288 protein-coding genes, 2 tRNA genes, 3 rRNA genes, 3 pseudogenes and 1 riboswitch (1 of these 297 only partly in view) are annotated in these 374306 nt (G+C 58.0%); of the genes and pseudogenes, 198 read left to right on the top strand and 98 right to left on the bottom strand.

Going from position 1 to position 374306, the window contains the following annotated elements:
• Positions 1-221: 221 nt before the first annotated feature.
• From G1C95_RS04970 to G1C95_RS04955, 4 genes are all read left to right on the top strand, one after another.
• Positions 222-1747: ribosomal RNA gene (locus G1C95_RS04970) — 16S ribosomal RNA — on the top strand.
• Positions 1748-2203: 456 nt separating this feature from the next.
• Positions 2204-5284, top strand: a 23S ribosomal RNA gene (locus G1C95_RS04965).
• Positions 5285-5451: 167 nt separating this feature from the next.
• Positions 5452-5568 (top strand): 5S ribosomal RNA (gene rrf / locus G1C95_RS04960).
• The 16S, 23S and 5S rRNA genes sit together here, the layout of an rRNA operon.
• 392 nt (positions 5569-5960) lie before the next feature.
• Positions 5961-7511 carry a tyrosine-protein kinase domain-containing protein gene (locus tag G1C95_RS04955; RefSeq protein WP_240947424.1) on the top strand — a complete coding sequence of 517 codons (1551 nt, stop codon included), beginning with the start codon at positions 5961-5963 and terminating at the stop codon, positions 7509-7511.
• 90 nt (positions 7512-7601) lie between these two features.
• Here G1C95_RS04955 and G1C95_RS04950 read toward each other — a convergent pair whose 3' ends face one another.
• Positions 7602-7943, bottom strand: a complete 342-nt coding sequence (locus tag G1C95_RS04950) for a hypothetical protein (protein ID WP_169171830.1) — start codon at positions 7941-7943, stop codon at positions 7602-7604.
• Between the two features lie 100 nt (positions 7944-8043).
• Between G1C95_RS04950 and G1C95_RS04945 the strand changes: the two genes are divergently transcribed.
• Positions 8044-9852 (top strand): DUF4012 domain-containing protein, encoded by a 1809-nt coding sequence (locus tag G1C95_RS04945; RefSeq protein WP_169171829.1) that lies wholly within the window; start codon positions 8044-8046, stop codon positions 9850-9852.
• 88 nt (positions 9853-9940) lie between these two features.
• Here G1C95_RS04945 and G1C95_RS04940 read toward each other — a convergent pair whose 3' ends face one another.
• The 4 genes from G1C95_RS04940 to G1C95_RS04925 form a co-directional block, all read right to left on the bottom strand.
• Entirely contained in the window at positions 9941-10507 is a 567-nt protein-coding gene (locus G1C95_RS04940; RefSeq protein ID WP_169171828.1) for an arsenate reductase/protein-tyrosine-phosphatase family protein, read from the bottom strand.
• Positions 10508-10626: 119 nt separating this feature from the next.
• Positions 10627-11157, bottom strand: a complete 531-nt coding sequence (locus G1C95_RS04935; protein WP_169171827.1) for a hypothetical protein — start codon at positions 11155-11157, stop codon at positions 10627-10629.
• A gap of 357 nt (positions 11158-11514) precedes the next feature.
• On the bottom strand, positions 11515-11736 hold the full coding sequence (locus G1C95_RS04930; protein ID WP_169171826.1) for a helix-turn-helix transcriptional regulator: 222 nt from the start codon (positions 11734-11736) through the stop codon (positions 11515-11517).
• Positions 11726-12148, bottom strand: a complete 423-nt coding sequence (locus G1C95_RS04925) for a hypothetical protein (RefSeq protein WP_169171825.1) — start codon at positions 12146-12148, stop codon at positions 11726-11728. Before G1C95_RS04925 ends, G1C95_RS04930 begins: the two co-directional genes overlap by 11 nt.
• Before the next feature lie 397 nt (positions 12149-12545).
• Here G1C95_RS04925 and G1C95_RS04920 point away from each other — a divergent pair, with 397 nt between their 5' ends.
• On the top strand, positions 12546-12986 hold the full coding sequence (locus G1C95_RS04920; RefSeq protein ID WP_240947423.1) for a hypothetical protein: 441 nt from the start codon (positions 12546-12548) through the stop codon (positions 12984-12986).
• Between the two features lie 101 nt (positions 12987-13087).
• On the opposite strand, the gene G1C95_RS04915 is transcribed toward G1C95_RS04920, so the two are convergent.
• Together G1C95_RS04915 and trxA are read right to left on the bottom strand one after the other, a co-directional pair.
• Positions 13088-14104 (bottom strand): aggregation-promoting factor C-terminal-like domain-containing protein, encoded by a 1017-nt coding sequence (locus G1C95_RS04915; RefSeq protein WP_169171824.1) that lies wholly within the window; start codon positions 14102-14104, stop codon positions 13088-13090.
• Positions 14105-14258: 154 nt separating this feature from the next.
• Positions 14259-14618: a thioredoxin gene (gene trxA / locus G1C95_RS04910; RefSeq protein ID WP_169171823.1), complete on the bottom strand. Its 360-nt coding sequence runs from the start codon at positions 14616-14618 to the stop codon at positions 14259-14261.
• A 132-nt stretch (positions 14619-14750) separates the two neighbouring features.
• Between trxA and G1C95_RS04905 the strand changes: the two genes are divergently transcribed.
• The 11 genes from G1C95_RS04905 (at position 14751) to G1C95_RS04855 (ending at position 29060) form a co-directional block, all read left to right on the top strand.
• Positions 14751-15383, top strand: coding sequence for an NUDIX hydrolase family protein (locus G1C95_RS04905; protein WP_169171822.1), 633 nt, complete (start codon positions 14751-14753; stop codon positions 15381-15383).
• A gap of 78 nt (positions 15384-15461) precedes the next feature.
• A complete protein-coding gene (locus G1C95_RS04900; RefSeq protein WP_169171821.1) occupies positions 15462-16304 on the top strand; it encodes an alpha/beta fold hydrolase in 843 nt (280 codons plus the stop codon).
• A gap of 107 nt (positions 16305-16411) precedes the next feature.
• A complete protein-coding gene (nudC, locus tag G1C95_RS04895) occupies positions 16412-17602 on the top strand; it encodes an NAD(+) diphosphatase (protein WP_169171867.1) in 1191 nt (396 codons plus the stop codon).
• Positions 17603-17619: 17 nt separating this feature from the next.
• Entirely contained in the window at positions 17620-18027 is a 408-nt protein-coding gene (gcvH, locus tag G1C95_RS04890) for a glycine cleavage system protein GcvH (protein ID WP_169171820.1), read from the top strand.
• A gap of 138 nt (positions 18028-18165) precedes the next feature.
• A complete protein-coding gene (locus tag G1C95_RS04885; RefSeq protein WP_417852259.1) occupies positions 18166-19335 on the top strand; it encodes an App1 family protein in 1170 nt (389 codons plus the stop codon).
• 155 nt (positions 19336-19490) lie between these two features.
• Positions 19491-21890 (top strand): S9 family peptidase, encoded by a 2400-nt coding sequence (locus G1C95_RS04880; RefSeq protein WP_169171866.1) that lies wholly within the window; start codon positions 19491-19493, stop codon positions 21888-21890.
• Between the two features lie 45 nt (positions 21891-21935).
• On the top strand, positions 21936-22982 hold the full coding sequence (locus tag G1C95_RS04875) for a 3-isopropylmalate dehydrogenase (RefSeq protein ID WP_169171818.1): 1047 nt from the start codon (positions 21936-21938) through the stop codon (positions 22980-22982).
• Between the two features lie 173 nt (positions 22983-23155).
• Positions 23156-24211, top strand: coding sequence for a lipoate--protein ligase family protein (locus tag G1C95_RS04870; protein WP_417852254.1), 1056 nt, complete (start codon positions 23156-23158; stop codon positions 24209-24211).
• Positions 24212-24339: 128 nt separating this feature from the next.
• Positions 24340-25059, top strand: coding sequence for a Crp/Fnr family transcriptional regulator (locus G1C95_RS04865; protein WP_169171816.1), 720 nt, complete (start codon positions 24340-24342; stop codon positions 25057-25059).
• A 140-nt stretch (positions 25060-25199) separates the two neighbouring features.
• Entirely contained in the window at positions 25200-27536 is a 2337-nt protein-coding gene (locus tag G1C95_RS04860; protein ID WP_169171815.1) for a transglycosylase domain-containing protein, read from the top strand.
• A 174-nt stretch (positions 27537-27710) separates the two neighbouring features.
• The gene (locus tag G1C95_RS04855; protein ID WP_205832706.1) at positions 27711-29060 is read left to right on the top strand and encodes an NADH:flavin oxidoreductase/NADH oxidase; all 1350 of its coding nucleotides are present in this window, start codon (positions 27711-27713) and stop codon (positions 29058-29060) included.
• 146 nt (positions 29061-29206) lie between these two features.
• Here the strand turns inward: G1C95_RS04855 and G1C95_RS04850 are convergent, their stop codons facing one another.
• A complete protein-coding gene (locus G1C95_RS04850; RefSeq protein ID WP_169171814.1) occupies positions 29207-30355 on the bottom strand; it encodes a quinone-dependent dihydroorotate dehydrogenase in 1149 nt (382 codons plus the stop codon).
• A 162-nt stretch (positions 30356-30517) separates the two neighbouring features.
• Here G1C95_RS04850 and G1C95_RS04845 point away from each other — a divergent pair, with 162 nt between their 5' ends.
• From G1C95_RS04845 to G1C95_RS04825, 5 genes are all read left to right on the top strand, one after another.
• Positions 30518-31321, top strand: coding sequence for a DeoR/GlpR family DNA-binding transcription regulator (locus tag G1C95_RS04845; RefSeq protein WP_169171813.1), 804 nt, complete (start codon positions 30518-30520; stop codon positions 31319-31321).
• A gap of 5 nt (positions 31322-31326) precedes the next feature.
• A complete protein-coding gene (galT, locus tag G1C95_RS04840) occupies positions 31327-32577 on the top strand; it encodes a galactose-1-phosphate uridylyltransferase (RefSeq protein ID WP_169171812.1) in 1251 nt (416 codons plus the stop codon).
• A gap of 34 nt (positions 32578-32611) precedes the next feature.
• Positions 32612-33862, top strand: coding sequence for a galactokinase (gene galK / locus G1C95_RS04835; protein ID WP_169171811.1), 1251 nt, complete (start codon positions 32612-32614; stop codon positions 33860-33862).
• A gap of 291 nt (positions 33863-34153) precedes the next feature.
• A complete protein-coding gene (locus G1C95_RS04830; protein ID WP_169171810.1) occupies positions 34154-34426 on the top strand; it encodes an ACT domain-containing protein in 273 nt (90 codons plus the stop codon).
• Positions 34427-34447: 21 nt separating this feature from the next.
• Positions 34448-35812, top strand: a complete 1365-nt coding sequence (locus tag G1C95_RS04825; RefSeq protein ID WP_169171809.1) for a PFL family protein — start codon at positions 34448-34450, stop codon at positions 35810-35812.
• A 76-nt stretch (positions 35813-35888) separates the two neighbouring features.
• Here the strand turns inward: G1C95_RS04825 and G1C95_RS04820 are convergent, their stop codons facing one another.
• Positions 35889-36533 carry a tRNA (cytidine(34)-2'-O)-methyltransferase gene (locus tag G1C95_RS04820; protein WP_169171808.1) on the bottom strand — a complete coding sequence of 215 codons (645 nt, stop codon included), beginning with the start codon at positions 36531-36533 and terminating at the stop codon, positions 35889-35891.
• A gap of 98 nt (positions 36534-36631) precedes the next feature.
• Between G1C95_RS04820 and G1C95_RS04815 the strand changes: the two genes are divergently transcribed.
• The 4 genes from G1C95_RS04815 (at position 36632) to G1C95_RS04800 (ending at position 46332) form a co-directional block, all read left to right on the top strand.
• A complete protein-coding gene (locus G1C95_RS04815; RefSeq protein ID WP_240947439.1) occupies positions 36632-37519 on the top strand; it encodes an HhH-GPD family protein in 888 nt (295 codons plus the stop codon).
• Positions 37520-37595: 76 nt separating this feature from the next.
• Positions 37596-38285, top strand: a complete 690-nt coding sequence (locus G1C95_RS04810; protein WP_417852258.1) for a hypothetical protein — start codon at positions 37596-37598, stop codon at positions 38283-38285.
• A 342-nt stretch (positions 38286-38627) separates the two neighbouring features.
• Positions 38628-42191: a DNA-directed RNA polymerase subunit beta gene (rpoB, locus tag G1C95_RS04805; protein WP_169171807.1), complete on the top strand. Its 3564-nt coding sequence runs from the start codon at positions 38628-38630 to the stop codon at positions 42189-42191.
• 103 nt (positions 42192-42294) lie between these two features.
• Positions 42295-46332: a DNA-directed RNA polymerase subunit beta' gene (locus G1C95_RS04800; RefSeq protein WP_169171806.1), complete on the top strand. Its 4038-nt coding sequence runs from the start codon at positions 42295-42297 to the stop codon at positions 46330-46332.
• Positions 46333-46543: 211 nt separating this feature from the next.
• Here the strand turns inward: G1C95_RS04800 and G1C95_RS04795 are convergent, their stop codons facing one another.
• From G1C95_RS04795 to G1C95_RS04775, 5 genes and pseudogenes are all read right to left on the bottom strand, one after another.
• Positions 46544-48853: a transglutaminase TgpA family protein gene (locus G1C95_RS04795; protein WP_169171805.1), complete on the bottom strand. Its 2310-nt coding sequence runs from the start codon at positions 48851-48853 to the stop codon at positions 46544-46546.
• Positions 48850-50124 (bottom strand): DUF58 domain-containing protein, encoded by a 1275-nt coding sequence (locus G1C95_RS04790; protein ID WP_169171804.1) that lies wholly within the window; start codon positions 50122-50124, stop codon positions 48850-48852. The genes G1C95_RS04795 and G1C95_RS04790 overlap by 4 nt, the downstream gene beginning before the upstream one ends.
• Positions 50121-51164: pseudogene (locus G1C95_RS04785) on the bottom strand (AAA family ATPase); the annotation flags it as partial. The pseudogene G1C95_RS04785 and the gene G1C95_RS04790, both read right to left, overlap by 4 nt.
• A gap of 103 nt (positions 51165-51267) precedes the next feature.
• Positions 51268-57141, bottom strand: coding sequence for a fibronectin type III domain-containing protein (locus G1C95_RS04780; protein ID WP_169171802.1), 5874 nt, complete (start codon positions 57139-57141; stop codon positions 51268-51270).
• A gap of 71 nt (positions 57142-57212) precedes the next feature.
• A complete protein-coding gene (locus G1C95_RS04775; RefSeq protein ID WP_169171801.1) occupies positions 57213-58538 on the bottom strand; it encodes a serine/threonine-protein kinase in 1326 nt (441 codons plus the stop codon).
• 129 nt (positions 58539-58667) lie between these two features.
• On the opposite strand from G1C95_RS04775, the gene G1C95_RS04770 reads away from it, so the two are divergent.
• The 3 genes from G1C95_RS04770 (at position 58668) to G1C95_RS04760 (ending at position 68607) form a co-directional block, all read left to right on the top strand.
• Positions 58668-63146 (top strand): PD-(D/E)XK nuclease family protein, encoded by a 4479-nt coding sequence (locus tag G1C95_RS04770; RefSeq protein WP_169171862.1) that lies wholly within the window; start codon positions 58668-58670, stop codon positions 63144-63146.
• A complete protein-coding gene (locus tag G1C95_RS04765) occupies positions 63143-67147 on the top strand; it encodes an ATP-dependent DNA helicase (RefSeq protein ID WP_169171800.1) in 4005 nt (1334 codons plus the stop codon). Before G1C95_RS04770 ends, G1C95_RS04765 begins: the two co-directional genes overlap by 4 nt.
• 146 nt (positions 67148-67293) lie before the next feature.
• Positions 67294-68607 (top strand): MFS transporter, encoded by a 1314-nt coding sequence (locus G1C95_RS04760; protein WP_169171799.1) that lies wholly within the window; start codon positions 67294-67296, stop codon positions 68605-68607.
• 39 nt (positions 68608-68646) lie between these two features.
• On the opposite strand, the gene G1C95_RS04755 is transcribed toward G1C95_RS04760, so the two are convergent.
• Positions 68647-69657 (bottom strand): LacI family DNA-binding transcriptional regulator, encoded by a 1011-nt coding sequence (locus tag G1C95_RS04755; RefSeq protein ID WP_169171798.1) that lies wholly within the window; start codon positions 69655-69657, stop codon positions 68647-68649.
• Positions 69658-69803: 146 nt separating this feature from the next.
• Between G1C95_RS04755 and G1C95_RS04750 the strand changes: the two genes are divergently transcribed.
• The 8 genes from G1C95_RS04750 (at position 69804) to G1C95_RS04715 (ending at position 83391) form a co-directional block, all read left to right on the top strand.
• Complete coding sequence (locus G1C95_RS04750; RefSeq protein ID WP_169171797.1) at positions 69804-72077, top strand: glycoside hydrolase family 2 protein; 2274 nt, start codon at positions 69804-69806, stop codon at positions 72075-72077.
• 151 nt (positions 72078-72228) lie between these two features.
• Positions 72229-73656 carry an MFS transporter gene (locus G1C95_RS04745; protein WP_169171796.1) on the top strand — a complete coding sequence of 476 codons (1428 nt, stop codon included), beginning with the start codon at positions 72229-72231 and terminating at the stop codon, positions 73654-73656.
• Positions 73657-73799: 143 nt separating this feature from the next.
• Positions 73800-74555, top strand: coding sequence for a 4-hydroxy-tetrahydrodipicolinate reductase (gene dapB, locus G1C95_RS04740; protein WP_169171795.1), 756 nt, complete (start codon positions 73800-73802; stop codon positions 74553-74555).
• A gap of 119 nt (positions 74556-74674) precedes the next feature.
• Positions 74675-75580 carry a 4-hydroxy-tetrahydrodipicolinate synthase gene (gene dapA, locus G1C95_RS04735; RefSeq protein WP_169171794.1) on the top strand — a complete coding sequence of 302 codons (906 nt, stop codon included), beginning with the start codon at positions 74675-74677 and terminating at the stop codon, positions 75578-75580.
• A 62-nt stretch (positions 75581-75642) separates the two neighbouring features.
• A complete protein-coding gene (locus G1C95_RS04730; RefSeq protein ID WP_169171793.1) occupies positions 75643-77538 on the top strand; it encodes a ribonuclease J in 1896 nt (631 codons plus the stop codon).
• A gap of 70 nt (positions 77539-77608) precedes the next feature.
• A complete protein-coding gene (pepN, locus tag G1C95_RS04725; RefSeq protein WP_169171792.1) occupies positions 77609-80218 on the top strand; it encodes an aminopeptidase N in 2610 nt (869 codons plus the stop codon).
• A gap of 68 nt (positions 80219-80286) precedes the next feature.
• Positions 80287-83133: a DEAD/DEAH box helicase family protein gene (locus tag G1C95_RS04720; RefSeq protein WP_169171791.1), complete on the top strand. Its 2847-nt coding sequence runs from the start codon at positions 80287-80289 to the stop codon at positions 83131-83133.
• A 186-nt stretch (positions 83134-83319) separates the two neighbouring features.
• A tRNA-Glu gene (locus G1C95_RS04715) sits at positions 83320-83391 on the top strand.
• A gap of 124 nt (positions 83392-83515) precedes the next feature.
• Here the strand turns inward: G1C95_RS04715 and G1C95_RS04710 are convergent.
• From G1C95_RS04710 to G1C95_RS04690, 5 genes are all read right to left on the bottom strand, one after another.
• A complete protein-coding gene (locus G1C95_RS04710) occupies positions 83516-84631 on the bottom strand; it encodes a hypothetical protein (RefSeq protein ID WP_169171790.1) in 1116 nt (371 codons plus the stop codon).
• The gene (locus G1C95_RS04705) at positions 84628-85347 is read right to left on the bottom strand and encodes an ABC transporter ATP-binding protein (protein WP_169171789.1); all 720 of its coding nucleotides are present in this window, start codon (positions 85345-85347) and stop codon (positions 84628-84630) included. Before G1C95_RS04705 ends, G1C95_RS04710 begins: the two co-directional genes overlap by 4 nt.
• A gap of 13 nt (positions 85348-85360) precedes the next feature.
• Positions 85361-86296, bottom strand: coding sequence for a peptidoglycan-binding domain-containing protein (locus tag G1C95_RS04700; RefSeq protein ID WP_240947420.1), 936 nt, complete (start codon positions 86294-86296; stop codon positions 85361-85363).
• A 146-nt stretch (positions 86297-86442) separates the two neighbouring features.
• A complete protein-coding gene (locus G1C95_RS04695) occupies positions 86443-87126 on the bottom strand; it encodes a hypothetical protein (protein WP_169171787.1) in 684 nt (227 codons plus the stop codon).
• A 54-nt stretch (positions 87127-87180) separates the two neighbouring features.
• On the bottom strand, positions 87181-87579 hold the full coding sequence (locus G1C95_RS04690) for a hypothetical protein (protein ID WP_169171786.1): 399 nt from the start codon (positions 87577-87579) through the stop codon (positions 87181-87183).
• A 169-nt stretch (positions 87580-87748) separates the two neighbouring features.
• Between G1C95_RS04690 and G1C95_RS04685 the strand changes: the two genes are divergently transcribed.
• From G1C95_RS04685 to fucO, 10 genes are all read left to right on the top strand, one after another.
• Complete coding sequence (locus G1C95_RS04685; RefSeq protein WP_169171785.1) at positions 87749-88408, top strand: response regulator transcription factor; 660 nt, start codon at positions 87749-87751, stop codon at positions 88406-88408.
• Complete coding sequence (locus tag G1C95_RS04680; RefSeq protein WP_169171784.1) at positions 88405-89700, top strand: sensor histidine kinase; 1296 nt, start codon at positions 88405-88407, stop codon at positions 89698-89700. The genes G1C95_RS04685 and G1C95_RS04680 overlap by 4 nt, the downstream gene beginning before the upstream one ends.
• 343 nt (positions 89701-90043) lie before the next feature.
• Entirely contained in the window at positions 90044-91330 is a 1287-nt protein-coding gene (locus G1C95_RS04675; RefSeq protein WP_169171783.1) for an MFS transporter, read from the top strand.
• Positions 91331-91436: 106 nt separating this feature from the next.
• Complete coding sequence (locus tag G1C95_RS04670) at positions 91437-92552, top strand: ATP-grasp domain-containing protein (protein WP_169171782.1); 1116 nt, start codon at positions 91437-91439, stop codon at positions 92550-92552.
• Positions 92549-93763 carry an ATP-grasp domain-containing protein gene (locus tag G1C95_RS04665; RefSeq protein WP_169171781.1) on the top strand — a complete coding sequence of 405 codons (1215 nt, stop codon included), beginning with the start codon at positions 92549-92551 and terminating at the stop codon, positions 93761-93763. The genes G1C95_RS04670 and G1C95_RS04665 overlap by 4 nt, the downstream gene beginning before the upstream one ends.
• 289 nt (positions 93764-94052) lie before the next feature.
• Positions 94053-95057, top strand: coding sequence for a DNA-processing protein DprA (locus G1C95_RS04660; protein WP_169171780.1), 1005 nt, complete (start codon positions 94053-94055; stop codon positions 95055-95057).
• Complete coding sequence (locus G1C95_RS04655) at positions 95054-95878, top strand: hypothetical protein (RefSeq protein WP_169171779.1); 825 nt, start codon at positions 95054-95056, stop codon at positions 95876-95878. Before G1C95_RS04660 ends, G1C95_RS04655 begins: the two co-directional genes overlap by 4 nt.
• 431 nt (positions 95879-96309) lie before the next feature.
• On the top strand, positions 96310-97695 hold the full coding sequence (gene glmM / locus G1C95_RS04650) for a phosphoglucosamine mutase (protein ID WP_169171778.1): 1386 nt from the start codon (positions 96310-96312) through the stop codon (positions 97693-97695).
• Positions 97696-97801: 106 nt separating this feature from the next.
• Positions 97802-98455 carry a peptide deformylase gene (locus G1C95_RS04645; protein ID WP_169171777.1) on the top strand — a complete coding sequence of 218 codons (654 nt, stop codon included), beginning with the start codon at positions 97802-97804 and terminating at the stop codon, positions 98453-98455.
• A 335-nt stretch (positions 98456-98790) separates the two neighbouring features.
• Entirely contained in the window at positions 98791-99942 is a 1152-nt protein-coding gene (gene fucO / locus G1C95_RS04640) for a lactaldehyde reductase (protein WP_169171776.1), read from the top strand.
• Positions 99943-100454: 512 nt separating this feature from the next.
• Here fucO and G1C95_RS04635 read toward each other — a convergent pair.
• The 4 genes from G1C95_RS04635 to G1C95_RS04620 form a co-directional block, all read right to left on the bottom strand.
• A complete protein-coding gene (locus G1C95_RS04635; RefSeq protein ID WP_169171775.1) occupies positions 100455-101114 on the bottom strand; it encodes a DUF6320 domain-containing protein in 660 nt (219 codons plus the stop codon).
• Positions 101114-102697, bottom strand: a complete 1584-nt coding sequence (locus G1C95_RS04630) for a phthiocerol/phthiodiolone dimycocerosyl transferase family protein (RefSeq protein ID WP_169171774.1) — start codon at positions 102695-102697, stop codon at positions 101114-101116. The genes G1C95_RS04635 and G1C95_RS04630 overlap by 1 nt, the downstream gene beginning before the upstream one ends.
• Positions 102652-103761, bottom strand: a complete 1110-nt coding sequence (locus G1C95_RS04625) for an alpha/beta hydrolase (protein WP_169171773.1) — start codon at positions 103759-103761, stop codon at positions 102652-102654. The genes G1C95_RS04630 and G1C95_RS04625 overlap by 46 nt, the downstream gene beginning before the upstream one ends.
• 140 nt (positions 103762-103901) lie before the next feature.
• On the bottom strand, positions 103902-104783 hold the full coding sequence (locus tag G1C95_RS04620) for a glycosyltransferase family 2 protein (RefSeq protein WP_169171772.1): 882 nt from the start codon (positions 104781-104783) through the stop codon (positions 103902-103904).
• Positions 104784-104839: 56 nt separating this feature from the next.
• Here G1C95_RS04620 and G1C95_RS04615 point away from each other — a divergent pair, with 56 nt between their 5' ends.
• From G1C95_RS04615 to G1C95_RS04565, 12 genes and pseudogenes are all read left to right on the top strand, one after another.
• Positions 104840-106438: an AI-2E family transporter gene (locus G1C95_RS04615; protein WP_169171771.1), complete on the top strand. Its 1599-nt coding sequence runs from the start codon at positions 104840-104842 to the stop codon at positions 106436-106438.
• Positions 106438-107661, top strand: coding sequence for a glycosyltransferase family 2 protein (locus G1C95_RS04610; RefSeq protein ID WP_169171770.1), 1224 nt, complete (start codon positions 106438-106440; stop codon positions 107659-107661). Before G1C95_RS04615 ends, G1C95_RS04610 begins: the two co-directional genes overlap by 1 nt.
• Before the next feature lie 133 nt (positions 107662-107794).
• Entirely contained in the window at positions 107795-108643 is an 849-nt protein-coding gene (locus G1C95_RS04605) for an ABC transporter ATP-binding protein (RefSeq protein WP_240947438.1), read from the top strand.
• Positions 108644-108663: 20 nt separating this feature from the next.
• Positions 108664-110331: an ABC transporter permease gene (locus G1C95_RS04600; protein ID WP_169171861.1), complete on the top strand. Its 1668-nt coding sequence runs from the start codon at positions 108664-108666 to the stop codon at positions 110329-110331.
• Positions 110332-110474: 143 nt separating this feature from the next.
• Entirely contained in the window at positions 110475-111950 is a 1476-nt protein-coding gene (locus G1C95_RS04595) for a D-alanyl-D-alanine carboxypeptidase/D-alanyl-D-alanine-endopeptidase (RefSeq protein ID WP_169171768.1), read from the top strand.
• A gap of 66 nt (positions 111951-112016) precedes the next feature.
• Complete coding sequence (hpt, locus tag G1C95_RS04590) at positions 112017-112574, top strand: hypoxanthine phosphoribosyltransferase (RefSeq protein WP_169171767.1); 558 nt, start codon at positions 112017-112019, stop codon at positions 112572-112574.
• Between the two features lie 3 nt (positions 112575-112577).
• Positions 112578-114686 (top strand): ATP-dependent zinc metalloprotease FtsH, encoded by a 2109-nt coding sequence (gene ftsH / locus G1C95_RS04585; RefSeq protein WP_169171766.1) that lies wholly within the window; start codon positions 112578-112580, stop codon positions 114684-114686.
• Positions 114687-114796: 110 nt separating this feature from the next.
• Positions 114797-115444, top strand: coding sequence for a GTP cyclohydrolase I FolE (folE, locus tag G1C95_RS04580; protein ID WP_169171765.1), 648 nt, complete (start codon positions 114797-114799; stop codon positions 115442-115444).
• Between the two features lie 78 nt (positions 115445-115522).
• Positions 115523-116494 carry a dihydropteroate synthase gene (folP, locus tag G1C95_RS04575; protein WP_417852253.1) on the top strand — a complete coding sequence of 324 codons (972 nt, stop codon included), beginning with the start codon at positions 115523-115525 and terminating at the stop codon, positions 116492-116494.
• 102 nt (positions 116495-116596) lie between these two features.
• Positions 116597-116959 (top strand): annotated as a pseudogene (gene folB / locus G1C95_RS12775) (dihydroneopterin aldolase); the annotation flags it as partial.
• Positions 116960-117064: 105 nt separating this feature from the next.
• A pseudogene (gene folK / locus G1C95_RS04570) lies at positions 117065-118141 on the top strand (2-amino-4-hydroxy-6-hydroxymethyldihydropteridine diphosphokinase); the annotation flags it as partial.
• 94 nt (positions 118142-118235) lie between these two features.
• Entirely contained in the window at positions 118236-118802 is a 567-nt protein-coding gene (locus tag G1C95_RS04565; protein ID WP_169171762.1) for a DUF3180 domain-containing protein, read from the top strand.
• A gap of 30 nt (positions 118803-118832) precedes the next feature.
• Here the strand turns inward: G1C95_RS04565 and G1C95_RS04560 are convergent, their stop codons facing one another.
• The 6 genes from G1C95_RS04560 to G1C95_RS04535 form a co-directional block, all read right to left on the bottom strand.
• A complete protein-coding gene (locus G1C95_RS04560; RefSeq protein WP_169171761.1) occupies positions 118833-119753 on the bottom strand; it encodes an acyl-CoA thioesterase in 921 nt (306 codons plus the stop codon).
• Positions 119754-119993: 240 nt separating this feature from the next.
• On the bottom strand, positions 119994-121670 hold the full coding sequence (gene ettA / locus G1C95_RS04555) for an energy-dependent translational throttle protein EttA (RefSeq protein WP_169171760.1): 1677 nt from the start codon (positions 121668-121670) through the stop codon (positions 119994-119996).
• A 93-nt stretch (positions 121671-121763) separates the two neighbouring features.
• Complete coding sequence (locus G1C95_RS04550; protein ID WP_169171759.1) at positions 121764-122387, bottom strand: DUF47 domain-containing protein; 624 nt, start codon at positions 122385-122387, stop codon at positions 121764-121766.
• An 88-nt stretch (positions 122388-122475) separates the two neighbouring features.
• A complete protein-coding gene (locus tag G1C95_RS04545; RefSeq protein WP_169171758.1) occupies positions 122476-123528 on the bottom strand; it encodes an inorganic phosphate transporter in 1053 nt (350 codons plus the stop codon).
• Between the two features lie 681 nt (positions 123529-124209).
• Positions 124210-124989: a hypothetical protein gene (locus tag G1C95_RS04540; protein WP_169171757.1), complete on the bottom strand. Its 780-nt coding sequence runs from the start codon at positions 124987-124989 to the stop codon at positions 124210-124212.
• Positions 124990-125456: 467 nt separating this feature from the next.
• Positions 125457-126737 (bottom strand): O-acetylhomoserine aminocarboxypropyltransferase/cysteine synthase family protein, encoded by a 1281-nt coding sequence (locus G1C95_RS04535; protein ID WP_169171756.1) that lies wholly within the window; start codon positions 126735-126737, stop codon positions 125457-125459.
• 187 nt (positions 126738-126924) lie between these two features.
• Between G1C95_RS04535 and G1C95_RS04530 the strand changes: the two genes are divergently transcribed.
• Both G1C95_RS04530 and xylA read left to right on the top strand, forming a co-directional pair.
• Complete coding sequence (locus G1C95_RS04530) at positions 126925-127833, top strand: EamA family transporter (protein ID WP_169171755.1); 909 nt, start codon at positions 126925-126927, stop codon at positions 127831-127833.
• Between the two features lie 265 nt (positions 127834-128098).
• The gene (gene xylA / locus G1C95_RS04525) at positions 128099-129445 is read left to right on the top strand and encodes a xylose isomerase (RefSeq protein ID WP_169171754.1); all 1347 of its coding nucleotides are present in this window, start codon (positions 128099-128101) and stop codon (positions 129443-129445) included.
• A 384-nt stretch (positions 129446-129829) separates the two neighbouring features.
• On the opposite strand, the gene G1C95_RS04520 is transcribed toward xylA, so the two are convergent.
• Positions 129830-132142: an extracellular solute-binding protein gene (locus tag G1C95_RS04520; protein WP_169171753.1), complete on the bottom strand. Its 2313-nt coding sequence runs from the start codon at positions 132140-132142 to the stop codon at positions 129830-129832.
• Positions 132143-132329: 187 nt separating this feature from the next.
• Between G1C95_RS04520 and G1C95_RS04515 the strand changes: the two genes are divergently transcribed.
• Positions 132330-134699, top strand: a complete 2370-nt coding sequence (locus tag G1C95_RS04515) for a glycoside hydrolase family 2 TIM barrel-domain containing protein (RefSeq protein ID WP_205832704.1) — start codon at positions 132330-132332, stop codon at positions 134697-134699.
• A gap of 92 nt (positions 134700-134791) precedes the next feature.
• Here G1C95_RS04515 and G1C95_RS04510 read toward each other — a convergent pair whose 3' ends face one another.
• Positions 134792-135829, bottom strand: a complete 1038-nt coding sequence (locus G1C95_RS04510; RefSeq protein WP_169171752.1) for a LacI family DNA-binding transcriptional regulator — start codon at positions 135827-135829, stop codon at positions 134792-134794.
• Between the two features lie 161 nt (positions 135830-135990).
• Between G1C95_RS04510 and G1C95_RS04505 the strand changes: the two genes are divergently transcribed.
• From G1C95_RS04505 to G1C95_RS04455, 12 genes are all read left to right on the top strand, one after another.
• Positions 135991-138033: an alpha-glucuronidase gene (locus G1C95_RS04505; RefSeq protein ID WP_169171751.1), complete on the top strand. Its 2043-nt coding sequence runs from the start codon at positions 135991-135993 to the stop codon at positions 138031-138033.
• A gap of 129 nt (positions 138034-138162) precedes the next feature.
• Positions 138163-139989 (top strand): sialate O-acetylesterase, encoded by a 1827-nt coding sequence (locus tag G1C95_RS04500; protein WP_169171750.1) that lies wholly within the window; start codon positions 138163-138165, stop codon positions 139987-139989.
• Positions 139990-140310: 321 nt separating this feature from the next.
• Positions 140311-141984, top strand: a complete 1674-nt coding sequence (locus tag G1C95_RS04495) for an ABC transporter substrate-binding protein (protein ID WP_169171749.1) — start codon at positions 140311-140313, stop codon at positions 141982-141984.
• Positions 141985-142080: 96 nt separating this feature from the next.
• On the top strand, positions 142081-143073 hold the full coding sequence (locus G1C95_RS04490) for an ABC transporter permease (protein WP_169171748.1): 993 nt from the start codon (positions 142081-142083) through the stop codon (positions 143071-143073).
• 10 nt (positions 143074-143083) lie between these two features.
• A complete protein-coding gene (locus tag G1C95_RS12400) occupies positions 143084-144049 on the top strand; it encodes an ABC transporter permease (protein WP_240947418.1) in 966 nt (321 codons plus the stop codon).
• A gap of 9 nt (positions 144050-144058) precedes the next feature.
• A complete protein-coding gene (locus G1C95_RS12395) occupies positions 144059-144928 on the top strand; it encodes an ABC transporter ATP-binding protein (RefSeq protein ID WP_205832703.1) in 870 nt (289 codons plus the stop codon).
• An 11-nt stretch (positions 144929-144939) separates the two neighbouring features.
• The gene (locus tag G1C95_RS04480) at positions 144940-145743 is read left to right on the top strand and encodes an ABC transporter ATP-binding protein (protein ID WP_169171747.1); all 804 of its coding nucleotides are present in this window, start codon (positions 144940-144942) and stop codon (positions 145741-145743) included.
• Positions 145744-145830: 87 nt separating this feature from the next.
• Positions 145831-147450, top strand: a complete 1620-nt coding sequence (locus tag G1C95_RS04475; RefSeq protein WP_169171746.1) for a glycoside hydrolase family 43 protein — start codon at positions 145831-145833, stop codon at positions 147448-147450.
• Between the two features lie 3 nt (positions 147451-147453).
• The gene (locus tag G1C95_RS04470) at positions 147454-148227 is read left to right on the top strand and encodes an MIP/aquaporin family protein (protein ID WP_169171745.1); all 774 of its coding nucleotides are present in this window, start codon (positions 147454-147456) and stop codon (positions 148225-148227) included.
• 41 nt (positions 148228-148268) lie between these two features.
• Positions 148269-149885: a glycoside hydrolase family 43 protein gene (locus tag G1C95_RS04465; RefSeq protein WP_169171859.1), complete on the top strand. Its 1617-nt coding sequence runs from the start codon at positions 148269-148271 to the stop codon at positions 149883-149885.
• A 10-nt stretch (positions 149886-149895) separates the two neighbouring features.
• Complete coding sequence (locus tag G1C95_RS04460) at positions 149896-152847, top strand: glycosyl hydrolase 115 family protein (protein WP_169171744.1); 2952 nt, start codon at positions 149896-149898, stop codon at positions 152845-152847.
• Positions 152848-152966: 119 nt separating this feature from the next.
• Positions 152967-154103 carry a family 8 glycosyl hydrolase gene (locus G1C95_RS04455; RefSeq protein WP_169171743.1) on the top strand — a complete coding sequence of 379 codons (1137 nt, stop codon included), beginning with the start codon at positions 152967-152969 and terminating at the stop codon, positions 154101-154103.
• Positions 154104-154303: 200 nt separating this feature from the next.
• Here G1C95_RS04455 and G1C95_RS04450 read toward each other — a convergent pair whose 3' ends face one another.
• Positions 154304-155644, bottom strand: a complete 1341-nt coding sequence (locus G1C95_RS04450) for an ATP-binding protein (RefSeq protein WP_169171742.1) — start codon at positions 155642-155644, stop codon at positions 154304-154306.
• Positions 155645-155900: 256 nt separating this feature from the next.
• A complete protein-coding gene (locus tag G1C95_RS04445; RefSeq protein WP_169171741.1) occupies positions 155901-157469 on the bottom strand; it encodes a xylulokinase in 1569 nt (522 codons plus the stop codon).
• Positions 157470-157705: 236 nt separating this feature from the next.
• On the opposite strand from G1C95_RS04445, the gene G1C95_RS04440 reads away from it, so the two are divergent.
• From G1C95_RS04440 to guaB, 8 genes are all read left to right on the top strand, one after another.
• Positions 157706-158944: an ROK family protein gene (locus tag G1C95_RS04440; RefSeq protein WP_169171740.1), complete on the top strand. Its 1239-nt coding sequence runs from the start codon at positions 157706-157708 to the stop codon at positions 158942-158944.
• 70 nt (positions 158945-159014) lie between these two features.
• Positions 159015-159088 (top strand) — tRNA-Ile (locus G1C95_RS04435).
• Positions 159089-159217: 129 nt separating this feature from the next.
• Positions 159218-159430 carry a 50S ribosomal protein L31 gene (gene rpmE / locus G1C95_RS04430; protein WP_169171739.1) on the top strand — a complete coding sequence of 71 codons (213 nt, stop codon included), beginning with the start codon at positions 159218-159220 and terminating at the stop codon, positions 159428-159430.
• Positions 159431-159620: 190 nt separating this feature from the next.
• Complete coding sequence (prfA, locus tag G1C95_RS04425) at positions 159621-160709, top strand: peptide chain release factor 1 (RefSeq protein ID WP_169171738.1); 1089 nt, start codon at positions 159621-159623, stop codon at positions 160707-160709.
• Entirely contained in the window at positions 160706-161590 is an 885-nt protein-coding gene (gene prmC, locus G1C95_RS04420; RefSeq protein WP_169171737.1) for a peptide chain release factor N(5)-glutamine methyltransferase, read from the top strand. The genes prfA and prmC overlap by 4 nt, the downstream gene beginning before the upstream one ends.
• A gap of 138 nt (positions 161591-161728) precedes the next feature.
• Positions 161729-162391, top strand: coding sequence for an L-threonylcarbamoyladenylate synthase (locus tag G1C95_RS04415; protein ID WP_169171858.1), 663 nt, complete (start codon positions 161729-161731; stop codon positions 162389-162391).
• Positions 162388-163662 carry a glycosyltransferase family 4 protein gene (locus tag G1C95_RS04410; protein ID WP_240947417.1) on the top strand — a complete coding sequence of 425 codons (1275 nt, stop codon included), beginning with the start codon at positions 162388-162390 and terminating at the stop codon, positions 163660-163662. The genes G1C95_RS04415 and G1C95_RS04410 overlap by 4 nt, the downstream gene beginning before the upstream one ends.
• A 115-nt stretch (positions 163663-163777) precedes the next feature.
• Complete coding sequence (gene guaB / locus G1C95_RS04405) at positions 163778-165331, top strand: IMP dehydrogenase (RefSeq protein ID WP_169171736.1); 1554 nt, start codon at positions 163778-163780, stop codon at positions 165329-165331.
• A gap of 149 nt (positions 165332-165480) precedes the next feature.
• Here guaB and G1C95_RS04400 read toward each other — a convergent pair whose 3' ends face one another.
• Positions 165481-167265: a glycoside hydrolase family 13 protein gene (locus G1C95_RS04400; RefSeq protein ID WP_169171735.1), complete on the bottom strand. Its 1785-nt coding sequence runs from the start codon at positions 167263-167265 to the stop codon at positions 165481-165483.
• Positions 167266-167479: 214 nt separating this feature from the next.
• Here G1C95_RS04400 and orn point away from each other — a divergent pair, with 214 nt between their 5' ends.
• Together orn and G1C95_RS04390 are read left to right on the top strand one after the other, a co-directional pair.
• Positions 167480-168130 carry an oligoribonuclease gene (gene orn / locus G1C95_RS04395; RefSeq protein ID WP_169171734.1) on the top strand — a complete coding sequence of 217 codons (651 nt, stop codon included), beginning with the start codon at positions 167480-167482 and terminating at the stop codon, positions 168128-168130.
• 85 nt (positions 168131-168215) lie between these two features.
• On the top strand, positions 168216-169628 hold the full coding sequence (locus tag G1C95_RS04390; RefSeq protein WP_169171733.1) for a PIF1 family DEAD/DEAH box helicase: 1413 nt from the start codon (positions 168216-168218) through the stop codon (positions 169626-169628).
• A 125-nt stretch (positions 169629-169753) separates the two neighbouring features.
• Here G1C95_RS04390 and G1C95_RS04385 read toward each other — a convergent pair whose 3' ends face one another.
• Entirely contained in the window at positions 169754-171538 is a 1785-nt protein-coding gene (locus G1C95_RS04385) for an SCO7613 C-terminal domain-containing membrane protein (protein ID WP_169171529.1), read from the bottom strand.
• Positions 171539-171706: 168 nt separating this feature from the next.
• Complete coding sequence (locus G1C95_RS04380; RefSeq protein ID WP_169171732.1) at positions 171707-173143, bottom strand: APC family permease; 1437 nt, start codon at positions 173141-173143, stop codon at positions 171707-171709.
• 270 nt (positions 173144-173413) lie between these two features.
• Here G1C95_RS04380 and alr point away from each other — a divergent pair, with 270 nt between their 5' ends.
• Positions 173414-174772, top strand: a complete 1359-nt coding sequence (gene alr / locus G1C95_RS04375; protein WP_169171731.1) for an alanine racemase — start codon at positions 173414-173416, stop codon at positions 174770-174772.
• A gap of 376 nt (positions 174773-175148) precedes the next feature.
• Here alr and G1C95_RS04370 read toward each other — a convergent pair whose 3' ends face one another.
• Complete coding sequence (locus tag G1C95_RS04370) at positions 175149-176318, bottom strand: substrate-binding domain-containing protein (protein WP_169171730.1); 1170 nt, start codon at positions 176316-176318, stop codon at positions 175149-175151.
• Positions 176319-176561: 243 nt separating this feature from the next.
• On the opposite strand from G1C95_RS04370, the gene G1C95_RS04365 reads away from it, so the two are divergent.
• The 6 genes from G1C95_RS04365 (at position 176562) to G1C95_RS04340 (ending at position 185892) form a co-directional block, all read left to right on the top strand.
• Positions 176562-178121 (top strand): glycoside hydrolase family 30 protein, encoded by a 1560-nt coding sequence (locus tag G1C95_RS04365; RefSeq protein ID WP_169171729.1) that lies wholly within the window; start codon positions 176562-176564, stop codon positions 178119-178121.
• Between the two features lie 454 nt (positions 178122-178575).
• On the top strand, positions 178576-179922 hold the full coding sequence (locus tag G1C95_RS04360) for an ABC transporter substrate-binding protein (protein WP_169171728.1): 1347 nt from the start codon (positions 178576-178578) through the stop codon (positions 179920-179922).
• A 126-nt stretch (positions 179923-180048) separates the two neighbouring features.
• Positions 180049-180972, top strand: a complete 924-nt coding sequence (locus G1C95_RS04355) for a carbohydrate ABC transporter permease (protein WP_169171727.1) — start codon at positions 180049-180051, stop codon at positions 180970-180972.
• Between the two features lies 1 nt (position 180973).
• Complete coding sequence (locus tag G1C95_RS04350) at positions 180974-181900, top strand: carbohydrate ABC transporter permease (RefSeq protein ID WP_169171726.1); 927 nt, start codon at positions 180974-180976, stop codon at positions 181898-181900.
• A 158-nt stretch (positions 181901-182058) separates the two neighbouring features.
• Complete coding sequence (locus tag G1C95_RS04345) at positions 182059-182958, top strand: hypothetical protein (RefSeq protein ID WP_169171725.1); 900 nt, start codon at positions 182059-182061, stop codon at positions 182956-182958.
• A gap of 75 nt (positions 182959-183033) precedes the next feature.
• Complete coding sequence (locus G1C95_RS04340) at positions 183034-185892, top strand: family 78 glycoside hydrolase catalytic domain (protein WP_169171724.1); 2859 nt, start codon at positions 183034-183036, stop codon at positions 185890-185892.
• Positions 185893-185993: 101 nt separating this feature from the next.
• On the opposite strand, the gene G1C95_RS04335 is transcribed toward G1C95_RS04340, so the two are convergent.
• Positions 185994-186983, bottom strand: coding sequence for a LacI family DNA-binding transcriptional regulator (locus G1C95_RS04335; RefSeq protein WP_169171723.1), 990 nt, complete (start codon positions 186981-186983; stop codon positions 185994-185996).
• Positions 186984-187206: 223 nt separating this feature from the next.
• Here G1C95_RS04335 and G1C95_RS04330 point away from each other — a divergent pair, with 223 nt between their 5' ends.
• The 7 genes from G1C95_RS04330 to G1C95_RS04300 all read left to right on the top strand — a co-directional run bounded on the left by G1C95_RS04330 (position 187207) and on the right by G1C95_RS04300 (position 195500).
• A complete protein-coding gene (locus tag G1C95_RS04330) occupies positions 187207-189885 on the top strand; it encodes a 3-keto-alpha-glucoside-1,2-lyase-like domain-containing protein (protein WP_169171722.1) in 2679 nt (892 codons plus the stop codon).
• Between the two features lie 309 nt (positions 189886-190194).
• A complete protein-coding gene (locus G1C95_RS04325) occupies positions 190195-190833 on the top strand; it encodes a response regulator transcription factor (RefSeq protein ID WP_169171721.1) in 639 nt (212 codons plus the stop codon).
• A 31-nt stretch (positions 190834-190864) separates the two neighbouring features.
• A complete protein-coding gene (locus tag G1C95_RS04320; protein WP_169171720.1) occupies positions 190865-191956 on the top strand; it encodes a hypothetical protein in 1092 nt (363 codons plus the stop codon).
• A 141-nt stretch (positions 191957-192097) separates the two neighbouring features.
• Positions 192098-192982 carry a hypothetical protein gene (locus G1C95_RS04315; protein WP_169171719.1) on the top strand — a complete coding sequence of 295 codons (885 nt, stop codon included), beginning with the start codon at positions 192098-192100 and terminating at the stop codon, positions 192980-192982.
• Positions 192983-192993: 11 nt separating this feature from the next.
• Positions 192994-193692, top strand: a complete 699-nt coding sequence (locus G1C95_RS04310; protein ID WP_169171718.1) for an ABC transporter ATP-binding protein — start codon at positions 192994-192996, stop codon at positions 193690-193692.
• The gene (locus tag G1C95_RS04305; protein ID WP_169171717.1) at positions 193680-194867 is read left to right on the top strand and encodes an ABC transporter permease; all 1188 of its coding nucleotides are present in this window, start codon (positions 193680-193682) and stop codon (positions 194865-194867) included. Before G1C95_RS04310 ends, G1C95_RS04305 begins: the two co-directional genes overlap by 13 nt.
• 78 nt (positions 194868-194945) lie before the next feature.
• The gene (locus G1C95_RS04300) at positions 194946-195500 is read left to right on the top strand and encodes a hypothetical protein (RefSeq protein ID WP_169171716.1); all 555 of its coding nucleotides are present in this window, start codon (positions 194946-194948) and stop codon (positions 195498-195500) included.
• A gap of 100 nt (positions 195501-195600) precedes the next feature.
• Here G1C95_RS04300 and metK read toward each other — a convergent pair whose 3' ends face one another.
• Complete coding sequence (gene metK, locus G1C95_RS04295) at positions 195601-196809, bottom strand: methionine adenosyltransferase (protein WP_169171715.1); 1209 nt, start codon at positions 196807-196809, stop codon at positions 195601-195603.
• Positions 196805-196862: riboswitch (SAM riboswitch) on the bottom strand. It overlaps the preceding gene by 5 nt.
• Positions 196863-197060: 198 nt before the next feature.
• A complete protein-coding gene (gene rpoZ, locus G1C95_RS04290; protein ID WP_169171714.1) occupies positions 197061-197345 on the bottom strand; it encodes a DNA-directed RNA polymerase subunit omega in 285 nt (94 codons plus the stop codon).
• A 162-nt stretch (positions 197346-197507) separates the two neighbouring features.
• Here rpoZ and G1C95_RS04285 point away from each other — a divergent pair, with 162 nt between their 5' ends.
• The 5 genes from G1C95_RS04285 to fmt all read left to right on the top strand — a co-directional run bounded on the left by G1C95_RS04285 (position 197508) and on the right by fmt (position 205117).
• Positions 197508-198812 (top strand): class I SAM-dependent methyltransferase, encoded by a 1305-nt coding sequence (locus tag G1C95_RS04285; RefSeq protein ID WP_169171713.1) that lies wholly within the window; start codon positions 197508-197510, stop codon positions 198810-198812.
• Positions 198813-198920: 108 nt separating this feature from the next.
• The gene (gene ilvD / locus G1C95_RS04280) at positions 198921-200777 is read left to right on the top strand and encodes a dihydroxy-acid dehydratase (protein WP_205832721.1); all 1857 of its coding nucleotides are present in this window, start codon (positions 198921-198923) and stop codon (positions 200775-200777) included.
• A 170-nt stretch (positions 200778-200947) separates the two neighbouring features.
• Entirely contained in the window at positions 200948-203311 is a 2364-nt protein-coding gene (locus G1C95_RS04275) for a primosomal protein N' (RefSeq protein WP_169171711.1), read from the top strand.
• A 130-nt stretch (positions 203312-203441) separates the two neighbouring features.
• Positions 203442-204146, top strand: a complete 705-nt coding sequence (locus tag G1C95_RS04270; protein WP_169171710.1) for an HAD family hydrolase — start codon at positions 203442-203444, stop codon at positions 204144-204146.
• Positions 204146-205117, top strand: coding sequence for a methionyl-tRNA formyltransferase (gene fmt, locus G1C95_RS04265; protein ID WP_169171709.1), 972 nt, complete (start codon positions 204146-204148; stop codon positions 205115-205117). Before G1C95_RS04270 ends, fmt begins: the two co-directional genes overlap by 1 nt.
• Here the strand turns inward: fmt and serB are convergent.
• Complete coding sequence (serB, locus tag G1C95_RS04260) at positions 205105-205860, bottom strand: phosphoserine phosphatase SerB (protein ID WP_169171708.1); 756 nt, start codon at positions 205858-205860, stop codon at positions 205105-205107. The genes fmt and serB overlap by 13 nt on opposite strands.
• 68 nt (positions 205861-205928) lie before the next feature.
• Here serB and G1C95_RS04255 point away from each other — a divergent pair, with 68 nt between their 5' ends.
• From G1C95_RS04255 to pafA, 6 genes are all read left to right on the top strand, one after another.
• Complete coding sequence (locus G1C95_RS04255; RefSeq protein ID WP_169171707.1) at positions 205929-206630, top strand: DedA family protein; 702 nt, start codon at positions 205929-205931, stop codon at positions 206628-206630.
• A gap of 198 nt (positions 206631-206828) precedes the next feature.
• Complete coding sequence (arc, locus tag G1C95_RS04250) at positions 206829-208367, top strand: proteasome ATPase (RefSeq protein ID WP_169171857.1); 1539 nt, start codon at positions 206829-206831, stop codon at positions 208365-208367.
• Entirely contained in the window at positions 208364-210034 is a 1671-nt protein-coding gene (gene dop, locus G1C95_RS04245) for a depupylase/deamidase Dop (RefSeq protein ID WP_169171706.1), read from the top strand. The genes arc and dop overlap by 4 nt, the downstream gene beginning before the upstream one ends.
• Positions 210035-210118: 84 nt before the next feature.
• Positions 210119-210985 (top strand): inositol monophosphatase family protein, encoded by an 867-nt coding sequence (locus G1C95_RS04240; protein ID WP_169171705.1) that lies wholly within the window; start codon positions 210119-210121, stop codon positions 210983-210985.
• Between the two features lie 100 nt (positions 210986-211085).
• The gene (locus tag G1C95_RS04235) at positions 211086-211277 is read left to right on the top strand and encodes a ubiquitin-like protein Pup (RefSeq protein WP_169171704.1); all 192 of its coding nucleotides are present in this window, start codon (positions 211086-211088) and stop codon (positions 211275-211277) included.
• A complete protein-coding gene (pafA, locus tag G1C95_RS04230; RefSeq protein WP_169171703.1) occupies positions 211277-212704 on the top strand; it encodes a Pup--protein ligase in 1428 nt (475 codons plus the stop codon). Before G1C95_RS04235 ends, pafA begins: the two co-directional genes overlap by 1 nt.
• Positions 212705-212820: 116 nt before the next feature.
• On the opposite strand, the gene G1C95_RS04225 is transcribed toward pafA, so the two are convergent.
• The 3 genes from G1C95_RS04225 to purB form a co-directional block, all read right to left on the bottom strand.
• Positions 212821-213102, bottom strand: coding sequence for an HU family DNA-binding protein (locus G1C95_RS04225; protein WP_169171702.1), 282 nt, complete (start codon positions 213100-213102; stop codon positions 212821-212823).
• A 133-nt stretch (positions 213103-213235) separates the two neighbouring features.
• Positions 213236-215710, bottom strand: coding sequence for a lysylphosphatidylglycerol synthase transmembrane domain-containing protein (locus tag G1C95_RS04220; protein WP_335341400.1), 2475 nt, complete (start codon positions 215708-215710; stop codon positions 213236-213238).
• 132 nt (positions 215711-215842) lie between these two features.
• Entirely contained in the window at positions 215843-217279 is a 1437-nt protein-coding gene (gene purB, locus G1C95_RS04215) for an adenylosuccinate lyase (RefSeq protein ID WP_169171701.1), read from the bottom strand.
• 280 nt (positions 217280-217559) lie between these two features.
• Between purB and G1C95_RS04210 the strand changes: the two genes are divergently transcribed.
• The 4 genes from G1C95_RS04210 to G1C95_RS04195 all read left to right on the top strand — a co-directional run bounded on the left by G1C95_RS04210 (position 217560) and on the right by G1C95_RS04195 (position 221301).
• Positions 217560-218288 (top strand): response regulator transcription factor, encoded by a 729-nt coding sequence (locus G1C95_RS04210; RefSeq protein ID WP_169171700.1) that lies wholly within the window; start codon positions 217560-217562, stop codon positions 218286-218288.
• An 83-nt stretch (positions 218289-218371) separates the two neighbouring features.
• Positions 218372-219313 carry an ATP-binding cassette domain-containing protein gene (locus G1C95_RS04205; protein ID WP_169171699.1) on the top strand — a complete coding sequence of 314 codons (942 nt, stop codon included), beginning with the start codon at positions 218372-218374 and terminating at the stop codon, positions 219311-219313.
• A gap of 17 nt (positions 219314-219330) precedes the next feature.
• Positions 219331-220143: an ABC-2 transporter permease gene (locus G1C95_RS04200; protein WP_169171698.1), complete on the top strand. Its 813-nt coding sequence runs from the start codon at positions 219331-219333 to the stop codon at positions 220141-220143.
• Positions 220144-220272: 129 nt separating this feature from the next.
• The gene (locus tag G1C95_RS04195) at positions 220273-221301 is read left to right on the top strand and encodes a sensor histidine kinase (RefSeq protein WP_205832702.1); all 1029 of its coding nucleotides are present in this window, start codon (positions 220273-220275) and stop codon (positions 221299-221301) included.
• Here G1C95_RS04195 and G1C95_RS04190 read toward each other — a convergent pair.
• Positions 221275-221652 (bottom strand): hypothetical protein, encoded by a 378-nt coding sequence (locus G1C95_RS04190; RefSeq protein WP_169171697.1) that lies wholly within the window; start codon positions 221650-221652, stop codon positions 221275-221277. The two genes, G1C95_RS04195 and G1C95_RS04190, sit on opposite strands and share 27 nt — an antisense overlap.
• Positions 221653-222227: 575 nt before the next feature.
• Between G1C95_RS04190 and G1C95_RS04185 the strand changes: the two genes are divergently transcribed.
• Positions 222228-222986 (top strand): acyltransferase domain-containing protein, encoded by a 759-nt coding sequence (locus G1C95_RS04185; RefSeq protein WP_169171696.1) that lies wholly within the window; start codon positions 222228-222230, stop codon positions 222984-222986.
• 101 nt (positions 222987-223087) lie between these two features.
• On the opposite strand, the gene G1C95_RS04180 is transcribed toward G1C95_RS04185, so the two are convergent.
• From G1C95_RS04180 to G1C95_RS04130, 11 genes are all read right to left on the bottom strand, one after another.
• A complete protein-coding gene (locus G1C95_RS04180) occupies positions 223088-223393 on the bottom strand; it encodes a hypothetical protein (RefSeq protein ID WP_169171695.1) in 306 nt (101 codons plus the stop codon).
• A gap of 4 nt (positions 223394-223397) precedes the next feature.
• Positions 223398-223715: a hypothetical protein gene (locus G1C95_RS12390; protein WP_205832701.1), complete on the bottom strand. Its 318-nt coding sequence runs from the start codon at positions 223713-223715 to the stop codon at positions 223398-223400.
• A 12-nt stretch (positions 223716-223727) separates the two neighbouring features.
• Positions 223728-225335 carry an esterase/lipase family protein gene (locus G1C95_RS04170; RefSeq protein ID WP_169171694.1) on the bottom strand — a complete coding sequence of 536 codons (1608 nt, stop codon included), beginning with the start codon at positions 225333-225335 and terminating at the stop codon, positions 223728-223730.
• Positions 225332-225646 carry a hypothetical protein gene (locus G1C95_RS04165; RefSeq protein WP_169171693.1) on the bottom strand — a complete coding sequence of 105 codons (315 nt, stop codon included), beginning with the start codon at positions 225644-225646 and terminating at the stop codon, positions 225332-225334. Before G1C95_RS04165 ends, G1C95_RS04170 begins: the two co-directional genes overlap by 4 nt.
• A 321-nt stretch (positions 225647-225967) precedes the next feature.
• Positions 225968-226534: a DUF6466 family protein gene (locus G1C95_RS04160; protein ID WP_240947416.1), complete on the bottom strand. Its 567-nt coding sequence runs from the start codon at positions 226532-226534 to the stop codon at positions 225968-225970.
• Positions 226531-227568 carry a vWA domain-containing protein gene (locus G1C95_RS04155; protein ID WP_169171692.1) on the bottom strand — a complete coding sequence of 346 codons (1038 nt, stop codon included), beginning with the start codon at positions 227566-227568 and terminating at the stop codon, positions 226531-226533. Before G1C95_RS04155 ends, G1C95_RS04160 begins: the two co-directional genes overlap by 4 nt.
• Positions 227565-228629: a VWA domain-containing protein gene (locus tag G1C95_RS04150; protein ID WP_169171691.1), complete on the bottom strand. Its 1065-nt coding sequence runs from the start codon at positions 228627-228629 to the stop codon at positions 227565-227567. The genes G1C95_RS04155 and G1C95_RS04150 overlap by 4 nt, the downstream gene beginning before the upstream one ends.
• Positions 228626-229180, bottom strand: a complete 555-nt coding sequence (locus G1C95_RS04145; RefSeq protein ID WP_240947415.1) for a hypothetical protein — start codon at positions 229178-229180, stop codon at positions 228626-228628. Before G1C95_RS04145 ends, G1C95_RS04150 begins: the two co-directional genes overlap by 4 nt.
• Positions 229177-230121: a DUF58 domain-containing protein gene (locus tag G1C95_RS04140; RefSeq protein WP_169171690.1), complete on the bottom strand. Its 945-nt coding sequence runs from the start codon at positions 230119-230121 to the stop codon at positions 229177-229179. The genes G1C95_RS04145 and G1C95_RS04140 overlap by 4 nt, the downstream gene beginning before the upstream one ends.
• Positions 230118-231209 (bottom strand): AAA family ATPase, encoded by a 1092-nt coding sequence (locus G1C95_RS04135; RefSeq protein ID WP_169171689.1) that lies wholly within the window; start codon positions 231207-231209, stop codon positions 230118-230120. Before G1C95_RS04135 ends, G1C95_RS04140 begins: the two co-directional genes overlap by 4 nt.
• A gap of 63 nt (positions 231210-231272) precedes the next feature.
• Entirely contained in the window at positions 231273-231977 is a 705-nt protein-coding gene (locus tag G1C95_RS04130; protein ID WP_169171688.1) for a uracil-DNA glycosylase, read from the bottom strand.
• 140 nt (positions 231978-232117) lie between these two features.
• On the opposite strand from G1C95_RS04130, the gene G1C95_RS04125 reads away from it, so the two are divergent.
• The 3 genes from G1C95_RS04125 (at position 232118) to groL (ending at position 235168) form a co-directional block, all read left to right on the top strand.
• Positions 232118-232861, top strand: coding sequence for a LytR C-terminal domain-containing protein (locus G1C95_RS04125; RefSeq protein WP_169171687.1), 744 nt, complete (start codon positions 232118-232120; stop codon positions 232859-232861).
• Between the two features lie 188 nt (positions 232862-233049).
• Positions 233050-233298: a cold-shock protein gene (locus G1C95_RS04120; protein WP_169171686.1), complete on the top strand. Its 249-nt coding sequence runs from the start codon at positions 233050-233052 to the stop codon at positions 233296-233298.
• Positions 233299-233542: 244 nt separating this feature from the next.
• A complete protein-coding gene (gene groL, locus G1C95_RS04115; RefSeq protein ID WP_169171685.1) occupies positions 233543-235168 on the top strand; it encodes a chaperonin GroEL in 1626 nt (541 codons plus the stop codon).
• Positions 235169-235319: 151 nt separating this feature from the next.
• On the opposite strand, the gene G1C95_RS04110 is transcribed toward groL, so the two are convergent.
• The gene (locus tag G1C95_RS04110) at positions 235320-235613 is read right to left on the bottom strand and encodes a WXG100 family type VII secretion target (protein WP_169171684.1); all 294 of its coding nucleotides are present in this window, start codon (positions 235611-235613) and stop codon (positions 235320-235322) included.
• A 215-nt stretch (positions 235614-235828) separates the two neighbouring features.
• On the opposite strand from G1C95_RS04110, the gene G1C95_RS04105 reads away from it, so the two are divergent.
• The 5 genes from G1C95_RS04105 (at position 235829) to G1C95_RS04085 (ending at position 241091) form a co-directional block, all read left to right on the top strand.
• Entirely contained in the window at positions 235829-236458 is a 630-nt protein-coding gene (locus tag G1C95_RS04105; protein ID WP_169171852.1) for a TPM domain-containing protein, read from the top strand.
• Positions 236459-236511: 53 nt separating this feature from the next.
• Positions 236512-237243, top strand: coding sequence for a response regulator transcription factor (locus G1C95_RS04100; protein WP_169171683.1), 732 nt, complete (start codon positions 236512-236514; stop codon positions 237241-237243).
• 42 nt (positions 237244-237285) lie between these two features.
• On the top strand, positions 237286-239241 hold the full coding sequence (locus G1C95_RS04095; RefSeq protein ID WP_169171682.1) for a sensor histidine kinase: 1956 nt from the start codon (positions 237286-237288) through the stop codon (positions 239239-239241).
• A gap of 121 nt (positions 239242-239362) precedes the next feature.
• Positions 239363-239752: a cold-shock protein gene (locus G1C95_RS04090; RefSeq protein ID WP_169171681.1), complete on the top strand. Its 390-nt coding sequence runs from the start codon at positions 239363-239365 to the stop codon at positions 239750-239752.
• A gap of 13 nt (positions 239753-239765) precedes the next feature.
• Positions 239766-241091 (top strand): DUF3027 domain-containing protein, encoded by a 1326-nt coding sequence (locus tag G1C95_RS04085; protein ID WP_169171680.1) that lies wholly within the window; start codon positions 239766-239768, stop codon positions 241089-241091.
• A gap of 80 nt (positions 241092-241171) precedes the next feature.
• On the opposite strand, the gene G1C95_RS04080 is transcribed toward G1C95_RS04085, so the two are convergent.
• Positions 241172-242134: a universal stress protein gene (locus G1C95_RS04080; RefSeq protein WP_169171679.1), complete on the bottom strand. Its 963-nt coding sequence runs from the start codon at positions 242132-242134 to the stop codon at positions 241172-241174.
• A gap of 154 nt (positions 242135-242288) precedes the next feature.
• Between G1C95_RS04080 and G1C95_RS04075 the strand changes: the two genes are divergently transcribed.
• Entirely contained in the window at positions 242289-244883 is a 2595-nt protein-coding gene (locus tag G1C95_RS04075; protein ID WP_169171678.1) for an ATP-dependent Clp protease ATP-binding subunit, read from the top strand.
• 116 nt (positions 244884-244999) lie between these two features.
• Here G1C95_RS04075 and G1C95_RS04070 read toward each other — a convergent pair whose 3' ends face one another.
• Complete coding sequence (locus G1C95_RS04070) at positions 245000-246322, bottom strand: amidohydrolase family protein (protein ID WP_169171677.1); 1323 nt, start codon at positions 246320-246322, stop codon at positions 245000-245002.
• A 171-nt stretch (positions 246323-246493) separates the two neighbouring features.
• On the opposite strand from G1C95_RS04070, the gene G1C95_RS04065 reads away from it, so the two are divergent.
• The 3 genes from G1C95_RS04065 (at position 246494) to G1C95_RS04055 (ending at position 250394) form a co-directional block, all read left to right on the top strand.
• Complete coding sequence (locus tag G1C95_RS04065) at positions 246494-248005, top strand: PucR family transcriptional regulator (protein ID WP_169171676.1); 1512 nt, start codon at positions 246494-246496, stop codon at positions 248003-248005.
• Positions 248006-248251: 246 nt separating this feature from the next.
• Positions 248252-249538, top strand: a complete 1287-nt coding sequence (locus G1C95_RS04060; RefSeq protein ID WP_169171851.1) for an MFS transporter — start codon at positions 248252-248254, stop codon at positions 249536-249538.
• A gap of 106 nt (positions 249539-249644) precedes the next feature.
• Positions 249645-250394 (top strand): creatininase, encoded by a 750-nt coding sequence (locus G1C95_RS04055; protein ID WP_169171850.1) that lies wholly within the window; start codon positions 249645-249647, stop codon positions 250392-250394.
• A 98-nt stretch (positions 250395-250492) separates the two neighbouring features.
• Here the strand turns inward: G1C95_RS04055 and G1C95_RS04050 are convergent, their stop codons facing one another.
• Positions 250493-251965 (bottom strand): DUF349 domain-containing protein, encoded by a 1473-nt coding sequence (locus G1C95_RS04050; protein WP_169171675.1) that lies wholly within the window; start codon positions 251963-251965, stop codon positions 250493-250495.
• A gap of 102 nt (positions 251966-252067) precedes the next feature.
• Here G1C95_RS04050 and hisS point away from each other — a divergent pair, with 102 nt between their 5' ends.
• The 7 genes from hisS to G1C95_RS04015 all read left to right on the top strand — a co-directional run bounded on the left by hisS (position 252068) and on the right by G1C95_RS04015 (position 260678).
• Positions 252068-253471, top strand: a complete 1404-nt coding sequence (gene hisS / locus G1C95_RS04045) for a histidine--tRNA ligase (protein WP_169171674.1) — start codon at positions 252068-252070, stop codon at positions 253469-253471.
• A gap of 31 nt (positions 253472-253502) precedes the next feature.
• On the top strand, positions 253503-255299 hold the full coding sequence (aspS, locus tag G1C95_RS04040; RefSeq protein WP_169171673.1) for an aspartate--tRNA ligase: 1797 nt from the start codon (positions 253503-253505) through the stop codon (positions 255297-255299).
• 586 nt (positions 255300-255885) lie between these two features.
• Positions 255886-256623, top strand: a complete 738-nt coding sequence (locus tag G1C95_RS04035) for an amino acid ABC transporter ATP-binding protein (protein WP_417852257.1) — start codon at positions 255886-255888, stop codon at positions 256621-256623.
• Positions 256624-256652: 29 nt separating this feature from the next.
• The gene (locus G1C95_RS04030; protein WP_169171849.1) at positions 256653-257486 is read left to right on the top strand and encodes a glutamate ABC transporter substrate-binding protein; all 834 of its coding nucleotides are present in this window, start codon (positions 256653-256655) and stop codon (positions 257484-257486) included.
• 11 nt (positions 257487-257497) lie between these two features.
• Entirely contained in the window at positions 257498-258175 is a 678-nt protein-coding gene (locus G1C95_RS04025; protein ID WP_169171848.1) for an amino acid ABC transporter permease, read from the top strand.
• A gap of 3 nt (positions 258176-258178) precedes the next feature.
• The gene (locus G1C95_RS04020; protein ID WP_169171671.1) at positions 258179-259303 is read left to right on the top strand and encodes an amino acid ABC transporter permease; all 1125 of its coding nucleotides are present in this window, start codon (positions 258179-258181) and stop codon (positions 259301-259303) included.
• 109 nt (positions 259304-259412) lie between these two features.
• Positions 259413-260678 carry a PPK2 family polyphosphate kinase gene (locus G1C95_RS04015; RefSeq protein ID WP_169171670.1) on the top strand — a complete coding sequence of 422 codons (1266 nt, stop codon included), beginning with the start codon at positions 259413-259415 and terminating at the stop codon, positions 260676-260678.
• A 22-nt stretch (positions 260679-260700) separates the two neighbouring features.
• Here the strand turns inward: G1C95_RS04015 and G1C95_RS04010 are convergent, their stop codons facing one another.
• The gene (locus G1C95_RS04010) at positions 260701-263310 is read right to left on the bottom strand and encodes a DEAD/DEAH box helicase (RefSeq protein ID WP_169171669.1); all 2610 of its coding nucleotides are present in this window, start codon (positions 263308-263310) and stop codon (positions 260701-260703) included.
• Positions 263311-263734: 424 nt separating this feature from the next.
• Between G1C95_RS04010 and G1C95_RS04005 the strand changes: the two genes are divergently transcribed.
• Positions 263735-265129, top strand: a complete 1395-nt coding sequence (locus tag G1C95_RS04005) for a replication-associated recombination protein A (RefSeq protein ID WP_169171668.1) — start codon at positions 263735-263737, stop codon at positions 265127-265129.
• A 40-nt stretch (positions 265130-265169) separates the two neighbouring features.
• Here the strand turns inward: G1C95_RS04005 and G1C95_RS04000 are convergent, their stop codons facing one another.
• The 3 genes from G1C95_RS04000 to xseA all read right to left on the bottom strand — a co-directional run bounded on the left by G1C95_RS04000 (position 265170) and on the right by xseA (position 267673).
• Positions 265170-265694, bottom strand: coding sequence for an NAD(P)H-dependent oxidoreductase (locus G1C95_RS04000; protein WP_169171667.1), 525 nt, complete (start codon positions 265692-265694; stop codon positions 265170-265172).
• Positions 265695-265799: 105 nt separating this feature from the next.
• Complete coding sequence (locus G1C95_RS03995; protein WP_240947413.1) at positions 265800-266138, bottom strand: exodeoxyribonuclease VII small subunit; 339 nt, start codon at positions 266136-266138, stop codon at positions 265800-265802.
• A gap of 146 nt (positions 266139-266284) precedes the next feature.
• The gene (gene xseA, locus G1C95_RS03990) at positions 266285-267673 is read right to left on the bottom strand and encodes an exodeoxyribonuclease VII large subunit (RefSeq protein ID WP_240947412.1); all 1389 of its coding nucleotides are present in this window, start codon (positions 267671-267673) and stop codon (positions 266285-266287) included.
• A gap of 323 nt (positions 267674-267996) precedes the next feature.
• Here xseA and nrdD point away from each other — a divergent pair, with 323 nt between their 5' ends.
• Positions 267997-270393 carry an anaerobic ribonucleoside-triphosphate reductase gene (gene nrdD, locus G1C95_RS03985; RefSeq protein WP_417852252.1) on the top strand — a complete coding sequence of 799 codons (2397 nt, stop codon included), beginning with the start codon at positions 267997-267999 and terminating at the stop codon, positions 270391-270393.
• 115 nt (positions 270394-270508) lie between these two features.
• On the top strand, positions 270509-271243 hold the full coding sequence (gene nrdG / locus G1C95_RS03980) for an anaerobic ribonucleoside-triphosphate reductase activating protein (RefSeq protein ID WP_169171666.1): 735 nt from the start codon (positions 270509-270511) through the stop codon (positions 271241-271243).
• Between the two features lie 129 nt (positions 271244-271372).
• On the opposite strand, the gene G1C95_RS03975 is transcribed toward nrdG, so the two are convergent.
• Together G1C95_RS03975 and G1C95_RS03970 are read right to left on the bottom strand one after the other, a co-directional pair.
• Positions 271373-272332, bottom strand: a complete 960-nt coding sequence (locus G1C95_RS03975; RefSeq protein ID WP_169171665.1) for a restriction endonuclease — start codon at positions 272330-272332, stop codon at positions 271373-271375.
• A 216-nt stretch (positions 272333-272548) separates the two neighbouring features.
• Positions 272549-273109 (bottom strand): hypothetical protein, encoded by a 561-nt coding sequence (locus G1C95_RS03970; RefSeq protein ID WP_169171664.1) that lies wholly within the window; start codon positions 273107-273109, stop codon positions 272549-272551.
• A 625-nt stretch (positions 273110-273734) separates the two neighbouring features.
• Between G1C95_RS03970 and G1C95_RS03965 the strand changes: the two genes are divergently transcribed.
• Positions 273735-275396: an ATP-binding cassette domain-containing protein gene (locus tag G1C95_RS03965; protein WP_205832699.1), complete on the top strand. Its 1662-nt coding sequence runs from the start codon at positions 273735-273737 to the stop codon at positions 275394-275396.
• 513 nt (positions 275397-275909) lie between these two features.
• Here G1C95_RS03965 and glnA read toward each other — a convergent pair.
• From glnA to G1C95_RS03945, 4 genes are all read right to left on the bottom strand, one after another.
• On the bottom strand, positions 275910-277346 hold the full coding sequence (gene glnA, locus G1C95_RS03960; RefSeq protein WP_169171662.1) for a type I glutamate--ammonia ligase: 1437 nt from the start codon (positions 277344-277346) through the stop codon (positions 275910-275912).
• A 379-nt stretch (positions 277347-277725) separates the two neighbouring features.
• On the bottom strand, positions 277726-278502 hold the full coding sequence (locus G1C95_RS03955) for a DUF4191 domain-containing protein (RefSeq protein WP_169171661.1): 777 nt from the start codon (positions 278500-278502) through the stop codon (positions 277726-277728).
• Positions 278503-278629: 127 nt separating this feature from the next.
• Positions 278630-280129 (bottom strand): dihydrolipoyl dehydrogenase family protein, encoded by a 1500-nt coding sequence (locus G1C95_RS03950; protein ID WP_169171660.1) that lies wholly within the window; start codon positions 280127-280129, stop codon positions 278630-278632.
• Between the two features lie 85 nt (positions 280130-280214).
• On the bottom strand, positions 280215-280853 hold the full coding sequence (locus G1C95_RS03945) for a DUF3043 domain-containing protein (RefSeq protein ID WP_169171659.1): 639 nt from the start codon (positions 280851-280853) through the stop codon (positions 280215-280217).
• Between the two features lie 87 nt (positions 280854-280940).
• Between G1C95_RS03945 and G1C95_RS03940 the strand changes: the two genes are divergently transcribed.
• From G1C95_RS03940 to G1C95_RS03930, 3 genes are all read left to right on the top strand, one after another.
• The gene (locus G1C95_RS03940; protein WP_169171658.1) at positions 280941-282308 is read left to right on the top strand and encodes a dipeptidase; all 1368 of its coding nucleotides are present in this window, start codon (positions 280941-280943) and stop codon (positions 282306-282308) included.
• A 201-nt stretch (positions 282309-282509) separates the two neighbouring features.
• Entirely contained in the window at positions 282510-283301 is a 792-nt protein-coding gene (locus tag G1C95_RS03935) for a hypothetical protein (RefSeq protein ID WP_205832698.1), read from the top strand.
• A gap of 62 nt (positions 283302-283363) precedes the next feature.
• Complete coding sequence (locus G1C95_RS03930; RefSeq protein WP_169171656.1) at positions 283364-284113, top strand: hypothetical protein; 750 nt, start codon at positions 283364-283366, stop codon at positions 284111-284113.
• Between the two features lie 8 nt (positions 284114-284121).
• Here the strand turns inward: G1C95_RS03930 and G1C95_RS03925 are convergent, their stop codons facing one another.
• Positions 284122-285312 carry a sensor histidine kinase gene (locus G1C95_RS03925; protein ID WP_169171655.1) on the bottom strand — a complete coding sequence of 397 codons (1191 nt, stop codon included), beginning with the start codon at positions 285310-285312 and terminating at the stop codon, positions 284122-284124.
• Positions 285313-285491: 179 nt separating this feature from the next.
• Positions 285492-286175, bottom strand: coding sequence for a response regulator transcription factor (locus G1C95_RS03920; protein WP_240947411.1), 684 nt, complete (start codon positions 286173-286175; stop codon positions 285492-285494).
• 228 nt (positions 286176-286403) lie between these two features.
• Here G1C95_RS03920 and G1C95_RS03915 point away from each other — a divergent pair, with 228 nt between their 5' ends.
• The 4 genes from G1C95_RS03915 to G1C95_RS03900 all read left to right on the top strand — a co-directional run bounded on the left by G1C95_RS03915 (position 286404) and on the right by G1C95_RS03900 (position 290120).
• Positions 286404-287135: a hypothetical protein gene (locus G1C95_RS03915; protein WP_169171654.1), complete on the top strand. Its 732-nt coding sequence runs from the start codon at positions 286404-286406 to the stop codon at positions 287133-287135.
• 105 nt (positions 287136-287240) lie between these two features.
• Complete coding sequence (locus G1C95_RS03910; RefSeq protein WP_240947410.1) at positions 287241-288344, top strand: hypothetical protein; 1104 nt, start codon at positions 287241-287243, stop codon at positions 288342-288344.
• A 13-nt stretch (positions 288345-288357) separates the two neighbouring features.
• Positions 288358-289032, top strand: a complete 675-nt coding sequence (locus G1C95_RS03905; RefSeq protein ID WP_169171653.1) for an ABC transporter ATP-binding protein — start codon at positions 288358-288360, stop codon at positions 289030-289032.
• The gene (locus tag G1C95_RS03900; RefSeq protein ID WP_169171652.1) at positions 289029-290120 is read left to right on the top strand and encodes a hypothetical protein; all 1092 of its coding nucleotides are present in this window, start codon (positions 289029-289031) and stop codon (positions 290118-290120) included. The genes G1C95_RS03905 and G1C95_RS03900 overlap by 4 nt, the downstream gene beginning before the upstream one ends.
• A gap of 54 nt (positions 290121-290174) precedes the next feature.
• Here G1C95_RS03900 and G1C95_RS03895 read toward each other — a convergent pair whose 3' ends face one another.
• On the bottom strand, positions 290175-290951 hold the full coding sequence (locus G1C95_RS03895; protein ID WP_169171651.1) for a hypothetical protein: 777 nt from the start codon (positions 290949-290951) through the stop codon (positions 290175-290177).
• A 404-nt stretch (positions 290952-291355) separates the two neighbouring features.
• Here G1C95_RS03895 and G1C95_RS03890 point away from each other — a divergent pair, with 404 nt between their 5' ends.
• From G1C95_RS03890 to G1C95_RS03785, 22 genes are all read left to right on the top strand, one after another.
• Positions 291356-291952 carry an ECF transporter S component gene (locus tag G1C95_RS03890; RefSeq protein ID WP_169171650.1) on the top strand — a complete coding sequence of 199 codons (597 nt, stop codon included), beginning with the start codon at positions 291356-291358 and terminating at the stop codon, positions 291950-291952.
• Positions 291952-293487, top strand: coding sequence for an ABC transporter ATP-binding protein (locus tag G1C95_RS03885; RefSeq protein WP_169171649.1), 1536 nt, complete (start codon positions 291952-291954; stop codon positions 293485-293487). The genes G1C95_RS03890 and G1C95_RS03885 overlap by 1 nt, the downstream gene beginning before the upstream one ends.
• Positions 293488-293594: 107 nt before the next feature.
• Positions 293595-294422 (top strand): energy-coupling factor transporter transmembrane component T family protein, encoded by an 828-nt coding sequence (locus tag G1C95_RS03880; RefSeq protein ID WP_335341403.1) that lies wholly within the window; start codon positions 293595-293597, stop codon positions 294420-294422.
• A 243-nt stretch (positions 294423-294665) separates the two neighbouring features.
• Entirely contained in the window at positions 294666-295535 is an 870-nt protein-coding gene (locus G1C95_RS03875) for a TrmH family RNA methyltransferase (RefSeq protein WP_169171647.1), read from the top strand.
• A gap of 71 nt (positions 295536-295606) precedes the next feature.
• On the top strand, positions 295607-296674 hold the full coding sequence (gene pheS / locus G1C95_RS03870; protein ID WP_169171646.1) for a phenylalanine--tRNA ligase subunit alpha: 1068 nt from the start codon (positions 295607-295609) through the stop codon (positions 296672-296674).
• Between the two features lie 7 nt (positions 296675-296681).
• Positions 296682-299291 (top strand): phenylalanine--tRNA ligase subunit beta, encoded by a 2610-nt coding sequence (gene pheT / locus G1C95_RS03865; RefSeq protein ID WP_169171645.1) that lies wholly within the window; start codon positions 296682-296684, stop codon positions 299289-299291.
• A gap of 135 nt (positions 299292-299426) precedes the next feature.
• On the top strand, positions 299427-300065 hold the full coding sequence (locus G1C95_RS03860) for a hypothetical protein (RefSeq protein ID WP_169171644.1): 639 nt from the start codon (positions 299427-299429) through the stop codon (positions 300063-300065).
• 176 nt (positions 300066-300241) lie between these two features.
• Positions 300242-301336 (top strand): N-acetyl-gamma-glutamyl-phosphate reductase, encoded by a 1095-nt coding sequence (gene argC / locus G1C95_RS03855; RefSeq protein ID WP_169171643.1) that lies wholly within the window; start codon positions 300242-300244, stop codon positions 301334-301336.
• Positions 301333-302508 carry a bifunctional glutamate N-acetyltransferase/amino-acid acetyltransferase ArgJ gene (gene argJ, locus G1C95_RS03850; RefSeq protein ID WP_169171642.1) on the top strand — a complete coding sequence of 392 codons (1176 nt, stop codon included), beginning with the start codon at positions 301333-301335 and terminating at the stop codon, positions 302506-302508. Before argC ends, argJ begins: the two co-directional genes overlap by 4 nt.
• Before the next feature lie 135 nt (positions 302509-302643).
• Positions 302644-303597: an acetylglutamate kinase gene (argB, locus tag G1C95_RS03845; RefSeq protein ID WP_169171641.1), complete on the top strand. Its 954-nt coding sequence runs from the start codon at positions 302644-302646 to the stop codon at positions 303595-303597.
• Positions 303587-304882: an acetylornithine transaminase gene (locus G1C95_RS03840; protein ID WP_169171640.1), complete on the top strand. Its 1296-nt coding sequence runs from the start codon at positions 303587-303589 to the stop codon at positions 304880-304882. The genes argB and G1C95_RS03840 overlap by 11 nt, the downstream gene beginning before the upstream one ends.
• 20 nt (positions 304883-304902) lie before the next feature.
• On the top strand, positions 304903-305871 hold the full coding sequence (argF, locus tag G1C95_RS03835; RefSeq protein ID WP_169171639.1) for an ornithine carbamoyltransferase: 969 nt from the start codon (positions 304903-304905) through the stop codon (positions 305869-305871).
• Between the two features lie 147 nt (positions 305872-306018).
• On the top strand, positions 306019-306531 hold the full coding sequence (argR, locus tag G1C95_RS03830; RefSeq protein WP_169171638.1) for an arginine repressor: 513 nt from the start codon (positions 306019-306021) through the stop codon (positions 306529-306531).
• A 79-nt stretch (positions 306532-306610) separates the two neighbouring features.
• Positions 306611-307849, top strand: coding sequence for an argininosuccinate synthase (locus tag G1C95_RS03825; protein ID WP_169171637.1), 1239 nt, complete (start codon positions 306611-306613; stop codon positions 307847-307849).
• A gap of 176 nt (positions 307850-308025) precedes the next feature.
• Complete coding sequence (locus G1C95_RS03820) at positions 308026-309858, top strand: AAA family ATPase (RefSeq protein WP_169171636.1); 1833 nt, start codon at positions 308026-308028, stop codon at positions 309856-309858.
• A gap of 58 nt (positions 309859-309916) precedes the next feature.
• On the top strand, positions 309917-311395 hold the full coding sequence (gene argH / locus G1C95_RS03815) for an argininosuccinate lyase (RefSeq protein ID WP_169171635.1): 1479 nt from the start codon (positions 309917-309919) through the stop codon (positions 311393-311395).
• A gap of 466 nt (positions 311396-311861) precedes the next feature.
• Positions 311862-312056 carry a sulfur carrier protein ThiS gene (thiS, locus tag G1C95_RS03810; protein WP_169171634.1) on the top strand — a complete coding sequence of 65 codons (195 nt, stop codon included), beginning with the start codon at positions 311862-311864 and terminating at the stop codon, positions 312054-312056.
• A gap of 156 nt (positions 312057-312212) precedes the next feature.
• Positions 312213-312983, top strand: coding sequence for a thiazole synthase (locus G1C95_RS03805; RefSeq protein WP_470287741.1), 771 nt, complete (start codon positions 312213-312215; stop codon positions 312981-312983).
• On the top strand, positions 312983-313807 hold the full coding sequence (gene thiF, locus G1C95_RS03800) for a thiazole biosynthesis adenylyltransferase ThiF (protein WP_169171633.1): 825 nt from the start codon (positions 312983-312985) through the stop codon (positions 313805-313807). The genes G1C95_RS03805 and thiF overlap by 1 nt, the downstream gene beginning before the upstream one ends.
• 20 nt (positions 313808-313827) lie before the next feature.
• Positions 313828-314175, top strand: a complete 348-nt coding sequence (locus G1C95_RS03795) for a rhodanese-like domain-containing protein (RefSeq protein ID WP_169171632.1) — start codon at positions 313828-313830, stop codon at positions 314173-314175.
• Between the two features lie 128 nt (positions 314176-314303).
• Positions 314304-314840: an HD domain-containing protein gene (locus G1C95_RS03790; RefSeq protein WP_169171631.1), complete on the top strand. Its 537-nt coding sequence runs from the start codon at positions 314304-314306 to the stop codon at positions 314838-314840.
• Positions 314834-315610: a putative ABC transporter permease gene (locus G1C95_RS03785; protein ID WP_169171630.1), complete on the top strand. Its 777-nt coding sequence runs from the start codon at positions 314834-314836 to the stop codon at positions 315608-315610. Before G1C95_RS03790 ends, G1C95_RS03785 begins: the two co-directional genes overlap by 7 nt.
• 15 nt (positions 315611-315625) lie before the next feature.
• Here the strand turns inward: G1C95_RS03785 and G1C95_RS03780 are convergent, their stop codons facing one another.
• A complete protein-coding gene (locus tag G1C95_RS03780; RefSeq protein ID WP_169171629.1) occupies positions 315626-317455 on the bottom strand; it encodes a DUF975 family protein in 1830 nt (609 codons plus the stop codon).
• Between the two features lie 189 nt (positions 317456-317644).
• Here G1C95_RS03780 and tyrS point away from each other — a divergent pair, with 189 nt between their 5' ends.
• The 5 genes from tyrS to G1C95_RS03760 all read left to right on the top strand — a co-directional run bounded on the left by tyrS (position 317645) and on the right by G1C95_RS03760 (position 323006).
• A complete protein-coding gene (tyrS, locus tag G1C95_RS03775; protein WP_169171628.1) occupies positions 317645-318967 on the top strand; it encodes a tyrosine--tRNA ligase in 1323 nt (440 codons plus the stop codon).
• A gap of 76 nt (positions 318968-319043) precedes the next feature.
• Positions 319044-321065, top strand: coding sequence for a tetratricopeptide repeat protein (locus G1C95_RS03770; protein WP_169171627.1), 2022 nt, complete (start codon positions 319044-319046; stop codon positions 321063-321065).
• 9 nt (positions 321066-321074) lie between these two features.
• Positions 321075-322109, top strand: coding sequence for an HAD-IIA family hydrolase (locus tag G1C95_RS03765; protein ID WP_169171626.1), 1035 nt, complete (start codon positions 321075-321077; stop codon positions 322107-322109).
• Positions 322109-322243, top strand: a complete 135-nt coding sequence (locus G1C95_RS12625) for a hypothetical protein (protein WP_277348175.1) — start codon at positions 322109-322111, stop codon at positions 322241-322243. The genes G1C95_RS03765 and G1C95_RS12625 overlap by 1 nt, the downstream gene beginning before the upstream one ends.
• 37 nt (positions 322244-322280) lie before the next feature.
• The gene (locus G1C95_RS03760) at positions 322281-323006 is read left to right on the top strand and encodes a TlyA family RNA methyltransferase (RefSeq protein ID WP_240947430.1); all 726 of its coding nucleotides are present in this window, start codon (positions 322281-322283) and stop codon (positions 323004-323006) included.
• Here the strand turns inward: G1C95_RS03760 and G1C95_RS03755 are convergent.
• The 3 genes from G1C95_RS03755 to G1C95_RS03745 form a co-directional block, all read right to left on the bottom strand.
• On the bottom strand, positions 322988-323704 hold the full coding sequence (locus G1C95_RS03755) for a hypothetical protein (RefSeq protein ID WP_169171624.1): 717 nt from the start codon (positions 323702-323704) through the stop codon (positions 322988-322990). The two genes, G1C95_RS03760 and G1C95_RS03755, sit on opposite strands and share 19 nt — an antisense overlap.
• A gap of 182 nt (positions 323705-323886) precedes the next feature.
• A complete protein-coding gene (locus G1C95_RS03750) occupies positions 323887-324594 on the bottom strand; it encodes a potassium channel family protein (RefSeq protein WP_335341402.1) in 708 nt (235 codons plus the stop codon).
• Positions 324595-324652: 58 nt separating this feature from the next.
• Positions 324653-326116: a TrkH family potassium uptake protein gene (locus G1C95_RS03745; RefSeq protein ID WP_169171622.1), complete on the bottom strand. Its 1464-nt coding sequence runs from the start codon at positions 326114-326116 to the stop codon at positions 324653-324655.
• Between the two features lie 171 nt (positions 326117-326287).
• On the opposite strand from G1C95_RS03745, the gene G1C95_RS03740 reads away from it, so the two are divergent.
• From G1C95_RS03740 to G1C95_RS03710, 7 genes are all read left to right on the top strand, one after another.
• Positions 326288-327289 (top strand): NAD kinase, encoded by a 1002-nt coding sequence (locus G1C95_RS03740; protein WP_169171841.1) that lies wholly within the window; start codon positions 326288-326290, stop codon positions 327287-327289.
• Complete coding sequence (gene recN / locus G1C95_RS03735) at positions 327289-329058, top strand: DNA repair protein RecN (RefSeq protein WP_169171621.1); 1770 nt, start codon at positions 327289-327291, stop codon at positions 329056-329058. Before G1C95_RS03740 ends, recN begins: the two co-directional genes overlap by 1 nt.
• A gap of 1 nt (position 329059) precedes the next feature.
• Positions 329060-329719, top strand: coding sequence for an HAD family hydrolase (locus tag G1C95_RS03730; RefSeq protein WP_169171620.1), 660 nt, complete (start codon positions 329060-329062; stop codon positions 329717-329719).
• 158 nt (positions 329720-329877) lie between these two features.
• Positions 329878-330261, top strand: a complete 384-nt coding sequence (locus G1C95_RS03725; RefSeq protein ID WP_169171619.1) for a GntR family transcriptional regulator — start codon at positions 329878-329880, stop codon at positions 330259-330261.
• A gap of 12 nt (positions 330262-330273) precedes the next feature.
• Complete coding sequence (locus tag G1C95_RS03720; RefSeq protein ID WP_417852256.1) at positions 330274-331173, top strand: ABC transporter ATP-binding protein; 900 nt, start codon at positions 330274-330276, stop codon at positions 331171-331173.
• Positions 331173-331937 (top strand): ABC-2 transporter permease, encoded by a 765-nt coding sequence (locus G1C95_RS03715; protein ID WP_169171618.1) that lies wholly within the window; start codon positions 331173-331175, stop codon positions 331935-331937. The genes G1C95_RS03720 and G1C95_RS03715 overlap by 1 nt, the downstream gene beginning before the upstream one ends.
• A 10-nt stretch (positions 331938-331947) precedes the next feature.
• Positions 331948-332679: an ABC-2 transporter permease gene (locus tag G1C95_RS03710; RefSeq protein WP_169171617.1), complete on the top strand. Its 732-nt coding sequence runs from the start codon at positions 331948-331950 to the stop codon at positions 332677-332679.
• A gap of 36 nt (positions 332680-332715) precedes the next feature.
• On the opposite strand, the gene G1C95_RS03705 is transcribed toward G1C95_RS03710, so the two are convergent.
• Positions 332716-333693, bottom strand: a complete 978-nt coding sequence (locus tag G1C95_RS03705) for a formate/nitrite transporter family protein (RefSeq protein ID WP_169171616.1) — start codon at positions 333691-333693, stop codon at positions 332716-332718.
• A gap of 113 nt (positions 333694-333806) precedes the next feature.
• On the opposite strand from G1C95_RS03705, the gene G1C95_RS03700 reads away from it, so the two are divergent.
• A complete protein-coding gene (locus G1C95_RS03700) occupies positions 333807-334430 on the top strand; it encodes an isochorismatase family protein (RefSeq protein ID WP_169171615.1) in 624 nt (207 codons plus the stop codon).
• 37 nt (positions 334431-334467) lie between these two features.
• Here G1C95_RS03700 and G1C95_RS03695 read toward each other — a convergent pair whose 3' ends face one another.
• Complete coding sequence (locus G1C95_RS03695; RefSeq protein ID WP_169171614.1) at positions 334468-335154, bottom strand: response regulator; 687 nt, start codon at positions 335152-335154, stop codon at positions 334468-334470.
• An 11-nt stretch (positions 335155-335165) separates the two neighbouring features.
• Positions 335166-336419: a sensor histidine kinase gene (locus G1C95_RS03690; RefSeq protein WP_169171613.1), complete on the bottom strand. Its 1254-nt coding sequence runs from the start codon at positions 336417-336419 to the stop codon at positions 335166-335168.
• Between the two features lie 339 nt (positions 336420-336758).
• Between G1C95_RS03690 and G1C95_RS03685 the strand changes: the two genes are divergently transcribed.
• The 3 genes from G1C95_RS03685 (at position 336759) to G1C95_RS03675 (ending at position 339770) form a co-directional block, all read left to right on the top strand.
• Positions 336759-337574 carry a DUF5067 domain-containing protein gene (locus G1C95_RS03685; RefSeq protein ID WP_169171612.1) on the top strand — a complete coding sequence of 272 codons (816 nt, stop codon included), beginning with the start codon at positions 336759-336761 and terminating at the stop codon, positions 337572-337574.
• A gap of 182 nt (positions 337575-337756) precedes the next feature.
• Positions 337757-338647 (top strand): Bax inhibitor-1/YccA family protein, encoded by an 891-nt coding sequence (locus tag G1C95_RS03680; RefSeq protein WP_169171611.1) that lies wholly within the window; start codon positions 337757-337759, stop codon positions 338645-338647.
• Positions 338648-338813: 166 nt separating this feature from the next.
• Complete coding sequence (locus G1C95_RS03675) at positions 338814-339770, top strand: DMT family transporter (RefSeq protein ID WP_169171839.1); 957 nt, start codon at positions 338814-338816, stop codon at positions 339768-339770.
• A 53-nt stretch (positions 339771-339823) separates the two neighbouring features.
• On the opposite strand, the gene G1C95_RS03670 is transcribed toward G1C95_RS03675, so the two are convergent.
• Positions 339824-340567, bottom strand: coding sequence for a GTP pyrophosphokinase (locus G1C95_RS03670; RefSeq protein ID WP_240947408.1), 744 nt, complete (start codon positions 340565-340567; stop codon positions 339824-339826).
• A 115-nt stretch (positions 340568-340682) separates the two neighbouring features.
• Between G1C95_RS03670 and miaB the strand changes: the two genes are divergently transcribed.
• Together miaB and miaA are read left to right on the top strand one after the other, a co-directional pair.
• Positions 340683-342143 carry a tRNA (N6-isopentenyl adenosine(37)-C2)-methylthiotransferase MiaB gene (miaB, locus tag G1C95_RS03665; RefSeq protein WP_169171610.1) on the top strand — a complete coding sequence of 487 codons (1461 nt, stop codon included), beginning with the start codon at positions 340683-340685 and terminating at the stop codon, positions 342141-342143.
• On the top strand, positions 342130-343188 hold the full coding sequence (gene miaA / locus G1C95_RS03660; protein WP_169171609.1) for a tRNA (adenosine(37)-N6)-dimethylallyltransferase MiaA: 1059 nt from the start codon (positions 342130-342132) through the stop codon (positions 343186-343188). The genes miaB and miaA overlap by 14 nt, the downstream gene beginning before the upstream one ends.
• Positions 343189-343223: 35 nt before the next feature.
• Here the strand turns inward: miaA and G1C95_RS03655 are convergent, their stop codons facing one another.
• The 3 genes from G1C95_RS03655 to G1C95_RS03645 form a co-directional block, all read right to left on the bottom strand.
• The gene (locus tag G1C95_RS03655) at positions 343224-343973 is read right to left on the bottom strand and encodes a Fic/DOC family protein (protein WP_240947429.1); all 750 of its coding nucleotides are present in this window, start codon (positions 343971-343973) and stop codon (positions 343224-343226) included.
• A gap of 113 nt (positions 343974-344086) precedes the next feature.
• Positions 344087-345760 (bottom strand): PH domain-containing protein, encoded by a 1674-nt coding sequence (locus G1C95_RS03650; protein ID WP_169171607.1) that lies wholly within the window; start codon positions 345758-345760, stop codon positions 344087-344089.
• Complete coding sequence (locus G1C95_RS03645) at positions 345760-346311, bottom strand: PH domain-containing protein (RefSeq protein ID WP_169171606.1); 552 nt, start codon at positions 346309-346311, stop codon at positions 345760-345762. The genes G1C95_RS03650 and G1C95_RS03645 overlap by 1 nt, the downstream gene beginning before the upstream one ends.
• A gap of 162 nt (positions 346312-346473) precedes the next feature.
• On the opposite strand from G1C95_RS03645, the gene G1C95_RS03640 reads away from it, so the two are divergent.
• Positions 346474-347115 (top strand): DUF805 domain-containing protein, encoded by a 642-nt coding sequence (locus G1C95_RS03640; RefSeq protein ID WP_169171605.1) that lies wholly within the window; start codon positions 346474-346476, stop codon positions 347113-347115.
• Between the two features lie 9 nt (positions 347116-347124).
• Entirely contained in the window at positions 347125-348429 is a 1305-nt protein-coding gene (locus G1C95_RS03635) for a sensor histidine kinase (RefSeq protein WP_169171604.1), read from the top strand.
• Positions 348430-348461: 32 nt separating this feature from the next.
• Here the strand turns inward: G1C95_RS03635 and G1C95_RS03630 are convergent, their stop codons facing one another.
• A complete protein-coding gene (locus tag G1C95_RS03630) occupies positions 348462-349136 on the bottom strand; it encodes a response regulator transcription factor (protein ID WP_169171603.1) in 675 nt (224 codons plus the stop codon).
• Positions 349137-349323: 187 nt separating this feature from the next.
• On the opposite strand from G1C95_RS03630, the gene G1C95_RS03625 reads away from it, so the two are divergent.
• The 3 genes from G1C95_RS03625 to G1C95_RS03615 all read left to right on the top strand — a co-directional run bounded on the left by G1C95_RS03625 (position 349324) and on the right by G1C95_RS03615 (position 351014).
• Positions 349324-349893 carry a cadmium transporter gene (locus tag G1C95_RS03625; protein WP_169171602.1) on the top strand — a complete coding sequence of 190 codons (570 nt, stop codon included), beginning with the start codon at positions 349324-349326 and terminating at the stop codon, positions 349891-349893.
• Positions 349894-349986: 93 nt separating this feature from the next.
• Positions 349987-350394 (top strand): FKBP-type peptidyl-prolyl cis-trans isomerase, encoded by a 408-nt coding sequence (locus tag G1C95_RS03620; RefSeq protein WP_169171601.1) that lies wholly within the window; start codon positions 349987-349989, stop codon positions 350392-350394.
• A gap of 140 nt (positions 350395-350534) precedes the next feature.
• Positions 350535-351014: a GreA/GreB family elongation factor gene (locus tag G1C95_RS03615; protein WP_169171600.1), complete on the top strand. Its 480-nt coding sequence runs from the start codon at positions 350535-350537 to the stop codon at positions 351012-351014.
• A gap of 134 nt (positions 351015-351148) precedes the next feature.
• Here the strand turns inward: G1C95_RS03615 and trhA are convergent, their stop codons facing one another.
• Entirely contained in the window at positions 351149-352057 is a 909-nt protein-coding gene (gene trhA, locus G1C95_RS03610; protein ID WP_169171599.1) for a PAQR family membrane homeostasis protein TrhA, read from the bottom strand.
• A 133-nt stretch (positions 352058-352190) separates the two neighbouring features.
• Between trhA and G1C95_RS03605 the strand changes: the two genes are divergently transcribed.
• Positions 352191-353678 carry a sensor histidine kinase gene (locus G1C95_RS03605; RefSeq protein WP_169171598.1) on the top strand — a complete coding sequence of 496 codons (1488 nt, stop codon included), beginning with the start codon at positions 352191-352193 and terminating at the stop codon, positions 353676-353678.
• Positions 353679-353800: 122 nt separating this feature from the next.
• On the opposite strand, the gene G1C95_RS03600 is transcribed toward G1C95_RS03605, so the two are convergent.
• From G1C95_RS03600 to G1C95_RS03590, 3 genes are all read right to left on the bottom strand, one after another.
• A complete protein-coding gene (locus G1C95_RS03600) occupies positions 353801-354079 on the bottom strand; it encodes a WhiB family transcriptional regulator (RefSeq protein WP_003835265.1) in 279 nt (92 codons plus the stop codon).
• A gap of 95 nt (positions 354080-354174) precedes the next feature.
• Positions 354175-356031 carry an FtsK/SpoIIIE domain-containing protein gene (locus G1C95_RS03595; RefSeq protein WP_169171597.1) on the bottom strand — a complete coding sequence of 619 codons (1857 nt, stop codon included), beginning with the start codon at positions 356029-356031 and terminating at the stop codon, positions 354175-354177.
• A gap of 120 nt (positions 356032-356151) precedes the next feature.
• A complete protein-coding gene (locus tag G1C95_RS03590; RefSeq protein ID WP_169171596.1) occupies positions 356152-357534 on the bottom strand; it encodes an LCP family protein in 1383 nt (460 codons plus the stop codon).
• Between the two features lie 256 nt (positions 357535-357790).
• On the opposite strand from G1C95_RS03590, the gene G1C95_RS03585 reads away from it, so the two are divergent.
• The 3 genes from G1C95_RS03585 to G1C95_RS03575 are packed head-to-tail and all read left to right on the top strand — an operon-like array spanning position 357791 to position 362757.
• A complete protein-coding gene (locus G1C95_RS03585; RefSeq protein ID WP_169171595.1) occupies positions 357791-358090 on the top strand; it encodes a WhiB family transcriptional regulator in 300 nt (99 codons plus the stop codon).
• A 36-nt stretch (positions 358091-358126) separates the two neighbouring features.
• On the top strand, positions 358127-361219 hold the full coding sequence (locus G1C95_RS03580) for a glycosyltransferase family 2 protein (protein WP_169171594.1): 3093 nt from the start codon (positions 358127-358129) through the stop codon (positions 361217-361219).
• Positions 361216-362757 carry a DUF5719 family protein gene (locus G1C95_RS03575; RefSeq protein ID WP_169171593.1) on the top strand — a complete coding sequence of 514 codons (1542 nt, stop codon included), beginning with the start codon at positions 361216-361218 and terminating at the stop codon, positions 362755-362757. The genes G1C95_RS03580 and G1C95_RS03575 overlap by 4 nt, the downstream gene beginning before the upstream one ends.
• Before the next feature lie 9 nt (positions 362758-362766).
• On the opposite strand, the gene G1C95_RS03570 is transcribed toward G1C95_RS03575, so the two are convergent.
• Positions 362767-363129: a metallopeptidase family protein gene (locus tag G1C95_RS03570; RefSeq protein ID WP_169171837.1), complete on the bottom strand. Its 363-nt coding sequence runs from the start codon at positions 363127-363129 to the stop codon at positions 362767-362769.
• A gap of 187 nt (positions 363130-363316) precedes the next feature.
• On the opposite strand from G1C95_RS03570, the gene G1C95_RS03565 reads away from it, so the two are divergent.
• Both G1C95_RS03565 and G1C95_RS12525 read left to right on the top strand, forming a co-directional pair.
• Positions 363317-364120, top strand: coding sequence for an HAD-IIB family hydrolase (locus G1C95_RS03565; RefSeq protein ID WP_169171592.1), 804 nt, complete (start codon positions 363317-363319; stop codon positions 364118-364120).
• Between the two features lie 495 nt (positions 364121-364615).
• Positions 364616-364990: a ComF family protein gene (locus G1C95_RS12525; protein WP_240947407.1), complete on the top strand. Its 375-nt coding sequence runs from the start codon at positions 364616-364618 to the stop codon at positions 364988-364990.
• Here G1C95_RS12525 and G1C95_RS03555 read toward each other — a convergent pair.
• The 4 genes from G1C95_RS03555 to glgB all read right to left on the bottom strand — a co-directional run bounded on the left by G1C95_RS03555 (position 364969) and on the right by glgB (position 369413).
• Complete coding sequence (locus G1C95_RS03555) at positions 364969-365259, bottom strand: LexA family protein (protein WP_169171590.1); 291 nt, start codon at positions 365257-365259, stop codon at positions 364969-364971. The two genes, G1C95_RS12525 and G1C95_RS03555, sit on opposite strands and share 22 nt — an antisense overlap.
• A gap of 68 nt (positions 365260-365327) precedes the next feature.
• A complete protein-coding gene (locus G1C95_RS03550; RefSeq protein ID WP_169171589.1) occupies positions 365328-366398 on the bottom strand; it encodes a sensor histidine kinase in 1071 nt (356 codons plus the stop codon).
• 10 nt (positions 366399-366408) lie between these two features.
• A complete protein-coding gene (locus G1C95_RS03545) occupies positions 366409-367131 on the bottom strand; it encodes a response regulator transcription factor (RefSeq protein WP_169171588.1) in 723 nt (240 codons plus the stop codon).
• A 29-nt stretch (positions 367132-367160) separates the two neighbouring features.
• On the bottom strand, positions 367161-369413 hold the full coding sequence (glgB, locus tag G1C95_RS03540) for a 1,4-alpha-glucan branching protein GlgB (RefSeq protein WP_169171587.1): 2253 nt from the start codon (positions 369411-369413) through the stop codon (positions 367161-367163).
• Positions 369414-369591: 178 nt separating this feature from the next.
• Here glgB and G1C95_RS03535 point away from each other — a divergent pair, with 178 nt between their 5' ends.
• Entirely contained in the window at positions 369592-370185 is a 594-nt protein-coding gene (locus G1C95_RS03535; protein WP_169171586.1) for a CarD family transcriptional regulator, read from the top strand.
• Between the two features lie 92 nt (positions 370186-370277).
• Positions 370278-370760, top strand: coding sequence for a 2-C-methyl-D-erythritol 2,4-cyclodiphosphate synthase (gene ispF, locus G1C95_RS03530; RefSeq protein ID WP_169171585.1), 483 nt, complete (start codon positions 370278-370280; stop codon positions 370758-370760).
• Positions 370761-370825: 65 nt separating this feature from the next.
• Here ispF and G1C95_RS03525 read toward each other — a convergent pair whose 3' ends face one another.
• The 3 genes from G1C95_RS03525 to G1C95_RS03515 all read right to left on the bottom strand — a co-directional run bounded on the left by G1C95_RS03525 (position 370826) and on the right by G1C95_RS03515 (position 373891).
• On the bottom strand, positions 370826-371662 hold the full coding sequence (locus tag G1C95_RS03525; protein ID WP_169171584.1) for a metal ABC transporter permease: 837 nt from the start codon (positions 371660-371662) through the stop codon (positions 370826-370828).
• A gap of 41 nt (positions 371663-371703) precedes the next feature.
• Positions 371704-372549 (bottom strand): ABC transporter ATP-binding protein, encoded by an 846-nt coding sequence (locus tag G1C95_RS03520; RefSeq protein WP_169171583.1) that lies wholly within the window; start codon positions 372547-372549, stop codon positions 371704-371706.
• A 61-nt stretch (positions 372550-372610) separates the two neighbouring features.
• Positions 372611-373891: a metal ABC transporter solute-binding protein, Zn/Mn family gene (locus G1C95_RS03515; protein WP_169171582.1), complete on the bottom strand. Its 1281-nt coding sequence runs from the start codon at positions 373889-373891 to the stop codon at positions 372611-372613.
• Between the two features lie 97 nt (positions 373892-373988).
• Between G1C95_RS03515 and G1C95_RS03510 the strand changes: the two genes are divergently transcribed.
• A protein-coding gene (locus tag G1C95_RS03510) for a bifunctional methylenetetrahydrofolate dehydrogenase/methenyltetrahydrofolate cyclohydrolase (RefSeq protein WP_169171581.1) crosses the window boundary here: on the top strand, positions 373989-374306 show its beginning. The gene runs 561 nt beyond the window's last position; the window shows 318 of its 879 coding nt (coding positions 1-318); the start codon lies at positions 373989-373991; the stop codon falls past the right edge of the window.

Here is a 374306-nt window from a genome sequence, read left to right as displayed (position 1 = left end):
GTGGTGGTTTGAGAACTCAAGAGTGTGTTTGTACTACTTCTTTATAGTCAATGATTGCCAGTCCGATCCCCGCTCCTGCCTGTTGGTGGGAGTCGCCGAGGGGCGTTGATGGGGGTTGGGGTTTTTGTGGGAGGGTCCTTCCTTATAGGATCTTCTTGTTGATTTCTTTTTTCGGAAATTGTTTGTGAGTCATCTTTCGGATGTCTTTCATGAAAGGTTTTTTTGTGGAGGGTTCGATTCTGGCTCAGGATGAACGCTGGCGGCGTGCTTAACACATGCAAGTCGAACGGGATCCCTGGTGCTTGCACCGGGGTGAGAGTGGCGAACGGGTGAGTAATGCGTGACCGACCTGCCCCGTGCTCCGGAATAGCTCCTGGAAACGGGTGGTAATGCCGGATGATCCAGCCTGCTGCATGGCAGGTTGGGAAAGTTTTGGCGGCACGGGATGGGGTCGCGTCCTATCAGCTTGATGGCGGGGTAACGGCCCACCATGGCTTCGACGGGTAGCCGGCCTGAGAGGGCGACCGGCCACATTGGGACTGAGATACGGCCCAGACTCCTACGGGAGGCAGCAGTGGGGAATATTGCGCAATGGGCGAAAGCCTGACGCAGCGACGCCGCGTGCGGGATGGAGGCCTTCGGGTTGTAAACCGCTTTTATCGGGGAGCAAGCTTCAAGTGAGTGTACCCGTTGAATAAGCACCGGCTAACTACGTGCCAGCAGCCGCGGTAATACGTAGGGTGCAAGCGTTATCCGGAATTATTGGGCGTAAAGAGCTCGTAGGCGGTTCGTCGCGTCTGGTGTGAAAGCCCATCGCTTAACGGTGGGTCTGCGCCGGGTACGGGCGGGCTGGAGTGCGGTAGGGGTGACTGGAATTCCCGGTGTAACGGTGGAATGTGTAGATATCGGGAGGAACACCAATGGCGAAGGCAGGTCACTGGGCCGTTACTGACGCTGAGGAGCGAAAGCGTGGGGAGCGAACAGGATTAGATACCCTGGTAGTCCACGCCGTAAACGGTGGACGCTGGATGTGGGGCCCTTTCCACGGGTTCCGTGTCGGAGCTAACGCGTTAAGCGTCCCGCCTGGGGAGTACGGCCGCAAGGCTAAAACTCAAAGAAATTGACGGGGGCCCGCACAAGCGGCGGAGCATGCGGATTAATTCGATGCAACGCGAAGAACCTTACCTGGGCTTGACATGTTCCCGACAGCCGTAGAGATACGGTCTCCCTTCGGGGCGGGTTCACAGGTGGTGCATGGTCGTCGTCAGCTCGTGTCGTGAGATGTTGGGTTAAGTCCCGCAACGAGCGCAACCCTCGCCGCGTGTTGCCAGCACATCATGGTGGGAACTCACGTGGGACCGCCGGGGTTAACTCGGAGGAAGGTGGGGATGACGTCAGATCATCATGCCCCTTACGTCCAGGGCTTCACGCATGCTACAATGGCCGGTACAACGGGATGCGACACGGCGACGTGGAGCGGATCCCTGAAAACCGGTCTCAGTTCGGATCGGAGCCTGCAACCCGGCTCCGTGAAGGCGGAGTCGCTAGTAATCGCGAATCAGCAACGTCGCGGTGAATGCGTTCCCGGGCCTTGTACACACCGCCCGTCAAGTCATGAAAGTGGGCAGCACCCGAAGCCGGTGGCCTAACCCCTTGTGGGATGGAGCCGTCTAAGGTGAGGCTCGTGATTGGGACTAAGTCGTAACAAGGTAGCCGTACCGGAAGGTGCGGCTGGATCACCTCCTTTCTACGGAGAATTTCAGGACGGGTGTTCGCCCGTCCGGTGTGTGTCCCCTTCCTGTTTGGCGCGTCCGGCGCCTGGATGGGGAATGCTGGCGTGGAAGAGATCATCGGCTGTCGCGTGTTCCTTCGGGTCCGCGCGCGGGAGTGGTATGGGCATGCTTTTGGGTTCCCGGATCGCCACGGGCGGGGGTTTTCCCCTGTTTCGGCGTTCCGTTGCGCCCCCGGGCCCCGGCTTTCCGCCTTGGTTGGTGGTTGGTTCGGGTTTGGGGTGTGGTGGTGGTTTGAGAACTGGATAGTGGACGCGAGCAGAAACCATTCTTTTTTGTTTGGTTTTTGCTGTTGATTTCGATTCGAACTCATATATTGTTCGTTTCGATCGTTTTGTGATCATTATGTGTGATGATTTGTCGTCAAGTGGAATTTTGCTGGTCGTTGCGTGCGGTCCACACCCCGTGGGGTGCGGGTCGTTTGCAAGGGCGTGTGGTGGATGCCTTGGCGGACAGGACCGATGAAGGACGCGAGGGGCCGCGATAGGCCACGGGGAGCCGCCGACTGGGCTTTGATCCGTGGGTTTCCGAATGGGGCAACCCGGCCACCGTCATGGGTGGTCACCGGCCTAAAGGGCCGGGGGGTACGCAGGGAAGTGAAACATCTCAGTACCTGCAGGAAAGGATACTCCGTGAGTAGTGGCGAGCGAAAGCGGATCAGGCCAAACCGTTGGCGCGTGATACCCGTCGGGGGTTGCGTCAGCGGTGTTGTGGGAGGCCGCTTGCCGGGGCCGACGTCCCGGCCGGCAGTTGGATAAAACCGTGTGCGAGGCGAACCGGGTTGAGTACCGGGCCGCAGAGGGTGAGGGCCCCGTAGCCGTATGCGCATGGTCTGCCGGTTGGTTTTCCCAAGTAGCGCGGGTCTCGTGGAACCCCGTGTGAATCAGCCCGGACCGTCGGGTAAGCCTAAGTATTCCTGTCCGACCGATAGCGTACTAGTACCGTGAGGGAAAGGTGAAAAGCACCCCGGGAGGGGAGTGAAACAGTTCCTGAAACCGCGCGCCTACAATCCGTCGGAGCCTCTTCGTGGGGTGACGGCGTGCCTATCGAAAAATGAGTCTGCGAGTCAGTGATGCGTGGCGAGCGTAAGCCGTGTGGCGTACGCGTAGCGAAGGCGAGTCCGAATAGGGCGTCTCAGTCGCGTGTCCTGGACCCGAAGCGGGATGATCTAGCCCTGGGCAGGCTGAAGCGCGGGTAAGACCGCGTGGAGGGCCGTACCCACCTGGGTTGAAAACCGGGGGGATGACCTGGGGCTAGGGGTGAAAGGCCAATCAAATTCCGTGATAGCTGGTTCTCTCCGAAATGCATTTGGGTGCAGCGTCGTGTGATTACCTGCGGGGGGTAGAGCTACCGGATGCCCGCGGGCCCGTACCGGGTACCAATGGCAACCGAACTCCGAATACCCGTCAGGCGTATCACGGCAGTGACTCAGCGGGGGATAAGCTTCGTTGTGGAAAGGGAAACAGCCCAGATCGTCGTCTAAGGTCCCCAAGCGCGTGCTAAGTGGGAAAGGATGTGGAGTCGCATAGACAGCCAGGAGGTTGGCTCAGAAGCAGCCACCCTTGAAAGAGTGCGTAACAGCTCACTGGTCTAGTGGTTCCGCGCCGACAATGTAGCGGGGCTCAAGCACGCCACCGAAGACGCGGCAGCGTCAAATTTGTTTTGATGTTGGGTAGGAGAGCGTCCCGTGCGGGGCGAAGCGGCCGCGTGAGCGAGCCGTGGATTGCACGGGAGTGAGAATGCAGACATGAGTAGCGAAAGGCGGGTGCGAATCCCGCCCGCTGGATGACCAAGGGTTCCGGGGCCACGTTCGTCGTCCCCGGGTGAGTCGGGTCCTAAGGCGAGGCCGACAGGCGTAGTCGAATGGATGAACGGGTCGATATTCCCGTACCGGCCTGAAGCCGACAAAACCGAATCCGGGGCGCTAACCTCCGGCGCATGCTTCCGGTTCCCTTCGGGGTTCCGTGGGCTTGCGTTGTTGGGATCCCCCTGGGTAGTAGGTCAGCGCAGGAGTGACGCAGGAGGGTAGCCGGCCGCGGAGGTGGTTTTCCGTGGTCAAGCGTGCGGCCCGTCCCCCAGGCAAATCCGGGGGACATTCAGGGCGAGGCGCGATGATGGGGGCCGTTGGGCCCGAATCCGGTGATCCCATGCTGCCGAGAAAAGCTTCGGCGTCAGGCTTCATGCCGCCCGTACCCCAAACCGACACTGGTGGTCAGGTAGAGAATACCAAAGCGATCGAGCGAATCCTGGTCAAGGAACTCGGCAAATCACTCCCGTTCCTTCGGTTTAAGGGAGACCCCCTCGCGTGAAAGGACTTGCTCCTGGAGCGTTGGGGGGTGGCACAGACCAGGGGGTAGCGACTGTTTACCAAAAACACAGGAGCGTGCGAAGGCGCAAGCCGCTGTATACGCTCTGACGCCTGCCCGGTGCCGGAAGGTTAAGAGGATCCGTCACACTTCGGTGGAAGCGGTGAATTCAAGCCCCGGTAAACGGCGGTGGTAACTATAACCATCCTAAGGTAGCGAAATTCCTTGTCGGGTAAGTTCCGACCTGCACGAATGGCGTAACGACTTCCCCACTGTCTCGACCAGGAGCTCGGCGAAATTGCAGTACGAGTAAAGATGCTCGTTAAGCGCAGAAGGACGAAAAGACCCCGGGACCTTTACTATACCTTGGTATTGGCATTCGGTGCGGGTTGTGTAGCATAGGCGGGAGACTTCGAAGCGCCGGCGCCAGCCGGTGTGGAGTCGCAAGGTGAAATACCGCTCTGTTCGCATTGGATGTCTCACCTCGGCCAGTCATCCTGGCCAGGGACAGTGCCTGGCGGGTAGTTTAACTGGGGCGGTTGCCTCCCAAAGAGTAACGGAGGCGCCCAAAGGTTCCCTCAGCCCGGTTGGCAATCGGGTGTCGAGTGCAAGTGCACAAGGGAGCTTGACTGCGAGAGCGACGGCTCGAGCAGGGACGAAAGTCGGGACTAGTGATCCGGTGCCGGCGCACGGGCGCGGCATCGCTCAACGGATAAAAGGTACCCCGGGGATAACAGGCTGATCATTCCCAAGAGTCCATATCGACGGGATGGTTTGGCACCTCGATGTCGGCTCGTCGCATCCTGGGGCTGGAGCAGGTCCCAAGGGTTCGGCTGTTCGCCGATTAAAGCGGCACGCGAGCTGGGTTCAGAACGTCGTGAGACAGTTTGGTCTCTATCCTCTGCGCTCGTTGGAATGCTGAGGAGGCCTGCCCATAGTACGAGAGGACCTGGGTGGACGAACCTCCGGTATGCCGGTTGTCGCGCCAGCGGCACGGCCGGTTGGCTGCGTTCGGAAGGGATAACCGCTGAAAGCATCTAAGCGGGAAGCCTGCTCCAAGATAAGCATTCCATGAGGTTCTCCGGAACCTCTGAACCCCCCATGTAGAACACGTGGTCGATAGGCCGGACGTGGAAGCCCCGCGAGGGGCGGAGCCGACCGGTACTAACGGGGAAACAACGACACGCACAACCCAAACCAACACTTTGGGTTACGCACGCGGCGAACACGAAACTCCACTGCGGCAATGAACACATAACCACTTCACAACACATCGACATCGCGTCCCCTATCCGGTTCCCGAACCACCACCCGAAGCCAGCAGGCAGGACATGCGGCTGGCAGAATTGAAGATTTGCGGCGGCCATGGCCCAGGAGAGACGCCCGGTCCCATTCCGAACCCGGAAGCTAAGGCCTGGCACGGCGATGGTACTGCGCCCGACAGGGCGTGGGAGAGTAGCACGCCGCCGCACCCACACCAATGGACCCCCGGACGAGGCAACAAGCCCCCGGGGGTCCAACCATATCCAGGCAATTGAAGGCCGTGCATGGGATTCCTCGACTCGCTACGCTCGCTCGGAATGACGAGGAGGGGAGGCTCCGCCTCGCTCGGAATGACGAGGTGAGTGGGCAACGCCTCGCTCGGAATGACGAAGTGAGTGGGCTGCGTCTCACTTGGAATAATGAGATTTTATATGGGGATTGTTTGCGGATTGAATGGGGTGTACGACGGGTGTACCCCCTACGAGTAAAATCTTGGTAGGTTTGGCCTGTGCTGTTCCTAGATGCCAGAAGCGTTTCCCGCATGGCTTTGGATATTGTAACGGGGGTATGCGCGGCCATACGAATTGAGAACGGAGTAATTTTGGCACCGCAGGTTCCTAACGCCACACAGGCTGATCCGAACGAAGGCACTACCGCAACCCTAAACGCTACTAACGCTGCCGCCATGAATGCAGCGGATGATGCCGGCATGACCATCGCAGACCTGCTGCGCATTGTCGGCAAGCACCTTGCCGTGGTCATCACCACATTCGTAATCGTGGTTGTAGCCGTCGCCGCATACACTTTCCTGACACCTAAGCAATACACGGCCACGGCTCAGCTGTTCGCCGCCTACGCCACCACCTCGGACGACAGCGGCAATATCTCGCAGCTGCAACAGGGCGGCACCTATATCGCATCCCAGATCAAGAGCTACCCAACGCTGGCCAAAACCGAAACGGTGCTTGCGCCTGCTCTGAACTCTTTGGACGATGCCGATAACCTGACCATGACCGACATCTCCAACATGATCACCATCACCAATCCTGATGACACCTATGTGATCGAGCTGTCCGCAGTGAGCGGTGACCCGCAGCAGGCCGCCGATGTGGCCAATGCAGTGGCGGACTCGCTTTCTCACGTGGTTTCCGGCACGTTGTATGACACCGACAAATCACCGGTTAACCTGTCCGTGGTGCAGAAGGCAGACGTACCGATCTCTGCCAGCTCGCCTAGAGTTAGCCTGAATCTGGCTGTGGGCATTGTGGCAGGTCTTGTGCTCGCCGTTGTAGCCGCATTGCTGCGCGACATCATGTCCCGTCGTATTCAGGACGTGGCCGATCTGCAGTCCATCACCGGCGACACCAACATCATGGGCCTGGTGCCGCTGGACGACAAGCTCAACAACACCAAACCCATCGTCATCACCTCGCCGGACAGCGTTATCGCCGAAGAATTCCGACGCATCCGCACCAACCTGAGCTTCACTACATCCACCACCGCCAACAACAGCCGGCTGTTTGTGATCTCTTCCGCCGGCCCCACTGAAGGCAAAACCACGGTTGCCGTCAATATCGCGGCGGCTCTGGCGGAAAACGGTGCCAAAGTGCTACTTATCGACGCTGATCTGCGTCACCCCTCAGTGGCCGAACGCATGGGCATTCAAGGCAACGTGGGCCTGGCCCACGTGCTCAGCAAGCAGGTGAACGTGCGCGATGCTGTGCAGCGCTATTGGAAGACGAATTTCCACGTGCTGCCGGCCGGCCCGCGCCTGCAGAACGCCTCCGTACTGCTGAACTCCGACCTGATGAAGGCCTTGGTCGATCAGGCACTGGAACAATATGATTACGTGATCGTCGATACGTCGCCTATGAGCGTGGCCAACGATGCTGCGGTGTTCGGCAAGATTTCCGGCGGCGTGATGCTGGTGGTCGGCAAGGGCACCACATTCAAGCGCGGCCTGAGCGAAGTCACGCGACAGCTTGACCTGCTTGACGTGCCAGTGCTGGGCTACGTATTCAACCGCGCGGACGTTAAGAAGCGCCGTGGCGACTATTACTACTACAGCTACGGATACGGCGAGACCGAAAACAAGGATAAGAGCAAGAGCAAAGAAGATCAGGCCTCACATAAGGCCGGTCACGCGGAGTGACGCTATACCATGAAAGCCTGCTGCATCAATAGTGCAGCAGGCTTTTCTATAAACAGTTGGTATTGTTCGACTACGATATTGCCAACGTTGTCAACGAATCGCAAACACCCACCATACGCCTGTGCCGATGGCAGCCAGATACAGTAAAGCAACAATAATATAGCCGCTGCGACGCAGTAATACAGTGCGCCGGTGCCGGCGCTTGGCTTGCTTGATTTGTTCGGGAGTCATCCGTCGACGACGTTGCGGCTGAAGTCCCTCTTCGATTATCGGCGCGGTATTGCTGATTTGTTCAGCGTCCAAATTGAGTTCAGCAGAAGGAACTGCCTCGTTATCCATATCATCGTGATCGACTTCAGCGCCATGATCGATCCCGGTGTCATCATCTGCGGGATTGCTTGGCGGCAGGGGAGGAATTGATGGCGTCGTCACGATGCATCTCCTTGAAGCGGTTCGACGATTGCGTGAACAGCAGTATACACTTAGCTCAGGGGGTTAGACTAAGGGGGTATTGTTTGGCGAAAGGTACGGTATGATTCAGGCATCGCGTACAGCTGGTCGTAAGCATCGTCATCGGCATCATACGCCGATGGTGCTGCGTTGGCTGTCTGCTGCGCTTCAGGTACTTGGATGGGCGATTATCGTCGCGCTGCCCATAAGCGTGATTTGGTTGTGCGTATCGTCGGTGATTGCCAAGAACGAAGCGCAGGCTGTTGTGCAGCAGGCTTCCACCATCAGTGACGCCGCTGCAACGGGGGATAGTGCAGCCCTTCGCCAGCAGGTGGATGAACTGGCAGATCATATCGATGCTGTTTGGGCACAAACCAGCCAGCCGATATGGTGGGCGGTGGAACAGCTGCCGTATGTGGGGCAGGATGTGGGCACTGTGCGCCAGGTTGTTGATGCGCTCCACGACGTATCCGTTGGTGCGTTGCCTCACGTGAGCCAAGCTCTAGGCAAGGTATCGATTCAGGATATCAGCATTGCTGACGGCACCATTAGTGTGCCCGGACTGGCTGATGCTGCGGATGACCTGAGCCAAGCGGCCACGGTGGTGACGCGTGCGGATGCCGATATGCAGCGCATTGGCGAGACTCATTACAACCAAATCAACACCATGCTGGATCAGGCCAAAGACCAGTTCGATGCCGTGTCGGGAGCATTGGATGCCTTGGCGCGTCTGGCTAAGATCATGCCCAGCATGCTGGATATGGACAGTGCAGGAGGCGGACAACGCACCTATGTGGTGATTGCACAGAACAATGCGGAGCTGCGCGCCACAGGCGGCATCCCGGGCTCTGTGGGCCTGTTGCATGTGTCCAATGGCAAGATTTCGCTTGATGACTTCGTTTCCGACTCTGAATTTGACGTATTGGATTCGTCTATTCTGCCGTTGACTGCCGAGGAAAAGGTGTTGTTCAGTGGTCGTATGGGCCGATGGATTCAGGACGTGACTTTCACCCCTGATTTTTCACGCACCGGCGAATTCACCAAAGCCATGTGGGAGCGCCAGTTTGGCGGCACCATAGACGGCGTTATTTCGGTGGATCCGGTGCTTTTGCAGAACATGCTTGCGGTAACCGGTGCCGTCACCGTCTCCGATGGCCAATACACGGTGACATTGGATGGCACGAACACGGCGCAAATCTTGCTCAGCCAGGTGTATCGGGATCTGCCGGTGGAACGGCAAGATGCGTTCTTCTCGCTGGCAGCCAGTGAAGCATTCGCCACCATCATGCACGGTGACGGGCATGATCCGGTGGCATTAGCGAAGGCATTCATCGAATCGGCACGCAACGGGCATTTTTATGTGTGGAGCGCACACGAAGATGAGGAACAGGTGCTGGAGAGCACCACGGTCGGCGGCACATTGGCCCAGGACTCCAGCAATCCGGTGGCGGGATTGTTCTTCAACGATTCGGCTGGCTCGAAAATGGGTTGGTATCTCAAGCGCGATGTGGTGTTCGCCTTCGAAAAGCAGCTGAGTGATGGGCGACGTCAGTATGTGATGGATGTGACGCTGACCAATACGCTCGATCCCAGCCAGGTTGACAGCGTGCCGGACTATGTGCTGGGCATGAATGTGGACGGCACGGAGCGCGGGGATATCGGCGAAATGATGTATGTGTACGCGCCCGCCGGTGGCCGTTTGCTGGAATGGCAATTCGATGATGGCAGCGACTTTGATATGGTCACCCTGCACGATGGTCTGACCTTGGGCGCGAAAACCATCAAGCTCAAGCCGGGGGAGAGCATGCACTTCGTTGTGCGATTCCTGAGCTCTTCCGATGCGGCTGATACGCCCATGCAGCTGCGTCAGACGCCTGCTGCGCAGGAATAGGTTCCTTGCGGCTGAAGTTGCGTGGATGATTCGTTTCTATAGCTACGCGGTTGCGGCTATTGCGTCGCCGCAACCGCGCAACCGATTATCATGCAACGGCGTTGAGTATGGTGGTAATGCCGCGTTTGATTTCAGCGTATACACGCTCGAATACCGCGCGATCCTTGCGATGAGGATCTTCGGTTTCGCTGGCTTGCGGTAGGAACGGGCGCAGCATGCCAGCGCTTTCCATGGCCTCGTGCAGTTTTTCGCTAGGATTATTGCCAGGGATACCGCCGTCTCGAACCAATTGCTTGCAGATATTGACGAAATCATTGAACAAAAATGTTTTTCTGGCCGCAGTCGGATTCTGCGCCAGCAATTCAGCGATCTGCTCGTGTTCAAAGCACAGAATCAAATCGGCGGCACTGCTCAGTTCAGGGCGAATAGGGGTGGAACGGTGTGCGGACGCGTCAATGCCATCCTTCTTCAGCATGGTGAGCGTCATCGGGTCGGCCGGGGCCGGCGGATAATGCAGCGTGCCGGCGCTGGACGCCTGGAGACCGACCGCGCCAAGCTCCTCACCGATATGGCGTTGTTCGATTGCCGACTGCGCAACATATTGCGCCATAACGGAACGGCATTGGTTGCCGGTGCATACGAACAAGATGTGCATAACAATTCCTTCCCTGTATTGCTTGCTCAATTGTTTCGCTAGGTGCAAACATGGAAAAACCGGGAATCAATGATTCCCGGTTTCGTAACCATGATAATAACGCTTGTTATGCGTCTATCTCAGCGGCGAGACGTGGTCTTGCGCACAGCGAACAGGGCAACACCAGCGGCGGCCAGCAGCACAACGGCCACGCCGTACGGAGCGATGGAAGCACCGGTTTCAGCAGTGGTCGGAGTGGAGGAAGAACCGGAGTTGGAGCCGGAGCCGGTGGCAGGAGCGCTGACCGGGGCGGTGATGGAAGTGCCTTCCTCGCCCTGGGCGGTGACGGACAGCTTGTTCTCCTGAGCGGCCTTGAGGCCAGCCTCGGTCAGGGTGAACTTCAGGTTGGCGGAACCGTCGGCGGCAGCCTTGAACGGGCCATACTGCTTCAGAGCGATCTGCTCGACGTTGGAGACGTAAGTGTCATCCACGGTGATAGTGAACGTTTCGTTCGGCTTAAACGAGTTGGCCGGGTAGGTGCCGGTGGCCACGTTGCCGGAAACGGTGATAGTCGGGGCCGGGTATTCATCGGCCACGGCGGTGTTGGCGGCCAGGCCAAAGCCGAACACGGCGGCGATGGCGGCCAGAATAGCAACAATCTGCTTCTTCATAATGTTTTTCCTTCTTCTATTGGCGTCATTCGTAAACATCACACTCAACGGTTGCCTCGTGTGCTGCTTGCCTAAACCCCACAGGCAGCCGCATACGAGCCATTGGCGATCACGGCTCCCTACTATACCCCCCTACCTGACTATGCAACGGTGGTGACGGGGGTTTGCCGAGGGCTTGGAATCAGCGGTGTGACAACGAACTCACGTCATGTGATAAGTCTGTCACATCACCACAAAGGGGGTATGGGGGTGTGAGATGTACCGAATCCCTGATATTGCAACGATTGTGGGGCTGGTACTATGCGTGGGGCTCGAGTTTACGAAGAATGTAACGTGCGCGACACGCCGATGGGCCGCTCACTGGTTGCGGGCTTCGGCCTCGTATTCGTCGTCGAAGCTGAACAGGTCTTCGACAGTGGTGTTGAATACACGGGCGATATCCATGGCCAGCCTCAAGGATGGGCAGTACTGCCCCTGCTCAAGTCTGCCGATGGTTTCGCGGCGTACATTGACCAAATCGGCTAGGTCGGATTGTTTCATGCCTCGCTCAAGGCGGCGCAGCTTCAGATTAGTCTTCATCGTCCGCTCCCTTGGCGGCGGCATGCTCCAACGTCAGGTACCGTGCGTCGGACAGGGCCAATGCGCCGATGGCAAGTGTGGGCAGCAGCATGGGAGATAAGGAATACCTGATATGCGTGATGACGGGCAACAGGGTGAGCGCAAACCCGATGGCACACATGACGGCAACCAGTGTGCCCAGTGCGAACATCATGGCATCGCACTGATGCTTGTCTGACAGTTCGTCGCGACGTGGATTCTCCCGCCCGAACGTGACCAGTACCCAAGCCTCGCCGCAAATCCACAGCAAGGCCACGATGGCGGTGATGATTAGGCCGATTACATTGTTGTGCAGAATCAGCATCAAAGCGCAGGATAGGGCACCCAACGTTTCCACAATCATTCTCAGCCAGATGTAGTGATTGAATGTCATGCCTGTTCCTTGAGTTGTCGGGCCTATGCTGCGCATGCACGCACATGAGGGGGTAACCCCTTCTCATGAATTTAGCACTGGCATGGTATGCGCGGTGTGGAGTTGGCATGCAGCCAAACGGTTATCTTGATAATGATGATATGAGGATCATATCGGTAATGAGATGAAGCCCAATTCATGGTGCGAGATGAATTGACTGAATTAAGTGATTTAAGTAAATTTAGTGAATGCGCATTGCAGTGTGAATAGATGTATGCGATGGGTATATCACACAAAGAAAAAGCAGCAATAGTAATTGCATTATCGTTGAATTTGCATCATTTCATGCACAATATTGCGTGATATGGGTTATGATGAAAAAGAATGAAATAGCCTCATGAATTCGAAAGGAATTATCATGGCATTGTTGCAGGGGTTTGAAGAGGTAAGTGTCAAGACGCCGATCGGCAAATTGACGATGACCATCACCGAGTCCGGTATCCGTTTTAATAAGTCGACCGCCGCCGCTCTGGGCTTTCCCCAGCGCGTGAAGGTGCTGATTAACGAGCAGACCCGTCAGCTGGCGCTGCAGGCGGTGGACAACCGTTCCACGAACGCTGTGAAGTTCAGCAAGCCCGAATCCAAGCAGGTGGCTTCCGTGAGCGTTAAGGATCCGATGGTGATGGAAGCTGCGGCCAAGCTGTTCCCGCTGTCTGCCTCGCCGGAAGGTGAAGTGGCGTATTGGAGCGCCGAAGGTGAACTGCACGAGAAGGAAAAGGTCGTGATCTTCAACGTTGAGGGCGCAACCGAAGGCACCATGAAGAAGCGTGGCCGCAGGGCTGCCGCCGCTGAAGCCTGATTGGTGCTCAACGGGTATTGTAATTTCCCAATAATGAATATCCCTCCCTGAAATTTCAGGGAGGGATATTTTATTACGTATGAACTGTAATGCAGTACTGATTAGTAGCTTTTATTGGCCAGCCAGTAGTTATAGGCACCGGTGATGCTGCCATAACGCTGGTTGCAATACATCACAAACCACTTGAACTGGGTCTGATAGTTGGTCTGCCAATCGGCACCGGCGACAGCCATCTTGGAGCCGGGCAGTGCCTGTGCCAAACCGTAGGCGCCGGAGCTGGGATTGGTGGCGGTGGGGCTCCAACCGGATTCATGCTGAATGATGAAGCTGGCAGCGGTGAAATCGGACTCCGTGTAGCCGTTGGACAGCAGATAGTCATGGGCCCAGGACTGAATCTCACCAGCAGGGGTGGTGGTGCCCAGATTGGCATCCGATCCGCTTGATGAGGTGGAAGACGAGGTGGTGCCAGTGCCCACCAGAATCACTTTGTCCACCGGGGCTTTTTTCACCCAAGAGGCGAACACGTTGGACGACACCACCTTGTCACCGGCGCGGGTGACCAGTGATGTGGTTTCCATCACGCCGTTCTCGCCTTCGGTTTCGACCTTTTCCTGGCCTTGCGGCAGATCAGCGGTTTCCTTGCGGACCTCGTTGAAGGCGATGGGGGTGTCGGTGGTTTCCAGCTGTGCGCCGGCGCGTTCGATGGTGATTACCGTCGACTCGTCGACCTTGGATTTCAGGGACGGCGTAACCGTATCGTCCGGCTCCAACGTGATATTGCCGGTCTCAAGCACGTCCTTCACCGTGGTCATATCGTCTTTTTCGCCCAACACCACACGCGAATCACCATTGATGGTAACCGTGACGTAGGTGGTGTTCTTATCCGCGCTGCCCAGCGCGCCGCGCGAAGCGGAGCGGGATGCGGCCGAATCGGTAGCGGAGAATGCAGAGACGGTGGAAGTGGAAGATGCCGTGCCATCGGACTGATAGAAACGCTGCGACACGATTCCGGCGGAGACAACCAATCCCGCAGCGGCGACAACGGCGGCGATTTTCGCCCACTGACGTGCGCTTAACGATTTCAGCGTCGGAGATTGGTGACTGCCATGTTTCGTCATTACGCTCCTTGATTGAGGTTACACACTATCCACCATGATAGGACAGGGGCAAGCCCGATTCCAAATTGCCTGATATCGCCGGAGGCGAGGCTGTCTATGGGCGGCTATTGTGCAGTAGCCGCCCATAGACAGCCTCTATTGGCCTTTAATGGCCTTACTTCTCTTCGGCTGCCTTGGCGGCGGACAGATCCAGAGCCTTGGCTTGGGCGATAAGATCATCGAGATCGGCGGCCTGCAGCGCACCGGCCTGCTGGAAAATCACCTGACCCTGCTTGGCGATCATCAGCGTGGGCACGGCCTGGATGCCGGCGGCGGAGGCCAGATCCTGGTTGGCGTCGATATCCACCTTGACGAAGGCGATGTCCTTGTTCTCCGGCTTGTCGGAAGCGGCTTCGAAAATCGGGCCGAACGCGCGGCAGGGGCCGCACCAGGTGGCCCAGAAGTCCACGAACACAATCTCGTTATCGGTGATGGTCTTCTCAAAATCAGCGGAAGTAATGGCGGTGGCAGCCATGATGGTTCTCCTTCATATTCCTGTGGCATCCCTTGGGATTCCTTGGATTGTTGCCTACCAGCTTTCCAGCAGCACCCAACATTTCACTGACAGATGACGGCAGAAACAGTTTTGCGCGCGATAATGGATGCTATGCCAGTCATGAATGACGAAGTGCCCGACGAGGGCGATTACGACGCCGGCCGCGCGCGCGGCGAATTCGACAACATTACGCCCGAGGACTTCATCCACGGCGGCGGCTCCGGGCATAGTAACCCGCCCGGCTGGCTGGGGCGTGAGGACATCGGCCGCATACGCCGCCAAGTGCCGATCCCTTATGTGGAAATCGTGCCGGTGCGCACCGATGATCTTGGCCGCGTCAGCCAGGTTGGCTCGTTGCTTCGCGTATCCGAAAACGGTTCGATCGAACGCACGCTGGTCACCGGACGTGTGCTATTCCACGAAACCCTGCGTGAGGCGATCGCCCGCAACATCGCTAAGGATCTGGGTGACATCGCGCTGCCGCTGCTGCCGGCCTCGCTCCAACCGTTCACCGTGGCAGAATTCTTCCCCACGCCGTCGCTGAGCGAATACTACGACCCTCGCCAGCATGCCATCGCATTGTGCTTTGTGGTGCCCATCGCCGGCGACTGCAAGCCGCAGGATGAGACGCTGGATGTGGAATGGGTGGATCCGAAAAGCGAACTTATGGAGACGTTCATCAGCCAAATGACCAACGGGCACGACCGTATCGTGCGCCAGGCGCTGGCTTGGGCCGGCGTCTAAACGGCGGATTGCTGCGAGCAGGCGCATAAGACGATGCAGGAATAGACGATGCAGGAATAATTGAAGGAAGGGAACATTATGACCATCACACTGGCCAATCATGTGTACAGCGAAGGCGAAGGAGCGCCGGTGGTGCTCATCAACGCCTACCCGGTGGATCACCGCATGTGGGACGACTGCGCGAAGGCGCTCGCCGACGAAGCCAAGCAGAACGGCATGGCACCGCTGACCATCTGGGCACCCGATATGCCCGGCTCAGGAGCCTCGCCGACCCCGAGCAGTGCAGACAGTGGCCCGCAGGAACCCAACGGCTCCTACCCTCAGGCGCTGGATCGACTGGCCGACGCCTACGTGGATCTGATCACCGCTGCCGGATATCAGCAGGCCATCTGGGTGGGCCTGTCGATGGGCGGCTATGTGGCGATGGACATCCAGCGTCGCCACAGCGAGACGGTGGCCGGCATCGCCCTGTGCGACACCATGGCCGCCTCCGACGGCACCGGTGGTGAAGGCCGTCTGGCCATGGCCGACGCTGCGGAAGCCACCAATAGCGTGCAACCCGTGATGCATTTCGCCCAGCCGGCCGAAGGCGACTCCACCGTCAAGCGCTCGCCGACCTTCATCGAACGCATGAGCGCATGGATCAACGAGCAGGATCCCGCCGGATTGGCCTGGAGGCAGCGCATGACCTACGGCAGGCCCGAATTGGGAGACGTGCCGACCACCATCAGCGCACCATGCACGGTGATCAGCGGCGAACTTGACCCCACCTCCAACCCGAGCGTGATGCAACCGCTGTCGGAGCGCATCAACGGTGCACACTTCCTCGCCATCCCCGATTGCGGGCACTTCAGCGCAGTGGAACACCCCGACACCGTGGCCCATGCGCTGCTCGAACTGGTGCAGCGCGTGCGCCAGTGAAAGCCCCGTTAGGCGAATAGCCGGTCAGATGAACCGCTCAGCAGGCGAACATCCTGGAATGTGCAAGGTCTATGCAGGATCACAAGGAGACCATATCCATGGCAACCATGGCAACTGATATTCATTTCTCACCACTGGCACTCACCCGTGCGTTGCCCTTCCTGCCGTTGGCGCAGGGCGACATCGACTATCAGGTGGATCGCCGCAGCGAGCCGAATCTTATCGACACACTGCTGGCCGACCCCGCCACCACCGTGATGCTCACGCGCGGCGGACTGGTGGCGGTGCCGCGTGGACAAGGCAAACTCGTGGATCGTGACAGCGTCACCATGCGGCTGGCCACAATTCCCGGCGCTTATGTTGCCGCGGAGCTTAAGCGGTACCCCGAAGCGATCGCCATGTTTCTTGGCTCTTATGGCGGTGTGCGCGGCCAAAGCGTCATCGCCGTGGACATCACGCGCGTGCCCGAAACAGGCCAATCCTCTGCAGCACAAGCCACAGGCCCTCTCGGCACAACGGATGCCGGAACCGTGGACGGCGCGCTGGGTGCCAACGGTGCGTTCGCTGTGCCCGATTCGGCGCATCAGGGTGCGGACGACGCCTTCGATGATTCGGTCAGCGGTGCCATCGGCACCCGCCAAAGCCCCAAACCCACACTGCTGCAACAGGCCATCGGACGATTCGACTGGGTTGACCTGCGTGGTTTCGCGCCACACGCCAACGCGCGCGAAGCCGGCCAAGCCACCAGCGCGATTACCTTGAGCATCTGGCATTCCCGGCAACGGTATTGCCCCACCTGCGGAGCTCCCGTGACCTCGGCGCTCGCCGGCTGGGCACAGCGTTGCACCAACGAAGCCGATGGCAACCGCATTCTGTTCCCGCGCGTGGAGCCGGCCGTCATCACTGCCGTGGTGGATGGGAAGGATCGTTTGATGCTTCAGCACAATGCGGCATGGAAGGATCCGAAACTGTATTCCGTATCCGCCGGATTCGTCGAAGCGGGTGAAAGCCTAGAACACGCCTGCCGCCGCGAAACCATGGAAGAAACCGGCATCGAACTGGGCGAGGTGCGCTACCTCGGCTCCCAGCCGTGGCCGTTCCCCGCGTCATTGATGATGGCGTTCAAGGCACAGGCGAAAACCACCGATATCCGCGTGGATGGTGAGGAAACCGTTATCGCACGCTGGGTGACGCGCGATGAATACACGGCCGAACTGATTGCGGGGCGCATGGTGGCTCCAGGCAAGGCCACCATAGCCCGCTACATGATTGAGGAGTGGCTGGGGCGCGAGCTGTAGATGCTAGGGTAGTGGTTATGAGTGAAGCATTAGACAACGAACAGCCCGTGAACCTTGACGTGCCTGAGCACCTCGAATACTCCGAGGAGCATGCGTGGGTGGATCGCTCCGTCGATCCGGCAATCATCGGCATCACCGCCTATGCCGCCGAACAGCTCGGCGAACTGGTGTTTGTGGACATGCCCGAGGTAGGCACGCGCGTGGAAGCCGGCGACGAAATCGTCGAACTGGAATCCTCCAAAGCCGTCCAGCCGTTGATCGCCCCCGTGGCCGGCACCATCAAATACGTCAACCGTGATGTGGCCGACGATCCCTCCGTCGTCAACGGCGATCCCTACGGCGAAGGCTGGATCGTAAAAATCGAACTCGACGACGACGAGCCCGAACTGCTGGACGCCGAAGAATACGCTCGGATTGCGCACTGATTCGTTCGTTCAGCTCCCATGGCCTATACATGGCCTATATTGGTGAACATGAGAAGCCCACGCGAGGATTTTGAAGCGGCCAACAAGCGCCTGACGGCGCAGGATATTGTTGCGCCCGAGCCCACCGCAGCCGATGACATGGCTACGGTGCCAATCCCCGCGCGTACGGCCGTCACCACCTTCGACGCCGCGTCCAAGCGCGAGCGTTTGGAAGTCAAGCCCCCGCTGATTCGTTTCATGCGGCGCACCATCACCAATGGTTTCGGCATCTGGTCGAAAGCCTCCTGCATGGTGGTGCGCCGGCTTGGCTGGTATCCGCGCGTGGAACCCTACGTCGGCTACGGCACCGGCGACTATTCACGCCTGATCTGCCGCACCGTGTATGCCCCCGAACATTCGCAGTCTGGGGCGCTAAGCCGTGGCATCCGCGGCATGCTCGCCATTCCCGCGTCTCGCACCCACGTGCAGGCCTCCATCGATGGAGTGCCGCTGAACACCGTGCAGGTTGGTGTATCCGAAGTCTACGACAAGGTGGATCGCTCGCGTGACTTGGGCGGCGAATATGCGATATCCGATTCCTCCGGATATTTGGATCTGGTGGCCGAACATCGTCTGTCCCCTGGCATCCACCGCGTTACCTACAGTGTGAACCGGCGCAAGCCCGTCGGCGCGAACCTATATACGATACCGGCCTCAGCCAAAGTGGGCATCATCTCTGACGTGGACGACACGATTATGATCACGCAGGCACCGGTGATCTGGAAAGCGGCATGGAACCTGCTGTTTCTTGACCCGAAGAAGAAAGCATCCGTGCCGGGCATGAGCGTACTGTTCGCACGCATCGCCGACCTGTTCCCTGATGCGCCGTTCTTCTATTTATCGACTTCGCCATGGAATGTGGAAAGCTCGATCCGACACTTCATCACCGACCACGGCTTCCCCGAAGGCCCGCTGCTGCTGCGCGATCTTGACCCCAGGCCCAAAACCTTCGTGCCTTCCGGGCCGCAGCACAAACTGGAATTCGCCGAACAGCTGATGGCCGATTTTCCGGATATGAAGTTCATTCTGGTCGGCGATGATGGGCAGAAGGATCCGACCACCTACGCCACCATCGCACGCCGGTACCCCGGGCGTGTGCTGGCCATCGCGATACGTCAATTATCACCGAAGGAGACGCCGGGCTTGGCTTCTGTGGCCGGACTGACTTCCACGCAGCCGATGCCCGTTACCGATGTGCCCGTGTTCACCGGCACCACCGGCTCCAATATCCTCAAAACCATGCTGCCGTATCTGAAAGCGCATATGTAAGGCTTGAAAACGATTGCTGAGGCAAGGCATGTGGGTCGTGCCGACTACAATAGCGAGGTATGACTGACGCGAGAGAGACCAGCAACGGCGTGGCCGCCCACCAAACCGCAACCAACCTGATGCAGCAGACGACGGAAGTGAGCGGTGCTACCGGAATGACGGGGGAGCGGCTGCGGCCTCCCGAGGCCAAACGTCAGGCCACGCATCGTACATTCCACGGCGACGTATTTACGGACGACTACGAATGGATGCGCGACAAGGAATCCGCCGACGTGCGCGATTATGTGGCCGGGCAAAACCAGTACTGCGAAGCGCGCATGAGCCATCTTGCCTCTTTGCGCAGCACGCTGTTTGAGGAACTGAAATCGCATGTGGAACAGACCGATATGTCGGTGCCCACACGCGTGAACGACTACTGGTATTTCACGCGCACCCAGGAAGGCAAGCAGTATGGCGTGCAATGCCGCATGCCTGTGCGCGGTGATGATGATTGGGATCCGCCCCAGATTGATCCGCAGGGCGCGCCTGGCTCCATGCCCGGTGAACAAATCGTATTCGATACCAACGCCGAGGCCGAAGGCCATGATTTCTTCCGACTGGGTGGCATGGATCTGAGCCGCGATGGCCGCTGGCTGCTCTATGGTGTGGATACCACGGGCGACGAACGCTATGACTTCCGCATCCGCGACCTCGACGCCGACGATCCGAGCAATCCGGCAACGCATGTTGAACTGACTGAACATTTTGATGGCATTGGTGGCGCATGCTTTACCCCGGACGGCCAGTGGGTGTTCTGGGTAGAATTGGACGACGCTTGGCGACCATGTGCAATCTGGCGCCACCAGGTCGGAAGCCCGCAATCATCGGATGTGTGCGCCTACCGGGAAACTGACGAACGTTTCTGGGTGGGCGTGGGCATCAGCTTCGACGAACGCAATATTGTGATCGGCACCGGCTCGAAAACCACCACCGAAGTGCTGCTGCTGCCCGTTGCCACGCCCGAAGGCGAATTCCAGTCGTTCATTCCGCGCGATAAGGACGTGGAATATGACGTGAGCTTCGCCTGCTTCGAAGGCGCGGGGCCGAACGGCGAAGACATTCCGCTCGCCGTGGTCTACCACAATGCCGCCAACCCGAACTTCGAAATCGACGTAATCGACATGCGCATGCATGAGCCGCCCTACAAGCTCGGCGAAGGCGTGTGCGTGGCCGCCGGCTCACCATACGGATGCGAGCGAGGTCAGGCCGACCGGCCGATCACCGAAGCCTACTTCAACCCGGCCAACCCGGCGATTCTGCAGGGTGCCCACGGTCTGGGCATTGAAGGCATTGCACTGCATCGTCACTTCGTATCGCTCAGCTACCGTTCCGACGGACTGCCGCATGTAGCCTATATGACCAAGGCCGAGGCAGCCGCCGACTTCCTGGCCGGCAGGCCATGGAACTTCCGCCCGCTGGAGCCACCATCGCTCGACAATGATTGGGATATTGAAGCGCCGGCTGAGGCAAAGGACGATCTTGCCGCCATTTTCGACGGTTCCAACGATGATCGCCTGCCCGGAGAAATCCGCCGTCTCTACACCATCGGCACCGGTGGCAATCCTTCGTATAATGCGCCACGCATGCGCTACTCCTTCGCCAGCTACACACGCCCCGGTGAACTGCACGAAATCGATCCGGCCACCGGTCAGGACGTGCTGCTCAAGCGTGCGAAGGTGCTGGGCGGATTCGACCCGCGCGACTATATGGAGCGCCGCGTCTGGATTCCCGCACGCGACGGTGAACGCATCCCTGTGTCGTTGGTGTGGCGACGTGATATTCCCGTCAACGATTCGGCCATGTTCATCACCGGATATGGTGCCTACGAAATCTCCTCGGATCCTGGATTCTCGGTGTCACGCATCTCCATGCTCGACCGTGGCGTGCTCTACGCCGTGCCGCATGTGCGCGGCGGCGGCGAAATGGGCCGCGCATGGTACGAACAAGGGCGCAGACTGAACAAAAAGCACACCTTCGAAGATTTCGTGGATGCCACGCATGCGCTTCAAGCCGCGCATCTGGCCGATCCGCGCCGCACTGTGGCCAACGGTGGTTCGGCCGGCGGCCTGCTGATGGGCGCGATTGCCAATATGGCACCCGAATGCTATGCCGGTATTGAAGCTGATGTGCCGTTCGTGGACGCACTCACTTCGATTCTGGACCCGAACCTGCCGCTAACCGTCACCGAATGGGACGAATGGGGCGACCCGTTGCATGATCCCGAGGTCTACCGGTATATGAAAACCTATTCACCGTACGAGAACGTGCCGGCCGGCGAGGATGTGCCGCACTTCCCCCGCATCTTCATCACCACTTCGATGAATGACACGCGTGTGCTGTATGTCGAACCACTCAAATGGTTGGCTGCGTTGCAATCGCGCGGCTTCGATGCGGTGGCCAAAATCGAGGTCGAAGCCGGCCATGGTGGCATTTCCGGGCGATACAAGCAGTGGGAGGAAGTCTCCTACGAGAACGCCTGGTGCTTGGACGTGATGGGTGTGGTGTCCACAAGCTGAGCCGGTAGCGGACGCCAGCGCGCCTCACGTGTACGGTTCAATGGCATGACGAATAACACGCAAACGAAGACGTACAAGATTGCCGTCATCCCCGGTGACGGTATCGGCAAGGAAGTCACCCCCTGGGCTCAGAAGGCACTGGAGAAGGCCGCCGAAGGCGTAGCCGACTTCACCTACGAGAACTTCGACCTCGGTGCAGAACGCTATCTGCGCGATGGTGCCATCCTGCCGGAAGACGAAGAAGAGCGCATCAAGGCCAACGACGCGATTCTGCTCGGTGCTGTGGGCGACCCGCGCATCAAGGCCGGCATTCTGGAGCGCGGCCTGCTGCTGAAGCTGCGCTTCGATCTCGACCAGTTCGTGAACCTGCGCCCCTCCAAGCTGTATAAGGGCGTCACCTCGCCGCTCGCCAACCCCGGCGACATTGATTTCGTCGTGGTGCGCGAAGGCACCGAAGGCCTCTACTGCGGTGCCGGCGGTGCCGTGCGTCGCAACACCCCGCAGGAAGTGGCCACCGAGGTGTCCATCAACACCGCCTACGGTGTGGAGCGTGTGGTGCGCTACGCCTTCAAGCTGGCCATGAAGCGCAAGAAGCACGTCACCCTGGTGCACAAGAAGAACGTGCTCGTCAACGCCGGCGACATGTGGCAGCGCATCGTTGACAAGGTCGGTGAGGAATACCCCGAGGTCACCCACGACTACCAGCACATCGACGCAGCCACCATCTTCCTGGTTTCCGATCCCTCCCGCTTCGACGTGATTCTGACCGACAACCTCTTCGGTGACATTCTGACCGATGAGGCCGGTGCCGTGGTGGGTGGCGTGGGCTACTCCGCCTCCGGCTGCATCAACGCCACCGACGAGTTCCCGTCCATGTTCGAGCCGATCCACGGCTCCGCACCCGACATCGCCGGACAGAACAAGGCCAACCCGACTGCCGCGATTCTCTCCGCCGCCATGCTGCTTGAGCACCTCGGTTTCGACGATGCCGCCGCCAAGATCCACGCTGCGGTTGAGGCCGATATCGAAGAGCTCGGCTCCACCGTGCGCTCCACCGACCAGGTTGGTGCTGATATTCTCGCGCGCATCTGACCTATGCGATAAGCAATATGGCAACGTGAGTTTGCCAGCTGCTTGAATGGCCCTGCCCCTCTGGACTCCTAGGAGGGCAGGGCCATCGTCATAATGTGCCATGTTTGAATGATTATGCGTAAACGAGTACCGGCAGTCGCAGACGGGTAATGCACAAGAAGGGGAGAAAAGACGTGGAAACCATGCGCGGGAAATACAAGACGCCGGGCGGCAAACTGGTCGCGGTAAACGTGGTAGTTGGGCACGCTGGGCAAATAAAAGACGTGCACGTAGACGGGGACTTCTTTATTGATGCTGCAACCGATGCTGCAGCCGATGCGTTGCTGCGTGATATCGAACGAGCATTGGTGGCGGGGGAGCGGGTCGCGCCCGTACTGGCAGTGCACAAGGACGCGCATCTGATCGGAACAGATGCGTATGCACTGGAAACCGCCTTCAGCAGAGCCTGTGCAGTGGCGCCACACGCATCTGTGCAGGCGCCCGCCAATCCCATTGGCAATACGAGCATTGTCAACGAGCAAGAAAAGGGCTTCGCCGAGCGATGGGATTGGCTGAACCGGCAACTGACGGTACTGCATGATGTGCCGCGCATGCCGGCGGAACAAATGGAGCTCGACGAAACGTGGGCGCGTGAAGTGGCATGTGGCACACGAAAACCCACACTGCGCATTTGGGAATGGGCAGGGCCAGCAGTCGTGATCGGACGATTCCAATCCGTCGAAAATGAAGTGCATACAGATGTGGCTGCAAGCGAGGGCATTGATATAGTGCGCCGCTGCACAGGTGGCGGTGCGATGTTCATCGAACCCGGCAACACTATTACCTATTCTCTATATGCTCCTATGGCATTTGTAGAGGGCATCAGTATTGAGGAATCCTACCGGCTGTGTGACTGGTGGCTGGTTGGTGCTTTGCGTGAGCTTGGGCTGGATGTGCGCTTCGCAGGGCTGAACGATATTGCCTCGCAATATGGCAAAATCGGCGGCGCTGCACAACGGCGGTTCCCCAGCGTCGGTGGTGGGCCTGGCGCGGTATTGCATCATGTGACGATGGCCTATGACATCGATGGTGAGAAAATGGGGCGCGTATTGAACACCAGTCGCGAAAAAATGAACGATAAAGCGGTGAAATCAGCGATTAAACGCGTTGATCCGATGAAGCGCCAGACCGGGCTAAGCCGTCAAGCTGTTATTGAACATTTGCTTGCATATTTGTCTAACGTCGCGTAACTGCGCGTAATCTGCCCCGCGACCAACGCGTGGAAAATGAGTGGCAGAGGTCGAGCATATCGTGCGGGGCGCGCTACAATATGGACGAATAGGGCGATGGCAGCCCAACAACACGACAAGGATGGTGCATGGGCGTGGACAAGCCGAACGCGATTCATGACGAGGAAAATATCCTGCTGCACACGGCATTATTCAAGCAGGTTTCCCCCGAAGAAGCCGAGGAGCTGATTCCACACATGCGGCGTTCCGCCTACCTCAAAGGCGACCGCATCTTCAATGAAGGCGATACGGATCATCGCCTGTATCTACTCGAACAGGGGCGCGTCAAGCTGATCCGCACCTCGCAGGACGATCGTGTGCAGCTGCTGTCCATCCATGCGCCGGGCGAAGTGCTTGGCGAAATTCCCGTATTCGATCCGCACGGTGGCCCGCGCACTGCATCGGCCGTGGCCATGATGAACGGCACCAGCGTAGTCTGGCTGGAACATGATGCGCTGTTCGCTTGGCTGGATCAGCATCCGCGCGTGGCCATCGATATGCTGCAGGTTATGGCGGCTCGCTTGCGTGGCAATAACGAACGTATCTCCGAACTGGTGTTTATGGATGTGCCGGCGCGCTTGGCCAAAACCTTACTGAATCTGGCCACTCGCTTCGGCGAACCAATCGAAGAGGGACTGAAGGTGCCCCACGATCTGACGCAGGAGGAACTGGCGCAGCTGGTGGGCTCCAGCCGCGAAACCGTGAACAAGGCGTTGATGGATTTCGCCAATCGTGGATGGATCGCGCGCGACGGTCGCTCCATCATCATCTACCAGCCTGGCATGCTGATTCGCCGCTCCAAGCGATAGACACACCAGCGTTAAGACGCCGGACTGGCGTTATTCGGGCAATATCCAGCGAATCCTAGGATGGTGCGGTTCTTGTGATGATTGTCTTCTCAGGCGGATGATTCACTGGCTTGGTAGGGCATCCCATTTAGAATGGCCCCATGCCCAAAAAGAAGACTCCCGCTGTCAAACGTGTGCTTGTTCTCCTGCTGGCTTATGTGATGCTCGCCGCCTCCGGCGGTGCCGTGACCAGCGTGCTGTTTGCGCCGGCGGTGTTTGGTGTCAATAAAATCGCCAAAACCGTTATCCCGACGCTCAGCGTGGAAGACGTGGATTTTGATGTAACCTCGCTGCCACAGAAATCAACGATGTACGCAAACGACGGCACCACCGTGATCGCTACGTTCTATAACCAGAACCGTATCGTCGTGCCGCTGAAGGACATCTCCGATATTATGCAGAAGGCCGTGGTGGCCCGCGAGGATCGACGTTTCTGGACCCATGCCGGCGTCGACGTGCAGGGCGTGCTGCGTGCGTTTATTCAGAACTACCTGTTGGACAATCATCAGGGTGGTTCGTCGCTTACTCAGCAGTATGTGAAGAATGTGCTGTTGATGAAGGGCATTGAAGACGACGATCCCATCGCCCAGTACCATGCCACCGAAGACACCGTCGCACGTAAAATTCGTGAGATGCTGATCTCCGTGCAGATGGAGAAGAAGTACTCCAAGGCAGAGATCCTGCAGGGGTATCTGAACATCGCGCAGTTCGGCAACAACCTGTATGGCGTGGAGACCGCGGCACAAAAGTATTTTGGTGTTTCCGCCAAAGACCTCAACATCGTGCAGGCCGCCACCATCGCCTGCATTACCAAGAACCCGAGCCTGTACGATCCTTCGGTTGAAGCAAACCAGCCGGCCGCCGAGGAACAGCGCAACATCGTGCTCAAGCTCATGCTGCAAGAGGGCTATATCAATGAGCAGGAATATGAGGACGCTGTCAATACGCCGCTGAAAGATACGCTGAACATCACCGAGGTCAACCGAGGCTGCCAGGATGCCGGCGACTACGCCTTCTTCTGCGATTACGTAGTGCACCAGATTCAAAACTCCAAGGAATTCGGTGAGACCGTCAGCGAACGCAGTAAGCTGCTGCAGGAGGGCGGTCTGGAAATCGTCACCACGCTGGATGTGCAGACCAACCAGCTGTTGATGGAAACCGCACGTGAAACCGTGCCTCCAGATGATTCCAGTGGTATGGAATTTGCGGCGGCTGCAGTCAAACCTGGCACCGGCGAAGTATTGGGCTTCGGTTTGAACAGATATTACGACGCCACACCAGCCGCTGCCGACGATCCAACCAAATCGGGGCAGAACTATGCCGTGGATTATGCGGATGGTGGTGGTACGGGCTTCACCATTGGCTCGTCGTGGAAGCCCATCAACCTGATTGCATGGATGGAAGCAGGCCATTCCATTATGGAGAACCTGCAAACCTCCACACGTTATGCCACCACCGATTTCAGTTGTGACCGATACAGCGGCGGCGCTGATTCATGGGATGTGCAGAACGCGCTGGGATCAGGTACCGTGAACCCGGAAACCCCGTTCGACGGTTTGGTGCGCTCGCATAACACCACCCAGGCTTCTATGGGTTCGGTTATCAAGCTGTGCGCCATCGCCGATACCGCAACCGAAGTGGGCTATCATGACGCCTATTCAGGCGAAACCATCGACAAAACCGGTGTGTTTACCCCGGCTATGACCATCGGTTCGGTGAACGTGTCCCCGCTGACCATGGCTTCGATTTTCGCCGTGTATGCCTCCAATGGCGTGCAGTGCGATGCCATCGCCATCAAGAAGGTGACCAACACCGACGGCGAATCACTGAAGGTGCCGTCCGCCAACTGCCATCAGGCGGTTGATTCGGACATTATCCAAACGCTTGCGTACACGTTGAACCAAGGCACAACACGATCCGATGGTGCAGGTTTCGCCTTCAAATTCGACGATGGGCGAAAAGCCTTCGGTAAAACCGGTACATCGGGCGACTACTCGGTGACGGCGGGAACGTTTATTCCTGACGAAATCTCCGTGTTCGGCCTGATTGGCGATGCACAGGATCCTGAACACCACCGTATCTCGAATATCTCCATCAACGGTGTGTACAGGAGCTACTGGGATGGCGGTACTATTACAGCCCCCGCACTGTCGTCGTTCCTGAACAAGTATGTTGCAGCAAAGAATGTTCCTGCGGAAAAGAGCAACAACTACGGCACTCCCGCTGCGAAGTATATGACCACCGGCAAGTATGTCGGCATCGGCGGGCGTACGTTCTCGAACCCCACCACGCAGCAGCGGAACTCGACTTCCGAGAACTCGGGAACGGATACGTCGCAGCAGTCCGAGAACTCCACCAACCAGCAGGATGCGAACACCAACCAGTCCGACACATCGAATTCGCAGGACGGTCAGACGCAACAGTCCACTGGGCAGTGATGCAACACCGTTGGTGATACCACCATTGGTTACGTAGTTGACGGGCGTTCGCCATTTGTGGCGACGCCCGTTTTACAATAAAAAGGTGTGTTGCGATGCGCCTTGGCGCTTCGGGCGACGATGGGTCGGTCGGCAATTGGTTGGCACACAGCGAATGCATCGGAAAGAGGAACGATGGCAGACAACGAACTGAAGCATGAGAACTTCGACTTTCGAGGCTTCGACGTGCCTGATCTGAAGGCGGCGGCCATGGCGGACGCCCAGAACGAGCAGGATTTGCGCGGCGATCGCGGAGGCAAGGACAAGTCTAAAGATAAGGCCGCCAAGGCTAAGGGGAAGGGAAAGGCTACTCAAGACAAGTCCAGCAGTAAATCCGGCAAGCCAGGTAAGGGCAGCAAATCCAGCGCGCAGAAAGCAGCTGCTAAGCCGGCGAAGCAGACTCGCCCCGGACTGTTCGATCCGATTACACTGCGTGAGCTCACCGTGCGCAATCGCATCTGGCTGCCCCCGATGGACACCTATTCTGCTTTCGCACGCGACGGCCGTCCCACGCCATTCCACTATCAGCATTATGTCTCCCGTGCATTGGGTGGGTTCGGCATGGTGATCGTCGAAGCCACTGCCGTAGCACCCGAAGGCCGTATTTCGCCGTGCGACGTGGGATTGTGGGCAGACTGGCAGATTGATTCCTGGCGTTGGATTGTGGACGATATCAAGGCCGCTGGTGCCACTGCCGCCATCCAGCTCAATCATGCTGGCCGCAAAGCTTCGACCGGTTGCTTCGCTGTGGGCTATGAAGGCCAAACCGTGCCCGCTGAGGCCGGTGGCTGGCCCACTGTGGCACCCAGCGAAATTGCCTTTGGTGGATTGGATAAACCGCGTGCGCTGTCGGTAGATGAGATTCACGGCATTGTGGGTGCCTTCGCTGCGGCTGCCGGACGTGCGGTGGCAGCCGGTTTCCAGGCGATTGAAATTCATGCGGCGCACGGTTATCTGATCTCGCAGTTCCTTGACCCGCTTAGCAATGAGCGTGACGACGAATACGGCGGAGACTTGGAAGGGCGTTCTCGCTTCCTCGTGCAGATTGTGGACGCCGTGCGCGAGGTGATTGGTGAGGATGTGCCGTTGCTGGTGCGTGTTTCCGCCACTGATTGGGCGGCCGGAGGCTGGGATCTGGATCAGACGATCGCGCTGTCGCGCATCTTGAAGGAGCATGGCGTCGACTTGGTGGATGTGTCCACCGGCGGCATCATCGCAGGGGTGTCGGTTCCGGTTAAGCCCGGCTATCAGGTGCCGTTCTCCGAACAGATACGCACCAAAGCTGACGTGCCGGTAACCGCTGTGGGACTGATCACCAAGCCCAAGCAGGCTGCCAAGGTGCTGGCTCGCGGTGAGGCGGATGCGGTGGAAATCGGCCGAGCCGGCCTGCGGGATCCGTACTGGCCGTTGCGCGCCGCCGACAAGCTTGGCGTGCCGGTTGCGGACGTGCCGTATCCGCGCCAGTATGTGCGCGGTGCCTACTGAACTGCCGGCTGATCTCGTGTTGTAGCGTTTGCTTGCTAATACTTTGGCCTCCGCCGATTACGGTAATCGACGGAGGCCAAAGTAATATTCAGCGTGGGTTGCCTATTCTTTAGTAGCTCTTATACGCTCGCTTGCATTCGCTTGGGTTACGCGTCCACACCGACGGCTTCAGCGACGCTATCGTATCCATCGCGACGCAGCAATTCAGCCAAACCGCGCTTGAGCACAGTGATCTGCTGCGGGCCACGGTACATCAGCGAGCTGATGAACATCACCAGATTCGCGCCAGAGCGAATCTTGGCATACGCCTGTTCAGGGGTGAACACGCCTCCGATGCCGGCGATGGCAAAACGATCGCCGTATTCTGCGCGAACTTTACGAATCAGCGCGTTGCTGGCCTGATAGCATGGGCCTCCGGAAAGACCTCCCTCCCAATCGCGCGGGATTTCCAAGCCGGTGCGATCTTTCTGCAGGTTGGCAAGGGACAGGCCCTGCACATTATGTTCGGCCAGCACGTCGGCCAACGCCTTGAACTCATCCCAAGACTTGTTCAGCGGCATCTTGACCAGCGTGGGCTGCGGGCGTTCGATAGCATCCAACGCACCGAACAGACGGTCGAGATTGTTCGGATCAGCAGTGAACGGTTCACCAGCAGTGGTGTTCGGGCAGGAGACGTTGACCTCCACCATGGCGGTGTGGCCGGCGGCGCGACGCATCGAAATGCAATAATCTTCAATGCCCTCGTCCAAATCACCGGTCAACTTGTCGTTGGTGCGGGCAATCGACACAGACATCTGCATCTGCCGTGCGTTCGTCCATGCCTTCTCCGCGCGTTCGATCACCTTATCCGAACCGATGTTGGCAAGACCTACATGCACCATCATCGAATCGTATTCAGGCAGGCGGTGGAACCAAGGCTTGGGATTGCCGGGGCAGGGACGTGACGTGGTGGATCCCACTGTTTCAAAGCCGAAGCCGGCATTATCAAGCACCACGGGCATTTCGCAGTTCTTGTCAAGACCGGCGGACAGGCCGAACGGGTTGGTGAAGTCAACGCCCATCACCGTCGTTTCCAGAATGGGATCGGTGTAGTCGAGCATCGTACGCTCGGCCCACAGCAGCGGGGGCACATGCTTGACGATGCGGCAGAAGTCGATCATCTGATCGTGCGCCTCATCCGGGCGGTGATTGAACACGAAATTCGGCTTGATGATGTGCTTATAGCCGAAGGTGAACAGGTCGGTGGTGGCTTTATTGACGGCGTCGTGCCAAAAGCTTGTCGAAACATAGGTCATAGAGCAACAATACAACGCTGCGGCCCGGTGAGGGAAGTGTTTGGTTGCTATGATGCCGTTTTTGAGGGGTGCCGCGACGGTTGAGGCCACGCTGCTACGTTCTTGTGCGCGAAACACTCAAAGTGGTTTGTTTTGTGAGAAATTATGTGCGATAATGTTCGCATGATTTCGTCACAACGTCAGCACCTCATTTTGAGCAGGCTGCGCACACGTGGTGCCGTGCGCATCACCGCGCTATCGAAGGAGCTGGGTGTGTCAGCGATGACCATCCGCCGCGATATCGCGGAGCTTGCCGATAAGGGCCTGCTTAAGCGCGTTCACGGCGGTGCCGTGACCACCAGCACGTTGCTGAGCGAACCGCTGTTCTCCGTCAAATCGCAAATGGATATCGGACTCAAGGACGCAATCGCTCAGGAGGCTGTGAAATATGTGGCCCCCGGCGACGTTATCGCCATCGGCGGCGGTACCACAGCCTACGTCTTCGCCCAGCATCTGCTTGAATCGCAGCAATCCAGCGGGATTACCATATTGACCAACTCGATTCCGGTGGCCGAACTTGTGCAGGCCCTCGAATCCAAGGACGTCGAAGTGATCGTCACCGGCGGTGTAATCACCCGCTCGAATTCGCTGGTGGGGCCCATCGCCGACAAGGTGGTCGCCTCGCTGCGCGTCAACACTGTATTCCTCGGCACCCATTCGGTGTCGATTCCCCGCGGTTTCCTCATGCCGAACTCGCTTGAGGCCGCCACCGATATGGCGATGATGGACATCGCCGATCGCACCATAATTTTGACCGATCACACCAAGTGGAGCTGCACGTCGTTGTCTTTGTTCGCGCGCTTCGACCAGGTCGACACGGTCATAACAGACGACGGGCTCGATCCCGATTCCGCCGCCAAAACCAAGGATTTGGTAAAGGAACTCGTTCTGGCCCACCAGAGCGAGATCACAGAGGAAAGTGAGTGAACACCATGGCTGAATTTGCCAGCTACACGCCCGGTGCGTACGCAAAGGAGCATATTCGCATCACGCCGACGACCCTCGCCGACGGACGCGACTTCTTCTACCTGGACGACGACCCCGAGTACGTCTCCGGTGCCAAGACCCGCGAGCTCAAGGATCCGCGCGATCTGCCGTACCGCTTCTCCAACCAGTTGAACGCCGCCGGCGAAGAGGTGCCCTACGCGGCCCCCGAAATGCGCCGCGACCCGCTGACCGGCGACTGGATCCCGATGGCCACCGCCCGTATGAACCGCCCGATCACCGCAGGCCCCGGTGCCACCGCCAAGGGCAACCCGCTGGCTGCCCGCAAGCCCGGCGATCCGTACCAGGACGGCGAAGTGCCCGACACTGACTACAACGTCGTGGTGTTCGAAAACCGTTTCCCCTCCATGTGCAAGGTGCCCGGCCGTTCCGAAGCCGTGGAATTTGTTGATGGCAACCCGCTGTGGGAGAAGAAGCTAGCCGCCGGCCGTTGCGAAGTGATCTGCTTCGACCCTGATGAGAACGGCCTGCCGGCTGATCTGCCGGTCTCCCGCCTGCGCACTGTGGTGGAGGCCTGGGCTTTCCGCACCGCCGAAATTTCCAAGATGGATGGCATTGAACAGATCTTCCCGTTCGAAAACCACGGCGCTGAAATCGGTGTTTCGCTGGCTCACCCGCACGGTCAGGTCTACTGCTACCCGTTCATCGCTCCGAAGATGGAGAAGGAACTTAAGCACACCGAGGCCTACCATGAGAAGACCGGCGGCAACCTGCTCAAGGATATTATGAACGCCGAAATCGAAGCCGGCGAACGCATCGTGATGCGCAACCACTCTTGGGTTGCCTACGTGCCGGCCGCCGCCCGTTGGCCTCTTGAGGTGCATGTGGCCCCCGTGCGTGACGTGCTCACCCTGGACGAGCTCAACGACGAAGAGCGTTGGGATTTGGCCTCCATGTACTCCCACCTGCTCAAGCGCGGCAACGCCTTCTTCGACAAGGGTGACGGCAAGGGCATGGATCTGCCGTACATCGCCGCCTGGCATCAGGCCCCGATTCACGACCCGCGCCGCGAGAACTATCGTCTGAACCTGCAGTTCTTCTCCTTCCGCCGCGCCGCCAACAAGATCAAGTACCTCGCCGGCTCCGAATCCGGCATGGCCGCCTGGATCTCCGACACCACCCCCGAACTCATCGCCAAGCGTTTCCATGAGCTCGGTGCCATCGATATCGCCGACTGACCAGGACTCACAACAGGATTAATGAGGTAAAGCAATGACTGCTGTTGAATTCATTGAGCCGCTCTCGCATGACGAGGGCGTGAAGAACGCCACCGATCTGTTTGTGAAGGCCTTTGGCGAAGAGCCCGCCGGCGTGTGGGGTGCCCCCGGCCGTGTGAACCTGATCGGAGAACACACTGATTACAATGCGGGCCTGTGCCTGCCCATCGCCCTGCCGCACCGCACCTTCATCGCGTTGAAGCCGCGTGAAGACACCAAGGTGCGCGTGGTCTCCGAAGTCACCCCCGACAAGGTGACCGAGGCTGATCTTGAAGGACTGAAGGCTCAGGGCGTTGACGGCTGGGCTGCCTATCCGGTGGGCGTGGCCTGGGCACTGCGCGAAGCCGGCTTCGATCAGGTGAAGGGCTTCGACGCTGCATTCTCGTCCTGCGTGCCGCTGGGCAGCGGCCTGAGCTCCTCGGCCGCCATGACCTGCTCCACCGCGCTGGCGTTGGATGATGTGTATGGCCTGGGCTACGGCTCCTCCGATGCTGGTCGTGTGACCCTGATCAACGCCGCCATCAAGTCGGAGAACGAGATGGCCGGTGCCTCCACCGGTGGCCTTGACCAGAACGCCTCCATGCGCTGCACCGAAGGCCACGCGCTGCTGCTCGACTGCCGTCCGGAACTCACCCCGCTGGAGAATGTGTCCCAGCAGGCCTTTGACCTGGACAAGTATGGTCTGGAGCTGCTGGTGGTTGACACCCAGGCACCGCACCAGCTCAACGATGGTCAGTACGCCGAGCGCTGCGCCACCTGCGAAAAGGCCGCGGACATCCTTGGCGTGGCCAACCTGCGCGTCACCGCCGATGGCATTGCCAAGGCGGACGATCAGTTCCAGGCGCTGAAGGAGACTCTGGATGCGCTGGATGATGAGACCATGAAGAAGCGCGTGCGTCACGTGGTCACCGAGATCGAGCGTGTGCGTTCCTTCGTGCGTGCCTTCGCACAGGGTGATATCGAGGCGTCCGGTCGTCTGTTCAACGCCTCCCACGATTCCCTGGCTGCGGACTACGAGGTCACCGTGCCTGAACTCGACGTGGCCGTGGACGTGGCCCGCAAGAACGGCGCCTACGGTGCGCGTATGACCGGCGGCGGCTTCGGCGGCTCCATCATCGCGCTGGTGGATAAGGGCCGCTCTCAGGAAGTCGCCCAGAAGATCGCCGACGAATTCGAAGCCCAAGGCTTCCATGCGCCGCGTGCTCTTGCTGCGTATGCGGCTCCGAGCGCGTCACGCGAGGCGTGACGCGCGTCGCAGCGTAGCTGCTCCCTTCACCTACGGAGGCCCCACTGGGGCCTCCGCTTGACGGTTCAGCACGCGAGGCGTGACGCGCGTCGCAGCGTAGCTGCTCCCTTCACCTACGGAGGCCCCACTGGGGCCTCCGCTTGACGGTTCAGCACGCGAAGCATGACGCACGTCGCAGCGTGATCCGGTAATACCGTGGCAAAGCTCCCGTTTTGGAATGGAAACGGGAGCTTTTCTTATCTGACTTTTATACTGGGAAAACCGTCTGTTTTCGGATATCAAGGGAGTCCCATGAATAAGGCAATCATCACCGTTGTCGGCCAGGATACGGTTGGCATCATCGCGCGCGTGTGCACCTACCTGTCTCAGCACAATGTCAACGTGCTGGATATTTCGCAGACCATCATCGACGGATTCTTCAACATGATGATGATTGTCGATTATGCCAATGCCGATAAGGATTTCGGTGCGATGGTCGGCAATCTGGAGGATCTCGGCGACGACATCGGCGTGCGCATTCGCTGCCAGCGCGAGGAAATCTTCACCAAGATGCACCGTATCTGAGTCTCGAAAGGATTTGACACCATGCTGAATATCATGGAGGTCCACGAGACCAACAAGATGATCGAGCAGGAAAAGCTCGACGTACGCACCATCACCATGGGCATTTCGCTGCTGGACTGTGCGGCGGACTCCGTGGACGAAACCTGCGACAACATTTACCGCAAAATCACCACCTACGCCAAGGATCTGGTGTCCACCGGCAAGGCCATCGAACGTGACTACGGCATCCCGATCGTCAATAAGCGCATCACTGTTACCCCGATTTCGCTGGTCGGTGCCTCAAGCTGCAAAAGCTCCGAAGACTTCGTCAAAATCGCGCACGCTCTGGATCGCGCGGCCAAGGAAGTCGGCGTTGATCTGATCGGCGGTTACTCCGCGCTCGTCTCCAAGGCCATGACTCCGGCCGAGGAGCTGCTCATCAAATCCCTGCCGCAGGCGCTGAGCGAAACCGACATCGTCTGCTCGTCGGTGAATGTCGGCTCGACCAAAACCGGCATCGATATGAACGCGGTCGAACTGCTCGGCCATATCATCAAGGCCATCGCCGAACGCACGGCCGACAACGACTCCTATGGTTGCGTCAAGTTCGTGGCCTTCTGCAACGTGCCTGACGACAATCCGTTCATGGCTGGTGGATTCCACGGCGTAACCGAAGGCGACGCTGTGATCAACGTCGGTGTTTCCGGCCCGGGCGTTGTTTCCCGCGCTCTGGACGAAGCCAAGGGCAAGGATTTCGAATTCCTGTGCGAGACGATTAAGCGCACCGCGTTCAAGATCACGCGCGTGGGTCAGCTGGTAGCCCAGGAGGCGTCCCGTCGCCTCGGCATTCCCTTCGGCATTATCGACCTGTCGCTTGCTCCGACTCCGGCCGTGGGCGATTCGGTGGGCGAAGTGCTTGAGAAGATCGGCCTGGAGCAGGTCGGCGCGCCCGGCACTACCGCCGCGTTGGCAATGCTCAACGATCAGGTCAAGAAGGGCGGCATTATGGCGTCCTCGTATGTGGGTGGTCTGTCCGGCGCGTTCATCCCTGTCTCCGAAGATAAGAACATGATCGACGCCGCTTCCTCCGGCTGCCTGACACTGGAGAAGCTTGAAGCCATGACCTGCGTGTGTTCGGTGGGGCTCGACATGATCGCGATTCCGGGCGACACCACTGCCGCCACGATTTCCGGCCTGATCGCCGACGAAGCCGCCATCGGTATGGTCAACCAGAAAACCACCGCCGTGCGCGTGATTCCGGTTGCCGGCAAGGGCGTGGGCGAAATGGCCAACTTCGGTGGCCTGATGGGCTATGCGCCGATTATGCCGGTTAATCGTGCCAGCTGCGAGGCGTTCGTGACCCGCGGTGGTCGTATTCCTGCCCCGATCCACTCCTTCAAGAACTGACAGTATTTAAGTTCTGGCAGTGATCTTAAACGACGAGTCCGGGTGTGCCTCTTCAGACACCCCGGACTCATTTCGTTTACTTTCCGCCGGCGAAGTTGAGCTGGCGCCAAGCTTCATAGATGGCGATGGACGCGCAATTCGTCAGGTTCAGGGAGCGTAGGGATGGGCGCATTGGCAGTCGCACCTGCTCGGCCACATGCGGGCCGGCCATAATATCCATCGGATCGGGAATATCGCCCGGTTCCGGGCCAAACAGCAGAATATCGGTCGGACGGTATTCCACTTCTGTGTACAGCTTGGTGGCATGCGCGGTGAACGCAATGATGCGCGAATCCGGCATCGATTCCACCAGATTCTCAAAATTCGGGTGCAGCACCACATGCGCCATATCGTGATAATCAAGCCCCGCTCGACGCAGTTTCGTATCGCGCAAGTTGAAGCCCAGCGGCTCAACCAAGTGCAGAATCGTGCCGGTCACCGCGCACAGACGGATTGCCGAACCGGTATTGCCCGGAATACGCGGGCTGTAATAGCACAGGTGCGGGGTCACAGTTTCAGTGGCCGCGGCCTTTTCGGCGGTAAGCATCGCATCGACCACGGAAATCGGATTGCCGTGCGCATCGGTCACCAACTCGTCAGGGCCGTAGTTCGACTTGCGATAGCCGTACTCGAACATTTTCTCGACTTGTGCCTCTTCGGGGCGTTTCATGTCGTTCGTCATAGCTGCTAAGAATATGAATGATGAACGACACTGCGTATGAGATTTCTCGACTCCGAGCTTCGCTCTCCGCTCGGAATGACGAGGAAGTGCATGTTCGAATGGTGGCGACGCGTCTTGCGGCTTGGTGGGAGGCAAACGCTCGTGATCTGCCGTGGCGGTTTGGCAGGGCAACGCCGTGGGGCGTCTTGGTTTCCGAGGTGATGAGCCAACAAACACAGATGAGTCGGGTGGTGCCGTATTGGTCTGCTTGGATGGATCGTTGGCCGGATGCGGCAGCGCTCGCCGCCGCGCCCAAGGCCGAGGTCATCACCATGTGGGGTCGTCTCGGCTACCCGCGCCGCGCGCTGCGATTGCAGGAATGCGCACAGGTCGTTGCCCACGACTATCGCGACGAATTGCCACGCACTTATGACGAGCTGGTGGCGTTGCCCGGCGTCGGCGACTACACGGCGTCGGCCGTGCTGAGCTTCGCATTTGGTAAACGCATCGCTGTAATCGACACGAATATCCGCCGTGTGCTCAGCCGTGTGTTTCTTGGCAAAGAGTCATTAGGCGGCTCAGCCAGCGCAGCCGAACGTGAACTCGCCAACGCCGTACTGCCCAATGATCCGATTGATGGCGCTAGTAAGCCCACAGTGACATGGAATCAATCGGTAATGGAATTGGGCGCCGTAATCTGCACCGCCAAGACGCCCCTGTGCAATGCCTGCCCGATTGCTGAACAGTGCATGTTTCTTGAAGCTGGGCGGCCGGGGCTGGGGGAGCGGCGCACTCGACCGCGTCAACGATTCCAGGGTACGGATCGCCAAGTGCGCGGCATTGTGCTTGCCGCTTTGCGTGATATGCCAGCCGGAACAACGTTGGAAAGAACAACCGCCAACCTACTGTGGTCGGATCAAGGGCAGCTAGCCTCCTGTATCGCCGGTTTGGATGAAGATGGGCTGATCGATATCCATGCTGATGGGTCGTTGAGCCTGCCGCAATAAAGGCTTGAAATAACCTGTGAAAATCAGACCATAGGCGCGTCGGATGACAGGAGTCACCCATACACTTAAAACCGTTATGGCACAGCAGTTTCGTGGGAGCCGGCCGGTCAAGGGCGGCAAGAATAGCAAGTCGCGTAGCAAGCGCGGCAAGCGCAAGCTCAGCAAAAGGCAGCGGGCGATATATCGCCGCCGCCGCATTGTTGTGGGCGTTGCGCTGGTGGTGTCGCTCGCGCTGGTGGTGTTTTGCGTGTATAGCCTGTCGCGTGGGTTCGCGGCCATCGGTACGGTGATACGCCACGACGAGGTGTATGCGATTTCGCGCGATAGTGTGCCCGAACCGAATAGCGTCAAGAAAAGCGGCATTACAGACTGCTCGGCGAAAGACCTGACTTTGCAGCTGACTGCTGCCTCCCAATCCGTTGGAGTCGGCGGCACGATGCAGTTCACAGCCGGCATGGTGTATGAAGGATCCGGTTCATGCCTAGTGGATGGCTCCGACTCCAATCGTGTGCTGACGATCACCTCAGGCAACGAGACGATTTATCGCTCCGACGTGTGCGAAGTCGATGCGCGCATGCTGCTGATGGCCAAGGGCGACAAGGACTCGCAGAAAATCGACTGGAACACCAACGCCAACGCCACACTGACCGAATGCACTGACGAAGACACCTGGGCCAAAGTCAATCCCGGCACCTACGTGGCTCAGCTCAGCCTAAAAGACAACCCCAAAGTCAAATCCGAACAAGTAGTTTTCACCGTGCAATAGCCAGCTAGTGCTAGAAAGCAACCAACTAGCGCCAAGTAAGCGGGAGGTCGGCGTATCCTGTTCGCGGGCGTAAAGCTTGGCCCGAGCGGCCTGGAGCGATCCCGCGAACAGGATACGCCGACCTCCCGCGCCACACGCCACAAGAACAACAACAAAGCTGTTGAATGAACAAAGAATCGCCAACACAATATAGTCAAGGCACCACAATATACTTATGACTTTGTATGAGGTATGTCATATTGCGGGCATACTACGACGATGAAGCGCCCGCGTAGGCATATGGTGGCCACGCCGGCGCTCCCCGGGGAATTACTTCAATTAGCGAGCGATAAGGAACGTCCATTGGCTAACACAGCTACGACGAACACCACCACCATCATCGCGCGCGCCGACCAGCACGACATTGATCTGCACAAGGCGTCGGACCGCGTGAACTTCGGTTCCATCAAGGAACCCATTGACGTGCCCTACCTGCTGGGCGTGCAGACCGACAGCTTCGATTGGCTGATCGGTGCCGACCGCTGGAAGAAGCGCGTTGCCGAGGATGAGGCCAACGGCACCAACACCGTGCCGCACGTCTCCGGCCTCGATGAGGTCTTCAACGAGATCTCTCCGATTGAGAACTTCGCCCAGACCATGAGCCTGACCTTCTCGGATCCGTATTTCGAGGAGCCGCGCCACACCGTGCAGGAATGCAAGGAGAAGGACTACACCTACTCCGCACCGCTGTACGTGAACGCCGAGTTCGAGAACGGCGACACCGGCGAAATCAAATCCCAGACCGTGTTCATGGGCGACTTCCCGCTGCAGACTCCGCACGGCACCTTCATCATCGGCGGCACCGAGCGTGTGATTGTTTCGCAGCTCGTGCGTTCTCCTGGTGTGTACTTCGACCGCCAGCAGGATCGCACCTCCGATAAGGAGGTCTTCGGCGCGAAGATCATCCCGAGCCGCGGTGCATGGCTTGAGTTCGAGATCGATAAGAAGGATCAGCCGCAGGTGCGCGTGGACCGCAAGCGTAAGCAGTCCGCCATCGTGTTCCTGATGGCCATCGGCATGACTAAGTCCGAGATCGCCGATGCGTTCAAGGATTATCCGCTGGTGCTCGATGCCCTGCAGCGTGAGACGCTGGAAACCCAGGATGAGGCTCTGGTCGATCTGTACCGCAAGATTCGCCCGGCCGACACCCCCACGCCGGAGGCCGGCAAGAACCTGCTGGATTCCTTCTACTTCAACACCAAGCGCTACGATCTGGCGCGCGTGGGCCGCTACAAGATCAACCGCAAGCTGGGCCTTGAGGCCGACTTCAACGATCGTGCGCTGCATGTCGAAGACATCATCGCCACTATCAAGTACCTGGTGGCACTGCACGATGGTGCGTCGACCTTCGCCGGCAAGCGTAACGGCGAGGACGTGGACCTGCGCGTGGACGTGGATGATATCGATCACTTCGGCAACCGTCGTATCCGCCAGGTCGGCGAGCTGATCCAGAACCAGCTGCGCACCGGCCTGAGCCGTATGGAGCGCGTGGTGCGCGAGCGTATGACCACGCAGGACGCCGAGGCCATCACCCCGCAGTCCCTGATCAACATTCGTCCGGTGAACGCCACCATCAAGGAGTTCTTCGGCACCTCCCAGCTGAGCCAGTTCATGGATCAGAACAACCCGCTGTCTGGTGTGACGAACAAGCGTCGTCTGTCCGCTCTGGGCCCCGGCGGCCTGAGCCGTGACCGCGCCTCCATGGAGGTGCGCGACGTGCACCCGTCCCACTTCGGCCGTATGTGCCCGATCGAGTCTCCTGAAGGCCCGAACATCGGTCTGATTGGTTCGCTGGCAACCTTCGGCCGCGTGAACCCGTTCGGCTTCATCGAAACCCCGTACCGCAAGGTCGTGGACGGCCATGTGACCGACGAGGTCGAGTACATGACCGCCGACCGCGATCTTGACCACGTGATCGCCCAGGCCAACCAGGAGCTGGACAAGAACGGCAACTTCGTTTCCAAGTCCGCCCTTGCCCGAGTGGGCGAGGAAGAGGCAGTCGATGTGCCCGTCTCCGACGTGGACTACATGGACGTCTCCCCGCGCCAGATGGTCTCCCTCGGTGCCTCCCTGATTCCGTTCCTGGAGCACGACGAGGGCCACCGAGCGCTGATGGGTACCAACATGCAGCGTCAGGCCGTGCCGCTGATCGAATCCGAGCGCCCGCTGGTGGGTACCGGCTCCGAATGGCGCGCCGCCAATGATTCCGGTGATGTGATCAAGGCTGATAAGGATGGCGTGGTGACCTACGTCTCCGCCGACCTGATCCGCGTGATGAACGACGATGGCACCACCAGCTCCTACAAGCTGGCCAAGTTCCAGCGTTCGAACCAGACCACCTGCTACAACCAGCGTCCGATCATCCACGACGGCGAACGTGTGGAAGCCGGCAGCGTGCTGGCCGATGGTCCGGCCATCGAAAAGGGCGAACTGGCCCTCGGCAAGAACCTGCTCATCGCCTTCATGCCGTGGAACGGCTACAACTACGAGGACGCCGTGATCATCTCCCAGCGCCTCGTGCAGGACGACACCCTGAGCTCCATCCACATCGAGGAATACGAGATCGACGCCCGCGAAACCAAGCTGGGTGCCGAAGAGATCACCCGCGACCTGCCGAACGTCGGCGAGGACGCGGTGGCCAACCTCGACGAGCGCGGCATCATCCGCATCGGTGCCGAGGTTGAAGCCGGCGACATCCTGGTCGGTAAGGTCACCCCGAAGGGTGAGACCGAACTGACTCCGGAAGAGCGCCTGCTGCGCGCCATCTTCGGCGAGAAGTCCCGCGAAGTGCGTGACACCTCGCTGCGTGTGCCTCACGGCGAGACCGGTACCGTCATCGGCGTCAAGGAGATCACCCGCGAGGATGCCGAGGAGGACGGCGACGAGCTGCCCAACGGCGTCAACCAGATGATTCGCGTCTACATTGCCCAGCACCGCAAGATCACCGTGGGCGATAAGCTCTCCGGCCGTCACGGCAACAAGGGCTGCATCTCGCGCATCTTGCCCGAAGAGGATATGCCGTTCCTTGCAGACGGTACCCCGGTCGACATCATGTTGAACCCGCTGGGCGTGCCTTCGCGAATGAACCTCGGTCAGGTGCTTGAGCTGCACCTCGGCTGGATCGCCCACTCCGGTTGGGACATCTCCCTCGACCCGAATCTTGAGGCCGAATGGAAGAAGTACATTCCTGCCGGTGCCGAGAAGGCCGAGCCGGGCACCCCGACCGCCACCCCGGTGTTCGATGGTGTTAAGCCTGAAGTGCTTAAGGGCCTGCTGTCCACCACGCTGCCGAACCGCGACGGCGACCGTCTGGTCGGCCCCGACGGCAAGGCCACGCTGTTCGACGGCCGTACCGGCGAGCCCTACGGCAAGCCGATCTCCGTGGGCTATATGTACATGCTGAAGCTGCACCACCTGGTCGACGACAAGATCCACGCCCGCTCCACCGGCCCGTACTCGATGATCACCCAGCAGCCGCTGGGCGGTAAAGCCCAGTTCGGTGGCCAGCGCTTCGGCGAGATGGAGGTGTGGGCCCTCGAGGCCTACGGTGCCGCCTACACGCTGCACGAGATGATGACCACCAAGTCCGATGACGTTGACGGCCGCGTGCGCGTTTACGGCGCCATCGTCAAGGGCGATAACCTGCCGCCGGCAGGCATCCCCGAGTCGTTCAAGGTGCTCCTGAAGGAAATGCAGTCCCTGTCGCTGAATGTCGAGGTGCTCAACGCCGAAGGCGTGGCCATCGACATGAAGGACGAGGAAGACGATCCGGTGAGCTCTTCCGACGATCTTGGCTTCAACATCGGTGCCCGCCCCGACGCGGCCGCCAAGGAAGACCAGATTATCGACGAGCCCGAATACCAGTGATCCCACGGGATCGGGCTGGCCGTGCCCCTCATGAGGCGCGCACGGCCAGCCCGGCCCGGACACAAGCGTGAACGAAATATTTTCAACAGAAACGGATTAACAAGTGCTGGACGTCAACGCATTTGACAAGATTCGCATTGGCCTGGCCACTGCCGACGATATCCGCGGCTGGAGCCACGGCGAGGTCAAGAAGCCGGAAACCATCAACTACCGCACCCTGAAGCCCGAGAAGGACGGTCTGTTCGGCGAACAGATCTTCGGTCCGACCCGTGACTGGGAGTGCGCCTGCGGCAAGTACAAGCGCGTGCGCTTCAAGGGCATCGTGTGCGAGCGATGCGGCGTCGAGGTGACCCGCTCTCGCGTGCGCCGCGAGCGTATGGGCCACATCGAACTGGCCGCCCCCGTGACCCACATCTGGTTCTTCAAGGGCGTTCCCTCTCGTTTGGGCTACCTGCTCAACGTGACGCCGAAGGACCTGGAGCGCGTGATCTACTTCGCCTCCTACATGGTCACCGAAGTGGACGATGAAACCCGCCACAACGACATGCCCGGCCTGCAGGACGAGTTCGATGCCGAAATCAAGCGCCTTGAACAGCGCCGCGATTCCGACATCGAAGCCCGCGCCAAGAAGGTCGAGGAGGATCTGCACGCCCTCGAGGAGGCTGGCGAAGCCAAGGGCCCGGCCCGTGCCAAGCTGCGTAACGGTGCCGAGCGTGACATGGCCGCCATTCGCACCCGCTACAACGATCAGATCGCTCGTGTGGATGCTGTCTTCGACAAGTTCAAGAAGCTCAAGCCCGGCGACATGGTCGACGATGTGGATCTGTGGCGTGAAATGCAGGATCGCTACGGCGACTACTTCGACGGCTGCATGGGTGCCGAGGCCATCAAGAAGCGTCTGCAGTCCCTCGACCTCGAGTCCATCTCCAAGGAGCTTAAGGAAGAGATCAAGGATGCCTCCGAGCAGCGCAAGACCAAGGCGCTGAAGCGTCTGAAGGTCGTCAACGCCTTCCTGACCACCGGCAACAAGCCGGAGGCCATGGTGCTTGACGTGATCCCGGTGCTTCCGCCGGACCTCAGGCCTATGGTTCAGCTTGACGGTGGTCGTTTCGCCACCTCCGATTTGAACGACCTGTACCGTCGTGTGATCAACCGCAACAACCGTCTGAAGCGACTGATCGAACTCGGTGCTCCTGAGATCATGCTCAACAACGAGAAGCGCATGCTGCAGGAGGCTGTCGATTCCCTGTTCGACAACGGCCGCCGTGGCCGTCCGGTCACCGGTGCTTCGAACCGTCCGCTCAAGTCCCTGTCCGACATGCTTAAGGGTAAGCAGGGTCGCTTCCGTCAGAACCTGCTCGGTAAGCGCGTGGACTACTCTGGCCGTTCCGTGATCGTGGTCGGCCCGGAGCTGAGGATGCACCAGTGCGGTCTGCCGAAGCCGATGGCTTTGGAGCTGTTCAAGCCGTTCGTCATCAAGCGTCTGGTCGATCTCAACTTCGCACAGAACATGAAGAGCGCCAAGCGTCTGGTCGACCGTGGCGACTCCGAGGTGTGGGGCGTGCTCGAAGAGGTTATCGCCGAGCACCCGGTGCTGCTCAACCGTGCACCTACGCTGCACCGTCTGGGCATCCAGGCCTTCGAGCCGATTCTGGTGGAAGGCAAGGCCATCCACCTGCCGCCGCTGGCCTGCGCCGCCTTCAACGCCGACTTCGACGGCGATCAGATGGCAGTCCACCTGCCGCTGAGCGCCGAAGCCCAGGCTGAGGCCCGTTCGCTGATGATGGCTTCCGACAACATTCTGAAGCCCGCCGACGGCCACACCGTGACCATGCCTTCTCAGGATATGATCCTCGGTCTGTACTACCTGTCCACCGTGCTTGAAGGTGCTAAGGGCCAGGGCCGCGTGTTCTCCTCGCTGGAAGAGGCCGAAATGGCACTCGACCGCCATGAGATCGACATGCAGGCCAAGGTGTTGATTCGTCTGCCCGAGGACTTCGTGCTGCCGAAGAACTGGGAGCCCGGCGAGGTCAAGGTGCTCGATCCGCGCGAAGGCGAGCCGGATGTCGCCAAGGAAGAGCGCTTCCACGACGGCACTGTGCTGTTCGCCACCTCCTACGGCCGTATCCTGTTCAACGAGACGCTGCCGACTGACTACCCGTTCGTCAACGACCAGGTGGCCAAGGGCCGTCTGTCGAAGATCGTCGACGACATCGCCATGCGTTACTCCACCCAGCAGGTGGCCGCAACCCTGGATGCCCTGAAGGATCTCGGCTTCACCCGCGCCCCGTGGTCCGGCGTGTCCTTCGCGTTCTCCGACGTGAACGAGCCGCCCGAGCGCGACGAGAAGATCGCCGAGTACGAGGCCAAGGCCGACAAGGTCAACGCCAACTACGATATGGGTCTGTTGACCGAAGAGGCTCGTCGTCAGGAGCTCATCGACCTGTGGACCGAGTGCACCGCTGAAGTGTCTAAGGAAGTCGAGGACAAGTTCGATCCGACCTCCAACCTGGCCATCATCGTGCAGTCTGGTGCACGAGGCAACATGATGCAGATCAACCAGATCGCAGGTATGCGAGGCCTCGTGGCTAACCCGAAGGGCGAGATCATCCCCCGACCGGTGAAGTCCAACTACCGCGATGGCCTGTCGGTGCTGGAGTACTTTATCTCCCAGCACGGCGCTCGTAAGGGTCTGGCCGATACCGCACTTCGTACCGCAGAATCTGGTTACCTGACCCGTCGTCTGGTCGACGTCTCCCAGGACGTGATCGTGCGCGAAGAGGACTGCGGCACCAAGGCCGGTCTGCCGATTCGCGTGGCCGACCGCGACGCCGACGGCAACCTCGTGCTGGTCAAGGCCGCTGACGGTGGCCCGTACTCCCGTCTGCTCGCCGCTGATGTCATCGACCCGGCCGACGGCACCACCGTGCTGTACAAGCGTGATGATGCTCTGTCCATGGACGTGCTGAACGACCTCGTGGCCCATGGCGTCGAAGAGGTTAAGTGCCGTTCGGTGCTTACCTGCGAATCCAAGCGCGGTGTGTGCTCCAAGTGCTACGGCTGGTCGCTGGCCACCAACAAGCTCGTCGATGTCGGCGAGACCGTTGGTATCGTCGCCGCCCAGTCCATCGGTGAGCCTGGTACCCAGCTGACGCTGCGTTCCTTCCACTCCGGTGGCGTCGCCGCGGCTTCCGATATCACCCAGGGTCTTCCTCGTGTTACCGAGCTCTTCGAAGCCCGTACCCCGAAGGGCGAGGCCCCGATCACCGAGTTCGCCGGCAACATCAAGATCCAGGAAACCGATCGCGGCCGCCAGATCATCCTCACTCCCGACGCCGATTCCGGCGCTCCGAAGGAAGAGGGCATCATCAAGCCGATCACCTATCAGGTGTCCAAGCGCGTGCCGCTGAAGGTTTCCGACGGCGAACACGTCAAGGTCGGCACCCAGCTGGTCGAAGGTTCTGTGGATCCCAAGAAGATCCTCACCATCCTCGGCAAGCGCGCCGCACAGGTCAACATCGTCGAAGAGGTGCACACTGTGTACCGCTCCCAGGGTGTGGATATCCACGACAAGCACATCGAGGTCATCGTGCATCAGATGACCCGCCGAGTCACCATCATCGACTCCGGCGACACCGATCTGCTGCCCGGTGAGCTGGTGGACAACGCCCGCTTCCGCGAGATCAACCGCAACGTCGTCAAGAACGGCGGTAAGCCGGCCGTCGGCCGCCCGGCGCTTATGGGTATCACCAAGGCGTCGTTGGCCACCGATTCCTGGCTGTCTGCCGCGTCCTTCCAGGAGACCACCCGCGTGCTCACCGAAGGTGCCCTCTCCGAGAAGGTCGATGACCTCAAGGGCCTCAAGGAGAACGTCATCATCGGTAAGCTCATCCCGGCTGGTACTGGCCTGGCTCGCTACCGTAACGCCGTGGTTGAGCCCGACAAGGCCATCCGCGACACCATCTACCCGAACTTCGGTCTGGGTGGCGATGGCGACATGGGCGATGCCGGCTTCTCCGATGCCGACCTGTCCGATCTGAACTTCTCCAGCTTGGAATTCGGCGACCTGAAGCTCGGCGACGACTTCAACCCGGATGACTTCCTGAGCGATCAGGGCGGCCAGAGCGATCTGGACGAGTAATCCGCATACGGCCAAACACGCAAGCAACCACATTGATGTTGGTTGATTGTGCAAGGCCGTGCACATCTGTGAGGGTCTGAAATCCGAAAGGGTTTCAGACCCTTTTTATGATGTATCTCCAGTGCGTGATGGCTCTTGCAATAGTCCTTGCAATAATCCTTGCAATAATCCTTGCGACGGTTCTTACGATGGATTCGCAATGGTGCTCGCCTTACCGGGACTTGCGACATATGGGCGGCGGGCGGATATGACGATCGGCAAGCAGAGCCAGTTGCCCGCGTAACGAGACTCGTGCTTTGATGCGGCGCATTCGAGGCAGTGCACGCAACATTGCACAACGCATGCGTGTGACACCATGCCAATACGTTGCAGCTTGTTCCTTAGTGATGGGCCGGCCGGAAAATGCAGCGTAATCTGCGTCGGATGCGAGAAGACATACCGTTTGCTGATGAATGGCTAGGGCATGGGCGATATGCGAGGCCTGCTCACGACGTGTGCCATGCACGCTGATGCCACATTGCGCGGCCAACACTGCCACGGCTCTCCAGCCTGCAGTCATGCGGTCGCTGCCATCGCCCCGAGTTCGCGCCATGGCTAGCATCACGGCTTTACATGCGATGATGATTGCGCCGATGCACGCCATCACCCATAATGGGCTGGACACAATCACCGCAATATATGCGACATGCCGCCACACTGGTGGTGCAGGAGTCGGTATATCAGGGACGGCTGGAGATCCCGCAATGGTGCTTTCGCCAGTAACCCGCAATTCGTCACGCAGCGGATCGACTAATGGCACTGGCGGTTGGCGGATCAGCGTACGAGGGTTCGGCGGACTCAACTGCTCATGATCATCGGGAATCTTGCTGGCATCTGGTGTCGGATAGAACGCAACCCACCCCAATCCCCGCAACTTGATTTCCACCCAAGCGGCGAGATCCTCTCCAGTGAACGTGACCGGCTCTTTGGAATCAGATTCGGATTCGTTAGCTGTTGTATTCGCATTATTGGGAAATCCTAAAACCACACGCGATGACAATCCTACTTCCCGAGCCATCAACGCCATGGCCGAAGCATATTGTTCACTGTCTCCCACCATGGCGTCACCGCTGAGCAACGAGTTGATGCGATAACTGCCATGGCCGGCGGCCGACGGATAATCACCATCTAGTCCATGGGAAAACCATCCGGCATCGCGCAAGGTCTGTTCCAATGCGAGGGCCGCGGCACCCGCAGTTGAATTACCTGATGTGATGGAGACAGCCCATTCGCCTACCACATCGGGAACATCGTGGGACTCGGGTTGATGAACCAGTTCCGCCTGTGCTTTTGCGATACGTCGATGATCAGGTGCGGGAGCAGCGACGCCAGATTCGGTATAGGAAAAGCCCTCCGTCAGCCCATTGGCAATCAGGGCGGCACCAGTATCAGCATTGACATACCAGTTTGGGGACACAGCTGTGGAATTGAAATCCACGGTAATGGGATCACCTGCTAACGGCAGCCACAGTTCTTCGAAATCGGATTCCACAGTGAACAGCGCCTCAAAAGTCTCGCCCGACACATGTGTAGACAGGGCGGCGCCGGCACGTCGAAAATCCGCAGCCTGATCCGACAAATTCCACACCGAACCATCGAAGCGGTCCATAACTGCCAGACGCACCGGCACCCCGGCAGGCAGGCCAGTGACACTGAGCAACGCATCATCGCGATGCCGGGCAACATATGATCGCATGCCGCTGAGCGGACTGGACAGGCTCTGTTTGCTGAATGGCGGAACGTAATGATCTCGCAGCACCAAACGATGCGTTGTCAACAAACCGGTGCAGCACCACGTTACGACCGCTGTACAGCATAGTGTTGCCACGATGGCGACCAGACGGCCAGCAGCCAGCGTTCCCAGCCTAACTGCCCACCAGAGCATCAATGTAACGGCGAACACAATGCCGCAAGGTACGCGATACCAACCGTCTGTTGTGCCCAACAATGCGCAGACGGCCAAAGCCACACCCAAAGGCAATGCTGACATCAAGGCCATGATTCGGCTGGTGTGCAATGCGCATATTCCTGCCATGAACGTAAGCCACAGTCCAATAGTCCACGCTGCCATCAGGCTGCCATTATCGGTTCCTATCGGAGGAGCGACGGCGATAATCACCTTGAATGATTCCGCTACGGCAGCAATCCCATACTCCCAGAAACGTGGGCCCATTGTGATTGCCGGTCCGAGCAGCAGTTGGCCAATGGACATAACCACTAACGACAGCCAGCCTGCGCGGCTCCAAACACAAACTGCGGCAGCAAGCCCCAAAGCTGTGGACATGAAAATGACAACAAGCCATCGTGCAGTATCGGCATACACGTCGCACAGATTCGCCTCGGCGCAAAGCATCATCACTGTGATTGCTGCCAAGCTCGCGATGCGCTCGCTGACGGTTGCAGACAGGCTGGCTGCTGGTGCAGATCGACCGGTTGGCGGTGTGGAAGGAACGAACATAGGGGAAACTGCGGAACCGCTCATGGTATTGCTCCCATAACACGGGGCAGATCACCTAATGCGCCAACGGTGGCCACCATATATCCCTCGCAATGCGATATGGCGCATGAGGCGTTTCGGCGCATGCGCACCACAATGCGGTATACCTGCCTCGGCAAGGCGCATGCCATGGTTGTGACGGCTTCATCTGTTTCGCCTGATCCGATAACCGTCAGCATTGCAGAGACGTCGTTGCCATGCTGAGTCATCGTTGCGATATATGTGGAGATGCTTGATTCCTGGCTCATAGCAATGCCGCTGGTGGCATCAAGAAAATCTACGGTGGCGCACGTGTTCAGGCGCAATGCCCCTGCATAGGCGATGAGTGATTGGCTGGCTGAAATACAGGAGACACCAATCGAAGCGAATATACTGACCGCCAATTCGAATTCTTCGGCAGTGGCATAGCCTTGTGCGTCCGTGTTGAGACCGATAACAATATCGGCCCTGTTCGTAGCTTCGAATTGACGCAGCATTGGCGTGCTGTGTTTGGCGGAGCTGAGCCAGTGGATATTGCGGATGTCATCGCCGTGCGCATACTCGCGCAATCCATGGAATTCCAGATCGTCATCCACAATCCGCTTGCTGGCAAGGCCTTCCAAATCCCTGATCGTGCCGATATCAAACGTGTCCAGCATCAGAATTTCAGGGTGCACACATACGGTGGTCGCCTTAACCAGTGTGGTGTTGCGGCGGATTAAGCCCAGTGGATCCGCCTTGCATGCCAGCAGCGGACCCACAGCGAGCACAGTGCGATGTTTGGCGTTCCAAAACACTGTGGTTTGGTGCTGTTGGACTGATTGCATGCGGGGAATAACGAATGTGGTTGTATCTGTGCCAAGGCACAGATTCGCTTGGGCTTTTGTCGTAGATCGCTTGCCGGCATTCGTGAAAGTCACAGTTATCGATAGCGTGTCTCCGATGGCAAGATGATGATCGGAAAGTGCCATCGAAGCATCGAATTTGGTATTGCCCATGGCTAGTGCCACGCCAGTCAGCAGCATCAGCAATGCTGTCAGCCCACAGGCTAGGATCTCCTGCCAGCCGAGCCACGGGAAGAAAGCGAACGAACAGACGCATAGCGCGATTGTGGCCCATCCCACTGGCGAAAGTGGTGCGATAAGACAAACGAAGAGTTTTCGCCAACGTCGGGCTATGTCTGCGTCACCTGATTGCTCGCGCGTCGCGCATTGCCTGCGCGTGATGTATCGGGGATGCGGTGTGCGGGTGAAACTGAGCAGTGCGGTGAGATTCATCTGCTGCTCCTTTGCGCGTGGCCGGATAGTGGAACAGGTACGGTGTCGAGAATTTCATCGAGCAGTTCACCAGTGTTGATATCGTTGAATTTCGCCTCTGCACTTAATCTGATGCGATGCGTGAACACCGCTGGCGCAAGCTCTTTGATGTCATCGGGCAGCACATAGCTTCTGGCATCCGAGGCCGCCCAAATGCGGGCGCAACGAGCCATGGCCAGAGCACCGCGCATGGAGGCGCCTGCGGCGATGTGCTGATGATGACGGGTGGCTTCGGTTAAGCGCACGATGTAGTCGCGAATAGCGTCATCGATATATACGTCGCGCATCGCCTGGCGCATGAGCAGTAGTTCATCCACATCGATTACTGGACGTACGGTTTGTGCGCGATCCATACAATCCAAATCCGTCAGAATATCGATTGCGTTGTCATGACTGGGGTGACCAATGCCGGTTGTCATCACAAACCGATCCATTTGTGCCTCAGGCAGCCGGTATGTGCCGAGTTGCTCGACGGGGTTCTGGGTGGCAAGCACCATAAAAGGTTGTGGCACGGCATGCGTAATGCCATCGACGGTTACAGTGCGCTCCTCCATAACCTCCAGCAGGGCGGATTGTGTTTTCGCCGAAGCACGGTTGATTTCATCCGCGAGCACGATGGAAGCAAAAATCGGGCCGGGGCGAAACTCGAATCCGCTGGCGTGCTGGTTCCAAATGGTTGCGCCGATCACATCGGAGGGCAGCAGATCCGGGGTGAATTGGATTCGTTTGAAGCTGGTGGCGATGGCATTCGCCAATCCGCGCGCCAATTGGGTTTTGCCGGTTCCCGGATCATCTTCGATCAGGATATGGCCGCCCGCGATCAACGTTGTGACGCAGCGCTTGATTGGCAACGGTTTGCCTACCACCACCGTGCCTATGGTGTCGCATATATCCGCGAATCGTCGCTGAAAGGCAGCGATACTCATGGCAGGCGGCGGGATAGCGGTGGACTGCCTTGTGCTGGACAACAGTGTGGCGTCGGACAGCTGAGCAGCATGGGAAACCATTGTGGTGTCAGATACTATCGTGGCGTCGGATACTATCGTGACATCGGATAACCGAGTGGCATCAGACGACAACGCGATATCGGATAACGGCATGCCATTATTCGGTTTCGGATTCATCGGGGTCTCCTTCTTCAGGTGGCGTAACAGGTTCCGGCACATATCGAGTTCCGGCGACGGCACCGGTTCCCGAAACCGCGTTCAGCGCAGGATCGGATCCTGTGACTGAGACCTGCCACCGATACGTGCCGTCTTCCGCAAAGGGCAGGCCGGAAACATCCAGCGTGGAGCCTTGCCAGGCGAATGCCCTGCCGTTGATGGTGATGCGTATGGTTGCCGGCTGGCCATAAGTATTGACGCTGCCTCCTCCCACGATGATGATGTTCGGATTCGTCTCATGCCAAGTCAGTGCTAAAGGCGAAACGATATGGGCTGTGACCTTGTAGACGTATGGTGCGCCATTGCGCGGGCCTCCACGTATGGCCGTGCTGGCGGTGCCATTGAACACTTGTGTAACTTCGCCGCCGGTACAGGTGGACCATGGTGCCATAACAAATCCGTATGAGTTGCCTGACACGGTGACTGGCCCGTCGAAACCGTCCGCAGAGACGATGAATTGTTGCGCTCGCCCCCGTTTGGTCCAATGCACAGTGCAGGTATTGCCTGAACCGATGGTATACACGTTGCCTGGTGACTGGATGGCATATGTGGGGCGGAACGATACCGGTTTGCTGGTAGGAGATGTCGCTTCACGCTTTGGATTCATACGGGCTGTGAACGTGAGGGTAGCGGTGTTGAGCAGACTCTCATCGATGGTGAATGATGTTGAGCCCCGAGCACAGGCGACAGTGTCCCGTATCTGCTCGCCTTCGATAGTGATGCTCTCACACCCGGCATTTCGGGTATTGGTGGCTGAAGCTGTGACGGTGACCAGCGTGTCGTCGTTGGTTACGTTCAACGTTGGTGCTTCAGGATTGCCCCACACCGGTGTTGGTGCGGCAGGAACAGATACGGCACTCCAGCCAACTTGGTTACGTGCGCGTACGGTTGCTGTCACGGTGATGCCATCACGCATGTCGGTATTGTTCAGAGCAAATCGTGCACTGGTGTCACTGGTCTGCTTCGTTTGCGTATCGCCGACACCGGTGAGCGTCACCTCGTAGAGATCCGCAAGGCTGGCATTGCCGGTCGGCGCATGCCAGCTGACCGTGGCTGTCAGCAGGCTTGCTGTGATGCTCACCTGTGTAGGGGCGGACGGTGTGGCATCCGGCATGGCGATGACGGCGGCAGATGGAGCAGACCACCCAACCTCATTGCGGGCGGTGACAGTGAACGTATAGCGTTGTCCATTGGTCAGCCCGGTGATGATGCATGAGGTGGCAGTGCCGCAGGATTGGCTGCCGGACTCATAGCCGGTCCAATCGACTCGATATTCGAGTATGGGACTGCCATTGGACGAAGCGGCAGTCCAATGTAAGGTCACTGTCGAATTCTGCGGTTCTTCGGTTACTGGTGACAGCAGGGGAGAGGCTGGCTTGTCGATAACGGTTACGGTGATGATACCGGTAACCTGCCTGTCTTGGGTGCCGGTAGCATCACGCACATTAACCAGTATGCGGTTTGCGGAAGCGCCGATATCGGCTTTGGCATTGATGGTGATGCGCCCGGAGGATGGACAGTTCACAGTAAATCTGGCATTGTCATCTGCTATGCAGCCCGTGACAGTCAACGGTGTATCTTCGAAGGGATTGAACGCATCCTCCAGTATGTCTACTGTTTCCTGCGATCCTGCTTGTAGGCGAACGGATTTGGCCGCGACGCGCGGCAGCGGTTGACTGGATGCCACGATGCGTACCGTTAATCCTGCGTCGAGCGTGTGTGCACCGTAATGAATAGCAATGGGAATGGAAACCATGGTGCCAGCGATGGCATCCGGTCGGGAGGAAATACGCAGCATACCGGACTTCTTGGTCTCCACGGTAATTTGGCTTGATGTTGGTGTGCCCGTCTCATATGAATACTGCCGTTCATCCGCATATACGCCGACGGGAGCACGGGTGAGTGCGGCAAGATCAACGGTGACATCTCGGCTGCCAACCTCCACATCGATGATGGGACTGGAGAAGATAGGTGGGGGAATCACACGCCCGATAATCGTGATTGGCAGACTCAGGGTCGCAGTATTGACGATTGCATTGCCGCGCGTATGCGCCGGCGCATCAGTCACGGTGAATGTAATGGAAGCAGGGCCCGCATAATCGTTGACGGCAGTGAATCGCAGCGTGGTTTCGTTGACATACCAGTCGAGATTGGCGGATTTGGTGGCACTCACTGATGACTGCTCGATACAAGGTGTTTTACCGGCACCCACACGCACATAATCGTTGATATTGATGGTGATGGTATCGCGGGAATTAACTAATAGTGCCGGAGCTTTGGGACGCAATACTGGAGGGAACACTCCATAGGCTGGCACGTGAATGAACGCGGTGGATGACAAACCATAGGTGGTGTTCGTCACCGTATAGGGCACGGCCCTGGCCTGTTCGGCCAAATCCACGGTAATGATGGTGGGATTGCTGCTGTCGTTGATTCGGGCACCAAGTGACGCGGAGGGATGGATTTCGACCTGAAGCTCGTCCTGACTGCCGGAAGGGTTCGCTATCCAAGGCGAAACATCCACATCCACCGATGTTTTGTCGATGGTGGCGACTGCCGGCACACGATAGTCATGAGCGGTAGGAGGCTCGATAATGGCATCCGGCACGACATTCACAGTAAGCGTTGCCTGATCGCTCAGCCCGGCCTGATCGGTGATCGAATAGACGATATATGCGGTGGCGGCGTTAGCCGGCGTGACGAACACCAATGCGTCGCCCTGCACTCGCACCTTGTCGATTCCGTGACTTTCCAGCCGGTTGGCAAGGCTGACGTTGCTGCCTTGCGGGTAGATATCATTCTGCAACACCGGCACGGTAGCGGTGGTGTTGGGCCTGAGTTCGACGGTGTCGTCACGAGCAAGAAGACCAGTGCTGGCAGTGGATTGGAACACGGCGACGCTGATATTTGCCTGCGCGCGCTGCCCGACCCAATCCTCTACGGCATAGGAGAACGAATCCGTTCCCGATGAATCGGGATACGCCTCGTAGAGCAGGTAATCCGACCCCACTTCGCTGATACGCCCGAGCTGTGGCGCGATGTTACCCAATCCCAACAGCTGAACGTCGTCACCATCCGTGTCGATGCCGGTGAGCGGGATATCGATGCGCACGGTATAACCAGCCGCCACCTGGGCGGTGACGGGGTGAGGCGTCGGCGGTGTTTTGTGCTCGGCATCACGCTGATGGACATTGAATTCAATGGTGGCTGACGACGTATTGCCATAACCATCCCGCACCGTGTATATGGCACGGAACACGCCAGCTTCGTCGCCGGCCTGATAGCGCACGGTATTGCCAGAGACGAACACTAGACCACGGAATTGGGTTTCATCAATGCTTAATGACGAATCAAGACGCACGTCATCGCCTGCAACATAATCCAGCACATCCGCCGACACAATGCCCCCGGTACGTACCGATAACGTGATGTCACGCGCCTGGAGAGCATTATCAGACACAACAAGTGCTGGCGGATGCACCACGATCACACCTGTGGTGTTGCCTGCCGCATTGGCCGCCGTGTAGGTTAACGTCACAGGTTGTTCGGGCAGCTGCCTGGCAGTAATAATCACGCGCCTGCGTTCGGCCAAGGCCACCCTGATAGCGCAATCTGCCGGCACATCTGCCGACACTAAAGCAAGCGCGCCGCCCAGCGGATCAACATCATTAGACAAAGGTTCCACAATCGCATTGCCATCCGCGTCGAGTAATGCCACATCATTGGCCGTCACCGGTTTGGCAGCTTGCCCTGATGAAGGCTGCGCTTCGAATCGAATCAACCCAGTGGCAGGTATCGTGCCTTGTGCAACGGTGTAGGCCACATAGTGAGTTCCATGATTTGCGGCGCGCACGGTAATCGTCATAGAAGCCTGTTTCATGTCGGCAGTCACACCATCCGGTGGCGATACGGAAGTCAACTGCACCTGTTGCGCCGAAGTCGCATGCACATAAGCCGACAGATCAACCGTGACATCGGTATTCGGCGGCGCGGCAACCAATATCGGATCAAGCAAAGCGGGTAACGTATCCGCCGGCTTGACGGTGAAATACACCATGCCCGTGCCGGTAAGCTGCCCATCGGACACCACAACTTGTACGCTTGCCCTCCCCGATGTCATGGCTGCGCTATGAAAGGTGAGTTTTCCATCCGCCCTGACAGACACCTGTGCCTGATCGGTGTTGAGAACAGTGGCGCTCGCCAAGGTCATCGCATCCCCATCCGGATCGGCGAACCCTCCCAAAATATTGTATGAGACGGAAGCTGCCTGCTCCACGCTGATTTCCGGGGGAATATCGAACTGCGCCGGAGCCTGATTGCCGGTGCTGGACAACGTCACCGTTACATTGGCTGTATCGCTTTGCCCGCGGCCGTCGGTGATATCGTAGGTGAACCGCACCTCACCGCTGGAGGCGGCGAACGCATCCATTTGCAGATAGCGACCATGATAGATCGGCATGATACGAACATCTGGGTTGCTGGGTGCTCCCACAGCTGAAATACGCAGCACCGAACAATCGGATTGTTGGTCGTTGCGCAAAACATCGAGAATAAGCGCGCTACCTGAACGTACGCCGAAGGCGTCGTCTTCGGCACTGATTGGGGCACTGCTCTGCGAGCAGGTTTGCGCGAATTCGCCGCTGGTTTGCGCGGAATCCGATTGCGCGTTGCCGTCATCCGCCTGATTGTCGGGCGTATGGTTCCATTGGATCGCAATCGTGTCGCTGCTCTCTTCGGGATGCCAGACATCACCATCCGTGACATCATTGAGTACCACTTGCCGATGGTTGGCACGAAACACCAATGCGCTGGTGGGCGTGATGGACTTCAAGGTCTGAAACGACGCCTCGTGAATGTCAGGCGAGCAGAGCCGGATGTAGTTATGTGCCGATTGGCTGAAAGCCGCATGCACGCATCCATTGGCGGAAACCGGCTGAGCCGGATCGGCCGAATGCCCGGACAACAGAAACTCGATAGTGGGCGTTGCAGGCCGTGCAAGGTCAACCACTGCCACCCCTTGTGACGAGACTGCGGCCAGCCAACCGGATTGCATGTCGTCAATCGGCGGATTTTGCAATACCAAACTGTCTTGGGTATCTATGCTCAGACGCCCGGATGCGAGGATAATCTCATTGCCGGAAGTGATGGCGGGCGTGCCTGATACTACAGTGAAACTATCAGCCGGTTGCCGATTCCCGTTGCTCAACGAGGCAATGGTCGTGGTTGAACGGACTCGGTGCCCATCAACCAGCAGCACTGTGCCATCGGCTGGCCGATATCCATACACGTGACCGGTATGGGTTACCGCAATACGCCCGTCATCGCCGAGCCGAATACGCGGGGCATCGCGGGAAGGAGACATGGTTTCCATCGCGTCGACAGTTCCAGTCCACACATTGCCGGAACGTGGGTTGATACAGGCAATGGTCGTGCCTCCCATCGCACAGCTGATACCGTTCGACAGACTGCTTTCCCCATCGAATGCCACAGTGGAAGCCTTAATGGATGATGCCTTGTTCGGTTCGATGAGCACAGTGCCCGCGCCATGCTGCAGAATATCGAATCGTGAGGCGGATGAGGATATGGTGGCGTCCGTCTGCCGGTTGCGCACATTGAATCGTGCGGCTTTGCCGTTGGCCAGTGAGGTAATCCAAACAGTGCCGTCATCCAAAGCGACATGATTGCGAGTGATGACACTGACCAGCATGGCAGCACACGCCAACGCAATCATCAGTGCCAGCGCCAATGCAGGCACAATCCACTGCCGCCTGTTGTGACGTGGGCTGCGGCGATGCGCCCGACGTTGCGTGACCATCTGAACTCCCTAGAGGCGAGTTCCGATCGTCGATGTTTCCCCACTTTCCAGTGTAAGGGCTGGAAGAAGCGCTACCGTTCGTCCAGGTGCAATACGTGACGTACCATGGCTTTTCTCGGCGCGTCGGCGGTTTCCAATACCGTGTCTCGCTGACGCGATGGCGCGAACTCATCTTCTGGCGCAGGCGTGTGCACTGTGTGGCGACTTGGCCATAGATCGATATGCGCAGCGCCGAATCCCAGAACCGCCGCTGACACCACGATGATGATGGCGCCAACTATGTATGCGTGTATTCGTCTGTGCGAAGCAGACGAAATACGGCGCTCGGCACCATCATTGGCTGTTTTGGCTGCCTGAGCTGTGTTGGTGGCGTCAGCTGCGCTGGCTGTATCGGCCGCCTCGTATGTGCTGTCTTTAGCATCCTGTGACGAGCTTGGTGCGCGGACCATGCCGCGTGCGCTGAGGGATCCCTGTCTTTTTGATTCATGAACGTGCAAGACTTGCCGTTCAGACTGCTGCGAAGCACCATAGGCCGGCGTTCTTGGCATACTTATCGGCGTGACCGCATAGCCATGCCGCGATTGCAGATCTTGCAGCGCACGTGCGAAAGCCGTAACGGAATGAAACCGTTGCCCCGGATCCTTGTGCAGTGCCGTGGCCAGTGTCCGTTCGATATCCATGCCGACATCCTCGCGCCTCAATGCGGGCAGCGGCTTGTCGACGATCAATCTAGCCAGTTCCTGCTGTGTGGTCGGCTGATAGCCATGTTGGAATGGCGATTGGCCCGCCAGCAGAGCATACAGTGTGGCACCCAGCGAGTAGATGTCGCAGGCTTCGGAGCCGGTGGAGCGATGCGACACCACTTCGGGGGCGGCCCAAGGCAGTGAGAAGCCGGTGTCCGTGCGATCATAGGTGTCGGCTGCGATGCCGAAATCACCTAATGCCGGCTGCCGCTCGCCAATAAGCAGAATATTGCTGGGTTTGATGTCGCGGTGGACGATATGCGATTGGTGGGCCCACTGCAATGCGCTGGCCGTTTTGATGCCAAGATCCAATACTTGGTCCACAGTTGCGCTGCGTGTGCGCATCAGCTTGTCGCATGTGCCGTGGGGAGCGTAGGCGGTGATGATATATCCGCGGCCTTGGCACAGTCCGGCATCATACAACGGCAGCATATATGGGTGATCGGCCAGCCGCTGCATAATGTCAATCTCATGCTGCATCTGGGCAAAGGATTCCTGACAAAGTGCCTGATTGCTGATTTTGATGGCAACCAAGCGAGCCGGATCGCACTGGCGATACAGGAATACCGTAGAACTGGCACCACGACCCAGCTGGCGCATGGCAATATAGCCGTTCAGCGGCGGTGGTGGGAGGCGTGTCAACGAGCTGGTCATGTGCCGGCCTTTCGTTGCGTCATCCCCGTTGTTGTTCCCTGTGGTATCAAGAATACGTCGTATGCCACAGCCTGCTTGGACGCTCGGCATGTTGTGCGCCCGGGTGGGTGGACTAGTCTGGAACTCATGATGAGGCATGGGGATATACAGACATGCTCCGGCATTCTGCTGGACGATATCGAGCGCGATGGCGCGACAAGGCTGGTGGTGGGGCCAGCATGCTCCGGCAAAACCGAGCTTGCCCTGAACCTGGTGTTGGAAGGCCGCAAACGCTACGGCGACAATACGGTGATGACCGTTTCCGGGCGTGTGGCCGCCGATGTGTTGAGCAATCGGTTGATTCGCGAATGGGGCGCCTCCTCCCAGGCCCGCCCGGTCACCACGCTAGGGGCGGTGGCCTTCCGTATCATCGCCGCAAGCCGCGCCCAATCCGAGCAACCGGCACCACGACTGCTCAACGGTGCCGAACAGGATGCACTGTTGCGGCGCGTCATGGCCGTGCATGTGAAGCATGCGGCGGTCGGTGATGAGTGCGCCACCTGCGATTTGCTACGTGAATACTTCGCCCAACGCGACTGGGCGCGTCTGGTGCGTGACGCCTCCGCGCCTGACGCTCACCTTGCATACGGGGCAGCTGAGCAGAGTGATGAAGTCGCGGGAACCACCAGCGATGAAGCGTTTGCACGAGGAATTTCCGGCGCATTCATCGATCAGTTGCGCGATATGCTGGCCCGTCTCGACGAGTTGGGCGTCGGCAAAGATGATGAGGCGGGGCTGCTGGCACACGTGGACGATGATTGGAGGCTGCGCGTGCAATGGCGTTTGGCCTTCGTTCTGAGACAGGAATACATCGCAGCCCAAATTCGGCAATATCCGGGCGAATACCGTTTGGATGCCTCTTACTTGATGGTGGCCGGCGCTCGGGCCGTTGACACGTTGGCGGATGGGCCGCAGAGGGGGAAGCGGATACTGCCGCAACTGCTGGTTGTGGATGATGTGCAAGACATTACGCTGGCTGGACTGCGTTTTCTTGAATCGCTGAAACGTGCGGGCGTGCATCGCATCGTACTGATCGGTAATCCAGACGAAGCTGTACAGACCTTCCGCGGCTCCTACCCCGAATATCTGATGCGACGATTCATCACCGGGCCATTGCAGGCCGTCGCTTGGGACGGATTGGCTGGGGGTGTTGATGCTCGGCCCGCCGATGCCAAGGTCGCCGATGCTAAGGCTGCTGATATCAAGACTGCTGATGCGCAACTCACTGACTTGCAGCCTGCCGAAGGTGAAATCAAAGCGCTCGACGTGCTTGCCTCCCGTATTTCGTTGTCCATACCATCCCCCGAAGAAGAGGATTTGCCCATCGCTCGCCGTCCGGGCAAACTCACCGCTGCGCTGTCGAGTGAGCAGGGGGGAGCGGCGCTCGCCGACGACGATACCTTACGCACTCTGCTGTACCGTTCGGCGCGCGAGGAGCTGGACGATGTGGTCTGGCGCATCAAACGCGCCCATCTGGATCGTGGCATGCGCTGGAACGATATGGCGGTAATCGCCCACGACAACACCACCGTGCGCCTGTTCGGCGAACGTTTGCGCCGGGATGGCGTGCCGGTGCGGTATTCATCGGTCACTCGCCCTCTGAAGGACGAATCCTTCGTTCAGGGATTATTTGCGCTGATTGATTTGGCGCGCCTTCGTGAGCATGGAATCGCCGGCAGCCGCATGGGGTTGTCTTCCGTTGCGGGATGGGTGCGTTCGCGCGTCTCCACGCTGATGAACAGCCCGCTGATTACGACCGGTGCCAAACCGGGGCAGGGAATGCCGGCGCGCTTGGCGCCAATCGATGCGGCGATGGAGGCTCTGGAATCGCTGGCGCCGGTGATGGAACAAGCCCGTAGGGGCGGTGACGCTGAAGCAAGCCAGGCTGCCACGCTGGGGGAGTCGGGGCTGGCCTCGGTAATGTCAGCATGGGCAACTTTGTGTGAAACATTCCGTGAAACGCATTGTGAAACAGGTCGTGAAACATCTCTCGGTCACTTGCCGGAACAAGCTGAAGGCGATTATGCCGCATCGGTAGATTCGCCGGCACAGTCGCCGTCATCACCGTCGTCTTCGTTACAGTCGGTGCAGGTGGACGATGCGCTGATGGAAGCGCAGGATTCGAACGATTTGGCATTCGGTGCGGATGCGATCTATGCGATGCTTGGCTTTGATGACCCGGCTGCGCCGGCGCAAGCCGCGTTGCATACTGTCGGCGCGGTTTTGGGCACAGATCCGCAGTATCGGGCCTTTGCGAACCTGTGGCATCTGGTGGATGCGGTGCGCTCCGATCTTGCAGCCCTGCCTACCGAACAACGCCGGACACCGCTGTATGCGCTGTCGGCTGCTTGGAACGCCACTGGTGTCGCACCGGTCTGGCAGCGTGCGGCGTTGGGCAATACGCCGGCTTCCCGTGCGGCGAATGATCGTTTGGATGTGGCCATGCGCCTATTCCAGTTCGCTGAAGACAACGCCGCCGGTCAAGATATCGACGCGTTTATTGAACAGGTGCGCGGCATGCAGATGCAAGCCGATTCGCTGGCGCATATCGGCCCGGTGGAAGACGCTGTAACCCTCACCACGCCTGCGGGCGCGGCCGGCAGACACTGGGAGTACGTATGGCTGCCCGCCGTACAACAGGATGTATGGCCAAATCTGGCCGAACGCACCACCATGTTCGGTGGTGAGGATTTGGCTGAACTGGTGCTCCACGGCAGTATCGGTCGCCAAATCGACGCTTCCGTGCGAGACCCTCGCCTGGCCTCCGTATTAGCCAGTGAGAAGAAAAGCCTGTTGGTGGCTCTAACCCGCGCGCGGCGCGGTGCCACCATGAGCGCCGTATGGAACGATGACGCCAGCCCATCGGATTTCCTGTTCGGCTATATGCCGGAGTGTTATCCGCGTGATAGAAGCGCTTTGGAACGCCAAGGAGGATTCACCACGGTCGGCACCCCACATAGCCAAGGGCAGCCGAACCTATCCGGCTTGGACGCCGATCCCCGCGGGCTGGTTGCAGCTTCGCGCGTTGCGCTGGCTACGGCCGATCCCAGCTCTCCTGAAGCCCATGATGCGGCTGCTGCGCTGGCCTTGCTGGCCAATCGCGGATTGAGGGCAGCCAATCCCGAGTCGTGGAGTTTCGTCGGCATTACGCCGTCTGACAGCGAGCTGTCTGACAACACAGCACTTGACAGCACGGTGTCTGTCGGCACAGTATCCGCCGATGTACCGGCCCACAGCTCATCAGATCCGACGCCGACCTCAGCGTTCGCAGTATCTCCGGCATCCGCATCGGAGCCGACTGCAGCCAACACTCAAGCGCCCGTGGTCACCCTGTCACCCTCGGCTGTGGACGGCCTATGGGCATGCCCAGTGTGCTGGCTGTTGGAACATCGCTTCGCCGGCCCCAGCCCCAGTTCAGTAAATGCCAACTTCGGTACGCTCATCCACGAGATTGCGCGGCGCGGCAGCGAAGAAGGCCTCGATCGCCTCGATGACGCTCCGCAAACGCTCAGCGCATTAGGACTCGATGCTTCTGCCACGCAAGATCAGCGATGTGACGCGGTTGCAGAACGTCTGTATGACATCTATCAGAGCCTTCGCCCCGATCCAACGGCCATCGCTGACGCTCCGCAGCGATACGCGGCCATCCGCAAGGACGAATCCGCGAAGGATGTGCTAGCCAATATCGCCGACTATTTCGTCACCTCCACACAGCCCGACGTCTATCTGGGCAAAAACGCCGCCAACTTCGCCATCGGCACACTGGTCGAAGCCGAATGTGAAAAGGAATTCGCCGCACGCTTCTCCCTGGACGACATCCTTGCTGCCTATAATGCCGTGCCAGGCATGCAGCCAATCGACAAAGCGCAGTTAAGCCGCATTATGGCCACATTGGTATCAGGCTGGCCCGAAGGCATGAGCGACGATCTGGAAGTGCGACTGTCCGGCCGCATCGATCGCCTAGAAAAGCGCGTGCTTGCTGACGGGCGCAGCAACATGCGCCTGATCGACTACAAAACTGGCAAAACCCCGACCGTACCCCAGATCGTCAACGATTTGCAGCTGGTGTGCTACCAACTCGGACTCACCTTCCCCGAAGGCAAGCCTAGGGGAGCGCAGGCGCTCGCCAAAGCGCCCAACATTGGCCAAAGCGCGCTGTTCCACGTAGCAGAGCACGCCGCGCCAGCGACCAGCTGGGAGACGGAAAGCCTCTTCCAGCCACCGCTGTTTACGGACGGTACCCTGAATGCACAGGCGTTTACCGCGCGTTTTCGATACAAGAATCCGGACAGTCTGTTCGACATGCCCGTGCCCGACGCCAACAACGTGCCGGAGGGAGTGAGCGCACAAGCGTGGCAGCAGTTCGCCGCGCTCGCCGGCACGCAAACCCTATGGTCGTTGACAATGATCGCCCGCGTATTCTATGCGGCCGCAGCCAGCCGATCCGCAACGCTGACAGCGCATCCAACCGCCGTGCACGTCAAAGGTTGCAGCAAACGGCAAATATCGCAGGTCTGCCCGGCCTGCGGCGGACAAATCGACACCGTATTCGAAACGAGGCAAGCATGAGCACGTTCACACCAAGCCCGGAACAGGCCGCCATTATCGGTGCCCCGGCACAATCCGATGTGCTGGTGGTGGCCGGTGCCGGCTCCGGCAAAACCTTTACGATGACGCAGCGCATCATCGCGCTCATCAATCAGGGCGTACCCCCCGAGCGCATTCTCGGCCTGACTTTCACACGCAAAGCCGCAGGCGAACTGCTCGAACGCGTATCGGCGGCAGTCGCTGGTACAGGCAGTAATATGGGCCCGGGCGCAGGCAAGGGTTTGGGCGCGAACACCGGCGAGTTGGCAGGCGATCGAGCATTTCTCAAACCTGCCATCTTTACCTATGACGCATTCTTCCAGACCATCGTGCGCCAATATGGACTGCTGGTCGGCTTCGACCAGAACACCCAGCCGCTGAGTGAGGCCGGTGCCTTGCAACTTGCCACCGATGTTATCGATGAGCATATGGATCTGGCTTTTTCCGAGGATTTCGGTGCCTTTTCCAGCTTGGCGCAGTGTGTGCTGGATTTGTCGAATGCCATAGGCAGCGCCATGATCGGCTCGGGCTGCACCGGTTTCGACGAAGCCATCGATCGCGTGCGCCAGTGGGATCAAGCCTTTATCAACCAGCTTGACACGGTGCTGGCGCAGGAAAGCATGCCTGAGGATGAGCCGAAAATCTCCAAGCCCAAGCGTTACAAAAAAGACAGCGATGCCGACTGGCAGGCCAAACTGGATGCCAGAGCCGCGCAATTGCACGCCTTATGCGTCTACCGTTGCGGCGAATTGCTGAATGTCGCGCGCAAACGCGAGGTGCTGCTGCAACTGGTCGAAGCATATGTTGCCGCCAAACGAAGCCTGAATATGGCGGAATTCTCTGATTTTACGGTGGCGGCCTATCAGCTGGTCGAACGATTCCCCTCGATTTCCGCACGCCTGCGCCGCCGCTACAGCCACGTGCTGTTGGACGAATATCAGGACACCTCCACCACACAGGCCGCGCTGCTGGCGGCGATATTCCACACGAGCGCATCCGAACGATCCTCCGTCAACGCCGTGGGCGACCCCTTCCAGTCGATTTACGCATGGCGTGGTGCCAGCCCCGGAGCATTCCGCATGTTCCAAAAGGATTTCGGCATGCCGGCGGATTCCAAACCGTTCCCGCTGTCTGTCACCCGACGCAATACGACCATCGTGCTCGAAGCTGCCAACGATTTGACTCAGCCGTTGCGCATGACTCCCTCGCGTCCATCCAGTTCGTTGATGCGCGAAGTGGATGTGGCCCGACTGGATGCCTTGCCAGGCAAAGCGACAGGTACCTTGGGGGTGCTGGGATACGATACCAGCGGCCAAGAGATTGACGGTGTGGTGCGTTTCTGCATTGCAGCCGTCGAACAGGCACAACAGCGGCGACAGTCGGGGGAGCAGCAAACCGAAGCGCCGGTGGCTGTGCTGTTTCGTTCCAAAACGCATATGGCTGAATATCAGGATGCGTTGGAAGAAGCCGGTCTGACCACATTCGTCGTCGGCTATTCTGCATTGTTGGAACGCCCGGAAATCCGCGACATGCTGGCACTGTTGCGCGTGGCAGCCGATCACACCGACTCTGGTTCGCTGATGCGATTGCTGGCCACACCGCGATACGGCATGAGCTCCGCTGACCTAAGCGCACTGGCGCATATCGCCGAAAATCTGAACACTGAGCAACGGTTCGCGGCGCTGGTTGAAGCCGGACTGGCCGATGCGGACGCTCCCAGAAACGAATGGGCATCCATCTTGCGCGAACATACCGTGGCCAACGCGGTGTTTCTGTCTGATGTGTTGCTGCGTGATGACCTCGCGAGTTTGCTGGGCGCGTTAAGCGCTGAGGGGCGTGCTGCCGCGCTGCGCGGTGCGGCAGCGGTGCGACAGGTACGTGCCGCTGTGGGCAGACCGCTGCATGAGGTGGTGCGTACCGCTATTGAGGCCTTGGACTTGGACATCGACGTGGTGCTGGGCGACGCATTGCGCAACCCGAGCAGGCCGGCAAACCCCACATTGGCGCGTATGTCAATGGAAACAGTGGTGGATTTGGTCGATACCTATACACGTGAAATTGCCATCGATCAGACGCCCACCCTGCGTGGATTCATGGCATGGGTGGGGCATTTGGCGACGGTTAAAGACGAGGCAGCTTCACTGCCCGATGCTCCCGTGGATGTGGAATTGATGAGCGTTCACCAATCCAAGGGATTGGAATGGGACGCCGTGGCCGTAGTCGGTATGACGGCTGGTGTGTTCCCCAGCGATCAGGGTGATCACCTCAAGGTGGTACTGGACGACAACCATCCAGGCGGCATGCAGGATGGGCAATGGCAGGCACCTGAATACCATGATCAGGCAAACACTTGGCTGACCAATCCAACCGCCGTGCCAGTGCCTATGCGCGTCGATGCCGGCATCCTGCCGCGCTTTCCCCATGACGCCGACCCTGACGGCGATCCCATAGCCGCGCTGAATGCCCTGGATGATGTGGAACTCATCGATGATGAAGTATTCGGTTCCATGCGTGAGGTCGGCGACGGCGTGGATGAAGTGGATCCGGAAGGATGGTATCTGACGCAGCGTGAGGAATACGGCCGGCGATTGCATGCCGACGAACGCCGACTGGCCTACGTGGCCCTCACCCGCGCACGCAACGACGTGTTGCTGACCTACAGCCGGGCCAACGTGCCGGGGCGAGCCCCCGCATCCGCCACAGGTAAAAAAGGCAGTGCAAAGGCCTCCAATTTCTGGCAGGAAGTGCATGACGCGCTGCATGCGCGCCCCGATACCGTGTGGGCGCATGAATGCGTCGAATCGCTGGACGCCCCTGCACTGGTCGATACCGATGGCAACCCCATCGCCCCTCCTGAGGGATTCTTCGCCGGGGAGAGGGCCCGCGAATACTGCGATCAAGTGGTGGGCGCAGCATGGTCCACGCCTCTGAAGGCGAGCGATGACCTGCTTGACCTCGCATGGCCGGCAGAACTCAGTGCTCAAGCGCGCGAACGCCTGACATCAGGAGCCCAGGCCGTCAGCGACGCCATTGCGCGGGCCTCAACAGCCTCGAACGGGCCACGCGACGATCAGCCGACTGGGCCGTTGCTGCAACGTGCCCAGCTGGTGGCCGATGATGACAATCTCATGGGCGACATGCTAGAAGGAGCAGCCCTGGATGAGGCAGTCAAAGCCAAGGCACAGCGCATTCTCGCGGCCTCACGTCAAAACGTCACTGGTTTGCAAGCGCGCGTGGGTGGACTGAACGAGCGTGAAGAACGCGCCTATTGGCGTGGCATTGTGCGCCCCATCCCTCGCGTGTCGTCGCCGGCAGCTGCCATCGGCACACGATTCCATGATTGGGCCGAACGCTTCATCAACGCTGGTATTTCTGACGCTCCGGCACTGGGTGCCGAATCCGAAGGCGGCACTCTCACCCGTGAGATTTTGATAGCCGGCCTCGAACATGCCAACGCCGAGAGTAAGCCTGGGAATAATGCCAACGACGAAGCCATAGGGGAGCGTGACCAACTCGATACTTGGTGCCGGCGTCTGGCCCATTCGCATTGGGGCCAGCGCGCACCGGTATGGGCCGAGCGCTCGGTGGTGGTGGATGTGCCGGGCGTAGGCCTGGTCAACGGCAAATTCGACGCTGTATTCCGTGGAGGACTGGACGAGAACGAACCGTCTGCCAATACAGATAGCACGCACGGCAACAGTGCGCATAACGGCGCGAGCAAGCAATACACCATAGTCGATTGGAAAACCGGCAAACGACCAGTTGCACCGGCTGACATCGAGCGCAAACTCGCCCAGCTGGACATGTATCGACTGCTGCTGTCGGCAATCGAAGCAGTGCCGTTGGACGCTATCGACGCCACTCTCTACTATGTCAGTGAGCCTGATGAAGGCTTGCGCGAGCTGAGAGCACGCGCGAAAACACAACAGGAAATCCTTGCCGAGTTGAGCTACGGGATTCCGGAACAATCCGATGACGACTAAGCCCGTCACAACCATGCAGGTTGGGTTGGGCGACCGGATGTAAAACGCGCCGCGAAACGTCAACGGACGGAGACCGCTACCCTCGTCTGGCATGTGTGGGCGGGCACACATGCACCCGCAACAACACAAGGAGACAAAGCGCAGCCATGACTGCAGACGTTTCGCAAGCCAACGGCACCCATTCCCCCTACGCCAGACTGTTCTCACTGTCAGGAACCCGAGCATTCTGCTTTTCTGCCGCGGTGGCACGACTGCCGATTTCCATGATGAGCCTAGGCATCGTATTGGCGCTCAACCATCTGTACGACAATTGGACCATCGCTGGCACGATGAGCGCTGCATACGTGTTTGCTCTCTCCTGCGTGACCCCGCTGTACGCGCGTCTGTTCGACCGCTTCGGCCAGGCTCGCGTGGGCCGCGTCGCGCTTGCCGTGCAGGTGGTGGCCATGTTGGCCTTCGCCTTCGGCGCGCTGATGTTGGTGCCGATTCCGCTGCTGTTCGTGCTGGCAATCGTGATGGGACTAACACAATTCTCGTTCGGCGCGCTGGTGCGCACCCGCTGGGCGTATGCATTGCGTCGCGTGGATGATGGGCAGTTGTTGCTCAACACGGCCTATGCGATGGAAGCGGCCATCGATGAAGTCGTGTTTATCTTGGGTCCGATTCTGGCCGCATGGCTTGCCACGTCGGTGCATCCGGTCAGCCAGCTCTTCGTGCCGACCCTGGCCTGTGGCATCGGAGGTGCGATTTTCTTCTCGCTCAAATCCACCCAGCCGGATGCCCTGGTGGAACGCGTCGAAGTTGCCAGCGCCGAGCCCGGCGAGGCGCACAATAATCGCGAGCAGGCCGACCAGTTCACCGTCCGCCAGCTCAAAGGCACGGCCAAACCCAAGTCGGCGCTGCTGTATGGCGGTGTGCTGCCGCTGCTGGTGGTGTTCCTCGTGTTCAACATGAGCTTCACCTCGTTCGATGTGTCGATTACCGCCACGATGAAGGCGATGGGTCTCGAAACATTCCTGGGTGTCCAGCTCGCCATGTTTGCGGTCGGCTCCTGCATTGGCGCGGTTATTTTCGGCTCTCGCCAACTCAAAGGCTCCCACTGGGCTCATATGGTGATGTTCCTGTGCTTGCTAACCGTCGGCTTTGTGGGATTCCGCCTGACGATGGACAATCTGATCGCCCTGGGTGTAGTGGAAATCCTCGCCGGCCTGTGCGTCTCGCCGCTGTTCACCACCGGCAACCTCATCGTTAAGGATCTGGTGCCGGCCGAAAGCCTGACCGAAGGCCTGAGCTGGGTGAGCACAGCCAGCACGGTGGGCACATCCATCGGCTCGTCCGTCGCCGGCATTGTGCTTGACGCTGCAAACCCGCACATCGGCATGATGCTGCCGTGGGCCTTCACGCTTGCCGCCGTGCCGCTCGCCCTGATCGGCTGGTCGCTGGCGCGCAGGCAACGTTGAGTTCACAGTCCTTGCCGATAAATGTGATCGGCGAGAATGTCAATCGTTTGCAGAAGGTGCGGGTGCTGGGCCGATACTTGGGCCATCGATAAATCGAGAGGCGATGACTACCGGCTCAATGCTGCCATTGGACGTATGCAATATGCGGTCGATGAGCTTGGTTGCCGCCGCGCGCCCCACTTGCGCAAGATCCACGGCGGTTGTGGCCAAATGAGGATCAGCCACTTGGCCGAGCGGAATATTGTCAAAACCCATCACCGACATATTCCCCGGCACAGTGCGGCCACGCCGCCGTATGTCATCGATGATGATACCGGCAATAAGATCGTTATAGGCGACGATGGCCGTAATGCCCAATTCCAGCGCACGGGTAACGATGGCTGGATAAAAAGACTGGTCGCTTGTGAATGGGAAATCCAGACGATGCAGCCGTATCCCCTCGCTCTGGCTTGCTGTAAGCAAGGCTTGCCAGCGCAGACCATTCTGCCAGTATGAAGGCAAGCCAGCGGCATAACCGATCGTACGATGGCCATATCGCCGCAGCCGTGCGATTGCTTCGCTGATACTATGCCGATCGTCGATCACTACGGATTGCACACCGCGCACGAGACGATTCGTTACCACCACGGGCTTGGACTGCGCGGTTTTGCGTACGGCCGAATCAGGCATGCGTGAGGCAACGATAACCAGTCCATCCACGCGGCGTAAACAGCGGTCGGCTGACGCGCGTTCTCCGGCTGCATTGTTGCCAGTGACATTAATCGTTAAGCCAAAGCCGCGAGCATCGCACTCCTGCTGTATGCCTCGGACATAATCGGCGAAAATCGGATATTGCAAATCGGGCACCAGAGCGCCAATTTCACCGGTGAGGGCGGCATCAAAAGCATCGTCATACTCGACGCGTGGCTGATAGCCTAGCGCATCTGCAGCTTTGCGCACCTTGATTGCAGTTTCGAGCGCCACCTTCCCCGGTTGCGTCAACGCACGGGACACGGTTGCAGGGGAGACGCCGGCAGCACTTGCCACATCCCTGATCGTCACTTTGCCCATGTCGCTTAACACTAGACCCAAGCCTTGCCCATAGTGAAACGTTGTGAAACAAAACCAGTGGCTGAAAAACCGGACGTATGGTGATGAACACGCCGTGCGGCGACATCGAAGCCGACGCACAACACACCAATGAAGGAAGGATTGCCATGCGAACCATCACCACACTGTCCGATGGCTGGCTGTTCACCAAACAACCCGTAGAGGGGACGCCCGCATATGAGCCGGGCGAGGGCTGGTCTGCCGTAACTGTTCCTCATACTTGGAACGCGATCGATGGCCAGGACGGCGGTGCCGATTACTGGCGTGGTGCCTGCTGGTACGTGACCAAGCTGGTGCTGCCCGAAACCGTTGAGGGGACCCAGACCTATTTGGAGTTCGAAGGTGCGGCCACTGCCGCCGAGGTGTACCTGAACGGATGCAAGGTGGCCGAACATATCGGTGCCTACGGTGCGTTCCGTGCGAATATCACTTCCGCATTGCTCGGTGGCGAGAACGTACTTGCGGTAAAGGTCGATAATACGGAACGTTCCGATATCTATCCTCAGATGGCTGATTTCACGTTCTATGGAGGCCTGTACCGGCCGGTTAAGCTCATTACCGTAGACTCCACCCACTTTGACCTGGATTACTATGCCGGCCCGGGGGTTACGGTTTCTTCCACCGTCGACAACGGCACCGCTGTGCTTGATGTTCGCGCGTGGGTCAGCGATTCGGCTGAAGGCGATCAGGTGTATGTCGAGATCACTGACGAGGAAGGCGTTGCTGTGGCTGCCGCCACCATGCCGGCTGCTGACCGCGTGCGCATGGAATTGGCAATTCCGAACGCTCATCTGTGGCAGGGCGTCGAAGATCCCTACTTGTATACTGTCACCGCTTCCATCCTGAGGCATAACGAGGTCGTTGATGAGATCGCAATCATGCATGGTGTGCGCGAATATCGTTTCGACCCGGCCAAGGGATTCTTCCTCAACGGTAAGCTCACGCCGCTGCGCGGCGTCTCCCGTCACCAGGATCGTCTGGGCAAGGGCAATGCGTTGAGCCTGGAAGACCATATTGAAGACGCGATGATCATGAAGCAGTTGGGGGCGAATACCATCCGACTGGCTCACTACCAGCAGTCGCAGCAATTCTATGATGTATGCGATCGACTTGGATTCGTGGTATGGGCGGAAATTCCGTTTATCTCGCGCATGAATCCCGACCCGGCTGCTCATCAGGACTGTCTGCATCAGATGACCGAGCTCATCGTGCAAAGTTTCAACCATGCTTCGATTCTTATGTGGGGCATCTCCAATGAGATCCTTATCGGCGGCGACAGCCCGCAGTTGGTCGCCAACCTTCGTGAGCTCAATGAACTGGCTCACAAGCTCGACCCCACGCGCGTGACCACTATGGCGCAGGTGTCAAGCACGCCGATGGATAGCGAGCATAACCAGATCACCGATATTCTGAGCTACAACCACTACTTTGGCTGGTATGGCGGCACAATGCAGGACAATGAGAAGTGGGTGGATAAGTTCCATGCCATGCACCCTGACCGTTCGTTCGGCCTATCCGAATACGGTTGTGAGGGCATCATTTCCTATCACACTGACGATCCGCAGTGCGGCGACTACAGCGAGGAATACCAGGCGCTGTATCACGAGCATATGGCCGACATCATCGACGAACGTCCCTGGCTGTGGGGCACACATGTGTGGAACATGTTCGATTTCGGCTGCGATGCACGCAACGAAGGCGGTGTCAAGGGTCGAAACAACAAGGGATTGGTGACAATGGATCGCAAGATCTACAAGGATTCCTTCTATGTCTATCAAGCCCATTGGTCCTGCGAGCCGATGATTCACATCGCCTCCAAACGATATGCTAAGCGCGCCACCGACGAGATTACGGTGAAGGTGTACTCTAACCAGCCTGAAGTGACGTTGAGCGTGGACGGTGTCGTATTCGGCACGCAAAAGGCCAACCATGTGTTCGTGTTCGAGCATGTGCCCCTGCATGAAGGGTTCACCCGTATCTGTGCTACCGCTGGAGACGGTCTGTCGGATTCCACCTCCTTTGAAAAGGTGGCCGAGCCATGGGCACCGTATACCTACGTTGATCCGGAAGGCGCAGGCGTGACCAACTGGTTCGATGATGTGGATGTTGACGCAGTCGGCGGTATCGATGTAATCGATCCGACGCACTGGTCGATCAAGGATATGGTCAAGGACGTTATCACAGTTCCTGAAGCGGCTGAGATACTGTCCAATGCTGCCAGCAGCATGAGCGGCATGCGTGTTAAGGCATCGATGTTGGGTGTGCTTGGCAATCAGCGTGTCGAACAGATATTCGCCAAAGGCGGCATGATGGGCAACGTCGAGGATCTCGATGGCAAACTTGCCTATGTAAATCAGCAGCTTCAGCGTATCGCTAAGTAGCTTTTCAACGCACCAAGGCGGGCTGGAACGCATGGAACGCATCCATGCCCGCCTCTTCGGTCGCGTATTACCGGCATTTCTGGCGTGACAATGATCAGTTGCGCGTGCCGGCTTGCAATATCTATAGGAAAACCACACAAAGGAGAGTGGTATGGGCGTTTCGTCTCAAGCCGTCCGTCCCTTCGGATTTAGGGATAAGGCCGGTTACATGTTCGGTGATTTTGGCAACGACTTCATGTTCCTGTTTGCCAGTTCGTTCCTTATGGTGTTCTACACCAGGGTGATGGGCATCCCCGGCGCCGTCGTGGGTACGCTATTTCTGGTAGCACGCATTATCGATGCTTTTGCAGATGTCACCGTTGGTATTGTCGTTGATCGGTCACGTTCGAGCGACAAAGGCAAATATCGCGTGGCCATGATGAAAATGGCCGCGCCCGCCGCAATTTTCTCATTCCTGATGTATCAGACTTTCTGCATTGACCAGTCGATGGGCGTGCGCATTGCCTATATGTCGGTGACCTATATCATCTGGGGCATTCTGTACTCGTGCGTGAACATCCCTTATGGATCCATGGCTTCCGTTTTGTCTGACAAGCCTGAGGATCGCACCAGCCTGTCCACCTTCCGTACGGTGGGCTCCAGCTGCGCCAACATGGTTATTGGTGTAGGCGCGCCACTGATTATCTATGAAACCGTTGATGGGCATCAGATTATCCGTGGCGGCGAAGGCACCCAGATTTTTATGTGGGTATCGTTGGTGTTTGCAATCTGCTCTATTGCATGCTATTTCGCGTGCTACCGCTTGACCACTGAACGAGTCAAGGCCGAAGATCACAGTGCCCAAGAAGGCCAGAGCGCCATTGGACAAGTTGCTGGCATGCTGAAAAGCGCGTTTGCCAGCCGTTCGATGATTGGCATCATCGGCGCTGCCATCGCACTGCTTATGGCGATGCTGTTCCTGCAGCAGATGGCCAACTATCTGTACACCGACTACTTTGGTTCCGCCTCGGTTCTGGCCACGGTGAACCTTATCGCCAGCCTCATGACTTTCGTCATCGCTCCGTTTGCCTCCCCGCTGGCCAAACGCTTCGGTCACAAGGCAATGGGTTGCTTTGGTTCGACACTGGGCATGGTGGGAATGGGCCTGCTGTATGTGCTGCACACTGACAATGTGATTCTGTTCTCCGCTGTTTACCTGTGCACCTTCTTCGGTATCGGATGCTTCAACATCGTGATTTGGGCCATGATCACCGATGTGATCGATGATATTGAAGTTAGCAGCGGTATGAGAGAGGACGCTACCTGCTACTCGGTGTATTCCTTTGCACGCAAATTGGGACAGGCCTTCGCTGGTTGGTTCTCTGGTGCGGCACTCACTTGGATCGGCTATCAGGAGGGTGCCACTGCCGTGCAAAGTCAGGAGACGCTTGATGGTCTGTATATGTATGTCACGTTGTTGCCTACGATTTTCTTCGCGCTGGTGTTGGTGATTCTGCTATTCATCTATCCGCTGAGCAAGAAGCGTGTGGAAGAGAATACCGCCGCGCTTCAGGCTAAGCGTCTCACCGCCGACATGTAATTGGCATCCGCCCTGTTCATTATCATGCGCCCACCGCCGTCTTTCTGTCGGCAGTGGGCGCATGATAGGCTCAGGGAGGATTCTCGTGAGACTAATTCCAGCGAGATGATTCGTTCGGCAACGACAATCAAGGAGCGAAGACGATGATTAAGGTATCGGTGGTAGGCGCGAAGGGACGCATGGGGTCGCATGTGGTGGATGCGGTCAATGGTGCGAATGATATGGAACTGGCCCTGACGCTTGACGCAGGTGATGATCTGACGCTGATCACGCCCGACAACACCGATGTGGTGGTCGAGTTCACCGTACCGTCCGTCAGCTTGGGCAATGTGCTGGCCCTGATCGCGCAGGGCGTGGATGTGGTGGTGGGCACCACCGGCTGGAACGACGAGAAACTCGCCCAGGTGCGCCAAGCCATCGCCGAGGGCCCGAAGCCCGAAACCCAGAAGGTGTTCATCGCGCCGAACTTCGCAATCTCCGCTGTATTGGCCGACTATTTCGCCGCCAAGGCCGCCAAATACTTCGAATCCGCCGAAGTTATCGAACTGCACCACCCCACCAAGGTGGACGCCCCCTCCGGCACGGCCATCCATACCGCGCAGGCCATTGGTGCCGCGCGCAAGGCCGCCGGCTTGGGCGATATGCCCGACGCCACCGAAACCGATGGCGGCTCGCGCGGCCAGGTAATCGACGGCGTGCATGTGCATGCCGTGCGCCTGCGCGGCCTGAACGCCCACGAGGAAATCCTGCTCGGCAACGCCGGCGAACAGCTGACCATCCGCGCCGACAGCTTCGACCGTGGCTCCTTCATGCCCGGCGTGCTGCTTGCCACCCGCAAACTCGCCACCGACGCCCCCGCCGGCCTAACCATCGGCCTAGACCAATTCCTAGACCTGTAAAACCAGCGAGCCGTAGGCCCACGCCAACGTAACAATATCGGCGCAAACGTAGCCGGCGTCACCTGATATCTCCAATTCCATCATAAGAAGAGTCCATAAGAAGAAGTACGGTAAACACTATGAGCGAGCATGACATGCATCTTCTTGACCCCGCACCCTTCGGCCGTATTCTGCCGGCCATGGTTACCCCGATGACCGCTGATGGCCGCGTTGATTTCACCGCCGCACAGCAGCTCGCCAAGCGCTTGGTCGCCGATGGCGCGGACGGTCTGGTGGTTAATGGCACCACAGGCGAATCGCCCGTCACCCACATGGATGAGAAGGTCGATCTTGTGCGTGCCGTCAAAGAGGTTGTCGATGTGCCGGTGATCTCCGGCGCAGGCTCCAACGACACCGCACACACCGTGCGCATGGTCGAACAGACCCAGGAAGCGGGTGCCGACGCGGTGCTCGTCGTCATGCCTTATTATTCCCGTCCCTCCCAGGACGGCGTTGTCGGCCACTACAAGGCCGTCGACGAATCCGCCGATAAGCCGATCATCGTCTACGATGTCCCCGGCCGCACCGGCTTGAAGGTCACGGTCAACACTTACGACCGTCTGGCCGAACTCGAACACGTCAAGGCTGTCAAGGACGCCACCGGCGATCTTGCAGCCGCAGTGGAGAAGCAGCAGCGCACCGGCCTCGCCTGGTATTCCGGCGATGATGGCCTGTTCCTGCCGTTCCTCTCCATCGGCGCCGTCGGCATCATTTCGGTGATCGCCCACGTCGCCTCCAACCCCATGCAGCAACTGGTGCAGGCATTCGATCGTGGTGACATCACCACCGCCCGCAAGCTTGCCAACCAGCTTGCCCCTCTCGTTCACGCGCTCAACGGCGACGGTTATCAGGCCGTGATGGCCAAGGCCGCGCTGAAAGTCAAAGGCTATATTCCGAGCACCACCATGCGTCTGCCGAACATCGGCCCTGACGCCCACCAGCTCGACAAGGCCGAAGAGGGCATGCGCGCCTCCGGGTTGCTGTAACGGGGCACCCCGCCGCCTCCGCATGACGCAACGGAGGCCTGATACAGAACACTGACAGGAATATGGTTCAAGAACAGAAGAAAACCTCTAAGAAATCCGGCGGCAACACCCGTCGCCGTAGCTCTGCCCGCACGGCCAACAAGTCCGGCGCGGGCAGCCGCACCCCCTCTCGCAAGCCGTTGGCCCGCAATCCGCGTGGCGCATCCGGCCAGCCGGCCACCGCGCCTCAGCAGGATGCCGTACTGATCGCGCCCCCGAAGTATCGCAAGGGCTCCATGCGCATCACGCCGCTTGGCGGCTTGGGCGAAATCGGTCGCAACATGAATGTGATCGAATACAACGGCCACCTGCTGCTGATCGACTGCGGCGTGCTGTTCCCCGAAGAGGAACAGCCGGGCGTCGACCTGATTCTGCCTGATTTCAGCTATATCAAGGATCGACTGAATCAGGTGGATGCGCTGGTGCTCACCCACGGCCACGAGGATCACATCGGTGGCGTGCCCTATCTGCTCAAGCTGCGCCCGGATATCCCGCTGATCGGCTCCAAGCTGACGCTGGCCTTCGTGGATGCCAAGTGCAAGGAACACCGCATCAACCCCACCAAGGTGGAGGTCACCGGTCGCGACAAGCTTAAGGTTGGTCCCTTCAACCTGGAATTCGTCAACGTCACGCATTCGATTCCTGACGCTTTGGCCGTGTATGTGAAGACTCCGGCCGGCTCACTGATCGATACCGGCGATATCAAGCTGGATCAGCTGCCGCTTGATCACCGCATCACCGATCTGGTGGAATTCGGCAAAATCGGCGAACAGGGTGTGGATCTGCTGATGATGGATTCCACCAACGCCGAGGTTCCCGGCTTCGTCAAGCCCGAAACCACCATTGGCCCGGCCTTGGATCGTGCGTTCGCCGAAGCCAGCCGTAAGATTATCGTCGCCAGCTTCTCCTCCCACGTGCATCGCGTGCAGCAGGTGGTGGATGCCGCCCACAAGTATGGCCGCAAGGTTGTATTCGTTGGCCGCTCCATGGTGCGCAACATGTCCATTGCCGCCGATCTTGGCTATCTGCACATCCCTGAGGGCACTGTTGTGGATTTGAAGCAGGCCAATGATATCGACGACAAGCATCTGGTCTACATGTGCACCGGCTCCCAGGGCGAGCCGATGGCAGCACTCGGACGCATCGCCGACGGCAACCACCGCGACATTCATATCAACGAGTTCGACACGGTGATTCTCGCGTCCTCGCTGATTCCCGGCAATGAGCACGGTGTCTATAAGATCATCAACAAGCTCGTGCAGCTCGGCGCGAAGGTCGTCAACCGCGACAACGCCGCCGTGCATGTCTCCGGACACTGCAATGAGGGCGAACTGCTGTACATGTACAACATCGTTAAGCCCAAGTGCGCCATGCCGATCCACGGCGAGAATCGCCATCTGGTGGCCAACGGCCTGATCGCCGTGAAGACTGGTGTGGATCCGAACAACGTGGTGCTGGCTGAGGACGGCGATGTGGTGGATCTTTACCACGGCAAGGCCGCGGTTGTCGGCTCCGTGCCCTGCGGCTACGTCTATGTGGACGGCGATTCGGTGGGCGAGCTGACCGACGAAGAGCTGGAAAAGCGCAGGATTCTGGGCACCGAAGGCTTCGTCTCCGCGTTCGTGGTGGTTGACACCGACGCACGCGAGGTTGTCACCGGCCCGAAGATCTACCTGAATGCCGTTGCCGAGGACGAAAGCGAATTCGACAAGGTGCATCACCAGATCGTCGAACAGCTGAACGACGCGATGATGTCTGGCACCAAGGACACCTATAAGCTGCAGCAGATCATGCGCCGCACGCTTGGCGGCTGGATTGCACGTCAGCTCAAGCGCAAGCCGATGATCGTGCCCGTGGTGGCGGATGTCGCCGCCGACGCCGATCAGGATGCCGGCGCACACAAGTTCGACCAAGAGTAAACAAGAGTCAAATAAACCAAGAGTAAAAGGCACATATACATACGCCACAAGCGAGAAACAAGGAGTTGCCATGCCCGGTTCTAATCTCACCCGCATTGAGGCTGAGGAACGCAAGGCCATCATTGAAGCGCCGATTCACTATCAGGTTGATCTTGACCTGACGGTTGGCGCGAAAAACTTTGGTTCAACCACGCTGATCCGCTTCAATGCGAAGCCGGGCTCGGCGACCTTCCTCGACCTGATCGCCGACGAAGTGTCGTCCATCACCGTCAACGGCCGCACTGTCGATCCGTCCGTCGCCTTTGTGGACAACCGCATCGAGCTGGACGGGCTTGAGGCGACGAATGAGGTCGTCGTCGAAGCCAAGTGCCGTTATTCCAACACCGGTGAAGGCCTGCACCGTTCGGTGGATCCCTCCGACGGCAATGTGTACCTTTACTCCCAGTTCGAGGTGCCGGATGCCCGCCGCGTCTACTCCGTGTTCGACCAGCCCGATCTGAAGGCCACGTTCGATTTCTCGGTGCTGGCCCCCTCCAGCTGGATCGTCACCTCCAACATGCCGGTTGCCAGCGTTGACGACGATGCTCGCGAAACGCTCGACGGCACTCTGGGTGACAAGCCGAATGAGACCACCAAGCTGTGGCGATTCGAAACCACGCCGCAGATGAGCTCGTACCTCACCGCCATCTGCGCCGGCCCCTACGCCGAATGGCACACCGAATACCATAACGAAGACGGCCGCACGGTTCCGATGGCCATGTACTGCCGTCAGGCCTTGGCTGAAGCCTTCGCCAAGGATGTCGACTACCTGTTCGACATCACTAAGAAAGGCTTCGCCTTCTACGCCAAGACCTGGGGCGTGCCCTACCCGTACGCCAAGTACGACCAGATCTACGTGCCCGAATACAACGCGGGTGCCATGGAGAACATCGGCATGGTCACCATCCGTGACCAGTACGTGTTCGACTCCAAGGTCACCGACGCGCTGGCCGAACGCCGTGTGGTCACCGTGCTGCACGAGCTGGCCCACATGTGGTTCGGCGACTATGTGACCATGAAGTGGTGGAACGACCTGTGGCTTAACGAGTCCTTCGCCGAATTCACCTCCACACTGGCCACCGCCGAAGCCACCGAGTGGCATGACGCTTGGGCAACGTTCTGCTCCGGCGAGAAGAGCTGGGCGCTGCGTCAGGATCAGCTGCCCACCACGCACCCGATCGTCGCCCCGATCAACGATCTGAACGACACCTACGTGAATTTCGACGGCATCACCTACGCCAAGGGCGCTTCCGTGCTGAAGCAGCTCGTGTTCTACGTGGGCCGCGAGCAGTTCTTCCAAGGCATCCACAATTATCTACAGAAGCACGCTTACGCCAACGCCACGCTGGCGGATCTGCTCGACGAACTGGAGAAGACCTCCGGACGCGACCTGAAGGCCTGGAGCGCCCAGTGGCTGGAACAGTCCGGCATCAATACGATTGCCGCCGACGTTACCGAAGCTGCCGATGGCACCATCGCCTCGCTGAAGCTGACGCAAACCGCTGCTCCCGAGTACCCTGTGCTGCGTTCGCATCGTCTGGCCATCGGCTTCTACAACGAAGACGAGAACAGCGGCAAGATCGTACGAACCGATCGCCTCGAACTCGACGTAAACGGCGAAACCACCGAAGTTGCTGAAGCCGTGGGCATGAAGCGCCCGGCATTCATCCTTGTCAACGATGAGGATCTGACCTACACCAAGCTGCGCTTCGACGAGGCTTCGCTGAAGTTCGCCGAAGAGAACCTTCATCGCTTCGACGATGCGCTGGCCCGCGCCGTCACGTGGCTCGCCTTCTGGGATATGACCCGCGACGGCGAATTCCCGGCCACCCGTTTCGTGGATATGACCCTGCGTCTGCTGGCCCACGAAACTGAATCCACCACCTTCCGCTACGCACTGGCCTGCATGAGTACCACCGCGCACCACTATGTGGCTCCTGACAAGCGTAACGACGTGCTCAAGCATGTGGCCGCCGAACTGTGGAAGCTGGCCAACGAGGCCGAAGCGGGCTCCGACACCCAATTCCAGCTGGTCATTGCCTACCTGGGCTACGGCGAAGAGGGCGACGCCGAATTCGCCGCCAACGCGCACGGCTTGAAGAACGGCACTGTGACCCTGCCGGGCCTTGACATCGACAACAACCTCACTTGGACGCTGAACCAGGCGCTCACCTCCGTCAACGAGATGAGCTGCGAGGAAGTCGAAGCCGAACTGGCCAAGAAGGAAACCACGGAGAACCGCGAGTTCGCGCTTGGCGCACGTGCCTCTCAGGCCACCGCCGACGCGAAGAGCTGGGCTTGGAATGAAGCCCTGCACAACCCCGAGCTGACCAATATGCAGCTGGAGGCCGTGGCCCGTGGATTCTCGTCCACCCCGCGCCCGGACTTGGCTGAGCCTTATGCCAAGAAGTATTTCGACGCCGTGGATTGGATCTGGAAGAACAAGACCTACCACATGGCCGAAGCGCTGCTCAACGGCCTGTACCCGGGTTACGCCGATCCGGCCGATCTGACCGAGCTCGGTGACGCTTGGCTGGAGGAGCACGCCGACGCCGACAACGCCCTGAAGCGTCTGATCGTCGAAAACGTGGCTTCCTCCCATCGCACGCTCAAGGTGCGTCGTTACAACGAAGGACTATGAGCCTTCTGGTGCGATAGCGGCCACTAGCGGTTGCTAGCAACTTAAGAACTCGCGGCAGGGATTGCACATTGGATTTTGCAAAGAATCCGGGAACGTGCAATCCCTGCCGCGATTATTATGAGCGTATGAAGTTCCAAGGGGAGTTCCGCGACTACCAACAGCGCATTCTTGACAAAGCGCCTGAGTATTTCAAGGATGGGCATATCCATGTGGTCGCGCCTCCCGGCAGTGGAAAAACGATTCTGGGGCTCGAACTGATCTGCCGTAGACACGCGCCGGCCGTGGTGTTCTCACCGACAGTAGCCATCGCGGCGCAATGGCTGGATCGACTGACCGGTAATTTCGATGCTGAACCGGCCGATTGTTCGTCTGATTTGGAACGGCCCTCTACGCTGACTTCCGTGACCTATCAGGCATTGCATGCCGTGACCAAACAAGCTGAGACTTCGGAATTGGACTCTGATGAGTCGGTGTCTGAGGAATCGGCATCTGAGGAATCGGCAGGGGAATCCGGAACACAAAAGTCGGAGACGCAACAATCCGCATCGAAGAAGGGAAAACCTCAACCGGATGCGTTGACCGCATTGGCTGATCGACTGATCGCCGCTGGCGTGCGCACGATTTGTTTGGATGAAGCCCATCATCTGCGCCGCGAATGGCAGAAAGTATTGGAGCGTTTCGTGGCATTGATGCGCGAACGCGCGCCGAAACTGGTGATTATCGCGCTCACAGCCACACCACCCTATGATGCTGATCCCAACGAATGGCAACGATACATCAGCCTGTGCGGCGATATCGACGAGGAGATCTTCACCCCAGAACTGGTGGCGCAACATAACCTGTGCCCGCATCAGGATTATGTGATGTTCAACTATCCGACCGCCGCTGAAATGGCTAGCCTGCGCGACTATCAGGTCAAAGCCGCCACCGCGGTTAAGGATGTGCTCGGCTCCGAGCTGTTCGCCGAACTGCTGCGCGAAGCGGGATTGACCGTTGCCGAATATGCAGCGAACTCAAAACATCGCCCCGTGCTCGAAGCCATCTACGAGCACCCCGATGACTATTTGGCGCTGATGGTGCTGATGGCTGCAAGCGGCTTGACACCGCCCGACTATTTGATTCGCCTGGTCACCGTGAAACGCAGCTTGCCCGCGTACCGCATCGCATACGCCGAGCAGGCCTTTCAATTCGTCATCTCCTCGCCGCAGATATTCGGTGAGGAACGCTCATCGCGGCTCAAATCATTGCTCGCCCGGCGTGGCCTGATCAGCAGAGGCAAAGTCGAACTCAAACGCAGCGACGCGCTCAGTCGCGCACTTATGGCATCAAGTGGCAAGCTCGATTCGATCGCCCGTATCGCCGACCATGAATCGAAGTCGATGGGCAGCGACCTGCGCATGCTGGTGCTTACCGACTATATTCGCAAGGAACAGCTTGACGACATCGGCACCAACGCTCCGCTCACATTAATGGGCGTCGTGCCGGTGTTTGAAACCATCAGACGCGCCTGCGCTCGCGGCAACATAGTGCAGCCGCTTGCCGCGGTATCTGGCAGTCTGGTCATTATTCCTGCGGCACTGCAGGATGAAGCTTACAGGCTAGCCGAAGTTCGCGGCGCAACCGCACGGTTCACCGCACTGGAGCATACGAATGACTGGGTTCAGGCAGACTTTGGTTCGGGAACCCATGACACCATCGCCATTATTACCGCGTTGTTCGAAGCCGGGCATATTCGCATACTGGTCGGTACCAAATCCCTGCTGGGGGAGGGCTGGGATTCACCCTCCATCAATACGCTGGTGCTGGCCAGTTTTGTTGGGTCATTCATGCTAACCAACCAAATGCGCGGACGTGCGATTCGCGCCGTCGCCGGGCAACCGGACAAGGTGGCGAACATCTGGCATTTGGTGGCGGCCGAACCGGAAACGGTGTATACGAGTGAACTGACACGAACCATTGGCGAATTCATTGACAAGCCAGACTATTCGCAGATTCACGGCATCGATTACGCCACGTTGCGGCGTCGGTTCGATTGTTTTATCGGCCCCAGTTATCTGAACCGTGGCGTCGAAAGCGGCATCGAACGTTTGGGCATTATCAAGCCGCCGTTCGACCGTGACGGTTTGGCGCGCATCAACGCCGATATGCTGCGGCGTGCCGCGGATCGCGACGCCGTGGCCCGGCAATGGCGTGACGCCACCGCCGATAGTGGCCAGGTGCATAAGGCCATGCGGGTGGATGCGGTGACGATGCCGCGCGGTTTGATGATGATTAATCTCGTGGAACTGATTGTGCTGATCGGCATTGCCGCGCTGACACGCTACGTGCTGATGCCGGTTGCATGGGCGATTATGTCTGAGGGTCGAGTGACCGGAACAGTAGTCACCTTGGTGTGCATCGGTGTCGTGTTGCCGTTTGCGGCGCGTGCGGTGATGCGGCTGTTTGGTGTGGCAACGCCGAGGCGTCAGCTATTTTCGCTGGGCGAAGCGCTGCTGGGCGCGCTTAAGGAGATGGGACGCATCACTAGCACGGACGCGCACATGGTGGTGGAGCAGTTGGATGACAACGGCATTATCCTTCAATGCACATTGACTGGTGCCACACACCGCGAACAGGCGGTATTCGCCGAAACTTTGGAGCAGTTGCTGGAGCCGATTGACAATCCGCGCTACGTTATCGTCGCGCGTGAATGGGCGATACGTCGCTATGCGTTCAGTTTCGCCTGCCCTGCGGTATTCGCTCGCAACAAGACAAGCGTCGCCTGCTTGGCGAAGCATTTGGCATCCAGTATGGGGCGGTTCGACTTGGTATCCACGCGCGACGAGCAGGGGAGGCGCATCATGCTCAAGTGCCGCACCCAATCCTTCGTCAACCGTGGCCACCCGCAAACCACCACCGTGGATACGCTGATGTGACGGGCCTGTTGTTGTTGTGCTGATGCGGTGCATGCAGTGCGACGTATGTTTGGCACGATACGACTGGATGGGTGTGATGTGGTGTCCACTTGGCCTGAATGCGGTCTGCCTCTGCATAATGCGACACGGCGCGACACGCCGATTTGCGTACAGGGCCATGAGTCTGTAATATCAATCGAGTTGTTCGCCCCCATCGTCTAACGGTTAGGACACCAGACTTTCAATCTGACAACGAGAGTTCGACTCTCTCTGGGGGTACAAGTTAACTCCGGCCTCTGCCCAGCAGATGCCGGAGTTTTTGCTTTCACAGGATTTTGCCGCGAATCCGATATCCGGTAGTTGAACCAGACTAACCCATCGATTATGTCTTCCGGAGTGCGGTTCATTGTCTTCTTTTAAAGAATTTGAAAAGCTTGGTTCCTTGTATGGATGTGATGCCTGTGATTGTGCCGAGTTGCGCGGTGATAAGGCAGACGATAAGGAATGGTAATTGAACCATAGTCAAGGTATTGGCATTGTCCTTACTGCTGACGACGGCTATTGAAAGATACATACTCGCGGTAATCACAAGTATGGAAGGCAGGCTCCATGCAAGTGTTTCGAGGGCTGTTGTGAGGTACAGTCCAGATCGGGGGATTCCCATATGCAGGTCATCGGCGATTTCGATTTTGCGGGTGCGAATGATGGCCAAAGCAATGATGAAACTGACAATTGGTATGGTGACAAGCATAATACGGGTGGAACGATGATGGTACTGATACGAGAAATCAGCATTAGTTCCGAGCGCAGTGTTTGCCTGTTTGGTTTGCGTCGCTGGCATTGCGCTGAGAGTGGTAATTGCGGTGGTGCTAAGCAAGTCCTCGGCGCTGGTGCTGGAGGGGAAGATAGTGCTCCAGCACTCGTCCCAGACTTCATCGGATCCAGCAGGAGTCGGGATGATGATAGCGTAGGCGATTCGCTGGTCACGACTGTCGTCTGGCCATGGAAATATCGCACTGATATGCATTGGACCTTGTGTTGTGTCCAATACGTCACCTTCGTGTACGTACAGCGTTTGGGCAAGTTGGCTGGAGATCCATACGCCAGAATGTGCTTGTTGGCTCTGCCCGATGCCAAGGACTTCTGCAAGACTTGGTGTGGCTTGCCATGCATCCAACGGTGCGTTGGGCATGGCGTTCAAAGTTATTGTCTCATCCTTCTTGATTGCCCCGGAGGCTTGGATAGGCTGGATTATGGTACCGTCTGATTGAGTGCCTGTGGTGTGGGCGAGGTTGGTGCATGTGACGGGGCTGATTTGCCTATCGCCGGAAATAATATGAATGGCGGCCCCACTGGAAATCCATTCGTCTGACTCCTGTTGCAGCGCAAGTATGCTGGCTAGGTCGAAGCCAGACATGATGAGTGCTGTAATGATAAGTACAGTAGCGCTTGCAAGGGCGCGACTGGTACCTGTGGCTAGGTTGCGCCAACTTTCTGAAAGTATGGCGGAAAAAATCATGACATGCGTCCTTCCGCTGTACTGGCTGAGTCGTGCCAAGCAAGGTCGATGACCCGGCTACAAGCAGCACGTGTATTGGAATCGTGCGTGGCGATGATGACGATAACATCATCTTGTGCTAAGCCGGTGAGCGTTGCGTCAATATCATTGGCAGTATGTTGATCCAACTGCGCAGTAGGTTCGTCGACGAGCAGAAGATCCGGTTTGCTGGCTATGGCGCGGGCGAGCATAAGGCGCTGGGCTTCCCCTCCTGATAGCTCTGAGAATTCACGTGCGGCAACGTGGGTGAGGCGAAACATGCTCATGATTGCTACAGCCTCATCTTCAGCTTGTTCTCGTGTAAGACCTTGCCCGAGCAGCGGTTGAACAACGTGATCTATGGCAGTACGTTTGGGCATACCATGAGGGTTCTGGAATACCCATCGGATTCGGCTCACGTGTTCGCGCGTCACTGTGCCTTTGCTGGGATTGTCGAATCCAGCGATGATAGAAAGCAGTGTTGACTTGCCCGAGCCGGATGGGCCGCACAGTCCAATTGCTTCGCCGGTATGCAGAGTGAAATTGAGATTGCTGAACAGCCATGGGCCGTTCTTGAACCGATGCCCCACGTTTGTTCCGGTGACTAGGGGAGTGTCGTGGTCATCGTCATTGTGAGCTGCATTGCGCACGCGGATTGGAGTTTCGGTGAGTGGCAATGATGCGGCATGATCATTCATTGGTAGCCTCTTTTCACTGCTTTACGCTGGCAGGACATTCAAGACCATCGAGGCGCTGTCCAAGAACAACCTTATTGATATCAATCGTTGCTTGATCTGGCTGGATAAGCGCGACACCGAGCGAAGAACCGATAACAGTGACCGGTACAACTCGTTTACCGTTGGGCGAAACGCATGCACGGTTGCCGCTTTGCCCGACAATGGCGGATGGCGGAACTTGAATTGTGTCGATTGGCTGTTCAAGAGCGAGTGTGGCTGTGGGCTTTTTCCCTCCTTGGTCCGCCAGAAAAGTCTTATACTCGTCGCTGGCCGTGACTTCATTCAGAAACGTTTGATCCGTGATTGTGCTGTCGGCGACATCATCAATTGATGTTGCGACTCCAAAGAGCGTGAGCCTACGTTTTCCCTCTCTCAAATCGGACGGCAACGGGAATGTAACGGCGGTGAGTTGTCCGCCGGTTTTCATGATTTCTGTACCATCGGAAAGAGCGGTGTTGAGCGGGGCTAGACATTGGGTAGGTATAACGGTGGCGTCGGGAATCCATATTGTGTCTGTCGGCCCAATTTGTTCGGCAGGGTGATTTCTTCCTGCACGCTCCAGCAATTGGCTGACGCCATTCGCAGTACGCCATCCAAAGTTGCCGTTGCCCTCAGTGTTATATCCGAGGCGTGCGAGCTCTTGTTGTAGGGCCATCACATCGGGGCCAGCATCGCCAATGCTGATGTCACGATAGAGCGGTGTGCTGGTGTGCAAAGCGATAATGGGACGTCCATCTACACTCATCAGTTGGTTACCAGATTCCACTACTTGCCCAGGTATGCATAGATTTGCACTCACTGTGCCAGACATGCGTCCGATGACGGATTGCTCAGCGCTGTTCTCAAATGTGATTTCCACAGTGCGTTCGTCCGTAAATTTTTGGTGGCTGGTTTCAACGGTGTCAGGCATAGTGGATTGTTCCAAGCCATGAGGTGTTGGGGTAGGCGTGAGCAATGATGCGATGAGCGCTCCTACCGACAACATACTTAAGCCGGTCAGTACTAGGGGAGTGATGATTCTTGCTTTCATATGGGATTATTTCGTGATATTTCGTTTCAACCGATATTGGCGGCCAGTCCGGCTCCGGCAATGCAGGATTGCGCGGTGTCGGATGATATGTCGAAGGGTAGGTTCTTAGCGGCATCGTCTCCGCCCAGTGCGTTCTCAAGCTTTCGTCCGGTAAAGGATTCGTCGACGAGATCATTTTTCTTCAAACATTCCACGGCCGTTTCATAGGGATCGGCTAGCAGTCCTGGATTGCCTTGCTGGAGTTGGTAAAGGGATTCGATGATTTTGCTAGTTCCTGTGGAGCACGTGTCGGATGCTTCCATATAGTCATTTACTTCGGCATCGGTGGACGGAGTTGGAGATACCCCGGTGGTTTGGTACAAACCGTTGGACAGCTTGCGTGTTTGTTCTTCCCAACCATTCTGAGACATGCACGACATTTGTTTATCATGTGCAGTTTCGTAATCTTCGGCGCTGATTTTTCCGTTGTCTCGAGCACGCTGGAGCACTTCGCGTTCAAACTGACTGAGTGTGTCCTTAGCGAGATATTGGTCGAATAGGGCATTCATGCTGGGGGCGATTCGTGCTTGTGAATCAACGCTGTCTGTTGTTGTCTTGTCTGACGGAGTGGTGCATGCCGTCAGACACACGAGCAGAGAAACACAGGATAGAAAAGCTGTAGTGCTTGTTGCAACGCTGTGTTTTATGATCTTTCTGGGGGATGCAGTCATATGTTCTTTCCTTTGTCTACTGGACTTCGAGAACAGATATTGTTCGATACTGGTTTATTTGGTATTGAAGTTGGGGTCGTGGTAGTCGGGCACTGTGACTTGACATTTTTGGATGGCTGCATCGCGATTGGTGTCGTTGGAACTTTCTGATATGGAGTTAGCATCTGATTCTTGCCACTGGAATACGACGCGATTGCCCTCGACGATTTCTGCTGGTATGCCGTGATCTTCAAGGCAATCTCGGTATTGTTGGGCTGCTTGTTCCGTGGTGGTGTTTGTATCATTTTGTTCATTATTGTTTTGATCATTTCCGTCCGACTGCGGAACAGAACTACTCGTTGCAGATGTTGTCGGAGCGTCTGCAGTATGAATTTGTCCGCATGCGGACAATGACATAAGCATTAACGGCAATACTGCAATGATGGTTGTTTTGCCGACAGGTGTGATTCGCATGAGTTCACCTCATTTGTGGATTGCATGTTGTGCAATGGCGGAGTGCCAAGGCGTGATTCATTGAACCGTTTACCGTGTGTGCGTTGGGTGTGTGTCGTGCTTACCTAGCGCACACCTTGTTCAGGCACAATAAGAACGGCATATGTCGCTTGGAATCGGAGGCGCAAGCATGGCAGGAATTCTGATTGTTGAAGATGACGCTGATTTATCGGCGGTGTTGGATGACTGCCTGAGACACGAGGGGTATGCCACCGCGACTGCCTATACAGGCGTTGAAGCTTTGGATGAACTGTCAAGGGGAAATTTCGACGTAGTACTTCTTGATCGTGATCTTCCGGTGCTTTCCGGTGATGAAGTTATGCGCACTATTGATCGGGTGCGTATACCTGTGCGTACGCTGATGCTTACCGCCGCTGACAGCATTGATGATCGTGTGCAAGGGCTTGATTTGGGAGCTGACGATTATTTGGCCAAGCCATTCGCCTATCCGGAATTGCTCGCTCGCATTCGTGCTCTCTTGCGTCGTGGAGGTGTCGATTCATCCACGATGCTTACCCGTGGGCGTCTGTCCGTTGATACCGTACGGCGGCTTGCCTATGTTGATGACGCTCCCTGTGACCTGGCGCCACGAGAATACGCTCTATTGGAGGAATTGCTTCGTGCAGATGGCGGGTGGATTGGCACAAGGAACCTTTTAGAATCGCTCTGGCCTGTTGAATTACATGATCAGCCGGATCTGGTTAAGACGGCCGTATATTCTCTACGACGTAAGCTTCCCGACCCCATGCTTATTGTTTCTTCGCGTGGAGAGGGGTATCGCATACCATGATTGCGAAATATGCCGCTTGGCGTGATGTCTTGCGTGGTTTCGGGCATCTTCGAAGTCCGATCAGTTTCCGAATTCGCCTTGCCACCAGTGTAGGGGCGCTTTTGCTCATCATGCTTCTGGCTGTGATTCTTGTGCAGAATGTATCACTTGACTGGGCGTTCCAACATCAGGTTGATACCGTGGCTACCGGTAACGTGAATCATGGCTTTAGTAGTGAGGATTTTGATTCTGCTCATGTAGTGCCGAATTACGCGGAGGCCTGTGATGCAGACCAGTGTGACAGTGAAACCGCTGATAACTTGATAGATCATGGTGAAGCTGAAACCAGAGGAGCGGTGCTCACCGTACGAGACGGTGTCGTGCAGTGGATGAGGTATGGTTCGCTTGCTGTATTTGTCGTAGCGATGCTTCTGGCCGTGCTACTTGTGTGGCGGTTGTCGGGCGCGTTGACAATGCAGCTTGATTCTATTAGTCGGCAGGCTGTGCAGCTTGATCCTGATCATCCTGTTACACGTATTGTGCTCGATCATCCAGATGCGGAAACTTCCAAACTCGCTTCGGCGTTAAATGGAATGCTGGACCGTATCGAGCAATCCAATGAACTGCAACGTTCGTTTATTCGTAACGCTAGTCATGAATTGAAAACGCCCGTCACCACTATTGGTGCCAGTTTGGAAGCTCTCATGGCTCAGAGCCGTTTTACCGACGATGTCAAACCTGCCGTGCAACATGCCATAAAGGCGAATCGTAAAAGTGGTGAGCTTATTGCTAGTCTGCTTGAGCTTTCTCACATTCAGACTTCTCCAGACGCTAGCCGGGAATCAATAAATTTGCTTGAGGTCATACGTAAGGTTATGGCTGCGCATGTTGATCAGTCCTCTGAACGGCATCTCAATGTTGACTTAAGCGGGCTCGCTGGTGTTGATGATATGTTTTTCGTTGAGACGAACACCCGTTACCTGACAATTGCCATTGACAATCTTGTTCGAAATGCCATTGTTCACAATATTGATCATGGTTCTATCTCTTGTTCCATACGTGAGGCCGGGGAACAAGTTGCTATCGTTATTGACAACACCACCGCCACTGTTGTGAATTCTGATGACATGGACAATCTACTTCAACCGTTCCATCGAGGTGACAATAGTCGTATGTCCAGTTGTCCTGGCCATGGACTTGGGCTGTCCATCGTCGCTGCTTGCGCCAATGCCATTGATGCCACGTTTGCTATTTCGAGACCGGCTCCTGATATGTTTCGCGCTTCGTTGACCTTAAACACGAGTGCCAGATGATTTTCAATGAGATAACCTGATACATATTCATGTTCAAGTTTGGTTCCGCTAAACTTAATCTTTCGAAAAGATGAGGAATGAACGTCGCACTGCTTGTATCCTCTTACGACGATTTGTGTATTGTTTGTCCTAACAGTAGCCTCCAAGCCTCCTAACAGTGCTCAAATCCGGGGGCTCTTGTTTTATCCATGGGGGGCGGAGAGAAGAGCAAACAGGCCAAGTCGGTGCCCGAGATGATCGAGTTGCTCAAGCAGTGCGGCCTGACCATCGATGTGCCCGACATGCCAAGTATCCCCGCGTCCAACCATGACGGTCGGGATTGTACGTTCAGCAATTATGATGAATGAAGAAACTCTGGCAAGTCTGTTTGTTGTGTAGATTGCCATTGCGGGGATACCGTCTTAAGGAGCATGATGATTACGATGGTTTTGAGGGGGGGGGGAAGACCGGTGAAAGCCGGTACGCTAGGGCGACGCTGATCAATTCCGTTGGCCGCGGTATCTTCTTCGCGCTGTCCACGTTGTACTTCACCCAGATTCTCGGCATGCCTATGACCTTGTTCAGCATGTTCCTCACACTTTCCGCGGTGGCCGGTTTAGCGGGCAGCGTGCTCTTTGGAAGGGCCTCCGACAAAGTCGATGCCATGACCATGTACCGTGTGCTTCTGGCCGTGCAGGGATTGGGGTTGATTGTTTACGTCATCACCAACAATTTCGTTTGCCTAGGAATCACCATGGCCGTGGTGTCCACGGCCGATCGAGGTGCCGCCGCGGCGCGTGGTCCCATCATCGCCCATATTTCACAGGGGGAGAACCGTGTGCAGTACAGGGCCATGTTGCGTGTGGTCTCCAACGTTGGCACTGCAGTGGGCTCGGTCCTGTCTGCGATACCACTCACCCTCGGCACACGTCCAGTATTCGTGGCTTTGATACTCTTCAACGTTCTCACGTATTTCACTGCTGCGATGATGCTGCGGAATATCCAGTGCGGAACGTTTGCGCACGACCGCCCTCGAAAGAGCGGTCGCATGGGCCTGGTCGCGGTGAAGGACGTACCTTTTCTGCTGGCGACGGCGGCTAACGCCATTCTCTATCTTCATGACGGGATTCTGACCATCGCCCTGCCGATATGGATCGCTTCCGCTGCCGCGATTCCGAGCAGCATGGTGTCCGCGATGCTGCTTGTGAACACGCTTGGCGTCATCCTGTTGCAGGTGAGGTTCGCTAGGGGGACGGATTCAATTCGCGGCGCGGGACGGGCCGGATTGCGAAGTGGCCTGTCGCTTTGCGTCGCTTGCATGTTGTTGGCGTTTTCCAAGGAAACGACGGTATGGCTGTCCGTCATCATGCTCGTGATGGTGGCGGTGGCGCACCTGTGCGGCGAATTATGGCAGTCCGCGTCGGCATGGTCCTTTGGATTTGAGATGTCCAGCGACGACCTGCTCGGTGAATATCAGGGCGTTCTCAATGCCGGGGCCGATACCATGGCACTGATCTCCCCTGTGATTCTGACCAGCGTCGCTAACGCCGATTCGCCGGTGGGATGGTGGATCCTAGCCGCGCTGTTCATGCTTACGGGGCTGTCTTACGGGCCCATCGCCAGGTTGGCGGCACGTACACGCTCGAAGTAGTCATTCAAGCAGTAGCCATTCAAAGCAGTAAGGAGAAACCTTGAAGATAGTCATATGCCAGCGTCCGTCATCCGGCTCGCGCTATGCCAAATGGGTGAGGGAACTGATGCCGGATTGCCAGCTATTCCTCGTCACCGAGAGAGGATCAAGGGCCGCCGAGGCAAACGAAGGCTACTGCGCTCCCGTGCTGGTGGACAGGTATTACAGTGACGAGTTCGAACAGGCCCTGTCGTCCATCGCCTCTTCGGGATGCGATCGGCTGATTGCCAATTCCGAGGATGATGTGGAACGGGTGGCGGCCATCCGGTCGAAGTACTCGATACCAGGGATGAAGTTTCCTCTTGCAAGGGGTTTCCGGGACAAATACAGCATGAAGTCATTGTTCTCCGCGGCATCGCTTCCAGACAGCGATTTCGCTTTGGTCTCCTGTGGGAAAGATCTGAGGGAGTTTGTTGACAGGCATGGACCGTCCGTGTTGAAGCCACGCGATGGGGCAGGTGCGTTCGGGGTGCACATCATGAACACCGTGGGCGACGCGGACATGCTGCTCCAGGATCGAAGCATTCGTGAGGAAATTGACGGACACAAGCTCATCGTGGAGGAGTATCTGCCCGGGGACGTCTACCATGCGGACGTGCTGCTCCACAACCGCACGCCGGTGTTCACCTCCGTCAGTCGCTATATTCATAAGCCATGCGCATTCAGGGAAGAGAACTATGGCTCCGTGATGCTGGACAACGCCTCTCCCAAGCGTCTGGAAATCATCGATCTCGTGGGCCGCTTCGCACAAGCACTGCCCGAGAACAGCGGCGTTCATGTGTTGCACTTCGAATTCATCGACGATGTCTCGGGCAACGCGAGGTGCGGAGAGGTCGCGGCGAGAGTCGGCGGAGGACTCATCAAACAGTCGATCCAATCCGCATACGGCTTTGACATCTCCGAACAGTTCGTGAGATTGGAACTGGGACTTCCCGTATCGGTCGTCCCCACTGTGGATGACGCGATGAAAACAGGATGGCTGGTCAGGACGGGCGGGAACCGGCTTCACGCGCCATCGGATTCAAGCGAATGGCTGTTGGATATATGGGATTCGGAACAGCCCAACGATCCCACGGACGCAGCCGACTTTGTTGGTGGAGCGATTGTTCGAGGCAACAACGAGCGGGAGCGAGCTCACATGCTTGAGCTGGTGGAAGGCAAAAACACACGAGGGGAACGATGATGAACGGACGTGTGATTCTGCTCAATTCAGGCAAAACGGATGCGTATCGTCACCTTGTCAAATTCGTGCCTGCGACCGGGATAGACGTCATAACAGAGCGTAAATACACTGCATTGTATCCGACGAACACGAATCTGCACTATGTCAATGACATAGCCGATGAGACAGAAGTCTTGAACGTCGCAAGGAAGTTAGATTCCTCAGATTCCATTGCCGCGGTGGTGTCGCCCAGCGAAAGAAGCCTTCCTGTCGGAGGATACCTGCGAACGTATTTCAATCTGCCGGGAACCGGATTCGACGTGGCCTGGGGTTTCGCGAATAAAAGTGTTATGAAGAGCAAGTTGCGCTCGGCGGGAGTGGAGGTTGCCCGAGCGCTGACCATCTCGAATATCAGGCAGCTGGTCGACGCCGGCGACGAAATTGGATGGCCGGTGGTCGTCAAACCCGTCATCGGTTCCGGATCGATGAATACCTACAAAATACACAATCGTGAGGAAGCAGCCTCGTTCCTTGAAACGCCACAAGCGGACTGGTTCAGGAACAGCCGCTATCAAATTATCGTTGAAGAATACATAACAATGAAGGGGGAGTATCACTGTGATGCCATTATTCACAATGGCCAAGTCGTCTTTTTCGTCCTTCAACGATATTTCTCTCCCCTTCTAGAATGCACCGGTGCTTGGGGCGGGTCGATAATGATTGGCAAAGGGGATGAGCGTTACGACAAAATCAGCGCGATTTACCCTAAAGTTGTCAAGGCTCTCGGGCTCAAAGATGGTGTCACGCATATGGAGGCCTTTTGGACTGGCACTAAGTTCATAGTGGGCGAGATATCCTGCCGTCCGGCAGGAGGAGGCATTCCCAAATCCATTCTGCTGAAATACGGGATTGATCTATGGGATGCATTTACCGCAGCATCACTGAACCTTGAATATAATCACAAGGCATCAGAATTAATTCCGGGAATCATCGCCAATATTGACCTTCCAGTTCAAACCGGCAGGCTGGTAGATATATGTACGATTGACGAGCTGTCATCGATTGACGGTTTCGTCTCCGCCGACCTTTCCCCTGTTGGCACGCTTTTCTCCGAACCGCTTAATTCATCATCAGCCACCGGGATCGTATACGTTCAACTACAATCCGACGCTGAACTGGAGGGAACACTACAGCAGCTTAAAGAGCGGTATCACTCCGCCTATGAATCGTAATCAGTTCCAAGGGGGTGCGCTAATACTTTCCAACGGCTCCGGGCATTTCACCCTTGGTCGTTAATTTTTTCCGTGGGCCACTGTGGTACTAAAATGCAGGATTATAGGCCAAATTGTGTGTTTTTGACCTGTAAGCCGATTGGCATATGCCTCGCAATAGTGCAGTCGCACAAAATGTCCACAAATGGTGCGAAAAAGTCGATGTCACATTGACTGACATGTGCGTTGTTTACACTGGATAGCGATGTCATGTGTTTGACGGCAATGCTGGAATTGATGGAGGTACGCGATGAACCATGATGCGCTCGTGCGTGAGAACTCCGCATTGGTTGCTTTGCTTAAAACGTGTGAAAAGCCTGAAACTTGGACTTCTATTGCCAATGATTGCGTGCTTGAGGGTAGCGCTGAACGTTTGCTGCGGCACAAGATTGATCCTTCGCGCAACCCGCTGTTACGCGACGACGTGGACGGCGATGACGCGCAGGGGGTCTTGCTGAGTGACGTTGGTCTGAGTTCCGAGCAGATCAAAAGGCTGGAGACAGCTTGGACTGAGGCCACTCGTGATCTTGAGATGTGGCGTGAACGTGGTCTTGACTTCGTGTCGGTGCTTGACCCAAGATTCCCGGAACGTCTGCGCGCCACCATCGATGTGCCTCCGTTCTTGTTTGCCAGCGGCAATCTGAGAGCCAATGATTTGGGCGTTAGCATAGTTGGCTCGCGTCATTGCACTCCCGAGGGAGCACGCTTTGCCGTAAACTGCGCACATATGCTGGTCGAGCGCAGACTGACTGTCATTGCTGGTCTGGCCAAGGGCATCGATACTTTCGCTCACCAGACAGCTCTGAACGATGGAGGCCGCACCGTGGCGTTCATCGGCACCGGTATTGACCGTCAATACCCGGCTGAGAACCGTGGCCTGCAATGCGAGATCGAAGAACGTGGGCTGGTGCTTTCCCAATTCTGGCCGGGTTCGCAACCGACCAGACAATCGTTCCCGATGCGCAACGCCCTAATGTCTGGTTATGGCGTCGCGACAATCATTGCGGACGCCGGCGAACATTCCGGCACGCGGATCCAAGCACGGCAGGCGCAGCGGCACGGTCGTCCTATCATCATCAACCGTATGGTTCTGAACAAGGCCCAATGGGCGCGCGATTTGGAGGGTATGCCCGGTGTATATGTCGTTGACAACGTGAATGAAGTCGAGCGTGCGCTCGATAGAATCTTCTTCGTCAATGACAACGTGGACAGCCTCATCGAGGCCGTGCTCGCTGAGGAACCGGTCAAGGTATGAGCGATCCACGGCAGACGAGTGCCGACCGCCAGCTGGAACTGGCGAAGATCGAGCGCATGGGTAGCTATGCGCGCGGCGTCATCTACCGCAGTAAGTTCGGTCACGTCTGCCCTGTGTGCGCAGGCCCCAAGAAGATGGAATACGAACTGTGCATAGCCTGCGCGGGCGAGGCGCGGCAGGCCTCCGCCCTGGGTGCAGGTGGCGTCACCCTTGCTGATATCGTCCGATTTGGCCACTATGCCTACAAAGGCGAACAGATGTACCGTGTCATGCAAGGCTACAAGAGCGCCGATGACCCAGCCGCAGGCGAATATCAGAAGGATGTCAAATACATTGCCGCCGACGCGCTAGCCGTGCACTATCCATGCATAGCGAAGCTTGCCGGTAGCATGCCAACCGCATGGGCTACAATCCCATCCACGTGTTCCAGCCGCAACTATGGAAAACCCCATGTACTGACCAATCTGGTTGCTCCGTTCATGGCCCGAATGGGAATCCAACAGCTCCAGCTGCAAGCGAACGAGGGAAAGGTGCACAACCGTATCGATCCACAGGTTTTCTCCCTTGCCACGGAACCTCGACGGCCACAGCTTGCACATGTTCTGCTGATCGAGGATTCGTGGACAAGTGGCGCGACCGTGCAATCCGTCGCGGCGATGCTCCGTCTTCGTGGAGCGGCGCACATCACGGTGTACTGCATGGCCCGCATCATCGACTTGGATTGGATTGCGAGCAATTTCGACTCGGATGTGGTCAAAGGCTTCCGACATCTGAGGTATAAGGATCAATGCCCTTGGCTTCTATGTCAACATCCGGTGTGAATCTAGCATGAGATCGTAATGGGAGAAGATGCATGCCTTTTTCATTACGATCTTACAAAATTATGGACGCTGCAAGCGCAATACACTGAATACTGAATGCCACCCTAGTGTGCTTCCGAGGAGAGGCATTGGTGGCTTTTAATGTATTAACCTCTACCAGAGGCCACTGTTTTCCTAAAATGCGTACTTCGCATATTTAATGTTTTGTGATTTCGTATGGATGGCCTATGAATTTGCACGGTTGGCCTGTTGAATTCTTACGTAAGTATGTAACTGAATGACAGGCGAACCGTGCAAACTTGCAGCCAGCGTGCTGATTTGGGGCAGCATTCGGCATGGCGGCACAACGTGTCGGCTGCGCTCTACTACGATGGGGCGAGGAAAACGGATGACACGCGGCGGGCGGCCGCGGGGCAAGGAGTGAGGCTGATATGCCGAATATGTTTGGAACCGATGGCGTTCGTGGTTTGGCGAACCGTGATTTGACCGCGCGACTGGCGCTGGATTTGGGCGACGCGGCCGTGCGTGTGCTGGGCGATGCGGGCACGAAGGACGATCAGCCCGAAGGCCGTCGCCGCGCGCTGGTGGGCCGTGATACTCGTGTGTCCGGTGATTTTCTTGCCGCCGCGCTGTCGGCCGGTATGTCCGCCGGCGGTTTCGATGTGATCGACGCCGGCATTATCCCCACTCCCGGCGTCGCCTATCTGACCAGCGTGCTCAATGTGGAGATGGGTGCGGTGATTTCCGCCTCCCACAATCCCATGCCTGACAACGGTATCAAGTTCTTCGCACGCGGCGGCTTCAAGCTGCCCGATCAGAAGGAAGACGAAATCGAAGCGGTGCTCGGCGCTGACTGGGATCGTCCGACCGGTGCCGGCGTGGGCCGCATCAGCCACGATCAGAACACCGCCACCAACCTGTACATCGACCATCTGGTATCCACCATCGCACCCATGGGTGCCGATCAGGTGCAGCCCAAGCCGCTGAAGGGCCTGAAAATCGTGGCAGACTGCGCCAATGGTGCCACTTCGGTGGTGGCGCCCGAAGCGCTGCGCCGTGCCGGTGCCGAAGTGGTGGTTATTAACGCGTCGCCGGATGGCTACAACATCAACAAGCATGCCGGCTCCACCCACCCCGAGCAGCTGCAGGCCATGGTCAAAGCCTCCGACGCTGTTATGGGCGTGGCCTTTGATGGCGATGCGGATCGTTGCCTTGCGGTTGATGAGGACGGCAATATGGTCAACGGCGATCAGATCATGGGTATTCTCGCCCGCTCCAAGAAGCGCGCAGGCAAGCTTAACCACGATACGCTTGTCGTTACGGTGATGAGCAACCTGGGCCTCAAGCTTGCCTTGAAGGATATGGGCATCAACACCGTGCAGACGGCCGTGGGCGACCGCTATGTGCTGGAAGAAATGCTCAAGGGCGGCTATTCGCTCGGTGGCGAACAGTCCGGCCATGTCATCAACCGCGAATTCGCCACCACCGGTGACGGCACCCTGACCGCTCTGACCCTGTGCAACGAAGTGGTGCAGTCCGGCAAGAGCCTTAAGGAACTGGCCGCCGACTTCCCACAGCTGCCGCAAACGCTGGTCAACGTGCCGAATGTGGACAAGATGGCCGCCTCCACGAATGCCGCCGTGCAGGCCGCAGTCGAAAAGGAAGAGGCGTTGCTGGGCGATACCGGCCGCGTGCTGCTGCGTCCCTCCGGCACCGAGCCTCTGGTGCGCGTGATGGCCGAGGCCGCCACCCAGCAGATGGCCGACGAAGTGTGCGCCCGTCTGGCCCAGGTCGTCGCCGACGAACTCGCTCTGTAACGAGTTCGCTCCACAGCAACGCCCCGCAATATGCAATAAGCGTGTGCCCGGAATCCAGCCGGTGCCACGCCCCCGGTAATCGTCAATACGTCCAGCAAGGAATCACATGTTTGGAAAAAACGCCAAAGTCGACCTCGAACTGAACCGTGCCGTCGAAGCCCTGATCAAAGAGGGCGGCAAAGAGAAGATCCTGCCAATTGTGCAGGCCGGCGAACCGGTGCTGCGCCAGCAGACCGCTGCCTACGCCGGCCAGCTGTCCAAGCACACGCTTGCCAAGCTCATCGACACCATGCACACCACGATGCTCGAAGCGCCCGGCGTGGGATTGGCGGCCACGCAGATCGGTTTGGGTCTTGCGCTTGCGGTGGTCGAGGACCATGTGCGCGACGATGAGGATGATCCGCGCGAAATCGCCGAATTCCCCTTCCATGTGATTATCAATCCCCGGTACACGCCGATGGGGGACAAGACCACCTCCTTCTACGAGGGATGCCTGAGTTTCGACGGCTATCAGGCCGTGCGCAAGCGCTGGCTGGATATCGTCGCCGAATGGGATGACGAGGACGGCAAGCACCACCAGGAACAGCTGCATGGTTGGCCCGCGCGTATCTTCCAGCATGAAACCGACCATCTGAGCGGCGAGCTGTACATCGATAAAGCGGAGATCAGGTCGCTGACCACCTACGAGAATCTTGAGGATCTCTGGTGCGATGATCCGGTTCCGACGGCCGCGGCCAAGGAGTTGGGCTTCGACCTGTAAGTTGACGGCAAGGCGATAGCGAGTTGGCGGTCAATAGATGGCAAGCTGGTAGCAAGTCAGCGATATGTTGATGGCCGGCACACGGTGACGCCTATATGGAATGTTGAATGCGGCGGACGATTAGTGAAGAATCGTCCGCCGCATTGTCATATGTAGTCTGTTCGTCAATATTGACGATTGTTCATCCCAAATATAGGGATGGTTTGTCATCTTTGGCGTAGTGTGCGGCAAATCGAGGAAAAGCGCGTTACACTATGGAACCAGTGGGTTGCCGAGCCATAGTAGGCCGGCGTTCACACCAAAATGACAGGTAGTTGTTCCGAAGGAGGAACCATATGGTGTATCGCATGATTTTTAATCAGACGGCGTATTTCGGTCGCGGCGCGATCAAGGAGATCCCGGGTGTGGCGAAGGCGCACGGCTTCACGAAGGCGTTCATCGTGACCGATCCGGTCTTGCTTCAGACCGGCACCGTGGGGAAGGTCACCGGCGTGCTCGACGAGGCCGGCATGCCCTACGAGGTGTTCGACAACGTCAAGCCGAACCCGCCGGTCGAGTGCATCAAGGACGGCGTCGAGAGGTTCGCCGCCTCGGGCGCGGACTTCCTGATCGGTTTGGGCGGCGGGTCCCCGCAGGACACGTGCAAGGGCATCGGCATCATCACCGCGAACCCCGAGTTCTCCGACGTGCTCTCCCTGGAGGGCGTGGCCGACACGAAGAACCCGAGCGTGCCGATCTTCGGCGTGCCCACCACCGCCGGCACCGCCTCGGAGACGACCATCAACTACGTGGTCACCGACACCGCGAACAAGCGCAAGTTCGTGGCCGTCGACCCGCATGACATCCCGATCGTCGCGTTCGTGGACCCCGACCTGACCGACTCGATGCCGCGCGGCCTGAAGGTCGCCACCGGTTTGGACGCTTTGACCCACGCGATCGAGGGGTACATCACGCCGGGCGCGTGGAGCCTGTCCGACTGCCTGTCGATGCAGACCATCCGCATGATCGCGAGGAACCTCGCCAAGAGCGCGGACGGGGACGTGCCGGCCGGCGAGCAGATGGCGTACGCCTCCTACATCACGGGCATGGCGTATTCGAACGTCGGTTTGGGCCTGGTGCACGGCATGGCCCACCCGCTCGGCGGCCGGCTGGGCGTGGCGCACGGCGTGGCCAACGGCATCCTGCTGGCCCCGGTGATGGACTACAACAAGGACTACACGGGCGAGAAGTTCCGCGACATCGCCGACGCGTTCGGCGTCGAAGGCGCGTACACCATGCCGCTCGAGGACGCGCGCAACGCCGCGGTCGCCGCGGTGCGGGACCTGACGGTCAGGCTCGGCAACCCGACCAGGATCTCTGAGGTTGGCGCCACCGAGGCCGACATCGACGGCCTGTCCGAGGACGCGTTCAAGGACGTGTGCACCCCCGGCAACCCCCGCCAGGCCACCCTCGAGGACATCCACGCCATCTACGAAAGCCTCATGTAACCACAGGGATCCCTCGACTCCGCTCGGGATGACAGAAAAGAAGACCATGGGATGACGGAAAAGAATCCCGTCATCCTGAGCGGAGCGCAAGCGAAGTCGAGGGATCTCAGGCCCTGACTGAGCACAGACAAACAACGAGGTTGGACGGTTCATTGCAACCGCCCAACCTCGTCGCGTATGTCAACAACGACACAGCACTGCAGCTAGTCATTCTGATATCGCGTGATGTAGTGATCATACAGCTGTTGCCAGTCGGCAACTTGTTGCTCCCCTAAGAAGTGCCTCAAGACGGTACTTTGGTGCTTTCTGGAGGCACTTATTGTGGGAATTCTATAAAAAGTGCCATGAGGAGGCGTATTTTGGCGCGCTCGCGGCACTTATTGCGGAAGGTTATCCGAAAAGTGCCGCGAGGAGCCACGTTTTAGCTTGCTTGCGGCACTTATTGCGGAAAGTTCTGTGAAAAGTGCCGTCCGCTAGGGGCAAACTTATGGAGCAGTCAGTCTGTATGGACGTTAGGCGGCGAATAGGCGGCGTGATTCGGCTGATAGTGCGCGCCCGGCGAAGACCAGCAAGGCCAGCAGTACGATTGCGGCGCATAGTGCGCTGATGCGTGCCAGCAAATCCCACGGCACAACACCGAACCATGTCATCGCCCAAGGCAGTAGCGCGAGCACGATGGTCATAAGTGCGTATTTGGCGTAGCGCTCCACAAAACGTCGCCGCAACACTATCCACAGCACCACATCGAATGCCAACGTGACCATGGAGGCAATCGGCATCACGAATTCAGGCACCACGGCCTGCCGGGTGGCTATGAACCATATCAACGCCACCAATGGCAGCACCAATAGGAGCCGGCACAGCACACGCAGTGGGTCGGGTGCATGCACAATCGCATTATTCGTTACCAACCAGGCTACGACCAGTGTGACGCACGAGGCCATCAACATGTCGATGGGCATGGCGAACAGCGTGCCCAGAAACACCAGCAGCAGTGTGCCCACGCCGAAGACGAACAGGACGATGGCGGCGGCCAGCCGTCGTGGGCGCAAGTAGCGGTTTTGTTCAGGGAAGGGCGAAGGTGACGCCGGGCCAGACAATGCGGATTGGCACAGCGGGCAGCGGGCCAGTGGTCCGGTGAAATCGATATTGCAGGCCGGGCAATGTCTCATCACGCACGCTCCTTCTCAGGCAGACCATTTGCTGTGCCACGCGTTGCGTTGTCTGTTGCGTCTGTAGTATTCATTGCGCATGATGCATTGCTTGATGGTTTGGCTGTTGCATTCGACGTGGTCGTTATGCCGTTCGTATCGTCCGTTGTGTCCGCTGCACCGTCCATGATGCCGGCATGTTGCGCTTCGGCACCGGCGATATGCATGCGCACCTGCAATCCCAGTCCGGTGAGGGTGCGGCATAGGCCGCGCACGGCGTCAAGATCGGCAAGCGACGTGGAAATTCCGATGCTCAGGTCATTGCCGTAGGAGCAAGCCATGAAATTCAGGCCTTCCGGCGTTGTGGTCACGTTCAAGTCGCGCACATACGGTGCCATGGCATCGTCCAAACGCACACGCCCGATATTCGACATGGTGGTTGTGGTGCTGGCGGCGACGATACGACTGGCCAGCTCCAGCACCAGATCCTTGGCGGGGGAGGGCGACAGGCGCAGCAGCGGATTGCGTTCCAGTCGGATCATGCGGTTCGTGTGTGTCACCGCGCGCTCGCGCACCACGGCTGCCGCGAGCTGTGTGTTGATGCGCCGTGCGATGGTTTCCAATGATTCGTCCGTGTCGCCCGGCGTGTAGGCGACGAAGGTCAGACCGAAGAAGTTGCGCACGGTGCGCGAATCGAAGAAAGCTCTCAGATCGACGGGAATATCCACCCGAATCGCACGATTGCGTTGCCGCCGGGGCATGGAATCCCGGATGGCACCGATAATGGCCGCCACCAGCAGCGCGGTCAGCGTCACATCCATGCGATGCGCGATGCCCAGTGCGGCCCGCACATCAAGATGACATTCCATAAAAGTGGGGCGAGTGCGATCCCGGAGGCCGGCGATGCGATACAGTCGCGGCTTGTGAGCGTTCGATACGCCACCGTCCGTCGTGCTCTGTTGTGCATTCGCATTGTTGGCAGAAGCGGGAGAGTCGTTGGCAGAGCCCTCGGTAGACTTCCCGTCAGCCTCGGCAGCAGTATCAGTACCAGCATCAGCATCGCGATGATGCCGTGCCGCAGTGGCGTCGGACGGATCGTAGAATTTGGCGAACCCATCCTCAGCCTTTTGCGCGGCGGAACCGTCCAATCCCGCCGCCGCAGCCTCAATACCGTAGCGCACGTGTGCATACTCGTGCAGCAGGGCCTTGAACAATACCAACGCACCGCGTCCATCGGCGATCATATGCGACACCTCAAGGTTGATGCGCGCCTGATAATAGCTGACGCGCAGCAGGGGACTGTCGGGGCCGGTATGCAGCCTCGCGCATATGGGGTGCCGTTCAGGCTCGACCGCGGGCGTGCGTTCCGATTGCTCCAAATAGTGCCAGAAAAAACCGTTGCGCAGGTGAACGTTGAAACTGGGGAACACGGCGATCGTATGCTCCCACGCGGTTTGCAGCGCCGTCGGGTTCACGGGCTCGCTCATCGTGGCCGCGTACCGGAATACGGTTTGCGCGGAACGCCCGGCCTGTGAGGAATAGAATTTGCCGACGTTGTCTAGTCGATACCAGTTGCGTGGTCGGCGATCAGTATCGTGCGCCATGGCTCATCGCCTCCTTTGGTGCCACTGTCGTCAACGCCGCGCGATGAATCGATGTCGGATGAAGGCTCGCTATCAGCCGACGATTCGGTATGAGACACAGTCTCGCTGCCCAGTGAGGATTCATCGCTAGACAGCGGTTCACCATCGAGAAAATGCCGGATGAGACGATAGGTGTCGCGAATCAGTCCGCCCATCGCCGGCTGCAGAAAATAGCCATGGATGGCGTCATGGATCCGATAGCATTGCACATCGTTACCGGCCTCGGCCAAGCGTTGCGCATACGCCTCGTCCTCATCCCTCAGCGGGCAGTATTCGGCCGACATCATCAACGTGCGCGGCTGGCCGCTCAAATCATCGGCGCATAACGGGGTGAAATAAGGGTTGGTGAGATCGTTGGGCGAGGACGCATACAAATCCAAGTAACCGGCCATATCCTGCGCGGTCAACAGATAATCCTTGCCATTCTCCTGCACCGAGGCGAATGGGGAATCGTCGGAATAGTCGTTGCCCACCACCGGATACAGCAGGATTTGGGTGCGTGGAGTGAAATCGCCACGATCCTTGGCCATCAGCGACACCACAGCTGCCAGATTGCCACCGGCACTGTCGCCGAACAATACGATGTCATCTTCCGGCATATCGCCCAGCAGCTCGCCCGCATAGATGCGTCGAGCCACTTCATAGCAGTCTTCGGCGGGTATCGGGAAACGATGTTCGGGTGCGCGGCGGTAATCCACGGATAGCACACGACGAGAGGTTTCCACGGCCATGCGTGCGCAGCAGTCGTGATACAACTGCGCGCTGCCGGTCACCCAGCCGCCTCCGTGGAAGAAGACGATCAGACCGCGCGTCGCTTGTTCTCGCGGTATGAACAGACGCAACGGTACCCGATGGTTATCCGACATCTCAACGGACATGTCGCTGACCAGGCAGCGGGGATCCGGCGCGGCCAGCCATGAGGCCACATCTTCCAGCGTGCGTTGGAGACGATAGGCTTTAGTGGCTTCGGGCTTGAGCCTGCTGGCGGCCTTCATAGCGGCCATAATCGCTTTGTTGATGGGCATGTGGTCTTTCGGTAGTATCTGTTGGTTGTCGGCCAGTCGGGTTGCGGGCCGGGATTTGGTCGGTTGTCGGTTACTGGTTACCGACGGGGGAGGAGCTGCCGATTAGGGCCGCCGACCGGGGTCAACGGCCGGCCTGAACACTAATCGAGTTTGATATCGTCGCGCTCGGCGAGTTCGCTTTGTTCCTCGAACCACATGCGCTCAGCGGGATTGATATCGCGTAATTCCAACAGCTGCTGGTAGACGGGATACAACGCGCGCAGCCACGGGTACATCATGTACAGCGTATGTTCCGACTTATGCTTGCGCCAATGGTCGGGGTGCGCCTCGAACGTGTTCTTGAACCGCTTCATATACGTATGGAACGATTTGAAGGACGTGTCCATACGACGCGCGGAAATACCACAGATCATGCGCTTGCAATACACGGTTTTCATATCACGGCCCAACAAGTGCAGCGACAGATCCACATCCTCATGCATCACATCGGCCACATCACGGCACACTTCGGTGCGAATCGCCTGCCATGCGGAGGCACGCAACGCCATATTTGAACCAAACAACAACACCTGGCCACCGTCGGCACGATAGGAATGGCGACGCACATGATCGTCGCCCGCCAGTGAGGCGTGGCGAGCCGGCATATCGTAATAGGTCACCGGTCCAGTGGCACCCATGGCGCGCGGATCCTCGGTGAACACGCCGGAAACGATCTCCACCCAATCGGGCTTGAGCATGCAGTCAGCATCCACGCGGCCAAGAATATCGCCCGTGGCATGGTCGAACCCATAGTTGCGCGTCGGAATCAACCCCTGTTCGGCATCCTGATGCAGCAACTTCACCGGCGTTTCAGGGTGTTCGGCGATGAACTGTTCAACAATGGCGCAGGTATCATCGGTTGAACGGTTATCCACCACCAACACCTCGTGGGGCATCACGGTCTGGCGCGTGGCATTGGTCAGACAGTCGCGGATGCGTTCGGATTCGTTCCACGCGGGAATGATAATCGAAACGTTGAGCATGCCTACCACAATAGAAAGCCGGGTGTACGCCACGCTCCTCGCTACAATGGGAAGGCATGAGCGAAAAAGCATATGCAAACCGCGCAACAGGCGATCGAATGGCAGCCACAAGCGCCGGCACCGCCGAAGGCGACGAACAGAAGCTGGACCTCGGCACACTCTTCCCCGCCAAGGGCGATTCACGCCGCCCACCGGAATGGTTTGGTCGCGCCCTGCTGTATGTGGCCATCGCCATCGTCGTGTTCTCGTTCTGCTGGCGTTCGTGGGGCGACATCTCCTACCTGGTGCTCGACATCATCATCTCTCTGTTCCTAGCGCTCGCCGTCGAACCGCTGGTGGTGTCGCTGGTGAGCCACGGCTGGAAGCGTGGCGCTGCCTCCGCGTTCTCGCTGGTGATGCTCGCGGTGGTGATTTGCGTACTGCTGACGCTGTTCGGCAACATGTTCGTGCAGCAGATGATCGCCATGGTTCGCGGAATCCCGGCCATGTATGATCAGATCCGCGATTTCACCGAACAATATTTCGCGTTCCATCTGCCGCCGGAAATCAACAGCCTCGGTTCTGAAATCCTCAATAATATCCAAACCTCGTGGGTCACCGATTTTGCTGGCACTGCGCTGAGCACGGTGGGCGGACTGTTCTCCTTCCTGCTGAACCTGATGACCGTGGTGATGACCACCTATTACATTTCCGCGTCCGGACCCAAGATGCGCCGCTCCTTCTGCCAGTGGCTCGCTCCTGCCACCCAACGCCGTTTTCTGCTGGTGTGGACCGTGGCACAGGATCAGATCTCATCCTTCCTGTTCTCCCGTTCGATTCTGGCGCTGATCAATGCCGCCTGCACCGCAGTATTCCTTGAGGTGCTGCATGTGCCCTACTGGCTGCCGCTGGCACTGTTCTGCGGCGTTGTCTCCCAGTTCATTCCCACGGTTGGTACCTATATCGGCGGCGCTTTGCCGGTGCTGTTCGCGTTGGGCAACCGGGGTTGGCCGTACGCTGTTGCGGTGTTGGTGTTCATCGTTGTCTACCAGCAGATTGAAAACCTGATTCTTTCCCCGCGCATTTCCCAGCGCACCATGGATATCAACGCGGCCATCGCCTTCCTCGCCGTGCTGGCTTTCGGCTCGCTGTTCGGCGCGCTTGGCGCCTTCCTTGCCCTGCCGATCACCGCCTCTCTGCAGGTTATTTTCCGCGCCTACACCAGAAGGTATGAGCTGGTTGATTCGCCGCTGATGAACGATCCGGTGGGTGAGAAGAAGTCGAAGATCGTCGAGGCAACCGAAGCGATCGGTGAACATGTGATGCATCCGTTCGGTGAGCATATGCCGCGCGCCGCCAAGGGATCCAGCAGCCGCGTGCCCATGGACGAGGAGATTCGGCGTTTGCAGGAACAGCTGTACGGCATCCCTGCGCATGATGGTGCGCAGGAATCCGATGATGAGGAATCCGCTACGGTGGCCATTCCCCAGGGTGTGTTGCACGGCAACGCTGGTGCCGGTTTGGCCGGACTGAAAGGTGCCGGCGACGCAACCGACGATAACGGTTCTGCCGAAGCACGTGAGGGTTCAGCTGCACAAGCTGAAGAATCCACTGCCGAACGAGCTGCCGAGAATAACGAGAATAATTCGAGCAATCCGAGAGCCGGGTGGCGCTGATGGCGATTCTGAGCGTTCTCGACGTCTTGCTGTTCATCGTCGGCGCAGCCGGCATGCTGTATCAGGGTGCGTGCATTCTGATCGGACTGTTCTCCAAACCGGTGCGTTTCCCAGACGCCCCAATGAACAAGCGTTACGCGGTGCTTATTTCCGCACGTAACGAATCGAAGGTGATTGCCAACCTCATCGGTTCGATTCGTGCGCAAACCTATCCGTCGCGTCTGATTGACATCTGGTTGGTGGCCGACAACTGCACCGACAACACCGCCGACGTGGCTCGTTCGCTTGATTGCAATGTGATTGAACGGCATAACACCGAACTGATTGGCAAGGGCTATGCGCTGACTTATCTGCTCAACTCGATGATTGAATCTGGTGCAGCCGACCCCTATGACGCGTTTTTCGTGTTCGACGCGGACAACAAGCTTGACAAGCATTACTTCGAAGAGATGAACAAGGCCTTCCAGTCAGGATTTAAGATTCTGACCAGCTACCGCAATTCGGTGAACCTCAACGACAACTGGGTGTCTTCCGGTTCGGCCCTCTGGTTCATCCGCGAATCACGCTTCCTGTCGAACTCACGTATGATTATCGGCTCGTCGTGCCATGTGGGCGGCACCGGATTCATGTTCTCACAGGAGGTTATGCGCCGCAATAAGGGCTGGAAATTCCATCTGATGACCGAAGATCTCGAATTCACCATGGATTCAATTCTGCACGGCGACCGCATCGGCTACTGCGGCAGCGCGATCCTCTATGACGAGCAGCCGGTCAGCTTCGCCCAAAGCTGGCGGCAGCGACTGCGCTGGAGCAAGGGATTCCTGCAAGTGTTCCGCTACTACGGCAGCGCGTTGATCAAACGCGCGGTGCGCGAACGTGACTTCTCCTGCATCGATTTCACACTGCTGCTGTGCCCGTTCACTCTGCTCGGCATCATCCGTACTGTGTTGGGATTGCTGTTCGCCGCTTTCGGATTCGTCACTTGGTCGAGCCAGTTCGGCTCCCTATCCGGATGGATCAACATGATTGTGATGGCGGTGCTGGGCATGATGGCATTGGCCGCCCTGACCATCATCGTGGAGCGTGACCAGATCGGCGCGACCAACAAGGAGCTGCTTGCTTATGTGCTGAGCTTCCCGATCTACATGTTCAGCTATGTGCCGATTTCCTTCCAAGCCATTTTCGCCAAAGCGCAATGGAAGCCCATCGAGCATAAGGGGTGAATGAACGAAGGAGTGAATGAACTGCGGGCAAACAATATTGACAAATCCGCCCGGATTGTTCGCAATGGGCTAGGCTGGGAATATGACTAACGACGCATCGCAGCCATCCGTTCAATTCCAGCCTGTGCAGGCTATGCCGCCCGCACAACCCGTACCGCCTGCACAGCCCGTGCCGTTCTTCCCGCCGGATCCGACTGCGGCCGTGTCAATCCGCGGCCTGTATAAGCGTTTCGAGAACAATATCGCCGTCAACGGCCTGGCACTCGATATTCCGGTCGGCTCGTTCTATGGTCTGGTCGGCCCCAACGGTGCCGGCAAAACCACCACACTCAACATGCTCACCGGCTTGCTTAAGCCCGATGCCGGCACGGCAATGATTCTCGGCGCCGACGTATGGAGCGATGTGAACCGCGCCAAACGCTCCATCGGTGTGATGCCGCAGGTCGATCAGATTTTCGATCGACTCACCGGCCTGCAACTGCTGGTATACGCCGGTATGCTGCGCGGCATGCCCCGCGACGAAGTAACGCGTCGCGCCAACGACCTGCTGACGGCCTTTGACTTGGCGCAGGCGGCCAACACGATGGTGATGGACTATTCCTCCGGCATGACCAAGAAGATCTGCCTGGCTTGTGCGATGATTCACAGCCCGCGCATTCTGGTGCTCGACGAGCCATTCGAATCCGTCGATCCGGTTTCCAGCGCGAATCTAAAAGACATCCTCATCGAATATGCGGCCACCGGCGGCACGGTGATCATCTCCTCCCATGTGATGGCACTGGTCGAAAAGATGTGCACGCATGTGGCGATTATCAATCACGGGCAAGTGTGCGCGGCCGGCACCGTCGAACAGGTGGCGGCCGGCGAGGAATTAGAGGATCGATTCCTGCAACTGGTTGGCGGACGTCACGCCGCTGCCAAAATCGACTGGCTCGACGGTGGCCAGGATGAAGCCTCCACCACCCAGGAGCAGCAAGCATGACGGGGAATATACAAAAAACCATGCAGCCAGTGCTCACCCTGGTGCGTTTGCGCTGGGCACTGACCTTCGCCGCCATGCGCAAATCGGTGTGGCAGACCGTTGGCTATGCCATCTGCTGGGTGCTCGCGGCAGGATTGGTTATTGGCGCTGGTATCGCTGGTATTGTGCTCGGCGAAGGCCCTGCGCTGCTGTCTCGTGGAACGCTCAGCGTTCCTGAGATGCAGATGCGAATGCTGATGTTTTTGCTGGTATTCCGCTGCGTCATGGTGATTGGTGGTGCATGCGCCGCCCTGTTCGTGATATTGGTGCAGGTGATGTACATCGGCGAAGGTTCAACCATGAACCCCGGCAAATTCGCGCTGTATGGCATTGCCGATCGCACACTCAGCCTTGGCCTGCTGGCCTCAGGATTGGCCGGCATACCAGCCATCGCCGCCACTCTGGCGCTGATTGCGTTCGCGCCCGCCTACCGTTGGCTGGGCGCGGGGGCGGTGGTAACGGCTGTTATCGCCGCACCGCTGGCCATCATAACGCTGATGAGCCTGTCGAAACTGGTCATTGCCTTGTCCACCACACTGGTCACCTCGCAACGCGGCAAGAACGCGTTCTACATCATCGTGATCATACTGTTCATCGTCATCTGCCAGATGCCCAATGTCATGGTCAACGGTACGGGCTTTGCCGTCGATCCAGCTGCCGCCGACGCACTGGCCGGAGCATTGGCGTTCACGCCCTTGGGTGCGGCCTTCCAACTGCCATTCGACGTGTTGTACGGCAATTGGTCGGGGCTGATTATCCGCTTGGCTATTCTGGCCCTGACCTGGTGGCTGTGCCTGCTGGGAAGCACCTGGTGCCTGAAACATGAGCGCCTCACCATTGGTGCCACGCATGCTTCGGCCGGCAAAACCAGAGGCATTGGCGTATTCGCCCATATGCCTGACAGCGTTTCCGGCGCGATTAGCGGCCGTATTATCGCGTATCTGCGCCACGATCCACGCCAATCAGTGATCATGCTGATGCCTTTGCTGTTCGTATTCGTTTTCGCTCTGCAACAGCACGGCATCACCGCCATTTTGTGGCAGTCTCTGCTGTGGGGCGGCGTATTCATGATGTTCTGCGAAAGTAACGGACTGGCCTATGACGGTCGCGGCTTCGCCATGGAAGTGCTCGCCGGTGTCAGAGGCAAGGACGACCGTCTCGCCCGCGTGCGCGTGCAGGGTGTGTTCGCCACCGTCTATCTGTTGGTGCTGGCGTTGGCTTTGTTGGTGTTCACCGGCGACTGGCGTTCACCTGACACTCTGTCTATGGCCGTTGCCTTCACTGCAGCCGGATTAGGATGCGCCTATGCCGGTCTGGGACTGGCCGAAGTGATATCCGTGGTGCTGATGTATCCCGTGCCAGCCATTGACCGCCCGTTCTCCAATCCGCAGGGCGGCGCTGTGGCACAGGGATTCTTCCCGCTGGTCTATATGCTCGGCTCCATACTGCTTATGTTGCCCACGGGTATCGTCGCCATCGTGCTGGCGGTTACCGGTGTGGCGGCTATGGGGTGGATTGTTGCCGTCGTCGCGCTGGCCAACGGCATTGGCGGCCTTGTTTTGGGAATATGGTTGGGCGGCAAACTGTTGGATGAGCGCATGGTAGCAATCGTCGCCACCCTGGAGTCGTTTGCCTCGCTGCAGAAGTAGCGGAATACAAGCCGCAAACAATCAAACAACACCGGCAGCAAGCCATAGAAGTAGTAGGGGCGATCAGGTGCGGTCAATCCGTCGCCGTAGGCTGTTGCGCACAACAAGCGAAACACGCACAACAAGCGAAGGAGAGTCAAGCGTTGGCATCCGCAGCGGTTGCACGCCGAGGGCGTCGCTCTTCCAGACGTCGGTCCCGCGGCGTGCTGCGTCGTCCGATTGTAGTGACGGTTTCGGCGCTGACCACCATCGCCCTATTCGTGGGCTATTGCATCGGTGACATTACCGACGTGATTCCCGGCCCGCTCACCCTCGCTGCCGTATCGGTGCCGGTTTACGGCGATCCCGAACAAGCCAAGACTGCGGGCACTATCGTCGGCGATCTCGACCTCACCAAAACCATTGATTCTGAGGCTGCCGCAAAGCTGGTGAACAGTCTGCTCACCGCCGAGGGCGTCGGCAGCGACACGTCGGTGATTATCACCGACGCTCAAGGCAATGTGGCCGCCGAACATGAGGCAGGTACCCCGCGTGAGCCGGCTTCCACGATGAAAACGCTGACCGCGCTGGCTGCATCCTCCACGCTTGATATGTCGTCCACGCTCGACACGCAAACCTTCCTCAGCCAGAACGCCGACGGCACCAACGTGCTTACCATCAAAGGCAACGGCGATATGCTACTATCCGCCGGCACCAACGATCCGGAGCACACCAACGGCAGGGCTGGCTTGGGATCGCTGGCGCAATCCACGGCCGCAGCTCTCGCACAGCGCGGCATTACCGCCGTGCGATTGCACTACGACGACACCCTGTTCGGCACTGTGCGACTGCCTGACGCGTTGGTGGACGCCGGCTACACCATGTATGCCACGCCCGTCTCGTCAATGGCCATCGACGGTGGCCGCCAATATACGGCTGACACGCCCGCGCCGGCCGACCCGGACGACTCGCCCGGATACCCGGAACTTTCCCAGAACACGGCAGTCGACGTGGTTTCGACATTCGTGCGATTGTTGGGCGAGCAGGGCATCACAGTGGAAGGGGAGCCATCGGCCGGCACAGCGCCGGACGGACTTTCGCCGATCGCATCGGTCAGCTCCGCCACCTTGGCCGAAATCATGGCCTACACCCTGCGGCATTCGGATAACACGTTGGCCGAGGAATTCGGCCGGCTCACGGCGCTGGCTGCAGGTCAGGAGAATTCGCCGAAAGGTGCCACAGCAGCGGTTCGCGCCGCACTGAACCAGCTTGGCATCGACACCACGGGCCTGACCATGGCCGATTGCTCGGGATTGTCGGACGGCTCAAGCCTGACCGTGCGCACCTTGGTGGCCGTGCAGCAGCATAACCTTAAAGCCGGTTCTGGTGCGGCCGCAGCCGAAGGACTGTCAGTGTCGGGGCTTACGGGCACCGCCTCCAACCGATACACGGATGATGACGCGGCAGGCCTGCTGCGCGTCAAAACCGGCAGCCTCGGCACCGTGACCTCGATGGCCGGCAACGTATCGCGCACGAACGGGGGGGCGTTGGCTTTCGCCGTCGTCGTCAATAATCCCGACGACATGACCGCCGCCCGCGCCGCCATCGACGCATTCATCACCGCACTGGTCAAACTGTAAAAGCTTGCAGCCTTTCTTCAGCAAGTTGCCAGAAACACGTCATTCGCATATGCCAAGATAGAGCGCATGCGAATCGCTGATGTTGAGGAAGATATCGACCACGAGTTGGTCAGCAAAGAACAGATCGACGCGATAATCCATACGGTCGCGGCCCAAGTGAGCCACGATTACGCGGGCAAGAATCCGCTGGTTATCGCCGTGCTCAAGGGGGCAGTGAACACCTTGGTGGCGTTCACGCAGGCCTTAAGCATTCCGGTGCAGATCGACTTTATGAGCTTGTCCAGCTATGGTTCGGGTACCGTGTCGAGCGGCGAAGTGGTAGTGCGCCAGGATTTGAGCGCCGATGTTCGCGGCCGGCACATTCTGATCGTCGAAGATATTATTGATTCGGGACGCACGCTCGCATGGCTGGTCGAGGAGCTGAAACGCCGCGGTGCAGCCTCCGTGGAGGTGTTCGCACTGCTGAGCAAGCCCTCCCGCCGTGAGGTGGATGTGGATGTGAAGTACTCCGGCTATGAGATTCCGGACGAGTTTGTGGTGGGGTTCGGACTCGACTACGACGAACGCTACCGCAACCTCGATTCGATCGCAGTCCTCAAGCCGTCCGTGTACCAAGGAGAATAGCGCATGAGTTTCCCCCAGGGGCCAGGAAACGGGAACAACCCGAATCCGAATAACCCGAACAACAACAGAAATAACGGTAACCCGTTCAATAATCCGTTCAACCGTGGCAATGGCGGCAACAACGGCAATCGCAACGGCAACAGCAACGAGAACCGCCCGGTCTGGCAGTCGCCGTGGCTGTGGGGCGCGATTCTGGTGGTTATGTGCGTGCTGATGTTCCAGATGTTCGCCGGAACCGGCACCAAAACCATCGACACCAAGGATGGTTTCGCCTTGCTTAAGGACGGCAAGGCCGATTACGCCGAAATCACTGACAACAAGCAGGTAGTGCGTCTTGAACTGAAGGCCGACTTCAGCAAAACCGATTCGAAGACCGGCAAAACCACCAACTACGGCAAGAACGTGCAGTTCTACTACACCTTCGCCCAAGGTGCGCAGGTGGCGCAGACGGTGGAGAAGGCCGACCTGTCGCGCGGTTGGACCTCGAATATTCAGCAGACCAGCATGGTCAGCTATCTGATCAGTTCGATACTGCCATTCCTGATTTTCTTCGGTCTGTTCTGGTTCCTGATGAGCCGCATGGGCGGTGCTTCGGGCATGTTCGGCATGGGTGGCAAGAAGAACTCCGGCAAGCTGCTTGAAGGCCAGACCCCCACCACCAAGTTCGCCGACGTGGCCGGCGAGGACGAGGCCGTGGCCGAAGTCGAAGAAATCAAGGACTTTTTGAAAGATCCGTCCAAATACAAGGCGCTGGGCGCGCGCATTCCGCGCGGTGTGCTGTTGTATGGCCCTCCTGGCACCGGTAAGACGCTGCTGGCCCGTGCCATCGCAGGCGAGGCAGGTGTGCCGTTCTATTCCATGGCTGGCTCCGACTTCGTTGAAATGTTCGTCGGCTTGGGTGCCTCTCGTGTGCGTGACCTGTTCGACGAGGCGAAGAAGAATGCTCCGGCCATTATCTTCATCGACGAGATTGATGCTGTCGGCCGCAAGCGTGGCTCCGGCATGGGTGGCGGCCACGACGAGCGTGAGCAGACCCTGAATCAGCTGCTCGTCGAAATGGACGGCTTCAACAACGACACCAACCTCATCATCATCGCCGCCACCAACCGTCCTGATGTGCTTGACCCGGCACTGCTGCGCCCGGGCCGTTTCGACCGTCAGGTGGGCGTGGCCGCTCCTGATCTCGAAGGCCGTGAGGCGATTCTGAAGGTGCATGCCAAGGGCAAGCCCTTCGTGCCGGACGTCGATTTGCATATGGTCGCCGTGCGCACGCCGGGCTTCACCGGTGCCGATCTGGCCAACGTGCTTAACGAAGCCGCACTGCTGTGCGCTCGTGCCGGTGCCCAGCTGATCGATAACCGTGCCATTGACGAGGCTATCGACCGTGTGCAGGCCGGCCCGAAGAAGAAGTCCAAGGGCATGGCGCTCGACGAGCTGCGCAACACCGCTTACCACGAGGGTGGCCATGCGCTGGTCGCCGCAGCCCTTAACGACACCGATCCGGTGACCAAGGTGACGATTCTGCCGCGTGGCCGTGCCTTGGGCTACACCGCTGTGATGCCGACCGCCGACCGATATTCGCAGTCGCGTAACCAGCTGCTCGACCAGATGGCCTACGCGATGGGCGGACGCACCGCCGAAGAGATCGTGTTCCACGATCCGACCACCGGTGCCTCCAACGATATTGAGAAGGCCACGGCCATCGCCCGCACCATGGTGACGCAGTACGGCTTCTCCACCAAGCTTGGCGCAATCAAGTGGGCGGATGACGACGAACAGACCACCGTGATGGATGGCCTGCAGCCGCGCAAGTACTCCGACCGCACCGCCGAAGTGATCGACGATGAAGTGTTGAAGCTTGTGGAAACCGCGCACACCGAAGCGTGGACCATCATCAACGAGAACCGTGACGTGCTTGACGAACTTGTGCGTCAGCTGCTCGTCAAGGAGACGTTGAACGAAAAGGAGCTGGCTGCAATCTTCGCCAACGTGAAGAAAGCACCGAAGCGTGAGGTGTGGCTGTCCAACAACCTGCGCCCCGACTCTGACAAGCCGCCGGTCGAAATCCCCGATTCGCTGAAGCGTTCGGTGGGCATGCAACCGGGCGAATAACGCCATTCAGGCCCGTGCCGCAAGGCCGGGCCTGTTTACTTTTGTAGAGCCTCATGTCTTCTGTGATGGCAGGTGAAGGAGCCGGTGCAAACCGGTAGAGGGAGAGCATAATGACGCAAGAGAATATCTCACAGCCGGCTGCTGTGGCATCGGGCGTGACGGAACAGGCCACCCGGCCGCATCCTGTTGCACATCCTGTTGATGAACAGGCCGTGCGCACAGCCGTGCGCATGTACCTGGAGGCCATCGGCGAGGATCCCGACCGCGAAGGACTGCGTGACACCCCGGATCGCATCGCCCGCGCCTCCAAGGAGCTATTCGCCGGACTGTCCGCCTCACCCGCGGACGTGCTGGAGAAGCACTTCGACGTGGCCACCGACGAACTGGTGCTGGTCAAGAACATCGAACTGTATTCGGTGTGCGAGCATCATCTGCTGCCATTCCATGGCGTGGCGCATGTGGGCTACATTCCCGATAAGAACGGTGTGATGGGCCTGAGCAAACTGGCCCGTCTGGTTGAGGTGTACGCCCGTCGCCCGCAGGTGCAGGAGCGGCTCACCCAGCAGATCGCCGACGCACTGGTCGATTATGCGGGTGCGCGCGGCGTGATTGTGGTAACCGAATGCGAGCACCTATGCATGTCGATGCGCGGCGTCAAGAAGTCCGAAGCGCGCACGGTCACTTCCGCGGTGCGCGGAATGCTGCGCAACCCCGCCACCCGCGCCGAAGCCATGAGCCTGATTATGCAAAGCCGTTGAACGTGAACCTGCCAGTCTGCCCGCAGGCGATGCCCCAGATATTTAAGGTGTAGACATGAAGGCGGCAGTCGAACCACTATGATGCCGGCCAGTCGCTCAAGACCGGTCGGCGGCAAAGGACACAATATGACGAATCTGCAAGCATTGCATGACAATCCGAACACGATGGTGATGGGCGTGCTGAACATCACCGAGGATTCCTTCTCGGACGGAGGCCTGTGGCTCGACCCGGACGCCGCTGTGCGCCATGGCCGTGACATGATGGCCGCCGGCGCGGACATTATCGATATCGGTGCGGAATCCACGCGCCCTGGTGCCAAGCGCGTCTCCGAGGCCGACGAGCTGGCCCGCATCACCGGCGCGGTAAAGGCCCTGATGCCGGCTAATCCAGTGCTGTCCATCGACACCACGCGCGCTTCGGTGGCCGCCGCCGCGCTTGAGGAAGGTGCACAGATCATCAATGATGTGTCCGGCGGCACGCTGGATGCTGAATTGCCGCACGTCGTGGCTGACCATGACTGCTTGTATATCGTGCAGCATTGGCGTGGCTGGCTCGCCGGCTCCAAGGGCGCGACGCCGGACATGGACACCTCGGTGTACGAGCACGGTGTACTCAAGGATGTCTACGACGAGGTTATGCATCAGGTCGATGGTGTGCTGGCCGTGGGTGTGCAGCCCGAACGGATCGTTATTGATCCGGGCCTAGGGTTCTCCAAGCCGGGCATTGAACATAATCTGCCGTTGCTGGTCGGCTTGGATACGTTTAGGGCATCCGGCTACCCGGTGCTGATCGGCCAGTCGCGCAAGCGCTTCATCGGCGCGATGCTTACCGACGCCGGCTATCAGGCACCGGCTGAGAATAGCGCAGCAGCGAATGATGTGACTGCTCCCAGCGGGCTGACGCTGGATCTTGAAGCCAAGGACAATGTCACCGCGGCGTTGTCTGCGCTGTGCGCCGAGCATGGCGCATGGGCCGTGCGCGTGCACGATGTGCCGCGCAGCCGCGCAGCCGTTATCGCCGGCAATATCTGGCGCGCCTACAGCAAGTAATCCCAAGCAGCCCGTTCATTCGCAGCACCGCGCCTAGTGCGTCTCCTCTATGGAGGGACGAGGGACCAATCGGGCACACGAATCGGCAGAAAGAAGCATATTATGACCGACACCATCACCCTGACCGGCGTGCGTGCCAATGGCACGCATGGTGTGCTCGATTTCGAGCATGAACGCGCCCAGCCTTTTATCGTGGATGCGGTGCTGTATCTTGACCTGGCTGCAGCCGGGCGCAGCGACGCATTGAACGATACCGTTGATTATGGGCGCGCGGCCAAGGCGATTGTCGAAGTCATCGAAGGTGCGCATGTCGATCTGATCGAACGCTTGGCTCAGCTGATCGCCGACCGGATCCTTGACATCGAACCCGTTACCGCGGTTGACGTCACTGTGCATAAGCCGCATGCGCCCATCACCGTACCGTTCGACGACGTGGCCGTCAGTATTTCGCGCACCCGCGCTACGACTGGCCGTGCCGCAGCTGGTACAGATACCGCTGTAAGCAACGCAGACATCAGCACAGGTGCGGAAGCTGCGCATAGCGCGCCCGCATCGAACATCCCGCCATTGCACCATGCAGTGGTGGCTCTTGGCGGCAATGTGGGCGAGGTCGCCCAGACTTTGCGTGCGGCAGTGCGCGACATCGATGCATTGGCCGGCACACAAGTAACTGGTATTTCGCCGTTGTATCGCACTGCGGCATGGGGCATGGCCGATGGCACACCGGATTTTCTCAACGCCGTGGTGGAAATCGAAACCACAATGGGCTCGCACGAATTGCTCGCCGCTTTGCAAGGCATTGAAGCGGCACATGGCCGTGTGCGTGAGGATCACTGGCAGTCACGTCCATTGGATCTTGACATCATCGACTTTGACGGTGTCACCAGCGCCGACCCCGACCTATGTCTGCCCCACCCGCGCGCATGGCAGCGAGCCTTTGTGCTGGCACCATGGAACGCGCTCAATCCCAATGCGCGGCTGGCCGGCGCACACGGCGGACTGGTTACCGATTTGCTGGCACAGGCCGCCGACCGTGACGCCGTGCGACTGGATTGCGAGGATTGGATGCTCGCCTCCCACACCGACAACGCGCCGGCAGATGATGCGCCTGTCCAAACATCTGGGGAGACCGGTTCGCCAGCCGCAGCATCCGCCCAGCAGCCGGCATCTGCCACTCCACTGTGGCGTGCGGCCGTAATCTCCATGGATTCCACCTCCACCGACGCTGAACGTATGTTCCGCCAGGCCATCGTGTCACTGGATGGTATTCCGGGCGTACAAGTGCAGGGCATTTCACCGCTGTATCACGTCTCTCATTTTGATGGCCCGGATGCGATGAGCGCGGTGGTGCAGGTGGAAACCAACCTGCCCGCAGCGGATCTGATCGCTGCACTGGGCACCATCGAAACCACTCATGAGAAAGCCATCGACCTTGATCTGGTGGATATGGAAGGCGTGAGCGCCGACGAACCCCACTGCCGCGTGCCTTGGCCCTCGGCCCGTGAACATGCTTCGGTGCTGGCACCGTGGATGGATATGGATCCGAACGCCACACTGGCGGGCGATCCCGTATCCTTCCTGCTGGCTATGGCACCGGACGCCGGTCAGGTGGGCATGTTGTCGGATCATTGGATTATCGAACAGTAAGCCAGCGCAACGGACAACAAACATCAGTAACCCCAAGTCAATACATCATTAATACAGCGTCAGCGCACGTGAACGCAGCGAACAAGGAGGCCGGATGAAGGCGAAACGCACCCCATGGTGGCAATATGCGATTGCCCTGGCAATAGGCCTGCTGGCCGGAACCGGATTGGCCGTATACGGCGAGAGTTCCGGGCTGTCACTTATTGGTACGCCTTGGCTGGTTGCCGGATTGCTGGCATTGTTGGGCGTGGCGGTGCTGGTGCTGTCATTGCAAGTGCATCAATACGCGAACACTGATCCGAAGAAGCGGCCGCATAGCTTCGTCAATCCTACGGTGGCCGTATATACGCTGGTGCTGGCCAAGGCATTGGGCTTGGCGGGCGCAGCGTTGACCGGCTGGTATGTGGGGCAGATTCTGATGAGTCTGAGCCACATGGAAGCGGCGTACTATCACGATGCGATTGTGCAGTGCGCCATCGCAGCGGTGGTGAGCTTGGCCGATATGATTATCGGCATTATTGGCGAATGGCTATGCCAACTGCCGCCATCCGAAGGTGCGGAACACCCCAAAATGAAGCAGAAGGCCAAGCGCCGGGGCGTTGTGCCGGCGGCAAATGCAACCAGCACAACGCAAACCAATATGACTGGCCGCGACGAGTAAATCGAGCGGTAAGAACGCTGCTGCGATACTTTAGGCTTTCGCGGCCGGTGTCTGCGGCACGCGAATCATGGCCTCCTGCGCCATGCACGCCACCAGTTTGCCGTCGCGCGAATACACCTTGGCCTTGGCCAGACCGCGGCCGTGGCCGGCCACCGATGTATCCTGCACGAACAGCATCCAATCGTTCACATCCACATCGGCATACCACCAAATCGAATGGTCGATGGTGGCATACGACATGCCGGGAGTCATGAAGCTAAGGCCGGCGCGGCGAACAATCGGCTCCATCATGATCTGATCGCAACCCATCGCCATAATCGCACGATGGCACAGCTGCGGCAGATCGACATGGCCGTCAACCTTCATCCACACCAGCTGATGGCCGCTGTCTTCGGCCGAAGCCTTTTTATCGGAGCCGAGCATCACGGTTTTGCTGACGTGGCGGATATCGAAAGCGGATTTGGTTGCATAATAGTCCGCGAACGGCGACTGGTCGGCAAATGGCTCCATCAGCTGCTTGGCGGAGGTCAGGCTGTCAGGATCAGGCACATCGGTCGGCATCGGGTCGCTGAATTCCACGCCGGACTGGCCATGCTTCTGGAAGCTGACGATGGCCGTGAGAATCGGGCCCTCGGACTGGGTGACGTTCACGCGGCGGGCCGAGAATGAGCGGCCATCGCGCAGATTTTCCACATCGAAAAGCACATCCTGGCGAATGTCGCCGGCGGTGATGAAGTAGCTGTGAATCGAATTGGGCAGACGATCGACATCAACCGTGCGTGCGGCGGCCACCACCGACTGGGCAATCACCTGACCGCCATAGACGCGGCCGGTGGGGAAGTACAGGCTTTCGCCGTTGATGTACGTGTGGTCACGATAGGGGGAGGGAGTGCCCAGGTGCAGCACTTTCACCAGATGCTCCAACGGTGTAACGGTGTCTGTCTGGGTCATGAATGCTCCTTCGAACATATCGATGTATGTGTGCAATGAGTTTTACTTTAGCCCGATGCCGGTAAAGGCAAACGGCTCGAATTGTAACGAGTACGTATGGAGTGTGAACAGCGGGTTATCAGATGTACGCATGCAAAGAGCCCTCCCCAAGGTGGGGAGGACTCCATAATGCTGCGTTGTGCGGTGCTGTGCGCTACCGGCGCATGGGTACGAATAATCACGCCGCACCGGTGAGAATAATTAGCGCGTCAGCTTGCGGTGCAGACGGTGCGGGCGGGAAGCCTCCTCACCCAAACGTGCTACCTTGTTCTCCTGATAGGCTTGGAAGTTGCCCTCGAACCAGTACCACTTGGCAGGATTGTCGTCATCGCCTTCCCATGCGAGGATATGAGTGGCGACACGGTCGAGGAACCAACGATCGTGAGAGACAACCACGGCGCAGCCCGGGAACTGGATCAACGCGTTCTCCAGGCTCTCCAGCGTCTCGACATCCAAATCGTTGGTGGGCTCGTCGAGCAGCAGCAGGTTGCCGCCCTGCTTCAGGGTCAGTGCCAAGTTCAGACGGTTGCGCTCACCACCGGAGAGCACACCGGTGAGCTTCTGCTGGTCAGAACCCTTGAAGCCGAAGCTGGCCACATAGGCACGCGTCGGCACTTCCACGCCGGCGACTTCGATAAAGTCGAGACCACCGGACACGGCCTCCCACAGGTTCTTGTTCGGGTCAAGGCCGGCACGGTTCTGATCAACATAGCTGATCTTGACGGTGTCGCCGATCTTCAGCTCGCCGCCCGACAGCGGCTCCAGTCCGACGATGGTCTTGAACAGCGTGGACTTACCCACGCCGTTGGGGCCGATCACGCCCACGATGCCGTTGCGCGGCAGTGTGAAGCTCAGATCGTCGATGAGCACGCGATCGCCGAAGGCCTTGTGAATATGGTTGGCTTCGAGCACCATGGAGCCCAGGCGCGGGCCGGCCGGAATCTGAATTTCGGAGAAGTCGAGCTTCTTGTTGTTGCGTGCCTCCTGCTCCATCTGGTCGTAGCGTTCCAGACGGGCCTTGTTCTTGGCCTGGCGGGCCTTGGGGGAGGAGCGCACCCAGTCGAGCTCATCCTTCAGGCGCTTGGCAAGCTTGGCATCCTTGGCGCCCTGGATCTCCATACGCTTGGCCTTGGTCTCCAGATAAGTGGTGTAGTTGCCCTTGTACGGGTACAGCTGGCCGCGGTCGACCTCGCAGATCCACTCGGCCACATTGTCCATGAAGTAGCGGTCGTGGGTGACGGCGATAACGGCGCCCTTGTACTGGTGCAGGAACTGCTCCAGCCACAGAATCGACTCGGCATCCAAATGGTTGGTGGGCTCGTCGAGCAGCAGCAGATCGGGGGCTTCGAGCAGCAGCTTGCACAAGGCCACACGACGGCGTTCACCACCGGAGCACACGCTCACCGGAGTGTCCGGATCGGGGCACTGCAGTGCGTCCATGGCCTGATCGAGCTGCGAATCAAGATCCCAGCCGTTGGCGGCGTCGATATCGTTCTGCAGCGCGCCCATCTCTTCCATCAGTGCGTCGAAGTCGGCGTCCGGATCAGCCATCAGCTCGCCGATCTCATTGAAGCGAGCCACCTTTTCGGCGATTTCGCCGAAGGCCATCTTGATGTTCTCGCCCACGGTTTTCGTGTCGTCCAGCGGCGGCTCCTGCTGCAGGATGCCCACCGTGTAGCCCGGAGTCAGCGTCGCCTCGCCATTGGAGACGGTTTCAAGGCCGGCCATAATCTTGAGCAGCGTGGACTTACCCATGCCGTTAGGGCCAACGACACCAATCTTCGCGCCCGGCAGGAAGCTCAAGGTCACGTCGTTCAAAATCACGCGGTCGCCGAAGGCCTTGCGCGCCTTGATCATCTGAAATACGAATTCAGCCACAATACTTTCCGTTTCTCTTCAGGATTAGGGAATCGGTCAAACATTCCCATTATTCCAAAAGGGGTGAACGGTGGAAGACTTTTCGGCGGGGCCTCAGCTGTTCTTCATAACGATATTGTCGATCACATCCGCCACTTCCTCGCAGGCGTCGATGCATTCCTCCAGCTGGGTGAAGACCTCATGCCAGGCGAATACCTGCATCGGATCGTCGCAAGTGGTGTGCAGCGTGCGCATGGCATCCACGAACAGCGCATCGGCCTCCTGCTCGATGTGATTGATTTCGAACACGAGATTGCGCAGTTTCTTGGCCTTCTTGAAATGATGCATCTGAGCGACAAGCTTCGCCATCGTCTTGCAGGATTTGCGCAACAAATCAACCAGCGCAAGCGCCTCGGGGCGGATTTCGGTGATGTTGTCGTAGTACATGCGGTGCAGCACACCTTCGATCTCATCGGTAACGTCATCAAGGCTGCCGCTGAGTGCGGCGATGTCCTCGCGGTCGATGGGCGTGATGAACGCGGTCACCAGCGCATCCACCAAGCTGTGGCGCACGCCGTCGGCGGCCTGCTCGATCTCATGCATGCGGTCGATCTGCTCCTTCAGGCCATCCGGCTTGAAGTCATGCATCAGCTCATCCAGCATGGTGGAGGCCTGCAGCGCATATTGCGAACTTTTATCGAAGGAATCGAAATAGAAGGAGTCTTTGATCTTTGCCATCGGCGATGGTTCCTTTCATTGGGATGTGCACGGCCGCATCCGTTGTGGCCGTTGCGATTGGGAGTGGTTAAGAACGATTGAGAACGGTCTAGAACACCAAGATGAACAGCTTGGCCATAACGAAGCTGATCAGGCCGCAGCCGGGGAAGGTGAACACCCAGGTGAGCATCATGTCTTTGACAACACCAAAGTTGATTGCCGACAGGCGCTTGACGGCACCGACGCCCATGATGGCGCTGGTTTTGGTGTGCGTGGTGGACACGGGGATACCCAGCAGCGTCATCAGCAGCAGGCACAACGCGCTGGAAAGATCGGCGGAGAAGCCTTGGAACTTTTCCAGCTTGACCATGTCCTGGCCGACCGACTTGATGATGCGCTCGCCGCCCACGCTGGTGCCCAAGCCCATAATCACGCTGCACAGCAGCATCAGCCAGACGGGAATCAGCACGCCGGTCACGCTGGTCTGCCCGTTGCAGAATGCCATGCCGAGGAACAGCACACCAATGAATTTCTGACCATCCTGCGCGCCATGCATGAAACTCATGGCTGCAGCGCCGGCGATTTGCGCGTATCGGAAGAAACCGTTGGCGCCACGTCGGTCAAGCCCTGCACACAGCACCGTGACGACTTTGCAGACCAGCCAGCCGATACCGAATCCGAACAGCAGACTTGCCGCCAAGCCATAGAGCACTTTGACCCATTCGTGCATATTGATGCCGGCAATGCCGCTTTGGATGGCGATTGCCGCTCCCGAAAGGCCGGCGATAAGGCTGTGGCTTTCGGAAGTGGGGATGCCGAATCGGGCGGCTGCGACACTGTAGATCACAATCGAGAACAATGCTGCGCACAATGCGATCAGTGCTGATTGGCTGTCGCCGCCAAAATCAACCATATTGCTGATGGTTGAGGCCACCGACGCATTGATCTGCGTCATAATCAGCACGCCAAGGAAATTGAATATGGCCGCCATGATGATGGCGGATCGCACTTTCATGCATCGGGTCGTCACACAGGTGGCGATGGCGTTGGGGGCATCGGTCCAGCCGTTGACGAAAATTACGCCAAGCGTCAGCACTGTGGTCATCAGCAGTGCTGGATTCGAAAGCACTTGCTGGATGAAGTGCATCATCGATACGTCCACGGGGTTGGTTCACACTCCTCGGTTTTCATCAACGAACACATCGAGTCTACCTGAACCTCACCTGAGAAACTACGTAGGCGCGCTGTTGAAAGTCGAACCATGCCGATGACAGTGTGGATGGTGGCGTGGATGACAGTGTAAATGGTGGATCCGGCGAATCCGCAGTGGTCACGACCGGCGTTTTATCGACGTATTTCTTGGGTTGTGATAATCCTCGTTGTCACAACCTACGAAATATCGGCATTATTGCGGGGTAGTGATTGTTCCGTTCTGTCACAACCCCAGGATTATCGGCATATGTGCGGGTTGTGATAGCCGTGCCGTATCAGAACCGTGGAAATATGGCGATATCTGTGGGGTAGTGATAAAGAGCACCCATCACTGCCCCACAGATATGCGTGTATTTCAAGGGTCGTGATATATACGAAAATCACGCCCTCCGAATTATGCTGATAATTCCGGGGTTGTGATGCGTGATGATGCGTTGTTATGGCATCATCGTCGCATCAGTGCGGTATCGGTGCCGCCACCGCTGCCGGGAGTATGGTGTCCCGGCAGCATCAAGCCGGTTTGCCGACCCAACTTTCGACAAACCGGCGCGCAGCGTCCCCCAAGAGATGCTGGTCTGCGACCATGCGCGAACCTTGAACTCCAGTATTGGAGCTTATCGTTACCGTGGTGTTACCTGACCAGATGCCGAAGCGAACGTGAATCCACGGCCGCCGCCATATCCTCCCAGTCAAGTCCGGTATCGTTGGTGCGACCATAGAAGAATCTCACCAAATCGGCGAAATCCGGGCATTGCCTTGTTTCACAGAATGCGCTGGCGATGGCACGCTTGGCCTCGGGCGAATCAGGGCGGCGGGCCTCATACAGCGGAATGGCACATTGCCGCCACGCACCTCGTGCGCGGGCGATGCGGTTGACGATCATGCCACCATGCGCACCGTCATATTGCGCGGCTACCGGCGGGCAATCCACCATATATTCGCCGCCGTGGATGATGTCTTCCAAATCCAGCAGGCCCGTCGCCGCGTTTGCATCGTTGATCCAGAATACCGAAGCGAAGTTGGTGGAGTCGATTTCCAGAAAATCGGACATTTGCCGCTCTCCGACGCGATCATCATGCCGATGCAGGAACTCGGCTATGGACAGGAACGGCGAAATGCCCTCATCCTGGTCATCTTCGAATTCTAGGCGCAGATCCGTGCAATCGTTGCCGGTTACCAAGCCGGTGATCGAGCAGTCGAATGCGAACCAATCCCAGAACGACCATTCGATAAGCCTCAGCAGTTTCGGCGAACGCCTTTTGAATGGGCTGATATTGATTTTGCGGTAGAACGTGCGTCGAGCTTCAGCGTAGATGGCCAGATTGTGCCGTTTGAACATTTCGGCCACGTCCTTGGTGTCCAACATCGCCGGTGCGCCCGGATCCTCAGTGTCAATCATGGTCTCGGTCATGATGGTTCCCCTTCCTGGAACTTTGCCGGCAGGCTTCGGTGCCCGCCGTGAGGCACACTGTATGCCGGTGCGCGATGGCGGTGCAAGCGGCTTAGGCAAAGTTGTGGATAAGTGGAAAACTCAATGATTCCAAGCATTATGAAATGTGCATAACCGACTGCCGGTCTGGTGGATAACCTTGGGATTCGCCTATTTGCCCACTGTGTTATCCACTATCTACAGTGCCCTCGGCGTGTCATCCACAGGTGGGTGATTACAAACTACTGCGCGGCTGATTGAGCAGTCGGGTAGTTGAATGGTTGCGTAGTTGAACAGCGTAGCTGAGTTGAATATGGCAACGGCCCCGAAGCAGCCGCATCATGCGGTGGAATTGCTTCAGGGCCGTTTCGCTGCGGTTTGTTGTCGCAACGTTTATTCGTCCGTTACAACAGATAGTTGGACGGGCATTAGTCGGGTATAAGCAGGCACTAGTTGATGGTGGCGAGGGCTTGATCGAGATCGGCGATGATATCGTCGGCATTCTCGATGCCACAGCTCAGTCGCACCAGATCGATGCCGACGCCGGCCTCCTCAAGCTGTTCCTCGGTGAGCTGGCGATGGGTGGTGCCAGCCGGGTACAGCGTGCAGCTGCGCGCGTCGGCCACATGCGTGGCGATCGACACCATCTTCAGCCCATCGAGGAAGGCGGAGACCTTCTCACGGCCGCCGGGCACACCGAAGGAGATGACGCCACAGGTGCCGTTCGGCATGTACTTCTCGGCCAGCGCGTGATACTTGTCGGATGGCAGGCCTGGGTAGTTGACCCACGAGATGCGCGGATCGGTGGCGAGGAATTCGGCCACCTTCTGTCCGTTTTCGCAGTGGCGGGCCATACGCAGGGCGAGGGATTCCAGATGCATGCCCATAATCCACGAATTGATAGGAGCGGGCGTGGAACCGAAGTCGCGCATCAGTTGTGCGGTGGCCTTGGTGATGTAGGCTGCTGGGCCGAAGTCCTTGGCATAGGTGACGCCATGGTAGGAATCGTCGGGGGTGGTGAGCCCCGGGAACTTGTCGGCGTGGGCCATCCAGTCGAAGTTGCCGGAGTCGACGATCGCGCCGCCCACGCAGGAGCCATGGCCATCCATGTATTTGGTGGTGGCGTGGGTGACGATGTCAACGCCGAATTCGAAAGGTCGGCAATTAATCGGCGTGGGGAAGGTGTTGTCCACAATGAACGGCACGCCATGGTTGTGCGCGGCGGTGGCGAACTTCTCGAAGTCAAGCACGATCAGCGCCGGATTGGCGATGGATTCGCCGAACACGGCCTTGGTATTCGGGCGGAATGCGGCCTCAAGTTCTTCGTCAGTGCAGTCGGGGCTTACGAACGTGCATTCGATGCCCATCTTGGCCATCGTCACATTGATGAGATTGAAGGTGCCGCCATAGATTGCGGAGGAGGCGACGATATGGTCGCCGGCGTTGCAGATGTTGAACAGGGCGAAGAAGTTCGCGGCTTGGCCAGAGCTGGTGAGCATCGCAGCGGCGCCGCCCTCAAGTTCGCAGATCTTCGCGGCCACCGTGTCGTTGGTCGGGTTCTGCAAACGGGTGTAGAAGTAGCCGGATTCCGACAGGTCGAACAGGCGGCTCATCTGTTCGCTCGACGTGTATTTGAAGGTTGTTGCCTGGATGATCGGGGGAGTGCGGGATTCGCCGTTGCCCGGCTGGTAGCCGCCCTGCACGCATGTGGTATCGATCCGTTCGCTCATTCACGCTCTCCTTTGCGCTTCACAACATGGGTTCATCGGTCATCACCACTGTACTCACGCGGGCGACTGTGTTCGCGTGGGCGTTTGCGTGTGCGTGGTGCTTTGCGTTCAGCCGCTCAATAAGCAGACCAGGTCGTTCGATAGGATGCAACGATGGTAAAGCTGTAGCGCTGGGAGTAGGGCGAGGATGGCAAGTGCGATTGAAGTCAAGCAGACGCCGCAGGGCGTGACCGCCGCTGTGGCGGCATCGTTGGTATATGGCATGTTTCCGGTGTATTGGGCCGCTCTTGATACGGTGTCGTCGGTGAACGTGATGCTCTACCGCATCGTCACCGCGGCCGTGGTGATGGTGGTATTCATGCTGCTCACCCGCCGTTGGAGCGGGCTGGTTGCAGCGGTCCGGGCGATGTGGGCCACGCCGAAAGTATTTTGGATGTCCGTCGCCGCAGCGGTGCTGGTCACCATTGATTGGGTGGCCTATATCTATCTGGTGTCAATCGGGCGCACATCCGAAGCCAGCGTGGGCGGATTCCTGCTGCCGCTGATCAATATGTTCTTCGCGCTGGTGTTCCTGCGCGAACACACCAGCCGACTTGGCGCGGCGTCCATGCTAATCGCATTGGGAGGCTGCGTGCTCTACATCATCGACACGGGCGCGTTCCCTGGCATCGCGTTTATTATGGTGCTCAGCTATTCGGGGTATTGCCTGATCAAACGATTCGTGCCGCTTGATCCCTTCCAATCGTTGACGTTTGAAACCGGTGTGCTCACGCCGATCGCTTTTGTGGCGCTCGCCGTGCAGCCTCGCCTTGGTGTGCCGCAGGGAGCGCCCTGGTGGGTGTGGGCGTTGCTGGGCGGTTGCGGTGTGCTGACGGTGATTCCGCTGGTGCTCACCTCATACGGAGTCAAGCATGCGACCTTCCTGACCGTGAGTTTCACGCAATACATCACCCCGACGATTCAGCTGATTTTGGGACTGGTGGTGCTGGGGGAGCAGGTACCGGCGCACCGTTTTGTTTCGTTCTCGGTGATATGGCTGGCGTTGGTGATTTATACCTTTGATTTGGTGCGTCTGCATCGTTCGGCAGCGCGCTAGATGTTGCGACGGTAGGCGATGCAGTTAGGTGATACGTTGGCAGCCGTCGATGTGTTGGCGACAGCTGATTCATCGCAGAAATTACTTTGCTTCGGAGTGTCGCGACAGCCTTGTTAAGGGCGATCTAGAGCTGCAATAATGGCGGAGTCTCAAGGATTTGCAGTAGTGTAACCATAAAAATTCAATGATTTGACAAATATAGTTTGATGGTTTTATTATGTTTCCTGTAATCCGTTACGCCGCATAGCTGCAAAGGAGCGCCCAAATGGGTCTGTGGGATATTGACAAGATTGAGTACGTTGGCCGCGAGAAGGGACCCCAGGAGGGTCTTGCCTTCCATTACTACGACGCCGACAAGGTTGTCGCCGGCAAGAAGATGAAGGATTGGCTGCGCTTCGGCGTCGCTTGGTGGCACACCTTCGATCAGGAACTGGTCGATCCGTTCGGCACCGGCACCTCGCACCGTCCGTGGTACGGCAAGTACTCCAACCCGATGGACGAGGCCCTCGCCAAGGTTGACTACGCCTTCGAGTTCTTCACCAAGCTCGGTGCCGAGTACTTCTGCTTCCATGACCGCGACATTGCCCCCGAAGGCGACACCCTGCGCGAGACCAACGCCAACCTCGACAAGGTTGTCGACCGCATCGAAGAGCAGATGAAGGCCACCGGCGTCAAGCTGCTGTGGAACACCTCCTCCCTGTTCACCAACCCGCGCTTCGTTTCCGGCGCCTCCACCTCGCCGTTCGCTGACATCTATGCCTACTCCGGCGGCCAGCTGAAGCACTCCCTGGAGATCGCCAAGCGTCTGGGCGCTGAGAACTATGTGTTCTGGGGCGGCCGCGAAGGCTACGAGAACCTGTGGAACACCCAGATGAAGCGTGAGCAGGGCCACATGGCTCAGTTCTTCCACATGTGCCACGAGTACGCCAAGGAAATCGGCCTGGATGCCCAGTTCCTCATCGAGCCGAAGGCCAAGGAACCCACGATGCACCAGTACGACTTCGATGCCGCTACCGCCATCGCCTTCCTGAAGACCTACGACATCGACTTCATGAAGCTCAACCTCGAGGGCAACCACGCCAACCTGGCTGGCCACACCTATCAGCACGAGATTCGCACCGCCCGCGAAGCCGGCGTGCTCGGCTCGCTGGACGCCAACCAGGGCGACAAGCTCATCGGCTGGGATATGGATGAGTTCCCGACCGACCTGATGGAAACCACCACCGTGATGTGGGAAGTGCTCGACGAAGGCTCCATCGGCCCGAAGGGCGGCCTGAACTTCGACGCCAAGCCGCGTCGTACCTCCTTCTACGCCGAGGATCTGTTCCGCTCGCACATCGCCGGCATGGACACCTTCGCCATGGGCCTGATCGTGGCCGACAAGATGCACCAGGACAAGTTCATCGAGAACCTGCAGGCCGAGCGTTACGCTTCCTACGACTCCGGCATCGGCAAGGACATCGACGAAGGCAAGGTCACCCTGGCCGACCTCGAAGCCTACAGCCTCGACAAGCCGCAGTCCGAGCTGATCGCCGCCACCAAGTCCGATCACCTCGAGTCCGTCAAGGCCACCATCAACAACTACATCGTCGAAGCCCTGGCTGAGGCCTGATCATCATGACGGCAGGTGTTGTACTCACGCTCGTCATGCTGGCACTGGTGCCGCTGAAGCCGGTTTGGAGGCCGAAGCTGTGTGCTCTGCTTGAACAGACGGGCAGCCGGGCCGACACCGGCGAGTGCGCACCTGCCGAGGCCACCACAGTGTGATGGCCTGACCAAGACGTCTGTTCGCGCTTATTCCGTTCCAACGGATGAGCGCAACAGGCATCACAGTATTGTTCTTCTCTCCTTCTCCTTCCTTCCGTATCGGAAAGCCGTCCGCAGCATTCGTTGCGGGCGGCTTTCTGGTATCAGGGGGGCACAATTATGGGATTGATATGAAACAGAGCCATCGTCTTTTCGCTGGGACGTGCACAGAGATGCGTTGATAGTGCCATCAGCCCTTGTTGGAGATGTGGACGGTGAAACCGAGCGAGCGGCCGTGATTGGCGATGCTGGCTTGCCATTGCGTGAGCAAATCTTGTGAATGTCCGCCCGGAGCCAATTCGGGCAGGATAGTATCTCGAAAATCGGCATCTACTTGTGTCATAAACGGCAGGGGTTTCCAATGCGTATCGAGTCGTTGCATCGAATCGATATAGGCGTTCCGTAGCGATGAACCGAAGAACGAATCGTCGGAAACGTCGGAAGGTAATGATTCCGAGCGGTTATGAGGAGCGTATGCCTCCTGATTGTCGTGGTAGAGACTCACCGCAGATGGAGAGTTGCGCAGCGATTGCACCGCCATGGATTGTGGATCGGACGTCAGCCACAGTGCGCTCGCCAATGCCGTCGCTTGCCGATCGCGCGGCGCGTCGGCGTTAATAACTAGTGCGGAGCCGCCCACTGTGGAGGTAACCAGTTGCTCCGGGGCCGAGAAAGATGGAGGCAGCGTCGCCTGCCATAGTCCTGTTCCGTTGGGGTGAGCACGGACAATCAATGGCGCGAACCATGAGGCTGTTACTGGTGCCGCATACCGCCCTGAAGCGATTGTCCCATCGGTCATGTGGGCGGTGTGCGGTTCACAAATAAGCACGCCGTCATCAATGCAGTGTTGCAAGAGCTTGGCAGCGGCCACTACTTCGGGTGCATTGAGAGATAGCTGAATGTTGGTTGCATCATGTTGCGTCCATAGCGGGGCGCCAGCCATGCGCAGCAGCGACAGATAATGTTGTGCATCTGCGACATTGATGAATCCCATGGCAGTGCCGGGGAGTCGTTCCCGAAGTCGTGCGCCGACATCATGGTAGTCGCGCCATGTGCGCGGTATGGGCAGATTGGCTGCATTCAACATGTCGGTTCGGCAAAACATCACCATCTGTGCAATGTCGGTGGGAACGCCGAACAGTCCGCCCTCAACGTGTACGGACGCCAGTGTCTGCGGAAGAAATCTGGCCGTGAATTCACGTTCGATGCGAGGGAACCGGAAATTGAGGATTTGTCCGGAAAAAGCCAATTCGGGAAGCTTGTCGTATTCCACACGGAACAGGTCTGGTACATTGCGGTCCGCATCTTTTCGGTTGCGCAGCAGAGCGATGGCCGAGGCTTGCGGCCCTGATTCCTCCGCGTGCAGATGAATATGAGGGAATCGTTGTGCGAACGCGTCTAATGCAGGTTGTAGCTCCGCAAGAGAGCTGACCATAAGAGTCAAGTCTGTATGTGGTGCCGAACGCAACGACGATAGGGAATCGAATGCCAAACGCCGTGCTTGTGGCACTGACTGTTTGCGGGCAATGCTGGCTCGTTGAATAAAGCGTGTGGCGACCGAACGTGTGGTCACACGCTTTGTCTTGGAAGAGTCGAATTGTTCCTCCAATGCTGCGGCAATGGCATCGGTCCAGGCATTCCAGGGCAGATGAATGGAAGACATGGTAGGCCTGACAAGATCTGCCAGCGTGGAGTCGCCATATCCGATTACCGACACATCTTTAGGCAGACGCAGTCCATGCTCGATAGCAGTCGTGATGAACCCAGCGGCCATGGCATCGTTGAAGGTTAGTACGGCGTCGGTGCGATGCTGATCATACAGTGCAAAAGCCGCTCGTCCTCCGTTAACAGTATCTGGACAGTCTTCGATAATGCGGCATTCCATATGTGCCCGCATCGCTGCCTGCCATAATGCGCGACGACGATGCGTATTCGCCCATGATGAAGGTCCTGCCACATAGGTGATGCTGGAGTGGCCCATGCCGTGCAAGGTTTTTATCGCTGCGGTTATACCGGTGCTGGCATCGGCAATGACCGAAGACACTGTGGAAATGTAACGGTCGACTACCACGGTTGGCAGTATTGCTGCCAGCCGACGAATCTGTGCGTCAGCTGAGCCGGGGGATATGAGAACGAATCCGTCCGCAGCGCTGTTCCATGTATGAATCAGTGTGTGTTCATGTTGCAGGCTTCCGCCGGTGCTAAGCACGAGTGGTTCATGGCCGGATTCGGCGAGTCGATGCTGCAGATGCTCGGCCAGCATTGCTGCGGACGGTTCATTGAGCGATGGGGTGATAATGGCAATGCGTTTGGTTGCACCTCCCGCAATCATGACATGGCCCTGGGGAAGCACATACCCTGAGGCTTGCGCTGCCTGACGTACGCGAGCCTCAGTTGCGGCAGAAACACGCCCGGTACGAGAGAGCGCACGGGATACTGTTGACTGGCTTAATCCCAATTGCTGCGCGATATGGGCCAAGGTGACGTTGCGAGATGAGTTCATTACGCCTTCCCGACTCGGTTGAACTAGGTGATGCATTACGCAGGTGCGGAGAAGCCATTGTGACATATATTGTTATGAACATCCGTAACTGTGCGCAATATTGGCAAAAATTATAGCTCGCTTGGTAACAATTCGATACAGTAAACCCATCTGCCAAAGAGGTCGCTCTCGGAAAGGACTTTGCATCATGCGTACCGTTACCGAACTTATGGATAGTTGGGAATTCTCGTCTGGTGAACGGCCTGCTCCGGCAGGCGAGGGTACAGCTATCAATTTGCCGCACGATTGGGCCATCAACCGTCCAATGGTCAATCCGATGGATTGGGGAGTCGATCAGGCGTTCCGCGATTGGTGGGGTATCGGCTGGTATCGCCGCACGCTTACTATAGGCGAGCTGGCTGAAGGTCATCGATTTTATTTGGATTTCGATGGCGTTTACGAGAACTCGACTGTGACGGTTAACGGCGTTGAAGTTGGAGGGCAGGCATACGGCTATAGCCCGTTCCGCTTGGATATCACGAACGCGCTCAAAGCCGGTGACAATGAGATTCTGATTCGTGTGGAGAACCTTGACGCTCCGACTGACCGTTGGTATTCCGGTGCGGGTATCTATCGTACCGTCAAGCTTATTGAGGTTCCCGAGCGGCACTTGGATGAACGTGATGTTCTGGTGAGCCAGCAAGTGGATTTTGCTGCACAGGCTGCCACATTGACTATATCCATGGATTCTGAGGATCGCCCGACCGTTGGTGAGATCGCTGTGACGCTGTGTGATGCTGAGGACAATGTCGTCGGCGAGGTTCGGGGTGATGCCGCATCTGGTCTGACTCTGCAGGTTGCCGATGTGCATCTGTGGAGCGCGGAGGATCCGTACCTGTATACGCTGAACGTAGCTCTGCCGGATGGCTCGGATGCCATCGAGCAACGCATTGGTTTGAGGGATGTGAAGCTCGACCCTGACCGCGGTATGTTGATTAATGGGGTCAGAACCGTGTTCCGTGGCGTGTGCCTGCATCAGGATATGGGGTGCGTGGGCTCCGCCGCCAAGAAGGAATTGATTCGTGCGCGTCTTGAGGAATTGAAGGCAATCGGGTGTAATGGTCTGCGCTTGGCTCACCACGTTCATCCGCGTGAAATGCTTGACTTGGCTGATGAACTCGGCTTTTACGTGTATTCTGAACCGTTTGACAAGTGGCAGTCTGGCCATTACAAGCGTTATTTCGAAGCCGGTTGGTGCTATGACTTGGCGGCGATGATTCGTCGCGACCGCAATCGCCCCAGTGTGGTGATGTGGGGCGTGGGCAACGAGGTGGAGAATCAGGCCAAGCGCTCCATGCTGGCGATTCTGCGGCAATTGGTGGATGAAGCGCATCGGCTTGACCCCACCGGGCGTCCGGTGGGATGTGCGATGAGTCCGCACTTCCAATCCGAGGCGGCTGATACCAGTTCGTCTGAAGGCATTATTCAAGCCACTGATGAGGCCTTGGCTGATCACGAGATTGAAGATCCGGCCGAACGCGTGGAACGCATCAAACTAATTGCCGATATCACTGATGTGACGGTGCTGAATTACTCCGAACAATGGTATGACCGTGTGCATGCCATGATTCCGGATAAGCCGATTTTCGGATCTGAAGTGTACCAGTGGTTTGTGGGGCATGACCTGCAGATGCAGGATTACATCAGCGAAAACCCGAATCTGGTGCCGGAAGAGAAGGAATGGGTGGTCGGCGGTACCATCTGGGCCGGCTTCGACTATCTCGGCGAATCGATGGGTTGGCCGTCGAAGGGATGGTCGGGTGCGTTGGTGCGCACTAATGGTGTGCCCAAAGCTGGCTACTGGCTGATGAAGTCGTATTGGCAGGCCGATGGCGAACCTTTCGTGCATTTCATGGTCGCCGACTACTCCCAGCCGGATGAGAATGTCAAGGAGCACTGGGATATCCCGCCGTTCGTCGGTCACTGGCATTTCCCGCAATTCCAGCGTGGCGTCATGCCTTATATGGTGGCGACCAACTGCGATGAGATTCGTATTCTGCACCCCTACCGTGAACTGTTCTGCAAGCCGGTGCGCGAATACCCCAACCGTGTGGTCACCGGTTACTTGCCTTGGCATCCGGGCACGCTGACGGTGATTGGCTATCGTGACGGTAAAGAAGTATGCCGTGAAGAGATCGTCACTCCGGTCTCGCCGGCTGTCTCGCTCCAATTCGCCGATATTGCGGCGCTTGGACGACCGGCACTGCCTGAAGTTGTAGACGTGCCCGCCGAACGCGGATATGAACAGCTGTTCTGCGTGCAATGCCTTGATACCGATGGCAACCCGGTATTCCGTGAAAGCACGTCCGTGCGATTCCGCGTGGAAGGCCCCGCCGAGATCGTTGCGGTCGATAATGGCAATCTGATGGGCAACGAGCCGTATGGCGGCGACGCAATCCACATGTACCAAGGCGTGGCGTCAGTGATGCTGCGATTCACTGGCGAGGCCGGACGCGTGGTGCTCAGTGCTGATGCTGCCGGTATGCAGTCTGCTTCGCAGACCATTGTGGTGCGTTAGTTATTGCTAGGCCGCGAAAACACTGAGCCTGTGAATAGATGCGGGGATTTGACATTGCGTAATGTTTCGGATGTCGAATCCCCGTATTTGATTTAGTTGATATGTCGTGGCTTCGCGGTGCTGTTGCGTACAACAAGTGTGGTGGGAAAAACGGTGTCTTGCGCAACGGAATGGCCTGCGTTCATCTCCAATAGCAAATTGGCGGCGCAACCGGCCATCTGGGCCAATGGTTGCAACACAGTGGTCAATGAGGGGCTGAGAAGTTTAGAGAAGGTCACGTCGTCGAAGCCAACGACAGAAAGATCTTCCGGTACGGATAATCCCAGTTGGCGTGCGGCATCGTAAATGCCCATAGCTTGCAGATCGTTGCCTGCGACGATTGCGGTGGGACGGTTAGGCGCGGTTAGTAGCGACATGGCGTGTTCAAATCCATCCTGTACGTGAAACTGACCTTCGCGCATCAGCGACGGATCGAAATCGATGCCTGCCTCAGCTAAAGCGGACAAGTAGCCGTCGTAACGTGCCTTGGCGCACAGTTGATGCATCGGGCCGGTGATGATACCGATACGATGGTGCCCGAGCGATGTCAGATGCCGAGTGGCGACAAGTCCTCCGGTCCAATTATCGGCGCGAATGGTGGTGCTGTCTGGGGCTGGGTCTCCTGCAGGATCAAGTGTTACGAAGGGGATTTGTCGGGATACGAATCGCTTCTTGTCTTGCGCCGACAGATCCGAAAAAATAAGAATTACGCCTAGTGGCCGGCGTTCGAGGATATCTTGAGTCCATGGGGCGCCATTGGCATCGCGATTTTTCAATTCGGTGACGGTGACGCTGATACCGTGGCGACTGACGGTTTCGGTTACGCCCTTGAGCAGTTCCATAGCCCACATCTCTTCAAAATCTTGAAAAACAATGTCGATTTGGCGTGAGGGAACAGCTTTGACCAACGATTTTTGGTATCCATATTCGTTGAGGATTGCCTCGACTTTTTGTCGAGTAGCCGCGCCGATATCTCTGCGTCCGTTGATGACTTTGGACACGGTAGAGACGGAGACGCCGGCTTTCTGAGCGATTTCGGTGAGTTTCGGTCGTTGTGCGTCACTGCGCTGTGGTGCGGTTGTTGTAGTCATACGAAAAAAGTTTAGTACATGTTTGTTGATAGGTGTTGCGCGTGTTTCGTTGTTTTAGTTGGGATACTGAGAAAAAACTAATAGTAAGTCCATTTGATTATCTACCCAGATTGGGGTAGGATGAACAAAAATTTCGTATTATTCGATCATGGGAGAATAACATGGCCGATGCAATGTGGCTGAAGGCTGATTCGATTCGTGCCGCTCTTGGTGAAACGGTGTGGTATCTGGAAGGAGACGAGGATGCGCGCACCATTCGTGTGCGACGCGAAATCGTGGAATTCCTGCGTCAGCCATTGACGGGGAATGCTGATGAGGCCACTGTGTTGTTGCGTGTGCTGCAGACAGTGCCAGGGGTGACTTCGCCGCAGGGATATCGTATTCATGACATATCTAATGGGCGCAAAGCCATTGATGCGTGTGACGGAACCGGTTTGCTATACGGATTCTATGCATATGTACGTGCGGTTATGACTGGTACGGTTTGTGAATGTGTTGCCGAACCCGATCAGCAGATACGCATGATTGACCACTGGGATCAGATTGATGGTTCGATTGAACGCGGATATGCCGGAGAGTCCATTTTCTTTGGGCGAATGGATAGCAATGATCACAGCGATTTCCGAGCGTTCCCTGAACGAGATACCACGAATCCATTCCGTGGCGACTTTGCACGGCTGGAATCATATGCACGATTGATGGCGTCCATAGGCATTAATGCTGTGTGCCTGAATAATGTGAATGTGCGAGGCGATGCAACGCGTCTGATCGTTGAACCATTCCTTTCCAAGGTGACTCATATTGCCGATTTGTTCGACAGTTTTGGCATTCGCACTTTTCTGGCTATCAACTTTGCCAGTCCAAAACGCTTGGGAGGTCTGAGCACCAGTGACCCCTGCAATCAGCAAGTGCGCGCATGGTGGGCGCAGACTGCGGACGCGATTTATCGTCAGATTCCAGCGTTTGGTGGATTCGTTGTTAAAGCGGACTCGGAGGGAGAGCCCGGCCCGATGCAGTATGGACGCACTCATGCGGATGGTGCGAATATGCTGGGCGAGGCGCTGGCACCCCACGGAGGCATTGTCATCTGGCGTGCCTTTGTATACAACTCTCAACAGGATTGGCGTGATCGCTCCACTGATCGCGCCAAAGCCGCTTGGAATAACTTCAAGGAGCTAGATGGCCTATTTGCTGACAACGTGGCTTTGCAGGTCAAATTTGGGCCAATGGATTTTCAGACCCGTGAGCCGCTTAATCCGCTGATCGGCGGTATGAAGCACACGAATATCATTATGGAATTCGAGATTACCGCCGAATACCTTGGTCATCAGATTGATGTGAACTATGTACTGCCTCAGTGGCTGACCATGATCGATACGGATACCATGATCGATGGTGCATCCACCGATAATGACGATGCTTCGTCACAAGTGAAGTCGATTATTGCTCATCGCGGCCCGAATACCTGCCATACCGGGTTCGCAGCCGTTTCTAATGTCGGTATGGATGACAATTGGACAGGCAATGCTTTGGCGCAGGCCAACCTTTATGGTTTCGGTCGCATGTGCTGGGATAACACGTTGAATGCCGAAACCATAGCGAATGAATGGTTAGCGCAGACCTTCCCCGATGCGTCAGAGAAAACCATTGGCATTATCCGAAACATACTGCTCACCTCGAATGCCGTGTACGAAGGATATACGGCACCACTTGGTGTTGGGTTCATGGTCACTCCCGGCGTGCATTACGGCCCGTCGGTTAACGGATACGAGTACGACCGATGGGGCACCTACCATTTTGCCGATCGTGACGGTGTGGGCGTGGATCGCACACAGGCCACGGGTTCAGGCTATGTCGCGCAATATCCTCCTCGTCAAGCGGCAATCTATGAGGACGTGAATTCCACACCGGACGAACTGCTGCTGTTCTTCCACCATGTCGGGTATGAGCATCGCCTGCACAGTGGCAAAACCGTGCTGCAACACATATATGACACGCATTTTGCTGGTCCCGAAGCGGTGCAAGGCTATATCAAGTCTTGGGAGAACGTACGCGGACAAGTGCCAGAGGCGGTGTTCGACAATGTTGCCCAACGACTTGCACAGCAGTTGGATAATGCGGTGGCCTGGCGTGATCAGGTGAACACCTTCTTCTACCGCATGACCAAGGTCCCGGATGAACATGGACGAACCATCTATCCATGATCAAGGGTGAACATTCATTAGCACTAGCACAACCGACGACTTGACAGGAAATATACGATGAACACCGATATGAATGAGTGCGCTGCGAAGACATATCATCTTGAACTATCGCCATTGTTTACTGACGGTATGGTATTGCAGCGAAACCGCCCCGCAAAAGTATGGGGTATCTGTGCAGCAGGCGAATCCGTACATGTGTCGATAGATGACATTGAAGCAACGGCTGTTGCCGATGAACAAGGGCATTGGCAGGCGGTGCTGCAGGCGCATCAGGCCGGTGGTCCTTTCGTGCTGGAGGCGACAACCGCGAACGACGAGCGTGTGGTTGCTCTTGACGTGATGTTTGGTGACGTATGGGTGTTGGCCGGTCAATCGAACATGGAACTGTGGATGGGGCGCGTGGCCACCATGTTTCCCGGGGAAATCGAATCGGCCAATGACACGAATATTCGTCTGTTTGCTGTGCCCCAGACTTTTGATTTCGTGCAACCTCATCGGGATTTGCCTGGCGGAACGTGGATCCAAGTAGGGCGTGACGACATCAGCGGCATGTCCGCAGTTGGCTATTTCTTTGCAAAGCAACTTCGGCAAGATATAGGCGTGCCCATTGGTTTGATTGCCACCGCCATCGGAGGCACCCATATCGAAGCGTGGATGAGTCGCAACAACTTGGAATCCATAGGCTGCCTTCCCAAGGATTTCGATCGCTTGGTGCAACCGGGCTATGTGCAGCGTGAACAACAGCGTTATGCCGACTATGAGCGTCAATACATGGCCGATCTGGATGAAGCCGATTTGGGATTGCGGGAACATTGGCAGTCCGCTGACTTCAACGATGCTGATTGGCCCACAATGTCGCTTAATGAGTCGCGAAGGCCGGAGTTACGAGCCTCTGGGGCAATCTGGATACGCAAACGGATTCGTGTGCCGGATGAATTTGTTGGCAAACCGGCTCAGCTTCGTCTTGGCACCATGGTGGATGCGGACGAATGTTATCTTGATGGTCAATTGATTGGACAGACTGGCTACCGCTATCCGCCAAGAAATTACGACATCGAATGTCTGCCGGAAGAATGTACGTTGGCGATTCGTCTGCTCAGTTTTTCAGGGCAAGGACAATTGACCGAAAATAAGCGTCATGTGCTGATTGATACTGAGGGACGGCAGTTCGATCTGGATTCACTGGGGGCGTGGCATGTCATGCGCGGCTGCACAATGCCGGATCGCCGTGAGCAGGAGTTCTTCTCGCATATGGCTGTCGGCGATTTCAACGCAATGATTATGCCATTGACCGGCTTGTCGGTAACCGGTGTCCTGTGGTATCAGGGCGAATCGAACGCGCATGCGGCACCAGGATATGCACGTATGCTTGCGGCTCTGATTCAGGAGTGGAGGGAAGTATTTGAACGTGCGGATTTGCCGTTCCTGTTCGCTCAGCTGCCTAACTACACGCTTGAACCTGATTGCGATTGGCCTCGTCTTCGCGATGAGCAGCGTAAGGTGCTGGCACTGCGGCATACAGCGATGATTGTAACCATCGGTTTCGGAGAGAATAACGACCTGCATCCATTGGATAAACGCAGTGTGGGGGAGCGTTTTGCTCTTGCGGCTCGGAGTGTGGCCTATGGCGAGGCCTGTGAATCCATGGGACCGTTGCCGGTTCGCGCCGTACGCACGCATAATGCCGTTATCGTCGATTTTGTGCATGTCGCAGGTGGTTTGCAGGCATCAGGTGATGTGGAATTCGACATTCTGGAACCCGGTGGTACGGCATACCATGCCACGGCTGTGGCCGATACGGTACGTGATTATGCGCATGTGTGTATTCCATTAGATCAAGATATTGCACTGCGACGTGGAACGGTGATTCGCTATGGTTGGTCGAACGCTCCGGATCTAACGCTATGGAATGATCAGGGGCTTCCTGCTACGCCATTCGAGCTGCTTATTCAATAGCGTACTTGGAGTTTTCTCTTCTTATTACATAAGGGCTCATCAACATTAAACGAAAATTTTTTCGCTAATGATTGATGGGCTCTTGTGATATTTTTAGAGTATTTGTCAGGCTGATCTGTGTGTCTAAATCTCAGAATGGCTTATTTTTCAGTGTTTTCTATCTGATGAAGATGTGACACGCCGAAAAAATATTTTGTGAGATGATTTGACAAAGTATATAAATGGTGCGAAACTTTAGTTATCAACGAAAAGCTGTTTCGAATTTCGTTGGAGCGCCAGGGCTGGCGTACAAGGAAGAGTTCAAAGTCGAATGGAGACATCATGACAAAACGCGGAATGAAGATGTTGGCGGCTGCTTGCGCCGTCGCCGCTTTATGTGCTCCGCTTGCCGCTTGCGGAGGTAACTCCAATAACGGTGCCGCTCAAGACGTTATCATCAACACCACCGCCAACGCCACTACTGCTGTAACGGTGAATTACAACCCCTTCTCCTCGCTGTCTGTCACTGGCACCATGGGTGGTTTGTACGAAGCGCTGTTCTACACCAACAGCTACGGCACCAAAGGACTTGAACCCCAGCTGGGCACCGAATACACCATGGCTGAAGATGGTATGTCCGTCAACGTTAAGCTGCGCGATGACGTAACTTGGTCTGACGGAGAGAGGGTGACCGCCGATGACGTGGTATACACCTTTACCCTGCTTACTGAGAACGATGCACTGAATACCGTTGGCTTCCATGGTTCCGCCGAGAAGGTTTCCGATACTGAAGTCAAGCTCACTTTTGATGAGCCGCAGGCCGCCAACGGCCTGACGTTCCTGACCGGCGTCTATATCGTACCCAAGCATGACTGGGAGAAAAAGTCCGATCCGGTCACTGATACCAATGAAAATGCCGTGACCTACGGCATTCTGACCACTGAGGGCGGAAACTTTGACTCGATGGCCTACACCCTGAAGACCAACGCCAAGTATTATGGCGGTGCACCAGAGGTCGACGGTGTGCGTTTTGTAGTCTACTCCTCCGATCAGTCCAAGCAGGATGCCTTGCTGGCCGGCGAACTTGATTGGGCTGCTCTGAACATTGTCAATGCCGATTCCGTGCTGGCAGGCAAGGACATCTCGACTGTCAACCTGCCGTCCAGCCAGGTCTCCCTGATCACTTGTTCGAATGCCGATCTGGGCTGCACCGGTCCGATTACCGACAAGGCCGTGCGCAAGGCTATCTATTACGGCATCGATCGCGAACAGCTCAATAAATTGGCCTTCAACGATTCTTATACCGAGATCAATGGCTCCCTTTACCCGACCCAGCAGTATCAGGAATACTTCGATGAAAGCGTTTCCGACGGTCCGGTTCCGATGAGCGCCCGTCAGGACGAGGCGATCAAGGTGCTTGAGGACGCTGGCTATACCAAGGGCTCCGACGGCATCTATGAGAAGGACGGCCAGAGGCTGAGTTTTGAGGTCGCAGTGACCAACGGTACATCCGATTGGATCAATGCCATCGACATTATGAACCAGCAACTCAAGGAAATCGGCATCGAATTCATCACCAAGCAGGTCTCCTCTAACGAATGGGGACAAGGCCTGCGCAAGGGCGACTATGATCTGACGATTTATGGTCTGTGGATGCCGAACGCCACCGAGGCCTACGGTTTCTACAACCAGTGGTTCAACGGCGAAAAGACTGCGCCCAAGGGTGAAACCGCCTATCCTGGCTATGCCCGCTACAACAACGAAGAAGTCAATGAGGCCCTGAAGACCATCAACTCGACTACTGACGAAGATGAGAAGCAGAAGGCCTATACCACTATCCAAGAGAACGTCTTCGAGGATATGCCGTATATTCCGCTGCTGCGTCAGAGCGGTTTGACGGAGTTCTGGTCTGATAAGTTCGACAACTTCCCGACTGAGGACAATCTGTACGCCAATCCGCAGCCGTGGGCCAGCCCCGACTATGCAGTGGTGATTAAGAACCTCAAAGTAAAGTGATTCGGCCAATTCCGGCCATATAACCAACGGCCGGAGCAAATGGGTTCACCGCTTGCTCCGGCCTCGTCAACCAATTAGTACCAGAGGATACGACCCATGAAATTCTATCTTCGCAAAATCGCGTTCTATCTGGTCGCCTTCTTCTTCGCCATCACGATTAACTTCGCGATTCCGCGTATGATGCCCGGCAATCCGGTCGACTCCCTGATCGACCGCCTTGCGTCAAAGGGCGGTTCCATTGCGCCGGAGACGAGGGAAGCGATCCAGTCAATGCTCGGCAGCAGCGATGCTCCACTCATCGAACAGTATTTCGAATACATTAAGAATATCTTTACCGGCAATTGGGGTGTATCGGTTACCTATTTCCCGACTCAGGTCACCGAATGCATCGCTACCGCATTGCCTTGGACCGTTGCGTTGGTGGGATGCACCACTGTTATCTCCTTTATCATTCAGCAGCTTCTCGGCATTGCTGCCGGATGGCGTCATGGCAAGCGCTTCGACAACATCGTCTCGCCTACGGCCACTGTATTTCAGTCCGTTCCCTACTTCTGGTTGGCGCTTATCTTCATCTGGCTGTTCGCTAAAACCTTGGGAATTTTCCCTCTGTCGGGCGGCTATAACTATCGTCAGGCTACCATTGGCTTCAGCTGGGAATTCATTTCTTCCGCACTGTACTATGCCTGTCTGCCGGCACTTGCCATCCTGTGCAGCTCGCTCGGTGCCGGTGTCATCGGCATGCGCAACATGATGGTCTCCACCTTGGGCGAGGACTATATCACCGTCGCCGAAGCTAAGGGCCTGTCGCCTCGCCGCATCAAGTATGGCTATGCCGCTCGCAACGCCATCCTGCCGTCGTTCTCCGGTTTCGGTACCGCACTTGGTCACGTCGTTGGCGGTTCGCTGCTCACCGAACAGGTGTTCTCCTATCCGGGTATCGGTCAGATGATGCTGCAGGCGGTGCAGGGCAACGATTATGCACTGCTGCAAGGTTTGTTCCTCATCATCACAATCACCGTGCTTGTGGTCAACTTCATCGTCGATTTGCTCTACGGCATCGTCGACCCGCGCACCCGAGTGCAGGACTGAGGTATCCATCATGACGAATGCAACCGCAACTATTGCCACGAAATCCAGCAAGTCGCCTAAGCGCAGCAAATTTGATGCCATTAAGCGAATGCTGCCCCAGCGTTCTGCCCGACTTACCGCTGGTCTGTCCATTCTCGGTCTGGTGGCTCTGATTGCCATTTTCCTGCCAATGTTCACGCAGGATCCCAACGCCATCAGCAATATTGGTCTGTCCGCGCCCTCCGGTGAACACCTACTTGGTACCACCAAATCAGGTCAGGACGTGCTCGCCCAACTCGGCTATTCCACCCGAGGATCACTGATTATTGGCTTGTCCGTGGGCGTGATCGCCATTATCCTATCCACCTTCTTCGGCGTGCTCGGCACCTATATCGGTGGATGGGTTGATGAACTCTTCTCTCTGATCACCAACGTCATGCTCGTTATTCCCGGCCTGCCGCTGACCATTGTCATTGCTGCAATGATTCCGCAAAAAGGTACTGCGATGCTTATCGCAGTGTTGTCGGTCACTGCATGGGCTGGTGGTGCGCGAGTGCTGAGAGCTCAAACCCTTTCCATGCGAGGACGAGATTATGTGCTCGCCGCCAAAATCGCAGGTGAACGCCCTTGGCGAGTGATTTGCGTAGAAATTCTGCCGAATTTGCTCCCGGTTATGGCTTCTCAGTTCACGTTCGGTGTGGTCGGTGCCATCCTCGGCGAGTCCTCCCTCTCCTTCATCGGTCTGGGCTCATCCAACCAGTATTCGCTGGGAACCATGCTTTTCTACGCTCAGAATGGTTCCGCTCTGAACGCTGGCGCTTGGTGGTGGTTCCTGCCTCCGGGACTTATGATCGCTCTGCTCGGTGCCGGTCTGTCGTTCATCAACTTCTCGATTGATGAGGTTATCAACCCCCGTCTGCGTGACATGCGCAAGGCCGAGAAGGACATCAAGGAAGCTGCGCGCAAAGCCAAGCGCGCCGCACGAAACGGAAAGTGAGACATCATCATGGCCAACTTCGATCCCAATGATGTGCTGCTCACGGTGCGCGACGTGGACGTAGTCTACGACACCGCCAAGCCTGTGCATGCCGTGCAGCACGCCAGCTTCGACCTGCGTCGCGGAGAAATGATGGGTTTGGCTGGCGAGTCCGGCTGCGGTAAATCCACGCTCGCCTACAGCATCACCCAATTGCTGAAAGCTCCTGGCAAGGTGCAGTCCGGCGAAGTGATTTTCCATGACAAGTCCGGTGAGGATATCGACATCCGGGCCCTTGAAGGAAAAGCCTTGCGCGATTTCCGCTGGGACAAATGCTCAATGGTGTTCCAGGGAGCAATGAACTCCCTGAGCCCAGTTACCAAAATCGGAAAGCAGCTTGGAGACGTGTACAAAACCCACTGCCCCGGCATGAAGAAAGCGGAACGCATGGAACGCGCTGCGCACTTGCTGGAAATCGTGCATGTGGATCCGAACCGTTTGTCCGCCTATCCCTTCGAACTGTCCGGTGGCATGCGTCAGCGCGTGATGATTGCCATGGCTCTTGCCTTGGAACCCCAATTGATCATCATGGATGAGCCCACCACCGCACTTGATGTGGTGGTGCAGCGTGAAATCATTCAGCAAATTGCCGAATTGCAGCGCGATCGTGGCTTCTCGGTCATTTTCATCACCCATGATTTGCCGATGTTGCTGGAAATCACCGACACCATCACCGTGATGAAGGATGGCGTCATTGTCGAACATGACACTTCCGCCAACATTTTCCACCATGCACAGCATCCATACACGCAGAAGCTTTTGAGCTCCTTCCCGTCTCTGACGGGAGATCGTGGCAAGTTCCTGCGCGATGGCCATGGCCTGGACGTCACTGAAGCGTAAAGGAGAGCATCATGTCTGAACTCAAGGTTTCACACCTCAAAAAAGACTTCGAGCTGCGCAATGGACTCAAGACCACAACGATTCATGCGGTTAAGGATGCCAACTTCACCCTCGAATCCGGCAAAACCATTGCTCTGGTGGGCGAATCCGGCTCTGGCAAGTCAACCATCGCTCGCATGATCATGAGCTTGGAAACTCCGACCTCTGGTGAAATCACCTTGGATGGGAAGCCTGTGCCCAAGGGCGGTAAGGCACTGTATGACTATCGCCATAATGTGCAGATGGTTTTCCAGGATCCTTTCGCTTCGCTCAACCCCTACCACAATATCTATCACCATATCTCACGTCCGATGAAGATTAACCACATGGCTTCTTCAGAGGAAGAATACGAGCATATGGCGCTTGAGCTGCTCGAACGTGTGGATCTGCATCCGGCTGAAGCCTATATGTGGCGTCGCCCGCATGAGTTGTCTGGTGGACAGCGCCAGCGTGTGGCCATTGCACGAGCCATTGCTCCTAAGCCGAAGGTGCTTATCGCCGATGAGCCCGTGTCGATGCTGGATGTGTCACTGCGACTTGGCGTGCTCACGATGCTCGCCCGAATCCAGCGTGAAGATCAGCTTGCCATGCTCTACATCACCCATGACTTGGCCACCGCCCGTCATTTCTCCGATGAGGTGATGGTGATGTATCACGGCGACATTGTGGAATATGGACCGAGCGATGAGGTAATCCTCAATCCTCAGAACGACTACACCAAGGTACTGCTCAACGCCGCTCCGAACCCGGACGCGTTCTTTGCGGATAAGAAATAGTCCCGTATCGTGCAAGCCCGCGTGAAACACGGATTCACGCGGGCATTGCCGTGAGCCGGCATCTGCCGAAGAATAAGGATTCCAGCCATGAAAATCGTTAACCCCGTGCTTACCGGATTCCACCCTGATCCCTCGATGATCCGTGTTGGTGATACGTATTACCTTGCCAATTCCACGTTCGAGTGGTGGCCGGGCGTGCGCATCCACGAGTCACAGGATATGGTTCATTGGAATTTCGTGACTTGCCCGCTGAACCGTGTGAGCCAGCTGGATATGCGTGGCAATCCTTCTTCGGGAGGCGTCTGGGCACCGGATCTGAGCTATGCCGATGGTAAGTTCTGGCTTGTCTACACTGACGTGAAAATGGTCACCGGCACGTTCAAGGATGGAACGAATTATCTGGTCACTGCCGACGATATTCGCGGTCCGTGGAGCGAGCCAATCAAGCTCAACTACGTCGGCTTCGACGCATCGCTGTTCCATGATGACGATGGTCGTAAATATTTGGTGCAGCAGACGTGGGACCATCGTGAATACCATCATCGTTTCGACGGCATCACCCTTACCGAATTCGATACGACGACGATGCAATTGAAACCGGAAACGGCACGTACGATCTGGGCTGGCACCGACGTCAAGCTGACTGAAGGCCCACACCTTTACAAAATTAATGGCTGGTATTACCTGTTCTGCGCCGAAGGCGGCACCACGTACAACCATCAGGAAACCGTGGCGCGTTCGCGTACGCTTGACGCGTTAAGTTTCGCAACCATGCCCGGAGACGAGCCGTTCCTCGGCAACTACGATACGCCGCGTTCTGTTCTGCAAAAGCAGGGGCACGGTTCGCTGGTCGATACGCCTGGCGGCGAATGGTATTACGCTTCGCTCTGCGGGCGACCTTGGCATCACGACACCGAGTCCAGCATCGGTCCGCGCGGTTGGTGCACCTTAGGCCGTGAAACTTCCATTCAAAAAGTCGAATGGGATACCGAAGGCTGGCCTCATGTGGTCGGCGGTCACGGCGGACAGCTGGAAGTTGAAGCACCCCAGGATGCCATCGTTACGGACGCGCCCATAACGCGCAATCAGCATGACGAGTTCGATAATGACCAGCTCGGCCATGATTGGAATACACTGCGCGTGCCTTTCAATTCGGCTATGGGACGAGTCGGCGGAGGAGCGCTGGAACTCATCGGCCAAGGATCACTGCATAATCTCTTCGATTTGTCGCTAGTGGCCCGCCGCTGGCAAGCCTTCGAATTCGATGCCGAAACATGTGTAAGCTTCGACCCCCATACATATCAGGCAATGGCTGGACTGACGAACTATTACTCCGATGCCAATTGGTCATGGGCATTCGTCACATGGGATGAGAAACGAAGCTGCCGGGTTATCGAGGTTGCTCAGTCCGATCGCAATGCGTACACCTCATATCTACAAGATCAAGCGATTGTGGTGCCGGATGGTGCCGATGTGTGGCTGAAAACCAAAGTGCGCACATCCACGTATTCCTACGCGTATTCATTCGATGGCACAACATGGCACGACATTCCCGTGACACTTGACGCGAAAATTCTTTCCGACGATTACGTGTTCGAGCGTCTGGACGGTTACTTCACTGGTGCATTCGTGGGCCTTGCAGCTGTGGACTACTCCGGTTACGGTACCACCGCTACCTTCCACCATTTTGATTATCAGGAGCTGTGATTCATGACCCCCTCAGCATGGCAGATTTTTGGATCGGAATTTCTCGGAACCGCGTTGATGATCACCATTGCCGTGATGGTATGCGGATCGCGTGCGCTGCCCAAAACCGGCGCGTTCAAAGGCGATTGGATTAACGCATCCCTCGGCTGGGGATTGGCGGTATTCGTTGGCGTATACGCGGCATGGCCAACTGGCGGACATTTGAATCCCATCGTTACCTTGGCACGTGTGCTGCGCTCCTGCTTTGATGCCGATACCACACTGAACGGTGTGGCGCTCGCCGAAGGCGGCATACCCATCACTGCTGGCAACGTTTTGCTGTACATCATCGCCCAGTTTATTGGCGCGTTTGTGGGAGCATGTGTTGGTTTCGCCGCGATTCGCCGTCATTTCGACGAACCGGCGGAACCAGATGCCAAGCTGACTATTTTCTGCACGAAGCCAGCGCTGAAATCCCCATTATGGAACACTGTCTCCGAGATAATCTGCACGTGCATTCTTGTTACGTGGGTGTTCGTCAATGGAGGGACGCCCACTCAGGTCGGCCCCTTGGCGGTTGCTTTTGTGATTACCGTGCTGGTGATGGGTATGGGCGGTGTGTCGGGAGCTGCGATGAATCCTGCGCGTGACTTCTCACCGAGGCTGGCACATTTTCTGTTGCCTATCAAGGGCAAAGGTGATTCCGATTGGAGCTATGCATGGGTGCCATTTGTCGGGCCTCTTATCGGAGGCGCGCTAGGTGTGCTGATTCCCACGATTTTTGGCCTTATCCCCTGACAGCCGTAACTGATAAACCAACTTTATGAAAGGATGCGATGATGCAGATCCACAACCCCGTACTTACTGGTTTCCATGCCGATCCGTCGATCATTCGTGTGAATGATACGTATTACATCGCCAATTCCACCTTCGAATGGTGGCCTGGCGTGCGCATCCATGAATCGAAAGATTTGGCACATTGGAATTACGTGACCTGCCCCCTTAATCGCGTCTCGCAGCTGGATATGCGTGGTAATCCCTCGTCAGGTGGTATTTGGGCGCCGGATCTGAGTTACGCCGATGGTAAGTTCTGGCTTGTCTACACTGATGTGAAGGTGGTTGGCGGCGCATTCAAGGATGGAACGAATTATCTGGTCACCGCCGATGATATTCGCGGGCCTTGGTCGGAACCCGTGCGACTGAACGGTGTGGGATTTGACGCCTCGTTATTCCATGATGACGATGGCCGTAAGTACTTGGTGCAGCAGACTTGGGATTTTCGGGCGGGGCATCACCGTTTCGATGGCATCACGCTGACGGAATTCGATGTGGAAACCATGCGGCTTAAGCCGCACACCGCACGTACGATTTGGGCCGGCACCGATGTGAAAGTGGTGGAGGGGCCGCACCTGTATAAAATCAATGGTTGGTATTACCTGTTCTGCGCTGAGGGAGGCACCTCATACGAACACCAGGAATCCGTGGCCCGCTCTCGTTCTCTGGATGCGCATTCGTTTGAAGTGTCTCCGTTGGGTGCCTTCCTGACCAATTTCGATACGCCGCGTTCCCCGTTGCAGAAGCAAGGGCATGGATCGTTGGTTGAGACACCTGGTGGTGAATGGTATTACGCCTCATTGTGTGGCAGGCCATGGCGAGAAGACAACGAATCGTTCAACGGCTGCCGAGGCTGGTGCACATTGGGCCGAGAGACCTCCATCCAACAAGTTGCATGGAATGATGAGGGATGGCCGTTCGTCGTCAGCGGTCATGGTGGTCTTCTGGAAGTGTCGGCACCGTCGGACGCCGTTGAGACCATTGCACCGACGGATTATGACATACACGATTGTTTCGAAGCTGCGGAACTTGAACATGACTGGAATACTCTGCGCGTGCCGTTCGGCCCTGATATGGGGCATGTCGGCGGTGGCGAGCTGACACTCTACGGACAGGGGTCTCTGTGTAATCTGTTTGATTTGTCGTTGGTGGCTCGCCGCTGGCGTGACTTCGACTTCGATGCACGCGTGCAAGTGCAATTCAATCCTGACAATTACATGCAGATGGCGGGCCTGACCAACTATTACTGCGATGGCGCATGGAGCTGGGCATATGTTACGTGGGATGATGCACGTGCTTGCCGTGTGATCGGTGCCGCGCAGAATGATTTCGGCAACTATACGGATCTCGGCGAATCAGCCGTGCCAGTGCCCGACGACGTGGAACAGATTTGGCTCGGCACCCGTGTGCGTACGGGAACGTATACGTATGAATATTCCTTCGATGGTGAGCACTGGCAGGATTTGCCGGGAACCTACGATGCGAAGCTGCTGTCCGACGACTATGTGCTCACAAAGACAGGTGCGTTCTTTACAGGCGCGTTCGTAGGACTGGCAGCAGTGGATCTAGCTGGCTATCGCACTCCTGCCTCATTCACGAATTTCAGCTACGAGCATCGTTAGGAGCATAGTAATGCACATCGTTGTTGACAGCTCGACCGTATTGGTTCGAGATGCGTCTGCGTGGCTTGGTACTGATCGTGTTGCCGGGTGGGTGGCTGATGATATCGCGGCGGTTGTGGGCGGTAATCACCCAGTTATTGCTCCGGAACAACTTGGTCCGGGGCGGCCGACGACCGCCGTTATTTACGGTACCGTGGGTCGTTCGGGCTTGCTCGATGAGCTGAACGGCAACGGATTGATTGATGTCGCCGGTGTGGTTGACAAACGCGAAGTATATGCGCTGAAGATTGTTGACAATCCGTTGCCGGGTGTGGGTCGTGCGATTGTTGTGGCCGGTTCCGATAAGCGTGGCACGATCTATGGTTTGTTGAAGGTGTCGGAGTTGCTAGGCGTCTCGCCGTTGCGCAATTGGAGCGGCATCGAGCCGAGGCGACGCAAATCGGTGATGCTGGATAGCAGCGGCGTGGATATGGTCAGCCATGAGCCGAGCGTGAAGTATCGTGGGTTCTTTATCAACGACGAATATCCGGCGTTTGGTAATTGGTGCCGTATCCATTTCGGCGGCGCAAATGCGCGGTGCTATGAGCGCGTGTTCGAACTGTTACTACGCCTCAAGGGCAATTATCTGTGGCCGGCGATGTGGATCGACAACTTCAGCCTGGATGGTCCGGGTTTGGCCAGCGCCGAACTGGCCGACGAGCTGGGCGTGGTGATGAGCACCTCGCATCACGAGCCGTGCATGCGCGCCGGTGAAGAATACGGCCTGATGCGTGGGCCTGATTCGCCATACGGCGACGCTTGGGATTTCAATGCCAACCCGGAAGGTATCACACGGTTCTGGCGGGATGGTCTCGAACGCAACAAACCGTTCGAAAACGTCATCACAATGGGTATGCGCGGTGAACGAGACACCGCAATCATGCAAGGCGCATCGAAGGCCGAGAACATTGCGCTATTGCGCAATGTTCTCAAGGTGCAGAACCAGTTGATGCGCGAGGAAATCGATTCGGATTTGAACCGGGTGCCGCGTCAAATCGTGTTGTTCAACGAGGTTGAGTCGTTCTTCTTCCCTGATGATCCGTCCGAGCCAAGCCTGCTTGACGATCCCGAGCTGGATGGTGTGACGGTGATGCTGTCCGACAACAACCTCGGCTATACGCGCACGCTGCCGACCGGGCCGATGCTGGCGCATCGTGGTGGGTTCGGCATGTACTACCACATGGATATGCATGGCGGGCCCACGTCCTATGAGTGGATCGGCTCGACCTCGCTGCCGCGCGTGTGGGATCAGATGAGTTGCGCCTGGGATTTCGGTGTGCGTGACATCTGGGTGGTGAACGTGGGCGATATCGCGACCAACGAGTTGTCTTTGGCGTATTTCCTGGATATGGCCTACGACATCGAGCGGTATGGTTCCGCGCATCCGAACAACACCGACGCGTGGCTGGATCGTTGGGTGGCCCAGCAGTTCGGGGGCGCGTTCGATGAGCGGGATCAGTCATCAATTCGAGAAGTCATTGTGCGCACGATGCTGATGTTGGAGCGCCGCAAGCACGAGACGATGGGGGAGGACACGTATCATCCGGTGCATTACGGCGAGGCCCAGCAACTGTTGGACGACGTCGAATGGCTGGAGCGCACCTGCGCTGATTTGCGTTCCAGGTGCCCGGAGGATGTATTGGGCGGATTTGTGGAGCTGGTCTACTACCCGGCATGCGCCACGGCGAACCTCATGGCTGCTTGGATTTTGGCTGGGCGCAACAAGCTGTATGCTAAGCAGAACCGCGTGGATGCCAATGCGATCGCTGACCAAATCAAGGAACGCTTGGATCTGGATCGCGACATTGTGCACGACTTCCACACGGTTGCGCAAGGACGCTTCGATGGATTCGGCCTATCCGAACATTTCGGATTCCGCTCTTGGTGCGCCGACAATAATGTGTTGCCGCAACGCCGCTATATCGAACCTGCGCGTCTGCCGCGCATGATTGTCTCGTTTGGGGGCTCGGAAGACTACAATATCGGCTCGCGCTGGATCGGCGACTGTATGACAACCAACGTGTTCGATGATCCACGCGTCACCTCGGCCGTAATGACTATTGCCTGCGGCAGTGAGGAACCTATTGATTACGCTATCGAGTCGGAATGCAATTGGCTGGCGTTCTCCCGGTTCCAGGGGGCGACCGCTTCGCATGACGACATTCGCGTGACCATCGATCGCGAGACACAGCGTCGCAGCGGGCAGACTGAAGGGCACTTTACGGTGGTCGGATTCATGGCCGAGTCCGAAGGCGGCTATGCGGTGCCGGAGAAATCCCACGCGCGTGTGCATGTCACTGTCCAAGCCGACCCATATCTACCGGAGATTGATGAAGTTGGTGCCGGCACCTTCCTTGACGTGGACGGTATCGTGGCCATCGAGGCGACGCACTGGGCTGAAACTGGCCGGGGATCTGACGGCTCGTGCTTCATCACGATGAAACCCTATGGGCGGACTGACGGTGCCGTGAAGGTGCTACCAAGCCGCACCGATTTCAGTGGCCTGCAGCCGGACGGCACCCTTGTTCCGGTTGATGCTGCGGCCGCTCCTTGGGTGGAATACCGGTTTGCGGTGCGTGAGGGCGGCGAATATGTGCTGCGGTTGGTGATGTCGCCTTCAATGCCGACCACGAACGATGCCATCGCCATGATCGGTGTATCGGTGAACGATGGGCCGATTGTCGTGGAGGACACGGTCGAGGACCATTCACAGGCCTTCTACGGTTGTGACCAATACAACCGTGAGGGACATGACAACGCGCGTATCCATGAAACCTGCGTGAACCTCAAATCTGGTGCAAACCGACTGCGCTTCCACCACATCAGCCCCAATATTGCATTGGAGCGCATCGAATTAGTGCGCGAGGGAGTCGAACTTCCCACGTCCTATTTGGGGCCGATTGAATCTCCAAGAAGCCGCTAAGGCGACTGCACCGATGGCGCGCGACTGTTGTGGTCACGCGCCATGTCCATCTGAGTGAAATAAACGATACATGGATTGTTGATGCGTAACAGAACGAAATAAGGGTATTGGTGAGCAGTATGGCGGCTACGGTAAACAGCTTGCTGGAACAATGCGGGTATGCACACGACGATATCAAGCGTCGTGTGGCACAGGTTTGGTATGAGATCTTCGAGGGGCCGGATCGGTTCTATTGGGAGAACGAGACTGGCCTTGGCTATGTGATGGACACTGGCAACCATGACGTGCGCACCGAAGGCATGAGCTACGCGATGATGCTGGCCGTGCAATACGACCGCCGGGACGTGTTCGACAAGCTTTGGGGATGGGCAATGCGTTATATGTATATGCCGCAAGGACATCATGCGCATTATTTCGCATGGTCGGTGCGTCCGGACGGTGTGCCCAATTCTGCCGGTCCTGCTCCCGACGGTGAGGAATATTTCGCGATGGCGCTGTTCCTGGCATCTCGACGTTGGGGCGATGGAGAAGGCATCTATGCGTATTCCAAGCGCGCAAAGGAACTCCTGCGCTATTGCGTGCACAAGGGAGAGCCAGAGCGTGGCGCGGATTTCGCTGGAGAGCCGATGTGGAATCGGGAGAACAAGCTCATCAAATTCGTTCCCGAAACCGAATGGACGGATCCCTCGTACCACCTGCCACATTTCTATGAAGTATTCGCCGAGGAATCCGATGAAGAGGATCGTGAGTTCTGGAAGGCGGCAGCCCGAGCCAGTCGTGAGTATTTGATTCAAGCCTGCGACGAGACCACCGGACTGAATCCTGAATATTCAAATTACGATGGTTCGCCTCATATCAGCGAGCGTGGGCATTGGAATTTCTACTCCGATGCCTACCGCACTGCCGGCAATATCGGATTGGACGCCGCGTGGTGTGAACCCGTCGCAGAACTGTGCGATCGGGTGGCTGCGCTGCAGCAGTTCTTTCTGACCCATGATCGCACCAGTATCTACGCCGTTGATGGTAAGGCTCTGGATGAGACGGTGCTGCATCCAGTAGGGTTCATAGCAGCCACCGCCGAAGGTTCGTTAGCCTCATGGTATTCGAATGCGTCGGATGCGCGCAACAACGCCCGCATCTGGGTGAACATGTTCTGGAACACTCCAATGCGAGTGGGCTCCCGCCGCTATTACGACAATTTCCTCTACGCTTTCGCCATGCTGGCACTAAGCGGGGAATACCGCTGTTCTTGGTAGTCTCGGATTAATGGACTTTGTTGTGTGCCGCGGATTGTTCCACGCCACACGAGTCTTCGTTGCATCATTGTCGAAAATCAGGGAACCCTAACGTGCTTACGATTAACTTGCTCACGAACAAGTTAATCGTAAGCACGCTATTTTTGACTGCAGCGAGGTGCTCATCCGTTCCTTACGATGATACTCACACTGTATTGGTACTACCTCAGTTCGGGCGGAATGAAATTCGCGGGATCATTCTTAGGATTGAAATATGGGCCGACGGCATACAGGGGGATGTTGGTCATCCAGTTTTCAACGCGATATCCGCGCATTGAAGAGCGGAATCCATGCAATGACGTGTCTTTGCACAGCAGTTGAAGGCTTTTGGCGTGTACGTTTTCTTCGGCTTTGACTTCCAGAGGGGCTGGGGATCCGTCTCGTTCAAGGACGAAATCAACTTCGGCAGTGCCTTTGCCCGAAGACCAGTAATATGGCGTCTGTCCATTGGCAACCAGTTGTTGGCAGACATATTGTTCGGTCATGGCACCTTTGTATTCCTCAAAGGCCTTGTTCGACAGCAGAACGTCGCGTGCATGCACATTCATTGCCGCTCCCAGCAGCCCAATGTCGTGCATATACAGTTTGAAAGAAGACAAATCCTCGTAGTCGCGCAGCGGAAGTTGTGGTTTGCTTACGCGGTATACGCGATGAGCCAGTCCGGAGTCCACAATGAATTGGATAGCGGTGTCGTACTGAGCGCGACGTGCGCCTTGGGCGATGTGCCCGAAGACGAATTTATGGTTTTCTCGTCCGAGATGGGATGGAATGGAACGGAATGCCAGCCTGACCCGCTCGACATCGACGCCCGGCGTGGGCAGACCATGCTTGGAGAAATCGTTGTCGTAGTCGGAAAGCAATGCAGTTTGCCGTGTGCGTGCGGCAATGTAGTCGTTGTCTCCTTCGAGGAAATCAGTTACGGCGCGTGGCATACCGCCGACGAAGTAATATCGGCGCAGCATGCGTTCCAAACGATCAGAGAAAATATTCATCCTGTCGAAATCAAGATTTTCAACTATCTCTGATAGCGCTTCTTCGCCACTCGCACTGAGAAATTCAAGAAAGGTCAGCGGATACATGTCGATGGTGTCGACTTTTCCGACAGGGAAGGATTGTCCGGCATGATAGGCCAGCCCAAGGTAGGAACCAGCCGCTGCGATGTGCTGTTCAGGAGTTTCTTCCGCAAATGCTTTCATCAAAGTCAATGCAGCGGGAACCTCTTGTATTTCATCAATGATGATTAATGTGCGTCCCGGTGTGATTTTGACGCCGGTGAACACGGAAATATTCTCCAATGTTCGTGCGGCATTGTAGCCGGCATCGAATACGGCTCTTGCTGATTCGCTCATAAGATTGATGTAGGCGCAAGAATCGTAATGCGCTCGGCCGAGGTTCTGTAGGGCGTAGGTTTTGCCGACCTGTCGTGCTCCGCACAGTACCAGAGGAAGATGCTTGGGATTGCGCGACCATCGTAGTAGTGTCTCATCTATCGTTCGTTTCATGGCCTTATCTCCCTCTCCCAAATATGGTTTGCAATTATTCTAAGGAAGATTTCGGCGTGTCGTGCAAAAAACCTGACGAACATTCATGGGTTTTTGACAAAAAACCGAAGGAACCTATACGTGTGACTAAATAGAAATGCTGCGGCCCTGTTCGTGAGCACCATGCCGGTATGAGCTAATCCGGCGCGCCACTCACCAACAGGGCCGCAGCATTGTTGCAATCGTTCAGTTATGGCTCGTAGGGCTTTTGCAGCTCTCAGCCGCGGGCGGCCGCATAAGCCTCGTATACCGCAGGTGTGGGCTCTGCTGTGTCAACGCCATCGATTGTCAGCTGCCAGGCCGGCGGCTCAGCTTGTCCCGAAAGCACCCAAGCGGCCTGACGAGCGGCACCGATGGCCACATACTCGTCCGTGGCCGGGCGGGTCACATCCATACCGAGAATCGCCGGGGCAAGCGTGCGAATGGCCACGGACTTCGCACCGCCACCAATCAGCAGCACACGTTCGATTGAGGCACCCAGCGCACGAATCAGCTCCAGGCAGTCGCGCTGCGAGCACAACAGACCCTCGACGAAGGCGCGAGCCAGGTTCGCCTTAGTAGTGTTCTTCAACGTCATGCCCGTCAACGACGCGGTGGCATCCGGGCGATTCGGCGTGCGCTCGCCGTCGAAATACGGCACCAAGGTAATGCCGCCGGCACCCGGTTCGGCCTGGAAAGCCAGCTCAGCCAGTTCGTCGTAATCCACACCCAGTGCAGCGCGGCCGGCGTCGAGAATGCGAGAGCCATTGATGGTGCAGGCCAGCGGCAGATAATGGCCAGTGCAGTCGGCGAAGCCGGAGATGGCGCCGGTCAGGTCATAAACCGGATTTTCGGCGATGGCTGCGGCCACACCAGAAGTGCCCAGTGAAACGGACACGTCGCCCACGGCCATGCCAAGGCCCAGCGAAGCCATAGCGTTGTCACCGCCGCCGGGGCCGAGAATGCAGCCGCCTTCGATATCCTTACCGGCGATGGCGTGGCTGGCCTTCACGGCGGCCGCATCGCGCGGGCCCAGCACGGTCGGCAGCACAATCGCTTCGGCGTGGGCGGTGGCCTGCGGTGCGCTGTCGGTGTCGACATGGGCACAATCCGCTCCGGGCGTTACATGCTCATCGTAGGCGGGGGCAAGGGCCAGCGCGATCAGATCACGGCGATATTCGTTTTGTGCGGCATCGTAATAAATGGTGCCGGAGGCGTCGGAGCGATCGGTGAACAGGGCTTCGAGATGAGCGTCTTCGCCTTCGGCAACCGGGCCGTAGCCGGCGATGCGCCAGCTGAGCCAGTCGTGGGGCAGGCAGATTGCGGCGATCTTCTTGGCATTGTCGGGCTCGTGTGCGGCCACCCAGGCGATTTTCGTCAGGGTGAACGAGGCGACGGGGGAGGAGCCCACGGCCTTAACCCAGCGTTCCTTGCCTCGGGCGGTCTGCTCGGCCGGCTCGCCGGGCTCGGCGGGTGCTGCGCCGAACTGTTCGATCAGGTCGGCGGCCTCGGGTGCGGAACTGATGTCGTTCCACAGCATCGCGTCGCGAATCACGTTGCCTTGGCGGTCGAGAATAACCATGCCGTGCTGCTGGCCGCCGACGGCAAGAGCTGCGACATCATCAAGCCCGCCCGCCTGCTCGGCAGCGGCCTGGAACGCCTCCCACCAGTATTCGGGATTGACCGAGGTGCCGTCGGGGTGCTTGGCCTGACCGAACCGCACCTGTTCGCCGGTCAAGGCGTCCGTAATGCGAACTTTTGTTGATTGAGTTGACGTATCAATGCCGGCGACCAGTGTGTGCGACATATGCCTCCTCCTCGATGAGGTGTTTCAATGCGGCGTGGCGTGCCGCCTTCCGAATAGTTAGACGATTAAACTATACGGTATTGAGGCGGCAAAACGCAACAGAAACACGCGAGGCAGCGTGTTCGGTTCAGGGAATTGACGCACAATGTACCCCATGGGTCCATAGCAGGATCCACGAGACTGATACGGTTCGCGTGCGGTTCGACGTAACCCAAGATTTGGCTAGGAGGAACGACATGGCAGCGCCCCGCAGAATCAACCAGGACGATCTGCGCAACCACAACCTGTCGGTGACGCTGGAAGCGTTGCTGTGCGCGAACAAGGCGATGAGCCGCGCCGACCTGTCCAAACGGGTCGGTTTAACCAAAGCAACCATGTCTTTGCTGATTTCGTTGCTGATTGAGCATGGCATTCTGCAGGAGGGTGCGCCGGTTGTTTCCACCGCTTACGGCAGGCCCAGCACACCTCTTACAATTCGCGGTGGTGCCGTCGCTGGCATTGGCTTGCAGATCAACACCGACGGCTACGGCTGCCTTGCGCTGGATCTGAACGGCGACACTCTGGGGCGTGAGTGGGTGAGCGCAGACATGACACGCACCGACCCCTACGAAGTGTTCGCCAAGCTTGACGCAATGACCTTCCCCCTGGAAAGCCGGCTGAAACACCGGGGCTGCAGGGTGGTGGGCGCGGGACTCGCACTGCCCGGCATCGTCACCGAAGACATGCGGCTGCTGGTGGCTAGGAACCTCGACTGGGAGAACGTGGACTTAACACGGTTCAACGTGGTTCGTCGCCTCGACGCCGTGGCAGGCAACGAAGCCCAGATGGCCGCCATCGCCCAGATTCCCGGCTATGCCACCGAACGTGCCGACTTTCTGAACGTGGTGGATCGCACCGACTCCTTCATCTATCTGTCCACCGACATCGGCATCGGCGGTGCCGTGGTACGTGACGGCGAAGTGGTGCCGGGATCGCATGGTTTTGCCGGCGAAATCGGTCATATGTCAGTGTCTCTGGACGGTCCGCTGTGCAACTGCGGGCGTCACGGTTGCTTGGAAACCTTTGCCGGCCGACGTGCGTTAGTTGAAGCTGCCGGTATTGCCGAAGGAGAGGCGGCCAGCGACGCTGTGGCCATCGAAGCATTCCTGCAACGTTGGCGTTCGGGCGATCCGGTGGTGGCTGATGTGATGGACAAGGCCGTCGACGCGCTGGTGTCCGCCATTGCTTCCGCAGTAAATATGGTCGATGTGGATACCGTGCTATTGGGCGGCCTGTGGAGCCATTTCGGCGAGGAATTGGGATCCGTACTTGCCGGACGTCTGCGCTCGGAGATTTTAGGCTATCCAAACGTGCGTATCCGTGTGGTCGTGCCGCCTGTGGCCCAGCATCCTTCGCTGTATGGCGCGGCGGAAACCGGACTGCGTCGTTTCATTGATAACCCGCTGCACTTCCTTGACGATTCGACGGCGAAATAGTCGTGAATCGCCTGTAGCTTGCGCGGTGTTCGGCGCAGTTCGCGGGCTGGGGTTATACTTGCCCCTCGTCGCCCTTGTAGCTCAGTCGGTTAGAGCAGCACCCTTATAAGGTGTTTGTCCTGGGTTCAAGTCCCAGCAAGGGCACGCGATGTATCAGCGACGCTTGGCTAGGTTCGTTCAGTCCGCGCGTGCGCGTACAATCCCTAAGGTTCCGGTTCACGTCTGCCATAGGGGCAAGACGACCCGGGTCCCCCGAATTCCATAGGAGACACCATGAAGCAGGGTATTCATCCCGATTATCACGCCGTTGAGGTGACGTGCTCGTGCGGCAGCACTTTCGTGACCCGCACCGCTGGCAAGGGCGACCACATGTTCGTTGACGTGTGCTCCAGCTGCCACCCCTTCTACACCGGCAAGCAGAAGATTCTCGACACCGGCGGCCGCGTCGCTCGCTTCGAGAAGCGCTACGGCAAGAAGACCAAGTAGCATTCTTCACGCCAGTCCACTTCGGTTTGGCGCGCTTCGGCGTGCCTTGCAACAACCGATATCGGACTGGCGTTTTTGTATCTTCGCGCACATAACACGCGCACATGATCGCGCACACAGCACTGTGCGCACCATATCAACCTACAAACTTTCTACATAACAGTGCTCCACGAGCAGAGAGACGATACATATGGCAGACGAACAGTTCCCAGCGGCGGCGACCGCGCTTGAGGAATACCAGTCCATCGAAGAGCAGATGGCCAGCCCCGAAGTGGTGACCAACCCCGACAAGATGCGCAAACTGGGCCGTCGTCACGCCGAACTCGGCGCCATCGTCGCCGCCTACAAAACTTGGCTGCAGGTTAAGGATGATCTTGAGGCAGCACGCGATATGGCCGACGAGGATCCCGATTTCGCAGAGGAAGCCAAGCGTTTGGAAGCCCAGCTGCCCGAGGCTGAAGACAAGCTGCGCACCGCGTTGATTCCGCGCGATCCGGATGATGCGCGCGACACGATTATGGAAATCAAGGCCGGTACCGGCGGCGAGGAAGCCGCACTGTTCGCCGGTGATTTGCTGCGCATGTATACCCGTTACGCCGAAAAGCGCGGCTGGACCGTAAACGTGCAATCCGAGAACACCACCGAGTTGGGCGGCGTCAAGGATGTGCAGATTGCCATCCGTGCCAAGGGCACGCCCGCCCCCGAAGACGGCGTATGGGCAAGCCTCAAATACGAAGGCGGCGTGCACCGCGTGCAGCGCGTGCCCGTCACCGAATCGCAGGGCCGCATCCAGACCTCCGCCGCCGGCGTCATCGTGTTCCCCGAAGCCGATGAGGATGACGACGAGATCGAAATCGATCCCAAGGATCTGAAAATCGACATCTTCATGAGCTCCGGCCCCGGCGGTCAGTCCGTGAACACCACGTACTCTGCCGTGCGCATGACGCACATCCCCACCGGTATCACGGTGAACATGCAGGATGAGAAGTCGCAGATCCAGAATCGTGCGGCGGCCCTGCGGGTACTGAAATCACGCCTGCTGGCCATGAAGCACGAGCAGGAGGCCGCCGAGGCCGCCGATATGCGTCATTCTCAGGTGCGTTCGCTCGACCGCTCCGAGCGCATCCGCACCTACAACTTCCCCGAAAACCGCATCGTCGACCATCGCACGAACTACAAGGCCTACAACCTTGACGCTGTGCTCGACGGCGATTTGCAGGCCGTGATCGACTCCGACATCCAAGCCGATGAATCCGACCGTCTGGCCAATCAGCAATGACAAAGGCCGACGCAATCATTCGCCAAGCGGCTGCCCGGTTGCGTGCCGCGGGTGTTGATACGCCCGAACATGACACGAAACTTCTGGCAGCCGAAGCCTGCGGCATCGCCTTGCACGACATCGACAAGGCGATGCTGATGGGCGACGACCTGAACATCGACGCCGCGCGGTTCGCAAGCATGCTGGAGCGCCGCATTAAGCGAGAGCCGCTGCAATACATCGTCGGTCATGCGCCGTTCCGTTACCTTGACCTTAGCGTTGGACCGGGGGTGTTCATTCCCCGGCCGGAAACCGAAACCGTGGTGCAGGCCGGTCTTGATTGGCTGGCGACGCAGCATATCGACAGTCCCCGCGTCGTGGATTTGTGCGCCGGCTCTGGTGCCATCGGCCTGTCCGTAGTCACTGAGGTGCCCGGCAGTCATGTTTGGGCGGTGGAAGTCAGCGCGGCAACCGCCGAATGGACACGTCGCAACATGATGCAGGCCGCACAATCGCACTGCTGCGTGACTTCCAACTATCATCTGGAAATCGCCGATGCCACCAGTCCTTATACCTTGGCGCCCTTGGATGGCACCATCGATATGGTGATCACCAATCCGCCATATGTGCCGCAGTCCGCCATTCCCGAACAACCTGAGGTGCGTGATTGGGATCCGGAACTGGCCCTCTACGGCGGTTCAGCGGACGGTACGCTCATTCCTGAACGCATTATCGAGCGCGCCTTTGGTCTGCTTAAATCTGGTGGGTTGCTGGTTATGGAACATGACGTGACCCAAGGCGACCGGTTGGTTGCCTACGCGCAGCATGCTGGTTTTGTCAACGCCGCTACCGGCAAGGATTGGACCGGGCGTGACCGCTACCTTATTGCCGAAAAGGCCTAGTACACCAGTTGTTCGTTAAGCTAAAGCTTGCGCGAGGGCACGTCGCGGCGCGATGATGCAATAGTAGATTGTGACAAAGGCGGCTTGGCTGCCAAAGGCCGATGCTGTAAGACGCGGCCGTGGAGGAACGGAGGCATGATGAGCGTAACGTGTGGAATCGATGAGCAGTCATTAGCCGAGGCGGCGAGAATCGTCCAGAGCGGCGGACTGATTGTTATCCCCACCGATACCGTTTACGGCATCGCCTGTGACCCGCGCAATGCCGACGCCATCGCTCGTATCTATGAAGCCAAACGCCGCCCCCGGTTCAAGGCATTGCAGGTGTTGCTCGCCTCCACCGACCAATTGGATGAGCTGGGCCTTGATTTGCCCGCGCCTCTTAACCGCCTCGCTGCGCAATTCTTGCCCGGCGCATTTTCCCCGATTGCTGTGGCGCGCGAAGGCTGCACTTTGGCCACGTTGGCCGACACCGCGAACGGCAGGCCCGGTACGCAAGGTATTCGTATTCCTAACAGCGCTGCAACCTTGGCCATTCTGAAAGCTACTGGCCCCTTGGCTGCCTCCAGCGCGAACCGCTCCGGCGAACAAAGCGCGCAAAGCGTCGAAGAGGCGCGTGAAGCGCTGGGCGATATCGTCGATCTGTATCTGGATGGCGGTGCCACACGTGGCCATGTTGCCAGCACCGTGGTTGCGGCTGATCCCTATGCGCGCGATGGCGTGGACATCCTGCGTGAGGGTGTGATTCCCGCAACCACCATCCGAAAGGCTTTGCATATGAATGGTGGGGGACTGGGCGCATGAGAATCTATCTGCTAATCGCAGCCATCGCCGGTGGTGTCACCTGGCTGGTAACCCCGCTGATCCGTCATCTCGCCATCGAAATCGGTGCGGTGGGCCAAGTGCGCGCCCGCGACGTGCATACCATCCCCACGCCGCGCATGGGCGGTCTTGGCATGCTGATTGGCTTCACCGTGGCTACGATTTTCGCCTCGCGCATGCCGTTCTTGTCTGGCCTGTTCAACGGCAACTACCAAATGTGGGTGATTCTGGCCGGCGGCATAATGATCAGCCTGCTGGGCATGGCCGATGATCTGTGGGATTTGGATTGGATGCTCAAGCTTGCCGGGCAGCTGCTGATCTCCGTATTCGTGGCATGGGGTGGACTGCAGATTATCTCGCTGCCATTCGGCGACTCCCTGGTCACCGCTTCACCAAGCCTGTCAATGGCAATCACGGCGTTCCTTATCGTCGCTTCGATCAACGCCGTCAATTTCGTGGACGGCTTGGATGGCCTATCCTCCGGCATCGTGGCCATAGGCGGCATCGCCTTCGCTATTTACTCATATATCATCGCCCGCTCATCGCCCAGCTATGCTTCGCTCGCCACCCTGATCGACGTGGCGATGGTTGGTGTGTGCGTAGGATTCCTGCTGCATAACTGGCATCCGGCCAAACTGTTCATGGGCGATTCCGGTTCGATGCTGCTTGGCTATCTGATTACCTGCGCGTCGATTGTGATGACCGGGCGCTTGGATCCTGCCTCGATTCACGCCAGCATCTATCTGCCGCTGTTCATGCCGATTCTGCTGCCGATTCTCGTGCTATTCCTGCCGGTGCTTGACATGGTGCTGGCGATTGCGCGACGCCTGGCCAAAGGCCAGTCCCCGATGCATCCGGATCGTATGCACCTGCACCATCGCATGCTGCGCATCGGTCATTCGGTGCGTGGCGCGGTGCTGATTCTGTGGGGCTGGGCCGCGCTGATCGCATTCGGATCGATTACCATTCTGTTCTTCAAAGCCCAGCATGTGGCTGCCGGTATGGCCGCCGCCGTGGTGGTGCTGACCTTAGCCACCATGTATCCGTATCTGAAACATCGGCTGCCGGAATTGCAGGCGGAGAACCTGGCCTATGAGGCGGCGCGTAAGTCAGCGCAGCATGCCACGGATGCTCCGCGGGTTGGCAAGGCTGACAAGTCCGATACAACCAGCGCAACCGGCAAAGCTGACACAACCGACACAGTCAACACGGCCAACCAATCCGATCAGTCGGACAACAAGTCTGATAACTAACCGGATAGCTATTTGGACAACTAGAGGGATCCACTGAGCAGATTGCCAGCGAAAACGTTGGCAACTAGCGGCTGGGGAGTGTCGTGAGGTCAGCGCATGTTCATATAGTGTTTACATGGCTACAAACCTTGATGAATTGAACGCTCAATCGGCGTATGCCCCTCTTCCCCCGATTTTCGCCCAGCTCGGCCTTGCTTATGATGATGTGCTGCTGCTGCCGAACGAGACGGACGTCATTCCCTCCGAAGTGGACACCACCACTCACCTGACCCGCAAGATCACCATGAAGGTCCCGGTGCTCTCTGCGGCCATGGATACCGTCACCGAAGCCGAAATGGCCATCGCCATGGCCCGTAACGGTGGCATCGGCGTGCTGCACCGCAATCTGTCCATCGACGATCAGGCCGCTCAGGTCGATGTGGTCAAGCGCTCCGAATCCGGTATGATCACCGACCCGCTGACCGTTAACCCCGAAGTTTCCCTGGCTGATCTCGACAAGCTGTGCGGTCGTTTCCACATCTCCGGACTGCCGGTGGTGGATAAGGACAACAAGCTCGTCGGCATCATCACCAACCGTGACATGCGTTTCATCGCCTCCGAGGATTATGACACCCTGAAGGTTAAGGATGTCATGACCCGCGAGAACCTCGTCACTGGCCCCTCCAACATCACCAAGGACGACGCTCACCGTCTGCTCGCCAAGCACAAGGTCGAGAAGCTGCCGCTGGTCGACGATGAAGGCCACCTGACCGGCCTGATCACCGTTAAGGACTTCGTCAAGACCGAACAGTACCCGGACGCCACCAAGGATGAGCAGGGTCGTCTGCGCGTGGCCGCCGGCGTTGGCTTCCTCGGCGACGCCTGGCAGCGCGCCTCCGCTCTGATGGAGGCCGGCGTGGACGTGCTCGTGGTCGACACCGCCAACGGTGAAGCCAAGCTCGCCCTCGACATGATCTCCCGCCTGAAGCATGATTCCGCCTTCGATGGCGTGCAGATCATCGGCGGCAACGTGGCCACCCGCTCCGGCGCTCAGGCCATGATCGATGCCGGCGCGGATGCCGTGAAGGTCGGTATCGGCCCCGGCTCCATCTGCACCACCCGCGTGGTCGCCGGTGTCGGCGTGCCGCAGCTCACCGCCGTGTACGAGGCCGCTCAGGCCTGCCGTGCGGCCGGCGTGCCCTGCATCGCCGATGGTGGTATCCACTACTCCGGCGATATCGCCAAGGCCCTGGTGGCCGGCGCATCCACCGTGATGCTCGGCGGCACCCTGGCCGGCTGCGAGGAAGCTCCGGGTGAGAAGGTGCTGCTGCACGGCAAGCAGTACAAGCTCTACCGTGGCATGGGCTCCCTCGGCGCCATGGCTCCGCGTGGCAAGAAGTCCTACTCCAAGGATCGCTACTTCCAGGCCGACGTCACCTCCTCCGACAAGGTGGTGCCGGAAGGCATCGAAGGCGAAGTGCCGTACCGCGGCCCGCTGAACGCCGTGCTCTACCAGATGATCGGTGGCCTGCACCAGTCGATGTTCTACATCGGTGCCCACACCATCCCTGAAATGGCCGAAAAGGGTCGTTTCATCCGCATCACCGACGCCGGCCTGCGCGAATCGCATCCGCACGACATCGTGATGACCACCGAAGCCCCGAACTACTCCGGCTTCCACAACAACTGATAGCCGGGGCTTGAAGCCCGATAACGGCAACAACTGAATTGGCCTCAGGCGTTTTCGAACGTCCGAGGCCAATTCCGTATCGATTCATATTGGAAAGCCACCCGCTGGGGTGGCTTTTCTTATCTGCGCAATCATCAGTGCAACTATGACTATTCGTCGAGCTGAATCCAAGCGGTAGTATCCTGCGGCAGCTTGCCGTCCTCAGTCAGAGGGCCGGAGGCAAGCAACAGCGTTCCCGTAGGCAATGCGGCAGGTTCGCTGCTGAAGTTGGTCAGCGAAGCCCAGCCGTTGGAACGTCGGTAGGCGATGACGCCGCCGCGATAACCATTGGCACCATCATTGCGTTCGGACGGCTGATCCTCGGGCAGCCAGGTCACATCGGTGTCTTCGTTGCGCAACTTATGGCGTATGGCCAGTGCAGCACGATAGAGGTTCAGCATGGAGTCGGGATCGGCGTCCTGAACATCCACGGCCATATCCTTGAACCACTTGGGCTGGGGCAGATGCGGTTCCTCAGCGGGCGTGCCATCGGCCTGAACGGCGGGGGAGAAACCGAAGGAAGCGCCGGTGCCGAACTCGTCATGCTCGGGGTCGGCGAGTTGCGGCGCATCGGCGGCAACCCACGGCAGCGGCACACGACAACCGTCGCGTCCCTTGGTGCTGGCCTCGCGGATGGTATGGAAAGCCTCCGGGTCTTCCAGTCGATCCCACGGCATATCAGCCACTTCGAACAGGCCCAGTTCCTCACCCTGATAGATATAGGCTGAGCCGGGAAGCGCCAACTCCATAAGAATCGCGGCGCGCGAACGCTTGGTGCCCAGCACACGATCCTCCTGATACGTGGAGGAGCCGGCGGAACGCAGCAGCCAGTCAAGCGCCAACTGGTGGTAATTCGGAGTACGAACCTGCGGCAGGGCGAATCGTGACGCATGGCGCACTACGTCATGGTTGCTCATCACCCAAGTCGCCGATGAGCCAGATTCACGTGCGGTGGCCAAGCCAGCCTCAATGGCCTGATGGAAATCGTCGCGAATCCAATCCTTCTTGGCGAACTCGAAGTTGAAGGTCTGGCCCATCTCCTCGGGGGAGGCATACAGCTTTAGACGCTTGGGATTCACCCACGCCTCGGCCACGGCGAAGGCCGGCGGATCGTAGCGGTTGAACACCTCCCTGCGCCATTCCTTGAAAATCTCGTGGCTTTCGTTGCGGTCAAGCACCGGATGCGAACCGTCGTCGGGCATGAAATTATCGGCCCACACATGGTAGTCGTCAAGATCGTCGCGGTCGAGATCCTTGGCCAAACCCTGCGCTACGTCGATGCGGAAACCGTTGGCACCATGGTCGAGCCAGAAGCGGAAGGTTTCCAGAAACTCCTCGTGCACGTCGGGATTCTTCCAGTTGAAGTCGGGCTGTTCCACCGCGAACATGTGCAGATACCATTGCCCATCGGGCACACGCGTCCACGCAGGTCCGCCGAAATGGCTCTGCCAGTTGGTGGGCGGAAGGTCGCCGTTCGGGCCCCTGCCGTCGCGGAAGATATAACGGTCGCGTTCGGGGGAACCAGGGCCGGCTTCGAGTGCGGCCTTGAACCAACGGTGACGGTTGGAGGAATGGTTGGGCACGATATCCACCACGATTTTGATGTTATGGGCGTGCGCCGCTTCGGCCAGACGGTCGAAATCCTCCATAGTGCCAAGCTTGGGATCCACGTTGCGGTAATCGTCCACATCGTAGCCGCCGTCGGCCAGCTGCGAGGGGTAGAAAGGATTAAGCCAGATGGCGTCGATGCCGAGTGAGGCGAGATAATCCATCTTCTCGGTGACGCCGGCGAGATCACCAAGGCCGGTGCCGGTGGTGTCTTTGAAGGAGCGCGGGTAGATCTGATAAACGGCCGCCTGCTTCCACCACAGTGACGGATCGGATGCGGTGCTCATGGTTCCTCCTTGAATGAATGGGCTTGCGCTGCGGCCAGACCATGGGTGCGAACGCTTACGAATCTTGCGAATGCAAGCGTTTGCATTGTCTGGTTGCAGACATCGCTACAGTGTTTTTTTATTGTGATGATTGCATCATACCGCCGCACCCTCCCCGTCTTGAGGAGGCGATATTTTAGAGTGTTTACGACAACAGCGATGAAAGAAGCGGAACATGGTTGACGCGCATGACAGCGAAACATACACCTCGGAAGGCTCTCGCCTGATTTGGATCGACTGCGAGATGACAGGCCTCGATATCTTCGGCGGCGACGAACTGGTCGAAGTGTCCGTGGTGCCCACCGATTTCAATCTGAATGTGTTGGACGAAGGCGTGGACTATGTGATCAAGCCAAGCCAGGCCGCCGTGGATCATATGAACGATTTCGTGCGCAATATGCACACCCGCTCCGGCCTGATCAACGAATGGAAGAACGGCCTGAGCTTGGAAGAGGCGCAAACCAAGGTGACCGAATACGTCAAGCGTTTCACCCCAGCCGGTGTCAAGCCACTGCTGGCCGGCAACACCATCGGCTCCGACAAGAAGTTCCTCGACCACTACATGCCGAAGCTCATGGCCAACCTGCACTACCGCACCATCGATGTGAGCACCTTCAAGGAGCTTGCCCGCCGCTGGTACCCGGCCGTGTATGAGAACCGCCCGCCGAAGAACGGCGGACACCGCGCCCTGGCCGACATTATCGAAAGCCTTGACGAACTGCGCTACTACCGCGAGGCCTTCATGGCTGCTGTTCCTGGCCCGGACGCCGAGCATGCCAAGGCCATCGCCGCTGATGTGATGGCCACCAGCCTGCTCAACAAGTGACGATAGCGGCAGTAGCGGCCATAGCATCAGGCAACCAGGAAGACATAACGAATCGCTGTGCCGCGAGGCGCTGGGGAGGAGAGGCGTGAAACAAAGCGAGGCATTGGCGATTGCGAACGCCGGCGCGAACGTATTCCTTACGGGCGCGCCCGGCGCCGGCAAAACATATACGCTGAACGCATTCATCGCCCACGCCCGCGCCGCCGGTGCCAATGTGGCGGTCACCGCCTCCACCGGCATCGCAGCCACACATATCAACGGTCAAACCATCCATAGTTGGTCCGGCGTGGGCGTGGCCACAGCGCTGACGCCCAGCCTGATGACCACCATCAAATCCCGGCGCAAGCGCAAAATCGCAGCCACCGACATACTAGTCATCGACGAAATCTCGATGATGCACGCCTGGCTGTTCGACATGGTCGATCAGGTATGCCGCGAAGTGCGCCGCGATCCGAGACCTTTCGGCGGCATTCAGGTGGTGCTGTCCGGCGATTTCTTTCAGCTGCCGCCCGTCGCCGTTTCCGGCCGCAACCGCGATCTGATCGCTCCCAGCCCGGAATTTCTCGCCAGTCGGGAACGCTATGCGCATGCCGGCCTCAACCCTGAGGGATTCGTCACCGAATCCTTGGTGTGGAATGATCTTAATCCCGTGATTTGCTATCTGAGCGAACAGCATCGTCAGGATACCGGCGAACTACTCACCGTGCTCACTGACATTCGCTCAAGCAGCGTCACCCAAACCGATCGGGACGCATTGGTCACACGCTTAGGGCAGGTTCCCGACGCCGATCAAGTGGCCGTGCACCTGTTCCCCATGAATCGTCAGGCCGATGGGTTGAATGATGCGCGGTTGCAGCAGATTATGTTGGAACCGCACGAATTCCATGCCGAATCCGCCGGTCAGGCCAATCTGGTGGAACGGCTTAAGAAGAATATGCTGGCCCCCGAACACCTGGTGCTGAAAGCAGGCGCGGCGGTGATGGCATTGCGCAACGATCCCGACCGTCAATTCGTCAACGGTTCGCTTGGCACCGTGCGTGGATTCGCCGACGAGCGCAAGGGTGGCTGGCCGATTGTGGAATTCGAAAACGGCAATATCGTCACCATGAAACGCGCCTCATGGGAAATGATGGACGGCGACACAGTGCTCGCCTCCGTCAAACAAGTGCCGTTGCGATGCGCGTGGGGCATCACCATTCACAAATCGCAGGGCATGACCCTCGAAAACGCGGTGATGGATTTGCGCCGCACCTTTGCGCCCGGCATGGGCTATGTGGCGTTGTCCCGCGTCGAATCCCTGGGCGGCCTCTATCTGGAAGGCGTTAACGAACGCATGTTCCTGGTCTCGCCCGACGCCGTGCAACTTGACGGTCTGCTGCGTGCCGATTCCGCCGCCGCGGCCGGACTGTTGGCCGACGAAGGAGCGGATGCTTTCCGCCCGCAGCTGTTGCAACAAGCCAACGCCGACGACGAATTCGAACAGGCCGAACTGTTCTGAGCCATATATCTGAGCACAATCCGACCATGCACAGACGTCTTGGATTTTATGCTATTGCGCGGCATACAGCACAGATCTAAGCGACAGGTGTGCTCGCACCCGACGGGCATGTTCTTGCGCCAGTCTCAGCGCAGCTGGCTGAAGCGAACAGCAAGATTGCGCATGGATTTGAGACTAGCCTCATAGCGTGCCGCCATGATAATCAGCATGACGCCGGCGGCCAGCAACACCCAGGCCCACCAATATTCCGATAGTCGCCCGAGCCACGGCCAGAGCACCGTGAGCACATGGGCCGTCAACACCACGGCACCGAATGCCAGCGGTGCTTGCAATCCCAGTATTGCACCGACCATCACTGCAATGACGGCAATGACGAACAGCGCAATCATGCGTGGCGGCGATGGTGGTGCCGTCCAACCCGCGATAAGCGACGGCACCATGAGCAGCGCCAATCCTGGGCTGAGCGCGTTCCGGCTGCGCAACATCGGGCGTACCGCCATCCATCGGGCTCCCACGGCCAGCACGGCGACGCCGGAAACGCCGGTGATCAGATCGGCGGGAGTCCTCGCCACATGACTATGCAGGGCAAGGACGAACAACGCAAGCCCTGCGACGACTGCGGGCCATGTCACCATCCAACGGGTGATGGCCAGAGGATTGCGCGGTTTGGATGTGGCATCGCGTATCCATGGCAGAATCACGGCGATCAGCAGGGTGGCATAGGCAATCAGTGACACCACGCGCACGGGCCCATAATGCGATTCGAATTCTCCAATCGCCAGAATGGTCAATATGATTGCCGAGGTCAGGGCACCGGTATTGCGCTCCTGTGCGGACCACATGCCGCCGCTCGCGCAGATGGCGGCGATGAGTATGGTGCCAAGCATGACAATCGTCAGAGTTTCGGCACAGGCTCGGGCGATTGCATAGGGCAGGGGTATTGCCAGCGCCTGCTGTATCGGGGTGGATGCAACGGCGATGGTGACGATCAGTCCAATCATCGGGGTGATGCGCCAGCCTGCCGATAAGGGGCAGTCCGATGGCGTGCGCCGTCGAGTGCGGTAGGCGACGAGCAACATCACCCAGCCGGCAATGATGCCTGTGACTATTACTCCAATAACCCACAGGGATGTGCTGGTATGCAAGACGGCAGTGGTTGACGACAGGCGGATGGTGGCTACGGCGAATATAACGCAGGCGAATACGGAAACTCCCAGCCATTCGAAGTCGGCGTTGCGCGACCGTGCGTCAATGGGCAGCAACATGGTCATCAGTGAGGCTGTCAGTCCGGTGATGACCAGACGTGCCAGACTGAATGAGGAGGCTTCGCCGATGGGCAGCGCGGCACTTAACGCGTGTGCGGCAAGCGGCAGCGCGAATACGGCGAATAACGAATATGCGCGCAACGGTTGGGCGCCGCCAGGCAGAGGAAGCGCGCGAAATCCCAGTGCCGTCAACGCGATGAACGCCAACGACAGGCCGATAAGAATGTGGGAATCGATTATGGCGCTTAACACATGATGGTCGCCGGTACCATACGCATCAATGGTCAGCGCGATTAGCGCCGCCCATGTCAGGCCTTCGGCCGTGACACGCAGGCGTATGGTCAGCGCCCAACCGGCAGCCAGCGTCGCCAACGCGATGATGGCGATGCACAGTGCTCGGCCGGTGTCGCCCATCAGTGCATAGGCCAGTGACGTGAATATGAGTACGGCGATGGCCACCAGCCCTACGCCAAGCGACAGCAACAACACCTGAATACTGGAATGATGAGCCTGCTGTGGTTGCGGTTGCCCGGGGTATGGCTGGGACGGTTGTGGTTGGAACTGTGGCTGCTGATATTGCGGTTGAGGTTGTCGAGGGACGGGCTGCTGTGGCTGCGATTGCTGCTGTGGCCGCTGTTCTTGCATCGACTCCTGCCCTTGCGGCGGATAAGGGAAGTATGGTGTATGCGGAACATGGGGAGGCTGCGGTGCCTCGGAATACGATTGGGGAGGCAGATGACTCTCATTCGCCTCATGCTGTGGTTGATTCGAATGAGCCATCATTGCCTCCCCAATACTACGGGTTCGATGCCTTTATGATAGAGGCTCGCCATCCTTCGAAGCAAGCTTGGAGCGTTTGCGGCTATACACGAAGTACACCGCCAAACCAAGCGTGAACCAGACGGCGAAACGCACCCAGGTCTCCCAGTTGAGGCCGGCGATCAGCACCAGGCAGAACGCGATCGAGATGATCGGCGTCACCGGCACGCCGGGGGCCTTGAAACCGCGGTGGGCGTCCGGCTGGGTGTGGCGCATCCACAGAATGCCTGCGGAAACAATGATGAATGCGGTCAGCGTACCGATATTCACCAGCTCGAACAGGATATTGATATTGATGAAACCGCCGGCGAAGGCCGTCAGCAGGCCGAAGAACCACGTGCCCTTGAACGGGGTGCGGTACTTGTCATGCACCTCGCCGAAGAACTTCGGGAACAGGCCATCGCGGCTCATCGCGTAGCAGATGCGGCTTTGACCATACAGCTGCACCAGCATCACCGTGGTCATGCCGACGAGCGCACCAAGATTGACGATCACGGCCAGCCAGTTCAAACCCGTGGCCAGAATCACGCCGGCCACCGGAGCGTCGATGAAGTTGGCGAACTGCTCATAGGGCACCACGCCGGTCATAATCAGCGTCATCACAATGTACAGCACCGTGGAAATCGCCAACGACAGCAGAATGCCGCGCGGCAGCGTCTTGTTCGGATTCACCGTTTCCTCAGCAGAAGAGGAGACGGCGTCGAAGCCGATGAAGCTGAAGAACACAATCGAGGCAGCCGGCACAATGCCATACGGCTGAGTGGAGCCAGGCTGGAACGTATAAATGCCATAGGGGGAGAACGGCTTCCAGTTCGCAGGATTGACGAACCACACGGTGCACACGATGAACAGCACGATGATCACCAGCTTGATCAACACCATAACATCGTTGGTTTTCTTGGTCTGATTAATACCAATGGACAACACCCAAGTAATCAGCAGCACAATCACAAAGCCAGGCAGATTAAAGTAAGTCGTCACTCCGGGCGTGGTGCCGTACGCAGCCGTCAACTCGACCGGCAGATGCAAGCCGAAACCTTCAAGCAGCTTGTTGAAATAGCCTGACCATCCGGCAGACACAGTGGCCGCCTGCAGCGCATATTCCAAAATCAAATCCCAGCCGATAATAAAGGCAATAAGTTCGCCGAATGCCAAATAGGCATACGAATAAGCAGAACCGGACACCGGTGCCATCGAAGCGAATTCCGCATAGCACAGGCCAGCGAATCCACAGCAGATCGCAGCCAACAGGAACGAGACGGACAAGGCCGGGCCGGCAGTCAGCGCACCCTTGCCGGTGAGCACGAAGATACCGGTGCCAATAATCGCGCCGATACCAAGCATCGTCAAATCGAAGGTATGCATCGTACGCTTCAGGGGAGTGGACTCGGATACCAATTGGTCCACGGTTTTCTTACGGAATAAATCCATGGGTCTTCTCTTAGCAACTCTTATGTAACAGGGCTGAACCGGACGGATTTCCGGGATCCCGACACGCCTTAACGCCGGGCATCAGAATGCGGCGCACACTGTGAAGCCGCATAAAACCAACAGTGTACGGTGCCAAGCCGACTTCTCGCCGATTGGGGCTGGAAGCTCACTGCCGAGCGGCGCGAAGCAACGATACAACGAGACGATTTTCGGCGGGCACGGGAACGCCGTATTTGGCAATGACATATCCACGCGTAACAATAGGAAACCATGACAAGGAATGCAGCAGCTGAAATCGCGTTTTCATCCGAGCAAGGCAAAGCCAACTATGCCGCGGCACTTCGCCGATACCCCGCGCAGGCCATCGTGGATTTGAAGGCCATGCGTGACAACATGGCACATCTGGTTGCCATGGTGGGCGGCCCAGCCAGCGGCACCGCAGTGATGGGCGTGGTAAAAGCCGACGCTTACGGCCATGGTTTGCTGCCCTCGGCGCTCGCCGCGCTCGCCGGCGGGGCCACGTGGCTGGGTACCGCCCAGGCGCATGAGGCGCTGCTGCTGCGCCAGCTTGGTATTGGCCCGGATCGTTGCCATATTTTGACGTGGGTGTACAACGGCACCGAAGTGCCGTTCGATGAATTGATTGAAGCGGATATTGATGTATCGGTGGGCTCCCTTCCGGGCATCGATGCCGTGGCTGCCGCCGCGCGCAAGGTAGGCAAGCCTGCGCGCGTGCATGTCAAGGTTGATTCCGGTTTCGGGCGCAACGGATTTACGCCGGCCGGGTTCGATGCGGCGCTGGCCAAGCTGGTGCCGCTTGCCAAGGAAGGCGTGATCCAGATCATCGGCCAGTGGAGCCATCTGGCCGTCGCCGATTCGCCTGACGTGCCTGAATTCGTGACCTCCACCGACCGTCAGGTAGAGACTTTCAAGGAATTCACCCAACGTATGGAACATGCCGGCATTGCGCCGCAGATCCGGCATCTGGCCAATACGGCGGCAACGTTGAGCCGCCCGAAGATCCGCTTCGAACTGTGCCGCCCCGGCATCGGCCTGTACGGCTATGAACCGGATCCGGCGATGGGCGAACCGGGCGATTACCGTCTCAAGCCTGCCATGCGTCTGCAAGCCCAATTGGGAACGGTGAAGGATGTGGAGGCCGGCCACGGCATCTCCTATGGCCGCACCTATCTGACTCCGGACAATACGTCCACGGCCATCGTGCCGTTGGGTTATGCGGATGGCATTCATCGTTCCGCTTCGGGGTTTGATATGCAGGGTGCCAAGCATGTGAACAAGCCCGGCGGCCCGGTGCGTGTGATGACTGTCGAAGGCCCGCGTCTGTACCATGTTTCCGGGCGTGTGTGCATGGATCAGTTCATTTTGGATCTGCATGGTTCGGCCGCCGAACTCGGTGTGGCCGAAGGCGACACGGTCGAATTGTTCGGACCGGGGCGCGGAGAACAGTTCCTAGAGCCTACTGCTGACGATTGGGCGCGTGCTGCCGATACCATCAGCTATGAAATCTTCACCTGTCTGCGCAATCGCATTCCGCGCCTGTATGAGCATGCCGCTGAAGTGCTGGACGCCCATGATCTGGAGCTTTTGGATCCTGCATCGCTGCTGTAGTGTGTCAGAACTAGACAGATATCGACATATTTTCGGGGTTGTGATTGTGCTGATTATCACTACCCTGGAAATATGGACGTATTTGGTGGGTAGCGATAGACAGTTTGTTATCACTACTGGGCAGATACTGGCATATTCCTGAGGTTGTGATTGTTCTGACTGTCACTACCTCAGGAATATGGACATATTTGTTGGGTAATGATGGACAGTTATTGTCACTGCTCAGCAGATATCGGCATATTTGTGGGGTAGTGACGGAACGGGAATATCACTACCCCACAAATATGCCAGTAATTCCGTGGTTGTGCCGATAAAGCGGCCGGTACTGTGCACTCAGCACACATATGTTGCGCTGATAAAGTGGTTGGTACCGTGCTTAGATTTGGGCCACGGAGCCTCGATCTACCAGCACGGGGTCGACGAACACCTGTCGTGTGGCGAATTCGGGGAATTGGATGCGATTCAATATCGCGCAGATGGCCGAATCCGCCAGTTCTTTGGCGGGGGAGCGCAGCACGGTCAGCGGTCGTGAGCTGGGAGTGGCGAAGCCGTCGATGGAAATAATCGACACATCGTCCGGCACATGCTTGCCACGACGTTCCAACTGCTGGGCGACGGCGATGGCCAGATAATCGGAGTGGATCAGCATGGCCGTGGCGCCCGATTCGATGATCCTATCCACCACTTCGTTTACTCCGCTGGTGCTGTAGGGCGGAATGCCGTTGAACTGGAACGGGCAGTCGATGCGATCCGTGCCATCAAGCACCAGATTCCAGCCTTCCTGGATTTGAGCTGCGGTGGGGGTTTCGCTGAATGCCGCACCAATGCGTGTATGACCGTGCTCCAGGAAATGCACGGCTGCCTTACGCACGCCATAGTGATGGTTGGTGCGCACCGAATCCACGGTATGACCGGCCAAAATCGGCTGTGAGCGTTCCATGGCTACTACGGGAATGGATGAATTCATAATCCAATCCCAAGTGCGTTCGCCGGTTTTGTGGTGTGCGTTCGGGGCGGCGATGATACCGCATACGGTGGGGTCGGCGGCGAGTTCGTCGAGAATTTCATCTTCCCGAGTTCCCTCGTCATAGGAGGATTCTCGCGTCACGATACGCATGCCTTGCTTGGCTGCGCTTTCGCGCATGCAATCAATCACCCTCGGCCAGAAGAAGCTTGGTTCGGGCAGCATAATGCCGATGGCCGGCTGATCAGCACCCAGTTCCGGGTGGAGGCGGGGGCGAGAAGACGATATCAGTCCGCCTGCAATCGAGGTTTCGGTGGAGTCCTGCCCACGGCTGGCAGTGGCGTCAGGGGAATCCGTATCAGAACTGGCTACAGACATAGCACCACCGCGCACACGCTTGAGCAGGCCGGCCTTGGCCAGTACGGTTAAATCGCGGCGCACGGTGATATCGGTGGTGTGCAGCAGGTCGGCGAGTTCGGCGACGGTCGCCACGCTCTGCCGCGTCAGCAGGCTCAGAATCATATCCTGCCGCTCTGCGGGCAGGTAGTCGCGGTGTTCGCCGTTGGCGGTGTTCTCGGTCATCAGCACATCTATCTTCCGAAAGTGAGTGGTTGTGATTACTGCCAAGCACGACTATGCGCTTGGTGATCATTTTTGTTTGATTCTATCGTACAGCCTCTTTCGTAGTGATGATGACTGAACATTCGGTATGCCATATTTTTCACGAAATTATGAACAAAAATGATTAAAAGTGATTAAACTCGATTAGAGTGTGCTATAGTAAATATTGTCAACGACGCCACACACAACACACAAGGAACGTCTATGTCTCAGTTTGCGAATGAATTCTGGACCGTCACTTCCGGTGATCTCAGCCAGAGGCGCGAGCCCATCGCTGCGCCCGAAACGGTGAGCGAGCCCGGCGATGCCACGCCGATCGTGATCGATACCGCGGACCGCAGGCAGCCGTGGATCGGCGCGGGCGCGGCCATCACCGACGCGGCCGCCTCGCTGATCTGGAACAGCATGGACGCCGAACAGCGCCACGCCTTCCTGGATGACTGCTTCAACCCCGCCAAGGGCGGCTTCTCGGTGATCCGCATTCCGCTGGGATCCTGCGAGCCCGCGGCCCAGCCCTACTACACCTACGACGACGTGCCCTTCGGCGAGCACGACAACCTGCTGACCAAGTTCTCCCTGGGTGAGGGCGAGCCCGGCGCGCCGGACGCCACCAAGGATTTCAAGCACATTATCCCGGTAGTGCTCGAGATTTTGAAGATCAACCCGGCCGTCAAGATCATTGCCTCCCCGTGGAGCGCCCCGGCCTGGATGAAGAACACCGGCCACCTGTGCCAGGGCGGCCGCCTGCGCTTCGGCGAGTGGACCGGCAACGGCTTCGACCCGATGCACGACTCCATCGAGGGCTGCTACGCCCGCTACTTCGTCAGGTACGTCGAGGAGATGGGCAAGCTCGGCATCCCGATCTGGGGCGTGACCGTGCAGAACGAGCCCTCCAACGCGCCCAAGTGGCCCGCCATGATGTGGACCCTCAAGGAGCAGGCCGCGTTCGCCGCCGACTTCCTGCGCCCGGCCATGAACGAGAAGTTCCCCGAGATGCGAATCTTCATCAACGACGACTCCACCCACAACCTGTGCTGGCCGGTGCGCGAGCTTGTCACCCCCGACCAGGCCGCCGCCATCGACGGCCTGACCGTGCACACCTACGAGGGGCCGTACTCCAACTTCTTCAACGCGTCCCGCTCCTACCCGCACTGGATGTTCGGCATGACCGAGCGCCGCTGCATGATCGACGAGACCCCCGAGGACGCCGCGCACATCATGTCCGGCATCATCGGCAACTGGCTCGTGCGCAACGGCGAAAGCTTCATTACCCTGTGGAACCTCGCGCTCGACGAGCGCGGCCTGCCCAACCAGGTCGGCGCGACCGGCCGACGCGGCGTGGTGACCATCCAGCACGAAACCGGCGAGGTAATCCGCAACCTCGAATACTTCATGCTGCGCGCCTTCGGCCAGGACGTCAAGCCCGGCAGCGTGGTCGTGCGCTCCTCCAACCACACGCCCGACGGCTGGTCCGGCGGGCTCGGCTCCGTGGCCTTCCTCGCCCCCGACGGCGACGTGGCCGCCCACATCTACAACCCGACCGGCGAGCCCATCGAGGCCGCCGTGACCATCAACGGCCAGGGCGCCGCCTGGCAGAAGGTCACCGTGCCCGCCTGGGGCACCGTCACCGTGCACAAGGGCCACGGCCCGATCAACGAGTCCCCGGTCCCGGCCGACGACAAGTTCGAACTCAACCCGGCACCCAAGCATCTGCTGGGTGACGTGGCCCCCGGCAAGACCCGCGTCTGGGGCGTTGACGAGTGATAACTTGCCGCTGACTGTGCTCGTGGAGCCAGCCTCACAAGGTGCGTGCGTGAGTCGCGCGGTCGTATGCGAAGGTGTTTGCTGCGGCTGCGTGACTCGGCGGCACCTGATCTGAAACTTTGCTTCTCCTTTATCTTCCCGGCAGTGTGGGCGGATAGGCTTCGGTCTATCCGCCCACACTGTGTTTTCTGGGAGGTCTTTTCGGGGATATGTTGCCGGGAAGATATGTTTTTCCGCAGAGATGGGCATAATCACTGGCATGATCACTATGACAGAGCAGTTCGATCGATAATGATCAAAAAAAGTGAAGGTAAAATAAGGTAACAATCACTACTGCTCACCACCGGTCAGTTATTATAGAAAGCACGGAGATCAAAACAGATGTGGTCAATGGGGCACATGAGATTGATTTCCACAGGCATGGATGCCATAGAGAACAAAGGAAGGATTGACTATGAAGTTCAACCACACCCTTAAGGCTGCTACCGCAGCGTTCGCCGCAGTGGTGATGTCGGCCGGACTCGCTGCATGCGGCAGCGACAGCGCTGGCAAGACCGAGGCCCTGGACGAGAACGCCAAGACCACCATCACCTTCGCTGGCTGGTCCCTGGATTCCACCCCGGAGTTCAAGACCCTTGCGGACGCCTTCAACAAGGAACACAAGAACATCACGGTGGAACTGAAGGAATACTCCGCCGATGATTACGACACCCAGCTGACCGGTGATATCTCCGGTGGCTCCCAGCCTGACGTGTTCCCGATCAAGAACCTGCAGAAGTACAAGACCTATGCCGAGTCTGAGGGTCTGGCTGATCTGAGCGACATCGCCGCCGAATACGCTGACGACGACAATATCGATGTCTCCAACTACGAGCTTGATGGCAAGTACTACGCCATGCCGTACCGCCAGGATTCCTGGGTGCTCTTCTACAACAAGGATATGTTCGACAAGGCCGGCGTCGCCGCCCCCGACGGCACCTGGACCTGGGACGACTACACCAAGGCCGCCGAAGAACTCAAGGAAAAGCTGCCCGCTGCCGGCTACGACGCCAACTCCGTCTACCCGACCTACCAGCACAACTGGCAGTCCGTGGTGCAGGGCTTCGCCCTCGCCCAGACCGGCTACGATGTCGACAACACCTTCTTCAAGGGCGACTTCTCCTACCTCAAGCCCTACTATGAGCGCGCTCTGAAGTGGCAGGACGAAGGCCTGACCATCGACTGGAACACCTCCAACTCCACCAAGGTGCAGTATCAGGCCCAGTTCGGCACCCAGAAGGCCGCCATGCTGCCGATGGGTACTTGGTTCGCCGCCACGCTCGTGAGCCAGCAGGCTTCCGGCGATGCTGAAGACTTCACTTGGGGCATGGCACCGATTCCGCAGAACCCGGACGAGTCCTCCTCCGACAAGCCTGTCACCTTCGGTGATCCGACCGGCCTGGCTGTTTCCTCCCAGATCGATGGCCAGAAGCTGGCCGCTGCCAAGGAATTCGTCAAGTGGGCCTCCGGTGAAGGCGGCGCTAAGGCTCTGGCTGCCATCGCCACCACCCCTGCCTACTTCTCCGACGCTGTTGTGGACGCCTACTTCGGCGTGGACGGCATGGCTTCCGATGATCTGACCAAGCAGGCTTGGCAGGAGCACGACACCAAGCCGGAGAACCCGGTTGGCGAAGGCTCCGACACCATCATCTCCCTGCTCAAGGATGCTCACTCCTCGATCATGACCAAGACTTCCTCCATCGATGACGCACTGGCTGCCGCCAAGCAGAACGCCATCGACCAGGGCGCCATCATCGAGTAGTAATCCCAGCCAGCCCTGTCGCTGACTGACCATTGATAACGAATGCGAAAGGGGATGGGATCGGATACGCGATTCCGATTCCATCCCCTTTGTCATGCGATCAACCATTCGAAAGGAGAGGAAAACATGTCTGTGAGCTCGCCCAAGACAAAGGCTCCTAAAGGCGGCAAGCTGACCGCCAAGGCCATCACCCGCCGCAACACCATCCACGGCCTCGGCTTCATCGCCCCGAATTTCATCGGCTTTATCTTCCTGATTCTTGTTCCGGTGCTGGTACTGTTCTACATCGCCAACACCAAGTGGAGCGCCTTCGGCGATCCGAAGTGGACGGGTCTGCTCAACTGGAGGCGCCTGTTCAAAGATGATGTGTTCCGTGCAGCGTTCGTGAACACCATCGTGTACTCCGTGGTCCACATCCCGCTGACACTGGCTATTGCTTTCGCGCTGGCCGTCCTGCTCAACTCCAAGCTTAAGTTCCGCAGTTTCTTCCGCACCGTCGCGTTCTTCCCCTACGTCACCTCAATCGTTGCCGCCGCCCAGGTGTGGAACATGCTGTTCGACGCCAAGTCCGGTGTGATCAACCAGTTCCTCGGCCTGTTCACCGACAATCCGCCCGCCTGGCTCGGCTCCACCACGTGGGCCATGCCAGCCGTGATCATCGTGGCCACCTGGCGTGAGGTCGGCTACTACATGATCCTGCTGCTCGCAGGCCTGCAGACCATCCCCACCGAACTGTACGAAGCCTCCTCCATTGATGGCGCGAACGGCTGGAAGCAGTTCTGGAAGATCACTGTGCCGTGCATGCGTCCGACTCTGTTCTTCGTGCTGGTCACCCTGACCATCGGCTCGTTCAAGATCCTCGACCTGACCTTGGTTATGACCAACGGTGGTCCCGGCACCGCAACCTTGGTGCTTGCGCAGTACGTCTACCGTGTGGCCTTCGAACGTTCCGACTTCGGCTACGCCTCGACCGTGTCGCTGACACTGTTCGCATTGTGCATGGTCGTAACGCTTATTCAGTTCTGGTACAACAACAGGAAGGAGAAGTGAGATGACCGCCGCAACCGTGGATTTCACTGCACTGGCTGGTAAGGGTGCCAATCCCGCAAACCGGCCCTCCACATCCGACATTCCTTGGAACAAGCAGAAGACCTCCCCTCTGAAGATCGTCGGTACTGTCATCGGCTACCTTGGTATGCTGTGCCTGACCATCTTCATGGTGCTGCCGTTCGTGTGGATGTTCCTGGCCGCCGTCAAGCCCAACAACGAGGTCTTCATGGTCCCGTTCAAGTGGCTACCGAGCGTGTGGCACTGGGAGAACTACATCAACATTTGGACCGACTCCAACATGCTGACGTGGCTTGGCAACACCGTGTTCTTCGCATTCTGCGTGACCTTCCTGCAGGTGTTCACCGGATCCTTCGCCGCCTATGGCTTCTCCAAGATCAAGTTCCCCGGCCGCAACGTGCTGTTCCTGATCTACATCGCCACCATGGCCGTGCCGTGGCAGGCCTACATGATCCCGCAGTACAAGATCCTCTCCTCCATCCATCTGACCGACACCCGCTGGTCCATCATCCTGCTGCAGGCTTTCGGTGCCTTCGGTGTGTTCATGATGAAGCAGTTCTACGACACGATTCCTGAAGAGCTCTCCGAGGCCGCGCGTCTGGACGGTCTGAGCGAATGGGGCATCTACCGTCGCATCGTGCTGCCGCTGTCCGGCCCGTCGATCGCCGCCCTGGGCATCATCACTTTCACGAATACGTGGAACGACTACATGGGCCCGTTGATGTACCTGCGTTCTCCGAGCCTGCAGACCATTCAGCTGGGTTTGAAGACCTTCATCTCGCAGAACTCCGCGAACTATGCCATGGTCATGACCGGTTCGGTTATGTCGGTGCTGCCGATCCTGATCGTCTTCCTCATCGGCCAGAAGCAGTTCGTCGAAGGAATCGCAACCTCCGGCATGAAGGGCTGACGCATCAGGCGGCTGAGCCGCACCCGATCTGAGCAAAGTTCATCGGCGAAATCCAAGGCCTTTGCTCACCGACTATTCATGGCTGGCGTTTGAACACCTGTTCGGACGCCAGCCATAATTACTACTGGCAAGCAATACACGAACAAGCGAGGATGACGATGGCCAACCAGAACGGCGACAACGTAAGCCAAGGCAAAAACGAGAACTTCAACGGCACCTATAACAAGGTGGTCAACACCATTCTCGTGCTGTTGGAATCCAGCCTCTGCCTGTTCATCGGTATGCTGCCATTGCTGCTTGTGGTCTTTGCGGTACGGGATCTGACCTACTGGCCCACCTACCTCTTGGCCGCATGGTTGAGCATGCCTGGGCTGACCGCCCTATTCGCGATGTTCCGCGATCAGCCCATGCTGTTCTCCATCAATGCCGAAACCCGCGCCCGCGTGTGGCGTGAACAATCCGGAGCCAAGGATTTCCCGCCCGACTGGATCGCCGAACCCTATGTGCCGTTCGATCGCACCGTAGCGTTCATCGGCCCCTACTTCAAGGCATATGCCAAGCTGTTCGTGCGCTCGATCACCATCAGTTTCGTGTTTCTGCTGCTGGTGTTCTGCTTTATCTACGACGTGTTCATTATGATGCAGACTTCGTGGGGAGCCTTCGTTGTCCCGATTCTGATCGTCTGCTGCGCCCTGTTCGTTCAGGCGATGCTGGTGGCGTTGGTGCTAACGGTGGAATATCCGAAGGCAAAATTCTTCTCGCGAATCAGGAACGGTTTTATGCTTGCCGTGCGCCGAATTCCCGCCATTATCATTTCCATGGTGGCGCTTGTGGGTTACGGTTGGGGCATGACCACCAAATACGGACTGCTGGTGCTGGTTCTCACCACAGGCATCGTTGCCTATCTGGTGTGGTCTTCGGCCAACTGGCAGGCCAACCTCATGTTCGTCGCGATGGCGAAGGAAAGTGGCGACAAGCGCATTATTGATATGTATTCCGTTGTAAACAAGACTTCTGGTGGCTCGTTCTTCTCGGGCACCAGGGATTACCAATCCTAACCAATCGTTGCGTGGCGATTGCTGTGGGGACTGCAATCGCGCGCAAAGTATTCATTCCATTCAAGGGAGGGAAGTATGTGTGTTATTGACATGCTGATTAACGACCGGCATGAGCCGGTTGATCTCGAGCCGGGAATTACTCCGGTGCTGCGCTGGCATATGGGCGACCAGCCGCGACATCCACATTGCCATGGAGGCGTGAGCGCCTATCGTGTGGTCGTCTCCTTGCAGGCCGATCTTGCTGCCATTGGTGTGGGCGATGTGTGGGATTCCGGGCGCGTGAAAGGCGACGGTCTTGACGGCGTTGCGCTGGACGTGGATATGTCGCCGGCACGACGTTACTGGGTGAACGTGCGCATCTGGGACGGCTGTGGGGAGGCCGGTGGCTGGGCGCAGCCCGTCACCTTCGGCACTGGTGCCGGTACCAACTGGCAAGCCCAGCCTATCTGGATTGCGGATCGATCGAACGGTATCGGTGAACAACGCGATGATACGCAAAGCGAGCTAGGCAATGCCGCCGGATGGGCATTCCTGCGTGGAGCGATTGATATTCCTGACCAGCCCATTGCCTGGGCTACGCTTAATGCCACTGGTGCTTCTACCACGCCGGCGAGGCAGTTCGTCTACCGCATGTGGCTGAACGGCAGTTTTGTTGGCTGCGGGCCAGTGTTCCCCACAGGAAGCGAAACCCGATACGACGGTTTCGACGTAACCCAATTGCTACAGCCTGGCACGCAGAATGTCATAGGTGCTATCGCCTATGCCATGGAAGACCGGCGCTTTGCCGCGCAGTTGGATATTTGCTTTGAAAATGGTGAAATGCTTCACTGGGGTACCGGGCCGGACTGGTTGGGCTTCGACGGTTCTCGTGTGTATCCGCCCAGTGCGTCCATTGGCACCCAATACTTTGATGCGCCGGCTGAGAATCTTGACAGCGCGACTTTCCCCTTCGACTTCGCTTGTGCAGGGTTCGATACCGCTGTTGCTGCTGGTGTTAACGACTCTGATGTCTTCGATGCGCAGTGGGCTCCTGTGGCGGTGAAGCAGCCATTTGCCCTGCTTGAAGCCACCGCTGCGGACAAGCTCGAGGTGCGCGACGAGCGTCCGGAAAACGTGACAACCAACCCGACCGGCGATGGTATTGTTATCGACTTTGGCAAAGCGTGGATGGGTGGCATCGCCCTGTCGCTGAATGTGGACGAACCGGTTGATCTGACGATTCGTTATGGCGAAGTGCTGGAAGACGACGGTTCGGTGCGTTACCACCTGAGCTGTTTCAACACCTACGAGGATGTATGGCATATCGTGCCGGAAGCGGCTGGACGACGGTTGGAAACCTGGGGCATCCGCGTGTTCCGATATGTGGAGATCATTCCTTCGAGGCCAATTGCCGATTTGGCTGAGCGGCTCGTCGAACAGGGTGGTGCTGTGGGTGCCGGCGGTGACGGACTGGTGGCAACCGCACTGATTGAGCCGTTGTCGTCCCTATCGGGCGGCAGCGACACCTCTGATGACATGGTTAATCGCGTATGGGAGTTGAGCCGGCATACCATCGAAGCATTCAACGGCAATATGTACGTTGATTCCTGGACGCGTGAACGTGCCGCCTATGAGGCAGACGCGTGGATTCAGCAGCGCGCGCATCTGGCGTTGGAAGATGCGCCGGCGTTAGGCACGCTCACCGTGAACCGACTGATTGCCAATCGCACCTGGCCGACCGAATGGCCGCTGTATCTGATTCTTGCAGTCCACGATGCGTGGCTGCGCACCGGTTCCTTGGAACAGGCGCGGCATGAATACGCGGCATTGGCATCGCTGTTGCCCTCGGCATATCTGGACGAAACTACCGGGCTGATCGTTAAGGATCCGGGCCATTCCAGCCGTATGGACGGCGATTTGGTGGATTGGCCGATGAGCGAGCGCGACGGTTTCGTGTTCGGGCGTGTCAACACCGTGATCAATGCGTTGGCCAGTGCAGCCTATGCGGCCATGGCCGATTTAGCCAAGGCTTTGGCCGATCAGGAGCGCGCACGGCATGCGGATGCCGCTGGTGAGCTTGGATTCGACGATGATGCCTCGCGTTATGAGCATATCGCAGCACGTATGCGCGAAGCGATTCACCATATGCTGTGGGATGAGGAGCGCGGCGTATACATTGATGGACTGGATCCTGTGGGATCTAATCCTGACCAGGCATATGACGAGGGTGTGCAGGCGGGCAGCGGGCCGATTGCACATGCTTCGCTGCATGCCAATGCTTTTGTGTTCGCCTTCGCCGAGGTTCCGGCCGAACGAGCCGCGAGGGTCGGCGACTACCTGCGTTCGCGCGGCATGGCCTGCAGCGTGTATGTTGCAGCCGTGTATCTGGATGGTCTATTCCGCGCCGGTCTTGGCACGGACGCGGTTAAGCTGTTAGCTGCGAAAGAAGGCATGCGATCGTGGGCTAATATGCTGGCCAGCGGTGGCGGCGGCACCATGGAGGCTTGGGACTTGAGTCTGAAGCCGAACACCACGTACTCGCATCCATGGGCTGCGTCGCCGGTATATCTGCTGCCTGAAGGTGTGCTGGGCGTCCGCATGATCGAAGCCGGCTTCCGCAGGTTCGCGGTGATTCCACAGCTGGGTGAGCTGACATCGGCCCGTACCGTGTTGCCTACGCGCGCAGGTTTGATTGAAGTGTCGTGCCGTGTGCCTCAGGAAGGCAATGAAGTCGAGCTATCGCTGACCGTGCCACCTCGTACTGAAGCCACTGTGGTATTGCCGCCGGTATCTTCAGCTCAAGCGGGGGAGAAGCTATCGGTGGATGTCGATGGCCGCACAGAATCGGTGCAAACCCTGAGCGCATCCATGCGTTTGGCCGGCACCTTGTGCCCAGCCGGAGCGGTGGTACTGGAGCATGTGACGTCTGGGCATCACGTGTTCCGGATCCAGTGAAGTTATGTTTTTGGTTATGGTTCGGCCATAGTTTTAGTCGGCTATGGTTCGATTATGGTTCAGTTATAGCTCTGCGTTGGAGCCGGTCCGATACTGTCGCGCTACACGAATGTGGACGGCAACATCACCGGCTCCAAGCCAGGCTTGCGTGTGACGTGGCGCAGCCGGCCAATCAGTTCGTCGACCGCCTGTTCGCCTAACTCGCGGCGCGGCAAATTCACCGAACTCAGCGTGGGTTTGGCAATAGTGTCAGTGGGCAGATTATCGATGCCGACCACTGACACTTCACCGGGCACGGCGAAGCCGTGCTCCATGAGCGCGCTGAGAAAACCCACAGCCATCAAATCGTTATAGGCAATAACCGCACTGGTGGGGCGCGCCTTGAATAGGCGGAATGCGCCGATTCCACCCGCCATGGTGGGCGAGGCGCATGGCAATCGGCGCAACAGGAAACCATGCTGAACAGATAGGGCATTGAGCACACGCCAGCGCATGCCATCCTGCCAGGATGAAGCCGGTCCGGCCAAATACGTGATCTGCTTGTGGCCCAGTGCCAGCAGCTGCTCAACAGCGGCGACCAGCCCACGGGTGGGGTCGGCGATGATTGCGGGAATACCTCTGGTGGGGCGATTCAGCGTCACTACCGGCTTGATTTCAGCGATTTTACGAATCGCGGCATCCGAGGCTCGAGATGAGGCAAGAATGAATCCGTCAACATGACGATGCATAAGCTGCATAGCACCGCGTTCGATGGCACCCGTCTCTTCAGCATCGACTACAGCTAGGCCGAAGCCCTTGGTCAGGCATCGATGCTGGGCGGCTTTGACCACATCGGAAAACACCGGGTTGGAGATATCCGCCACGGTGATGGCGAGCATGCCGTTGAGCTCATCGGGGGAGGAGGACTGGGCGGCATCCACGGTGTCCGCGCGATAGCCAAGTTCGTCGGCGATTTGACGTATGCGTTCAGCGGTTTCGGCGCCGACTCGGCCCGGACGAGCGAAGGCTCGTGAAACCGTGGCTGTGGAGACGCCGGCCGCATCCGCGACGTCCCTGATCGTCACTTTTTTGCGCGGTGCTCCTATCGCCATGGTATTGCTGACCTCGCTGTCCGTTTGTACTTCTGTTATGCCTGTGACGGGCACGTGCTTTGCTGCTGCTTCGTTGTGCAGTATGCACTGCCCATCGCATCATGCATATGCAACGCTACCACGGGTTATGTGATCGCGCATAATCGTGTATGATTAATACTGATTAAAAGTGTTCAAACATGGGTGGTGCTTGAGGTGCCGCCTTATGTTGAAGGGAGCATCTGTGCCTGATAATCCTATCGTCCCCATCAACCTCACCGCCGAGGATGTGGCCAACGCCGCGCACAACCGCAATGGCCTGACTTACAAGGGGTTCGGCGTGCTGTCCGGCAACGCCACCTCGGCCATGCTGCTCGACTACCGACGTGAACAGCCCGATGTGTATTGGGCGATGATCCGTACGCTGTTCGGTGGTTCGCATCCGATCATGAACGTCGTCAAAATCGAAATGGGCAACGACCGCAACAATTCCACCGGTCCCAACGCCTGCACCATGCGTTCGCGCGACGAATACCCGATGGTCGAACGCGAACCCGGCTTCCAGCTGGCTGCCGATGCGGCCACGGTTAATCCGAACCTGCACGTGAGCATCCTGCGCTGGTGCGCGCCAACATGGGTGCGTGACAACGACGACATCTACCGCTGGTACAAGAACACGATTCTGGCAGCCTGGCGTCGCTGCGGCGTGATGGTTGACTCGGTGAATCCTGATGTCAACGAACGCACCGCCGACCTTGATTGGATCGCCGACTTCGCCCACCGCGTGCGCACCGATGAAACCGGCTTCGAAGTGAGCGATGCTGCTGCCGTCTCTGCCGCTGATGCGCAGGAGATTGCCGCTGAAGGCGCTCGATTGGCGAGTGCGGCCGACGCCGGATGGTCGTCGGACGAAGAGCGCGAACGCTTCCACCGCATCGCCGTCATCACCTCGGATGAAGAGGTGACCGGCACCTTCGGCGACGAAGTCATCGCCACCCCCGCATACCTGGACGCCATGGATGTGGCCGCCTACCACTATTCCGTTGTGGATGATGCGAACGGCAATTTCAAGCGTCTTGCCGATGAATTCGACAAGGAAGTGTGGAACTCCGAAGCCCAGGCCGTATTCTCCAACTCCGCCGATCGCCCCAACAACACCAACCCCGCGGGATTGGACGACGTGCCCGATGGCACGGGCATTGGCGGCCCCGGCTCGCCGCTGGAAATGGCCAACACCCTGATCAAGGGCTTCGTGGAGTCGCGCCGCACGCTGGCCATCTATCAGCCGGCCCTCGGCGCATGCCACGAACATATGGAATATGCCTCCAAAGAACTGGTGTCCATGCGCGATCCATGGAGCGGTTGGATGTATTACGACGCCGGCTGCGCCATCCTTGAACATTTCGCCAAATTCGCGCGCTTGGGCTGGGATGACGGCACCCGCGCCATCTGGCGTGCCATTCCGCAAGCCTCCGGCTGCAAGGTCGGCGGCAACAATCCGGTGAACGGCGCACGCCACGGCGAACCAAGCTACCTGACGCTCGCCTCGCCCGATGGTGCCGACTGCTCCATCGTGATCGTCAATGATTCCTCCCTGAACAAAACGTATACGCTCACGCTTGACCCTGCGCTCGGCGCGGCGGGCAAGCCACTGCATATCTGGCAGACCCGCGCCGCCGAACCCGGCCAGCCTTACGACGCCAACTATCGTCGCCATATCAGTGCGGTTGAAGCGCAGTCTGCCGTGTATACGCTTGACGTGGCTCCGTGGTCCATTATCACCGCCACCACGTTGGCCGAAGCGGATGTGGAACCATACGCCATCGCTCGCACGGGCGAAGCCTCGCGCGCGGTGTTGGATGAGGATCCTGCTGCCGGAGTGCTCCACGCCGACGACTTCTGCGCAGGCAACGGTCCGATTCCCCGCTACACCACCGACTCCAATGGTGCCTTTGAACGCGTGAGCGACCCCGAACGCGGCACTGTGCTGCGTCAGCAGATCGATCACGCTCATGCCGGCCACACGTGGATTGAAGGCGACCCGCGCACCGCCATCGGCGACAGCCGCTGGGCCAACTACCGTGTGTCTGTGGATGTGCTGTTCGAACACTATGACGGCTGTGCGCCGTATGTACTGGTTGGCGCTCGCGAACTGGGCGGTCACAAGCTCACCAGCGACTTGGCTGGCTACAGCATCAAACTGTTCAGCGACGGTCTGTATTTGCTGCGCCGTTACGACGCCGAAGTGCGCCGCGGCCATATGCAGGATCTGGTATATGCCGCACGTCGCGCCGGCAAGCCTGAACTGACCTTCAAGCCGGGTGTGGGGCAGTGGAATACGGTGACGCTTGAAGTCGCCGGCGACATGGTAACCTTCCTCGTCAATGGCATTGCCATCACTTCGTGGACTGATGAAGCGCCGCAAAGCGCCGGCCGTGTGCAGCTCGGCTCCAGCTTTGACCACGTGCGCTTCGACAACCTGCGCATCGAACGAGTGGCAGGATTCAGCCCCTACCTCACCAACCTCATCGATGACATGCACATGACCTCGTGGAGCGACGGACAGTCTGGCGCTGCGGTGCCTGACGTGGTCGAATATGGTGGCACTTGGGAGCATCTCAACGGCCAAGGCATGTTCACCTACATGCGCTCCATTTCGCGCACCCATGAGATCGGCTCCAGCCTGACATGCCGTTTCACGGGTACCGGACTCGATGTATTCGGCCCGTCGGATGGCGGTGTTCTTGTCGATGTGTTGGTTGACGGTCGTCTTGTTGAAGCCAGCAAGCCGTTGCAGGCCAATCAGGGCTCCCTGCGCACCCAATTGCGCGTCGAAAACCTTGCCGCCGGCGACCACACCGTCACCCTGAGACTGGCCAGCCAGCACGAATGGTCCGTAGACGCCATCGGCGTCCTGGCTTAGTTGCCGTTATTAGAGGATCGCTACAATTTCGCCATGCCAAAGTGGCCGGTGTGCATCGCGCTATATACGCGATGCACACCGGCCACTTTGGCATGGGACTTATACGCGAACAGACTTGATTGTTAACGGCTCTTCATCGTAGTGCTATGCCAACGAGGGTATTTCCATATTGATAGAGGAAGACACACTTCAAGGAATCAAAGCTTCGCGCGGTCCACTTCTGTGTAGTAGAAATGTACTACAGCAACCCACAGATACGTATCGTGACTGTTGAATACAGTAATAATGGAATTGTATGTGGGGGTGCACATGAAGACGTTGGCAATAGTGGATAATGATAATTGGACTACCGATGGATTGGTGATGTTCATGAATTCACAGATGCCTGAGCTGGATATCATATGGACATCAAGAACAGGCGAAGAAGCCCTTCGTCATATAGATGCCGACAATCCGGATGTCATGTTGGTGGATATGTCGCTTGGTGAGATGTCTGGAACAGATTTAATTACTCGAATTCGGCAGCATAACAGAACAATTGGCATTGTTGCAATGACAGCCTTCCCATTGGAGCGATATGCTGATTATGCTGCAAAGGCTGGAGCGCAGGCTATGGTCAGTAAGCGATTTCCTAAGCATATGCTGGAAGTGATCAAAACAGTCGGCAGTGGAGGTGTTGGCGAACCGATTGGAGCAATACATTTCTTGCCGGTAACACAAGCGTTCGCTATGGTGTCAAAACCTTTGAAAGGCACGAAATCATTATCAGCAACGGAGCGAAAGATCGTAGATTTATGCAGTCAGGGCTTCACTTCTGGTGAGATAGCGCAACAGATGGGGAAAGCGGTTCCTACGGTTAACACACATCTGCAAAGAGCCATGGAGAAGACGGGGGCGCGCAACAGAACGCAATTGGTGGCCATGTATTTACAATCACAGATTTATTAATATGGTATAGCTTAAAGCGGGGGGAGAAACAATGCTTGCTGCTATGAAGGGACGAATTAAGCATCCGTATATAGTGATTGCGGTATTGATTGCATTAATACTTGATTTTATTATGTTCTTTTATGTAAATTCGAATGTATCATATATCACCGGCATTCTCATTATTGTATATTGTCTTTGTGCGGTATTGACACTTGTTGTTCCAATATTTGGTAGTGTATCAACATTGCTAAGCTATGTTATTTTTGGCATTTTTAATGTTGAAGGTTCGAATTTTGCTTTCGGTCTTATTCTTGTGTCAGTGGCTATATTCTCATATACTGTCAAAACTCTTTTTTCTGCTCCAATAGGTCTTATTTTTGTTAGTTGTATTATACTGTATTCCTCGAGTGAATCAGTTGCTGTATCATTAGCATCTTCTTTAATTGTTGCTTATCTTGTTGGATGTTTATGTAGAATGAATTCTATAAATCTTGCTGAAAAAGAAGTTTTTAGAGTAAAAGAAATTGAGCTAAATAGAGAACTGAGTACATATAAAAAAGATTTATATATAATGAATCAGATGCATGACGTTGTTGCTAATGATTTGTCATATATTATTAGTGTTTCTAGCATACAAGACGGTAGGTTGTGGAAAAATGTGCTAGAAAAAGCCGATGAAGCTTTTCGACATACTCATTATTTAATAAAAATACTTGATAACAATGAGATTGTTCCAGAAGAGAATATGTCGCTTATGGATCTCATCAATCGCGAATATCAAGCGCTTGTTAACATTGGTATTGTGGGGGATGTCAACTATTCACATTTCTCTCCTGAGAGTATACATGATGAGCATATCCTTAACGCCATCTCTAATCTCATAAGAGAAATCTTTAACAATATTTCGAAGTATTGCAACAATGATTCAGGATATATCTTTACATTAAAGAACGACAATAGTGGAACAACGATAGTACAAATTAATGAATTATCTGATGAAAACAACAAAAGAAGTCATAAAAACGGCTTACGCATGCAGCGAAGAATAATTGAAGATCTTGGTGGATACCTGATATCCAATACCGACTACCATACTTGGACTTTGCGAGCATATATACCAAATAAGCAAGAATGCCAATAGTCAGTCGATTCTCAAACAACGTTGTTTCACCGACTGTCATACTTATTAACTACTGAAAACATACTATAGTATGTGCTTAATCGGAATGCATTAAACGGATTATCGTAGTCTTCGACATTGATCACATTGAAAGGTGCGAAGATGTCCATGAAGACTAAGCGTTGGTTGGGGATTGTCGCTGTTGCTGTGCTGCTCGCATCCGGAGCTGGGTGCGGGGCGAACGGCAATGACGGCGATAATGGCCATGCCGAGCAGACAAGTGTTCCGCTTTCCACCGTCAAAGTAGAGAGTGGAACACTTGTTCCCACCATTTCCAGCGATGCGGTTGTTAGCTCTCATGCTCTTTTTGCTGTTACAGCACCCGTGCAAGGCGTATTCCAGTCCACCGTAAATGTCGGAGATACGATACAGTCGCAGCAAGTATTGGGATCGGTAGCCGATACTCAGATTCTTGCTCCTGCTGAGGGAACGGTTGCGTCAATAGCAAGTTCGGGAACTCAAGTACCGCTGAATTATCCATTAATCACTGTGAACTATAACGGTTTCGCCATGGAATTGGATGCAAGCCGATTGCTGAGGATGACCCAATCCACTGATTCCATTCATGGTAAATTCCAAATCACAGACGGACAGAGCCCAAGCGACTGTGCCGCCGTACTGCCAGTGCAAGCGGTATCGGGCACTTCGCAACAATCGAATGGTACTCAGGAGAATTCCGGCGACAACTCTTCGTCTACGCGCATGACCTGCTTGGTTCCTAAAGACGACAATGTACGCGAGGGCGAGAGTGGAATCCTGGTGATCAGCGGCACGGCCGTATCGTCGTCATTGCTATTGCCGGTGTCCGCTGTAGCTGGACGCTCCGGCAAGGGAACCGTGACGCGCATCTCCCACAACAAGCAGGAACAAGTCGAGGTCACGTTGGGAGCCAGTGACGGTGCCCGTATCGTCATCGTTGACGGTCTTGCTGAAGGCGATGAGGTGCTTGATACAGCTCCGAATCTGGCCACGAAGAGAATCCAGTGAAATGAGCGACCATGGATGAAGCAGATACTGTGCTGTCTACGGAGCATTTGTCGGCCTCGGTAGCGATGGGCGGCAAAGAAGTGTTGCGCATTGTCAACGATGTGTCAATCACTATTCGCAAGGGTTCCTCGTATGCGATAGTTGGTAAATCAGGCTCCGGAAAAACATCATTGATTTCCATTCTCGGATTATTGAATGCTCACTATGAAGGTACGCTGCTGCTCAATGGGCACGATGTGGCTACGTTGAGCAATCTGCAACGTGCGCGCCTGAGGGCGAATTATATGGGCTTCGTTTTCCAGAATTATTCGCTGATCCGACAATTGAATGTTTGGGAAAATGTCGCTTTGCCCATGGAATATGCGGGTCATAGCATCAGCAAAGCCAGGAAAAAACGTTCTTTGGAGTGTTTGGAGCGTGTGGGACTTGCACATCACGCAAAAGACAATGTGAGGTCATTGTCAGGCGGCGAACAGCAGCGAGTGGCCATTGCCCGTGCGTTGGCGTGCAAGCCCAAACTCATTATTTGCGATGAGCCAACCGGCGCTCTTGACAAAGACACCGGCGACGCTGTAATGGATTTGCTGCTGGAATTGGTTGCCGCCGATGGCTGCACGCTTATTTTGGTGACCCACGATGCTGACATTGCCGCGTTATGCGAACAACGCTTTCGTATGGACCGAGGGATGATCACGCCATGTTCACTATGATCGTTCGGGATTTGCGATTATCGTTTGCTAAAACGGTGCTGACCGCGCTCAGTATGCTTATCGGAATCATAGCGGTGATTGCAGCATCGCTGGTAGGCAGTATCGGTGGCGATTTTCTTGCAGCCACCAATGCCCAGTTATCTGGAAGAGCTGCGACATATCAACTCAACCTTACGCTCGGCGACAATGAAATAGTCACGGCGTACGATATGCTCAATATGGCATCTGCCATGGAGCAAGTTGACGGGTATGCCATGGCTCCCGCTGTTATGCAAGATGATCTGCAGGTTATCAGTAATCCGAAAACAGGCGATGCGATTCCGAATGCCACAGCCGATGTTGTGCTCACCACCGCTGCATATAACAACATTTATGTATTGCCCATGGTCTCAGGACGTTGGTTTTCGCAATCTGATGCACAAGCCGGGATTGAAATTGTGGTCAACAAGCCTGGCCAAAACATGTATGGCACGACTGGGGATAGTGTAGCTTTTTCAGCAGATCGAACACAAACCATCACCAAGGCTTTCATTACCGGAGTGGTCAATGATGGTTCTTCGACGCCGAGAATGTATATTAACGCCGTCACGTTTTCCTTGTTTGAACCTCAGCTTTGGGATCCAACTTCTATGCATGTGATATGCCATCCTCTGGATTCCACTGCATCCACGCAGCAGATATCATCATTGGTTGACGATGTGGTTCACGATAACATCAATGGCAAAGTCACCAGCATTCAGCGCATTGACAACAGTGATTCCTATGCCGATGTGCTGCAGTATTTGCAAATTGCTTTTTTCGTATGTGGTTTCCTACTGCTGTTTGTGGCAGCCTTGGGGTTGATTAATATCGGTCTTGCCGATATCGAACAGCGAAGCCATGAACTGCTTATCCGGCGGGCTCTTGGAGCGTCGCGTGGAAACGTCATGGTTCTCGTGGCAGGATCAAGCATTGTGCTATCTGTGTGCATTGCTGCGCTGGCAATAACCATTTCCATAGTTTTGGTCATGGTGATTCCCCTGTTTATTCCTGCGGACGCTCCTATTCCAAACCCGTCATACCCCTATCAGGCTGCGCAATATGCTTTGGCCGCATCGATACTGACTGCAATGCTCGGCAGTATCGTGCCTGCGATTAAAGCTGCTCAGCTAGAGCCCGCAATGGCTTTGCGCTAGATGGTGCGGCCTAAAGAGAAAGCATTGTTGCCAATCACACGATTGTTTGTTCAACCAGTTTTATATCAAGGAGTGTATATGAGCCATAGGCAATTCAGGACTATTGCAGCTGTGATAGTTGCTGTAAGTATGGGAATAATCGGATTTGCGGGATGCGGATTACGATCCGATAATTCATCAGCAACAAGCGATGGTCGATCCTCGGTCGTTGATTCCCAAAGTGATGATTCTCAACAGCAGCATAGCTTCACCGATAAAGAAGGCATTCAAAAGGAATATCAGCAATCGTTGGCGCAGCTGCAATTCCCAGAAGGATTCACCCCTCCGGAGACAATGAACGAGCAGTTGCTTCAAGCCGATTCCTATGAAAAGGGCTTTGGCGATTCCGCAGTATCGTTTGTCTGGGTGTGCGCCTGGGAACAAGATTGGCTTGATCACTATGCCACTGATGAACAAGCAGCCGCTGTTGCCTTGGAACAATTAGGCAAGGCAAAAGACATGCCCTTCATGCAAGGCGCGCGTGTTGATGACAACACCCGTGAATATATGCAGACGAATCTGGATAAGGCGGCACTTGGCGATGCGTCCGGCATACAGCAAGACGTGGATGCCAACTGCACTGCAGCACAATAAAAGAGGAAGCACGTCCATATCAAAAGTGGCCGGTGTGCACCGCGTATAGAGTGCGATGCACACCGGCCACTGGTAATCAGGCCAAATGCAGGCTGACGGTTCAGCTGTTCAATGCGGCCTTGAGCTCGTCGACTTTGTCGGTGCGTTCCCAGGGGAATTCCACGTCGGTGCGGCCGAAATGACCGTAGGCGGCCGTCTTCAGATAGATCGGGCGCTTCAGTTCAAGTTCGTCGATAATGGCAGCCGGGCGCAGATCGAACACCTTGCGCACGGCCGCGGCGATGGCACCACGCGTGACGCCAGGCGCTTCAGTACCGAAGGTCTCCACATTGATGGACACCGGGTCAGCCACGCCGATGGCGTAGGCCACCTGAACTTCAGCCCTGTGGGCAAGACCGGCGGCCACGATATTCTTGGCCACCCAACGGGTCGCATAGGCAGCCGAACGGTCGACCTTCGAAGGATCCTTGCCACTGAACGCGCCGCCACCATGATGGGCTGCGCCACCATAGGTGTCCACGATGATTTTGCGACCGGTCAAACCGGCGTCGGCAGCCGGGCCTCCGAGCACAAAGGAACCAGTGGGATTGACCAATTGACGGTACGAGTCATGGGCCACGGCATCGCCCAGCACTTCATCAAGCACCGGGTTGATCACATGCTCCTTAAGCTGCGCCGCAAGCCAGGCCTGCGTCACTTCCGGATCATGCTGGGTGGAGATGAGCACGGTGTCAAGCCTGACCGGCCGATCATCATCGTCGTATTCGATGGTGACCTGCGTTTTACCATCCGGGCGCAGATGCGGCACTTCGCCGGACTTGCGCACTTCGGTCAGACGGAAGGCGAGGCGATGCGCCAAATAAATCGGCAGCGGCATAAACGTCGGCGTCTCATCGGTGGCATAACCAAACATCACACCCTGATCGCCGGCACCCTGGGATTCGTAGCGTTCCTCGCGAGAAGCCTCGGCACCAAGACGATTCACGCCTTGGTTGATCTCGGCGCTCTGCTCGGTGATGGCTACGATCACACCGCAGGAATCGGCATCAAGACCGACTTCGGACGAGGTATAGCCGATGTTGCGCAACGTTTCGCGCACCTTGGACTGCACATCGCAATACCCTTCGGAAGTCACTTCGCCGAACACCAGGAATACACCGGTGGCGGCGGAGGTTTCCACTGCGACGTGGGAGGTGGGATCCTGGGCCAGCAAATCGTCCAGAATCGCGTCGGAAATCTGATCGCACACCTTGTCCGGGTGGCCTTCAGTTACTGATTCGGCGGAAATAAGCCGTTTTTCTTCTGTCATATCATCCCTTTTCGGACTTATCGCCCCGCGCTTGGGCGAGGCACAATGATACGGATATTGGGGGAGCCAAGCATGAAAAAGGGCCCGTGCCATCCTTAAGGTCGGTGGCGCGAGCCCTTACATCCGTTCGCTCCTGATGTTGAGTTATAGCCGATTCGTCGTCACGAAGCAAGGCATTGGTCGAAAATATGCTGCAACAGTGTCGAATCCGTCGTCAACCAGCGAGGCGTAGGCGGCTGGATGTGCCCGAATCAGTTGCCTTCGTTGACGTCGTCCTCGCCCAAGGTTTCCTCAAGCAAGCCCTCGTCGATTTCGCGGAAGGCGATGGACAGCGGCTTTTCCTGATTCTGGTATTCGACCAGCGGGCCAACGTTCTGCAGCAGGCCCTCGTTGAGCTGGGTGAAGTAGGAGTTGATCTGACGAGCGCGCTTGGCGGCGAAGATGGCCAGTGCATACTTCGAATCGGCGTGCTGCATAAGATCGTCGATCGGCGGGTCCGCAAGGCCGCTCGGAGTGGGATCGGTGCCAAAAGCCATGATATTTCTCCAAACAAAAAACTATCGAAACCTTACCGAGTATAGGTGTTGCGCAAGACCTTGTCTAGCAGGGCATATCCGGCGGGCGACATATTATTCAGGCTTGATATTGCGGTTCTTGGATATTACATACACATTCTCACTTGTGAAGGAAGTGTTGAAATGGCGAATGGCAAATCAATGACAATCAGCGAAATGCTGGGCTTGCTGCTGGACGAGCAGGCGCCGGTGCGAGTGGACGCCTTCGACGGCTCGCATTTCGGCGATCCGAACGCGCAGCTGAAAGTGAAAATCGCAAGCCCCAATTGCATGTATCAGCTGCTGGCCCACCCCAATGAAATCGGTGTGGTGCGTGCCTATGTGCTGGGTGATTTTGATGTGGAAGGCGTTGATTATGCCGACCCCTACCCGGCGATGCGCGGCCTGCTGTCGCTGGCCAAGTACGTCAAGCCGCTGACTCCTGTTGCGGCGGCTCGTATTTCTGCGGGGATTTTGAGCCATGGCTGGCGCAAGCCGCCGGTGCCGGCCACCGAAGGGCCCAGCAAGTTCGCGCGCATCAAGCGCGGGCTGATGCCGCACACCGAGCGTGCCGACAGTGAAACGGTGAGCTTCCATTACGACATGTCCAACGAGTTCTACGCTGATTTTCTAGGGCCTTCGATGACCTACACCTGCGCGGTGTTTGACAATGAAAACATGAGCTTGGAGGATGCGCAGACCAACAAGATCCGGCTGGTGCTTGACAAGCTGGGGCTTGAGCCCGGCCAGCGATTGCTGGACATTGGCTGCGGATGGGGTTCGATGGTAATCGCCGCAGCCAAGCGCGGCATCAAGGCCTTGGGCGTGACGCTGTCCAAGGAACAGGCCGCATGGGCCAATGAGTGGATCGCGCGCGAGGGACTGAGCGATCTCGCCGAAGTGCGCGTGCAGGATTACCGGGAAGTTCCGGAACAGGACTTCGACGGCATCTGCTCGATCGGCATGATGGAACATGTAGGCACCCGCAATTACCAGAACTATTTCGAAGAGATGTTCCGACTGCTCAAGCCCATGGGCCGACTGCTCAACCATCAGATCACCATCAGCCACGACAAGCCGAACGGCAAGCCGGGCACCGATGCGTTCCTGGATCGCTACATCTTCCCGGACGGTGATCTGGGCGCCCCCGGATTCATCGAAAGCTGCATTCATGACGCCGGATTCAACGTGGTGCATCAGGAGAATCTGCGCCAGCATTACGCGCTGACATTGCACCATTGGAACGCCAACCTGTCCCAGCATTGGGATGATGCGGTTAAGCAGGTGGGCTTCGAACGTGCCAAGGTCTGGGGCCTGTATATGGCTGCATGCGCGTTGAACTTCGAACTCGACGGCATCCAGGTGCACCAGTTCCTTGCAGTCAAGCCGGATCGTGAAGGGCACCCGGACGGCAAGTGGTATCCGCTGCGCCCATGGTGGAAAGCCTGATCGCACGGCAAATGTGATGAGAATGTGAATTCACGGGCTCGAGCTCTTGACAAGCGATATTTCAGCGCCGGTGTGTCCCGCCTGAGAACTTAGATGGAACACATGGAAATGCGATCTGCAAAAATCATGAACGGGCGCGTCTTCGCTGGCGCCCGAGCCCTATACCGCGCAGCCGGAGTCAACGGTGACGACTTCGGCAGGAAGCCGATCATCGCCATCGCCAACTCCTTCGACGAGTTCCTGCCTGGCCACGTGCACCTGAACAAGGTGGGACGCATCGTCTCCGAAGCCATCAAGGAAGCCGGCGGCATCCCGCGCGAGTTCAACACGATGGCCGTTGACGACGGCATCGCCATGGGTCACACCGGCATGCTTTACTCGCTGCCCAGCCGCGACATCATCGCCGACACCGTCGAATACCAGGTCAACGCACACTGCGCCGACGCCCTGATCTGCATCCCGAACTGCGACAAGGTCGTGCCGGGCATGCTGATGGCCGCGCTGCGTCTGAACATCCCGACCGTGTTCGTCTCCGGCGGCCCGATGGAAGCCGGCACCACGGTGCTTTCCGACGGCACCGTCAAGAAGAACACCGATCTGATCGACGTGATGTACGCCACCGCCGACGACAACGTGTCCGAAGAGGATCTGCTGGCCTACGAAAAGACCGTGTGCCCCACCTGCGGCTCCTGCGCCGGCATGTTCACCGCGAACTCCATGAACTGCCTGACCGAGGCCATCGGCCTGGCCCTGCCCGGCAACGGTACGATTCTTGCCTCGCACTCCTACCGCAAGGATCTGTTCGTGCGCGCCGCCCAGCAGGTCGTCAAGATCGCGCACCAGTACTATGACGAGGACAACGCCTCTGTGCTGCCGCGCTCCATCGCCACCAAGAAGGCCTTCGAGAACGCCATGACCATGGATGTGGCCATGGGTGGCTCCACCAACACCGTGCTGCACATTCTGGCCATGGCGCAAAGCGCTGACGTGGACTTCACGCTCGACGATATCGAACGTATCAGCCACACCGTGCCCTGCATCTGCAAGGCCAGCCCCTCCGGCCAGTGGGAGATCTCCGACGTGCATCGCGCCGGCGGCATCACAGGCATCCTCGGTGAACTCGACCGCGCCGGCAAGCTGCATCGCGACGTGTGCTCCATCGACTACCCGGATCTCGAATCCAAGCTTGCCGATTGGGACATCATGCGCGACACCTGCACCGACGAGGCGAAGCAGATGTACAAGGCCGCTCCCGGCCACATCATCTCCCCGGATCCGTGGACGCACACCACGCTGTTCGATACACTCGATCGCGACCGCGTCAATGGTGCCATCCACGACATCGACCACCCGGCCGTCACCGAAGGTGGCCTGGCCGTGCTGCGCGGCAACCTCGCGCCCGACGGCTGCGTGGTCAAGACCGCCGGTGTGCCGAAGGAGATCTGGACGTTCCGTGGCCCGGCGCTGGTCGTCGAATCGCAGGAACAGGCCATTGAGGTGATTCTGAACGACACCCTGAAGCCTGGCATGGCGCTGGTCATCCGTTACGAAGGCCCGAAGGGCGGCCCGGGCATGCAGGAGATGCTGTACCCGACCTCCTTCGTCAAGGGCAAGGGCATCGGCAAGCAGGTTGCTCTGCTCACCGACGGCCGCTACTCCGGCGGCTCCTCCGGCCTGTCCATCGGACACATCGCGCCTGAGGCCGCGAACAAGGGCCCGATCGCGCTGATCAAGAACGGCGACATCATCAACATCGACATCCCGAACCGCACGGTGAATGTCGAACTGAGCGACGAAGAGCTCGCCCAGCGTCGCGCCGAACTTGAAGCCGGCGACGGCTATGTGGCCCACCGCGACCGCCACGTCAGCCAAGCGCTTAAGGCCTATGCCGCCTTCGCCCGTTCCGCCGATAAGGGTGCCACCAGGGATCCTGAGCTGATCAATAAGCTCTCCGGACTGGCCTGATAGGCTGAGTGTGTGAATAGCCTTCGCTGCATAAGCCGCATAAGCTTGTGCAGCGAAGGCTATTCTCATATATGCGGCCGCTGTCGCATGGTTGCCGCACACGTACACAATGAGCATACCCATTGCTCGAATAGGCCGGTGTTCGCGCCAAGCGCGTTTATAGTTAAGCCATGACCACTTCGGATGCCGTGCAGTTGGCGCTTGACGGGCTTGCCCCGCGCAAGCGCCGCAAACGTGCGCCCGCAGAACACACTCCAGCCGAACACAACCCCATTGCGCACGTGGTTTTGGATGTGCAGGCACTCCACTTGGGGCAAACCTTCGACTACTTCATCGACGAAAAAGATTCCGAAGCGGCCCGTCCCGGCGTACTGGTGCGTGTACGCTTCGGCGGGCAGCGCGTCACCGGCGTGATTTGGGAACGTGGCGAAACCAGCGATACGCCACGCTCTTCGATTCGCTATATCGAACGCGTGCTCAGCCCCGATATTCTGGTGCCCACCTCCATGCGTGAGGATATTGGCCTGATTGCCGAAGCTTACGGCGGCACCCGCGCCAATATTCTGCGCTTCGCAGTGCCCCCACGTGTGGCCAAAGTCGAAGCCGAACAACGATTGGCGGCATCATTCCCACGCGTAATCGGCGGCTCGGTGCCGCACACCTCAGCCACTGGCACAGACGACGGCGCGGCTATCAGTGGATTCGCCGGCCGCGGGCTGAACCCCGACGGCAGCAAGCCGACCGCTGGCAAACTCACCGTGGCACAATCCGTGATTGATGGTGCGGCCCAAGGTTTTCGGCGCATCGTTGCCAATTATGCTGATGTCACGGCATTGAACGATGCGTTGCAGACGAATCGTTTCCGCTCGTTCGTATTCGACCCGCTGCCGGGCGCACAGGAGTGGGCCAAAAACATGGCATGGATGGTGGCCAGTGCGCTCATCGGCGGCAAATCGGCCGTAGTAGCACTACCCACCATGCGCGAAGTGGATGATCTGCTGCCCATACTGCGTCACTATGGGCTTCAACCCTTCGCTCCCTCGACCTCCGGCGGATGGGTGGGGGATGTGGCTGTGCTCAATGCCGACATGCCCGCCGCAGATCGATATCGTGCCTATCTGGCTGTGGCATTGGGGCAGGTGAACGTGGTGATTGGCACTAGGGCGGTGATGTACGCGCCGGTGGAAGGACCGGCATTGTTCGCCATACTTGAGGACGCCGCCTATCAGAACATGGATGGTTTCATGCCCTACCCGCAGGCACGCGGTGTGCTGCGGCTGCGAGCCAAAGCGCACGGCGGCGTGTTCGTGGCGATGGCTAATGCCCGCACGCCGGTCAGCCAATGGGAAAGCGGGGGAGCAGGGATTACAGAAACCCCAGTGAGCGGCTATTCAACAGCCATCCATCCGCTGGCATCCAAGGTGAAGGATGCCACGCCCTGGGTGCGTTGGCTGAACCGCGACGAGCTTGCGCGACTGGCCGATCCCAGCATCGGCGCACGCGTGCCCCACACTGCGGTGCGCGCTATCAACCAGGCGCTGGAAAGCGGACCAGTACTACTGTCCATTCCGCAGGACGGCATCAGCGAAACCCTGAGCTGTGCCAAATGCCACCGGCAGTCGCGCTGCGCCAAATGCGCAGGACCATTGCAACTGCCCGCCGATCGCCGTGACAGTACGCCACGATGCCGTTGGTGCGGTGCCGCGGCAACCAATTGGACGTGCCCGGGCTGCGGAGGAGAACGCATGCGCGTGGTACGCGTGGGGGCTACCGGAACCGCCGCCGAACTGTCGGGACTGTTCCGAGGCGTGCCGGTGGTCATATCCAGCAAAACGCAAGGATTGGTGCGCGACGTGGCATGCAAACCGATGATCGTTATCGCCACCCCAGGTTTCGAACCACGAGTGCGTCCGATAAGCGGCGATCAGGGGGCGGCCGGCTGCGAATACCGGGCTGTGGCAATCTTGGACGCATGGACCAGCCTGTACGCACTCGGCGTAGATGCCAGACTTGACACCCTAACCGCATGGATGCGCGCATTGGCACTGTGCGCGCCCCGATCCCGCAGTGGGCAGGCGCTGATTCTTGGAGAAACCGACCCGGCCATAGCCCAGTCGCTGATGCTCTGGGATTCAAGGATCTTAGCTGCCAAGGATCTTGCAGAACGTGTGGAAACCGGCATGCCGCCGGCGGTTGCGGCAGCCTGCGTGTGGGGCAGGCGTGATGCAGTGATGACGCTGATGCAGCGAATCGGCGCATTAGGCGGCGACTGGTCGGTATGCCCGCTGCCGGCGGCTGATAGTGGTGTGGAGGAACTACCCGGCATGCTCGGGCCAGTGCCCATCGCCCAGCCGGATACCGTCGACGCACGTGAATTGGAGGCCACGGCCGACCGGGTCAAAGCCGTAATCCGCGTGCCACAATCACGGCGCGCCGAACTCGCCGTGCGCTTGAGCCGACAGACAGCCCGGCATGTGGCATCGCGCGAACCCGGCGAACTGCGGTTCCGCATCGATCCTAAGGATTTAATCTAACTGTAGATCTGATTTTGTCGTTGATCTCAATCGAGTGGGGTCTGAAGGAACTTGCCGCAATCGTCGCCGAGGCATGGAACGATGGAAACGGAAGATCCAAGCAACGAATGCGAAAGCCAAGGAGGCACTTATGAAGGGTTGGCCGGGAGAACCGGATATGCAATACGATGTGCTGGTGGCCGAAGGCGATGCCGCAGCCAACGCCGGCAAGCCGATCACCGACGTGATCTTCGACTTCGGTAATGTGCTGATCTACTGGGATCCGGCGGCGGTGCTGATTCCGCGCTACAGCGCCGAAACCATCGAACAGTTCCTGGACAACGACATCTCCGGATTCTACGATGTCAACGATCTGATGGACGGCGGTGAAACTACCGACAATGCAATCGCCATTATGCGCGAGCAGCACGGCGACAAATGGGCCGACATCCTCCAGTACTACATCGACAACTTCCGTGACTCGCTCACCGGCATCGTGCCCGGCGCACGCGTGCTCGTCAACGACTTGAAGGCCGCAGGCATCGGCGTGTGGGGCTTGAGCAACTGGGAAGCCAGCCTGTTCCATGTGGCCGAGGAACAGTGCGATATTCTGCAAAGCCTGGATGGCAAAATGGTCTCCGGCTTCGTCAAACTGAGGAAGCCACACAAGGACATTTATGAAGCCGCGTTGAAGGAATTCGGCATCGCGCCGGATGGTGCGGTGTTCATTGATGACAAGGCCATGAATATCGTAGGCGCGAACGAAGCCGGTATTCGCGGCGTGCGATTCCAGGATCCGGTTAAGCTGCGTGCGCTGCTTATCGAGGCCGGCGTCAATATTCCGGCGGTGCGGTAATGACCAAACTGGTATTCGCTGGCACCCCTGACGTAGCAGTGCCCTCCCTGAAAGCTTTCGCCGCCGACCCGCGCTTCGACGTGGTCGGCGTCATCACACGTCCTGACGCCCCCACCGGTCGCGGACGCAAACTTGCACCCAGCCCGGTGAAGGCTGCGGCCATTGACCTTGGCCTGCCGGTAATCGACAGTAAACCGCGCACGCCGGAATTCATGGACGCGCTTAAGGCCTTGAACGCCGATATCGCCGCCGTCATAGCCTACGGCAATATTCTGCCCAAGGAAGTGCTGGACGCGGTGCCGATGGGCTGGTATAACCTGCATTTCTCCAACCTGCCGCGATGGCGTGGCGCCGCCCCCGCGCAGCGTGCCATTTGGGCCGGCGACCAGACCAGCGGTGCCGACGTGTTCAAAATCGGCGAAGGACTGGATGACGGCCCGATCGTTGCTTCGATGAGCGTCGAATTAACCGGGCGTGAAACCGCCGGCGAACTGCTCGAACGCCTGGCAGAACAAGGTGCGCCCATGTATGTGGATGCGCTGGCGGCCGTGGCCGATGGCACGGCTGCATTCAACGTGCAATCAGATGAAGGCATGCTGTACGCGCACAAAATCACCGTTGAAGATGCACGCATCGACTGGAGCGCGAAGGCGGACGCCATCGACCGCCAGATACGTGCCTGCACGCCGAATCCTGGCGCGTGGACGCAGTTGGTTGCAGGAGGGGAAGCTGAAGATGCGGAGGCGATCAGCCTGCATGTGCTGGCAGCCCGGCCGGCGGATTCAACGCAACCGAATGTGCCCCAGGATCTGGCCGCCGGCATGCTCCGGGTCGGCAAGCGCAACGTATGGGTTGGCACCGGCAGCACACCACTGGAACTGCTTGACGTCAAAGCGCAGGGCAAAAAGGCCATGCGTGCCGCGGATTGGGCGCGCGGCGCGCGGCTGTCGCCCGACGCTTATCTCAAATAATCAAGCACATGACGCAGGTCGCGCTCGTTAATGGAAGCGGGTGCGGCCTGCCGCGTTTTCGGCTTCGCACAGAACGCGATGCCCAAGCCCGCCGCCTGAATCATCGGAATATCGTTCGCTCCGTCGCCCACGGCCACGGTCTGGCTCATCGGCAGGCCCAGCTGGTTGGCCCAAGCTTGCAGCGCCTCCAACTTGACGGTTTTGGTGACAATTTCACCCAACACCTTGCCGGTAAGTTTGCCATCTGCCTCTTCCAAACGGTTCGCAATCCAGTAATCGATATGCGCGTCGGCAGCTAGCAAATCCACCACTTCATGGAATCCGCCCGACACCACGCCAATCTTCCAACCATGTGCGTGCAACGCATCAATCAGCTCCAGCGCACCATTGGTGAAATGCAGACTGCCATGCACCTGGGCGAACACCTCGGTCGGCAGCCCTTGCAGCAACGCCACGCGAGCGCGCAAGGCTTCGCCAAAATCCAGCTCGCCGCGCATCGCCTGCTCGGTTACCTTGGCGATGCGCTCGCCCGCGCCGGCAGCCGCGCCCAGCTCATCGATAACCTCCTCATCGATCAGTGTGGAATCCACATCCATCACCAGCAGACCGGGCTGGGCAAGCGTGGGGCGGCTCACAGCACCATTGCCATTGCCTCTGCCATGATCATTGCCGTCGGTATTGCACGCCTGAACGTGTTCGCCCGCAGCAGACTCGTCAACAATTTGCACATGTTCTCGCATCATGGCTTAGATTCTCGAAAACCCTTGGGACAATACGCCTTATGAGTCTTTCCCTTTCCCTCGGCGCAGGCATGCAATTGCCACTTACCACAGCAGTTCTTGCAACCACAAACGACCCGACCCCCATCTGTACCGCCTCCGAAGGCGGACTGATTGGTGCGATCACCGGCTGGCTGGTGAATCTGATGGAAACCATCGGCGGCATTGGCGTGGCATTGGCCATCGCGCTCGAATCCGTGTTCCCACCCATCCCCTCCGAAGTGATCCTGCCTCTGGCCGGTTTCACCGCAGCCCGTGGCACGATGAGTCTGGTCGGCGCGATTATCTGGGCCACCATCGGCTCGCTATTGGGTGCCTGGGCGCTTTATGGCATCTCGCGTTGGGTCGGCCTGCACCGCATCAATCGTGCGGCGGATAAAATCCCCGGCGTCTCCCGCAAGGATGTGAGCAAAGCCAACGACTGGTTCACCCGCTACGGCACGTGGTCGGTGCTGATTGGACGTGTGATTCCGGTGGTGCGTTCGCTGATTTCCATTCCTGCAGGATTCAATCGCATGAATTTCCTCCAGTTCACCGGTTGGACGCTGCTTGGCTCGGCCATCTGGAACACGATTCTGGTGAGCGCCGGCTATCTGCTCGGCGACCAGTGGTGTTCGATCCAAGGTGCGCTCGGCATCTTCGAAAACGTGGTTATCGTTGCCGTGGTTGTGGTCATCGCCGTGCTCATCGTGCGAAAAGTGCGTAGTGTGGTGCGTAGCAAACCACAACAGTGATATCCCATAACCCCGAAGGCGAAGGCGATGAGCGAGCAGACATGGAGTCCGCAGGAAGGATTCGAGGCGGGCAAGCGCGAGACGCAGCAGACGCATGATCGCGCCTACGGTGACCAAGATATTCGCGGCGCGCAAGACATTCAAGGTGTCCAAGGTAGTGAGGCGGCCCACAAGGAGTCGCAACAGAGCCTCGAAGCAATGGCCGCGCTCAACGATCGGCTGATGGCTAAGAACCATGCGCTTGCCGAAGCGCTTAGCCGTGCCGGCAAGGAACTGGTCAAAGCCAAATCACAGTTGGCGCAGATGGCCCAGCCGCCGTTGAACTTCGCCACCATGGTCAAGGTGGATGCTGTGCACACCGATGCCGATGGCGTGCAGCATGCTTCGGCCGAAGTCATATCCGGCAATCGGCGCATGGTGGTGCCTGTGGCCGCCACCATCAATGCCTCCCGCCTGACCGCCGGTGCCACCGTGATGCTGAACGAAAAACTTGTGCTTGTTGAACAGCGTGATATCGACATGCTGGGCGGTGTGCGCACGGTCAAACAAGTACTGGCCGACGGTCGGCTTATCGTGACTGATGGCGGTGGCAATCCGCAGGTCATCCGTCGGACAGGCGCGCTCGCCAATGCTGCCATCAATCCGGGGGATCGCCTTGTGGTGGATCCCAGCGTGCGGCTCGCCTTGGAGGTGCTGCCTGGGGAAAGTGACCGCGACCTGGTGCTGGAGGAAACGCCGGACGTCACCTTCGCGGATATCGGCGGCTTGGATCAGGAAATTGAACGCATCCGAGATGCTGTGCAGCTGCCGTTCCAACATCGCGCGCTATTCGAACGCTACGATCTGAAACCCCCGAAGGGCGTGCTGCTGTACGGCCCGCCCGGCAACGGCAAAACCATGATCGCCAAAGCAGTGGCGCATGCGCTGTGCGAAGGCGGCTACGATATCGACGGCGACGGTACGCCCGACGCCTTCGACGGCGTGTTCCTGTCGGTGAAGGGACCGGAACTGCTCAACAAGTTCGTGGGCGAATCCGAGCGCTTGATTCGCCTGATCTTCCAGCGTGCGCGCGAACGCGCCGCCGAAGGCCGGCCTGTGGTCGTGTTCATCGACGAGATGGATTCGCTGCTGCGCACGCGCGGCTCCGGCGTATCCAGCGATGTGGAAACCACCATCGTGCCGCAGTTCCTCGCCGAACTCGACGGTGTCGAATCCTTGGACAACGTGATGGTGATCGGAGCATCGAACCGTGTGGATATGATCGACCCGGCCGTATTGCGCCCCGGGCGTCTCGACGTGAAGATTCGCGTGGGCCGGCCCGTTGCCGAACAGGCTGTGGCCATCGTCAGCCACTATCTGACCGACGATCTGCCGCTGGAAGCCGGTCTTGACGCGCGAGCTCTGTCTGCCGTGCTGGTGCGCGACATCTACGAGACCTCCGAGCGGCGTCATCTCTGCGACGCGCAGGGCGAAAACGGTCAATGGTCCGCCATATTCCTCAAGGACGTGGTCAGTGGTGCCATGCTCAAAAACATTGTGGATCGTGCCAAAACCCGCGCTGTCAAACAGTCCATCGAAACCGGTGCCAATGTGGCGATCACCGTGCCGTTGCTTGCCTCCGCCGTGGAGGATGAGTTCGCGGAAACCCGTGATTCCGTGGCTGATGCCGACCCCGTGCAATGGTCGCGCATCAACGCCATGGACTCAATCGTGCGAATCAGGAGTGTGCAATCATGACGGTACGCAGGGTAATCGGCACCGAAACCGAATACGCGGTGTCGCTTCAAGGAGCGGGTCACTACTACAATCCCGTGCAATTAAGCTTCGATGTGGTGTCCGGTGCCGCCGACGACAGCAGCCGCACCATTCGATGGGACTACCGGCAGGAAGATCCGGTCAACGATGCGCGCGGCACCCGTCTCGAACGCGCCGCCGCACGCCCTGACATGCTCACCGACTCCCCGCAGCTCAACATCACCAATGTGATCGCCCCCAACGGTGGCCGCGTATACGTGGATCATGCGCACCCCGAATACTCCGCCCCCGAAACCGTGGACCCCTTCGACGCCGTGTGCTATGACCACGCCGGTGATCTCATCATGCAGAAGGCCTGTGAGCAGGCGCGCGAACAGACGGGCCAGCCGATAGCCCTGCACCGCAACAACGTGGATGGCAAAGGCTCCAGCTGGGGCACGCACGAGAACTACATGATGCTTCGCTCAGTGCCGTTCTCACTGGTCGCACGCTTGATGACGCTGCACTTCGTCACCCGACAGATTTACGTCGGCTCCGGACGCGTCGGGCTGGGGGAGCACAGCGAAACAGCCGGCTACCAGCTCAGCCAGCGCGCGGACTACATCCAATCCAAAATCGGATTGCAAACCACCTTCGACAGGCCCATTATCAACACGCGCGACGAATCACACTCCACCAGTGACTATCGCCGTCTGCATGTGATCGTCGGCGACGCAAACCGCATGGACGTGCCGCAGGTGCTTAAACTTGGCACCACCAGCATGCTGCTGTGGCTGCTCGAGAACGCCGACCAAGCCGATTTTGACCTTGAAACATTCCTGAACGACCTCGAACTGGCCGATCCCGTCGCCGCCATGCACACCGTTTCGCATGATCTGAGCCTTGCAGCCACACTGCCGTTGACTCATGGTGGCCAGACAACGGCCTGGCTGATTCAGCTTAAACTTCGACAGGCTGTCTACCAGGTGGCCGCAGCTGTCCACGGCACTGACACCACGGGCGAGCCCGCATGGCCCGACAAATCCACCACCTCGGTGATGGCGATGTGGGGACAGGCTCTCGCCGATGTGGCCACTATTCGCCATGCCAGCGATGACGAGCGACTGGGCTTAAGCGTTGAAGCCGGGCGCATCGAATGGCTGCTCAAATGGCAGTTGTTGGAAAAACTGCGCCGCAAAACCGCCTGCGATTGGGCTGCTCCGCGCCTGAAAGCCATTGATTTGGCATGGGCGGCGCTTGACCCGGCTAGTAGTGTCTTCACACGCTTGGCTGCCCGCACCGAACGCGTGCATACAGCAGAGGATGCTCAACGGGCCGCAAACAACGCACCCGAAGCCACGCGCGCTTGGCTGAGGGCCAATCTGGTTCGCCGATTCGCACCTGATGTGGCAGCCGTCAGCTGGTCACGCCTTACCGTGCGCGACCGCAACGCCGAAACCGCCGACGAGCCGGTCGGTGAATTCTACGGCAATGCCGACCATAACCAGACGCTCAACCGGCATCTGTTTTCGTTGGACATCGCCGACCCGCTCGCCTTCAACAAAACGCGGTGCGAGCAGGCCTTCGCATCCTGTGATAACGCTGCGGATCTGCTGCGATCGCTGGCACAAGGCGCACCAACCGATGCGCCGGACGCGCACATGCGGTAATATGCTTCTTTCCTGTGCTTGCCTCGTGCGATCACAGGAATTTTACCCCGCGCAACATCAGCGCCGAACGATAGACTGGAGAATATGACACACCCCGAAGAGACCCCGCAGGATCTGCGCACCCTCGCACTGAAGGTCGCCTCTCTGTTGGAAGAGGCCGGCGGATACGCGCTGCATGATCAGCTCAACCCCCGCAACCTGTCCTTCCCCGACCTTGAGGAAGGTGCTCATCGCTACAAGCTGGAAGTCGATGGCAAAATTCTTCGCTTCATGAGCACGCATCTAGCGGACTTCGCCCATTTCGACGGCTTCTGGTCCGCGCGTCCGTCGGAAAGCCGTCCCGGCCAGCGCTACTGGTATATCGGCAAAATCGACGGCGTAATCAATTACGTGCGCAATATGAGCGAATGGGCACTGACCTGCGCACTATTCGAATTCGCCAAGGATGGCCAGCCCAAGCCGATTCTCGGCGTAGTGCACGCACCTGCACTGGGCTTGACCTACCTAGGTGCCCGCGGTGCCGGCGCACTGCGCATCCACAAAACCTCCGTGGGCGAGAAGCGTGAGAAGGTCGTTCCCTCGATGACCTCCACGCTTGACAACTCCGTGATCAGCTACGGCATGTCCTCTATTCCCGAGGAATCCAAGCGCGCGCTTGAAGTTGCCTCCGCACTCGCCGGACGTCCCGCTGATATCAAACGTGTGGGCCCCGCCTCCCTGGATTTATGCAAGGTGGCCGACGGCACCTACGACGCCTATTTCGAACCGATGCTGCACGTATGGGACATTCCGGCCATCGCCGCCGGCACTGTAGTGGTGTGGGAGGCCCAGGGCACGCTGGAGCGTTGGAACGGCGACTATATTCATTGGCGTCACGACAATGACATACTGGCCACCAACGGCCTGATCGGCCGCGAACTGAAGCCGTACCTTATTCAGCGCGAAAGCTGAATTGGTTTCGCTTTGGACGACGCTCGGTCAAACAAGTTTTGTCAGACAAACTTTGTCAGACAGGAGCGTCGCCCAAAGCCGCGCTATGAAAGGAATCATCATGCCACAACAATTCGAACAGGCACACCCGCAGCAAACCAGCAGCGACATTGAAGAAACCATCCTCACCTCCAGCCAGGAGACGCAGGATCAGAGTGACGTGCTTGATGACATCCTCGACGATATCGAATCCACGTTGGAAACCAACGCCGAGGAATATGTGAACAGCTTCGTACAAAAAGGTGGCGAGTGATGCCTCAGCTGCGTGACAGCGGCACCCGATCCATGCACCGGTCAGAACCCGTCCCACAAGCAGAGATGGACGGGTTCTGCCGTATCTTCGGCGTAGAAACCGAATACGGCGTGGCCGTGACAGGTGCCGATTCACCTGTGGATGCCGGACAAGTGGCCATGACCATGTTCCAACCGGTCGTCTCCCGCTCCCGTTCCACCAACACGTATCTGCCCAATGGTTCACGCCTGTATCTGGATGTCGGCTCGCATCCTGAATACGCCACTGCCGAGGCGCGCGATCCTATGGATGCCTTGGCCCAGGATCTTGCCGGCGAACGGGTGATGCGTGGCTTGGCACGCAAAGCACAGGATGCGTTGCGCGCTGCGGCCGGTGAGCATGCCGTCATCCACGTGTTCAAAAACAATGTCGATTCGGCCGGCCATGCATTCGGATGCCATGAAAATTATCTGGTACGCCGTTTTGTGCCACTGGAAACCATCGAACGGCAACTGCTGCCATTCCTCATCACCCGACAGCTGTACACGGGTGCCGGGCGCGTGACTGAAGAAGGATTCCAAATCACGCAGCGAGCGGATTTCTTGGATGAAGCCGTTTCCTCCGCCACCACCCGATCGCGGCCGATGGTCAACACGCGCGACGAGCCGCATGCCGACCCCGATTCCTTCCGTCGCCTACATGTGATTATCGGCGATTCGAACCGCTCCCAATGGGCCACGTGGATGAAACTGGCGACCACCCATCTGGTGCTATGTGTTATCGAAGAGGCCTTCCGCTGCGGCAAACCCAGTGGTTTCGAGGATTGCGCTCTTGATGATCCGGCCGCTGCCAACCGCGCCGTCAGCCGTTTTCTAACGGGAGAAGCCGGATTTGCCTTGAGCCTGCAGCGCCATTATTACACTGTTGTGGAACGCTTTCTTGCTAAACCTTCGGCCCACAACAATCTGTCGCTGACCGCCACCAATGTCATGCAAATCATGACCCAGTGGAAGCTTGCGTTGGATGAGCTGGAGGCCGGACACTATGATGCACTGGCCGATCGCGTGGATTGGGCAGCCAAACGTCGCCTGTTCGCAGCGCTGCATAAGCGTCGACCGGATATTTCGTTCGCGCAGGTCGAACAATTGGAACTCGACTATCACGATATTGCCAACGGCAGATTGTACGCATCGCTGAGCAGCCGCGGCCAGTTGCACGAACTCCTGGATGATGTTGCCGCCGAACGCGCGATGGCCACCCCGCCCTCCGACACGAGAGCGGCACTGCGAGGTCGTTTTGTCAAACAAGCCTTGGATGCCGGCGCACAGTTCTCCGCCGATTGGACGCATCTGACGCTCACCGTTCCCGAGCGGCGTGAGGCGGTGCTGCTTGACCCCTTCAGCAATGAGCCGACTGCGGAATATGAACGGTTGATGGAATCCCTGTAGCGGTGCCGGCTTTCCGGCACTCCATACCGATTGATGTATTCGCATAACAGAAAACCCCGGCCAGCTTTGGTCGGGGTTGTATCGTATCGGTCAGACTCGCCTAAGCGAGCAGTGGGTCACTCGGTGACAGCCTTCTTCAGCAGGGAGCCAGCGGAGATGCGCACGCCGTAGGAAGCCGGAATCTCAATGGTTTCGCCGGTGCGCGGGTTGCGGCCAGTGCGAGCGGCGCGCTTGACGCGCTCAGCGGAGAACAGGCCGGTGAGCTTCAGGCCTTCGCCGGACGTCATAGCCTCGACGAACACGTCCTGGAAGGCGTTAACGGCTGCCTCGGCCTGAGCCTTGGTCAGGTTGGACTTCTGGGCGATCTTCGAGACAAGATCAGACTTGTTGTATGCCATAAAGCATCCTTCTTGTTTCAGGGGATAAGCACTTGGCGCTTATCCACGTTGTCATCAATGATAATAGCGCATACCCTAGCGAAAAGCCGCATCTTATAAGGGTTTTCACATGTATTTGCCCGAAAGTCCCGCTTCAGACGAGATTATGGCGGTCCAACCACTTCATCGCGGCGGCACCCAGGGGCACACGCAGCCAGTAGAACACCACACGATGCAGCAGCGTGGCGGAAAGCGCCACACCCTGCGGCACACCCACCGCCACAAACGCGAATGTCAATGCCGCTTCCACACCGCCCAAGCCGCCGGGCGTCGGCACCGCGGAGCCCAGTGCATAGGCCAGCATGAATACGAATGTGGTTTCAATCGGATTCGATGAGTATCCGAATGCCAGCAATGCCGCCCAGAACGCCAAACCGGTGACTATATCCTGCAGCAGAGCGCCCAGGCAGCTGACGGTGAGCCGGCGCGGCTGCGACAATACGTCGAACAGTTGGTTGATGTAGGTTTTGGCCAACGGCATAAGTCGACGGGTTACCCAGTGACGCAGCGGCGGAATCATCATGGCCACAGAAAGTGCCGCCACCACAACACCCAGCACGATTACCAGCGTATTTGTTGGAATCGCACCCGAGAGCATGTTGCGGCCAGTGAACAGGCCGATCAGCACCAACATGGCGAAATACACCGCGTAATACACCACCAACACTGCGCTCATAATCGCGGTGGACTCGGTGTTGCGATAGCCGGATTTGCGCAGGAATTGCAGATTGATGAACGAAGGGCCCACACCAGCCGGCATGGATACGGTGGCGAAACCGCCAGCCACCTGGCTCATGAACACGCCCATATCGTCGCGCTTGGCCTTATCCATCAGCGAGCCCAACGATATTGATGAACCTATCCAACCGCCCACGCCGAGCATCAGCACCACCAGCGCCATCAGCGGGTTCGCACCCTGCACCGCGGCGATGATTTCTTCAGGTTTGAGCTGGGTGAACACCACCACTACGGCCACAATCACCAGCAGCATGGTCAGCATGGAACGCCAGGAGAAACGGGCCAATGTCACCGGTTCACCAGGCTCGGCAATCTCCTCGTCCACCAGGGCGGTCACTCGGGCACGCAACGTGTTCAGCAGCTGCTTATCCCAATGATCCAACGCACGGGTGGGGGAGGGAATCGCAACTTTCTGGATGAACGGGGCGATATCGTTGAGAGCGATGTCGCCCCAAGCCTCGCGTGCCGCCTCAATTGCGTTCTGCGGGCCGATCAGTGCGGCGAACAGCGTCAGCAGTTGCACCTTATCAAGCGCCGTATTGGCTGGGGCGGAGGCGTTGTCGCCGTTGATCCAGCCGGCGATCACAGGCGTGCCATCCTCAAGCCGGGCCAAGGTCTCAGGCGTGATGCGCCGGTGCGTGTAACCGCGGCGATTGGCTACGGACAGGTAGCGCATATAAGCCACGGCGTCAGCGCGGGTCAGCGTATTGAGATTGGCCGGCATGGCGACGGTGTGTGCGTCCAGCACCAGCACGGCCGATTCTTCGGTGTCCGCGATGCCATAGGGTGCAGGTGCCGGCAGCTTGATATTATGCAGGCCGAGCAGCATGGCGAGATGATGTTGCACGGCATCTCTGACGGAACGGTCGCGACGCATGGCCACGCCAGTAAACCGCATCCAATCCCACAATTGTTTGAGATAGCCGGCTGTGTGAGTCTGTGCGTCGATAACCGAAACAATGAACCGACGATTGTCAGCGGTTTCCAAGTCATAGATGCGCGAGCCTTCGACCAGATCATCATCCAGTGAGGCGGCCAGTGCACCATGGTTGGCGACGACAGGATCCTGATGGCGGATGAGGCGGCTCGTTTCCAGCCCGATGGTGCCCAGAAGGGATACCAGTTCGCTGCCCCATACGCCCTTGTTCTGCGTGCCGACGATGAAGCGAATCAGCATGCCCATGGTGCGGCCGGCCGCCATTGACACCAGCATGCCGGTGACTGAATGCCAAGACAGCACCACCATAACCGCGGCGGTGCCATACAGCATGTTCCAGCCCCATTTGACGCTGGATCGGGTGCGGCGGGGGCCGGCGACGGTCAGGAATGCAGCCATGCCGCCGTATATGTCGGGCAGCAGACCGGAACCATAGTTGGTAGCCGCGGAGACCAGCGCTGCGGACAGGGTGAAATCGGGCAGTGTGGAGATCAGCGAAGAGACGGACCACACCGTGCCATAGCCGATGAACATGGCGAGCACGGATACGGCTGTTTCTAGCCAGGCGCGGTTGGATAACAGCTGCACCAATGCGATAACCACGATGACGATGGTGGCCAATTGCGTCAGCACGGTGGAAGGGAAGTCGGCCAGCCAGTTGATGGCTTGGGCGGCGGTGTGCGCGTCTGATTCGACGCCGCGGGTCAGACCTCCCAGATATACGGCGAATACCATAACCACGGCCGCCATCAGCAGGGAAAGTCCGGCGCGCGTCAGATCGGCAAAGTCGCGTGTGCGCTTCGGAGCGATATCGTCGATAATCGGCCCGGTACTGGTTGTTTGATGTTCCTGTGGCGCAAGATACGAATTAGCTGGGACTGCTGGGGTGTCCACAGGGCTCCTTCCGTGTGTTCTGCGAATGAGCTACCGGTAACTTGGGGTATATGGGCTATAAGAGTGTGCCGAAAACGATTGCGGCCCCGCCTGAACATGGTCGGGGCCGCATCACAATTATTCGGCGAAGGCTTAACGGTCGAAGGCGACGAGCTTGTTGGCCACGCCGGTGTAGGTGGCGGGGGTCAGGGCCTTCAAACGTGCGGCGGTTTCGGGGTCGAAGGACTGGGCGTCGATGAACCGCTCCACATCCTCCTGGCTGATCGAGTGTCCGCGCATCAGCTCCTTGACCTTCTCATAGGGCTTGTCCATGCCGGGCAGACCCCTGAGCTCACAGGCGCGCATGGCGGTCTGAATCGGCTCGCCGAGCACCTCCCAGTTCTCGTCGAGTTCGGCGGCCATCACCTGCTCGTTCGGGTGAATGGAGTTAAGACCGCCCATGAGGTTGTTCAAAGCCAGCAGGCTGTAGCCCAGTGCCGAACCGATGTTGCGCTGCGTGGTCGAATCGGTCAGATCGCGCTGCCAGCGGCTTTCGACCAGCGTGGCCGACAAGGTGTCGAGCAGCGAGCAGGAGAGCTCGAAGTTCGCCTCGGCGTTCTCAAAACGAATCGGGTTGACCTTGTGAGGCATCGTGGACGAGCCGGTTGCACCCTTGACGGGTACCTGTGCGAACACCTTGCGGGAGATGTACATCCACACGTCCACGCACAGGTTGTGCATGATGCGGTTGGCGTGGGAGACGGTGCTGTAAAGTTCGGCCTGCCAGTCATGGCTTTCGATCTGCGTGGTCAACGGATTCCAAGTCAGACCCATGCGGTTTTCAACGAATTCGCGGGAGACGGCAATCCAGTCCACATTCGGGCAGGCGGCCAGATGCGCGCCGAACGTGCCGGTTGCGCCGTTGATCTTGCCCAGATATTCCTGGTTTTCGATGTGCTTGAGCTGACGGTTCAGGCGATAGACATAGACCGCAAGTTCCTTACCGAGCGTGGTCGGGGTGGCCGGCTGGCCGTGGGTCAGGCTCAGCAGCGGCATGTCGCGGTAGTCCTCGGCCTTGGCGGCCAGATGGTCGATAATCGCCGTGAATGCCGGGGTCCAGACCTGCTCCATGGCGTTCTTCACGCAACGGGCGATGGACAGGTTGTTGATGTCTTCGGACGTGCAGGCGAAATGCACCAGTGTTTTCAGAGCGTCGTTGATGCCGGTCAGCTCGGCGGGTGCCTTGTCGAACTGGTCGTCAATGTAGTATTCCACAGCCTTGACGTCATGATGCGTGACGGCCTCGTGAGCGGCATGGGCCGCAATGCCCTCGGCGCCGAAATTCTCGGGGATAGCGCGCAGGAATGCGATTTCGGCCTCGGTGAACGGCTTGACGCCTTCGATGATGGGCTGGTTGCCGTTGGCTTCGAAGCCGTTGGCCAGCAGAATCATCCATTCGACTTCAACGCGCATGCGTTCGCGGTTCAGAGCCGGTTCGCTCAGATATTCGACGAGAGCGGCGGTGGCCTTATGATAGCGGCCGTCCAGCGGGGTCAGTGCGATTGCAGGGGAAATGTCAGTAAGCTTCATAACTTCCTAGGGTACTTCCAGCCCAAGAATTGAGAGATCCTTTTGTTGTCCCGACTCCTTCCGGTGATGGAGATGCCTCGACTCCGCTCCGCTTCGCTCGGCATGACGGGAGAGTCCTTCATCATCCCAAGCGGGGACTCCATCATCCCAAGCAGGGACTCCATCATCCCAAGCGGGGACTCCATCATCCCGGGCGAAGGTTTCTCGTCATCCCGAGCGAAGTCGAGGGATCTCACCATCCTGTGAGAGAAACGCTCCTGTAAGGCCGGAGGTGACGACAATGACAGGCACGCGGATTCTGGTGGTCGAGGATGATGCAGATATCAACGAGGTCGTCTGCACCCGGTTGACCCGCGCCGGGTATACGGCCACAGCGGCATATTCGGGCTCCGAGGCGCGTATGGTGCTGGAGCGTGAACCCTTCGACCTGATCATCACCGATTTGATGTTGCCCGGAGTGTCTGGCGAACGTCTGATCGCCGAGCTGCGCGACCGCGGCTCCGGCGCGCCGATTATCGTGATTTCCGCCCGCGGCGCGGTTAATGACCGTGTGTCGGTATTGTCGATGGGCGCGGATGATTATCTCGTCAAACCCTTTGATCTGGACGAACTTGCGGCTCGTGTCGAATCCCAGCTGCGAGGTCGATCCTACGCATTTGCCACAGCGGAAAGACAAGTCAGCGCTGCACGGAACACACTGATGGTGGGCCGTTGGTCGGTGGACTCGGATGGTCGAACCTTCCAGATTGATGATGAGATGGTGCCGTTAACCAATATCGAATTCAATATCATCGAATTGCTGGCCTCGCACCCTGGTCGGGTATTTACCAAACAACAGGTGTACGAGCTGTGCTGGGGCGAGTCGTATCTGATCGACGACAACACCGTCACCGCGCATATTTCAAAGATTCGTGCCAAACTCAAACCTTCCGGCACCGACTCGTATATCCGCACCGTCTGGGGTTTAGGCGTCAAATTGGACATCGAGCCGAACGTCATAAAAAGTTAAGAAATGAGCAGCGCCTGCGCAAGAAACGCATTATAGCGTGAAACCCATCGGCAATGGACGTAAACAGGAATGGAGCAACGGCCATGGATGTGGTGACAGTTCGCGCGCTCGCCAAACGGTACGCGGGCAGGCGAGTGATTGACGATTTCGAGATGCATGTGCCGCAAGGTGCAATCTACGGATTCGTCGGCAAAAATGGCGCAGGCAAATCCACGGTGATGAAGATGATCGCCGGATTAGTGACGCCGACCGGCGGGGAGATTGCACTGTTCGGCGGGCAAACGCAAGGTATCCAACGTATCGGCATGCTGATCGAGAACCCCGGTCTCATGTCGAATCTGAACGCCTTCGACACGATGATGACGCAGGCGATCGCGTTCGGCGTGCCTGATCCCAAACCCGTCTGCCATAACTTGTTGGCACAGGTAGGGCTTGGCGATGTTGGACGCAAACCGGTCAAAGGATTCTCACTGGGTATGAAGCAGCGGCTCGGCATCGCATTGGCGTTGCTGGGAAACCCGGATCTGCTGCTACTCGATGAACCGTTGAACGGTCTCGATCCGGAAGCGGCCCGATCCATGCGCAATTATCTGGTGAATCTCAACCAAACCCGCGGCATCACCATTGTGATCAGCTCTCATGTGCTCGACCAGTTGGAGCGTATGTGCACGCACTACGGCGTGATCGCAAACGGCCGCATGATGCGTGAGATGACCGCCGACGACGTAACCCGCGAATGTGGACAAAGCCTGCGCGTGCGTACCGCCGACCCGACGAGAACGATGGCGCTGCTGGAGGATTGTCTCGGCTCAGACCGGAATCTGCCTTCGATTGGCGAGCGTATAGGCGCACAGACACGTCTCGTCGCCGAACCGGACGGGTCAATCATCATTTCCGGCGCGTTCGATGCTGACCAAGTGTTGAGCATCCTGCACGCCAATGGGCAGGAGGTTCGCGAGATGTCCGTGCAGTCCAAGGACATGGAGGAATACTTTGTGTCCCTTATGGAATCGCGCGGGCGCTGAAGAAGAGGGAGCAAGCCATGATCAACATATTCAAATCCGATATCTATCGTCTGATTCACGGGCGCAAACTGTGGGTGATGACCGCGCTGATCGCCGTGATGAACATCGGCCTGATTGCCCTGAGCTTCTATATGGTCCGGCATGTGGAGGGCGAACTCGATGCCGACACAGCGATGTTCGACTCCATGCGATTCGACAGCCATGCCATGCTGCTGAGCGAACTGGGCATCACCGACACCACGTTGAGCGTTCTGGCAACGATTTTTGCAGTGCTGGTTGTCAACGAGGACTTCGAAACCGGATTTATCAAAAACCTCGCAGCCGGGCGATCTATGGGAGGCTACTATGTCGGCAGACTGTTGACGCTGGCGGCGCTGACGGTGTGGCATACGCTGGTATACATCGTGTCCGCGGAGATCGGATTCGGTATATTGGGATTCCGATTCGACCAACGGGAGAATTGGGGCGTCTACTTCGGCTTTGTGGGGTTGGTGATGCTGGGCGTGTTCGCGATGTCGGCCGTTGTTGCCTTCGCCACATGGCTGTGTCGCAGCAGGGGAGTGGGCATTGTCACGATGCTTGTGGTGCAACCCATGGGGCCTGCGGAGGTCGCGTTGTTTACGGCCGCCCAGTTGTTCGATAAGCCGGTCTCGTCATGGTTCGCGAATGCGATGGAATGGCTGCCCTCCTACAATTTCTCGCAGCTCGACGCCACCGCCGCAATCGGCGGTATGCCGGTGTGGCTGCATGCGCTGATTGCCTTTGTCGGATGGATTGCGCTCGCCGGCGGTGCCGCTGTGCTGATCAATCGTCATCGCAGCGTGTGCTGAGATCCCTCGACTTCGTCCTTCGGACTCCGCTCGGGATGACGAACAAAGCCCGTTTCTTTTCGTTATCCCGAGCGGAGTCGAGGGATCTCATGCTGATGTGAAGGCATCTGTGGTAATTAGGATGGGCATATGGGATATGTGGTGGCGTTGATCGTGGGAATCGCGTGCGGTGCGCTGAGTATGGCGATGATGGTTGCCCGTGAACATCGGCGTGCCGCGCGATTCCTTGAACATCGGCCGGCCGGCAGCAACGCTCGTCTCAATGTGCAGGTGCCGGGGCAAGCATGGCGTGAACTGGCTAAGGCGATCAACTCCACGCTTGATGCAATCCAATCCGAACGCATTCGATCCATCGGAGAGCGTCAGGAATTTCAACGAGGCATGTCGGCTCTCGCCCATGACGTGCGTACGCCGCTGATGGGCGCACAGGGTCATATCCAACTTGCATTGGATGACCTTGCCAGCAAGTCTTGTGCCACTTCGTCCCACGAAGATGCAATTCAACACAATTCTGCAGAATGGAGCGGGGACAAGGAGGTGACGGTCCGTGGTGGTGATGGTAGTCTCGCCGAGTCTGGGGATGTACCTCAGTCCAGTCGGCATTTAACCGCGGCGCTGAATCGCCTAGCTGATATGCGTGATCTACTTGACCAGTTGTTCTCCTATGCACGGGCCAACGACCCTGATCGTGAACTCGATATCGAACCTGTGACAGTGTATTCGCTGGTCGCCGGCGTTCTTGTGGGACATTATCCCGAATTTGAGGAACGCGGATGGGAGCCGATAGTGGAGTTTGAAGACGAGGATTTTAAGGTCGAGGCGGATAAGGCAGCGCTGGTGCGCATCGTCGACAATCTGGTCATCAATATGTTGCGGCATGGTGAGGGTTCGCCGATGATTACACAACGCGGCCGTACTGTCACGTTTGCCAATACCCTCGATCGCGGTGTTGTCGCGTCGCTTGATCCAAATCGTCTGTTCGCACGGTTCTATCAGGCTGATGACGCCCGTTCATCAGGTGGATCTGGGTTGGGACTTTCTGTCGCCCAAACATTGGCTCAATCCATGGGAATGTCTTTGACGGCTCGATTGGAACGCACGGACGGTAACGGCGCGGGTGGGCAGCCTTGCCTAATCATCGAGCTGCGCGTTCACTAATTGATGTGCGCGTTGGCGGGATACGCCGAGAATGTCGCCGATCTGTTGCAGCGCTAGTCCAAGTCCATATAATTCCTGCGCAGCGGCGCGGGTTTCACGTGCGGCGCCGGCGCGTGCCTCGGCTTCGCACTTTTTCAGATGCCGTGCCTTATTAAGATGTTTCTGTACTGACTGCGGCAGACGCGTATCGAATTCCAGCCTGGCATGTGTTTCGCCGGACATCACTGTGATTAGATCGCGAGCCATTGTCTCGATTTCCTTGCTGGTCCGAGCTTGGGTGACGCCGATGCCGGGGATTTCGAGAATCCAATACTTCTTGCCGGGTTTTACAGTGATCCGATAGGTGTTCACGAACGCTTATTATAGTGTCAATCCCTTTGTTGACAAAACTGGTAAGTATGGGATTGGCAGTTTGGCTACGGGTGGACTGTGTGAATTGTGTGGTCCGAGCTTTGTAGGTATTTACATCAGTTGGAATGCTGACGTTAACATCTTGTTGTATATCATGAATGATGAGTTGCCGGTGGTTGGGAAGGGTATGCGCTCAGGGTTGAGTAATGAAAGGTGAGGCTCCCATGATGGTTTATGACGTTGTCTTTGTAGATCCCTTGCAGAAAATTGGTGGTTCGTGTGAATTATCTCGGTTACGATCCATCCATGACGTGAGCGGACGATGGCGCTAATTCAGCAGGGATTGGATACACTGCTTATGTTTCGCAAGTACCAGCACGATGCACGATGGCTATTGGACTGCCGTGCACGCATCAACCAAGCCATCATCGAGGCGTGCTGTTCCGTAGCCCCTAGGAAAGAGTAAGGAACGCTGCGACTCATGGCAGACCACTAAGAAGGGTGATGGCGAACAATTATGGCGCGTACGCCATCGTTAGGGCCTGGAATCTCAAACCATAGGAGGCTATAGCTATATGAACGATAATGATATCGCGGCTATGCTGCCGCAGTTGGTGGATCCGGCGACCGCCAGACAAGCCACGACGTTCATTCGCCAGACCGTAGGATTGGATGATCTACGTATGCTGGCCATCAGCTGGCAGGCATCCCAGCTAACACTCGCCGAATACCGCAGACGTGGCATTCCCGATACGGTGTTCGTAGATACTATGGAATGCTTCACCAGATTCTCGAATGAGCATCGCATAAGTTACGGTACATACGGATTCGACCGGGACTCATGGACATGGCGTCAGCTGAGTCTGCGGCTGTTTCGATTGGGGCAGTTGGAATTCGAATACCCATGCACTGCCGAGGATTCGTTTCTGCCGGGCGACGGCAAACAGATTAACATCCATATCGCCTCCAACGCTAGTATCGCGCCCGAAGCATGTGCGGATTCGCTGCGGCGAGCCAAGACGTTCACCGAGAGGTTTTTCCCGGAATATGCGGACGCGCCATATGCCTGCGATTCTTGGCTGCTGAGCCCCGAACTCGCCAAACTGCTGCCTGATGCTTCGAATATCATACGGTTCCAACGTATGTTTGATATCGTCGCCGTTCATCCCGAAGATAGCCATTGGCGCGAATGGGTATTTCAGCGCAATCCCGCTCCCGTAGCCGAGCTGCCGGAACACACGTCGTTGCAGCGCGCTATCAAACGGCATCTGCTGCAAGGAGGCTATATTGGTGCCGCCGTCGGTAGATTGAAGCCATGTGGAGACGAAGCATGATGCTGAGGGATATCCAGCCTGTGTTGGTAATTGATTTGGACTTCGGCCAATTCCATTAGGGAGTTGGCGACTGATATGCGTATTGGCGTTAGACGCCATGGCTAGGCAGCGGAAGTGTTACGTGCGTCTTCGGTCAGAGCGCGAGCGATGGCTTGACGTACATAGGTACTGGTGTCCATGTTCTGCTCTTTGGCAGCCTTCTTCACCCGTTGCCACAACATGTCGGTCATGCGGATGGCGTGAGGTTTCATCGGCGTGTAATCTGTCTGCTGCTTCATAGCTCGCCATGCCAAGGGCCTAATGGGAGTGATTATGGAGTGAGGAAAGCCCTGCTCGGCCTCATTCACCCACTGGTCAATCATTTCCTCTGTGATTAGAGTGCCATCTTCGGCGATGTACTCAGCCATGATTTCATCCTTTCCGTATCTGTTTGCGGAATGCTTTTGTGGCATAATCCGCGTGGAACACCAGTATCCGTCCGTCCTGCAGTTCGACATACAGCAATTCGATGCAGCGTAATTGTGCATCGAAACCGATGGTTGCTTTCCTTGGTGGATCGCTGTCCCGGTCGGTCCAACGAATAACGGCACCTCTCCAGCCTGTTTCATAAGCGCTGTGGATTTGTTCGGCGGTCAGACCGTGCTTGTAGGCGTGGGGATGAATCGTTATCCGTGTATCAGTAGTATAACGCGTCGTATTACGATGTGTATTACGCGTGTTGAAAACCATGATAATGATCACCTACCTATACAGAGGGTCAATGGTGTCGTGCCTGCGATCCGGGGTAAGCGTGGCAGCGTTTGTCATGCGGCCTTCGAAGTATTGGGTTTGTTTGAGTTGGCCGGCGATGATGGATTGGAAATGTTCTTCGTGGCGCTGCACGGCGGGCGAACCCAGGTCGGAGGCATTCTGATAGGCCGCCTGATGGTATTTGAGCCAATGACTGATTTCGCGACCGTCGGTGGCACCGGCGACCGGAGCAGCATCATACGGGGTGGAACCTGCGATCGGCGTGGCGCCCGGTGTGCATGAGCCGTTCTCATCGATTGAGCCTTCTGTAGCGGCCGGCGCGGGGGAGACGTGCCCTCGTATGGTCAGCCAATTGTCGGTGGCCGGGTTGGCGGCCCCATCAAGCTCAACCACCAGCTCGTCTTCGATTTCCACGCTGGTCACCCATGTTTTGCTTGGAATCGGATGATTCGCCACCGGAGATCCGGCGGTTACCACATGTTCGATGGAATACTCATCGGCCCAATCCGAAGCAAGCGTGGCGGCCACGATACCGCCCTGCGAATGCCCGATTAACGCCACCGGTTCGTCAGCACCGATGCCAGCCTGCCGCATGGCTTCGGCGACCATACGAGCGCTATCCGCTTGCTTGCGTTGTGCCTGATCCGCACTCGTCAACTCCACATTTTGCATCCATCCGAACGGCGAATCAGGTTGCCCGTCGGTGCCGGGAATCGTAACCAGCCACGCATTGGAACCGTCCACACGCTCATAACGCTGGATGGCGATGGTGCCATATTCAAGCCCACTGTTGAGTTGTATTTTGCCCAGCCTCTCCTCGGCGAGACGACGCAGATTCTCCATCGAATCGCCCACGGATCTGCTGGCACGCACGACCTCGCTGTTCGCGCGCACTTCGCGCACAATCAGATGATCGCCCTGCGCCAGGTTCTTCATTGGTGCGGACACGCCGGCGATTCTGCCAGCGGCCGTGTTCACCTCATTCGTATGGATCACGCCCTCGCCGATGGGGATGCCACCCACCATGGCACCGACACCGCTGAGCACGCCCTCCTGCAGTGGCGCGGTGAACGTGGACATCCACGCCGGGTTTGGTCGCCCATCAATGGCCCATCCGGCCAGCAAACCTCCTGCAGCGACTGCCGCTGTGCCGGTGAGTGCATATCCGGGTTTGGCCTGGGTGCCGGCTTGCAGCAATTCCCCGATAATGCGTCGGGTGGCCAATTCGGCTTCGGAATACAGCGAATGTGCGCGTATGAGCAGTCCGGCTGTGGCGCTGAGTTCTTCGGCCAGTTTTCGGCATGTGACTGCGTGGGCGTCGCAACGAGCGCTGAGCGAGGCAAAGGGAAGTGTTGTGTGACCGGGCGAGGTTGTGCTCGGCACTTCTGAAGACAGCACTGGGCACATGGGTGCGCTGGTGCGGTGCGCTTGCAATTGCAGCCCTACCGAACCCCAGGATGCTGCCAGGGCCATGAATCCCGCAGCCTCGTCATCCAAGGCTTTGGCGATGGCGGTATATTCCTCCAATGTGGCCGGCGCGAAACCTACTCCGCCATGGATGGATGACTCCACCTGCCAATAATCGTTGTGCTCGCTCATGGTGCACCACCAACCATGCGAACGGTGGCATAGACCTCATCGGATAGCAGCGATGCATTGGTCAGGCTCGTGCCTTGCCGGGAGCGGAACAGATCAGCGGCTTTGCCACTCCAAGCTATGGTGCGCGAACGATCGATGGCGGCTATGGCGCGTTCTGTTGAGGCTGAGGTGGAGGCGCATTGGATGCGTATGAGATCCCGACTGCGCTGCGTCGCCTGATGGCAGGGGCAGGTGCCGTAGTCGAACGGCGTCACCGTATTGCCGGCGAGGCCGCCTGTTGTATCAATAAGGGGTGCGTGAACAATATTCATACACCCAGCTAAAGGTAGCTGTGGCCAGCTTGTCCAGCTGAATCGACCTATGTGGAGAGAGCTTATCGTTTATCGATGAAGTTATCACCAAATGTTGTGGATAAGCCTGTCTGCAGGGTTTCATATCCACAACTGTTGTGGATAAGCCCGGTGTGTCGTCTGATTCGATTGTTACCCCGACAAACAGGATTCCCGTCGAGTGCCACAACAATCGAAACGAACCGAATCCGTTGGAACCCTGAGCGGTTGGGGCTGTCTATCTAGGCAGAGCTGCCAAGATAGATAAGGCTCCAAGATAAACGAGCCTGCCAGGATAAACGACTACCAGGGCTTGGCTTCTCCATTAGACGAAGTGGTGCCCGACTGCTGGTCCTGATTATTGCGACTGGTGGTGCCGTCGTTGTCTGAGCTGGTAGAAGGCTTGTTTGCCTGCATCAGCTCTTCAACCTGCTGGCGTTGCTCTTCGCTTAAACCGCCGGTGGATTTGTTATCAGAGGACTGCCCTGATTGTCCGCTTTGTGTTTGACCGTCAGTGCCGCCATTATGAAGCTGTTCCGCACGTTCAAGGGTGATGCGCGTCAGCTCCTGGGATAATTGCGCATTGGCATCGATGGCATCGCGGATTTGCGGCAACAGCACGGCACGCATGCTTCCCGCTTCGGCGAACTGCGCATCGGTTTGCTGCTGGCTGGCATTCAGCGTGTCCACATCTGTGCTCTCGTCCTGCGCGGCTTGAATATTCGCATTCAACGACTGGGTTGCCTGATTGAACTTTGCCGCGGCAGACAGGTTGATCGCAGCAAGCGACGCCACAACAATCAGCAGTGCCGCAAGTGCCGCGATGATGAGGCGAACGGCCAGCGGCGCGCGAGCATGATGCGTTGTCATAGCAGCCTCCTTGACGTTGTGATCCAAGCGCCTATCTCGAAGGCCAATAGCAAGGCCAACGCAATCGCCAGAGGCCACACCACCGCAGCCACGCGCGTGCGTTCCTTGGCGGTGGTGGTTACGCGCCAATCATTCGAAACTTTTGAGGAGACGGCGTCAGACACAGTATGCGTAGCATCCAAGGCCACATAACTGCCGCTGATTTCATCAGCGATGTCTTCGAGATTGCCGGCATCCATCTTGGAAATGCCGGGTTGGCCGGTATCAGGATCCGTGATCCACGAGTCGTTGGAATCCGTGTTTCCTGCGTTGGCGCCATCAGTGATCACGGGAATGCGCCCGCCTTCGGCGGAACCCACGCCCACGGTGAAACCATCATCCAGATAACGCCGTAGCGATGAGAAGGTACGGCGAGTTTTCGTCGATGTTTGTTCGCCGTCGCTGATCAGATACAGGACGATCGCATCATCTGGGTGTGCTTCGCGAATGGCCTTGGCCGTTAGCAGCAACTGGTCGATTGGCGTATCCAGACTGGATCCGGCCGACACGCCAGTGGATTCCACGGCCAGTGTATCGGCCCAATTATCGATGGCTGCAGAATCCGGCGTCAATGGCACATCAAGTGTGCCGGACGCTCCGAATCGTATGGCGGCGAAACTGGCATTCGCATAGGTTTGGGTTAAGTCGTGCACGGCCTGACGGGCGGCGTCGATGCGCGTAACGGTGTCGTCGGAACCATAATGGGCGTCGGCCACAGCCATGGAACCGGTGACATCCACCGCCACAATCACATCAGTGGCATTGACCGCACGCGACGTGGTGGTCGTCACCTGACTGGGCGTCAACATCATCACCGCTGCCAGCAAAAGCATCAGCGTGCGACGCACACAAGCCCATACGGTTTCATCGCTGGCGAACGCACGTCGGCGACGAATAAACAGAACGATTTCGGCTACAGCCATTATCGCCAGCAGTCCGGCCAACAGGCCGCCGGCAACCCAGCCAAGTGCGGGGGAGAAGGTGAATCCATTCATCGACGCAACCTCCAGACGCACACCATCCAGGCAATCAGCGCAATCGTCATCGCCAGCAGCCACGGGCCCGGCGCGTCAATCATCGCAGCCTTCGCCTTACTGTCGCTTTCCTGATCGCGGCGCGATTCGATATCGCGCACCAGTTCATCCACGCTCGTGCCATTCGACTGGGTGAGGAACACACCTCCGTGCGTTTCGATAGCTGAACGCATGTCAGCGGTGGTCTGATCCGATTCACTGGACTTCGGCCCGGAATATAGACCGTCTACGGTGATATTCGTCTGTTCGGTCAAATCCAATGCCTCAGACAAGGTATAGGTTGGCGTGCCAGACACCACATTGTCGGTGGCCAGCACGATTGAGGCGGCACGTGTGCGCGAATCGCCCTGTTCGTCGGTCTGCCCATAGGTGAAGCCGGGCAGCATCGCCGCGCAGGACACCACGCCGTCGCCGATCAGCGAGGTGGCATTCTTACGATTCTGCGTGCCCTCAAGCCAATCCGAAATCCGCTGGTAGTCTTCGTCGCTCATCTGATCGATGTCATCCTGCGATTGCACGCCCTTCAGCGCCTCGGAGGCCAGGGTGAGCTGCTCTCTGACCAATTCGTAGTCGTCGGTTAGGGGGAATACCGTGCGCGAAGTCGAGTTGAAAATGCTGAGGCCGATGCGTTCGCCTTGGAAATGTTCGATAAGTTTAAGATAGGTGTCGATCACTTCACGGTCATAAGGCAGCGTAGAACCGGACACATCCAGACACAATATGATGTCACGGCTGGCAGCACGTTCGTCACCTTCGTCGACCTGGCTGGGGCGGGCCACCATGGCGATAGATAGGCCCAGCGCCACTACCAGCAATGCAACGGACAGGCGCGACAGCGCACGCCATTGGCGCAACAGGCGTGAGGCGTGCTCGGTATTGAGATCATCGCCTAAAGAAAACACCACATGATCATCCGCGGACGGGCGCTTGCGCGAACACGCCACCACCACAAGTATGATAATCGCGCAGGCCACCAGTGCTGCGGCCAGCGCGGCCCATGGCCAATGCCATTGCAACATCACGCACGCCACCTTTCCACTAGTGTTGACACCCATTCGGCCGCCTGCTGCACCGAAGTCTGACCGGCCGTGCTATTTAGCGATGCATTGGCGAATTCAGGAGGGTACAGCGCGGCGATGGTTTGCCGCAGCGCATTCAGTCCCTCACGGTTCGAGCCAGTTCGATCCATACGGTTCAGATCAGCCAAGGTACTGGCCGACAATTGCGTATTACTGGCCGACGTGGCGAAGTCACGGGCGATGAATGCCAGTTGCACAAAGGCCTCCTGACGGCTCAATTCGCCGGCCTCATGACGGGCGACCACGGAGTTGATACGTTCGCGCCACACGGTTTTGGAACCAACGTCACGATGCGCGCCGCGCGTTGTGTTGCCTTTATCGGACTTGCGCCTTGGCTTAGACAATACAATCGCCAGAATCGCCAGAACCAGCGCCACCAGCAGACAAACAGCGATTACAGCGGTTAAGGTGCCGGTCAGCTCCAGCGGAGCAACCGGCTGCATATCCGCCGGTTCGATTGCAACAGACGGAGCGGCCATCACATACACGTTCATCGTCCACCTGCCAGATTCAATTCGGGCACAGCATGCAGTTGATTGCGCGTGCTGCGGGACAACGAAACCGACACCAAGCGCACAAACTGATTGAACATCGCCTCGCTGGAGGCTGCGCGAATCATATGCGAACCACAGCGTGACAATTCCTGATCCAACAGTGCCGCCATGGAGTTACGGTGCGTGCGCACCTCATCGGCTGCCTTGGCGCTGCGCAGAAACGCCGGCACACGACGTCCACTGAGCCCGTCCAAAACAGCAGGGCCTTTGCGGTCCGGCAGCGCAAAAGGATTAAGCGTAGCCACATTGATCAACACCACCGGATGAGTGCGAGCGATACGCCGTATAACAGTCAGATGGCGCTCCTCAAGCGCATGCTCATCGGTGGCCAGCACAATCATCGCCTGGCTGTCTTTGATACGACGGGCATAATCAAGCAGCGCATCAATATTGCGTCGATGTTCCCATCGCCGCTCCAACGCCTGATCCACAGTGCGTTCGAACTGGGCGAACCCTCCATGGAACGCAATGCGGGTGATGCTCGCCTCATCGCCGAACACCAATGAAATATCATCAGCGCGGCGCAGCGACAGGGCGGCGAACATGCGCAATGCGTTGGCCGCCACCTGCCAGGCGGTCTCGCCCGAGGAACATGTGCCGGTCATCTGACGTCCAACATCCATCAGCATCCACACACGCGACGTGGAGAGCCGTTCGCGCTGCACCACCATGGGTCGGCCCTGGCGTGCGGAAGTCTTCCAATCAATCAGGCGCGATTCGTCACCAGGCTCATAGGCGCGCACATCCAACACACCTCCGCTGCCGCCGCGGCGGCCGGAAGCATGCTCGCCTTCAAGCACACCCAACGCCTTGCGCACGGTTGGCAAGCTCAGCTGGGTGGTGAGGGCCTCGATTTTTCTGCGAATGGGATCGTCGATCACGGAACAGGAACCGTTTCGACGATGCTGTCGACAATCTGGTCGGACGTCACGCCGTCGGCCAGAGCCTCGAATGTCAAAATGATGCGGTGGCGCAACACCTCGTGGGCGAATGCCTTGATATCCTCCGGCACCACATAGTCGCGTCCGGCGAGCAGCGCATTGGCCTGGCCGATGCGTGTAAGCGCTATGGTGGCGCGCGGCGATGCGCCGAGACGCACCAACGACGCAAGCCCCTTAATCGGGCGGGTGCCGGCACCACGCGAGGTGGCGGCGAGATCAACCGCATACCGCATAATCGCATCCGAAACATGCGCGCGACGTGCGGCCTGGCGCAGGAATTCCACATCGCCCACGCCAATGCGCTCGCCAGTGATGGTGTCGGGGCCGATCATATCGGAACCGCGACGCGTGAGCATGGACAGCATGCGCGCCTCCTGTTCGGCCGTCGGATAGGTCATCACGGCTTTCATCATGAAGCGGTCCATCTGGGCTTCGGGCAGATTGAACGTGCCTTCCTCTTCGATGGGGTTTTCAGTGGCGATCACCATGAACGGCTTGGGCAGGCTGATGCGCTGGCCGCCGATGGTCGTCGCCCCTTCGGCCATTGCCTCAAGCATGGCGGACTGTGTTTTGGCGTTCGATCGGTTGATCTCGTCCAGCAACACGAAATTGGCGTGGATGGGGCCAATCTGCGTGGTGAACCGCTGGGAGGCGAAATCGAACACCTGGGTGCCCACCAGATCGGAAGGCATCAGATCGGGGGTGCACTGCACGCGTTTGAACGAGCCGGAAACGCAGGTGGCCAGAGTCTGTGCCGCCGTGGTCTTGGCCAAGCCGGGCACGGATTCGATGAGTATATGGCCGCCGGCCACCAGAGTGACGATTAATGATTCGCGCAGAGCATCCTGTCCGACCAGCGTCTGGGCGAATCGTGCGCGAATGCTGGCTGCCAGCGCCTGTGCGCGTTTGGTGTCATCAGCGCTCAGCGATACTTCCGTCATGGCCGCGGGCATGGTCGGCATGCCGGCAAGAGGCCGTGGAATCGCGGGCTGGGGAGGCATATTCGGTTGCGTGGGGAAGACAGTCATGCCCACCACTCTAACTACGCGTGCCGATTATCACTCCCCATTGTCTCTGTTCTATCACCGAATCTATGCCGCGGGCAGCGACCAATCGATCGGTCTGGCACCCATGCTCTCCAACGCCTGATTGGCACGTGAAAATGGTTTGGAACCGAAGAATCCACGCGAGGCAGACAAGGGTGAGGGGTGTGGAGATTTGATAATAACGGCGTTGGTGAGCAACGGTTCGAGGCTTTGCGCGTTACGCCCCCACAGAATCGCCACCAGCGGCTTGGGACGGCCTGTGGCCGGATCCACGCGCGCGTTGAGTGCGCGGATGGCGGCCTCGGTCACTTCCTCCCATCCTTTGCCCTGATGCGAGTTCGGGCGTCCGACGCCAACAGTCAGGCATCTGTTGAGCAGCATAACCCCGCGTTCGGTCCACGGCGTCAGATCGCCGTTGGCAGGCATCGGCACGCCGAGATCGTCGACCAGCTCCTTATAGATGTTGATTAGGCTTTTGGGCAGTGGTCGCACATTCGGTGCCACGCAGAAACTTAAGCCCACCGGGTGGCCGGGCGTGGGGTAGGGATCCTGTCCGACGATCAGCACTTTGATCGAATCCAGCGGGATGGTGAAAGCCCGCAGCACATTGTGGCTTGCCGGCAGCCAAGGGCGGCCGGCCGCGTTTTCGGCGCGCAGAAAATCTCCCATGCGGTGGATGGTCGGTTCCATATCCGCCAGAGCTTGGGCCCAGCCCGGCTCGACCAGTTCGCTTAACGGTTTGACGCTCATGGTTTCCCACTGTAGCGCTACCGTGCGGCCAGATGGCCATGGTAAACGTGCATATCCGGTGCATGGGACGCGGCACGATATGGTGTTTTACGTCTGGCCGGTTAAACTCGGGGATAGTTTTGCATGAAAGAAGGGCTGTTATGGCGCGTGACAAGGTGACCTGGGAATCGTACCAGCAGGACGTGTTCGACGATCCGCCAAGGGGGCCGGTGGGCGTTCACCGCGGCTCGCGACCTCTGCTGGTCAGGATGACGCCGTTCATCGTGGTCATCGTCGTGGCGGCACTGTGCGGCTTGGGTGTGTGGTTGGCGGTGTCTGGCGAATACCGCAACCTGCCTGGTCCGTGGGCGAATACGTCGCAGGCTTCCGGCAAGTCCAATACCTCCAAGACCTCCGATGATTCCGACACCAAGAAGTCCGGCAGCGATGCGGATGATGCCGATAGCGACGCTGATAAGGCCGATAAGACCGATGCGTCAGATTCCGCCAATACGTCAGATTCGTCGGCTCAATCCAATACCGCCGATGGTGACAACGCTGCGGCGAGTAACAGCGATGGTCAGAACACAGACCAGTCCGCTGACGGGCAGGCAAACGACACGCCGGTCTCTACGGTGAACAAGGGCACGCAGGTGAATGTGATCAACGCCACCGGTATTCAGGGATACGCCGGTCAGATGACCGACGTGCTTCAGCAGGCAGGCTATACGGCGGCCGTTCCGATGAATCCCAGCGGCGGCACCCTGCCTGGCTACACCGTGGTGTGGTACCAGAACGAAACCGATAAGGCCACCGCCGATGATGTGGCCGCCACGCTAGGCATCGGCACGGTAGAGCAGGCCAGCGGCATTGCCGCGCCGGTTACCGTGGTGCTGCTCAACTAGCACAAATACGCCGGTTGGCAATGTGAGCGTGCTCACATTGCTGCCCAATGTGTGGTCGGCTGGTCGCAATGTTCCTCACCCACGGCTACTATTGACCAATAGTCGCGAGGTAGGGGGAGCGCGATGCGGTTCTTTCTACGTTCCCTAGCATATTCGCGATGCCTATGGGAACAAAGGAAAGATCAGATATGGCACAAGGTATCGTGAAGTTCTTCCTTGCCAAGAAGGGGTTCGGATTCATACAGCCGGACGGCGGTGGCGAGGACGTCTTCGTGCACTACGCGGAAATTAAGGACGACGGCAGCACCAATAAGTTCAAGATGCTCTATGAAGGCGATCGTGTGGAGTATACGCCCTCGGACTCTGGCAAGGGTACGCAGGCGAAGAACGTCGTCAAGTTGTCCTCCGGCGAGGAACATACGCATCCAACGGCGTGAGTCGGCCCTGACTTGAAGTACAGGAGACTTCAGCCCCGCAGGCATTCATAGTGCCGGCGGGGCTTTTTCATGCCCATAGCGCAATCGGCGAAACCAATGTTGGCACTCGACGGCATCGAGTGCTAATGTCGCTGTTAGCACTCGGGGGTTGAGAGTGATAATCGGCAGCTGACGGCCGGTCGCCACGTCTCACCGCCCACGGGTGGAAACCGGACCATATAGCCATTTGGAGGACAAAACAACCATGGCAAAGATCATTGCTTACGACGAGGAAGCTCGTCAGGGCATGCTGGCCGGCCTCGACCAGCTCGCCAACACTGTCAAGGTCACCCTGGGCCCGAAGGGCCGTAACGTCGTGCTCGATAAGACCTACGGCGCGCCGACCATCACCAACGATGGCGTGTCCATCGCCAAGGAAATCGACCTTGAGGATCCGTACGAGCGCATTGGCGCCGAGCTGGTCAAGGAAGTCGCCAAGAAGACCGACGACGTCGCTGGCGACGGCACCACCACCGCTACCGTGCTGGCCCAGTCTCTCGTGCATGAGGGCCTGAAGAACGTGGTCGCCGGCTCCAACCCGATCGCCCTGCGTCGTGGCATCGAAAAGGCCGCCGAGGTCATCGTCAAGGAACTGGTCGCCGCTGCCAAGGATGTGGAGACCAAGGACCAGATCGCTGCTACCGCCACCATCTCCGCCGCTGACCCTGAGGTCGGCGAGAAGATCGCTGAGGCTCTGGATAAGGTTGGCCAGGACGGCGTCGTGACCGTGGAGGACAACAACCGCTTCGGTCTGGATCTGGACTTCACCGAAGGTATGCGCTTCGACAAGGGCTACATCGCCCCCTACTTCGTGACCAACGCTGACGACCAGACCGCTGTGCTCGAGGATCCGTACATCCTGCTGACCAGCGGCAAGGTGAGCTCCCAGCAGGACATCGTGCACGTGGCCGAGCTGGTTATGAAGACCGGCAAGCCGCTGCTGATCATCGCTGAGGACGTCGACGGCGAAGCGCTGCCGACCCTGATTCTTAACAACATCCGTGGCACCTTCAAGTCCTGCGCCGTCAAGGCTCCGGGCTTCGGCGACCGCCGCAAGGCCATGCTGCAGGATATGGCCATCCTGACCGGCGCTCAGGTCGTCTCCGATGAGCTGGGCCTGAAGCTCGACTCCATCGACGTCGACGTGCTCGGCCACGCCAAGAAGGTCATCGTCTCCAAGGACGAGACCACCATCGTGCAGGGTGCTGGCGCCAAGGAAGATATCGATGCTCGCGTGGCCCAGATCCGCGCCGAGATCGAGAACACCGACTCCGACTACGATCGTGAGAAGCTGCAGGAGCGCCTGGCCAAGCTGGCCGGTGGCGTGGCTGTCATCAAGGTTGGCGCTGCTACCGAGGTTGAGGCCAAGGAACGCAAGCACCGCATCGAGGATGCCGTGCGCAACGCCAAGGCCGCCATTGAGGAAGGCCTGCTGCCCGGCGGCGGCGTGGCCCTCGTTCAGGCTGCCAAGAAGGCCGAGTCCGATGAGGCCGTCACCTCGCTGACCGGCGAAGAGGCCACCGGTGCCGCCATCGTGTTCCGCGCCATCGAAGCCCCGATCAAGCAGATCGCCGAGAACGCCGGCGAATCCGGCGACGTGGTGATCGCCAAGGTGCGTGAGCTGCCCGACGGCGAAGGCTTCAACGCCGCCACCAACACCTACGAGGATCTGCTGGCCGCTGGCGTGACCGACCCGGTCAAGGTGACCCGTTCCGCTCTGCAGAACGCCGCCTCCATCGCTGGCCTGTTCCTGACCACCGAGGCCGTTGTGGCCAACAAGCCGGAGCCGAAGGCTGCTGCCCCGGCCGGTGGCGCTGACATGGGCTACTGATCGAACGGTAGACCATAAGGCCCTTACAAAGGCTGAATTAAAGGCTGCATAGCTGAGAGGCTCTCGCACCGCGTGTGAACTGCCTCCCATTTTTTGGACACGAGAAATGGGAGGCAGTTCAGTGTGCGAGAGCCTTTTTGTATGGTTATGCTCAGCCGACAGCGAACAGACGCGAAGCCGCAGCCTCCGCATCCGCATACACGCAGGAGGCCTGGGCCAGCGATTGCTGAATGGATTCCAGCGAAGCCTCCATCTGCTGCTGAGCCGCACGCCATTGCGCCACCACCGAAGTGAATTGGGTGGCGGCACCGCCGCGCCATGCCTCTTGGAGCGCATTGAGATTGGTGTACATGCCGCTGACTGCCTGCCGAATTTGCGCGACAGAACCGGCCACTGCGGCCGATGACGACTGGATCCGTTCCGAATCCACCTGATACTGAGGCATCATTGACTCCTTTCGATGGGGAAGCGTTACTGTGACGGCCGGCAATGCCAACACCGGCCGCTAATGTGGAGCGTATGGCATTCTCGAATTCAATGGAAGCAAAATCGACCGCTGTGCATCGAGGTTCGGCGCCCACCCCCAACAAGCCCCTCAATGCCATATACCAATGGCTTGTTTGCGCCATTTGCGCGGTTGCACTGGTTATGCTGAGCGGCCTGTGGATAACCCCAAACGCCTATGGGGATAACTCGTCGGACGGTTCGAATTCCGACAGCGGCACCAGTTCTGGCGTCACCATCACCGAGAACATCACCGACACCGAAAACCTGCTGGGCTCGCATGTCAACGAAGTCTCCGACGCCATCGACAACACCGAAAAGGAAACCGGCGTGCATGTGCACCTGCTGTTCCTTTCCAGCTTCAACAGCGAGCAGACTCCACAAAAGTGGGCCGCCAGCGTGCTGGAATCCACCGACCCCGATCCCAATACCGTGATGCTGGCCGTGGCTTCCAATGACGGCAATCTGGTAGTGGCCGTCTCATCCAACTCTGAGGAATGGCTTAAAAAGCAAAGCACCGTTGACGAGCTGTCTGCCGCCGCTCAGAAGCCGTTGATGGAAAGCACGCCGAACTGGGCCGGAGCGGCCACGGCCATGATGGATGAAATCGCCAAAGCCAAAACCACCGCAACCAGTTCAACAACGGTGATCATCGGCGTTGCCGTGATGGCAGGCGTGCTGGTGGTGCTTATTGTGGTCATTGTGGTGACGATGAGCATACGCCGTCGGCGCAAAGCCAAGGGTTTGCCCGCCTCCAAGCCGAAGAAAGGCCGCCATCGCGGCTGAATTTCAAGGCGGCATTCAGGAAACTTACAGTCAAACGGGCCAATCTGTAAACCATGAGCAAGCCTATTGAAGCATCGATTGTTGTTGTCGACGACGAGCCGTCCATTCGTGAACTGCTGGTTGCCTCACTGCACTTCGCTGGATTCGAAGTGAACACCGCGGCCTCCGGCTCCGAAGCCATCGAAGTCATCGAGAAAGTGCAGCCCGACCTGATTGTGTTGGACGTCATGCTCCCGGACATCGACGGTTTCACCGTCACCCGTCGCATCCGCCAGGAAGGCATCGATGCGCCGGTGCTGTTCCTGACCGCCCGCGACGATACGCAGGACAAGGTTATGGGCCTGACCGTAGGCGGCGACGATTACGTGACCAAGCCCTTCAGCCTGGAAGAGGTCGTGGCCCGCATCCGCGCGATTTTGAGGCGTACACGCGAACAGGTCGAAGACGACCCGATTATTCGCGTGGCCGATCTGGAAATCAACGAGGACTCCCACGACGTCACCCGCGCCGGCCAGCCCGTTGATCTGAGCCCCACCGAATACAAGCTGCTGCGCTACCTGATGGACAATGAAGGCCGTGTGCTGTCCAAGGCACAGATTCTCGACCATGTTTGGCAATACGACTGGGGCGGCGACGCAGCCATTGTCGAAAGCTATATCTCCTACTTGCGTAAGAAGGTCGATGGTATCGAATATGTCGGCGAGGACGGCGAAAAACGCAAGGTTACCCCGCTGATCGAAACCAAGCGTGGCATCGGCTACATGATCCGCGAACCCAAGAACTAACCTGCGGCCCTTGTGCCAGTAATGACCAGATAATCGACCGCCATGAACCATCCCAGCAACCACCCCGCTTTGCCCCCAGTGCCCACAATCGTCAAGGAGCATCACGAGAAGAAGAAAAACCAGTTCTTCACTCACTTCGACCGTGTGTCGCTGAGCAGCAAGCTGGTGGCCTGCACCATCTGCGTGCTGCTTATCGGCATTACGGTTATCTCCATTTCCATCCGCACGCTGGTGAGCAACTACATGCTGGAGAAAACCGACAACCAGCTGATCCAGCAAAGCGAACTGGTAATCAACAACATCGAGTATCTGGTCAAACAACAGGAACAGAACGCCGGCAACGCCAGCTCCAGCCCCAATTCCTATTTTGTGCAGCTGCAATACACCGATGGCACCAAAGATAGTCAGGGCAATCCTCTGACAGCCAACCTGCTGATGCCACAGCTCAACGACGGCATCGTGTCGGTGCCGGTGTTGCCCTCCAATGGTGACACCAAAGGCATTACGTTGGGCCAGCCCTTCACCACCCAGGCGCATGCCCGGCAGATCGTGCGTATCAGTGGAGACACGGGTTCTGGAAACGACAATGATAAGGATTCCGATGCCAATTCCGGCTCGGACTTGCCGGATTCAGGCAGCGGTGTCACCATCACACTGGCCAGTCCTTCGCCGAACGCCGATCATGACACCATTGTCGCGGCCAATTCGCCATGGCGCATCATAGCGGCGTATTACACGCTGAAAAGCGGCGAGGTGAAAGGCATCGTGTATGTCGGCTTGTCGCTGTACGACCAGATCGACACCATCAACACGCTTACCCGCTACTGCATCATCGTCGGTGTCGCCGTGGTGCTGCTCGCCGGTTCCCTGGCCACGCTGATTATTCAGCACACGATGAGCCCGCTGAAGCGTATGGAGAAAACCGCCGCGAAAATCGCCGCCGGAGACTTAAGCCAGCGCATCCCCTCCGCTCCGGAAAACACCGAAGTCGGTTCCTTGGCGGCCTCACTGAACACGATGCTTGCACGCATCGAAACCAGCTTCCATGAGCAACAAGACACCACCGACAAGATGAAACAGTTCGTCTCCGATGCTAGCCATGAGCTGCGCACCCCGTTGGCCGCCATCCATGGGTATGCCGAGCTGTATAAGATGCAGCGGGACATGCCGGGGGCATTGGAGCGTGCGGACGAATCCATCGCGCATATCGAACGCTCCAGCCAGCGCATGACCGTACTGGTCGAAGATCTGCTCTCCTTGGCACGCTTGGACGAAGGCCGTGGCATCGATGTGACCGGCACCGTCAACCTCACCTCCCTGCTGACGGACGCCGTGGACGATTTGCATGCGCTTGATCCCGACCGCGCGATCAAACGTACGAATATCGCATTGGTGCCGTCGCAGGATCTCAATCATCCGGCTATGCTCACTCTCGCCGATGGCGATTGGCCGGCAATCACACTGCCCGGCGATGCCTCGCGCCTGCGTCAGGTGGTGACCAATATTGTGGGTAACATTCACCGTTACACCCCTGCCGATTCGCCCGCCGAAGCAGCGCTTGGCATTCTGCCCGCCGCCATCGAGCCGCGCGAACTGGGCAGACTGTCTGCCACCGATGCCTCGTTGCGACGCTTTATCGAAGCGGCCGAGGTCGGCGCATCAATGCAAACCGGCTATCGGTACGCTGTGCTGCAGTTCGTGGATCATGGTCCGGGCGTGCCCGACGAGAACCGTTCGCGCATTTTCGAACGCTTCTACACCGCCGACCCCTCACGAGCCAGGCAAACAGGCGGCACTGGCCTAGGACTGGCCATCGTGCAATCCGTGGTCAAGGCGCATCACGGCTTCATCTGCGCTACGGCAAGTAATGGGGGAGGCCTGACCTTCACCGTGGTGCTGCCCGTGGATCAGATCGCCGCCCCGGCCGCGCCGGCACAGACCGACACCAAGACCGGCAAGATCAAAACATCCTGGTTCTCCTCGAACAAGCAGCAATAATGCCCGACGTTGCGGGTTCGCGCAGCGAGGATTTTCAGCCGGACGCGCGCCAGTCACGACCGGTGCGGTAGACTGTATCTTTGGTTTATATTCGTTTGACGAGGTTGAAGGAAGGTCTGCAATGCCCACCGGTCGAGTTCGTTGGTTTGACGCAGCCAAGGGATATGGCTTCATCACCAGTGAGGAAGGCAAGGACGTGTTCATGCCGGCTCAGGCCCTGCCCGCTGGTGCTACCACGCTGCGTAAGGGTGCCAAGGTGGAATATTCCGTGGTGGATGGCCGCCGCGGCCCGCAGGCCATGGGCGTCACGCTCATCGCCTCCGCTCCCAGCCTGGTCAAGGCCACCCGCCCCAAGGCGGATGATATGGCCGCCATTTGCGAGGATCTTATTAAGATGCTGGATACGGCCGGCAACACGCTGCGCCGTCACCGTTACCCCTCCGCCGCTGAAAGCAAGAAGCTGGCGACATTGCTGCGCGCCGTGGCGGATCAGTTCGACGTACAGGAATAAACAGGATCAATCGATGAGCGATACTATCGAACCCACCACCATCGAAACGGATGGATCTGACGTCAGCCGCGGTGCCGCGGCGACGCCGGATCCGCAGGCCATCGCAAAGGCCGTGCTGCTGGAAGTGGTTGACGAGCCCGATCAGGTGGGTGATTTCGTCACCTCAACACAGCTTGAGGATCACGTCACCGATTTCCGTTTCGCCGCGCACATTCGCGGTTATGAAGGCTGGCAGTGGTCGGTGACGATGTATCACGACCGTGAACTGGATTCCTGGACGGTGAACGAATCCTCGCTGATTCCCGCCGAGGGCGCGTTGCTGCCGCCCAAGTGGATTGCTTGGAAGGATCGTCTGGAACCCACCGACCTGTCGCCCACCGATTCGATTGGCACCGATCCTGACGACGAACGCATGGAGCCGGGCGAGGTGGCCGAATCCAGCTTGGAAGATGTGAACGACGCGGTAGAGACTTTTCGCCTCACCCGACGTCACGTTTTGAGCTCGTTGGGTCGCGCGCAGGCTGCAAAACGTTGGTATGAAGGTCCGCGCGGGCCCAAGGCGCTGTCCACCAAAACGGCGGATGGCAATCTATGCTCCACCTGCGGCTTCTTCGTGCCGTTGGCCGGCGAATTGGATCGCATGTTTGGCGTGTGCGCGAACAAGTGGAGCCCCGACGATGGCCGTGTGGTCTCTCTGGACCATGGCTGCGGTGAACATTCCGAAATCGAGCCTCCGGAGCCCAGCCATCTGTGGGTGCAGTCCAAGCCCGCATTCGACGACCTGCATATCGATGTGGTGATGCGCAAACCGCACAAAACCGCGGCGGATGCGTCAGCATTGGCGGAAGATGAGGAATCCGCCGTTTCCGATGATGCTGAGAACGAAGCTCTGGCAGATGCTGCAGATACCGAGGCTCAGAGCGCCGAGAAGGTGGAGGATGCCCAGAACACCGCCTCCCAGACGACGCAAGGCGAGCAGTCCGAAGAGTCTGCCGCGCGCGATACCGCTGTTGCAGCTGAGGATCTCGATGCCACGTCGGACGATGCGGATGACGTTGATGATTCGGCTGACGATATCGAAAGCATTGATGATATTGATGCTGACGATCTGGATGACGACAATTCAGATGACGACGATGATCCAGACGATGATGAAGCCACGGAAGAGGACATCATCGCCAATACCACCGTCGACGATGAAGACGATGACGAGCCCATCGACGATGACGAACCCGACCATAGCGACGATATAGCCCCTGAATTGGAGGCCGTGGTGGATCTTATCGAGAAATTCCGCCAAGCCAAATCCGAGGCTGAATCCGCTGAATCTGCCGAATAATCCACAGTATTGGAAATATCGGATTCGGACGTTCTCTCACGCACCGAATCCGATACTTTTTTATCTTCAGTCGTTCATGATTAGTGCACGACGGTGACGGTGCATTCGGCGAAGTTTACGATCTGCCTGGAGACCGAACCCAGGAAGTGCGCATCCAAACCGGACAGGCCACGTGAGCCGACGATAAGATGGCTGGCATAGCGCGAAGCTGCAATCAGGCCCTTGGAAGCGGGAATATGGAAGGCATTCGTAGTGACCTTCACTCCAGCCGGAACCTCGACTTTAGACATAAGCTCGACCAAAATCTCATCGGCGCGCTTCTGACCAACCTCCACGGGAGCTACGGCATTCTCGTAGCCGGCGATAGTGCCCAAATCCTTCAGCTGCCAGCAGAACATGACATTCAGCGCACGATTATGCACCTGCGCCTCATCCAACGCGAACTTGAGCGCATGCAGGGAAGTCTCCGACCCATCGACACCAACCACCGCCGGGCGGGCATCGGCAGCCACCTGCGGCTTGGGCTGGGTGTAATGCACAGTCGTATCTTCCGGAGTCAGGGCGTTGACAATTGCATCGGTCACCGTCTCATCCTCACTGCCGGCAATGCGCACCACGGTCACCGGAACCTGAGCCTCCTCAGCCAATGAAGCTGACAGCGAACCCATGAACCAACGTGCCACGCGGCCCAACGAACGGCGACCCACCACAATCTGATGTGCATCCTTGCCAATCTGCAGCAGGGCAGCAGTACCGGACGCCTTCACGGACGTGAGCTTCAGATTCGCCGGATCAAAGTCGATGCCGTCAGAAGCCTTATCCACCCAGGCGCGTAGTTCGTTGGCGATTTCATGGCGCACTTTGGCCCAAGCCTCGTCACTGTCCGGCTCGGAACCCATGTCCCACGAATGCGTCCAGCCGAACACGGCGTTAACATGCTGGCCGGTTAGTGCAGCCTCCTTCAGCGCCCACTTCAACGCTGCAAAGGATTCATCGGAACCATCCACACCGACGACAATGTCGGCCTTGGTTGTTTCGCTCATCACATACCTCCCTTTATCTATGGGTGATGATTGGTCCTATCACACCAGCATATCGTTTTCTTTCCCTCTGACAGCGCAATTCATGGAACAAGCTGAATAAACGTCACCCGAAATCGGTAGAGTAAAACGGAATGTCAATTGAGGAAGGACAAGCATGTTCGAACGGTTTACCGACCGTGCGCGGCGCGTGATCGTGTTGGCGCAGGAAGAGGCGCGAGCCCTCCAGCACAACTACATCGGCACCGAACACCTGCTGCTCGGCCTGATTCGCGAGGGCGAGGGTGTTGCCGCCAAGGCGCTCGCCTCGAAGGGCGTCGAGTTGGATGCCACCCGCAAGCAGGTTGAAGAGATGATCGGCAAGGGCAATGCGGCCCCGAACGGGCACATTCCCTTTACTCCGCATGCCAAGCAGGTGCTGGAATTTTCGTTGCGCGAGGCTCTGCAGCTGGGTCACAGCTATATCGGCACCGAGCATATTCTGCTCGGTCTGATTCGCGAGGGCGAAGGCGTGGGCACCCAGGTGCTGATCAAGATGGATGTTGATCTGGGTGAGTTGAGAAGCGCGACTATCGATATGATTCGCGGCAACTCCGGCACCGGTGACGGCAAGGGCGAGCTGGCGAACGCCGGTGGCGTGGCTGATAAGCAAAACAAGTCCGGTTCCGCCATTCTCGACCAGTTCGGCCGCAACCTGACCGCCGAGGCTGCCGAAGGCAAGCTGGATCCGGTGATCGGGCGCACCAACGAAATCGAGCGCGTTATGGTGGTGCTGTCTCGCCGCACCAAGAACAATCCGGTGCTGATCGGCGAGCCCGGCGTCGGCAAAACCGCCGTGGTCGAGGGCCTGGCTCAGAAAATCCAGGCCGGCGATGTGCCTGAAACCCTGAAGGGCAAGCAGGTTTACTCGCTGGATTTGGGCTCCATGGTGGCCGGTTCGCGCTACCGTGGTGATTTCGAAGAGCGCCTGAAGAAGGTGTTGAAGGAAATCAAGACCCGCGGCGATATTGTGCTGTTCATCGACGAGATCCACACGATTGTGGGTGCCGGTTCCGCCGATGGCGCGCTGGGTGCCTCCGACATGTTGAAGCCGATGCTTGCGCGTGGCGAACTCCAGACCATTGGTGCGACCACCACCGACGAATACCGCAAGTACATCGAGAAGGACGCGGCACTGGAGCGTCGTTTCCAGCCGATTCAGGTGCACGAGCCGACCATCGCCGAAACTATCGAGATTTTGAAGGGTCTGCGTTCGCGCTACGAGAACCATCATCATGTGACCATCACCGATGGTGCGTTGCAGTCCGCAGCCGAACTCTCTTCGCGCTATATCCAGGATCGTCATCTGCCGGATAAGGCCATCGATCTGATCGATGAGGCCGGTGCACGCCTGCGTATCAAGCGTCTGACCGCCCCGCCCGAGCTCAAAGAGCTGGACGAGAAAATCGCCAAGCTCGCCGCCGAAAAGGACGAGGCCATCAAAAACCAGGACTTCGAAAAGGCCGCCGAACTGCGCGACAGCCAGGAGAAGCTGGAAGCCGATCGCAAGGCCAAGGAAACCTCGTGGCGTGAGGGCGAATCCGACGTCAAGATGGTGGTGGATGAGGATGTGATCGCTGAGGTAATCAGCTCGACCACTGGCATCCCGGTGTTCAAGCTCACTCAGGCCGAATCCAAGAAGCTGCTCAATATGGAAGCTGAGCTGCACAAGCGCATCATCGGCCAGGATGAGGCGGTTTCCGCACTGTCTCGCTCCATCCGCCGTACGCGTGTGGGGCTGAAGGATCCGAAGCGTCCCTCCGGCTCGTTCATCTTCGCCGGCCCCACCGGCGTGGGTAAAACCGAGCTGGCCAAGACGCTCGCTGAATTCCTGTTCGACGATGAGGATGCGTTGATCCGCGTCGATATGTCTGAGTTCTCCGAAAAGTACGCTGCTTCGCGTCTCTTCGGTGCACCTCCGGGATATGTCGGCTATGAAGAGGGTGGCGAACTTACCGAGAAGGTGCGTCGCAAGCCGTTCTCCGTGGTGCTGTTCGATGAGATCGAAAAGGCCCACCCCGACATCTTCAACACGCTGCTGCAGGTGCTGGACGATGGCCACCTGACCGATGGTCAGGGACGCAAGGTGGACTTCAAGAACACCATCATCATCCTGACCACCAACCTCGGTACGCGCGATATCGCCAAGGCAGCCAACACTGGCTTCAACCTGGGCGCGAACACCGAGTCGAGCTACCAGCGCATGAAGGATCAGGTCTCCAGCGAATTGAAGCAGCAGTTCCGCCCAGAGTTCCTCAACCGCTTGGATGACATTATTGTCTTCAAGCAGCTCACCGAGCCCGAAGTGCGTCAGATCGTTGATTTGGATGTCAAGCAGCTCAACGACCGCCTGTTCGATCGCCACATGTCGCTGGAACTGACCAACGCCGCCAAGGATCTGCTCGCGCAGAAGGGCTTCGACCCGCTGCTCGGCGCCCGTCCGCTGCGCCGCGTGATTCAGCGCGATATCGAGGATGCCATCTCCGAAAAGATTCTGATGGGCGAACTCGAAGACGGCCAGAAGGTCACGGTCGACGCCGAAGGCGAGGGCATTCTCGGCGAATTCACCTTCAAGGGTGAAGCGTTCGAGGAGCCGCAAGGCGAGGCGACCCAAGGCACAGATTCCTCTGAGCCTGAAGCTGCGGACAAGCCTGAGGCTGAGACTGAACCAGCGAACACGGATGCCGCGCCCACTGATGAGGCGCAGTCCTGACGCAACTGTTCTAGCAGTCATATGAAATGCCCAGCCATATTGTTGGCTGGGCATTTTTATTGGACTGTCATGGATGGTACGACAACTCGTGCACGCAGCAACCGGTGCGGAAAGAATCAGCGCAACAGGTTGAGTTCGGTATCGATGGTTGTGGTACGGGTGAACAGCGTGTGACCGGCACGCACCGAACGCAGCACGTCGGCTCGCTCGTAGACCGCATTGAACACGCTATCGGCGTCGAGCACGATGAAGTTCGCAGGCTTGCCCGGCTCCAGACCGTATTCGTTACGCATGCCCAGCGAAGTGGCACCATTGATAGTGAGGAACTTCAGTGCATCATCGATTTCCTCGAAGCTCATCATCTGCGCCAAGTGCAGCACATAGTCAAGAATCAGCATCATATTGCCGTTGCCCAACGGGTACCAAGGATCCTGCATGGAATCCTGGCCCAGCGATACGTTCACGCCTGCCTCGGTAAGCTCCTTGACACGCGTGATACCACGACGCTTCGGGAACGTATCCTGACGTCCCTGCAAGTACAGATTCTCGGTGGGTGCGCACGCGAAGTTCAATTTCGCAGCCTTCAGCAGCTTGGTTAAATGGAAGAAATAGGCATTATCTGTGGAACCAAGCGAGCATGTATGGCTGGCTGTGGTGCGCTCGCCGATGCCGGCCTTGTATGCCAGTGCCGCCAGCAGCTCCACGTAGCGCGAGTTCGGATCGTCGGTTTCGTCGCAGTGTACGTCAATGAGTTTGCCGTATCGGGATGCCAATTCCACAACCGTATGCATCGAGCGTTCGCCGAATTCACGGCACTGCTCAAAGTGGGGAATACCACCCACGCAGTCGGCCCCCATCTTCAGGCCTTCCTCCACCAAATCCGCGCCGGTTTCACCGTGCGGCCCCTCATAGGAATACATGCCCTCCTGGGGGAAACTCACGATTTGCAGGGTGACAGTGTCAGCGAGCTCTTCTTTCAGCTCCAGCAGAGCTTTCAAGGATGTGAGGTTCGGGTCGGTAACATCGGCATGCGTGCGAATGAACTGCACGCCATGACGCATCTCTTTGGCAATACCGATTTTCGCACGATGCTTGACCTCGTCCACGGTCAGATCGGACTTCGTCTCGCTCCAACGCTGAATGCCTTCGAATAGGGTGCCGGACTCGTTAACCGCACCGGGCTTGCGAGCCGTGAACACATAATCAAGATGCAAATGCGTGTCGCAGAATGGCGGACATACCAGTTTGCCGCCCAGATCCACTACGTCCAAGGCATGTTTGTCACAACCTTGTGCGGCAAGGCGCTCGCCAAGATGCTCACCGAATTCAACGAAGCGGCCGTCTTGCACCAGAATATCCTGTACAGGCGCGGTTTGTGCGGCAGTGCTTCCCGGCTCTCCAGTGGCGATATGCGCGTTGGTAAATAGTTGCATGCCCATAGTGTCTCCAATCCCGAACTGCACGGTAGGGCGCATGAACGACGGAAGCATGTGTCCGTCTGGTTACGTCGCACCGCGATTGCGTAATCTTTGGCCACTATTGTCAGCATAACGATTTGCGGCAATGTTACCCGCTGTTGAAAGTCGTAATGCGCAGAATGGACAGAATGTATGTCGGTAACTATTCAAGACGTGCTGAACAACGCCCGGTTCCAGCAGGCCGATCCCACGGTGGAATCGGGGGAGTCATTGCTGGATACATCCGTGCGATGGGTTTTCACCAATGAGCGCGAGGATGTGGCCTCATTCCTGACTGGCGGCGAGCTGCTGATCGTTGAAGGGCAACGTTTTATCAGTGAGCAGTGGTCCATGGATTTGGCTCAATACGTGGATTCTCTGGTTCGAGCACAGGTCAGTGCCTTGGTGGTGGAACTTGTTGAACAGGTGCATGAGGTACCGGAGGAATTGCTGGCCGAAGCACGCTTGCGTGGGCTGGTGGTTATCGGTTTGCATAAGCGCATACCATTCGTGGATATATGCCAGAGCATCAACACCATGATTGTGCGTGAGCATATGCGGTTCCAAGTCGAGGTGGACACTATGTCCACTGCGTTGCGCGAACGATTGTCTCATGTGGAGTCCATCGAGTCATTGAATTCGGCAATCGCGCAACTCTTTAGCGAAAGCGTCACTCTGTTCGATGCCGAAGGTTTGCCGGTAGCCCAAGCAGGTCAGCCGTTGCAAGCGGGGGAGCGTAGCATCATCATCACATTGCGGGAACGGCAACGCCCTATTGCCACTTTGGAAATGTCTTCACGCGGGCAACCGCTTACCAAACAAACCTGCGATCTTATTGCGGAAGTGGCCTCTCCAGTGGCTTCACTGTTTCTTGACGGCGGCGTGCGCATCGGTATGCTCGCACATCTTCTGGCCGGGCCCCAAGATGGTGTACATGTAACGCCCCTGGAAGCACATGATGATCATGACATGCTTGCCGGTTTAGGATATGGTGCTTCATGCATCTATCATCCGTTCGCCATACGCATGCGTTCCTTGATGCATGGTATGCCGCATGTTTCCGCAGTATTCGATGATATTGGCGGCCAAGGGCTGACTATTGAATGCCTGTTGGATGGCGATACCATGTTCGGCTGGTTTGCCACCACTGATATGACGGAATCGATTGCGGCGTTCAACGCTCGCTGCCATACTGCATTGGTCTCATTGGCAGGTTTCGCAGGGCTGCTGATCATCGATGGGCGAACCGCAGTGGACTGCCCGAATCTGATTGATAGCTTTGCCGCGTTGCGTGATGCTTTGGCACTGTATCGCGTTGACGATGCCGCATTAAGCGAAACCGGCATGCTGCGCACAGTGGCTGCCAGCGTGCTGGATTGTGCGTACGCTCAGCCTCGCACCGACCAAGCCGCACGATTGCTGATTGCCCGCGCCATGGGAACGGCATTGATTCAAGATCGTGTATTGCTGGACACCTTGTGCGCCTGCTTTGACAACCTCGACAACAAAACCGGTGCATGTGAACAATTGGGTGTCCAGAGGCAAACCCTGTACAACCGGCTGGACAAAGTGACGTTGATCACCGGTGTTGACCCTGCTGACCGCCAAGCATGGTCAATGCTGCTACTTGCCGCCAAAATAGCCGCAACCACAAGCCATACATAGCTTGGAATCGTTGTGCATTCGGCGTGATGAGCCATTAGGCAAACTGTCCAAAATGCTCCGGGACGGTTTTACCGGCGGTTCACGTTTCGGCAAATGCGAATGGGCATAGTCATGAATCAACAGCGGCGAAACGTTATCCATCCGATCGCCGCCCGAGAGGAAAGGTTGGTGTTTTCGATGACAGCTAGTGCCGCATTCGTGTCCACCAAGACATTTGCTTCACGTCCCGAATCCGAGGAACAGTCCATGGTGCGTAAAGTCGCCGTGTCGTCTTTTCTCGGCAACTTTATCGAATGGTTTGATTACGCGTCTTATTCCTATTTCGCCACCACCATCGCCCTGGTGTTCTTCCCCACCGGCAACCATACGGTGGCTATGCTGCAAACCTTCGGTGTATTCGCACTGTCGTTCATACTGCGCCCGATCGGCGCCCTGTTCTGGGGAAGCTACGGCGACAAGAAAGGCCGCAAGGCCGCGTTGGCGCACTCCATTCTGTTCATGTCCGGCGCATCATTCCTGATTGGATGCCTGCCCTCCTACGCGCAGATCGGCGTTGGCGCTCCCATCCTGCTACTTGTGCTGCGCATGATTCAAGGCTTCTCCGCATCCGGCGAATATGCTGGTGCCGCCACATTCCTCGGCGAGTATGCGCCCACTAACAGGCGTGGTATTTACTGCTCACTGATTCCGGCCTCCACATCAATCGGACTGCTGGCCGGATCCTTCCTGGCCACGATGATGTCCACCCATCTCACGCAGTCGGCCATGGTCGGGTGGGGATGGCGTATTCCATTCCTGATGGCCGGCCCGCTGGGCTTGGTGGTGCTGTACATTCGCTCCAAGCTGGCCGACTCCCCGGTATACCAGTCCATGTCTGAAGCGTTGGATACCAAGCAGAGTGCGGTTGAAGGTGGTTTCTTTGCACCGCTGAAGGAACTGTTCTCCAAGCATTTCAAGGCTTTGGCCATCAGCTTTGGTGCCTGCATGCTGAATGCGGTCGGCTTCTACGCCGTGCTCACCTACCTGCCCACGTACCTGTCCGACACTGTTGGCATGGACGTCGCCCAGTCCGGCACCATCACCACCGTCTGCCTGGTCTCCTACGTATTCATGGTGTTCTTCATGGGACATATCTCCGATAAGTTCGGTCGCAAGAAGGTGCTGATTGGTGCCTGTGTAGCGTTCATCGCACTGACTGTGCCGGCGTTCCTGATCCTGAACACTGCCTCATTCGTGCCGGTACTGATCGTTGAACTGGCCATGTGCCTGACGTTGACGGCCAACGACGGCACTCTGTCCAGCTATTTGACGGAAACCTTCCCGACTTCGGTGCGTTTCACCGGCTTTGCTTTCAGCTTCAACCTTGCCAATGCCATCTTTGGTGGCACGTCCGCGTTCGTGGCTACCGGACTGATAGCGCTTACTGGATCATCCATTGCGCCGGCATGGTACATGGTTGTTGTGGCTGCCATTGCCTTGGTGGCGATGATTCTCTCCCACGAAAACGCGGACAAGGATTTGCAACACATCTGATCGTAAGCATCTGATTGCGCAACGTAACGGAAACCATCACGCCGTAGCCTCATGCCACGGGTGACATCAATCACAACAAGGAGCATAGCTCATGACAACTCGTCGTATGGATCACATGACATGGCCGCAATTCGCGGCATGCAAGGACAAGCCGGTAATCGTGCCGATTGGCTCGACGGAACAGCACAGTCAGCACCTGCCCATGGGTGTGGATGCGATGCTGGCACAGCATATTGCTGAGGATGTGGCCGAACGTATCGATGGTGTGGTCATGCCCACGCTGTGCTATGGATACAAGTCAAAGCCGGCTTCCGGTGGCGGCCCGCTGTTCCCTGGCACCATCGACATGAACGGTGTGACGGTTATCAACCTCATGCACGACGTGCTCAGCGAACTGGTGGCGGATGGATTCACCAAAATCCTCGTGATGAACGCCCATTTCGAAAACGAAGCGTTCATTGTGGAGGCCATCGATCTGGTAACCCGCGAAACGAATGGTGCAGCCACCATCGTGGAAACCAACTGGTGGGATCCGCTGCCGCAAGCTGTGGTCGATCAGGTGTTTGATGGGCTGTCCTTCCCCGGATGGGCGTTGGAACATGCCGCAGTCACCGAAACATCCCTGATGATGCACTATGAGCCGGAACTTGTGCATATGGATCGTGTTATCGACAAGGGCAACGCCGAAGCCAAAACTTACGTGCGCTACCCGGTCAAGCCAGGCGATGTGCCCGACTATGGTGGTCTGGCCAGTCCAGCCGGATCCAGCGCTGAGCGTGGCAAGCTGATGGCGGACGCCTGCGTCGAAGCCGTGGCAAGCATCTGCGAACGTGAGTTCGGGCCGAACGTGGCGTGAAACGAATCTGATTCAGCGACCAGATAAAGGCAATCCCCTCAATCTTCAACGAGATTGAGGGGATTGCCTTATGTGATTACGACTCGCTTAGGCGACGCTTACTTGATGGCGTTCAGCCACTGCTCCTTGGTGGCCTTTTCGGCTTCGAGCTTGGCCTTCTTCTTCGCGTCGGTTTCGGCGGCGATCTTCGCATCAAGCTCGCTGAGCTGAGCGGTCAGCTGCTCCTCGAAGCTGGACTTGCGGGCATCGGCTTCAGGGTCGGACTGCTTCCAAGCGGCATCCTCAACGGACTTGATCTGCTTGTCCACGGCGTCCAGACGGTTCTCGATGCGGCGCATGTCATCGCGCGGCACGTAACCGATCTGATCCCATTCCTCTTGGATGGCGGCCAGTGCCTGACGTGCCTTCTTGGCTTCGGCTTCGGACTTAACCGGTACCAGAGCCTCGGCCTTGACCAGCAGCTCTTCCTTCTTGGCGAGGTTCTCCTTCTCGGAAGTGTTGATCTGGTCACGATCGGCCTGACGAGCGTTGAAGAAGGTGTCGGCGGCCTCGCGGAACTTGGCCCACAGCTCGTCGTCCTCGTTGCGGCCGGCGCGGCCAGCCTTCTTCCAACGATCCATCAGATCGTTGAACTTGCGGGAGGTTTCGCCCCAAGCGGTGGAATCCTTAAGCGCATTGGCTTCGGCGATAATCGCTTCCTTCACGTCCTTGGCCTGGGTGCGCTCGTTGTCGCGCGCCTGCGCCCACTTGCGGCGAGCCTGGTTGAACGTGGTGCGAGCGGCGGAGAAACGCTTCCACAGCGCTTCGGCTTCCGGCTTGTCGATGCGCACGGTGGTGCGCTGGTGGTTCTGCCACTCATCGAACAGAGCGCGGAACTTATCGGCGGTGGAGCGCCAGTTGGTGTTGTCGCCGAGGGAAGCGGCGAGGGCTTCGGCCTTCTCCACGATAACGGTGCGTTCGGCAACCGCCTTGGCGACGGCGGCCTTGCGAGCTTCGGAGATTTCAGTCTTCTTGGCTTCGCCGGCGGCCTTCAGCGCTTCGAACTGAGCCTTCAGCGCGGCCAGATCGCCCACAACAGCCGGGGAGGCGGTTTCCTCACCCAGAAGCTTCAGGGATTCGTCGATTTCACGAGCCTTGATGCCAGCGGCGTTCAGACGCCCGGCCAGCAGGTCGAGCTTGGCCTTGAGATCCAGATAACGGCGGGCATACAGGCCCAGCGCCTCTTCCTTGGAGACGTCCGGGAACTGGCCGACCTCACGTTCGGCTTCGCCATCGCGCACGAATACGGTGCCGTTGTCGTCCACGCGGCCGAAAGCTTCGGCTGCCTTGACATCAGCCTCGGAATATGCGGCTGCGGATACCGCAGCTGCTGCAGCCGGCTTGGCGGCCGGCGTCTTCTTGGCGAATGCGGCAGGGGAGGGGGCATGCGGCTTGGCCATCGCCGCGGGGCTCGGTGCTGCGGGCTTGGCCGGCGCTGCGGCGACCGGCGTAGTCGGTTCGTTAGCGGGCGTCGTTGCCTGCGGTTCGCCTGCAGCGGTGTTCTCGGTTTCGGTGACGGTTTCGTCGGCCATAGGTCAGCTCCTTTTCAAAGCGTGTGTCAGGTGGTGGAAGCGGCTCCGCATCGCGGCATTTCGCGTTGTGTTGACGCAACCCTCACCTATTATATTGATTTCGTGGCTAAAGGTGCATCAATATCAGGATTCCCGGAGTGGCTCCCCTCCGAACGTGTCGTGGAGCAGCGTGTCATCGATACGCTTCGTAAGGTTTTTGAGCTCAATGGTTTTATCGGCATTGAGACCAGAGCGGTGGAAACAGGCGCTTCTCTGCTGAAAAAGGGAGAGACCAGCAAAGAGATTTATCTGCTGAGCCGTTTGCAGGAGGTCGGGCACGAATCCGACACCCCGATTGAGGATCGACTCGGCTTGCACTTCGATTTGACCGTGCCGCTGAGCCGGTATGTGGTTGAACATTCCGGCGATCTCGCCTTCCCGTTCAAGCGTTGGCAGATTCAAAAGGTCTGGCGTGGCGAGCGCCCGCAAGAGGGCCGCTTCCGTGAGTTCGTGCAGGCCGATATCGATGTGATCGGTGCTGGCGATCTGCCTGACCACTATGAAGTCGAGCTGCCGCTGGTTATGGTTTCGGCTTTGGAGCAGCTGCGTGAGTTCGGCCTGCCCAAGGCCACCGTGCATGCCAATAACCGCAAGCTGTCCGAGGGCTTCTATCGTGGGCTGGGCCTGAGCGACATCGAAGGCGTGTTGCGCGAAATCGACAAGCTTGACAAAATTGGTGCCGACGAAGTGGCCAAGCTCTTGGTTGACGAATGCGGTGCCAGCGAGTCGCAGGCGCGCGCTTGCCTTGAACTGGCCGAGCTGACCGCCGCCAATGGCACTGAGCTGAGTGAAAAATTCGATGCACTGTGCGCCCAGCACGGCATCGCTACCGACGTCGAAACCAACGAATCCTATGCGTTGGCACGTCAGGGCCTGGATACGCTGGCCATGATTGTGGACGAAGCCGCTGCGATTCGCCCCGGTTCGGTGATCGCCGATCTGAAAATCGCCCGTGGACTCGACTATTACACCGGTTCCGTCTACGAAACCTTCTTGGACGGTGCGGCTTCGCTGGGCTCCATCTGCTCGGGAGGCCGCTACGATAATCTCGCCTCGCAGGGCAATCGCAAGTATCCGGGCGTGGGTCTGTCCATCGGCCTGTCTCGTCTGGTGAGCTACATGCTGCACTCCGCCGGTGCGCACGCCAACCGTGTTTCGCCTGCCGTGGTGCTTGTGGCCGTGTGGAATGAAGAGGATCGCACTGCCGCCAATCGCATCGCCGGCGCGTTGCGTGCCCGTGGCATCGCCACCGACGTGGCTCCCACCGCCGCCAAGCTGGGCAAGCAGATCAAATATGCGGACAAACTCGGCATCCCCTACGTGTGGTTCCCCGGCTCTGCTGTCGAAGGCGGCGAGACGGGCGGCGACGAGGTGAAGAACATCGTCACCGGCGAGCAAACCCCCGCTGATTGCACGTCGTGGGAGCCGGATACTGTTATTGCCCGGCAAACCGTGGTAATCGATTGATTTTCCAACGAAAAGAACTGAAAGAGGAAGCATGAGCCAGACGGCTTACAGAACACATCATGCCACCGAAGTCACTGAGGCTTTGGTCGGCCAGAAGGTCACTCTTGCCGGTTGGGTTGACCGTCGCCGCGATCACGGCGGCGTGGCCTTCATCGATCTGCGCGACAACACCGGCCTGGTGCAGGTCGTGATCTATGACGAAGACATGGCCCGCCCGCTGCGTTCCGAATTCGTGATCCAGGTCACCGGCGAAGTGCGCCTGCGCCCGGAAGGCAACGAGAACGAGCATCTGGCCACCGGCAAAATCGAAGTCGTGGCCGAAACCATCGAAGTGCTCGCCAAGTCCGATGCCCTGCCGTTCCAGGTGTCCACCGCTTTGGAGAACGAGTCCGAGAACAAGTTGCCCGGCGAGGATATCCGCCTCAAGTACCGCTACCTCGATCTGCGTCGCCCCTCCATGGCCCGCAACCTGAAGCTGCGTTCCGACATGGCCAAGGCCGCCCGTCACGCGCTGGAGGAAATGGACTTCACCGAGGTTGAAACCCCGACGTTCATCAAGTCCACCCCGGAAGGTGCCCGCGATTTCGTGGTGCCTGCCCGTCTGGTGCCCGGCTCCTGGTACGCCCTGCCGCAGTCCCCGCAGCTGTTGAAGCAGCTGCTGATGGTCGCCGGCGTGGAGCGCTACTACCAGCTCGCCCGCTGCTACCGCGATGAGGACTTCCGCGCCGATCGCCAGCCCGAGTTCACCCAGCTCGATATGGAGATGGCCTACGTGGATCAGGAAGATGTGATGGCCATGACCGAGAAGGTCGTCGCCGCCATCTGGAAGTCCGCCGGCTACGAGATTCAGCTGCCGCTGCCGCGCATCACTTGGAAGGATGCGATGGACAAGTACGGCTCCGACAAGCCGGATCTGCGCTTCGGCAATCCGCTGGTCGAGCTCACCGATTACTTCAAGAACACGCCGTTCCGCGTGTTCCAGGCTCCGTACGTGGGTGCCGTGCTGTTTAAGGGCGGCGCTGACACGCCTCGTCGCCAGTTCGACGCATGGCAGGAATGGGCCAAGCAGCGTGGTGCCAAGGGCCTTGCCTATGTGCAGTTCGAGGCCGACGGCACCCTCAAGGGCCCCGTTGCCAAGAATCTGTCGGAAGAAGAGCGCAATGGCCTGATGCAAGCCGTGGGTGCCGAGCCCGGCGATGCCGTGTTCTTCGGCGCTGGCTCGCGCGAATCCGCCCAGCTGCTGCTCGGTGCGGTGCGCGTGGAGCTCGCCCGTCGCGAAGGCCTGCTCGACCCGAAGAAGTTCGCCTTCACCTGGGTTGTGGACTTCCCCCTGTTCAAGCCCACCGACGATCCGGATGACGACGATTACTCGATCAGCCACTCCAAGTGGACCTCCATGCACCACCCCTTCACCATGCCGAGCAAGGATTGGATCGACAAGTTCGACAAGGATCCTGAGCATGCCATGTCTGACTCCTACGACATCGTGTGCAACGGCGAGGAAATGGGCGGCGGCTCGGTGCGTATCCACCGTGACGACATTCAGGATCGCGTGCTGAACGTGCTCGGCATCTCCGCCGAAGAGGCCCAGGACAAGTTCGGATTCCTGCTTGAAGCCTTTAAGTACGGTGCGCCGCCGCACGCAGGCCTGGCCCTCGGTTGGGATCGTACCGTGTCGATTCTCGCCGGTGCCGACTCCATCCGTGACGTCATCGCCTTCCCGAAGGCCGGTGGCGGCCGCGATCCGCTGACCGGCGCTCCGGCCCCGATTTCGGCCGAACAGCGCGCCGAAACCGGTGTGGACTACGATCCCGACGAAGAAGAGTAGTCTATAGCGCAACGACCCTGCGCATGCCCTGTGCCTGCGTATGTGATGCGTTGCAATAGATTGTCTGCGAACCCCTCCCATCCGGAGGGGTTCTTTGCTATGGCTGTGTCGCAGTGTCGCTGAACCGTTACTAAATCGCTCGTGGCAATGAACGCGATATACGATATTGCCCGAACGTTTACCGTGCGTTTGCCTACCATGGCTTTGCTCTTCATATGATGTGCCTAGCGTGATAGATATGAGACCACAGAATGATAGCAACGGCATATGGCGGCGGGTGCGCGACGCCTATGTAAAGCATGTTCCCGCACAAGTGACATTCGGCGTCTTAGTCGGGGCTTTTCTTATTGCTGTCGTAATCGGCGAGTTTGCCCGCATTGTAGCAATGGGCTGATGGATCTGGCACCTGTGAACTAATCAGTGAACTCAATAGTGAGCTGGTTAGAAAGGTACTGTATTCACTTCGTTAGCAGGGATATGGTATTGTGCCACCATGTCAGAAACGAACAATGAAGCAGTGCGTTCGCGCACGACAGGAGGCGCCAAGCGCCCGAATACGCCGCTGGTCCCCGGCCAAGAGGATCCTATGCACCCGCTGGTGGAACTCACCCACGTGGAAAAACACTACGGTGATCTGCACGTCTTAAAAGACATCAATCTCAAGGTTGACAAGGGCGAAGTGCTCGTGGTGGTCGGCCCCTCAGGCTCCGGCAAATCCACGATGTGCCGCACCATCAATCGCTTGGAAACCATTGACTCCGGCGATATTCGCATCGACGGCAAGCCCCTGCCGCAGGAAGGCAAGGAACTGGCGAACCTCAGGGCCGAAGTCGGCATGGTATTCCAGTCGTTCAACCTGTTCGCCAATAAAACGATTCTGGAAAACGTCACGCTTGCCCCCATCAAAGTGCGGCATATGAACAAGAAGGAAGCCGAGGATCTGGCCATGGATCTGCTCGCCCGCGTGGGCGTGGATTCGCAGGCGAACAAGATGCCCAGCCAGCTTTCGGGCGGCCAGCAGCAGCGTGTGGCCATCGCCCGCGCTCTGGCCATGCGCCCCAAAGTCATGTTGTTCGACGAGCCGACCTCAGCGCTCGACCCCGAAATGGTTAACGAAGTACTCGACGTAATGGTGGAGCTCGCGCACGAGGGCATGACGATGATCTGTGTGACGCATGAGATGGGCTTCGCGCGCAAGGTCGCTAACCGTGTGGTATTCATGGCCGACGGTCGCATTCTCGAACAGTCTTCGCCGGACGAGTTCTTCGAGAACCCGCAGACCGACCGCGCCAAGGACTTCCTCTCGAAGATCCTCACCCACTAGAAAGGCGTCGCATGAAGAGGGGAAAGATGATGATACGTCGCGCGCTCGCGGCGGCATGCGCAGTTGCGACGGTCGTTTCGCTGGCCGGTTGCGGCGCAAGTGAAGAAGGTAAGATTCGCATCGGCATCAAATTCGACCAACCTGGCCTGGGCTTCAAAAAATCCGGCACCTATGTCGGTTTCGATGTGGATGTGGCAAAATACATTGCCCGTTATCTCGGCTATTCCGAGGATCAGATTGTTTTCAAGGAATCACCGTCCAAGCAGCGTGAGGCCATGCTGCAGAACGGTGACGTGGATATGATTCTCGCCACCTACTCGATTACCGCCGAACGTAAGAATACCGTTGATTTCGCCGGCCCTTATTTTGTGGCAGGCCAGGATCTTCTGGTGCGCAAGGGCGATGACTCGATTCAGGGCCCGGAAGACCTTGACGGTAAGCGATTGTGCACGGCGACGGGCACCACCTCCGCTAAAAACGTCAAAGAGAAATTCGCAGGCGGCGTGCAGCTGATGGAACAGCCGGGATTCGCTGAATGCGCCACCGCCCTGTTCTCCGGCATTGTGGATGCGGTGACCACTGACGATATTATTCTGGCCGGTCTGGCCTCCGCCTCCCGCGGCAGGTTGGAAGTAGTGGGCAAGCCGTTCACCGAGGAATATTACGGTGTCGGCATCAAGAAGGGCAACAGCGAGCTGGCTGCCAAAATCAATGATGCCATCAACCAGATGATTGAGGACGGCTCCTGGCAGCGCGCCATCGAAGACAACACCGCGGGCACCGGCTACCAGCCGAACGCCAAGGTGAATCCGCCCCACGCCACCGAAGGCGAGGGACATGACGTAATCGCTACGGAAGAATAGGAGGGGAGATGATGGAAAGTTTCCTGATGCTGTTTGCACAATACGATATTCCACGCGCCTTCCTTGTCAATATCGAATTGACATTGTGGTCCGCACTGTTCTCGATGGTGCTGGGCACCGTACTGGTGATGATGCGTATTTCGCCGATCTCGTCGCTTCGAACGGTGGCTGGCGGCTATGTGGAGTTCTTCAAGAACATGCCGCTGACCATCATCATGGTGTTCATGGTGCTTGGCGCGTTCGGCCAGTTGAAGCTGAGCTTCTCCGACACCTTCGCCACGAACTTCTTCTGGCTCGCGGTTACGGGTCTGAGCCTGTATACGGCGGCATTCGTCTGTGAATCGCTGCGTTCGGGCATCAACACGGTGCCGCTCGGCCAGGCCGAAGCCGCACGCGCCCTTGGATTGGGCTTCATGCAGTCGGCCACCGAAATCATCCTGCCGCAGGCCTTCCGCGGCTCGGTGGCACCCTTGGGCAATACGCTGATCGCGCTGCTCAAGAACTCCACGGTGGCGGCGGCCGCGTCCGTATCCACCGAAACCAGCTCGCTGATGAGCGAGATGATCGAATATCACCCGGACGTCATCGTGTCGATCTTCATGATTTTCGCGTTCGGCTACGTGATTCTCATCATCCCCATCGGCATGCTGACCACATATCTGTCCAACAAGCTTGCGGTGAGGAGGTAACCCATGGCCGCCAAAACCAGTACTGCGCAGTCCGGTGCCTCCGCTTCCGTGCTGTTCGACCAGCCTGGCCCCAAGGGGCGTCGCCTCATCACCGTTCTCAACTGGATCGCCGGCATCATCGTTGCCATCGTTGTGGTGCTGATCCTGATGCGTTTGCACAATCCGCCGGATGGCGAAAACCAGCTGAGCTGGGAATTGTGGAAGCCGGCGCTTGAGAGCGAGGCTTGGACTGATTTCTATTTGCCGGGACTGCTGATGACTGTGCAGGCCACGGTGCTTGCGGTGATCGGTTCGGTGGCGTTCGGCCTGGTGTTCGGCATCGGACGACTGCTGCCCAACGCGCTGCTGCGCGTTATCGCCGGAGCGGTGGTGGAATTCTGCCGTGCTGTGCCCGTGCTGCTGCTGATGATCTTTTTCTGGCGTTGGTTCGCTTTCGCCGGATTGTCCAACGCCAGCTATTGGGCCGTGGTGTTGGCATTGGTGCTATACAACGGTTCGGTGGTGGCCGAACTTGTGCGTTCGGGCGTGGGCAATCTGCCCGGTGGCCAGCGTGAGGCTTCGCTGGCCTTGGGCCTGACCGAAACGCAATCGCTGATGCAGATCGAAGTGCCGCAGGCCATTGTGGCCATGCTGCCTGCCGCCGTGACCCAGCTGGTTGTGGTGTTGAAGGATACCGCTTTGGGCTCGATCATCATGTACACCGATTTGCTGCAGGAATCACGCCGACTGGGGTCGATGTACTTCAACATCCTGCAGACGCTGGTTGTGGCCGGCGTGGTGTATTTCATCGCGTGCTGGCTGCTGTCGAGGCTCGCTGAATGGCTGCCTTCGCGCATGCAGCAGCACACTGCGGCACCCGCCGAACTGGAGCCGATTGCGCCGATTGCAGCCGGTGATGCGTCGAATGTGAATCAGATCGCTGTGGCGCGTGAGGTGGAGGAGCGTCCGTTGCGTGGCACACCGAGGCAATATCATGTGCATCATCGTGGCACCAATGCGTCGATCCACAACTGGCGGCGCACCAAATACGAGCAGGGCTACGAACCCACTCAGCCCGATTCGCAGGTCGATCCGGAAACCAAGCGTAAGTCACGTATGTCGTCGGAGACTGGAAAATCGCAGAACTGACGGGCTTTAGCAACAGTGGGCCTGTTCCATGGCAGTGGTATTGCCGTGGGGCAGGTCCGCTGTCGTATTGGTTCAACGATCATCGCGCAAACGCCTACACTGGTGAGATATGACCAACAGCAAGGACGCCAGCAAGGACGCGCAAGACAAAACTGGTAAACCAAATAAGCCAGACAAGATTGGCAAGCCAGACAAAATCGATAAGCTGGGCAAGACCGGCAAATTAGGTAAGCTTGGTAAACCGGATAGGCCAGATAAGCCGGATAAACCCAGCAAAAAGACCTCCCGTGCCATTGACAAGGCACTGGATAAGGCCGAAGAAGGACTGGCCAAGCTGGATTCCATCCACCAGATCGGCTCTCACGCCACCGGCCATGAGCGTTTGGCACAGGCTGCCAAATCCAGCGCACTGCTGAGTTCGGTGTGGTCCGCACCGCCGGCCGAACGTCTGCGCTATAACCCTGAGCCCACCACTCACACTGCCGACAGGCCGATTGCCTGGACCTTGGACACTATTCACGGCGGTGAAACCCCAGGCTTCCACGGCGACAAGTCAGACGGCGAACGTTTCATCCATATCAGCTCCACGGAAATTTCCCGCTACCAGCGCCTGTTGTATGCCAACGGCACACATTCGGCTACTTCCACACGTCCGGCCGATGCTGATAACGACGCGGCAGCTGCCGATGGTGCAAGTCCTCGCAGCAACAACCGCTTGTTGATTGTGTTGCAAGGTATGGATGCCTCCGGCAAAGGCGGTATCGTCAAACATGTATTTCGCCAAGGCAATCCCATGGGCATCCACTATCACGGTTTCGGCGCGCCCAGCGAAGAAGAGGCGAGCCATGATTTTCTGTGGCGTATCAAACGTGAACTTCCTCAAGCCGGGTGGATTGGCGTCTTCGACCGTTCGCATTACGAGGATGTGGTGATGCCGCAGGTGTGGGGGACCGCCCCGGAGCGCGTGTGGCGTGCCCGCTACGATCGCATCAACGAATTTGAAGCGAAACTGGCAGCAAGCGGCTGCTCAATCATCAAAATATTCCTGGTTATCAGCCCTGAGGAACAGCGCCGACACTTTTTGAGCCGTCTGGACGACCCCACCAAGCGTTGGAAATTCGCCATGAGCGATCTGGATGCGCGCGAGAGATGGGACGATTATATGACCGCATGGTCACGCACCTTCGCCCTGACCTCCACGAACGAAGCACCTTGGTATCTGGTACCCGCCGATAATCGCTGGTATTCCAGGGCCGTGGTCTCCGAACTGCTGCGCACCACGTTGGCCGGTCTGGGGTTGCAATGGCCGCCGCTCGCCGCCGACGTGGATTTGCAACAGGTACGTCGGCGGCTGGGAGACTGGCTGAACGACTAGGCTGGGCGATTAGTCAGAGCGATTAGTCGCCGACGCGATAGTCGTGGAAAACCACTTCGCCGGATTCCTGCGTGGCATCCAGATCGACGATGCCTTCGATGGCCCAATCATGATCGCCATCGGAATCGTCGATAATCTGGCGTACCTTCCACGTGTGCTCGTCGCGTTCGTGCGAATCGTCAAGCATGAACAGCTGGGGGGAGCGGGCCTTGGCATCGATACCCACATACTCGTGGACGTCGTAGTAGTCGTCGAGCACATCCTCCCATTCGTGCACGCCGTAACCCCAATCCTTGTCGAGCGCGCCGAGTGCTTCGGGATCGTCCTGATCCATCAATTGGATGCGTCGGAACATTGCGTTGCGAATCAGCACCGTAAGTCCTCGGCGATCCTCCACCACCTGATCGCGGCGACCGGGGGCGGCCAGATTCGCAGCTTCCTCAGCCGCGGCATCGGATTGTCCGCCGGCGTTCTCCCACTCGTCCACCAGTGAGGAGTCGATGGAGCGCACCAGCACGCGCAGCCAGGCGATGATATCCTCCAACTGCTCGTCGCGTTTTTCGGGCGGCACCGTGCGGGCCAACGAACGATAGGCATCCGACAGGTAGCGCAGCAGCGTGCCTTCGGAGCGGGCGATATTGTAGCGGGAAATATAGCCGGTGAAATCGGAAGCCGTCTCCACCATGTCGCGCACCACCGATTTCGGGCTCAGCCAATAGTCATTGGCCCACGGCACATCGTGACGATACTGGTCGAAGGCGGCGTCGAGCATATCCTCCAAAGGCTTGGGATAGGTGATCTCCTGCAAACGATCCATTCGCTCGTCATATTCCACGCCATCGGCCTTCATATCTGCCATGGCCTTGTCCCTAGCCTGCCGCTCCTGGGCGCGCAGCACCTGCTTGGGATCCTCCAGCGTGGCCTCCACCATCGAAATCACATCCAACGCATAGGTGGGGGATTCGGGGTCGAGCAGTTCGAGCGCGGCCAGCAGGAACGGCGACAGCGGTTGGTCGAGCGCGAAATCGTCGGGCATATCCAACGTCATGAAATAATCCTTGCCACCGTCGCGACGGTCCTCGGTTTCGATCACTTCGGTGTCGAACAGCGTCTGGAAAATCTCGTCGGCGCGCTGGTGCAGATGCTCCTTCTGCTCCGGTGTCTGCGCGGAATCATCAATCAGCTCATCCACGCGGCGGCGGGCGTCACCACCCTGGGCCACCTCGTTCAGCACCATCGAATGCGTGATCTTCAAATGCGGCACCAAAGTTTCGGGGTCGGCATCAATCAGCTTGTCGAACGTGCCCTCGTTCCACGTCACGAATCCTTCGGGTGCCTTCTTGCGCTTGATCTTCTTGAGCTTCTTCGGATCGCCGCCCGCCTTGGCCACGGCCTTGGCGTTTTCGATCTCGTATTCCGGTGCCTCGGCAATCGTCAGGCCTTCGGTGTCGAAGCCCATGCGGCCGGCGCGGCCGGCAATCTGGTGGAATTCACGGGCGCGCAGGCGACGCATTTTGGTGCCGTCGAACTTGGTCAGCGCCGTCAACACCACGGAATGGATCGGCACATTGATGCCCACGCCCAACGTGTCGGTGCCGCAGATCACCGGCAGCAAACCCTGCTGGGCGAGCTGTTCGACCAGGCGACGGTAGCGCGGCAGCATGCCGGCATGATGGATGCCCACGCCACAACGCAGCAGACGCTGCAGAATCTTGCCGAACGCGGTGGTGAACTTCACACCCTTAATCGCCTCGGCGATGGCCTGACGCTGCTCCTTGCTGGACACTCCGGTGCTAGACAGCGCCTGAGCGGTTTCCAAGGCCGCATCCTGCGAGAAATGCACCACATAAATCGGCGTTTCACCGCGGTTGAACGCCAACTCCACCGTGCGCTCCAACGGATCGAGCGTATATTCGTAGCTCAACGGCACCGGACGCGGCGCGTCGGCGATCACATCCACATCGGGCGTATCGTTCAAATCGGCAAGCTTGTCGGCAATCGCATCCACATTGCCCAACGTGGCGCTCATCAGCAGGAATTGCGTTTGCGGCAAGGTCAGCAGCGGCACCTGCCAGGCCCAGCCGCGCTCGGGGTCGCCGTAATAATGGAATTCATCCATCGCCACCAACCCCACGTCGGCGTGCACGCCCTCGCGCAGCGCCTGGTTGGCGAGGATTTCGGCGGTGCAGCAGATAATCGGCGCGTCCGCGTTGATATGGCTGTCGCCGGTGATCATACCCACATTGTCACGCCCGAACACTTCAACCAAATCGAAGAATTTCTCGGACACCAATGCCTTGATCGGTGCGGTGTAATAGGAGCGGCGGCCGGTGCACAACGCTGCGAAATGCATGCCAAGCGCCACCAGCGATTTACCTGAGCCGGTGGGCGTGTTCAAAATCACGTGGTCGCCGGCAAGAATATCCATAATGGCCTCTTCTTGGTGAGGCCACGGTTCGATGCCTTTGACATCGCTTACCCAGCCGAAAAAGCGTTCGTAAATATCGTCAGCCGTGAGGTTGCGTGCACGTCGGCCGTTACGGTCATCGTGGCCGTCGCGGTTGCTGTCATCGTAGTCATCCCAGGCGGGGGCCAGTGCGCCCAAAGATCCATAGTCCTTCTCGTCAGTCATGCCTCTCAGTCTAGCCGCAAGTCACAAGGTGCAAGATATCGGCGTATCTGCGGGTTTTGATAGGGGCCGCTGTCACGACCTATCGAATATCGGCGTATTCGCGGGGTTGTGATTTGACGGCTCTGTCACTGCCTCGGAATTGTGCCGGTATTTGTTGGGTTGTGATTGGGCGGTTCTATCATCACCTCGGAATTATGCCGGTATCTGTGAGTTGTGATTGGCTGTGGTTGTCACAGGTTGGCAAATACGTGTGTATCTGTGGGGTTGTGATTGATAGGGGTTATCACAGGACGGCAAATACAGGTGTTGTTCCGGGGCAGTGACAAAGGGCGATTATCACAGGTGCAAAATATGCCGGTATTTATGGAGTAGTGATAGAACGCATGTTCGAAATTCGGGTAAGTGGGCGGTAGTATAGGGGATTATGAGCGAACAGGATCTTTTTGGGGCGTCGGATGCACCGGATACGATGACCCGTCCGCTGGCTGTGCGCATGAGGCCGCGCACCCTTGACGAAGTCATCGGTCAACGACACGTCTTGGGCGAAGGCAGCCCGTTGCGTCGTCTCGCCAATCCGGCCAGCAAAGGCAGCCTGACCGCGCCAAGCTCCATCATCCTTTTCGGGCCTCCCGGCGTCGGCAAAACCACACTCGCCACCATCGTGGCCAGCCAGTCCGGCCGCACATTCGAGGAACTATCCGCCGTAACCAGCGGTGTCAAGGATGTGCGCGACGTGCTCGCGCGTGCCCACGAACGTCTGGTGGCACGAGGCCAGGAAACCGTGCTGTTCATCGACGAGGTGCACCGTTTCTCCAAATCTCAGCAGGACGCCCTGCTGCCGGCCGTCGAAAACCGTGACGTGACCTTTATCGGAGCGACTACCGAAAACCCCAGCTTTTCAGTAATCAAACCGCTGCTGTCCCGGTCGGTGGTGGTTAAACTCGAATCACTTGAGCCGGATGAACTGACCGAACTGGTCACCCGTGCCCTTGACGACGATCGCGGGCTCAAAGGCGAAGTTAAAGCCAGTGATGCAGCCATTGCCGACATCGTGCGCATGGCAGGCGGTGACGCGCGCAAATCCCTGACCATTCTGGAAGCCGCGGCCGGTGCCGTGACCCACGACGAGCAACGTAAAAAAGGGGCGCGACGACCCATCATCACCCCGGAAATCGTGGCCAAGGTGATGGACACCGCCACCGTGCGCTATGACAAGGATGGCGACGATCACTACGATGTGATTTCCGCATTCATTAAATCCATGCGCGGCTCCGATCCGGACGCGGCCATTCATTATCTGGCGCGTATGCTGAAGGCCGGCGAGGATCCGCGCTTTATCGCCCGGCGCATTATGATCGCCGCCGCCGAAGAGGTCGGCATGGCAGCCCCGCAGATTTTGCAGGTCACTGTCGCTGCCGCTCAGGCCGTGGCGCTTATCGGTATGCCGGAGGCGCGCATCATATTGGCGGAAGCAACTATTGCAGTGGCCACCGCACCCAAATCCAACGCCAGTTATATGGCCATCAATGAGGCGCTCGCCGATGTGGATGCCGGCCGAATTGGTGCAGTGCCACTATATTTACGGAACGCTCCCACGAAGTTGATGAAGGAGTGGGGCAATCATGAGGGCTATCGGTATGCCCATGATTGGCCCGGTGCCGTGGCTCCGCAGGAATATCTGCCAGCTGAGCTGCGCGGCACCGAGTACTATCATCCCAACGATCGCGGCTACGAGCATGAAGTGAGCCAGCGGCTCGATAGAATCCGCCAGATTCTGCACTCGCAGGATATGTCGGGAACTAATTCATCGGGAAACTAGTTCGTCGTCAAATTCATCGGGAAACTAGTTCGTTGAAAAATTAGTCGATGATGGCGCTGACATAGTCGGCGGCAGCCTGCTCGAGCTCATCTTCGCTGATGGTGGAGGTGCCCTGCACAAGGAACGGCTTGACGTAGGTCATGCCAACCTTGTAAGCCACGACTTCGAACGGGCTGAGCAGTTCATCCATCGTGCGGCCATACTCGCCATCCTTGCGGTACTTGGCTGCTTCGGAACCTGTGGTGACCACCAGCTTGAGTTCCTTGCCCTCAAGCGCGTGACCGCCGCCGTAAGCCCAGCCGGCGGCGATGACCTGATCCTCCCACTCCTTGAGCAGGGCGGGGGAGGAGTACCAGTAGAACGGGAACTGCAGAATCACACGATCGGCGGCTTCCAGCAGCTCATGCTCTTTGGCAACGTCGATGGTGAAGTTCGGATTGGCGGCGTATTCGTCACGCACGATCACATCGGACTCGCCCTGCGCCTCAAGCGCGGCGAGCAGTCGGGCGTTGACGGTCGAACCGTCGGTAAGATGCGGATGAAATACAAGAACCAACGTAGACATGGCCTACCCCTTTCATAGGTAAAGAATTGCTACCAGCATATCGCCCGCCACTGTCGTGACGATGTTCGGCTGGGCGCTGAACTGGTTATGTATGTGGTGTATGTGTCACGAGTCGAGGTTCGACTGGGTGCCTGCGGTGGCAGCATTGGCGGTCTGCTCGGCCTGGGCCTGATCAAGCTTGGCGCGCACGTCGTTGAGCAGGCTTTGCGCACGCTTGGCCAGTGCTTCGCCAATTTCCCATTGACGCATCGACTGGTCGAGATTCAGGCCGCCGGCCTCCAGCGCCTGCACGGCTTGGATCAGCTTGTCACGCGCCTCTTCGTAGGGCATCTGTGCGATGACTTCGCGCTCCTTATCACTCAGAGAAGAAGCCGGAGTGGGCTGGGCGGCGGACTGGGACGTGGACTGAGCGGTGGTGGACTGGGGTGTGGTGTGTTCGGTCATGTGAGTTCAGCTTTCTGTGTAAGGTGCCCAGACTTGGTGCTGTGACAGTGGCAGTGGTTTGGGCATCGGTTGGTTGGATTGGATAACGACTGGTTGGATAATGACTGATGAGAAGACGACTGACTAGAAGGATTGGGTGGAACCGACTAGTCAGGCAAGGATGAGGTGGCTTGGGCGGTGACGCTGCCATGCCTGAGCGTGACGGTCAATTCGTCGCCGACGGCCACATGCGCGGCATCGTCGATCACATGCCCATCGGCGGATTGCACCACCGCGTAGCCGCGATCCAGCGTGGATTGAGGACTCAGTGCAGTCAGCGAGGCGTGCGTGCGCTCGATGGTGAGCTGCGCGTCGTCAACGATGCGGCGAAGACCGATGTCCAGCCTTCTGAGCGCATCATCCACGAAACGTTGATGCGGATCAAGCATCGTTAAAGGCTGGGTTAGGCTTGGGCGGTTCGCATAACCTTCGACCAAGCGGATTTCGTTGTCCACGCGCGAGCGGACGCGCAAGCGCATGCGCTCGATCGACCCTTCGATCAGCTGCATCTGCTCATTGACGTCCGGCACCACTCGCTTGGCGGCGTCCGTCGGGGTGGAGGCGCGCAGATCGGCGACCAGATCAAGCAACGTCCAATCGTCCTCATGCCCGATGGCGGAAACCAGCGGTGTGGCGCAAGCGTAGGCCGCGCGCACCACGCGTTCGTCGGAAAAGCCGATCAGATCCTCAAAGGAACCGCCGCCGCGCGCCACGATGATCACATCCACCTGTGGATCGGCGTCGAGCTGCCCGATGGCCTTTGTCACTTCGCTGGGGCACTGTTCGCCCTGCACATGCACATGCACCACCTTGAACGAGACGGCTGGCCAACGAAGGTTGACATTGGTGATCACATCGCCTTCGGCGCGGGCCTGCGGTGCGCAGATCAGCCCGATGCAGCGCGGGAACTGCGGCAGGGGCAGCTTGTGGTCGGCGTCGAACAGTCCCTCGCCCTTGAGCCGTTTGCGCAGTTCATCGATCATGGCCTTAAGACTGCCGCCGGCACCGACCCTGAAAATCGTGTCGCCGCGTAGCGACAGCGAAGTGCGCTTCATCCACAGATTCGGCTTACCATGGATCACCACCCGGTCGCCCTGCACGAACTGGCTGGCGGCGGCGGCAAACTGGCCGAAACCGTTGACCTCCATTGCGATGTCTTCAAAATCGTCGCGCAGCGTGATATAGGCGGAACCTGAGCGTCGCGTGTTGATCTGGGTGATTTGCCCGGTCACCCAGGCCGAAGGCCAACGTTCCACGGCACCGTAGAACTTTTGGCTCAACACACTTACCGGCCATGGGTTCTGCGCGGTGGTCAGCCCCGCGCGCTCGGGCAGTTGATTGATCGGGCGTGGCTCGGCTGGCAGGTCGATAACCGGCTGCCCGGCAGAGGGCGCGGCCATCTGCCCTGCACCACGGTTGGTGCTGAAACCGGCTGCCGCCAGTGACGCGGCACTCGGCTGCCGGGCACCGGAGTCGTATCCCATAGGTGTAGTCATATCTCCCCACTATAGGTGCGTCGGGCGATGGTAGTAGGATGCCGCAGGCGCCTTGCCCAAGCACTATGTCACGCGGTGAGGCCGTGCGATGGGCGACTCGCCGAGCCACGCCGAATGCCAATCGTTACGTTAATCACACACTTAGGGTTTCGGCGGAAAATAGCCGAAAAATACTACAATTAGTTCAACACGCCACCGTTGTCTACTAGATATAGGGGTGGGGTTGTCGTACAGTGCTATAGGTTCAAAAAGGACACGGATGTGATTCGCGGCTTTCGACGAGTTCGTAAGGTGCGAAAAATGCTTACAGAAAGGGGTGCCTGATGGCACAGATGATGGCGGAGGCGGTCAACGGAACCACGGTTGCGAGGAGCAACGTGGTGCTCGTTGAGAAGCGCGACGGCCGTGTGGTTGACTTCGATCCGATTAACATCATCTCCGCCGTCAAGTCCGCGTTCAAGGATCTCGATAAGGAGGTTGGCCCTGAAGAAGAGGCCATGATCCGTCGATTCGCCGATCAGGTTGAGGGCGAGATCAAGGAACGTTACAACGGCCCCGCAAAGATCGAGGATATTCAGACCCTGGTTGAGCATGCGCTGATTGACGCGCACCTATATGATGTGGCGCGCGCCTACACCAACTACCGTTTGGACAAGGACATCCAGCGTGCCAAGGCCACCGATGTGAACGAGGCCGTCTCGCGCTTCATTAACCACGATCCGACGCTGATTCACGAGAACGCCAACAAGGATTCCAATGTCTACGCCACCCAGCGTGACCTGTTGGCCGGTGCCGTGTCCAAGGCCGCCGCGTTCAACATGCTGCCCCCGGCCGTTTCCAACGCTCATATGAAGGGCGACATTCACTTCCACGATGCCGACTATTCGCCGTTCACGGCTCAGTCGAACTGCTCCCTGCCGAACTTCTGGGACATGTTGGCCAACGGTTTCACCTTGGGCAACGCGCCGATGGCCTCGCCGAAGTCCATCGCCATCGCTGCCACACAGATCACCCAGATTATGAAGGACGTGGCCTCCAGCCAGTATGGCGGCCAGACCGCCAACCGCGCCGATGAACATCTGGCCCAGTATGCGCGCAAGGATTACGAGAAGTTCCTCGAAGAGGCGCGCGAGACCATCCCGGACGGCATGCCGGTGGAATTCGCCCGCCGCCAGGTGGTCAACGCCAAGGCCAACGAGCCCTCCAAGCTGCATTTCGGCTCACGCAAGCCGTTGCCGATGGACACGCCGTTCCACACTGATGTCGACGATCTGGAGCAGGAGCGCGAGATTCTTGCCAAGATTCGCACGCGCAAGGCCATCTACGACGCCATGCAGACGATGGAGTACCAGATCAACTCCAATCGTGTGTCCAACGGCCAGACGCCGTTCGTAACCGTCGGCTTCGGCTTGGGTACTGACTGGTTCTCCCGTGAGATCCAGCGCGCGATCCTCCTGAACCGCATTCGTGGCCTGGGCAAGGAGCACCACACTCCGATCTTCCCGAAGCTGGTCTTCACGATCAAGCATGGCGTGAACGCCGACCCCGGCGACCCGAACTATGATCTGAAGCAGCTTGCCTTGGAATCCGCCACCAAGCGCATGTACCCGGACGTGGTGTTCTATGAGAACATCGTCAAGATCACCGGCTCTTTCAAGGCGCCGATGGGCTGCCGTTCCTTCCTGCAGGGCTGGATCAACCCCGAGACCGGCCAGGACGAAGAAGACGGTCGTATGAACCTTGGCGTGGTCACCGTGAACGTGCCGCGCATCGCCATCGAATCCCATGGTGACAAGGCTCGTTTCTGGAAGCTGTTCGAGGAGCGTATGGAGGTCGCCCACCAGGCGCTGCAGTTCCGCATCATGCGCTGCAAGGAGGCCACCCCAGTCAATGCTCCGACCCTGTTCCGCTTCGGTGCCTTCGGACGTCTCGGCGCGAACGACAACGTGGATCGTCTCTTCAGGAACGAGCGTGCCACTGTGTCCTTGGGCTATATCGGCCTGGCCGAAGCTACTGCTGTGTTCTATGGCAAGAACTGGATCCGCGATCACGGTTGGGATCCGGAAGGTAAGGAGTTCGCCCTGTCCATCGTTGAGCGCATGAGCGAGCTGTGCAAGCGTTGGAGCCGTGCCGAGGGCTACCACTATTCCGTGTACTCCACGCCGGCCGAATCCCTGACCGACCGCTTCAACCGTATGGATCGCGAGAAGTTCGGCCGCATCCCCGGCGTGACCGACCATGACTTCTACACCAACTCCTTCCACTACCCGGTGTGGCTGCAGCCCACCCCGATGGAGAAGCTCAACTACGAGAAGGACTTCCCGTACTACGCATCCGGCGGCTTCATCAACTACTGCGAGTACCCGTGCCTGCAGGACAACCCGAAGGCGCTCGAGGCAGTGTGGGACTACGCCTACAACATCGGCATCGGCTACCTAGGCACCAACACGCCGATCGACCATTGCTTCGTATGCGGCTTCCAGGGTGACTTCGAGCCCACCGACGAGGGCTTCAAGTGCCCCGAGTGCGGCAACTCCAACCCGGACAAGTGCAACGTGACCAAGCGCACTTGCGGCTACCTTGGCTCGCCTGTCGCCCGCCCGATGGTGCACGGTCGCCACGAGGAGATTGCCCACCGCGTCAAGCACATGAGCGGCTCCACCGGCAAGGTTGAACTGTCTGACGGCGAGACCCGCGAATGGTTCGAGGAGACCAAGTAAGCCGAAAGCAGTAGTGCATACAGCATATTTGGACATGAACGCCGGGGCGGCCACCTGATTACAGGGTGGCCGCCTCGGCCTATCCATTATCGGCCATTATCGGAAAGGTGGATCGATGCCCTCGTTCGTGAAGACCACGCGCGCACCGGAACCCAAACGCCACGACTTCGCCGCCGGGGAGACCGGGCGCGGGCCCGGCGTCCCGTCCCAGGGCCTGGCCAACGATCCTCGCGCCGGCCAATGGGATGGGCGAAACATGTCCGCCCGGATGATTGCCGACTACAAAACCTTCATCGTTACCGACGGCGAGGGCGTGCGCAACTCCCTGTATGTCTCTGGCTGCCCGTTCCACTGCATCGACTGCTTCAACGCTTCGATCTGGGATTTCAAGGCCGGGCACGAATACACGCAGGCGCTTGAAGACAGGATCATCGACGATCTGCGCCCCTCATATGTGCAGGGCCTGACCTTCCTTGGCGGCGAGCCGATGCTCAACACCCCGGTGCTACTGCCGTTGGCACGACGCATTCGTGCCGAGTTCGGCCAATCCAAGGACATCTGGGCATGGACCGGATACACATGGGAGGAACTGATGCGCGAGGGCGAAACTCCTGACAAGCACGAACTGCTGGGCCTGATCGACGTGCTTGTGGACGGACGCTATCTGAAGGACAGGAAGGATTCCCTACTGCAATTCCGTGGATCCTCGAACCAGCGCATTCTTGACGTGCCCGCCTCACTGGCCGCAGGCGAACCGGTCATTTGGGCCCGATTGCACGACCAGGAACGCGACATCCCCGAAATGTACCTCAAAGACCGCGAAGCCGGAGAAGGTGCCCAAGCCAGCTAAATTTGCTTTTGGATTGAGCTACGGCGCAGTTTCAGTCTGCAGTGGATATTGGATGGCTTGCGGTATGGCGGGCATATACCGATAGCCATACTTTTGCAGGGTTTTGTGGCTGTTTACTGTTGCCTGTGTTTAATAGAACATATGGCGCATATCAGCCGGTATACGCGACATAATGTCTCTGGTCGTCAACTGAATTTCCCTTTCAGGAATGAACATGGTTGTTGTAGCCGAATTGCCCCATGCCTTATGGCACAAGTTGACCAGTTTTTCGCCGTCGATAAGCAGAACACCAACTTGGGCGGCATAGGCAATGGCATCAGATGAGAATGAACTGGTCGTTATCAGCATCATTCCTTGCGCATGCTCGGTCATGTTCGCCCCCTGCAGTTTTTGGACTACGGGACGTCCAACATGATGCTTGCGGTCATAGCACTTGCATTCTGCGATGTATGTTGTGCCGTTGGGATGGCGCAATTTCAAATCGAATCCGCCATCACGTGTTGGTGGCGTGGGCTGCGCGCTCCATCCCAACGTTCGGAATAGTTCGGCACAAAATGGTTCGAAATTCGCCGGATTGGTTTTGAATTGTGCCACGATACCATCAACACTGGTTGTTTGGCGGCGAGCTTGCAACTGACTGACCAATTGCTGCCGCTTGTGTGCTTCCTCTCGGCAATATCCAACGGCGTGACCTGCGGTGCGAAGATTCGTTACCAGTGCATACCCGATAAAAGGATCGTTGCATTGCAGTGACCATTTTCCTATCCGAATGACGGTAGGCGTTTTTAATATACGGTTGTTATTTGTTCTACGGTCTCGTGTGCCATCTCTTTTGGCAGCTTCCCATCGGGGATATCCGAGAGTGAATCCTCCGATTTGCATAGATTGACCTGACCGACGTATACGGAAATTCGATGGTACCTTGACAGAAAACTCCCTGCTGAAACGTAAGCGTAGAATTGCCTGCCAAATTATATATGCGATCCACAGAATTACAGTGATCGCAAAAACCGCAACGACAACTAGAAGGATTCCCCATAACGGTTGCGAGTGAATCAGATTAAGCAAAACATCCATATAAGCATCCATGTAATCTCTCCTTACGATTTGCCGTCAATCTTACTGCTGATATCCTCTTGACGAGTCCCAATGGCGTGGCTGCGAGGTATTGTCCGCTAATTTGGCGAGTTCACGGCACTTTTATGGGAATAATCCGTAAGAAGTGCCGACAGCGTCATACAAAATTACAGCAAGGTGATATCGCACGAGAACTGATATATTCATGTGTATTTTGCAATGGTAATTTTATGGCGCGGTGGCAATGAGGCTTAGATCAATGACTGCGTTTATTGATTGATATACGGACTGTGCGGTTTTCTGATCAGTAGCTGGAGCAATATATGTGCCAGCAATACCACCGGTTTCACCTTTGTTGCCAAGAATGATTACTATCGATTGTCCATCGGCACTAAGCGCAGCGGTAAAAGACGTAAAAGCATTTTCTGATGCGTCATACATCAGGGAAGAAATTTGTGTTACGGTCCCATCGGATTGGTGCGCTGTGTCGGCGAATGCGCTCTCTAATTTGGCATGATTAACCAATACTGTTGAGCCCGCGCTATCTTTTAATGTGAATGTTCCATTGAATTGAGGTCGACGAAACAAGCGATGATATTGCTCTCCCTCTAATTCAACAATATACTGCGAGGATTCTTGGGCATCAGCACTTGAGCAATATGCTTCAGCGGATATATTCACCTTACTGTCAGGAAAAGGAATAAACCACAATGCGACCAACACAGCAACTACTGCTATTACTCCAGCAATAATTCGCCGCCGACTAGTCTTATGGTTTTGCATCATCATGATTTACCTCTACCGGTGTCAGAGGAACAATAGCAAAATTAAAAGATTCTTGGGAAAGGGATATGAGCTGAGTGCTACAGCTACCAATGCTGCAATAGTTGCGAATATAGATAGATTGTCATTCTTGAACCCCTTCTGTCTGCTGCAGTGCCTCACTGCACTGTTGAGAGAAGTATAAGCTATGTAGAACAAATATGCAAGATTGTGGTATAAAGGCGGGTAGCGACGTGAGCTGTGTAGTGGCTTTGTCTTCTCCGTGCTGACGCTTGGCCATATTTATCCTTGTATATCTACCGTAATTACGGTATTTGAGGATTTCCCAGTGTCTGGTGCCTAGGTGAGTGACATAGGAGGGGGCACGGCGAGTCATCATCTTGTCTGCGGGGATGCTGATACTGAATACGGTTTTTGTTTCTTTGATATGCCAGAGGAAACGTCGTGGAAAGGGACAAGCGAATTGGTGATTCGATAGGTTGACGGGAAAGGGCGGATGTGCACGTTGAGGCGCACTGCCGCGTCGTCCGTGCCAGCCTTTCGCTGTCCCGTCGCCCAATCGGGTTCAATTACGTATGCAATAACGTATTGTTGATATCGGCAGTGCGCCTTGTTATACAAGGAATCACTTATGTCACGCCCCATAGTACTTACACTGTCTCATTTGTCGTATACCTACCCCGATGCGCCAACTCCTCTGTTCGAAGATGTTTCGGCCACATTCCCGATCGGTTGGAGTGCCATTATCGGTGACAATGGTATTGGCAAAACTACGTTGATGCGATTGGCTATCGGGACTCTGCGGCCGGATTCAGGCACGATTTCGCCGGCTCCGGAATCGTTGGTGGTTGCCTATTGCCCGCAGCATATTGACTTACCTCCGGCCAATCTTGAGGATTTTGCCTCCGACTGGTCGCCTGAAGCGCTTGCGGTGCGTTCCGCGCTTGGCATTGACGATGATTGGTGCTGGCGGTGGGGGAGTCTGTCAGGAGGTGAAGCCAAGCGATTGCAGTTGGCCTGCGCCTTCACGGCCCGTCCTGATGTGCTGGTGTTGGATGAACCGACTAATCATGTGGATGAGCCCACGCGGACCGCCATCATCAACGCAATGCAATCGTTCAAAGGCGTGGGATTATTGGTTTCGCATGACGTGGAACTGATTGACACGATCGCAATTCAATGCGTGAGTTTCGAGCGTCGTCATACGGCTGGTCGCAATATCACGGTGTTGAAAAGTTGGCCAAGTGGCTGGTCCGCAGCCGCCGAACAACGTGAACGACAGAACGAATATGATGCCAAACGATTACAAACGGCCAAACAGGAGATGCAACGACTTGCTTCAGTGAAAGCCAATCGTTTTGCGGATGTACAAAAGACATTGGCCATGCGATCCAACGGCAGAAAGATTGATCCCAAGGATCATGACGCCCGTGCGGCACAGAAAGGGCTGCATGATGGTCATGTGGATAGAGCCGCTGTTAAACGGTATCGGCAACTGGATGGGCGATTGGCAGATGTGCGTCAGAAAGCGGAACGTCTCACGGTTGCTGCCAAGCGTTATAACGGCGATATTTGGCTTGATGTGAGTCCGTCGCATCGCAACGAATTAGTTCGATTACATTCGGGAATTATTCGATATGGTTCGACCGATGTGATTGAGGTGATTGGTGGGCGTGGCGATTACGTGCAATCTGATACTGACCATTTCGTTGACGCTGGTTGTGCTGTGGATCCGGCTCGTTGCGCTCGACTGTTGACTGATCCTGATGGTCGTTGGCAAATTGAACCACCGGAATCCGGTCTTTCGTCAGGTTTGGAAGGTCTATACATTCCGACGCTATCGGTTGGACCTCGTGATCATATTGCGTTGATTGGTCCAAATGGATTGGGTAAAACCACGTTGGTCGACGCCATGCTGGATGAAATTCCCTCTGATATTCCAGTGCTGATGATTGCTCAAAACACCACTGCGGATGATGCTAAAGCTGCATTGGCGCGGTTAAGCAAGCTCCAGACTGTCGACCAATCGCGCGTATTGGCCGCGTATGCTCAGCTCAACGCTGATCCCGATCGTCTGTTATTTGGCGAAGCGCCGAGTCCAGGTGAACTGCGCAAACTGTTGCTGTGCTTGGGGCTGGCGGCCAAGCCTTCGCCGCAGTTCATTATCATGGACGAGCCGACCAACCATCTTGATCTGGAGTCTAAGCAATCTCTTGCCCGCGTGCTCAAAGATTGCCCCATTGCCTGGCTGATCGTCACCCACGACCATTGGTTCCTAGACAAGTGCCTGTAGGTCGTTACGGCTGTGCCCGTGGATTCAATGCTGATTATGACTTGAAAGCGGGTTGATATCTGTTAGCTTGGCAGGCTCGCGGCACTTTTATGGGAATAATCCGCAAGAAGTGCCGCGAGCAGATCGAAATAGAAGTCTACGCGGCACTTCTTGTGGCAACTCCACGAAAAGTGCCGCCTAGGAGGTCAAATTGACGTGCTGGCGGCACTTTTCGCAGAAAAAGCCGTAAGAAGTGCCGATAGCGTCATGCGAAATACGAGGAGTTGGGCAGCATGTCAGTTGTCGCAAGATTTGCGACAACTGTTGCTAACGGTAAGCTTCGTCAAGCTGTGCACGTAAGGTGTCGCGTCAAATGCGACGGATATAGAAAAGTCTCCTTCCTTGTCCGGAAGGAGACTGAATGATTCACGTAGTACAAGGTTTTGAGAACCACAATGGTGGTAAAACGGGTGTACTTACGCATAGAAAAAGCCTCAAAACGGCTTGATTCCGCCGTTTTGAGGCTAACATCTATCAGATGTGGTAGTAGAGCTCGTACTCGAGCGGGGTCGGCGAGAGACGAGCCTGATCGATTTCGTCGCGCTTGAGGCCGATCCAGGTTTCGATCAGATCGTCGGTGAACACGTCGCCGGCGGTCAGGAAGTCGTGGTCTTCCTCAAGGGCATCCATAGCCTCGGCCAGGGAGCTCGGCACCTGCTTGATGCCAGCGTGCTCTTCCGGCGGCAGCTCGTAGAGATCCTTGTCCACGGGCTCCGGGGGCTCGATGTGGTTGAGGATACCGTCGAGGCCAGCCATGAGCTGAGCAGAGAAGGCGAGGAACGGGTTGCAGGAGGGATCCGGAGCGCGGAACTCGATACGCTTGGCAGCCGGGGAAGTGCCAGCCAGCGGGATACGGATGGCGGCAGAACGGTTACGAGCGGAGTACACCAGGTTGACCGGAGCTTCGAAGCCCGGCACCAGACGGTGGTAGGAGTTCAGCGACGGGTTGGTGAAGGCCAGCACGGAGGAGGAGTGCTTGATCAGGCCGCCGATGTACCAGCGGGCCAGATCAGACAGGCCAGCGTAGCCCTTCTCATCGTAGAACAGCGGCTTGCCGTCCTTCCACAGGGACTGGTGGCAGTGCATGCCGGTGCCGTTGTCGCCAGCCATGGGCTTGGGCATGAAGGTGGCGGACTTGCCAGCCAGGGCGGCGGTCTCGTGCACCACGTACTTGTACTTCATCAGGTCATCGCCTGCGTGCTGCAGGGAGTTGAAGCGGTAGTTGATCTCCTGCTGGCCAGCGCCGGCGACCTCGTGGTGGGAACGCTCGAGGATCAGGCCGACCTTCTGCAGGTTGGCGACCATGTCGTCGCGCAGATCCTGGGTGTGGTCGATCGGGGGAACCGGGAAGTAGCCGCGCTTGACGCGGTTCTTGAAGCCGATGTTCGGGGTGCCGTCGTCTTCGGTGTCCACACCGGAGTTCCACGGGGCTTCGATGGAGTCGACCTCGTAGAAGGAACGCTGCATGGAGTTCTCGAAACGCACCTTGTCGAAGATGAAGAACTCGGCTTCGGGGGCGAAGGAGGCGGTGTCAGCGATACCGGTGGACTTCAGGTAGGCCTCAGCCTTGCCGGCGACCTGACGAGGATCACGAGAATAGGGCTCGTCGGTCAGCGGGTCGACGATGGAGAAGGCCACGTCGAGGGTCTTGTGCTTGCGGAACGGATCGACGAAAGCGGTGGTGATATCCGGCACCAGCTTCATATCGGATTCGTTGATGGCCTGGAAGCCCTGAACGGAGGAACCGTCGAACGGCATGCCCTCGTTGAAGGCATCCTTCAGGAATTCGCTGGCCGGCACGGTGAAGTGCTGCTGAACGCCGATCAGATCGGTGAAACGGATGGAGACATATTCGATGCCTTCCTGATTGATCAGGGCCTCGGCGTCTTCCTTGGACTTGAGTTCGGTCACGGGACCGCTCCTTTCATGAGAACTTACGAAAGACAAGCATAAAATCGTGCGTTTCGCGGGCTCGAAATTTGGGTTACGAGAATGTTTCGTATTGGTTGTGCAAGGTGCATAATCCGCAGTATTCCGCCGAAACATTCGTAATGTTGGATATTGGTGGGGCTATTGGTACGTCCGTAACGTGGACAATTTCGCTTCATGGCACCCAAGGTTGCCGATTTGCTTCCGGCAGATGAACTTGGAGGATTCGACCGAACCCAACGTATGCCAAGCAGATGCAGGTAACAGCACACGTCAATACACGTCAGCGCACATAAAGAAAGGCCCCGAATCCTTCAAAGGACTCAAGGCCTTGAGATACAGGTGAGAGATTCCCGGCGAATCAGCGGCCGCGCATCGCACGACGGGAGACACGCTGCGGGTGCGTCGGATCGATACCCTTGGGAACGGCGTAGCCCCTCTTAGCCTGCAGCGTGCGCAGACGATCGTTCAGGGTGTCCTGCTCGGACTTGGTCAGCAGGAAGCGACGACGCGGGTGAATCTTGGCGATCAGCGGATTCTTGTGGTCAGTCGGCAGATAGCTCTTGGCACGGGTCACGGCCTTGCGCACATCTTTGAGGGCGACCTGCTTGGGGCCACGGCCCACGGCAATGCGATACACGGGAATAGACGAACCGGCGGTCACGCCCTTGATCTCACGCTCCTGGCGATCCATGGCCCTCATGATGCGACCATATTCGCCTTCACCAATCAGATAGATGCCGTTGATCGAAGTGCCACGCCAAATCGCATCCTTGGTTTTCGGATCGACCCATACCGGCTCCTGCGGGAAGACGAAGCCGGCCTTGTTCATATTGCCCAGCACACCGATGGCGGCACCCGGCTTGCCTTCGATCTGCTTGTATCCGACCATGTCGGCACGGCGGGTAAGCACGATGGTGGCCAGCAGCAGGCCCAGCATGATGGCGGTGATGACGGTGAAAATCCAGGTGATCACGCCCCACTTGAACACCAGGCCCAGCACCACTTCAAGAACCACAGGCAGCAGGAATGCGCCGGCCAACAGCGCCGGCAGCACCTTGTCTTCCTTGGCGGTGTACTGGTAGATTCGGATGATCTGCTTGATAGTGCTTTGCTTCTTCGGCTTCTCGTCTGCCATCAAACTTCCTTTATCTCAAACGAACACACTGGCCAACCATACTATCAGGTGCGCTGGTCCGCAGTATCGCGCGTCTTAGCGCACCTGAGATGTTATCGACGTGGGTTGTCTCGTCGGCATATTCGACTCAGCGCGTGTGCAGCGGGCGACCGTCGGCTTTGAGCAGCGCTTCGCCGAGGGTTTCGCTGAATGTCGGATGCGGATGAATCAGCCGTGCGGCTTGGCTGAGCGGCACACGATTGCCGACGAGCTGTTCGGCTTCGGCGATGATATCGGAGGCGACGGGCGCAACCATGTGCACGCCGAGCACTAGGGGAGTGTTGGGATCGGTGGCATCGCAGCCCGAAACAACGGTCATTGAGCCGGCCGTGCCGCTCATCAGCATGCGCGCGTTCGCCAGCATCGGGTAGACGGTTTCGCTCACGTCACTGAATTCGCCGCTCGCCTTCGCCTGCTCGGCGGTCAACCCGACGCATGCGGCTTCGGGCGAGGAGAACACGATCTGCGGCACGCTTGACTCATTGACCGGCGCGACGTTAGGCAAGCCGGCGATGCTTTCCGCTACAACGATGCCTTGTTCGAAGGCTCGATGTGCGAGCGCGTGGCCCACCGTCGCATCGCCCACGGCCCATACGCCCGGTTCGCTGGCACGGCCGTACGCATCGGTGACGATATGCCCGCTATCGGTAAGCTGAACGCCCCATGCGGCATCGCTGATGGGGTCGCGGCCGATGGCGGCCAGCACGATTTCGCCGAAGACCTGGGCTTCGGCAGTGTCGCCTTCGCGTGTGTAATGCACGGTGGCACCAAGGTTGGCACCGGTATCCACGTGGGTGACGTTGGTTTTGGTGATGATGGTAACGCCCTGGCGCTTGAGCTCGCGGGTCAGTGTGGTGGCGGCCCGCCGATCCCATGCCGATAGCACGCGATCCTTACGGATCAACAATGTAACCTCGCAGCCTGCGGCGTTCCACATGGATGCGAATTCGAGCGCGATGGCCCCCGCACCGATGATGACTGCGCAGGAGGGGAAGGTATCGAGCTCCAAAGCTTGGGTGGAGTCGATCAGTGCGCCGGCGAACGGATTGCCCGGCAGCGGGCGTGGTTTGGCACCGGTGGCAAGCACCACATTCTTGGCTTCAATAGTCAGGGCAGAGCCAGCTGGCTCGCCGATGCCTGCTTTGACGTAGCGCAACACATCGTGTTGCCCGGGGGAGGGCAGTAACTGCACGCTATGAACGGTGCCGTCAGCAGTCTGTACAGGGGCGGCGGCATTGAACGTGGCATTGGCACGGAACACGGTGATGCCACGATGCGCCACCAAGCCGGTCAGCCCTTTGACCATCGTATCGACCACGTGCATGCGCCAGTCGCGCAGACGGCCGAAGTCGATGCCGTCCACGCTGGTGTTAACGCCGAGTTCGGCCGCACGATGCACCGTGTCGATGGTGTGGGTGGCGGTGATCAGAGCCTTGGAGGGAATGCACCCGCGGTTCAAGCAAGTGCCGCCCAATGTGGCGTCGCGTTCGATCAACGCGACGTTCAAACCCAGCTGGGCGGCCCTCAATGCTGTGGAATATCCGCCGGGACCGGCACCGATGACTGCCAGATCGAACTGTTCGCTCACGGTTTCTCCTTATGCCCTTACGGATTCACGGGTGCGAGATTATACGGTGTTTTTAGTGGTATGCGGTATGCTGCACGCCCAAAAATCACTGCGGGAAGTGGCCGCGCTTGGCCTCACGCGGCTTGGGTAGCCTCCAGCGACGCAGCTGGATGGAACGGCTCCACGCATAGGAGAAGGAACGCGAACCCTTGGCCACGGAATGCTCACCATACTTGTCGATGAGCAGCTTCTTCAGCTTGCGCCACATCAGTGCCACATCCACGATCACGGCGATCAGATAGCCGTACATCAGCACCATCATGCCGGCGGACACCCACATGTTCGTCGGGAATATCACGGTGGCCACCATCGAAAGAATCAGAATGGCAAAGGCCACGGGAATGAACCATTCGCCGAGGTTGAAGCGGGCATCCACATAGTCGCGGATATAGATACGCCACGGCAGACGCTCGGCCTTGGGCATATGGTTGAGATCGCCCTTCTGCATCGCCTCGTATTCGGCGTTCTCCTTTTCGCGCCTGCGTTCTTTGGCGGCCTTCGCGCTGGCCTTGCGGTCGGCCGGCACCAGCGGTCGTATGCCGGCGGCCTGTGCCTGCTTCATCTTGGGGGTGGGCCGCCCTTTGCCTGCGGTGGTGGCGGTTTTGGCGGTCGATTCGGCTGCTGCGTTGCCCGACTGCTCACTCGAAGTCTGGGCGTTGTTCTTCTTGAACGGATTCCATGTCATGCTTTAAAGTTACGGTGACGTTCAGACACTTGTTCATGGGGCGTAACCATTGCAATGACGCCGCAAACTCAAGAGGAAGGATTGAATATGGCATCCCTTGCCGCAGACGAGATCCGCTTGCGCGTGGAGCGTGACTGGGATCGCATTCAGGAGGTGCTGCGCGAAAAGATCGCACTGCAGTCTGTATCCGCCCGGGGCATCACCGCCGAGCATATGAAGCGTTCAGCTGAATTCGTGGCCGAGGAACTGAGGAAGGTCGGCGTCGACGCCAAGGTTGCGCAGGCCTCCAACGAAGACGGCACCGCCGGCGCATGGGAGGTGATCGGCTCGAAGATCGTGGATCCGGCAGCCCCCACTGTGCTGCTGTATGCGCATCACGACGTGCAGCCTGTGCCCGACAAGAACGAATGGAACACTGATCCGTTCGTCGCCACGCAGATCGGCGACCGTTTGTATGGCCGCGGCGCAGCTGATGACGGTGGCGGCATTGCCATCCATTCCGGCGCGCTTAAGGCTCTTGGTGATGATCTGAAGGTGAATATCAAGGTATTCATCGAAGGTGAGGAAGAGATGGGTTCGCCCAGCTTCATCCCGTTCATCGAAGCGCATCGTGACGAATTCGACGCGGATGTGATCATCGTGGCGGACTCGGGCAACTGGTCCGCTGATATTCCCTCCCTGACCACCTCGCTCAGGGGCAACACCTGCGTGGACGTGACCGTGAAGGCTTTGGAACATCCGGTGCATTCCGGGCAGTTCGGCGGCCCGATTCTCGACGCCAACACGCTGGCGGCCATGCTGGTCGCCTCCATGTATGACGCCAACGGCGATCTCAACGTGCCGGGCGTGCTCGCCGAAGAGCCGATCGGCGGTTTGCAGCGCGATCTTGACGAAGCATCGGTGCGTGAGGATTCCGGCGCTGTGGCAAGCTACCGTTTCGCCGGCACCGGCTCTCTGGCCAGCCGCATGTGGACCAAGCCGTCCGTTACCGTGATCGGCTTCGATGCACACCCGGTGGAGGGATCTTTCAATGTGATTGCCCCTGAAACCACCTTCCGTCTTTCTCTGCGCACTGCCCCCAACCAGCGCCCCGAGGAAGCGCAGGAGGCGTTGGCCGCATTCCTTGTCTCCCATGCGCCGTTTGGTGCCGAGGTAAGCGTCGAACGTGGCGAAAACGGCATGGGCTGGGCTATGGATCCGAACGCCGTGGCCACTACGGACGCGCTCGAAGCTATGGAAGAGGCTTTCGGCGTGGCCCCGATCAACAAGGGCGAAGGCGGTTCGATCCCCTTCATCCCCGAACTGCAGCGCATCTTCCCCTCGGCTCAGGTGCTGGTCACCGGCCCCGAAGACCCGAAGGCCAATGCACACAGCCCCAACGAGTCCATCTCGCTGCCGGGCTTGAAGAACAATGTGATCACCGAAGCCCTGCTGCTTGACAAACTCGGCAAGTAGCGAATAGCTGAACAGACATATTGCTGAGCCGCCGCGCACAATCCTCGCACGGCGGCTCTTCGCATCTTCGCAAAGATTGCGCTCATTATTCCAATCGCAACCTACACATATCGCGTATTAGCAATTTGGATTGGGCCATTTGAAACCCTTATCCTTGTGCAGAGGGCGATGTGGCCTTTGATGTATTGTCCGAGAAGGGCGGTGACGAGGATGCGTGCAGTGTGTTCGAAGACGGGATTCCATGCGTCTGTTTCATGGCTGCGTTTGCTGAAAAGCGTCGCAGCCATGGTCTGTTGTCTAATGTTCTGTGTTGGTTTCTGCTCATGCTCTACCAATGCTGCCAGTGATAACAATAAAGCCAATGCCGCTAATGATGCCAGCGCTGACAGCAACTCCTCCACGGCGGATTCGTCCCAGGATTATGAACTGCCGGGAGCCGGGCAGAAGAAGGCCGAATCGCTGAATGCATACATCGACCAGATCCTCTCCTATCCCGAAACCAGCGATGGGGCGCGCGCAGTATTGGAACGCGCGAAGGCGGAAGGCGGCGTGTCCATTTCGGATTACGAGCAGGCCTGGATGAACTACAAGCAATGCCTGACCGATCGTGGGTATAAACAGATTATTCTGATCAAATATCCGAATGGCATGTATGATGAGGCAGCTCATGCCGCGGGAACGGATGCCCAGGAGCAGAAGTATCACGAAGACACCATTGCTTGTAGCGCTGATTTGGGACCAGTTGATTTGGTGTACGGCGTGCAGCAGGGCAATCCCAACCTATTTTCCAATACCAACGAAGCAATTGTCGACTGTCTGAAACGCAACGATCTGGTTCCCAAAGATTACGACGCGAAAGCCTACGCACTTGATAAGCAAAAGGAACTGGACGATCGAAGCTATGACGTGTACGACATGGAGGTAAGGGCCTGCGAGGTAGCAAATAATGTGTTGACAAGCTATCCAAGTGATCCAATCGAGCACCTGTATTAAGTATTTCTCCTTTTCTTTCTTCAAGATGCCGTTTCTGGAAAACGTATAGTCAAGGAGGGGCAGTGAACGATAACATTGGCGTAAATCGAAGATTGCTGGCCTGCGATTATGCGGTGCGGGGATTGCGGAGTTTCGTAACTGTTGCATCGTGCGTTGCGTTATGCGTTGGCGTCGGTGCTTGCGGCAACCCGCAAAACACGCCGACGCCAACATCTGATGTTGTGGACAGTCCATACAATTATGAGCTGCCGGGAGCCGGGCAGAAGAAGGCCGAATCACTGAACGCATACATCGACCAGATCCTCTCCTATCCCGAAACCAGCGACAAGGCGCGAGAAATATTGGAACGGGCAAAAGCCAACGGTGGCGTGTCTGTTTCGGATTACGAGCAATCTTGGATGGACTACAAGCAGTGCATGATCGATCGTGGGTACCAAGGGATTGTTTTAATCAAGTATCCCAATGGCATGTATGCGGAACCTGCGCACCGGAAAGGAACTGATGCGCAAGAGCTTAAACTCAACGAGGATATGCTCGCGTGCATGACCGATTTGGATCCTGTGGATTTGGTATTTGGCATGCAGCAGGGTAACCCGAGTTTGTATGCCAACGTCAGCGAGGCAATTGTTGATTGTTTCCGGCGCAATGACTTGGTTCCTAAAGATTTTACAGCACGGCAGTATTCCTTGGAACAGCAGGAGAATCCTGAAGATAGAAGCTATGACGTATACGATATGGAGATTCGCGCCTGCGAAGTTGCCAATAACGTTTTCTCTACATATATCGGAGATGAGATAGCAGAGCTCTATTAATTGAATGGCTAGGGCAGTGGAATACTGACGAAGACGGTCCAGTTGTTGTCGTCGATGTCGGTGGTGAGCTTGCCACCATGGCGTTTGAGGATTCGACGTTGTGCATCGAGGCCATGTCCGCTGTGCGGTAGCGGATTATCGCCTGTGTGAGGAAGGGGATTGAATTCGACGATTTCCATGGAATCTGCGTTAACCATCACTGACACGGTGTATTGGGATTCTCCGCGTGCATGGCGCGTGATATTGCCGTACAGTTCATCCAACACACCCGTTGCCAACGTCAAGCTCCGGGACGAGACGCTGCCGACGTTGGTTTGCAGCAGTGAGCTGCTTCCCTTGAAACCCAATGATTGCAGCGTGTCGTCGTGACGTTGCATCTGTTGGCGCAATACGTCGAGTGCATGCGGATCGGATGAACGGGCGTGGTTGTTGGTATCGCGTTCATCCATTGCCATGACTGTCTGATCGATATCGTGCGCGGCCTGCGCGCTGTGCCCAAGCTGATCGATGATGCGATGCACATTATCCAGCGCGGTCAAAGCGGACTGATTCACCAAATTCCATGATTCGGTGTTCGTGGAGTCGAGACGCATCTGACGTTGTGCCATGCGGGCGATATATGACAATTGCCCGGTCAGCGCATCATGAAGCTGATCAGCCGTGTCTATATCGTGCAACATGGCCTTGTTCTGTTCTTCGACGATTGCCACGCGCCGTTGCGAGGCAATCTGGCTTTCTCTCCAGCGAAGCGAGCATCCTCCCAGCGCCGCCAGAGCGAAAGATATTGCGAATGGGGGAAGGCTGATGAATGCTTGCAGATTCAATGGCACCAGTGCCGGCAACGCTTGTGTGGCGCACATCAGCACGGTGATTGCGGCGCTGATGGCGTTGTTTGTTGTATAAGACAGCATGGCGATGGCGAAAACCTCACCGGTGAGGGAGGGCGCCCCCATGGAGTCGGGCAATAGTATTTCAATAATCGGCAGACTGATGAGCGCCCAGTATGATAGGCGGGGCAACAGCAACGAGCTGGCAATGAGCACACATTGTGGGACAAAGAAATAGCTTGGTCTGGAATCCGTTGCCGTTTCCCAAATCATCACCAGCAAAACCACCACAGTGATCAGGCACATATAAGGGTGCTGCCGGAGCGTGGACAGCCTGTGCCGAATATGCCAGGCGATGTTACTTATCACCACAGAACCACCATAGCCAACTCGGGCAATGAACCTCAAGAACAGATACGCTGAAAGCGTCGCGCGAGGGGTAGGAATACGCATCTTGCACAGGCGGAGCAATCGGCTGCAGCGCGAAGACAACCGTCATCAGAATGGACGCTACTTGCATAGAGGCTCCTTGAATGTGGGAATTATCGGGATTACTGAAGGGTATCGGAACGGTTCAGCCATCGGGAAACGGCTTGCCGGGAGGTGGAGACACCGAGTTTTTCATTAATGTGCTGCATATGCTTGCGCACGGTGCTTTCGGCTATGCCGGTGTGCTGGCTGATTTCGCGATCCGTGAGTCCTTCATCGGCACACAACGAGATGATTTCCTCTTCACGGGCGGTCAGCTGGTTGATGCCGCTATATTCGTTTTTCAGGCGCACATATGCGGTATAGGGCTCCTCGAATCCCTCCAGCGAGTGCCCCTGCATGACCTGGCGAATGGCTTGGCCCAGTTTGCTTTCGTCGCTTTTGGTCACCAGCCCTTGGGCGCCGGCCTGTTTGGCGGGGGTAAGGTATCGGTTCAAGGAAAAGCTGGTGACGCACAGTATGGGCAGGTATTTGTTCCTTTGCCTGATGCGGCGGCAGACGCTGGAACCCTGAAGACCTTCCAGCGACATATCGAGCACGAGAAGATTCAGTTTCGTGGATGATGAGGTGCAGTAGTCCACCGCGTCCCGCCCGTTCGTGTAGGCATTGGCCACGAATGCCTCCGGCACGAGTTCCACGATAAGCGTGCGCAGGGAATCCAACGCTCGCTCGTCGTTATCCACGAGCGCTATACGCCATTGGTACTGCGACGTTTTGCCTCGCGGTGACGGTTGCATTGGTTCCATCGTCTTCCCTCACTGCCCGATGAATTGAATCGCCCCTACTGCATACCACGAAGCACAGTCTCACAGCAAGCTTCATATACACAAAAATGGTATATATCGATACACAATATTGGCTATAGGGATAAAGATGATTTGCTGCTATGGCAATACCATAACTATATGAAGCCATTGAAGTCTTCGTATCAATGAAGGTGCTGGACTGTACACGATGCCTAAGTAGGAGCAGAGATGAGCTATCGAAGAGAAGCTCGGCGAAAGGTTGCCGTCATACTTGTGGCGGCGACCTTCTGCATAGGAGCACAAGGTTGTTCAAATGCCGATCAAGGCTCCGAACGCTCCGGTGGTGTGGTTTCGCAGGCGCGAATGGCTGCTTCGATATCGGAGTATGCCCAGCAATGGCTTGATTGGGCTGTTGCCAACGATGTGCAAATTGGCCAGGAACAGAGAACTTCAATTAATCGAGTTATCGAGACCGGTGAAGTGGACGTTTCCGATTATGAGGCGGCATTGGACGGATATCGGCAATGTATGTTGGATCGAGGATACAAGGAGATTGTTTTTGCCGATCTTGGTGATGGTCTGAAAAAGGAGGCGCAGCATAAGGCTGGCACGAATGCGCAAGAACAGAAGTATATGACTGATCGCTTATCGTGTAGCGACTACCATTCCTCAGGAATTTCCAACATATATGAAATGCAGATTGGCAATCCGCAGCTGTATCAGGATCACAACGAGGCGATTGCGGATTGTTTGCGGCGCAAACAGGTAGTGGATGCATCGTATACAGGCGAAGAGTTTGCGAAGGAAGAGGAATCATATGATCACAATATGCAGTCTGGCAGTGGTTCAGAGTCCTGGACGTTCTCTTTTCCCGAAGATTCGCCGGCTGCCAATCAGTGCATGGCAAGCAATGGTTGGATGATAAGCAAGGTGACGGATTTGACTGAGCAGCTTTGGTGATTGTCGCCGGATGGCATTCCCAGTTGTAAAACGACGATGGCGAGTGCTCGCATCCAACTGACTAAACTGGAATATGGGATTAGCTGCAACGAAGCGAGGAGGGGCATGATGGGATTACGGAAGGGAAGGAGCGGCAGGCGTGGGAAAGCGGCCGGTGGTATGCGTCGGCGTGGTATTGGTCTGCCATGGTTGCTGGTTGTTGTGGCTTTGGCGGTGTCGCTGGCCGTGGGGGCGTGCGCCTTGTGGATGCCCGATCGTGCGCCGGCGCTGCTATCGGCCCCGCGTGAGGTGACCAGTGCGCCGGCATCGGTGCAGGATTATGCGGGATCCCAGCAGGTGACGGTGGTGCCGGCCTTGTCCGGGGATCGGGAACTGTCAGGCAACGCTTCGGGCATGGTCACAGGCGACTGGGCCGATGACGGACTCGTCTCCGGCAGGGCGGCATACAAAGTGAACGATAGGGCGGTGGTGGCGCTGGCCACCGCGACTCCGTTGTATCGGAACCTGGCCGTGGGCGATAAGGGCGATGACGTTCTAGCATTGAACAACGAACTGAGTCGGCTGGGCTACAATGCGGTGCCCGGTTCCGATACATATTATTGGGCCACGTCGGATGGATGGCGTCAATTAATGGTGGATAACGGCAATGAGTCGGATGGTTCCCTTTCCTTGTCGGATCTGCTGTGGATTCCAGGGGCGCAGGTTGCGGTTACCGGATGGCAGGCCGTTGTGGGAGCGAATGTGGCGGCGGGCCAGTCGGTCGGTCAGGTGCCGGGCAGTATTCTTTCGCTGACGATTAAAAACGGACAACCATCCGAACAGGATCGCACGCTCACGGTGTTTGGGCAGACCACAACGTTGCCGGCCGGTTCGATTGGAATCACGGATGCAGGATTTTTGGCGCAGGTGGCGGCAAGCGATGAGTTCAAGATCATGCCCGCAGAGGCCTTGTCTGCTGGATTGGATGCGTCGTTGTCACTGACCGCGCCGATGACAGTGGTGCGGGTGCCGGCCGCTGCGGTGTTTGGTGTGGATGGTACACGCGGATGCGTTGCCACCGATGATGGCACGGTGATCGGCGTGCGGATTATTGGCTCCCAGTTGGGGGCGAGCCTGGTGGAGCCTGAAGGTGTGTCTGCCGACTCACTTACCGAAGTGGGGCTGGGTTCGGCGATTGCCAATGCGACGTGCCCGGCCCCCGGCGAGTGAGAGGGGCTTGAGCATGTATGTTGCGGTTCATGATCTGGCACATCGGTTCCCTGGCACCGATGTGCTGTTCGAGCATGTGGAATTCAGACTGGATCCAGGCCAGACGGCGGCCGTCTGCGGGCCGAGCGGCTGCGGCAAATCCACACTGTTGTCCATTCTGGCCGGCTGGGAGAAACCCACGGCCGGTTCTGTGGAACGCTCCGACATTGAACGGGTTGGCTGGGTGTTTCAGAACCCGTATGGGGTGTCGGGGCGCACCGCGTTGGACCATGTGGTGTTCCCACTGCTGACCAAGGGGATGACGCGGCGCGAAGCCGAGCCGCAGGCGCTGGAAGCGATGGGACTGTTCGATTTGCAATATGCGGCCGATCGCAGGTTCTCGGAATTGTCGGGCGGCGAGGCACAACGTCTGATGCTGGCGCGTGCGGTGTGTTCCAAACCGGACATGCTGCTGGTGGACGAGCCCACAGCGCAGTTGGATACGCGTACCGCACATTCAGTGAGCCGGGTATTGGGGCATTTGGCCGGGCAAGGCATGATCGTGATCGTTGCCACGCACGATAAAGACACTAGGGATGCCTGCCAGCGTGTGATCGACCTGGCCGAATGGGCACCGGGGGACAAGGAAGGGGATCGAGAAGGGGAAGGAACAGCGCAGAAAGAGACGGTGCAGGAGGCGGCGCAATGAAGTTTCGTTCTTTGCTGTCTGAAGCGATGCGCAATATTTCCTGCGGCACCGCAGGAGCAGCCGCGCTTATGCTGGCCGTGCTATTCGGCGGCACGTTATTGGGCGGTTGGGAAGCCTGGTCGGTAATCGAATTGGAAGGGGAGGCGGAATCGCGCATCGCCGCCAACGCCGATGTGAAAACCGTGCTTGGCTCGCCGATTGACGGCGTTGCCTGCGATCGTCTCAGCCGGGGAGCGGGGGATTCGGGACTTTCGCAATCCGGTGCCATGCGTGCGGGCCAACAGGTTACGCCATTGTCCACGCCGGGGCGTGACATCGCCTCCTACGAGGTGACCGCAGGCATGCTGGGTCTGCTGGTTACAGGCGATGCCAATGCAACCGTGGATGCCTCGGGCGTATGGGTGTCGAACGATGTTGCGCAGGATTTCGGATTGGTGCAGGGTTCGCGGTTTGAAACCGATCGTGGCGTTGTGCGAGTGGCTGGCGTGTTCGATTGGCCCAACGATGGGCGAGACACGCGCTTTACCTATGCCATCATCACGCCGGTGGCCGCTTTGGGCGGCACCTTCGAGGAATGCTGGGCCAAGCAATGGCCTGCAAGCGACCAGTTGGACATGCTGCTGTATTCCACTGTGATCTCCGACGGCGGAAGCTCCCAAAGCATGGCTGGTGTCACCCAACTCAACAAAGGCTTCGACTCGCACTATGATGCCCAATCCTCATACGCCTTACGCATGACGCGGTGGATGCCGTTCGTCGGCGTTGGGCTCGGCCTGCTGATCGGGGTGATCTCGGTGCGCCGACGCCGGCTGGAATACGCGGGCGCGCTGCATGTGGGGCAGACCAAGGGTGCGCAACTGCTGGGCATCATGATGGAAACCTTGGTATGGAACGGTGGCGGACTGATCTGCTCGACGGCTCTACTCACCGCATTGGCCATGCGCTGGTCGCCCGGCAGTCCGGAACTTGTGCTGCTCGCCGCCGTGCGCACTCCACTTGCCATATTCGCCGTAGTCATGCTCGCATCCCTGACCACCGGCCTGACCATACGCGAATCGCAACTCTTCCGCTACTTCAAGAACCGGTGACATGGAAGTGGGGGCCGAGAAATTTCTCGGCCCCCACTCGTAGTTTTCGGCGGTTTATTCAAACCAATTGGTTGTTGGTTCTCCTTCTCTGGGATAGAAATAATTGTTGGTCACGAAACAGGTCACCACGTTGATGTCATCGCGATTGAAGCTGTATTGCTGACTGGATCTCTCCTTATTAAGGGTGCTGGAAGTGTAATCACTGGGAACGAGATTATTCCTTCGTAAACAGTCGACAATGGCTTCGTCCTGATTGGTGTAGAAATTGACGTTTCCGATTTGGGCATTATATATTTGCGCGATCGTATCGATATCGGCATAGCATTGCGCCTCATCGCTTAATGCTTTGTTGTAGGTAAAGGTGTCGTCAATCATTTCGCTGGCGACGCGTTGGTGAACACCGTTCGCCAACGTATCCACTATCACATTGCTATAGCCTTTATCGGTCATACATTGCTTATATGTTGACCAAGCGCTTTCATAAGCGGTGACGGAAACCTCTCCTTCCTGCTTCGCATGTTCCAGCGCTGTTTTTTCATATTCAGAGATGATGGCGCTTTGATTCAGGTAGTAGTCGATGTATTCGCTGATTGAATGCGCGTACTGCGCCCCAAGATCAGTTTCGGGAGCTACTTCGGACTGCTGACTGTTCTGGGAAGAGGCGTTGGCATCTTCGTGAGGGGATGCGGTAGACTGCGATGAGTTTGGTTGCACGGTGGAAGAGCACGCGGACAGCATGACCATGATTGCTATAGGTAGAGAAAGCGCCGTGGCAAATCGCCGTGTTTTCCGAGGTGTATATCCACTGGTATCGGTGTGTTGTTTTGGCATTTCCCTAGCCTTCCCCTCTGCGGCATGAATGAAGGCGTCGCTGCCTTCCTTCCATATATCACAGTGTAGTGGTGTGAGTTGGCTTTGCACAACGCAACAATGCACATATGTGTATGCGGCGGCATCGGTTGATTAGCATGCGTTGGTTCGGATCAATGTGGCAGATGAATGGTTGTGACTCTTGCCTTTTGGGGCGGGGTTGCCTTATAGTCGGGGAGTTGACACGGGAGCTGGTATGAGGCCGGCTGAGAGGAGACGTGAAGTCTCGACCGATGGAACGTGGCCGGGTAATGCCGGAATCACGGAATTGTCGCTCTTATTCACCCGTGCCTGAACACACCCGCGCGGGGAGTGTGCGTCATCGTGCGCCACGCGTCCCGCACGAAAGAGAGAAAAGGCACACTATGTCGCAAACTGTGGCCAAAGCCAACTACAAGTGGCGCGTCGTCGATATCGTCGTCGCTGCCGTGATCGCCGTGGCATCGGGCGTTATTTTCTGGGGATGGGATGTGGTCAGTGCCGCTCCGCTGACCCTGTTCGAAAGTGTGACCCCGGGCTTCGAAGGACTGCTTAACGGATTCTGGCTGTTCGCCGGTCCTCTGGCGGCCATCATCGTGCGTAAGCCGGGCGCGGCCCTGTTCGCTGAAACACTGGCTGCGTTCCTTGAGCTGATCCTCGGCAACCAGTGGGGTGTCGGTGGCTCCCTGATCGTGGGCATCATGCAGGGCGCATTCGCCGAAGTCGGATTCGCCATCTTCGCCTACAAGAAGTGGACCGTGCTGTCCACCGCACTGTCCGGCGGCTTCGCCGGCATCGGCTGCTGGCTCTACTACTGGCTCACCCACCCGGCGTGGGGCCCGCTGCAGGTGGTGATCTACCTGATCACCTCCATCATCTCCGGTCTGGTGTTCGGCGTGGTGATCTGGGCTCTGCACAGGGCCATTGCCGCCACCGGCGTGCTTGATCGTTTTGCCTCCGGTCGCGAAGAGGCTCGCGTCTGATGCAAACACAACCGGCCGCCGTTGAAGCCAGCGGTTGGGGATGGCGGCACGCAACGCGCAAGGATTTCGCGTTGCGTGCCGTCGACTTCACCATTCATCCCGGCGAACGCGTACTACTGCTCGGCGCTTCGGGCGCAGGCAAAAGCACGCTGATGGCCGGTCTTGCCGGCGTGCTCGGCGGTGACGAGGAAGGAGAGCAGGAAGGTTCGCTGCTGATTGACGGCGTGGACGCACGCGAGGCGCGCGGCCGCGTCGGTCTGGTATTGCAGGATCCGGATTCTCAGATCATCCTTGAACGTTTGGGCGATGACGCCGCCTTCGGCTGCGAAAACCTCAACGTGCCCCGTGACGAGACATGGCGTCGCGTGCGTGAATCGCTGGAACTGGTCGGTCTTGGCGGACTTGATCTGAATCGCTCCACACGGCACCTTTCCGGCGGACAGCGCCAACGGCTCGCCCTGGCCGGCGTACTGGCCATGCAAACCGGACTGCTGCTCTTGGACGAGCCCACTGCAAACCTCGATCCGCAAGGCGTGGTCGAAGTGCATGACGCGGTCAAACAGGTGCTTGAAGCAACCGGGCAGACGATGGTGGTGGTCGAACATCATATTGACGTATGGCTTGATTTGGTCGACCGTGTAATCGTGCTCGGCAAACCCGATGCCGACCATCCGAACGGCGGCGTACTTGCCGACGGCAAACCCAAAGACGTGTTCGCCGCAATGGGCGACACGCTCGCGGCCGGTGGCGCATGGGTGCCCGGTCGTGCCATTCCCAACCACCGACCTGCGCCTCGCGGCAATCGTGAGCATGGCAGTGGCCGCAAACCGGTGCTTTCATGCGACAATCTGAGCTTCGGGCGCGGCAGCGCGTTGGGCACCGGCATCAATCTTGACTTTTATTCTGGCGAAGTGACGGCACTGATGGGGCCGAACGGTGCCGGCAAATCCACATTCGCACTGACCTTGGCCGGACTATTGCCGCCACTTGACGGCCGTGTCCTGGCCGGCGACGAACTGACATTGCCTGCTGCCGCAGGCGTGAACGGACGGCTGTTGCCCCGCGCTCGCAAAACGAACGGGCGTGAACCAATCAACTGGTCCAGCCGTGAACTGCTCGGGCGCATCGGCATGGTGTTCCAGGAACCGGAACATCAGTTCGCAGCCAATTTCGTGCGCGACGAAGTGGCCATAGGCCCCAAAAGCATGGGCAACAGCGAACAGGAGGCGTTCCATATTGCCGACCAGATGCTGGAGCGCATGAATCTCACGCGTTTTGCCAAAGCGAATCCCTACACGCTTTCTGGCGGGGAGAAGCGGCGGCTGTCCATGGCTTCCATGCTTGCCGCCGCACCCGACGTGCTCATTATGGACGAGCCGACCTTCGGGCAGGATTTCACCACATGGACTGCAATGGTGCGCCTGATCGCGGCCATTCGTGACCAAGGTGCCTGCGTGATCGTGGTCACCCATGACGAAGCGCTTGTCGAAGCCTTGGGCGCGCGGCGCATCCTGTTCCAGGAGGTGCAGTCGTGAACGGTATGGTGCATAACGCGAAGGTTGACAATACTATGGCGCAGCATAAGGCGGGTGCCGTGGCAGGCGACAAGGTGAATGACGAAGCGAATGCCGCAACGAATAATGTGACGGATGTGGTTCTCGTCAGCGCGCAGAACGGCCGCATTGACCCGGTGAAACCGGCCTCACCCTCATGGTTCATCGCGCGCATCAACCCGGTGAGCCGTTTTATCGGTGCACTACTGCTGTGCATACCCATGTTCTTCAGCTTGGACGTGGTATCCGCATCCGTGGCGCTCGGCATTGAATTCGCGTTGCTGTGGATTGCCGGACTGGCACCATGGACGGTGTGCCGACGCACCTGGCCGGTGTGGATCGCCGCGGCGGGCAGCTTCGTGTCGGTCAGCCTATACGGCCGTACCGGAGGCGACATATTCTTCCAGCTCGGCGTGATCACCATATCCGAATCATCGGTGTATTTCGCACTCGCCACGGCCCTGAGAGTGGGGGCCATCGCCGTGCCCGGCGTGATCATGGCCCTCGGCCTCGACCCGACCGATCTGGCCGATGGACTGGTGGAAATACTGCATTTGTCACCTCGATTCGTCTATGGCGGCCTGGCCGGCTTGCGCATGTTCACCCTGCTACAGGATGATTGGCGTGCGCTGGGGATGTCCCGCCGCTCCCGCGGACTTGGTGATGGCAATGCCATCGCGCGTGCGTTCTCGCAATCATTCGGACTGCTGGTGCTCTCCATACGACGGGCCACCAAACTGGCCACCGCCATGGAAGCACGCGGATTCGGATCCGCGGCACCGCGCTCGCAGGCCCGCATTAGCCGCCTGCATGCCATCGACTGGCTGTTCTACGCCATCTGCCTGTCCATCCCCCTCATCGCTATGGCCGTAGCCATCGCCACCGGGAATTGGCACTTCGCCTTTCAGGGTGTCTGAAAGGCGACAATCAGCACTGTGCCTTTCAAGGGGTTTGAAATCAAACATATCGTCATGCTGAGCGGAGCGTAGCGGAGTCGAAGCATCTCACTGTTTGCTGGAGATCCCTCGACTTCGCTCGGGATGACGGGGGATTCGCTGGTGATGACGGGGCTCTCGCTGGGATGGACGGATTGTTCGGATGATGGGTTGCTGATCATGTGCTGCGGGGCGTGGTAAGCGGCGGGCGGTAGGCTGGGGAGCATGCCGATTAACGCCCAGATACTCGATAACCCCAAGGCGGAGCGCGTGCGCCGCATCGCCGAGCTGACCCGATCCAAAGGCCGTGAACGTTCGGGGCGCTTCCTGATCGAAGGCCCGCAGTCCGTGCGTGAAGCCGTGACCTGGCGACCCGATGTGGTGCAGGATCTATATGTCGAGGTCACGCAGGCGCTCGACCATCCGCGCATCATCTCATCTACGCTGGAGCGCATCGTCGAAGTCTCACAGGATGCCACGATTTATGTGCATTACTGCTCCGGCGATGTGATTCGCCGCATCAGTCCGGACGCCCAAGGCATCCTCGCCGTGGGCAACGCGCGAGCCATGCACGCCGAACCCGACGACATCACGCTCGGCGAACGGGCGCACGTCGCCGCGTTCTGGCAGGTGCGCGACCCCGGCAACGCCGGCACCGTGATCCGCGCGGCCGACGCAGCCGGCTGCGATGCGGTGGTGTTTGTGGACGACTGCGTCGATCCGCTCAACCCCAAGGTCATCCGCTCCACCACAGGCTCGCTGTTCCACCTGCCCGTGCTGACCATGGGCACCGACGCATTCTTCGACTGGTGCTCGGCGCACGATATGGCCGTGTGGGCGGCCGACGTGTACGGCACCGCCGAACGCGCACCGGAAAGCCTGCCGAATGTGCTGGCCGACGGCGAGGCCGTAAGCTCGTCCAAAGCCGTGCTGTTCGGCAACGAGGCTCGTGGACTGGAAAATGGACTATTGGAGCGCTGTGGGCGCATCGTGTCCATACCGTTGTATGGCAAGGCTGAATCACTCAACCTTGGCACTAGTGCCGCGGTGATGCTGATGAGTCTGGCCATGCGCGGGTATGTCGCGTCATGTTGAAACAATGTGAAGTCGGTAAAACGCTGAAAAACAGCAGGTTTGCTGAGTAAAAATCAGACGAAAGGGTTCTCGTGGCAGAACAATTGGTGTTCGACGCTGATCAGGTGACCGCAGCGGTCGCCGAAGGCATCGAAAAAATCCAGAACGCCTCCAACCTGGAGGAACTCAAAGCCATCAAGACGCAGTATGCGGGTGCCGATTCGGCGATGACGCAGGCGAGCAAGGCCATTGGCTCGCTGCCCGCCGATAAGAAGAAGGAAGCCGGCAAGCTGATGGGCAAGCTGCGTGCCGACTTTGGCCGTGCCTTTGGTCCCAAGGAGATCGAACTCAAGGAAGCCGCCGAGGCTGCAGCGCTCGCCGCCGAAACCGTGGATATGACCCTGCCGGTGAACCGCAAGCCGCTGGGCGCACGTCATCCGCTGTCTAAGCTGATGGAGGATGTCGAGGACTTCTTCATCTCGATGGGCTGGCAGATCTCCTCCGGCCCTGAAATCGAAGCGGAATGGTACAACTTCGATTCCCTGAACTTCGGCCCCGACCATCCGGCCCGCCAGATGCAGGACACCTTCTACATCAAGGGCAACCAGGCCAAGGATGCCGCCGGATTCGTTGGTTCGAACATGGTGGTGCGCACGCAGACCTCGTCCGATCAGGTGCGTGCCCTGCTCACCCGTGGTGTGCCGCTGTACATCGCCAGCCCCGGCCGTGTGTTCCGCACCGATGAGCTTGACGCCACCCACACCCCGGTGTTCCACCAGTGCGAGGCCCTGGCCGTCGACAAGCACCTGACCATGGCCGACCTCAAGGGTGTGCTCGACAAGCTCGCCGTCGCCATGTTCGGCCCGGAGGCCAAGACCCGCCTTCGCCCGAGCTACTTCCCGTTCACGGAGCCGAGTGCCGAACTCGATCTGTGGTTCCCCGATAAGAAGGGCGGCCCCGGCTGGCTCGAATGGGGCGGCTGCGGCATGGTGAACCCGAATGTGCTCAAGTCCGCCGGTATTGATCCGGAGGTCTACACCGGCTTCGCCTTCGGAGTCGGCATGGAGCGTACGCTGCTGCTGCGTTCCGACATCAACGACATGCATGATCTGGTCGAAGGCGACGTGCGTTTCGCCGAACAATTTGTGATGGGGGAGTGATTGACCCATGCCTATGATTGATATCGATTGGCTGAAGGACCACGTTGAGGTTCCTGCCGATCTCACGTATGAACAGCTGGCCAAGGATCTGGTCAAGGTTGGTCTGGAAGAGGAGGAGATCCACTCCTCTCAGGTGACCGGTCCGATCGTGGTCGGCTACGTGGTGGATGCCACGCCCGAACCGCAGAAGAACGGCAAAATCATCAACTGGTGCCATGTGGACTGCGGCGATGAATGGAACGAAACCGACGAGAACGGCAACAAGGTGCCGCGCGGCATCATCTGTGGCGCGCCCAATATGAAGGCCGGCGAGAAGGTTGTCGTCACCCTGCCCGGTGCTGTGCTGCCCGGCGACTTCAAGATCGAGCCGCGCAAGACCTATGGCCACATCTCCAACGGCATGTGCGCCTCCGAACGCGAACTGGGCCTGGGCGACAGCCATGACGGCATCATTCTGCTGCGTGAATACGGCTTCAGCGAAGCCGAATACGAAGCGTTGAAGCCCGGCCAAGACGCCATGCACCTGCTGCATCTCGACCAGCCGCTGCTGGAAATCAACATCACCCCCGACCGTGGTTACACGCTGTCGTACCGTGGCGTGGCCCGCGAATACCACCACTCCACCGGTGCGGCATACACCGATCCGGCCGTGGCGCTGAATGACAAGGCCCCGGAGCCCGCCGACTACCAGCCCGGCACCCCGGTGGACATCGACGTTGAAATCGACGACACCAACCCGATTCACGGCGTGCCCGGCTGCGATCGCTATTATGCGCGCATCGTGCGTGGCTTCGACCCCGCCGCGCACACCCCGAACTGGATGCGTCGCCGTCTGATTCGCGCCGGCATGCGCTCCATTTCGCTTGCCGTGGACGTGACCAACTATGTGATGCTTGACCTCGGTCAGCCGATGCACGCCTATGATCTGGATAAGCTGTCCGGCCCGATCGTCGTGCGCCGCGCCCAGGCCGGCGAGAAGCTCACCACGCTGGATGGCAAGGAACACGAGCTGAGCGAAGAGGATCTGCTCATCACCGATTCCCCCGACGGCAAGCGTGGCTCGCGCATCCTCGGCCTGGCCGGTGTGATGGGTGGCCTGTATGGCGAAGTGACCGCCGACACCAAGAACATCCTGCTGGAGGCCGCGCACTTCGATCAGGTGAGCATTGCTCGTTCGGCCCGTCGCCACAAGATTCCCTCCGAGGCGTCCCGTCGCTTCGAACGCGGTGTCGACACCAACCTGCAGCCGGCCGCGGCTCAGATGGCCGCCGAGCTGATGGCCAAGTACGGCAACGGCGAACCCAGCGAGCACCCGAACGATGTGAACAATACACCGCGTCGCAAGGCCATTCACTTCAAGGCCACGGAAGTGGCTCGCGTGGCGGGCCTGGATGTGGACCTCAACCGTATTTCCGACATTCTGACCGATATCGGCTGCACTGTGGCTGGCGGTGGCAATGGCGAATTCGCCGTCACCCCGCCTACCTGGCGCCCTGATTTGGCCGAGCCGTGCGATCTGGTCGAAGAAGTGGCCCGACTGGTTGGCTACGACCAGATTCCGATCATCGTGCCGCCTGCGCCGGTCGAAGGCGTGGTGGGCTTGACCCCCGATCAGATCCGTCGCCGTCGCGTGGCCGACGAGCTTGCGGAATATGGCATGGTGGAAGCCCTGAGCTACCCGTTCGTGGGCGATGAGGATTACAAGGCGTTCGCCTACGATCCGGAAGCCACCAAGAAGGTCAGCGTCGAAATCGCTAATCCGCTCTATGGCGACCGCCCCTACCTGCGCCGCGATATTCTGCCAACCCTGGCCGGTGTGGTGCAGCGCAATATCCGCCGTGGTTTGGATAACATCTCGCTTTATGAGCTGGGCCATGTCTATCTGTGGGATCCGACTGCTCCCGCCATTCCGGCGCTGCCGGGTGGTGTGCGTCCTTCCGCTGAGCAGCTCGCCGCGCTTGACGCCGGTCTGCCCGATCAGCCCGACCATGTGGCCGGCATCTTCACCGGACTGGCCGAGGATTCTGGCTGGCTGGGCGGCAAGCGTCCGGTCGACTGGTCTGATGCGGCCGAAGCCGTGCATCGTCTCTCCGAGCGTTTGGGTGCGGGATTGACCTTCGATCAGCCCGCTGCGGCTGACGTGCCTGCACAATGGCATCCCGGTCGTGCAGCCCGCGTGATGGCAGGCGAAGTGTTCGTCGGCTGGGTTGGCGAACTGCATCCGCGCGTCAACGAGGCGCTGGGCTTCCCCGCGCATTCCGCCGCCTTCGAACTGGATATGACCGCCCTGTTCGCCACACTGTCCGGCAAGCCCGTGCAGGCCAAGCCGATTTCCACCTTCCCGCCTGTCAAGCAGGATCTGGCCTTCACGGTTGATGAATCCGTGAGTGCCGCCCAGCTGGAAGATGTGATTCGCCAGGCAGCCGGCGCGAACCTCGAATCCGTTGAACTGTTCGACGTGTTCACCGGCGAGCAGGTGGGCAAGGGCAAGAAGTCGCTGGCCTACGCCGTGGTCTTCCGTTCGCCCGTCAAGACCTTGTCGGCCGAAGACAACGAGGCCATCCGCGCCTCCATTGTTGAGGCGGCTGCCAAGATTGGCGCCCAACTGCGAGCCTGATCGGCATTCAGTCGGCATTCAGGCAGTCCTAATGATTGCAGGTCTATGATTGCAATCCTATGAGGGGCGCAGGTGTTTCGCGCACCTGCGCCCCTGTTTATAGCTGAATACGATGAATCGAACCAAAGGATGACGATGAGTGAGCCGAACGTTTCCCAGCCCAACTCCCAGCCGGAATACGGTCGGTACCAGCAACCCGAATATGGTGCGATGGCCGGCCAGTTCGGGCCGAACTACAACCCATATGTGTATGGTGCCCCCGAAGCTCCGAAAACTGCGCAGACTCAGCAGAGCCAAGGTGCGGCCGGGCAATATGCCCAACAGGGGCAGCAGAACCCCTACGGTCAGCAGTATCAGCAGGCACCGCAACAAGGTGCTTTCGCCGGGCAGAACAGGCCAAACGACTACACAGGTCAGCAAAGGCAGGGTTGGAGGCCGGGCTATCTCAACGGCATCAATCTGGATGATCCCAACCAAAATCCGTTATATGGACATTGGGATTTGTACGCGATTATCTCGCTGGTGCTTGCCCTGTTCTTCCCTGTACCGGTAATATCCGCGCTGATGGGTGCCATGGCGATGTGGCGTTGTCGCACTTTCCATATGAAGGGTTTTGTGCTGGGGCTGATTGCCGTCATCGTCAACGTGCTGTACACCATTGCCGTGGTTTGGATGCTGATCAACGGCGTGGATATGTTCACCCTCTACCAGCAGATGCTCAGCGAATTGCAGGGCGGTGGCGGCTCGAACGGAGACGGCACGATTACCGCCTGACATTGGCGCGGCGTCTGATTATGCGCAACAACGATTGTGATGTTGCACTGCTATGGACGCAGAGCAAACGTGACTGCAAGGCGTGTTGCATAATTATGCAATAGTCCGTATAACGCGTATACTTGTCATATCGAAAAGGGCGGTTTGCGCCGTCTGCCTATGGTGAAGGACGTGATATGGCGAAATATACGGTGGCCGTGGCCGGTGCCACGGGGTATGCGGGGGGCGAGGCGCTGCGCATTCTGGCCGCGCACCCCGATTTCGAAGTAACCTGCGTTGCCGGGCACTCCTCGGTGGGGGAGTCCATGGTCAAGCATATGCCGCACATCCCGCAGCTGGCCTCGCTGACGGTGGAGGATACCACCGCTGATGTGCTCAACGGCCATGACGTGATCATCCTCGCGTTGCCACACGGTGCTTCCGGTGCTCTGGCGGCCGAACTTGACCCGAACGCCGTGGTTGTGGATCTCGGTGCCGACCACCGTCTCGAAGAGCAAGCCGCATGGGATGATTTCTATGGCGGCGACTTCTACGAGCATTGGACTTATGGCATGCCCGAGCTGATTGTCGGCAAGGATGCCGATGGTGCCTATGTGCGCCAGCGTGAGGCCCTGCCGGGAACCAAGCGCATCGCCGGCCCCGGCTGCAACGTGACCGCCACCACGCTGGCCTTCCAGCCGGCCGTGGCCGAGGGACTGGTCGAGCAGAAGGGCATTGTGGCCGATCTGGTTGTCGGATATTCGGGTGCGGGCAAGGCTTTGAAGCGCACCAATCTGCTCGCTTCGGAAGCTTTGCAATCCGCGCTGCCTTATGGTGTGGGTGGCACGCACCGTCATATTCCCGAAATCCTGCAGAACTTCGCACATGCCGCAGGACTGCCCGCGTCGGCGGCCAACGAGTTCACCCTTGGATTCACGCCGGTGCTGGCCCCCATGTCCCGAGGAATTCTGGCGGTCGTCTCTGCGCCGATGAGTGCCAAAGCCGCTGCCATGAGCGACGATGAAATCCGTGCCGTGTGGACCAAAGCTTACGAGGGGCAGGATTTCATGGTGCTGCTGCCTGAAGGCATGCTGCCCGCTACCGGCAACATCGTCGGTTCGAACGCGGCGCATATCCAAGTGGTCACCGACCGTCGCGCCGGGCGTATCATCGCCTTCGCCGCCATCGACAACCTCAACCGTGGTACCGCCGGCCAGGCGGTCCAATCCCTGAACATCGCACTTGGCCTGCCGGAAGACGCAGGCCTGACCAAGATCGGAGTCGCACCGTGAGTGTTACATTCGCAACTGGTTTCTCCGCCGCCGGAGTCGCGGCGGGCATTTCCGCCGTCGCCGGCAAGAAGGATCTTGCACTGGTCGTTAATAACGGCCCGCTGGACGCGGCCGCAGGCGTATTCACCTCGAACCGTTTCTGCGCCGCTCCCGTGGTCTGGAGTCGCAAGGCCGTGGCAAATGGCCATATCAAGGCCGTGATTCTGAACTCGGGTGGCGCGAACGCCTGCACGGGCGAGGCGGGTTACGCCCAATCCTTGGCCACCGCCGAAAAGGTCGCCGACCTGCTTTCACTATCCGACGCCTCCGATGTGGCGGTATGCTCCACCGGCCTGATTGGTGAATTGCTGCCGCTCGACCATGTGCTGTCCGGTGCCGAACACGCCTATGCCGCACTGGCGAATACCGCCGAAGCTGGAGCGGACGCCTCACATGCCATCATGACCACCGACACCAAGCCGAAAACCGTGGAACTCACCGGCTCCACCGGCTACAAAATCGGCGGCATGGTCAAGGGCTCAGGCATGATCGCCCCGCAGCTGGCCACCATGCTGTGCGTGATCACCACCGATGCCGTAGTCTCCGCCGGTCAGCTGCAGGCGGCACTCGCTGTGGCCACTGAACATTCGTTCAACCGCATTGACGTGGATGGCTGCATGTCCACCAACGACACCGTGCTGTTGCTCGCCTCCGGTGCTTCTGGTATCGAACCTGATAAGGACGAGTTCAATGAGCTTGTTCGTCAAGCTTGCGCCTCGCTTGCCCGCCAGATTGTTGGCGATGGTGAAGGTGCCAGCCATGACATTCGCATTACGGTGACCGGAGCCACTTCGGAACAGGCCGCTCTGGCATGCGGTCGTGCGGTTGCCGCCTCGAACCTGCTCAAATGCGCAATCAGCGGCAACGACCCGAACTGGGGTCGTATCGTGTCGTCCCTGGGCACTGTGCCCACCGACATTGCACCTTACGATTCCAACAAGGTGACCGTAGACGTCAATGGCGTGCGCATCTGCGAAAACGGAGGTGCGGGCCGCGACCGTTCCGAAGTTGATATGACCGGGCGCGAAGTCCACATCGACATCGACCTGAACGCGGGCGACGCCGAAGCCACTGTGTGGACCGACGACCTTACCCACGAATACGTACACATCAACGCCGATTACGAAAGCTAAGATAGTGCGGTATCCGGGGTTGTCTGTCGATGTTCATCGTCTGACACGCTCCGGGCCGCTCTGGCCAAGTCTTTACGGTCTGACAATGAACATCGACAGACAACCCCTCGTTGCGTCGAAAAGAATGAGAGCAATATGGCAGAGTTAAAGGGACCTGGGTTCCATTTTGACGTGCATACCGATTTGCGCGCCGACCAGAAGGCGGAAGTGCTGATTGAAGCACTGCCGTGGCTGGAGGAGTTCGCAGGCCAGCGCATCGTCGTCAAATATGGCGGTAACGCCATGGTCGATGAGCATTTGAAACAGTGCTTCGCCGAAGACATGGTGTTCCTGCGTCAAGTGGGCCTGCACCCCATCGTCGTGCATGGTGGCGGGCCGCAGATCTCCCACATGCTTAAGGCTTTGGGCATCAAATCGGAGTTCAAGGGAGGCCTGAGGGTCACCACGCCGGAAGCCATGGATGTGGTGCGTATGGTGCTGACCGGCAAGGTGTCTCGTGAACTTGTCGGTCTGATCAACGCGCATGGCCCGTTCGCGGTGGGCCTGTCTGGTGAGGATGGTGGCCTGTTCTCCGCCATGCAGCGCAAGCCCATCATCGACGGCAAACCTACGGATATTGGTTTGGTGGGCGATGTGGTATCTGTTGATGCTTCCGCCGTTGAGGATTTGGTCGCCGCCGGCCGTATCCCCGTCGTCTCTTCGGTCGCGCCGAATGAAGACGACGCCACCGAAGTGCTTAACGTCAACGCGGACTCTGCCGCCGCAGCTCTTGCAGCGGCAGTCGGAGCGCGCAAGCTCGTGATTCTGACCGATGTGGATGGCCTGTATGCCGATTGGCCAGACAAGAACTCCCTGATTGGCCGCATCGGCGTGGAAACACTGCGCGATATGCTGCCGGATCTCGAATCCGGCATGCGCCCCAAGATGGAGGCCTGCGTGCGTGCCCTCGATGGTGGCGTGCCCCAAGCGCATATCATCGATGGTCGCAAGCCGCATTCGATTCTGAACGAGATATTCACCTCCGCCGGTATCGGCACCATGGTCGTGCCGGACGATGGATTGGAAATGAGGAGCTCCTATGGCTACTGAACATAAGGAAACATTGGGTGTCAACGATGCGCAGTGGCTGGGGGAGTATTCCCAGGTGCACATGAACGTGTTCGGCACCCCGCTGCGCGTGATGGACCACGGTCAGGGCGCGCATGTGTGGGACGTCGACGGCAACGAATACCTCGACTTCCTTGCAGGCATCGCCGTCAATTCGCTCGGATACGCACATCCCAAGTGGGTTCAGGCCGTGTCTGAACAGGCCGCAAAAGTGGCCCATGTCAGCAACTACTTCGCCACCAAACCCCAGATCGAGCTGGCCTCGAAGCTGGTCGAACTGGCCGGGGCCCCCGAAGGCTCCAAGGTTTATTTCGGCAACTCCGGTGCCGAAGGCAACGAAGCAGCGCTGAAACTCGCCAAACTCTACGGTCGCACCCTGCCCGGTGCGCTGCCTTCGATTGGCGGCAAGCCGGCCCGCATCATCGCGATGACCAACGGATTCCACGGCCGTACGCTTGGCGCGCTTTCCGCAACATGGAAGCCCGCCATCCGCAAGCCCTTCGACCCGCTGCTGCCGGGCGTCGAATTCGTGCGCCCCGGTGACACCGTGGCCCTGCATGATGCCTTCGCCGCCACCGGTCTCGGCCCCTATGGCAAGGGGCCCGTGGCCGCCGTGATTCTCGAACTCATCCAGGGCGAGGCCGGTGTCAAGCCTCTGGGGGCCGAATACGTCAAGCATGTGCGCGAACTGTGCGATATCAACCATGCACTGCTCATCATTGATGAAGTGCAAACCGGCATCGGACGCACCGGCGCTTGGTTCGCCTTCCAGCGTGAAGAGCTTTCCGGCGGTGTCAAGCCCGATATGGTGACCTTCGCCAAGGGCGTTGCCGGCGGCTTCCCGATGGGTGGCATGATTGCCTTTGGTGGCAAGCTCGCCTCACTGTTCACCCCCGGTTCGCATGGCTCCACCTTCGCAGGCAATCCGCTGGGCGCCGCCGCCGCGCTCGCCACCCTTGGCGTGATCGAAGATGAGAATCTCGTGACCAACGCCGAGGCTCGCGGCCAGCAGCTGCGCGAAGGCATTATGGCCACCGGTAACCCGCTGTATGTTGCTGTGCGTGGCTGCGGTCTGCTCGACGCAGTGGAACTCAAGCATCCGTGCGCGCACGCCGTCATGAACTGGTGCCTGGAGCGTGGCCTCATCGTCAACGCGGTACGTGCCGACGCGCTGCGCTTCGCACCGCCTCTGATCGTCTCCGAACAGGATGTCGACCAGGCCCTCGCCATCCTTAAGGATGTTCCCGCCGATCTTCCCAACGACTGAAATATATCAGGAGACCAACTATGGCAACCCCCGAACTGCGCCACATGCTGCGCGACGACGATCTCAACCACGACGAGCAGAAGCAAGTGCTCGAACTGGCCATCAAATTCCGTGCCAATCGCTTCTACAAGCAGCCGTTCGCCGGCCCGCAGGCCGTCGCCGTGCTGTTCGACAAGCCCTCAACCCGCACGCGTTCCAGCTTCTCCATCGGTGTGGCCGAACTCGGCGGCTACCCGCTGGTCATTGACAAGTCAGGCTCCCAGCTTGGTCGCGGTGAGCCGGTGGCCGACACCGCCCGCGTGCTTGACCGCATGGCCTACGGCGTGGTGTGGCGCACCTTCGGCCAGGATCGCGTCGAAGAAATGGCCAAGTATTCCACCCATCCGGTGGTTAACGCGTTGACCGACGATTTCCATCCCTGCCAAATTCTCGCCGACTTCCAGACCATCGCCGAGCATCGCGGCGGTGTCGATAACCTGCATAACCAGACCATCGCCTATCTGGGCGACGCCGCCAATAACATGGCCAACTCCTACCTGCTTGGTGGCGCGGTGGCTGGCATGGATGTGCGCGTGGCCGGACCGCAGGGCTTCCTGCCCCGCCCCGACATCGTCGAGGATGCCAAGCGCATCGCTGCCGAAACCGGCGGTTCCATCACCGTCACCACCGATGCGAAGGCCGCTGCCGACGGTGCCGACTGCGTGTTCACCGACACTTGGGTTTCCATGGGTGAAGAGGCCGAATATGCCATTCGTTCCAAGCCGTTCTGGGATTACCAGGTTAACGACGAACTGATGGCGCTGGCCAAGCCGGATGCGATCTTCCAGCACTGCCTGCCCGCCTATCGCGGCAAGGAAGTCACCTCCTCGGTGATTGATGGCCCGCAATCCGTGGTGTGGGATGAAGCTGAAAATCGTCTGCATGCCCAGAAGGCGTTGCTGACCTGGCTGACCGGCAAGGCTCGCGGCGACGACAGCCTGCTGGCATAACAATGCGATATGCCGTGGAAGCAAACCTCCGCCACATGCGGCAGAGACGATGCTTCCATGGCATATGCGAATGCCGAATGATGCGCTTATGCCGATCGGCGCAAACAGAGGCGGCAACCCCGTTGAACGATGATGAAGGAGACCTGCATGGCTGATGCAAACACCGCGCTGCAACGACCCGCCACCCGGGCCGCCCGCCTGAGCGCCATTGAGGATGCGTTGGCCAGATACATCGTCACCTCGCAGTCCCAACTTTCATCCATCCTCGCCAATGAAGGCATTGAAGTCACGCAGGCCACGCTTAGCCGCGATCTTGATGAAATGCATGCGGTGAAAACCCGTCTTAATGACGGCACGGTGGCCTATGCGGTGGGTCGCAGTCATGCCGCCGGTGAGGGTGAGGATGCGAATGCGCGGGGTGAACAGCAGATGTCACGCGTGCTGTCCGGGCTGGTCACCTCCGTGGCTGCGGCCCGCAACCTTGTCGTGGTGCACACGCCATCCGGTGCGGCGCAGTATGTGGCATCGGTAATTGATCGCCGACCCATCGAAGGTGTGCTTGGCACCATTGCCGGCGACGACACGGTAATGGTGATTTGCGCCGACGACGACACAGCCTCAACCCGAGCCGATTGGCTGTTGACCGTCGCCTCCAAATGACGGACACGCCGTGCATAAATATGCATAGCACTGTATATACTTGCAATCAGTTTGTTTGTGACTTTAAGAAAGGCAACCCATGGCAGACAACAATCGTCTTGTTCTGGCTTATTCCGGCGGTCTTGATACCTCCGTGGCCATCTCGTACCTCAAGGAACGCACCGGTAAGGATGTCGTGGCCGTCTCGCTCGATGTCGGTCAGGGTGGCGAAAGCCTGGAGACCATCAAGCAGCGCGCCCTCGCCTGCGGCGCGGTCGAAGCCTATGTGGTCGACGCCCGTGACGAGTTCGCCAACGAATACTGCATGAAGGCTCTGAAGGCCAATGCTCTGTATGAAGGCGTCTACCCGCTGGTCTCCGCAATCTCCCGTCCGCTGATCTCCAAGCACCTTGTGCGCGCCGCTCACCAGTTCGGTGCCGACACCATTTCCCACGGCTGCACTGGCAAGGGCAATGATCAGGTGCGCTTCGAAGTATCCATCGCCTCCATCGACCCGACCCTGAAGGCCATCAGCCCGATTCGCGATCTTTCCCTGACCCGCGACGTGGAAATCGCATTCGCCAAGGAGCACAAGCTGCCGATCGTGCAGACCGAGAAGTCCCCGTTCTCCATCGACCAGAACGTGTGGGGCCGCGCCATTGAAACCGGCTTCCTTGAGGATCCGTGGAATGGCCCGACCAAGGACTGCTACTCCTACACCGATGATCCGGCGTTCCCGCCCGTCGAAGACGAAGTTGTCATCGAATTCAAGCAGGGCATCCCCGTCAAGATCGACGGTCGTGACGTCACCCCGCTGCAGGCCATCGAAGAGATGAACCGTCGCGCCGGCGCTCAGGGCATCGGCCGTATCGACCTGATCGAAGACCGTCTGGTCGGCATCAAGTCCCGTGAGCTCTATGAGGCTCCGGGTGCCGTGGCGCTGATCACCGCGCATCAGGAACTCGAAAACTGCTGCCTCGAACGCGAACAGCACCGTATCAAGCGTGATATCGACAAGCGTTGGGGCGAGCTGGTCTACGATGCGCAGTGGTTCTCCCCGGCCACCCAGTCCCTTAACGCCTTCATCGAAGACACCCAGAAGTACGTCTCCGGTGAGATCCGCATGGTGCTGCACGGTGGTCGCGCCGTGGTGACGGGCCGTCGCTCCGACAGCTCGCTGTACGACTACAACCTCGCCACCTACGATTCCGGCGACAGCTTCGATCAGAAGTCCTCCAACGGCTTCATCGACATCTATGGTCTGCCGTCCCGCGTTGCCGCAGCCCGCGATGTCAAGTTCGGCAACGGCATCGAAGTGCCGAGCAACACCGTCGAATAATCAATATTCCGACTCAAGCGCAGCGGAGTCGAGAAATCCCCACCAACCACGGCCGGGATTCCTCGACTCCGCTTTCGCATAAGTGTTACCGGTTCCGTCGCGTCGCATAGATGCGGATACAATGAGATTCATCGGCGGAATTCTCTGATGTATTCAGCGAAAGGTGCGTGCGCAGTATGGTAACGACTGCTTTGCAATCATGCGGCAACGGTGTGTGGCGCACTGCCAAAGCCTGCATTGTTGATAGAACCGGACGCAAGCGGCTGCCCATCGGTCAAGGGGATTTCGCGGCTGTGGCCCCGCAATCGGTATATGTGGACAAGACCCAGCTTATCGCCGACGTCTTGGATAGTGGCTATACCGTCACCCTGTTTTGCCGCCCACGCCGTTTTGGCAAAACCTTGAACATGACGATGATGCGCACGTTCTTCGAGCTTCCTCCGGATGGTCGGGACAATGCGCCCCTATTCGAAGGCACGGATGTCTGGCAAGCCGATAACGGTCATTATCGGCAATATCAAGGAGCCTATCCTGTAGTCAGTATGAGCATGCTCACTGCCAAAGGGCTGACTTGGTCACAGACCTTTGGATCCCTGCGCAATATGATCGCCGACGAATACGGACGTCATCGGTATTTGCTGGACGATGCGACGTTGCCGGATGATGACCGTGCTTATGTCACACGCATCCTCTCACGGCAGGCGGGCGAGGATGATTGCCGAATGTCGTTGACCAAACTGGTCGCTTTGCTGAACCGTTATCATCAGCGTCCTGTTGTGGTACTGCTCGATGAATACGACGCGCCGATTATGACAGCGTATTCAGCGCCGAATGGCGGATATTATGATGAAGCGGTCGCGTTCGTCAAGGCTTGGCTGACTGGCACGTTGAAGGATTCAGGTGACATGTTGGCATTCGCCTGCCTGACCGGTGTGCAGCGCATTAGTAAGGAATCCATTTTCAGCGATTTGAACAATCTTGTTGTCAATACTGCGATGTCAACCGATTTCGATGAGCGGTATGGCTTCTCTGAAGAAGAAGTCGCTGCCCTATCGAACTACCTAGGGTATGGCGTCGATGGTATGGATACTGCACGGCAGTGGTACGACGGCTACCGGTTTGGTCAGCAGGATGTCTATAACCCGTGGAGCGTACTGAATTTCCTGAAACAAGGCTGCGCTGCTGATGTCTATTGGGGCAACACTTCAGGTAATGGTGTGGTGGGCGATCTGCTGCATTCAGCCAACGCAGACACGCTGCGTCAGATTTACACTCTTATGGAACCCGGCGGGGTGATTGCCGCGCCGTTGGATCTTGGCGTTGTGTTCCCCGATTTAGGCGTGAAGAACGTGGCCATTTGGTCGATGCTGTATCTGGCCGGCTACCTGACCACTGAGGACACTGCGCTACCGGGCCGTTCCGACCTACCACGTCGGTTGCGTATCCCTAACCTAGAGATTGCGCAGCTTTACAAAGCTGAGATCATCAATCGTTTCGCCGATGTGTCAGGAGGTCGTGACCGTCTTGACGGGTTCCATCGCGCATTATGCTCCGGAGATGAGGAGACCGTGCGAGCTGAGTTGTCCCGTGTGCTGCGCGACAGTGTTTCCAGCTTCGATTTGACCTCCGAAAACTCTCTGCACATGCTTATCACTGGCCTTTGCTTCGGTGTTCCCGGCTATGTTGATCCCAAATCCAATAAGGAAGCGGGATACGGACGATATGATTTGCGTCTGGAACCCAGCGGGGGAGACCTGGCCAACTTCTCGTTCGTCGCACCTGCAGTGCGTCCGCTGATCACCATCGAACTCAAGTACTTGCGCAATGATGACGCTTCGCAAGAAGATTTCGCGCGACAGTTGCAAGCTAAGGCGAAGGACGCACTGCAGCAGATCGACGAACACGGCTATGACGAGGGTGACCTGCCGCAGCAGGCGCAGGGACGCCTGCGCTGGGGCATCGCGGTCGGCAACCGTCGCTGCGCGGTCGCATGCCAGCGTCTTGAGTAGCGTTCGTCTTGTCTACGTACTCTGTGCCGAGCGGAAGACTTGTGTGTATGGTAGAACCATGACCGAAACCAACACCAACGAACATCTCGCCCTGTGGGGCGGCCGCTTCACCTCCGGGCCTTCCGCTGAACTTGCGCGTCTGTCCAAATCCACTCAATTCGACTGGCGTCTCGCCGACGACGATATCGCCGGCTCCCGCGCACACGCCCGCGCGCTTGGCCGCGCCGGCCTGTTGACCGCCGATGAACTCGATCGCATGGAGAATGCGCTCGACGAACTGCAGCGCCGCGTCGATTCCGGCGCGTTCGCTCCGGTCGAGGACGATGAGGATGAAGCCACCGCTCTCGAACGCGGCCTGCTGGATATCGCCGGTGACGAACTCGGCGGCAAATTGCGCGCCGGACGTTCCCGCAACGACCAGATCGCCTGCCTGATTCGCATGTGGCTGCGCCGCCATGCCCGCGTAATCGCCGGGGAACTTCTTGATTTGGTGCATGCGCTGATCGCTCAGTCCGAAAAAGCCGGACATACCGTCATGCCTGGCCGCACCCACATGCAGCACGCTCAGCCGGTGCTCCTCGCCCACCAGCTTATGGCCCATGCCTGGCCGCTGATGCGCGACGTACAGCGTTTGATCGACTGGGACAAGCGCATCAACGCATCCCCCTACGGTTCCGGTGCGCTTGCCGGTAACACGCTTGGTCTTGATCCTGAAGCCGTGGCCCGCGAACTCGGCTTCTCGAAGGTGACCGACAACTCCATCGACGGCACCGCCTCACGCGATCTTGTGGCCGAATTCGCATTCGTAGCGGCAATGGCCGGCGTGGACATCTCCCGTCTGAGCGAGGAAATCATCATCTGGAACACGCAGGAATTCGCCTTCGTGCGTCTGGATGACGCTTATTCCACCGGTTCTTCGATTATGCCGCAGAAGAAGAACCCCGACATCGCCGAACTCGCCCGCGGCAAGTCCGGCCGTCTGATCGGCGATCTGACCGGACTGATGGCCACACTGAAGGGTCTGCCCACCGCCTACGCCCGCGATTTGCAGGAAGACAAGGAAGCGGTATTCGATCAGGTGGATACGCTCGAAGTGCTGCTGCCCGCCTTCACCGGCATGGTGCAGACAATGCGTTTCGACGCGGAGCGTTTGGAGGCCGAAGCGCCCACCGGTTTCGCCCTTGCCACCGATATCGCCGAATGGCTGGTCAAGAACGGCGTGCCCTTCCGCCATGCCCACGAACTTTCCGGTGCATGCGTCAAGATTGCCGAAAGCCGTGGCCAGGAACTTTGGGATCTGACCGACGAGGACTTCATCTCCACGTTCGCGGCTTTCCTGCCGGCCGACAAGGCGCCGAAGGTGCGCGAAGTGCTGTCGAGCCACGGTTCCGTCGACTCCCGCAACGGCAAGGGCGGCACCGCCTACGGTCGTGTGCGCGAACAGATTGTGGACGCCAAAGCCCAACTTGAAGAACTCAAACTATTCCCCGCCTCCACGTCCGACGGCTCGGCCTACAAGGCTCCCGGAACCTTCTAACATGTTGATGCGCTTGCTACGGCGTATCTAGCTCATACAACGCCAAGGCCCGTTGCCGGTTGCCAACACAACCGGCAACGGGCCTTTGTCATCATGGGCTTCTATGCTGGCCGGTAACGACCGGGAGCCGCAAGGCTGAGAGGAAGCGCAGACTTCGACCGGGGAACTTGAAGCGGGTTATGCCGTCGTAAGGAATCGTTGTTCAGATTTCGGCCGATATGCTAACAGAGCATGGTCTACAGGTTCTCCAACGAAGAGTGAACCGCACTGCCAATCAACATCACGGCATCCGGACACGTTGCATGCGATGCCAAGTCATTGCCATTCGCACGCAACCGCATAATTCAGCCGCGCGGCGCACGCCGTTCGGTCGCATGTCAGGGCACATGAATGGGCGCACCACTTACGGTACGGCTTACATTCGTGCGCCTTTTTTCATAGGGAAGACGTAAGAAAGGACTGGCTGATGCAGGTCAACGGAGAACAAGTGACGCTCATCGAGCCAATGAGTGTGGCCGACTACCTCCAGACGCACGGATTTCGTGCGGAGCGTGTAGCCATCGAACTCAACGGTGCAATCATTCCGCGCGAACGCCGCGCCGAGACGATGCTCGATGACGAGTGCGTTATGGAAATCGTCCAGTTCGTGCAGGGCGGCTGATTGCGCCCGTCACACACCACAACGCATATGCATGTAGGGGAAATACCGAAAGGACTTGAAATGAATTTGAACCCCGTTACCGAAGCCCGCGTCGAGGCGACGCCGCTGCCCGAGCAGCCGACCGTGGTCAATCCGGTGGGCACCGCCGCACCGGCCATGCCTGTTGAAGACAAGCCTCTTAACCTTGGCGGACATGAATTCCATTCGCGCTTCATTCTCGGCTCCGGTCGTTACGATCTGAATCTCATCAAGGCAACCGTGGAACACGCAGGCACCGAAATCGTAACCATGGCGCTACGCCGCGCGCAAACCACCGAGCATTCGGTGCTTGATTACATTCCTGAAGGCATCACCCTGCTGCCGAACACTTCCGGGGCGCGCAATGCCGAGGAAGCCGTACGCATCGCACGACTGGCCCGCGAAGTGTGCCACACCGATTTCGTAAAAGTCGAAATCGAGCATGAAACCAAATATCTGCTGCCTGACAACGCCGAAACCATCCGCGCCACCGAAAAACTGGCCAAGGAAGGCTTCGTGGTTATGCCCTACATGTTCCCCGATCCCATCGCCGCCAAGCAGCTCGAAGAAGCCGGTGCGGCTGCGGTGATGCCGCTTGGCTCGCTTATCGGCTCCAACATGGGCCTGCGAATGCGTGATTTCATCGAAATCATCATCGCCAACTCCAACGTTCCGGTGATTATCGACGCTGGCATCGGACGGCCCTCCCAAGCCTGCGATGCGATGGAAATGGGTGCGGACGCCGTCATGGCATACACCGCCGTCGCCTCCGCCGGCAACATTCCGTTGATGGCCGAAGCATTCAAGCACGCCATCGATGCAGGCCGTGCCGCATATCTGTCCGGTCTTGGCAAGGTGACGCATGGGCAGGCCGTGCCCTCCAGCCCGACCACGGGGTATCTGCACTGATGGCATTCTCAGACGAACAAGTGGAGCGGTATTCGCGCCATCTGATCCTGCGTGGGCTTGGCGTCAAAGGCCAGAAAAAACTACTCGCCTCCAGCGTGCTCATCATCGGCGCGGGAGGTCTCGGATCGCCGGTCGCCCTGTATTTGGCGGCGGCCGGCGTCGGCCACATCGGTTTGGTGGACGGCGACGTAGTGGATCTGAGCAACCTGCAACGCCAAATCATCCACACCACCGAACGTATCGGGCAACCCAAAGTCGATTCAGCGGCTAAAGCCATGCGATCGCTGAACCCCGACGTCACGGTCACCACCCATCACATGCTCGTGGATGCCGGCAATATTGCCCAACTGATCGAACCATACGATCTTGTTGTTGACGCAACCGATAATTTCGCCGCGAAATTCCTCATCAACGACGCCTGCGTACTGGCCGACAAGCCCTTCATCCATGCGGGAGTGGTCGGCTTCGCCGGACAGGTCATGACCATACGCCCCCATGAAGGCCCCTGCTATCGCTGCATTTTCCGTGACATGCCCGCCGCAGGCGAAGTACCGACATGCCGGCAGGCCGGCGTACTGGGTGCCGTGGTCGGCGTCATCGGCAGCCTGGAAGCCACCGAAGCGGTCAAACTGATTGTCGGAGTCGGCGAGCCGCTGATCGGCCGCATGCTCACCGTGGACGCATTGACCATGAATATTCGCCGCGTGCCATTGCCCGCCCACGTGCCGGATTGCCCGGTGTGCGGCGAACAACCGACCATCACAGCCATTGACCCGGCCAACTACATCCAGCCGGCCTGCACGATTGACAGCGCAAACGAATAACCGGCGGAACAGAGCGATTCATGAGCATCAACGACAGCACATTCCGGCATATCACGCCGGCCGAATTCGACCGACTGGATCACTCGGCCATTACCCTGCTTGACCTGCGAGACCCGGCCGAAGTCGCGGCACATCCGGTTCCGGACGCCATCAACGCGCCCATAGACCCACTGGCGCAGGTGTTGCGCAGCGTACCGAACGATAAACCGGTCGTCGTATTCTGCACCGAAGGCTGGTGGAGCGCGGAAGTCGCGGAAATCCTCACCGACCGAGGCTATGATGTGGCCAGTCTCGACGGGGGATACCGCGCCTATCAAACCTTTCTCAACGCCTCCGAACAAGGCAACCGGATGGCGAATCGTTCCTGAACATCACCCCAATCATTCTTCGGAACGAGCGTGAGCATGCCGGGCATGCCCTACAATCGCGCAGTAGGTGCGGTGCAATCACACGCCACGCCACACCGCAACCGCAATGAGAAGGGACGGAACTCACCGTGGGACGTTTGCTCACCCGTGCGCAAATCCAGCGCCTGGTCGCCACATACGGACGCGAAGTGCTGGAGCACGAGCATATGAACATCGAACGCTGCTGCTACCAGCACGGCAACGTCACCACCTTCGCGCACTCGATTCGCGTGGCCTGCCTAGCCGTGTGGATGGCCGACCGCGCCCACCTGTGGTATCGCGTGGACTTGAAATCCCTGATTCGCGCCGCACTGCTGCACGATTATTTTCTCTACGACTGGCATGATTGGGACGAAGGCCGTCACCGCTGGCACGGGTTCACGCACGGGCATGCGGCGCTCGCCAACGCGCTTCGCGACTTCGACCTCAACCGTATCGAGCGCGATTCCATCGCGAACCACATGTTTCCGATGACCCCGATGCCGCCGCGGTATATCGAAGGCTATCTCGTCACCTTTGCAGACAAGATTTCAGCCACCGCCGAAACATTGTCTCCTGACCGCTTCAATCGCCGAGAGCTTCCGGCTTCGCCGTCTCACGCGTCTATTGAAGGGCCGTCATGCTGATTGCGCTTGAACGACTATTCCTGTGGTTTTTGCTGTACAGCTTCATCGGATGGGTGTATGAGTCCATTCTCGTATCCGTCCAGGAGCGCCGATTCGTCAACCGAGGCTTCCTGAACGGTCCACTATGCCCAATCTATGGCACCGGCGCCTCACTTGCCATTGTGTTGCTGGGGCATATGACCAATCCTGTGCTGATTTTCCTGATTTCGATGATTGGCGCCACGCTGCTTGAATATGTCACCTCATGGGGCATGGAACGTCTGTTCCACGCGCGTTGGTGGGACTATTCGAATTTCCACTTCAACATCAATGGCCGGGTCTGCCTGCTGGGCGCAGTGGTATTCGGATTCGGGGGAGTGGCAATTGTGCTCGGTGCGCAGCCTATTGTCGCTGAGCTCAGCAATATGATCCCGATACCCGCGCTTCACACACTGGCTACGGTGCTGTTCATACTCACCGCAATCGATGTGGCTGTTACCGTGGCTGGCATCCTTGACTTCGCGCAGATGCTGGACACCGTGTCGGAAACCGTGCAGGATTATGTCGCCAAAGCCGGCGAATCCTGGCAGTGGGGCTCCTCGGCCGTGGCTGAAAAGGTTGCCGAATGGTCCCAGGGCTCGCAAGAGACTCTGGAACACGTCAGACAGGCGGTGGCCGATGTGGTCAACGCCCAGCAGCGGCGTATGCTCAAGTCCTTCCCGAAATTCCAGGTGCTGGGACGGCAAGACGTCATCGATTCATTGCGCGAGCTGATGCGTCCGCGCCATTGACGTGAATTGACGCAATCACGCCGTCTGCGACGTGGATGACCCCTTGTAGTCGGTGATGCCCGCGCCGATGTTGGGTACGACGGATGAATACGCTTGATCGGCGCAGTACAAGACCAGCAGCACAATCGCCAACACACCTAGAACCCGACGGTTTGCACGCGACAGCAGATTGTCGAGCACAGGCGCGAGCAGATAGGTGATGGCAAGCCCTCCAAGTCCGAACACCAGCAAGCCCTCGGCACAGATGCGACCATTGAGATTGAGGAAGTATCCCGAATAATCCCACCACCGTTGACCGTCGTGAGTGACCTCCAAATACCACGAGGCGCAATACTCCAAGGTGCCACACAACACCACGGCACCTACGAACAGCAGCGCAGGCCGATCGCGCAAACGACGCAACAGCACCAGGATGATGATGCCGCCGGTGCCATAGATCGGCAGCCACGGCCCATGCAAGGTGCCACGGTTAACGAACATGCCCTCAGTGATCAGTGCCAGCGTCACTTCCCACAGCCAACCCACGAAGCAGAAAATGAAGAACATCGCCACCAGATTGAGCACCGTGTAGCTGCGCGTGGGGCAGAGGCCGGAACGAGGTGCCAGACGCAGCTGCATGGGTGTGGGAGCAAGTCGGCCGGGATAGACTCGCCCTTGGATGATGTTCTGGGCTTGAGTGGTGGCATCGAGAACCGCCTCATGGCGATCCCAGGCATCTTGCGCACCGTTGGGTTTCAGGCAAATACCGAACCAGCGTGCCAGCCAGCCGGTAAAACCGGTGGGCTTGACGGCAACGGAGGTATAAGCCTGCGCCACAGCGGCGGTGGCATCCGCATAGGTCGCGGCGAGCAGTTCCGGCGTGGGCCGGACGTACAAGTAGTCGTCGCGAAGCTGTTCCGCACCTTCGATGCCGCTGCTTTTGGCGAGCTGGCGCAGATGTGCGTAGTATTCGGCGAAGAACGCGGCCCGGTAGCCGTTGGAATAGAAAATGCCACTCAAACCGAATGTCAGGGAGCTGAGCAGTATCCATCCGAGGAACGATAACTGCGCCACGAAACATTCCCACTTGTGCCCGCGCATCATGCGACGAGAAAGCGTGATGGCATCACACGCCTTGATATTCGGATTCTCCGCCACGATATAGGGCACCAGAAAATACGAATAGGTTTTGATAATGCCGCCCACGATGGTCAGCCACCACAACGCGCGGAAGATGGAAGTAAGCAGCATGGTCCATGCCATGGATACCCATCGTCCGGATTGCAGCGGATAGAGGAAACGACGCAGTGGCACCTGTTCGTAGGTGCGCGCCTCCAAAGTCATGCGGCGCATGACAATCAGATACGTCTGTTGGATGAACAGCCAGACGAATGCGTACACCGCCGTTGCCAACACGATGAACACCATGGTGGTGACGCTTGCAGAATGGGTGATGCTGCCAATCGCATTAATGATCATGATCAGGAATGAGCCGGACGACAGGGCGTTGGCCAGAGAGGCAAACACGCCGCGTGTGTGCCCCAGCGCGGCGTTCGGAGCATCTGGCGCGGCTGCGGCATCGGCTTCGTTGTTGGCTACCTGTTGGCGTGCCTCATCGGTGTCGCCGTTCATCAACATGACAATAAGATCATCCAGATTGGTGAATTGCGATGTTGGTGCGATGGCGCTGTCTTCAGCGGTTGCAACGGCGCTGGCCGAGCTGGTTGTGCTGGTCGAGCGCAGCGCCAGCAGCGAGTCGGAGAACTGTACTCCTAGAAATGCGGCGAACAAGCATATAACAACCAGAATCCAATAATGTCGTTTGAACGTGGTTTTAGCTTGCTGCTTCATTGCCTTGCGGTTCATATGCCCCTCTTCTCACGCGGGTTGTGACTAGTTACTGTACCTGAAGACGCATGAGTTGTGCGTCACCCTGCGCATGTTGCCAGCAGTATTGCCATGCCAGGGCATCGGGTGTCGGTGTGTTCTGCGAAACTTGACTACGCTTGAAAAGCGTAAGTTTACTCACAATTCGATAGGGAGAAGCGACCTTATATGGCTCACGTCACCGACTTCAGGGAAGCGGGTTTCAACACCCTGCTTGAGGAACTGGAATGGCGCGGGTTGATTTCGCAGTCCACGGACCGCGATCGACTCGCCAGCGCACTGAACGGCGAGCCCATCACCTATTATTGCGGCTTCGACCCGACCGCAGCCTCCCTGCACATCGGCAATCTTGTGCAGCTGATTAATATGCGTCACCTGCAGCTGGCAGGCCATCATCCGATCGCACTGGTCGGCGGTGCCACAGGCCTGATCGGCGATCCGCGCCAGTCCGGCGAGCGCACGCTCAACCCGAAGGACGTGGTGGCCGGCTGGGCGGAGCGTCTTAAGCGTCAGATCGGCGGCATTCTGGACACCGAGGGCACCAATCCGGTGCGCTTCGTATCCAACTACGATTGGACCGCGCAGATGACGGTAATCGACTTTTTGCGCGACATCGGTAAGAACTTCCGCCTGGGTACCATGCTCGCCAAAGATACGGTGGCCCGTCGCCTCAACTCCGAGGAAGGCATCTCCTTCACCGAGTTCAGCTACCAGGTGCTGCAGGGCAATGACTTCCTGCACCTGTTCGACGAATTCGGTTGCACACTGGAGCTTGGCGGATCCGATCAGTGGGGTAACCTCACCTCCGGATTGGACCTGATTCATAAGGTGCGCGGCGTGGATGTGAACGTGTTCACCAGCCCGATCATCACCGATGCGCAGGGCAAGAAGTTCGGCAAATCCGAAGGCAACGCCGTGTGGATCGATGCCACGATGCTCAGCCCCTACAAGTTCTACCAGTTCTGGTTCAACCGCCCCGATGTGGAGATGGAAAGCCTGCTGAAGGCCTTCACCTTCCTGCCGAAGGCCGAAATCGAACGCTTGGTGGAGGAAAGCAAGACGAATCCGGGCGCACGCGAAGCGCAGCGGACGCTGGCATGGGAGGTCACCAGCTTCGTGCACGGCGAGCAGGCAACGCAGGCCGCCATCGACGCTTCCGCAGCCCTGTTCGGCCGCGGCGGCGATCTTACGGCGATTGATGCCGAAACCCTCGAATCGGTATTGGATGGCTTTAAAGTCGCCGACGAGAACGGCAACCATGTGTTCCCCGATGCCAAGCCCGGCGATCGCTTGATCGATGCCGCCCAGGCGGCTGGCCTGTTCAAAACCGCTTCGGAGGTGCGCCGCGCCATCAAGTCCGGCGGCGTGTACCTCAATAACGTTCGCGTGGAGAATGAGGACGTCACCTTGACCGAATCCGATTTCCTCGCTGGACGTTTCGCACTGATCCGCCGAGGCAAGAAGGCTCTTGGCGCGGTCGAATACCGCTGACTGATCGAATAACGCGCTTGGAAACATTCCCAGCGTTCGAATAACAGACGTAACCACTATGCAAAGGAATTAGGTAATGGCAGAAGGCAACGAACATTCCGGCAAGTCCTATGGCGGCCGCAAGAACTACGGCCACGGCTCTTCGCGTCCCGGTGGCAATCGCGGCGGTAAGGGCTTCAGGCCACGCCGCGATGGCGATGGCGAAGGCAAGCGCGAAGGCGGCTACCGCAAGTCATATGGCAAGTCCGGTGGATTCCACAAGGGTCCGCGTCGCGATGGTGATGGTTTTAAGCCGCGTTATCGCGAGGATGGCGAAGGCTTCAAGCCGCGTCGCGACGGCGAGGGCGATTCCGGCCATGAGGGCGGCCGCAAATCGTACGGCAAGTCCGGTGGATTCCACAAGTCCAACGGTTCCGGCTATCGCGGCGGTCGCGGCGGCCAAGGCGGCTTCCATAAGGGTCCGCGTCGCGATGGTGATGGTTTTAAGCCACGTTATCGCGAGGATGGCGAGGGCTATAAGCCGCGTCGTGACGGCGACGGAGATAACCGTGGCTATCGTTCGCATGGTGGTGAGGCGGGGGAGAATCCGCGCTACCAGCGCCGTGACGATCGCAGGGATCGTCGTGACTTCCGTCGTGACGACCGTGGGGAGCGTCGTGATTTTCATCGTGATGACCGCGGGGGCAACGGCGATCGCCGTGACTTCCGTCGCAATGATCGTGACTTCCGCCGTGATGGCGAACGTCGTGACAATGATCGTCGTGACTTCCGTCGTGAGGATCGTGGGGAGCGTCGCGAATTCCGTCGTGACGACCGTGGAGAACGTCGTGATTTCCGCCACGATGATCGCCGTGGCGATTTCCGCGGCAACCGTCGTGATGATCGTGGCGACTTCCGTCGTGACGACCGTCACGAGGAGCGTGCCGCCCGCACTGAGTTCACCCCGCAGGAGAAGCAGCAGTATCGTGAGGCCAAGCGCGGCGAATATATGAGCCGTCCGCGCCGCAACTCCGACGGCACGATGAGCTTCCCCTCGCAGAATCCATACACCGACCGCCGCCCCGACGAGCCGAAGATGCCCAAGGGCATGGAATGGTCGATGCTGTCCAAGGATGAACGCGAACGTCTGCGTGGCCTGTCCAAGGAGCATGCTGAGAATATCGGCCTGCATATTCTCGCCGCATTCCATCTTGAGGAATCCGACCCCGATGCAGCACTCGAGCATGCCAAGTGGGTGGCCCGCCAGGCCTCCCGTATCGACTTCGCCCGTGAAACGCTGGCCTTCGTCGCCTATCGTAAGGGTGACTACAAGCTGGCTTTGCGCGAGTTCAAAACCGCCTACCGTATGAACGGCTTCTTGGATTACCTGCCGTTCATGGCCGACTGCGAGCGTGGCTTGGGCAATCCGAAGAAGGCTGTGGAGCTGGCGTTGTCTGACGAAGGCAAGATGCTGACCGGTGCTCCCAAGGCCGAAATGTTCCTCGTGTATGCCGGCGCGCTTGGCGACTTGGAAATGTGGGATAAGGCCATTGAAATCGCCCATACGGTGGGTCGTTCCAAGGGCCTGCCGGGTGAGTATCGCATGCGTGCGGTGCAGGCCGAGCAGTACTTCCTTGAGGAGGCCGGCCGCAGCGAGGAAGCCGAGGCGCTTGAAGACGTACTCGACCGCTTGGAAGAGCAGTACGCCGACGTGGACCTCGACGAAGACTCCGAAGATGTGATCATCGACCATGACCTAGCTGGCCTGACCGATGACTCCGACGTGCTTGATGCGCTTGGCATTGATCCGTCCGAAGCTGAATACGCGCCCGAACTCGAACCCGAATCCGACGAGGATGATGAGAACGAAGAGGACGAGGATACGAATGAATCCGAGTCTGAAGATGCGCGCGACGAACAGGACGATCCAGTTGAACAGGACGCGGAACGACAGGCCGATGCTGTCGAGACGGAAGCTGAATTAACCGACGAGGCCCGCGAAGCCGAAGCAGGCGACGGCGACGCGCAGGATGACGAAACCGAGGCACCGGCTGAAGAAGCCGCCGAAGGTGTCGCATCCGACAATGAACCGGCTGAATCGTCGGAACAGCAGGACTAGGCAACGACGATGACTCGTATGCTCAAAGGAACGCAGCGCCCGCTGGCCGAAACCTATCAGCTGGCGCTGCTGGATCTTGACGGAGTGGTGTATCGCGGCAAGAATCCCGTCGAATACGCCGCCGCATCGATTCGTGCTGCCGAACAGGCTGGCATGACCATCGAATATACGACAAACAACTCATCGCGCTTCCAAAGCGTGGTCGCCGAACAACTGCGCGGCTTTGATTTGGACGTGGAACCCTGGCAGGTCATCACCTCGTCGGTGGTGGCCGCCCGCATGGTGGCCAAGGCCGTGCCGGCCGGGGCGCGCGTGATGGTACTCGGTGCCGAGCATCTGCACGATCAGGTGCGTCGTAACGGGCTAACCATCGTGGACGGACCTGAAGACAAGCCCGATGCGGTGATTCAGGGATGGTATCCGGACATGACTTGGCAAATGATGGCGAACGTAAGCTTTGCCGTCGAAGCTGGTGCCACCTATTTCGTGACCAACCGCGATCTGACTATTCCGCGTGAGCTGGGCATCGCACCTGGCTGTGGTTCGATGATTCAGGCTGTAATCAACGCCACCGGTATCGAGCCGGTCGCCTCCGCAGGCAAGCCGGAATCCTATATGTACGATGAGGCGCGCGAACTCAATGCCGCCGGTGGCAACGATCTGGTGCCCAAAGAGGCCTCGATCGCCATCGGCGACCGTCTGGACACAGATATTGAGGCTGGCAATCGTGGTGGCTATGATTCACTCGCCGTGCTTACCGGCGTGACCAACCCCACTGAACTGCTGCTGGCCCCCGTGCACCTGCGCCCCACCTTCGTGTCCAAGGATCTGCGTGACCTCAATGTGGCGCACCCCGAGCCCATCGAAACCGGCGAGAATCGCTGGCAGTGCGCTGGTGCCGAAGCGTGGCTGGATGCTGAGGAGCTGAAGGTCAACGATCCGACGGATATCAATGCTTTGCGTGCCGCACTGTGCCTGATGTGGCAGTATGCCGACAACGGGCATGATGCCTCTCAAGTCGCATTGCCGGACTGGGCGTTGTAATGGATCGCACCCCGATCAGCGAACGATTCCCCGAACTGGCTGATATCGACAGCAAAACCGATGACCAGCAGTTGACGGCATACCGTAGTGTGCTGAACGCGCTGCAACACGAATTGGATGACAATCGTGGCTGATGTTTTGGAACCTGCCACGCCGCTCGACCGGCTCGATATGATGCTGGTTGCTGCCGGTCTTGTTGAATCACGTGCCAAAGCCCAGCGACTCATCAAAGCTGGGCATGTGCGCGTGGATGGCCGGACTATCACCAAACCGTCATTCATGGTCAAAGCCGCGCACAGCGAACTTGCCGTCGATAAAGGCGACGACTATGTGTCACGTGGCGCCTACAAACTGCTTGGCGCATTCGAAGCCTTCCGATCAGATGGCCTGCCCAGCGCACGTGGCCTCGACTGTCTGGACATCGGTGCTTCGACCGGCGGGTTTACCGATGTGTTGCTGCGTGGGGGAGCGAACCGTGTCATCGCCCTCGATGTAGGGCATGGGCAACTGGATCCACGCATCGCGCGCAACGAACGGGTGATTGAGATGAGCGGCGTCAATATCCGTGAGGTGGTTGCCGCGCAACTACCGTATCGGCCGGCGATGATTGTTTCGGATGTGTCGTTCATTTCCCTGACCTATGTGATTCCGGTGATCGCCCGCATCGGTGCGCCGGGAACGCACATCGTCCTGCTGGTCAAACCACAGTTCGAAGTCGGGCGCGAGGGCTTGGGCAAGAACGGCATTGTGGAAGATGTTTCCCTGCGCGAACAGGCCTTGGCCAAGGTGGTCGGCTGCGCCAGCGAGTACGGCATGGATGTTCGTGCTACCGCGCCCAGCCCCATCGAGGGCACGCATGGCAATGCCGAATATCTGCTTTATGCAGTTTTGAGGTGAACGCGCCGGCAATCGCCTCCCACCAACACCACGCTGGAGGTGCGATCGGTGCCCAGCGCGGCGTCACAGATTGCGCTTTGCACATGCGAGTCGTTGCGCAGCAGCGCCTTGTTGGCTTTCAGACTTTGGCAGCGCAATCCCTGTGCCTTGAGCTGATTGGCATTAATCTGCACGACTTCGATGCCGGCATCGAAGCGATTCATGCCGAAGCGGGCAAACATGTTGCTATTCAGTGGCCGGATGTCAAGATTACGTCCATCAAGTTCGCGACCCTTGCAGGCACCGTTGAGAATGATGGTATCTGCGGTGACCCGTCGGGTGTTGATCAGCGAACCGTTGATGTTCAGCGTGCCCGAGCAGATGATTTCGCCATGAGTCTCAAGGTCACCGGTCAAGTCGAGACTGTCGCATTCCAACGCACCATTGATGCGAATGCATCCGTTGCCACTGATGCGGTGGGCATGCAAATCTGCGAAGCACTGTAACGTGCCGTTGTCCAGAATCAAACAATCACAGATGATGCCATGCGCATCCAATACATCAGCAACGTGGATGGTTCGGGCACGTACGATCCCACAGAATTGCCGTGGTTCACGTATTTCAAGGGTGCCGATTCCCCGAACTGGCGCTGCCTCAGGTGCTATCTCGTCGCTGTCTGTGTCGGAATTCCGTTCTGTGCCGTGTGCGTTGGTCTGCATGCCCATACCCCCTATATTCGGGACAACTGCGGCTCATAATAAGAGCGTTCGATTTACGACATGCTGGATAGAAAGTTACAGGCACAATACAGAGGGCATTATGAGAAGGCATGTGACCAAAGTCACTTCCCTTTTGATTGTGCATTGATTGTGCAGCCTGGCTAAAGTTGGGCAGCCAGCTGTCAGCCTCTGAGGAAACGATCGATCTGATCCTGCTTGCCCATGATGATGAGCTCATCATTGCGATGCATAACCAGCTCCTTGAAGCCATACTGGAATTCCTTGCCCGGAGCTTTGACACCCACCACGGTCACGCCATACTTGTCGTGCACCTGCGCCTCTTCGATGCTGCGACCCACGGCATGCGACGGTGTGTGGATTTTGACCACCGTATAGGGACCGTCGATTTCGATGTAGTCAAGATAGTCGCCGGATACCAAATGCCCCACACGTTTGCCAGCATCGGTTTCGGCGTTGATGATATGACGAGCGCCGATACGCTGCAGAATGCGCGCATGCTCACGGGATACGGATTTGGCCCACAGATCAACAATGCCGGCGTCCAACAGGTTACCAGTGACGATCACGGATGCCTCGACGCTGTCGCCAATGGCCACCACCGCCGTATCGAACTGGGAGGCGTCGATTTGCTCGATGGCCGCCACATCGGTCATATCCGCTTGAATGACGGGCAGATGCGCGGACCAGCGCGCCACAATCTGCGCATCGCGGTCGACGGCCAGCACATCCTGCCCCATATCGTCAAGTGTGGTGGCCACTGCGGCACCGAACCGGCCCAAACCTACCACCAGCACGCTTTTGTTCGCATTGATCTTCGAAGCCATGGCCCCCACCTTACTCGTTTGCGTTTGTTTGGTATTTGTCTGTATTCGTTTGTGTTTACACCAGGCCAAGTGCCCGCGCGCAGTACGTGCCTGCGCATGTGATTCAGCCGACCACAATATTCTCTGGCGGGTAGTTGATGGGTTCGCTGGGATGTGGGCGGTTGATCGCGTAGGCGATGGTCATCGGCCCCAGACGCCCGACAATCATCGCAGCAGCCAGAATAAACAATGTCACGGGATTATCCGGGCTGGCCACGCCAAGCGTGTATCCACCAAGGCTGAATGCCGAACATGCTTCGAACAGCGTATCGGTCAGGTTGCGGCCGGTGACGATCATCAACGCAATCGCCGAACAGAAAACCAAGGCAAAGCAGGCAATGGTTACCGACACTGCGGTAATGAGGGTGCGCTCGGGCAGCCGGCGGCGGAAGACGGTCACTGAACTGCGGCCGGTGAATGCGGCGCGGCAAATCAGCATGAGCACTGCGAACGTGGTAACACGAATGCCGCCTGCGGTGGAGGAGGAGCCGCCGCCGATGAACATCATGGCGCTCATTACCACTTTGGTCGGATCGCTTACCTCGCCCACCCATGACAGGTCGAATCCGGAGGACCGTGGCATCACCGCTGCAGACAGTGCGCCGCGCAGTTTGTCGGATGGATTCGCCTGGGCGAATACGGATGCGTTGTTCCATTCGGCGATAAGAAACCATACAAGGTTCAATCCCACCAGGGCGAAAGTGGTGACCAATGTGAGTTTGGTGTTCAGACTCCACTTGCGAGGCCTGTCGCGGCGACGTGCGCAACGGGTCAGATTCAGTATCACCGGGTAGCCGAGTGTGCCGATGAAGGCCGCCACCAACACCGGCAGCCCCACGGCCCAGCTTTGCACATGCAATCCGGTGGCGTCGGGGGTGAAGCCGGTGTTGTTATAGGAGGAAACCGCATAAAACAACGCTTCCCATAGCGTGCGTCCCACATGATGATTGTTGAGATTGAACAGACCGGGGAACAGGGCAAGCATGGTGAACGCCTCGATGCAGAATGTGGAGATCGCCACCACCTGCAGTACGGCTTTGATTTCGGAGAGTTTGGTGGTGCCCAGTTCGCTGGCGGTCAGCAAACGTTGCGTGACATTGAGACGACGTGAAATGAACAGGGCGATAATCGAAGAGAATGTCATAACGCCGAGGCCACCAAGTTGAATCGACACCAGAATGACGGCCTGGCCGAATATGGTCCAATGCTCGGCCATGTTCACCACCGGTATGCCACAGGTGGACAGCGCCGAAACCGCAGTGAAGAAAGCGGTGGGCATATCGGTGGAACCCTCCTGTCTGGAGGAGATGGGAAGCAGCAGCACAAGGGTGACGATAACGATCAGATCGGCGAAATACGCGATGGTAAGGCGGCCTGGGTGGGCGAGCAGACGATCGGAAAGAGTCTGATGCCGATGTCTGCGCGGCGTATTGTCGGCGCGACGTTGGTATCGGTCGGAAACCCACCAGGATAAACCATGGGATTCGCGGGCGTTGCCGATGTTCTCGTCGAAATCGTCGTTCATCATTCCCCTTTATCAGCTGCTGCCATTGTACGGCCATTGCGCAGTGATTGCATGACGAATCGATACAGGCCGCCGCGCAACCATTACCATCCGCTGGCACCCACGCCGGTTAGGATGGTGGCAGTGCGATATGAGGCGGTCGAAGCGATCGTCGTGATTTGCGGGGAGGATGTCATGGCCGAGTGCGCCAAACGAAACGCGGTGGTAGTGACGCACAGCCGTCTGCGCCAGAGCGGCACCGTGGTGGCCGAAGCCGTCAGCCAGTTGCGCGTGGCCGGTTTCAACGTGACCATTATCGACAATGTGGAGGCGCCGGCGTTCGGCGTGCAGCCGCCCACCGTGCCGGAAGACACAGAAATCGTGGTGGTATTGGGCGGCGACGGCACGATTCTGCGGGCTGCGGAACTGGTGCATTGCACGCAGGTGCCGATTCTGGGCGTGAACATGGGCCATGTGGGCTTTCTCGCCGAATTCGAAAGCTTCCAGATCGAAGAGGCGATCCGTCGCGTGGCCACGCATGACTATTCGATTGACGAGCGCATGATTGCGCATGTGGACGTATGGCTGCCCGGTGCAGCGCAGCCCATTGGTGATTGGGCATTGAACGACATTACGCTGGAGCGTGCCGACCGTGGCAAAATGGTCGAGCTGTCCATTCGGGTGGATGATGTGGAGATGAGCTCCTTCGGCGCGGACGGTGTGATCGTGTCCACTCCCACCGGATCCACCGCCTACGCTTTTTCGGCGGGAGGGCCGATTATGTGGCCCAATGTCAAGGCTCTGCAATTGGTGCCATTGGCCGCGCACGCCCTGTTTGCCAGGCCCCTGATTATTGGTTCCGGCTCCACGTTCACCATTGATATTCTGGACGATTCGATGTCCGACGGATGGATTTGCTGTGACGGCCGACGTCAGCAGGCGCTGCCCAAGGGCACGCGTGTGGTGGTGCGTGAATCACGTGATACATTGCGGCTTGCCCGACTTTCCGGCGTGCCGTTCACCAACCGGCTGGTTTCCAAATTCGATTTGCCAGTGGTCGGCTGGCGCGAACAGGCGCGTGCGTCCGCCGCCGTGAATACGAATCATGGTCATGTGTTTCCCGAAGGTGTCAGCGACGGCGTGCGTCCGCCCGAGCCACCGGCCCCGCCCATCAGGCAGGAGGAGCTGCACGACTGATGCTTGAGGAACTTGATATCCGCAATCTGGGGCCGATTCGCGAGGCCATGATTGCCCCGGCCGCCGGCATGACTGCGATCACCGGCGAAACCGGTGCCGGCAAATCCATGCTGTTGTCCGCCATCCGACTGATTTCCGGAGGTGCCGCGGAAGCATCGCGTGTGTCTGCCGGGGCTGATGAGGCATGGGCCCAGGGCATTTTTGCCGTGCAAGAAACCGCCGCCGCTGATGGTGATGTACAGGCGGATACGGCGGTTGCACTGGCCCGCGAAGCCGGTGTCGAACCGGAGGACGGCGAACTGTTTCTGTCGCGCACCGTGCCGGTATCCGGCCGTTCCAGGGCGGTGCTGGGAGGCAAAACCGTACCGCGTTCGGTGCTGGGCGCCATTGCGGGCGAACTGGTCACCATTCATGGTCAGGCCGATCAGTTGCGTATCGCTTCGAGCGCGCGCCAACGTGAATTCTTGGATCGTTTTGCGGGTGACGAGAGCGAATTGACGGCATACCGTCAGGCTTGGGATGAGCTGACCGCTATGGATGAGCGACTGCGGCGACTGCAATCACAGGAGGCATCCGCCAGACAGCAGGCCGATTATCTGCGCGAATCCATCGAACGCATCAACCGCGTCGAACCGCAAACGGGCGAAGACGAGGATCTGAAGGCGCGTCGTGACCGGATCGAGAACGCCGCCGCCATCGCGCAGGGTGTTGGCTCTGCCTTGGGTGCGCTTGACGCCTCGCAATTGAGTGGTGACGCATTGGATGGCGAGGGTGTTTCCGCCGTGGATTTGATCAACCATGCCGCGCAATCGTTGCGCGCCATCCATGTGGGCGGATCATTTGCGGAACAGGCGGATCGTTTGGAATCCATCAACGCCGATCTTGCCGATGTGGTGTTTAGCCTGTCTCGCGAACTGGGCGATGAAGGCAGCGTTGAGGATCTGGATCAGATTAACGAACGCATTCATGAACTTGGCGAGCTCACTCGCCGCTGGGGCCCCACGCTTGCCGATGTGCTGGCATGGCGAGACAAGGCGGCTTTCGAATTGGAGGATTTGGACGCCTCTCCTGAAAAGGTCGCCGAATTGGAGGCCGAACGCGCGAAATTGTATGACGTGGCTTTGTCTGCCGCCGATAAGCTGAGCGCTGTTCGTGCAACTGCGGCTACTGATTTGGGCGCGCGTGTTACCGCCGAATTGGCGTCCTTGGCGATGGCCGGTGCCTCACTGGAGGTGCATGTGACGCCTCGGAGCGGTACTGATGACGTGCTCGGGCCGTGGGGTCGCGATGATATCGAATTCCTGTTCACCCCGTTTGAGGGCTCGCCGCGGTTGCCGATGGGCAAAAGCGCGTCCGGCGGTGAATTAAGCCGATTGATGCTGGCCATGGAGTTGGTCGCCGCCGACGCTGGCATGGCTGCTGGCGGCGACCGGCCTTCGCATGGTTCTGATATGACGTTCATCTTCGACGAGGTGGATGCCGGCGTGGGTGGCAAGGCTGCCGTGGAGCTCGGCAAACGTTTGGCTCGCTTGGCTCGTGGCGCGCAGGTGATTGTGGTCACTCACTTGGCGCAGGTCGCCTCGTGGGCTGACGCGCACTATGTGGTGTCCAAAGGCGAACATGACGGGTTGGAAGGGGTCTCCACCACCGTCACGCCGGTCGAAGGCGAAGAGCGCGAACGCGAAATCGCCCGCATGCTGTCCGGCTCGGAGTCCGAGGCCTCCCTAGGGCATGCTCATGAACTACTGTCCGAAAGCCGATTGGAGTGACATGATGGATAACACCGGCAAAGCCGCCATTTTTGATTTGGATGGCACCCTGCTTGATTCAATGGGTGTGTGGGATCAGGTCGATATCGACTGCTTGGGTCGGCGCGGCATTGACGTACCCGACGACTATATGACCAAGGTCGCCTCCATGCAGTTTCGACAGATTGCCGAATACACCATCGCCAGATTCGATTTGCATGATACCCCTGAACAGTTGATGGATGAGTGGGATGCGATGGCGCGCACCGCCTATGCAACTGTGGTCGAGGCTAAGCCTGGCGCTCTTGAGTACCTAAAAGAGCTGAAAGCCTCCGGTGCTCGCCTTGGTGTGGCGACGTCGTTGTCGCCGCAATTGAGGGAGCCGGCGTTGAGCCACGTTGGCATGATGGAATTATTCGATGAGATTGTGTCGGTTGATGATGCGGGGAATATCGGCAAGGATCATCCAGACGTGTATCTGTTGGCTGCTTCCCGGCTTGGTGTTGAACCGTGCCAGTGCACAGTGTTCGAAGATTTGCTGATTGGTATCAAATCAGCCAAATCAGTGGGTATGTCCGTCTGGGCCATGCATGATGATTCCTCCGCCGGCGACTGGCCGGAAATTTGCGATCTTGCCGATGGTGTTTTGTTTGACTTCCATAACGCACCACGGCAACTGTAGACCGTTATAGGCAGGGCTGGTCGTGCCCTGCCTTTTTTCATCGCACTGTTATATGACACGCCATAACAGTTCGCCACTAACTGTGATACTGTTATATATGACAGTTAAACAGTTAGCTGTCATGTCGACAACATAACTACACATAGAAAGGACGCGGCGTGAAACTGATCATCTCATCCGTGTCCGGCGAACCCATCTACGAACAGATCAAAACACAGATCCGCGAAGCCATACTCGGCGGCGAGCTCAAAGCGGGGGAGGCCCTTCCTTCCCTGCGCAAACTCGCCAAAGAGCTGCGCGTCTCCGTGCTCACCGTCACCAGGGCGTACAACGAACTGGCCGACGAGGGCGTCATACAGAACGTGCAGGGTAAAGGCAGTTTCGTCATGGACCGAGGCAACGAGGTGATGAGGGAAAGCCTCATCGCCCAGACCAAGGAACATCTCGACGATGCTGTCGCCGCAGCCAAGGCGGCCGACCTGCCTTTGACTGATCTGCATAACCTGCTCGACGATGCGTACCGCCGTACAATACAGCCCTAAGGAAGCATCATGATCGACAAACTCTCCGGTGCGGTGCCGATGGCCTTGTCCGTCACCGGCGCAACCAAACACTACGATTCTGGATTTACACTCGACGACGTGACCTTCGACCTGCCCGCCGGTTACATCATGGGGCTTATTGGTCCCAACGGCGCAGGTAAGTCCACGCTCATCAAACTCATCCTCAACATGATCCACCGCGACGCCGGCGAAATTCAGGTTCTCGGTCTCGACAACCTTGCCGACGAAGAGGCCGTTAAACAACAGCTTGGCATCGTGTTCGACAGCTCGTATTTCGTCGAAACGTGGAATGTGAACGATGTCGAACGGGTGATGGCACCCATGTACCCCGCATGGAACAAAGCCACATTCGCCAGCTATCTTGCAAAATTCAAGCTCGACCGCAAGAAGAAGCTCAAGGAATTCTCACGCGGCATGCAGATGAAGCTCATGCTCGCAATCGCCTTAAGCCACGACGCGAAACTGCTGATCCTCGACGAGCCAACCGCCGGCCTCGACGTGCTCTCCCGCGACGAGCTTATGGACACGCTGCACGCCTATATCGAAGATGGCGAGCATGCGGTGCTGTTCTCCACGCATATCACCACCGACCTTGAGCGCGCCGCCGACTTCATCACCTATATCAACGGCGGTCGTCTCTACTACACCGGCCCCAAGGATGAGTTCGAGGACTCCTTCCGTGTGGTCAAGGGTGGTCCCGACGAACTTACGGCGGTGAAGGACATCGCCGTGGGATTGCGGCGGTATGATACCGGCTTCGACGCCTTGGTGCGCGCGGAGAACATCGCTGGCCTGTCGGGCATGGAATTCACTCTCGAGCCCGCCTCCATCGACGACATCATCCGCCTGACCAATACTGGTGAGGTTTCCGGCACGAAGGAGGTGCTGTGATGAACACCGCAATGCAGAAGCGATCCCATGGTGGCACGACACATCCGATCCTCAATGCGTTTCGTCTGGACTGGTTGCGGCTGAACAGCGGCGGCAAGGCGTCGATGGCCGTCTGCCTGTGCATGTTGCCGGCATTGGCGTTGTTATTCGGTCTGTTGTTCAAAGGCGACGATTCGTTGGATCTGATGCAGTCCGTGATGGGCGGCATGGCCTCCGGCGTGTTCGTGATGATGCCGGTGTACATGTTCGTCTATGAGACCCAAGGCATGCATCGTTGGATGAACGGCGTCATTCCGGTTCGCCGTGGGCATCAGGTGGCGGCCCGTTATCTGATGCTGTTGTCTCTGGGAGCGTTGTTGACCGTTGAACTGACGGTGTCTGCACTGATCATGTCGGTTATGGTGGATGCCGGCGCATGGCAAGCGATGATGGGCAGATACGCCACCAACCTGGCCGTTATCCCGGTGGTCTATCTGCTGCTCGAGTCATTGTGGATTCCGTTGATGTACCGCATGTCTTTGCAGAAGGCGATGTTGGTGGTCTTCGGCGTGGTCGTAGCGCTGTTCGGTGTCGGCTGGATCGCGATGGAGCTATGCTCCAACGCGTTGAGTGCCGCCCAGATGGCGGTGATACTCGGCGCGCTCGAGACATTGGCGAATCTGGAACCCGGCTGGCTCGCGTTGATTGCGGTCATCGTCGTCATCATCGCTTTGTCCATATCTTACACCTGCTCGCTGCGCATCTACCGCGCCAAGGAACTCTAAGGAACCAATCATGACAACGTCGATGAATTATTCGTCGGCGCGGACTTCGACGGTTCGCCGCCCCTCCAGATTGCGCGGAATCGCGCTATCCGTCGCGACTGATTTTCGTGCGATCTCCACCGGGCGGATGTGGTCGACGATAGCGGCGTTCGCTCTCCCGCTGTTGTTCGTGCTGTTTGGCTTGATCCGTAATACAGGGGCGGCCATCATGCTGATGACCTTCTTCACGATGGGATACTGGCTGATGTCCATCGCGACTATGTTCTTGTTGAACGACATGGAGAAGTCATCCGCGCTGACGGCGATTATGCCGGTATCCCGATTAAACCAGGTGCTTGGCAAATACTGCTCTTCACTGCTGCTGCTTGTCATAGCCGTGATCGAATGCATGATTGAGTACGTGTTGTCGATCGTGATGTTCGACCTGGATGTGAGTTTGGGACTTTCCGTACTCGCGGTGTTCATCCCGTCGTTCGTAATGTTGGCTCTGGTTGAAGTGCCGTTGCTGTTCATCATCGGGCTCACCCGCGGCATCCAGATCACCGCGGTGATGTCCGCCGCGCTGGTGTGGGTGGAGATGCTGATCGACAGGTTCTTCCCTGGGTTGGTGGCGTCGATTGCGAATGCTCTGGTATCGCTGCCACTAGTAGGGAAAATCATGCTATCGATTATTGCGATTGCTGTGCTCGCCGTGGCATCCTTCGCTGTGTCACTCAGAAGCTGGCAGCGCCGCGAATGGTAGCCAGCAACGTTCGTGGCGCTGCTTGCCCGCCCAATCTCAGGCCTTGCCTGCGGATGAGGCGTGAGGGTTGATGCTATGCAGAACGGACTGCGGGTAGTGCGTCACCGGTGAGGCGGGGGAGTGCGGCCGATCGTTCATCACTGCGAAGTTCAGACCGATCAACAGGCCGCCTCCCACGAAATTGCCCAGCAGCACCACGATGATTGTGCCGATTTCCAGCAGAACATTGCCCACGCCATGCATGCCGACGATCAGGAACAGCACCGAATCGGCCACGGAGTGTTCAAAGCCAAGGAATGCGAACACGAACACGGCCACCACCATAATCACGCATTTGGTGAAATCGTTGGTGAGTTTGCCGTTGTACACCATCAACATGCCGATATTGATGCAGAAGTTGCAGAAAATCGCACGCACGAATAAATCCGCCCAACCGAATGCGCCGGAGGTCAGATATCCGGTTTTCAGCTGCACCGCATTCACCATCGCCTCAAAGGTGGCACCGTCGGCAATAGTGGAGAAGCGCAGCAGCACGGCCACAATCAGTCCGCCGATCAGATTGCCAAGAAAACACAGCGCCAGAATACGGGCCGAACGCACCCAGTTGATGCGGTGATGGTAGGCGCCGATGGACACGATCATCATATTCGAGGTAAGCAGTTCGGAATTCGTATAGAAGATCAGCACCAGCGCCCAACCGAAGGTCAGCGAGGCGAGCACGCGGCCCATTACCGGCATCCAAACCGGGGCATCGGCACCGGCGAATGCGGCGGCGATCACAAAATACGTGGTGAAGAAAATACCCACAAACAGGCCGGCCATAATGGCACGCTGCATATATTTGCCGGTCATCTTGCCGGTCATGGTCTTCTTGGAATCCAAGGCGTCAAGCACGGTGCTCACGAAAGTGCGGCCGGGGAATAGCGGATCCATGGGTTGAGGCGCGGCGAATGGAGATGCCGGCGTGAGCGGGGTTGCTGAGGTTGTGGGTGATTGCGAATTATTCTCTTCCATACCCGCCAGTGTGCCATGCAGGTGTGCAACGGCCTAATCTGTTGCATATGAACTTGCTCACAGAGCCCGTTGCGCCATTAAGATGGAGACCAAGCCAAGAGAAAGGCAATCACATGGCACAACAGGCATTAATCGTGGTCGATGTACAACCGACATTCTGCGAGGGCGGCGAACTGGGTGTGGAAGGCGGCAATGCAGTGGCCGAGCGTATCGCCGCATTCGTGAAGCAGCACCGCGCCGACTACGACTACATCGCCACCACGCAGGATTGGCATATCGAACCGGGCGATCACTGGTCCGACCATCCGGACTTCGTGGACACCTGGCCGGTGCACGGCAAGGCCGGCACGCCGAACGCCGAGCTTCACCCCGCCATTGCGGCGCTGAACATTGCGCACCATTTCAAGAAAGGCCAGTATTCAGCCGCCTACTCCGGTTTTGAAGGCATCGAGGACAATTCGGATCGTATCCAGTCGCGCGAGCAGGTCGCCGCCGAACTCGAGGCCGGTCATACTTTGGCCACGGCGCTCGCCGACGCGAATGTGCTGCAGGTGGATGTGGTAGGCATTGCCGAATCGCATTGCGTCAAGGAAACCGCGCTCGACGCCCGGCGTCTTGGTTATGACGTGCGTGTGTTCACCGATCTGACGGTGCCGGTCAGCGCCGAACTCGGTCAAGCCGCCCGCACAGAAATGCAAGCCAACGACATCGAACTCGTTAATTCATCGGTAGCGTAGTTTCTACGGTAGTTGGCCGTGCATCCCGCAAGCTGCGTTATAGGCGTGCCGGCAGATCGGCGCGCTCGACCAGACGTGCCATTTGTACGCGTCCCATGCTCAGTTTGTCGGAAGCCGATGAAAGGTGGGCTTTGGCGGTGCGCTCCGAGATGAACATCCTCGCAGCAATTTCTGCATTGGTGTAGCCTTCGGCGGCGAGTATCACCGCCTCGCGTTCGCGTTCGGGCAAGGCATCCAACATAGCTCGTGCCTCATCTCGACGCGAACGCGGGCGCTGCGAACTCAAATCGCCGATAAGCTGACGTTGACTGGCGGCGTTGAATTGAGGATTTCCCAAACACACGCCCAGCACGCGTCTGATGATGTCTTCAGGAGCGTCTGTTTTCGAAATGAATCCCTCCGCACCAGCTTCCACGGCTCTCTCCACGGTATTCGACGGGCTGAGTGAGGTAAGCATCAACACATGCGGCGGACGGGCAAGCGCACGCATGGCCCGTGTCGACTTAATCCCATCCATGCCGGGCATAGCGATATCCATTAACACCACATCGGGGTGCTCGTCGCGTGCTCGTTCCACAGCAGATGCTCCATCAGTGGATGTGGATACCACATGAATACGCCCCGAAGAATAGTCGGTAAGAATCAGGCTCATCGCCTGACAGATCATCGGATCATCGTCGATCACGCTGACTCGGATGGGAACGTTCTGATTCACTTCACTCACGTGCATCCAGTCTAGCGGTGCTTCGCCTGTGTCCAGGGCAGACGCACATCAAGACGGAAATTGTGTCGCTCATCGAATCCGTAATGGCACGCGCCTTGCACAGCGGATACGCGAGCTGTCAAACCGGTGAGCCCGTTATGGGATCGATCCCGCTCCTGTGATGCGGCGGAAACTATCGGTACCGGATTACTGACATGCACGTGCACGCCATGTGCGGGATCCGCAGTCGCCTCCAAAGACACTGGTGCGTCCGGGGCATGGCGGCGTGCGTTGGTTAATCCCTCCTGGATGGCACGGTAGGCGATTTTGCTGATGCCGTCGTCGAGATCGCTCAGCTGTTGGATGTCAATCCAAGTGTTGAGTTGCATGCCGGCATTGCGGGTTTCACTGATGAGCGCATCCAAGGAATCGCGTGTCAGAGCGGTGTCGTCGGAGGGGATGAGCTGTTCCCACGCCTGTTGTGGATGGCGAAGCATGTCGATAATCGCATGTGCCTCATCCAGCGCACCGGCTGCTTGTCTGCGGATATCCTCCGACTGGTGTACTAACGCCTGCGTATGTGCGGAAGGTTCCAATTTGCTCGCTTCGGCCTGCAGCGCGCTCGCGTTCAATGCAAGCAGTGATAGCGAATGCGCCAGTGTGTCATGTGCTTCGGCGGCAATGGCGTCAGCGAGCTGCTGATTGTTAAGATCGCTTTGCAGTGTGGCCGCATGGCTGGCAGCTGCGTCGGCGCGTGCCTTGACGGTTTGCAGGTTGGCCTTCGAACGGATATGCAAACCGACAAGCGTGGCGATGATAACCTCCACAAGCGCTACCGCCGCAGCGGTGAGAACTACCGGCGTTTCCCCGGTAAGCATCACCAGCGGCACGCCGTTTTGCCCGGTATGCGGTTTGGCGAAGAACATATGCCATAGTGAGGCATCGGCTGGATTGAGCGCGTCACGCAACTGTGCCCAGACCGCGATGACGGTTGTCGCAGCGACCGCTCGTGCCGTGCGTCTGACGTCAGAACGACGGGCGAGCAAGGCGGTCAACGACATCAATACCAGCATCGGATCGTAGGGGAATGCCAGTACGATGGCACCACATGCCCAGAACACTGGTTCGGGATGATGAGAACGGGCAATGAGTAGGAATGGAAACACGAATGCCAGTAGTGTGCTGACAATCATCCACATATACATGCCATTTTGCGGTTCGGCTACATACTGCTGGGCGGTGAACGAACATTGCGCCAAACAACAAAACACGGCAGTGAAAATCATTGTGGCAGTGCACCATGACCGTGTATGCACCGGTACTTCGTCGTCCGTATCCGTCAAAAAGCCAGACATCCAAGACGGAAGGTGTCTATTTCGGCGATGTGTTGTTGGTGATGCCGGCGTTGTCGGCGGATCGGGGAGAGGTGCTGATGCGGTCATAGATCCACTGTATTGCCACACGTAGCTTTGTCGCCATTGGACATGCGGTCATAACCGGCAACCCAACAGTGCCCGAATGGGTAACAATCAATGACCATTCGTACACTGACGCGTGCGTGAGGGAGCCGATAACGTCGATAGCGTACGAGATTCGCCTCGTTCGATACGAGAAAGAAGGACGTTATGAGCTCTCCTAACACGCCTGCTCAGCCACCCGCAGGCATGCCTCCGGTTTCGAATCGCAGTTCTGCTGCGCAGCCTCCTCGCCATACCACAGTGGCAGGTATTGTCGCGCTGATATTAGGAATTATCGCCCTGATATTAAGCTTCATTCCCATCATCAATAATTTAGCTGCCGTTATGGGCGTCATCGGCGCAATATTCGCCATTGTGGCTATAGTCACCACCTTCCGTGGCAAAAAACATGGCAAAGTGCTGTCGGTTGTTGCGGCGGTGCTGTCGGTGCTTGCCATCGTGATTACGCTGGCTATGCAATCCGCAGCCAGCAAAGCCTTGGACGACGCCGTGAAACAGTCGAAGGGCATTGATACCTCCCAATCCGCCGATGCCGGTAATACAAACAAAGATGCCAATGACAGCGCCAACACCGAGAAAGGCGAACAGGATATGGAAGGTGATATTGAAGGTGCCCATGTGCGTATCATCTCCGCAGCACGCAGTGGTAACGATTATGAGGGCAATCCCACGGTTCTGGTCACTTACGAGTGGACGAACACTACTGATAAGAACAATTCCTTCGCGACACTGGTTAATGCGAAGGCATTCCAGAATGGCACCAAATTGGCCACCGCCATCTACACCGAGTCTCCGGAGGGATATGATTCGGCTTCGTATCTTGCCGAAACACAGCCGGACGCCACGGCCACGGTGACCTTGGGATATGTGTTGCAGGATGACTCGCCGGTTACGGTCGATGTCACCGCCCTATTCTCCGTTAGTGACGAATCCAAGGTGAGCCACACCTTCACCCTGCAATAACAACCTCTGCATAACAGTGGTACGCGAATACTGGTGATGATTAGCTGGTCAATCATGTGCGGTGGAGTGGCGTTTCGAACCGCCCCACCGCACGATTTCGCTCTGGGGCGTAAGTCTTTCATGGAGTTTTCAGCTTGACTCCTCTAGGATGGGGATAGACAGATGAAAGGTAAGGAGCGATTATGACATTCGGTCAGCAGCCCCGCAACAATGGGGCGCAAGCCAACGGCTACAACCCGCAATACAATACCCCCGACTACAACGCTCAGCAGCAGGGCTACCAGTACGCCCAGCAGCAGCCTCAGCAGGCCCCCACCTACCAGTGGGCACAGCAGGGCGCCCCCCAATACGCCGCCGCCGGCATGGGTGCCGCCGGCGCCACGATGGACACGACGATGACCTACAACGTCGAGCAGGCGCGTCGCGCCTCCGTGACCCGGGCCTATGGAGAAATGACCATCGGCCTGATCGTCACCGCACTGGTCGCCGTTCTGGGCCAAGGCGCCTACGTCAGCTTCCTGATGGCCACCGGCATGATTGGCCTCATCGGCTTGTGCGTGGTGCAGATCGGCCTGGCGATTGCGCTTGGCGCACGCATTATGAAGATGAGCACCACCACCGCCCGTGTGCTGTTCTACGTATACGCCGCGCTGATGGGCTTCACCCTCAGCTCCATCTTCCTGGTCTATGATCTTGGTTCGATTGGCATCGCGCTCGGTATTACTGCCGCGTTCTTCTTCGTGCTGACCATGTTCGGTATGACCACCAAGTTCAACATGCTCAAGGCTGGTCCGATTCTGATGGTGGGCCTGATTGTACTCATCGTCTCCCAGCTGGTGCTGATGCTCTTCCAGGTGGACGGCATGACCCAGATCGTATGCGCGATTGGCCTGGTGCTGTTCGCCGGCATGACCATCTACGATGCACAGTCCACGCGTGCCCTGTTCGCGCAGTACGAGACGCAGGGCGAGGAGATGATCAAGAAGATCTCCATCCTGTGCGCACTGAACCTGTACCTCGATTTCGTGAACATGTTCCTCTACATCCTGCAGTTGCTCGGCAACCGCGACTAGTCGCGTTCGCCCAGCACAAACATCTGCGGATGCATCGATGCCAGTATCAGCTGATGATCGGCGTTGACTTGTGATTTACCCGGCCACCCAAAGTGGCCGGGTTTTTCATATCCGTCACATGGCCGCGTTAGTTTGGTGAATCATGAGAAGACAAGAGATCGCGGGCATGCTGTGCCTGCTGCTGACGGCCTTGATCTGGGGATTCGCCTTTGTGGCGCAGGTGCAGGGCATGGATTCCATGTCGCCGCTATTCTTCAATGCCACACGCTTCACCCTAGGGGCGCTTTCACTGGTACCTATTCTGCTTTGGCAGCGACACAGTAAGCAGGAAGCGCGGAATACGCAGAACAATGGCGTTGCTGCCGACAGCATGCATGCGTCTGATGAAAGCCGCAGGTCGGTGACGATTTGGAAAAAAGCGCTGGCCAGCCCAGTGGTTGTCAGCATCATCTGCGGCATTGTGCTGTTCCTCGCCAGCACCCTACAGCAGTATGGCATTCTGTATGGCAAATCGGCCGGACGCGCAGGCTTTCTCACCGCCCTATACATTGTGATGGTGCCGCTGCTTGCATTCATGTTCCTGCGTCGTCGTGTGGGCGCATTGGTTATCGTGGCTGTGGCGCTTGCCGTAGCCGGTTTTTACTTCCTGTGCATTACCGATGGGTTCGGCTCACTGGGATTGGCCGATCTGCTGTTGCTGTTCACAGCCGTACTGTTCGCCGCACATATTCTGGTCATCGATGAACTTGGCGCACAGGTAGACGCGATTCAACTCTCCTTTGGCCAATTCTGCACCACTGCGGCTCTGAGCTGGGTGGGGTCGCTGATTGAGGGATCGGTGAACTGGAGTGGCGCGTTCGGCGCTTGGATTCCGATTCTGTACGCGGGCATCGGCTCGGTGGGCATCGCCTACACGTTGCAGGTCGTGGGGCAGCAGTGGGTGCCGCCCACCAGGGCGAGCCTGATTATGAGCCTCGAATCGTTCTTCTCTGTGGTGGGCGGGGCGATCTTCCTCGGTGAAATAATGACCCCGCGCGGCTACCTTGGCTGCACATTGATTTTCGTGGGTACGCTGCTGGCTCAGGCCCCGGCAAAACTGCCGGCTTGGTTACAGCGTAAGTAACCCCACGCTATGTTGTGTTCCATTGCGCACCTTCCGCAATGGAACACAACCAATCAGTCAGAGGTTTTGGGTGCCTCGCCCACTTGTGGCGCGCCGTTGATATCACGGTGGATGTTCTGCATCTGCACTTCGATGTTCTGCAGGGAACGCGCGCAGTCGAGCAGTGTTTGCGAATGCTCGGAGAGCCTGGCATCGGGCAGATCGGTTTTATAGCGCAGCGCGTGCTCCAGGCTTGCCCAGTAATCCATGGCGATGGTGCGGAACTGCACCTCCACTGGCGTATAGTGTGCGCCGGAGGACAGGAATACCGGCACCGCGTAGATCACATGCAGCGAACGGTAGCCGTTCTGCTTGGGGTTCTTGATGTAATCCTTTACACGCAGCACCTGAATGTCGGACTGCGAAGACAGGTAGTTCGACACGGAATACACGTCATCGCGATAATTGCAGATCACGCGGATGCCGGCCACATCGAACAGATTGTCTTTCACCGACTCCACTGAAATCGCAAGCCCCTTGCGCTCCAGTTTGCCGATAATCGAATTGATTGATTTCAGTCGCCGCTCCATGTGATGAATCGGATCGTGGCTGAACCGCACCTGGAACTCGTCGTCGAGAATCTCCAGCTTGGTGCTGATCTCGTACATCGCGCCCTCATACACCTGCATCTGATCGACGAATTCGGTGATTTGGTCAGCGCTGAATACACGCCCGTTGCCCAGATCGATGTTCTTCAGCCGGGACTGCAGGTCGGAGGAACTCAGTCGGTTATGTCGGTCAAGTATCACGGGCACCAATAATACCGGCCCGATGTCGCCAATTCGGAGTTCGGGCGGAAATCTCCGCAATATGCCCAGCAAACTGTCAGGTTGCGCATGACGCATGACAAGCCCCGCCGATACCATGGGCAGCATGAACGAAGACATGATGACCGAGGCGGAGCGCGCCTCGATTACCGCCGAAACCGAGGATGCCGCAGCAATCGCCGGCCAGCGCGGCAAAGGTGTGTTCCATATTCACACGCTCGGCTGCCAGATGAATGTGCACGATTCCGAACGCATCGCCGGCGTGCTTGAGGCTGATGGATATGTGCCGGCCACTGAAGAGCAGATCGAAGGCCATGACGTTGACCTGATCGTGCTCAACACCTGCGCCGTGCGCGAGAACGCCGCCGAACGTATGTATGGCACCGTCGGATTGTGGGCTGATATGAAGCGCCAGCGTCCGAACCTGCAGATTGCGGTGGGCGGCTGCATGGCCCAGCTTGACCGCGAGAAGATTGCGAAAAAGGCGCCGTGGATTGCCGCCGTGTTCGGCACGAAGAATATCGGTGACCTGCCGAGCCTGCTTGATCAGAACCGTGCCAGCGGTACCCCGCAGGTTAAGGTTGCCGACCAGCTTGAAGTGTTCCCCAGCCAGCTGCCAGCAGCCCGCGCCTCACGCATCAGTTCGTGGGTGGCGATTTCCGTGGGCTGTAATAACACCTGCACCTTCTGCATCGTGCCCACCACGCGAGGCAAGGAGAAGGACCGTCGCCCCGGCGACATTCTTGACGAAGTGCGCGCCTGCGTGGCCGACGGCGCCAAAGAAGTGACGCTGCTGGGACAGAACGTGAACTCCTTCGGCTACGGCATTGGCGATCGGTACGCGTTCAGCAAACTGTTGCGCGCCTGCGGTGAGATTGAGGGATTGGAGCGTGTGCGCTTCACCTCGCCGCATCCGGCCGCGTTTACCGATGATGTAATCGCCGCCATGGCCGAAACTCCGAATGTGATGCATCAGCTGCATATGCCGCTGCAATCCGGATCTGACAAGATTCTGCGTGCGATGCGCCGCTCCTACCGCACCACCAAGTTCATGGACATCCTTGGCAAGGTGCGTCAGGCCATGCCTGATGCGCAGATCTCCACTGATATCATCGTCGGTTTCCCTGGCGAAACCGAAGAGGATTTCCAAGCCACGCTTGATGTGGTGCGTCAGGCACGCTTCTCATCCGCCTTCACGTTCATCTATTCGCCGCGCCCCGGCACACCTGCCGCCGAAATGGAACAGGTGCCACATGATGTGGTGCAGGATCGTTTCGAACGTTTGGTGGCATTGCAAGAGCAGATCACCGAAGAGAATCTCAAAACCTTCGAAGGCAAAACGGTTGAGGTGATGATCACCGGCACCCAAGGCAAGAAGGATGCGGCCACCCATCGTGTCACCGGTCGTGAGAAAACCGGCGTGCTGGTGCATATCGGTGTGCCCGAAGGCTATCCTGAGCCTCAGATTGGCGATTTCGTGACCGTCACGGTGACCCATGCGGCGCGACATAATCTGATTGCCGATCCCGACCTGAAAGCGGGGCAAACCTACCATGTGCGCCACTGACAGCATCACGCCGGCGCGCACGGATACAGATGCCGCCCGGCCCGCTGCCGCATCCTCCACACCCCGTGTGGTGAGCATCGTAGGGCCTACGGCATCGGGCAAAACAGGTTTGGGCATCGCCATAGCCAAACGGCTTGCCGCACGCGGCGAGCGCGCCGAAATCGTGAATGCGGACGCCTACCAGATGTATCGCGGCATGGATATCGGCACCGCCAAGCCCAGCAGGGAGGAACTGGCTGAGGTGCCGCATCATCTCATCGATATCATCGACCCTGATGACACGATGAGCGTGGCCCGCTTCCAAACCCTTGCCCGCGAAACCATTACCGATCTGCAATCGCGCGGCATCCGCCCGATTCTGGTTGGTGGCTCCGGTTTGTACGCGCGTGCCGCCATCGACGACATTTCCTTCCCCGGCACCGATCCGGATGTTCGTGCGCGACTGGAGCAACGGGAGCGTGACGAGGGGGCTGGCGCACTATTCGATGAACTGAAAGCCAAGGATCCCGAAGCGGCCGCACGCATGGATCCGCGCAATCCACGTCGCACCATTCGCGCGCTGGAGGTTATCGAACTGACCGGCCGTCCGTATTCGGCCAGCCTGCCGCGCTATCGGTATGTGATTGCCAGCGTGCAAATCGGCCTTGACTTGGATAGGGCGGAACTTGACCGCCGTATCGATATTCGCACCGCACAAATGCGCGAACAGGGATTCCTTGACGAGGTGCGCCGTCTGCGCCCACATCTGGGCTTCACCGCCGGGCGCGCGCTCGGCTACCAGCAGATGATCGACTTGCTGGACGGCATGTGGGATGAGGAAATCGACGCTTGGGCTGACGTGGCACAGAAAACCAAACGTTTGGCGCGCAAGCAGATGGGATGGTTCGGGCGTGACCCGCGCATCCACTGGCTGCAGGCGTTGAATCCGCGTCTGGTGGACAATGCGATGGCCATTATCGCGCATGCCGATGCCGGTGACTATGACGCCATCGATGCACAAGCCGACGCATATGTGCAGCATCACCTCGGCGACATCGAAGACTAAAGGGAGAGTGTGAGCCCAAAGGCCGGTGACAACGCTCAGTGCGCCGGCCCTTGGCTCCAACCCGCAATCAGGAAAATGCGTGTGGGATTGGCAGGTCGCACCATTGCATCGAACAGCTGCTTGAAGGCGACCAGATCGCCGCGATACGCCCTGTGCTTTGCTGTTCGGTAATCCTCGCGGCTCACCCGGCCCCAATCCAGATCCCAGCCGGCGTCATGCGCGAGCCGTGAGGCGAAAATGCGCAGCACCATCGCATTGCCGCCACGGAAGGGATGCAAATAGCCGAGTTCGTCATAGATTTTTGTGAACTCGCTGAGAAACACGTCGCGATCCATCGCATGCAGGTTGCGCTTGTCCGCCAATTCAGTAGCGATATTGTGCGCCCCCGTTTCAATCAATGCGGCGGGGAAAAACGCTTCGGGATTGTTGGCACGCGCACGATCATTGGTTTTCTCGCGTGTGACATTCGTGCCGCGTAGTTTGCCGGCATCGTCGAATACGCCTTCGAACAGGCCCTTGTGAATCGCAGTCAGTTCGTCCAGGTCGCCGCTGGCAGGCCAACGAGTTTCAGCCAGCAGCACAGTGCGCGCAAACACGGAGTCGGCCCTGTCGGTGGCATGATCGTCAAGACTGCCATCGGCCAATTTGCCCCCGGCCGTGGTTCCCGCAGCCAGGCGACGGCGGAAAGCGGTTTGCTCGTCGGCGACGTCGATAAGGTGACGCACATCCTCGCGGCCCTGTTCATAGGCGGCTGCGGCGCGCAACGTTGCTTCGCCCGGCGTCATCGCCTCCAGTGCGCAGTTCTTCAGTGCAAATGCGACTGCGCTCGCACGCTCTGCAGGTGTCATGCAACCACTATAAGCCATACTGATGTGGTTTGCCGGCATCGTGCGTGCAATCATCCACGAAACCAGCGTTCCAAACGGTCGGCATCAGGCCGGCGCAGGAATGTGAATCGCAGTTCATCCATGCCGCCACGCACGAACAGTGGCATATCCATTCGTTCGATGCCACGACGTTCACGCCAACGGGCAGTACGGCGTATCGCTGATTGTGCGCGGGCGCGCGTGGTGAACAATGTGAACCGTGTCCAGAATGTTGCGCCAGTGCAGGCAATATGCCGGGCATCGACCAGATCATATCCTTCGCAATGGTTTTTAATCGCACGCCACCAGAGGTTCAGCACACCGAGCACGATTAGGATTGCTTCGACTATAAGAATCCCGATCGCCCAACCACTTATGTCGGCAATTGACAGATGTGTTATCCACGCGCTCCATGTTGCACGAATCGGGGCAATGGCGACATTCAACACTGCGGACAGCACAATCATGCACGCGGTGAAACATGCAGGTGCGAACAAATAATAGCGCAGCAGTCCTCGACCGGTGATCGTCAGGGTGTTGCCGGGGGAGCGCAATTGCCAATCGGGCAGTATCGCGCTCAGAATGCGGTATACGTCGCGTTCGGACACCACCGGCAATATCGTGGTGCTGGCCGTCGTGTCGTCAGCGTTGTCCTCTCCGGCCAACGTTGCCGATAAGCCGACCTCCACCGTGCATAGGTGGAAGGGGCGTCGCAGCAGACTTTGCTTGATGACCACGGTTTGGATGCGGCTGACCGGCATGGTGGTGGTTTGACGTGTTACAAGCCCGCGCGTTACCACCAGGTCATCGCCGTGCCGCCACAGTGCAAAACCGTAGTAACGGATGAGATTCATACCTATGCTGATCAGCATCAGCAACGCCATGACTGCAACAGCTGCTGCGGCAATGGCCGGGGTGCCGTGTGCGAACACGATGGCGAACATGTGACGCACCTGCCCGTAGGCCATGCGCACCACATGGTTGGGTAGCAGATCTTCGAAATGTTGCATGATGCCAAGCAACGCCAGCAATGCCACCACCATGCCGATATCAGTGATGGCATACAGTGCGATGTCTCTCAATGAAGCACGGAACGCCGGCTGGCCGGTTTGTTGTGAGACCGATTGCGAGGTGGTTTGTTGGTCAGATGTGGGCGTGGGTGCAGGTTGCACGATTCGTGTGTTGACTTGGTCGGCTGGACAGTCGGTTTCGTGGGCAGTCGTATGATTTGCCGCTGAGCAGAATCGCTCGCGTCGTTGTTCCAACTCAAGTTGCAATGACGCTGGCACGGCCTGCAACGTAATCGATGGCTCGCTGGTACCTGCGGACGATATCGTGAGATTTACCAGTGAGAAGGGGCGCAGGTGAAGCGGCGATGTGGCGTTAATCGCGTGAATATTCCGATAATAGATTGTACGTGTGGTAATTCCAAACAGCCGTTCGCGCAGCTGCACGGAATCATCGCCGATATGGTAATCCGTTGTCAGCCATGTGAGCACCGGTCCGCCGAGCATCAGTAATGCGCAGAACGCTGCAATCGCGAGAGGCGCCCATAGCTGTGCGTTGTTGCTGACGTGCCCGGTGAGCAGATTGCGTGTGACGGCAACAATAAGACCGGCCAGGGCCACTGTGGCAATGATTTGCTGTGTGATATTCGCTAGTATCGATGCGGGGTGGAAACGATGCCAGTTCTGATTGCCGTCCATCACAGATCTTCCTTGCTGGCCAGCACGCGTTTGGCGATCAGATCGTTGACACGTTGCGCTTCGGCCGGATCCAGCGCTTCAATCTGGTGCTCGTCCGAGGCTGTGTGAATTTCCAACGTCACCAGATTGCAATGCCGCATCACCGGCCCTTGCTTGGTCTGCACATGCTGCACGCGATTGTAAGGAACCGTCACCGTCTGGTGGAATAACCAGCCGGTGCGAATGCGGATGTCATGCTCGCCAATCAAGAACCGGTCGAATGCGAATTCGTAGCGTGTTTGCAACGGCTGCACAGCCGGATTGAGCACGGCGATGGCGGCGATGAGTGCCATCACGCCAATGCGCAGAGCCTGTGGCCATCCCGCCCACCAACCGGTTGATTGGAGCACCAGCGCGCCGATTGCGTCGCCGATAAGCCAGCAGGCGCTTTGTATCGCAGCGTTCATCCACCATACGCGACGTACGCGTTCGGGTAATGATTGCCATGTGCCGGCCGTGGCATTGGGCTCGCCACCGGATTCGTTGTCATGAGGTTTGTTGTCATGAGACATGCTGGAGTTCCTTCCCCCTCTGATGATCTGATGCCAGAGTACCGTCGAACAGCTGCGGCTGCCTCGGGTGGTACACGCATGTTGACAAGCGCCGATGCCGACTGGACGGCTGACACATGGTGAGGCACGATTGACAGTAGACATCGTGGGGAGGAACGCATCATGGTGAAGCCGAGCAACGGCCCGCAATCGGTTAACCCAACATTGGTCAGTGAACCGTATCCGCCATATGCCAGGTATGGTATCGTGCCGCCGCTGTGGATGCCCTGGTACGACATTGGTTTTACCAGGGCGGTCGCACGTTTCTGGCGCAAAGCCTTCGCCTTTCACGGTCGCGCATCGCGCCGCGAATACTGGTGGGGCTATCTGTTTCAGATACTGGTGACGGTTGTCGTGGTGGCGATCGGTGCAGGACTTGATGCCGCGATCGGTATGGCACAGAGCGATGACGGGCCGTTCACCAGTGTGTTCACTATCGTGATCATGATGGTGCTGTGTGTACCGAACCTTTCGCTGGGCGTTCGCCGATTGCATGATGAGAATCTGCGTGGCTGGTGGATTATGTTGCCGACGCTGCTTATGCTGATGTCATTTGTGGCGATAGCAGCATCGATAATGGCCATGGACGATTCAGCACGCCCCCAGATGATTGGTGTGTTGGGTCTGCTGTGCGCCATTGCTTTGTATCTGTTGTCGGATATCGCTGGCGTTGTGCTTATGGTGTTGCCCAGCAAGCCGGCCGGCGCGCGGTTTGACAAAATGCCACGCAGCTACTGCTCTCGTCTCGGCAACGTCAGTTATTGATGGTGCGGCATGATGATTCATGGACGCAAAGCTGGCGCTGCTATCGCTCATGGGTGGCGGCTATGTCGCATATGGTGGGGTGAGCCGCACTATCTTGGCAAATGTGCGACTATTGGTGGCACGCTGTATGCACTGGGCGTGATTATCGATCCTCCCGGCAGCCTTCTTGTCGCATTCGAACTCATAGCGGGTCTTGGCATATTCGTGGCATTGCCGCGCCGGCCCTATTGGGCGGTTCCGCTTGGTCTCTTGCTCTGCTTTGCTCTCTCATTTGCCAAGACCATGCAAATCAGCGGCATGATTGCAATTGTGACGCTGTTTCTCGCCTCCGGGTATGCCATGCCCGTGTGGTTTGCCATTGCGGCGCCATTCGTCTACGCGGTTCTGGATGCCGCAGGCGGTATGTGGTTAGGGACTCAGGGTGCTGGTGCAGCCTTCTTCAAAGGCATGTTGGATGGGTATGCGCGTTCGGGCGGTGTTGCTGTTGATTACGGGCGTTATATGATGGCATTCGCTTTGGCGAATCTGGTGTTCGATATCATTTTCTTTGGTTTCTACACCATCATGGGATTCTCGTTTCGATCCAGCAAAGCTGCGGCCGAACGGTTGGCCCGTGCTGAGGCAATGCTTGGGCGCATCACCCGCGAGCAGGAGCTGGCACATATGATCCACGATTCGGTGGCCAATGACGCCTCTACCATCGCATTACTTGCCTGGCGGGCCAAAACCATAGAGAATCGTGACGAACGCAACGCCATGCTCGATGCCATATACGATTGCTCACATGATGCGCTGGGCCGCGTGCACGACGTGATCGATGTGCTCAATGGCAAACGTCCGCTCCAACTTGATGCGACTGCCACTGCGCCACAGTGCAGCGATGCTGTCGCGTTGGATGCACAGATAGAGCGATACGCGGAAAATCAGGATCGTGTGCTGGGCATGCTGGGCTTCGTCGGCACCTCGCATATCGAGGGTGCGTTGCCGGAAAGCACCGTGGTTCCTGCCGCCAACGCAAGTGTTGCGTTGGGACTGCTGCGGGAAATATACGCGAATATCGTACGCCATTGCGACACGGATGCCATAGCACAGGCACAGATCCCGCTGCGGTATACGGTGTTGATTTCCTTTGAGGCGCATGCGATTCGCATCGTCCAAACCAATCCGATTACTGGGCGCCCAAAGGCGTTAGCCAGCAGCGGCGGAGGCAAAGGCCTGAGACTGCAACAAGCTGCTCTTGAAACTATTGGCGGCACACTGACAGGCACTATACGGCACAACAGTTGGACGCTTACCGCCATAATCCCACTGTAATTACGTGCTTCCATCATGCTTCTCGAACAGATCTATCGACTCAGCCAAATGGCGATGGCATGGGCCAGAGAATTCGCGCCGAGCTTCTCCACGGCACGATGCGCATGCGTGCGCACTGTGGACGTTGCCACATTCCACTGTGCGGCAATCTGGTCATAGCTCAGCCCCCGCGATAGCAGATGCAGGGTTTCAGCTTCTTTGGAACCGAGTTTGGCCGATGGCTCGCGCTCGCTGTTGCTTGCGACAGTTGTGCGATTTTGCAGCATGGCATGAGCGTCCGCCGCGGTATGGAAAACGACGTCATCAACGCCGCTCGGCACAAATAGTCCGCCGTTCGCCACTGTGCGCAACGCCTGCGCCAACGCAGGCACATCAGCCTTCGAGACAATGCCCTGCGCGCCGGCCTGCGCCACACGAGAACAATAATCAGTCACCAAGAACGCGGTGATCGCCAACAAGGCCACTCGATCGGTACTCATACGGATGCGGCGGCACACGTTCACACCCGTCGATTCACCCAACGACATATCCACCAAAAGCACGCGCGGCCTCGTCTGCGGATCCAATGCACGGCGCACCGCCTCCTCACCGTTCTCAACACCCCACAACCAAATCGACCCCGGCAGCAGCTGGGGCATAATGCCCCGCAACGCAACCAACGCCATATGATCATTGTCAAGCGCAGCAACCAACGTTCTGTCAACCATAAGCCACCATCCTAGTGTGAATGGTTCCGGCGCCAGTCGCGTGATCCAGTGAGCAGATGCGTTTCCTATGCACTGTTCCGTATCGCTTGTCTCGCCAAAGCAAATTGGTGCACGCGCCCGAAACAAAAGCCCATTACGCTGTGCAGCGTCGCATCTGAATCATCTGGAAGGAAATGAGGAATCACATATGGCTTCGCACTGGACCGACGTCGAACGGGCCGACGCGCACGCACTGCCCACCATGCTCGCCCAAGCCGTAATCGTCGGCACCACGTTGAGCATCGGAGCCATCGCATGTTCCGGCTTCTATCTGTCGATGATCGGCAACGTCGCAGCACTGCTGCCGTGGATGAGCATCGTGGTGCTGATTGCCGTGGCCTTCGCCTACATCGTCGGCTTTGCACTGCTGTGGTGCGCCGAATCCTTTACCAATCGTATGCGTGAGCAATTCAAACCATGGGCCTACGGCGTGGTTGGTCTGATAGGCTACGGTATCTGGGGTCTGTTTGTGATGAGCGCCACCATGAACTCGTTGAACCAGCCGCTTAACGGCGTGGTGCTTGCCAACGGTGAGGTCGCCGCAATCGCCGTGAACTATGCTGTGTTCGGCTTCATTGCCTTCCTGCTGGCGCAGGCTTGGGCAACCAAACTCGCCGCCCGCAAAGGGCTGACCATCGCATTATTGGCCGTGCAGATCGTGCTCGCTGTCATTGGCGTGGCCGTACTGGTCATGATGTTCTCGGCATTGGGCCGCTAGGCAGCGCATCGGCATTCGGCTTTGGGCGCACCTGCCATTGGTTGGCAAAAGGTGCTATTGTAGGGCCCATTGTTTGTCAAAGGAGGATCAGACATGGCAGATCAGATGCCCCAGGTGAGTGCTGAATTCGGCACCACGCCCGTGATTGAATTTCCGACGCCGGACGCCCCCAAGGGCTTGAAGGTCGTGGAACTGTTCGAAGGCAATGGTCCGATGGTGCGCCGCGGCGACACGGTGACCGTGAACTATCACGGTGTGGTGTGGGGCGGCAGCGAGCCGTTCGATTCCAGCTTCAACCGTCATCAGCCCGCCAGTTTCGGCATCGGTGTGGGTCAGGTCATCAAGGGCTGGGATCAGACCGTGCCGGGCCACAACGTCGGCTCCCGACTGCTCGTCTCCATTCCGCCGGAATACGGCTACGGTTCTCGCGGCATCCCGCAGGCGGGCATCGGTGGAGGCGACACGCTGGTGTTCGTCATCGACATCATCTCCACTCGCTGATTTTTCGATAAATCGCATAAGGACGAACGCCGGGATGAACACCGGCGTTTTGTCATATCAATACCCATCTGTTTCGCATCCGGCATGGCTGTCAGTTAGCCGCCATGCCACGCGCTATAAATCACAGGAGGATAACAACTATGGCCGAAGACAAGGTCTATCTGCTCACGCAGGAAGCATATAACAAAATGAAGGAAGAGCTTGCCCACCGCGAGGGCGAGCTGCGCGAGGAGATTGCGCATAAGATCGCCGTGGCGCGCGCCGAAGGTGATCTCTCCGAAAACGGTGGTTACCAGGCCGCTCGTGAAGCCCAGTCCAAGAACGAAGGTCGTATCACCGAGCTCACCGTCAAGCTGCGTGACTCCAAGATCATTGAGAATGCCCCCGAAGGCATCGTGGGCAATGGCTCCGTGGTGACCATCGAACTGAATGGCAACGAGATGACCTACGTGCTGGGCACCCGCGACATTGTGGCCGGCACCGATTACGACATCATGACCCCGGATTCGCCGATCGGCAAGGCCATCGAAGGCGCTAAGGTCGGTGACAAGGTCAGCTACACGTTGCCCAACGGCCGTGAAATGACCGTGACGGTTAAGGCTTCCAAGCCGTTGGCCTGATCCGTTGACGAGAGCTTTGGTGCGTTCGCGCACTAGGCTCACAGCGAATATGGGGCGGGGCTCGCATCACAGACATGTGATGCGAGCCCCGCTTTGATATGGTTTCACGTATTGTTGGGTTTTCCTTGCGTGTTTTATGGCCACAGGCTGACGATCACCATGTAGATGGCGACCATATGGCAGGCGTATCCGGCGACGGTGCCGCAATGGAAGATCTCATGGAAGCCGAACACGCGTGGCCAGGGATCTGGCCGGCGCAGGGCATAGACGATTGCGCCGAGAATATAGCATGCGCCGCCCGCACATAGCAGCACTACCACAGCCGGGCCTGCGTGCGGGGAATTCCAGAACAGCAGCATATAGGCCAAGCCATAGATGCCGAAAATGATGTAGACCACGGTGTACAGCCAACGTGGCGCATTGATCCAGATGACATGAATCACGATGGCGATTGCGGTGCATGCCCACATCGAAATGATAATCGTATTGCGCCAGAAAGGCTCCAGTGCAAACGATACCGGAGTATAGGTGCCGGCAATCAGCAGGAAAATATTGACGTGATCGATGCGCCGCAGCACATCGGTGACGCGTGGATTCCAATCGCCCAGATGATAGGTGGCGGAATTGGTGAACAATATCAGCGAAGCGGTCATGAACACCGCGCACGCCCATTTGAGACCGGCACCATGTGCCAGGCAAATCAGCACAATGCCCGCCGCCAATGATAGGGGAGCGGCTATGGCATGAATCCAGCCGCGCATTGCGGGCTTCGGCCTGCCATGCACGTCGAGACGCACTTTGCGCATTTTGCGTGTGCGGTCATCGGTTTCGATGCCTTCGATATGCAGCGCCTTGCGCTCACCCTTGGCCAGGGCCGCATGAGCCTTGGATTCGGCTTTGGCCCGTATGGCTTCGGCCTTGAATCGTGCTTTGGCGCGCACCGCGTCCGCCTTGGCGCGTGTTGCCTGCTCGCCGGCCTCGATGGCAGCCTGCCGCTTCTTGTCGATGGATGTGGCGTTCTCGTCGCCGGTCTGCTGTGCCATGACCCTCCCGTCTGAAACGAGTTGACGTCATACTCGCTTACGTTACCGTAACTTACGATACCGTAACTTCTTGAATAGTCAAGCGTGTTTTCCGTCGGGGAGTATCGGCGGCTGCATGCGTATGATGGTGGCTATGGCAGATTTCTCACACATCCTTGCAACCCGCCCCGATTTTGACGAAGGGGATCGTGAATGGCTTCATCATTTGGTGGCTGATTGGCAGGTTATCGCCGATCTGAGTTTTGCCGACCTGCTGCTGCTGGTTCAGAACGGCGACGGTAAATACGTGGTGGCCGAGCAGTGCCGTCCCTCCACCGTGATGACCCTGCGCACCGAGGATGTGGTGGGCGACGTTATGCCCGATGATATGACGGGCGAATTGAATGCCGCGATGCAGTCCAGCGTGGTGTTCCGTTCCACGGTGCTCAGAACCGTGGGCAAGGCCACCGTGTGCAATGTCTATGCCCCGGTGCGTCGCAATGGCAAAACGCTTGGCTTGGTGGTGCGCGAAACCAATATGGCCACCCGTGAATCCAACGGCCGTTACGAATCCGAAAGCATCAACGCCGGCAAGCAGCTGTATGAGATGATTCCGCGAGGCCAATTCCCCTATCAGGATTCCGTGATGAGCCAGCGGCATATCGCGCGCGTGGCCGACGGCTTCATCATCTTGACCACCGACGGCGTGGTACGCTACGCCGCACCGAACGCCATCAGCTGCTTCAGGCGATTGGGCCTGCTGACCACCATGTCAGGGCATTATCTGAGCGAATTGGGCACGCAGCTGCTCAAAGAGAACGATCCTGTGCCTGAAACCCTGCCGTTGACGCTATCCGGCAAGGCTGCTGTGGACTCCGAACTGTGTGCCAACCGTTCCGCAGCATCCATGCGCTCGCTGCCATTGTTCGACACTAATGGCAGAGTTGGCGCGATTATTCTGTGCCGTGATGTGACCGAACTGCGTCGTCGTGAGGTTGAATTGCAGACCAAGGACGCCACAATCTCCGAAATCCACCATCGTGTCAAGAACAATCTGCAGGCCGTCTCCGCACTGCTGCGGTTGCAGGCACGCAAAACCAAATCTGAAGAGGTTAAAAAGGAACTGTTGGAAGCTCAGCGCCGTGTGCAAACCATCGCCATGGTGCATGAGGGCTTAAGCCAGACCGCCGACGAGGTGATTGATTTCGACAAGGTAATCGCCAACCTGCTGCGCATGGCTGTGGATCTGGCCACCATGAAGGATCAGCATATTGACATCAGCTTCTTGGGCAAGTTCGGCATGATGCCGGCTCAGGATGCCACGCCGTTGTCGTTGGTGCTTACCGAACTCATCACCAATTCGGTGGAACATGGTTTCGAAGGCCGCGTCAATGGTCATATCACGATTTCCGTGGGGCGTTCCGGCTCCAACCTCAACGTGGTGGTCGAGGATGACGGCACCGGTCTGGGCTCTGAGGAACAGGGCGGCATGGCTCGGTCTTCCGGCTCCGGGTTGGGCACGCAGATTATCGACACCTTCGTAACCAACGATTTCGGCGGTTCGGTGCATTGGGAATCCAGGCGGGAAGGTGGCACCCGCGTGGTGCTGGACATGAAATTGCGTGCCGCACAACAAGACTAAGTGACAAGCCGCCGGGTGAAAACCCAGCGGCTTGCGCTAACAATCCGACAACTCAACAGGAAGCCCTCCCGATCGGTATCGGGAGGGCTTCCTTGAGGTATATCGTTATTGATGACTGCGAATCAGATCTGCATCTGCATGGCCTGAGAGCGGCGGGCGCGCATTGCGCGACGCTTCAGAGCGCGACGCTCATCTTCGCTCAGACCGCCCCACACGCCGTAATCCTGATTGGTGTCCAACGCGCACTTCAGGCAGGCGTCAATCACCTTGCAGGTGCGGCATACGGCCTTTGCCTCTTCAATCTGCTGATAAGCGGCACCGGTGTTGCCCACCGGGAAAAACAGTTCCGGATCCTTGTCACGACATGCGGCCTTGGCTCGCCAATCAAACGCGCTGCTCATTGCTTGCCTTTCTTACAACCCGTATTTCGTCCTGTACTAGGTAACCACGTTCCGTGTGGTTTTTCAAGAGGTTACGCCCACAAAGTAGTGAATATTTACTGTGCGCACTGCACCAGCAGTGCGTTCGCGCCATCGATCAGCACGCCCCGTCCAGGCGTATTGAGGTCGTTTCGGCTGAGGCAGGCCAACAGGGGAGCGGGTATACCCGCCAGCAGATCGGCGGATCGATCCCCGCATGGGAACACGATACGCGTAACGCAATGTTCGGGCACACGCACATGACGGCACGAGGCCACGGCGAACACGACACTGGTCGTGGGGTCTGCCAGCGCTTGGCGGAATGTGGAGGCAAACGGATCAGTGTTGAACGGATCGAACAAACTGTCCGCGTCATCGACCAGCCATAGTGTGCGCGGTACATGAGGGGGAGCGGCTTGTGTTGCAGATACCGGCATCGGGTTGTTATGCCGTCGTGTGGTTTGCCAGCCGTCGCGCATGAGGATGCTGCAACGCACATCAGTGGCGGGAATACAACAAGCTTGCTGCGCAATCGTCTGCAAAACGGTGGTTTTGCCTCGGCCCAAGGGGCCAATGATGCCAATGTTGCCGCTGAACACCGGCACAGTGGCACTTGCAAGCCCAATGCCGTCATCGGCCAGACCAAACCACAGCCGATTGCAATTAGGGCTTTGTTTTGTAACCTCGACTTGGGTGGGTAGGGGAGCGGTGAACAGCGGCGGGCTTGGTGTCATCGCCATGAACCGTGCCGCCAAGGCGATCTGTTGACAACAGGCGTCAATATCGTCGGTTGCCGCGCAGCGCAATGCGCTCACGGTTGCGCAGTCATTACAGTACGCCGCGCCGGGCATGGCCGGACTGAGCGCCGCGGCACGTCCATCTGACAGCAATTCGATGGATTGCATCGCGTCTCGCACGCGCAGGCAAATGCTGATAGCCATATTCGCTTTCATATCAGCGCTGACCTGACCGGCAGGATTCTGTGTGCAGGCGATCAGATGCATACCAAGGGATCGGCCCAGCGAAGCGATACGCACCAGCCGCCCGATATAGTCCGGAAGCTGATCTTTGAGCGCATGAAATTCGTCGATGACCACCACCAGACGCGGGGGAGGCGCTGTGAGATCGTCAAGTTGATGCGAGCGAGACTCAGCGACTAAGCGCTCGCGGCGTGTCAATTCCGCTTCCAAGGCGCGCAGGGCTCGGGCGGCGTGAGTCAAATCCAAATCACAGACACTGCCAACAGTGTGCGGCAAGGCTTCCAGCGGGCGGAATGCCGAACCACCCTTGAAATCCAGAAATACGAAATTGAGCCGATCCGGCCCGTTCATCGCGGCCAATGCCAGGCACCAGCTTTGCAGCAATACTGATTTTCCCGATCCGGTGGTGCCCGCTACCAGTGCATGCGGGCCCTGCCGCTGCAAATCAATCAGCAACGGTCCGGTGGCACTCATGCCTATGGGCACGGCAAAGTCCGGTTGTGCCAGCCATCGGGCGACGATAGTACGCCACGGGAGCCTCCCAAATCCCATAAGCTCTTCTAGACAAGGCGAAGCGGGAGCGTCAAAACGGATGTTCTCGGCAGGCTTACCAGCCAAGGATCCATCTATGACATCTGTGGTGGCATAGTCGCTGATGCCACGATCTTGAGGCATTGATGCGGCGGTATGATTCGATGCTGCTGAAGGCCACGGCACGGCTACTAGCAGTGAAGCCAAGCATCCCACAGTCCCGGGGATAATCATCACCGCGAATAGCCATTGGCCTTGCGTGAGCATTGCCACCACCATGATGCATTGGGCAAGCAATGGCGCGGCCATGGCGAATATCATGATTCTGGAGCGTATGGCAGCACGTTCCGCGGTGCGTGCGTCCGGTTGCGTTGCTGCGGCGCGATGCATGCGCCGGCTCCGATGCTGATATGAAACTCCCATGATTCCAGCGTGAATGACATGTTATAGCAATGCAAGCTGTACCGGGGTATGTGGAGCGAGCTTGTCAAGTTATCCACATTGGTTGGGAGCAAGTGGAGTAATTACTGTAATGACAGGCAATCAGCTTTCAGCCAAGGTGCCGACGGAGCCCGCCTTATGCGTGCCTGCCGCCAACTGCTCAAACAGTTCGGTGTTCTTCGCGTTATCAAGCAGTACTGAGGATCCCACGCCATCGACGTAATAATCAGGATTGGACCAGTACACGCTGCCGGAAATGCCGTTGTCTCCGGTGGCATCCTTGAATGCCAAGGCCATAGTGAGCAGGGTATATGGGTTGGTGTCGTTGTCTACGCTTACCGCCGCCAAGCCGGCATCCGCAAGCTTGGTGACCGTGGACCAGCTGGTGAGCGTTTGCTTGCTGGTCGCTTTCGTCACGATGGCGGAAATCACCTGACGCTGACGTTCGTTACGCCCAAAGTCGCCCTGTACATCGGCATAGCGCATGCGGGCAAACGCCAGAGCGGTAGTGCCGTCGGCGGTGTGGCATCCGGCCTGCCAGTTCAATCCGGAATAAGCATCCTGAACATCCTGGTCATAGCACAGTTCGATCCCGCCGAGCGCATCCACAATCTGCTGCAGGCCGCCGAACTTGATTTGTGCCACATGATCGATGTGCTGGCCGGTCAGCTCCTCGACCTGCCCGACCAAGGCTTGTTTGCCGGCCAATTGGGCAACGGCATTGATCTTCATGTATTGCCCATCGACTTCCATCAGCGAATCGCGCGGGATGGAAATCAACGAACTGGGGCCCGACTTCGGTTTGGTCAGCACCAGAATCGTGTCGGTGCGGAATCCCTCAATATCAGCCTCGCCACCATACTGTGTCGATCCGTCACGTTCATCGGATCCCAGCAACAGCCATGTGGAGGCCGGCGTATCGGCGGAGGACGTCAGCCAATCGGTTTTATCGAGTTTGCCATCCACCCAGTTCCATGCACCGAATACAGCGACGACCAAAGCCGCCAGCAAAAGAGCCAGCGTACACAGTGTAATCATTAAGGCCTTGCGCCGACCGGATCGTCGGGGATGTGTGAGTTTTGCCGCGCTTGGCGTACCGAATGATGCTGCGGATTGCGCCATTGGCGAAACCGAACGTGTTCCTGTGGCGCTGCCGGCCGTGCGCGCTGCCATGGCTGGACGCCCTGATGCGGACGCGAATGACGGTGCCGCAGCTGAAGAGGCATTGCGTGAGGATCCTGATGAACGACGCGCCCTTGCCGGCGGTATGCTTTGGGGTTGTCCGGCACTGTTCTCGCCATCCGCGGAACTACGCCTGGCAACGCCGGGGGAGAAGCTCGGAGGTGGGGTGTTGGACGATGCCGGCGCATATGAAGCCGGCGTTTGCGGGCGAACAGGTGCCGATGCGCGCGGTCGTCTGCCGGCTGTGGGAATGAAGCTCGGCGGATTGATCTGCGGGTCCGCTCCACCTGATTCCTGCGTCATTCAAGCCTCCAACTGGTCTCATGTCTGAATGACACTTTGGCACAGCGGGCAAGGCATGCCGGGCTTATGCCAATATTCCTGCGCAGGAACGGCACATACTCGCATGAATTGTTAAGGTATTCACAAGGTATGCAGGCGAGGCGTATATATCACAATGTTATGGAAAGATGCGTAATGACACGGTGCATAATTTGACAAAGCAAAGGTGCATGTGTGTAATTGTCCGAGGAAAAACTCAAAGGCAAGGAGGGGTCGCATGTGGGGTGTGCTCGACGATTCCGCCGAAGAGCCGTTGCAACATTTGTGGGGGTTGTTCAAGCCGGACGGTGATGTGTCGTGGCAGCACAAAGCACTATGCGCGCAAACCGATCCGGAGGCATTCTTCCCGGAAAAAGGCGGTTCCACCAGGGACGCGAAAAAGGTATGCGCCAAATGCGAAGTGCGTGAACAATGCCTGCAGTGGGCCATTGACCATGACGAACGTTTTGGCATCTGGGGAGGCATGAGCGAGCGCGAGCGCCGCCGTTATAAAAAAGACCATCGGGAGCGGGCATAGCCGTGCGCTCACGTGTGGTGCGTACACTGGGAGTTTATGAATCCGACAGGCAACAACGACATTATTCAAGTCTTGGCAGATGCCATGGCCTCACGGCCGTATACGCATCGTCAGGATGTCGATGCGACAATAGCCGCCGTAATCGCCGTTGAGGAGGACACTCGTTTCCTTCCATTGACATTGCGTTCGCTGCTGACACAGAATGTGCTGCCGGGCGTGATTGTCATCGCGGATGCCACCGGCCGTACGGGGCAGCCGGTGCATTCGAGCCTCGAGGTGATTCCCTCACCGCAGGGGCCGGTGACCCAGATGCCCGAAATCAAGCATGTGGATATCCAGATTGTGCGTGCCAAGGGTGCCCGATCGTTTGGCGATGCGGTGACCAAAGCATTGGACTATGCGGAGCTTGGGCCGCTGACTCGTGGGGTATGGCTGCTGCATGATGATTCGCGTCCTTCGGATCCGACCTGTTTGGAACGGTTGTTGGAAACCTGGCGCAATACTCCCGGTGCCAATGTGCTCGGTTGCAAGCAGTGTGATTGGGAGGGCACCAAGCTGCATGATGTGGGCATGTATGCGGGGCACCATGCCGTGCATTCGCTGGTGATCGACGGTGAACCGGATCAGGAGCAATACGACGGCCGACAGGATGTATACGCTGTTTCGCTGGCCGGAGCGTTGATCTCCTATAGCCAACTCAAGCGGTTGAAGGGCATTAATCCCTGGTTGACCACATATGGGGAATCCATTGATTTCTGTCGGCGCGTGTGCGCCAGTGGTGGCCGTGTGGTAGTGGTGCCTCAAGCGGAGATTGCACATCGGCGTGCCCGCTATGAGGGCGTGCGCACCCGTGGCGGCGAGCCATTGAACGATGATCATGCCATTAATGCGGCTATGAGTGTGGCGCGTGCGGAACAGCGTTATCTGTATACCGATATCCCGATGTCTTCTTGGCTGCTGATATGGCTGGGTCGTTTGCTGCGCAGCCTGTGGTTGGCCCTGACGCTGCTGTTTGGCAAAAAACCTTATGAGGCATGGGTGACGTTGTGTATGCCTTGGCTCGCTTTGACCTCTATTCCCGGGGCGGTTCGTTCCCGCAGGCTGGTGGCTAGGCAGTCGAAGGTGCCGTTGTCGTCGTTGCAGGTGCTTACCGCTGACCGGCAGCAGATTCGCCAATATCATGACCGTCGTCAGGCTTTTATCGATCAGCAGGGTGTGGTGCTGCTCAGTTCTTTGGAGCGTGCGCATCTGCGGGTTCGCGCCATACGACGTTGGTCGTTTGCCTCGGCCATGGCCGTCGGTTGCTTTGCCGTGATAGTCGGCTTGCATTGGCAGGTGTTCCGCGCCGTATTCTCCGATGGGTCTATCACTTCCAACCGTCTGCTTGCCACCGGAGCGAGTTTCCACCAACTGGTTCAGTCAGCCACCACACCTTGGGTGTTTGGCGCAGGTGTGGGCGTGCCGGCACCCCCGACGCCTTGGCTGCTGGTGCTGATGGGCGCCAGCGTGCTCACCCTAGGCAACGTTGCGGCGGCAATGGCTTTGATATTGTTCGCTGCGGCACCGTTGTCGGCGCTTTCGTTCTGGGCACTTGCGGGCATTTTCACCAGATCCGATGTGGTGCGTGTGCTCGGTGGCCTGTTATGGGCGTCGCTGGGAGTGATGTGCGGTTGGTATGCATCCGCCGATCTGCCTATGCTCACCGTGCTGATATTCCTACCTGCGGCATTCGCCTTCGTGTTCCGATCCGTGGGCATGTATCATACCGAGGATCCGCTCAAGGCTCATCCATCGGTGCAATGCGCGGGACTTGCCGCACTATGCTTCGTGCCACCGGTGGCGGCCGAACCGCAATTGCTGCTCGCCTTGATTGTGATCTTTGTGGGTTTTGTCTTGTTCGTGCGTCGCAAACGTGTCACGCTGCTGCTGATTCCAGTGCCTGCGGCATTTGCGCTGGCGCCCACACTGGTTAACGCGCTGCGGTATGCCCATCAAGGTGCCTGGCGGCAACTGTTCGGCGATATTATGCAGCCCAGTTCCACAGTCAATGGCTCTCCGGCCGCTTTGAGCCTGTTGGAGGCCGTATGCCGTTCAATCGGATGGGATCCTTTCTCCGGCCAGTTCGTTGATATGGCGATGGTGGCACTATTCGCCATCATCACCCTGTTGGCCATTGCCTCGCTGGTATTGCCGTTCGCTTTGCGCGCCTCCCGACTGATGTGGGTGGTGATTGTATGCGGTGCCGCTTTGGCAATGGCATCCAGTCGCGTGGCCATCGCCGTTGACGCTGATGGCGTGGTGGCCGGCTCTGCACAACCTGGCATGTTGCTGATGATGATGGGATTCCTCTCGTGCGTATGCTTGGTTGCCGGTGGCGCGGTGAAACGCTTCCAGCCGTTGCATTCCTCCGCCGATCAGGACAGGCAGCCAAGCGGCCGTCTGCAGGCGGTAATCGTCGCAGGTCGCAGCACTTTGGCGGTGATACTTGCCGCATGCGTGGGATTGCAATGTTGGTATGGATTGACCTATCACGCATCCGATGGTTTGATGGTCTCCCGTTCGGGGCTGCCTATGGTGGCCACCGATTATCTGGAGTCCGGTGAGGATCATCGTGTGCTGGCCATCAGTGCCGAAACGCGCAATATCGTTGAATATACAGTGATGCGCACTAGTCGTGGCGATGTGATCGACAGTTCTCCCGCCCAGCGTGTGCGTATGCTCGACGGCGACCAGGATGCCATTGATCAGACCTTGGCGCATGTGTGCTCAAGTTTGTTGTCGGCCCCCGACTCCGACGCCATTCAAACCATCAGTTCGTTGGGATTCGGTGGTATCTATGTGGTTGCCGGCGAGTCGGATGGGCAGCAGGATGCGTCGTATGAACAGCTCAATGCCAACATTGCCGCCTCGGAAGGTACGCAGTCGCTGGTTTCTTCTGAACAGGGCAGCTACTATCGCCTGACCTTGGCCGACAGCGCCGAACAGAATGTGGACACCTCGTGGCAGCAACGCACGCAGAACAGTGTTTGGCGTTACGCATGGCTGACCTGCATGGGTGTGATTGCCCTGCTGTATTGCTTGGTGGCATTGCCACGTCGGCGCAACCTCGGATTGGAGATGCAGTCATGACCACCACAGGCAGGCGCGTATTACGCGTTGTCATTGGCTTTGTCACCATGGTGATACTGATCGCCGTGTTTGCCGCGCTGGCGATTATGCCGGGGCCTGCGATGCTCGTTGATCGGGTATCCGCCACCGATAATGCCATCGACGAGACGGTCAGCCCAACGCAATCGCAGCAGTATTGCCCTTCACCCATGGGATTGCTGGACACCGGCACCTATGGTGACAGTGCATTCCAGGCCACTTCCGGCGATCTGAGCACACAAGCCTCATATGCCGCTTTCGGCTCCGTGTACAGCGCCACAGCATCCGCATTCGGTCAGGATGCTCATGATGCCAATGTTGCGGACGTGAATTTGAAGGACGGCGATCCCGGTGATGACGCTGCGGTGAAAACCGGTTCACAGCGTATTGATCAAGGGTCTCGACTCATTGAAACGCATATGCTGCAGGCTCAGCAAGGCACCGGCACCGTGGGCGCGATCGCCTCATGGAGCACGGATGGTGATTTGAAGGGCGTGTCCGCGGCATCTTGCGAAACCACGTCGTTGGAGCATGACTTCCTGCTGTCAGGCAGCGCCACCGGTACTACGCAACAGCTGATTGTGGCTAACCCCTCATCCAAACCTACCTCTGTGCGAATCCGCGTATGGGGATCCAACGAGGCCGGCGAACTGACGATGTCCACTCAGTCGTCTGTGGCGGTTTCCGCCGGAGGCGAAGCTTCATTGGATCTTTCCGCTGCGGCCAGTGATGTCAGCGGTTTGTATGTCACGGTATCCAGTAAGCAGACGCCAATCGCCGCACTGGTGCGTACTGTGGTCATGGATGGCCTGACTTCCAAAGGTTCCGACTTCGCCATGCCTCTGGCCGCCGCAGCCAACGCCTCCGCCGTTTCCGGTATTACGCAGGGCGACTCGGTGACGGCATATCTGTTCTCGCAGACAGACACGGTCACGCAATTGTCGTGGATTACCAGCCATGGCCTGGTTGAAGCGCATGGTGATGTTTCGATTCAAGCGGGCAAAGTCGAGGTCGTGGATCTGGGCGAGGCGCCGGACGATGCGTTGGGTGTGATGTCCACCGCGCAGGATGCGGTGTCGTTCAGTGCTAAGGCCACGCGTTCCGGCGATGATGGTCAGGCTGATTTCGCCCTGATCAATGCTGGCGCCTTGTCCAAAGTATCCGGTTTGGCGCTGCCTTCGGGATTTGAAGGCACGGTGACGCTGGCCAATACTGCCAATACCAAACAGGATGCGACGCTTACCTCGTACGATGATTCGGGGGCATTGCTGGTCACTCGCCGAATTTCGCTTGGGGCGAATGCCGCGGATGCCGTTGCCTTGGATGATCTGACACGGGGCGACGCCACGGTTGCCGCATTGCAGTTGGAGGACGAATCCGGTGCGATCAGTTGGGGCGCGCGCATCAGTCATGCCGATCTTGATGACGGCATCGCCGGGCTGTCCACAATCGCTTCAAGCGCTCTGATGCCACTCACCACCCAAGTGTGGGCGCGCAACAATCCCTCCATCGTGCGATAACACAAGGCGTCACAGGCCCCAGTCCGGGTCGATTTCTTCCGGGCGACGGCCATAGAGTTCAGCCAGTCGCGACACCAGTTCATCACGAATGGCCAATTGCAGTTCCAATTTCGTTGGTGCCTCGGTCTGTAACGGCATGCGGTAGAGCACAATACGTGCGGGAATGCCGTGGCTGGCGGGGAAACATTGCGACGTCACATTCGGTTCCGTCTCCCAGGGAGCGGGATCGGAGGGCGGCACATCCTCCACAGCGAACTGCAAAGGGCGCACCAATTCGGGCCATGCTTCGCCCAGACGGCGTACCTGGGCGGCCACCATATCGTCGAACATGCCGGTGCGTGTACGATAACGGGGCAATCTGGTGCCGAACATTGGCGTGCGCATGCCGCGGCCATGGCGGTTGCGATAGACATGGGCGTTCCAAGGTGGTGTCACAAGCATGCCTCCACCATAAGCCAAGCCTCAAACGAGACATGGCAACAATCAGCGGTGCCACACGGCAGTGTGCGTTAGGATAGTGGAACACGCCAGTGGAATGCGAAGAGGAAGGACACGACCAATGGCCATGCCAGCAGTGCGATCGTGGACCGAACTTGATCTGGATGAGGTGACCGCCCAAGTCAAGGTGTACGGCTTCGATCTGGACAATACACTTGCCAGCTCTAAACAGCCCATGGCCCCGGCCATGATCGAACGATTCTCACGGCTCACCAGATGCGCCGTCGTGGCCGTGATTTCCGGCGGCGGCATCGGCGTCGTCACCTCACAAGTGTTGGACGTGCTGACCGAGAGTGCTAATCGTTATAACCTGCATGTCATGCCCACTTCAGGCTCGCGCTACTATCGCTGGGACGGATCGTCATGGACGCTGGTGTATGCACATGACCTTGATGCCGAAGATGTAGCTGTGATTGAAGCCAGTTTGGAGAGTCAGGCCAAGGCCCTGGGAATGTGGCAGGAACAGGTATGGGGTCCTCGCATCGAAAATCGCGGCAGCCAGATCACATTCTCCGCACTCGGGCAGTATGCGCCGCTTGAGGCCAAGAACGCGTGGGATCCGGACAATAGCAAGAAACAGGCCCTGGTCGAGGCCGTGCGGGCCGATCTTCCTGGTTTTAAGGTGCGGGCTGGTGGCTATTCAAGCGTTGATGTCAGCCGGCTTGGATTGGATAAAGCCTATGCGGTGCACACGCTGGCCGATATGCTGCATGTTGGCGTGGGGCAGATTGCGTTCACAGGTGATCGCATGACGCCAGACGGCAATGATTACCCGGCTGTGACCGCTGGCGCCATGGGCATGAGGGTAAAGGATCCAACTGATGCGCTTGGTCTGATGGATGCTCTGCTTGCGCGACTGGAATAGGCTGCAAAGAGACTGCGGGGCGCGATGATGAGTCCGGGGAATCGGTTAGGTCGCCAATCGGCTGTTCGATATGCCGACGGTACAACGATGCCGGCCTCGCAATGTGGCATTGCGCGGATGGTTGGCGTAGCGCGTGATTTGCTGTTTCCCCGTGGTTGTGCCGGCTGTGATAAACCGGATGCAATATTATGCCCGGCTTGTCGTGCGCAGTTCAATCAGATACGCGAACGTCACTTGCCTGAAACGGCAACCGGGCGGATTTGGTGTGCGGCAGCCTACGAACATGCTGTCAGGCAAGCGATTCTCGCATGGAAAGACCACGATGACACAGAACTTGACAAGACATTCGCCCAGATTCTTACTGAGGTATGCCGTCGGTGTGCAGTGCCTCAATTACGCAAGCTGAATAGTGCCTATAACGGCGTATATAGTGACATATTGATAGTGCCGGCGCCATCGTCGCTTGCATCGATGCGGCGGCGTGGCCGGAACCATATGATGCCGTTGGCTCAAACCGTGGCGCGCGATTTGAACTTGCAGGGATTCGACGCCCGTGCGGTGAGTGCGTTGGTCAGTGCCACTGAAGGAGGACGCAGCGTACAGCAGCATTCCGCAGCGCAACGTGCGCGCCGAGTCGCCGGTCATATCCGGATTCATCCTCGAATACAAGTGCGTGGCACCATGGTGATTGTGGTGGATGATATCGTCACCACAGGCAATACCTTGCACCAAAGCGTGGCGACGCTCACGCAAGCCGGTGCCACTGTGCTGTGCGCTTTGGCGCTCGCCGAAGCGGTATCCTATCGAGATGATCACGATTCGTATGGGGAAACGAACGCCCAGTCGGCTTATCCCGCGTTGCAGTCGTGAAATATACCGGTCACCACGCCCCAAATTTCTGCAGGACTTCCATCTGCGGGTACATAATCGGGGTATTGCGGGTTATCGGCATGCAACAGCATGCGCCCATTGATATGACGCAACCGTTTGATGGCCAGTTCGCCGTCCAACACAGCGATAACCGCATCGCCATCGTGCGCGTCACGCGCCCTGTCCACCACCAGCACGTCGCCGTTGCGAATGCCTCCGGAGGCCATGGAATCGCCGGACACCATCATGGCGTACAGGTTGTTGTCCATCGCCCCTCCCGTTCATATATTCGAACACATGTTCGAATATATGAAGTATACGGGGAAACTGTGGACAATCAGGCTTCAGTGATGTGGTATTTCGGCAGGATGATTTCGAAATTGGCACCACGCTCGTCATCCACCACTTTGATACTGCCACCATGCAGTTGGGCGGCCCATCGGGCGATGGACAGTCCCAGACCGGTGCCGCCGGATTCGGTTCCCGGGCCGGTTTTGCCCTTGACGAAACGACGGAAGATGGCGGAACGATCCTCGGCGGCGATTTGCGAGCCGAAATTGATGACATTCGTGACGATGGTGCAGTCGCTTTCGTTCTCATGCGCTTCGACCAGCACAGCTGTGCCATCAACCGAATGTTTGAGCGCGTTGCCAATCACATTGGTGAACAGCTGACGCAGACGATCCTGATCGCCCTCCATGGTGAGGGAGCCGGGCACTTCAACGCGAATATCATGCCCGTGGCCTCCGTCCGCAATCTCAAGCGGTTCAATGGTTTCATCCAGGAATTCAACGAAATCGAATCGCTCGATATTCAAGCTTGCCGCTCCTGCCTCCATACGGCTCAAATCCAGCAGGAAGGCGATGAGATCGCTCAGACGTTGCGTCTGGGTGAGAATGCTTTCCAGATTGGCGGGAGTGGGATCGGTCACGCCATCGGCCATGTTCTCAACCATCGCCTGCAGTGCCGAGACGGGGGTTCTGAGTTCATGGCTGACATTGGCGATCATGTCGCGACGCATTTTGTCGGCATGCTCGAGTTCTCCGGCCATTTCGTTGAAGGAGCGGGCAAGCTGGCCGACTTCATCGTGACGGGTTGGATCGATGTCCACACGCACGGTGTAGTCGCCTTCTGCCATGGCTTCCGCCACATCGCGCATTTGGCGCAGGGGAGCGGTAATGCCACGGGAGAACACATAGGTGATGCCCAGTGCCACAGCCAGTGTTAACGGCATGGCGATCCAACCGGACCAGCCGAATTTCAGCAGGAACCAGCACATGGCAAACGCGATGGCGGTGGCCACCACGATAAGTGCGGAAAGTGCCAGCTTCAGGGAAGAGAAAAAATCAACCGGCTTGACATGCCTTTTGGCAACGTCAAGCCGGGACTTGGATTGTGGAGAAGCCATCGATTACCGATTACTTTGCAGGCGGTTCGAAGGCATATCCGACACCGTGCACGGTGCGGATCGTGTCGGCACCGAGCTTGTGACGCAGTGCTTTGACATGACTATCGACGGTGCGTGTGCCGGAAGCGTCGACCCAATCCCATACTTCCTCGAGCAGCTTTTCGCGAGTGAGTACGGATTTGGGACGACGGGCCAGCGTGGCCAGCAGGTCGAATTCGGTGGGGGTTAGGTGCACCTGCTCGCCGTTGACGGTCACGATGCGCTGGGCGGGGTCGATAACCAAGGAGCCGAAATCGAGCAGTTTCTCGTTTTCGGAGTTCTTGGCGATGACCTTGGCACGTTCCACACGGCGCAACAGCGCCTTGCAGCGAGCGATGAGCTCGCGCATGGAGAACGGCTTGGTCATGTAATCATCCGCGCCGGCACCGAGGCCGATAACCTTATCGGCCTCGTCATCGCGCGCGGTGAGGATAAGCACTGGCACCGGACGTTCGGCCACGATGCGCTTGGTGGCTTCCAAACCATCCATCACCGGCAGCATGATGTCCATAATCACCAGGTCGGGGCGCAGCTGCGTGGCGGCCTGAACGGCGGATGCGCCGTCCGCCGCCACGCGGGCGGTCCACCCCTCCGCGGTGATGCGCTGAGCGATAGCCGTGGCGAGCGTGGGCTCGTCCTCGACCACCAGCACCGTGCGCGGTGTTGTGTTCGGATGTGCCGTGGTGTTGAGCATAAAACTTATTACCTTTCAGCCGGATGACATCAGTCTTCTGGCTTCAAGAATACAACTCCAAGCGCGGGAACGGTGATTTTCGCTGAGGCCGGACGCGAATGGTATTCGCCGGCGTCTGCCTCGAAGGTGCCGTTGTGGATGTCGGAGCCGCCATACTTGGCATCGTCGGTGGTGAACACTTCCGTCCACTTGCCCGCCTTGGGCAGAGCCACCTGATAGTCGCTCCACGCCTCACCGGACCAGTTGACCACCACGGCCAAGGTCTCGCCCTTGGAACCGATACGCAGGAAGCTGAGCGTGTTGTGGTCAGCGTCGTCGGAGGTGAGCCACTGGAATCCGGCCGGATCGAAGTCTTGGCTCCACAGGGCAGGATTGGCCTTGTAGAAGGCATTGAGGTCGGCCACGCAACGCTGCACGCCGCGGTGCTCCTCCCAATTCAGGCACTCCCAATCGATGGAGGCATCGTGGTTCCATTCGCCCCACTGGGCCAGTTCGTTGCCCATGAAGCTGAGCTTCTTGCCCGGATGCGCCCACTGGTAGGCGAACAGAGCACGCACGCCGGCCATCTTCTGCCAACCGTCGCCCGGCATCTTGCCGTACACCGACCCCTTGCCGTACACGACTTCGTCGTGGCTGATCGGCAGGACGTAATGCTCGGAGTAGGCGTAGACCATTGAGAAGGTGATCTCATTGTGGTGCCACTTGCGGTTGATCGGGCTTTCGTGCAGATACTCGAGCGTGTCGTGCATCCAGCCCATGTTCCACTTGAGGCCAAAACCGATGCCACCTTCATCGGTGGGGGCGGTGATGCCCGGCCAGGCGGTGGATTCCTCGGCGATCATCATGATGCCAGGGTTGGTCTTGTATGCGGTGGCGGTGGCTTCCTTGAGGAAGTCGATGGCCTCCAGGTTCTCGCGTCCGCCGTAGATGTTCGGCCTCCACTGGCCGGGCTCGCGGCTGTAGTCGAGGTAAAGCATGGAAGAGACGGCATCCACGCGCAGTGCGTCGATATGCAGCTCTTCAAGCCAGAACAGCGCGTTGGCCACAAGGAAGTTGCGCACCTCGCGACGGCCGAAGTTGAACACATAGGTGCCCCAGTCGGGGTGCTCGCCCTTCAGCGGATCGGGATCCTCGTACAGCGGGGTGCCATCGAAACGGCCCAGAGCGAATGCGTCCTTCGGGAAGTGGGCGGGCACCCAGTCCATAATCACGCCGATGCCGGCCTCATGGAACTTGTCGACGAGATACTTGAAATCATCAGGGGAGCCCAGACGAGAATCGACCGCATAATAACCGGTGACCTGATAGCCCCACGAACCGGAGAACGGGTGCTCGGCCAGCGGCATGAACTCCACATGCGTGAAGCCTTCCTTGGCCACATACGGCACAAGTTCCTCAGCGAGTTCGCGATAGCTCAGACCCTTCTTCCAGCTGCCGGCATGCACCTCGTAGATCGAAACGGGTCCGTCATGCGGATTGGTCTTGCGGCGGCGATCCATCCACTCGTCATCGCCCCACTCATAGGTGGAATCCACCACAATGGAGGCGGTGCTCGGCGGAATTTCGTGGGAGCGCTCCATCGGGTCGGCCTTCATCTCCCACACATAATTGGCATTGAGAATCTGGAACTTGTACTTCTCTCCCGCACCAATGCCGGGGATGAAGATCTCCCACACGCCGGAGGAACCGAGGGCTCGCATGGCGGTGCAGCGTCCATCCCAGCTGTTGAAGTCGCCGACCACGCGCACGGCATGGGCGTTCGGGGCCCACACGGAGAATGCGGTGCCGACCACCTGCTCACCCGCAGTGCCATCCGCGCCGCCCATCGGGTCGTCGAAGCGCAGCACATGTGCGCCGAGCGCCTCCCACAGCTTTTCGTGACGTCCTTCACCGAACAGGTAGGTGTCCATGTCGCCGAGCGTGGGCAGATAGCGGTAGGGATCGTCTTCGACGACCACATGGCCGTTCTCCCATTCAGTGCGCACACGGTAGTCGGGGATGGCCGGCTCGTCTTTGGTGCCTGCGGCGGGAACTAGGGCCATGAACACGCCATTGTGCTCGTGGACGGCCGGGTATTCGCCCTCTTGGGTGATGATCGTCACGGACTTGGCCATCGGACGCAGCACGCGGATCGTGACGACGTTGGCATGTTCGCCGTCGCCGAAATGGCCGCCGAGAACGCCATGGGGGTTGTAGAACTCAGCATTGCTCACCGCGTCGAGATCCGACAGGGATACGGGCGCGGTTACGGTATCTTCTTTGATTGTCGTTACTTTAGCCATGCCCCAAAGTGTACGTGCGTCTGCGACTCAAACGCTACATTGGCGCGTCGAACACGCCGTTTTTTCCATTATGTGAGCAGGCATCGCGACTGTGAGCGTTCTCAATGAAGAGGTCCAGGCCACATGGCATAATCATTCGAGTTTTTGTGTGTGAAGCCGATTAGTTCTCGGAGGATACATGTCTTATAAAGTCGGCGATATGGTCGTCTATCCACGTCATGGTGCAGCGAAGGTGGAGGCCATCACCGAGCGGACAGTCAAGGGTGTGACCCGCGAATATCTGCAGCTGTCGGTGCTTTCCTCGGACGGTTTGGTTATCAACGTGCCGGTGGACAACGCCAAGAAGGTCGGTGTGCGTGACATCGTTTCCGCATCCGAAGTGGCCAAGGTTTTCGACATCCTGCGCACGCCGATTGTCGAAAAAGAGATGAACTGGTCTCGCCGCTACAAGCTGAATGTCGAGAAGATCGCCACCGGTGATGTGAACAAAATCGCCGAAGTGGTGCGTGACCTTGCTCAGCGCGATGTCGACGAGCATGGCTTGTCCGCTGGTGAGAAGCGTATGCTCACCAAGGCACGCGCCATCCTGACTTCCGAAATCGCTCTGTCGGAGAAAATTGATGAGCCCGAGGCCCAGCGTTTGCTGGATGTGAATTTGGGATATGAACCGGCCCGACCCGGTGATGAGAAGCATCACACCAGCGAGCCTGAGGAAGCCGCCTCCGACACGATGGCACGCATCGAGTCCGAGAAGAAGTCCAAGAGAAAGTGACTATAGCCGCACGAAGGCCTTGCCTCGTGCGGTTTTTCATATCTTTTCCGTCATTCTAAGTGGAGTCGAAGGATCTCACGAAAGGATCGCGCATGTATATCGGCCAAGGATTCGATGCCCACCGTTTTGCCGCAGAGGGCACCGGGCGCGAACTATGGCTGGCTGGTCTGCTGTGGCCGCAGGCTGGCGAGGGCATCGAAGGCGATTCCGACGGCGACGTGGCTGTTCACGCGCTGATCGATGCTCTGCTGGCCGCCGCTGGTTTGGGGGATATCGGTTCGCTGTTTGGCGTGGGCGCGGATGCCCATGGTGCCGGCATGCACGGCATTGATATGCTGCGCGAAACCGTGCATCATCTGCATACGCACGGATATGCGCCGCACTCGGCGTCAGTGGCCATCATCGGCAACCGGCCACATGTCGGCAAACGTCGCGCTGAGGCACAAGATGTGCTGTCCGCTGCCATGGGATGCCGTGTATCCGTAACCGCCACTACCACCGACCATATGGGGTTCACCGGCCGAGGCGAGGGCATCGCCGCTATCGCCTCGGCGCTGGTTGCGGATTTGCGATAACGCGTACGCTGCGAATCTCCAGCGTACGCGTGCATGTCGCTTATGTCCCGTGCAGCAGGGCGGAATCAGCGTGACTTGAGCGATGCGATTGCGCGCGCAATCGCCCAAAACAGCGTGGACAACGTGACGATAATGAAGCTTGGGGGAGCGGGGAACATCGCGGCAAGCACCAATCCCAGCCAAATTGACAACAGGCACAGCACGCTGGCAATCACCATCGCCTTGAACGGCGAACCCGCCAGAATATTGGCGGTTGCCGCGGGCGTGATTACCAGCGCGAAAATCAGCAGTGTGCCTACCGCAGGAACGGCGATGGTGATCACGCCCGCCATAATCGCCATGAACGCCACATTCATCAGCCCGATCGGCACACCTTTGGCCTGTGCCACCTGTTCATCCAACGAGCTGAACAGCAAGGGGCGGTAGATTACGGCCAGCAGTGCCAGTAGCAGCACGTCGAATACGGCGAATCCGATGATCTGATCGGTGGTGATCGTCAGAATCGAGCCGAACAGAATCGATTGCATCTGCTGGGAGGCCGAACTGGATAATCTGGCAAAAAACAGACCCAAACCAGTGGCGAAGGCGAGCACAGTGCCAGTGGCGATTTCACGCTCGGAAACACGTTTGCCCAGCGCTCCGATCACCAGCGCGCCGCCCAACGCAAACACTCCCATGCCCAACGACACCGGCAAACCGAGCAACACCGCGCCGGTCGCACCTGGCAAACCGATATGGGCCAAGGCATGTGCGGCGAAGGTGGATCGACGGGCGATGGTGAAATAGCCCATCACGCCAGCTGCCAGCGCTATGCATAGACCAGCCAAAAAGGCGTTGGTCATAAACGGGGCTGACAGTGTGCTCAGCCATTCGGGGTCATATGAAAAATCAATATCGCTCATTGTCTCTTCCTCGTGCAGTGCGTTGCGGTTGCCTAGATGGACTACCGTGCATGTCGGTGCATGCGGGCCACTTCTTCGATGGTGTGCATGTCATGCGGCTGATCTGCGGGTTCATCCGCAGTGGGGGTTACGAACATGTCACCCTGCGGGGTGGTGACCACCTGTACCTGCGTGCCATAGAGGTGGGTAAGCAGATCGGAATCGAGCACCTGCCGCATATCGGCGTAATGCGGGTGGCCATCGAGCAGATACACCGCACCGGTGAGCACAGGCAGCAGCATATTCAAATCATGAGCCACCACCTGGATGGTCATGCCGAGCTCCTTGTTGAGCCGGGCAAGCACATGCACGGTGGCGCGCTGCGAGGCGAGATCGAGATTGGCCAGAGGCTCATCAAGCATCAAGAGTTTCGGATCGCTCACCAATGCCTGGGCGATGGCCACGCGCTGGCGCAAACCTCCCGACAACTCGGAGAGCCGGTATCGAGCCTTGTCGGCAATGCCGGTGAATTCCATGGCCTCCAAAGCTTTGGCACGTTCGGCTTTGCTGACGAGATGAATGCCGAAGCGGGTGCCGGTCAGGCCCAGCAGCACGGATTGCTCAGCGGTGAGGTTGGAATCGACATTCGCCACATAGCTTTGCGGCACGTAGCCGATGCGTCGATTCATTTCGCCGGCGGGCTTGCCTAGCACGGTAAGGCTGCCGCAGGCCAACGGCAGCAGCCCAAGCTCAGCCTTCATCATGGTGGTTTTGCCGGTGCCGTTGGTGCCGACGATAGCCGTAACCGATCCGGTTGGAATGGCAAAGCTGCCATGCTGCCAGATCAGGCGGTCGCCGCGTTTGATGGCGGCGTCCTTGAATACGATGCAATCCGTGGGTGAGGTCATACGGCGATTGTCGCAAATGATGCTGACAATCGTTCTCAATAAGTGCTACTGATGCATGGCCTTACTTGCCCGGATCCGGAGGCGTATCACTGGTGACACCTTCGGGATTACCGGAAGTGGCGGAATTGTCGGTTCCAGTCTCGCCGGCATCGTTGGTGCTGCTGTCACTGCTGCCTTCGCTGGAAGATGTTGTCGAAGAACATACACGTCCGAAGGTGGGTGCTTTCTCGGCCTTGACATCGTCCTCAGCATCGGACTTGTCATCTGCAGCGTCGGAGGCGTCAGGGTCGTTAGTATCGCCGGCGTCGCTGCTACCGGCTGAATCATCAGATGCGTCGCCCTGCTCGTCGTTGCCTTCCGCAGCTTCCGTGTCGGAGGCGTCAGGGTCGGCTTGGCAGCCATATGTTGGATCGACGGCATCGATGATCGAGTTAATCAGCTGATTAATCCACTCATTGAGCGACGAGACATTCTCCGGCATCTGCTCGGAAATATCGACCACCGGCACATCGGATCGACCGGCGGTACCGGTGATCATATTGGTGGTGTCGCTGGCCTCCTGCGTGTTGTTAACCAGCAGACTGACCTCGCGCCCCTCAATAAGCTTTTGGAAGGCCTGCAGATCGGCCGGAGCAACCTCGCCGCCGGAAGCGAGCGCCTGCGCATAGCCTTTGGGGGTTTTGTCATTGAACCCAAGATCGCTCATCAGGTAATAGGCTAACGGTTCGGTGGCCGCATAATTGGTGCCGGCGTGTGATTCGGTGAAATCACTCACCCATTGCTCCAACGACTTCTCTCCGGCCTGCCATGTCTTCAGGCGCTGCTCGAACGCTTTCTTCTTGCTGGGCATCGCTTTGATATAGGCACCGGTAATCTCCTCGGCCATACCGTTGCGAGCGTCCTTGGAGAACCACAGGTGCGGATTGTCGCCGTCCATTGCACCGACCACAGAGGCAGCGGAGACAATCGAGGTGTTCGCGCCCAGAGATTTGGTGGCCCATGAATCGTAGCCTGCACCATTGGTCACCACAATCTGTGCCTTCGACAGTTCGGCGACATCCGAAGTCTTCGGTTCGAAATCATGCGCATCCACGTTGGTGGAATTAACGATGGAGGTGACAGAAACATCGTCGCCGCCCAGTTCCGCAGCCAAGGCACCCCATTGGTTGATCGAAGCGACCACGCTGATCGGGCCGTTCGGCTCCGGGGCGGGCTGCTTGTCCGCAGGCTCGTTGGTTGCGGCATCCACGCTGCCGCAGGCTGTCGCGCCAAGCAGCAGCAGGGCGCTTGCGCCGGCGACGAAAAGTCGTGTGATCCGTGTGATCCGATTGCGATTGCCCATATCAGCCTTCTTCGGTTCTGTCGCACAGTATTGACTTGACTTAACGATAGCCTATCTGTTCGAAGAATCACCTCGCAATCATTCGTCAGGAGGAGCAATGTCTACGAAACTCGACGGCAAACAGGTCGCGGCCGATATCAAGGCGAATCTCGCCCAGCGGGTGATCGAACTCAAGCGAGCCGGCATTGAACCGGGGCTGGGCACGCTGCTGGTGGGGGAGGACCCGGGCTCGCTCAAATACGTGGCCGGCAAACACGCGGACTGTGCCGAGGTCGGCATTCGCTCCATCAAAAAGGAGCTTCCTGCTGACGCCAGCTTCGACGATATTGCCAACGCCGTGCGTGAACTCAATGAGGATCCGGCGTGCACCGGCTTCATCGTGCAGCTGCCCTTGCCCAAGGGCATCGACGAGAAC

Source organism: Bifidobacterium oedipodis, assembly GCF_012932425.1.
Taxonomy (GTDB): Bacteria; Actinomycetota; Actinomycetes; order Actinomycetales; family Bifidobacteriaceae; genus Bifidobacterium; species Bifidobacterium oedipodis.
Note: the sequence above shows the minus strand (reverse complement) of the source record. Positions and strands in the feature narration are given on the sequence as shown.

What these genes read in the sequence shown, in the direction of transcription:
- G1C95_RS04945 (WP_169171829.1), top strand. Translation starts at nt 8,044, where the DNA reads ATGATTCAGGCATCGCGTACAGCTGGTCGTAAGCATCGTCATCGGCAT.
- G1C95_RS04940 (WP_169171828.1), bottom strand. Translation starts at nt 10,507, where the DNA reads ATGCACATCTTGTTCGTATGCACCGGCAACCAATGCCGTTCCGTTATG.
- G1C95_RS04935 (WP_169171827.1), bottom strand. Translation starts at nt 11,157, where the DNA reads ATGAAGAAGCAGATTGTTGCTATTCTGGCCGCCATCGCCGCCGTGTTC.
- G1C95_RS04930 (WP_169171826.1), bottom strand. Translation starts at nt 11,736, where the DNA reads ATGAAGACTAATCTGAAGCTGCGCCGCCTTGAGCGAGGCATGAAACAA.
- G1C95_RS04925 (WP_169171825.1), bottom strand. Translation starts at nt 12,148, where the DNA reads ATGACATTCAATCACTACATCTGGCTGAGAATGATTGTGGAAACGTTG.
- G1C95_RS04920 (WP_240947423.1), top strand. Translation starts at nt 12,546, where the DNA reads ATGGCATTGTTGCAGGGGTTTGAAGAGGTAAGTGTCAAGACGCCGATC.
- G1C95_RS04915 (WP_169171824.1), bottom strand. Translation starts at nt 14,104, where the DNA reads ATGACGAAACATGGCAGTCACCAATCTCCGACGCTGAAATCGTTAAGC.
- trxA (WP_169171823.1), bottom strand. Translation starts at nt 14,618, where the DNA reads ATGGCTGCCACCGCCATTACTTCCGCTGATTTTGAGAAGACCATCACC.
- G1C95_RS04905 (WP_169171822.1), top strand. Translation starts at nt 14,751, where the DNA reads ATGCCAGTCATGAATGACGAAGTGCCCGACGAGGGCGATTACGACGCC.
- G1C95_RS04900 (WP_169171821.1), top strand. Translation starts at nt 15,462, where the DNA reads ATGACCATCACACTGGCCAATCATGTGTACAGCGAAGGCGAAGGAGCG.
- nudC (WP_169171867.1), top strand. Translation starts at nt 16,412, where the DNA reads ATGGCAACTGATATTCATTTCTCACCACTGGCACTCACCCGTGCGTTG.
- gcvH (WP_169171820.1), top strand. Translation starts at nt 17,620, where the DNA reads ATGAGTGAAGCATTAGACAACGAACAGCCCGTGAACCTTGACGTGCCT.
- G1C95_RS04885 (WP_417852259.1), top strand. Translation starts at nt 18,166, where the DNA reads ATGGCTACGGTGCCAATCCCCGCGCGTACGGCCGTCACCACCTTCGAC.
- G1C95_RS04880 (WP_169171866.1), top strand. Translation starts at nt 19,491, where the DNA reads ATGACGGGGGAGCGGCTGCGGCCTCCCGAGGCCAAACGTCAGGCCACG.
- G1C95_RS04875 (WP_169171818.1), top strand. Translation starts at nt 21,936, where the DNA reads ATGACGAATAACACGCAAACGAAGACGTACAAGATTGCCGTCATCCCC.
- G1C95_RS04865 (WP_169171816.1), top strand. Translation starts at nt 24,340, where the DNA reads ATGGGCGTGGACAAGCCGAACGCGATTCATGACGAGGAAAATATCCTG.
- G1C95_RS04860 (WP_169171815.1), top strand. Translation starts at nt 25,200, where the DNA reads ATGCCCAAAAAGAAGACTCCCGCTGTCAAACGTGTGCTTGTTCTCCTG.
- G1C95_RS04855 (WP_205832706.1), top strand. Translation starts at nt 27,711, where the DNA reads ATGGCAGACAACGAACTGAAGCATGAGAACTTCGACTTTCGAGGCTTC.
- G1C95_RS04850 (WP_169171814.1), bottom strand. Translation starts at nt 30,355, where the DNA reads ATGACCTATGTTTCGACAAGCTTTTGGCACGACGCCGTCAATAAAGCC.
- G1C95_RS04845 (WP_169171813.1), top strand. Translation starts at nt 30,518, where the DNA reads ATGATTTCGTCACAACGTCAGCACCTCATTTTGAGCAGGCTGCGCACA.
- galT (WP_169171812.1), top strand. Translation starts at nt 31,327, where the DNA reads ATGGCTGAATTTGCCAGCTACACGCCCGGTGCGTACGCAAAGGAGCAT.
- galK (WP_169171811.1), top strand. Translation starts at nt 32,612, where the DNA reads ATGACTGCTGTTGAATTCATTGAGCCGCTCTCGCATGACGAGGGCGTG.
- G1C95_RS04830 (WP_169171810.1), top strand. Translation starts at nt 34,154, where the DNA reads ATGAATAAGGCAATCATCACCGTTGTCGGCCAGGATACGGTTGGCATC.
- G1C95_RS04825 (WP_169171809.1), top strand. Translation starts at nt 34,448, where the DNA reads ATGCTGAATATCATGGAGGTCCACGAGACCAACAAGATGATCGAGCAG.
- G1C95_RS04820 (WP_169171808.1), bottom strand. Translation starts at nt 36,533, where the DNA reads ATGACGAACGACATGAAACGCCCCGAAGAGGCACAAGTCGAGAAAATG.
- G1C95_RS04815 (WP_240947439.1), top strand. Translation starts at nt 36,632, where the DNA reads ATGGTGGCGACGCGTCTTGCGGCTTGGTGGGAGGCAAACGCTCGTGAT.
- G1C95_RS04810 (WP_417852258.1), top strand. Translation starts at nt 37,596, where the DNA reads ATGGCACAGCAGTTTCGTGGGAGCCGGCCGGTCAAGGGCGGCAAGAAT.
- G1C95_RS04795 (WP_169171805.1), bottom strand. Translation starts at nt 48,853, where the DNA reads ATGAGCGGTTCCGCAGTTTCCCCTATGTTCGTTCCTTCCACACCGCCA.
- G1C95_RS04790 (WP_169171804.1), bottom strand. Translation starts at nt 50,124, where the DNA reads ATGAATCTCACCGCACTGCTCAGTTTCACCCGCACACCGCATCCCCGA.
- G1C95_RS04780 (WP_169171802.1), bottom strand. Translation starts at nt 57,141, where the DNA reads ATGGTCACGCAACGTCGGGCGCATCGCCGCAGCCCACGTCACAACAGG.
- G1C95_RS04775 (WP_169171801.1), bottom strand. Translation starts at nt 58,538, where the DNA reads ATGACCAGCTCGTTGACACGCCTCCCACCACCGCCGCTGAACGGCTAT.
- G1C95_RS04770 (WP_169171862.1), top strand. Translation starts at nt 58,668, where the DNA reads ATGAGGCATGGGGATATACAGACATGCTCCGGCATTCTGCTGGACGAT.
- G1C95_RS04765 (WP_169171800.1), top strand. Translation starts at nt 63,143, where the DNA reads ATGAGCACGTTCACACCAAGCCCGGAACAGGCCGCCATTATCGGTGCC.
- G1C95_RS04760 (WP_169171799.1), top strand. Translation starts at nt 67,294, where the DNA reads ATGACTGCAGACGTTTCGCAAGCCAACGGCACCCATTCCCCCTACGCC.
- G1C95_RS04755 (WP_169171798.1), bottom strand. Translation starts at nt 69,657, where the DNA reads ATGGGCAAAGTGACGATCAGGGATGTGGCAAGTGCTGCCGGCGTCTCC.
- G1C95_RS04750 (WP_169171797.1), top strand. Translation starts at nt 69,804, where the DNA reads ATGCGAACCATCACCACACTGTCCGATGGCTGGCTGTTCACCAAACAA.
- G1C95_RS04745 (WP_169171796.1), top strand. Translation starts at nt 72,229, where the DNA reads ATGGGCGTTTCGTCTCAAGCCGTCCGTCCCTTCGGATTTAGGGATAAG.
- dapB (WP_169171795.1), top strand. Translation starts at nt 73,800, where the DNA reads ATGATTAAGGTATCGGTGGTAGGCGCGAAGGGACGCATGGGGTCGCAT.
- dapA (WP_169171794.1), top strand. Translation starts at nt 74,675, where the DNA reads ATGAGCGAGCATGACATGCATCTTCTTGACCCCGCACCCTTCGGCCGT.
- G1C95_RS04730 (WP_169171793.1), top strand. Translation starts at nt 75,643, where the DNA reads ATGGTTCAAGAACAGAAGAAAACCTCTAAGAAATCCGGCGGCAACACC.
- pepN (WP_169171792.1), top strand. Translation starts at nt 77,609, where the DNA reads ATGCCCGGTTCTAATCTCACCCGCATTGAGGCTGAGGAACGCAAGGCC.
- G1C95_RS04710 (WP_169171790.1), bottom strand. Translation starts at nt 84,631, where the DNA reads ATGATTTTTTCCGCCATACTTTCAGAAAGTTGGCGCAACCTAGCCACA.
- G1C95_RS04705 (WP_169171789.1), bottom strand. Translation starts at nt 85,347, where the DNA reads ATGAATGATCATGCCGCATCATTGCCACTCACCGAAACTCCAATCCGC.
- G1C95_RS04700 (WP_240947420.1), bottom strand. Translation starts at nt 86,296, where the DNA reads ATGCCTGACACCGTTGAAACCAGCCACCAAAAATTTACGGACGAACGC.
- G1C95_RS04695 (WP_169171787.1), bottom strand. Translation starts at nt 87,126, where the DNA reads ATGACTGCATCCCCCAGAAAGATCATAAAACACAGCGTTGCAACAAGC.
- G1C95_RS04690 (WP_169171786.1), bottom strand. Translation starts at nt 87,579, where the DNA reads ATGCGAATCACACCTGTCGGCAAAACAACCATCATTGCAGTATTGCCG.
- G1C95_RS04685 (WP_169171785.1), top strand. Translation starts at nt 87,749, where the DNA reads ATGGCAGGAATTCTGATTGTTGAAGATGACGCTGATTTATCGGCGGTG.
- G1C95_RS04680 (WP_169171784.1), top strand. Translation starts at nt 88,405, where the DNA reads ATGATTGCGAAATATGCCGCTTGGCGTGATGTCTTGCGTGGTTTCGGG.
- G1C95_RS04675 (WP_169171783.1), top strand. Translation starts at nt 90,044, where the DNA reads ATGAAGAAACTCTGGCAAGTCTGTTTGTTGTGTAGATTGCCATTGCGG.
- G1C95_RS04670 (WP_169171782.1), top strand. Translation starts at nt 91,437, where the DNA reads ATGCCGGATTGCCAGCTATTCCTCGTCACCGAGAGAGGATCAAGGGCC.
- G1C95_RS04665 (WP_169171781.1), top strand. Translation starts at nt 92,549, where the DNA reads ATGATGAACGGACGTGTGATTCTGCTCAATTCAGGCAAAACGGATGCG.
- G1C95_RS04660 (WP_169171780.1), top strand. Translation starts at nt 94,053, where the DNA reads ATGAACCATGATGCGCTCGTGCGTGAGAACTCCGCATTGGTTGCTTTG.
- G1C95_RS04655 (WP_169171779.1), top strand. Translation starts at nt 95,054, where the DNA reads ATGAGCGATCCACGGCAGACGAGTGCCGACCGCCAGCTGGAACTGGCG.
- glmM (WP_169171778.1), top strand. Translation starts at nt 96,310, where the DNA reads ATGCCGAATATGTTTGGAACCGATGGCGTTCGTGGTTTGGCGAACCGT.
- G1C95_RS04645 (WP_169171777.1), top strand. Translation starts at nt 97,802, where the DNA reads ATGTTTGGAAAAAACGCCAAAGTCGACCTCGAACTGAACCGTGCCGTC.
- fucO (WP_169171776.1), top strand. Translation starts at nt 98,791, where the DNA reads ATGGTGTATCGCATGATTTTTAATCAGACGGCGTATTTCGGTCGCGGC.
- G1C95_RS04635 (WP_169171775.1), bottom strand. Translation starts at nt 101,114, where the DNA reads ATGAGACATTGCCCGGCCTGCAATATCGATTTCACCGGACCACTGGCC.
- G1C95_RS04630 (WP_169171774.1), bottom strand. Translation starts at nt 102,697, where the DNA reads ATGGCGCACGATACTGATCGCCGACCACGCAACTGGTATCGACTAGAC.
- G1C95_RS04625 (WP_169171773.1), bottom strand. Translation starts at nt 103,761, where the DNA reads ATGCCCATCAACAAAGCGATTATGGCCGCTATGAAGGCCGCCAGCAGG.
- G1C95_RS04620 (WP_169171772.1), bottom strand. Translation starts at nt 104,783, where the DNA reads ATGCTCAACGTTTCGATTATCATTCCCGCGTGGAACGAATCCGAACGC.
- G1C95_RS04615 (WP_169171771.1), top strand. Translation starts at nt 104,840, where the DNA reads ATGAGCGAAAAAGCATATGCAAACCGCGCAACAGGCGATCGAATGGCA.
- G1C95_RS04610 (WP_169171770.1), top strand. Translation starts at nt 106,438, where the DNA reads ATGGCGATTCTGAGCGTTCTCGACGTCTTGCTGTTCATCGTCGGCGCA.
- G1C95_RS04605 (WP_240947438.1), top strand. Translation starts at nt 107,795, where the DNA reads ATGCCGCCCGCACAACCCGTACCGCCTGCACAGCCCGTGCCGTTCTTC.
- G1C95_RS04600 (WP_169171861.1), top strand. Translation starts at nt 108,664, where the DNA reads ATGCAGCCAGTGCTCACCCTGGTGCGTTTGCGCTGGGCACTGACCTTC.
- hpt (WP_169171767.1), top strand. Translation starts at nt 112,017, where the DNA reads ATGCGAATCGCTGATGTTGAGGAAGATATCGACCACGAGTTGGTCAGC.
- ftsH (WP_169171766.1), top strand. Translation starts at nt 112,578, where the DNA reads ATGAGTTTCCCCCAGGGGCCAGGAAACGGGAACAACCCGAATCCGAAT.
- folE (WP_169171765.1), top strand. Translation starts at nt 114,797, where the DNA reads ATGACGCAAGAGAATATCTCACAGCCGGCTGCTGTGGCATCGGGCGTG.
- folP (WP_417852253.1), top strand. Translation starts at nt 115,523, where the DNA reads ATGATGCCGGCCAGTCGCTCAAGACCGGTCGGCGGCAAAGGACACAAT.
- G1C95_RS04565 (WP_169171762.1), top strand. Translation starts at nt 118,236, where the DNA reads ATGAAGGCGAAACGCACCCCATGGTGGCAATATGCGATTGCCCTGGCA.
- G1C95_RS04560 (WP_169171761.1), bottom strand. Translation starts at nt 119,753, where the DNA reads ATGACCCAGACAGACACCGTTACACCGTTGGAGCATCTGGTGAAAGTG.
- G1C95_RS04550 (WP_169171759.1), bottom strand. Translation starts at nt 122,387, where the DNA reads ATGGCAAAGATCAAAGACTCCTTCTATTTCGATTCCTTCGATAAAAGT.
- G1C95_RS04540 (WP_169171757.1), bottom strand. Translation starts at nt 124,989, where the DNA reads ATGACCGAGACCATGATTGACACTGAGGATCCGGGCGCACCGGCGATG.
- G1C95_RS04535 (WP_169171756.1), bottom strand. Translation starts at nt 126,737, where the DNA reads ATGAGCGAACGGATCGATACCACATGCGTGCAGGGCGGCTACCAGCCG.
- G1C95_RS04530 (WP_169171755.1), top strand. Translation starts at nt 126,925, where the DNA reads ATGGCAAGTGCGATTGAAGTCAAGCAGACGCCGCAGGGCGTGACCGCC.
- xylA (WP_169171754.1), top strand. Translation starts at nt 128,099, where the DNA reads ATGGGTCTGTGGGATATTGACAAGATTGAGTACGTTGGCCGCGAGAAG.
- G1C95_RS04520 (WP_169171753.1), bottom strand. Translation starts at nt 132,142, where the DNA reads ATGAACTCATCTCGCAACGTCACCTTGGCCCATATCGCGCAGCAATTG.
- G1C95_RS04515 (WP_205832704.1), top strand. Translation starts at nt 132,330, where the DNA reads ATGCGTACCGTTACCGAACTTATGGATAGTTGGGAATTCTCGTCTGGT.
- G1C95_RS04510 (WP_169171752.1), bottom strand. Translation starts at nt 135,829, where the DNA reads ATGACTACAACAACCGCACCACAGCGCAGTGACGCACAACGACCGAAA.
- G1C95_RS04505 (WP_169171751.1), top strand. Translation starts at nt 135,991, where the DNA reads ATGGCCGATGCAATGTGGCTGAAGGCTGATTCGATTCGTGCCGCTCTT.
- G1C95_RS04500 (WP_169171750.1), top strand. Translation starts at nt 138,163, where the DNA reads ATGGTATTGCAGCGAAACCGCCCCGCAAAAGTATGGGGTATCTGTGCA.
- G1C95_RS04495 (WP_169171749.1), top strand. Translation starts at nt 140,311, where the DNA reads ATGACAAAACGCGGAATGAAGATGTTGGCGGCTGCTTGCGCCGTCGCC.
- G1C95_RS04490 (WP_169171748.1), top strand. Translation starts at nt 142,081, where the DNA reads ATGAAATTCTATCTTCGCAAAATCGCGTTCTATCTGGTCGCCTTCTTC.
- G1C95_RS12400 (WP_240947418.1), top strand. Translation starts at nt 143,084, where the DNA reads ATGACGAATGCAACCGCAACTATTGCCACGAAATCCAGCAAGTCGCCT.
- G1C95_RS12395 (WP_205832703.1), top strand. Translation starts at nt 144,059, where the DNA reads ATGGCCAACTTCGATCCCAATGATGTGCTGCTCACGGTGCGCGACGTG.
- G1C95_RS04480 (WP_169171747.1), top strand. Translation starts at nt 144,940, where the DNA reads ATGTCTGAACTCAAGGTTTCACACCTCAAAAAAGACTTCGAGCTGCGC.
- G1C95_RS04475 (WP_169171746.1), top strand. Translation starts at nt 145,831, where the DNA reads ATGAAAATCGTTAACCCCGTGCTTACCGGATTCCACCCTGATCCCTCG.
- G1C95_RS04470 (WP_169171745.1), top strand. Translation starts at nt 147,454, where the DNA reads ATGACCCCCTCAGCATGGCAGATTTTTGGATCGGAATTTCTCGGAACC.
- G1C95_RS04465 (WP_169171859.1), top strand. Translation starts at nt 148,269, where the DNA reads ATGCAGATCCACAACCCCGTACTTACTGGTTTCCATGCCGATCCGTCG.
- G1C95_RS04460 (WP_169171744.1), top strand. Translation starts at nt 149,896, where the DNA reads ATGCACATCGTTGTTGACAGCTCGACCGTATTGGTTCGAGATGCGTCT.
- G1C95_RS04455 (WP_169171743.1), top strand. Translation starts at nt 152,967, where the DNA reads ATGGCGGCTACGGTAAACAGCTTGCTGGAACAATGCGGGTATGCACAC.
- G1C95_RS04450 (WP_169171742.1), bottom strand. Translation starts at nt 155,644, where the DNA reads ATGAAACGAACGATAGATGAGACACTACTACGATGGTCGCGCAATCCC.
- G1C95_RS04445 (WP_169171741.1), bottom strand. Translation starts at nt 157,469, where the DNA reads ATGTCGCACACACTGGTCGCCGGCATTGATACGTCAACTCAATCAACA.
- G1C95_RS04440 (WP_169171740.1), top strand. Translation starts at nt 157,706, where the DNA reads ATGGCAGCGCCCCGCAGAATCAACCAGGACGATCTGCGCAACCACAAC.
- rpmE (WP_169171739.1), top strand. Translation starts at nt 159,218, where the DNA reads ATGAAGCAGGGTATTCATCCCGATTATCACGCCGTTGAGGTGACGTGC.
- prfA (WP_169171738.1), top strand. Translation starts at nt 159,621, where the DNA reads ATGGCAGACGAACAGTTCCCAGCGGCGGCGACCGCGCTTGAGGAATAC.
- prmC (WP_169171737.1), top strand. Translation starts at nt 160,706, where the DNA reads ATGACAAAGGCCGACGCAATCATTCGCCAAGCGGCTGCCCGGTTGCGT.
- G1C95_RS04415 (WP_169171858.1), top strand. Translation starts at nt 161,729, where the DNA reads ATGAGCGTAACGTGTGGAATCGATGAGCAGTCATTAGCCGAGGCGGCG.
- G1C95_RS04410 (WP_240947417.1), top strand. Translation starts at nt 162,388, where the DNA reads ATGAGAATCTATCTGCTAATCGCAGCCATCGCCGGTGGTGTCACCTGG.
- guaB (WP_169171736.1), top strand. Translation starts at nt 163,778, where the DNA reads ATGGCTACAAACCTTGATGAATTGAACGCTCAATCGGCGTATGCCCCT.
- G1C95_RS04400 (WP_169171735.1), bottom strand. Translation starts at nt 167,265, where the DNA reads ATGAGCACCGCATCCGATCCGTCACTGTGGTGGAAGCAGGCGGCCGTT.
- orn (WP_169171734.1), top strand. Translation starts at nt 167,480, where the DNA reads ATGGTTGACGCGCATGACAGCGAAACATACACCTCGGAAGGCTCTCGC.
- G1C95_RS04385 (WP_169171529.1), bottom strand. Translation starts at nt 171,538, where the DNA reads ATGCAAGAACAGCGGCCACAGCAGCAATCGCAGCCACAGCAGCCCGTC.
- G1C95_RS04380 (WP_169171732.1), bottom strand. Translation starts at nt 173,143, where the DNA reads ATGGATTTATTCCGTAAGAAAACCGTGGACCAATTGGTATCCGAGTCC.
- alr (WP_169171731.1), top strand. Translation starts at nt 173,414, where the DNA reads ATGACAAGGAATGCAGCAGCTGAAATCGCGTTTTCATCCGAGCAAGGC.
- G1C95_RS04370 (WP_169171730.1), bottom strand. Translation starts at nt 176,318, where the DNA reads ATGACCGAGAACACCGCCAACGGCGAACACCGCGACTACCTGCCCGCA.
- G1C95_RS04365 (WP_169171729.1), top strand. Translation starts at nt 176,562, where the DNA reads ATGTCTCAGTTTGCGAATGAATTCTGGACCGTCACTTCCGGTGATCTC.
- G1C95_RS04360 (WP_169171728.1), top strand. Translation starts at nt 178,576, where the DNA reads ATGAAGTTCAACCACACCCTTAAGGCTGCTACCGCAGCGTTCGCCGCA.
- G1C95_RS04355 (WP_169171727.1), top strand. Translation starts at nt 180,049, where the DNA reads ATGTCTGTGAGCTCGCCCAAGACAAAGGCTCCTAAAGGCGGCAAGCTG.
- G1C95_RS04350 (WP_169171726.1), top strand. Translation starts at nt 180,974, where the DNA reads ATGACCGCCGCAACCGTGGATTTCACTGCACTGGCTGGTAAGGGTGCC.
- G1C95_RS04345 (WP_169171725.1), top strand. Translation starts at nt 182,059, where the DNA reads ATGGCCAACCAGAACGGCGACAACGTAAGCCAAGGCAAAAACGAGAAC.
- G1C95_RS04340 (WP_169171724.1), top strand. Translation starts at nt 183,034, where the DNA reads ATGTGTGTTATTGACATGCTGATTAACGACCGGCATGAGCCGGTTGAT.
- G1C95_RS04335 (WP_169171723.1), bottom strand. Translation starts at nt 186,983, where the DNA reads ATGGCGATAGGAGCACCGCGCAAAAAAGTGACGATCAGGGACGTCGCG.
- G1C95_RS04325 (WP_169171721.1), top strand. Translation starts at nt 190,195, where the DNA reads ATGAAGACGTTGGCAATAGTGGATAATGATAATTGGACTACCGATGGA.
- G1C95_RS04320 (WP_169171720.1), top strand. Translation starts at nt 190,865, where the DNA reads ATGCTTGCTGCTATGAAGGGACGAATTAAGCATCCGTATATAGTGATT.
- G1C95_RS04315 (WP_169171719.1), top strand. Translation starts at nt 192,098, where the DNA reads ATGTCCATGAAGACTAAGCGTTGGTTGGGGATTGTCGCTGTTGCTGTG.
- G1C95_RS04310 (WP_169171718.1), top strand. Translation starts at nt 192,994, where the DNA reads ATGGATGAAGCAGATACTGTGCTGTCTACGGAGCATTTGTCGGCCTCG.
- G1C95_RS04305 (WP_169171717.1), top strand. Translation starts at nt 193,680, where the DNA reads ATGTTCACTATGATCGTTCGGGATTTGCGATTATCGTTTGCTAAAACG.
- G1C95_RS04300 (WP_169171716.1), top strand. Translation starts at nt 194,946, where the DNA reads ATGAGCCATAGGCAATTCAGGACTATTGCAGCTGTGATAGTTGCTGTA.
- metK (WP_169171715.1), bottom strand. Translation starts at nt 196,809, where the DNA reads ATGACAGAAGAAAAACGGCTTATTTCCGCCGAATCAGTAACTGAAGGC.
- rpoZ (WP_169171714.1), bottom strand. Translation starts at nt 197,345, where the DNA reads ATGGCTTTTGGCACCGATCCCACTCCGAGCGGCCTTGCGGACCCGCCG.
- G1C95_RS04285 (WP_169171713.1), top strand. Translation starts at nt 197,508, where the DNA reads ATGGCGAATGGCAAATCAATGACAATCAGCGAAATGCTGGGCTTGCTG.
- ilvD (WP_205832721.1), top strand. Translation starts at nt 198,921, where the DNA reads ATGCGATCTGCAAAAATCATGAACGGGCGCGTCTTCGCTGGCGCCCGA.
- G1C95_RS04275 (WP_169171711.1), top strand. Translation starts at nt 200,948, where the DNA reads ATGACCACTTCGGATGCCGTGCAGTTGGCGCTTGACGGGCTTGCCCCG.
- G1C95_RS04270 (WP_169171710.1), top strand. Translation starts at nt 203,442, where the DNA reads ATGAAGGGTTGGCCGGGAGAACCGGATATGCAATACGATGTGCTGGTG.
- fmt (WP_169171709.1), top strand. Translation starts at nt 204,146, where the DNA reads ATGACCAAACTGGTATTCGCTGGCACCCCTGACGTAGCAGTGCCCTCC.
- serB (WP_169171708.1), bottom strand. Translation starts at nt 205,860, where the DNA reads ATGATGCGAGAACATGTGCAAATTGTTGACGAGTCTGCTGCGGGCGAA.
- G1C95_RS04255 (WP_169171707.1), top strand. Translation starts at nt 205,929, where the DNA reads ATGCAATTGCCACTTACCACAGCAGTTCTTGCAACCACAAACGACCCG.
- arc (WP_169171857.1), top strand. Translation starts at nt 206,829, where the DNA reads ATGGCCGCGCTCAACGATCGGCTGATGGCTAAGAACCATGCGCTTGCC.
- dop (WP_169171706.1), top strand. Translation starts at nt 208,364, where the DNA reads ATGACGGTACGCAGGGTAATCGGCACCGAAACCGAATACGCGGTGTCG.
- G1C95_RS04240 (WP_169171705.1), top strand. Translation starts at nt 210,119, where the DNA reads ATGACACACCCCGAAGAGACCCCGCAGGATCTGCGCACCCTCGCACTG.
- G1C95_RS04235 (WP_169171704.1), top strand. Translation starts at nt 211,086, where the DNA reads ATGCCACAACAATTCGAACAGGCACACCCGCAGCAAACCAGCAGCGAC.
- pafA (WP_169171703.1), top strand. Translation starts at nt 211,277, where the DNA reads ATGCCTCAGCTGCGTGACAGCGGCACCCGATCCATGCACCGGTCAGAA.
- G1C95_RS04225 (WP_169171702.1), bottom strand. Translation starts at nt 213,102, where the DNA reads ATGGCATACAACAAGTCTGATCTTGTCTCGAAGATCGCCCAGAAGTCC.
- purB (WP_169171701.1), bottom strand. Translation starts at nt 217,279, where the DNA reads ATGAAGCTTACTGACATTTCCCCTGCAATCGCACTGACCCCGCTGGAC.
- G1C95_RS04210 (WP_169171700.1), top strand. Translation starts at nt 217,560, where the DNA reads ATGACAGGCACGCGGATTCTGGTGGTCGAGGATGATGCAGATATCAAC.
- G1C95_RS04205 (WP_169171699.1), top strand. Translation starts at nt 218,372, where the DNA reads ATGGATGTGGTGACAGTTCGCGCGCTCGCCAAACGGTACGCGGGCAGG.
- G1C95_RS04200 (WP_169171698.1), top strand. Translation starts at nt 219,331, where the DNA reads ATGATCAACATATTCAAATCCGATATCTATCGTCTGATTCACGGGCGC.
- G1C95_RS04195 (WP_205832702.1), top strand. Translation starts at nt 220,273, where the DNA reads ATGGGATATGTGGTGGCGTTGATCGTGGGAATCGCGTGCGGTGCGCTG.
- G1C95_RS04185 (WP_169171696.1), top strand. Translation starts at nt 222,228, where the DNA reads ATGAACGATAATGATATCGCGGCTATGCTGCCGCAGTTGGTGGATCCG.
- G1C95_RS04180 (WP_169171695.1), bottom strand. Translation starts at nt 223,393, where the DNA reads ATGGCTGAGTACATCGCCGAAGATGGCACTCTAATCACAGAGGAAATG.
- G1C95_RS12390 (WP_205832701.1), bottom strand. Translation starts at nt 223,715, where the DNA reads ATGGTTTTCAACACGCGTAATACACATCGTAATACGACGCGTTATACT.
- G1C95_RS04170 (WP_169171694.1), bottom strand. Translation starts at nt 225,335, where the DNA reads ATGAGCGAGCACAACGATTATTGGCAGGTGGAGTCATCCATCCATGGC.
- G1C95_RS04165 (WP_169171693.1), bottom strand. Translation starts at nt 225,646, where the DNA reads ATGAATATTGTTCACGCACCCCTTATTGATACAACAGGCGGCCTCGCC.
- G1C95_RS04160 (WP_240947416.1), bottom strand. Translation starts at nt 226,534, where the DNA reads ATGACAACGCATCATGCTCGCGCGCCGCTGGCCGTTCGCCTCATCATC.
- G1C95_RS04155 (WP_169171692.1), bottom strand. Translation starts at nt 227,568, where the DNA reads ATGAATGGATTCACCTTCTCCCCCGCACTTGGCTGGGTTGCCGGCGGC.
- G1C95_RS04145 (WP_240947415.1), bottom strand. Translation starts at nt 229,180, where the DNA reads ATGAACGTGTATGTGATGGCCGCTCCGTCTGTTGCAATCGAACCGGCG.
- G1C95_RS04135 (WP_169171689.1), bottom strand. Translation starts at nt 231,209, where the DNA reads ATGACTGTCTTCCCCACGCAACCGAATATGCCTCCCCAGCCCGCGATT.
- G1C95_RS04130 (WP_169171688.1), bottom strand. Translation starts at nt 231,977, where the DNA reads ATGAGCGTCAAACCGTTAAGCGAACTGGTCGAGCCGGGCTGGGCCCAA.
- G1C95_RS04125 (WP_169171687.1), top strand. Translation starts at nt 232,118, where the DNA reads ATGGCGCGTGACAAGGTGACCTGGGAATCGTACCAGCAGGACGTGTTC.
- G1C95_RS04120 (WP_169171686.1), top strand. Translation starts at nt 233,050, where the DNA reads ATGGCACAAGGTATCGTGAAGTTCTTCCTTGCCAAGAAGGGGTTCGGA.
- groL (WP_169171685.1), top strand. Translation starts at nt 233,543, where the DNA reads ATGGCAAAGATCATTGCTTACGACGAGGAAGCTCGTCAGGGCATGCTG.
- G1C95_RS04110 (WP_169171684.1), bottom strand. Translation starts at nt 235,613, where the DNA reads ATGCCTCAGTATCAGGTGGATTCGGAACGGATCCAGTCGTCATCGGCC.
- G1C95_RS04100 (WP_169171683.1), top strand. Translation starts at nt 236,512, where the DNA reads ATGAGCAAGCCTATTGAAGCATCGATTGTTGTTGTCGACGACGAGCCG.
- G1C95_RS04095 (WP_169171682.1), top strand. Translation starts at nt 237,286, where the DNA reads ATGAACCATCCCAGCAACCACCCCGCTTTGCCCCCAGTGCCCACAATC.
- G1C95_RS04090 (WP_169171681.1), top strand. Translation starts at nt 239,363, where the DNA reads ATGCCCACCGGTCGAGTTCGTTGGTTTGACGCAGCCAAGGGATATGGC.
- G1C95_RS04085 (WP_169171680.1), top strand. Translation starts at nt 239,766, where the DNA reads ATGAGCGATACTATCGAACCCACCACCATCGAAACGGATGGATCTGAC.
- G1C95_RS04080 (WP_169171679.1), bottom strand. Translation starts at nt 242,134, where the DNA reads ATGAGCGAAACAACCAAGGCCGACATTGTCGTCGGTGTGGATGGTTCC.
- G1C95_RS04075 (WP_169171678.1), top strand. Translation starts at nt 242,289, where the DNA reads ATGTTCGAACGGTTTACCGACCGTGCGCGGCGCGTGATCGTGTTGGCG.
- G1C95_RS04070 (WP_169171677.1), bottom strand. Translation starts at nt 246,322, where the DNA reads ATGGGCATGCAACTATTTACCAACGCGCATATCGCCACTGGAGAGCCG.
- G1C95_RS04065 (WP_169171676.1), top strand. Translation starts at nt 246,494, where the DNA reads ATGTCGGTAACTATTCAAGACGTGCTGAACAACGCCCGGTTCCAGCAG.
- G1C95_RS04060 (WP_169171851.1), top strand. Translation starts at nt 248,252, where the DNA reads ATGGTGCGTAAAGTCGCCGTGTCGTCTTTTCTCGGCAACTTTATCGAA.
- G1C95_RS04055 (WP_169171850.1), top strand. Translation starts at nt 249,645, where the DNA reads ATGGATCACATGACATGGCCGCAATTCGCGGCATGCAAGGACAAGCCG.
- G1C95_RS04050 (WP_169171675.1), bottom strand. Translation starts at nt 251,965, where the DNA reads ATGGCCGACGAAACCGTCACCGAAACCGAGAACACCGCTGCAGGCGAA.
- aspS (WP_169171673.1), top strand. Translation starts at nt 253,503, where the DNA reads ATGAGCCAGACGGCTTACAGAACACATCATGCCACCGAAGTCACTGAG.
- G1C95_RS04035 (WP_417852257.1), top strand. Translation starts at nt 255,886, where the DNA reads ATGCACCCGCTGGTGGAACTCACCCACGTGGAAAAACACTACGGTGAT.
- G1C95_RS04030 (WP_169171849.1), top strand. Translation starts at nt 256,653, where the DNA reads ATGATACGTCGCGCGCTCGCGGCGGCATGCGCAGTTGCGACGGTCGTT.
- G1C95_RS04025 (WP_169171848.1), top strand. Translation starts at nt 257,498, where the DNA reads ATGGAAAGTTTCCTGATGCTGTTTGCACAATACGATATTCCACGCGCC.
- G1C95_RS04020 (WP_169171671.1), top strand. Translation starts at nt 258,179, where the DNA reads ATGGCCGCCAAAACCAGTACTGCGCAGTCCGGTGCCTCCGCTTCCGTG.
- G1C95_RS04015 (WP_169171670.1), top strand. Translation starts at nt 259,413, where the DNA reads ATGACCAACAGCAAGGACGCCAGCAAGGACGCGCAAGACAAAACTGGT.
- G1C95_RS04010 (WP_169171669.1), bottom strand. Translation starts at nt 263,310, where the DNA reads ATGACTGACGAGAAGGACTATGGATCTTTGGGCGCACTGGCCCCCGCC.
- G1C95_RS04005 (WP_169171668.1), top strand. Translation starts at nt 263,735, where the DNA reads ATGAGCGAACAGGATCTTTTTGGGGCGTCGGATGCACCGGATACGATG.
- G1C95_RS04000 (WP_169171667.1), bottom strand. Translation starts at nt 265,694, where the DNA reads ATGTCTACGTTGGTTCTTGTATTTCATCCGCATCTTACCGACGGTTCG.
- G1C95_RS03995 (WP_240947413.1), bottom strand. Translation starts at nt 266,138, where the DNA reads ATGACCGAACACACCACACCCCAGTCCACCACCGCTCAGTCCACGTCC.
- xseA (WP_240947412.1), bottom strand. Translation starts at nt 267,673, where the DNA reads ATGACTACACCTATGGGATACGACTCCGGTGCCCGGCAGCCGAGTGCC.
- nrdD (WP_417852252.1), top strand. Translation starts at nt 267,997, where the DNA reads ATGGCACAGATGATGGCGGAGGCGGTCAACGGAACCACGGTTGCGAGG.
- nrdG (WP_169171666.1), top strand. Translation starts at nt 270,509, where the DNA reads ATGCCCTCGTTCGTGAAGACCACGCGCGCACCGGAACCCAAACGCCAC.
- G1C95_RS03975 (WP_169171665.1), bottom strand. Translation starts at nt 272,332, where the DNA reads ATGGATGCTTATATGGATGTTTTGCTTAATCTGATTCACTCGCAACCG.
- G1C95_RS03970 (WP_169171664.1), bottom strand. Translation starts at nt 273,109, where the DNA reads ATGATGATGCAAAACCATAAGACTAGTCGGCGGCGAATTATTGCTGGA.
- G1C95_RS03965 (WP_205832699.1), top strand. Translation starts at nt 273,735, where the DNA reads ATGTCACGCCCCATAGTACTTACACTGTCTCATTTGTCGTATACCTAC.
- G1C95_RS03955 (WP_169171661.1), bottom strand. Translation starts at nt 278,502, where the DNA reads ATGGCAGACGAGAAGCCGAAGAAGCAAAGCACTATCAAGCAGATCATC.
- G1C95_RS03945 (WP_169171659.1), bottom strand. Translation starts at nt 280,853, where the DNA reads ATGACATGGAATCCGTTCAAGAAGAACAACGCCCAGACTTCGAGTGAG.
- G1C95_RS03940 (WP_169171658.1), top strand. Translation starts at nt 280,941, where the DNA reads ATGGCATCCCTTGCCGCAGACGAGATCCGCTTGCGCGTGGAGCGTGAC.
- G1C95_RS03920 (WP_240947411.1), bottom strand. Translation starts at nt 286,175, where the DNA reads ATGGAACCAATGCAACCGTCACCGCGAGGCAAAACGTCGCAGTACCAA.
- G1C95_RS03915 (WP_169171654.1), top strand. Translation starts at nt 286,404, where the DNA reads ATGAGCTATCGAAGAGAAGCTCGGCGAAAGGTTGCCGTCATACTTGTG.
- G1C95_RS03910 (WP_240947410.1), top strand. Translation starts at nt 287,241, where the DNA reads ATGATGGGATTACGGAAGGGAAGGAGCGGCAGGCGTGGGAAAGCGGCC.
- G1C95_RS03905 (WP_169171653.1), top strand. Translation starts at nt 288,358, where the DNA reads ATGTATGTTGCGGTTCATGATCTGGCACATCGGTTCCCTGGCACCGAT.
- G1C95_RS03900 (WP_169171652.1), top strand. Translation starts at nt 289,029, where the DNA reads ATGAAGTTTCGTTCTTTGCTGTCTGAAGCGATGCGCAATATTTCCTGC.
- G1C95_RS03895 (WP_169171651.1), bottom strand. Translation starts at nt 290,951, where the DNA reads ATGCCAAAACAACACACCGATACCAGTGGATATACACCTCGGAAAACA.
- G1C95_RS03890 (WP_169171650.1), top strand. Translation starts at nt 291,356, where the DNA reads ATGTCGCAAACTGTGGCCAAAGCCAACTACAAGTGGCGCGTCGTCGAT.
- G1C95_RS03885 (WP_169171649.1), top strand. Translation starts at nt 291,952, where the DNA reads ATGCAAACACAACCGGCCGCCGTTGAAGCCAGCGGTTGGGGATGGCGG.
- G1C95_RS03875 (WP_169171647.1), top strand. Translation starts at nt 294,666, where the DNA reads ATGCCGATTAACGCCCAGATACTCGATAACCCCAAGGCGGAGCGCGTG.
- pheT (WP_169171645.1), top strand. Translation starts at nt 296,682, where the DNA reads ATGCCTATGATTGATATCGATTGGCTGAAGGACCACGTTGAGGTTCCT.
- G1C95_RS03860 (WP_169171644.1), top strand. Translation starts at nt 299,427, where the DNA reads ATGAGTGAGCCGAACGTTTCCCAGCCCAACTCCCAGCCGGAATACGGT.
- argC (WP_169171643.1), top strand. Translation starts at nt 300,242, where the DNA reads ATGGCGAAATATACGGTGGCCGTGGCCGGTGCCACGGGGTATGCGGGG.
- argB (WP_169171641.1), top strand. Translation starts at nt 302,644, where the DNA reads ATGGCAGAGTTAAAGGGACCTGGGTTCCATTTTGACGTGCATACCGAT.
- G1C95_RS03840 (WP_169171640.1), top strand. Translation starts at nt 303,587, where the DNA reads ATGGCTACTGAACATAAGGAAACATTGGGTGTCAACGATGCGCAGTGG.
- argF (WP_169171639.1), top strand. Translation starts at nt 304,903, where the DNA reads ATGGCAACCCCCGAACTGCGCCACATGCTGCGCGACGACGATCTCAAC.
- argR (WP_169171638.1), top strand. Translation starts at nt 306,019, where the DNA reads ATGGCTGATGCAAACACCGCGCTGCAACGACCCGCCACCCGGGCCGCC.
- G1C95_RS03825 (WP_169171637.1), top strand. Translation starts at nt 306,611, where the DNA reads ATGGCAGACAACAATCGTCTTGTTCTGGCTTATTCCGGCGGTCTTGAT.
- G1C95_RS03820 (WP_169171636.1), top strand. Translation starts at nt 308,026, where the DNA reads ATGGTAACGACTGCTTTGCAATCATGCGGCAACGGTGTGTGGCGCACT.
- argH (WP_169171635.1), top strand. Translation starts at nt 309,917, where the DNA reads ATGACCGAAACCAACACCAACGAACATCTCGCCCTGTGGGGCGGCCGC.
- thiS (WP_169171634.1), top strand. Translation starts at nt 311,862, where the DNA reads ATGCAGGTCAACGGAGAACAAGTGACGCTCATCGAGCCAATGAGTGTG.
- G1C95_RS03805 (WP_470287741.1), top strand. Translation starts at nt 312,213, where the DNA reads ATGCCTGTTGAAGACAAGCCTCTTAACCTTGGCGGACATGAATTCCAT.
- thiF (WP_169171633.1), top strand. Translation starts at nt 312,983, where the DNA reads ATGGCATTCTCAGACGAACAAGTGGAGCGGTATTCGCGCCATCTGATC.
- G1C95_RS03795 (WP_169171632.1), top strand. Translation starts at nt 313,828, where the DNA reads ATGAGCATCAACGACAGCACATTCCGGCATATCACGCCGGCCGAATTC.
- G1C95_RS03785 (WP_169171630.1), top strand. Translation starts at nt 314,834, where the DNA reads ATGCTGATTGCGCTTGAACGACTATTCCTGTGGTTTTTGCTGTACAGC.
- G1C95_RS03780 (WP_169171629.1), bottom strand. Translation starts at nt 317,455, where the DNA reads ATGAACCGCAAGGCAATGAAGCAGCAAGCTAAAACCACGTTCAAACGA.
- tyrS (WP_169171628.1), top strand. Translation starts at nt 317,645, where the DNA reads ATGGCTCACGTCACCGACTTCAGGGAAGCGGGTTTCAACACCCTGCTT.
- G1C95_RS03770 (WP_169171627.1), top strand. Translation starts at nt 319,044, where the DNA reads ATGGCAGAAGGCAACGAACATTCCGGCAAGTCCTATGGCGGCCGCAAG.
- G1C95_RS03765 (WP_169171626.1), top strand. Translation starts at nt 321,075, where the DNA reads ATGACTCGTATGCTCAAAGGAACGCAGCGCCCGCTGGCCGAAACCTAT.
- G1C95_RS12625 (WP_277348175.1), top strand. Translation starts at nt 322,109, where the DNA reads ATGGATCGCACCCCGATCAGCGAACGATTCCCCGAACTGGCTGATATC.
- G1C95_RS03760 (WP_240947430.1), top strand. Translation starts at nt 322,281, where the DNA reads ATGATGCTGGTTGCTGCCGGTCTTGTTGAATCACGTGCCAAAGCCCAG.
- G1C95_RS03755 (WP_169171624.1), bottom strand. Translation starts at nt 323,704, where the DNA reads ATGCAGACCAACGCACACGGCACAGAACGGAATTCCGACACAGACAGC.
- G1C95_RS03745 (WP_169171622.1), bottom strand. Translation starts at nt 326,116, where the DNA reads ATGATGAACGACGATTTCGACGAGAACATCGGCAACGCCCGCGAATCC.
- G1C95_RS03740 (WP_169171841.1), top strand. Translation starts at nt 326,288, where the DNA reads ATGGCCGAGTGCGCCAAACGAAACGCGGTGGTAGTGACGCACAGCCGT.
- recN (WP_169171621.1), top strand. Translation starts at nt 327,289, where the DNA reads ATGCTTGAGGAACTTGATATCCGCAATCTGGGGCCGATTCGCGAGGCC.
- G1C95_RS03730 (WP_169171620.1), top strand. Translation starts at nt 329,060, where the DNA reads ATGATGGATAACACCGGCAAAGCCGCCATTTTTGATTTGGATGGCACC.
- G1C95_RS03715 (WP_169171618.1), top strand. Translation starts at nt 331,173, where the DNA reads ATGAACACCGCAATGCAGAAGCGATCCCATGGTGGCACGACACATCCG.
- G1C95_RS03710 (WP_169171617.1), top strand. Translation starts at nt 331,948, where the DNA reads ATGACAACGTCGATGAATTATTCGTCGGCGCGGACTTCGACGGTTCGC.
- G1C95_RS03705 (WP_169171616.1), bottom strand. Translation starts at nt 333,693, where the DNA reads ATGGAAGAGAATAATTCGCAATCACCCACAACCTCAGCAACCCCGCTC.
- G1C95_RS03700 (WP_169171615.1), top strand. Translation starts at nt 333,807, where the DNA reads ATGGCACAACAGGCATTAATCGTGGTCGATGTACAACCGACATTCTGC.
- G1C95_RS03690 (WP_169171613.1), bottom strand. Translation starts at nt 336,419, where the DNA reads ATGATTTTCACTGCCGTGTTTTGTTGTTTGGCGCAATGTTCGTTCACC.
- G1C95_RS03685 (WP_169171612.1), top strand. Translation starts at nt 336,759, where the DNA reads ATGAGCTCTCCTAACACGCCTGCTCAGCCACCCGCAGGCATGCCTCCG.
- G1C95_RS03680 (WP_169171611.1), top strand. Translation starts at nt 337,757, where the DNA reads ATGACATTCGGTCAGCAGCCCCGCAACAATGGGGCGCAAGCCAACGGC.
- G1C95_RS03675 (WP_169171839.1), top strand. Translation starts at nt 338,814, where the DNA reads ATGCTGTGCCTGCTGCTGACGGCCTTGATCTGGGGATTCGCCTTTGTG.
- miaB (WP_169171610.1), top strand. Translation starts at nt 340,683, where the DNA reads ATGAACGAAGACATGATGACCGAGGCGGAGCGCGCCTCGATTACCGCC.
- miaA (WP_169171609.1), top strand. Translation starts at nt 342,130, where the DNA reads ATGTGCGCCACTGACAGCATCACGCCGGCGCGCACGGATACAGATGCC.
- G1C95_RS03655 (WP_240947429.1), bottom strand. Translation starts at nt 343,973, where the DNA reads ATGACGCCGGGCGAAGCAACGTTGCGCGCCGCAGCCGCCTATGAACAG.
- G1C95_RS03650 (WP_169171607.1), bottom strand. Translation starts at nt 345,760, where the DNA reads ATGGACGGCAATCAGAACTGGCATCGTTTCCACCCCGCATCGATACTA.
- G1C95_RS03645 (WP_169171606.1), bottom strand. Translation starts at nt 346,311, where the DNA reads ATGTCTCATGACAACAAACCTCATGACAACGAATCCGGTGGCGAGCCC.
- G1C95_RS03640 (WP_169171605.1), top strand. Translation starts at nt 346,474, where the DNA reads ATGGTGAAGCCGAGCAACGGCCCGCAATCGGTTAACCCAACATTGGTC.
- G1C95_RS03635 (WP_169171604.1), top strand. Translation starts at nt 347,125, where the DNA reads ATGATGATTCATGGACGCAAAGCTGGCGCTGCTATCGCTCATGGGTGG.
- G1C95_RS03630 (WP_169171603.1), bottom strand. Translation starts at nt 349,136, where the DNA reads ATGGTTGACAGAACGTTGGTTGCTGCGCTTGACAATGATCATATGGCG.
- G1C95_RS03625 (WP_169171602.1), top strand. Translation starts at nt 349,324, where the DNA reads ATGGCTTCGCACTGGACCGACGTCGAACGGGCCGACGCGCACGCACTG.
- G1C95_RS03620 (WP_169171601.1), top strand. Translation starts at nt 349,987, where the DNA reads ATGGCAGATCAGATGCCCCAGGTGAGTGCTGAATTCGGCACCACGCCC.
- G1C95_RS03615 (WP_169171600.1), top strand. Translation starts at nt 350,535, where the DNA reads ATGGCCGAAGACAAGGTCTATCTGCTCACGCAGGAAGCATATAACAAA.
- trhA (WP_169171599.1), bottom strand. Translation starts at nt 352,057, where the DNA reads ATGGCACAGCAGACCGGCGACGAGAACGCCACATCCATCGACAAGAAG.
- G1C95_RS03605 (WP_169171598.1), top strand. Translation starts at nt 352,191, where the DNA reads ATGGCAGATTTCTCACACATCCTTGCAACCCGCCCCGATTTTGACGAA.
- G1C95_RS03600 (WP_003835265.1), bottom strand. Translation starts at nt 354,079, where the DNA reads ATGAGCAGCGCGTTTGATTGGCGAGCCAAGGCCGCATGTCGTGACAAG.
- G1C95_RS03595 (WP_169171597.1), bottom strand. Translation starts at nt 356,031, where the DNA reads ATGGGAGTTTCATATCAGCATCGGAGCCGGCGCATGCATCGCGCCGCA.
- G1C95_RS03590 (WP_169171596.1), bottom strand. Translation starts at nt 357,534, where the DNA reads ATGACGCAGGAATCAGGTGGAGCGGACCCGCAGATCAATCCGCCGAGC.
- G1C95_RS03585 (WP_169171595.1), top strand. Translation starts at nt 357,791, where the DNA reads ATGTGGGGTGTGCTCGACGATTCCGCCGAAGAGCCGTTGCAACATTTG.
- G1C95_RS03580 (WP_169171594.1), top strand. Translation starts at nt 358,127, where the DNA reads ATGAATCCGACAGGCAACAACGACATTATTCAAGTCTTGGCAGATGCC.
- G1C95_RS03575 (WP_169171593.1), top strand. Translation starts at nt 361,216, where the DNA reads ATGACCACCACAGGCAGGCGCGTATTACGCGTTGTCATTGGCTTTGTC.
- G1C95_RS03570 (WP_169171837.1), bottom strand. Translation starts at nt 363,129, where the DNA reads ATGTTCGGCACCAGATTGCCCCGTTATCGTACACGCACCGGCATGTTC.
- G1C95_RS03565 (WP_169171592.1), top strand. Translation starts at nt 363,317, where the DNA reads ATGGCCATGCCAGCAGTGCGATCGTGGACCGAACTTGATCTGGATGAG.
- G1C95_RS12525 (WP_240947407.1), top strand. Translation starts at nt 364,616, where the DNA reads ATGATGCCGTTGGCTCAAACCGTGGCGCGCGATTTGAACTTGCAGGGA.
- G1C95_RS03555 (WP_169171590.1), bottom strand. Translation starts at nt 365,259, where the DNA reads ATGGACAACAACCTGTACGCCATGATGGTGTCCGGCGATTCCATGGCC.
- G1C95_RS03550 (WP_169171589.1), bottom strand. Translation starts at nt 366,398, where the DNA reads ATGGCTTCTCCACAATCCAAGTCCCGGCTTGACGTTGCCAAAAGGCAT.
- G1C95_RS03545 (WP_169171588.1), bottom strand. Translation starts at nt 367,131, where the DNA reads ATGCTCAACACCACGGCACATCCGAACACAACACCGCGCACGGTGCTG.
- glgB (WP_169171587.1), bottom strand. Translation starts at nt 369,413, where the DNA reads ATGGCTAAAGTAACGACAATCAAAGAAGATACCGTAACCGCGCCCGTA.
- G1C95_RS03535 (WP_169171586.1), top strand. Translation starts at nt 369,592, where the DNA reads ATGTCTTATAAAGTCGGCGATATGGTCGTCTATCCACGTCATGGTGCA.
- ispF (WP_169171585.1), top strand. Translation starts at nt 370,278, where the DNA reads ATGTATATCGGCCAAGGATTCGATGCCCACCGTTTTGCCGCAGAGGGC.
- G1C95_RS03525 (WP_169171584.1), bottom strand. Translation starts at nt 371,662, where the DNA reads ATGAGCGATATTGATTTTTCATATGACCCCGAATGGCTGAGCACACTG.
- G1C95_RS03520 (WP_169171583.1), bottom strand. Translation starts at nt 372,549, where the DNA reads ATGACCTCACCCACGGATTGCATCGTATTCAAGGACGCCGCCATCAAA.
- G1C95_RS03515 (WP_169171582.1), bottom strand. Translation starts at nt 373,891, where the DNA reads ATGGGCAATCGCAATCGGATCACACGGATCACACGACTTTTCGTCGCC.